The organism is Mesorhizobium huakuii, assembly GCF_014189455.1.
In the GTDB taxonomy this organism is placed as follows: Bacteria; Pseudomonadota; Alphaproteobacteria; order Rhizobiales; family Rhizobiaceae; genus Mesorhizobium; species Mesorhizobium huakuii_A.
Map to the genome: position 1 here is coordinate 2,989,790 of NZ_CP050296.1, position 453,788 is coordinate 3,443,577.

General features: G+C 63.4%; 425 protein-coding genes, 2 tRNA genes and 22 pseudogenes (2 of these 449 running past the window's edge). 189 read left to right on the plus strand and 260 right to left on the minus strand.

Annotation, left to right across the window (positions count from 1 at the left end):
* The 3 genes in view from HB778_RS14880 to HB778_RS14890 are tightly spaced (at most 24 nt apart) and all read right to left on the minus strand, a layout consistent with a single transcriptional unit that may run on beyond the window.
* Nucleotides 1-142, minus strand: partial view of an RnfABCDGE type electron transport complex subunit D gene (locus HB778_RS14880; protein ID WP_244661919.1) — the 5' portion only. The gene continues 1,223 nt to the left of window position 1, outside the view; 142 of the gene's 1,365 nt are visible here — the first part of the coding sequence; its start codon is at nucleotides 140-142; the stop codon falls past the left edge of the window.
* A complete protein-coding gene (locus HB778_RS14885) occupies nucleotides 139-861 on the minus strand; it encodes an FAD:protein FMN transferase (RefSeq protein WP_244661920.1) in 723 nt (240 codons plus the stop codon). Before HB778_RS14885 ends, HB778_RS14880 begins: the two co-directional genes overlap by 4 nt.
* A gap of 24 nt (nucleotides 862-885) precedes the next feature.
* Nucleotides 886-1,740 (minus strand): FMN-binding protein, encoded by an 855-nt coding sequence (locus HB778_RS14890; protein ID WP_183464535.1) that lies wholly within the window; start codon nucleotides 1,738-1,740, stop codon nucleotides 886-888.
* Nucleotides 1,741-1,986: 246 nt separating this feature from the next.
* On the opposite strand from HB778_RS14890, the gene HB778_RS14895 reads away from it, so the two are divergent.
* Together HB778_RS14895 and HB778_RS14900 are read left to right on the plus strand one after the other, a co-directional pair.
* The gene (locus HB778_RS14895; RefSeq protein ID WP_183464536.1) at nucleotides 1,987-3,681 is read left to right on the plus strand and encodes an FAD-dependent oxidoreductase; all 1,695 of its coding nucleotides are present in this window, start codon (nucleotides 1,987-1,989) and stop codon (nucleotides 3,679-3,681) included.
* Nucleotides 3,682-3,745: 64 nt separating this feature from the next.
* Entirely contained in the window at nucleotides 3,746-4,054 is a 309-nt protein-coding gene (locus tag HB778_RS14900; RefSeq protein ID WP_095202902.1) for a UBP-type zinc finger domain-containing protein, read from the plus strand.
* 81 nt (nucleotides 4,055-4,135) lie between these two features.
* Here the strand turns inward: HB778_RS14900 and HB778_RS14905 are convergent, their stop codons facing one another.
* The 5 genes and pseudogenes from HB778_RS14905 to HB778_RS14925 form a co-directional block, all read right to left on the minus strand.
* Complete coding sequence (locus HB778_RS14905; protein ID WP_183465337.1) at nucleotides 4,136-4,471, minus strand: hypothetical protein; 336 nt, start codon at nucleotides 4,469-4,471, stop codon at nucleotides 4,136-4,138.
* Entirely contained in the window at nucleotides 4,468-4,950 is a 483-nt protein-coding gene (locus HB778_RS14910; RefSeq protein ID WP_183464537.1) for a DUF2127 domain-containing protein, read from the minus strand. Before HB778_RS14910 ends, HB778_RS14905 begins: the two co-directional genes overlap by 4 nt.
* 108 nt (nucleotides 4,951-5,058) lie before the next feature.
* Nucleotides 5,059-5,419, minus strand: a pseudogene (locus tag HB778_RS14915) (YkvA family protein); the annotation flags it as partial.
* 163 nt (nucleotides 5,420-5,582) lie between these two features.
* Nucleotides 5,583-5,762 carry a hypothetical protein gene (locus tag HB778_RS14920; protein WP_183465091.1) on the minus strand — a complete coding sequence of 60 codons (180 nt, stop codon included), beginning with the start codon at nucleotides 5,760-5,762 and terminating at the stop codon, nucleotides 5,583-5,585.
* 99 nt (nucleotides 5,763-5,861) lie between these two features.
* The gene (locus tag HB778_RS14925; RefSeq protein WP_210308075.1) at nucleotides 5,862-7,895 is read right to left on the minus strand and encodes a transcriptional regulator; all 2,034 of its coding nucleotides are present in this window, start codon (nucleotides 7,893-7,895) and stop codon (nucleotides 5,862-5,864) included.
* A 206-nt stretch (nucleotides 7,896-8,101) separates the two neighbouring features.
* Between HB778_RS14925 and HB778_RS14930 the strand changes: the two genes are divergently transcribed.
* The 3 genes from HB778_RS14930 to HB778_RS14940 all read left to right on the plus strand — a co-directional run bounded on the left by HB778_RS14930 (nucleotide 8,102) and on the right by HB778_RS14940 (nucleotide 11,115).
* Entirely contained in the window at nucleotides 8,102-9,190 is a 1,089-nt protein-coding gene (locus tag HB778_RS14930) for a PLP-dependent cysteine synthase family protein (protein ID WP_183464538.1), read from the plus strand.
* Nucleotides 9,191-9,203: 13 nt separating this feature from the next.
* Complete coding sequence (locus HB778_RS14935; RefSeq protein WP_183464539.1) at nucleotides 9,204-10,691, plus strand: pyridoxal phosphate-dependent decarboxylase family protein; 1,488 nt, start codon at nucleotides 9,204-9,206, stop codon at nucleotides 10,689-10,691.
* Between the two features lie 67 nt (nucleotides 10,692-10,758).
* A complete protein-coding gene (locus tag HB778_RS14940) occupies nucleotides 10,759-11,115 on the plus strand; it encodes a hypothetical protein (RefSeq protein ID WP_183464540.1) in 357 nt (118 codons plus the stop codon).
* Nucleotides 11,116-11,480: 365 nt separating this feature from the next.
* Here the strand turns inward: HB778_RS14940 and HB778_RS14945 are convergent, their stop codons facing one another.
* Nucleotides 11,481-12,989, minus strand: coding sequence for a winged helix-turn-helix domain-containing tetratricopeptide repeat protein (locus tag HB778_RS14945; RefSeq protein ID WP_183464541.1), 1,509 nt, complete (start codon nucleotides 12,987-12,989; stop codon nucleotides 11,481-11,483).
* Between the two features lie 228 nt (nucleotides 12,990-13,217).
* Here HB778_RS14945 and HB778_RS14950 point away from each other — a divergent pair, with 228 nt between their 5' ends.
* From HB778_RS14950 to HB778_RS14975, 6 genes are all read left to right on the plus strand, one after another.
* Nucleotides 13,218-13,478: a DUF1127 domain-containing protein gene (locus tag HB778_RS14950; RefSeq protein WP_432421251.1), complete on the plus strand. Its 261-nt coding sequence runs from the start codon at nucleotides 13,218-13,220 to the stop codon at nucleotides 13,476-13,478.
* Between the two features lie 144 nt (nucleotides 13,479-13,622).
* Complete coding sequence (locus HB778_RS14955) at nucleotides 13,623-13,994, plus strand: hypothetical protein (RefSeq protein ID WP_183464542.1); 372 nt, start codon at nucleotides 13,623-13,625, stop codon at nucleotides 13,992-13,994.
* A 121-nt stretch (nucleotides 13,995-14,115) separates the two neighbouring features.
* Nucleotides 14,116-14,742, plus strand: coding sequence for a CDGSH iron-sulfur domain-containing protein (locus tag HB778_RS14960; RefSeq protein ID WP_183464543.1), 627 nt, complete (start codon nucleotides 14,116-14,118; stop codon nucleotides 14,740-14,742).
* 56 nt (nucleotides 14,743-14,798) lie between these two features.
* Complete coding sequence (locus HB778_RS14965) at nucleotides 14,799-15,101, plus strand: cupredoxin domain-containing protein (protein WP_010912607.1); 303 nt, start codon at nucleotides 14,799-14,801, stop codon at nucleotides 15,099-15,101.
* Between the two features lie 206 nt (nucleotides 15,102-15,307).
* Nucleotides 15,308-17,350 (plus strand): hydantoinase/oxoprolinase family protein, encoded by a 2,043-nt coding sequence (locus HB778_RS14970; protein ID WP_183464544.1) that lies wholly within the window; start codon nucleotides 15,308-15,310, stop codon nucleotides 17,348-17,350.
* A 268-nt stretch (nucleotides 17,351-17,618) separates the two neighbouring features.
* Nucleotides 17,619-19,787 (plus strand): malate synthase G, encoded by a 2,169-nt coding sequence (locus tag HB778_RS14975; protein ID WP_183464545.1) that lies wholly within the window; start codon nucleotides 17,619-17,621, stop codon nucleotides 19,785-19,787.
* Between the two features lie 55 nt (nucleotides 19,788-19,842).
* Here the strand turns inward: HB778_RS14975 and HB778_RS14980 are convergent.
* Nucleotides 19,843-20,788 (minus strand): IS630 family transposase gene (locus HB778_RS14980; protein ID WP_183458765.1). Its coding sequence is split into 2 segments (ribosomal slippage): nucleotides 19,843-20,448 and nucleotides 20,450-20,788, totalling 945 coding nucleotides; the frame shifts between segments, so codons are not numbered across the junction.
* Between the two features lie 488 nt (nucleotides 20,789-21,276).
* On the opposite strand from HB778_RS14980, the gene HB778_RS14985 reads away from it, so the two are divergent.
* Nucleotides 21,277-21,867 carry a DUF308 domain-containing protein gene (locus HB778_RS14985; RefSeq protein WP_183465094.1) on the plus strand — a complete coding sequence of 197 codons (591 nt, stop codon included), beginning with the start codon at nucleotides 21,277-21,279 and terminating at the stop codon, nucleotides 21,865-21,867.
* 187 nt (nucleotides 21,868-22,054) lie between these two features.
* Nucleotides 22,055-22,642, plus strand: a complete 588-nt coding sequence (locus HB778_RS14990) for a TetR/AcrR family transcriptional regulator (protein ID WP_183464547.1) — start codon at nucleotides 22,055-22,057, stop codon at nucleotides 22,640-22,642.
* A 61-nt stretch (nucleotides 22,643-22,703) separates the two neighbouring features.
* Here the strand turns inward: HB778_RS14990 and HB778_RS14995 are convergent, their stop codons facing one another.
* From HB778_RS14995 to HB778_RS15010, 4 genes are all read right to left on the minus strand, one after another.
* The gene (locus HB778_RS14995) at nucleotides 22,704-24,236 is read right to left on the minus strand and encodes a YifB family Mg chelatase-like AAA ATPase (protein WP_183464548.1); all 1,533 of its coding nucleotides are present in this window, start codon (nucleotides 24,234-24,236) and stop codon (nucleotides 22,704-22,706) included.
* Nucleotides 24,237-24,417: 181 nt separating this feature from the next.
* A complete protein-coding gene (gene gshB, locus HB778_RS15000) occupies nucleotides 24,418-25,359 on the minus strand; it encodes a glutathione synthase (RefSeq protein ID WP_183464549.1) in 942 nt (313 codons plus the stop codon).
* A 71-nt stretch (nucleotides 25,360-25,430) separates the two neighbouring features.
* Entirely contained in the window at nucleotides 25,431-25,805 is a 375-nt protein-coding gene (locus HB778_RS15005) for a GtrA family protein (RefSeq protein ID WP_183465095.1), read from the minus strand.
* Between the two features lie 3 nt (nucleotides 25,806-25,808).
* Nucleotides 25,809-26,798: a glycosyltransferase gene (locus tag HB778_RS15010; protein WP_183464550.1), complete on the minus strand. Its 990-nt coding sequence runs from the start codon at nucleotides 26,796-26,798 to the stop codon at nucleotides 25,809-25,811.
* Between the two features lie 164 nt (nucleotides 26,799-26,962).
* Between HB778_RS15010 and HB778_RS15015 the strand changes: the two genes are divergently transcribed.
* The 7 genes from HB778_RS15015 (at nucleotide 26,963) to HB778_RS15045 (ending at nucleotide 34,928) form a co-directional block, all read left to right on the plus strand.
* On the plus strand, nucleotides 26,963-28,756 hold the full coding sequence (locus tag HB778_RS15015) for a GtrA family protein (protein WP_183464551.1): 1,794 nt from the start codon (nucleotides 26,963-26,965) through the stop codon (nucleotides 28,754-28,756).
* Between the two features lie 211 nt (nucleotides 28,757-28,967).
* Nucleotides 28,968-30,317, plus strand: coding sequence for a putative bifunctional diguanylate cyclase/phosphodiesterase (locus HB778_RS15020; RefSeq protein ID WP_183464552.1), 1,350 nt, complete (start codon nucleotides 28,968-28,970; stop codon nucleotides 30,315-30,317).
* Nucleotides 30,318-30,482: 165 nt separating this feature from the next.
* The gene (locus tag HB778_RS15025) at nucleotides 30,483-31,250 is read left to right on the plus strand and encodes an SDR family NAD(P)-dependent oxidoreductase (RefSeq protein WP_183464553.1); all 768 of its coding nucleotides are present in this window, start codon (nucleotides 30,483-30,485) and stop codon (nucleotides 31,248-31,250) included.
* Complete coding sequence (locus HB778_RS15030) at nucleotides 31,247-32,206, plus strand: 2-dehydro-3-deoxygalactonokinase (protein ID WP_183464554.1); 960 nt, start codon at nucleotides 31,247-31,249, stop codon at nucleotides 32,204-32,206. The genes HB778_RS15025 and HB778_RS15030 overlap by 4 nt, the downstream gene beginning before the upstream one ends.
* Nucleotides 32,203-32,841, plus strand: coding sequence for a 2-dehydro-3-deoxy-6-phosphogalactonate aldolase (locus HB778_RS15035; RefSeq protein ID WP_183464555.1), 639 nt, complete (start codon nucleotides 32,203-32,205; stop codon nucleotides 32,839-32,841). Before HB778_RS15030 ends, HB778_RS15035 begins: the two co-directional genes overlap by 4 nt.
* The gene (locus HB778_RS15040) at nucleotides 32,841-33,722 is read left to right on the plus strand and encodes an SMP-30/gluconolactonase/LRE family protein (RefSeq protein ID WP_183464556.1); all 882 of its coding nucleotides are present in this window, start codon (nucleotides 32,841-32,843) and stop codon (nucleotides 33,720-33,722) included. The genes HB778_RS15035 and HB778_RS15040 overlap by 1 nt, the downstream gene beginning before the upstream one ends.
* 132 nt (nucleotides 33,723-33,854) lie before the next feature.
* Nucleotides 33,855-34,928: a D-alanine:D-lactate ligase-like protein gene (locus HB778_RS15045; RefSeq protein ID WP_183464557.1), complete on the plus strand. Its 1,074-nt coding sequence runs from the start codon at nucleotides 33,855-33,857 to the stop codon at nucleotides 34,926-34,928.
* 6 nt (nucleotides 34,929-34,934) lie between these two features.
* Here HB778_RS15045 and HB778_RS15050 read toward each other — a convergent pair whose 3' ends face one another.
* Nucleotides 34,935-35,471 carry an autotransporter gene (locus HB778_RS15050; RefSeq protein ID WP_183464558.1) on the minus strand — a complete coding sequence of 179 codons (537 nt, stop codon included), beginning with the start codon at nucleotides 35,469-35,471 and terminating at the stop codon, nucleotides 34,935-34,937.
* A gap of 78 nt (nucleotides 35,472-35,549) precedes the next feature.
* On the opposite strand from HB778_RS15050, the gene HB778_RS15055 reads away from it, so the two are divergent.
* Nucleotides 35,550-36,296 (plus strand): GntR family transcriptional regulator, encoded by a 747-nt coding sequence (locus HB778_RS15055; protein ID WP_183464559.1) that lies wholly within the window; start codon nucleotides 35,550-35,552, stop codon nucleotides 36,294-36,296.
* 25 nt (nucleotides 36,297-36,321) lie between these two features.
* Here HB778_RS15055 and HB778_RS15060 read toward each other — a convergent pair whose 3' ends face one another.
* The 6 genes from HB778_RS15060 to dnaK form a co-directional block, all read right to left on the minus strand.
* Complete coding sequence (locus HB778_RS15060; RefSeq protein WP_183464560.1) at nucleotides 36,322-36,609, minus strand: DUF1330 domain-containing protein; 288 nt, start codon at nucleotides 36,607-36,609, stop codon at nucleotides 36,322-36,324.
* Between the two features lie 16 nt (nucleotides 36,610-36,625).
* A complete protein-coding gene (pyrF, locus tag HB778_RS15065) occupies nucleotides 36,626-37,339 on the minus strand; it encodes an orotidine-5'-phosphate decarboxylase (protein ID WP_183465096.1) in 714 nt (237 codons plus the stop codon).
* A gap of 11 nt (nucleotides 37,340-37,350) precedes the next feature.
* Nucleotides 37,351-37,947, minus strand: a complete 597-nt coding sequence (locus HB778_RS15070; protein WP_183464561.1) for an NADPH-dependent FMN reductase — start codon at nucleotides 37,945-37,947, stop codon at nucleotides 37,351-37,353.
* A gap of 236 nt (nucleotides 37,948-38,183) precedes the next feature.
* Nucleotides 38,184-38,786, minus strand: a complete 603-nt coding sequence (gene pmtA / locus HB778_RS15075; RefSeq protein WP_183464562.1) for a phospholipid N-methyltransferase PmtA — start codon at nucleotides 38,784-38,786, stop codon at nucleotides 38,184-38,186.
* 149 nt (nucleotides 38,787-38,935) lie between these two features.
* A complete protein-coding gene (dnaJ, locus tag HB778_RS15080) occupies nucleotides 38,936-40,066 on the minus strand; it encodes a molecular chaperone DnaJ (protein ID WP_095202933.1) in 1,131 nt (376 codons plus the stop codon).
* Nucleotides 40,067-40,288: 222 nt separating this feature from the next.
* Nucleotides 40,289-42,205: a molecular chaperone DnaK gene (gene dnaK, locus HB778_RS15085; RefSeq protein ID WP_095202934.1), complete on the minus strand. Its 1,917-nt coding sequence runs from the start codon at nucleotides 42,203-42,205 to the stop codon at nucleotides 40,289-40,291.
* Nucleotides 42,206-42,692: 487 nt separating this feature from the next.
* Between dnaK and HB778_RS15090 the strand changes: the two genes are divergently transcribed.
* The 7 genes from HB778_RS15090 to HB778_RS15120 all read left to right on the plus strand — a co-directional run bounded on the left by HB778_RS15090 (nucleotide 42,693) and on the right by HB778_RS15120 (nucleotide 54,527).
* On the plus strand, nucleotides 42,693-44,654 hold the full coding sequence (locus HB778_RS15090; RefSeq protein WP_183464563.1) for a hypothetical protein: 1,962 nt from the start codon (nucleotides 42,693-42,695) through the stop codon (nucleotides 44,652-44,654).
* Nucleotides 44,655-44,664: 10 nt separating this feature from the next.
* Entirely contained in the window at nucleotides 44,665-48,522 is a 3,858-nt protein-coding gene (locus tag HB778_RS15095) for a hypothetical protein (RefSeq protein ID WP_183464564.1), read from the plus strand.
* 220 nt (nucleotides 48,523-48,742) lie between these two features.
* Entirely contained in the window at nucleotides 48,743-49,420 is a 678-nt protein-coding gene (rpe, locus tag HB778_RS15100) for a ribulose-phosphate 3-epimerase (RefSeq protein ID WP_183464565.1), read from the plus strand.
* 401 nt (nucleotides 49,421-49,821) lie between these two features.
* Complete coding sequence (locus HB778_RS15105) at nucleotides 49,822-50,565, plus strand: GntR family transcriptional regulator (RefSeq protein WP_183465097.1); 744 nt, start codon at nucleotides 49,822-49,824, stop codon at nucleotides 50,563-50,565.
* Nucleotides 50,566-50,743: 178 nt separating this feature from the next.
* Nucleotides 50,744-52,258 (plus strand): malonate--CoA ligase, encoded by a 1,515-nt coding sequence (locus tag HB778_RS15110; protein WP_183464566.1) that lies wholly within the window; start codon nucleotides 50,744-50,746, stop codon nucleotides 52,256-52,258.
* Between the two features lie 45 nt (nucleotides 52,259-52,303).
* Nucleotides 52,304-53,518, plus strand: coding sequence for an IS701 family transposase (locus tag HB778_RS15115; protein ID WP_183445108.1), 1,215 nt, complete (start codon nucleotides 52,304-52,306; stop codon nucleotides 53,516-53,518).
* Between the two features lie 299 nt (nucleotides 53,519-53,817).
* Nucleotides 53,818-54,527 (plus strand): IS5 family transposase gene (locus tag HB778_RS15120; RefSeq protein ID WP_432421263.1). Its coding sequence is split into 2 segments (ribosomal slippage): nucleotides 53,818-54,094 and nucleotides 54,094-54,527, totalling 711 coding nucleotides; the frame shifts between segments, so codons are not numbered across the junction.
* A 143-nt stretch (nucleotides 54,528-54,670) separates the two neighbouring features.
* Here the strand turns inward: HB778_RS15120 and HB778_RS15125 are convergent.
* The 6 genes and pseudogenes from HB778_RS15125 to HB778_RS15150 all read right to left on the minus strand — a co-directional run bounded on the left by HB778_RS15125 (nucleotide 54,671) and on the right by HB778_RS15150 (nucleotide 61,792).
* Nucleotides 54,671-56,733, minus strand: a pseudogene (locus tag HB778_RS15125) (ABC transporter ATP-binding protein/permease).
* Between the two features lie 75 nt (nucleotides 56,734-56,808).
* Complete coding sequence (locus tag HB778_RS15130) at nucleotides 56,809-57,921, minus strand: NAD(P)/FAD-dependent oxidoreductase (RefSeq protein WP_183464567.1); 1,113 nt, start codon at nucleotides 57,919-57,921, stop codon at nucleotides 56,809-56,811.
* A gap of 10 nt (nucleotides 57,922-57,931) precedes the next feature.
* Nucleotides 57,932-59,104 (minus strand): N-acetylglucosamine-6-phosphate deacetylase, encoded by a 1,173-nt coding sequence (nagA, locus tag HB778_RS15135; RefSeq protein WP_183464568.1) that lies wholly within the window; start codon nucleotides 59,102-59,104, stop codon nucleotides 57,932-57,934.
* Nucleotides 59,101-60,135, minus strand: a complete 1,035-nt coding sequence (locus HB778_RS15140) for an SIS domain-containing protein (RefSeq protein WP_183464569.1) — start codon at nucleotides 60,133-60,135, stop codon at nucleotides 59,101-59,103. The genes nagA and HB778_RS15140 overlap by 4 nt, the downstream gene beginning before the upstream one ends.
* Nucleotides 60,132-60,914: a GntR family transcriptional regulator gene (locus tag HB778_RS15145; protein ID WP_096452258.1), complete on the minus strand. Its 783-nt coding sequence runs from the start codon at nucleotides 60,912-60,914 to the stop codon at nucleotides 60,132-60,134. Before HB778_RS15145 ends, HB778_RS15140 begins: the two co-directional genes overlap by 4 nt.
* Nucleotides 60,911-61,792 (minus strand): N-acetylglucosamine kinase, encoded by an 882-nt coding sequence (locus HB778_RS15150; protein WP_183464570.1) that lies wholly within the window; start codon nucleotides 61,790-61,792, stop codon nucleotides 60,911-60,913. The genes HB778_RS15145 and HB778_RS15150 overlap by 4 nt, the downstream gene beginning before the upstream one ends.
* 198 nt (nucleotides 61,793-61,990) lie before the next feature.
* Between HB778_RS15150 and HB778_RS15155 the strand changes: the two genes are divergently transcribed.
* The 6 genes and pseudogenes from HB778_RS15155 to HB778_RS15180 all read left to right on the plus strand — a co-directional run bounded on the left by HB778_RS15155 (nucleotide 61,991) and on the right by HB778_RS15180 (nucleotide 68,319).
* On the plus strand, nucleotides 61,991-62,950 hold the full coding sequence (locus HB778_RS15155) for an N-acetylmuramic acid 6-phosphate etherase (protein ID WP_183464571.1): 960 nt from the start codon (nucleotides 61,991-61,993) through the stop codon (nucleotides 62,948-62,950).
* Nucleotides 62,951-62,952: 2 nt separating this feature from the next.
* Nucleotides 62,953-64,213: pseudogene (locus tag HB778_RS15160) on the plus strand (ABC transporter substrate-binding protein).
* Nucleotides 64,214-64,465: 252 nt separating this feature from the next.
* Nucleotides 64,466-65,395: a carbohydrate ABC transporter permease gene (locus HB778_RS15165; protein ID WP_183464572.1), complete on the plus strand. Its 930-nt coding sequence runs from the start codon at nucleotides 64,466-64,468 to the stop codon at nucleotides 65,393-65,395.
* Nucleotides 65,396-65,405: 10 nt separating this feature from the next.
* On the plus strand, nucleotides 65,406-66,245 hold the full coding sequence (locus tag HB778_RS15170) for a carbohydrate ABC transporter permease (protein ID WP_111545303.1): 840 nt from the start codon (nucleotides 65,406-65,408) through the stop codon (nucleotides 66,243-66,245).
* Nucleotides 66,246-66,290: 45 nt separating this feature from the next.
* Complete coding sequence (locus HB778_RS15175; protein ID WP_183464573.1) at nucleotides 66,291-67,304, plus strand: Gfo/Idh/MocA family protein; 1,014 nt, start codon at nucleotides 66,291-66,293, stop codon at nucleotides 67,302-67,304.
* Between the two features lie 16 nt (nucleotides 67,305-67,320).
* Nucleotides 67,321-68,319, plus strand: coding sequence for an ABC transporter ATP-binding protein (locus HB778_RS15180; RefSeq protein ID WP_183464574.1), 999 nt, complete (start codon nucleotides 67,321-67,323; stop codon nucleotides 68,317-68,319).
* A gap of 220 nt (nucleotides 68,320-68,539) precedes the next feature.
* Here the strand turns inward: HB778_RS15180 and HB778_RS15185 are convergent, their stop codons facing one another.
* From HB778_RS15185 to HB778_RS15205, 5 genes are all read right to left on the minus strand, one after another.
* Nucleotides 68,540-69,385 carry a fumarylacetoacetate hydrolase family protein gene (locus HB778_RS15185; RefSeq protein ID WP_183464575.1) on the minus strand — a complete coding sequence of 282 codons (846 nt, stop codon included), beginning with the start codon at nucleotides 69,383-69,385 and terminating at the stop codon, nucleotides 68,540-68,542.
* 25 nt (nucleotides 69,386-69,410) lie between these two features.
* Nucleotides 69,411-70,142, minus strand: coding sequence for an SDR family oxidoreductase (locus HB778_RS15190; RefSeq protein WP_183464576.1), 732 nt, complete (start codon nucleotides 70,140-70,142; stop codon nucleotides 69,411-69,413).
* Nucleotides 70,143-70,329: 187 nt separating this feature from the next.
* The gene (locus HB778_RS15195; RefSeq protein WP_183464577.1) at nucleotides 70,330-72,702 is read right to left on the minus strand and encodes an aldehyde dehydrogenase family protein; all 2,373 of its coding nucleotides are present in this window, start codon (nucleotides 72,700-72,702) and stop codon (nucleotides 70,330-70,332) included.
* Nucleotides 72,703-72,778: 76 nt separating this feature from the next.
* Nucleotides 72,779-73,825, minus strand: coding sequence for a deoxyribose-phosphate aldolase (deoC, locus tag HB778_RS15200; protein WP_183464578.1), 1,047 nt, complete (start codon nucleotides 73,823-73,825; stop codon nucleotides 72,779-72,781).
* A gap of 187 nt (nucleotides 73,826-74,012) precedes the next feature.
* Nucleotides 74,013-74,840, minus strand: a complete 828-nt coding sequence (locus tag HB778_RS15205) for a ferredoxin--NADP reductase (protein ID WP_183464579.1) — start codon at nucleotides 74,838-74,840, stop codon at nucleotides 74,013-74,015.
* Between the two features lie 220 nt (nucleotides 74,841-75,060).
* On the opposite strand from HB778_RS15205, the gene HB778_RS15210 reads away from it, so the two are divergent.
* The 5 genes from HB778_RS15210 to HB778_RS15230 all read left to right on the plus strand — a co-directional run bounded on the left by HB778_RS15210 (nucleotide 75,061) and on the right by HB778_RS15230 (nucleotide 81,908).
* On the plus strand, nucleotides 75,061-77,145 hold the full coding sequence (locus HB778_RS15210; RefSeq protein ID WP_183464580.1) for a hydantoinase/oxoprolinase family protein: 2,085 nt from the start codon (nucleotides 75,061-75,063) through the stop codon (nucleotides 77,143-77,145).
* A gap of 2 nt (nucleotides 77,146-77,147) precedes the next feature.
* On the plus strand, nucleotides 77,148-78,887 hold the full coding sequence (locus HB778_RS15215) for a hydantoinase B/oxoprolinase family protein (protein WP_183464581.1): 1,740 nt from the start codon (nucleotides 77,148-77,150) through the stop codon (nucleotides 78,885-78,887).
* 117 nt (nucleotides 78,888-79,004) lie between these two features.
* The gene (locus HB778_RS15220; RefSeq protein WP_183464582.1) at nucleotides 79,005-79,778 is read left to right on the plus strand and encodes an ABC transporter substrate-binding protein; all 774 of its coding nucleotides are present in this window, start codon (nucleotides 79,005-79,007) and stop codon (nucleotides 79,776-79,778) included.
* Nucleotides 79,779-79,933: 155 nt separating this feature from the next.
* Complete coding sequence (locus HB778_RS15225; protein WP_183464583.1) at nucleotides 79,934-81,064, plus strand: aminomethyltransferase family protein; 1,131 nt, start codon at nucleotides 79,934-79,936, stop codon at nucleotides 81,062-81,064.
* A 268-nt stretch (nucleotides 81,065-81,332) separates the two neighbouring features.
* The gene (locus HB778_RS15230; protein ID WP_348524727.1) at nucleotides 81,333-81,908 is read left to right on the plus strand and encodes a Fic/DOC family protein; all 576 of its coding nucleotides are present in this window, start codon (nucleotides 81,333-81,335) and stop codon (nucleotides 81,906-81,908) included.
* Nucleotides 81,909-81,915: 7 nt separating this feature from the next.
* On the opposite strand, the gene HB778_RS15235 is transcribed toward HB778_RS15230, so the two are convergent.
* The 5 genes and pseudogenes from HB778_RS15235 to HB778_RS15255 all read right to left on the minus strand — a co-directional run bounded on the left by HB778_RS15235 (nucleotide 81,916) and on the right by HB778_RS15255 (nucleotide 87,838).
* Nucleotides 81,916-82,572, minus strand: coding sequence for a methionine ABC transporter permease (locus tag HB778_RS15235; RefSeq protein ID WP_183464584.1), 657 nt, complete (start codon nucleotides 82,570-82,572; stop codon nucleotides 81,916-81,918).
* The gene (locus HB778_RS15240; RefSeq protein WP_183464585.1) at nucleotides 82,553-83,650 is read right to left on the minus strand and encodes a methionine ABC transporter ATP-binding protein; all 1,098 of its coding nucleotides are present in this window, start codon (nucleotides 83,648-83,650) and stop codon (nucleotides 82,553-82,555) included. The genes HB778_RS15235 and HB778_RS15240 overlap by 20 nt, the downstream gene beginning before the upstream one ends.
* 90 nt (nucleotides 83,651-83,740) lie before the next feature.
* Entirely contained in the window at nucleotides 83,741-84,595 is an 855-nt protein-coding gene (locus HB778_RS15245) for a MetQ/NlpA family lipoprotein (RefSeq protein WP_183464586.1), read from the minus strand.
* A gap of 243 nt (nucleotides 84,596-84,838) precedes the next feature.
* Nucleotides 84,839-86,327: pseudogene (locus HB778_RS15250) on the minus strand (aldehyde dehydrogenase).
* Between the two features lie 62 nt (nucleotides 86,328-86,389).
* On the minus strand, nucleotides 86,390-87,838 hold the full coding sequence (locus HB778_RS15255) for an APC family permease (protein WP_183464587.1): 1,449 nt from the start codon (nucleotides 87,836-87,838) through the stop codon (nucleotides 86,390-86,392).
* A gap of 173 nt (nucleotides 87,839-88,011) precedes the next feature.
* On the opposite strand from HB778_RS15255, the gene HB778_RS15260 reads away from it, so the two are divergent.
* The 6 genes and pseudogenes from HB778_RS15260 (at nucleotide 88,012) to HB778_RS15285 (ending at nucleotide 94,458) form a co-directional block, all read left to right on the plus strand.
* Nucleotides 88,012-88,782 carry an IclR family transcriptional regulator gene (locus HB778_RS15260; RefSeq protein ID WP_183464588.1) on the plus strand — a complete coding sequence of 257 codons (771 nt, stop codon included), beginning with the start codon at nucleotides 88,012-88,014 and terminating at the stop codon, nucleotides 88,780-88,782.
* Nucleotides 88,782-90,062: a Tm-1-like ATP-binding domain-containing protein gene (locus HB778_RS15265; RefSeq protein WP_183464589.1), complete on the plus strand. Its 1,281-nt coding sequence runs from the start codon at nucleotides 88,782-88,784 to the stop codon at nucleotides 90,060-90,062. The genes HB778_RS15260 and HB778_RS15265 overlap by 1 nt, the downstream gene beginning before the upstream one ends.
* A complete protein-coding gene (locus tag HB778_RS15270; protein ID WP_183464590.1) occupies nucleotides 90,059-90,727 on the plus strand; it encodes an HAD family hydrolase in 669 nt (222 codons plus the stop codon). Before HB778_RS15265 ends, HB778_RS15270 begins: the two co-directional genes overlap by 4 nt.
* 21 nt (nucleotides 90,728-90,748) lie before the next feature.
* On the plus strand, nucleotides 90,749-92,098 hold the full coding sequence (locus tag HB778_RS15275; protein ID WP_183464591.1) for an aminotransferase class III-fold pyridoxal phosphate-dependent enzyme: 1,350 nt from the start codon (nucleotides 90,749-90,751) through the stop codon (nucleotides 92,096-92,098).
* A 37-nt stretch (nucleotides 92,099-92,135) separates the two neighbouring features.
* Nucleotides 92,136-93,442, plus strand: a pseudogene (locus HB778_RS15280) (aminotransferase class III-fold pyridoxal phosphate-dependent enzyme).
* The gene (locus tag HB778_RS15285; RefSeq protein ID WP_183464592.1) at nucleotides 93,439-94,458 is read left to right on the plus strand and encodes a phosphotransferase enzyme family protein; all 1,020 of its coding nucleotides are present in this window, start codon (nucleotides 93,439-93,441) and stop codon (nucleotides 94,456-94,458) included. Before HB778_RS15280 ends, HB778_RS15285 begins: the two are co-directional and overlap by 4 nt.
* A 31-nt stretch (nucleotides 94,459-94,489) precedes the next feature.
* Here the strand turns inward: HB778_RS15285 and hpaH are convergent, their stop codons facing one another.
* The 5 genes from hpaH to HB778_RS15310 are packed head-to-tail and all read right to left on the minus strand — an operon-like array spanning nucleotide 94,490 to nucleotide 99,079.
* Nucleotides 94,490-95,296, minus strand: coding sequence for a 2-oxo-hept-4-ene-1,7-dioate hydratase (gene hpaH / locus HB778_RS15290; protein WP_183464593.1), 807 nt, complete (start codon nucleotides 95,294-95,296; stop codon nucleotides 94,490-94,492).
* A complete protein-coding gene (locus tag HB778_RS15295) occupies nucleotides 95,293-96,159 on the minus strand; it encodes a fumarylacetoacetate hydrolase family protein (RefSeq protein ID WP_183464594.1) in 867 nt (288 codons plus the stop codon). The genes hpaH and HB778_RS15295 overlap by 4 nt, the downstream gene beginning before the upstream one ends.
* A gap of 8 nt (nucleotides 96,160-96,167) precedes the next feature.
* Nucleotides 96,168-97,148 (minus strand): 3,4-dihydroxyphenylacetate 2,3-dioxygenase, encoded by a 981-nt coding sequence (gene hpaD, locus HB778_RS15300; RefSeq protein ID WP_183464595.1) that lies wholly within the window; start codon nucleotides 97,146-97,148, stop codon nucleotides 96,168-96,170.
* A 14-nt stretch (nucleotides 97,149-97,162) separates the two neighbouring features.
* A complete protein-coding gene (gene hpaE / locus HB778_RS15305; RefSeq protein ID WP_183464596.1) occupies nucleotides 97,163-98,680 on the minus strand; it encodes a 5-carboxymethyl-2-hydroxymuconate semialdehyde dehydrogenase in 1,518 nt (505 codons plus the stop codon).
* A gap of 12 nt (nucleotides 98,681-98,692) precedes the next feature.
* Nucleotides 98,693-99,079, minus strand: a complete 387-nt coding sequence (locus HB778_RS15310; protein WP_183464597.1) for a 5-carboxymethyl-2-hydroxymuconate Delta-isomerase — start codon at nucleotides 99,077-99,079, stop codon at nucleotides 98,693-98,695.
* Nucleotides 99,080-99,183: 104 nt separating this feature from the next.
* Here HB778_RS15310 and hpaR point away from each other — a divergent pair, with 104 nt between their 5' ends.
* Entirely contained in the window at nucleotides 99,184-99,690 is a 507-nt protein-coding gene (gene hpaR, locus HB778_RS15315) for a homoprotocatechuate degradation operon regulator HpaR (protein ID WP_183464598.1), read from the plus strand.
* A gap of 3 nt (nucleotides 99,691-99,693) precedes the next feature.
* Here the strand turns inward: hpaR and HB778_RS15320 are convergent, their stop codons facing one another.
* The gene (locus HB778_RS15320; RefSeq protein ID WP_027040919.1) at nucleotides 99,694-100,203 is read right to left on the minus strand and encodes a flavin reductase; all 510 of its coding nucleotides are present in this window, start codon (nucleotides 100,201-100,203) and stop codon (nucleotides 99,694-99,696) included.
* A gap of 6 nt (nucleotides 100,204-100,209) precedes the next feature.
* Nucleotides 100,210-101,754, minus strand: a complete 1,545-nt coding sequence (locus HB778_RS15325) for a 4-hydroxyphenylacetate 3-hydroxylase N-terminal domain-containing protein (protein ID WP_183464599.1) — start codon at nucleotides 101,752-101,754, stop codon at nucleotides 100,210-100,212.
* A 93-nt stretch (nucleotides 101,755-101,847) separates the two neighbouring features.
* On the opposite strand from HB778_RS15325, the gene HB778_RS15330 reads away from it, so the two are divergent.
* A complete protein-coding gene (locus HB778_RS15330; RefSeq protein ID WP_183464600.1) occupies nucleotides 101,848-102,717 on the plus strand; it encodes a helix-turn-helix domain-containing protein in 870 nt (289 codons plus the stop codon).
* Between the two features lie 47 nt (nucleotides 102,718-102,764).
* Here the strand turns inward: HB778_RS15330 and HB778_RS15335 are convergent, their stop codons facing one another.
* The gene (locus HB778_RS15335; protein ID WP_183464601.1) at nucleotides 102,765-104,168 is read right to left on the minus strand and encodes an RtcB family protein; all 1,404 of its coding nucleotides are present in this window, start codon (nucleotides 104,166-104,168) and stop codon (nucleotides 102,765-102,767) included.
* A gap of 1,153 nt (nucleotides 104,169-105,321) precedes the next feature.
* Nucleotides 105,322-106,881: a vWA domain-containing protein gene (locus HB778_RS15340; RefSeq protein WP_183464602.1), complete on the minus strand. Its 1,560-nt coding sequence runs from the start codon at nucleotides 106,879-106,881 to the stop codon at nucleotides 105,322-105,324.
* Between the two features lie 208 nt (nucleotides 106,882-107,089).
* Here HB778_RS15340 and rtcR point away from each other — a divergent pair, with 208 nt between their 5' ends.
* Nucleotides 107,090-108,688 carry an RNA repair transcriptional activator RtcR gene (rtcR, locus tag HB778_RS15345; protein WP_183464603.1) on the plus strand — a complete coding sequence of 533 codons (1,599 nt, stop codon included), beginning with the start codon at nucleotides 107,090-107,092 and terminating at the stop codon, nucleotides 108,686-108,688.
* Nucleotides 108,689-108,767: 79 nt separating this feature from the next.
* Here the strand turns inward: rtcR and HB778_RS15350 are convergent, their stop codons facing one another.
* A complete protein-coding gene (locus tag HB778_RS15350; protein ID WP_183464604.1) occupies nucleotides 108,768-108,917 on the minus strand; it encodes a hypothetical protein in 150 nt (49 codons plus the stop codon).
* Nucleotides 108,918-109,184: 267 nt separating this feature from the next.
* On the opposite strand from HB778_RS15350, the gene HB778_RS15355 reads away from it, so the two are divergent.
* From HB778_RS15355 to HB778_RS15385, 7 genes are read left to right on the plus strand one after another with little or no spacing between them, the layout of a single operon-like run.
* Complete coding sequence (locus tag HB778_RS15355; protein ID WP_183464605.1) at nucleotides 109,185-110,279, plus strand: transporter substrate-binding protein; 1,095 nt, start codon at nucleotides 109,185-109,187, stop codon at nucleotides 110,277-110,279.
* Nucleotides 110,276-110,878 carry an ANTAR domain-containing response regulator gene (locus tag HB778_RS15360; protein ID WP_183464606.1) on the plus strand — a complete coding sequence of 201 codons (603 nt, stop codon included), beginning with the start codon at nucleotides 110,276-110,278 and terminating at the stop codon, nucleotides 110,876-110,878. Before HB778_RS15355 ends, HB778_RS15360 begins: the two co-directional genes overlap by 4 nt.
* The gene (locus HB778_RS15365) at nucleotides 110,856-111,764 is read left to right on the plus strand and encodes an ABC transporter permease (protein WP_432421252.1); all 909 of its coding nucleotides are present in this window, start codon (nucleotides 110,856-110,858) and stop codon (nucleotides 111,762-111,764) included. Before HB778_RS15360 ends, HB778_RS15365 begins: the two co-directional genes overlap by 23 nt.
* Nucleotides 111,761-112,681, plus strand: coding sequence for an ABC transporter permease (locus tag HB778_RS15370; RefSeq protein WP_183464607.1), 921 nt, complete (start codon nucleotides 111,761-111,763; stop codon nucleotides 112,679-112,681). The genes HB778_RS15365 and HB778_RS15370 overlap by 4 nt, the downstream gene beginning before the upstream one ends.
* A gap of 45 nt (nucleotides 112,682-112,726) precedes the next feature.
* Nucleotides 112,727-114,370 carry an ABC transporter substrate-binding protein gene (locus HB778_RS15375; protein ID WP_183464608.1) on the plus strand — a complete coding sequence of 548 codons (1,644 nt, stop codon included), beginning with the start codon at nucleotides 112,727-112,729 and terminating at the stop codon, nucleotides 114,368-114,370.
* Nucleotides 114,360-115,304 (plus strand): acetamidase/formamidase family protein, encoded by a 945-nt coding sequence (locus HB778_RS15380; protein WP_183464609.1) that lies wholly within the window; start codon nucleotides 114,360-114,362, stop codon nucleotides 115,302-115,304. Before HB778_RS15375 ends, HB778_RS15380 begins: the two co-directional genes overlap by 11 nt.
* Nucleotides 115,301-117,103 carry an ABC transporter ATP-binding protein gene (locus HB778_RS15385; protein ID WP_183464610.1) on the plus strand — a complete coding sequence of 601 codons (1,803 nt, stop codon included), beginning with the start codon at nucleotides 115,301-115,303 and terminating at the stop codon, nucleotides 117,101-117,103. The genes HB778_RS15380 and HB778_RS15385 overlap by 4 nt, the downstream gene beginning before the upstream one ends.
* A gap of 25 nt (nucleotides 117,104-117,128) precedes the next feature.
* Here the strand turns inward: HB778_RS15385 and HB778_RS15390 are convergent, their stop codons facing one another.
* The 3 genes from HB778_RS15390 to HB778_RS15400 all read right to left on the minus strand — a co-directional run bounded on the left by HB778_RS15390 (nucleotide 117,129) and on the right by HB778_RS15400 (nucleotide 122,866).
* The gene (locus HB778_RS15390) at nucleotides 117,129-120,575 is read right to left on the minus strand and encodes a glycoside hydrolase family 99-like domain-containing protein (protein WP_183464611.1); all 3,447 of its coding nucleotides are present in this window, start codon (nucleotides 120,573-120,575) and stop codon (nucleotides 117,129-117,131) included.
* A gap of 97 nt (nucleotides 120,576-120,672) precedes the next feature.
* Entirely contained in the window at nucleotides 120,673-122,001 is a 1,329-nt protein-coding gene (locus HB778_RS15395; RefSeq protein WP_183464612.1) for a rhamnan synthesis F family protein, read from the minus strand.
* On the minus strand, nucleotides 121,991-122,866 hold the full coding sequence (locus HB778_RS15400) for a glycosyltransferase family 2 protein (RefSeq protein WP_183464613.1): 876 nt from the start codon (nucleotides 122,864-122,866) through the stop codon (nucleotides 121,991-121,993). Before HB778_RS15400 ends, HB778_RS15395 begins: the two co-directional genes overlap by 11 nt.
* A gap of 146 nt (nucleotides 122,867-123,012) precedes the next feature.
* Between HB778_RS15400 and HB778_RS42795 the strand changes: the two are divergent.
* Nucleotides 123,013-123,141: pseudogene (locus HB778_RS42795) on the plus strand (ABC transporter ATP-binding protein); the annotation flags it as partial.
* A 124-nt stretch (nucleotides 123,142-123,265) separates the two neighbouring features.
* On the opposite strand, the gene speD reads toward HB778_RS42795, so the two are convergent.
* The 10 genes from speD to HB778_RS15455 form a co-directional block, all read right to left on the minus strand.
* Nucleotides 123,266-123,640: an adenosylmethionine decarboxylase gene (gene speD / locus HB778_RS15410; protein WP_183464614.1), complete on the minus strand. Its 375-nt coding sequence runs from the start codon at nucleotides 123,638-123,640 to the stop codon at nucleotides 123,266-123,268.
* Nucleotides 123,640-124,764, minus strand: coding sequence for a hypothetical protein (locus HB778_RS15415; protein ID WP_183464615.1), 1,125 nt, complete (start codon nucleotides 124,762-124,764; stop codon nucleotides 123,640-123,642). Before HB778_RS15415 ends, speD begins: the two co-directional genes overlap by 1 nt.
* Entirely contained in the window at nucleotides 124,764-126,416 is a 1,653-nt protein-coding gene (locus HB778_RS15420) for an FAD-dependent oxidoreductase (protein ID WP_183464616.1), read from the minus strand. Before HB778_RS15420 ends, HB778_RS15415 begins: the two co-directional genes overlap by 1 nt.
* Nucleotides 126,417-126,521: 105 nt before the next feature.
* Complete coding sequence (locus tag HB778_RS15425) at nucleotides 126,522-128,033, minus strand: polyamine aminopropyltransferase (RefSeq protein WP_183464617.1); 1,512 nt, start codon at nucleotides 128,031-128,033, stop codon at nucleotides 126,522-126,524.
* 37 nt (nucleotides 128,034-128,070) lie between these two features.
* Complete coding sequence (locus HB778_RS15430; protein WP_183464618.1) at nucleotides 128,071-128,298, minus strand: DUF350 domain-containing protein; 228 nt, start codon at nucleotides 128,296-128,298, stop codon at nucleotides 128,071-128,073.
* 10 nt (nucleotides 128,299-128,308) lie between these two features.
* Entirely contained in the window at nucleotides 128,309-128,446 is a 138-nt protein-coding gene (locus HB778_RS15435; protein ID WP_183464619.1) for a hypothetical protein, read from the minus strand.
* Between the two features lie 16 nt (nucleotides 128,447-128,462).
* Nucleotides 128,463-129,761, minus strand: a complete 1,299-nt coding sequence (locus HB778_RS15440; RefSeq protein ID WP_183464620.1) for a DUF4178 domain-containing protein — start codon at nucleotides 129,759-129,761, stop codon at nucleotides 128,463-128,465.
* Nucleotides 129,761-130,438: a DUF4178 domain-containing protein gene (locus HB778_RS15445; protein WP_183464621.1), complete on the minus strand. Its 678-nt coding sequence runs from the start codon at nucleotides 130,436-130,438 to the stop codon at nucleotides 129,761-129,763. The genes HB778_RS15440 and HB778_RS15445 overlap by 1 nt, the downstream gene beginning before the upstream one ends.
* A gap of 77 nt (nucleotides 130,439-130,515) precedes the next feature.
* Nucleotides 130,516-131,529: an SPFH domain-containing protein gene (locus tag HB778_RS15450; RefSeq protein WP_183464622.1), complete on the minus strand. Its 1,014-nt coding sequence runs from the start codon at nucleotides 131,527-131,529 to the stop codon at nucleotides 130,516-130,518.
* A 259-nt stretch (nucleotides 131,530-131,788) separates the two neighbouring features.
* Nucleotides 131,789-132,181 (minus strand): lysozyme inhibitor LprI family protein, encoded by a 393-nt coding sequence (locus tag HB778_RS15455; RefSeq protein WP_183464623.1) that lies wholly within the window; start codon nucleotides 132,179-132,181, stop codon nucleotides 131,789-131,791.
* Nucleotides 132,182-132,628: 447 nt separating this feature from the next.
* Between HB778_RS15455 and HB778_RS15460 the strand changes: the two genes are divergently transcribed.
* The 3 genes from HB778_RS15460 to HB778_RS15470 all read left to right on the plus strand — a co-directional run bounded on the left by HB778_RS15460 (nucleotide 132,629) and on the right by HB778_RS15470 (nucleotide 139,425).
* A complete protein-coding gene (locus HB778_RS15460; RefSeq protein WP_244661923.1) occupies nucleotides 132,629-134,569 on the plus strand; it encodes a putative bifunctional diguanylate cyclase/phosphodiesterase in 1,941 nt (646 codons plus the stop codon).
* A gap of 435 nt (nucleotides 134,570-135,004) precedes the next feature.
* Entirely contained in the window at nucleotides 135,005-136,225 is a 1,221-nt protein-coding gene (locus tag HB778_RS15465) for an efflux RND transporter periplasmic adaptor subunit (RefSeq protein WP_244661924.1), read from the plus strand.
* Nucleotides 136,222-139,425 carry an efflux RND transporter permease subunit gene (locus HB778_RS15470; protein ID WP_183464625.1) on the plus strand — a complete coding sequence of 1,068 codons (3,204 nt, stop codon included), beginning with the start codon at nucleotides 136,222-136,224 and terminating at the stop codon, nucleotides 139,423-139,425. The genes HB778_RS15465 and HB778_RS15470 overlap by 4 nt, the downstream gene beginning before the upstream one ends.
* A gap of 110 nt (nucleotides 139,426-139,535) precedes the next feature.
* Here HB778_RS15470 and HB778_RS15475 read toward each other — a convergent pair whose 3' ends face one another.
* The 7 genes from HB778_RS15475 to HB778_RS15505 all read right to left on the minus strand — a co-directional run bounded on the left by HB778_RS15475 (nucleotide 139,536) and on the right by HB778_RS15505 (nucleotide 147,741).
* A complete protein-coding gene (locus HB778_RS15475) occupies nucleotides 139,536-140,516 on the minus strand; it encodes a 2-dehydropantoate 2-reductase (RefSeq protein ID WP_183464626.1) in 981 nt (326 codons plus the stop codon).
* A gap of 2 nt (nucleotides 140,517-140,518) precedes the next feature.
* Nucleotides 140,519-142,039 (minus strand): acyl--CoA ligase, encoded by a 1,521-nt coding sequence (locus tag HB778_RS15480; RefSeq protein WP_183464627.1) that lies wholly within the window; start codon nucleotides 142,037-142,039, stop codon nucleotides 140,519-140,521.
* A gap of 144 nt (nucleotides 142,040-142,183) precedes the next feature.
* On the minus strand, nucleotides 142,184-143,770 hold the full coding sequence (gene ggt / locus HB778_RS15485; protein WP_183464628.1) for a gamma-glutamyltransferase: 1,587 nt from the start codon (nucleotides 143,768-143,770) through the stop codon (nucleotides 142,184-142,186).
* A 48-nt stretch (nucleotides 143,771-143,818) separates the two neighbouring features.
* Complete coding sequence (locus HB778_RS15490; RefSeq protein WP_183464629.1) at nucleotides 143,819-144,619, minus strand: ABC transporter permease; 801 nt, start codon at nucleotides 144,617-144,619, stop codon at nucleotides 143,819-143,821.
* Nucleotides 144,616-145,542, minus strand: coding sequence for an ABC transporter permease (locus HB778_RS15495; protein ID WP_183464630.1), 927 nt, complete (start codon nucleotides 145,540-145,542; stop codon nucleotides 144,616-144,618). The genes HB778_RS15490 and HB778_RS15495 overlap by 4 nt, the downstream gene beginning before the upstream one ends.
* A complete protein-coding gene (locus HB778_RS15500) occupies nucleotides 145,539-146,624 on the minus strand; it encodes an ABC transporter ATP-binding protein (protein ID WP_183464631.1) in 1,086 nt (361 codons plus the stop codon). The genes HB778_RS15495 and HB778_RS15500 overlap by 4 nt, the downstream gene beginning before the upstream one ends.
* Before the next feature lie 76 nt (nucleotides 146,625-146,700).
* On the minus strand, nucleotides 146,701-147,741 hold the full coding sequence (locus HB778_RS15505; protein ID WP_183464632.1) for an ABC transporter substrate-binding protein: 1,041 nt from the start codon (nucleotides 147,739-147,741) through the stop codon (nucleotides 146,701-146,703).
* Nucleotides 147,742-147,981: 240 nt separating this feature from the next.
* Here HB778_RS15505 and HB778_RS15510 point away from each other — a divergent pair, with 240 nt between their 5' ends.
* Nucleotides 147,982-148,683 carry a GntR family transcriptional regulator gene (locus tag HB778_RS15510; RefSeq protein ID WP_183464633.1) on the plus strand — a complete coding sequence of 234 codons (702 nt, stop codon included), beginning with the start codon at nucleotides 147,982-147,984 and terminating at the stop codon, nucleotides 148,681-148,683.
* 14 nt (nucleotides 148,684-148,697) lie between these two features.
* Here HB778_RS15510 and HB778_RS15515 read toward each other — a convergent pair whose 3' ends face one another.
* The 6 genes from HB778_RS15515 to HB778_RS15540 form a co-directional block, all read right to left on the minus strand.
* A complete protein-coding gene (locus HB778_RS15515) occupies nucleotides 148,698-148,877 on the minus strand; it encodes a hypothetical protein (protein WP_183464634.1) in 180 nt (59 codons plus the stop codon).
* 131 nt (nucleotides 148,878-149,008) lie between these two features.
* Complete coding sequence (locus HB778_RS15520) at nucleotides 149,009-149,335, minus strand: hypothetical protein (protein ID WP_183464635.1); 327 nt, start codon at nucleotides 149,333-149,335, stop codon at nucleotides 149,009-149,011.
* A 16-nt stretch (nucleotides 149,336-149,351) separates the two neighbouring features.
* A complete protein-coding gene (locus HB778_RS15525; protein ID WP_183464636.1) occupies nucleotides 149,352-149,774 on the minus strand; it encodes a type II toxin-antitoxin system VapC family toxin in 423 nt (140 codons plus the stop codon).
* Nucleotides 149,771-150,025: a FitA-like ribbon-helix-helix domain-containing protein gene (locus HB778_RS15530; protein ID WP_183465102.1), complete on the minus strand. Its 255-nt coding sequence runs from the start codon at nucleotides 150,023-150,025 to the stop codon at nucleotides 149,771-149,773. The genes HB778_RS15525 and HB778_RS15530 overlap by 4 nt, the downstream gene beginning before the upstream one ends.
* A 133-nt stretch (nucleotides 150,026-150,158) precedes the next feature.
* Complete coding sequence (locus tag HB778_RS15535; protein WP_183464637.1) at nucleotides 150,159-150,689, minus strand: dihydrofolate reductase family protein; 531 nt, start codon at nucleotides 150,687-150,689, stop codon at nucleotides 150,159-150,161.
* 76 nt (nucleotides 150,690-150,765) lie between these two features.
* Nucleotides 150,766-151,711 (minus strand): IS630 family transposase gene (locus HB778_RS15540; RefSeq protein ID WP_183458765.1). Its coding sequence is split into 2 segments (ribosomal slippage): nucleotides 150,766-151,371 and nucleotides 151,373-151,711, totalling 945 coding nucleotides; the frame shifts between segments, so codons are not numbered across the junction.
* 486 nt (nucleotides 151,712-152,197) lie between these two features.
* Here HB778_RS15540 and HB778_RS15545 point away from each other — a divergent pair.
* Nucleotides 152,198-153,508 carry a tyrosine-type recombinase/integrase gene (locus HB778_RS15545; RefSeq protein ID WP_183464638.1) on the plus strand — a complete coding sequence of 437 codons (1,311 nt, stop codon included), beginning with the start codon at nucleotides 152,198-152,200 and terminating at the stop codon, nucleotides 153,506-153,508.
* A 50-nt stretch (nucleotides 153,509-153,558) separates the two neighbouring features.
* Here the strand turns inward: HB778_RS15545 and HB778_RS15550 are convergent, their stop codons facing one another.
* Both HB778_RS15550 and HB778_RS15555 read right to left on the minus strand, forming a co-directional pair.
* On the minus strand, nucleotides 153,559-153,747 hold the full coding sequence (locus HB778_RS15550) for a hypothetical protein (protein WP_183464639.1): 189 nt from the start codon (nucleotides 153,745-153,747) through the stop codon (nucleotides 153,559-153,561).
* Nucleotides 153,744-154,460, minus strand: a complete 717-nt coding sequence (locus HB778_RS15555) for a hypothetical protein (RefSeq protein WP_183464640.1) — start codon at nucleotides 154,458-154,460, stop codon at nucleotides 153,744-153,746. The genes HB778_RS15550 and HB778_RS15555 overlap by 4 nt, the downstream gene beginning before the upstream one ends.
* Nucleotides 154,461-154,596: 136 nt before the next feature.
* Here HB778_RS15555 and HB778_RS15560 point away from each other — a divergent pair, with 136 nt between their 5' ends.
* Both HB778_RS15560 and HB778_RS15565 read left to right on the plus strand, forming a co-directional pair.
* A complete protein-coding gene (locus HB778_RS15560; protein ID WP_183464641.1) occupies nucleotides 154,597-154,836 on the plus strand; it encodes a helix-turn-helix domain-containing protein in 240 nt (79 codons plus the stop codon).
* 41 nt (nucleotides 154,837-154,877) lie between these two features.
* Nucleotides 154,878-155,840: a site-specific integrase gene (locus HB778_RS15565; protein WP_183464642.1), complete on the plus strand. Its 963-nt coding sequence runs from the start codon at nucleotides 154,878-154,880 to the stop codon at nucleotides 155,838-155,840.
* Nucleotides 155,841-156,118: 278 nt separating this feature from the next.
* Here the strand turns inward: HB778_RS15565 and HB778_RS15570 are convergent, their stop codons facing one another.
* The 22 genes from HB778_RS15570 to HB778_RS15675 all read right to left on the minus strand — a co-directional run bounded on the left by HB778_RS15570 (nucleotide 156,119) and on the right by HB778_RS15675 (nucleotide 168,875).
* The gene (locus HB778_RS15570) at nucleotides 156,119-156,367 is read right to left on the minus strand and encodes a hypothetical protein (RefSeq protein ID WP_183464643.1); all 249 of its coding nucleotides are present in this window, start codon (nucleotides 156,365-156,367) and stop codon (nucleotides 156,119-156,121) included.
* A 2-nt stretch (nucleotides 156,368-156,369) separates the two neighbouring features.
* Nucleotides 156,370-156,687, minus strand: coding sequence for a hypothetical protein (locus HB778_RS15575; RefSeq protein WP_183464644.1), 318 nt, complete (start codon nucleotides 156,685-156,687; stop codon nucleotides 156,370-156,372).
* 117 nt (nucleotides 156,688-156,804) lie between these two features.
* Nucleotides 156,805-157,125, minus strand: a complete 321-nt coding sequence (locus HB778_RS15580; protein ID WP_183464645.1) for a hypothetical protein — start codon at nucleotides 157,123-157,125, stop codon at nucleotides 156,805-156,807.
* A complete protein-coding gene (locus HB778_RS15585) occupies nucleotides 157,115-160,204 on the minus strand; it encodes a hypothetical protein (protein WP_183464646.1) in 3,090 nt (1,029 codons plus the stop codon). The genes HB778_RS15580 and HB778_RS15585 overlap by 11 nt, the downstream gene beginning before the upstream one ends.
* Before the next feature lie 231 nt (nucleotides 160,205-160,435).
* Nucleotides 160,436-160,798 carry a hypothetical protein gene (locus tag HB778_RS15590; protein ID WP_183464647.1) on the minus strand — a complete coding sequence of 121 codons (363 nt, stop codon included), beginning with the start codon at nucleotides 160,796-160,798 and terminating at the stop codon, nucleotides 160,436-160,438.
* Between the two features lie 130 nt (nucleotides 160,799-160,928).
* Nucleotides 160,929-161,165 (minus strand): hypothetical protein, encoded by a 237-nt coding sequence (locus tag HB778_RS15595; RefSeq protein ID WP_183464648.1) that lies wholly within the window; start codon nucleotides 161,163-161,165, stop codon nucleotides 160,929-160,931.
* 18 nt (nucleotides 161,166-161,183) lie between these two features.
* On the minus strand, nucleotides 161,184-161,663 hold the full coding sequence (locus HB778_RS15600; RefSeq protein WP_183464649.1) for a hypothetical protein: 480 nt from the start codon (nucleotides 161,661-161,663) through the stop codon (nucleotides 161,184-161,186).
* A gap of 1 nt (nucleotide 161,664) precedes the next feature.
* A complete protein-coding gene (locus HB778_RS15605; RefSeq protein ID WP_183464650.1) occupies nucleotides 161,665-161,922 on the minus strand; it encodes a hypothetical protein in 258 nt (85 codons plus the stop codon).
* Between the two features lie 38 nt (nucleotides 161,923-161,960).
* Complete coding sequence (locus tag HB778_RS15610) at nucleotides 161,961-162,638, minus strand: hypothetical protein (RefSeq protein WP_183464651.1); 678 nt, start codon at nucleotides 162,636-162,638, stop codon at nucleotides 161,961-161,963.
* Nucleotides 162,635-163,060 carry a hypothetical protein gene (locus tag HB778_RS15615; RefSeq protein ID WP_183464652.1) on the minus strand — a complete coding sequence of 142 codons (426 nt, stop codon included), beginning with the start codon at nucleotides 163,058-163,060 and terminating at the stop codon, nucleotides 162,635-162,637. Before HB778_RS15615 ends, HB778_RS15610 begins: the two co-directional genes overlap by 4 nt.
* Complete coding sequence (locus HB778_RS15620) at nucleotides 163,033-163,359, minus strand: hypothetical protein (RefSeq protein WP_183464653.1); 327 nt, start codon at nucleotides 163,357-163,359, stop codon at nucleotides 163,033-163,035. Before HB778_RS15620 ends, HB778_RS15615 begins: the two co-directional genes overlap by 28 nt.
* Complete coding sequence (locus tag HB778_RS15625; RefSeq protein ID WP_183464654.1) at nucleotides 163,356-163,787, minus strand: DUF5681 domain-containing protein; 432 nt, start codon at nucleotides 163,785-163,787, stop codon at nucleotides 163,356-163,358. Before HB778_RS15625 ends, HB778_RS15620 begins: the two co-directional genes overlap by 4 nt.
* A 10-nt stretch (nucleotides 163,788-163,797) precedes the next feature.
* On the minus strand, nucleotides 163,798-164,001 hold the full coding sequence (locus tag HB778_RS15630; RefSeq protein ID WP_183464655.1) for a hypothetical protein: 204 nt from the start codon (nucleotides 163,999-164,001) through the stop codon (nucleotides 163,798-163,800).
* Between the two features lie 188 nt (nucleotides 164,002-164,189).
* Entirely contained in the window at nucleotides 164,190-164,531 is a 342-nt protein-coding gene (locus tag HB778_RS15635) for a hypothetical protein (RefSeq protein WP_183464656.1), read from the minus strand.
* A complete protein-coding gene (locus HB778_RS15640) occupies nucleotides 164,528-164,833 on the minus strand; it encodes a DUF6074 family protein (RefSeq protein WP_183464657.1) in 306 nt (101 codons plus the stop codon). Before HB778_RS15640 ends, HB778_RS15635 begins: the two co-directional genes overlap by 4 nt.
* Nucleotides 164,834-164,977: 144 nt before the next feature.
* On the minus strand, nucleotides 164,978-165,487 hold the full coding sequence (locus HB778_RS15645; RefSeq protein WP_183464658.1) for a hypothetical protein: 510 nt from the start codon (nucleotides 165,485-165,487) through the stop codon (nucleotides 164,978-164,980).
* The gene (locus HB778_RS15650) at nucleotides 165,484-165,684 is read right to left on the minus strand and encodes a hypothetical protein (RefSeq protein WP_183464659.1); all 201 of its coding nucleotides are present in this window, start codon (nucleotides 165,682-165,684) and stop codon (nucleotides 165,484-165,486) included. Before HB778_RS15650 ends, HB778_RS15645 begins: the two co-directional genes overlap by 4 nt.
* Entirely contained in the window at nucleotides 165,681-165,908 is a 228-nt protein-coding gene (locus HB778_RS15655; RefSeq protein WP_183464660.1) for a hypothetical protein, read from the minus strand. The genes HB778_RS15650 and HB778_RS15655 overlap by 4 nt, the downstream gene beginning before the upstream one ends.
* A complete protein-coding gene (locus HB778_RS15660) occupies nucleotides 165,905-166,102 on the minus strand; it encodes a helix-turn-helix transcriptional regulator (RefSeq protein ID WP_183464661.1) in 198 nt (65 codons plus the stop codon). The genes HB778_RS15655 and HB778_RS15660 overlap by 4 nt, the downstream gene beginning before the upstream one ends.
* A 92-nt stretch (nucleotides 166,103-166,194) precedes the next feature.
* Nucleotides 166,195-167,007 carry a hypothetical protein gene (locus HB778_RS15665; protein WP_183464662.1) on the minus strand — a complete coding sequence of 271 codons (813 nt, stop codon included), beginning with the start codon at nucleotides 167,005-167,007 and terminating at the stop codon, nucleotides 166,195-166,197.
* Between the two features lie 23 nt (nucleotides 167,008-167,030).
* Nucleotides 167,031-167,107, minus strand: a tRNA-Arg gene (locus HB778_RS15670).
* A 280-nt stretch (nucleotides 167,108-167,387) separates the two neighbouring features.
* Nucleotides 167,388-168,875 carry an ATP-binding protein gene (locus HB778_RS15675; protein ID WP_183464663.1) on the minus strand — a complete coding sequence of 496 codons (1,488 nt, stop codon included), beginning with the start codon at nucleotides 168,873-168,875 and terminating at the stop codon, nucleotides 167,388-167,390.
* Between the two features lie 281 nt (nucleotides 168,876-169,156).
* Here HB778_RS15675 and rpmH point away from each other — a divergent pair, with 281 nt between their 5' ends.
* The 4 genes from rpmH to HB778_RS15695 all read left to right on the plus strand — a co-directional run bounded on the left by rpmH (nucleotide 169,157) and on the right by HB778_RS15695 (nucleotide 172,211).
* Nucleotides 169,157-169,291 carry a 50S ribosomal protein L34 gene (gene rpmH, locus HB778_RS15680; RefSeq protein ID WP_008833937.1) on the plus strand — a complete coding sequence of 45 codons (135 nt, stop codon included), beginning with the start codon at nucleotides 169,157-169,159 and terminating at the stop codon, nucleotides 169,289-169,291.
* A gap of 14 nt (nucleotides 169,292-169,305) precedes the next feature.
* Nucleotides 169,306-169,659 (plus strand): ribonuclease P protein component, encoded by a 354-nt coding sequence (gene rnpA, locus HB778_RS15685; protein ID WP_027040889.1) that lies wholly within the window; start codon nucleotides 169,306-169,308, stop codon nucleotides 169,657-169,659.
* Nucleotides 169,660-169,673: 14 nt separating this feature from the next.
* Nucleotides 169,674-171,485, plus strand: a complete 1,812-nt coding sequence (yidC, locus tag HB778_RS15690; RefSeq protein ID WP_183464664.1) for a membrane protein insertase YidC — start codon at nucleotides 169,674-169,676, stop codon at nucleotides 171,483-171,485.
* Between the two features lie 165 nt (nucleotides 171,486-171,650).
* Nucleotides 171,651-172,211 (plus strand): fasciclin domain-containing protein, encoded by a 561-nt coding sequence (locus HB778_RS15695; RefSeq protein ID WP_183464665.1) that lies wholly within the window; start codon nucleotides 171,651-171,653, stop codon nucleotides 172,209-172,211.
* Between the two features lie 197 nt (nucleotides 172,212-172,408).
* Here HB778_RS15695 and HB778_RS15700 read toward each other — a convergent pair whose 3' ends face one another.
* From HB778_RS15700 to HB778_RS15710, 3 genes are all read right to left on the minus strand, one after another.
* On the minus strand, nucleotides 172,409-173,956 hold the full coding sequence (locus HB778_RS15700; protein ID WP_183464666.1) for a DHA2 family efflux MFS transporter permease subunit: 1,548 nt from the start codon (nucleotides 173,954-173,956) through the stop codon (nucleotides 172,409-172,411).
* Entirely contained in the window at nucleotides 173,953-175,098 is a 1,146-nt protein-coding gene (locus HB778_RS15705; protein ID WP_432421264.1) for an HlyD family secretion protein, read from the minus strand. Before HB778_RS15705 ends, HB778_RS15700 begins: the two co-directional genes overlap by 4 nt.
* Nucleotides 175,099-175,241: 143 nt before the next feature.
* The gene (locus tag HB778_RS15710) at nucleotides 175,242-175,490 is read right to left on the minus strand and encodes a hypothetical protein (RefSeq protein ID WP_183464667.1); all 249 of its coding nucleotides are present in this window, start codon (nucleotides 175,488-175,490) and stop codon (nucleotides 175,242-175,244) included.
* Nucleotides 175,491-175,667: 177 nt separating this feature from the next.
* On the opposite strand from HB778_RS15710, the gene HB778_RS15715 reads away from it, so the two are divergent.
* The 3 genes from HB778_RS15715 to yihA all read left to right on the plus strand — a co-directional run bounded on the left by HB778_RS15715 (nucleotide 175,668) and on the right by yihA (nucleotide 177,393).
* Nucleotides 175,668-175,982, plus strand: a complete 315-nt coding sequence (locus HB778_RS15715) for a hypothetical protein (protein ID WP_183464668.1) — start codon at nucleotides 175,668-175,670, stop codon at nucleotides 175,980-175,982.
* Nucleotides 175,983-176,098: 116 nt separating this feature from the next.
* Complete coding sequence (locus tag HB778_RS15720; protein ID WP_183464669.1) at nucleotides 176,099-176,737, plus strand: CatB-related O-acetyltransferase; 639 nt, start codon at nucleotides 176,099-176,101, stop codon at nucleotides 176,735-176,737.
* Complete coding sequence (yihA, locus tag HB778_RS15725) at nucleotides 176,734-177,393, plus strand: ribosome biogenesis GTP-binding protein YihA/YsxC (RefSeq protein WP_096452406.1); 660 nt, start codon at nucleotides 176,734-176,736, stop codon at nucleotides 177,391-177,393. Before HB778_RS15720 ends, yihA begins: the two co-directional genes overlap by 4 nt.
* A gap of 121 nt (nucleotides 177,394-177,514) precedes the next feature.
* Here the strand turns inward: yihA and HB778_RS15730 are convergent, their stop codons facing one another.
* Nucleotides 177,515-178,264 carry a TetR/AcrR family transcriptional regulator gene (locus tag HB778_RS15730; RefSeq protein ID WP_183464670.1) on the minus strand — a complete coding sequence of 250 codons (750 nt, stop codon included), beginning with the start codon at nucleotides 178,262-178,264 and terminating at the stop codon, nucleotides 177,515-177,517.
* A 127-nt stretch (nucleotides 178,265-178,391) separates the two neighbouring features.
* On the opposite strand from HB778_RS15730, the gene HB778_RS15735 reads away from it, so the two are divergent.
* A complete protein-coding gene (locus tag HB778_RS15735; RefSeq protein WP_183464671.1) occupies nucleotides 178,392-179,579 on the plus strand; it encodes an HlyD family secretion protein in 1,188 nt (395 codons plus the stop codon).
* 73 nt (nucleotides 179,580-179,652) lie between these two features.
* Nucleotides 179,653-181,248, plus strand: coding sequence for a DHA2 family efflux MFS transporter permease subunit (locus HB778_RS15740; RefSeq protein WP_183464672.1), 1,596 nt, complete (start codon nucleotides 179,653-179,655; stop codon nucleotides 181,246-181,248).
* 117 nt (nucleotides 181,249-181,365) lie between these two features.
* Here the strand turns inward: HB778_RS15740 and msrB are convergent, their stop codons facing one another.
* From msrB to HB778_RS15760, 4 genes are all read right to left on the minus strand, one after another.
* Nucleotides 181,366-181,869, minus strand: a complete 504-nt coding sequence (gene msrB / locus HB778_RS15745) for a peptide-methionine (R)-S-oxide reductase MsrB (RefSeq protein ID WP_183464673.1) — start codon at nucleotides 181,867-181,869, stop codon at nucleotides 181,366-181,368.
* 225 nt (nucleotides 181,870-182,094) lie between these two features.
* Nucleotides 182,095-182,652: a fasciclin domain-containing protein gene (locus HB778_RS15750; RefSeq protein WP_183464674.1), complete on the minus strand. Its 558-nt coding sequence runs from the start codon at nucleotides 182,650-182,652 to the stop codon at nucleotides 182,095-182,097.
* Between the two features lie 225 nt (nucleotides 182,653-182,877).
* Nucleotides 182,878-183,600, minus strand: a complete 723-nt coding sequence (locus HB778_RS15755) for an anti-sigma factor (protein ID WP_183464675.1) — start codon at nucleotides 183,598-183,600, stop codon at nucleotides 182,878-182,880.
* Nucleotides 183,597-184,136 carry a sigma-70 family RNA polymerase sigma factor gene (locus HB778_RS15760; protein WP_095203779.1) on the minus strand — a complete coding sequence of 180 codons (540 nt, stop codon included), beginning with the start codon at nucleotides 184,134-184,136 and terminating at the stop codon, nucleotides 183,597-183,599. The genes HB778_RS15755 and HB778_RS15760 overlap by 4 nt, the downstream gene beginning before the upstream one ends.
* Nucleotides 184,137-184,275: 139 nt before the next feature.
* Here HB778_RS15760 and HB778_RS15765 point away from each other — a divergent pair.
* Nucleotides 184,276-185,774, plus strand: a pseudogene (locus HB778_RS15765) (amidase).
* Nucleotides 185,775-185,931: 157 nt separating this feature from the next.
* Complete coding sequence (gene argB / locus HB778_RS15770; RefSeq protein ID WP_031209616.1) at nucleotides 185,932-186,825, plus strand: acetylglutamate kinase; 894 nt, start codon at nucleotides 185,932-185,934, stop codon at nucleotides 186,823-186,825.
* 32 nt (nucleotides 186,826-186,857) lie between these two features.
* Here the strand turns inward: argB and HB778_RS15775 are convergent, their stop codons facing one another.
* The 3 genes from HB778_RS15775 to HB778_RS15785 all read right to left on the minus strand — a co-directional run bounded on the left by HB778_RS15775 (nucleotide 186,858) and on the right by HB778_RS15785 (nucleotide 189,556).
* Entirely contained in the window at nucleotides 186,858-187,256 is a 399-nt protein-coding gene (locus tag HB778_RS15775) for a RidA family protein (RefSeq protein ID WP_183464676.1), read from the minus strand.
* 165 nt (nucleotides 187,257-187,421) lie between these two features.
* Nucleotides 187,422-188,963: a magnesium-protoporphyrin IX monomethyl ester anaerobic oxidative cyclase gene (bchE, locus tag HB778_RS15780; protein WP_183464677.1), complete on the minus strand. Its 1,542-nt coding sequence runs from the start codon at nucleotides 188,961-188,963 to the stop codon at nucleotides 187,422-187,424.
* A gap of 116 nt (nucleotides 188,964-189,079) precedes the next feature.
* Complete coding sequence (locus HB778_RS15785) at nucleotides 189,080-189,556, minus strand: Lrp/AsnC family transcriptional regulator (RefSeq protein WP_183464678.1); 477 nt, start codon at nucleotides 189,554-189,556, stop codon at nucleotides 189,080-189,082.
* A 127-nt stretch (nucleotides 189,557-189,683) separates the two neighbouring features.
* Here HB778_RS15785 and phhA point away from each other — a divergent pair, with 127 nt between their 5' ends.
* Nucleotides 189,684-190,520 (plus strand): phenylalanine 4-monooxygenase, encoded by an 837-nt coding sequence (gene phhA, locus HB778_RS15790; protein ID WP_183464679.1) that lies wholly within the window; start codon nucleotides 189,684-189,686, stop codon nucleotides 190,518-190,520.
* Between the two features lie 78 nt (nucleotides 190,521-190,598).
* Here the strand turns inward: phhA and HB778_RS15795 are convergent, their stop codons facing one another.
* Nucleotides 190,599-191,003, minus strand: a complete 405-nt coding sequence (locus HB778_RS15795; protein ID WP_183464680.1) for a VOC family protein — start codon at nucleotides 191,001-191,003, stop codon at nucleotides 190,599-190,601.
* A 103-nt stretch (nucleotides 191,004-191,106) separates the two neighbouring features.
* Here HB778_RS15795 and HB778_RS15800 point away from each other — a divergent pair, with 103 nt between their 5' ends.
* Nucleotides 191,107-191,739 (plus strand): TetR/AcrR family transcriptional regulator, encoded by a 633-nt coding sequence (locus tag HB778_RS15800; protein WP_183464681.1) that lies wholly within the window; start codon nucleotides 191,107-191,109, stop codon nucleotides 191,737-191,739.
* 49 nt (nucleotides 191,740-191,788) lie between these two features.
* On the opposite strand, the gene HB778_RS15805 is transcribed toward HB778_RS15800, so the two are convergent.
* Nucleotides 191,789-192,286 (minus strand): MarR family winged helix-turn-helix transcriptional regulator, encoded by a 498-nt coding sequence (locus HB778_RS15805; RefSeq protein WP_183464682.1) that lies wholly within the window; start codon nucleotides 192,284-192,286, stop codon nucleotides 191,789-191,791.
* Between the two features lie 94 nt (nucleotides 192,287-192,380).
* On the opposite strand from HB778_RS15805, the gene HB778_RS15810 reads away from it, so the two are divergent.
* The gene (locus tag HB778_RS15810) at nucleotides 192,381-192,548 is read left to right on the plus strand and encodes a hypothetical protein (RefSeq protein ID WP_171892201.1); all 168 of its coding nucleotides are present in this window, start codon (nucleotides 192,381-192,383) and stop codon (nucleotides 192,546-192,548) included.
* A gap of 87 nt (nucleotides 192,549-192,635) precedes the next feature.
* On the opposite strand, the gene HB778_RS15815 is transcribed toward HB778_RS15810, so the two are convergent.
* The 3 genes from HB778_RS15815 to HB778_RS15825 all read right to left on the minus strand — a co-directional run bounded on the left by HB778_RS15815 (nucleotide 192,636) and on the right by HB778_RS15825 (nucleotide 195,201).
* Complete coding sequence (locus HB778_RS15815; RefSeq protein WP_183464683.1) at nucleotides 192,636-194,075, minus strand: GMC oxidoreductase; 1,440 nt, start codon at nucleotides 194,073-194,075, stop codon at nucleotides 192,636-192,638.
* Nucleotides 194,072-194,254 (minus strand): hypothetical protein, encoded by a 183-nt coding sequence (locus HB778_RS15820; protein ID WP_183464684.1) that lies wholly within the window; start codon nucleotides 194,252-194,254, stop codon nucleotides 194,072-194,074. Before HB778_RS15820 ends, HB778_RS15815 begins: the two co-directional genes overlap by 4 nt.
* Nucleotides 194,255-194,439: 185 nt before the next feature.
* Nucleotides 194,440-195,201 (minus strand): GGDEF domain-containing protein, encoded by a 762-nt coding sequence (locus HB778_RS15825; protein ID WP_095203769.1) that lies wholly within the window; start codon nucleotides 195,199-195,201, stop codon nucleotides 194,440-194,442.
* 162 nt (nucleotides 195,202-195,363) lie between these two features.
* On the opposite strand from HB778_RS15825, the pseudogene HB778_RS15830 reads away from it, so the two are divergent.
* Nucleotides 195,364-196,067 (plus strand): annotated as a pseudogene (locus tag HB778_RS15830) (pyrimidine 5'-nucleotidase).
* Between the two features lie 151 nt (nucleotides 196,068-196,218).
* On the opposite strand, the gene HB778_RS15835 reads toward HB778_RS15830, so the two are convergent.
* The gene (locus HB778_RS15835; protein WP_183464685.1) at nucleotides 196,219-197,064 is read right to left on the minus strand and encodes an LOG family protein; all 846 of its coding nucleotides are present in this window, start codon (nucleotides 197,062-197,064) and stop codon (nucleotides 196,219-196,221) included.
* A 223-nt stretch (nucleotides 197,065-197,287) separates the two neighbouring features.
* Here HB778_RS15835 and dapD point away from each other — a divergent pair, with 223 nt between their 5' ends.
* The 4 genes from dapD (at nucleotide 197,288) to HB778_RS15855 (ending at nucleotide 199,734) form a co-directional block, all read left to right on the plus strand.
* Entirely contained in the window at nucleotides 197,288-198,142 is an 855-nt protein-coding gene (gene dapD, locus HB778_RS15840; protein ID WP_183464686.1) for a 2,3,4,5-tetrahydropyridine-2,6-dicarboxylate N-succinyltransferase, read from the plus strand.
* Between the two features lie 72 nt (nucleotides 198,143-198,214).
* Nucleotides 198,215-198,577: a DUF805 domain-containing protein gene (locus HB778_RS15845; protein WP_183464687.1), complete on the plus strand. Its 363-nt coding sequence runs from the start codon at nucleotides 198,215-198,217 to the stop codon at nucleotides 198,575-198,577.
* Nucleotides 198,570-198,947 carry a DUF805 domain-containing protein gene (locus HB778_RS15850; protein ID WP_064990109.1) on the plus strand — a complete coding sequence of 126 codons (378 nt, stop codon included), beginning with the start codon at nucleotides 198,570-198,572 and terminating at the stop codon, nucleotides 198,945-198,947. The genes HB778_RS15845 and HB778_RS15850 overlap by 8 nt, the downstream gene beginning before the upstream one ends.
* 13 nt (nucleotides 198,948-198,960) lie before the next feature.
* The gene (locus HB778_RS15855) at nucleotides 198,961-199,734 is read left to right on the plus strand and encodes a hypothetical protein (protein WP_183464688.1); all 774 of its coding nucleotides are present in this window, start codon (nucleotides 198,961-198,963) and stop codon (nucleotides 199,732-199,734) included.
* Here HB778_RS15855 and HB778_RS15860 read toward each other — a convergent pair.
* A complete protein-coding gene (locus tag HB778_RS15860) occupies nucleotides 199,637-200,674 on the minus strand; it encodes a 2-dehydropantoate 2-reductase (protein ID WP_183464689.1) in 1,038 nt (345 codons plus the stop codon). The two genes, HB778_RS15855 and HB778_RS15860, sit on opposite strands and share 98 nt — an antisense overlap.
* A gap of 125 nt (nucleotides 200,675-200,799) precedes the next feature.
* Here HB778_RS15860 and dapE point away from each other — a divergent pair, with 125 nt between their 5' ends.
* Both dapE and HB778_RS15870 read left to right on the plus strand, forming a co-directional pair.
* Nucleotides 200,800-201,993 carry a succinyl-diaminopimelate desuccinylase gene (dapE, locus tag HB778_RS15865; protein ID WP_183464690.1) on the plus strand — a complete coding sequence of 398 codons (1,194 nt, stop codon included), beginning with the start codon at nucleotides 200,800-200,802 and terminating at the stop codon, nucleotides 201,991-201,993.
* A gap of 5 nt (nucleotides 201,994-201,998) precedes the next feature.
* Nucleotides 201,999-202,631, plus strand: coding sequence for a transporter (locus HB778_RS15870; RefSeq protein ID WP_183464691.1), 633 nt, complete (start codon nucleotides 201,999-202,001; stop codon nucleotides 202,629-202,631).
* Nucleotides 202,632-202,689: 58 nt separating this feature from the next.
* Here the strand turns inward: HB778_RS15870 and truA are convergent, their stop codons facing one another.
* From truA to def, 4 genes are read right to left on the minus strand one after another with little or no spacing between them, the layout of a single operon-like run.
* On the minus strand, nucleotides 202,690-203,439 hold the full coding sequence (gene truA / locus HB778_RS15875; protein ID WP_183464692.1) for a tRNA pseudouridine(38-40) synthase TruA: 750 nt from the start codon (nucleotides 203,437-203,439) through the stop codon (nucleotides 202,690-202,692).
* A 24-nt stretch (nucleotides 203,440-203,463) separates the two neighbouring features.
* A complete protein-coding gene (locus HB778_RS15880; RefSeq protein WP_183464693.1) occupies nucleotides 203,464-203,970 on the minus strand; it encodes a GNAT family N-acetyltransferase in 507 nt (168 codons plus the stop codon).
* Nucleotides 203,967-204,920 carry a methionyl-tRNA formyltransferase gene (fmt, locus tag HB778_RS15885; protein WP_183464694.1) on the minus strand — a complete coding sequence of 318 codons (954 nt, stop codon included), beginning with the start codon at nucleotides 204,918-204,920 and terminating at the stop codon, nucleotides 203,967-203,969. Before fmt ends, HB778_RS15880 begins: the two co-directional genes overlap by 4 nt.
* 6 nt (nucleotides 204,921-204,926) lie before the next feature.
* A complete protein-coding gene (gene def, locus HB778_RS15890) occupies nucleotides 204,927-205,457 on the minus strand; it encodes a peptide deformylase (protein WP_183464695.1) in 531 nt (176 codons plus the stop codon).
* Nucleotides 205,458-205,560: 103 nt separating this feature from the next.
* On the opposite strand from def, the gene HB778_RS15895 reads away from it, so the two are divergent.
* Nucleotides 205,561-206,832 carry a DNA recombination protein RmuC gene (locus HB778_RS15895; RefSeq protein WP_183464696.1) on the plus strand — a complete coding sequence of 424 codons (1,272 nt, stop codon included), beginning with the start codon at nucleotides 205,561-205,563 and terminating at the stop codon, nucleotides 206,830-206,832.
* 14 nt (nucleotides 206,833-206,846) lie between these two features.
* Here the strand turns inward: HB778_RS15895 and HB778_RS15900 are convergent, their stop codons facing one another.
* From HB778_RS15900 to HB778_RS15915, 4 genes are all read right to left on the minus strand, one after another.
* Nucleotides 206,847-207,659 carry a class I SAM-dependent methyltransferase gene (locus HB778_RS15900; protein WP_183464697.1) on the minus strand — a complete coding sequence of 271 codons (813 nt, stop codon included), beginning with the start codon at nucleotides 207,657-207,659 and terminating at the stop codon, nucleotides 206,847-206,849.
* A gap of 81 nt (nucleotides 207,660-207,740) precedes the next feature.
* Complete coding sequence (locus HB778_RS15905; RefSeq protein WP_183464698.1) at nucleotides 207,741-208,145, minus strand: GFA family protein; 405 nt, start codon at nucleotides 208,143-208,145, stop codon at nucleotides 207,741-207,743.
* Between the two features lie 76 nt (nucleotides 208,146-208,221).
* Complete coding sequence (locus tag HB778_RS15910; RefSeq protein WP_183464699.1) at nucleotides 208,222-209,175, minus strand: cation diffusion facilitator family transporter; 954 nt, start codon at nucleotides 209,173-209,175, stop codon at nucleotides 208,222-208,224.
* Nucleotides 209,176-209,288: 113 nt separating this feature from the next.
* Nucleotides 209,289-210,098, minus strand: a complete 810-nt coding sequence (locus HB778_RS15915; protein ID WP_183464700.1) for a transglutaminase-like domain-containing protein — start codon at nucleotides 210,096-210,098, stop codon at nucleotides 209,289-209,291.
* A 211-nt stretch (nucleotides 210,099-210,309) separates the two neighbouring features.
* Here HB778_RS15915 and HB778_RS42800 point away from each other — a divergent pair, with 211 nt between their 5' ends.
* Complete coding sequence (locus HB778_RS42800; protein ID WP_013891842.1) at nucleotides 210,310-210,435, plus strand: hypothetical protein; 126 nt, start codon at nucleotides 210,310-210,312, stop codon at nucleotides 210,433-210,435.
* A 202-nt stretch (nucleotides 210,436-210,637) separates the two neighbouring features.
* Nucleotides 210,638-210,952, plus strand: coding sequence for a quaternary ammonium compound efflux SMR transporter SugE (gene sugE / locus HB778_RS15920; protein ID WP_027028310.1), 315 nt, complete (start codon nucleotides 210,638-210,640; stop codon nucleotides 210,950-210,952).
* Nucleotides 210,953-211,049: 97 nt separating this feature from the next.
* Here sugE and HB778_RS15925 read toward each other — a convergent pair whose 3' ends face one another.
* Nucleotides 211,050-211,478: a DUF6481 family protein gene (locus HB778_RS15925; protein WP_027052925.1), complete on the minus strand. Its 429-nt coding sequence runs from the start codon at nucleotides 211,476-211,478 to the stop codon at nucleotides 211,050-211,052.
* Between the two features lie 219 nt (nucleotides 211,479-211,697).
* Between HB778_RS15925 and HB778_RS15930 the strand changes: the two genes are divergently transcribed.
* The 5 genes and pseudogenes from HB778_RS15930 (at nucleotide 211,698) to HB778_RS15950 (ending at nucleotide 216,804) form a co-directional block, all read left to right on the plus strand.
* The gene (locus HB778_RS15930; protein ID WP_183464701.1) at nucleotides 211,698-212,759 is read left to right on the plus strand and encodes an LLM class flavin-dependent oxidoreductase; all 1,062 of its coding nucleotides are present in this window, start codon (nucleotides 211,698-211,700) and stop codon (nucleotides 212,757-212,759) included.
* 98 nt (nucleotides 212,760-212,857) lie between these two features.
* Nucleotides 212,858-214,027 (plus strand): AI-2E family transporter, encoded by a 1,170-nt coding sequence (locus tag HB778_RS15935; RefSeq protein ID WP_183465104.1) that lies wholly within the window; start codon nucleotides 212,858-212,860, stop codon nucleotides 214,025-214,027.
* 71 nt (nucleotides 214,028-214,098) lie between these two features.
* Nucleotides 214,099-214,932 carry an arylamine N-acetyltransferase family protein gene (locus HB778_RS15940; RefSeq protein ID WP_183464702.1) on the plus strand — a complete coding sequence of 278 codons (834 nt, stop codon included), beginning with the start codon at nucleotides 214,099-214,101 and terminating at the stop codon, nucleotides 214,930-214,932.
* Complete coding sequence (locus HB778_RS15945) at nucleotides 214,929-215,930, plus strand: LLM class flavin-dependent oxidoreductase (RefSeq protein ID WP_183464703.1); 1,002 nt, start codon at nucleotides 214,929-214,931, stop codon at nucleotides 215,928-215,930. Before HB778_RS15940 ends, HB778_RS15945 begins: the two co-directional genes overlap by 4 nt.
* 78 nt (nucleotides 215,931-216,008) lie before the next feature.
* Nucleotides 216,009-216,804 (plus strand): annotated as a pseudogene (locus tag HB778_RS15950) (inositol monophosphatase family protein).
* Nucleotides 216,805-217,162: 358 nt separating this feature from the next.
* Here HB778_RS15950 and HB778_RS15955 read toward each other — a convergent pair.
* The 6 genes and pseudogenes from HB778_RS15955 to HB778_RS15980 all read right to left on the minus strand — a co-directional run bounded on the left by HB778_RS15955 (nucleotide 217,163) and on the right by HB778_RS15980 (nucleotide 224,280).
* Nucleotides 217,163-217,618 (minus strand): MarR family winged helix-turn-helix transcriptional regulator, encoded by a 456-nt coding sequence (locus tag HB778_RS15955; protein WP_183464704.1) that lies wholly within the window; start codon nucleotides 217,616-217,618, stop codon nucleotides 217,163-217,165.
* Nucleotides 217,615-218,198: pseudogene (locus HB778_RS15960) on the minus strand (amino acid synthesis family protein). The gene HB778_RS15955 and the pseudogene HB778_RS15960 overlap by 4 nt, the downstream one beginning before the upstream one ends.
* Nucleotides 218,191-219,075, minus strand: a complete 885-nt coding sequence (locus HB778_RS15965) for a UPF0280 family protein (RefSeq protein ID WP_183465105.1) — start codon at nucleotides 219,073-219,075, stop codon at nucleotides 218,191-218,193. Before HB778_RS15965 ends, HB778_RS15960 begins: the two are co-directional and overlap by 8 nt.
* Nucleotides 219,075-220,616: a 6-hydroxynicotinate reductase gene (locus tag HB778_RS15970; RefSeq protein ID WP_183464705.1), complete on the minus strand. Its 1,542-nt coding sequence runs from the start codon at nucleotides 220,614-220,616 to the stop codon at nucleotides 219,075-219,077. The genes HB778_RS15965 and HB778_RS15970 overlap by 1 nt, the downstream gene beginning before the upstream one ends.
* Nucleotides 220,613-223,372, minus strand: a complete 2,760-nt coding sequence (locus HB778_RS15975) for a molybdopterin-dependent oxidoreductase (protein WP_183465106.1) — start codon at nucleotides 223,370-223,372, stop codon at nucleotides 220,613-220,615. Before HB778_RS15975 ends, HB778_RS15970 begins: the two co-directional genes overlap by 4 nt.
* Before the next feature lie 47 nt (nucleotides 223,373-223,419).
* Entirely contained in the window at nucleotides 223,420-224,280 is an 861-nt protein-coding gene (locus tag HB778_RS15980; RefSeq protein WP_183464706.1) for an FAD binding domain-containing protein, read from the minus strand.
* Nucleotides 224,281-224,569: 289 nt separating this feature from the next.
* Between HB778_RS15980 and pncA the strand changes: the two genes are divergently transcribed.
* Both pncA and HB778_RS15990 read left to right on the plus strand, forming a co-directional pair.
* Entirely contained in the window at nucleotides 224,570-225,184 is a 615-nt protein-coding gene (gene pncA / locus HB778_RS15985; protein ID WP_095203737.1) for a bifunctional nicotinamidase/pyrazinamidase, read from the plus strand.
* A gap of 49 nt (nucleotides 225,185-225,233) precedes the next feature.
* A complete protein-coding gene (locus tag HB778_RS15990) occupies nucleotides 225,234-226,643 on the plus strand; it encodes a sodium:proton antiporter (protein WP_183464707.1) in 1,410 nt (469 codons plus the stop codon).
* On the opposite strand, the gene HB778_RS15995 is transcribed toward HB778_RS15990, so the two are convergent.
* The 8 genes from HB778_RS15995 to gcvA (HB778_RS16030) form a co-directional block, all read right to left on the minus strand.
* Nucleotides 226,644-227,366, minus strand: coding sequence for an ABC transporter ATP-binding protein (locus tag HB778_RS15995; protein ID WP_183464708.1), 723 nt, complete (start codon nucleotides 227,364-227,366; stop codon nucleotides 226,644-226,646).
* Complete coding sequence (locus HB778_RS16000; RefSeq protein WP_183464709.1) at nucleotides 227,363-228,088, minus strand: ABC transporter ATP-binding protein; 726 nt, start codon at nucleotides 228,086-228,088, stop codon at nucleotides 227,363-227,365. Before HB778_RS16000 ends, HB778_RS15995 begins: the two co-directional genes overlap by 4 nt.
* On the minus strand, nucleotides 228,085-229,047 hold the full coding sequence (locus HB778_RS16005) for a branched-chain amino acid ABC transporter permease (RefSeq protein WP_183464710.1): 963 nt from the start codon (nucleotides 229,045-229,047) through the stop codon (nucleotides 228,085-228,087). The genes HB778_RS16000 and HB778_RS16005 overlap by 4 nt, the downstream gene beginning before the upstream one ends.
* Nucleotides 229,044-229,925, minus strand: a complete 882-nt coding sequence (locus tag HB778_RS16010; RefSeq protein ID WP_183464711.1) for a branched-chain amino acid ABC transporter permease — start codon at nucleotides 229,923-229,925, stop codon at nucleotides 229,044-229,046. Before HB778_RS16010 ends, HB778_RS16005 begins: the two co-directional genes overlap by 4 nt.
* A 213-nt stretch (nucleotides 229,926-230,138) precedes the next feature.
* The gene (locus HB778_RS16015; RefSeq protein ID WP_183464712.1) at nucleotides 230,139-231,443 is read right to left on the minus strand and encodes an ABC transporter substrate-binding protein; all 1,305 of its coding nucleotides are present in this window, start codon (nucleotides 231,441-231,443) and stop codon (nucleotides 230,139-230,141) included.
* A gap of 156 nt (nucleotides 231,444-231,599) precedes the next feature.
* On the minus strand, nucleotides 231,600-233,036 hold the full coding sequence (locus tag HB778_RS16020; RefSeq protein WP_183464713.1) for a hypothetical protein: 1,437 nt from the start codon (nucleotides 233,034-233,036) through the stop codon (nucleotides 231,600-231,602).
* Nucleotides 233,037-233,205: 169 nt separating this feature from the next.
* Nucleotides 233,206-234,510: a nicotinate phosphoribosyltransferase gene (pncB, locus tag HB778_RS16025; protein WP_183464714.1), complete on the minus strand. Its 1,305-nt coding sequence runs from the start codon at nucleotides 234,508-234,510 to the stop codon at nucleotides 233,206-233,208.
* Between the two features lie 134 nt (nucleotides 234,511-234,644).
* Complete coding sequence (gcvA, locus tag HB778_RS16030; protein WP_183464715.1) at nucleotides 234,645-235,619, minus strand: transcriptional regulator GcvA; 975 nt, start codon at nucleotides 235,617-235,619, stop codon at nucleotides 234,645-234,647.
* A gap of 205 nt (nucleotides 235,620-235,824) precedes the next feature.
* On the opposite strand from gcvA (HB778_RS16030), the gene speB reads away from it, so the two are divergent.
* The 6 genes and pseudogenes from speB to HB778_RS16060 form a co-directional block, all read left to right on the plus strand.
* Nucleotides 235,825-236,886 (plus strand): agmatinase, encoded by a 1,062-nt coding sequence (gene speB / locus HB778_RS16035; protein ID WP_027040816.1) that lies wholly within the window; start codon nucleotides 235,825-235,827, stop codon nucleotides 236,884-236,886.
* Between the two features lie 81 nt (nucleotides 236,887-236,967).
* Nucleotides 236,968-237,777, plus strand: coding sequence for a transporter substrate-binding domain-containing protein (locus HB778_RS16040; protein WP_183464716.1), 810 nt, complete (start codon nucleotides 236,968-236,970; stop codon nucleotides 237,775-237,777).
* Between the two features lie 6 nt (nucleotides 237,778-237,783).
* Nucleotides 237,784-238,440 (plus strand): amino acid ABC transporter permease, encoded by a 657-nt coding sequence (locus tag HB778_RS16045; RefSeq protein WP_183464717.1) that lies wholly within the window; start codon nucleotides 237,784-237,786, stop codon nucleotides 238,438-238,440.
* The gene (locus HB778_RS16050; protein WP_183464718.1) at nucleotides 238,437-239,084 is read left to right on the plus strand and encodes an amino acid ABC transporter permease; all 648 of its coding nucleotides are present in this window, start codon (nucleotides 238,437-238,439) and stop codon (nucleotides 239,082-239,084) included. Before HB778_RS16045 ends, HB778_RS16050 begins: the two co-directional genes overlap by 4 nt.
* A gap of 155 nt (nucleotides 239,085-239,239) precedes the next feature.
* Nucleotides 239,240-240,103, plus strand: a complete 864-nt coding sequence (locus HB778_RS16055; protein WP_183464719.1) for a dienelactone hydrolase family protein — start codon at nucleotides 239,240-239,242, stop codon at nucleotides 240,101-240,103.
* Between the two features lie 66 nt (nucleotides 240,104-240,169).
* A pseudogene (locus tag HB778_RS16060) lies at nucleotides 240,170-240,461 on the plus strand (amino acid ABC transporter permease); the annotation flags it as partial.
* A 20-nt stretch (nucleotides 240,462-240,481) separates the two neighbouring features.
* Here the strand turns inward: HB778_RS16060 and HB778_RS16065 are convergent.
* Entirely contained in the window at nucleotides 240,482-242,314 is a 1,833-nt protein-coding gene (locus HB778_RS16065; protein WP_183464720.1) for a tetratricopeptide repeat protein, read from the minus strand.
* 384 nt (nucleotides 242,315-242,698) lie between these two features.
* The gene (locus HB778_RS16070) at nucleotides 242,699-244,102 is read right to left on the minus strand and encodes an MATE family efflux transporter (protein WP_183464721.1); all 1,404 of its coding nucleotides are present in this window, start codon (nucleotides 244,100-244,102) and stop codon (nucleotides 242,699-242,701) included.
* Between the two features lie 251 nt (nucleotides 244,103-244,353).
* Here HB778_RS16070 and HB778_RS16075 point away from each other — a divergent pair, with 251 nt between their 5' ends.
* From HB778_RS16075 to HB778_RS16100, 6 genes and pseudogenes are all read left to right on the plus strand, one after another.
* Nucleotides 244,354-245,271 (plus strand): AraC family transcriptional regulator, encoded by a 918-nt coding sequence (locus HB778_RS16075; RefSeq protein ID WP_183464722.1) that lies wholly within the window; start codon nucleotides 244,354-244,356, stop codon nucleotides 245,269-245,271.
* A gap of 240 nt (nucleotides 245,272-245,511) precedes the next feature.
* On the plus strand, nucleotides 245,512-246,786 hold the full coding sequence (locus HB778_RS16080) for an ABC transporter substrate-binding protein (RefSeq protein WP_183464723.1): 1,275 nt from the start codon (nucleotides 245,512-245,514) through the stop codon (nucleotides 246,784-246,786).
* A gap of 189 nt (nucleotides 246,787-246,975) precedes the next feature.
* Nucleotides 246,976-247,842: a carbohydrate ABC transporter permease gene (locus tag HB778_RS16085; RefSeq protein ID WP_183464724.1), complete on the plus strand. Its 867-nt coding sequence runs from the start codon at nucleotides 246,976-246,978 to the stop codon at nucleotides 247,840-247,842.
* The gene (locus HB778_RS16090) at nucleotides 247,839-248,651 is read left to right on the plus strand and encodes a carbohydrate ABC transporter permease (RefSeq protein WP_183464725.1); all 813 of its coding nucleotides are present in this window, start codon (nucleotides 247,839-247,841) and stop codon (nucleotides 248,649-248,651) included. Before HB778_RS16085 ends, HB778_RS16090 begins: the two co-directional genes overlap by 4 nt.
* Nucleotides 248,652-248,666: 15 nt before the next feature.
* Nucleotides 248,667-249,712 (plus strand): annotated as a pseudogene (locus tag HB778_RS16095) (NAD(P)-dependent alcohol dehydrogenase).
* 2 nt (nucleotides 249,713-249,714) lie between these two features.
* A complete protein-coding gene (locus HB778_RS16100) occupies nucleotides 249,715-250,800 on the plus strand; it encodes an ABC transporter ATP-binding protein (protein ID WP_183464726.1) in 1,086 nt (361 codons plus the stop codon).
* A 9-nt stretch (nucleotides 250,801-250,809) separates the two neighbouring features.
* On the opposite strand, the gene HB778_RS16105 is transcribed toward HB778_RS16100, so the two are convergent.
* From HB778_RS16105 to gcvA (HB778_RS16145), 9 genes are all read right to left on the minus strand, one after another.
* Nucleotides 250,810-252,396, minus strand: a complete 1,587-nt coding sequence (locus tag HB778_RS16105; RefSeq protein WP_183464727.1) for an FGGY-family carbohydrate kinase — start codon at nucleotides 252,394-252,396, stop codon at nucleotides 250,810-250,812.
* Complete coding sequence (locus HB778_RS16110; protein ID WP_183464728.1) at nucleotides 252,393-253,076, minus strand: HAD family hydrolase; 684 nt, start codon at nucleotides 253,074-253,076, stop codon at nucleotides 252,393-252,395. Before HB778_RS16110 ends, HB778_RS16105 begins: the two co-directional genes overlap by 4 nt.
* A 15-nt stretch (nucleotides 253,077-253,091) precedes the next feature.
* Nucleotides 253,092-254,570, minus strand: a complete 1,479-nt coding sequence (locus tag HB778_RS16115; RefSeq protein WP_183464729.1) for a mannitol dehydrogenase family protein — start codon at nucleotides 254,568-254,570, stop codon at nucleotides 253,092-253,094.
* Nucleotides 254,571-254,728: 158 nt separating this feature from the next.
* The gene (locus tag HB778_RS16120; RefSeq protein ID WP_183465107.1) at nucleotides 254,729-255,499 is read right to left on the minus strand and encodes an L-iditol 2-dehydrogenase; all 771 of its coding nucleotides are present in this window, start codon (nucleotides 255,497-255,499) and stop codon (nucleotides 254,729-254,731) included.
* Nucleotides 255,500-255,501: 2 nt separating this feature from the next.
* Nucleotides 255,502-256,500, minus strand: coding sequence for an ABC transporter ATP-binding protein (locus HB778_RS16125; protein WP_183464730.1), 999 nt, complete (start codon nucleotides 256,498-256,500; stop codon nucleotides 255,502-255,504).
* Nucleotides 256,501-256,550: 50 nt separating this feature from the next.
* Nucleotides 256,551-257,375, minus strand: a complete 825-nt coding sequence (locus tag HB778_RS16130) for a carbohydrate ABC transporter permease (protein WP_183464731.1) — start codon at nucleotides 257,373-257,375, stop codon at nucleotides 256,551-256,553.
* Between the two features lie 11 nt (nucleotides 257,376-257,386).
* A complete protein-coding gene (locus HB778_RS16135) occupies nucleotides 257,387-258,259 on the minus strand; it encodes a carbohydrate ABC transporter permease (protein ID WP_183464732.1) in 873 nt (290 codons plus the stop codon).
* Between the two features lie 141 nt (nucleotides 258,260-258,400).
* Nucleotides 258,401-259,711, minus strand: a complete 1,311-nt coding sequence (locus HB778_RS16140) for an ABC transporter substrate-binding protein (protein WP_183464733.1) — start codon at nucleotides 259,709-259,711, stop codon at nucleotides 258,401-258,403.
* A 221-nt stretch (nucleotides 259,712-259,932) separates the two neighbouring features.
* Nucleotides 259,933-260,838 (minus strand): transcriptional regulator GcvA, encoded by a 906-nt coding sequence (gcvA, locus tag HB778_RS16145; protein ID WP_183464734.1) that lies wholly within the window; start codon nucleotides 260,836-260,838, stop codon nucleotides 259,933-259,935.
* Nucleotides 260,839-260,948: 110 nt separating this feature from the next.
* On the opposite strand from gcvA (HB778_RS16145), the gene HB778_RS16150 reads away from it, so the two are divergent.
* Nucleotides 260,949-261,134 carry a hypothetical protein gene (locus tag HB778_RS16150; protein ID WP_183465108.1) on the plus strand — a complete coding sequence of 62 codons (186 nt, stop codon included), beginning with the start codon at nucleotides 260,949-260,951 and terminating at the stop codon, nucleotides 261,132-261,134.
* A 58-nt stretch (nucleotides 261,135-261,192) separates the two neighbouring features.
* On the opposite strand, the gene HB778_RS16155 is transcribed toward HB778_RS16150, so the two are convergent.
* Nucleotides 261,193-262,152, minus strand: coding sequence for a sugar-binding transcriptional regulator (locus HB778_RS16155; RefSeq protein WP_115142004.1), 960 nt, complete (start codon nucleotides 262,150-262,152; stop codon nucleotides 261,193-261,195).
* 245 nt (nucleotides 262,153-262,397) lie between these two features.
* Between HB778_RS16155 and HB778_RS16160 the strand changes: the two genes are divergently transcribed.
* Nucleotides 262,398-263,030, plus strand: a complete 633-nt coding sequence (locus HB778_RS16160; RefSeq protein ID WP_183464735.1) for an HAD family hydrolase — start codon at nucleotides 262,398-262,400, stop codon at nucleotides 263,028-263,030.
* Here the strand turns inward: HB778_RS16160 and HB778_RS16165 are convergent.
* The 8 genes from HB778_RS16165 to HB778_RS16200 all read right to left on the minus strand — a co-directional run bounded on the left by HB778_RS16165 (nucleotide 263,027) and on the right by HB778_RS16200 (nucleotide 267,984).
* Complete coding sequence (locus HB778_RS16165) at nucleotides 263,027-263,794, minus strand: class II aldolase and adducin N-terminal domain-containing protein (protein WP_183464736.1); 768 nt, start codon at nucleotides 263,792-263,794, stop codon at nucleotides 263,027-263,029. The genes HB778_RS16160 and HB778_RS16165 overlap by 4 nt on opposite strands.
* Nucleotides 263,795-263,882: 88 nt before the next feature.
* Nucleotides 263,883-264,524, minus strand: coding sequence for an urease accessory protein UreG (gene ureG / locus HB778_RS16170; RefSeq protein ID WP_183464737.1), 642 nt, complete (start codon nucleotides 264,522-264,524; stop codon nucleotides 263,883-263,885).
* The gene (locus HB778_RS16175; protein WP_183464738.1) at nucleotides 264,521-264,961 is read right to left on the minus strand and encodes a DUF3995 domain-containing protein; all 441 of its coding nucleotides are present in this window, start codon (nucleotides 264,959-264,961) and stop codon (nucleotides 264,521-264,523) included. The genes ureG and HB778_RS16175 overlap by 4 nt, the downstream gene beginning before the upstream one ends.
* Nucleotides 264,958-265,629, minus strand: a complete 672-nt coding sequence (locus HB778_RS16180; protein WP_183464739.1) for an urease accessory protein UreF — start codon at nucleotides 265,627-265,629, stop codon at nucleotides 264,958-264,960. Before HB778_RS16180 ends, HB778_RS16175 begins: the two co-directional genes overlap by 4 nt.
* A complete protein-coding gene (gene ureE / locus HB778_RS16185) occupies nucleotides 265,622-266,212 on the minus strand; it encodes an urease accessory protein UreE (RefSeq protein WP_183464740.1) in 591 nt (196 codons plus the stop codon). Before ureE ends, HB778_RS16180 begins: the two co-directional genes overlap by 8 nt.
* The gene (locus HB778_RS16190; RefSeq protein WP_183464741.1) at nucleotides 266,209-266,814 is read right to left on the minus strand and encodes a glutathione S-transferase family protein; all 606 of its coding nucleotides are present in this window, start codon (nucleotides 266,812-266,814) and stop codon (nucleotides 266,209-266,211) included. Before HB778_RS16190 ends, ureE begins: the two co-directional genes overlap by 4 nt.
* A 44-nt stretch (nucleotides 266,815-266,858) precedes the next feature.
* Nucleotides 266,859-267,452: a hypothetical protein gene (locus tag HB778_RS16195; RefSeq protein ID WP_183464742.1), complete on the minus strand. Its 594-nt coding sequence runs from the start codon at nucleotides 267,450-267,452 to the stop codon at nucleotides 266,859-266,861.
* A 43-nt stretch (nucleotides 267,453-267,495) separates the two neighbouring features.
* A complete protein-coding gene (locus HB778_RS16200) occupies nucleotides 267,496-267,984 on the minus strand; it encodes a DUF29 domain-containing protein (RefSeq protein WP_183464743.1) in 489 nt (162 codons plus the stop codon).
* 37 nt (nucleotides 267,985-268,021) lie between these two features.
* Between HB778_RS16200 and HB778_RS16205 the strand changes: the two genes are divergently transcribed.
* Entirely contained in the window at nucleotides 268,022-268,168 is a 147-nt protein-coding gene (locus tag HB778_RS16205; RefSeq protein WP_183464744.1) for a hypothetical protein, read from the plus strand.
* 13 nt (nucleotides 268,169-268,181) lie between these two features.
* Here HB778_RS16205 and ureC read toward each other — a convergent pair whose 3' ends face one another.
* Nucleotides 268,182-269,894, minus strand: a complete 1,713-nt coding sequence (gene ureC, locus HB778_RS16210) for an urease subunit alpha (protein ID WP_432421253.1) — start codon at nucleotides 269,892-269,894, stop codon at nucleotides 268,182-268,184.
* Nucleotides 269,895-270,061: 167 nt separating this feature from the next.
* Here ureC and HB778_RS16215 point away from each other — a divergent pair, with 167 nt between their 5' ends.
* Entirely contained in the window at nucleotides 270,062-270,451 is a 390-nt protein-coding gene (locus HB778_RS16215; protein WP_183464745.1) for a hypothetical protein, read from the plus strand.
* A 74-nt stretch (nucleotides 270,452-270,525) separates the two neighbouring features.
* Here HB778_RS16215 and HB778_RS16220 read toward each other — a convergent pair whose 3' ends face one another.
* The 5 genes from HB778_RS16220 to HB778_RS16240 are packed head-to-tail and all read right to left on the minus strand — an operon-like array spanning nucleotide 270,526 to nucleotide 272,898.
* Nucleotides 270,526-270,831 carry an urease subunit beta gene (locus HB778_RS16220; RefSeq protein WP_183464746.1) on the minus strand — a complete coding sequence of 102 codons (306 nt, stop codon included), beginning with the start codon at nucleotides 270,829-270,831 and terminating at the stop codon, nucleotides 270,526-270,528.
* Between the two features lie 6 nt (nucleotides 270,832-270,837).
* Entirely contained in the window at nucleotides 270,838-271,425 is a 588-nt protein-coding gene (locus HB778_RS16225; RefSeq protein ID WP_095203048.1) for a HupE/UreJ family protein, read from the minus strand.
* A gap of 34 nt (nucleotides 271,426-271,459) precedes the next feature.
* Nucleotides 271,460-271,714, minus strand: coding sequence for a DUF1272 domain-containing protein (locus HB778_RS16230; RefSeq protein ID WP_183464747.1), 255 nt, complete (start codon nucleotides 271,712-271,714; stop codon nucleotides 271,460-271,462).
* Between the two features lie 10 nt (nucleotides 271,715-271,724).
* Nucleotides 271,725-272,027, minus strand: a complete 303-nt coding sequence (locus HB778_RS16235) for an urease subunit gamma (RefSeq protein ID WP_095203050.1) — start codon at nucleotides 272,025-272,027, stop codon at nucleotides 271,725-271,727.
* Between the two features lie 28 nt (nucleotides 272,028-272,055).
* Nucleotides 272,056-272,898, minus strand: coding sequence for an urease accessory protein UreD (locus HB778_RS16240; RefSeq protein ID WP_183464748.1), 843 nt, complete (start codon nucleotides 272,896-272,898; stop codon nucleotides 272,056-272,058).
* Between the two features lie 202 nt (nucleotides 272,899-273,100).
* On the opposite strand from HB778_RS16240, the gene HB778_RS16250 reads away from it, so the two are divergent.
* Together HB778_RS16250 and HB778_RS16255 are read left to right on the plus strand one after the other, a co-directional pair.
* Entirely contained in the window at nucleotides 273,101-274,567 is a 1,467-nt protein-coding gene (locus tag HB778_RS16250) for a beta-ketoacyl-ACP synthase II (protein ID WP_244661928.1), read from the plus strand.
* Between the two features lie 186 nt (nucleotides 274,568-274,753).
* The gene (locus HB778_RS16255; protein WP_183464749.1) at nucleotides 274,754-275,458 is read left to right on the plus strand and encodes a glutathione S-transferase family protein; all 705 of its coding nucleotides are present in this window, start codon (nucleotides 274,754-274,756) and stop codon (nucleotides 275,456-275,458) included.
* Nucleotides 275,459-275,521: 63 nt separating this feature from the next.
* Here HB778_RS16255 and HB778_RS16260 read toward each other — a convergent pair whose 3' ends face one another.
* The 4 genes from HB778_RS16260 to HB778_RS16275 form a co-directional block, all read right to left on the minus strand.
* The gene (locus HB778_RS16260) at nucleotides 275,522-275,830 is read right to left on the minus strand and encodes a hypothetical protein (RefSeq protein ID WP_183464750.1); all 309 of its coding nucleotides are present in this window, start codon (nucleotides 275,828-275,830) and stop codon (nucleotides 275,522-275,524) included.
* Between the two features lie 93 nt (nucleotides 275,831-275,923).
* Nucleotides 275,924-276,535, minus strand: a complete 612-nt coding sequence (locus HB778_RS16265; RefSeq protein WP_183464751.1) for a nucleoside triphosphate hydrolase — start codon at nucleotides 276,533-276,535, stop codon at nucleotides 275,924-275,926.
* Between the two features lie 96 nt (nucleotides 276,536-276,631).
* Nucleotides 276,632-277,732 carry a hypothetical protein gene (locus HB778_RS16270; RefSeq protein ID WP_183464752.1) on the minus strand — a complete coding sequence of 367 codons (1,101 nt, stop codon included), beginning with the start codon at nucleotides 277,730-277,732 and terminating at the stop codon, nucleotides 276,632-276,634.
* Between the two features lie 84 nt (nucleotides 277,733-277,816).
* Entirely contained in the window at nucleotides 277,817-279,631 is a 1,815-nt protein-coding gene (locus HB778_RS16275) for a methyl-accepting chemotaxis protein (protein ID WP_183464753.1), read from the minus strand.
* 588 nt (nucleotides 279,632-280,219) lie between these two features.
* Between HB778_RS16275 and HB778_RS16280 the strand changes: the two genes are divergently transcribed.
* From HB778_RS16280 to HB778_RS16290, 3 genes are all read left to right on the plus strand, one after another.
* Complete coding sequence (locus HB778_RS16280; RefSeq protein ID WP_183464754.1) at nucleotides 280,220-281,113, plus strand: D-alanyl-D-alanine carboxypeptidase family protein; 894 nt, start codon at nucleotides 280,220-280,222, stop codon at nucleotides 281,111-281,113.
* A gap of 324 nt (nucleotides 281,114-281,437) precedes the next feature.
* Nucleotides 281,438-282,361: a DUF1003 domain-containing protein gene (locus tag HB778_RS16285; RefSeq protein ID WP_183464755.1), complete on the plus strand. Its 924-nt coding sequence runs from the start codon at nucleotides 281,438-281,440 to the stop codon at nucleotides 282,359-282,361.
* Between the two features lie 184 nt (nucleotides 282,362-282,545).
* Nucleotides 282,546-282,622, plus strand: a tRNA-Arg gene (locus HB778_RS16290).
* A gap of 461 nt (nucleotides 282,623-283,083) precedes the next feature.
* Here HB778_RS16290 and HB778_RS16295 read toward each other — a convergent pair.
* Entirely contained in the window at nucleotides 283,084-283,653 is a 570-nt protein-coding gene (locus tag HB778_RS16295) for a TetR/AcrR family transcriptional regulator (protein ID WP_183464756.1), read from the minus strand.
* Between the two features lie 103 nt (nucleotides 283,654-283,756).
* Between HB778_RS16295 and HB778_RS16300 the strand changes: the two genes are divergently transcribed.
* From HB778_RS16300 to HB778_RS16315, 4 genes are all read left to right on the plus strand, one after another.
* A complete protein-coding gene (locus HB778_RS16300) occupies nucleotides 283,757-284,572 on the plus strand; it encodes an oxidoreductase (RefSeq protein WP_183464757.1) in 816 nt (271 codons plus the stop codon).
* 136 nt (nucleotides 284,573-284,708) lie between these two features.
* Entirely contained in the window at nucleotides 284,709-285,527 is an 819-nt protein-coding gene (locus HB778_RS16305; protein WP_183464758.1) for an alpha/beta fold hydrolase, read from the plus strand.
* An 85-nt stretch (nucleotides 285,528-285,612) separates the two neighbouring features.
* Nucleotides 285,613-286,614, plus strand: coding sequence for an NADP-dependent oxidoreductase (locus tag HB778_RS16310; RefSeq protein WP_183465111.1), 1,002 nt, complete (start codon nucleotides 285,613-285,615; stop codon nucleotides 286,612-286,614).
* 304 nt (nucleotides 286,615-286,918) lie between these two features.
* Nucleotides 286,919-287,671 carry a 2-oxo acid dehydrogenase subunit E2 gene (locus HB778_RS16315; RefSeq protein WP_244661929.1) on the plus strand — a complete coding sequence of 251 codons (753 nt, stop codon included), beginning with the start codon at nucleotides 286,919-286,921 and terminating at the stop codon, nucleotides 287,669-287,671.
* A 598-nt stretch (nucleotides 287,672-288,269) separates the two neighbouring features.
* Here HB778_RS16315 and HB778_RS16320 read toward each other — a convergent pair.
* Both HB778_RS16320 and HB778_RS16325 read right to left on the minus strand, forming a co-directional pair.
* Nucleotides 288,270-289,364 carry an alkene reductase gene (locus HB778_RS16320; RefSeq protein WP_183464759.1) on the minus strand — a complete coding sequence of 365 codons (1,095 nt, stop codon included), beginning with the start codon at nucleotides 289,362-289,364 and terminating at the stop codon, nucleotides 288,270-288,272.
* Between the two features lie 61 nt (nucleotides 289,365-289,425).
* Nucleotides 289,426-290,214: an SDR family NAD(P)-dependent oxidoreductase gene (locus HB778_RS16325; protein WP_183464760.1), complete on the minus strand. Its 789-nt coding sequence runs from the start codon at nucleotides 290,212-290,214 to the stop codon at nucleotides 289,426-289,428.
* Between the two features lie 111 nt (nucleotides 290,215-290,325).
* Between HB778_RS16325 and HB778_RS16330 the strand changes: the two genes are divergently transcribed.
* Nucleotides 290,326-290,889 carry a TetR/AcrR family transcriptional regulator gene (locus HB778_RS16330; protein WP_183464761.1) on the plus strand — a complete coding sequence of 188 codons (564 nt, stop codon included), beginning with the start codon at nucleotides 290,326-290,328 and terminating at the stop codon, nucleotides 290,887-290,889.
* Between the two features lie 401 nt (nucleotides 290,890-291,290).
* On the opposite strand, the gene HB778_RS16335 is transcribed toward HB778_RS16330, so the two are convergent.
* Complete coding sequence (locus HB778_RS16335) at nucleotides 291,291-291,482, minus strand: hypothetical protein (protein WP_183464762.1); 192 nt, start codon at nucleotides 291,480-291,482, stop codon at nucleotides 291,291-291,293.
* A 687-nt stretch (nucleotides 291,483-292,169) separates the two neighbouring features.
* Nucleotides 292,170-293,260: pseudogene (locus HB778_RS16340) on the minus strand (tyrosine-type recombinase/integrase); the annotation flags it as partial.
* A gap of 188 nt (nucleotides 293,261-293,448) precedes the next feature.
* Between HB778_RS16340 and HB778_RS16345 the strand changes: the two are divergent.
* The 3 genes and pseudogenes from HB778_RS16345 to HB778_RS16355 all read left to right on the plus strand — a co-directional run bounded on the left by HB778_RS16345 (nucleotide 293,449) and on the right by HB778_RS16355 (nucleotide 296,262).
* Nucleotides 293,449-293,877: a divalent metal cation transporter gene (locus tag HB778_RS16345; protein WP_348524732.1), complete on the plus strand. Its 429-nt coding sequence runs from the start codon at nucleotides 293,449-293,451 to the stop codon at nucleotides 293,875-293,877.
* A 211-nt stretch (nucleotides 293,878-294,088) separates the two neighbouring features.
* Nucleotides 294,089-295,003 (plus strand): hypothetical protein, encoded by a 915-nt coding sequence (locus HB778_RS16350; protein WP_183464763.1) that lies wholly within the window; start codon nucleotides 294,089-294,091, stop codon nucleotides 295,001-295,003.
* A gap of 107 nt (nucleotides 295,004-295,110) precedes the next feature.
* Nucleotides 295,111-296,262: pseudogene (locus HB778_RS16355) on the plus strand (AI-2E family transporter).
* A 30-nt stretch (nucleotides 296,263-296,292) separates the two neighbouring features.
* Here HB778_RS16355 and HB778_RS16360 read toward each other — a convergent pair.
* From HB778_RS16360 to HB778_RS16370, 3 genes are all read right to left on the minus strand, one after another.
* The gene (locus tag HB778_RS16360; RefSeq protein WP_111545942.1) at nucleotides 296,293-296,508 is read right to left on the minus strand and encodes a CsbD family protein; all 216 of its coding nucleotides are present in this window, start codon (nucleotides 296,506-296,508) and stop codon (nucleotides 296,293-296,295) included.
* A 370-nt stretch (nucleotides 296,509-296,878) separates the two neighbouring features.
* On the minus strand, nucleotides 296,879-297,136 hold the full coding sequence (locus HB778_RS16365) for a hypothetical protein (protein WP_183464764.1): 258 nt from the start codon (nucleotides 297,134-297,136) through the stop codon (nucleotides 296,879-296,881).
* 11 nt (nucleotides 297,137-297,147) lie between these two features.
* Complete coding sequence (locus tag HB778_RS16370; RefSeq protein ID WP_183464765.1) at nucleotides 297,148-299,271, minus strand: catalase; 2,124 nt, start codon at nucleotides 299,269-299,271, stop codon at nucleotides 297,148-297,150.
* A gap of 279 nt (nucleotides 299,272-299,550) precedes the next feature.
* Here HB778_RS16370 and HB778_RS16375 point away from each other — a divergent pair, with 279 nt between their 5' ends.
* From HB778_RS16375 to HB778_RS16385, 3 genes are all read left to right on the plus strand, one after another.
* Nucleotides 299,551-300,048 (plus strand): ferritin-like domain-containing protein, encoded by a 498-nt coding sequence (locus HB778_RS16375; protein ID WP_183464766.1) that lies wholly within the window; start codon nucleotides 299,551-299,553, stop codon nucleotides 300,046-300,048.
* 350 nt (nucleotides 300,049-300,398) lie between these two features.
* Nucleotides 300,399-300,521 (plus strand): hypothetical protein, encoded by a 123-nt coding sequence (locus tag HB778_RS42805; protein WP_280515966.1) that lies wholly within the window; start codon nucleotides 300,399-300,401, stop codon nucleotides 300,519-300,521.
* 76 nt (nucleotides 300,522-300,597) lie between these two features.
* The gene (locus HB778_RS16385; RefSeq protein ID WP_183464768.1) at nucleotides 300,598-301,044 is read left to right on the plus strand and encodes a MucR family transcriptional regulator; all 447 of its coding nucleotides are present in this window, start codon (nucleotides 300,598-300,600) and stop codon (nucleotides 301,042-301,044) included.
* 947 nt (nucleotides 301,045-301,991) lie between these two features.
* Here HB778_RS16385 and HB778_RS43465 read toward each other — a convergent pair.
* A complete protein-coding gene (locus HB778_RS43465; RefSeq protein ID WP_432421254.1) occupies nucleotides 301,992-302,453 on the minus strand; it encodes a thermonuclease family protein in 462 nt (153 codons plus the stop codon).
* Between the two features lie 229 nt (nucleotides 302,454-302,682).
* Complete coding sequence (locus HB778_RS16395) at nucleotides 302,683-302,985, minus strand: exopolysaccharide production repressor protein (protein WP_183464770.1); 303 nt, start codon at nucleotides 302,983-302,985, stop codon at nucleotides 302,683-302,685.
* 326 nt (nucleotides 302,986-303,311) lie between these two features.
* Between HB778_RS16395 and HB778_RS16400 the strand changes: the two genes are divergently transcribed.
* The 4 genes from HB778_RS16400 to HB778_RS16415 all read left to right on the plus strand — a co-directional run bounded on the left by HB778_RS16400 (nucleotide 303,312) and on the right by HB778_RS16415 (nucleotide 305,569).
* Nucleotides 303,312-303,545, plus strand: coding sequence for a DUF6894 family protein (locus HB778_RS16400; protein ID WP_183464771.1), 234 nt, complete (start codon nucleotides 303,312-303,314; stop codon nucleotides 303,543-303,545).
* A gap of 227 nt (nucleotides 303,546-303,772) precedes the next feature.
* On the plus strand, nucleotides 303,773-304,825 hold the full coding sequence (locus HB778_RS16405; protein WP_183464772.1) for an HWE histidine kinase domain-containing protein: 1,053 nt from the start codon (nucleotides 303,773-303,775) through the stop codon (nucleotides 304,823-304,825).
* Nucleotides 304,818-305,183: a response regulator gene (locus HB778_RS16410; RefSeq protein ID WP_183464773.1), complete on the plus strand. Its 366-nt coding sequence runs from the start codon at nucleotides 304,818-304,820 to the stop codon at nucleotides 305,181-305,183. The genes HB778_RS16405 and HB778_RS16410 overlap by 8 nt, the downstream gene beginning before the upstream one ends.
* 98 nt (nucleotides 305,184-305,281) lie before the next feature.
* Nucleotides 305,282-305,569 (plus strand): hypothetical protein, encoded by a 288-nt coding sequence (locus tag HB778_RS16415; RefSeq protein ID WP_183464774.1) that lies wholly within the window; start codon nucleotides 305,282-305,284, stop codon nucleotides 305,567-305,569.
* 143 nt (nucleotides 305,570-305,712) lie between these two features.
* On the opposite strand, the pseudogene HB778_RS16420 reads toward HB778_RS16415, so the two are convergent.
* The 5 genes and pseudogenes from HB778_RS16420 to HB778_RS16440 form a co-directional block, all read right to left on the minus strand.
* A pseudogene (locus HB778_RS16420) lies at nucleotides 305,713-306,574 on the minus strand (alpha/beta hydrolase).
* 1,213 nt (nucleotides 306,575-307,787) lie between these two features.
* Nucleotides 307,788-307,976, minus strand: coding sequence for a hypothetical protein (locus tag HB778_RS16425; RefSeq protein ID WP_183464775.1), 189 nt, complete (start codon nucleotides 307,974-307,976; stop codon nucleotides 307,788-307,790).
* 48 nt (nucleotides 307,977-308,024) lie between these two features.
* Nucleotides 308,025-308,369, minus strand: a complete 345-nt coding sequence (locus HB778_RS16430) for a hypothetical protein (RefSeq protein ID WP_183464776.1) — start codon at nucleotides 308,367-308,369, stop codon at nucleotides 308,025-308,027.
* Nucleotides 308,370-308,599: 230 nt separating this feature from the next.
* Nucleotides 308,600-309,496 (minus strand): metallophosphoesterase family protein, encoded by an 897-nt coding sequence (locus tag HB778_RS16435; RefSeq protein WP_183464777.1) that lies wholly within the window; start codon nucleotides 309,494-309,496, stop codon nucleotides 308,600-308,602.
* Nucleotides 309,450-310,214 (minus strand): diacylglycerol/lipid kinase family protein, encoded by a 765-nt coding sequence (locus HB778_RS16440; RefSeq protein WP_183464778.1) that lies wholly within the window; start codon nucleotides 310,212-310,214, stop codon nucleotides 309,450-309,452. The genes HB778_RS16435 and HB778_RS16440 overlap by 47 nt, the downstream gene beginning before the upstream one ends.
* Nucleotides 310,215-310,351: 137 nt before the next feature.
* Here HB778_RS16440 and HB778_RS16445 point away from each other — a divergent pair, with 137 nt between their 5' ends.
* A complete protein-coding gene (locus HB778_RS16445) occupies nucleotides 310,352-311,620 on the plus strand; it encodes an IS256 family transposase (RefSeq protein WP_183457400.1) in 1,269 nt (422 codons plus the stop codon).
* A gap of 271 nt (nucleotides 311,621-311,891) precedes the next feature.
* On the opposite strand, the gene HB778_RS16450 is transcribed toward HB778_RS16445, so the two are convergent.
* The 7 genes and pseudogenes from HB778_RS16450 to HB778_RS16480 all read right to left on the minus strand — a co-directional run bounded on the left by HB778_RS16450 (nucleotide 311,892) and on the right by HB778_RS16480 (nucleotide 320,000).
* The gene (locus tag HB778_RS16450) at nucleotides 311,892-314,018 is read right to left on the minus strand and encodes a bifunctional DedA family/phosphatase PAP2 family protein (RefSeq protein WP_183464779.1); all 2,127 of its coding nucleotides are present in this window, start codon (nucleotides 314,016-314,018) and stop codon (nucleotides 311,892-311,894) included.
* Between the two features lie 65 nt (nucleotides 314,019-314,083).
* The gene (locus tag HB778_RS16455) at nucleotides 314,084-314,746 is read right to left on the minus strand and encodes a flagellar basal body-associated protein FliL (protein WP_244661931.1); all 663 of its coding nucleotides are present in this window, start codon (nucleotides 314,744-314,746) and stop codon (nucleotides 314,084-314,086) included.
* Between the two features lie 171 nt (nucleotides 314,747-314,917).
* Nucleotides 314,918-315,991, minus strand: coding sequence for a YihY/virulence factor BrkB family protein (locus HB778_RS16460; RefSeq protein WP_244661932.1), 1,074 nt, complete (start codon nucleotides 315,989-315,991; stop codon nucleotides 314,918-314,920).
* 6 nt (nucleotides 315,992-315,997) lie between these two features.
* Nucleotides 315,998-316,522 (minus strand): DUF982 domain-containing protein, encoded by a 525-nt coding sequence (locus HB778_RS16465; protein ID WP_183464780.1) that lies wholly within the window; start codon nucleotides 316,520-316,522, stop codon nucleotides 315,998-316,000.
* 175 nt (nucleotides 316,523-316,697) lie between these two features.
* A protein-coding gene (locus HB778_RS16470; RefSeq protein WP_183455851.1) for an IS630 family transposase occupies nucleotides 316,698-317,643 on the minus strand; the annotation gives its coding sequence in 2 pieces (ribosomal slippage) (nucleotides 316,698-317,303 and nucleotides 317,305-317,643; 945 coding nt in all).
* A 424-nt stretch (nucleotides 317,644-318,067) separates the two neighbouring features.
* Nucleotides 318,068-318,847 (minus strand): annotated as a pseudogene (locus tag HB778_RS16475) (tyrosine-type recombinase/integrase); the annotation flags it as partial.
* A gap of 49 nt (nucleotides 318,848-318,896) precedes the next feature.
* Complete coding sequence (locus tag HB778_RS16480; protein ID WP_183464781.1) at nucleotides 318,897-320,000, minus strand: LacI family DNA-binding transcriptional regulator; 1,104 nt, start codon at nucleotides 319,998-320,000, stop codon at nucleotides 318,897-318,899.
* A gap of 606 nt (nucleotides 320,001-320,606) precedes the next feature.
* On the opposite strand from HB778_RS16480, the gene HB778_RS16485 reads away from it, so the two are divergent.
* From HB778_RS16485 to HB778_RS16510, 6 genes are all read left to right on the plus strand, one after another.
* Complete coding sequence (locus HB778_RS16485) at nucleotides 320,607-321,569, plus strand: sugar-binding protein (RefSeq protein WP_095203064.1); 963 nt, start codon at nucleotides 320,607-320,609, stop codon at nucleotides 321,567-321,569.
* 172 nt (nucleotides 321,570-321,741) lie between these two features.
* Nucleotides 321,742-323,280 carry a sugar ABC transporter ATP-binding protein gene (locus HB778_RS16490; RefSeq protein ID WP_183465115.1) on the plus strand — a complete coding sequence of 513 codons (1,539 nt, stop codon included), beginning with the start codon at nucleotides 321,742-321,744 and terminating at the stop codon, nucleotides 323,278-323,280.
* A gap of 60 nt (nucleotides 323,281-323,340) precedes the next feature.
* Nucleotides 323,341-324,336: an ABC transporter permease gene (locus tag HB778_RS16495; protein WP_095203065.1), complete on the plus strand. Its 996-nt coding sequence runs from the start codon at nucleotides 323,341-323,343 to the stop codon at nucleotides 324,334-324,336.
* Nucleotides 324,337-324,420: 84 nt separating this feature from the next.
* Nucleotides 324,421-325,200: an SDR family NAD(P)-dependent oxidoreductase gene (locus HB778_RS16500; protein WP_183464782.1), complete on the plus strand. Its 780-nt coding sequence runs from the start codon at nucleotides 324,421-324,423 to the stop codon at nucleotides 325,198-325,200.
* Entirely contained in the window at nucleotides 325,197-325,787 is a 591-nt protein-coding gene (locus tag HB778_RS16505) for an SDR family NAD(P)-dependent oxidoreductase (RefSeq protein ID WP_244661933.1), read from the plus strand. Before HB778_RS16500 ends, HB778_RS16505 begins: the two co-directional genes overlap by 4 nt.
* A gap of 130 nt (nucleotides 325,788-325,917) precedes the next feature.
* The gene (locus tag HB778_RS16510) at nucleotides 325,918-326,949 is read left to right on the plus strand and encodes a LacI family DNA-binding transcriptional regulator (RefSeq protein ID WP_244661934.1); all 1,032 of its coding nucleotides are present in this window, start codon (nucleotides 325,918-325,920) and stop codon (nucleotides 326,947-326,949) included.
* Here the strand turns inward: HB778_RS16510 and HB778_RS16515 are convergent, their stop codons facing one another.
* The 4 genes and pseudogenes from HB778_RS16515 to HB778_RS16530 form a co-directional block, all read right to left on the minus strand.
* Nucleotides 326,950-328,131, minus strand: a complete 1,182-nt coding sequence (locus HB778_RS16515) for a mandelate racemase/muconate lactonizing enzyme family protein (protein ID WP_183464783.1) — start codon at nucleotides 328,129-328,131, stop codon at nucleotides 326,950-326,952.
* Between the two features lie 8 nt (nucleotides 328,132-328,139).
* Nucleotides 328,140-329,128 (minus strand): annotated as a pseudogene (locus tag HB778_RS16520) (transketolase family protein).
* Nucleotides 329,125-329,973 (minus strand): transketolase, encoded by an 849-nt coding sequence (locus HB778_RS16525; RefSeq protein WP_183464784.1) that lies wholly within the window; start codon nucleotides 329,971-329,973, stop codon nucleotides 329,125-329,127. Before HB778_RS16525 ends, HB778_RS16520 begins: the two are co-directional and overlap by 4 nt.
* Before the next feature lie 4 nt (nucleotides 329,974-329,977).
* Nucleotides 329,978-330,772, minus strand: a complete 795-nt coding sequence (locus tag HB778_RS16530; protein ID WP_183464785.1) for an SDR family NAD(P)-dependent oxidoreductase — start codon at nucleotides 330,770-330,772, stop codon at nucleotides 329,978-329,980.
* Nucleotides 330,773-330,890: 118 nt separating this feature from the next.
* Between HB778_RS16530 and HB778_RS16535 the strand changes: the two genes are divergently transcribed.
* From HB778_RS16535 to HB778_RS16585, 11 genes are all read left to right on the plus strand, one after another.
* The gene (locus tag HB778_RS16535; RefSeq protein WP_183464786.1) at nucleotides 330,891-332,111 is read left to right on the plus strand and encodes a mandelate racemase/muconate lactonizing enzyme family protein; all 1,221 of its coding nucleotides are present in this window, start codon (nucleotides 330,891-330,893) and stop codon (nucleotides 332,109-332,111) included.
* Nucleotides 332,112-332,249: 138 nt separating this feature from the next.
* Complete coding sequence (locus HB778_RS16540; protein WP_244661937.1) at nucleotides 332,250-334,637, plus strand: thiamine pyrophosphate-dependent enzyme; 2,388 nt, start codon at nucleotides 332,250-332,252, stop codon at nucleotides 334,635-334,637.
* Nucleotides 334,638-334,725: 88 nt separating this feature from the next.
* Nucleotides 334,726-335,736 (plus strand): C-terminal binding protein, encoded by a 1,011-nt coding sequence (locus HB778_RS16545; RefSeq protein ID WP_183464788.1) that lies wholly within the window; start codon nucleotides 334,726-334,728, stop codon nucleotides 335,734-335,736.
* Nucleotides 335,733-336,455 (plus strand): E3 binding domain-containing protein, encoded by a 723-nt coding sequence (locus HB778_RS16550; protein WP_183464789.1) that lies wholly within the window; start codon nucleotides 335,733-335,735, stop codon nucleotides 336,453-336,455. Before HB778_RS16545 ends, HB778_RS16550 begins: the two co-directional genes overlap by 4 nt.
* 82 nt (nucleotides 336,456-336,537) lie before the next feature.
* Entirely contained in the window at nucleotides 336,538-337,302 is a 765-nt protein-coding gene (locus HB778_RS16555) for a GntR family transcriptional regulator (RefSeq protein WP_183464790.1), read from the plus strand.
* A gap of 291 nt (nucleotides 337,303-337,593) precedes the next feature.
* Nucleotides 337,594-338,658 carry a sugar ABC transporter substrate-binding protein gene (locus tag HB778_RS16560; protein WP_183464791.1) on the plus strand — a complete coding sequence of 355 codons (1,065 nt, stop codon included), beginning with the start codon at nucleotides 337,594-337,596 and terminating at the stop codon, nucleotides 338,656-338,658.
* 163 nt (nucleotides 338,659-338,821) lie between these two features.
* On the plus strand, nucleotides 338,822-339,889 hold the full coding sequence (locus HB778_RS16565) for a substrate-binding domain-containing protein (RefSeq protein WP_095203077.1): 1,068 nt from the start codon (nucleotides 338,822-338,824) through the stop codon (nucleotides 339,887-339,889).
* 67 nt (nucleotides 339,890-339,956) lie between these two features.
* Complete coding sequence (locus HB778_RS16570) at nucleotides 339,957-341,459, plus strand: sugar ABC transporter ATP-binding protein (protein WP_244661938.1); 1,503 nt, start codon at nucleotides 339,957-339,959, stop codon at nucleotides 341,457-341,459.
* A gap of 3 nt (nucleotides 341,460-341,462) precedes the next feature.
* A complete protein-coding gene (locus HB778_RS16575) occupies nucleotides 341,463-342,491 on the plus strand; it encodes an ABC transporter permease (RefSeq protein WP_183464793.1) in 1,029 nt (342 codons plus the stop codon).
* Complete coding sequence (locus HB778_RS16580; protein WP_183464794.1) at nucleotides 342,488-343,456, plus strand: ABC transporter permease; 969 nt, start codon at nucleotides 342,488-342,490, stop codon at nucleotides 343,454-343,456. The genes HB778_RS16575 and HB778_RS16580 overlap by 4 nt, the downstream gene beginning before the upstream one ends.
* A 2-nt stretch (nucleotides 343,457-343,458) precedes the next feature.
* Nucleotides 343,459-344,340, plus strand: coding sequence for an SMP-30/gluconolactonase/LRE family protein (locus HB778_RS16585; RefSeq protein WP_183464795.1), 882 nt, complete (start codon nucleotides 343,459-343,461; stop codon nucleotides 344,338-344,340).
* A 91-nt stretch (nucleotides 344,341-344,431) separates the two neighbouring features.
* Here HB778_RS16585 and HB778_RS16590 read toward each other — a convergent pair whose 3' ends face one another.
* From HB778_RS16590 to HB778_RS16640, 11 genes and pseudogenes are all read right to left on the minus strand, one after another.
* On the minus strand, nucleotides 344,432-344,647 hold the full coding sequence (locus HB778_RS16590) for a hypothetical protein (protein ID WP_183464796.1): 216 nt from the start codon (nucleotides 344,645-344,647) through the stop codon (nucleotides 344,432-344,434).
* Nucleotides 344,644-345,399, minus strand: coding sequence for a COG4280 domain-containing protein (locus HB778_RS16595; RefSeq protein WP_183464797.1), 756 nt, complete (start codon nucleotides 345,397-345,399; stop codon nucleotides 344,644-344,646). The genes HB778_RS16590 and HB778_RS16595 overlap by 4 nt, the downstream gene beginning before the upstream one ends.
* A gap of 182 nt (nucleotides 345,400-345,581) precedes the next feature.
* Nucleotides 345,582-346,211 carry a phosphonate metabolism protein/1,5-bisphosphokinase (PRPP-forming) PhnN gene (phnN, locus tag HB778_RS16600; RefSeq protein ID WP_183464798.1) on the minus strand — a complete coding sequence of 210 codons (630 nt, stop codon included), beginning with the start codon at nucleotides 346,209-346,211 and terminating at the stop codon, nucleotides 345,582-345,584.
* A complete protein-coding gene (locus HB778_RS16605) occupies nucleotides 346,208-347,347 on the minus strand; it encodes an alpha-D-ribose 1-methylphosphonate 5-triphosphate diphosphatase (protein WP_183464799.1) in 1,140 nt (379 codons plus the stop codon). Before HB778_RS16605 ends, phnN begins: the two co-directional genes overlap by 4 nt.
* Nucleotides 347,348-347,396: 49 nt before the next feature.
* Nucleotides 347,397-348,104, minus strand: a complete 708-nt coding sequence (locus tag HB778_RS16610; protein WP_095203085.1) for a DUF1045 domain-containing protein — start codon at nucleotides 348,102-348,104, stop codon at nucleotides 347,397-347,399.
* Nucleotides 348,105-348,341: 237 nt separating this feature from the next.
* Nucleotides 348,342-349,154 (minus strand): 5-deoxy-glucuronate isomerase, encoded by an 813-nt coding sequence (iolB, locus tag HB778_RS16615; RefSeq protein ID WP_183464800.1) that lies wholly within the window; start codon nucleotides 349,152-349,154, stop codon nucleotides 348,342-348,344.
* Between the two features lie 4 nt (nucleotides 349,155-349,158).
* A complete protein-coding gene (locus tag HB778_RS16620) occupies nucleotides 349,159-349,371 on the minus strand; it encodes a DUF3329 domain-containing protein (RefSeq protein WP_183464801.1) in 213 nt (70 codons plus the stop codon).
* 43 nt (nucleotides 349,372-349,414) lie between these two features.
* A complete protein-coding gene (gene iolE, locus HB778_RS16625; RefSeq protein WP_183464802.1) occupies nucleotides 349,415-350,332 on the minus strand; it encodes a myo-inosose-2 dehydratase in 918 nt (305 codons plus the stop codon).
* Between the two features lie 148 nt (nucleotides 350,333-350,480).
* Nucleotides 350,481-352,330: pseudogene (gene iolD / locus HB778_RS16630) on the minus strand (3D-(3,5/4)-trihydroxycyclohexane-1,2-dione acylhydrolase (decyclizing)).
* 33 nt (nucleotides 352,331-352,363) lie between these two features.
* The gene (locus HB778_RS16635; protein ID WP_183464803.1) at nucleotides 352,364-354,298 is read right to left on the minus strand and encodes a bifunctional 5-dehydro-2-deoxygluconokinase/5-dehydro-2-deoxyphosphogluconate aldolase; all 1,935 of its coding nucleotides are present in this window, start codon (nucleotides 354,296-354,298) and stop codon (nucleotides 352,364-352,366) included.
* A 156-nt stretch (nucleotides 354,299-354,454) separates the two neighbouring features.
* On the minus strand, nucleotides 354,455-355,300 hold the full coding sequence (locus tag HB778_RS16640; RefSeq protein ID WP_179298138.1) for a MurR/RpiR family transcriptional regulator: 846 nt from the start codon (nucleotides 355,298-355,300) through the stop codon (nucleotides 354,455-354,457).
* Between the two features lie 155 nt (nucleotides 355,301-355,455).
* Between HB778_RS16640 and HB778_RS16645 the strand changes: the two genes are divergently transcribed.
* Nucleotides 355,456-356,565 carry a Gfo/Idh/MocA family protein gene (locus HB778_RS16645; protein ID WP_183464804.1) on the plus strand — a complete coding sequence of 370 codons (1,110 nt, stop codon included), beginning with the start codon at nucleotides 355,456-355,458 and terminating at the stop codon, nucleotides 356,563-356,565.
* 6 nt (nucleotides 356,566-356,571) lie between these two features.
* Here HB778_RS16645 and HB778_RS16650 read toward each other — a convergent pair whose 3' ends face one another.
* Nucleotides 356,572-357,267 carry a helix-turn-helix transcriptional regulator gene (locus HB778_RS16650; protein ID WP_183464805.1) on the minus strand — a complete coding sequence of 232 codons (696 nt, stop codon included), beginning with the start codon at nucleotides 357,265-357,267 and terminating at the stop codon, nucleotides 356,572-356,574.
* A gap of 128 nt (nucleotides 357,268-357,395) precedes the next feature.
* Between HB778_RS16650 and HB778_RS16655 the strand changes: the two are divergent.
* Nucleotides 357,396-358,030: pseudogene (locus HB778_RS16655) on the plus strand (LysE family translocator).
* A gap of 160 nt (nucleotides 358,031-358,190) precedes the next feature.
* Here HB778_RS16655 and HB778_RS16660 read toward each other — a convergent pair.
* The 8 genes from HB778_RS16660 to HB778_RS16695 all read right to left on the minus strand — a co-directional run bounded on the left by HB778_RS16660 (nucleotide 358,191) and on the right by HB778_RS16695 (nucleotide 365,909).
* On the minus strand, nucleotides 358,191-359,282 hold the full coding sequence (locus HB778_RS16660) for a 3-deoxy-7-phosphoheptulonate synthase (RefSeq protein ID WP_183464806.1): 1,092 nt from the start codon (nucleotides 359,280-359,282) through the stop codon (nucleotides 358,191-358,193).
* A 208-nt stretch (nucleotides 359,283-359,490) separates the two neighbouring features.
* The gene (locus HB778_RS16665) at nucleotides 359,491-359,733 is read right to left on the minus strand and encodes a hypothetical protein (protein ID WP_183464807.1); all 243 of its coding nucleotides are present in this window, start codon (nucleotides 359,731-359,733) and stop codon (nucleotides 359,491-359,493) included.
* Between the two features lie 12 nt (nucleotides 359,734-359,745).
* Nucleotides 359,746-360,540 carry an SDR family oxidoreductase gene (locus tag HB778_RS16670; RefSeq protein ID WP_183464808.1) on the minus strand — a complete coding sequence of 265 codons (795 nt, stop codon included), beginning with the start codon at nucleotides 360,538-360,540 and terminating at the stop codon, nucleotides 359,746-359,748.
* 36 nt (nucleotides 360,541-360,576) lie between these two features.
* A complete protein-coding gene (gene iolG / locus HB778_RS16675; protein WP_183464809.1) occupies nucleotides 360,577-361,572 on the minus strand; it encodes an inositol 2-dehydrogenase in 996 nt (331 codons plus the stop codon).
* Between the two features lie 119 nt (nucleotides 361,573-361,691).
* Nucleotides 361,692-362,459: an ATP-binding cassette domain-containing protein gene (locus HB778_RS16680; protein WP_183464810.1), complete on the minus strand. Its 768-nt coding sequence runs from the start codon at nucleotides 362,457-362,459 to the stop codon at nucleotides 361,692-361,694.
* Nucleotides 362,460-362,461: 2 nt separating this feature from the next.
* Nucleotides 362,462-363,538: an ABC transporter permease gene (locus tag HB778_RS16685; protein ID WP_183464811.1), complete on the minus strand. Its 1,077-nt coding sequence runs from the start codon at nucleotides 363,536-363,538 to the stop codon at nucleotides 362,462-362,464.
* Nucleotides 363,539-363,638: 100 nt separating this feature from the next.
* On the minus strand, nucleotides 363,639-364,580 hold the full coding sequence (locus tag HB778_RS16690; RefSeq protein ID WP_183464812.1) for a sugar ABC transporter substrate-binding protein: 942 nt from the start codon (nucleotides 364,578-364,580) through the stop codon (nucleotides 363,639-363,641).
* Nucleotides 364,581-364,877: 297 nt separating this feature from the next.
* Nucleotides 364,878-365,909, minus strand: coding sequence for a LacI family DNA-binding transcriptional regulator (locus HB778_RS16695; protein WP_183464813.1), 1,032 nt, complete (start codon nucleotides 365,907-365,909; stop codon nucleotides 364,878-364,880).
* 156 nt (nucleotides 365,910-366,065) lie between these two features.
* Here HB778_RS16695 and HB778_RS16700 point away from each other — a divergent pair, with 156 nt between their 5' ends.
* From HB778_RS16700 to HB778_RS16710, 3 genes are all read left to right on the plus strand, one after another.
* On the plus strand, nucleotides 366,066-367,157 hold the full coding sequence (locus HB778_RS16700) for a fatty acid desaturase family protein (protein ID WP_183464814.1): 1,092 nt from the start codon (nucleotides 366,066-366,068) through the stop codon (nucleotides 367,155-367,157).
* A 93-nt stretch (nucleotides 367,158-367,250) separates the two neighbouring features.
* A complete protein-coding gene (locus HB778_RS16705; protein ID WP_096452689.1) occupies nucleotides 367,251-367,565 on the plus strand; it encodes a MocE family 2Fe-2S type ferredoxin in 315 nt (104 codons plus the stop codon).
* Nucleotides 367,565-368,800 (plus strand): NAD(P)/FAD-dependent oxidoreductase, encoded by a 1,236-nt coding sequence (locus tag HB778_RS16710; protein WP_183464815.1) that lies wholly within the window; start codon nucleotides 367,565-367,567, stop codon nucleotides 368,798-368,800. The genes HB778_RS16705 and HB778_RS16710 overlap by 1 nt, the downstream gene beginning before the upstream one ends.
* A gap of 6 nt (nucleotides 368,801-368,806) precedes the next feature.
* On the opposite strand, the gene HB778_RS16715 is transcribed toward HB778_RS16710, so the two are convergent.
* The 5 genes from HB778_RS16715 to hslV form a co-directional block, all read right to left on the minus strand.
* Nucleotides 368,807-369,754: a DUF1402 family protein gene (locus HB778_RS16715; protein WP_183465118.1), complete on the minus strand. Its 948-nt coding sequence runs from the start codon at nucleotides 369,752-369,754 to the stop codon at nucleotides 368,807-368,809.
* A gap of 183 nt (nucleotides 369,755-369,937) precedes the next feature.
* Nucleotides 369,938-371,248 (minus strand): ATP-dependent protease ATPase subunit HslU, encoded by a 1,311-nt coding sequence (gene hslU, locus HB778_RS16720; RefSeq protein ID WP_183464816.1) that lies wholly within the window; start codon nucleotides 371,246-371,248, stop codon nucleotides 369,938-369,940.
* A 2-nt stretch (nucleotides 371,249-371,250) separates the two neighbouring features.
* Entirely contained in the window at nucleotides 371,251-371,850 is a 600-nt protein-coding gene (locus HB778_RS16725) for a DUF2585 domain-containing protein (RefSeq protein WP_095203106.1), read from the minus strand.
* Nucleotides 371,851-371,854: 4 nt separating this feature from the next.
* Complete coding sequence (locus HB778_RS16730; RefSeq protein ID WP_183464817.1) at nucleotides 371,855-372,376, minus strand: GNAT family N-acetyltransferase; 522 nt, start codon at nucleotides 372,374-372,376, stop codon at nucleotides 371,855-371,857.
* Nucleotides 372,366-372,917, minus strand: coding sequence for an ATP-dependent protease subunit HslV (hslV, locus tag HB778_RS16735; protein WP_183464818.1), 552 nt, complete (start codon nucleotides 372,915-372,917; stop codon nucleotides 372,366-372,368). The genes HB778_RS16730 and hslV overlap by 11 nt, the downstream gene beginning before the upstream one ends.
* A gap of 240 nt (nucleotides 372,918-373,157) precedes the next feature.
* On the opposite strand from hslV, the gene hisB reads away from it, so the two are divergent.
* The 8 genes from hisB to coaA are packed head-to-tail and all read left to right on the plus strand — an operon-like array spanning nucleotide 373,158 to nucleotide 378,633.
* Nucleotides 373,158-373,757, plus strand: coding sequence for an imidazoleglycerol-phosphate dehydratase HisB (gene hisB / locus HB778_RS16740; RefSeq protein ID WP_172220942.1), 600 nt, complete (start codon nucleotides 373,158-373,160; stop codon nucleotides 373,755-373,757).
* Nucleotides 373,758-373,761: 4 nt separating this feature from the next.
* Nucleotides 373,762-374,238, plus strand: coding sequence for a DUF2628 domain-containing protein (locus HB778_RS16745; RefSeq protein WP_183464819.1), 477 nt, complete (start codon nucleotides 373,762-373,764; stop codon nucleotides 374,236-374,238).
* A 1-nt stretch (nucleotide 374,239) separates the two neighbouring features.
* Complete coding sequence (hisH, locus tag HB778_RS16750; RefSeq protein ID WP_183464820.1) at nucleotides 374,240-374,890, plus strand: imidazole glycerol phosphate synthase subunit HisH; 651 nt, start codon at nucleotides 374,240-374,242, stop codon at nucleotides 374,888-374,890.
* Nucleotides 374,891-374,917: 27 nt separating this feature from the next.
* Nucleotides 374,918-375,667, plus strand: a complete 750-nt coding sequence (gene hisA, locus HB778_RS16755; RefSeq protein WP_183464821.1) for a 1-(5-phosphoribosyl)-5-[(5-phosphoribosylamino)methylideneamino]imidazole-4-carboxamide isomerase — start codon at nucleotides 374,918-374,920, stop codon at nucleotides 375,665-375,667.
* Nucleotides 375,664-376,500, plus strand: coding sequence for an arginase family protein (locus HB778_RS16760; RefSeq protein ID WP_183464822.1), 837 nt, complete (start codon nucleotides 375,664-375,666; stop codon nucleotides 376,498-376,500). Before hisA ends, HB778_RS16760 begins: the two co-directional genes overlap by 4 nt.
* The gene (gene hisF / locus HB778_RS16765; RefSeq protein ID WP_183465119.1) at nucleotides 376,497-377,291 is read left to right on the plus strand and encodes an imidazole glycerol phosphate synthase subunit HisF; all 795 of its coding nucleotides are present in this window, start codon (nucleotides 376,497-376,499) and stop codon (nucleotides 377,289-377,291) included. Before HB778_RS16760 ends, hisF begins: the two co-directional genes overlap by 4 nt.
* Nucleotides 377,292-377,325: 34 nt before the next feature.
* Nucleotides 377,326-377,649, plus strand: coding sequence for a phosphoribosyl-ATP diphosphatase (locus HB778_RS16770; RefSeq protein WP_183464823.1), 324 nt, complete (start codon nucleotides 377,326-377,328; stop codon nucleotides 377,647-377,649).
* A gap of 24 nt (nucleotides 377,650-377,673) precedes the next feature.
* Nucleotides 377,674-378,633 (plus strand): type I pantothenate kinase, encoded by a 960-nt coding sequence (coaA, locus tag HB778_RS16775; RefSeq protein ID WP_183464824.1) that lies wholly within the window; start codon nucleotides 377,674-377,676, stop codon nucleotides 378,631-378,633.
* A 61-nt stretch (nucleotides 378,634-378,694) separates the two neighbouring features.
* On the opposite strand, the gene HB778_RS16780 is transcribed toward coaA, so the two are convergent.
* The 4 genes from HB778_RS16780 to HB778_RS16795 form a co-directional block, all read right to left on the minus strand.
* Nucleotides 378,695-380,236 carry a DegQ family serine endoprotease gene (locus tag HB778_RS16780; RefSeq protein WP_183464825.1) on the minus strand — a complete coding sequence of 514 codons (1,542 nt, stop codon included), beginning with the start codon at nucleotides 380,234-380,236 and terminating at the stop codon, nucleotides 378,695-378,697.
* A gap of 254 nt (nucleotides 380,237-380,490) precedes the next feature.
* Nucleotides 380,491-381,210, minus strand: coding sequence for an MBL fold metallo-hydrolase (locus tag HB778_RS16785; protein ID WP_183465120.1), 720 nt, complete (start codon nucleotides 381,208-381,210; stop codon nucleotides 380,491-380,493).
* A 17-nt stretch (nucleotides 381,211-381,227) separates the two neighbouring features.
* A complete protein-coding gene (locus HB778_RS16790; RefSeq protein ID WP_183464826.1) occupies nucleotides 381,228-382,394 on the minus strand; it encodes a diphosphate--fructose-6-phosphate 1-phosphotransferase in 1,167 nt (388 codons plus the stop codon).
* A gap of 97 nt (nucleotides 382,395-382,491) precedes the next feature.
* Nucleotides 382,492-383,262 carry a L,D-transpeptidase gene (locus tag HB778_RS16795; RefSeq protein ID WP_244661939.1) on the minus strand — a complete coding sequence of 257 codons (771 nt, stop codon included), beginning with the start codon at nucleotides 383,260-383,262 and terminating at the stop codon, nucleotides 382,492-382,494.
* A gap of 237 nt (nucleotides 383,263-383,499) precedes the next feature.
* On the opposite strand from HB778_RS16795, the gene HB778_RS42810 reads away from it, so the two are divergent.
* Nucleotides 383,500-383,622 carry a hypothetical protein gene (locus tag HB778_RS42810; RefSeq protein ID WP_095203121.1) on the plus strand — a complete coding sequence of 41 codons (123 nt, stop codon included), beginning with the start codon at nucleotides 383,500-383,502 and terminating at the stop codon, nucleotides 383,620-383,622.
* A 155-nt stretch (nucleotides 383,623-383,777) separates the two neighbouring features.
* Nucleotides 383,778-384,401: a LysE family translocator gene (locus tag HB778_RS16800; protein ID WP_183464827.1), complete on the plus strand. Its 624-nt coding sequence runs from the start codon at nucleotides 383,778-383,780 to the stop codon at nucleotides 384,399-384,401.
* 47 nt (nucleotides 384,402-384,448) lie between these two features.
* On the opposite strand, the gene HB778_RS16805 is transcribed toward HB778_RS16800, so the two are convergent.
* Entirely contained in the window at nucleotides 384,449-387,295 is a 2,847-nt protein-coding gene (locus HB778_RS16805; RefSeq protein ID WP_183464828.1) for an autotransporter outer membrane beta-barrel domain-containing protein, read from the minus strand.
* Nucleotides 387,296-387,524: 229 nt separating this feature from the next.
* Here HB778_RS16805 and HB778_RS16810 point away from each other — a divergent pair, with 229 nt between their 5' ends.
* On the plus strand, nucleotides 387,525-388,847 hold the full coding sequence (locus HB778_RS16810) for a tetratricopeptide repeat protein (protein WP_183464829.1): 1,323 nt from the start codon (nucleotides 387,525-387,527) through the stop codon (nucleotides 388,845-388,847).
* Between the two features lie 81 nt (nucleotides 388,848-388,928).
* Complete coding sequence (gene xylB / locus HB778_RS16815; protein WP_183464830.1) at nucleotides 388,929-390,383, plus strand: xylulokinase; 1,455 nt, start codon at nucleotides 388,929-388,931, stop codon at nucleotides 390,381-390,383.
* A 32-nt stretch (nucleotides 390,384-390,415) separates the two neighbouring features.
* Here the strand turns inward: xylB and HB778_RS16820 are convergent, their stop codons facing one another.
* Nucleotides 390,416-390,778, minus strand: coding sequence for a nuclear transport factor 2 family protein (locus tag HB778_RS16820; protein WP_183464831.1), 363 nt, complete (start codon nucleotides 390,776-390,778; stop codon nucleotides 390,416-390,418).
* A 113-nt stretch (nucleotides 390,779-390,891) separates the two neighbouring features.
* Here HB778_RS16820 and xylA point away from each other — a divergent pair, with 113 nt between their 5' ends.
* Together xylA and HB778_RS16830 are read left to right on the plus strand one after the other, a co-directional pair.
* Nucleotides 390,892-392,217, plus strand: coding sequence for a xylose isomerase (gene xylA / locus HB778_RS16825; RefSeq protein WP_183464832.1), 1,326 nt, complete (start codon nucleotides 390,892-390,894; stop codon nucleotides 392,215-392,217).
* A 205-nt stretch (nucleotides 392,218-392,422) separates the two neighbouring features.
* Nucleotides 392,423-392,626, plus strand: coding sequence for a hypothetical protein (locus HB778_RS16830; protein WP_183464833.1), 204 nt, complete (start codon nucleotides 392,423-392,425; stop codon nucleotides 392,624-392,626).
* A gap of 15 nt (nucleotides 392,627-392,641) precedes the next feature.
* Here the strand turns inward: HB778_RS16830 and HB778_RS16835 are convergent, their stop codons facing one another.
* Nucleotides 392,642-393,622 (minus strand): GlxA family transcriptional regulator, encoded by a 981-nt coding sequence (locus HB778_RS16835; RefSeq protein WP_183464834.1) that lies wholly within the window; start codon nucleotides 393,620-393,622, stop codon nucleotides 392,642-392,644.
* 79 nt (nucleotides 393,623-393,701) lie between these two features.
* Here HB778_RS16835 and HB778_RS16840 point away from each other — a divergent pair, with 79 nt between their 5' ends.
* The 7 genes from HB778_RS16840 (at nucleotide 393,702) to HB778_RS16870 (ending at nucleotide 401,541) form a co-directional block, all read left to right on the plus strand.
* On the plus strand, nucleotides 393,702-394,625 hold the full coding sequence (locus HB778_RS16840; RefSeq protein WP_183464835.1) for a 3-keto-5-aminohexanoate cleavage protein: 924 nt from the start codon (nucleotides 393,702-393,704) through the stop codon (nucleotides 394,623-394,625).
* Between the two features lie 14 nt (nucleotides 394,626-394,639).
* Nucleotides 394,640-395,269 (plus strand): HD domain-containing protein, encoded by a 630-nt coding sequence (locus HB778_RS16845; RefSeq protein ID WP_183464836.1) that lies wholly within the window; start codon nucleotides 394,640-394,642, stop codon nucleotides 395,267-395,269.
* Nucleotides 395,266-396,378, plus strand: a complete 1,113-nt coding sequence (locus HB778_RS16850) for a carnitine 3-dehydrogenase (RefSeq protein WP_095203132.1) — start codon at nucleotides 395,266-395,268, stop codon at nucleotides 396,376-396,378. The genes HB778_RS16845 and HB778_RS16850 overlap by 4 nt, the downstream gene beginning before the upstream one ends.
* Nucleotides 396,379-396,381: 3 nt before the next feature.
* Nucleotides 396,382-397,545 carry an acyl-CoA dehydrogenase family protein gene (locus tag HB778_RS16855; protein ID WP_183464837.1) on the plus strand — a complete coding sequence of 388 codons (1,164 nt, stop codon included), beginning with the start codon at nucleotides 396,382-396,384 and terminating at the stop codon, nucleotides 397,543-397,545.
* A gap of 86 nt (nucleotides 397,546-397,631) precedes the next feature.
* Entirely contained in the window at nucleotides 397,632-399,710 is a 2,079-nt protein-coding gene (locus tag HB778_RS16860; protein ID WP_183464838.1) for an acetate--CoA ligase family protein, read from the plus strand.
* Nucleotides 399,703-400,485: a carnitinyl-CoA dehydratase gene (locus HB778_RS16865; RefSeq protein WP_183464839.1), complete on the plus strand. Its 783-nt coding sequence runs from the start codon at nucleotides 399,703-399,705 to the stop codon at nucleotides 400,483-400,485. Before HB778_RS16860 ends, HB778_RS16865 begins: the two co-directional genes overlap by 8 nt.
* Before the next feature lie 117 nt (nucleotides 400,486-400,602).
* Nucleotides 400,603-401,541, plus strand: a complete 939-nt coding sequence (locus tag HB778_RS16870) for an alpha/beta hydrolase (protein WP_183464840.1) — start codon at nucleotides 400,603-400,605, stop codon at nucleotides 401,539-401,541.
* A 39-nt stretch (nucleotides 401,542-401,580) separates the two neighbouring features.
* Here HB778_RS16870 and HB778_RS16875 read toward each other — a convergent pair whose 3' ends face one another.
* From HB778_RS16875 to HB778_RS16895, 5 genes and pseudogenes are all read right to left on the minus strand, one after another.
* Entirely contained in the window at nucleotides 401,581-403,239 is a 1,659-nt protein-coding gene (locus HB778_RS16875; protein ID WP_183464841.1) for an FAD-binding dehydrogenase, read from the minus strand.
* A gap of 38 nt (nucleotides 403,240-403,277) precedes the next feature.
* Nucleotides 403,278-404,263: pseudogene (locus HB778_RS16880) on the minus strand (Gfo/Idh/MocA family protein).
* A gap of 79 nt (nucleotides 404,264-404,342) precedes the next feature.
* A complete protein-coding gene (locus HB778_RS16885; protein WP_183464842.1) occupies nucleotides 404,343-404,918 on the minus strand; it encodes a YceI family protein in 576 nt (191 codons plus the stop codon).
* 70 nt (nucleotides 404,919-404,988) lie between these two features.
* Nucleotides 404,989-405,558 carry a cytochrome b gene (locus HB778_RS16890; protein WP_183464843.1) on the minus strand — a complete coding sequence of 190 codons (570 nt, stop codon included), beginning with the start codon at nucleotides 405,556-405,558 and terminating at the stop codon, nucleotides 404,989-404,991.
* 74 nt (nucleotides 405,559-405,632) lie between these two features.
* Nucleotides 405,633-406,523, minus strand: a complete 891-nt coding sequence (locus tag HB778_RS16895; protein ID WP_183464844.1) for a LysR family transcriptional regulator — start codon at nucleotides 406,521-406,523, stop codon at nucleotides 405,633-405,635.
* A 96-nt stretch (nucleotides 406,524-406,619) separates the two neighbouring features.
* Here HB778_RS16895 and HB778_RS16900 point away from each other — a divergent pair, with 96 nt between their 5' ends.
* Nucleotides 406,620-407,615 (plus strand): aldo/keto reductase, encoded by a 996-nt coding sequence (locus HB778_RS16900; protein WP_183464845.1) that lies wholly within the window; start codon nucleotides 406,620-406,622, stop codon nucleotides 407,613-407,615.
* Nucleotides 407,616-407,854: 239 nt separating this feature from the next.
* Here the strand turns inward: HB778_RS16900 and HB778_RS16905 are convergent, their stop codons facing one another.
* The 6 genes from HB778_RS16905 to rpmI all read right to left on the minus strand — a co-directional run bounded on the left by HB778_RS16905 (nucleotide 407,855) and on the right by rpmI (nucleotide 413,316).
* A complete protein-coding gene (locus tag HB778_RS16905; protein ID WP_183464846.1) occupies nucleotides 407,855-408,457 on the minus strand; it encodes a nucleotidyltransferase family protein in 603 nt (200 codons plus the stop codon).
* 103 nt (nucleotides 408,458-408,560) lie between these two features.
* A complete protein-coding gene (gene pheT, locus HB778_RS16910) occupies nucleotides 408,561-410,969 on the minus strand; it encodes a phenylalanine--tRNA ligase subunit beta (RefSeq protein WP_183464847.1) in 2,409 nt (802 codons plus the stop codon).
* Entirely contained in the window at nucleotides 410,966-411,388 is a 423-nt protein-coding gene (locus HB778_RS16915; RefSeq protein ID WP_183464848.1) for a GFA family protein, read from the minus strand. The genes pheT and HB778_RS16915 overlap by 4 nt, the downstream gene beginning before the upstream one ends.
* Complete coding sequence (gene pheS, locus HB778_RS16920; protein ID WP_183464849.1) at nucleotides 411,385-412,482, minus strand: phenylalanine--tRNA ligase subunit alpha; 1,098 nt, start codon at nucleotides 412,480-412,482, stop codon at nucleotides 411,385-411,387. The genes HB778_RS16915 and pheS overlap by 4 nt, the downstream gene beginning before the upstream one ends.
* A 141-nt stretch (nucleotides 412,483-412,623) precedes the next feature.
* Nucleotides 412,624-413,025 (minus strand): 50S ribosomal protein L20, encoded by a 402-nt coding sequence (rplT, locus tag HB778_RS16925; RefSeq protein ID WP_006201247.1) that lies wholly within the window; start codon nucleotides 413,023-413,025, stop codon nucleotides 412,624-412,626.
* An 87-nt stretch (nucleotides 413,026-413,112) separates the two neighbouring features.
* Entirely contained in the window at nucleotides 413,113-413,316 is a 204-nt protein-coding gene (gene rpmI / locus HB778_RS16930) for a 50S ribosomal protein L35 (RefSeq protein ID WP_006201248.1), read from the minus strand.
* A 280-nt stretch (nucleotides 413,317-413,596) separates the two neighbouring features.
* On the opposite strand from rpmI, the gene HB778_RS16935 reads away from it, so the two are divergent.
* A complete protein-coding gene (locus HB778_RS16935; RefSeq protein WP_183464850.1) occupies nucleotides 413,597-414,751 on the plus strand; it encodes an ISNCY family transposase in 1,155 nt (384 codons plus the stop codon).
* A 103-nt stretch (nucleotides 414,752-414,854) separates the two neighbouring features.
* Here the strand turns inward: HB778_RS16935 and HB778_RS16940 are convergent, their stop codons facing one another.
* The 3 genes from HB778_RS16940 to infC all read right to left on the minus strand — a co-directional run bounded on the left by HB778_RS16940 (nucleotide 414,855) and on the right by infC (nucleotide 417,115).
* Nucleotides 414,855-415,553, minus strand: coding sequence for a hypothetical protein (locus HB778_RS16940; protein ID WP_183464851.1), 699 nt, complete (start codon nucleotides 415,551-415,553; stop codon nucleotides 414,855-414,857).
* Nucleotides 415,554-415,658: 105 nt separating this feature from the next.
* On the minus strand, nucleotides 415,659-416,285 hold the full coding sequence (locus HB778_RS16945) for a methyltransferase family protein (RefSeq protein WP_183464852.1): 627 nt from the start codon (nucleotides 416,283-416,285) through the stop codon (nucleotides 415,659-415,661).
* A gap of 293 nt (nucleotides 416,286-416,578) precedes the next feature.
* The gene (gene infC, locus HB778_RS16950) at nucleotides 416,579-417,115 is read right to left on the minus strand and encodes a translation initiation factor IF-3 (RefSeq protein ID WP_010912915.1); all 537 of its coding nucleotides are present in this window, start codon (nucleotides 417,113-417,115) and stop codon (nucleotides 416,579-416,581) included.
* 304 nt (nucleotides 417,116-417,419) lie between these two features.
* Here infC and HB778_RS16955 point away from each other — a divergent pair, with 304 nt between their 5' ends.
* The 4 genes from HB778_RS16955 (at nucleotide 417,420) to HB778_RS16970 (ending at nucleotide 420,725) form a co-directional block, all read left to right on the plus strand.
* Nucleotides 417,420-418,121 (plus strand): alpha/beta hydrolase, encoded by a 702-nt coding sequence (locus HB778_RS16955; RefSeq protein WP_244661940.1) that lies wholly within the window; start codon nucleotides 417,420-417,422, stop codon nucleotides 418,119-418,121.
* 2 nt (nucleotides 418,122-418,123) lie between these two features.
* Complete coding sequence (locus HB778_RS16960) at nucleotides 418,124-419,266, plus strand: benzoate/H(+) symporter BenE family transporter (RefSeq protein WP_183464853.1); 1,143 nt, start codon at nucleotides 418,124-418,126, stop codon at nucleotides 419,264-419,266.
* A 117-nt stretch (nucleotides 419,267-419,383) separates the two neighbouring features.
* Nucleotides 419,384-419,866 carry a DUF2852 domain-containing protein gene (locus HB778_RS16965; protein WP_027047647.1) on the plus strand — a complete coding sequence of 161 codons (483 nt, stop codon included), beginning with the start codon at nucleotides 419,384-419,386 and terminating at the stop codon, nucleotides 419,864-419,866.
* A 100-nt stretch (nucleotides 419,867-419,966) separates the two neighbouring features.
* Nucleotides 419,967-420,725 (plus strand): M48 family metallopeptidase, encoded by a 759-nt coding sequence (locus HB778_RS16970; protein ID WP_183464854.1) that lies wholly within the window; start codon nucleotides 419,967-419,969, stop codon nucleotides 420,723-420,725.
* Here HB778_RS16970 and HB778_RS16975 read toward each other — a convergent pair whose 3' ends face one another.
* The gene (locus HB778_RS16975; RefSeq protein ID WP_095200738.1) at nucleotides 420,726-420,944 is read right to left on the minus strand and encodes a hypothetical protein; all 219 of its coding nucleotides are present in this window, start codon (nucleotides 420,942-420,944) and stop codon (nucleotides 420,726-420,728) included.
* Between the two features lie 126 nt (nucleotides 420,945-421,070).
* Between HB778_RS16975 and HB778_RS16980 the strand changes: the two genes are divergently transcribed.
* The 6 genes from HB778_RS16980 to HB778_RS17005 all read left to right on the plus strand — a co-directional run bounded on the left by HB778_RS16980 (nucleotide 421,071) and on the right by HB778_RS17005 (nucleotide 427,066).
* A complete protein-coding gene (locus HB778_RS16980) occupies nucleotides 421,071-421,730 on the plus strand; it encodes a phosphoribosylanthranilate isomerase (protein ID WP_183464855.1) in 660 nt (219 codons plus the stop codon).
* A 150-nt stretch (nucleotides 421,731-421,880) separates the two neighbouring features.
* On the plus strand, nucleotides 421,881-423,131 hold the full coding sequence (trpB, locus tag HB778_RS16985) for a tryptophan synthase subunit beta (RefSeq protein ID WP_183464856.1): 1,251 nt from the start codon (nucleotides 421,881-421,883) through the stop codon (nucleotides 423,129-423,131).
* A 62-nt stretch (nucleotides 423,132-423,193) separates the two neighbouring features.
* Nucleotides 423,194-424,033 carry a tryptophan synthase subunit alpha gene (gene trpA / locus HB778_RS16990; RefSeq protein WP_010912924.1) on the plus strand — a complete coding sequence of 280 codons (840 nt, stop codon included), beginning with the start codon at nucleotides 423,194-423,196 and terminating at the stop codon, nucleotides 424,031-424,033.
* 48 nt (nucleotides 424,034-424,081) lie between these two features.
* A complete protein-coding gene (gene accD, locus HB778_RS16995; protein ID WP_183464857.1) occupies nucleotides 424,082-425,008 on the plus strand; it encodes an acetyl-CoA carboxylase, carboxyltransferase subunit beta in 927 nt (308 codons plus the stop codon).
* 181 nt (nucleotides 425,009-425,189) lie between these two features.
* A complete protein-coding gene (locus tag HB778_RS17000; protein ID WP_183464858.1) occupies nucleotides 425,190-426,515 on the plus strand; it encodes a bifunctional folylpolyglutamate synthase/dihydrofolate synthase in 1,326 nt (441 codons plus the stop codon).
* Between the two features lie 131 nt (nucleotides 426,516-426,646).
* On the plus strand, nucleotides 426,647-427,066 hold the full coding sequence (locus HB778_RS17005; RefSeq protein ID WP_183464859.1) for a VOC family protein: 420 nt from the start codon (nucleotides 426,647-426,649) through the stop codon (nucleotides 427,064-427,066).
* A gap of 62 nt (nucleotides 427,067-427,128) precedes the next feature.
* Here HB778_RS17005 and HB778_RS17010 read toward each other — a convergent pair whose 3' ends face one another.
* From HB778_RS17010 to HB778_RS17090, 17 genes and pseudogenes are all read right to left on the minus strand, one after another.
* Nucleotides 427,129-427,977, minus strand: coding sequence for an IS3 family transposase (locus HB778_RS17010; RefSeq protein WP_183465006.1), 849 nt, complete (start codon nucleotides 427,975-427,977; stop codon nucleotides 427,129-427,131).
* Nucleotides 427,926-428,276, minus strand: a complete 351-nt coding sequence (locus HB778_RS17015) for a transposase (protein WP_183460044.1) — start codon at nucleotides 428,274-428,276, stop codon at nucleotides 427,926-427,928. The genes HB778_RS17010 and HB778_RS17015 overlap by 52 nt, the downstream gene beginning before the upstream one ends.
* A 183-nt stretch (nucleotides 428,277-428,459) precedes the next feature.
* Entirely contained in the window at nucleotides 428,460-428,873 is a 414-nt protein-coding gene (locus tag HB778_RS17020) for a type II toxin-antitoxin system VapC family toxin (protein ID WP_183464860.1), read from the minus strand.
* A complete protein-coding gene (locus HB778_RS17025; RefSeq protein WP_095200746.1) occupies nucleotides 428,870-429,118 on the minus strand; it encodes a type II toxin-antitoxin system VapB family antitoxin in 249 nt (82 codons plus the stop codon). The genes HB778_RS17020 and HB778_RS17025 overlap by 4 nt, the downstream gene beginning before the upstream one ends.
* 117 nt (nucleotides 429,119-429,235) lie before the next feature.
* Nucleotides 429,236-429,517, minus strand: a complete 282-nt coding sequence (locus HB778_RS17030) for a cupin domain-containing protein (RefSeq protein ID WP_019862676.1) — start codon at nucleotides 429,515-429,517, stop codon at nucleotides 429,236-429,238.
* 190 nt (nucleotides 429,518-429,707) lie between these two features.
* Nucleotides 429,708-430,031 (minus strand): thioredoxin, encoded by a 324-nt coding sequence (gene trxA / locus HB778_RS17035; RefSeq protein ID WP_096452785.1) that lies wholly within the window; start codon nucleotides 430,029-430,031, stop codon nucleotides 429,708-429,710.
* A gap of 77 nt (nucleotides 430,032-430,108) precedes the next feature.
* Complete coding sequence (addA, locus tag HB778_RS17040) at nucleotides 430,109-433,621, minus strand: double-strand break repair helicase AddA (RefSeq protein WP_183464861.1); 3,513 nt, start codon at nucleotides 433,619-433,621, stop codon at nucleotides 430,109-430,111.
* A pseudogene (addB, locus tag HB778_RS17045) lies at nucleotides 433,618-436,750 on the minus strand (double-strand break repair protein AddB). Before addB ends, addA begins: the two are co-directional and overlap by 4 nt.
* A complete protein-coding gene (locus tag HB778_RS17050; protein WP_183464862.1) occupies nucleotides 436,747-437,475 on the minus strand; it encodes a nucleotidyltransferase family protein in 729 nt (242 codons plus the stop codon). The pseudogene addB and the gene HB778_RS17050 overlap by 4 nt, the downstream one beginning before the upstream one ends.
* A pseudogene (gene tsaE, locus HB778_RS17055) lies at nucleotides 437,472-438,984 on the minus strand (tRNA (adenosine(37)-N6)-threonylcarbamoyltransferase complex ATPase subunit type 1 TsaE). Before tsaE ends, HB778_RS17050 begins: the two are co-directional and overlap by 4 nt.
* Nucleotides 438,985-438,992: 8 nt before the next feature.
* Nucleotides 438,993-441,548, minus strand: a complete 2,556-nt coding sequence (locus tag HB778_RS17060) for a sensor histidine kinase (protein WP_183464863.1) — start codon at nucleotides 441,546-441,548, stop codon at nucleotides 438,993-438,995.
* 199 nt (nucleotides 441,549-441,747) lie between these two features.
* Nucleotides 441,748-443,148 (minus strand): adenosylhomocysteinase, encoded by a 1,401-nt coding sequence (gene ahcY, locus HB778_RS17065; protein WP_183464864.1) that lies wholly within the window; start codon nucleotides 443,146-443,148, stop codon nucleotides 441,748-441,750.
* 182 nt (nucleotides 443,149-443,330) lie between these two features.
* Nucleotides 443,331-443,627, minus strand: coding sequence for an HPr family phosphocarrier protein (locus HB778_RS17070; RefSeq protein WP_096452795.1), 297 nt, complete (start codon nucleotides 443,625-443,627; stop codon nucleotides 443,331-443,333).
* A complete protein-coding gene (locus HB778_RS17075; RefSeq protein ID WP_010912939.1) occupies nucleotides 443,624-444,025 on the minus strand; it encodes a PTS sugar transporter subunit IIA in 402 nt (133 codons plus the stop codon). Before HB778_RS17075 ends, HB778_RS17070 begins: the two co-directional genes overlap by 4 nt.
* Nucleotides 444,026-444,189: 164 nt before the next feature.
* Nucleotides 444,190-444,636, minus strand: coding sequence for an HPr kinase/phosphorylase (locus HB778_RS17080; RefSeq protein ID WP_183464865.1), 447 nt, complete (start codon nucleotides 444,634-444,636; stop codon nucleotides 444,190-444,192).
* Between the two features lie 22 nt (nucleotides 444,637-444,658).
* Nucleotides 444,659-446,443 carry a sensor histidine kinase gene (locus HB778_RS17085; RefSeq protein ID WP_183464866.1) on the minus strand — a complete coding sequence of 595 codons (1,785 nt, stop codon included), beginning with the start codon at nucleotides 446,441-446,443 and terminating at the stop codon, nucleotides 444,659-444,661.
* A gap of 84 nt (nucleotides 446,444-446,527) precedes the next feature.
* Nucleotides 446,528-447,229 carry a response regulator transcription factor gene (locus HB778_RS17090; protein WP_010912942.1) on the minus strand — a complete coding sequence of 234 codons (702 nt, stop codon included), beginning with the start codon at nucleotides 447,227-447,229 and terminating at the stop codon, nucleotides 446,528-446,530.
* Nucleotides 447,230-447,572: 343 nt separating this feature from the next.
* Here HB778_RS17090 and HB778_RS17095 point away from each other — a divergent pair, with 343 nt between their 5' ends.
* Together HB778_RS17095 and arfB are read left to right on the plus strand one after the other, a co-directional pair.
* Nucleotides 447,573-449,183, plus strand: coding sequence for a phosphoenolpyruvate carboxykinase (locus tag HB778_RS17095; protein ID WP_183464867.1), 1,611 nt, complete (start codon nucleotides 447,573-447,575; stop codon nucleotides 449,181-449,183).
* A gap of 79 nt (nucleotides 449,184-449,262) precedes the next feature.
* Entirely contained in the window at nucleotides 449,263-449,700 is a 438-nt protein-coding gene (gene arfB, locus HB778_RS17100) for an alternative ribosome rescue aminoacyl-tRNA hydrolase ArfB (RefSeq protein WP_183464868.1), read from the plus strand.
* Between the two features lie 75 nt (nucleotides 449,701-449,775).
* Here the strand turns inward: arfB and HB778_RS17105 are convergent, their stop codons facing one another.
* Nucleotides 449,776-451,932 (minus strand): TonB-dependent siderophore receptor, encoded by a 2,157-nt coding sequence (locus HB778_RS17105; RefSeq protein ID WP_183464869.1) that lies wholly within the window; start codon nucleotides 451,930-451,932, stop codon nucleotides 449,776-449,778.
* A 292-nt stretch (nucleotides 451,933-452,224) separates the two neighbouring features.
* On the opposite strand from HB778_RS17105, the gene HB778_RS17110 reads away from it, so the two are divergent.
* A complete protein-coding gene (locus HB778_RS17110) occupies nucleotides 452,225-452,842 on the plus strand; it encodes an alpha-ketoglutarate-dependent dioxygenase AlkB family protein (protein WP_183464870.1) in 618 nt (205 codons plus the stop codon).
* Nucleotides 452,843-453,079: 237 nt separating this feature from the next.
* Here HB778_RS17110 and HB778_RS17115 read toward each other — a convergent pair whose 3' ends face one another.
* Nucleotides 453,080-453,788, minus strand: the final stretch of a protein-coding gene (locus HB778_RS17115) for a hypothetical protein (protein ID WP_183464871.1). 821 nt of this gene lie beyond the right edge of the window; only the last 709 of its 1,530 coding nucleotides appear in the window; its start codon lies beyond the right edge, outside the window; its stop codon occupies nucleotides 453,080-453,082.

A 453,788-nucleotide genomic window follows, 5' to 3' on the forward strand; every position in this document is an offset into this window, starting at 1 on the left:
TGAAGGCGAGCATGACCGGATCATGCGGCACGAGTTTGAGGAAGCCGAGCACGAAGGCCGTGCCCAGCAATGCGATCAGATAGTAGAGGACCAGCCGGTACATGGTCTGATGGTCGAGAAACCGGTCGATGGTCTTGATCATGGCTGGCAGAAAGCTCCGAAGCCACTCGTCGGCGTAGCTCGACGGTTGCCGTCGACGGCGTAGCCTTCGAGGCCAGGCGCCTGTTCGAGAAAAAGAATGCCCTCCCGGCCCATGGCGAAGGCGGCGGTGGCGAAACGGTCGGCTTCGAGCACATCCGGCCCGATGACCGTCAGGCTGACGATTTGGGTGATCGGATCGCCGGTCCCGAGCGGATTGTAGATATGCTGCCCGCGCACATAGGTGCCGGAGGTGGCGACGCCGTGTCCGCGCGGATAGACGATCTTGATGATCTCTTCGGCATTGAAGGGATTGCGGATGCCGACGCTCCAGTCGAGGCCCGAAGCATTCCTGCCGCGGGACTGGATGTCGCCGCCCGCCTCGATGAAGAAATCGCCGACGCCGGCCCGCTGAACCATGCCGGCTGCATTGCGGATGGCCCATCCCTTGACGATGCCGGACGGGTCCAGCGATCCGTCGGGCTTGCGGATGTCGAAATACCCATCTGTCTGGTCTTTCGTCTGAGCGGCGAGAGCCAGAACTTCCATCATCTCGCCGCTCCAGTCGCGGATCGGAAGATCACCCCGGTTGATGGCCGAAATCTCGCTGTCGCTCCTGTAGGTGCTGAAGCGCCGGTCGATGTGCTCGAAATAGTCGAAGACCGTGTCGACAAGTGCCGCGCCGGAGGCGCCGCCAATGTCGACGGTGATAGGCATGCCCATCAAGATCCTCGTGTCACGCATGGATCAGGACGACGCTTTCTTCAACGCACCGCCAAGCGACTGGATGAAGGCCCTGCTGGTCAGCGTGGCGCCCGAAATGATGTCGACATTGGCGCTCTGCGCACTGATCGCCTCGTCACGCAGCATCGGCAGCGCCTGCCTGTTGATGCTGATCGAAGTGCGGCGGTCGGACGGGTATTTCAGCACTTTGAGCGCCGTGAGACGGCCGCCCTGGATGGAAGCCTGAATCTGGATGAGGCCGTAATAGGCATCGGTGACGGGGCCGGTGTAGGTGCCGTCGGCAAAGCCATGCCCCGCCGGCTTCGTGCCGCTACCCACGGTCGCCTTCATGCCGGCTTTGATGACGCGGGCGGGTGCTTGCGGATAGTTCGGCCTCGGCTGGGGAATGGGGATGTAGACGGCCGGGGTTGCGGCGAAGGACGCTGTTTGCGGCGCGGCATCGGCGACGAGCTTGGCCGGCGTCTGTTCCGGCGCTGGCGCGGTCGAAAACTGCGGCTGGCTGGCTGCAAGTGGCTGCTCCCCGGCGGCTGCCGGCTTTGCCGCTCGCGGCTTCGGGGCGGGCGCGGCGATAGCGGCGGTGGTTTCGCTGCCGACCGTGGCCGGTTGGGTTGCCGGCGGCTCGAGCTGCACGCCCTGCCGTTCGATCGCGGGAGCGGTCAGGGCGGATGGCGCAACGGCGCCGGCCCGAGCAGGCGCTGAATCGAGCGGCGTCTGCAACACGCTGTCCTTGGCGGCATTGGCGGGGCTCGCAGCGTCGATCATGTCGCCGGCAGGACCCTTGCCTGCCTGGTCCCATACATAGGCTACATAGGCGCCTGAAGACGCGATCACGAAAAGGGACAGGGCAATCTGTTTCATGGGCTACGTTGCACCTTGAATCCGGTGCCGGCGAATCGGCTTCGCGGCATTCGGCAACAATGTCTCACGACGCAGCTGACAATTGGCTGTCAGGCGCTGACACCGTCGATAGAACCGATCCTAGAGCCTCCAGTCGTCATCCCGGAACGAGCAAGTCGACGGCCGCCGTCAACCAAACCTGCCCTCGCGGCTAGGCGCTGAACAAACCACTTCAAACTCCGCGACGGCTTCGCTACGCTTGCGGCCATGTCTCAATCCAGCACCGCAATCTTCGGCGCCCGCCGCGACCAGGCCTTTCCGACGCTCACCGAGGCCGACATCGAGCGCATGCGCCGGTTCGGCGAGGCCAGCGCCTATGCCGCCGGCGAGCACATCATCAAGGCCGGCGATGTCGCGCCCGGCCTGATCCTGGTCCTGTCGGGCAAGGTTGACATCACCCAGGATGGCCTCGGCCGGCGCGAAACGATCGTCACCCACGGTCCGGGCAGCTTCGTCGGCGAACTGGCGCAGCTTTCGGCCCGGCCCTCGCTGGTCAATGCCGAGGCCGCCGAACCGGTCGAGGCCTTCGTCATTCCCTCGCAGCGCGTGCGCGACCTGATGGTGCAGGAGGCCAATCTCGGCGAGCGCATCATGCGGGCGCTGATCCTGCGCCGCGTCGGGCTGCTGGAAAGCGCCACCAGCGGGCCGATCATCATCGGACCATCAGGCAATGCCGACGTGTTGCGGCTGCAGGGTTTTTTGGCCCGCAGCGGCCAGCCGCACCGCGTGCTCGATTCCGGCAGCGACCCCTGCGCCAAAACCCTGGTCGAGCGCTTCGACGTCGACCCGCACCATCTGCCGGTGGTGCTGTGTCCGAACGGCAGGCTGCTGATGAATCCCGGCGAGAAGGACCTCGCCCGCTGCATCGGCCTGCTCAGGCCGATCGATGCCGATACGCTTTATGATGTGGCCATTGTCGGCGCCGGCCCGGCGGGGCTGGCGGCCGCGGTCTATGCGGCCTCCGAAGGGCTGTCGACCATCGTGCTCGATTGCCGGGCCTTCGGCGGGCAGGCGGGCGCCTCGGCCCGCATCGAGAACTATCTCGGTTTCCCGACCGGCATCACCGGCATGGCGCTGATGGCGCGCGCCTACAACCAGGCACAGAAATTCGGCGTCGAAATGGTGATCCCGGACGAGGCGAAGCTGTTGAGCGCCGCGACCGACAATTCAGGCGCCCGCTATCTGCTCGATGTCGGCGACGGCGAGACGGTGCGCACGCGCAGCGTGGTGATCGCCAGCGGCGCGCGCTACCGCCGCCTCGATGTCGCCAATCTGTCGCAGTTCGAGGGAACTTCAGTTCACTATTGGGCCTCGCCCATCGAAGGGCGGCTTTGTGCCGGCCAGGAGGTGGCGCTGGTCGGCGCCGGCAATTCGGCCGGCCAGGCGGCGGTCTACCTCGCCAGCCATGCGCGCAAAGTGGCGCTGCTGGCGCGCGGTGGCAGCCTCGATGCTTCGATGTCGCGCTACCTGGTCGAGCGCATCAAGGCGCAGCCGAACATCGAGGTGCTGACCGAGACCGAAATCGAGGCGCTGGAGGGCGAGGCGGGCAATCTTGCCACTGTCCGCTGGCGCAACCGCGTCAGCGGCGAGCAGACGACGCGTCCGATCCGCCACCTCTTCCTGTTCATCGGCGCCGATCCGAACACCGACTGGCTGGCGCAGTGCAATGTGGCGCTGGATGCCAAGGGTTTCGTCCGCACCGGATCCGAGCTCGGCCCGGAACATGGCCTGATGGAAACCAGCCGCAGCGGCGTGTTTGCCATCGGCGACGTGCGCTGCGGTTCGGTCAAGCGCGTCGCGGCGGCTGTCGGCGAAGGCGCCCAGGTGGTCGCGGCGCTGCATGCTTATCTTGCGCGAGACGGCAGCCAAACCATGGAAAGCAATTCCAGGAAAAGTGTGTAACGGCCTTTCCGCCCGGAATTGCGTAAAAAGGAATAGTTGAGTCGCAACTGGTCGGGAGAGTGTGATGGCGGACGAATGCAAGCATGCGGTAGGGATCAAGGACGTCACGCCGAGCGCACTCGGCTGCGAGGAATGCCTGAAGAGCGGCTCATGGTGGGTGCATCTGCGGCTCTGCCGCACCTGCGGCCATGTCGGCTGCTGCGACGACTCGCCCAACCGCCACGCCACCAAACATTTTCACGCCACCAGCCATCCCGTCATCGAGGGCTATGACCCACCCGAAGGCTGGGGGTGGTGCTATGTCGACGAGGTCTTTCTCGACCTCGGCGACCGCACGACGCCGCAGAACGGTCCGATCCCGCGATTTTATTGAGACGCCACCGGACAGCCGGCTCCAGAGATGAAAAAGCCCGGTCGTCCGGGCCTTTTCTTGCCTGATATGCCGAGCTCGCGATCAGTCCCGCTTTGGCGTCACCGGCGCGGGTGTCGGATTGTCGACGCTGTTCTCGTTTACCTGGAAGGCTTTGCCCCCGACCTTCTTTTTCCTGAGATCGTCGCCCGTCTCAGGCTGCGGCGGGCGCTTGGGATTTTCTTCGGTGTTTTCGTTGATATCGAAGGCTCTGGTCATCACGTCCTCCAGGGGCTGTCCAGGGAGACAATGTTCGGCGGGTGCATGGGTTCCGCCGGCAAAGCAGGGCGCTGCTGCGATCAGGCGCTTGTAACGTGAGCCGTCGCTCCATTTTGTGCGGCGTTCAGGAAACAGCGACAAGGCCGGCAACGCAACCGTCATGCCGGCTTGTGCTGTCGTACGATCCTCCACTCGTGCCAGATCAACACCATGACGACCGCATCGAAGACGGTCAGGACCAGCAGGCCGAAGGAATGGGCGTATGAGTAGCGATAGACTTGATAGACCATGAATAAGCCCAAAGCCGCGAGCGAGGCCGGGTAAGACCAGAGCTTGCCTCTCAAAAGCCCGACAACCAGGGCAAGCTTTATCAGGCCGTGGCTGAGCAGGTAGAAGGCATAAAACTCTTTGCTGGCGATCGAGAAATGGCTTGCCATCTGCGACAGATGGCCAGCTATGAAGTCGTTCGGATCTTCGATCAATTCCTCCGCGGTGAGGGCATTGACCCAGGAGGCGATGGTATCGGTCGTGACGACATAGAGCAGAATCCCGCCGATGCATTCGATCAGGGCATGCGCGCCCTTCAGCCATACGCTGACCTCAAAGATCTGATGGATGCGACGTTCATTGAGGGCTTTCAAGAATCCACCTCACAACCAACCACGGAAACCCATGCCAAATGGATGCTTTAAAGACGCGTTCGGAAGCGCAATCGCGCTGTTTCCACACTACTGGACGCGGCTTCAAGATCAGCCCGCGAAGTATCGATACGCCAGCCATCCTGCCAGCGCGACCGAAGCGACCCAGATACAGGCGATGATCACCGCCGCGCCGCGCGCTCACTGGCCTGTCGACGGCAAGGGCGGCGGCCTCCCTGTGTTCTGCCATGACCTCGGGCGGTATCATCTTGACCACGGCAAGGATGCCCAAAGGGACCAGGATCGCGTCGTCGAGGTAGCCAACCACGGGGATGAAATCGGGAATAAGGTCGATCGGCGACAAGGCGTAGCCTGCGACACACACGGCAAGCACCTTGGCATACCACGGCGTCCGGGGATCGCGCGCGGCGAGGTAGAGCGCATGCACGTCGCGCTTGATCGTTCGGGCCCATTCATTCAGTGTCGTAGCCATTGGCGACCTTAGCGCCAAATGACGACCCGCCGATAGCGCACGCCTGCCGCCCCTTCCCGGCGTCCGCCGCGAAGAGCTGACGGACCTCTAAGGCACTATTCTGGTTCGGGGCTTCCCGAAAGGCGGCTCAGAGCCGCTCCGTCTATCGCACGGACCCTGTGACCGTCCGGTCGACATCGGGAACGGCTTTGCGCTCATTGCCGGCAAGCGCCGCGATGATCAGCAGGCTGGCGACGACAGGAACGAACAGGACGGCGACGCGGGCCTGTACATGAAGAATGGCGCGCCATTCGTTGCTGCGCTTGTCGGGGCTGTCGCTCATCATACTCACTTTGCCATGGACCCCCCGAGGGGTCACATAGAGGTGAACTGTTAAGCAACTCCTTCCGACTTCGTTAACACCGGACCTTCAAGCGCGAAATCAGCCGAGCCCGATCCGTCTGGCGCCTTGACGGAACAGCGCCTCGGCGTCCGGCTCGAAGCGGAAGGTGCGGATGAAATCGTCGGCGCGATAATCCGGCAATGTCTTGCGGATGGCGGCGGCAAAGCCGCGCGCCTCGTCGAGCCGGCCGGCCAGCGCCAGGCAGTGCGCGGCGATCGCCAGGATGATGGTATGGGCATTGGGCCGCGCCGCCGCCTTCAGCGCCCAGTCGGCCGCCTCCTCGAACTGGCCGAGCCGGACATGCGACATGGCGCGCGCTCCCAGCATGCCGAACAGCAGCGGGTCGAAGGGGCTGAGATGCCGTGAATGGTCCGACGAGCTTATCGCCGCTTGCGGGTCGCCCGACTGCGAATGGACGAAGGACAGCGCGTAATGGCCGAGCGCGAAATTCGGGCTGAGATCCACCGCCCGTTCCAGTTCGGAGAGCGACCCGTCCTGCTCGCCGCGCAGCCACAGCGCCCGCCCCATCGCCCAGTGCGCGGCCGGATTGTGGTCGTCGACCAGCAGGCTGTGGCCGGCGCTCTCATAGGCCAGCGCGCTTTCGCGATCGCGGTCGCCCCAGCGTTGGAAGGCATTCTGCCAGTGGGTGAAGGACAGGCCGGCATAGGCGCGGGCAAAGGTGGGATCGAGCTGCAAAGCCCTGTCGAAGAAATGCCGTGCCTGCTCGTTCTCGGCCTGGGTGAAGCGGTACATGTGCCAGAGGCCGCGATGATAGGCCTCCCAGGCATTGAGCGAATTGGGCGCCTTGAGCATGGCGCGGTTGCGCTCGACCGTTTCGATTTCGGCCGAGATCGACGACACAATGCTGTCGCCGATATCGTCGAGCACGGCGAAAAGGTCGTCGGGCCGGCGCTCGAAGGTGTCAGCCCAGACGATCCTGGCGGTGCGCACTTCGACGAGTTCGACGCTGACGATGAGGCGGCCGGCCGTGCTGCGCACGGTGCCCGTGGCGACATAGTCGACGCCAAGCTTTCTGCCGGCCTCCTCCGGCGCGATGGTCGTCTGCGCCAGCGCGAACACTGATCCGCGCGCGATGACGAAGAAATCCCGAAGCTTGGCGAGACGGGTGATGATGTCATGGGTGAAACCGTCGGCCAGCCCGCCGCGCGCGCCACTTTCTTCGACAAACGGCATCACCGCCAGCGAGGCCTGGCTCGGCTCGACCGGGCCGGCATCGCCTGATGGGACGACCAAAGGCGGTAGTGTGGACAGGCCGGCCGGCTGCTCCTTAAGCGGGCTGCCGGACTGTTGGTCGCGGATTGCCTGCCAGGCCGCGCGAAGTGGGGCGAAATCCAGCGCTTCCGACTGGAACAGGCGAGCCGCCGAAGCCAGATGCGCCTCGGCCGCGCCGATGGCGCCGCGCGCCGCCAGATTGGACAGCAAGGCCAGATGCGCGCGCGTGTCGAAGGGCGCCAACTCGACCCATTTGTCGAGATGCGTGGACATTTCGGGCGAGCCTGCCGGATGGTTTGCGGCAAGCTGTTCCAGCACGGCGGCGTGGTACGCGTGAAAACGCCGGCGCTGGGCGATCAGCCAGCTGTCGAAAAGCGGGCTGCGCTCGAGCACCAGCCCGTCGAGCAGATCGCCGGCGAAGAGTTTTGCCAGCGCCCGCAGTTGCTCCGCGTCCAGCGTGGCGATCCCTTGCGTGGCGGCACGGTCGATCTCCAGCGCGTCGACGAGGCAGCCATCGAGATCGAGCGCGACCGTGTCGCCCTGGGTGGCAACCCGGCGTCGGTCCGGTGTGTCGAGGGCGGCGCGCAACTTGCTCAGGCACCAGCGCAACTCGCCGCGGGGATCGTTGGGCACATCCCACAACAACTCGCACAGGCGGCTGCGGCCGACCGGGTGCGGCGCCAGTGCCAGATAGGCAAACAGTGCACGCAGCTTGCGCGACGCCGGCAGCGCCACCGGCACGCCGTCACGCAGGATTTCCAGCGATCCAAGCAGGCGCACGGACAGGATCGGCCTGTCGCCGGCCAGTCTCGATGGTGCGGATTCCACGTCCGTTCCCACGCCTGCTCCCACGCTGGCCTGTCGGCCCTTGCTGTATCACCAAACACGACACGGCGCATCCGGCGGCGAATTTCGCGCCGCATGCGGCTGTTGCCGCATCGCCGGCACGTCAGTCCTAGCGTGGCAAGGTCTCGAAACCTCGCCGCTCAACCCGCCGGTTTGTAACCGGCCTGTGATGACAACGAGCACAGACAAGGAGTTCTTCCATGTTGCAGCAACGGAACATCAGAACCACGGCCGGGCGCGGCCGCCTGTTCGACAGCATTCTCGACACCGTCGGCGACACGCCGGCGATCCGCATCAACAATCTCGGACCGGCCCATGCGACGATCTACGTCAAGGCCGAGTTCTTCAACCCCGCCGCCTCGGTGAAGGACCGGCTGGCGCTCAACATCATCGAGGAGGGCGAGCGCAGCGGCGCGTTGAAGCCCGGTCAGACAGTGATCGAGGCGACCAGCGGCAACACCGGCATCGGGCTTGCCATGGTCTGCGCGCAGAAGGGCTATCCGCTGGTCGTCACGATGGCGGACAGCTTTTCGGTCGAGCGCCGCAAGCTGATGCGTATGCTGGGCGCCAAGGTGGTGCTGACGCCACGCGCCGAAAAGGGGTTTGGCATGTACAAGAAGGCGGTTGAGCTGGCCGAGGCGAATGGCTGGTTCCTCGCCCGCCAGTTCGAAACCGCCGCCAACGCCGCCATCCACGAGGCGACCACGGCGCGCGAGATCGTCAATGATTTCGCCGGCTCGCGGCTCGACTGCTTCGTCACCGGCTATGGCACCGGCGGCACCGTCGTCGGTGTGGCGCGCGTGCTGCGCCGCGAACGGCCGGACACCCGCATCGTGCTCTCCGAACCGGCCAATGCGCAGCTGGTCGGCAGCGGCAAGGCGCAGCAGCGCGGTGCCCATGGCGCCCCTGCCGCCAGCCACCCGGCCTTCGAGCCGCATCCGATCCAGGGCTGGACGCCGGACTTCATCCCCAACGTCCTGCAGGAAGCGATCGATGCCAGCCTCTATGACGAGGTGATGCCGGTTGCCGGGCCCGAAGGCATCAAGTGGGCCAAGGCCTTGGCGCAGAAGGAAGGCATCTTCACCGGCATTTCCGGCGGCGCCACCTTCGCCGTGGCGCTGCAGGTCGCCGAAAAGGCGCCGGCCGGATCGGTGATCCTCTGCATGCTGCCCGACACCGGCGAGCGCTACATGTCGACGCCGCTGTTCGACGGCATCGAGACCGAGATGGATGCCGAGGAGATGGCGTTGTCGCGCTCGACGTCCGGCTGCCAATTCCCCGCGGCTTGACGGGGAGGTCGTCATGGATATCGCGCCGGAAAGCCTCGGCATGGTCGCCGAGGAAACACTCGACCCCGCCGACTGGGCCGCAGTTCAGGCCCTGTCGCACCGGGTCATCGACGATGCCGTCGACTATCTCAGCGATGTCAGGGACCGCCCGGCCTGGCGGGAAATGCCGGCGGATGTGAGGGAGGCCTTCGCGGCACCCCTGCCGCGATCGCCGGCGCCGCTGGCCGCTGTCTACGGTGAGGTCTCGCGCACGGTGATGTCCTACCCGATGGGCAACATCCATCCGCGCTTCTGGGCCTGGTATATGGGGTCGAGCAACTTCACAGGTGCGCTCGGCGACTTCCTGGCGGCAATCCAGGGCTCCAATCTCGGCGGCGGCAACCACGCCGCCGGGCTGATGGACAGCCAAGTGGTGAACTGGTGCAAGCAGATGCTGGGTTTTCCCGCCTCCGCCTCCGGCACTCTGGTCAGCGGCGGCTCGATGGCCAACATCATCGGCCTGACCGTGGCACGCAACACCAAGGCCGGCATCGACGTGCGCGAGCACGGCGTCGCGGCCATCGAAAAGCCGCTGCGTTTCTATGGCTCGGACCAGATCCATTCCTGCCACCGCAAGGCGATGGAAGCGCTCGGCCTCGGCAACCGGGCGCTGCGCCGCATTCCGACCGACGCCGGCCTGCGCATCGACATATCGGCATTGCGGACGGCGATCGTTGAAGACCGCGAAGCCGGCTTCAGGCCGGCCTGTGTCATCGGCAATGCCGGCACGGTTAACACCGGCGCGATCGACGACCTGCGAGCACTGGCCAAACTCGCGCACGAAGAAGACCTGTGGTTCCATGTCGATGGCTGCATCGGCGCGCTGATCGCGATCGCGCCTGACAATGCGCACCGCGTTGCCGGCATCGGATGGGCGGATTCGGTCGCGCTCGATCCGCACAAATGGCTGCACGCGCCGTTCGAGGTCGGCTGCGCCCTGGTCAGGGACGCCATCGCGCATCGCCGGACCTTCGCGGTCACCCCCGAATATCTGGAATCGACGCCGCGCGGTCTTGCCTCGGGCGAATGGCTGCACGATTACGGGCTGCAGACGTCGCGCGGCTTTCGCGCGCTCAAAGTCTGGATGGCGCTGAAAGAGCATGGCGTCGACAAATTCGGCCGCCTGATCGACCAGAACATCGCGCAGGCCTCTTATCTGGCCGGTTTGATCGAGGCAGAGCCACTGCTGGAGCTAGCCATGTCGCCGACCATCAACATCGTCTGCTTCCGCTATCAGCCTTGCGTCACCGGCGAGGCGCTGAAGGCACTCAACACCGAGATCATGCTGCGGCTGCAGGAGCAGGGCATCGCCGCCCTCTCCGACACCACCGTGCATGGCGAGCACTGGCTGCGCGTGGCGATCGCCAACCACCGCACAAGGCGCGAAGATCTCGACCTTTTGGTCGGCGAAACGGTGCGGCTGGGGCGGGAGATCGCGGCCGAAGGCTCCCGCGCGAAATAGGTCAGAACGCGAGCGACAGGCATGGGCGGCCATGCGATTCTGCGGCGGTGATTCGGGAGGTCCGACCGTGACGCTGTTTCGTATGGCCGTGCTCGCGGCGCTGGTCTGCACCAATTCGGCCGAGGCTGCCGATATGGCCTTTTTCGTCAAGAACCTGCGCAAGGAAGGGGTTGCGGTCGAGTTGTTCAGCCGCGACCGCGAGACGATCTGGCCCGGTAACGGCAAGGTGTTCATGATCGACCCGAATTCCCAGAAATCGGTGCCGCTCTCCTGCAATTCCGGAGAGCGCATCTGCTACGGCGCCTGGGTCGACGGCAATGACCGCGTCTCCGCCGGTGTCGGGCCTGATAACGATCAGCCTTGCGACAACTGTTGCTTCATCTGCGTGGAACACACGACCGAAACGATCGATCTGGTGCCGTGATTGGCGCGTCCTGAATCTAGCTACGGTATGCACACATTTCCAAGCAGCTGGTCCTTGCCGATAGCGTGCATGGCAGCTTGGCGCATGCATTGTCTTATGGTGCGCTGGTCGACCCCCACTCCGTCTCGGCTTCGCCGAGCCACCTCTCCCCCGATCGACGGGGTAGAGGAAAGGCGCCAAGCTTCTTTTGCCATCAACGCTCGTCCAGCAAAGCTCCCTTCCTTTCCCTCCGGAGGGGGGAAAGGTGGCGCTGCGAAGCAGCGACGGATTGGGGGAACCACGGTGCAATCAAGCCTCGCGCTGATCAGTTACGCCAATCACAGAAGAGTGTGCATCCAGTAGCTGAACCTACGCAGGAGGCCACGTCAGTCCGGAAGACCCGCCTTGCGAAAACCATCGACGAAATGATCGCGCATCGCGGTGTCGCGGAACGGCTCCGTCCAGACCCAGTAGCCGGTCGTGAAATGCGGGTTGCCGATGAGGAACAGTTCGACCTCGGCGCGCGCCTCGTCGAGCCGGCCGAGTTGCGCCAGGCTTGCCGCCAGGAAACGGCGTGAGCTCGTCCGATAGGTCTCCTCCCGGCGCAGTGTCTCGACGGCGGCTTCGTAGTCGCGCGCCGCATACTGCGCCTCGCCGAGCGTCAGATAGTACCAGCTTGCCGGATAGGGATTGAGCCGGAACGCCTTGCGGATATGCTCGAGGCCTTCCTCGACCCGTCCGGCCAGCACTGCGATGTCGGACAATGTCGCCCAGGCGTCGGCCTCGTTCGGGTCGAGTTCGAACGCTTTGGCGAATTCGGCGTCCGACTCTTCGAAGCTGTGCTCATAGGCAAGCAGATTGCCGAGCACCCAGCGGCAGCCGGCATCGTTGGGATCGATCGCCACGGCCTTGCGCGCCAGTTCCAGCGCGATGCGCCGGTTGGGGTCGACCGGCTCGCCCCAATGCACCCATCCCATCCAGTGGTTCATGGCAAGCCAGCGATGAGCCTCGGCGTAGTCCGGATCGAGGGACACCGCGCGCGTCAGCAGCAGATGCGCTTCCCGTGCCGTCTGCGGGGATTCCTCGATCAGCTTGCGCGCCCGTACGCACAGATCGTACGCCTCGAGATTTGTCGGCCGGTTGCGTGGCGGCGGCGCGCGCAGCCGGCCGAGCAGCGCCTCGACGATCTTGGCCGTGGCCTCGTCCTGAACGGCAAAGATATCGTCCAGGCCGCGATCGAAGCGTTCGGCCCACAGATGCTCCCCGCTCTTGGCGTCGACCAGCTGGGCGTTGATACGCACGCGCCCCGCGGCGCGTCTGGCGCTGCCCTCCAGGAGATAGCGCACTCCAAGCTCTTCGGCGATCGCGCGCACGTCCATCGCCTTGCCCTTGTAGGCAAAGGTCGAATTGCGGGCGATGACGAACAGGCCTGGGGCCCTGGACAGGTCGGTGATCAAATCTTCGGTCAACCCGTCGGCGAAGGCCTCCTGCTCGGGGTCGTTGCTGAGATTGACGAAGGGCAGCACCGCTATCGATGGTTTGTCGGGCAGCGGCAAGGGTTTACGCTTCGCACGATCGAGCTGTTCGATGGCGCCGGTGAAGCGGTAGCCGACCCGCGGAACCGTCGATATCCATTCACCGCCATCGGCGGGCGGACCAAGCAGCTTGCGCAGCTGCGCGATCTGGACGGTGAGGTTGCCTTCCTCGACCGCCGTCCCCGGCCACGCCGCGTCCATCAGCTCGGCTTTCTCGAGGATTTCGCCGGGCCGTCCGACGAGTGCGGCAAGCAGCTTCAGCCCGCGATAGCCGACGGCAACGGGATCGTCGTTCCGAAGCAGCGTTCCCGCACCCGGATCAAGCACGAACGGACCAAAAGCAAAGCGCGATCCCTGCATAGGCGCATCTATAGAGCAATTCCGCGAAAAGTGTGAGGCGGTTTGCCGGGGAAAAGGCGTCCAGAACTTTCCCTTGGGAATGACGCCAAAACAAAGAGTTAGGGCCCGTTTGGAACTTTTGAGAACTATTTGGCAGGGCTTAATTACGGCGCCCTCCATATCCTGCAGAATTCAACCTCGTTCAGATCGAGGGCGGCCCATTCTCAAACCCTAAGGGCGCCAAGCCACATGGAGGTTGTCATGACCAATATCTTTGCATCGGCCCCGCATCAGGCAGTGCGGCGGGGAATGTGTGTGGGACAGACATCGCGCCGGCGCCACAGCCTTGCCGCCCTGCGAAACACCATCGCGACCTGGCGTCAACAGACACGCTTTCGCTGGGACCTTAAGCGGATCTCGGAAGTCAATCCGCATCTGATCGACGACATCGGTTTGACCGAACGGCAGGTGGAGGAAGAGATCGCCAAGCTGCCCTTCTGGCAGCGATAGGCGAAGCCTGCGATGACGCCGGTTCGTCGTTTAGCTTCTGCGATTATATCAGGGATTGTCGTCATCATCCCTTTAGCGTCCGCACATGTTTGGCTATGATCCCCTCTATCGGCCGTGGGGGCCGATTCTTCATCGGGGGTTTCCATGTCCTTCATACCAGCGCGCCGGCTTGCCGCCGCGTTTTCGCTTGCCATCCTGTTTGCACCAGCCGCCCATGCCGGCGACGTCACCTTCACCGTCAAGAACAGCCATCCCAACGCCATGCGTCTTGAGCTCTACAGCCAGGACCGCGACTATGTCTGGCCGGGTAACGGCAAGGATTTCTACCTCGACGACGGCGAGACCAAGTCGTTGCCGATTTCCTGCAACGAGGGCGAATCGATCTGCTACGGCGCCTGGGTCGATGGCGACGAAGGCACTTATTGGGGCGTCGGCCCCGGCAACAAGGAAAAATGCGAGGATTGCTGCTACACCTGCAGCGGCGGCGAGACCGAGGAGATCAATCTCGTCCCCTGACCGGTTTGCCAGCTTGACGGTTTTCCCATTCGAGCCATAGCCTGCATCGAGACGATCACCCAGAGCACGCCGTACAGCTCCCTTTGAGGCGCGGCGTGCTCCAGGCAACAGGAGCACGGCAATGGCAGGCACGGTCGAAGGCGAGAAGATCGACGTCGGCTTTGCCGGCAAGCGCTGCATCCATTCGCGCAATTGCGTGCTCGGCGACCCGCATGTCTTCGTGCCCAACGCGCCGGGGCAATGGATCCATCCCGATGCGGCCAGCGTCGAAAAGATCGTCGCCCTCGCCGAAAGCTGCCCGTCCGGCGCCATCACCTATGTCAGGAAGGATGGCGGGCCGCAGGAGCAGCCGCCGGTGGTCAACACCGTGCGGCTGCGCGAAAACGGCCCACTCGCCGTGCACGCCGAGATCGTGCTCGACGGCGAAACCTTCTATCGCGCCACGCTCTGCCGCTGCGGCGCTACGGAAAACAAGCCGTTCTGCGACGGCAGCCACACCAAATCGGGGTTCACCGCCACCGGCGAACCGGCGCTGAAGGACACGCCGGCGCTCGAAGCGCGCAACGGCCCGCTGAACGTGACGCCGACCACCAACGGCCCGCTCAAGCTCGAGGGCAATGTCGAGATCGTCACCGGCACCGGCCACACGATCGACCGCACGCAACGCACCTTCCTCTGCCGCTGCGGCCACTCGGCCAACAAGCCGTTTTGCGATGGGTCGCATAAAAAGATTGGCTTCGTGGCATGAAAGGCCGTTCGCCAGCGTTAGTGTAGGATGAGGGTTCGCTCAGGAGGAAATCCATCATGCGCACCATGCTCGTTCTTGCTCTGCTTGCCTTTGCCATGCCCGCCTATGCCGCCAATCATGCGGTCCAGATCAAGGGCATGAAATTTAACCCGTCGAAAATCTCGGTCGCCGTTGGCGATACCATCACTTTCACCAATGCCGACTCAATGACGCACACCGCCACCGCACTCGATGGCTCCTTCGACACCGGCCATCTCGCCACCGGCAAGAGCGCCAAGGTCAAGGTATCGGCAGCCGGCGCACATCCATTCCATTGTGCGATCCACAGCTCGATGAAGGGCATTGTCACCGCCAAATAGCGGCATCCTCGCCAGAAGACTTCTTGCGTTGGAGGGAGAAATGCCCCTGGCGTTGCGGCAAAAGTTGCCGATCTCCTCTCTCGGGGGAGATCGGAGTTCGTATGACGGTCATCGCGCGTTGGCCCAGCGCTCGCGGCTTTATCGGCGGGCTCGTATCGGTTAAGGGCGGGGAAGTAAAATTCCCTACCCGTCCGGATCCGCCAAGAATGACCGCCAAGACCAAGCCAAAACCCCTGTTCCTCGGCATCGACACCGGCGGCACCTATACCGATGCCGTGCTGTGGTCCGAGACCGAAGGCCCGCAGCAGGGGCCGAACAAGGGCAAGGTGCTGGCCAAGGCCAAGGCGCTGACCACCAGGCATGATCTGGCCGTCGGCATTTCCGGCGCGGTCGACGCGGTGCTTGAAAAGGCCGGCACCGACCCGGCTGCGATCAAACTGGTGTCGATGTCGACGACGCTCGCCACCAATGCGCTGGTCGAGGGCCAGGGCGGCCGCGTCGCGCTGGTCATGATAGGCTTTTCCGAAGCCGACCTCGCCCGCGACGGGCTGAAGACGGCGCTCGGCACCGATCCGGTGGTGTTTTGTCCGGGCGGCCACGATGTCCACGGCAATGCCGCCAAGCTTGATCTGTCAGGACTGGAAGAGGCCCTGCCGGAACTCGGTGCCTCGGTGTCCGGCTTTGCCGTCTGCGCCTATTTCGCCACCCGCAACCCGGCGCATGAGATCGCCACCCGCGAGCTGATCCGCGACAGAACCGGCCTGCCGGTCACCGCGAGCCACGAACTGTCGGCCAAGCTCGGCGGCCCGCGCCGGGCGCTGACGACGCTGCTCAATGCCAGGTTGATCTCGATGATCGACCGGCTGGTGGCTGCGACCGAAGGGTTTTTGGAAGCCCGCGACATCGCTGCCCCCTTGATGGTGGTGCGCGGCGACGGCGCGCTGGTCTCGGCGGCGTTCGCCCGGCAGCGGCCTATAGAGACGATCCTCTCCGGCCCGGCGGCCAGCCTCGTCGGCGCCCGCCACATGACCGGGCTCGACAATGCCGTGGTGTCGGACATTGGCGGCACCACCACCGACGTCGCGGTGCTCGACAAGGGCCGTCCGCGGCTTGATCCCGAAGGTGCGACCGTCGGCGGCTTCCGCACCATGGTCGAGGCCGTCGCCATGCGCACTTTCGGTCTTGGCGGGGATTCCGAAGTGGCGCTGGAAGACGGTTCGCTCAACCCAAAAATCCTGCTTGGGCCGCGCCGCCTGGTGCCGCTGGCGCTGGCCGGCATGGCGCATGGCGACGCCGTCAAATCGGAGCTCGAACGCCAGCTGCGGGCGCCCAATCCCGGCCGCATGGATGGCCGCTTCGCGGTTCGCACCGGCGTGCCGGACAGGCTTGCCGCGGGTCTCACCGCGCCGGAAGCGCGGCTCTACGAGGCCATCGGCGCGACCCCGCTTGCCCTCGACAGGTTGCTGACGTCGAATGCCCAGAACGCCACTCTGAACCGGCTGGTCTCGCGCGGGTTGGTCCATATCTGCGGCTTCACCCCGTCGGACGCGGCGCATGTTCTGGGCAAGCAGGCCAACTGGGACGCCGCCACCGCCCGCCTCGGCGCTGACTTGTTTGCCCGCAAGCGTGACGGCCGTGGCCAGCCGATTGCCGCGTCGCCGGAGGTGATCTCGGAGCGCGTGCTGGTGACGCTGACGCGCTGGTCGGCCGAATACATCCTCGAAACCGCCTTCGCCGAGGACGGGCTCGATGGCGCAGCGACGGTCGCGCATGCGCTGGTACAGCGCGCCGTCGACGCCCATCCCGGCATAGCCCGGCTCAGCGTCGCGCTCGACCGCCCGGTCATCGGCCTCGGCGCCTCGGCGCCGTTGCACTATGCCGGCCTGGCGCCTCTGGTCGGCAATGACTGCGTGGTGCCGGAAGACACCGATGTCGCCAACGCACTCGGTGCCGTCGTCGGCCAGGTCAGGGTCTCGGCCGAAGCGCGGGTCAGTCAGCCCAGGGAAGGGCTGTTCCGTCTCGCATCCGGAGAAACGGTGCGCGATTTCCTCGACGAGGCGGCGGCGATCGCCGCCGCTGAGGCCGATGTGCGGGCGATCGTCGCTGAGCGCGCTCGGGACGCCGGCACCGACAACGCCGAGATCGACGTCGCGACCGAGTTCAAGGTTTCCACGGTCGAAGCCCAACGCATGTTCATCGAGGCGCATGTGGTGGCGGTGGCCTCGGGACGGCCGAGAATTGCGGTGTAGCGGTTGATCTCCCCCCTCGAGGGGGAGATGTCGCCGAAGGCGACAGAGGGGGTCGGTCCGACCGGACGCGACCTCCTGCTTTGAACAGAAGAGGCTGGCGCCTTATGTCCGGCGACCCCCTCTGGCCTGCCGGCCATCTCCCCCTCGAGGGGGGAGATCAGCCGCTTCGCCATCCTTGCCTAAATGGCCCCTTCACCTTAAGCCGAATTGACCCTGCCAACCCGACATGCCAAAGGCGCGCCCGAGCCTTTCGTCTGGAGACAAGCTGATGACCGATCGCATCGAGATCGCCGGATTGCGGATTGCCCGCGAGCTGCATGATTTTGTGGCTGGTGAGGCCTTGCCCGGCACCGGCATTGCGGCCGATGCGTTCTGGAACGGTTTTTCGGCCATCGTCCACGACCTTGCGCCAAAGAACCGGATGCTGCTAAAAAAACGCGACGCCATGCAGGAAAAGCTCGACGCATGGTATCGCGACAATGGCGCGCCGATTGACATGAAGGCCTACAAGGGCTTCCTCAAGGAGATCGGCTATCTCGTTCCCGAGGGTCCGTCCTTCAGCGTATCGACCGAGAATGTCGATCCGGAAATCGCTGTCGTTGCCGGACCGCAGCTGGTCGTGCCGGTGATGAATGCGCGCTATGCGCTCAATGCCGCCAATGCGCGCTGGGGTTCGCTTTACGACGCGCTCTACGGCACAGATGCCATCCCCGAGGCCGGCGGCGCGGAAAAGGGCAAGAGCTTCAATCCGGCACGTGGCGCCAAGGTCGTGGCGTGGACGAAGAGCTTCCTCGACGAGGCCGCACCGCTGACCTCGGGCAAATGGGCAGGCGTCAACGGCCTTTCGGTGGCGCATGGCGCGCTGAAGCTCGGCGCCGGCGCCGGCGGCACCACGCTGGCCGACCCCAAACAGTTCGTCGGCTATCGCGGCGATGCCGCCAACCCCGATGCCGTGCTCCTGGTTAAAAACGGCCTGCATATCGAGATCGTGATCGACCGCGCCAACCAGATCGGCCGCACCGATCCGGCCGGCATTGCCGACATCATCCTGGAATCGGCGCTGACCACCATCCAGGACTGCGAGGATTCGGTCGCGGCGGTGGATGCGCAGGACAAGGTTGTCGTCTACCGCAACTGGCTCGGCCTGATGAAGGGCGACCTTGCCGAAGAGATCGTCAAGGGCGGCAAGAGTTTTGTCCGCAAGCTCAATCCCGACCGCGCCTACACCACGCCCGCCGGCGGCCAGCTCACCGTCCCCGGCCGCTCGCTGATGCTGGTCAGGAATGTCGGCCACCTGATGACCAATCCGGCGATCCTGGACCGCGACGGCAACGAGGTGCCGGAAGGCATCATGGACGCGGCGATGACGGCGCTGATCGCACTGCACGATGTCGGAGCGAAGGGCCGCCGCGCCAATTCCCGCGCCGGCTCGATGTATGTGGTGAAGCCCAAGATGCATGGGCCGGAGGAAGTCGCCTTCGCCGTCGAGATATTCGATCGTGTTGAGGTGCTGCTCGGGATGGCCAAAAACACCATCAAGATGGGCATCATGGATGAGGAGCGGCGCACCACCGTCAACCTCAAGGAAGCGATCCGTGCCGCGCGGGAACGCGTGGTGTTCATCAACACCGGCTTCCTCGACCGCACCGGCGACGAGATCCACACCTCGATGGAAGCCGGGCCGATGATCCGCAAGGGCGACATGAAGCAGGCCGCCTGGATTTCCGCCTACGAGGCATGGAATGTCGACACCGGGCTCGAATGTGGGCTGGCCGGCCACGCCCAGATCGGCAAGGGCATGTGGGCGATGCCGGATTTGATGGCGGCGATGCTGGAACAGAAGATCGCCCATCCCAAGGCCGGCGCCAACACCGCCTGGGTTCCGTCGCCGACGGCCGCGACCCTGCATGCCACGCACTATCACAAGGTCGACGTCCACGCCGTGCAAGCAGCGCTGAAGAGCCGGCCGAAGGCCAAGCTCGATGACATCTTGTCGGTGCCGGTCGCCGTGCGGCCGAACTGGACGCCCGACGAGATCCAGCGCGAGCTCGACAACAACGCGCAAGGCATTCTCGGCTATGTCGTGCGCTGGATCGACCAGGGCGTCGGCTGCTCGAAAGTGCCCGACATCAACGATGTCGGCCTGATGGAAGACCGCGCCACGCTGCGTATCTCCTCGCAGCACATCGCCAACTGGCTGCGCCACAAAGTCTGCTCGGAAATCCAGGTGCGCGATTCCCTGCAGCGCATGGCGGCCATCGTCGACCGCCAGAATGTCGGCGACCCGCTCTACCGTCCGATGGCGCCGGATTTCGACAATTCCATCGCCTTCCAGGCTGCTTGCGACCTGGTGTTCAAGGGGACCAGCCAGCCCAACGGTTATACGGAGCCGGTGTTGCACGCGCGGCGGCTGGAGCTGAAGGCGAAGCAGGGTTAAGCGGATCTGCGTTTGAAATGGCCTGACGCAACGGGTCGATTAGAGCGGTTCGCATTTAGGTTGACTTGTATCCGGCGCTTTCGATGTAGTTGTTACATTCATTTGAGGTGACGACGTCGAGGGTGCTGGCGATGGCGCTGTGTACGGCCTGGATGCTTCGCTTGGCGGCACGTCGCATGCAGTGCTTGAGCTTGGCGAAGAGCTTCTCGATTGGATTGAGATCTGGACTGTAAGGCGGCAGGAAGAAGAGCCGCGCACCGGCGGCCCTGACGATGTCGCGGACGGCTTGGCCCTTGTGAGATCCGAGATTGTCGAGAATGACGATGTCACCCGGCTTCAGGGTCTTGATGAGTTCGGTTTCGACATAGACACGGAAGGCCTGCGCATTGATGGGTCCGTCAATGACCCAAGGCGCCTCTACCCGATCATGCCGCAGTGCGGCGATGAAGGTCATCGTCTTCCAATGACCATATGGCGCGTGAGCCATCAGCCGCTTGCCGCGCACACCCCAGCCGCGCAACGGCGCCATGTTGGTCTTGACCCACGTTTCATCCAGGAAGACCAGGCGCGTTGGGTCAATGCGGGTCTGATAGCGCATCCATTGCGTCCGCCGACGCATCAGCTTTGGCTTGAGTTGCTCAGCCGGCAGAACGGTTTTTTTTAAAACTCTTGCCCTCGCGATGCAGGAAGCGACCGACGCTGGCAGGGTGGATGATGAGACCCCGGTCAGCCAGTGCGGCCGTCAATTCATGAAGCGTTATGTTGGCATCCCGCTCGACCTCGCTCAGGACGAAGGCACGATGCTCCCCGTCAATCAGATAGGGTCGATGACCGCCCATCTTGCCGGGTGCCGCACTGCCCAGCCGACGCTTGCGCGCCGCCCACTTGATCACGCTCGAAACTGCCACCTTCAGTGCCGCGGCCACCTCTCGGCTCGTCTCGCCTTCTTCAAGGCGAGCCAACGCCCGTTCCCGCAAATCCATCGAATAAGGCTTGGCCATCTGTCCCGACCTCCAACGGTCAGAACATCGAATCTGATTTGCTCAGTCTTGGGAATCCCGATTCAGACAAAACGCGAACCGCTCTAAGTCTCGTCGGTCCGTGCTGTCCCTCATCGCCCTGCGGGGCGTTCGTCATTCGAAAAAGCCAAGCAATTGGCCTTTCGTCCGTTTCGCGGACCGCTCCTCAACTCCCCGTATAGTGACGGGGAGAAAGACGCTGCTATCGCCGATTTCGCCATTCACCAACGTCGCAAGAAGAGCGCCGAGGGGGCAGTAGCTCCCTTCTCCCCGTCAGTATACGGGGAGAAGGTGCCGGCAGGCGGATGAGGGGCGGCGCTACGATTGGTTAGACAGCGAACCGGCGTCACGAGGTCGAGCCCTCGATCACATAAATGAGATGTCGAGGTGATGGGCGATCCGCTCCAGGCGCCTTGACGATCAACAATCTACCTACTAGTTGGAAGGTAGTTGAAACAAGAGGTCCCATCATGCCTGGACAAGTGAACGATCAGAGCCGCGCCCCGTCATCGAACGGCTGGCTCAAAACCTATTATTATCTGCGGTTTGCCGTGTCGGCAGCCTGGGTCGCGGCGGCTTTCACCGTCGCCAAAAGCAGCCCGCCGCTCGCTGCCGCCATGCTGGTTGCCTACCCTGCATGGGACGCGCTCGCGAACTACATTGACGCCCGGCGCACGGGCGGACTTAGCCGCAACAAGTCGCAATTGCTGAACTTCGCCGTCAGCATCGTCGCCACGATTGCGGTCGCCATCGCGCTCGGTCACAGCATGAACGCGGTGCTTTCGGTCTATGGCGTCTGGGCCGCCTTTTCCGGCATCTTGCAACTCTTGACCGCAGTGCGTCGCTGGAAAACCAACGGCGCGCAATGGGCGATGATCCTGAGCGGCGCCCAATCGGCGCTGGCAGGTCTCTTCTTCGTAAAGATGGCCGGCGGCACGGAGATCATTGGTATCGCCAATGTTGCGCCCTATGCCGCGTTCGGCGCCTTCTACTTCCTCGTGTCCGCGGTGTGGTTGTCGGTCAGCGACGCCCTTCGTAAATCGCCGCGCGTCGCAAGCTAATGCATGTCGCTCAAAAGTCCCCCGGTTTTGAGGCAACGACATGCATAGAGGTAACGACTTAATTCCAGGAAAAGTGTGAGCGCTTTCCCTTGGGAATTGTGTCAAAACAAAGAGTTAGAGAGGTTCGCCGTTTCCATCAAACGGTGAACCGCTCTAAGGACAGAGGAGCCCTCTGCCGGAGCAAGCCATGAGCAAGCCTTCGAACACTGCCGACGAGATCCTGGCCGCAGCGCGAACCTTCATCATCGCCGGCGGATACAATGGCTTCAGCTACGCCGATATCGCCGAAGTGATCGGCATCCGCAAAGCCAGCATCCATCACCATTTCCCCAGCAAGGTCGACCTCGTGCAGACCCTGCTCAAGCGTTACCTCGAGGAGGCCGTCACGGGCCTGGGAGGGCTCGAGCGCGATGTCCCCGAGTCGCCTGAGTTGCTTCGAACCTATGCCGGCATCTGGGCCCGATGCATCGAGGATGCGAGCATGCCGTTCTGTGTCTGCGCACTGCTTGCCAGCGAACTTCCGGCCCTTCCGCCAGAGGTTGCCGTGGAAGTCCGGGCGTATTTTCAGTTCCTCTCGAAATGGCTGACCGGCGTCATCGAGCGCGGCGCCGAAAAAGGCACGCTGGCAATCTCCGCTTCGCCACGCGTCGAGGCCGAGGCTTTCATGGCGACCGTGCATGGCGCAATGCTTTCGGCGCGAGCTTATGGCGATGTCTTGACCTTCGGCATGATCCTGACGCCGACGCTTCAGAAGCTGATCCCCGCGACCGATTGATCCGGGCAAAAGAGGATCGGTCCGGAGAAACGAACCGGGCGTAGCTGCAAATGCCCTTCGCCTATGCCGCCTGCGCCACGCGCTCCGAACTCATGCGATAGGAAATCGCTTCGGCGAGATGGATGCGGCCGACGGTTTCGCTGGCATCGAGGTCGGCCAGTGTTCTCGCCACTTTCAGGACTCGGTGGTAGGCCCGCGCCGAAAAGGCGAGCTTTTCGCTGGCGTCCTTGAGCAGCGACAGGCCTGATGCGTCGGGCATGGCGATGTCTTCGATGACAGCCGGCGCGCAATGGGCGTTGGTGGTGGCGCTGGTCACGCCGAGCCGTTCGAAACGCTCGCGTTGGAGGGTACGCGCGCGGGCGACGCGCAGTGCCACGGCTGCACTCTTCTCCGCCCGGTCGGGCCGGATCAGGTCGCTGGCCGAAACCGCCGGCACTTCGATCCGCAGGTCAATGCGGTCGAGCAGCGGACCGGAAATGCGCGCCTGGTAGTCGGTGCGGCAGCGTTCGCCGCGCAGGCAGCGATAGCCCGGCTCGCCGGCCATGCCGCAGCGGCATGGGTTCATCGCCGCCACCAGCTGGATGCGCGCCGGATAGGTGACGCGGTGGTTGGCGCGCGCGATCATGCAGTCGCCGGTCTCCAGCGGCTGGCGCAGCGCATCGAGCGTCTGCGGCGTGAATTCGGGAAACTCGTCGAGGAACAGCACGCCGTGATGGGCGAGCGACACCTCGCCCGGCCGTGCGCGCAAGCCACCGCCGACCATCGCCGCCATCGAGGCCGAATGGTGCGGGGCGCGGAATGGCCGCCGGTCGGTCAGCTTGCCTTCGCCGAGCTCGCCCGCCACCGAGGCGATCATCGAGACTTCGAGCAATTCCTTCGGCGCCAGCGGCGGCAGGATCGACGGCAGCCGCTGCGCCAGCATCGATTTTCCCGAGCCGGGCGGGCCGACCATCAGCAGATTGTGCCCACCGGCCGCCGCCACTTCCAGCGCCCGCTTGGCCGTCTCCTGGCCCTTGATGTCGGCAAGATCGGGTAGGTCGCGCGCCGCGGCGTGGATGCCGGCTTCGGGGCGCGACAGCACCTGCGTGCCACGGAAATGGTTGGCGATGGCGATCAGGCTGCGCGGCGCCAATATGTCGAAGTCCTTGCCGGCCCAGGCCGCTTCCGGCCCGCAGGCGAACGGGCAGATCAGGCCCTTGCCCTCGGCATTGGCGCCGATCGCCGCCGGCAAGGCACCGGCAACGGCGGCAATCGTGCCGTCGAGCGAGAGTTCGCCAAGCACGACATAGCCGGCCAGCATATCGCCCGGAATGGCGCCAAGGGCGGCCATCAGGCCAAGCGCGATCGGCAGATCGTAATGGCTGCCTTCCTTGGGCAGGTCGGCGGGCGCCAGATTGACCGTCACCTTCTTCGACGGCATCGACAGGCCTGACGCGTGGAGCGCGGCCTGCACGCGTTCGCGGCTTTCGGCCACCGCCTTGTCGGGTAGGCCGACGATCTGCATGCCGACCTTGCCGGGCGCGATCATCACCTGCACGTCGACCGGCACGGCCTCGATGCCCTGGAAAGCGACCGTGCGAACCCGCGCCACCATTTTCCCACCCCGGATATGGGCCGTAACCCATGCGATCGGCCAAGAATGTGGCCCCCGCAAGAGACAACCACACTTCCTCGGTCAAATCAAGAACATTACGGGAACATTCAATCGCAGGGGTTGCAGCCGGATTGCGCCCGGTTGCAAAAGCGGAACATGGTTAATACGAACTGAAAACGGCTTACTTGCGCTTGCCCTCGACCGCGTCCCAGAACAGGCTGGCGATGTCGGCGCCGCCAAAACGGGCGACCTCGCGAACGCCGGTCGGCGAGGTCACGTTGATCTCGGTCATGTAGTCGCCAATGACGTCGATGCCGACGAGGATGAAGCCGCGTGCCTTCAATGCCGGTCCGATTCGGGCGCAGATCTCGCGCTCGCGCTCGGTCAGCTCGGTCTTCTCGGCGCGCCCGCCGACATGCATGTTGGAGCGGGAATCGTGTTCGGCCGGCACGCGGTTGATGGCGCCGACCGGCTCGCCGTCGATCAGGATGATGCGCTTGTCGCCCTTGCGCACATCCTTGAGATAGCGCTGCACAATATAGGGCTCGCGCGACAGCTGGCCGAACATTTCCAAGAGTGAGGCGAGGTTGCGGTCGCCTTCGAGCAGATGGAAGACGCCGGCGCCGCCATTGCCGTAGAGCGGCTTGACGATGATGTCGCCGAACTCCTTGCGGAAGGCGGCAACCTCCTGCGGATCCTTGGTGATCAGCGTGTCCGGCATCAGGTCGGAAAACTCGGTGACGAAGATCTTTTCCGGACTGTTGCGCACCCAGGCCGGGTCGTTGACGACCAGCGTCTTCGGGTGGATGCGCTCGAGGATATGCGTCGTGGTGATGTAGTTCATGTCGAAGGGCGGATCCTGGCGCAGCAGGACGACGTCCATCTCCGACAGATCGGTGCGCACCTTGTCGCCCAGCGAGTAATGGTTGCCCTTCTCGTCGCGCACCTGCATCTCCTCGATGCGGGCAAACACCTTGCCGTCGCGCAGCGACAGCCGGTCAGGCGTGTAGTGGAACAACTGATGGCCGCGCCGTTGCGCTTCCAGCGACAGCGCGAACGAGGTGTCGCCAGCGATCGACACGGTGGAGATATGGTCCATCTGGACGGCGATTTTCAGCTTCATGGCAGGTCCCCAGCGCAGTCGACGAGAGCGATATAAGGGTCGCAGCGCCTTCTGCCAATCGGGCCAGAGCTTTAACGGTCGAAGACCAGCCGTGAGTAACCAAGGAAGGACAGCGTCATGGCGGCAAGCGACGCGACGGCCAGGGCGGCTAGCGGCGGAGCCGCCGGGAGTGCCAGCAGGATGGCTGAATAAACGAAATAGTTGACGACGCTGGTGGCGATGCCGACGCTGCCATAGCGCGCGCCTTCCTGTGCCATCCCCCTGTTTGACGGCGAAAAGGTCAGATGCCGGTTGATCTGCCAGGTGACGCAGAGCGCGAAACCGATCGACAGCACGCGGGCCATGAACGGCCCGAGCGGCGTGACGGCCAGCAGCAGCCAGAGTGCGGCCGCGTCGGCGGCGAAACCGATGCCGCCGGCGAAGACAAACCGGACAAGGCGTTGCATCATTCAGGCCGCGCGCGGGGTCTTGCCTGGTTGCGGCTTGCGCACAACCTCGGTGGCGCGGCGCTCGACACGCCCGGAAGGCATGGACAGGTAGAAAATGCGCTTCTGTTCGGCGCGCCCGCGCGAGACGGAATCGAGGATCAGCCCGGTCACCGCCGCCAGCATCGACAGGAGCAGCAGGCCGACCGACAGCACCCAGGTCGGCATGCGCGGCACGAGGCCGGTTTCGGCGAATTCGACCAGCACCGGCGCCATCAAGAACAGGCTGGAGGCGAGGAAGAACAGCGAAAAGGCACCGAAAAAGCGCAGCGGCTGCGTCTCCTTCATCAGCATGGCGAACATCCAGAGAATTTTCGCGCCGTCGCGGAAGGTCGACAGCTTCGACGACGAGCCCTCCGGACGACGGCCATAATCGAGCGCGATTTCGCTGACCGGCAATTTGAGCTGCGAGGCGTGCACCGACATTTCGGTCTCGATCTCGAAGCCGCCGGAGACGGCGGGAAAGCTCTTGACGAAGCGTCGGGTGAAGACGCGGTAGCCGGAGAAGATGTCGCTGAAATCGCTGCCGAACAGCCATTGGTAGAGGCTGTTGAAAACGCGGTTGCCGAAGGCATGGCCGGCCCGGCCGGCATCGTCGGTGACGCCGCGCCTGGTGCCCACCACCATGTCGCTACGCTCGGTCAGCAGCGTGTTGATCAGCTGCGGCGCGTCCTCGGGCGCGTAGGTGCCGTCGCCATCGGCCATCAGATAGATGTCGGCGTCGATGTCGGCGAACATGCGCCGCACCACATTGCCCTTGCCCTGGCGCGGCTCGCGCACGACGATGGCGCCGGCCGCGCGGGCGCGGAGTGCCGTCAGATCCTTCGAATTGTTGTCATAGACATAGATGGTGGCGGCCGGCAGCGTCTCGCGGAACCGCCGCACCACCTCGGCAATGGTCAGCTCCTCATTGTAGCAAGGCAGGAGGACGGCGATGACAGGGTCTTGCGGCATTTTCGTCTCCGAATGCCTTGTCGACCATACGGTCGCGCGCCGGAAACCGGCCTCGTCCAGGCGGTTTTACTATTTATTGAAGCCGTTAAGGCTAGGTTTAAGGTCGACTTCATGAGTGTCGATTGGCCTGGAAAGGCCCGGCATTCCCGCCAAGGGCGATCGGGATGGGCATAGCAACGGGAACTTCCACGGCGAAGTCCGATATCGCGTTCGCGCTGCTTGCCGCCTTGCTGCTGCTGGCGCTCAATGCCTATGCCGGGTTCGCGCAACTGGCCAATCCGGCGGGCGACAATGACAGCCTGCTGCAACTGGTCGAAGTCCGCGACCTCATGGCCGGCCAGGGCTGGTTCGACCTGCACCAGTACAGGATGGGGCTGGAAGGCGGCTTCGTCATGCACTGGTCGCGGCTGCTCGACGCGCCGCTGGCGCTTGCCATCCTTGCCGTTTCGGCCCTGACAGGCAGCATCGCTCTGGCCGAACAGGTGGTGCAGATACTCTGGCCCACCCTGCAGTTCTTTCTCGCCATCTTCTTCATCATCCGCGCCGCGCGCGCTTCGGCCGGCCCGCATGCGGTGCTGCCCGCTGCTGTCGTCGGCGGGGCGGCCCTCTATTACATCGGCATCTTTTCGCCCGGCGCGCTCGATCATCACAATGTCCAGTTGATGCTGACGCTGGCGAGCCTCATTCTGCTGCTGGAGGCGCCCACGCACCGGCCGGCTGCCTTTGTCGCCGGCATCTGCGCCACACTCACCTTGGCCATCGGCATGGAAAGCGCGCCCTATGCCGGAACCCTCGGCGCCGTCGTCGCGCTGCTGTTTCTCGCGAGGGGTGACGGCGAAAGGCTGATCGCCAGGGATTTCGGCCTCGGCGTCGCCGGCGTCTCGGCACTCGTCTTCGCCGCCACGGTCCCAATGTCGTCCTGGGGCCAGGCCCAGTGCGACACATTTTCGGTCGTGCAATTCACTGTCACCGGCCTTGCCGGTGCCGGCTTGGCGGTCATCGCCTCCTTGAGGGTTGCCAATGCCACGGTCGCCCGGCGCCTGATGGCGCTTGGCCTGCTTGCCGTCGCGCTTGCTCTCGTCGTGGCGCTGCTGTTCCCGCAATGCCTGGCGGCGCCCTATGCCCATCTCGACCCGCGCCTGCAGCAGATGTGGCTCGGTTATATCGAAGAGGCGCAGTCGATCGTCCAGCTCGTCTCCGATGATCCGGCAAGGGTTGTGGCGCGCTTTGCCACGCCGCTGGTGGCGATCGTGCTGATGGCGCTTCACTTCAGCCATGGCGGCTGGCGGCGGCAGGACAGCCTCGTTGGCGCGCTGCTGGTGGTGGCGGTCCTGGTCAGCGCCTGGGAAGTGCGCGGCTCGACCTTCTCCATCGCGTTCGCGGTGATCCCGCTTTCGGCCTGGATCGCCAAATGGCGGCAGCGGGCCGAGGCCAGCCCATCCAGCGGCTCGGTGCTCAGGATGGCCGCGGCCTGGCTGATCTCGGTCAATGCAATCTGGTCGGGCGCCGCTCAAGCCGCATCGAACGCCTTTGAAGCCGGCGCGCCTGTCCAGGACGCCAGCATCGATGCACCTTGCAACAGCAAGGCGTCGTTCGCGGCACTTGGCGCGATGGCCCCCACCACGGTGCTTGCCATCTCCAATCTTGGCTCGCCGATCCTCGCCTTCACCGGCCATCGCGTGTTCGCCGGCCCCTACCATCGCAACGTCGCCGGAAACCTGCTGGTGTTCGATGCCTTGCTGGGTTCGGCCGCTGACGCCAAAGCCATTGTCGAAAGCCACCATGTCGGCCTTGTCGCGCTCTGCCGCGGCAACACAGAAAGCCGGCTGTTCGCGGCCAAGGCACCGGACGGCTTCCTGGCCGGGCTGATGCGCGGCAGCGTGCCGGCCTGGCTGGAGCCGGTGGCGGAGACGCGCGGCGCCCCGCTCGAGCTTTATCGCGTCAAGTCCAGCGGCTGAAAATCGGCGCGGAAACAGAAGGTTGACGCACGGTTTAGCCGGCTTCCAGACCGGATCCGGCCTTCTGCCTGGGCATGATCGACAGGGAAAACCGGATTGCGTTTTTTGCGATCATGCCCTGGCCGCGAAAAATCGATTTTCGGGATACGTTTCCTAAAGGGTTTCCTGCCAGTCTCGCGCACAAATTCCGACGTCAAAAACAGGGACACCGATGCAAACTTCGTTTGGCACCGGTCAGGCAAACAGGGAGAGCACGGATCTGGCGTTCACCGATCCGTTGACCGGGCTTGGCAACCATCGCCGCTTCTTCGACAAGGTCGATCGCCTGATCAGCGACCGCGCCGACGATCCCGCACCTTTCACCGTCGGCATTCTCGACCTCGACGGCTTCAAGCCGATCAACGATTTGTTTGGCCACAGGGCCGGCGACGACATCCTGATCCAGGTCGCCATGCGGCTGCGAGCCTCGATGGACGGCCATTCCACGGTCTGCCGCATCGGCGCCGATGAGTTTGCCTTCCTCTATCCGCTGGTGTTCTCCGAAGAGGCGGCGGCGGAAAAATCCCGCATGCTGATCGAGATCCTGTCGGCGCCCTACGATGTCGGCGAACGCACCGCCAGGCTGTCGGCCTCGGTCGGCTGCTCGCTGTTCTATTCCGGCGACGAGACCACCGAAATCCTCATCAACAAGGCCGAGACGGCGCTCTACCACGCCAAGCGCTCCGGCCGTGGCCGGGTCGTCGTCTACACCCGCGAGATGGAAGAGGCGGCCAAGCGCGTCACCCGCATCGAGCAGGCGCTGCGCCGCGCTGTCTCGGCCGGCGAGGTCGAGCCGCACTTCCAGCCGATCGTCGATCTTACCACCCGCCGCACCATCGGCTTCGAGACGCTGGCGCGCTGGACCGATCGCGACCTCGGCGCGGTGCCGCCGACGGTGTTCATCCCGATCGCCGAGGAGCGCGGCATCATCGGTCCACTGTCGCAGCTGGTGCTGCGCAAGGCGACCGAGGCGGCCAGGAGCTGGCCGAGCGACCTGTTCCTGTCCTTCAACCTGTCGCCGTCGCAGCTTGTCGACCAGAACACCGGCCTGCACATATTGGCGATCCTCGACCGCACCGGCTTCGATCCGCGCCGCCTCGAGATCGAGATCACCGAGACCGGCCTGATGAACGACCCGGCCTCGGCCGCGCAGATCGTCGAGGATCTGCGCCGCGTCGGCATCCGCGTCTCGCTTGACGATTTCGGCACCGGCCAGTCCTCGCTCGGCCGCCTGCGCGAATTCCATTTCGACAAGCTCAAGATCGACCGCGCCTTCGTCTCCTCCATTCTCGACGACCGCCCGTCCGAACACATCATCCGCGCCATTCTCGCCATGTGCGAAGGGTTGGGCATGGATGTGGTCGCCGAAGGCATCGAGGAGGAAGCGCAGGCCGATCGCCTCGTCCAGTTTGGCTGTGCCGGCGGACAGGGTTATCTCTTCGGCAAGCCGGTCGATGCCGACGCCACGCTTGGCTATCTCCGCGATTCCTTCCGTGGCGCGCTGCGCGCCAAGGCGATCTGACCGGCGATTTCGACGCAATCAGCATCCCGCCGATGCCGCCGCACGGTTCCAGTGCGGCGCATTGTCGTTTTGTCTGACATAAGCCCGAAAATCCGACGTTTCGCCCTTGCCCGCGCGACTTGCGTGGCTAGGATGCGCGCCGTTCATGCGCGGAGAGATAAAGACATGATGCCATCGGCGGATTTTGCCGACCTCAAAGGAGCCTCGGTGCTGATCACCGGCGGCGGCTCCGGGATCGGCGCGGCGCTGACCGAGGGTTTTGTACGCCAGGGCGCCAATGTCGCCTTCATCGACATTGCCGATGGCCCGAGCACGCTGCTTGCCGACCGCATCGAGAAGGAATTCGGTCGCCGTCCGCTCTACCTCAAGACCGATCTGCGCGACATCGAGGCGCTGCGCGCATCGGCGGGCAAAGCGGCAGAGGCGCATGGCGATGTCACGGTGCTGATCAACAATGCCGCCTGGGACGAGCGCCACGCCGTCGAGGACGTGACGGTGGAGTTCTGGGACAACAGCCAGGCGATTAACCTGCGGCCACATTTCTTCACCGCGCAGGCGGTGGCGCCCGGCATGAAGCGGGCCGGCGGCGGCTCGATCATCAATTTCACCTCGACATCCTACCTCATCAACCATCCCGACATGCCCGCCTACACCGCCGCCAAGGCTGGCATTCTCGGCCTCACCAAAGGTCTGGCCGGCAAGCTCGGGCCCGACCGCATCCGCGTCAATGCCGTCGCGCCCGGCTGGGTGATCACCGAACGGCAGCAGGAGCGCTGGGTGACCGAAGGAGCGCTTGAAGCCCATGTCGCCAAGCAGTGCATCAAGGAGGTCATGCGGCCGGACGACATGGTCGGCACGGTGCTGTTCCTGGCCTCGGATGCCTCGCGCATGCTGACCGCCCAGATGCTGATCGTCGATGGAGGCTTCCTGTGAGCCCAGAATTTGCCGGCAACGCTCCGGCGGTCGCCGCGCTCGATTGGGGCACGACCCGGCTTCGGGCTTGGCTGATCGACGGCAGCGGCAAGGTGCTTGCCGAGCGCCGTGGTGATGACGGCCTGATCACCGCACGCGAAAAAGGGTTTTCGAACGTTCTGGAAGGCCATCTGGCCGCCCTGGGCGCGCCGGAAACACTGCCCGTCATCATCTGCGGCATGGCCGGCTCTCGTCAGGGTTGGATCGAGGCGCCCTACGTGACCGTGCCGGCGCCGATCGGCGCCATTCTCGGCGGCGCCGCCCGCGTGGCTGATCAGAAACGCGACATCCGCATCATTCCCGGCCTCGCCCAGCGCCTGGCCGATGCGCCCGATGTCATGCGCGGCGAGGAAACGCAATTGGCCGGCGCCGGTTTGCCGGCAAAGGGGCGGCATCTCGCCTGCATGCCCGGCACCCATTCGAAATGGGTGCTGGTCGAGGACGGCGCTGTTGCCGGCTTCGGCACATGGCCGACCGGTGAATTGTTCTCGGTTCTGGCCGCGCACTCGATTCTCAAGCATTCGCTGGGCGAGCATCCGGCTCCGGTCGCTGCGGACAGTCCGTTCTTCCGGCAATGGTGCGAACGCGCGCTTGGCGAGGGCGGCGACGTCACCCCGAAGCTGTTTGCCATCCGTGCCGCCGGGCTGCTGCAGGACCTGAAGTCGGAAGATGCGGCGGCCTGCCTGTCCGGGCTTTTGATCGGCGGCGAGATCGCCTCGGCGAAGCGCCGCTATGGCGCCGGCGATGCGCCGGTCGTGCTGATTGCCTCGGGTGCGCTCGCCGTGCTCTACCAGGCTGCACTCGACCTCGCCGGGCTTGCCGTCCGCACCGTCGACGCGGATGAAGCGGTGCGCGCCGGCCTCATCGAAGCCGCGCGCGAAAACGGCATGATCGCCAGAACCGGAGCCTTGGCATGACCGAGACCGCAGCCTTTCCAAAACTCAAGCGCGGGCTGGTCGCCATCCTGCGTGGCCTGAAACCCACCGAGGCGATTGCCATGGGCCAGGCGCTGTTCGACGCCGGCATCGAGGCGATCGAAGTGCCGCTCAACTCGCCCCAGCCATTCTCGTCGATCGCCAGAATTGTCCAAGTGCTGCCGAAAACAGCCCTGGTCGGCGCCGGCACGGTGCTGACGGCGGCCGATGTCGACGGCCTGCACCAAGCCGGCGGGCGGCTCCTGGTCAGCCCCAACATCGATGCCGAAGTGATGGCGCGCGCCATGCATTACGGCATGGTCACCATGCCCGGCGTGTTCACGCCGACAGAAGCCTTCCAGGCGATCCGGCTCGGCGCCTCGGCGCTGAAATTCTTTCCGGCGAGCGCGCTGGGTGCTGCCGGCATTTCCGCGATCCGGGCGGTGCTGCCGGCGCAGACCCTGGTCGGCGCCGTCGGCGGCGTTTCGGAGAAGGATTTTGCCGGCTACAAGGCGGTGGGCGTCACGGTCTTTGGCCTCGGCTCCAGCCTGTTCAAGCCTGGCATGAGCGTCGACGACGTCGCCGCCCGTGCGCACGCCGCCGTTGCGGCCTGGGATGCGGTGTTCGGAGAGGCATGATGATTGAAGCGATCGTTTCGGTTTTTTCCGACCATGTCTGCCAACTCGGCGAAGGACCGAGCTACGATCCCGCCACCGATGCGCTGTTCTGGTTCGACATCGTCAACGGCCAGCTTCTGGAGAAGCAGCTGTCCGGCGGCGCGACCAAGGTCCATGAGCTCGGCCAGATGGCCAGCGCCATCGCTATCATCGACGACAAGCGGCAGCTGATCGCTACCGAGACCGGACTTTTTGTCCGCGATGTCGCGACCGGCAGAATGACACTGCACACGCCGATCGAAGCCGACAATCCGGTCACCCGCTCCAACGATTCGCGCGTCCATCCCTGCGGTGCCTTCTGGGTCGGCACCATGGGCAAGGGCGAGGAAAAGGGCGCCGGCTCGATCTACTGGTTCTCTAGGGGCGAACTGCGCCGCCTGTTTTCTGATATCACCGTGTCCAATTCGATCTGCTTTTCCGCCGACGGCGCGCTTGCCTACTATACCGACACATCGACCGGATTGCTGATGCGTGTCGCCTGCGACCCGGCGACCGGCCTGCCGGCAGGCGAGCCGAAGATCTTCGTCGATCATCGTTCTGCCAAAGGCTATATCGACGGTTCGGTGCTCGACCGCGACGGCATCCTGTGGAATGCCGTCTGGGGTGGCAGTGTCATCGAGGCCTACGGACCCGACGGCAAGCTCGTCCGCACGGTCGCCATGCCGGTGACACAGCCGTCCTGTCCGGCCTTCGTCGGCAAGAACGCCGATCGGCTGGCGGTCACGTCGGCCTGGTCGGGCAAGAATGAGAAGCAGCGCCTGCTCGACCTGCAAGGCGGCATGACTTTCCTGCTCGATGTTCCCGTCAACGGCCGGTTCGAACCGCGCGTGCTGATCGCCTGAACAGATTGGGCGATCGGCGCCGCTCAGACCTCTAGCTGTCACGCAGGCGTCCGGCCTGGGTCGGTTTCGCGAAAGCCGTTTGCGTCGGCCGTGCGATGGTAGGCGATAGCATCGCCGGGAATCGTTCATCTTATGTCGAGCCACAAGCCAAAGCTGATCCTTGTCTACGAGCCGGAAAAGGCCTGTTTCGATCGTTTGATCGCCGACGGCTACCCACCGCAGCGCGCCACCGAAATCTCGTCCTACCTGGCACAGTCGACGGATATCGCCCCCGACTTCGCCGCACTTGCAGCTGCCTGCGAAGCGCGCGGTCTCGCCTTCGCGCCGGTGGCGCTCGACGATGCCGCCGGGGCGCTGGAGGATGCGGATGCGGAAAGCACGCTGGTCTGGACGCTGTCCGACGGGATCGCCTATTTCCGTGGCGGCGCCGCGCCCGCGCTGGCCAGACTCAAGGGGTTGCGGACGATCGGCGCCGATGATGCGCTGTTCGCGCTCTGCCAGGACAAGTTCCGCTCCGGCGCCGTGCTTGGCGCGCTCGGCCTGCCAGCGCCGCAGGCCGGCCTTGCCCGGGACGGCAAATGGCTGGTCGAGCCGCCGGCTTCCGCCGCCGGCTGGTTCGTCAAACCCAACCGGCTCGGCGCCAAAATCGGCATCTGGCCGGATTCGCGCAGCAGCAATCTCGACCATGCGCTGGAGCTTAGCCGGCGCGTCTTTGCCGCCTATCGTGACGATGTCGTCGTGCAGCCCTATGTCGCCGGCCGCAATGTCCGCGCCAGCTTCCTCGGGCTGACGCCGCAAACCGGCGTCGAAGCGCTCGGCATCGCCTTTGTCGATTCAGGCGCCGATTTCCAGACCATGGCGGACAGCATGGCGCTTTACGGCGAAACCGGCGAGGCGGCCAAGGCGGCAGGACTTTATGCCGAGCCGGATCTCGTTGCCGTCGCCGACGTCCAGCCAGGAGCCGACGCCAGGATCAGGGCGATCACCGAGCGACTGATCAGCGGGCTTGGCCTGCGTGACGTGTTCTCCGTCGACCTGCGGGTCGAGGCCGACGACACGGTCCACCTGATCGAGTTCGAAGTCTGCCCCGGCCTTCCCTGCTTCGATTTCCGCGCCTATTGCCGGTCGCAATGGGGCCTCGGCCTCGCCGACGCCATGGCCGAAACCGCCGCGAACCGGCTGATCGGCCTGCATCGGGGCGGCTAGGCTTTCCTATATCGGTCGCGCCCCGGCCATGTACCTGGCGTTGTCGAACGGCTCTGGCTGGCTGTCGGCCAGGCTCCACAGCTGGCGGTCGGTGCCTGGCAGATCGCCGAGATAGACATGCAGGGCGCCGGAGCGGGCACTACCGGTGTTGGCGACCGAGTGAATGGTGTTGGAAGACATGTGCACCAGCGCGGGCGCCGAAAAATCCTGCCGCTCTGGCGCGTCGACCTTTTCGCCGGCGAGCGGGTAGATGAAATTGGTCTCGCCGCCCCAATAGATGCCGATCAGAGCGTCCATCAGATGGTTGTGCGGCGGATACTGGACGCCGGGCGAAAGCGTGATGTGGTAGATCGTCAACTGCGGGCTGGCATGCAGCAAAAGCTCGTCCTCATCCTCCTCATGGACAACTCCGCCGAGCGCATGGAAGCGGTTGGTATAGTCGCCCAAGACGGCCTTGACCGCATCGAAGGGACGGGCGCCTGCCGCCGCGTTGACGATATCCTTGATCGCAGGGTAGAGAGGGGAGTCGGCGGATAGAGGCATGCCACAGCTCCTGACTGAGATGCTCAGTTAGAATAGCTAAGATGGCCAATGTCAAGGCCGATGCAAAGCGAGAGACGCATGAAGCCGACCAAAGCCACGCCACCGAAATCGCCCGCGTCCCCAGGTGGGGCACCTGCGCTGTCGACGGCGGATCTGCTGCGCAGCGAACAGGCCTACGAGCAGCTGAAGAGCGATATCGTCGCGTGCGTCCTGTCACCCGGCGAAGCCTTGACCGAAAAGCAGATCGAGGCGCGCTACGGCATCAAGAAGGCGACGATCCGTTCAGCACTTGCCCGCCTCATGCAGGAAGGTCTGGTCAGGAGCGAGCCGCGCCGTGGCTATGTCATCACGACGCTGACCTTGCGCGATGTCAACGAGATCTTCGATGTGCGCAGCCTGATCGAGCCGGAAGTGTTCCGGGTTGCCACGTCAGGTATCACCGAGCGCGGACTGGATGAGATCAGGCTGGCGGCCAGAAAGGTGCTGAAGCCCGAGACGCTGCGCAGCCCTGTCGCGTTCCTGGCGGCCGACCGTGCCTTTCGCCTGGCGATTGCCGAGCTTTCCGGCAATTTGCGGCTTGCACAGCTTCTCAGCCAGATCCTCGACCAGTCGGAGCGGGCGCTCCATCTCGGCTTCAAGTCGCGCGATTTCATGCCGCTGATCATCGAACAGCAGAAGCAGTTGCTGCAGGCCTGCGAAAGGAGCGACGTCCCAGGCATCGTGAAACTTGCCCGCTCGCAGTGCCTTGCCCTCAAGCACCAGCTGGTCGGCGCCCTGCTTGGCGGAGCCAAGCTGCGAGACGTGAACCTGCAGGACTTCGTCTGAAGTGCCGGCCCCGGTTGCCCCGCCCTCAGGTCCCTTCAACCAGCACGATCTCGCCGTCGGCGACCTTCTGGCGAATGGCGACCGCACGCTGATATTCCCGCGAGTGGTAGCAGTCATGCGCAGCAGTGAGCGACGGGAACTCGATGATGACGTTGCGGGCCCGGCCTTGCCCTTCGGCAAACTCGTGCTCGCCGCCGCGTGCCAGGAATTTCACATCGAAACGATCGAAGGCGAGCTTGGCGGCGGCGACATACTCCTTGTAGCCTTCGGCATCGCGCACATCGACGCGGGCGATCCAGTATCCCTTGGGCATTGTTCTTCTCCCTATTTTATGCAGAGCGCATTTCGTCGAGGATCGCTTGCGCTGCCGCGCGGCGGTCGCTGGCCGCGACGATCGGCCGGGCCACCACAAGATGGCTGGCGCCGTTGCGGATCGCCTGCGCCGGCGTCACCACACGCTTCTGGTCGCCATGGTCGCTGCCCGCCGGCCGGATGCCGGGCGTCACCACTGCCATGTCGGGGCCGACGATGCGGCGCACCGCTTCGGCCTCCGCGGCCGAGCAGACGATGCCGCCCATGCCGGCATGCAGCGCCTGTTCCGAGCGCCGCAGCACCAGCGTGTGCGGGTCATATTCATAGCCGACATCGATCATGTCCTGCTCGTCCATAGAGGTCAGCACGCTGACAGCGAGCAGGCAAAGCTCGCTGCCCCGCGCCGCTTCCACCGCCGCGCGCATCGCCTTGGGGTAGGCGTGGATGGTCAGCATGGTCATGCCCATCTTGACGATGTTCTCGACGCCCTTGGCCACCGTGTGGTCGATGTCGAGCAGCTTCATGTCGAGGAAGATTTTTGTCCCGCCGCTGGCCAGTTCCCTGGCGAAGTCGAGCCCGCCGGCAAAGGCCAGCTGATAGCCGATCTTGTAGAAGGAGACGACGCCGTCAAGTTCGCGCACCGCCTGCTCGGCTTCCCGCACGGTCGGCAGGTCGAGGCCGACGATCAATCTCTCCTGTATAGATTTGGCCTGCATGGATTGGGTCTGCATCGTTGCGGCGATCACGCCTCGATCCGGGTCGACAGCATGCGCGAGGTTTCGATCAGCGTGCGGCATAGGTGCTCCATCGATTTGTACAGTCTTTCGTCACGGAAATTGCCGCCTGCGTCGAAGGCGTCGCCGCCGTCCGGCACCGAGCATTCCGGCGTCACCACCTCCATCTGGCAGCGTATCAGCACGGCGCGCAGATGGTTGATGCAGCGTATGCCGGCGAAGTGGCCGTTGGAGGATGAGCATAGGCCGACGACCTTGCCGGCAAGCGGCCTGACCGTCCGGCCGCCATCCCGGCGCACCCGACTCACCCAGTCGATCGTGTTCTTGAGCAGCGGCGGGATCGAGCCGTTATATTCGGGCGTGGCGATCAGCAGGCCGTCATGGACTGAAATCAGACGGCCGAGTTTGACGGCGTTTTCGGGAACGCCTTTTTCCTTCTCGAGATCCTCGTCGAGGATCGGCAAGGGATAGTCGGCGAGCGAAATGCGGGTCACCTCGGCGCCTTGCACCGCAAGTTCCTTCTGCGCCACGTCGGCGGTCCTGCCGCTATAGGCGCCGCTGCGCACCGAACCGGCGAAGACGAGGATTTTCGGGATCACTGCCATTGGCCACCCTTGTTCCCGGACAGGTACAGCCAAGGTTCGATCAAATCAACGCGCCGTAGCCGAAAATCGAAACCGATTTGGCGCAAACGCGTGAAGGGTGTGCTGAGATTCAGGTCAGGCCGAGTCGAAAATGGTGGCTTCCGAGAACCGGAGCGGAGCGTACTTTTCGTACGTGAGGACCGGAAGCGCAGGGAGCCGCCATTTGCAGACCGGCCTCACCTGAATATCGGCACACCCTAATGCGCTTCGCGGCGATAAATCCAAAGCTGCGTCGGCGGGATGTTGCGGAAGATGAAATCGAAATGCTTAACCGTGTAGTCGCCGCGGCCGGCCGGGATCGGTGACATCGGGCCATAGGTCAACTGCACGATCGGCCGACCCGCCGGGATGCGGTCGAGCAGGCTCTCAATATAGGCGATGCGTTGGGCCACCGGGAAATTGAGCAGCGGCACGCCGGAGACGACGGAATCGAAGATCATCCCGCTCCTCTCGCCAAGCGTGGCGTTGAGGTTGAAGGCATCGCCCTCGATGACGTTGACGCCGGGATAGAGCTGGCGCAGATGGCGCACGAAATCCGTGTTGTATTCGACCGCATAGAGGTTTTCGGGCCGCACGCCCTGGGCGAGGATGGCGCGGGTGATGACGCCGGTGCCAGGACCAACCTCGAGCACCGGCAGGCCGGACTTGGGATTGACGATCGAGGCCATCTTGCGCGCGGTGATCGAACTCGTCGGAACGATCGAACCCACCGTCTTCGGCTTGTCGATCCAGCCCTTGAAGAATTTGAGTTCGTCGTCGAACTTCTCGGCAAGCGCCTTCCGCAGTCCGGGACGTGTCATGCAAGCTCTCCTCAACGCTCCCCGCAAGTTACTTAACACCTGCGTGACGCAAGGCAAGGCGCAGCGAGACGCATGTCGTGGATAAGATAGATTTCGTCGCGTCTCAAAATGCGGCGCGTTTCATCGATTCCCGCGCCGTTCTTGCACGATCAACGCTCGCCGAAGGATTCGAAGAAATCCTTCATGCGGGCGAAAAATCCGCTCGATTGGGGCGAATTGTCCTGCGAGGAGAGCTGTTCGAACTCCTCCAGCAACTCGCGCTGGCGGCGCGACAGGTTCTGCGGCGTCTCGACAGCGGTCTGGATGTAGAGGTCGCCGACATTGGGCTGGCGCAGCACCGGCATGCCCTTGCCCTTGAGCCGGAACTGGCGTCCGTTCTGCGTGCCTTCGGGCACTTTTACCTTGGTCTGGCTGCCATCCAGCGTCGTCACCTCGAAGGAGCCGCCAAGGGCCGCCGTCGTCATCGAGATCGGCACCTTGCAATAGAGATCGGCACCATCGCGTTGGAAGAATTCGTGCGGCTTCACCGCCAGGAAAATATAGAGGTCGCCCGAAGGCCCGCCGCGCAGGCCGGCCTCGCCCTCATTGGCAAGCCGGATGCGGGTGCCGTCCTCGATGCCGGCCGGAATGTTGACCGACAGCGAGCGCTCCTCGGTGACGCGGCCCTGGCCGGCGCATTTCGGGCACGGATCCTTGATGGTCTGGCCGCGGCCCTGGCACTGCGGGCAGGTGCGCTCGATCGAGAAGAAGCCTTGCGTGGCGCGTACCTTGCCGTGGCCGTGGCACATCGAGCAGGTCACCGGCTGGGTGCCGGGCTTGGCGCCGCTGCCTGAGCATTCCGTGCACGAGATCGAGGCCGGAACGCGGATTTGCGCGGTCTTGCCGGCAAACGCCTCTTCCAGCGAGATTTCCATATTGTAGCGCAGATCGGCGCCGCGTTCGCGGCCACCTGAGGAGCGACGCTGGCGGCCGCCCATCATGTCGCCGAAAATATCCTCGAAGATATCGGCAAAGCCGCCGGCGCCAAAGCCTTGCGCGCCGCCATTCATGCCGCCATGTTCGAAGGCGGCGTGGCCGAAGCGGTCATAGGCCGCGCGCTTCTGCGGGTCCTTCAGCGTCTCGTAGGCTTCGTTGATTTCCTTGAACTTGTGCTCGCAGGAATGATCGCCGGGATTGCGGTCAGGATGGAACTGCATGGCGAGCTTGCGGAAAGCGCTCTTGAGCTCCTTCTCGTCGGCGCCCTTTTGCACGCCCAGCGTTTCGTAGAAATCAGCTTTCATTTTTTCCCGCTGTCCGGATGCTCAACGTCTTGATGCATTGTCGCGTCGTTTGCCGGCACGTCGCCTCGATTTAGGATCGGTGCCGCCCGGATGCCAGTGCTGGTAAGCGCCGGTCCGGGTTTTTCTGTCATTTTTTCGGAAAGGCCCGCATTTTTTCAGCAAGGGTTGCAAAAAAGCCCGGCTTTACGCCGGGCTTTCCGCTTTATTTTGCCGTCAGGCGGCTCAGGCCGACTTCTTCTTGTCGTCGTCCTCGTCGATTTCCTCGAAATCGGCATCGACCACGTCGGAGTCCTTGGCGGCATCCGCCTTGGCGTCGGCTTCCGCCGCTTCCTTCTGCGAGGCCTCGTACATGGCCTGCCCGAGCTTCATCGAAGCTTCGGCGAGCACCTGGCTCTTGGCCTCGATGTCGGCCGGATCGTCGCCTTCGGCCGCGGTCTTCAGCGCCGCGATCGCATCGGAAATCGCCGTGCGTTCGGCTTCCGAGACCTTGTCGCCATATTCCTTCAGCGACTTCTCGGACGAATGCACCAGAGCCTCGGCCTGGTTGCGGGCCTCGACCACGGCACGACGCTTCTTGTCGCTCTCGGCATTGGCTTCGGCGTCCTTCACCATCTTCTCGATGTCGGCGTCCGAAAGACCACCCGAGGCCTGGATGCGGATCTGGTGCTCCTTGCCGGTGCCCTTGTCCTTGGCCGAAACGTTGACGATGCCGTTGGCGTCGATGTCGAAAGTGACCTCGATCTGCGGCACGCCGCGCGGCGCCGGCGGAATGCCGACCAGGTCGAACTGGCCGAGCGCCTTGTTGTCGGCGGCCATTTCACGCTCGCCCTGGAAGACCCGGATGGTCACGGCCGACTGACTGTCTTCAGCGGTTGAGAACACCTGGCTCTTCTTGGTCGGGATCGTCGTGTTGCGCTCGATCAGCCGGGTAAACACGCCACCCAGCGTCTCGATGCCGAGCGACAACGGCGTCACGTCGAGCAACAGCACGTCCTTGACGTCGCCCTGCAGCACGCCGGCCTGGATGGCGGCGCCGAGTGCGACGACCTCATCCGGGTTGACGCCCTTGTGCGGCTCCTTGCCGAAGAACTGCTTCACGATCTCCTGGATCTTGGGCATGCGGGTCATGCCGCCGACCAGGACCACTTCGTCGATCTCGCCAGCCTTCAGGCCGGCATCCTTGAGCGCCGCCTTGCAGGGGTCGATGGTGCGCTGGACGAGGTCTTCGACCAGGCTTTCGAACTTGGCGCGCGTCAGCTTCAGCGTCAGATGCTTCGGGCCGGTCGCGTCGGCGGTGATGAAGGGCAGGTTGATTTCGGTCTGCGTGGTGGACGACAGCTCGATCTTGGCCTTTTCAGCCGCCTCCTTGAGGCGCTGCAGGGCGAGCTTGTCGTTCTTCAGGTCGATGCCCTGTTCCTTCTTGAACTCGGCCGCCAGATATTCGACCAGGCGCATGTCGAAATCCTCGCCGCCGAGGAAGGTGTCGCCATTGGTCGACTTCACCTCGAACACGCCGTCGCCGATTTCGAGCACCGAAATGTCGAACGTGCCGCCGCCAAGGTCATAGACGGCAATGGTCTTGCCATCCTTCTTGTCGAGGCCGTAGGCGAGCGCGGCAGCCGTCGGCTCGTTGATGATGCGCAGCACTTCGAGGCCGGCGATCTTGCCGGCATCCTTGGTGGCCTGGCGCTGGGCGTCGTTGAAATAGGCCGGAACGGTGATGACCGCCTTCTCGACCTTCTCGCCAAGATAGGCTTCCGCCGTTTCCTTCATCTTCTGCAGGATCATGGCCGAGATCTGGCTGGGCGACTGCTTCTTGCCGCCGGCCTCGACCCAGGCATCGCCATTGTCGCCCTTGACGATCTTGTAGGGGACAAGCTTCTTGTCCTTTTCCGTCACCGGATCGTCATAGCGGCGGCCGATCAGGCGCTTGACCGCGAAGATGGTGTTTTCAGGATTGGTGACCGCCTGGCGCTTGGCCGGCTGGCCGACGAGACGTTCGCCGTCGCCCGAGATGGCGACGATGGAGGGCGTTGTGCGCGCGCCTTCCGCATTCTCGATCACCTTGGGCTCCTTGCCATCCATGATGGCGATGCAGGAATTGGTGGTGCCGAGATCGATACCGATTACTTTTGCCATTTTTCTAGTCTCTCCGCTAAGCAGGCTTTCAGGACCCATGAAGGCGTTCCGACGAAAGCCCCTGTTCATAAGAAATCCCGTTCGGCAACCGGGGTTCCGGCGCCGCACGGCTTGGCGCGTATATAAGAACAGGCGGCATCGGGCGCAAGCATTCTGCGCAAGGCTTCCATGAACCTTTCCACCGCCGCCCGCGACTGAGGTCCAGGTGCCGCATGGTGCGGCCCGGAAAGGAAGCCCCCATGACCAGCAACCCAGAGGCTCTGCGGTCTCCGGGAACAACAGGAGCTCGGCGCGACCACCGCCTTCGGGACGGGGTCGATGCGCTGGGCTTCCCGCTGATTCCGTTGACCCTGCGTAAGAGCAGGCGTATCGTGACAATGAGGAAAGCAGACAATTCGATCAGGGAAGAACGAGCCGGACCGCCGCGCCTTGCCCTGGTTCGCGCGGCTCAGCCGGAGGTTCCGCCCATAGACTTCGGGGGAGTTCTATGTCTTGCGATCACGGCCCGTTCGTGCCTTCTTTCACCAGCCGTTTGCACCGTCTGATCAAGGCAACCGGCGGACTTCTCGTGTTTGCCCTGACCGCCAGCCTTTGGCTTGGCGGCGCCGCCAGGGCGCAGGACACCCAGATCATCTATCCCGGCTCGATGGCGGTCACCGGATTTTCCGGCACCATCATCCCCAATTTCGACGAAGGCCTGCCGCCCGGGGTCGATCCGGTCGATGAAACCTTTATCGACACCACGCGCGCCACCTTGCGCGTTTTCGACGTTTCGCATCTCGGTGGCCCGGCTGCGGGCCAGCTCGTCTTCACGCCGCCGCCTTTCGAGGTCACGGCCGGCCAGATCGGCCAGGTTTTCGGCGTCGCCTATGATGACGGCGTGCGCGATGGTGTCCCATCGGGCATTCCCAACCTTTACGCCGCCGCCACCTCGGTGCACGGCATCCGCATCGTCACGCCGGACGCAGACAGTGACGGCAGGCCGGAGCGTCAACGCCGCGGTACGGCAGGCGCCACCTTCATGGAAGGCCAGTTCGGCAGCGAAAATGGCGGCGGGCCGGGCACCATCTGGAAGATCGACGGCATCACCGGCCAGGTCGCCAAATTCGCCGACATCGACACCAACAGCGGTCCCGGCATCGGCAATCTCACCTTCGATCCGAACCACCGCCAGTTCTTTGCCTCCGACCTCGACACCGGCCTGATCCATCGCATCGACGCCAACGGCAGGCTGATCGACACGTTCGACCATGGTGTCGCCGGGCGTCCGGCGCATGGCCTGGCTCCCGTCGCCGACGATGGCGCGGTGATGGACATACAGGGTGCCGCCTTCGACACGGAAGATCCCGAGACCTGGGGCTACACCCAGGACGATCGCCGCGTCTGGGCGGTCTCCTACCATGGCGGCCGGCTCTATTATTCTGTCGGCGAAAAGTCGGAAATCTGGTCGGTGGGCATTGCCCGCGACGGCAGCTTTGCCGGCGACCCGCGCTGGGAATTGACGGTCAAGGCCGACAAGGACTACGCCGTCACCGACATTGCCTTCGACAATCAGGGCTTCATGTACCTGGCCCAGCGCGGCCCGGTCGAAAACCGCTATGATTACAGCCGCTTCGCCGATTCCGGCAAGGGCGAGATCATCCGCTATTTCAGAGAAAACCCGGACGATCCGGCAACGGAATCGGTCTGGGTGGAAGCGCCGCAGGAATATGCGGTCGGTTTCCCGCAAGGCAACCGGCAGTCGGCCGGCGGCCTCGACCTGCAATATGGCTATGATGCCGACGGCAATCTCGACACTTCGGTGTGCACGCAGACGCTGGTCAACACCGGCGACAAATTGCGCGACAATCCAACGCTTGCCGAGCAGCTCGCCGCTGGCGGGCCGCTCGCCGTGCATGGCGTGCAGATCACGCCCAAGGACCTGGTCAAACCGGCCAACGTGCCGCCTTTCGGCTCCTGGTTCGTCGATTTCGACGGCTATTTCGAGGATCCCGAGGTGGAGGGCCATGTCGGCGACGTCGCCGTCTGGCATCCCTGCGAGGGCCGTGCCGGCTATTATGAAGAAATCCCGGGCGGCTATCTGCCTCCCTTCTACCCGCCGGACTTCCCACCGCCCGGCAATCTGCCTCCCTGTCTCGATGTCGAGGACGTCCAGTACTACTGCACACCTTCGGGCCTCGAGGCCGATCTCTATCTCCATGACCATGCCGGCTTCGGCGGCGATTCGATCAAGGCCCAGTCCAGGACGCCAGGCGTCGGGGTGACGTCACCCATGTCGCATGCGCCCGGCACGCCTTACACGATCGGCATCACCGGCCACTATCCGGGCGACAGAGTGGATGTTGGGCTTTGCTTCTACAGGAAGTCCGACAAGGACAAGGGTGGCTACTACCCTTGCTGCAAGATGACCTTGCCGCTCCGCACCCCAGCCGTCAGCTGCGAACGTTGAGGAGGGGAAGATGAACAATCTCGCACTCTCCCCGCTCGCGCAAAACAACGCAACCGTCATGGAGACGATCATGAAACCCCTGTCATACGCCAGGCGCGGCGCGCGCTGGCTGATGGCGGCCGGTATCGCGGTCGCCACCCTAACCCCGGTGCAAAGCTTCGCCTATGATGTCTACACCGCTGTTACCCAACCCAAACTCGATTTCGACAATCCACGCGTCGTCAATCCGGAACCGGGCCGGCTCGTGCCCTTCTTCACCAAGAAAGGCGGACAACGAAGCTGCGACTATGTCGAATATTTCCTGAGCTTCGGCGTGCGCGGCGATCCGCAGACCTTTGCCAACCCGAGCCTGGCGGCCTTACTGAAAAAAGCCCAGCTCGACTTCAAGGACGTGCTTCCGCACGGCCTGCAGATCGTCAGCGTACATGTAGGTGGCGACGGCACGGATTCATCCGGCGGGCCTTTGCCCGGTGCTTCGATCAGCACGTCGACAAATCCGAACGATACCGCCACGGTGTCCGATTTCCGGCTCTCCGCCGCCGATCTCGATGGCGCCGGGGCTGCCAATGAACGCGTCATCAACTTCCAGATCACGGCCAAGATCGACCATGCGGCATTTCCCGCGCCGACGATCGTCGACAATCAGGGCCTGATCAAGGTGAGCAACGAAGCCGGCACCGGGACCATCATCCCGTCGCAGGATCCGAGCAAGCCCGACGATGGCGACTACAAGACCGGCGTGAAGACCTCGATCAAGATCGATGTCACCAAGTGCGAACCACCGCCACCGCCTCCCGGCAAGGAATGCTTCAAGGTGGAACGCGGCACGGTCGATTGCGTGCCCGGCGGCGGCGGCGCCTTCATCTACCACATGCCTGTCGGCCCGGAGATGGGCGGCAAGTGGGTGCAGGTGTCGACCACCACGCCCGGCATCACCATCATCCCCGATACCCAGCTGGTGCCTGCGGGCGGCGGTGTGCTCAACTGGAAGATCGTCGGTGCGTCACCCGGCGACGTCATCCACCTCATCGTCACCGGCATCGAGACCTATGCCGGGCCGAAGGAAGGCTGGGGCCTGTGCTGCACGCAGACCATCGACATCGTCATCCCGCGTGACCAGCGCTGCCCGCCCAAGGACAAGGAGCCGGACCTCAAGGTCGAGAAACGCGCCGATGTCCCGCGCTGCACCATGGCCGGCGGCTGCGACTTCACCATCCGCGTCACCAATGTCGGCACCGCGCCCTACAACGGCAAGATCGTGCTCGACGAGGTGACGCTGCCGGCCGGCTCGACGCTGAGTTCGGGGCCCAATCCGCCCTGGGTCTGCGTACCCGGCACCACCCCGATGACGTGCACCTATCCGGTGACAACGCTCAATCCGGGCGCCTTTGTCGACCTCACGCTCGGCTTCAAGCCGGCAGGGGGCTGGCAAGGCAAGGTGTTGCGCAACTGCGCCACCTACAATTATCCGGCCAGCGGCAAGCCGCTGTTCGGCAGCCAGGCCAACGACCGTGGCTGCGCCTCGATCCCGATCTGCCGCCGTGGCGATCGTGACCGCGACTGCCAGCCGCCGGTCGAGAAGAAGGTCGACCTGATCCTGAAGAAGCGTGCCCGCACCGAAATCTGCACGGCCGACGGCGTCTGCTACTTCGTGATCGACATCATCAACAACGGTACATCGACCTATAACGGGCCGCTGACGGTGATCGACAACTATCCCGGCGGCGCGCCGGCCTCCTCGACCTTCGGGCCGAGCCCGCCCTGGACATGCGGACCGAACGGCCCCGGCCAGTTCCGCTGCGACAATGCAGGCATCTCATTGCCTGCGGGCGCCTCGACGCCGATCTTCGTCAAGGCGGTCATGCCGGCCGGCTATCAGTCGGATACGGTCGAAAACTGCGCCGCGGTGAAGCCTATCCCGGGTGAGGTCGACCTCACCAACAACAAGGCCTGCGCCAAGGAACGCATTCGTCGTCCCAATGGCGGCCAGCCTGGCCTGCGCATCACCAAGGTGTGCAGCGGCTCGCTGGCCGGTGCCGCGGTCGTCTCTTGCCGCATCACCGTCTCCAACGCCGGCACGGCTGCCCCCACCGGTCCGGTGCGGGTCAACGATGCCGCCACGCTGGTGTCGGGCGGTGCGCCCGTCCAGATCCAGACCGTCACACCAGACGGCGCGGAATGGGCATGCGGACCGGTTCCGGCCAACACGCTGTCGTGCCAGATTCCCGGTGCCGTCATGACACCCGGAACCAGCCGTCACTTCGACGTGACGGTCTCGGCCAATGGCGAGTTCGAGAACTGCGCGCGCGGCTCCTATGGCCCGGCGCAAGGCGACGACGTCGTCTATCCGATCGGCCAGGCCTGCGCCAAGGGCGGCGGCTCTTCGACCATCCGTGTCGAAAAGACCGGCGACCGCGAATGCCGGCTCGGCCAGCCCTGTTCGTTCGACATCACCATCACCAATGACGGGACGAGCCCCGTCTCCGGCCCGGTTCGCATCGGTGATGCGATCGGCGTGGAAGGGCTCGGCCGGCTGGACGGCGTTGCGATCACCTCGATCGACCCGCCCTTCGGCTGTTCGCCCGAACCGGCAACCTTGCCGCTGTCCTGCATCGCCAACCTGACGCTCGGCGCCGGCGAAAGCCAGTCGCATCGCGTTACCGTGGTCATTCCCGACGACGGGCGTCTGGCCAACCTGCAGGGCAACGTCAATGGCCAGAACTGCGTTGGCGTCCTGTCTCCCGACACGCGGGTGCAGGGCGGCGGCGACGTGCTGGGCGGCGACCAGACCAACGTGCAGGGCGATCGCGGAAAGGCCTATGCGTGCCACCCCTTCATCATCACCCATGAGGTGAAGAACCAGTGCTCGCCGGGCTTCGTCATGAACGACGCCGGCCGCTGCGTCTGCCCGGAAGGCACCACCTTCCGCAACGGCCAGTGCACCGGCGGCGGCACCAACATCCTGCCGACGCCACCGCCGCCGCCGAAGCGCTGCGTGCTGCTCGAAGGCCAGATCCGCACCGAGGACGGGCGCTGCATTTGCCCGCGCGGTACGCAACTGGAGAACGGGAAGTGCGTCAGGACCGACAGACCCGAGCAGTGCACCATCCGTGGCCAGATCCACAACGCCGATGGCGACTGCGTCTGCCCGCAAGGGACCGAGGTGCGCAACGGCGCCTGCCGTCCGGTCCGGCCGAAGCCTGAGCAGTGCCGCATCCCCGGTCAGATCCGCAATGCCGATGGCGATTGTGTCTGTCCGCAAGGGACCGAGGTGCGCAACGGCGCCTGCCGACCGATCCGGCCGAAGCCTGAGCAGTGCCGCATCCCTGGCCAGATCCGCAATGCCGATGGCGATTGTGTCTGTCCGCAAGGGACCGAGGTGCGCAATGGCGCCTGCCGACCGGTCCGGCCGAAGCCTGACCAGTGCACCATCCGCAGCCAGGTGCACGATGCCAATGGCGATTGCGTCTGCCCGCGTGGGACCGAGGTGATCGACGGCGCATGCCGGCGCAAGCAGCCGCAGCTGGAGCAGTGCGACATACGCGGCCAGGTCCACAACAAGCGCGGCGAGTGCGTCTGTCCGCGTGGGACCGAGGTCATCGACGGCGCCTGCCGCAAGCCCAGGCAACAGACGGAATGCGCACCGGGCTCGCAGATGGTCGATGGCCAGTGCCAGCCGATCTTCAGGCGGCGCTGCCCGGAAGGCACGATTGGGCGCTATCCCAACTGCCGGCCGATACGCGGGCAACCGTCGCTGGAGATCAATCCGGGCCTGCTGCTGCAGCAGGTCCTGCCACGGCGCGCACCGCAGGTCGAACAGCAGCAGGATCCGACACCAAACAGGATCCTGAAACTCCAGCAGCAGTAACCATTCTGCTCAACGCCAGGTCAAAACCCGCCGGAGCAATCCGGCGGGTTTTTCTTCATGGCCCGGCAAGCGGGAATTGGCTGCGGCAGGATCGGAGACGCCGCAACGCCACCCAAGCCTGTGGAGCCCCTGTGCCTGCACCCTCGACAAGTCACCCGCCGGGCATTAGGCAGTCGGTCCAGGATCAGCGGACGAAAAGGCCGTCCGGAAAGGCTGCGGCATGAGCAAAAAGACCTTGATAGCACCGTCGGTGCTGGCTTCGGACTTTTCGAAGCTTGGCGACGAGGTCGAAGCCGTCGCGGCCGCCGGCGCCGACTGGATCCATCTCGATGTCATGGATGGCCATTTCGTCCCCAACATCACCTTCGGCCCGCCGGTGATCAAGGCGATCCGCAACCGCACCAAGGCCTTCTTCGACTGCCATCTGATGATTGCGCCGGCCGATCCCTATCTCGCCGCCTTCGCTGAGGCCGGCTGTGACGGCATGACGGTGCATGCGGAGGCCGGGCCGCATCTCGACCGCTCGCTGCAGACCATCAGGAACCTCGGCAAGAAGGCCGGCGTGGCGCTCAATCCGGCGACGCCGGAAGCGGTGATCGAATATGTGCTCGACCGGCTCGACCTGATCCTGATCATGACCGTCAACCCGGGGTTCGGCGGCCAGGCCTTCATCCCGGGGATCGTCGACAAGGTGAGAAGGGTCAAGGCGCTGATCGGCGACCGGCCGATCCGCATCGAGATCGACGGCGGCGTTTCGCCCGAAACAGCCCCCCTGGTCACATCGGCCGGCGCCGATGTGCTGGTGGCCGGCGCCGCGATCTTCAAGGGCGGCAGCGTCGAAGCCTACCGCGCCAACATCGAGGCAATCAGGACGGCGGCCGACGAGGCCGCCGGCTAACGCGCTGCGTTCCATTCCGGTCAAAATCCAACGGTCGGCTAAGAGTCCTTGTGCCGACGTGACTCTTCCAGGTCCGGCGCGCCCGAATCAGCACCCGCACGGGAGGCCTGATTCGCGGTGAACCGCCGGTTGTCTTTGCGCGCGACAGAAAAGATGCTCGCATGGGCACACAGGAAACAGATGATCCTGCGTGCATACAAAACATGTTAAGTTTCTACTGGTTGTAGAGATGCGCGATTTTCCACGCTCAGATGCAGATCGGGGTATATTCCTTTGTGCTTAAGTACAATAACGCCATCTTCTGCTTGAGCCCCTTGACGCAAGCACTGTATGGTACATGTACGGAAGGAATCTTTTCGGACTCGAATTGCCCGGAGAAAAATGGGGACAAGGAGTCGATTTTGACATACGGAGCTGCCAACCTGAACGACGACGGCACAGGATCCAAGAGCACGCTTGCCAGTACGGTCTATCACCAATTGCGCGATGATCTTCTCGGCGGCGCTCTTGAAACCGAAAGCAAACTGCGGGTCGAGTGGGTTGTCTCCAAGTATGGCGCCGGTGCTTCCCCGGTTCGTGAAGCCCTTAATCGCCTTGCCTCCGAAGGACTTCTTGGTCGTCATGACCAGCGTGGCTTTTTCATCATGCCGGTCAGTGCGACGGAGCTCGAGGAGCTGACGCGCACCCGCTGCTGGCTCGAGGAGCGGGCGCTTCGCGAATCCATTGCCCACCGCACAGCCGAATGGGAAGAACAGCTGGTGCTGGCGTTACACCGCCTGGGCCGCGCCTCACGCCTTTCGCCGCAAAATGCCACGTCGCTCGATCCGGATTGGGAGAAATTGCACCGCACCTTCCATAGGGTGCTGATCTCGGCCTGCCGGTCGCACTGGCTGGTGGGTTTCTGCGACCAGCTTTCCGATCATGCCTATCGCTACCGGCAAATGGCCAATGACGGCGAAAGCATCCAGCGCGACGATTTCGCCGAACACCGGCTGATCGCCGAATGCGCGCTGGACGGCAATGCCGACGGCGCCGTCCAGGCCTTGATCGATCACTACCAGCTGACCGCGTCCATGTGCATGGAACGCTTCAAGCAGGGGGAAATCGCAAAAGCCGCCGCCCCGGCCGAACGCGTCCGGCGCTAACGATCACTTCCTTTGGCGAGCCTTGCCGTCGTCGTTCGCGACCTTTCGGCTGACGTGACGCGTTGGACCGCCATCTCCAGTCTTGACGGCATGACAGAGAAACGCGAACGCTTCGCCGCCAAACATGCCGCTCGAAGCGCATGCTAAGCCTGCCGTTCCGCCGCCCAGGGAAGACTTCATGAGCAATCATCTGTTCGATGCGTTCCGGTCCCGGATGCCGGCGCCGGAGCGCCTGTTGATGGAAACCGATGATGGGCGCTCGCTGAGCTACGGCGACATGCTGGCGCGGTCGGCACAGCTCGCCCATGCGCTGCTGCAATTGGACGTCGAGCCCGGCGACCGGGTCGCCGTGCAGGTCGAGAAGAGCCCGGAGGCACTGTTGCTCTATCTCGCCTGCGTGCGCGCCGGTGCCGTCTTCCTGCCGCTCAACACCGCCTATACGCTGACCGAGCTCAGCTATTTCTTTGGAGATGCCGCACCGCGGGTCATCGTCTGCGATCCGGCAAAGGCCGCCGATATCGGGCGCATGGTCGAGCCATCCGGTGCCGTCGTGGTCACGCTCGACCGCAATGGCCGGGGATCGTTAGCGGACCAGGCCTCGCGTCTGCCGTCGGATTTTCACAATGTGGCGCGTGGGCCGGAGGATCTCGCGGCAATCCTCTACACCTCGGGAACCACCGGACGCTCGAAGGGCGCCATGCTCAGCCACGAGAACCTGGCCTCGAACGCGCGGGTGCTGGTCGAGCAATGGCGCTTCACCTCAGGCGATGTGCTGATCCACGCGCTGCCGATCTTCCACACCCACGGCCTGTTCGTCGCCACCAATGTCATCCTGATGGCCGGCGCCGCGATGCTGTTCGAGCAGAAATTCGATCCGGCTCGCATCGTCGCGCTGCTGCCGCGCGCCACGGCACTGATGGGCGTGCCGACCTTCTATACCAGGCTGCTGCAGCAGGCTGGACTGGACCGCGAGGCGGCGAAAAACATACGCCTGTTCGTGTCCGGCTCGGCGCCGCTGCTGGCCGATACGCACAAGGCCTGGCGCGAGCGCACCGGCCACGCCATCCTCGAGCGCTACGGCATGACCGAGACCAACATGAACACGTCGAACCCCTATGAGGGCGAACGGCGCGCCGGCACGGTCGGCTTCCCCTTGCCCGGTGTCGCCCTGCGCATCGCCGATCCCGACAATGGCAAGCCGCTGGCCCAAGGCGAGGTCGGCATGATCGAGGTCAAGGGCCCGAACGTGTTTGGCGGCTACTGGCGCATGCCGGAAAAGGCCAAGGCGGAATTCCGCGCCGACGGCTTCTTCATCACAGGCGATCTCGGCATGATCGACACCGACGGCTATGTCCATATCGTCGGCCGCGGCAAGGACCTGATCATCTCAGGCGGCTACAACATCTATCCGAAGGAACTCGAGAGCGAGATCGACGCACTCGACGGGGTCTTGGAAAGTGCCGTGATCGGCGTCGCCCATCCGGATTTCGGCGAAGGCGTCACCGCCGTCGTCGTGCGGGCGCCGGCATCGCAGATCACCGGAGCCGAAATTCTCAGTGCCATCACGGAACGCGTGGCAAAATACAAGCACCCGAAGCAGGTGATCTTCGTCGACGAATTGCCGCGCAACACCATGGGCAAGGTGCAGAAGAATCTTCTGCGCGACACGTACAAGGACCTCTACGCATCCTAGCATTACAGTTGCATATTTATCTACGGTCTGAATCTATGGGTCTCCATGATTCGGAGGTCATGGATGACAGGTGCATCAATCGAGACGACGCTTGAGCTTTGGGCATCATCGCTGCGTGACGTGAAGGCTCGCATGCGCGGACTGTTTACGCAGGAGCGAGTTGCAGCCTCTGCGAACCTCTTCCTGGACGGCCTGCTGGGTGACGAGCGGCGTAAGACAGGTTGGATGCGCGCTGAGGCGGCCGGTGACCCCGGCCCGTGGCGGCAACAAGCCGTTCTGGGTCGCGGGCGTTGGGACGCGGACGCACTTCGCGACATCGTGCGAGAGTATGTTGTAGAAAACCTCGCCACGGATGATGCGGTCCTGGTCATCGACGAGACGGGCTTCCTCAAGCAGGGCAAGACGTCGTGCGGTGTTGCGCGTCAATATACAGGTTCGGCAGGCAAGATAACGAACTGCCAGATCGGTGTGTTCGCCGCCTATGTGTCCGCTCGCGGTCATGCCTTTATCGACCGGGCCTTGTACTTGCCCAAAAGCTGGACCGGAGATCGGGCAAGGCTTGCAGCAACCCATGTTCCTGAGGCTATAGCCTTCGCTACCAAGCCAGGCTTGGCTGTCGATATGATACGGCGTGCGCTGGCAGCCGATGTGCCGTTTTCATGGGTGGCCGCAGATGCGGTGTATGGCGTCGGGGACGTCGAAGGAACCCTGCGCCGAGCCTGCAAAGGCTACGTTCTTGGGGTCAAATCGGACCACCATTTCGGCTCCTGGTCGGGTAAGCCTCCGGTCGCCGGCACAGCTCAGGAGATCGCCCGTGATCTTGATCCAACTGCATGGCAGCGTCTTTCCGCCGGTGAGGGCACCAAAGGCGCGCGGCTTCATGACTGGGCCTACTGCGAACTCGCCGATCTCGATGCCGACGAATATAACGAGACGAAATCGGGGCTTTGGACCCGTGGCCTCCTAATCCGGCGCAATATCAGCGACGGTGATCTCGCATTCTTCACCACATGGTGCCCGGCCGGGACGGGCATCCAGACGCTCGTTTCCGTTGAAGGCCATCGCTGGGCGATCGAAGACAGCTTCGAGACCGCCAAGAACGAGCTCGGACTCGATCACAACGAAACCCGGTCATGGCATGGCTGGCATCGCCACGTCTCCCTCGTCATGCTGGCCTTCGCCATGATGGCGGTGATCCGATACCGCGCCAATGACGTGACGCCCCAAAAAAGACCGCGGATGCCGACCATCAGGATTTGATCCGCTGGTCTATCCAGGAAGTCCGGCGCATCGCCATCAGACTCGCCCAGCGTCGCATAAAACCCGCCTACGTCATCGCATGGTCATGCTGGAGGCGCGCCCATCAGGCGGCCGCTCGACGAGCTCATCTGAAATCTAAACCGCAACTGTAATGCTAGGTCGTGGTGAGGATTTAACGGTTGGGATTCCCAGGATCGGGCAAATCAGATTCAAGACTGCTTTTGGGAGAAGCAGTCTTGGCCGAGAGCTACGATCCAGATCGCCTGAACGATGCGCAATGGGCGCGATTAGCACCTCTGATGCCTGGTGGCTGCAAGGGCAAGCGCGGCCCACGCACCAACAACCGGCTGTTCATGGATGCTATTTTCTGGATGGCCCGTTCCGGGGCACGCTGGCGCGACCTGCCGGAGCGGTTCGGTGACCATCGTATCGTGAAGCGTCGCTACTACGACTGGGTGGGACGGGGCGTCTTACATGATCTCTTCCAGGCGCTGAGCCAAGATGGGGATTTCGAATGGCTGTGCGTGGACGCCACCGTCATCCGCGCCCATCAGCACGCCAGCGGGGCGCGCAAGCAAAAGGGGGGCCTGATGCCCAGGGGCTGGGCCGCTCAAAGGGCGGCTTAGGCACTAAGCTGCACGTCGCCACCGATAGCCTCGGCAATCCTGCCAACCTCCTTGCCAGCCCGGGCCATCGGGGCGAGGTTCTTTTTGGTGCCCCCTTGATCAAGGGGATCGCATGCCGCTTCGTCATCGCCGATCGGGCCTATGATGCCGAGCACTTTCACGACACCATTCTGGACGCCGGTGCCGAGCCAGTCATACCACCTCGGCCCAACCGCCGCAGGCCGCATGCTTACGACAAGGATCTCTATAAGGAACGCAATCTGGTCGAGCGCTTCTTCAACAAGCTCAAGCACTTTCGGCGCATCGCAACCCGCTACGACAAACTGCTTGCCAACTTCATGGGCTTCGTCACACTCGGCGCAATCCACATCCTGCTGAGGTAAAAGTTAAATCCTCACCACGACCTAGAGCATTTCACCGTTTCATGGAAACGGCGAACCGCTCTAACTCTTTGTTTTGACGCAATTCCGGACGGAAAACCGCTCACACTTTCCCTGGAATTGCTCTAGGTGGTGGGTGCGCCCCGCTACTTCGGCTTGCGCGGCTTTTCGGCCTTCGTACCGGAGCCCCACAAGGCGCGCTGGATCAGGCCACGTTTGCGCTTGCGCGACACGAGATCGATATTCCCAACCAGTTTCGCGCCGCCCTTGTGCCGCTCCAGCGTGATCTTGCGGGTGTGGAAGGCCTCCAGTTCGGCGCGGTGCGCCACGCTGACGATGGTGACCTCAGGCAATTCGCGGATCACCGTTTGCATCATCTGGTCCTGGCTCTTTTCGTCCAGCGCCGAGGTCGCCTCGTCCAGCACGACGATGTCGGGGCGATGCAGCAGAAGGCGCGCGAAGGCGACCCGCTGTTTTTCGCCGCCCGACAAGGTCTGGTCCCAGGGCGCTTCCTCCTTGATCCGCCCAGTGAGGTGGCCGAGGCCGACCTTGTCGAGGGCTGCCTTGATCTGATCGAGCTTCCACTTGTTGGCGGCCGCGGATAGGCGACCACCCGGCGCAGCGTGCCGGACGGGATGTAGGGCCGCTGCGGCAACATGAACAATCGCTTGTCGGGATGGAAACTGACGCTGCCGCTTCCCCATGGCCACAGGCCGGCGATCGCCCGCACCAGCGTCGACTTGCCCGAGCCGGATTCGCCTGAAACCAGCACCCGCTCGCCCGCTTCGACCCCGACTTCCGTTTCCTTGACCACGGACGTGCCGTCATCGAGCGTCACCGAGAGGTTGTCGAGGGAGAGCATCGTATCGCCCCTGGTCTCGCCGTGAAGGATACGCCCGAGCTCGTCGCTCTGCTCAGCGCGCTCCAGCCCGTCGAGCGACATCATCAGCGAGGCGATGCGGCGTGCGGAGGCATTCCAGTCGGCGAGACGCGGGTAGTTGTCGACCAGCCAACCGAACGAGCCCTGCACGATGGCGAAGGCGGAGGCGGCCTGCATGACCTGGCCGAGCGACATCGAGCCGTCAAGGAACTTTGGCGCACAGAGCAAGACCGGCACGACCGGCGCGAACAGGCTCGAACCCTGCGAGACCAGGGCCGTGCGCATATGCTGGCCGGTCAGCTGCGCCCATCGCTTCAGCACGCCGGCAAAGGTCCTGTCGATACCGCTGCGTTCCTCCTCCTCGCCGCCGAGCAGGGCGATGCTCTCGCCGTTTTCGCGCACGCGCGTCAGCACGTAGCGAAATTCGGCTTCTGTCTGGTTCTTCTCTTCGGACAGCCGCACGAAATCGCGGCCGATGACGAACATCGAGGTGGAGGTGATCGCGGCATAGATCACCGCCGTGATGACGAGGAAGCCGGGCACGGTGAAGGTCGAGCCTCCCAGGTTGACGCTCAACGCCCCGCCGATCGTCCACAGCACCACGATGAAGGTCGAGGCCGAGAGGGTGGCGACAATCACGCCGGCAACGAAGTCGACGGGCGCCTCGGTGGCCACCCGCAGATCTTCCGAGAGGCGGGCCTCTGGGTTCTGGTGGTCACCCTTCACGAGGTTCAGCTGGTAGTAACGGCCGTTGGCCAGCCAGCGCGCTATCACCGAGGTGGTCAGCCAGGCGCGCCAGCGGCGCTGCATGGTCATGCGCAGATAGACCTGCGCAACGACAAGGCTGATGCTGCCAAGCACGAGCGGCACGAACACCGCGCTGAGGAAATAGACAGTATGGGCGTCTCGCTTCTCGATGGCGTCGAAGATGGCGCGGTTCCAGAGATTGATCCCGTACTGAAAGCCGACATTGACGCCGATCAGGATAAGCAGCCCGACGGTCAGCGGCCAGCCGAGCCTGTCGCCATGCCGCCCCCAATAACCGCGTCCGCTGATCCAGAATCGCTTGAGCAGATATTTCTTGCGCGCCTGTTCGGCCGCCTCGGGCGTCAACTCCGGATCGGGTTCGACGGCCTCCGGCGGTGGAGCTTCGCCGACAATGTCGGAGGCGGCCGCTTCGACGGCCGATGCCTTCTTGTCGCGTGGCTTTTTTTCGCGCGGTTCCTGCTCGCGCAGTCTCTCGTCACGCAGCGTTTGCCGTCGCGGCTTCGGGGCGCCGCGCGGTTCGATGCCGTCAGCCGGTTTCGATCTGGGTTTCGCCTCGGACATACGCTCCGACAACGACCTCGAAATCAAAAGGTTTCATGACCTCCGCTTGGGATGATAAATTCCCAGCGGCGCCTCTCATTGCGGATAGAGCAGTTCGACCACATGGTCGGCGATCGCCAGGCTTGCCGTCAGGCCGGGGCTTTCTATGCCGAACAGGTTGACGATGCGCCCAGCGCCATGATCCGCAGGACCCTGGATCACGAAATCGGTGGCAGGCTGGCCGGGGCCGGACAGTTTCGGCCTGACCCCGGCATAGGCCGGCTGCAGCGCGCCGTCGGCAAGGGCGGGCCAATAGCGCCGGATCGCTTCGTAGAAGACGGCGCTTCGGCTGGGATCGACGGTGTAATCCACATGGTCGACCCACTCGACATCGGGCCCAAAGCGCGCACTGCCGCCGAGGTCGAGCGTCAGATGGACGCCAAGCCCACCGTCGACCGGAACCGGATAGATCAGCCGCGAAAAGGGCGACCGGCCTGGCAGGGAGAAGTAGTTTCCGCGCGCCAGCCACTGCCGGGGGATGAGCCCTTGTGGGAAGCCGGCGATCCGGCCGGCCACGGCCTGCGCATCGAGGCCGGCGGCATTGACGAAGGCTGCCGCCTCCAGCGCAAAGGTCTCGCCATTGGCATGGCGCGTGTCGATCCGGATCCCGTCGGTCTCGATCGTCGCCCCGGCGAACGCGGTGAGCAAGGCGAAGGACGCGCCGGCGGTCTCGGCGGCGCCGCGCAACGACAGCATCAGAGCATGGCTGTCGACAATGCCGGTCGACGGCGACAACAGCGCGCCGGCACATGTCAGCGCCGGTTCCAGGCTTTCGGCCTCCCTTTGCGTCAAGAACTGGAGATCATCGACCCCGCAGCGTCGGGCATTGGCCTCGATTGCCCGCAACCCGTCCGTCTGGCCGGGCTCGCTGGCGACGATCAGCTTGCCGGTGCGCGTATGGGCGATGTTGTGCTCGGCGCAATAGGCGTAGAGGCGCTGCCGCCCTTCAAGGCAAAGCCGGGCCTTCAGGCTCCCGGGCGCATAATAGAGTCCGGCATGGATGACTTCGGAATTGCGCGAACTGGTGACGGTGCCGATCGCATCGGCCTGTTCGATCACCACCACCTCGCGGCCCGACAAAGCAAGCGCCCTGGCAATGGCAAGTCCGACGACGCCGGCTCCGGCGACGACGCAATCGATTGTCTGCATGGCCTCGCTCTCAGTGCGGAGCGACAGCCTCGAACACTTTGGCGCCGCCGATCCAGACGCTTCCTATGCCAAGATCGTCCGACAGCGCAACGATGTCGGCGGCCGTGCCGTTGGCGAAGCGGCCAAGCCGGTGCGACTGGCCGATCGCCTGCGCCGGATAGAGCGAGGCCATGCGCAAGGCTTCGGACAGATCGACGCCGACGACATTGTGCATGAAACGCACGGCCGAGATCATGTCGAGATCGGCGCCCGCCAGCGTGCCGTCGGCAAGCCTGAGACTCCCGTCCTTGCGGTAGATGGTGCGGCCGTTGAGCGTGAACGAAGTCATGTCGGTGCCGATCGTCGCCATCGCGTCTGAGACCAGCACGATCTTGCCCGGTCCCTGTTTGGCGTCGAGCGCGATCCTGATGCTTGCGGGATGGACATGGATGCCGTCGGCGATCAGCCCGGCGGACAAGGTGCCGATGTCGATGGCCGCACCGACGAGGCCAGGCTCGCGGTTGCCGATCTGGCTCATCGCGTTGAACAGATGGGTAGCCACGCTGGCACCCGCTTCGGCGAAGGCTTTTGCCGTCGCGTAACCCGTGTCGGAATGGCCGAGGCTGACGATGATGCCGGCCTTGGCCAAGGCCGCAACGCGGGCTGGTTCCACGGATTCCGGCGCGATCGTGGTGAGCAGCACCGGCAGTTTCTGCCGCGCCGCGATCAGCATCGCCTGATCGGCATCCGTCATCGGCCGGATCAGCGCCGGATCATGCGCGCCCTTGCGCGCGATCGACAGATGCGGGCCCTCGAGATGCAGGCCGAGGAAACCAGGGACGTTTTGCAGTGTGGCGGCTTCGCCGGCGGTGATGGCGGAAGCGGTGATGGCGGGCGTGTCGGTGATCAGCGTCGCCAGCAGCGCCGTCGTGCCGAAGGGCGCATGCGCCCGGCAGATGGTTTCGATCGAGGCGACATCGGGATGGTCGTTGAGCATGACGCCGCCACCGCCATTGACCTGGATGTCGACGAAGCCCGGCGCCAGCATGCCGCCGCCGGTGTCGACGGTGCGGATATCCGAGGGGATGGCGCCGGTGGGCAAAATAGCCTCGACGAGGCCGTCGCGCACGACAAGTGCGTGGCCCTCATGCCAGTCGTCGCCATCAAATATGCGGGCGCCAGTCAGGGCAAAACGGTCGCTCATACCGTCTCCGTCACCTTGCGAAGATTGCGCGGCGTGTCCGGATCGAGGCCGCGGTGGCGCGCGAAGGCCTCGACGAACACGTAGAATGAGACGATCAGCGTCAGCGGGTCGGTCAGCGGGTGACCGGTGGCGACATGCGGCAGCCGCGTGGCGCGGTTGGCAAGCGCCGATGTGACGAACACCGGTGCCCCCTTGGCCGCCAGCCCGTCGGCCGCTTCGGCGACGGACGGTTCGGACGCATCGCGCGCGGCCAGCGCCAGCACCGGAAAATCGGGGCCGATCAGCGCCAGCGGGCCATGCATGACTTCGGCCGCGCTGTAGGCCTCGGCATGCATGCCGCAGGTTTCCTTGAACTTCAGCGCCGCCTCGTTGGCCATCGCCGCCGACGGTCCGCGGCCAAGGATGAACAGCGACTTCTGCTTCTCGATCGTTTCAGCGAGCAGGCTCATCCAATCGCAGGCAATCGCCTTGCCGAAATGCTCGGGCAAGCGCGCCAGCGCTGCCAGAAGTGCCTCGTCGCCGGTGGAATGCGCCATCAAGGCGAGACCGGCGACGGCGGAATTGACGAAGGTCTTGGTAGCCGCGACGCTGCGCTCGGGCCCGGCCAATATGTCGATCGCATAGTCCGAGGCCCGCGCCAGCGGCGAATCGGCGGTGTTGGTAACGGCGACGGTCAGCGCGCCGCCGGCGCGTGCGGTTTCGGCCATGGCGACGATGTCGGGGCTCTTGCCCGACTGCGAGATCGCGAGACACGCCGAGCCGCCGAGCCGGAGTTTACGGCCATAGATGGAGGCGATGGAGGGGCCGACCGAAGCGACGGCGAGGCCCGCGGTCAGTTCGACGGCGTATTTCATGAAGGTCGCCGCATGGTCGGACGAACCGCGCGCCACGGTGACGACAAACTGCGGGTCGCGCTCGCGAATGCCGCGCCCGGCTTCCGCCAGCACGGCGCCGGAACCGTCGAGCAGACGGGCGACGGCCTGCGGGATCTCCTCGATCTCGCGCTGCATATGGGTGGTGTTGGAGATCATGGTCGGCCCTCTTCGCTCGGCCCTGTCAGCCGCAGTTCGGCGACGAAATCATAGGCGTCGCCCCGGTAGATGGAGCGGGTGAATTCGATCACCTTGCCGCTCGCCAGATAGGAAATGCGTTCGATGTGCAGGCCGGCAATGCCCGGCGGCACTTCGAGCAGGCGCGCATCGCTGTCGCCGAGATTGGCGGCCGATATGCGCTGCACCGCCCGCACCGGCCGGTTGCCGGTCAATTCCAGCGCCGCATAGAGCGAGGAACCGATGCCCGCCGGGTCGGGCAGCACGCTGGCCGACAGCGAGGCGCGTTCGATCGCCAGCGGCGTGTCGTTGGCGATGCGCAGGCGCGCCACGCGCGCCACCAGTTCGCTCGACGACAGGCCAAGCACCATCATCTCGTCGGGCGAGGGCGCGTAGAGGCCACGATCGAGCCAGGCCGACCGCACCGCCATGCCGCGCCGCGCCATGTCTTCGGTAAACGAGGTCAGACGCGACAGCGATTGCTCGACGCGCTCCATGCGCGGCGCCACGAAGGTGCCGGAGCCGTGGCGCTGCACCAGGATGCCGCCCTTGACCAGGTCCTGCACCGCCTTGCGCACGGTGACGCGCGAAATGTCGGCCTTGGTGGCGATGTCGCGCTCCGAAGGCAGCGCGTCGCCCGGACCGATCAGGCCGCGATTGACGGCGTCCTCGATGCTTTTGCGCAATTGCAGATAGAGCGGGGCGCCGCTTTGCGAGGATTGCTTCAGCGTGGCGAAGATCTGGTCGGCGGCGTCGCTCATCGAGCCGCCTCCGCTGGTTTGGCGAACAGCCGCGCCGCCATCTGCACCGCCCCGCCCAGCGCGTCGTCGAGCGGCGGCTTCAGCAGCGCCTGGTAGCGTGCCGACAGGCGCGGCGCATAAAGCGGTGCCAGTCCGCCGAGCAGACAAAGCGGCGCATCATCCGGAAGGCCGAGCGCGCCAAGCGAGGCTTCGACATCGCTGACCGCCTTGTCGACGATCCAGTTGGCGACGGCATCGCCCTTTTCGGCGTGCTCGAACACTTTGGGCGCGAAGCCGCCGAAATCGCCGGGCTTGGCATTGGTGGTGAATTCGACCACGTCTTCGGGATTGTTGCGGAAGGTGGCCATCATGGCGTCGGTCAGGGACGAAGCCGCGCGCACACCATCATAGGCAAGCAGCGTCTGTTCCAGTAGGTCGCGGCCGATGCGGGCGCCGCTGCCCTGATCGCCGACCTGGAACCCCCAGCCGCCAATGGCGCGCGATTTGCCGTTCTTGCGCGCCATATAGGCGGTGCCGGTGCCGAGGATGGCCATGGCGCCGTCACCGGAGCCGACGGCGCCTTCAAGCGCGATCTCGGCGTCGGTCTCGACGCGGCTGATGCTGAACGGCAGGATGGCTTCGAGCTGCTGCCGGTAAGTGCCGACATTGGCGCCGGCAAGGCCGAGAATGGCCGGTGTCTGCGGGATCAGTTCGGGATCTTGCCCGGCGGCGATGAATGCCTGCCGCGCGGCGTCGACAATGTTCGAGCGCGCCCCGGTGAGGTCGGTTCGGATGTTTGCGGCGCCGCTTTTGGCGCGGCCAATGACAGCGCCGTCCACTGTTGCCAGGGCGGCCCTGCAGCTGGTGCCGCCGCCATCGATACCGAGCACGAATTTCACGCGATTTCTCCTCCGGGCGGATAATACCAATAAAATACCAATAGCCAAGAGTTAATTTCCGTTTCAAAAAGATTAAGCCGTATTTTATTGAAAAATCTGCACATTTCGTCGGCTCAGCGATTTCCTGCGCGCGAATTCGTTAATGCATGTGGACAAGTGGTATTTTTTTGGTATTGTTCTGGTATTGGAGGAACACGGATGGCTGAAACGCGCACCGAAGCGCTTCACAGGAATGCCGAGGGGCTGGATATCCAGGCTCCGGAAGCCATCCTTGTTTCGCTGGCCGATGCGCAGATCGAAGCCGCCAAGGCCGTCCGCAACGCCATCCCCGCCATCGCCAAAGCCGCCGAGATCATCGCCGCCCGGTTGCGCAGCGGCGGCAAGCTTGCCTATGCAGCGGCCGGCAGCTCCGGCCTGATGGCGCTGGCCGACGCCCTGGAATTGCCCGGCACCTTCGGCATTCAGCGCGACCGCATCGCCATCCTGGTCGCCGGCGGCGACGAGGCTTTCAAGACACTGGCCGGCGGCCCCGAGGATGACACCGAGGAGGCCGCGACTGCCGTCGCCAATGCCGGCATCGGTGCGGGCGATTGCCTGATCGCCCTTTCCGCCAGCGGCACCACGCCCTATGCCGTGTGCGCCATCGAGGAAGCCGCTCGCCGCGGTGCGGCCACCATCGGCATCGCCAACAACCGGGATTCTGCTCTGCTTCGCCAGGCGGAAACCGCCATCCTGCTCGAAACACCGCCGGAAGTGATCGCCGGCTCGACGCGCATGGGCGCCGGCACCGCGCAGAAGATCGCGCTCAACATGCTGTCGACCTTGACCGCCGTCCATCTCGGCCATGTCCATGACGGCTACATGGTCAATCTGATGGCCGACAACATCAAGCTGCGCGACCGCGCAGCGCGCATCGTCGCCGCCGTCAGCGGGCGCAGCACGGACGATGCAGCCCGTCTGCTCGAAAAGAGCGGCGGCGCGGTCAAGACCGCCATTCTGCTCGCCGCCGGTGCCGACAGCGCCGATGCGGCCGAGAAACTGCTGGAAGGAACCGGCCACAAATTGCGGCCGGCGCTTTCCGCGATCGAGGGGAGCAAGGGGTCAAAAGCCTCTGTTCTCATCAAAACCGAACCTGAAAAAGGTCAACAGGGAGACTGAGCATGACAACGAAACTACTGACGGCACTGCTTCTGGGCACCAGCATTCTCGGCTCGGCCGGGATGGCTTCTGCCGCGGACGTAACGCTCAACATCGAAAGCTGGCGCGGCGACGACCTGTCCATCTGGAAGGACAAGCTGATCCCGGCTTTCGAAGCCAAGAACCCCGGCATCAAGGTGGTGTTCGCACCCTCGGCGCCGACCGAATATGACGCCGCACTCGGTGCCAAGCTCGCCGCTGGCTCGGCGGGCGACCTGATCACCTGCCGCCCGTTCGACAAGTCGCTTGAACTCTACAAGAAGGGCAACCTCGCCGACCTCCTCGGCGCTGCCCGGCATGGAGAACTTCTCGCCGGTCGCCAAGTCCGCCTGGCAGACCGACGACGGCAAGGCGAGCTTCTGCGTGCCGATGGCCTCCGTCATCCACGGCTTCATCTACAACAAGGACGCCTTCGACAAGCTCGGCATCAAGGTGCCGACGACCCGTGACGAGTTCTTCGCCGCGCTCGACAAGATCAAGGCCGACGGCACCTACATCCCGATGGCCATGGGCACCAAGGATCTTTGGGAAGCCGCGACCATGGGCTACCAGAACATCGGCCCCAACTACTGGAAGGGCGAGGACGGCCGCGCGGCGCTGATCAAGGGTGATCAGAAGCTGACCGACAAGGACTGGGTCGCTCCCTATGAGGAACTGGCCAAGTGGAAGCCGTATCTCGGCGACGGTTTTGAAGCCCAGACCTATCCGGACAGCCAGAACCTGTTCACGCTCGGCCGCGCCGCAATCTATCCGGCCGGCTCGTGGGAAATCGGCCTGTTCAACACCCAGGCGCAGTTCAAGATGGGCGCCTTCCCGCCGCCGGTCGAGAAGGCCGGCGACACCTGCTACATCTCCGACCATACCGATATCGGCATGGGCCTGAATGCAGCATCGAAGAACGCCGACGCCGCCAAGACCTTCCTGTCCTGGGTGGCCTCGCCGGACTTCGCCACCATCTACGCCAACGCGCTGCCGGGCTTCTTCAGCCTGAACTCCGCGCCGGTGAAGATGGCAGACCCGCTGGCGCAGGAATTCGTCTCCTGGCGCGGCAAGTGCAAGTCGACGATCCGTTCGACCTACCAGATCCTGTCGCGCGGCACGCCGAACCTCGAAAACGAGACGTGGGTTGAATCGGCCAACGTCATCAACGGCACCGACACGCCGGAAGCCGCGGCCAAGAAGCTGCAGACCGGTCTCGACAGCTGGTACAAGCCGGCGAAGTAAGAGCTCAGGCAACGGAGCCGGCTGGGCGCATGCCTGGCCGGTTCCGGATACCCTGGCTTTCAGAACAAGCCCATTCAGATAGCGATTGTCGGCACCGCCTCGCGGCCTTACCCTTGTTCGTCTTGGGGAAGGCTAGCTGATCAGTCGCAGGCCTTTGTTCTTGCCGTACCGGGCAAGGATGTCTGGGCCGTGCATCGAGGCATCATCTAGCATCGACACCCTTTGGAACCGAGAGACGGCGGGGACGAACTCATGGCCGCAGAAATACGACCGAAAAGACCGTTCCGCTGGCACATCGGCATCTTCCTGGCGCCGGCCGGGCTTGTCTATACGGCGATCATGATCCTGCCACTCGCCGGCACGCTGCAGCTGTCGCTGTTCCGCAACATCGAACAGCACCAGGTCTTCGTCGGTCTGGACAATTTCCGCACCCTGTTCGGCGATCCCAACTGGTCGGTGAATTTCTGGAATGCGCTGCGCAACAACGTCTGGTTCTTCATCATCCACATGCTGGTGCAAAACCCGATCGGCGTCATGCTGGCCGCCCTTCTGTCCAGCCCGAGACTGAGATTCGCCGCCTTCTACCGCACGGCGATCTTCGTGCCCACCATCCTGTCCTTCGTCATCGTCGGCTTCGCCTGGAAGCTGATCCTGTCGCCGCTCTGGGGCGTGGCGCCGCATATGATGGATCTGGTCGGCCTGAAAAGCCTGTTCACACCATGGCTCGGCAAGGAACAATACGCGCTGACCGCGCTCAGCCTGATCTCGGTGTGGCAGTTCGTCGGCATCCCGATGATGCTGATCTACGCCGCCCTCCTGTCGATCCCTGAAGAGGTGATCGAAGCGGCTGAGTGTGACGGCATCACCGGCCTGTCGCAGTTCTGGAAGATCAAGCTGCCGCTGATCCTGCCGTCGATCGGCATCATCTCGATCCTCACCTTCGTCGGCAATTTCAATGCCTTCGACCTGATCTACACCGCGCAAGGGGCGCTCGCCGGGCCGAATTATTCGACCGATATTCTCGGCACCTTCCTCTACCGCGCCTTCTTCGGCTTCCAGCTGCAGGTCGGCGATCCCAATATGGGCGCGGCGATCGCCACGATGATGTTCCTTATCATCCTCGGCGGCGTCTGCGTCTACCTCTTCCTCGTCCAGACGCGCCTGCGTCGCTACCAGTTCTGAGGGGCAAGAGATGAGCACCGCCACCCGTTCGCTGCCCCGCACCATCGGCGCCCACGCGATCCTGTTGACCTACACGGCGATCGCGCTGTTTCCGGTGATCCTGGTCATCATGAACTCGTTCAAGTCCCGTGCCGGCATCTTCGGCGCGCCATTGACGCCGCCGACGCCCGGGACATTCGACCTGATCGGCTACACCACCGTCATCGGCCAGGGCGACTTCATCCACTATTTCCAGAACAGCCTCGTCGTCACCGTCGCCTCGCTGTTCTTCGTGCTGTTGTTCGGCGCTATGGCCGCCTTTGCCCTGTCGGAATACCGTTTTCGCGGCAACACGCTGATGGGCCTCTATCTGGCGCTCGGCATCATGATCCCGATCCGGCTGGGCACCGTCGCCATCCTGCAATTGATGGTGGCGAGTGGGCTGGTCAACACGCTGACGGCGCTGATCCTGGTCTACACCGCGCAAGGCCTGCCGCTGGCCGTCTTCATCCTGTCGGAATTCATGAAGCAGGTGTCCGACGACCTGAAGAACGCCGGCCGCATCGACGGCCTGTCGGAATACACCATCTTCTTCCGGCTGGTGCTGCCGCTGGTCAGGCCATCGATGGCGACGGTCGCCGTCTTCACCATGATCCCGATCTGGAACGATCTGTGGTTCCCGCTGATCCTGGCGCCGTCGGAAGAAACCAAGACGGTGACGCTCGGCGCGCAGCTCTTCCTCGGCCAGTTCGTCACCAACTGGAACGCCATCCTGGCAGCACTGTCGCTGGCGATCATGCCGGTGCTGATCCTCTACGTCATCTTCTCGCGGCAACTGATCCGCGGCATTACTTCCGGAGCCGTCAAGTGAGTTCGCAGACCCCCTCTTCGTGTCGTCGTCGCCGGGCTCGGCAATATGGGCCGCAGCCATGCGCTGGCCTATCACGCCAATCCGGGCTTCGAGATCGCAGCCCTCATCAACCGCTCCGACGTGCCGCTGCCGGAAGGCCTGTCGGGCTATGGCATCAGGCGGTCCTTCGATGAGGTGCTGCGCGACGAAAAACCCGATGTCGCCTGCATCGCCACCTATTCCGACAGCCATGCCGACTATGCGGTCAAGGCGTTCGAGGCCGGCTGCCATGTCTTTGTCGAAAAGCCGCTGGCAACGACCGTAGCCGACGCCGAGCGCGTCGTCGCGGCGGCCAAGGCCAATGGCAAGAAACTGGTGATCGGCTACATCCTGCGCCATCACCCCTCCTGGATCAGGCTGATCGCCGAGGCGCGCAAACTCGGCGGCCCCTACGTCTTCCGCATGAATCTCAACCAGCAATCCTCGGGCCACACCTGGGAGACGCACAAGCAGCTGATGCAGACGACCTCGCCGATCGTCGACTGCGGTGTCCACTATCTCGACGTCATGCTGCAGATCACCGACTCCAGGCCGGTCGAGGTGCGCGGGATGGGGCTGCGGCTGACCGACGAGGTCGCGCCAACGATGTACAATTACGGCCATCTGCAGGTGCTGTTCGATGACGGCTCCGTCGGCTGGTACGAAGCCGGCTGGGGTCCGATGATTTCCGAAACCGCCTTCTTCGTGAAGGACGTGATCTCGCCGAATGGCTGCGTGTCGATCGTCATGAAAGAGGGCGTGAAATCGGATGACATCGACACCCACACCAAGACCTCGACCATCCGCCTGCACAGCGCGGCGACCGGCCCGGACGGCAAATTCGTCAAGCAAGATGAAATGCTGTCGATGGCAGGCGAACCCGGCCATCAGGACCTCTGCGATCTCGAACAGGCCTTCGTGCTGAAGGCGATCCGCGAGGATCTGGATCTCACCAAACACATGGACGACGCGGTCAAGTCGCTCGCCGTCTGCCTCGCAGCCGACGAGAGCGTGCGCAGCGGCGCAGCCGTCAAACTCTAACGACAGGAACGAAGCCGTGGGCTCGCTGAAGATTGAGAATGTTAAGAAGGCCTTTGGGCCGGTCGAGGTGCTGAAGGGCATCAACCTCGAAGTGAACGATGGCGAATTCGTCGTCTTCGTTGGCCCTTCCGGCTGCGGCAAGTCGACCTTGCTCAGGGTCATTGCCGGCCTGGAGGATTCGACCTCGGGCCGGGTGGTCATCGACGGCGCGGATGTCTCCGCCACGCCGCCGGCCAAGCGCGGCATCGCCATGGTGTTCCAGACCTATGCGCTCTACCCGCATCTGACGGTGAAGAACAATATGGGCCTCGGCCTGAAGCAGGCCGGCACGCCCGCCCCAGAGATCGACCGACGCATCGGTATCGCCTCCTCGATGCTGTCGCTGGAGCCATATCTCGAAAGGCGGCCGGCCGAACTTTCCGGCGGCCAGCGCCAGCGCGTCGCCATTGGCCGCGCCGTGGTGCGCGAGCCAAAACTGTTCCTGTTCGACGAGCCGCTGTCGAACCTTGACGCCGCACTGCGCGTCAACACCCGGCTGGAGATCGCGCAGCTGCACCGCCGGCTGAAGGCAACGATGATCTACGTCACCCACGACCAGGTCGAGGCGATGACGCTGGCCGACAAGATCGTCGTGCTGAATGCCGGCCGCATCGAGCAGATTGGCGGCCCGATGGAGCTCTACAATGCGCCGGCAAACGAGTTCGTCGCCGGCTTCATCGGCTCGCCGAAGATGAATTTCATCGACGGCGCCAGGCTCGGCGAGACGGCCAAGACCATCGGCGTGCGGCCCGAGCATCTGACGGTCGACACGAAATCCGGCAGCTGGAAGGGCACCGTGGTGCATGCCGAGCATCTCGGCGCCGACACCAACCTTTACCTCGACTGCGAGAAGGCCGGGCTGATCACGGTGCGAATTTTTGGCGTCTATGACGCCGAGCCCGGCGCGACGCTCTATGCGACGCCGGATCCGGCGAAGACCTATCGGTTTGGCGCGGATGGGAAGGTGCTGAAGTAGCGCGGCACCAACGCTTCTTCCCTTCTCCCCTTGTGGGAGAAGGTGGATCGGCGCGCAGCGCCGAGACGGATGAGGGGTGTTCCAGCGGAGTGAGGCGTGAAAAGATCGAAGGATTATAAGCGCTTACTTCCGCAAAGCAGAGATCCTTCGCGCACCCCTCATCCGACCTCGCTTCGCGAGGCCACCTTCTCCCACAGGGGGAGAAGGTAAGAGCTGCCGCCTACAAATCCGCCTTGAACGTCTGCTTCTGCTGGCCCAGGCCCTCGATGCCCAGTTCCACCACATCGCCAGCCTTCAAAAACACCGGCGGCTTCATGCCGAGGCCGACGCCGGGCGGCGTGCCTGTCGAAATAATGTCGCCGGGATGCAGCGACATGAACTGGCTGAGATAGGAAACCAGATATTTCACGCCATAGACCATGGTTTTGGTCGAGCCGTTCTGCATGGTCTTGCCGTTGACGGTCAGCCACATTTTGAGGTTCTGCGGGTCGGCGACCTCATCCTTGGTCACCAGCCACGGGCCGGTCGGGCCGAACGTGTCACAGCTCTTGCCCTTGGTCCACTGGCCCTGGCGCTCGGCCTGGAAGGCGCGCTCGGACACGTCATGGGCGACGGCATAGCCGGCGACATAGTCGAGCGCGTCGGCTTCACTGACATATTTTGCCGTCTTGCCGATCACCACGGCGAGTTCGACTTCCCAGTCGGTCTTTTCAGAACCGCGCGGGATCAGCACGTCGTCATCCGGGCCGACAATGGCCGAGCTTGCCTTCATGAAGATGATCGGTTCCGGCGGCACGGTGGCGCCGGTTTCGGCGGCGTGGTCGGAATAGTTGAGACCGATGCAGATGAACTTGCCGGTGCCGGCGACGCAGGCGCCGAGGCGAGGCTTGCCGGAAACCACAGGCAGCGACTTCGGATCAAGCTTGCCCAGCATCTCCAGCGAGGCCGGATGAAGCGTGGTGCCGGCAATGTCGGCGACATGGGCGGAGAGATCGCGGATCGTTCCATCCGCATCGAGCAGGCCGGGACGTTCGCTCCCGGCTTCGCCATAGCGCAGCAGTTTCATAGAATCTCTCCTCAGTCAGATTGGTTCAGATCGACCAGCCGCCGTCGATATTATAGGCCTGTCCGGACGTATAGGTGGCGCCGGCCAGATAGACGGCGAGATCGGCGATTTCCTCAGGCGTGCCGAGCCGGCCCATCGGCTGGCGGGCGATGAAGGCGGCGCGGGCGGCCTCATAGTCGCCTTGCGCGTGCATGCGGTCCTGCAGCGACGGGCTCTCGACCGTGCCCGGGCAGATGGCGTTGCAGCGTATGCCCTTGCTGACATAGTCGGCGGCAATCGCCTTGGTCAGGCCGATGACCGCGGCCTTGGTGACGCCATAGGCGAAGCGGTTCGGCACGCCTTTGCCGGCGCCGGCGACCGAAGACATGTTGATGATCGATCCATCGCCGCGCTCCAGCATGCCGGGCAGCACCGCACGTATGGTGCGGATCATGGCGCGGACATTGAGGTTGAAGGCGAAATCGAGATCGCCATCCTTCATCTCGAGGATCGAGCCGGAATGGACGAAGCCGGCGCAGTTGAACAGCACGTCGACGCGGCCGATCTCGGCGAAGGCGGCGTTCACGGCCTCGTCGTTCAACACATCGAGCTTGCGGGTCTTGATCCCTGGCGTCTTGGCGAGTTCGGCGAGAAGCGTCTCGTTGATATCGGTGGCGTGGACGGTGGCCCCAGTCTTGGCGAAGGCCAGCGCGCTCGCCTTGCCGATGCCTTGCGCCGCTGCCGTGATGACAACGACCTTGCCTGCCAGATCCGCCATGTTTTTCCTCGTCAGCTTGGGTCAACTGCCTTTATCGGCGGCCGGCGAAGGCGTCATGTGCCAGTCAGGCTCGATTGTGCGGCCTGTGTCGCAGCCAGTTCACTGATAAAGATGTTTTTTCTCGTTAAAGAACATGCGTTCGGGCGTCAAGCCCGAACACGATCACCATTGCGACAGCCCTGAAATGTCAGTCGCCGTAAGGCACCCAGACATTCTTCACCTCGATGGCGCGGCGCAGGAAGGCATCGCCAGCCGCCTCGTCGGACGCCCAGTCGAGGCTGCGGCCATTGCCGCTCCAGACGCGCTTGAGGTTGCCGATGGACTCGGCTTCCGCCTTGGCGCAGGTCTCGGCATCGGCGAACACCCAGAGCCCGTCGACATCGTCATGCTTGGCCAGCACGCCGGCAAGCTCTGCCGTGCGGCCGGTGACAATGTTGATGGCGCCGGCCGGAACGTCGGAATATTCGATCACCTGATAGAGATCGGTGGCGAGCAGCGGATAACGCTCGGACGGCACCGCGACCACCGTGTTGCCCATGGCCAGCGCCGGCGCAATGAGCGAGATCAGGCCAAGCAGCGGCGAGGCGTCGGGTGCGACGATGCCGACGACCCCGACCGGCTCGTGCAGCGCCAGCGTCACCGCACGCGCCGGCGGCTGGTGCACGCGGCCCTCGAACTTGTCGGCAAGGCCGGCATAGAGGAACAGCCGTTCGATCGTTTGGTCGACTTCTTCCCGCGCGGCCTTGGGCGCAGCGCCGGTCAGCTCGGTCAGGCGGGTGGCGAATTCACTCGCGCGGCCGGAAAGGTTCTCGGCCAGATAGTAGAGCACCTGGGACCGGTTGTAGGCGGTCGCTTCCGGCCAGGCCTTGCAGGCGCGGGCGGCCGAAACAGCATCACGGATGTCCTTGCGGCTGCCAAAGCCGACTTCGCCGGCGAGCTTGCCCTTGGCTGTTGCGACCGCCAGCGAATAATTGCCGTCCGGCCGCACCTGCTTGCCGCCGATGAACAGTTTTGCGGTGCGGTCGATGGCCGCGCCGTCAGCCTGCTCGACAGGTTGCGCCGAAACCACCGCCGGCTTGATGACCGGGCCGAGCGGCAGCTTTGCCGTGAGATATTCGAACATGCCCTCGCGCCCGCCCTCGCGCCCGAAGCCGCTTTCGCGGTAGCCGCCAAAACCGCAGGCGGCGTCGAACATGTTGGTGCCGTTGACCCAGACGACACCGGCCTTCAACTGCGGCGCGACATGCAGAGCGAGGTTGATATTCTCGCTCCACACGCTCGCCGCAAGGCCGTAGCGCGTGTTGTTGGCAAGCTCGATCGCTTCCTCGGTGTTGCGGAAGGTCATGGTCGCCAGAACGGGGCCAAAGACTTCCTCTTGCGCCAGAATGTTAGCCGGCGAAACACCGGTGGCGAGCGTCGGCAGATGGTAGTAGCCGGAAGACGGCAGCGCCGCATCCGGCTGCCAGCAGACGGCGCCCTGCTTCGCGCCCTCGGCGACCAGGCCCTTGACTCGGTCGAGCTGTGTGATGTCGACCAGCGGGCCGATATCGGTGTTCTTGTCGAGCGGGCTGCCGACGCGCAGCCGGCTCATACGCGTCTTGACCTTGGCGATCAAGGCTTCGGCAATGCCTTCCTGCACCAAGAGCCGCGAGCCGGCGCAGCAGACCTGGCCCTGGTTGAACCAGATGCCGTCGACCAGGCCTTCGACTGCGCTGTCGAGATCGGCATCCTCGAAGACGATGAAGGCCGACTTGCCGCCGAGTTCCAGCGACAATTTCTTGCCCGAGCCGGCGGTGGCCTTGCGGATGATCTTGCCGACTTCCGAAGAGCCGGTGAAGGCAATCTTCTGGATACCGGCATGGTTGACGATGGCAGCGCCCGCTTCCGGTCCGCCGTGGACAATGTTGACGACGCCCTTCGGCACGCCCGCGCGTTCGCAGATCTCGGCGAACAGGATGGCGGTCAGCGGCGTGAATTCGGCCGGTTTCAGCACCACCGTGCAGCCGGCGGCCAGTGCCGGCGCGATCTTCCAGGCCAGCATCAGCAGCGGGAAATTCCACGGGATGATCTGGCCGACGACGCCGACGCCCTTGTGCCCGGGAAAATCCTTGTCCAGCGCCTGCGCCCAGCCGGCATGATGGATGAAATGGCGGATCGCCAGGGGCACGTCGATGTCGCGGCTTTCGCGGATCGGCTTGCCATTGTCGATTGTCTCAAGCACGGCGAACAGGCGCTGATGCCGCTGCATGGCGCGGCCGATCGCGTAGAGCACTTTTGCTCTGGTGTAGTCTGAACTGGCGCTCCATTTCGGCAGCGCCTTGGTGGCGGCCGCAACCGCTGCGTCGATATCGGCCGCACTGGCGTCGGACACCTTGGCCAGCAGCTTGCCGGAAGACGGCTCGCTGGTGTCGAAGGTCTTGCCGCCGCTCGCGGCTTTCCAGCCGCCGTCGATGAACAGTGCCTTGCCGAAATCGCGTGCGGCGAGCCACGCATCGGCCTCGTTGCGGGCTTCCGGCGCCGGGCCGTACTCCATGGCGTGATAGCGGTCGAGAATATTCATAAGGTGCCTCCTTTACCCTCCCCCTTGTGGGGAGGGTCGATCAGCGAAGCCGATCGGGGTGGGGGTAATTGGGTGCTCAAGCCATTGCGTGGCGGTGATTGGCCGAATAGTGCCCGGTCAGATGATGCTCAAGCTGCCGCTCAATGTCGGTCAGCAGGCTTGAAGCGCCGAAGCGGAACAGCTCCGGCTCCAGCCACGGCCGGCCGAGCTCCTCCTTCATCAGCACAAGCCAATCGAGCGAGGCCTTTGCCGTGGAAATGCCGCCGGCCGGCTTGAAACCGATGAGATAGCCGGTTTCCTCGAAATACGCCCTGATGGCGCGCACCATGGCCAGCCCGACGGGCAGCGTCGCATTGACGCTTTCCTTGCCGGTCGAGGTCTTGATGAAGTCGGCGCCCGCCATCATCGCCACCATCGAGGCCAGCATGACATTGCGCAAAGTGGCAAGGTCGCCGGTGCCCAGAATGACTTTCAGATGCGCGTCGCCGCAGGCGGCGCGCATCGAGACGATCTCGTTGTAAAGCTCCCGCCATTTGGCGCCGAACACCAGCCCGCGCGGAATGACGACGTCGATCTCGTCGGCGCCGTCGCGCACCGAGGCCTCGATCTCCTGCAGGCGGGTCGACAGCGGCGCCAGCCCATGCGGAAAGGCAGTGGAGACGGCGGCGACATGAATGCCGGTGCCGCGCACGGCGTCCACCGCGGTGGCGACGAAGGGATGGTAGACGCAGACAACGGCTGGCCGGATGGTCTCGCCCGCAATGCCGAGCCCTTCGACGATGTCGCGGCGGAACGGATTGATCGCTTTGGCGCAGAGCCGGCGCACGCGCTCCTCGGTGTCGTTGGAGTTCAGCGTCGTCAGGTCCATGCAGGCGACGGCGCGCAGCAGCCATGCCGCCTGGTTGTCGGCCTTGATCGAGCGCCGCTTGGTTAGGCTGGCGACCCGGCGTTCCAGCGCCGAGCGGTTGACGCTGCGCACCGATTCCATGAAGCCGAGGTCGAGTTTCATGCCCGGATTGCGCGCGATGCGATGGTCCAGCGGTACGGGGGTGTTGGCGGCGGCGCGCGCCGGCAGGGGCGTCACCTTGGTGCCAAGATCGGCTTCGCGGATTGTGCTGCTCATCTCCTGCCCTTTCATTCAGCGACTTGCGCTTATGTCTTGGTGCGCGTCGTTTCCCGGCGCGAACAAAGATAGCCCGTGAAGTCGTGCTTCACGAGTCCTCAAGCGAGGGATAGCTGAAAAAGGCCGCAAAAGCAGCTAGTTTTTGACCGCATGGTCAAAATGCAGGTTCGAGGTGTCGGCGTCCGGCTCAGCCGACGAAGGCGCGCTCGACGACGAAAGTCGCGGGATGGCTGAGCGAGCCTTCCTGGAAGCCGAGGCTTTCGGCGAGTTCCTTGACGTCCTTCAGCATATGCATAGAGCCGCAGATCATGATGCGGTCCGTTTCCGGATTGAGCTTCTCGATGCCGAGGTCGGCGTAGAACTTGCCCGAGCCGATCAGCGCGGTGATTCGGCCCATGCGGGCCGATTCTTCACGGGTCGTCGAATTGTAGAGCGTGACGCGCCCGGTGGTCAGCTCACCGATCAGCGGATCGCTTTCCAGCGCCGCCACCAATTCCTGGCCGTAGGTCAGCTCGGCATTGTCGCGGCAGGTATGCGTCAGGATCAGCTGATCGAACTTTTCGTAGGTGTCGGGGTCGCGCAGCAGGCTGGCGAAGGGCGCGATGCCGGTGCCGGTCGAAATCATGAACAGCCGCTTGGCCGGGGTCAGCGCGTCGACCACCAGCGTGCCGGTCGACTTCTGACGCATGATAACGGTGTCGCCGACTTGGATCTTCTGCAGTTCCGAGGTCAGCGGGCCGTCCGGCACCTTGATCGAGAAGAATTCCAGCTCTTCGTCCCAGGCCGGGCTCGCCACCGAATAGGCGCGGAACACCGGCTTCTCGGCATTGGGCAGGCCGATCATGACGAACTCGCCGGAGCGGAAGCGCAGCGACTGCGGACGGGTGATGCGGAACGAGAACAGCCGGTCGGTGTAGTGCTTCACCGAGACGACGGTCTCGGCATAGACATTCGCCGGAATCGGAAACTGCAGCGGGCGGGCGCCGGCGGTGTCGAGAGCGGATGTGGTGTTCATCAAATCCAACTTTCTGGCCCAACAAGGGACGCGGGCGCCAAACTTTCACCTGCGCGCCCGGCCCGTTCAGGTCCCGGCGTGCTGTTCGCACACTCCAAAGCGGTAAGCTCTTGTGTCCGGAATTTATTAGTATACAAACGATATTTGCGTCAAGATGCTACCTTAAAACACCTTTCCAAACTGACGCATATCCGTAGTCCCAGCGTTTCGGGTTTCGACGATGAAAGAGAATTTTCCCGCGCAAGCGCGCCATTCCCAGGGAAATGTTGTTGCCGGCATCGATGTCGGCGGGACCTTCACCGACCTGCTTCTGATCGACGGCAAGGACGGCGGCAAGGTGCATATCGCCAAGACGCCGACGACGGTCGACAACCAGGCCTTCGGCGTGGTTTCAGCACTTGGCGCCACCGGATTTGCGATCGACGGCATCGACCTCATCGTGCATGGCACGACCACCACCACCAATGCGGTGCTGGAGCGCCGGCTGGCCAAGACCGGCATGATCACCACGCGCGGCTTTCGCGACGTGATCGAGCTTGGCCGGCGCACACGGCCGCAACCCTATGGCATGACCGGCAGTTTCGTCCCGATCATCCCGCGCAATCTCAGGCTCGAAGTGTCGGAGCGCGTCGAGGCATCCGGAACCGTGCGCACGCCGCTCGACGAAGCCGAAATGCGCGAGGCGGTTAGGGCGCTCATTGCGGCCGGCTGCGAATCCCTCGTCATCCATTTCCTGCATTCCTACGCCAACCCTTCGCATGAGCGGCGCGCCGCCGAGATCGCCGTCGAACTCTGGCCGAACAGCTACATCACCACGGGCCATGCGCTGCTGTCGGAAGCGCGCGAATTCGAGCGTGGCGTCACTGCCTCGGTCAACGCCTCGGTGCAGCCGATCCTCGAGCGCTATGTCGAGCGGCTGCGCAAGGAACTGGCGGCAAAAGGCTATGCCCGCGACTTCCTGATCATGAACGGCAATGGCGGCATGATCTCGGCCCGCTTCGTCACACGTGAGTCGGCCAAGACGGTGATGTCCGGCCCGGCCTCCGGGGTGATTGCCGCCGCCTATACCGGCAAGCGCGCCGGTTTCGAAAACCTCGTCACCTACGACATGGGCGGCACCTCGACCGACGTGGCCCTGATCCGCAACGCCGAGCCGGCGGTGTCGAACGAGATCGAGATCGAATACGCGATGCCCATCCATGTGCCGATGGTGGCGGTGCACACGGTCGGCGCCGGCGGCGGGTCGATCGCCCGCGTCGACGCGGCCGGCCTGATCCAGATCGGCCCGGAAAGCGCCGGCGCCAATCCCGGCCCGATCTGCTATGGCCGCGGCGGGCTGGAGCCGACCATCACCGACGCCAACCTAGTGCTCGGCCGGCTGGCGCCGAAGAAGCTGCTGGCGGTTGAAAACCCGGTCACGTCAGAGCGCGTCACCGGCATTTTCGCGGACAAGATCGGCAAACCGACCGGCCTGTCCGGCGTCGAGGCTGCGGGTGCGGTTCTGCGGCTCGGCAACATGAAGATGGCCGGCGCCATCCGCATGGTCTCGGTGTCGCGCGGCCATGATCCACGCGATTTCGCGCTGTTCGCCTTTGGCGGCGCCGGGCCGCTGCATGCCACCGCACTGGCGCGTGAACTCGGTCTGCCGCGTGTGCTGGTGCCGGCGCGGCCGGGCATCACCAACGCGCTCGGCTGCGTCGTCGCCGATCTGCGGCACGACTTCGTCAACACCATCAACCAGCCGGTGGCTGTGCTCGATGAATCCCAGCTCCACTCCGTATTGGAACGGCACCGAAACGAAGGCGAGGAGCTGATCGCCAAGGAAGCGGTGAAGCCGCAGACGATCCGCGTCACCCACTCCGCCGACATGCAGTTCGTCGGCCAGACCCACATCATCAACGTGCCGCTGCCGTCTTCGTCCGTGACACGGCAGGAACTGCAAGCCCTGTTCGAAAAGGCCTATTTCGCCCGTTTCAAGGTCGAGCTGCCGGAAATCCGCGCCAACCTCGTCAACCTCAACACATCGGTCACCGGCGTCAGGCCGGCGATCGACCTGTCGCGGCTGATCGACCCGGCCGGGCGCGCCAAGACGCTCGAAGAGGCAAGGCGCGAGATCCGGCCGGTCTGGTACGCGGGCCAGTGGCACGACACGCCGGTGTATGCTCGCGAAAAACTGCCGCTCGATGCCGTCATCGACGGCCCGGCGATCCTCGAACAGATGGACGCCACCACCGTGCTCGAACCCGGCGACCGCGCAAGATCGGATGCCGACGGCAACATCATCATCGACATTGGCGAGGCCTGAGAATGAAACTCGACGCCATCACGCTTTCGGTCCTCCAGGCTGCTTTGCAGCAGGTCTGCGACGAGATGGACCTGACATTCTCCCGCGCCGCCTTCTCCCCGGTCATTGCGGAAGCCAATGACCGCTCCGACGGCATCTATTCGGCCGTCGACGGCTCGCTGATCGCACAGGGAAGCCAGGGCCTGCCGGTGTTCGTCGGCGTCATGCAATATTCGACAAAAACGGTGATCGAGATGATCGCCGACGGTCGCTGCCTGGCCCCTGAGCCCGGCGACATCTACATCGTCAACGACCCCTATCTCGGCGGCACGCATCTGATGGATGTGCGCTTCGCCATGCCGGTCTACCGGGACGGCAAGATCTTCTGCTGGCTGTCCAACACCGGCCATTGGCCGGACATTGGCGGCTCGGTGCCGGGCGGCTTCTCGGCCTCCGCGACCGCGGTCGAACAGGAAGGCCTGCGGCTGCCGCCGGTGAAACTGTTCAAGAAGGGCGTGCTCGATCCCGAGATCTACGCCATCATCTGCTCCAACATCCGCGTCGCCGACCAGCGCATTGGCGACATCAGGGCGCAGGCCGCCGCGCTGCTGATCGGCCAGGACCGGCTCAATGGAATCTTGGATCGTTACGGAGATGAAACGGTTGTGGAGGCAATCGCCGAACTGCGCCGTCGCGCCGCCGAGCAGATGCGCGCCAACATCGCGGCCATTCCCGACGGCACCTATCGCTCCAAGGCCTTTGTCGATTCCGACGGGGTGATCAACGAGCCGCTGACCATCGCCCTCGCGGTGGAGAAGCAGGGCGATACTCTGACCTTCGATTTCTCCGGCTCGTCAAAACCCTGCGCCGGGCCGATGAACAGCGTGCTGGCGACGACGCTGTCCTCGGTCTACCTCGCCATGCGCCACATCTTTCCGGATGTGCCGATCAGTGCCGGCGCTTTCGAGCCGCTGATCGTCAAGCGGCCGGAAGGCACCTTCCTGGACGCCAAGTACCCGCGTCCCGTGTCGGGCTGTGCGGCCGAAGTCTCGCAGCGCATCGCCGAGGCGGTGTTCGCAGCGATGGTGCAGGCGTTGCCGGACAAGGTGACAGCAGCACCCGCCGGCTCCAGCGGCAATTTCGCGCTTGGCGGCAACGATCCGGCACGTGGCCGCGACTATGTCATGTACCAGATCTCCGGCGGCGGCTATGGCGGCAATTCGGGCCATGACGGCCTGACCAATGGCTGCTCGACCATCGGCATTTCGAAATCGCCGCCAGTCGAGATCATGGAACAGGCCTTTCCGGTGCTCTACCGCCACTATGCCTTGCGCGAAGGCTCGGGAGGCGCCGGCAAGCATCGCGGCGGCTTTGGGCTCGCCTATGAGGTCGAGATCCTGCGCGGCGATGCCCGGGCCTCCTTCGTCATGGATCACGGTCGTTTCGGCCCGCAAGGCGCGCTCGGCGGCGGCGATGGCGCGGTCAACACGGTGACCGTGTTCCGCAACGGCGAGGAACACGTGCCGCCGCATCTGTCCAAGGAGCAGGACATCCCGCTGAAGGCCGGCGACCGCGTCCGCGTGGGCACACCGGGCGGTGGCGGCTATGGCGATCCGCGCGAGCGTGATGCCGATCAAGTGCAGCGCGATGTGGCGCTGGGATACTACACCGCAGAGGAAGCCAGCCAAAAATTCGGCGTTGTCCTGTCGGCGGGCGATCTCACCGTTGACCGGGAGGCAACGGACAAGCACCGCGCTGGCTAACGCCCTCCTATGGCGCGGACCACCCGCCGCGCCGTGATCGCCGCATGACATGTCGCTTCCGTCTCCGCCGGAGGCACGAAAGCCCGTAGACTTCTCGTCCTCAACGGGATCTGGAACATGCGTCTTTTCGGTCGTTTCGTGCTTGCCGCTTCCGTCGCCCTCACGATTGCCACCGGCGCTGCCAGCGCCCAGGACAAGCTCAGGATCGGCACCGAGGGCGCCTATCCGCCCTTCAACTACGCCAGTGCCGACGGCACGCTGGGCGGCTTCGACATCGATCTCGGCAAGGCGCTGTGCGCCGAAATGAAGGCCGAATGCGAATTCAATGTCCAGGATTTCGACGGCTCTATCCCCGCACTCCAGGCCGGCAAGTTCGACGCCATCATCAACATCACCATCACGCCGGAGCGGGCCGAGAAGGTGGAGTTCACCCACAAATACTACCAGACGCCGCCGGCCATCGCGGTGCCGAAGGATTCGACCATCGCCGGCACCTCGCCGGACGATTTGAAGGGCAAGGCGCTCGGCGTGCAGACCGCCACCATCCACCAGAAATTCGCCGAGCAGAAATATGCGGGCTCGACCGTCAAGGCCTATCCGACCGGTGACGACGCCCGCACCGACATGGCCAATGGCCGCCTCGACGCGATGATGGACGGCTCGATCATCCTGACCGAATGGCTGAAGAAGCCCGACGGCGCCTGCTGCAAGTTGCTCGGCACGCTGACCGCCGATCCGGTCATCCACGGCCCCGGCGTCGGCATCGCCCTGCAGAAGGGCAACAAGGAACTGGCGGATAAGTTCAATGCCGCCATCGACGCCTTGCGCGCCAGCGGAAAATACAAGGAAATCAACGACAAATACTTTGCCTTCGACGTCTACGGCAACTGAGACCGTTTGGAAATTCTACTCTGGCGGCCATCTGAAGGCGTTTTCTGCGCTTCCGGTGCTCACGGACCTGAACGTCCGCTGCGCTCCGGTTCTCGAAACCACCAACATATGGCTCGCCAGAGCGAATTTCGAAACGGTCTCTGCACAGCAAATACATGATGGAGATCTTCTTGGCTGAGCGGCGTTCCCCCTTTTACAGCAGCATTGTCGGGCTCGGCGCGACCATGGGTCGGGTCGGCGGCGATTTCATCTCGGCCAAGTACTATTCCGGCATCGCCGACGAGCACCTGAACACGCGCGCAAATGTCGGCGTGCAGGATCTCAGCACCATGGGCAAGATGGACATCAAGGGGCCGGACGCCGAGGCGCTGGTCAACCTTGTCATCGTCAACGATGCCGCGGCGATGAAACCGGGCCAGGTCCGCTATTCCACCGTCTGCCGCGAGGACGGCGGCATCATGGACGACCTCACCGTGTTCCGGCTAGGACCGGAGCATTTCATGCTGGTCACCGGTTCGGTCAACCGCCTGAAGATGCTGCCTTGGCTGCAGCACCATGCCGGAGGGCGAAAAGCCTATGTCACCGACATCACCGCCGCCGTCGCCTTCCCCACCATTCAGGGCCCGCGCTCGCGCGAATTGTTGAAGGCGCTGGTCGCAGAGGCCGACCTAGACGGCTTGAAGCGCTGGGCGTTCACCTCAGGCCAGATCAATGGCACAAGGGTGCTGATCTCGCGCACCGGCGTGACCGGTGAACTCGGCTTCGAACTCTTCGTGCCGGCCGACGAGGCAGCCTCCGTCTGGGATGCACTGATGCGGGCCGGCAAGGACTTCGGCCTGAAACCCTATGGCGTGCTGGCGATGTTCACGCTTGGCCTGGAAAAAGCCTATCCGGCGCATGGCATCGACATGGACGAGACCCGCACACCGTTCCATGTCGGTCTCGACCGCTGGATCAAGTTCGACAAGGGCGATTTCATCGGCCGTGAGGCGCTGCTCAAAATCCGCGACAAGGGCCTCGACGAGCGCTGGACCGGCCTGATCGTCGACGGCGACAAACCAGCGGCAACGGATGCGCGTGTGCTGGCCGAAGGCGAGGATGCCGGCATTGTCACCTACAGCGATCACGGCTATTCACTCGGCAAGGTGCTGGCGACCGCGCATCTGCGCCTGCCTTTCACGGGGATAGGCACAGAACTAAGCGTCGATATTGACGGCGTGCCGACCCGCGCGGTGGTCGCGCCGATGCCGTTCTTCGATCCGGAGGGGGCGAGGTTGCGGGGCTAGCTTGGCTTGCCGGGAATCGTTTTGGCCTCGCCTCCGAGCTTATGATAAGATCTCCCAATGAAGTCTCCGAGTTCAAGAATCGTCCGTTCCGCCAAGACAGGCCAGTTCGTTCTGACGAGCGTGCGCGGTGAGAAAATCAGCGCTGTGGAAGGGATGAAGCTGTCTCCCCCGCATGGGTGAAATACTTAGCCAGGGCGTGCGGCGCGGACTGTCCGGTGATGAACGGCGTTCGCTCATCAAGGAAGAAATCCGCAAAAAGAAATAGACGTTGATCTATGCCGCCGAATTCGATCCGCTCTGCTATCCCGGCACGACGGTGCTTATCAATCTGCTGGACGTCAGCGACCAGGCCGAGCTTGATGAGGTCGAGCTCGCCCTGTTCCTGACTCGCGCCGATGAGCCTCTTCCGGCAGGCGAACTCGACTACGTTCACTACCTCAGCCTGCACCGGCACTTGTTCCAGGATGTATATGGCTGGGCGGGTCAGGCGCGCACGATCCGCATCGGCAAGGCCGGCAGTTGGTTCTGTTATCCCGAACACATAGCCAGTGAGATGGCGCGGGTGTTCCGCGAACTCGGCAATCCCGACCACCTGGCTGATCTTGACAGAGTCAGCTTTGCGAAGCATCTGGCGCACATCATCGCCGAGATCAATGCCGTTCACCCATTTCGTGAAGGCAATGGCCGTACCCAGCTCACATTCCTTGCCATGCTCGCCGAGCACGCAGGCTTCACGTTCAACGCCGATATCCTCGACCGTGACCGGGTGATCCAGGCTATGATTGACAGTTTCAGTGGGTCCGAAGCACCACTACAGGCTCTCATCGAAGACATCATCGCCTAGCTCGCCGTCACCCTCGCCGGTCCAACCTCGCCACCAGCCGATCCCCCACCCACTGGATGCCGCAGACCAAAACAATCAGCACGATCACCACCGCCACCATCACCGACGTCTCGAACCGCTGATAGCCGTACCGTATAGCGAGATCGCCCAAGCCGCCGGCGCCGATCGCGCCAGCCATGGCCGAGGCGCCGATCAGCGTCACCAGCGTCACGGTAAAGCCGGCAACGATGCCGGGGAGCGCCTCGGGCACCAGCACCTCGCGGATGATCGTCCAGCGGTTGCCGCCCATGGCCCGCGCCGCCTCGATCAGCCCATGGTCGACCTCGCGCAGCGACACTTCGGCGATGCGCGCGTAGTAGGGCGTGGCGGCGATCGACAGCGGCACGATGGCGGCCCAGGTGCCGATCGAGGTGCCGACGATCAGCCGTGTCAGCGGAATCAGCGCCACCAGCAGGATGATGAACGGCACCGAGCGGAAGCCGTTGATAATTGCGGCGAGCGCGCGGTTGACCCACAGGTTTTCGGCAATGCCGCCGCGTTCGGTTGATATCAAGGCCAGCCCAAGCGGCAGGCCGAAGACCAGCGAGATCAGGCCGGAGGCGGCCGTCATCAGCACCGTCTCCCAGATCGACCGCAGCAGAAGCTCAAACAGGATTGGCGACATGGCCAAGCACCTCCACCCGCGCCTGGCGGGCCTTCAGGAATGTGATGATTTCAGCGAGATGGCTAGCCTCGCTGCCGGGAACGGAGAGAAACAGCGTGCCGACCGGCTGTTGCTGGATATGATCGATGCCGCCATGGACGAGGCGGAAGGCGCCTGGAACAGAAGTAGCAAGGTCGGAAAGCAGCGGCCCGCTTGCGGCTTCGCCGGCAACGTCGATGCGCAGGATCGTCTCGGCTCCGGAAGCCGGCAGCAGCCTTGCCGCCAGTTCGGCCGGCAGTTGCGGGCGGATGGCGCCGAGCAGGCTTTTGGTGATGTCCGACTGCGGATCGGCGAACACCGACCAGACCGGTCCTTGCTCGACGATGCGCCCGGCATCGATCACCGCCACGCGGTCGGCGATCGAGCGGATCACCTCCATCTCATGGGTGATCAAAAGGATGGTCAGGCCAAGCTGCCGGTTGATATCCTTGAGCAGTGCCAGAATGGAGCGCGTCGTCTCCGGGTCGAGTGCCGAGGTCGCTTCATCAGACAAAAGCAGCGCCGGCCGCGCGGCGAGCGCCCTGGCGATGCCGACGCGCTGCTTCTGCCCACCCGACAAGGATGCCGGATAGGCCTTGGCTTTCTCCGACAGCCCGACAAGCTCAAGCAGCTCTGCCGCCCGCGCCAGCCGCTCGGCCTTTGGGCGGCCCTCGATCTTCAGCGGCAGCGCCACATTCTCCTCGACCGTCTTGGCCGACAGCAGATTGAAATGCTGGAAGATCATACCGATGCGCCGCCGCAGCGGCTGCAGGTCGCGCTCGCCGAGCCGGCTGATCTCGCGGCCCTCGATAAACACCTCGCCGGAATCCGGCCGCTCCAGCCCGTTCAGGCAGCGGATCAGCGTCGACTTGCCGGCGCCGCTGCGGCCGATAATGCCGAGGATCTCGCCCTTGCGCACCGTCAGCGAGATGCCATCGATCGCCGGCGTGGCACCAAAGCGGCGCTTCAGGTCGACAAGCCGCACCACGTCTTGCGACGCGTCGGGCCTAGCGTGGGTCGGATCGGCAATCTCCCGGGATGCCGTAATATGCTGGTTCATGCGGTTCCCTGTTCTCGCCAGCTCGAAACGCAAGTGCGGCCCGCGCTCAGGCGCGGACCGCATTTGCTCTCGAACTGGACGTCCGGCGGATCAATAGGCGCTAAGGCCGGTGCCCTTGTAGACCTTGTCGAACTCGGCCTTCACCGCGTCGTTCTGGTACGAAGCCACCAGCGTCTTCACCCAGGCTGCGTTCTCATTGCCGACCTTCACCGCGATGAAGTTGCGGTAGGGATTGTCAGCGATCGGCTCCTGCGCGATGCGGTTGTCCGGCGTCAGGCCGCTTTTCAGCGCCCAGTCGGTGTTGACCACGGCGGCGTCGAGATCCTCGACCGAGCGGCCGACGATGCCGGCATCCAATTCCTTGATCTCGACCTTCTTGGGGTTTTCCGCGATGTCGGCGGTGGTGGCGAGAATGCCGGTGCCGTCCTTGAGCTTGATCACGCCCTCGTTCTGCAGCACGCGCAGCGCCCGGCCTTCATTGGAGGGGTCGTTGGGCACGCCGATGACCGCGCCTTCCGGCAGGTCGGCGACCTTCGTGTATTTCTTGGAGTAGAGGCCGATCGGCCAGACGCCGGTATAGCCGACGCGCACGATGTGGTAGCCCTGGGTCTTGATCTGGTTGTCGAGATAGGGCTGGTGCTGGAAGGCGTTGGCGTCGATTTCGCCGCGCTCCAGTGCCTCGTTCGGCTGGGTGTAATCGTTGAACACCACGGTCTCGATGGTCAGGCCCTTTTCGGCGGCCTGGGCGACAACGACGCGCCAGACATCCTCGTCCTCGCCGCTGATGATGCCGACCTTGATCGCTTTCTTGTCCTCCGCGAAGGACGCATGCGGCGCCATCAGGCTGCCGACCGCGACGGCAGACGCGAACAGCAGAGCGAGGCCACTGCGCCGGTTGAGAGTTGACCAAAGGGAAGAGGACAAAGTGTTGTTGACGTCGGACATGTCTGAATCTCTGCGGTTGTGAAGTCATGGCAGCAAGGCGGATTGCCTAGGCTTGGACACATCGTCAGAAATTCTATCGATTTTATCAAAGAATGCGTTTCGCCGTTCTCGCCAAAGCCGGGAATATTCTCTCAAAAATTTCAAGACATGGAGCACAAGACGGCACCGGACTGACCGCAGCGAACTGCCGTGCGATCCAGAGGCATCTGAAGCGGTCAGATTCTCAGGGAGCCCGGCGGGCTCTCAAAGCGCGATCCAGGCCGTCTTGAGTTCCAGATATTTCTCCAGCGCGTGCATCGACTTGTCGCGACCGAAGCCGGATTGCTTGACGCCGCCGAGCGGCACGGTGATGTCGGCACCGCCATAGGTGTTGACATGGACGACGCCGGCATGGATGGCGTGCACCATGCGATGCGCGGTCGACAGGTTGGCAGTCCACACCGCCGAGGCGAGGCCGTAGACGGTCGAATTGGCAAGCCGCACGGCCTCTTCCTCGGTGTCAAAGCGCATGACGCCAAGCACCGGCCCGAACACTTCCTCGCGGGCAAGCTGCATAGCCTGCGTGACATTCTCGAAGATCGTCGGCGCCATATAGCTGCCGCCGGTCTCGGCCAGGATCCGGTCGCCGCCGGTGACCAGCCTTGCGCCCTCGTCCCTGGCCCTGGTGACGAACCCGAGATTCTTATCCAGCTGCTCCGCGCTCGACACCGCGCCGACATCGCTGCTGAGATCGAGCGGGTCGCCGACTTTCAGCCGCGTGGTCGCCGAGACAAGCTCCTCCATGAAGCGGTCATAGACCGAGGACTGAACGAGCAGGCGCGAACCGGCGACGCAGACCTGGCCGGAATTGCGAAAGATACCATTGGCCGAGACGATCGCGGCCTGCTTCAGGTCCGGCGCATCGGCAAAGACGATGTTGGGCGACTTGCCGCCGAGTTCGAGGAAGACGCGCTTCAAATTGGAGCGGGCGGAATAGTCGAGCAGCCGCCTGCCGACCGGCCCCGAACCGGTGAAGGCGATGGCGTCGACATCCATATGCAGGCCAAGCGCCTCGCCGGTGACCGCGCCGCGCGCCGGTGACGACGTTGAGCACGCCGGGCGGCAGGCCGGCTTCTGCCGCCAGTTCCGCCAGCTGCAGCAGTGTCAGCGAGGCGATCTCCGGCGGCTTGACCACCACGCAATTGCCGGCGGCAAGCGCCGGCGCGATCTTCCAGGCGCCGATCATCAGCGGGAAATTCCATGGCACGATGACGCCGACGACGCCGAGCGGCTCCTTGTGGATCAGCCCCAGCACGTTCTCGGCCGTCGGCGCGATCTCGCCATAGACCTTGTCGATCGCCTCGGCGTAGTAGCGGATGGTGCCGGCCGCCGACAGCGGCTCGGCCTTGTAGGCCATGCCGATCTCGGTGCCGTTGTCGCGCACGCCGAGCACGGCCAGTTCGTCGACATGCTTTTCGATGAGTTCGGCGAGCTTGGTCAGCACCTTCTTGCGGAAGGCGGGCGCCGCGCGCGACCACGAACCCTTCTCAAATACTCTGCGCGCCGATTTCACCGCACGGTCGATATCTGCGGCATTGCCGTCGGCTATGCTGGCGAAAGCGCGACCGTCGATCGGCGAAATGACAGGCAATGTCGCGCCGCTTGTTCCCTGCGACTGTGCGCCATCGATGAACAGGCCGCGCGCGCCGATCTCCGTGTGGCGCAGCGTGTCGATGGCATTTTGAGTGATCATGATCTTCTCATTTCAAGCAGGTGTCTTGCTGGGCGGCTTGGTATGCCGCCCAGATTTTTCGCTCAATCCTTCAGGGGCAGGCCGAGGCTTTCGAAGGCGACCGGATCGCGGCTCCTCAAGGCACCGGCGAGCAGCAGGCCGACCACCGCCGCGATCAGCACCAGCCCCGGCAGGAACACGCCGAGGAAGCCGCCGGCTCCCGACAGGCTGCCGAAATTGATGACGATCAGGTAGATGATGACGACGAAGGCGATGAAGGTTAGTCCGGGCAGGATGGTGGTCTTCACCGCGTTCTCCTGCGCCGACGGATTGGCACGGAAATACATCACCACGGCCAGCGAGGCGACAGCCATCATGACGATGACGCCGAGTGTCGCGACATTGGTCAGCCAGGAAAAAAGCGCCAGCACCGGGTCGAGGCCGAGCACGGCGAACAGGCCGACGACGACAGCCGCCAGCACGCTCTGGATCACCGAGGCGACATGCGGGCTCTGGTGGGCGGAATGCGTCACGCCGATCGACTGCGGCAAAAGCTTCTCGCGGCCGGAGACATAGATGTAGCGGGCAACCGCATTGTGGAAGGCCAGCACGCCGGCGAACAGGCTCGACACGAACAGGATGCTCATCGCATGGGTCAGCAGCGTTCCGGCATAGCGATCGGACAGGCCGAACAGGAAGGTCGTCGGATCCTGCAGGCCCTGCAGTGCCGGCAGCAATTTGTCGACACCGGCGCCGACCGCCATCAGCCAGGCCGTGACCATGTAGAAGACGCCGATCAAAAGCACCGAGAAATAGGTGGCGCGCGGAATGGTGACCTTCGGGTCGCGGGCTTCCTCGGCGTAGATCGTCGTCGCCTCGAAACCGATGAAGGCGGCAAAGCAGAACAGGATGGCGATCGCTGGCGCGCCCGATGTGATCTGGCTCCAGCTGAAGGGCGCGGCCGAAAGGCCGCTGTCGCCGCCGGTCTTGAGGATCGTCAGATCGAGGATCAGCACCACGGCGTATTCACAGAGAACCAGCACCGTCAGGATCTTGGCCGACAGATCGACCTGACGGTAGCCGAGCACGGCGACAATGGCGATGGCGATGAAGCTCCACACCCACCAGGGCAGGTTGATGCCCCAGCCGGCAAACAGCCCGGCGGTCGCGGCACCCAGCAGGCCCATGACGCCGATCTGCATGGCATTGTAGGACAGGATGGCGATCAGCGCCGTGGCGCCGCCGGCGAGCCCGCCGAGGCCGCGCGCGGCATAGGCATAGAAGGCGCCCGCATTGCCGACGTGGCGCGACATGGCGACATAGCCGACCGCGAACAGCAGCAGCAGAACCGTCACGATCAGATAGGTGCCGGCAAAGCCCGCGCCATTGCCCATCAGCATGCCGAGCGGCGTGCCGCCGGCGACCGCCGTGAGCGGTGCCGCCGCCGAAATCACCATGAAGGTGATGGCGCCGACGCCGAGACTGTTCTTGCGCAGCCTGTTGGCCGGCGCCTGTTCCGAAACTGCTGACATTGGTCCCTCCTGTTCGCGAACACCGTCGTCCGCTGGCCGCTTGGCCTGTCCCATACGCTCTGGATGCTGGTTCATTATTTGAACCCTTATTTTGAATATAGACTTGCAAACAAAGCGGCTTCCTGTCAAGTTAATTCACACGTTAATTGATTAGTCCGTGCTTGGAGGCAAATGTGGGTACGGTTGGCAAGGCGATTTCACTTCTTGAACTGTTCACCGTGGCCGAGCCCGAGCTCGGGCTGACCGATCTGGCGCGCCGGTCGGGCTTCGACAAGGCGACGACGCGGCGGCTGCTGGTGGCCCTGACCAACCATGGCTTCGTCGAGCAGGACGCCGGCACGCGGCATTATCGGCTCGGTGCCGGCCTGTCGCGGCTGGCGCGCATCCGCGAGGCCCGCTTCCCTTTCCTGCAGACCGCGGTGCCGCTGGTGCGGGATCTGGCTGGCGCCACGGCCGAGACCGTGCATCTGTCGGAATTCGGCACCGACAGGCTGGTCACCGTCCATGTCGAGCATCCGGCCTGGGCGAACCGCGTCAACATCGACATCGGCCAGCTGCTGCCCCTGCATTCGACCGCGTCGGGCATCGCCTATCTGGCTTTCGCCAGGGATGAGGCCGTCAAGGCATGCCTGGCGGGACCTCTCGAGGCCTTTACGGCGCATACGCTGATCGAGCCCGCCGCCATCGCCCGTTCCATGGCTGAGGCGCGTGAGCGCGGCTATTCGATCTGCGACCAGGGCCTGGAAGAAGGCGTCATCTCCGTCGCGGCGGCAATCCTGGCGGCGGACGGTTTCGCGCTCGGCACCATCGCCGTGGCGGCGCCCAAGGCCAGGAGGGCGCCGGCCGACATCACGCAACGAGGACTTGCGGTCATGGCCGCGGCACGGGAGATTTCGATGCGCCTCAATGGCGACAATTTGCAAACCCTGAGGAGGCAGGCCTGATGTCTGCACAGACAACGCCCCGCATCCTGGTCATCGGCACCGGCGACACCAAGGCCGACGAGCTGCTGTTCATGAAGCAGTGCATCGAGGCATCGGGCGGTAGCGCCGTGATGATGGATGTCAGCGTTCTCGGCAATCCGCCCTACAGCCCCGATCACGACAAGCATGCCGTTGCCCGGGCCGTCGACGTGACGATCGAGGAGATCGTCGCCAGCGGTGACGAGAACACCGCCATGACATTGATGGCCGGCGGCGCCGTCCAACTCGTTCGTAAGCTGCACCGCAACGGCGAGATCGATGCCTTCATTGCCATAGGCGGCTCGATGGGCACCGATCTGGCGCTCGACGTGGCGCTCTCCCTGCCGCTCGGCGTGCCGAAATTCGTCGTCTCCACCATCGCCTATTCGCACCTCATCCCGCCCGAGCGCGTCGCGCCCGATCTGATGATGATCCTCTGGGCAGGCGGGCTCTACGGTCTCAACTCGATCTGCAAGCTGGTCCTGTCGCAGGCTTGCGGCGCGGTGGTCGGCGCGGCGAGGATCGTGCTGGAAGCCCGCGCTTCGGCGCCGGCGATTGGCCCGACCATCGGCATGACTTCGCTCGGCAGCTCCTGCCTGCGCTACATGAAGACGCTGAAGCCGGCGCTGGAGCGGCGCGGCTATGACGTCGCCGTCTTCCACACCACCGGGATGGGTGGCCGCGCCTTCGAATCGATCGCCGGCCAGGACCATTTCTGCGCCGTCCTCGATTTCAGCCTGCAGGAAATCACCAACCATCTCGCCGGCTCCGTCGTCTCCTCCGGCAGCGACCGGCTGGAAAATGCCGGCGCCCGCGGCATCCCGCAGATCGCGGCCCCCGGCGCGGTCGACATGGTCGATCTACCGACCTGGCAGGATTTGCCGGCTAAATTCTCCGAGCGCCCATTTCATGCCCACAACAGGCTGATCGCCTCGATCACGGTCGACGCCGATGACCGCCGCCAGGTAGCCAGGACCATCGCCGCCAAGCTCGGCGCGTCGAAAGGCCGTTCCGCCTTCATCCTGCCGTCCCAGGGCATCCAGGAATGGGACACAGAGGGCGAGCCGCTCTACGAGCCTGAAGCGCTTGCCGCCTTCATCGATGAGATGCGTAAGGCGATCCCCGCCGGGGTCGAGTTCCACGAGATCGATGCCCACATCAACAGCGACGGCTTTGTCGCCAAGGCGCTGGAGATCTTCGACCGCTGGGTCGAGGAAGGCATCATCCCGCGCGGCATGCCGGCCAAGGGAGTGGCCGCGTGAGCGCTGTTCCGGCCCAGGCGCTTGTGCTTGATTTCGGTGGCGTCGTCACCCGCACCCTGTTCGAGACCCATGCCTTGACCGAGCAGGCGCTCGGGCTTGCGCCCGGCACGCTGCAATGGCGCGGGCCGTTCGATCCAGACAGCGACCCGCTGTGGCGCTCCATGCAGGCCGACGAGATCGGCGAGCGCGACTATTGGCGCGCCCGCACCAGCGAGGTCGGCCGGCTCGTCGGCGAGGACTGGCAGGCGATGGAAACCTTTGTCCAGCGCGCCCGGGGCGCCGAGCCGGAAAAGGTGGTGCGGCCCGAAGCCGACCGAGCCATTCGCGCCGTCCATGCGGCCGGGTTTCGCCTGGCGATCCTGTCCAACGAACTCGACCTGTTCTACGGCGCCGACTTCCGCCAACGGCTGCCGCTGCTCGGCCTGTTCGACACCATCGTCGACGCCACCTACACCGGCATCCTCAAACCCGATCCGCGCGCCTATGGCTTCGTCACCGAGGCGCTTGGACTGCCGGCCAGCGCCTGCGTCTTCGTCGACGACCAGCAGCGCAATGTCGATGGCGGCCGAGCCGCCGGCATGCGCACGGTGCATTTCGACGTTGCGCGGCCAGCACTTTCCTATGCCGAAGCCCTTGCCCAGTTCGACCTCGTCCCAGTTGCCTGAGACCATTTGCGGAGCCTTGTCATGCGCGACATCAATTTCCTCACCGAGACCAACGCCAAGCCGATCTGGCACCCGATGGCGCATCCGGCCGAGATGCGGGCCAACCCGCCGAAGGTCATCATGAAGGGTGAGGGCGTCACCGTCACCGACATTGATGGCAAGAGCGTGCTCGACGCCGTCGGCGGGTTGTGGAACGTCAATCTCGGCTACAGCAGCGACCCGATCAAGAAGGCGATCGCCGACCAACTCGGCGCGCTGCCCTACTATTCCGGCTTTCGCGGCACCTCGACCGGGCCGTCGATCGAGCTCGCCTACGAACTCGCCGAATGGTTCGCGCCGGAAGGCATGGTGCGGACCTTCTTCACGTCGGGCGGCTCCGATTCAGTGGAAACAGCCCTGCGGCTGGCCCGGCAATACTGGAAGATCCGCGGCCAGGGCGACCGGACAAAATTCATGGCGCTCAAGAAAGGCTATCACGGCACGCATTTCGGCGGCGCCTCGGTCAATGGCAACGCCAATTTCCGCCGCAACTACGAGCCGCTGCTGCCCGGCGCCTTCCACATTCCCGTACCCTGGACCTTCCGCAACCCGTTCGACGAGACCGATCCGGCACGGCTGGCGAAGCTCTGCGCCAAGGCGCTGGAGGACGAGATCGCCTTCCAGGGCGGCGACACCATCGCCGCCTTCATCATGGAGCCGGTGCTCGGCGCCGGCGGCGTCATCGTTCCGCATGAAAGCTTCATGCCGCTGGTGCGCGAAATCTGCGACCGCCACGAAATCCTGCTGATCGCCGACGAGGTCGTCACCGGCTTCGGCCGCACCGGCGCCTGGTCGGGCTCGCGGCTCACCGGTGTGAAGCCGGATTTCATGACCATCGCCAAGGCGATCACCTCGGGCTATTTTCCGCTCGGCGCGACGCTAATCGGCGCCAAGGTCGCCGATGTCTTCGAGGCCGACAAGACCAGTTTTGGGTCGATCGGCCATGGCTACACCTATTCCGGCCATCCGGTCGGCTGCGCTGCGGGTCTGGCGGCGCTTGCCGAGACCAAACGGCTTCGTCTGAACGAGAACGCGACCGCGCGCGGCGTCGAGCTAGGGGCGGTGCTGGAAAGCCTGAAGGCCAAGCACGCCATCGTTGGCGATGTCCGTTACAAAGGCCTGATGGCGGCGCTGGAGCTGGTCTCCGACCGCGCCACCAAGAAGCCGACCGACAAGAAGACCATGGCCGTGGTTTCCGAGGCTGCCTACGAGGCCGGCGTCATGCTGCGCGTCTCCGGCAACAACATCATCCTGTCGCCGCCCCTCATCATCAGCGCCGCTGACGTCGCGAAGATCGGCGAAGCGCTCGACGCTGGCCTGTCGAAGGTCTGACGGGTCGACGGGCACAACGGAGGTTTGGTACGCACAGATGGCTCAATCCCAGAAGAAAGCGGCTGGAGAAACGCTGATTAGCCGGCGTGGCCGCCTGCTCGGCGCGAAATCGCAATTGTTCTATGACGAGCCCGTGCATCTGGTGCGCGGCGAAGGCGTCTGGCTCTATGATGCCGACGGCCGCAAATATCTCGACGCCTACAACAATGTCGCCCATGTCGGCCATTGCCATCCGCATGTGGTTGAGGCGCTGTGCCGGCAGGCAAGCCTGCTCAACACCCACACGCGCTATCTGCACACCGCGATCCTCGACTACGTCGAACGGCTGACCGCGACCTTCGATGCCAGCCTGTCGACCGCCATCCTCACCTGCACCGGCAGCGAGGCCAACGACATCGCGCTGCGCATGGCGCAGGCGACATCAGGCCGGATGGGCATCATCGCCACCGACGCCACCTATCACGGCAACACCACGGCGGTCTCGCAGCTCTCAACCCGCATGCCGCCGGTCGGTGGCCGCGCGCCCTATGTCAGGCTGGTGCCGGCGCCCGACAGTTTTAGGCATCCCGACGCGATGGCCAACGGCAAAGCCTTTGGCGACGCCGTACGGGAAGCCATCGCTTCGCTGGCAAAGGACGGCATCGGACTGTCCGGCATGATCCTGTGTCCATTGCTTGCCAATGAAGGCTTCCCGACGCTTCCTCACGGGTTCTTCGACGACGCCGTGGCGGCGGTGCGCGAGGCGGGCGGGCTGGTCATCGCCGACGAAGTGCAGCCCGGCTTCGGCCGCACCGGCAGCCATTTCTGGGGCCATCAGCGCGCCGGCTTCCCCCCGACATCGTCACCATGGGCAAGCCGATGGGCAATGGCCACCCGGTCGCCGCCGTGGTGACCACCAAAGAGATCCTGGCGACGTTCCGCAATGCCTTCCGCTACTTCAATACGTTCGGCGGCAATCCGGTCTCCTGCGCGGTGGCCAACGCGGTCCTCGATGTGTTGGAAGACGAAAACCTCGTCGCCAACGCACACGATGTCGGCGCCTATGCGCTCGGCCTGCTACAGCCGCTGGCCGACCGCCATGACTGTATCGGCGAGGTCAGGGGCGCCGGCCTGTTCTTCGGCGCCGAGCTGGTCCGCGACCGTGAAACCCGCGAGCCCGCGCCCGACATCGCCGGGCGCGTCATCAACGCGATGCGCGACCGTGGCGTGCTGATGGGCAAGACCGGCATCCATGGCAATGTGCTGAAGATCCGCCCACCAATGCCGTTTTCCCGCGCCAATGCCGAGCTGCTGATCGGAACGCTCGACGAGGTGCTCGGCGAAGTCGGCGGAGTGACGGCGTGAACGTGGTTTCCGCGCGATCCGAGCCTGAGACGGCGGCGGATGTCACGGCGCTTGCCCGGCATGCGCTCGAGCATTGGGGCGTCCGCAACGCTGAGCCGGAGCTGCTGAAATACCGCGAGAACGCGGTCTTCCGCGTCCGCCTGGCCGATGGCCGGCCGGCCGCCATGCGCATCCATCGGCTTGGCTACCACTCCGATGCCGCGCTGCGCTCGGAACTGCAATGGATGGCCTTCCTGCAATCGGCCGGTGTCGCCACGCCATCCCCGGTGCCGACTTTAGCCGGCGATCTGTTCGTGCCCGTCGGCATCGGCACTTCGGCGCCGCGTCAGGTCGATTGTCTGAGCTGGCTGGAAGGCCGCGCCGTCGGCGCGCGCGGCGTGCCGCTTGATTACACGCCGCAACGCGCGCGAGAAGTCTTCACCGCCATAGGGCGAACCATCGCGCGCATGCACAATGCCGCCGCTAACTGGGTGCCACCACAAGGTTTTGCCCGCCACGCCTGGGATTTCGACGGTTTCTTCGGCCCAAACCCGACCTGGGGCCGCTTCGAGACCTGCCCGTTTCTGGACGATGCCAATCGCGACCTGGTCCGGCGTGCCCACAAGAAAGCGGTCGCGGCACTGTCGCGGCATGAGCGCAGCCCGCGCAATTTCGGCCTGATCCATGCCGATCTGGTGCGCGAGAACGTGCTGCTCGACGGCGACACCATAGAGATCATCGACTTCGACGATTGCGGCTATGGCTGGCACATGTATGACCTTGCCGTCGCGCTTTACCAGAACCGCGAGGAGGCGATCTATCCGCTGATCGAGGCCGCTCTGCTCGGCGGCTATCGGCAGGAGCGAGAGCTAACCGCACAGGACATCGCGGCGCTGCCCCTGTTCGCGGCGCTGCGTGCCTTCGCCTTTCTCGGCTGGGTGCAGAGCCGTGTCGAAGGCGACATCCCCAGGGAGGTCGGGCACCGCATGTCAATCATTGCGGCTGACGTGGTGATTGCCTACCTGCGCGGCGAATAGCGACGACTGACAGGGGCCGGCGGCGGAGCCGTCAGATCTTGGCGAAGTGGATGCTGACCGTGCCGGAACTGCCGAAGTCGGCGACGATCGTGTCACCCGGCCGCGCTTCGACTGGCCGCACGAACGAGCCCGACAGCACCACCTCGCCAGCCGCGATCGACATGCCGTAGCAGGCGAGCCGGTCGGCCAGCCAGGCGATGCCCATGGCCGGATGGTTGAGCACGCCGGCGCCGAGCCCGGTCTCCTCGACCTCGGCATTGCGCGAGACGATGGCGCCGATCCAGCGCATGTCGGCCTCATTAGGCCGCTGCGGCCGCCCGCCGATGACGATGCCGGCATTGGCGGCGTTGTCGGAAATCGTGTCGAAGAAGCTGCGCGCCTTCTTCGTCTCGGCATTGACGCGCTCGATGCGCGTATCGAGGATTTCCAGCGCCGGCGTGATGTAATCGGTGGCGTTGAGCACGTCGAAGATGGTCACGCCGGGACCTTTAAGCGGCGCCTTCATGACGAAGGCGATCTCGGCCTCGACGCGCGGCTGGATGAAGCGGCCGGCGGGAATGGTCGCGCCGTCGTTGAAGAACATGTCGTCGAACAGCACGCCGGAATCCGGCGTGTCGATGTTCAGCGCATATTGCATCGCCTTGGAGGTCAAGCCGATCTTCCAGCCCTTCGGCTTCAGCCCGGCATCGGTCTTGCGTTTCACCAATGCCGCCTGCACCCGATAGGCGTCTTCCATCGTCGCCTCGGGAAAATCGAGGCTGAGCAGCCGGATCTGCTTGCGCGAACGCTCGGCCTCGAACAGCCGCGCCGCGGCGTCTTCCACTTGTTCCGGGGTCATGCCGTTGCCTCGTCGACGACGCCGTTCCTGAGCACCCCAATGCCGTCCGCCTCGACCTCGATGACGTCGCCGGTCTTCAGCCAGATCGGCGGGTCGAAGCGGGCGCCGGCGCCCGTCGGCGTGCCGGTGACGATGATATCGCCAGGCACCAGCGTGGTGAAGGTCGAGATGTAGTTGATGATCTTGCGGAAGGAAAAGATCATCCGGCTGGTGCGATCCTGCTGGCGGATCTCGCCATTGACGCGCGTGGAGAGCGCGATGTCGGCGATCTGCGCCTCGTAGGTGAACGGCACCAGCCACGGCCCGATCGAGCCGGTGCGGTCGAAATTTTTACCTTGCGTGACGTTGAACTTGGCGTGCCGCACCCAGTCACGGATGGTGCCCTCGTTGCACAGCGACAGCGCCGCGATATGGCCGAGCGCATCCGCCTCGGCGATGCGCCGCCCGCTTTTGCCGATGACGATGACGATCTCGCCCTCATAGTCGAGCTGCGGTGATTCCGGCGGCCGCACCAGCGGCGTGCCATGGCCGACGAAGGAACGGGGGAAGCGGATGAACAGCGACGGGTTAGAGGGTGCCGCCTGCCCGTCCTTGTACTCCTCGTTGCGGTCCGGATAGTTGACGCCGACGCAGATGATCTTCTCCGGCGACGGGATCGGGATGTCGTGGGCGATGGCGTCGAGCGGGAAATCGACCGCAAAGGCCTCGGCCTCTTCCGCCAGCCGCCGCAAGGCGCCGGCTTCGATCACTTCGCGCAATGTCGGCCACTGGCTGTGGCGAGCCGACAGGTCGATGACACCCTTGTCGGTGACCGCGCCATAGCGGGTCTTGCCGTTGATGGTGAAGGTGGCGAGCCGGTTCATGGTGCTGCTCACGGCGCAATGATCGGCGATGCCGTCAGGTCCGGCTGGCGTGCCACTGCGCCGGCAAAGCTGCTGCCTTCCTCGAACCAGCTTTTCGGCGCCGGCGCGCCCCACAGCGTCTGGCGCTGCGGGTCCTTGAGGTCCCATTTGATCGGCTCGAGGTCAGGATCGACCGTCTGGTAGTCCGAGCAATAGATCTCGATGCGGTGGTTGTCCGGGTCCCGGACATAGAGGAAGAAGGCGTTGGAAATGCCGTGCCGGCCGGGGCCGCGTTCGATGTTCGGCAAATAGCCCGTCGTCGCCATCAAATCGAGCAGGTCGATGATGTTGAGCGGCGTCGGCACCCAGAAGGCGACATGGTGCAGGCGCGGCCCGACGCCATTGGTGAAGGCGATATCGTGGACACCGCCCTTGCGGTGCGTCCATGCCGCCCACAGCTTCCCGCTTGAGGCATCCTCGGTGTATTCGGTCACGCGAAAACCGAGCTCGTTGTAGAAGGCGACGGATTCGTCGACATTGGGCGAGAAGCAGTTGAAGTGGTCGATACGCAGCGGTTTCACGCCCTTGTAGAGCGCGTATTTCTGGTGGATCGGCGGCAGTCGCTCCATCTGCGCGTAGAATTCAAGCGGTATGCCGTGCGGATCCCGGGTGCGGAAGGTGCGCGACTGGTAGGGCCGCTCGACCCATTCCACCGGCAGGCCCTTGCCCTTGAAGAAGTGCACCGCCTTGTCGAGGTCGTCATCCGAAAAGACCTTGAAGCCGAGGTCGCGCGCTTCCGGCGTCGTTGCCTTGCGCAGCACGATGCAGTGATGGCCGCGCTCCTCCATGGCGCGCAAATAGATGGCGCCTGATGTCTCGTCGGTGACCTGCAGGCCGAGCGTGTCGACGTAGAAGGCGCGCGATCTGGCAAGGTCGGTGACCGCCAGCTCGACATGGCTGAGGCGCACGATGTTGAAGGCGGGATAGAGGTTGGGCTTGGGCAAGGGCATTCTGGTCTCCTCCGTCAGCCGCCGAGTTTCTGGATCGCGTGCGCCGTCGTTGCGAAGGCGACGTTCTTCGTCTCCATGTAGAAGTCGAAGGAATGGTCGCCGCCGTCGCGGCCGATGCCGGAATTCTTGGCGCCGCCGAACGGTGTCGGCAGATGGCGCACATTTTCCGAATTGACCCAGATCATGCCGGCGTCCAGCGCATCGGTGAAGCGGAAGGCGCGGGTCACGTCAGAGGTCCAGAGATAACCGGTCAGGCCATATTGCGTGTCGTTGGCGAGCGTCAGCGCCTCCGCCTCGTCCTTGAAGGCGATTGCCGTCAGAACCGGCCCGAAAATCTCCTCCTGGGCGATGCGCATCCTGTTGGTGGCGCCGGTGAACAGCGTCGGGCTGACATAGCAGCCGCCGCCCGGCCCGGCGAATTTGCCGCCGCCGGCGGCAACCACGGCACCCTCCGATCTGCCGATCTCGATATAGGACAGCACTTTCTCCTCATGCACCGGGTGGATCAGCGGACCGACCACGGTTTTGGGGTCGAGCGGGTGACCGATCTTGATGCGCTTGGCCTTCTCCGCCACCAGATCGGTGAACCGATCATACACGGAGGCTTCGACCAGAAGGCGCGATGACGAAGTGCAGCGTTCGCCGTTGAGCGAGTAGATCATGAACACCGCCGCATCCGCCGCGCGATCGAGGTCGGCATCGGCGAAGACGATCACCGGGTTCTTGCCGCCGAGCTCGAAATGCACGCGCTTCAGCGTGTCGGCGCCCTGTTTCATGATCATCGAGCCGGTGCGGCTTTCGCCGACAAAGCCGATCGCCTTGATGTCGGGATGTTCGGTCAGCGCCTTGCCGGCATGCTCGCCAAGGCCGTTGACCAGGTTCCACACGCCTTTCGGCAGGCCGGCCTCCTCGGCGATCTCGACCAGAAGCCGGGCGGTCAACGGCGAGAATTCAGCCGGCTTATGAACGACGGAGCAGCCTGCCGCCAGCGCCGGTGCGATCTTCCAGGTCGACAGCATGAACGGTGTGTTCCACGGCGTGATGATGCCGACCGGGCCGATCGGCACGCGGGTGGTGATGTTGACCTGGCCCGTGGTCCGCAACGTCTCGCCGTCGCGTGCTTCGGGCGCGCGGTCGGCGAAGAAGCGGAAATTCTCGGCACCCCGCAATGCCGCCTTGGCCATGAATTTCAGCGCCTGGCCGGTGTCCATGCACTCGACGAAGGCGATCTCCTCGGCACGCGCCTCGATCGCGTCGGCAATTCTGTGCAGCAGCTTCTTGCGTATCTCGCCCGGCATGGCGGCCCAGGCCGGGAACGCCGCCTTGGCCGCCTTGGCGGCTCGGTCGATGTCGGCGGTGCTGCCGCGAGCGACTTTTGCCAGCGGCTTGAGGTCGACCGGTGACAGGGTCTCGAACGTCGAGCCGTCGGCGGCCGGCACCGCCTCGCCGCCGATCTGGTTCAGCACGCCGTCTTTCTTGAAGCGGGCGAGATAGGCCTCGGCCTTTTTCAGATTGCCTTCGAGGTCGGACATGTCAGTTTTCCGTCACTTGCCACGCAGCCGCGGGTGGATTGCATTCTTCTTCCAGCTCAGCACCGGGTCGATTTCCCGGATCTCCAGCGACAGAGCGAAATGCGGGGTCTCGAACAGCGCGGCCAGATATTGGCTCACCGCCGCGAACACAGCCTCGCCGGTCCGCTTCTTGTCCTCGGCGCTGCGGCCGGTGCCGATGCGAAACGACATGTCGAGAAAGGCGTTTTCCGGCAGGCTGTCGGCAATGGCATAGGCCTCGGCGCGAAAGGCCCGCACCCGCACCGCGCCGGTCTCGAACAGCCCGGTGTCGAGCACGGTGCGCAACACCAGCGCGCACAATTCGCCCATGTCGACCTTGGCATCGAGATTGGCCGAATACTCGATGGAGAAGTGCGGCACGGCGTTTCGTTCCCTGGTCGCTTGTATTGTTGTAGTTAACGCGTTAATTACATGGGGTGTCGCCGAAGTCAAGCCTTGCATCCGGCCTGAGGCGACGATACGGGATGACTGTAACGGGCTTTGAGAGCAAGCGCCGGCGAAGCCTGCCGCCGATCGCAAGCCAGCGTTGGAGAGAATTTCACTTGCTGCCGGAAAACACCCGCCGCTCCTTGCCAATGGCGCTCCTTCATGCCCGCGAAGTGGTGATGGCGCGGTTTCGCCCGATGCTCGCCGCGCATGACGTGACCGAACAGCAATGGCGCGTGCTGCGCGTGCTGAGCGAGGCCGGCTCGGTCGAGGCGACGGAGCTGGCCGATCGCGCCTCGGTGCTGCCACCCAGCCTGACACGCATCATCAAGGCACTCGAGGGTCGAAAATTCATCACCCGCAACAAGGCGGAAGGCGACGGTCGCCGCGTTGTCCTGACCATCGCCCCGGCCGGCGCCGCCCTGATCGACGCCCTGTCGCCCGAGCGCCGCGTCATCTATGACGACATCGAGCGGCGCTTCGGCCATGAGAAATTGGAGCAGTTGCTCGACCTGCTGGAGACGCTGATCGACGGCGAGAGCTGAGGCTCACCCGCCAAAACTCCCCAGCCGCGTCGGCTGCGTGTAGTTGCGGTCGACATAGAGCAGCGCCGAACCGCCGCTGCCGTGCCTGACATCGATGACGCGGCCGATCATGACATTGTGCGTGCCGACGATGTGCACGTCCTCGATCTCGCAATCGAAATTGACGATCGCGTCCGACAGCGCCGGCGTGCCCGATGTCAGCGTCTGCCAGCGCGCCGCCGAATAGCGTGCCTCCATGTCCCTGGTCGCGCCGGCGAACTTTCCCGCCAGATGCATATGGTCATGCGTCAGCACGTTGACGCAGAAGCGCCGGTTGGCGAGGAACATGGCGGCCTGCGTCGAACGCCCGTTCATGCACACCAAGAGCGTCGGCGGCTCGTCGGAAACGCTGCACATGGCGGTGGCGGTGAAGCCGCCGCGCCCCGCCGGCCCATCGGTCGTGACGATGTTGACCGGCGCGCAGACCCTTGCCATGGCGTCGCGGAAATCGGTTTTCGAAATCTGCGTGGCCATCGGCGTTCACCCAGCCGGCGAAGCAAGTGGATCGAGCCAGGTATCATCAGTCCAGCCATTCTCGTCATAGTCGGCCATGCAAGAGTCGACGAGCTCCTCCATTGCCTTCAGCCGCCCGCCGCGTTCGGCGCCCTTCAGCACCTGCAGCCGCACCTCTTCCGGCGCGCCGGCATAATTGAGTTCATAAAGCGCGTGGCGGCCCCCGAACTCGGTGCCGGTCGCGTCCCACAGCAGCTTCATGATCTTGATGCGCTCGACATGGCCCATGTCGTTGGAGCCGCGCACATATTGCGCCAGATATTTGTCGATCTCGGGATTGTTGAAGTCGCGCACCGAAGACGGCAGGTAGATCAGCCCCGACGCGATCACGCGGCGCACCGTGTCGATGACGCGCGGATAGGCCTCCGACATGAAGGTCCGGTAGGCAAGTGCGGCGTCGAGATTGGGCAGCACCGCCCCATTCGCCCACGGGATCGGGTTATAGGCCATGGCATTGGAAAAGCTCCAGAACATGTGCCTGAGCGCAATCACCTCGCCAAGTGCGGCCTGGTTGCCGCGGAAAGCATCGCCGCCGGTGGCGCGCAGCGCCTTGGCCAGCAGGCCGGCGAGGAAGTCGAGCTTGACGGCAAACCGCGTGCAGCCCTGAAAGCAATAGCCATGCATGAACCCCGACGCCGGATGGAACGACAGGATCTTCTGCGCATCGCGCAGCACCAGCACGTCCTCCCAGGGGATGAAGACATCGTCGAGCACCAGGATCGCGTCGTTCTCGTCGAAACGCGACGACAGCGGATAGTCGAAGGGGGCTGCCACCGTGTTGGCCGTCTGCTCATAGGAGACGCGGCAGAACATCTTGATCCCCGGCGCGTTCATCGGCACGATGAACATCACCGACAGCGACGGGTCCTCGGTAACGGTCGCCGAGCCCTGCGCCAGGAAATTGTAGTGCGTCAGCGCCGACGACGTCGCCACCACCTTGGCGCCCGAGACATAGATGCCGGCATCCGTCTCCTTGGTGATGTGGACGAACACATCCTTCACCTGCTCGGCCGGCTTGTGGCGGTCGATCGGCGGGTTGACGATGGCGTGGTTCATGAACAGCACGGCTTCCTGGGCTCTGCTGTGCCAGGACAGCGCATTGTCCTTGAACGGCCCGTACCAGTCGGCATTGGCGCCGAGCGTGTTCATCAGCGCCGCCTTGTAGTCGGGCGTACGCCCCATCCAGCCATAGGACATGCGCGACCACTCGGCGATCGCCGTCTGCTGGGCAGCGAGTTCGCCCGAGGATTTGGCGACGCGGAAATATTTGTGGGTGTAGCCGCCCGAACCGGTGTCGGTGGCCGAGGTCAGCGTGTCGCGCCGTTTCGGATCATGCAGCGCATCGTAAAGCCGCGCCAGCGACCGCACGGAATTGCGCATCGCCGGGTGCGTGGTGACGTCGGCGACGCGTTCGCCGTTGATATATACCTCGCGGCCGTCGCGCAGGCTCTCCAGATATTCGGCGCCGGTGAACGGGCGCGCTTTGTCCGCACGAAAATCTTCTGACCGCATGATGTTCCTCCACTGATAACGTCGATCCTAGCGCTCGGGCCGTGGATCGGTTATGGACGGAACGGCAAAACCGATTGGACTTTTTTCGGCGCAATGAGCCAGAATTCCATTCCCGATTTCTTCGTCTACGGCGAGCCGGTGCGGCCGCTCGATGTCGGCTTCCTGCACGTCGAAACAGTGCTGGCGCGCAGCAACATCCATCTCGGTCAGGTCGCGGCGCATAAGCATCCGCAGATGGGCCAGATCACCTACTGGACCAGCGGCTCCGGCACCTACCGTATCGAGGACCGGTCCTGGGACTTTTCGGCGCCCGCCGTCAGCTTCGTGCCGAGCACCATCGTGCATGGCTTCTCGATCGGCCCCGGCACCGACGCCATCGTCGTCTCGGTCGCCGACGATGCGCTCGCCGTAATCGCGGGTCACAGCCTGCTGCCATTGGACAGGCCGGTATTCACTGACGGCCTTCCGGACCGGGCCGCATGGAAGCAGTTGGCGGCGGTGCTGGAGATGATCGCCGCCGAATACACCGAGGCGCAAGCCGGCAACGACAAGATCCTGCCGGCGCTGATCGCTGTCGCACTCTCCCACATCGCACGTCTCGCTCCGGCGACCGTCGCAGCCGCCCAATCCTCTGAAGCTTCTCTGGCACTCGGCCTGCGCCGGCTTGTCGACGCACACTTCCGCGACAACTGGCCAGTCGACCGCTACGTCGAGACGCTGGCCACGACACCGCATCTTCTCGACAAGGCCGCCCATGCTGTGCTGGGCAGCGGCGTCAAGCGTGTGGTCAGCGAACGGCGGCTGCTGGAAGCCAAACGCCTGCTGCTGTTCACCGTGCGCACGGTCGAGGACATCGCCTACGAGATCGGTTTTGATGATCCCGCCTATTTCTCCAGGTTCTTTCGTGAGCGGGTCGGCGAGGCACCCGCCGCCTGGCGCCGGAAGCAGTTGCAAGGGCACTGATCGCGTGTTGGCGGATGCGGACCTTGCGGCCCGCATCCTGTTTCCGGCTAACGCCCCTGCTGCTGGCGCGCTTCCCGCTTCTTGCGCCATGGCGCGTTGGCTTCCCAGTCGCCGGCCATGATACAGCCATAAGGCAGCACCTCGTCGACGACCTCTGCCAGACCAAAGTGCTCGATCTGGCGGCGCATCGAGGCCGCGTTCTTGTAGGCGCTCGGCAGCTCCGAAATATCCGTCACGCCGGAGAAGAAGCGGGCATCGATGCCTTTCGTCTCCTCAGCGAAGATATCGGCGTCGCTGCGCCCCGCCTGCATGCGCCGGTGCTGGGTGCGCGAGAAATTGCGCCCGGCGCCGTGCGGCGAGAAGCCAAGTCCGTGCGCCGCGTTCTTGCCGCGCACGATCAACACCGGCTCCGCCATGTTGAGCGGGATCAGCGTCAGATCGGTCGCGTCGTCGGCCCAGTTGTCGAAGGCCGGCGTGGCGCCCTTGCCGTGGTAGAACAGCCCGTCCGAACGGCGGAAGACGAAGTTGTGTTCGTTCCAGAACCGGTTCGACACCTTCGCAGCCAGCTTTTCGGCCGCCAGGTCGTGGATGAGCATGTGGTTGCCCTTGGTCCATTCGCGGATCGTTTGCAGGGCCTCCCAATAGTCATCGCCTTCCCGTGTATCGGCCGGAATCCAGGCGTTCTGCGGCAAGGTCTCCGGCGACAGCGTCTTGCGCACACCCTCGGCGATCTTCATGCCCTTGCTGTAGAGCCGCGCACCCGGCGAGCGCGAGCCGTGATGCGTAACCAGCGCCGTCTCGCCGCTCGACTTCAGCGTGCCGACATAGGCGAAATGGTTGCCGTCGCCCTGCGTGCCGAAATGCTCGATCGCGGCACTGGTCAGGTCGCGCAGCAAGGGGTTGGCCTCGAAACGCTCGAAGACCTCCTTGACCGGCCGGATCTGCTGGCCGCGCGGACGCCCACCCGGTCCGAAATGGGTGACCCCATGAACGGCATCGAGCAACACGGCCGGCGCGACGCCGGGAAACACCGAGATCGCCATCGAGCAGCAGATGTCGGCCGAATGCATGCCGGGATGGATCGCCTCCGACACCGCGACGCCGCCGACCGGAATCGTGCCCGACGGACCGGCCGGGCAGGCATCCGGCATGATGGCGCCGGCGCGGATCATCGGCGTGCGCATCAGCTCGGCCATCGAGCGCATCACCGCCTCGACATTGGCGGCCTCGTCAGGCGTTTCGGCCTCGATGTTGAGATGCAGCGGCATCGAGGAGGCGGCATGCAGCTTCATGGCCGGCGGCGGCGCGAAAGTACGCGCGGCCTCCAGCGCATCGCCCTGCGATCCGCCGTTCTCCAGCACGGCATTGGCGGCGGCGAGCGCCTTGCCGAACCACTTGCCCTGCGGCATGCCGGCGTCGATCAAATCCTGTCCACTCAAAATCTCGGTCATGTCTTTCACTTTCGGTCCATATCAAGCACTGCGTATTGCGGACGGACGACAAGGGAATGCGAGACATCTTTTCCGCCACTTCGCGAAGCTGCGAAGGAGGGACACGAACCCTCACGCCTTTCGGCACCCGCTTTCCTGAAGCGAGCCGCGTCTACCTGTAGTCTCGCAGGCATTCGTCCTGTTCATTCGGTCTGGCGACAAGGGTCGGCAAGACAATAACTGAGCTACTTCCATCCTGAGACGGAAGGGATGGTTTGAACATCCGACCTTCCGCGACTTTCGCCGCGGACGCTCTGTCCCTGTAGTCCTGCCTGCATTCGCCATTCATTCTCTTCCCTCGGCGGGCGACAAGTCGATGCGAGAAACCGATCGATCAACCGACCGACGGGCGGATTCTGAACCGCCAGATCCCAATGTATTCCCGCAGGCATTCGCCCTGTTCAATCGGCTGGCGACAAGGATCGGCAAGACGACGCTTGACTGCGCCACCCCGCTCCACGGAGCGGGAGAGTGATTTGAACACCCGACCTCCCGCCTTTCGGCGGGCGCGCTACCTGTAGTCCTGCCTGCATTCGCCATGTATTCGCGTCGCCGCGGCGACAAGGGATGATGAAACACCGGGAGTCCCGCTCGTGCCAGAGAGCGCCAGCAAGGTGAGGAGTCGAACCTCACGGAGCATCCCGTTATGGTGCTGTAGTTCCATCCGGCATTCGCCGCGGCTGTTCCTTGCGAGGTGTGACGACAAGTCTGTTGTGAAACTGCCTTTCTGCTCTACCGACTGAGCTACGGAGCCGATTGGCAGCTCCGGCAGGAATCGAACCCGCGACCCGAAAGTTAGGATGTAGTTCCACAGGCATTCGTCACGCCGTTTGTTGAGTCCCTTTCTGTCCAGTTGCGAACGAAGCCGCGCAAAAAAGTCGTCGGGCATGACGACAAGGTTTGACGAAACGTCCCGCTCTACCGCTGAGCTACGGGTCCATAGTGGCGAACCCGACGGGATTCGAACCCGCGACCTGGAGGTGAACAGCCTGTAGTTCCATCGGCATTCGTCATGCCCAGAAAATTTGTTCCGGTGGTCCCGGCGGGCGCACCGCCGGGACCTTTTGTTTGACGCAATTCCGGACGGAAAAGCGCTCACTTTTCCTGGAATTGCTTAGAGTTCGACCGCCTCGATCGTGCGCACCCAATGGTCCGGGTCGCCGCTCGAGGACAGCATCGTGCCCACCACATCGAAGACGCGGTCGGAGAAACCACCGACATTCAATATGTCGGCCCGCGGCTTGGCCTGCGTCGTCGCATAGGGCTGGATGTCGATGCAGACCAGCTTGGCTGCCGGGTTCAACCCCTTCAGCTTCTGCCATTCCTGCATCGTCGCCGTCCCCTGATGCGCATGCGCTGTCGCATCCACCCAGGACTGGTTGTCCGACACGAACACCACCAGGTCGACATCAGCCTTCTCACGCACCAGCCGTGCCAGCGGAGCCGAACAGTTGGTTCCGCCACCACCGATGGCGGCAAGCTTTGCGGCGTTGGTCATCACCGTGTCGCGAGCGTTGAGGCGGATATCCACCACATCGTTCTCGAACGGCAAGACCCTCGCCGTCGGGTTGCGTCGCAGCATCGCGGCGGCCACCAAGGCAGCCACGTCGATGCAACGCACGGCCGAGGTCGCGCCCTTGCGGTAACCGGTCGCCGGCGAGCCCATCGAGCCCGAAACGTCCGGACACACGACCACCTTGCCCTTGATGCGGGGCACGTTGCCGAGCGCAATTTCCATTGCATCCTGCAGCGCGTCTCTGACCACGCCGGGCACCTCCGCACCGGCCATGGTGAACGCCACCATGAGCTGATACGGGAACACCCGAGCACGCCGGACCTCTTCCGGGTCACGCAGCCGCGCCGCCAGCTTTTCGCCGAAACCTTCCACTTCGAACACGCCGTTGCGGGCGAAAGTGTTCAGGTTCTGGCGCAGCATCTGCCAGCCGGCCGTCGCCGCGATCTGCACCCAATGCTCCCGCGACAGCGGCATCGAGGTGAGCATCTGGAACGGCACTTCCGGCACGGGCAGCGACGGATCACGCTTGAAGGCCTCGAATGCCTTGACCACGTCCGGCAGCACCGCCACATCATGCGGCTTGCCGATCAGGTAGCCATAAAGCGCCTCACGCGACGCCGACTTCGGCTTCGGGTGAACCATCTTGATGACATCGGCCAGCGACGGATCATTGCCGACCGCGGCCCGCATGATCTCGAAGTCGGCCGCCTGCTCAAGCCACGCCTGGACAAGCCGCTTCGGCCGCGTGCCGAGCGACTTGCGCCCGGTGGCGCCCGAACGCATGACCTGCACGAAGTTGCGCAGCATCTTGCCGTTCCTGACGATACGCCCGAAAGCCCGGTTGAACTCGTCACCCTGCATCGCGGACAGAACGGCCAGCAGCAGTGCCGGCATGTCCTTCATGTAGCCCTGCTCGGAAGCGTGGACGGCGGTGCGCGCCAGGAACCCCGGCTCGACCTGCCACGCCAGCTTCAGCACTTCGTCCAGCTGCTCACGCGGCTCGGCATAGAAGGTCGCGTTGAACGTGCCCGTCGCCGCTAGCTGCGCCAGGGCCTGATGCGGCGACAGGCGGTAAGCCCTGGCGCCTTCACGGTTCCTGGCATCAGCCGGCGGGAGCAGCTTTCCTGCAATCGTCGCAAACACGGATTTGTTCGCCATTGTTCTCATCCTTCATTTTCACACCAGCATCATTGCAGGCAGCGTGCCAGTTTGAAGAATGAGCGCGTATCGATCCGCTCAAATTCAGCTAGTTATTTGATTCAACAAGGAAATAAAAACGAGCTGACAGCTATGCTCCCTCTGGCCTTGTCCAGGGGAGAGCCTGTATAGTGATCTAAAAATCTCGCAACTTATATCACAGGATAAAATGAAACGACGCGTTGCGATTGGCATTCTCGGCACAACGCTCGATGCCGGCCGTACCGAAGACCGCTGGCGGAAGTGGCGGCCAACGGTTGCGCTGTGCCAGCAGCCGGGATTGTTCATCGATCGGCTGGAGCTCATCCATGGGACCCAGTCGCGGCAACTGGCCACGCAAATCATTGCCGACATCGAGCAGGTCTCGCCCGCCACCGAGGTCAGGCCGCATCTGATCAGCATGCGCGACCCCTGGGATTTCAGCGAGGTCTACACTGGCCTGCGCGATTTCGCCCGCGCCTATCAATTCGATCCGGAGAAGGAAGACTACCTCGTCAACATCACCACCGGCACCCATGTCGCGCAGATCTGCTGGTTCCTGCTCACCGAGGCGCACTTCATCCCGGCGCGGCTGCTACAGCTTTCGCCGCGCAAGGAGGGGCGTGACGAGGACGTCTCCGGCAGCCATTCAATCATCGACCTCGATCTGTCGCGATACGATGCGATCGCCACGCGCTTCACCGCCGAGCACGACGAGGCGACATCCTTCCTGAAGTCGGGCATTGCCACCCGCAATCCCGCGTTCAACCAGATGATCGACCAGATCGAGAAGGTGACGATCCGCTCGCGCGCGCCGGTTTTGCTCACCGGCCCGACAGGCGCGGGCAAGTCGCAGCTGGCCAGGCGTATCTACGAGCTCAAGAAAGCACAGCGACAGGTTTCCGGCGCCTTCATCGAGGTCAATTGCGCGACTTTGCGCGGCGACCAGGCGATGTCGACCCTTTTCGGTCACGTCAAGGGCGCCTTCACCGGCGCCCAGAACGAGCGTGCCGGGCTGATGAAGTCGGCCAACAAGGGCGTGCTGTTCCTCGACGAGATCGGCGAGCTTGGCCCCGACGAGCAGGCCACGTGCCTGCGCGCCATCGAGGAAAAGCGCTTCCTGCCGGTCGGCGCCGACCAGGACGTGATGTCGGATTTCCAGCTTCTGGCCGGCACCAACCGCGATCTGTCGATCGGCGTGAAGGAGGGCAAGTTCCGCGAGGATCTTTTTGCGCGCCTGAACCTGTGGACCTTCCAGCTGCCGGCGCTGCGAGACCGCAAGGAAGACATCGAGCCGAACCTCGACTTCGAGCTGCGCCGCTTCGGCGAGCGGGAGGGACAGAACGCCACCTTCAATAAGGAAGCCCGTGACCTCTATCTGAAATTCGCCGTGGCGCCGGAGGCGATGTGGCGCGCCAATTTCCGCGATCTCTCGGCCTCGGTGACCCGCATGGCGACACTGGCGCCGCTCGGCCGCATCAACGAGGAGACGGTGCGCGACGAGATCGAACGTCTGGCCAAACTCTGGCGTGCCGGTGAGGCCGACGACCGGGAGGCCATTCTTGGGGAGGTGCTCGGTCCCGAGCGGCAAAGCCAGATCGACATTTTCGACCGGGCGCAGCTGGCAACCGTGATGGCGGTCTGCCGCGACAGCAATTCGATCAGCGCCGCCGGCCGGAAACTTTTTGCCGTCTCGCGGCTGCAGAAGACCAGCGGCAACGATGCCGACCGGCTGCGCAAATATCTCATGCGCTTCGACCTCAGCTTCGAGGACATCGCCCGGAAGTGACAGGTATTTTGGTAAGGCGCGCGAAAGCGGCGCACCGGCATGCGCAGGGTGAGCCCACGACGCTAAGACCCACCGGGGATTATTCGAAATACTCAAGAATGATGATGTAGCCAGCTAAGACAGGCAACCTGACATCGTCATGGTACTCTCTGTTGATTACTTCGCGCTCCGGCTGCCAGATGACGTTAACGACGCGACCGCCGTTGTCAGCAGCCTCATTGAGCTTCAAGTGAAGCACCCTGGCGTCGTCGGGGCAAGTCTCACAGCATAGCGCAATGGCATTGGACCTCCCATGGGTTCAGTTTAGGTGGATCGCGACAAGCGACGGCCTCAAAATTTCAGACCGGGACACTATCCACTTTCCCGCTTGACTGACCAGCCGGACCGAATACCCTAAGGCCAAATACCGGCTCTGATCGCCGGGCGGCAAGAATGCCTCGTATGCCTCGCCCTTTGCGGCGCTGGCTGCGGGGCATTTTCATTTCTGGGGTCCTGTTTGAAGCGGCGCATCGAGATCGGCATCCTCTATTCCCGTTCGGGCAGCTATCAGCTCGTCTCCGATGCGTGCCGCATGGGCGCCATGCGCGCCATCGCCGACATCAATGCCGACCGCGGCTCAGGTATCGAGCTGGTGCCGGTCGAGCGCGATCCGCAAAGCAATGCCGACCGCTACGCGACGCTCTGCGAGGACATTTTCAAGACCAGCAGCGCCCGCCACGTCGTCGGCTGCGTCACCTCCTGGAGCCGCAAGGAGACCATCCCTGTGCTGGAGAAGGCGGGCGGCATGCTCTGGTACGCCTGTCCCTATGAGGGCTTCGAGGCCAATGAGCATGTCGTCTACATGCACGCCTGCCCCAACCAGCACCTGGTGCCGCTGATGGCGCATGTCGTGCCGCGCTTCGGCGCCAATGGCTTCCTGCTCGGCTCGAACTATATCTGGGGCTGGGAGATGAACCGCGTGGCGCGCGACCTGATCGCGGACGCTGGTGGCAAGGTGCTGGGTGAGCGCTATCTGCGCGTCGGCGAGACCGATGTTTCGCGTCTAATCGCCGAGATCCGGGCGACACGGCCGAGCTTCATCCTCAACAATCTGATCGGCACCTCGTCCTACGCCTTTCTGGCCGCCTATCGCGATCTGGGCGACGAGGATGCGGCCTTCCGTCCGGAAAACTGCCCGGTCATCTCCTGTAACCTCACCGAGGGCGAACTGCCGGCGATCGGCGAAACGGGGAAGGGGCATTTGTCGGTCGGGCCGTATTTCGCGCCACGGCCGGCAGCGTTTGCCTCGTCCTTCGAGGCCTCCGCCTATGCCTCGGTGCAGGTGATGGCCGACGTGCTTGCGCGCGATCCTGAGGCCGGTCCAACGGAATTCTCGAAGATTTTCGCCGCACGGCGCTTTTCCACCCGGATCGGGCCGATCGCCATCGACGCCCACACCCAGCACGCGACGCTGCCGGTCATCATCGGGCGGATCGCCGACGGCTTCTTCGAGGTCGTCAGCCGCGAGGACGAGGTCGCGCCGGATCCCTATCTGTCGCGCTACGATCCCGCAAAGACATTTGGCCGTCCGCGCCTGCGGGTGGTGTCGTGACCAGGACGCCGCGCATCCCCAATCTCGGCGGCGCCAGGGCCTTCATCCTGCATCGCCCGCATCCGACGGTGCAGGCGATCACCCGGCAATTGTCGGCGATCGGCCTGGTCACGCTCGATTGCTGGCCGGAACTGCCGCCCGAAGCGCTCGCGGCCGATTTCGTCTTCTTCGACGCCGATCTCGGGTTCGATGAGCAATTCCCGTGGAAAGCCGGCGAGGCGCCGATGCCGCTGGTGGCGCTGATCGGCTCCGAGGCGCCGGGCCGCATCGAATGGGCATTGTCGCACAAGGCCGACGCGCAACTCTTGAAGCCGGTCGGCACTGCCGGCGTCTACAGCGCGCTGCTGATCGCGCGGCAGAGTTTCGAGGCGCGAAAACATTTAGCCGGCGAAATCGCCTCGCTGCGCCAGCGCGTCGCCGAGCGGCAGACGATCGTGCGCGCGGTGGCGGCACTGTCGAAGGGCACCGATGACGAGCGCGCCTATGCGCAGCTGCGCTCGCTGGCGATGAGCTGGCAGATCAGCGTCGAGGATGCCGCGCGCCGGATCGTGGCGATGACGGATGAGGAAGGCGGCGATGACCAGTCCCATCGCGCCTGATCTGTCGGCAACAGTGCGCATGCCGGCCAAGCCGCGCGCCGGTGTCTGGCGCCGGCTGGTCAGGCGCCGTCTGGCTCTGCTCGGCCTGGTGATCGTCGCCATTGTCGTCGCCGGCGCCGTTCTGGCGCCTTGGCTGACCGGCTACGATCCCAACGAGCAGATGTTCGACGGCCTGACCATCGAGGGCTCGCCGCTGCCGCCGGATGGCAAATTCTGGCTCGGCACCGACCTGCTCGGCCGCGACCTGTTGACCCGCATCCTCTATGGCGCCCGCACCTCGCTGATCATCGGCATCGTTGCCAATGGCGTGGCGCTTTTCATCGGTACGCTGGTCGGCGTCACCGCCGGCTATTTCCGCGGCTGGGTCGGCAGTGCGCTGATGCGTTTCACCGATCTGATGATGGCGTTTCCGGCGTTGCTGCTTGCTATTTGCCTGGCGGCGGTGTTCCAGCCGAGCCTGTGGATCGTCGCCATGGTCATTGCGCTGGTCAACTGGGTGCAGACGGCGCGCGTCATCTACACCGAGACCTCCTCGCTCGCCGAACGCGAGTTCATCGATGCCGAGCGCACCATCGGCGCCGGCGCGCCGCGCATCCTGTTTCGCCACATCCTGCCGCATCTCCTGCCGACCATCATCGTCTGGGGCACGCTTGGCATTTCGACCACGGTGCTGCTCGAAGCGACGCTCTCCTTCCTCGGTATCGGCGTGCAGCCGCCGACCGCGTCGTGGGGCAACATCATCTTCGAGAACCAGACCTATTTCCAGGCAGCACCCTGGCTGGTGTTCTTCCCGGGTGCCGCGATCCTGGCGCTGGCACTGGCCTTCAACCTGATCGGCGACGCGCTGCGCGACATACTCGACCCGACGCAGAGGGGTCGGGCATGATCGCCTATCTCGGCCGCCGCCTGATCCAGTCGCTGCTCATCCTGCTCGGTGTCTCGCTGATCACCTTTGCGCTGCTCTATCTCCTGCCGGCCGACCCGGTGCGCCAGATCGCCGGCCGCAGCGCCACGCCGCAGACGGTCGAGAACATCCGCCAGCAGCTCGGCCTCGACCAGCCCTTCATCGTCCAGTACTGGCACTATCTCACCAGGCTCGTCAGTGGCGATCTCGGCCGCTCCTACATCCAGCGCTCCGAAGTCACCGAGCTGATCGTCTCGCGCCTGCCGGCGAGCCTGCTTCTGATGCTCGGCGCCATCCTGTGCGAGCTGCTGATTGGGCTCTCCATGGGCCTGATCGCCGCCGTCAAGCGCGGCACGGCGACCGACCAGACGCTGATGGTCGCCTCCTTCGTCGGCGTCTCGGCGCCGCAATTCGTTGTCGGGCTTTTGCTGCTCTACGTCTTTGCGGTGCGGCTGAGCTGGTTTCCGATCGGCGGCTACGGCACCTGGCGCCATCTTGTGCTGCCGTCGCTGACCATGGGCATACTCGGCGCCGGCTGGTACGCGCGCATGATGCGCTCGTCGATGATCGACGTGCTGCGCCAGGATTATGTCCGCACGGCCCGCGCCAAGGGCCTGGCGCGTAGCGCCATCATTTTCCGCCATGCGCTGCCCAACGCCATCCTGCCGGTCATCGCCATGATCGGCATCGACATCGGCATCTTCATGGGTGGCATCGTCGTCGTCGAAAGCGTGTTCGGCTGGCCCGGCATCGGCCAGCTTGCCTGGCAGGCCATCCAGCGGGTCGACATCCCGATCATCATGGGCGTCACGCTGGTCTCGGCCTTCGCCATCGTGCTCGGCAATCTCTTGGCCGACATCATCGCGCCCTTCATCGACCCCCGTATCAAACTCAGATGAGCATCAAGCTCAAACCAGAAAACAATCAGAGAAAGGGAACACGACATGAAAAGATTTCTGGCCACCACCGTGGCGGCATCGGCGCTGGCGCTGATGCTCGGCATGGCAAGCGCCCGCGCCGAGGACACCATCGATCCCAACGCCAAGCAGGGCGGCGCCATCACCATCACCTACAAGGACGATGTCGCGACGCTCGATCCGGCGATCGGCTATGACTGGCAGAACTGGTCGATGATCAAGAGCCTGTTCGATGGGCTGATGGACTACGAACCGGGCACCACCAACCTCAAGCCCGACCTTGCCGAAAGCTACGAGATTTCGCCGGACGGCAAGACCTTCACCTTCAAGCTGCGCCACGGCGTGAAATTCCACAATGGCCGCGAAATGACCGCCGACGACGTGAAATATTCGCTCGACCGCGTCACCAACCCGAAGACGCAGAGCCCCGGCGCCGGCTTCTTCGGCTCGATCAAGGGCTATGACGATGTCGCCGCCGGCAAGGCGACAAGCCTCGCCGGCGTCACCGTCGTCGACCCCTACACGGTCAAGTTCGAACTGACCCGCCCCGACGCCACCTTCCTGCATGTCATGGCCATCAACTTCTCGCATGTCGTGCCGAAGGAAGAGGTCGAGAAATACGGCGCCGATTTCGGCAAGCATCCTGTCGGCACCGGTGCCTTCAAGCTCGCCGAGTGGACGCTTGGCCAGCGCATCGTCTTCGAGCGCAATCCGGATTACTGGCACAAGGGCCTGCCGCATCTCGACAAGATCACCTTCGAGATCGGCCAGGAGCCGATCGTGGCGCTGTTGCGCCTGCAGAAGGGCGAGATCGACGTGCCCGGCGACGGCATTCCGCCGGCAAAATTCCAGGAAGTGATGGCCGATCCCGAGCAGAAGGCGCGCGTCGTCGAAGGCGGCCAGCTGCACACCGGCTACGTCACCATGAACACCACCATGGCGCCGTTCGACAATGTGAAGGTGCGCCAGGCCGTCAACATGGCGATCAACAAGGCGCGCATCATCCAGATCATCAACGGCCGCGCCGTGCCGGCCAACCAGCCGCTGCCGCCGTCGATGCCGGGCTACGACAAGGCGTTCAAAGGCTATCCCTATGATGTCGCCAAGGCCAAGGCGCTGCTGGCCGAGGCCGGCCATCCTGACGGCTTCGACACGCAATTGTTCGCCATGAACACCGACCCCAACCCGCGCATCGCCCAGGCGATCCAGCAGGATCTTGCGGCGATCGGCATCAAGGCCAGCATCCAGTCGCTCGCCCAGGCCAACGTCATCGCCGCCGGCGGCGACAAGGCCGGCGCGCCGATGATCTGGTCGGGCGGCATGGCCTGGATCGCCGATTTCCCCGATCCGTCGAACTTTTATGGCCCGATCCTCGGCTGCGCCGGCGCGGTGCCCGGTGGCTGGAACTGGTCGTGGTATTGCAACAAGGATCTCGACGCCAAGGCGGCCGAGGCCGACTCGGTGGTTGACCCGGCGAAGGCCGTCGAGCGCGACAAGATGTGGAGCGCTATCTACGACAAGATCATGGAAGACGCGCCCTGGGCGCCGGTCTTCAACGAGCAGCGCTTCACCATGAAATCGGCCCGCATGGGCGGCGCCGACAACCTCTATGTCGACCCGGTCCATATCCCGATCAACTATGACAATGTGTACGTAAAAGATGTGCAATAGCTGCGACTACACCATCCATGGACGCCATCATCATTTCGGCTGGGACAATTCCTTTGTCCCGGCCGAGCGGGTGGCGCCTGGCTCGACCATCGAGTTCCAGTGTCTCGATTCTTCCGGCGGCCAGTTGAAGGCCGACAGCACGGTCGCCGACATCGCCAAGCTCGACTTCGCCGGGATCAATCCGGTGACCGGGCCGATCTTCGTCGAGGGCGCCGAGCCCGGCGACGCGCTGAAGGTGACGATCGAGATGTTCAAACCGTCCGGCTTCGGTTGGACGGGGAACATACCGGGGTTCGGCCTGCTCGCCGACGACTTCAAGGAGCCGGCGCTGAACATCTGGAAATACGATGCCGCCTCGCTCGAACCGGCGCTGTTCGGCAAAAACGCGCGTGTACCGCTGAAACCCTTCGCCGGCACCATCGGCAATGCGCCGGCTGAGATGGGCCTTCACTCGGTCGTGCCGCCACGGCGCGTCGGCGGCAATCTCGACATCCGCGATCTATCTGCCGGCACCACGCTCTACCTCCCGGTGGAAGTTGCGGGCGCGCTGTTTTCGGTTGGCGATACCCACGCCGCCCAAGGCGACGGCGAGGTCTGTGGCACGGCGATCGAAAGCCCGATGGATGTCGTGCTCAAGCTCGACCTGGTCAAGGACGCCAGGCTGAAGACGCCGCGCTTCACGACGCCCGGCCCGGTGACGCGCCATCTCGACGCTAAGGGCTATGAGGTGACGACGGGGATTGGACCGGACCTGATGACGGGTGCGAGGGAGGCCGTTGCTCAGATGGTGGACCTGCTTGCCGGGCGCTACAAGATAGACCCGGTCGAAGCCTATATGCTCGCCTCTGTCTGCGGCGATCTCAGAATCAGCGAAATCGTCGACATGCCCAACTGGGTGGTGTCGTTCTACTTCCCGCGCTGCGTGTTTGAATGAAGGCCGGCACAGGCAAAAACCGGACCGGGGCAACCGCCCCGGTGACGGCCGGGGCGGTGCTCGACATCGCCAACCTCTCCGTCAGCGTGCGCGGCGACGATGGCGAGCGCGAGGTCGTCTCCAATCTCTCGCTGACGCTGGCGCGTGGCGAAACGCTCTGCATTGCCGGCGAGTCCGGTTCCGGCAAGTCGATGACGGCGCTGGCGATCATGCAATTGCTGCCGCAGCCTGCCGCCCGCATATCGTCAGGCACAATCCATCTCGGCAATACCGATCTGACTACTCTCGACGAGCGCCGGATGCGCCGCATTCGCGGCGACCGCATCGCCATGATCTTCCAGGAGCCGATGACCTCGCTCAACCCGGTGCTGACGATCGGCCGGCAGCTCACCGAGTCCATCGAGGCGCATACCAGCCTGTCACAGGCGCAGGCGCGCCAGCGCGCCATCGAAGCGCTGAAGGCGGTGCGCATTTCGGAGGCTGAAAGCCGGCTAAAACAGTTTCCGCACGAACTGTCCGGCGGCATGCGCCAGCGGGTGATGATCGCCATGGCGCTGGCGCTCGAACCCGACGTGCTGATCGCCGATGAGCCGACGACGGCGCTCGACGTCACCGTGCAGGGCGAGGTTCTGGAGCTCTTGCGCGACCTGCAGCGCCAGCATGGCACCAGCGTCATCCTCATCACCCACGACATGGGCGTGGTCGCCGAAATGGCCGACCGCGTCATCATCATGCGGCATGGCCGCATGGTCGAGGAGGGAAAGACATCGGACATTTTTGCCCGGCCGCAGGCGGATTATACGCGCGAGCTGCTGGCCGCCGTGCCGCGCATCGGCAGCGGTGTCGGCCGCCAGAAATCACGGGACGTCGAGACGGCGACGCCGGTTCATGTCGCCGACGTCAAAGACCTGCATGTCCGCTTCGACCTGCGCGGTGGCGTTTTCGGCCGGGTCACCCGCCGTGTTCACGCGGTCGAAGGCGTCAGTTTCTCGATCGCGCCCAACGAGACGCTGGCGCTGGTCGGCGAATCCGGTTGCGGCAAGTCGACCACCGCCAAGGCGCTGGCCGGGCTGGTGCCCTACAGCGGCGACATCGTCGTCGGCGGACGCAATTTGTCGGGCCTTGGCCGCGACGAGCGCAAGGCCGTGCGCCGCGACGTGCAGATGATTTTCCAGGATCCCTTCGCCTCGCTCGACCCACGCATGCGCGTCGGCGACCTCGTCGCCGAGCCGCTGGTCATCCACGGCATCGCCTCGAAGGAAGAGCGCCGGGAGCGCGTGGCGGCACTGTTCGAGCGCGTCGGCCTGTCGGCCGACCAGATGGAGCTCTATCCGCACGAATTCTCCGGCGGCCAGCGTCAGCGCGTCTGCATCGCTCGCGCGCTTGCCTTGCGGCCGAAGCTGATCATCGCCGACGAAAGCGTTTCGGCGCTCGACGTCTCGGTGCAGGCGCGCGTGCTCGACCTGTTGAAGGAATTGCAGCGCGAATTCGGCGTCGCCTATCTCTTCATCTCGCATGACATGGCGGTGGTCGAGAACATCTCCGACCGCGTCGCCGTCATGTATCTCGGCCAGATCGTCGAGATGGGCACGCGCGACCAGGTCTTTTCCAACCCGCGTCATCCCTACACCAGGCGGCTGATCGAGGCCGTGCCGGTGCCGGACCCGGCGCAGCGCAGAAGCCGCTTCGCCCGTCTCGACCAGGAAATCCCGAGCGCCACCCGCAGGATCGGCGAGGCACCGCTGAAACTGGCCCTGCAGGATGTCGGCAACGGCCACCTCGTCACCGCCAGCAATTAAGGCGCGGCCAGCTCACTTCGCCAACTCACGCCACCGGGGAACTGCTCTCCGATGGTCTCGCAGGTAACTCGCCCAATGCCTTTAGCGAATACAAGCTTTCCATCTCTTCCGCCGGGCGCTCGGGGAACTGCCGGTTCCAGAGCTGTACGACATATTCGGCCATTTTCAGCTTGATGGCCAAATCCGTCCCGTATGTGCGCAACACATGGTGATGGATCATCTGCCGTGTGCGCAGCAGGGCCTCTGAATGGGAAGCCATGATGAGGCTGGTTACGCTGTCCCTGTGCCGACGGTGATGGTTGAGCAATGCGGACTCGTAGGCGACGGAGCCGTTACGTATTGCCTCGAGGATAAAGTACCAATCGCCACTCGTAGGCAGGGACAGGAGGTGCTCGGCGAAATCTGTCGTGATTTCAAACTTCCGAAAAACCGCCGCACTGATGTTGAAGACCGTATTCTTGACACCCAGCCCGTCGTTGACTTCCTGTTCCGCCGAAACTTGGTAGCTGCGTTTCCATTTGAAATTGGAGAGATCGGTGAGGTACGGGCTGGACGGATAGTCGCCGACGATCTCGCTTCGATCGTTGATGATCTTCGATGCGCAATAAGCAAACTTCACGCTTGGATCGCGGAACAGTGGCACGAGGGTTTCGAGGAAAGCCGGGTCGGATACGTCGTCGGCTTCGGCGATCCAGATCAAATCGGCCCTTGCGAGCTCTATGCCCTTGAACCATTGAGGATAGGGCGACCCGGAATTGCTTTCATTGACGATGACACGGGTACCATGGACACCGGCATAATAATCCAGAATCGATTTGCTATCGTCCGTTGACGCATCATCCAGGATGATGAGTTCAAAATCCTGGAAGGACTGCCCCAGAATACTGTCCATACGCTCGTGCAGGTAGCGGGCGTAATTGTAGTTCGGCACGATGATCGAGACCGCGGGCGGCTTGCCGGCGACCTTCCGCATCGTCGACAGCAGGCGCGGAAAGACCCGATCGGTGGAAAAATGCCGCCGTGCCTTGGCGCCTGCCTGCCTGCCGAGCTTCCTGCACAATGGCTGGTCCTGGATCAGTTTCTGCGTGGCATCGGCCATCGCGACAGGATCAGCCCATTTGACAACGATGCCGGCATCGTCCTCGACGAAATCTGGTGCCCCGCCGCTCCCTGCGAAGCAGATCACCGGCAACTCGGCGAATGCCGCCTCCAGCATGACACGGCCGAACGGCTCTTCTCGGGAAGTCAGAAGAAACAGATCGGCAGCCAGCAGATGGCCGCGCACATCTTCGACATCGCCCAGAAATGTGACCTTTTCGCCCAGCCCGTCCGCTTGCAATCTGTCGAGTTGCTGCGACCACGTACCGAAAGCCTCATCCCGTTCCCGCTCCGGTAACGAACCGAGCCAGTAGAAATGATAGTCTTCGACCCCGCGAGCACGAAGAATGCGGGCCACCTCGATAAAGAGGTCGGCACCCTTGCGGAATGGCATTCCGAGGCCGGATCCCAGCACGATGGTCTTGTCCACCGGCCAGCCGGCGCGTTGGCGACTTTCAAGGCGCTGGATTTCCGTACGACTGTGATCGGCGTCGGTTTGCGGAACCGCACTTGGAATGACGTCTATGGCGTTCGCTTCGACATTGTACTCGGCCGCCAGATAGTCCCGGACACTTGGGGAACACGCTATGAATCTCTGCGTGCGCGAGACGACATCCCCCATGTCGTCCTTGGCGTATCGGGCGACGCTCGTTGCCAATTCCCTGGCATGTGTCAGGATAGGACTGCCCAGTTCACCAAGCAGCGCTTGCACACGGCCGGTGGCCAGACTGTTGCAATAGATGAGGTCCGGCCTACCGCCGAACCAGGCGGTTATGCGTGCCAGCCTTGTAGCGGTGGGCTCGGTCCTCGAAACCGGATCATCCAGAAGGACGGTATCGACGATGCGTCGAAACTCTTCGAACCGTTCACCGCCTGCCAGGCACAGCACCTTGATCTCCAGGTCCGTGTGCGCCTGGAGCCATTTGACGATGTCGAGCAATGAGGCCTGCGCGCCACCGAGAACCGCATCGTGCGACACGAACAAAACGCTCCAGGACGGATCCCTGGGCAGTTTGCCGGCGGCTATCGAAGCCGACAGGACGTACCGCGTCTCCTGCAGATAGGCATAGCCGTAGCGGGCATCGGGCTCGAGATAGGCTCCTTCCGCCCACTCGTTCCACGCATTGACGAAGATCAGCCGGCTGTCGAAATCGGCAAAACGGTCGCATGTATCGACGACCGCGTTGGTGAGCCATTCTTTGTAGCGGGACGGCGATGCGTTCACCAGAATGTAGGCTGCCTCCATTCTCCGTGCGGTGTTGTCCCAGGAGGGGCAAAGTCCGCGAAACAGCGTGTAAGGAACCTGCGGGTAGGCGCGGCTGCGATTGAGGAGCTCTGCCCAGTCGTAGATCTTTCCCCTGAAACCGCTCTTGAGCGTTGGGATGCTGTCGTTGATCTCGGGGAATCTTCCAAGATTCGGTGGAAACTCGACGGCGGCGTCGAATCCGAATTCGGCGGGATCGCCCATGTCGAACGACTGCGGATAGGCAAGAAAAATCTCGCCGATGCCGGCTTCCCGGCAATAAGCTCTCCAGCGCTGTGCCGTTTCCGTCGCCGACGGAAACAATCCGGGCCGGTAAATCATGAGGAGTGGCTTGCCGCCGACACGAATGTATCGCCGGTCACGGAAATAGCCGGATACATGCTCGATGAAGGCCAGGTCGTCCTCGGGCGAGTGCGATTGCGGGATCAGCACCTCCTGGTTGCGCCCATCCCAACGGCGGCTCCAAGGCTCATTTGCCCAATTGATACAGAAGCCCAGTTCATGAGCATCATTTTCGATAAATTGGGTGATCGGCATATCGAGGACGCGCTTGCCGTTGAACCAGTAGAAGTGGAAACAGAACCCCGAAATGCCATATTGCATGGCGATCTCGATCTGTTCCTTCTGGATGTCCTTAACCCGCAAATCATAGAAGCCGAGGTCTCCCGGCAGCCGGGGCTGATAATGACCGTCGAACTGCGGCACCGCACGTGTCACATTCGTCCACTCCGTGAAGCCTTTGCCCCAAAAAGCATCATTTTCGGGGATCGGGTGGAACTGCGGCAGATAGAATGCAATCAGGCGCGCCCTCAAAGCGGCCGGTCGCCCCTCGCTGAATCGCGGCACATAGGTGGCGGGTCTCTGGATGTCGCCGGCATTTGTGCCCGGAGCACGTCGGGTGCTGCGCCCCTCAATCTTGCCAAAACGAATGTAGTGATCCAACGGATTCATCGACGCGACAGCCACGTCGGGATATTTCGTCAGGTAGTATTCGTTGTCGAAGTTCGGACTTGGGTTCCGGGACTCGGCGACACCGTGCCTGATGTAGTGCAGGATCGGATCTTTCCCGCTCCTGACTACATCCGGATTTTGAACGAGATACCACGACACATCGAACAGCCCGCTGGCTCGAATTCGTTGACGGAGCCGAAATCTCTTCCATCGCGTTCTGCTGGCCAACGATCCTACGAAGATCAAAAATTCGGATCTATCCAATCGGGTCTGCCTCGCGGGAATCCGGCGTCGTGTCATCGTCCCAGGCAACGCCGGAGATCTCTGTGCAGATCATTCCAAGCACACGCTCGAGGGCATGCTGCAATGTGCCGTCATGTTGGCTTGCCTCTTCGGGGAAGGCTGCCAAAGGCAGATCAAGCCGCATGAGGGGTTCCAGCGCGCTGCGGCGAACCCAGAACATCGTCCCGGCAAAGAAGTCGAGACGGGAACTGGAGGGCATCCCCATTGTCGCCAGCAAATTGAGGACCATCGCCCTGTTCTCGCCCCACGCAGCCTTCTCCCCCTTCCATTCATTGGGCAACCGAAAGCGTCTGGATCCAATGATCTGGGTGTCGGGCGAACGCTCGAATTCGGCGATGATGCGGTCAACCACGTCGCGGGACCCGATCAGGTCGAAGGCGCTCGCCTGGCGCCAAATCTCACCAAGGACCATACGCGGCCCGCTCGGCCCCGACTTCTTGCCATGCAGCTTGCAGATGAGATCGAAGGGATCGAGCCTTCCTTCGCGGAGCAGTTGGATGAACGGGCCGACATCGCGACCGCGATTGTCATAGACAACGATCTCGACATCCCGAAATTTCGCCTGAACGCGTGCCGCGAGTGCCGTGTCGGGCCGGGTCAGTGTGAGGATGAGATGGAACGGACGATCGATCGCTTCCAGCAGCGCCTCGAATTCGGGCCAGAGATCCACGTAGTGCAGGTGAAGCGCGACGGCGATCTTCGGCTCGACGGTGGGCCGGCGTTCGGGTGCCTCGGCTGGCGGACCATCAAAGTGCCGCGACAGGGTCTTCTGCAGATTGTCGCTTGCCGTGCCAAACCCCCAACCGGCAAGGCTGCCGAGGGCACGGGCCAATTCGCGCCCTTCCGCTCCTGCAATGTGCAAAAGAGGCTGCAATACGAGGCCTCGGCCAAACCGCAGTTGAAAGCGCTTGTGGCGACGGCGTCGACTCAACAGCGTGCCAATATCCCCGATGCCTAAGGGTCTAACGCTCGCCGCAACGAGGTCGCCTCTATCAAATTGCAGTACCAAGCCGCCTTCGCTGCTTCTGAGCAGATAGGACGTCCGCCTGGTAACCGGCACGTAGACGATCCTGTCGGCATGTCCTGGGCGGCGAACATTGACCCGGAGAAACGGCATCCGCCTGTCTGTCGGCGAAAGCTCGACGATGTAGCGTCCCGGCGCGTCGATGTGGATTTCGCTCACGTCACTGCTTCGGTCGACGCCCCATGCCTCTTCCTTTCGCGGCTCGCGGGGCAGGACATCAGCCAAGGCAACGCTGGTGTCGGCAGTGTCAGGCGACATAGCCGCTGTTCCGATTCGCGCGCGATCGGTCAAGGATGCTGTCAAATATACCTATCAGTCGGCCCAAGGAATTGATCAGTCTGTTTCGATTAAGCGTCAGGCAATAGAAGCCTATTTTCGTCGAATAACGGAGTATGTCCACGAATGGGCTATAGGCGATGCCGTACTTTTTGCGCAAGTGGATCTCCGAGCGCATCTTCGACCGATACCGGAAGATCCGTGAGCGGGTTGATTGCGCAACCGAAGTGCCAATGTCGTGGACGGCATGTGCGCCACTGACAAGGATCATCGGCTCGTCACGCTGCAGCAGACGGTATGAGAGGTCGTCATCCTCGAAATACAGAAAGATATCCTCATCAAACCCGCCCGTATCCAGGAAGAGCGTCCGTTTGATCATGAACACGCCGCCATTGACGAAGCGGACGCAACAATCTCCCCAGACCTGCCGAACACGTGTGGGCAGCGACACGCCGGAAAGGCGATCGATTTCGCTCTGCTCGCGAAACCACAACCGCCCATCCACCGTGTTGGTGCGGGGCACGAAGACGCCGCAATTTGGGTAGCGTTCAGCCGCCTGCATAAGCGCATCGACGGCGTCTGTCTCAAGACGCACATCGGGGTTGATGAACAGCAGATACTCCCCCGATGCCGCCGCCGCCCCGATGTTGCAGGCGTGCCCAAAGCCGAGATTTACAGCATTATCAATACGATGGACGGCAAGGCCGGATAGCGCGGCGGAAAGATCGTCGGTGCTTGCATTGTCGACGCATACGATCTCCAGCCCTGGCGGCAGGCGAGCAAGCGCGCCACGCACGGTATGCGCGCTGTTATGCGTTACAGTGATAGCAGTTATCGACGTATTCATTGCCAAGCCATCCTGATATCTCAGTTGGCGTCCCCGTGGAAGGCTAGAGGTCCATACGCAATCTAAGCGTTGCGACTCAGGCGGTCGAGTCCATACTATTGACTAATATAGGGGATGACGGGGCGCGGCCGCACAATAAGGCACCGAGCGGGCAGGAAACCGCGGCTATCGTCGGCGATCTCCAGGAACTGGCCGGCCTTGGAAAGGCCGCTGGTCGCAAATTCCCGCATGAATTCTCCGGCGGCCAGCGCCAGCGCATCTCCATCGCCAGGGCGCGCGAACCGCTACGGCTGATGCCGAGGCTTTGAGCGAGAGTGGGTTGAGTGCCGACTAGGGCGGGACTCGGACTGCATCTTGGCTTGAGGCAGAAGAACCTGCGCCAACTGATGGTCTGCAACCTCATCCTCGCTGGTGCTCCGTCACCCTCGTACGGCCCGGCGAGAACCACGCCTCCAGTATGGGCAAGGCTCCTCGAGGGTCGCAGCGGCCGCACATGAACAGGTCGAGGGCTGCATAGCCGGTCTCGGGCCAGGTGTGGATGCTGATATGGGATTCGGCGAGCAAGGCGACGCCGGTGATGCCGCCCTCCTCGCCGAAATTGTGCAACATGACGCCGAGCACCGTGGCGCCGCAGGCCGCTGCCGCCTCGCGCAACACGCGCTCGATGCCCTCGGCATCCCGCAACCCGCGGCACTCCCAGAAATCGACGAGCAGATGCAGGCCGGGGGCGAAGGCCTGCTCGGTTTGGGCCTGATCGGTCACACAGCTATCCATCAGGACCGCCCCGTCTCTTGCGCGAACAGCACCCGCTTCCAATTGGTGTCCCTGGTCTGCATGCGCCAGATGAAGGCATCGAGGATGTAGTGGGTGGCCTGGGGCAGGGCGAGCAGCGGCGCCAGCCAGATCAGCGCGTTGGAAGAGCCGAGCGACGGCAAGGTATCGAAGACGCCGAAGAGGCTGCCATGCTCGCGCCAGACGAAGCCATCCCACAACCCCTCCTCCAGATAGGCGAGGCCGAAGAGGGCGGCCATGTAGACAGGCACGGCCCGCCAGGTGAACAGATGGGCGATCCATGGCGCCAGGAAGGAACTGCGCCCGCCTTGCAGACGCGCCTGGTTGCGGCCATAGCCCCAGATCAGCGCGATATAGGGGATGCCGTGGGCGATGATGTTGGTGCCGGTGAAGACGAGGTCGTTGTCGAACAGCACGATGCCGATGAACCAGGATGTCGCGGTGCCGACGAGCAGCAGATTGCGCGGCAGGTTGAAGCCTATACCGCGGCGCAGCAGCACGGTCTCCTTGACGACGTAGGCGGCCAGGATGGCGCCATAGAAAAGGCCGGCGACGGTGGCGAGCAGCGGCAGGTCGAAGCGGATGAAATCGCCCTCGACGAACCAGGAGAATTGCCGCTGGTGGCAATGCCAGTAGATCAGCGGATAGAGCGTGGCGCCGTAGATCGCCGCCTTGTCGATGCGGCGCAAGAGCGGCGGCAGGCCGCGTTCCCGGCGGGCATAGATCATCATGAACCCGTATTGCTGGCGCACGAAGTGGAACACGGCGGCATAGGCAAGGACGCGCCAGAACGCCAGGCTGCCGCACCAGTAAAGCAGGCAGCCGCCGAGCCAGGCCAGCAGCGGCGTCAAGCCATAGAGCCAGGGCCGCGCGCGAAGCTCGGCGCGGTCGAGATAGGTGCGGAACAGGGTCGAATAGACATGGGCCACGTCGACGCCGACCACGAGCACCAGCCAGACCCAGGGCGACGTCTCGCTTGCCACGCCGCCGAACAGCGACCATGCCAGGGCGGCCAGCGTCACCAGCAGCGCCGGCGCCAGGATGAAGCCGAGGTCGAAGCGGGCGGAGAATATCCAGGGTTGGGCCTTGAGGAGAGAATGGGCCATCACAGCACCGTCTCGAAGGGATGGCTGAGATAGGCCATGGCGTTCTCGGCCGCACGCACCCCGTGCGTATAGGCCTCCTCGAAGATGGAGACGCCGCTCATGTCCGAATGGGCGGTGAAGACAGGCGGCTTCTGCACGAGACCCGCGCGCCGCTGCGCGCCCCAGATGAAGCCCGGCACCGGCCGGATCATCGCATGCCCCCAAACCCAGACGTCGACCCGCCGGACATGGCCTTCGAGCTCGGGGTGGACTGCCAGAAGCTCCTTGAGGAAGATGCCTTGCCAGGCCGGCAGCGGTCGCGCCAGGGCCTCCCGGCGCGCTTCCTCCGGCGGCAGGTGGCTGAGCGGCCAGTAATAGGTCAGCACCGTCTTGGTGGGGCGCATCTGCGTGATCTGGTGGGTGGCCACGACGTAGCCGAGCAAGGGGCTGTCGAAGACGACATTGTCCCAGCTCAGGCCGGCCCCCGTGCCGCCCGGCAGGCTGTCGAGCGTGATGTTGGCCACCGCCCAGGGCGCATAGGAAAAGCCGGCGGCCAGGGCAGCATCCTTGATCAGCCGCGCCGTGACGAAATGCGGCGTCGCCAGCACCACCGCCTTCGCCTCGACGCGGAAGGTCTTGTCCTCGGCCGCATCCCAGACATCGACCGACACGCCGGTACCCCCTGTTTCAACGGAAAAAGCCAGCGCCCGCGGTCGCACGCGCGGGCCCAGGACCTCGGCGAGGCGGCGCGCGAGATAGCCGTTGCCTTCCGGCCAGGTCACCAGCCCCTGATCGTCGGCATCGGCCGCCCTGCCGTTGCGGGAGGCGAAATAATGGATGCCGGCCCAGGCCGAGACATCCTTCGACCGCGTGCCGTAGTCGTCGCGGCAGCAATAGTCGACATACCAGGCGAGCCCTGGCGAGCGGTAGCCTTCGCGCTCCATCCAGGCCGTCATGGCGATGGCGTCGAGTGCCATCAGGTCGGCGTCCTGCGAACTCAGGTCGAGCGGAATGGCAAAGGCGCGCTTGCCGTCGCTGCCGACGCGCCGGCGAAAGTCGCGCATCGTGGCGAAGAAGCGGCTGGTCTCCGTCTCCTCTTGCGCGGTAAGGCCTATCGCCGGCACCAGGCCGTCCTGCCAGCGCCCGTAACGGTAGAGGCGCTCGGACGGGTCGGCGCACAGCGCGTATTCGTCGTAGACTGGCGCGCCCGTCGGGCCGTAGCCGGTGATGATACCGAAATCCTCGAACAGTGCCCGCACCGCCTTGGCTTCCTGGGTCAGCAACGGCACGTAGTGGGCGCCCCAGGGAAAGGCGCAGACCTCGTTGCGTCCGCTCGCGGCATTGCCGCCGGGTGCGGCTTCGAGATCGAGCAGCAGGAAATCGTCATAGCCGGCCTTGGCAAGGCGATAGCCGGCGCCCAGGCCCGCGACGCCGCCGCCAACGATGACGATATCGGTCCGCAGGATCTCGCCCGGCGCGGCGAAGGTGCCGCCCCGCAGCCTGTGGCCGATGGCGGAGGAGGCGCCGACGAGTTCACCGGGCACCGCGCCGCCCTCGCCGCCGCTGGACAGCACACTTCCGGCCAGCAGCTCTCTGCCGGCCAGCCCGGAACCGACAAGGCCGAGCGAGGCGGCGCCAAGAGCCAGGAACTGCTTGCGGGTGATCCGGCTCATGGCATGGCCATCGCTCGCGAAGCCGACCGCACGGTCATGATCTTCGGATGCGCCGCGTTCAAAGGAGGTCGTTCCTTGCCGGTCTGAAAACCGGCACGCCGGCTTTCAATAAATGAGGTAATCGCCCCACTCCTCGTCGAAATAGCGCACCAGCGGCTGGTCATCGAGCCGCTGGATGGCGGTGGCGACATGCGCCATGTCGGGCGGAAACTGGAACATCGCCTTCATGGTCGGCAGGTCGAGGAAGCGCAGCCCCTCGGGCAGGTGCTCCGGCACCCGATAGGGCGAGAAGGAGCCGATGATGAAGCCCCACTCGCCGAAGGACGGCACGAAGAGATGATAGGCGGCGGTCTGGTAACCGGCCGCGGCAAGTGTGTTGTCGACGCACCAGAAGGATTTGCGCGCGATGAGCGGCGAGGTGCTCTGGATCACCACGATGCCGTCATCGTTCAGTGCCGATTTCAGCTGGCGGTAGAAGGTGAGAGAGTACAGCTTGCCGATCGAGAAATTGGAGGGGTCGGGCAGGTCGATGATCACCACATCGAAGCGCTGATCGGCCGGCTTCCGTTCCCGCAGCCAGAGAAAGGCGTCGGCATTGATCAGTGTCAGCTTGGGCGAGGACAGGGCGCCGCCATTGAGGGCCGTCATCAGCTCGTTGCTGGAAAACAGGCGCGTCATGGCGGGGTCGAGATCGACCATGGTCACGGCCTCGACTGCCGGATATTTCAACACCTCCCGCAGCGCCAGGCCATCACCGCCGCCGATGATCAGCACCTTGCGTGGCGCCTTCAGCGCGCTCATCGCCGGATGCACCAGCGCCTCGTGGTAGCGATATTCGTCCAGCGACGAGAATTGCAGGTTCGAATTGAGGAAGAGGCGGATGTCGCGCTGCTGGCGGGTGACCACAATGCGTTGGTAGGGCGTGGATTGGGCGAAGATCACCGTGCCCGGATAAATGCTCGCCTCCGAGATCGACTGGATGCGTTCCGACCAGACGAAGCCGGCGATGAGCAGCGCCAGCACGGTGAAGGCCGCCGCCTTGTGCGCCGCCCGCCGGGGTATGATGTCGGCCTTGATGGCATGGAGCATCCAGATCGCCACCATGGTGTTGAGGATGCCGAACAGGAAGGCCGAGCGGATCAGGCCGAGATGCGGCACCAGCACCAGCGGGAAGAGAAGCGAGGCGAAGAGCGCGCCGATATAGTCGAAGGTAAAGACCTTGGAGACCAGGTCCTTGAAGGCGAGCCGCCCCTCCAGGATGCGCAGCAGCAGGGGAATTTCGACGCCGACCAGGATGCCGATCACGCCGACCAGGACATAGAGCCAGAGGCGGAAGGAGGCGACCTGGTCGAACAGGATGAACAGCGCCGCGGCCGAGGAACCGCCGATCGCCCCGATCAGAAGTTCGATGCGGACGAAATAGGCGAGCAGGTTGCGCTCGATATAGCGCGACAGCCACGACCCCACGCCCATGGCGAAGAGATAGGCGCCGATGATGGTGGAGAACTGCGTGACGGAATCGCCGAGCAGGTAGCTCGCCAGCGTGCCGGCGATCAATTCGTAGACCAGTCCGCAGGTCGCGATGACGAAGGCGGAAAAGAGCAGCAGGATTTCCACGAAAGCGCCTTACGCCAACTCGCCCGGGGATCGCCCGTCAGCCATGAATGGCCGAGGCGATGATGAGGGCGATGCCGATCGCCACCGACCCCAGGAAAATCGCCAGCGCCATGTTCTGCTTCTCGCAGATTTCTTTCCAGACGTGCACTTTCGGGGTCAAGAGGTCAAGCAGCACGAAGGCGATGACGAAGACGACGAGGCCCAGGCTCGAATAGACCAAAGAGGCAACGACGAGTTTCAAATCGATCAGGCCGGTCACATCCATCGAAAGCCCCCTATTTGTGATATTCGTTGACGCCACGGTTGGCGGTCTGCTTGCCGTTGAACATCGCGGTCAAGGCATAGCCGTTGAAGTTGGCCGCCGACATGCCGAGCACGACCAGCATGGCATAGATCATCTGCAGCTTGCTCATCTCTTCCCCTCTCGCATCACTCGGCAACGCCACCCTTTTCCCAGCGCGACTTCTCAAACATCGACCGCTTGACGAGGCCGAACGCCGGCACGACCAGCAGCAGCGCCATGGCGATCAAATAGTTCGACCAGACCGGCACGCCGTGTCGGACAGAGATGACGACACGCTGCGCCAATGACGATGCCTTGGAGAACACGCCGGCATCGGGCTCGACCAGCAATTGATAGGTGCCCGGCGGAACCGGCGGCAGCAGCGAAGTCGTGTCATAGCTGCCCTCCTCCCAGGCGCCGTCGGAATCTTGTCCGCTGTAATGATCCAGCGCCTGGAACACCGGATAGCCCTGGTTGGTGTCGGTGTTGACCAGCGCCATGTCGAGCTCAAGCCAGTCATTGTTGAGGTACGAGGTGGTATCGATCTCGATATTGCCCTCCTTTTCCAATCGGAACGGCCTGGAGGACAGGGTCTTGCCCTTGTCGGCGGCGGTCAGATCGTAGGTTTGGAAACTGACGATCGCGTTTTCCGACATTGTCAGCGAGACGACTTGCAGCAGCGTGGCGCCAACCACCGCCGCCAGGATGACGTTGAAGGAAGCCTTGTAAGGATTCACCTGACTGACGCCCGCCGAGAAGGACGAGGGCACGCGCAGCGGCAGCTTGAAGGCGGCGGCGACGAGGCTTGCGTCGAGATATTCGCCCTCGGAGACGATGATCTCCTCGTCGTTTTTCTCCACCATCAGCCTGTAGGGCGGCGCGATATAGTCGGTTACGGCGGTGACGTCCGAGGTTGATGCCCGCCAGAAGAATTCGCCGGCAACGTAGGTTGTGCGTGCAATCCCCTTGCCGAAGAACTGGTAGCTGCGTCCATTCGCATCGATCCCGCCCTGGCTGCCCGCGCCGGGGACGTCGCGGTTCAGCATCTTCACCAGGGTCCAGTGGTCGTATTCCTCGGCAAGGAATCGATAGCCGTGATAGGGGTTGAATAGCAGGTATTCGGTCCACTGGAAGTCGCCGGGCCCATCGCTGCGCCGCATAAAGCCGACGACTTCCCATTCGATATCACCAAGCCGGGCACGCACGCCGATCGGGATCTCGGCGTCCTGCATCGCCGATTGCGCCGTCTCGATGATGTTCAGATTTTCGTCGGCGACATCGATCACGGACGAACACTGGCTGCAGGTGGCTGATATCGACTGGCCGGCCGCGCGCAGCGTGACCGGCCCGCCGCAATTCGGGCAGGCGAAGGTGCGCGGCTTGCCGGGCGCGCGCGGCGGCGGCGCCGGCTCGGCGGACGGCAGGATCGAAGGCTGCTCGCCCATCACCATCCCTCCAGCGGCCGCAGATTGCTGAAGCGGAAGGCATCCCACTCCACATAGCGGCCGACATAGGCATGGGCCTCGCGGCCATCATGATCGAGCGTGGCGAACTCGCCCTTCCTGCCGATGCAGTCGATCGCGACCGTCCGGCGGCCCTTGGGCGCGGCGAAGGGCAGTTCGCCCTCCGATCCCAGGCAGGTCGCCAGCTTGATGTCGACCGCGCGCAGCGTGACGCCGCCGAGTTCGACCACAAAGCCGGGCCTTGCCTCGGCGGCGGCCTTGCCGCTTGTCAGCAGTGCCCGACAGTGGGCGAGGGTCGCCTCGACGTCGCGGGGCAAGGCACCTTCCAGTTCGAAGCTGATGGAGAAGGACCCTTGTGCCTCGCCGATCCAGCCGCGCCGGCCGTCCGCCATCAGAAGGTGCCATTCGTTCCACAGCCCGTCGCGCCAGCCGATCTTCAGCCGCCCGATGAGCGTGAAGGACTGCTCCTCGAAATAGCCGCCGCTGCCCAGTTGCAACGGGCTCATGTCGTCCGGCAGGGCGGCCATCACGCCGATCGACTTCACGTCGACATCCGTGCGCACCACCATGGACTGGCAATAGGCGCAAACGGCATAGACCGATTGCGCCGATTGGAAGGTGACATCAGCGCCGCAAGACGGACAGGCGAACTTGCGCATGAAAACCCTGAGTTGGCGATTGGCTGCGCCGGCCCCCCGGCACCGCAAGGTTTGGAAAGCTGAGCCCGCTTCGGAGCCTATTTGATTCGCGACAGAAGTTCGGCCTTCTTGGCGTCGAATTCCTGCTGCGTCAGGATCCCCTTGGCAAGCAGGCCGCCGAGCCTTTCGAGCAGCTGGATCGGGTCCTCGGCCGGTTGAGCCGGCGCCGCCTGGGCCGGCGTTGCCGGAGCAGCAGCGTTGCCGAAACCCTGCGCCATGGTCTGGCCGATCGCCAGCCCTGCTCCAAGGCCAGCTCCCGCCCCCGCCAGCCCGCCCGGATTCTCGGCGGCGATGGGGATCGATTCGGCGGTCTGGAACTGGACGTAGCGATTGAGGTCGCCCAGCATGTTCATCGAACTCACCTTGTCGAGGATGCGTTGAAGTTCGTCGGGCAGCGACAGGCTCTGCACGTAGAAGCTCTTGACGTCGATGCCATAGGCCCGCAGCGCCGGGCCGATCGCCTCCGCCAGCTTCTGCGAGAACGCGTCCTGATTGGCCGCCATGTCGATGAAGGCGACGCTGCTCTGGCCAAGCGTGGTGGCGATGGCCGTGAGGATGACACCGCGCAGCTGGCCTTCGATCATCTCGGAGGTGGAGCGCTCGGCCGTGCCGACCAGGCGCGACCAGAACATTTCGACATCGCCGATGGCATAGGAATAGTTACCGAAGGCGCGCAGGCGGATCGGCCCATATTCCTTGTCGCGGACGGTCAGGGGCTGGGTGGTGCCCCATTTGCGGTCGATCTGGTCCTTGGTGTCGAAGAAATACACGTCCGACTTGAAGGGGGACTCGAAGAACTTGTCCCAGTTCTTCAGATAGGTCAGCACCGGCAGCGTCTGGGTATTAAGCGTGTAGGTGCCTGGCCCGAAGACGTCGGCGATCTTGCCTTCATTGAAGAAGGCCGCCTTCTGCGTCTCGCGCACCACGAGCTGGGCGCCGTTTTGAATTTCCATGCCGGACATCGGGAAGCGAGAGGCCAGCACGCCCGGCTCGTCGGCAGTCCACTGGATGACGTCGATAAATTGTTTGGAAATAAAGTCGAGAATGCCCATGCCCGTTTGCTCCATTTCAACGGATCTAAACCCCGAGACGACCCATCCGGCCCAGCACGGCTGGCAAATGAGCAAGACTAATCCAGGGCCTCGAAGTGCCGCGACATCAGCCCTTTAGTAACCGCTCGCAAGGGTCGAACACAACCAGTTTGTGAGGATGCGTCCGGCCCGTGTTGGTGCAGTTGAGCGTTGCTTTGCAGGCATGAGACGCCAAAGCGAAGAGCAATCCACGATTGTGCTGATGATCCTGGTTGAGTGACTACGGGTTTTGCTGGACACGCTTTTCGAGCTCGGCCGTGCGTGCGCTCAAATCGTCCAGTTCAAACCCTTGAGATGAGAGGAAGGCCGCCGATCCGTTGTTGGGATCGGCGGCAAGACGGTGCGTTTCCTGCAAATGATGTTTCAGCCAGGCGCGCTGCTCACGCTGCAGCTGGGCACGTTGAGGGCCATGTTCGCGATGCATCAGGGTGTTGTAAGCCGCGTTCAACCTGGCATCTAACTTGTCGATCTCGGCTTTCCCGCAATCCAGCATTTGCGAGGTGACGCCGGCGGACCGGTCGATGCACGCTTTCATTTCGGCGTCGCTCTGCGCCATCGCGGGATGAGCCGCGGTCATGGCTGAAATTCCAAGGAGGCAGGCATATCGGCGCATGGACGCGGTTCCTGAATGCGGGTTAGGGCTGTTTCGGCGCGCGCCTCTCGGATTGGCAGCAAGCACGGTCCATCGGCACGTTGGACACGATATGTTGGGCGGGGCTCGAACGCGTCAAGGCTTGGCCCGTCATATCCTGCCTCACCCGTAACACCCGCGCTCCACCACCAGCCGGCGCACCAGTGCCGACACCGCATCAATCGCTGGCCTCGGCCTGTCCTTTAGCCGGCCAAATTTCCTGCACCGCGCCAACGCGTCGATCTGGATCGGCCGGCGCGCTCCAGCGAGTAAAAGAACGGCGCGTCACGGGCCAAAAATCGGGCGATTGCACCGTAAGGTGCTGAAATCCTTAACGCGATTTTCACCCGACTGGCCTAGCTACTTACCCCCATGTGGCACTCCGAGCAGCCTGTTCAAGGATCCGCCCCTCAGGGGCAGGGTGAATCCGTGGACGCCGGGATTCTCCGGGATCAGTTCGCCGATCTGCGGGCGGGTGTCTTCATTTCGATGCCTATCGGCACGGTCCTTTCGGCGCTGATCCTGGCCGTGCAGCTGCTTTCGGGCGGCGGGTTTGCGGCGGTGTTGTGGTTTGCGGCGGTCGGCACAATAAATGGCGCACGCATAGCCCTTGCTCTCTCCCAATCGGGCACCGCCGACAACTGGCTGAAGCCGATCGGTGCGCGGCTTTCTTCCTATGGCATGCTGGCTCTGGCGTCGGGCATCGCCTGGTCTTTCCTGGCGGTGCTGACCGATGGCTACACCACGCCCCAGGCGCCGATCTACCTGATCGTCCTGGCAGGCACGTCGGCCGGTTCGGTCACCTACGGAACATCATACGCCCCGGCCTCGATCAACTTCATGACGCTGCCGCTTTTGGTCGCCATCGGCTGCCTTTCGGCGAAAGGCGGTATCGAAAATTACATTCTGGCTTTCACGGTCCTGCTGTTTCTCGTTGGAATGATCAGAAGCGCGCTTCTTGGACAAGCCCGCTTCCGGGAAACAAGCCGCCTCAAATACGAGGCGAAAGACTTCGCCACCCAGATGGAGCAAAACTCCAGGCGCGATCCGCTGACGAATTTGCTCAACCGATATGGGCTCGAGCAAGCCATCCGCCAGCTTGGACTTGCCGACGGTCCGTTCGTGGCCATGCTGATCGACCTGGACGGCTTCAAATCCGTCAACGACACCTATGGTCACAATATCGGCGACGGCCTGCTGGTCAGGGTTGCGCGCAGGATCGAGGACCATGCTCCGCCTGGCGCAACCATTTCGCGCATTGGCGGCGACGAGTTCGTGCTGCTCTTTCCCGCCGGCAAATCCGTGCAGTCAACCGACGAGCTTGCATCCTCGATCATCGCCGCTATCGCCAATCCGGATCCGGCGTTGAATTCGGTGCGCGTCGGCGCTTCGATCGGCATCTATGTGTCGGAGAGGCCGCAATTGACGGAGATGCTGCTGCGGGCAGACTTCGCGCTTTATGCGGCCAAGCGCAGTGGCAGGAATGAATACCGTCTCTTCGATGCCGGTCTCGACCGCGGTCTCGAACGCAAGCACTGCATCGAGCGCGATCTGCGCGGCGCCATCGAAACAGGCACGCTTTGCTCATGGTTCCAGCCCCTGGTGCGGCTGGACACGAATGCCGTCGTCGGCTTCGAGGCGCTGCTGCGCTGGCGCCACCAGGTTCATGGCGCCATTTCCCCGCCTGAGATCGTCACCGCGGCGCGTGAAACCGGGCTGCTTTCCCTGTTGACGGAAACGGTGTTTCTCAACTGCTGCGCCATGATCGAAGAGCTGGTGAGAAGCGGGCGTCAGCATGTCCGGGTCGCGATGAATCTTTCGCCGCGCGAGCTCGAGGCGGGCAATGTCGACGAAATGATCCTGCACAGCCTCAGGACCAAGAATGTCCCGGTGGCGATGCTCGAGATCGAGATAACGGAAGAAGCGCCCGTGGATCGCGACAGGATTGACGAAAAGCTGGAACGCCTGGCGGATGCCGGCCTGTCCATTGTGCTGGATGATTTCGGCACCGGGTTTTCGACGCTGGTTTCGCTGAAGGACAGCCGGATCCGCAAGATCAAGATCGACAAGGACTTCGTTCGCGATCTCGCCAGCTCCGTGGAAGATCAGGCCCTGGTCAAGGCAGTCATCGATCTCGGGCGAACGCTCGGAATAGAGGTGGTCGCCGAGGGCGTCGAAACCGACGCGGATCGCCGGATCCTGCGATCGCTCGACTGCATGATCGCGCAGGGTTTTCTCTTCTCGCCAGCCCTTCCCATGCATGACGCGCTGGCCTTCGACGCAGGCCGCGTCGAAGGCTCCGCCGCCAAGGCCTTGTTCGATCCGGCGGCGGGCCTGCTGCGCAAACCCCAAACCGGCAACGCGGCGTAAGCAATGGACGCACGCCGGCCGGCGGCGACGGCGTCTCCATCCAGGCACAGATTCTCAACCTATTGAAGGACCGGCAGCAGGCGACATGCTGTTCATCGGCCACGATCTGCCGGTGGTAGGCCGCGACCGCATCGCCGTGATGAGGCAAGGCGAAATCTGCGCCGATGTGCAAACGTCTTGAGGTGGGCGGGAAGCGGACGGTCCGGTTCTGGGACGAACCAGCCAGAAAAAGTGCCATTCCGCTGGCGCCCTATCTTGGCCGCTAAATCGCGACTGGCTCTAGCCAAGTGGCGAGGCAGCCACAGGGTGGACATTTCAGCCCACATGGAAAATGATCATGTTGCCATGCACAACACTGCCGTGCTCTTCTCTCGACGAGAAGCCTGAGCGTAGAGCGTATCAACCGACCTCCGGGTCCAGCGAGCGGGGACGCAAATGGACACCCCAGGGAATGGGCAATTGCATCGCGACGCGGGCGGGCGACCCCATCGATCGGCCGGCTGGCTTGCCCGCGCCGCCGTGTCGGCGGCATTCCTGCTCGGCATTGCTTTCAGCAGCACAGCGTTTGCGCAGGACCAGCAGCTACCCGTGGTGACGGCGGCCAAGCCGGTGGTCCGTGAAATCGTCGAAGACGACGAGTTCGTCGGGCGCTTCGAAGCCGTCGACCAGGTCGCCATCCGTTCGCGCGTCAGCGGCTATCTGGATAAGGTCAGCTTCCAGGACGGCGCACTGGTCAACAAGGGCGACCTGCTCTTCACCATCGACCAGCGTCCGTACCAGGCGGCTTATGATGCCGCCAAATCGCAGGTGGACGTCGCCAAGAGTCTGCTCGAATTCTCCAAGATGCAGCTGGATCGCGCCGACGAACTCGCCAAGACCGGCAATATCTCAACCGCGACGGTCGACGACCGCCGGCGGGAATATCTTTCGGCGCAGGCGCAGGCGCAGATGCAGGGCGCGACGGCTGCGCTGACGACGGCCAGCCTGAACATGGAATTCACCGAGATCAAGGCGCCCTTGTCCGGCCGCATCGACCGCCGGCTGGTGTCGGTCGGCAACCTCGTGCAGCCGGATTCCACCTTGCTGACGACCATCGTCACGCGCGATCCGATCGACTTCTATTTCGACGTCGATGAGCGCCTGTATTTCAGCTACGCCCGCGACGCGAAGGCGCGTGGCGGCAGCATGCAGGAAGGCGCCGGCGGGCTCGATGTGGTGGTTCACGTCGCCGACCGCGCGGAGGCAGTATTCAAAGGCAAGCTCGATTTTGCCGAGAACCGGATCGACAACGCGACCGGCACCATGCGGGTGCGGGCTACGTTTCCCAACGCCGACGGCGTTCTCCAGCCAGGCATGTTCGGGCGCATCAACGTGCCGGGGTCGCTGCCGCATAGCGGCGTGCTGGTGCCCGACGAGGCGATCGGCGCCGATCAGGATCGCCGCATCGTGTTCCTGGTGGATGAGGCCGGGATGGTGTCGGCGAAGCCCGTGCGCACCGGCCCGCGTCTCGACGGCTACCGCGTGATCCGCGAGGGCCTGACCGGCAACGAGACGATCATCGTCAACGGGCTGATGCACGCCAGGCCCGGCACCAAGGTGAAGGTCGAGATGGTGACGTTGCCGCCCAAGGCCGAGACCGCCGAGTTGCAGCAATGAGGTTCGCACATTTCTTCGTCGACCGTCCGATCTTCGCATCGGTCGTTTCGATCGTCCTGCTGATCCTCGGCGGGATTGCCTATACCCAGCTGCCGGTCGCGCAATATCCCGAGATCGCGCCGCCGACCATCGTCATTCGCGCGCAGTATCCGGGCGCCGACGCCGAGACGGTCGCAGCGACGGTGGCAACGCCGATCGAGCAGGAGATCAACGGCGTCGAGGGGATGCTCTACATGTCGTCCTATTCGTCGGGCGACGGGGCGATGGCGCTGACCGTCACCTTCAAGCTGGGCACCAATCTCGACCAGGCGCAGGTGCTGGTGCAGAACCGCGTGTCGGTCGCCGAGCCGCGCCTGCCCGAAGAAGTCCGCCGCCTCGGCATCACCACCACCAAGAGCTCGCCCGACCTGATGATGGTCGTGCACATGCTGTCGCCCGACAATACCTACGACCAGCTCTACGTCTCGAACTACGCCCGCTCGCGGGTGCGCGACATACTGCTCAGACTTGACGGCGTCGGCGACCTCATCATCTTCGGCGAACGCGAATATTCGCTGCGCATCTGGCTCGATCCGGAAAAACTGTCCGCTCTGGGGATGACCTCGGGCGATGTGGTGCAGGCGCTGCGCGACCAGAACGTCCAGGTGTCGGGCGGCTCGATCGGCGCGCCGCCGACCAACAGCGGCACGGCGTTCCAGTACACGGTCACTACGCAAGGCCGCTTCAACGACGCACGCGACTTCCGATACGTGATCGTCAAATCGACCGACGACGGCCGCCTGATCTCGCTGCAGGACGTGGCGCGCATCGAACTCGGCGCCAAGGATTACGTTACCAACTCCTATCTCAACGGCAAACCGGCGGTGGCGCTCGCCATCTTCCAGCGGCCGGGCACCAACGCGCTCGCCGCAGCCGCGGAGATCCAGGACAAGATGAAGGAGCTTTCCCGCGACTTCCCGAAGGGGTTGAGCTACGACATCGTCTACAATCCAACCGAGTTCGTCGCCGAGTCGATCCACGAGGTCTACAAGACGATCCTCGAGGCGATGTTGCTGGTCATCATCGTCATCATCGTCTTCCTGCAATCGTGGCGCATGGCGATCGTGCCGATCGTGGCGATCCCCGTGTCGTTGATCGGCACGCTGGCTGTGCTTTATGCCGCCGGCTTCTCGCTCAACATGCTGACACTGTTCGGCCTCGTGCTGGCGATCGGCATCGTCGTCGACGATGCGATCGTCGTGGTAGAGAACGTCGAGCGCAATATCGCCAGTGGGCTGGCGCCCAATCCGGCGTCGCACCTGACCATGAACGAAGTCGGAACGGCCATCATCGCGATCTCGCTGGTGCTGATAGCCGTGTTCGTACCGACAGCCTTCATCCCCGGCATTTCCGGGCAGTTCTACCTGCAGTTTGCGATCACCATCGCCGTGTCGACGGCGATCTCTGCATTCAATTCGCTGACGCTTTCGCCGGCGCTGGCCGCACTGCTGTTCAAGCCGCACCACGCCGCGGCGGCGCCGCCGCGCTTTTTCCTGGCGCGGTTCGGACGGGCGCTCGCCGACGGCTTCAATCGCGGCTTTGACAGGGTCGCCCATTGGTATTCGAGCATCATCCGCGTGCTGGTCGGCTCGCGGATAGCGATCACCGCCATGCTGGCCGTTTTCGCCGCCCTCATCTACGCCACGGTCTACATGGTGCAGACGGTGCCGCGCGGTTTCATTCCGTCGCTCGACCAGGGCTATGCGATCGTCGTCGTCCAGTTGCCGGACGGTGCCTCGCTGTCGAGGACCGATGCGGTCATCCAACAGGCGTCACAGATCATCCAGAAAACGCCGGGCGTCGACTACGCAGTCGCCTTCGCCGGCTTCTCCGGCGCGACCTTCACCAACGCCAGCAACCAGGGCGTGATCTTCGCCAGGTTCAAGCCGTTTGACGAGCGACTGAAGGCCGGCCAGTCGGCGACCAAGGTCATCGGCAATCTGTTCGGCAGCCTGCAAAGCATCAAGGAAGCCTTCATTATCGCACTGCCGCCGCCACCGATCCGCGGCGTCGGCAATGCCGGCGGCTTCAAGCTGCAGATCCAGGAGCGCAACAGCGCCGACATGCGGCAGATCCTGGCGCTTGCCTACGAAATCGCCGGCAAGGCCAACAAGACGCCGGGGCTGGCGGGCGTGTTCACCACGTTCTCCGCGTCGAGTCCGCAATTCTTCCTGGCGATCGATCGCGACAAGGCGCGCATCCTGAACGTGCCGATCCCCAACATCTTCGAGACTCTGTCGATCAATTTGGGCACCGCCTACGTCAACGACTTCAACGCTTTCGGCCGCGTTTACCAGGTGCGGGCGCAGGCCGACCAGGCGTTCCGCCTCGATCGCGCCGACATCCTGAAACTGAAGGTGCGCTCGGCGACCGGCGCGCTGGTTCCGCTCGGTACGTTGATCGAGATCCGCGACGTCACCGGCCCGGCGCTGGTCCAGCGCTACAACATGTACGTCTCGGTGCCGCTGCAGGGCAACGCCGCGCCCGGCGTTTCCACGGGCGACGCGCTGGCATTGATGGAAGGGATCACGGCAAAGACGCTGCCGGCCGGTACCTCCTATGAATGGACCGAGCTCGCCTATCAGGAGCGCAACACCGGCAATGCCGCTGTCTATATCTTCGGACTGTCGGTGCTGTTCGTATTCCTGGCTCTGGCGGCGCAATATGAAAGCTGGGTGCTGCCGTTCGCCATTGTGCTGGTGGTGCCGCTCGGCGTGCTCGCGGCGTTGCTCGGCGTGTCTTTCCGAGGGCTGGACAACAACATCCTCGTGCAGATCGGCCTCATCGTGCTGATCGGGCTTGCCGCCAAGAACGCGATCCTGATCGTCGAATTCGCGCGGCAGGCGCAGGAACGCGGCCTGTCGGCCGCCGAGGCTGCCGTCGAAGCCTGCCGGCTCAGGCTGCGGCCGATTCTGATGACCGCCTTCGCGTTCATCCTCGGCGTCGTGCCGCTGATGATCGCAACGGGCCCGGGCGCGGAAATGCGCCAGTCGCTCGGCACCGCGGTGTTCTCCGGCATGCTCGGCGTCACCTTCGTCGGCCTGTTCCTGACGCCGGTGTTCTACGTCACGCTCAGGTCGCTGTTTTCACCGCGCAAGCCCCGTGCCGAGGCCGAACCTTCGGGGCCGGCAGAGGCGCCATCGGAGACGGCCGCCGAGTAGGGTTACGCAAAGCTGCTGATAGCAGGTTCAAAAGCTTAGGTCGGCTTTGGGTCCAAAAGCGGTTGCTAACCCGATGCAGGCAGCCCCCACATGGCTCAGTCTGCCCACCTTCACCCGTAGCACTCCCGCTCCACCGCCAGCCGCCTTACCAGCGCCAGCACCGCATCGATCGTCGGCGTCGGCTTGTCCGTTAGCCGGCCAAGTTCCTGCACGGCGCTCACCAGCGCGTCGATTTCCATCGGGCGGCCGCGCTCCAGATCCTGCAGCATCGAGGTCTTGTGTTCGCCGACATCGCCGGCGCCCTTGATGCGGCGGTCGACCCCGATCGGAAAACGCACGCCGAGGCTTTCGCCGATCGCCTGGGCTTCCAGCATCATGCTGCGGGCTAGCGTGCGGGTGCCTTCGTCGGCGACGATCGCGGCCAGCGTGGAGCCGGTCAGCGCCGAGATCGGGTTGAAGGAGAGGTTGCCCCACAGTTTTACCCAGATTTCGCTGCGGATGTCGTCGCGCACCGGCGCCTGCAGGCCGGCCTTGACCATCTCCTCGGCCAAACGCGTCACCCGTTCGCTGCGTTCGCCCGAGGGTTCGCCGAGCGAGAAGCGCTTGCCCTCGACATGGCGGATGAGGCCGGGCGCATCGACCTCGACGGCGGGATAGACGACCGAGCCGATGACGCGCTGCGGCCCGATCCGCTGCCAGATCGCGCCGCCCGGATCGACCGCGTTCAACCTGGTGCCTTCGAGCGGCCCGCCGACGCCATGGAAATACCACCACGGCACGCCGTTCTGCATGGTGACGACGGCTGTGTGGTCCCCAAACAGTGGCGCGATCTGGTCCAGCGCCGGGGTGAGCGAATGGGCCTTCAGCGCCAGCACGACGATGTCCTGCACGCCGAGCTCCTCGGCCTTCGCGGCGGCGCGGACGGGAGCCACCGATTCCTCGCCGTCCTCGATCAGGCGCAGGCCGATGGCCTGAATGGCTTCGAGATGGGCGCCGCGCGCCACGATCGACAGGTCGGTGCGGCCGGCGATCGCCAGCTTGGCGGCGAGATAGCCGCCGATCGCGCCGGCGCCGAAAATGGTGATCTTCATCGTCAAAGCCCGAGTTTGGCGGCAAGGCCGATGCGCTGCAGCTTGCCGGTCGCGCCCTTGGGGATTTCGTCCAGGATCAGCACCTTGCGCGGCACCTTGAAGTCGGCGAGCCGCGTTGCGGCGTGAGCGCGGATATCGCTTTCGCTGGCGCTCATGCCTTCGCGCAGCACCACCGCCGCCGCCACCTCCTCGCCGAGCTTGTCATGCGGCATGGCGAAGGTGACGACCTGCGCCACCGCCGGATGGTCCATCAGCACGTCGTCGACCTCGAGCGGCGAGATCTTTTCGCCGCCGCGGTTGATGATCTCCTTCAGCCGGCCCGTGACGCGGAGATAGCCGTCCTCGTCGAGCACGCCCTGGTCGCCGGTGTGGAACCAGCCATGCGCGAAGGCCGTGGCGTTGGCGTCCGGGTTCTTCTCATAGCCCGCCGTCACATTGGGTCCGCGGATGACGATCTCGCCGGTCTCGCCGGCTGTGAGCAGTCGCCCGTCCGGCGCCATCACCGCCACCTCCGGCCCGGCGCCGGCGCCGACGCTGCCCGGCTTGCGCAGGCCCGGCGGCAGCCGGTTCGAGGCCATCTGGTGCGCCGCTTCGGTCATCCCGTAGGATTCGATCACCGGGCAGCCGAAGGTTTTCTCCAACTCGCCCATCACCTGCGCCGGCAGCGACGCCGAGGACGAGCGGATGAAGCGCAGGCGCGCCGCCGCCAGCGCTTCTTCATTGCGCGCCGCGCGCGGCAGGATCGCCTGGTGCATGGTCGGCACCGCCGTGTACCAGCTCGGCCTGGCGTCGCTCAGCCACTGGAAGAAGCGCAGCGCGTTGAAGCCCGGCGTGCAGTAGATGCTGCCGCCCGCTGCCAGCGAAGACAGCACCGCCGCGATCAGGCCGTGAATGTGGAACAGCGGCATGATGTTGAGGCAGCGGTCATCGGCGCTCAGGCCAAGTGTCGCGCCGATATGGTGGGCGGAGGCCGCTATGTTGGCATGGCTGAGCGGCACCAGCTTTGGGCGCGATGTCGTGCCCGACGTGTGCAGCAGCAGCGCAATGTCGCCATCCCCCGCCATGTCGGGCGCTGCTTGCGGACCGATCGCCGCGCCCTCGATGGTGAAACTGCCGGCGGGCGTGTCCGGCTGCACGACAAGCCGCAGTACGCCGATGCCGAGACGTTCTGCCACTGCCACCGCCGGCCCAGTCTCGTTTTCCGCCACCAGGATCGCCTTTGCGCCGATGTCGGTGAGATAAAAATCGAGTTCGTCGGCGCGATAGGCGGGATTGAGCGGCGCCGTCGACGCGGCGGCCGCCGCTGCGACAAAGGCGGTGGCCATCTCCGGCCCGTTCGGCAGCACGATCGCCACCCGGTCGCCCCGGCCAATGCCGAGCGCATGCAGTTGTTTTGCCGTGGCCGCGATCAGGTTGCGCAGCCCGCCATGGGTGAGGGTAGCGCGGTCGGGCGCCAGGATTGCCGGAGCGTCATCGGCGCCGGCGGCGAGACGGTGGGAAAGGTCTTTTGAATTCGTGCTCATGGTCACCGACTATGTTTCAAACGACTGCTTCTAGAAAGCCCGGGAGATAAGCTCCGCTTCCTTCTCCCCGTTTACGGGGAGAAGGTGCCCGAAGGGCGGATGAGGGGCAGCGCCAACCTCCGGAAACCGGCTCCCCCGACCGCCTCAATACCCCAGCGCCATCCCATCCTTGCGCGGATCGGAGGCGCCGGTGAGCGTGCCTTTCTCCCAGTCGATCAGCACCACTTGCCCGCCGCCAAGCGGATGCTGCGGCTCGGCGACGCGATGGCCGCGCTGGCGCAAGCCTTCGATCGCCTCGGCGGGAACATTGCGCTCGGCCTCCACCGTATCATCATTGTAGAACACACGCGGCGCATCCAGCGCCTGCTGCGGGTCCATGCCGAAGTCGATCATGTTGGTCAAAAGATGGACATGGCCGAAAGGCTGGTAGCCGCCGCCCATGACGCCGAACGGCATCACCACGCGGCCGTTTTTCGTCGCCATGCCTGGCATGATCGTGTGCATCGGCCGTTTGCCGGGTGCGATCGCGTTCGGATGCGCCGGATCGAGGCGGAAGCTCGAGCCACGGTTCTGCAGCACGATGCCGGTCTTCGGGCCGACGACGCCGCTGCCGAAGGAATAATAGGTCGAGTTGATGAAGGAGACCGCGTTGCGGTCGCGGTCGACGATCGAGATGTAGACCGTGTCGCTGCCGGGCAGGTCCAGGCGCGGCAGATGCGTCATGGCGCGGTCGCGGTGGATCTCGGCGCGCAGCCGGTCGGCATAAGCCCCGGACAGGAGCTGCTTTACCGGCACATGAACCTGGTCCTGGTCGCCGACGTAGCGGTCGCGGTCCTGGTAGGCGAGGCGTCCGGCCTCGATCTCCAGATGCAGGCGCTCGGCGCCATTCGGGTCGAGCCCGCCGAGCTTGAAGCCCGACAGCACGTTCAGCATCAGCAGCGCCGTCAGCCCCTGATTGTTCGGCGGCATCTGGTGGATGTCATGGCCGCCATAGGCGGTGCTGACCGACGCCACATAGTCGCCTTTGGTCGCGGCGAAATCCTCGTGCGAATGCAGCCCGCCCAATTCATTGAGCCGGCGCACCATATCGTCGGCGACAGCGCCTTCGTAGAAGCCGGCGCGGCCTTGTTTGGCGATCACCCGCAGAGTGGCGGCGAGTTCCGGCTGGCGGTGGATATCGCCGGCCTTCGGCGCCTGGCCGCCCGGCAGGAAGATGCGCGCGGCGTGCTCGTCGGCCGACAGGTCGGTTTCCGGTTCCGCCCAGTCGAAGGCGACGCGGTCATGCACGACATAGCCGTTCTCGGCATAGTGGATGGCAGGCGCCAGCACCTCCGCCAGGCTCTTGCGGCCATGGTCTTCCAAGAGCCGGCTCCAGGCGTCGACGGCGCCCGGCACGGTGACCGCATGCGGCCCCTGTTTCGGAAGCTCATTGAAACCCTTGTCGAGATACCAGTCGACGGTGGCGGCCGCCGGCGCGCGGCCCGAGCCGTTGAAGGCCAGCACCTCGCCCTGTCCCTTCGGGCAGTAAAGGACGAAGCAATCGCCGCCTATGCCGGTCGATTGCGGCTCGACGACGCCCTGCACGGCGGCGGCGCAGACGGCGGCATCCATGGCATTGCCGCCGGCGCGCAGCATGTCGATCGCGGCAAGGGTCGCAAGCGGGTGCGAGGTCGCGGCAACCGCTTGCGTGGCACGAACCGGCGAGCGGCCGGGAAACTGGAAATCACGCATTCTGTCTGGATATCCCATGGGTCATTTCTGCGAATTGGTCTGGTGAAATCAATGCCGCCGCCCGAAAACCTGCGCGACGGACAAGAGCAGGATGGAAAGCACGATCAGGCAGGTCGAGATGGCGGCAATCGTTGGGTCGATCTGGTCGCGCAGCGCGTTGAACATGCGGCGCGTCAGCGTCGTCGTCTCGCCGCCCGATATGAACAGCGAAACCACCACCTCGTCGAAGGAGGTGATGAACGCGAACAAGCCGCCCGAAACGATCGAGAACCGGATCTGCGGCATGGTCACCTGCCAGAAGGCGGCGATGCGCCCGGCGCCAAGGCTGCGCGCCACCCGCTCCTGGTTCATGTCGTAGGAGCGCAGGCCCGACAGCACGGTCAGCACCACCAGCGGCAGCGCCTGCACCGTATGCGCGATGACCAGGCCGGTCAGTGTGTTGTTGAGGCCGATGCGGGCGTAGAGGAAGAAGGTGCCGATGCCGATCAGGATCACCGGGATGATCAGCGACGCGGTCAGCAGCCCGTTGATGGTGCCGTTGAAGCGCAGCGTGCCCCGGTTGATGGCATAGGCGGCAGCGGTGCCGAGCGGCGTCGCCACCAGCACGGTCATGACAGCCACCTTGACCGAGACAATGGTCGCATCGCGCCATTCCAGCGACTGGAAATAGGCTTCGTACCAGCGCAGCGACCATTGCTGTGGCGGGAACTGCAGCAGCGTCGAATCCGAGAACGACATGATGACGATGATGACCGACGGCGCGATCAGGAACAACAGCACCAGGCCGCCGAGTGCGTAAAGCCACAGACGTTGCCGGTGCGAGATCGGCAGGCCGACATCCCCGCTCATCGCGAACTCCATACACCGGTGGCGCGCGCGCCAAGCAGCCATTGGAACAGACCAAGAAGCGCCAGCGTGACCACCAGCAGCACCACGCCGAGCGCCGCACCAGCACCCCAGTTGGAATAGAGGCTGGTGGTCTGCTCCATGCGCATCGCCCACATGATCACCTTGCCGCCGCCCATCAGTGCCGGCGTGACGAAGAAGCCGAGGCAGAGCACGAAGACGATGACCACGCCCGAGGCGAGGCCGGGCAGCGACAGCGGAAAGAAGATCTGCCGGAAGGTGGCGACCGGTCCGGCGCCGAGGCTCATGCCGGCGCGCAGGCAGTCGGTATCGATGGTCTTCATCGAGGCATAGAGCGGCAGCACCAGGAACGGCAGCAATATATGCGTCATGCCGATGACGACGCCGGACAGATTGTTGGCGAGCGACAGCGGCTGGCTGATCACGCCGAGGTCGATCAGCCAGCTGTTGATCAGGCCCTTGCGCTGCAGGATCACCAGCCAGGCATAGGTGCGCACCAGCACCGACGTCCAGAACGGCAGGATGACGAGGATCAGGCAGATCGACGCTGCCCGGCGCGGCAGTTGCGACAGCATATAGGCCAGGGGATAACCCAGCAGCACGCAGGCGCCGGTGACGATGAAGGCGACCTTGAAGGTGGTGATGAAGGTCTTGATGTAGGAGGCTTGTTCGAAGAAGCGCGCATAGTTGGATGCGCTCAGCGCGCCGGCCTCGTCGAACAGCGACAGCCAGAACAGCCAGCCGATCGGCACGATGATGATGGCGAAGACCAGGAACAGGCTGGGCGACAAGAGCGCCAGCAGCCGCAGTGATTCGCGCCGCGCGTCGGCGCGCAATGCCTGCGTGTTCAGGTCCTGACCCGCGCGGCCGGCGGTCTCGTTCAGAAGGGCGGATTGCGCGCTCATCCCTCGGCCGCCACCAGGATGGTGTCCTGCGCATCGAGGCCAAGGCTGATCGGCTGTCCGGGCGCTGGCATCCTGGCCAGCACATCGCTGCGGCAATAGTCGCGAAGCGTCAGCTGGCGGCCATCGCGCAGCAATGCGTAGCAAACAAAGCTGTCGCCCTGATAGATGATGTCGCCGACCGTGGCATCGAGCACATTGATGCCATTCGACGGCTCGGCCGCCGTGACCAGCCGCAGCTTTTCCGGCCGCACCACCATCAAATGCTGGCCCGGCGCCGGCGCCGCCCCCGCGGTCTGGATGCGCCTGTCCTCGTACCAGACCGAACCGTTGCGGCACTCGACGGGAATGAAATTCGACTCGCCGATGAAGCCGGCGACGAATTGCGTCTTCGGCGCGGCGTAGAGCGTCTCGGGCTTGTCGAGCTGTTCGATGCGGCCGGCATTCATCACGGCGATGCGGTCCGACATGGTGATGGCTTCGCGCTGGTCGTGCGTGACGTAGACCGTCGTCATGCCAAGCCGCCTATGCAGCGCGCGCAACTCGATCTGCATATGCTCGCGCAGGCCCTTGTCGAGCGCCGACAGCGGTTCGTCCATCAGCACGATGCGCGGTTCGAAGACGATGGCGCGCGCCAGCGCCACGCGCTGGCGCTGGCCGCCGGAGAGCTGGTCGACACGCCGTTCGCCCAGGCCCTGCAGCTTCACCAGTTCCAACGCCTTCTCCACCCGCTCGGCTGTCTCGGCTGCCGCGACGCCGCGCTGCTTCAGCGGAAAGGCGATGTTGTGAAAAACGTTCATATGCGGAAACAGCGCGTAGTTCTGGAACACCATGCCGATGTTGCGCCTGTGCGGCGGCGTGGTGATGATCTCGTCGCCGCCGACTTTTATGGAGCCGCGATTGGCCCGCACGAACCCGGCCAGGATCATCAGCAGCGTCGTCTTTCCCGAGCCGGAAGGGCCGAGCAGCGTCAGGAATTCGCCGGCCTCGACATCGAGGTTCAGGTCGCGCAGCACCGGCACGCTGCCAAATCTCTTTTCGATCCGGCGCATGCTGATCGGCAGCGCGGATGGCGCAATGGACAAGATTTTCTCTCCTTAGGCGGCAAACAAGAGGTGGCAAGGCAGGTTGTGCTCCCTCGCCGTTAGCTATGGCCGCGGCCTATTGCTGGATCAGATTGTTGAACTTCTCCGTCGCCTCGACCAGTGTGTCACGCCAGAATTCGGCATCCTGCAGCACCTGCTTCTTGACGTTTTCGGGCGCCGAGTTGATGTCCTTGATCCGTTCCGGCGGGATCTTGCCGGTCTCGAAGGCCTTTTCATTGACCGGCCCGTTGTCGACATAGAGCGGCAGGTTGGCCTGCAATTGCGGGCTGACGAACATCGCCAGCGCCTTCATCGCCGCTTCCTTGTTCTTGGCGCCCTTCGGGATGACCATGCAGTCGGCGGTGAGCACGCCCTGATCGAAGGAGAAGCTGACCGGCGCGCCTTCCTTCTTCAGCGTGCCGGCGCGGCCGTTCCAGATGCTCGCCATGTCGACCTCGCCATCTTTCACCAGTTGCATGGCCTGGGCGCCCGAGGTCCACCAGGCATCGACATGGCCACGGATCTTGTCGACGGATTTCAAGGCGCCGTCGATATCGACAGGATAGACCTTGTCGATCGGCAGGCCGGAGGCGAGTGCGGCCACGCTGAGCGTCTCGGTCGCCTGGCTGCTGCTTAGCGCGCGCCGCCCCGGAAATTTTTCGACGTTCCAGAAGTCGGCCCAGGTCTTCGGACCCTTATCGCCGAAGACATCGGTCCGGTAGATCAGCACGACGGAGGTGTAGGAAATGCCGACCCAGTCGTCATGGACCAGCTTCGGGTTGATGCCGCTCTTGTCGATGATGCCGTAGTCGAGTTTCTCGAACAGCCCTTCCTTGGAGCCGCGCGCGCATTCATCGGCGCCAAGCTCGGTAATGTCCCACTTCACCGCATTGCCGGTCACTTGCAGGCGCACGTCGTCGAGGCCGTTGGTGGTGTCCTGCTTGATGGTGATGCCGAGCGCATCGGCAGTCGGGGTGAAGAACGCCTTGGTCTGCGCCTCCTGATAGGTGCCGCCCCACGAGGCGACGGTGATGGTATCGCCCGCCACTGCGGGCGCCGCGACTATGGCCATGAGGCCGGCAACCGCGAGAATTCTTACGCTTCTTGTCCTGCTCATTTTCGGCTCTCCAACCGGTGTTCCCATTTGTTTTTGATTTCGCATGCGATTTTGTATACAATTTTGAGTGTAGCTTCGAGATCGGCGATGTCAACACCGCTCAAGGTCGTCGCTAGGAGCCTTCGACGGTGAGCTGGATGGACGCATCGCCGGGGCGTGGCAAATCGCGCCGACTTTGAATACAGCTATCAGAGAGCACGTCACTTCCGGCGGGAAGACCGGAGAACTGGAAACGTAACCTTGGCCAAGGAAACCAAAAACACACTGCGCGAGTCGGTCTACTCCGCGCTCAAGGCGATGATCGTGACCGGCCAGATTCCGCCGGGCTCGCGCGTCACCGAGAGCGATATCGCCGCAAAACTCAATGTCAGCCGCACGCCGGTGCGTGAGGCCTTCAACCGCCTCGAGCGCGACGGCCTGGTCACCGGCCGCCCACGTCAGGGCTATGTCGTCACCGAATTCGACATCAACATGTTCCGCGAAGCCTTCGACATCCGCGAACTGCTCGATGGCCATGCGACCGAACTGGCCGCCGCCGCCGCGACTGAGAAGGACAAGGCACGGCTGCGCGCCATGCTCGCCGAATGCGAGCGGCTGGCCGCCATTCCGGACCGCACCACAAAGGAAAAATTCCAGGAGCTCGAAGTCGGCATCGACCTGCACCGCGTCATCGCCGAAATCAGCGGCAATGTGATGCTGCACGGCATGCTGTGCGGCATCCTCGACAAATGCCAGCACTATGTCTGGACCGAACTCTTGTGGCTCGACGAATGGAAGATCGCCCGCGACGAACATGCCGAGATCGTCGAAGCGATCTGCGCCGGCGACGCCGCCCGGGCCGGCGCCCTGGCCCGCGCCCATGTGCGCGGATCACGCGAAAACGTGCTGCGCCTGCTGCAGGCGAAGTCGGATTACCAGAGCTTTCTCGCCAAGGCGTCCTGAGGACGACCTGGGCGCTACTGATGTGCGCCGCGGGGCCGAGCATTTGCCTCAGCCAACACCGCGAGCGCCTGTTCGACATTCCGCGCCTGAGCATCGGTGCGCTCGATATGCTTCACCATCAGCTTTCGCAGCACGGCGAGCTTGGCGGCGCGATATGCGACACTGTTTTCGGGAGATTCGAAGGACATAGCCATGGCACGATCAGTGTGTCGTGGGATCGATGTGGCGGAGGCGAGAGCGCGCTTCAGCCACACGTCTTTGCTCGGATCTGATCCGGCAGCACAAGGCAAGGCTGATGCCGACGCCACCCTCCTCGTCCAGCATTTCATTTGCTCGCGTGAGAAAAAGTTCCGCACGCTTGACGCGCTGCCTGGCTCTCGCCAGTTCCAATTCCAGATGGTCGTACATTGTTCCGCACCGTTGAGGTCTGCGTCCCTTCAAGAGGAAAACCGCCGCCGGGCGGTTTGGTTCCCTCTGATTGGCGCAGGCACCAGGCCGACATCGTGACGATATCGCGCAGAAGTATGCTGATCTGCTGATCGAGCGCATCGGCGTGGCGTTTAGAATTCGCCGCCTCGGTCTTCGCGCGCAAACCCCGAAAATAGAAACCGGCGCCAAAGCCGATCAGCAGCAACAGGATTGTGGTTTCCATCGTAAGAACGCGGCCCTCATTGTCCGGTCTTCCAGGGGTCGATCACGGGAACGCCCGCCGCCTTGAAGGCGCTGGCGTCCCGAGTCGCGACCACGAAGCCGTGGGCGACCGCGATCGCCGCAATATATCCGTCCGGCGTGGGAAAGCCCCTGCCCGAGTCGCGGGCTGCGACGGCCAGATCGGCGTAACGGCGGGCGGCATCTGTATCGAAGGGAAGGATTCTGCCGTCGAACAGGTCGAGAAGCCCGTCGAGCGTCGTGGCCAGATTCTGTTTACGCCGCCCGTCAGGCAGGGCACCGATGCCGAACACCAGCTCCGCGACGGTCACGCTCGAGAGATAGAGGGTTTCGGCAGCCTGCTCGTCCAGCCAGTCGCGGACTGCAGGGGCAGGCTCAGGCTTCATCGCCTCGGAGACGATGTTCGTGTCCAGAACGATCATTCGAAGCTCATGGGCGTAGCCGGCGTTCTGTCGCGATCCTGCTCCAGCGGCTCGAAATCGGCATTGGTCAGCCCGGCGCTACGGCTCAACGCCGACATGGCGGAGCCGATAAGAATACGATTGGCGGGACGAACCGCCGCTTCCAGAAGCTCGCGCATTTCGGCCTCGGTGCTACGGCCATGGTGGGCCGCGCGTAGCTTGAGGGCGCGGTGCGCCTCTTCGGACAGGTTTCGAATAGTGACGGCGGGCATCTGATAGCGTTCCTGGGTAATTGATAGCATTGCTATCAATATAGTGAAATTGCTATCGCGCAGCAAGGTATGAACGTCGGTGAAGATTCCGCGCCGATGACTGGGGTGGGGACGGCACGGGCACATCGCGCGATCAAGCAGGAACGTAGGTCAGCCGGATCACGTCCTCGCCAATCCGATCGTGAGTGAGGAGGCGGAGCCGCGGCCGAGGTCCGGCAAAATATGGCTTGCCGTGACCAAGCACGACCGGGTGCAAGTAGATCCGATATTCATCGATCAGGCCAAGCTCTGTAAGGCTTTGCGCCAAGGTCGGACCAGCAACCTCGATCTCCCCGTCCCTTCCGGCCTTCAGATCGCGGATCGCGCCTTCGAGATCATCCTCAATCAGCCTGGCCTTGGGGCCGACCGACTTCAGCGAGCGCGAAACGACCCATTTCGACTGGTTCCGCCACGCCGCCGCGAAGGCCTGTTCGTCTGCACCCCATTCAGGATGATCGTCGTCCCAGTAACGCATGATCTCATACATTTGGCGACCGTACACGCTGCCAGCCTGCTTCTGAGCTTCCTCGATGAAGTGGCGGAAGAGCGTGGGGGTTGGCGCAAATGCCGTATGGTCGACGTAGCCGTCCAGGGATTGGTTCATTCCGAACACGAGCTTGGCCACGCCTTCCCCCTTTCCTCACACGGCACATCCGCGCGCTTCTGATTGCGTTATGCAATCAGTCTAGAGCGGTTCGCATTTAGGTTGACTTGTATCCGGCGCTTTCGATGTAGTTGTTACATTCATTTGAGGTGACGACGTCGAGGGTGCTGGCGATGGCGCTGTGTACGGCCTGGATGCTTCGCTTGGCGGCACGTCGCATGCAGTGCTTGAGCTTGGCGAAGAGCTTCTCGATTGGATTGAGATCTGGACTGTAAGGCGGCAGGAAGAAGAGCCGCGCACCGGCGGCCCTGACGATGTCGCGGACGGCTTGGCCCTTGTGAGATCCGAGATTGTCGAGAATGACGATGTCACCCGGCTTCAGGGTCTTGATGAGTTCGGTTTCGACATAGACACGGAAGGCCTGCGCATTGATGGGTCCGTCAATGACCCAAGGCGCCTCTACCCGATCATGCCGCAGTGCGGCGATGAAGGTCATCGTCTTCCAATGACCATATGGCGCGTGAGCCATCAGCCGCTTGCCGCGCACACCCCAGCCGCGCAACGGCGCCATGTTGGTCTTGACCCACGTTTCATCCAGGAAGACCAGGCGCGTTGGGTCAATGCGGGTCTGATAGCGCATCCATTGCGTCCGCCGACGCATCAGCTTTGGCTTGAGTTGCTCAGCCGGCAGAACGGTTTTTTTTAAAACTCTTGCCCTCGCGATGCAGGAAGCGACCGACGCTGGCAGGGTGGATGATGAGACCCCGGTCAGCCAGTGCGGCCGTCAATTCATGAAGCGTTATGTTGGCATCCCGCTCGACCTCGCTCAGGACGAAGGCACGATGCTCCCCGTCAATCAGATAGGGTCGATGACCGCCCATCTTGCCGGGTGCCGCACTGCCCAGCCGACGCTTGCGCGCCGCCCACTTGATCACGCTCGAAACTGCCACCTTCAGTGCCGCGGCCACCTCTCGGCTCGTCTCGCCTTCTTCAAGGCGAGCCAACGCCCGTTCCCGCAAATCCATCGAATAAGGCTTGGCCATCTGTCCCGACCTCCAACGGTCAGAACATCGAATCTGATTTGCTCAGTCTTGGGAATCCCGATTCAGACAAAACGCGAACCGCTCTAGATCGACTGACTCTATCTCGCAATTGGTTTTTGGAGTGCGCATGAACGTCTCGCGATCGAGCTTCCTGACCGATCTGACTCTCCCGGCGATGGGGGATCGCTGGGCCGCGTTGCCGACGGAAACGTCCCAGACGCCGCGGCTACGGAAGGGTTCGACGAACGAATAAAATGAGTGGTTTCCAAGAAATTGGCGCGCCCGAAGAGATTCGAACTCCTGACCCCCAGATTCGTAGTCTGGGATCTGCATCGTGCAGCTTTGTGCGAAGACATTCCGTAACTCTCCAAAACACCAGCAATTCCGGCATTCCTCGATTTGCTTTGCGTGCGGCAATGTGCGAGAGAAAGCGACAATGCGCAACTGTTTTGTGCCCCCAACGTGCCCCCGGAGATTTTGTGCCCGATGGCGAAGCTGACAAACGACATCGTCAAGAACGCCATGCCGGCGGCCGGCAAGAGGCTGGAGCTACGCGACGACGTCGAGACAGGGCTCATTTTCCGGGTCACTGAAAAAGGGGTTCGCTCATGGTCGGTCCGCTACCGGAACGCCGCCGGAGAGCATCGCCGGAAGAACCTTGGCGCTTACCCGTCTGTCGGCCTCGCCAAAGCGCGGGAGGAGGCTCGGAAGGCAAAGGGGGCTGTCGCCGGTGGCGCCGACGTGGTGGCGCTGGACAAGGCCAGCAAGGCCGAGGAACGGCGCAAGCACTTGCACAAGCTGGGCGGGCTGGCCGATGCCTATTTCATCGCAGCGGCCGAAGGAACGCATAAGGGCGGCCCCAAGGCGGCGCCGAAGCGAGCAACGACGATCGCCGAGGAGAAGCGAATATTCGAGAAGCTGGTCAAGCCCAAGTTTGGCGAAAGCGCGGTGGCGAACATTACTCGTATCGAGATCCGGGATTTCGTCGCCAAACAGGCAAAGGCTGCGAAGTCGAACGGCCGGCATTGCCGCAACATCATCCGCCAGTTGATGAGCTTCGCGGTGCGGGAAGGGGTCATAGATTACAATCCGGCTCACGATATCGCTGTGGCTGCGCCGAAGGTTCGCACGACGGTCTTGAAGGATTCCGACCTGAAAGCCTTCTGGCTGGCCTGCCAGCGGCCGCAGGACGTCGAAGACCTTGCCATGTCCAAGCTGATGGGGATCGCGCTCAGGATGGCCGCTGTAACGCTGCAGCGCGGCGGTGAGGTGGTCGGCATGCGATGGGCGGAGATAGACCGCGCCGCCAAGACTTGGCTCATCCCAGCCGAGCGCATGAAGGGGAAGAAGTCGCATATGGTGCCGCTCAGCACCGCCGCCCTGGCGCTGCTCGACGAAGCCCAAGCCGCAGTCGAGGGGAATGGCACCGATTATGTGTTCCCATCGCCCCGATCTAAGGAAGACCAGCCGATCGACAGACGGGCATTTTCACGGGCAATGAAGCGGCTGGTCGAGGCCGTGAAGATCGGCGCGGCAACCCCGCATGATCTGCGGCGCACAGGCGCCACCATGCTCACAAGCGAGCGGATCGGATTTCCCCGGTTTATCGTGTCCCAGATCATCGCGCATGCCGGCGACACTGGCGGCGCAGCGGCGGTGACCGGCAAGCACTACGATTTGAACGATTACCTTCCCGAGAAGCGCCGCGCGCTGGATGCCTGGGCACTGCTGCTTGAAGAAATCGTCACCGACGTAAAGCGAGCAGAGAACGTAATAGAGTTACCTAGGCAGGCGTGAAAAAGCCCGCCACCATCGGCAGCGGGCCAAATCCGTAACGGTTACGAATTTCAATGCATCGAAGACAGAAGCGATATTAACCCAGCAGCAGCATTGGATCGGGCTGGCTCGGCGCCATCGGAGCGCACCACACGGTCGACCGCCGCAAGCAGGTTGACCCTTTCGGCCTCGCTCATGAGATGCCAGGCCGCCACAAGCTTCTGAACGACGTCGTTCTCGCCTTGCATGTGCGCGCTCATGACACTCCTCCCGCCATAGCCTTGATATCCGCCGTCAGGCTTTCCAGGATTTCATATTCGTTGAACGTCCAACGCTGGTGCACGCGAAGCTTGACCAGCATCCCGGCCAGCGTCTGCGCGCGCATGTCGAGAAGAGACTCGGCGATGTCCCCGGCGGTGCTAATCAACCTTTCTCGCTCGTCCTCGACCTCCCGCAAGCCGCTTTTGCGAATGATCTCCTCGCATTCGGCCTGCCATGCCTTAAAGCGCTCGGTGAGTTGCCTGTCGTTCTCCCTCCAGGCGACGGCGGCGGGATGGGCCAACCACGAATCATCGATCTTGTCGGGATCGACACCTCTTGCCATATCCCAAAACGTGGCCTTGATCTCATCAGTTCCCGGAAGCTTAGGGGGCTTTGGCGGCTTGAGGCGGTATACCCGTTCCTCGATTTCTCCAACCTTGTCGGCGACACCCTCATAGATCGCGAATGCAGAATTGAACTCGGTTTCGATCCGAAACAGTTCGGCGTCGACGTGTTGGGCTGGCGCCGCCGGGACGCTTCCAAAATCAGGAAACACTTTCGGCGACGTCGCGACGGTGGCAAGCGCCGCGGTCGAGCCTCCAACGGCAGCGAGGGCGCCAAGCAGGGCGCGGCGGGAAAATCTCCCGATGATCGGCATTACCTCGGCAGCGGGCATAGCTTCGCCGGCGGCCGGAACACGGGTGTTCGGCATGATCTTTCCTTTCAGACATGGGTTGGATGCGCCTATTGCTCTTTTTGGCTCATCTGGTAGCCTTAATGGCTGAATTAGATTGCAGTGTCAATCTTTTTGTGTCACCAATTAGCCGGAAAGTTTGAAAGGGTCGAAAGTGATCAACGAAATGCAGATCAGAGCGGCGCGCGCGCTCATTGATTGGTCTCAGGGTGACTTGGCTGAAAAATCAGGCCTCGCCCTCGCGACCATCAAGCGGATGGAGAAGCTCGGGCCGGGTCGCAGTTCTGTCGACAACGCCCAGGCTGTACAAGCGGCACTGGAAGCAGCTGGCGTTCTGTTCATCGCCTCGAATGGCAACGGGCCTGGCGTCCGGCTGCGCGATCGTCCTGCCTGACTATTGAGAACAACTGTTATCGCTACGAACGGGGGGTTTCCATGTCTGCTTTGAGCATCGTCTCAACTTCGAACACGCTGCCGGCCGTCTCCGATCTCACCGATGAGGCGATCGACTATGGCCGGGCCGCGCTATCGGCGAATACCATGCGCGCCTACAGGACCGACTGGAGCGCCTTTCAGGACTGGTGTGCGGCCCGTGGTCGGACGTCGCTACCGGCCTCGCCTGCAACCGTGGCGAACTTCGCATCAGCGCTGGCCAATGCCGGCAAGCGCGTGTCGACGATCGGCCGCAGCCTGGCCGCGATCCGGTTCTTTCACCGCGGCGCCGGCATGGATAACCCGACCGAGGATGCTGGCGTTGCCGCCATCCTGAAAGGCATACGGCGCACCGTGGGCGTAGCGCCTCGCCAGAAGGCTCCAGCAACCGCCGACGTCATCCATTGCATCTTGGCTCACGTCGCGCGCGACACGCTTCAGGGGAAGCGCGACAGGGCATTGCTGCTGCTCGGATTCGCCGGCGCCTTTCGCCGCTCTGAGTTGGTCGGCATCACCGTTGCGGACCTGACCTTCAACGATAAGGGCGTCGACGTGTTTCTAGGCCGCTCCAAGACCGACCAGGAGGGCAAGGGCCAGTCTGTCGCCATTCTCAACGGTAAGGCCCTGGCGGCCGCTGACAGGCTCAGGGAATGGCTTGAGGCGGCCGGGATCACCGAAGGGCCAGTCTTCCGACCGATCAGCCGTGGGGACAATGTGATGCCCGGCGGTCTCACTGCTCAATCAGTGGCGCTGATCGTGAAGAAATACGCGGATGCTGCAGGGCTCGACGTGGCCAGCCTGTCAGGCCATTCCCTGCGCGCGGGCTTCATTACGTCTGCCGCCGACAATCGCGCATCGATCAGCCGCATCATGGAAGTGTCGCGTCATCGGGATCCGCGATCGGTCGAGACCTACGTGCGGCGAGCCGACCGCTACAATGACCATGCCGGCGACGGGTTTCTCTAAACGATGACGCCCGCCTAGGGCGGTGACCTTGCGTATAAGCCTGGACTTATGCGATTATCCGGGCTCTCCCAAATTGCGAGGCGCGGCATGCTGGCACGTACTCCCCTCACCGAAATCGAGATTGAGGGCGTTGGCACATATCGGCTTCCGAACGTTTGGCAGGCTCGGCGCATCAATCGAATCCGAGGCCCGAAACGGCACACTGCCGCGTTAGCGCTTGGTTGCGGGATGACGGCCCGGCAGTTCGACAAACTGCCCTCGGACAAGCAGGCTGAAGTTCACCGGGCATATCTAACCTTGATGTCACCCAGCAATGTCGCGACGCTGGCAGGACCGGCGCCGGCTGATACCCGAGCAATTCCCGCGGCCACCTGTCGATCGACCAGAAACTGGCCATCGGCCGCTGGCTGCTCCGCGAAAAGGCGACATTGCCGCGCGGCCATTTCGGCCCCTGGGTAGAGACGCAGGAAGGCCTGTCCCGAAGTATGGCTTTGCAATGCATGCGGCTGGCCACGGGCGGCGATCAAGCCTAATTCGACCCCTGATAGCATTTCACCTGAACCTGATTGGCGAACTCGGAGATAGTCCGCTCCTTGAACTCGCTGAACAATGGCATCTCGTAGGCCATGATCACCATGCTCTTGCCAATCCCTTTGATTGGGTCGTCGTCGGCCAGTTTTTCGACGACAGACATCATCACTGACATATCGGTCCCGTTCTGGCGTTTTTGCATAATGCTGCGGGCAAGTTCGCCGATGGCAGTGCAATTATCTGTCAAGATGTCGGCATTTAGCGGCGACGTGATCAATAAAGTGGCGATCAGCAATCCGAACCCGGCTTTGCGCACAGTATTGCCCTCCTATTTCCCCGGCGTCAGCATTGCGCTGACTGCAGGAAAACGCAAGCGCACCCCCGCACGGGTGGCAGATAGCGAGAAGAACGATTATCGCTATCTTACGGTTCTTTAGGCTCGGCCCTTCGGTTTAACCTTGGCGAAGGTCGCAGCGAGGCGCCGCTCGCCCATCTCATCGGATGAGCCGGCGAACTCAATGAAGAATTGCCGCACCAACTCGTTTGGCAGTGCGAACCGGTGAATCGAGCCGTCCGGCCGGTGGAACTGGAAAGCCAGGAAGGCGCCATCCTCGGATGTTCCGAGCCAGTAGCGATCGAACGCCACTTCCTCGAAGCTTCCGAACTGCGCCTTAAAGGCAATGCGGTTCTGCTCGACCGCCGAAGCCAACTCAGGCGGCGCCTGCCACCATTTCTCAATCGGGCTATCGGCCATTGACGGACCTCAAGCCATCGCGAACGGCAGCGGCAAGTTCCCTGCGCATGGCAGCAAGGCTGTCCTTGTTGACGTTGGCGCCGGATGCGAAGTGAAAATGGTTCGTCTGCTGGAGCGGGCGCATGTCGCCGCCGGCCGAGGTGGTGGTGCTCGATGTGCCAGGCCGCACATCGGCGAACTGGTCGGGCCGAGCAATGATGACCTTTTCGTTCGGGCTCTTGAAGAACTCGACCTTCTGGGTATCTCCAGGGCCGCCGCCGATCATGCCGCCGGTGTCGAAACCATGTGCCTTGTTCGACGCGGCCAGAGCTTGCGCATAGCGAGCGGCATATGCGGGAGAACTCGGGCTGATGCCGTTTAGCCAGGAGTTGTAGGGGTCGCCGCCATGCAACGCCGTCGGTGCGGTTGGTCCCGTGGATGAGCCGCCGGACGGGAGGCCGACCGACTTCATGCCGCCATAGACGAGGTTATAGGCGATCTGCTGGGGCGTCGCCGCAAGGCCGTTCGAATTGTAGCCGACAAGGCCCATGCCGCCGATTGCCGAATAATTGGCCCGTGCGCTCGCAAGGACGCGATTGAAGGCCGCAACCTGCTCTGCGGTATGCCCGGCAGCGTTGAGACCGTTCGAATCGTAGCCGGTGGCGGAAATGGAGCGGCTAGACGAGCCAGATGAAAGCCCTGAACTGCTCGCAAAGCCCGTGGTCTTGATCTCATCGAGCAACTGCGCCGTTTTCCGCGTGTTCGCCTCGATATTCATTTGCAGGGCCCACATGCGGTCTTGGTCCCGCGTGGCTACCTGTCCAGTGAAAGCGGATTGCGGATTGGCAAGCGCCGTGGACTGGCCATTTGGAATGACCGTGCCGGCGCTGGAGGGCACGACAAGCTCGGGGCCGTGCTCACCAACCCAATAGGGCGTGTTGGCGCCTACGGGGCCGCCAGCGGCGCGTGTGCCGCCAAAGCGCATGACAGTGACGCCACTACCACCACCTGAACCCGAACCGGTATTGACCATGCCGCCTTGACCGGAATCGTAGGTCGGCACCTGATAGGCTGTCATCGATGGACCGGATTGCTGGCCGGCATCGCCACCGTAGCGCCTTACGCTGACATTGTTGCCGCCGCCGACGTCGTAAATCGATTGCGTGCCGCTGCCGACCTGCCTGGTTTGAACGGTGATCGTTACGACCTTGTCGCGGATGGCCTGGATGGCAGCGTTGAGCTGATGCGCCGAGCCCGTATCCTGGTCCAACTGCATGCGCGTACGCACGAGGCTGTCGACGAACTTGTTGACCGCATCGACGCCGAAGCCGTCCTGGACGAGCGTCTGGCGCACCATATCGAGGCCCTGATACACGGCGTTGACGCTAGCGTTTCCGGTCTTCATTGCGTCGAAAAGCTTGGTGACGGTGTTCGTGGCGTCGGCAATGTCCGCACTCGCGTTTTTGATGGCGTGCGTATCGCCGAAAAAGGCATCCATGTTCTGTTGGCTTGAGGTCGTGGCGATCACCTTCTGAAGCCTGTCAGCCTCGGCCGTTGTCGCGTGGAATTGGCTCTGCAGATCAACCATGCCGGCGAGTTGATGCTGCCGTGCCTCCTGTACGGCTTGATCAACGGTCTGGAACAGGCCGACCGTGGCCTGTAGCTGGCCGTTTAGCTGCTGGGTGCCGAACTGGCCGGCCAAAGAGCGCGTGACGCCGTAGCCACTGCTGGCGCCGGCATTCATGGTCCCAAACAGTTTCGCGATGGTCGCGTCGGCGTTGCCGGCGCTGGCATTGACTTCCTTGAAGCCCTTGGAAACGTCGGCCAGGGTCTCTTGCGCCTTTCCACCGTTGAACGCGACATCGTTGACCGTCTTGTCGACGCCAAGGCCCTTTTCCAGTGCGAGCGCATCCTTCAGCTTGGCGATGATCTTGTCGAACTGTGCGCCATTGCCCGGATTGGCGATCGAGATAGCCGACATCTTGTCGATGACATCCTGTAGCGCAGGGGTGAGCCCCTTCCGAATGTCCGAATTCATTTCGAAGATGGCGTCAGAGAAGACGCCGAACGGCTTGCCCTGGGCTTTGTTGTTGCCGCCGAATTCGGTGAAGATGCTGGAAAGCTCGGATTTCAGCGCCTTGGTCTGAGCCTCTACGTCTGCCAGCAACAAGGCATGCTGGAAAGTCGCGGATTCCTTCGTGTAAAGCTCCATCGCGGTCTTCGCGCCGGCATATGAGGCCGCTACCTCGTCGACTATCTGCTTGTGCCTGGCCAGAACCTCATTGACATCAGAGGCACCGCCCTTGAGCGCGCCGAGTGCCTTGATAGCGACCTCTGTTCCGACCGAGATGGCCAGGAATCCGAGAACGAAGGGATTGAAGATCACGGATCCGAGAGCGCCAAGCGCCTTCATTCCGTTGCCGAGGGTAAGCACTCCAGCGCCGGTCGAGGCGAGCCGTTCATTCATCACGATCAAGCTGCCAGGGATGCGGCTGAAGTTGCCGCGCGCGATCTCGGCACCGAGCACACTGAATTCGCGGGACACACCAGCGCCAAGGCCGGCCGCTTCCGTCTCTGCGACGCCAAGCGCCGCCATGCTTGTGGCCGCCGATTTTGCGGAAACGGCAACCTCCTCATTCGCCGTAGCAAGGCCAAGCATGCCGGGGGTGATCTTTGCCAGGTTCCCGCCGGTTGCTTCGAGCGCGGCGGCGAAATCCTTGGCAGCGATGGTGCCGGCCGAGAGAGCAGCCGCACCGCCGCCGGTGCCACCGATGGCGCCCAGTTCGGCATTGGCCAATTTCGTTGCAGTTGCCACCTTGCCGAGCGCCGCGGTCGCGGCTGCAGTCGAGGTGGTGATCTTCGACATGACGGCGCTGGCGGCCGTGCCGCTGGTGGTGAGCTTCGCGAGAAACGCGTTGGTCTGTTCAACGCCAGCGGCGATCTTCTCAAGACCGGCCGAAACGCCTGCCCCGTTCAACTGTGCGGAGATTTGAGCGTCGAACGTGACCGCCATCTGCTTGGCCTTGGCCAATGCAGCCTCGAACGGCGCAAGGTTGCCACCGATCTGGATGGTGACGCTACCGGCGTTGTTGTCGGTCATGGTGTTGGACCCCCAAAATTGTTAGCGAGAAAGACGCTTATCGTTACTCGTCGGTGGTCAGGGCTGCCGTGCGCGGACCGCCCACAAACTGAATTGCGCGGGTGGCACGGATGCCGCCCGCGCTGGTCCGGGAGAAGGAGACAAAACCCGGACAAAGGACCACCAAGCGAATCCCCACCTGGCAGCCCCGGCTGGCGCCTGTCTGTAATGCAAGCGTCCAGCCACTACCGTTCAGGCCGCATCGAGCGCGTTCTTCAACGCACGGCGGCCGGTATAGATCTCAGGCTGTTCGCGGAGCACCCGATCGTAAGCCTTTGCGAAACTCTCGCCGGGCCTCTGCTTCTCGCGAACCAGGTCGGCGATCTGGTCATCCATCTTCTTCATGCTGCCGAGGGCCTTCGTGACCTTGGTCTCCACCGGCACCTGGTCGGTCTTGGCGACGTGATGCCGTCCGGCCTCGCCGTAGGCGGTCCACAAGTCCCCGTGTTCGGTCGTCGCCTTCAAGATGGCGTTGATGCGGGTCGATCCGTCCCGTTTCTGAATGCGCTCGACGCACGCTTCAAAATCGCTTTCGGCTTTGGCGAATGCGGTCATGGTTGTTTCTCCCTTCAGGGTTCGGTCGTTTTTCAAAATCGTCGCTACAGCGCCTTCCTGGCATGGCCGGTCGACGGCGCTGATCTCGTCGATTTGGATCTTGCGGAGGATACGTCTCATCGTTTTGTGCTCAGCGCTCGTGGGCGTCGGCGAAAGCGACGGCGCGCAACGGACGGTCGTTGATTGCCAGGTTCCCGTGAACGTCGCAGACGCGCGAGATAGCGGGATCGATGCCGGCGGTGTGCGCGATCAACCCCCTGCCGACGGTTTCGGCAGCGCCGCCCGCGGCCAAGTAGGTGGAAACTGCTCCCGAAAGCGTCGTGAACGCAGCATCAACCGCGGCTTTTTGAGCGCTCAAATCTGTCATGGTTCATTGTCTCCTTGTTCACAAGAATTGGCCGGTCGCTACGTCGACCACGCGATAGATGACCGTCAAAACAGCGGTCCCGTCACCGTCCATCGGGTCGAGATTGGCGACCCCGAACATCAGGCCCTTGTTCGCGATATCGGCGACCGGACGCTGGCCAAAATTCAAGCCGTAGCCATATGCCGACGCCGCCTCGCCGAGCATGTCGAATGCCATCAGCGCAGTGTCGACACTGCCGCCCGCATGGAAATACCCGGAGCTCAGATCGCCATCGGTTTCGGTTGAAAAGGCCGTTGTGCCGAACCGATAGAGAACTGCCATCTCCGTGGGTACGAGGGCTTTGCCAGATCCTGGTGCCGCGATCACTTCGACCGGGCTGGAGAACAGGGTCTTGATGTCGTCGCTGGAAAGCTCGGCGCTAGCCAGGCGCATGCCAGTCGCCAACTTGGCGACTGCTCGGCCGGTAGCTGAATCGATTTCGTAATCTGAAAGCTTCATCTCATCCCTCGCTCAGCGTCTTGCCGTCTTCGTCGAGCAGAGGCTCGCCGTCTTCATCCAGCAGTGTGTTTTCGAAACTTATGCCTCGCAGCCCGCGATCGTTGACGGCAGCATTGGCGCCGTAGTCTGCAAATCGGGAAATGCGCGGGTCGATCGCGGCCACATGGCTGAGAAGCCAACGGCCGGCTAACTCGGCTTGGCCACCGGCGCCGAGGTAGGCAACGACCGCCTGGGCGAGCCCGGCGAACGCCGTGTCCACAGCCGATTTTTCCGCTTCGAGTGCCAGCGTCGTGCCCCCTATGCCGCTTTTGCCGGGGCGGTCGGATGCCCAAGTACATTGCCGTCGTGCTGGGCGAGGCTCGCCACGAGATGGCCGCCGATATGGCTGATGTCGGTGAATTCCGCGACGCCAGCCCGCACCAGCGCGCGGCTGACAGCCATGGGTCGAATAAGCTGGTTGGCCCTCTCCGACGGCACAACGCCAGTCGCGGCAAGTTCGCGGTGCAGATCGCGGCGACGGTGCAGCGCATCGGACATCACAGCGGCCGCACGATCGAATTTCTCGGCCTCGGCGAGGATCAGATCAGAGATCCGCCTGGCCTCTGCCTGTCGGCGCCCCTGATCCTCGCTCGCAACAGCGTCTTCTGCCGTTTCGAGATTGCTCCGCGCCTGGCCAATTGCCGCACCGATCGAGGCAATTTCGGACCCATGCACGCTGATTTCTGCGTTGATCGCGTCCAAGCGCGCGCGCGCCGAATCGTCGCCACTATGGGCGCTCAATGCGATCCGGCCCCGTTCCGCTGCCAGGTTTTCGGCGTGCTGGAGTGCGGTTGCTTGCTTCTCCCCCATTTTGGCGACGACCGCCTTCGCGGCCTCGAGCGCGGCCTCGAGCGCGGCCTCGAGCGCGGCCACGGCCGGCGACGGCGCGGGTGGCGCGGCCTCGACCGGCTCCTGCTTGGTTTTGAAGATTTTCAAGTTCGTGTCTCCTTTGAGATTCCTTCAACAGGGTAGCGAGAATGGCCGTTATCGCTGGCCATGCGGTCGGCGAGCACCTGCTCCCAATCGTTGCCGTGGACGACCCTACAGCGCGCGGTTGCCGTGGCGGCTACTTCGTCGGCCCGGGTGCGCCAATCGTCGCCATAGGCCTCTTGGGCGAGTACGGCGTGCGCTTCCTGGCTGAAGCCGGCCTTCACCCACTTCATGAATGCCGGCGCGCTCGGGAGGCCGTAGAGTTTTGCGGCGTTCGTCGCCGGGCTGTCACCTTGCCCGAGATCGAAGGTTTCGGAGATGAAACTCGCGAATGCCTGGGCACGGCCAGAGTGCGAAGCGTCGACGATCTCGACGATCGGCTGGGCGCTTTCCAGGGCCTCTATGCGGCGGCGGAGATCACTGGCCATATGACGGCCCCGCATGCGGCCAGCCGCTTTACGTGTTCGAAATATGCCGTTTCGTCTTGATCGACAAAAGCGATGAACTCGGTAAGCGTTTCGCAGCCATCGGGGAACGCGGCACAACGGGCCGTGTCGCCGGTGATTTCAATTGTCTGCGTGACGATATCTTCCAGCCGGTTAAGTTCGGCGTCTGACAGGTGGTCGAGCTGGCGTGCAAAGCGCACCTGCCATTCCCGCTCATCGTCGGCACTGGTCCGGCCTAGACGGTCCTCCAACTTGTCGATCCTCGTTCGAAGTCCGGTCATCGACCCGCCCTCCGTTCGATATCGCGCTCGAGGGCTTCGAGCCGGCGGGAAAGATCATCGGTTTCGATGGCGCGGCGGGCTGCTTCGATCACGGGGACGATGGCGCCGCCTTCCTCCGGGCTCAGATTGCCATCGGCAACGGCTTTGAGGATGGCCATGGCGGCCGCGCGGACGTCGCCGCTGTTGGACATTATCGGAAGGCCGAACCTTACAGGCATGCCCTTGCGGGGCGGTGCGATGCGATCCAGGCACAAGCGCAGCGCCACGGTGTCGCCGGCCTTGGCCAGTTCGATCGCCTTCATGGTGATCGCCTTGGCGTCACCGTCGAGCAGTTTCTCGCAAGCAAGGGTTACGCGCGAGCGCGAGCCAGAGGGGCGACCTTTCGGGTTGCCGGACTGACCTGGCTGGAAACGCGTTGTCTTGGACATGGGCCGGCGGCTACTCGCCGTCCCGTTCGGTTGAGATCACGGAACCGATCTTCTCGGCGGCCGCGGCAATCGCGAAGTCGCTCGGCGTCATGTGCTCCTTGGAGGCCGCAGCGAAAAGAGCATCACGAAACCCCTGGCTAACGCGCGCCGAGGTGAGCATCACGTTGACACGGCGCCCTGTTTCCTTCGCGTGATTTCTATCGATAACCGTCATTAGCGTTGATCTCTGGCCCTGTTTTCGAGGCAGAGAATCGCATGCGCTGGCCCGCTTGGGCATTCCGCACGTCTGGGCATGTTTGGGGTTGTGTTGGCCGTAGCGCTTCCGCGATGTCTACTTTTGACAGCGCGGTCTGCACCTCAACATTCTTCAACAGGCGCGCTACCATAACATTTGATAACAGGTCAGGGTCTCGGGATGCCCAGCCGAGCGAAATAGCGGGCCACGTCGGGATGATCGCGATTGTCCTGACGCAGCAACTCCAGTGCCGCGGTATCTCCATCCAATGCCATCGCCAGTGCCGGTGCGCTCACCCGCCATGAGCCGCCCGTCACGGATCGATTGGCGATACCGTGCTTGTCGATCAGCCGGCGGAGCGTATCTTCGCTGATCGCGTATTCACCCTGGAAGGCGAAGAGGGCTTGCTTGACCGACAACGCCTCGGCGGCGGGGATCCACAGCGGCCGAAGCCGTTCCCCTGTTTCAGGGACTGTTTTGGCAGGGAGGCGAACGACGGCTGACTTCATGCGGCGTCACCTGCATGATGGCCGGTATAGGTCAGCCGGATGATCTCAGATTGCACCGCCGACCAGAACTGGCCGAGTTGCTCGTCCCGTTCCTGCTCAGGAATGCCGAGTCGGTTTAGGTGACCGACCAACCCGGTAGTGACCTGATCGCGATACGACTCGGCGTGGCGATCAGTCGACTTCGCCAGCATCTTAGAGGCGACGTCTCGGATCTTGCCGACACGGCGGATCAGGGGAAACGGTATGACCTCTACGCCGACTGGCTGCCAGCGGAAGAGGGGAAGGTCGTCATCGCGTACCATCGGCCTTGGCTCCCGAGATATAGATAGTAGTGACGTTTCCGCTACCAGCGCAGTAGTGACGTTTTCCGCACCGGCTTTTGGCTAGATCGGTAGCGATTTCGTCACTGGCTTTGGTTGCGAAAACCGCACTGGCAAAAAATCCGTTCATGCCGCCTTTCTCCCGTGCAAGGCTCGTTGTTCTGCCCGCTGTTCCGCTCTCTTTTTCAGCTTTATGCTCAGTGCCGAGGACCGCGCCTCTAGGTCAGCAATCGCTGCATCAATTCGCCTTTGCGCGTCGTCCTCGTCAGTGACTCTTGCCCACTCGTCGGTCACTCTCACTTTGGGACCATGGGCATAGGTGAGGCGATATTTCGTAGGGAAGCGGTGTTCGGCTTTGGAGGCTCTGCCCCGCTCGATGCATTCGACAAAGCCAAGAGCTTCGACGCGGGCGATGCACTCGGCAATGGCGGCACGACGAACGCCCCACTCCTCAAAGTCGGTGAAGGTGACCGGAAGTGTGTCGGTCGTGCCGGCATGCGCCATGAACTCTTCCTCGATCCGCTCAAGAATAAGTTTGTCGTTGCCGCGCAGTGCCTTCCAGGCCGCCGAGAGGCGCATCTCGCGCTTGTGTGCCATGAACTGTGACGCAATCTTGCCTGGCTTCGGAGGGCTCATGTGGCGCGCGCCCTGCGCAACGTCACCTGGCGAATGGCAACGATTGCCTGGTGACTAGTGAGGCCGAAACGATGGCGCAGCGCCGGCACAACAGGGCGCTCGCATGTGCGGAAGTTCTCGAAATACCAAGCTGCAGCCTCATCGACGATCGCCGACGTCTCGTGCTCGGCCGGCGTGAGGTCCAGGGCGGCGGTCATGCGTCCTCCTTCAGCCAGTCCTCTGCTTCACCCAGGGACCAGAACGATGCCACCAGGAGTTTGCTTTGGAAGATAGCGATGTAAGGGAGGAAAACGGTCCGGCTGCCGCCGTTTCGTGCGGTAATCCGGTACCCGCGAGTCTTGGCGAGGGCCTGCAAGTTTTGGAGGCGATCGATCCGATCCCGCGGCCAGCATTTCATGAAGCTCGTCGGAATGACGCTCATGCGGCCATCCCGTCGCGCGCAGCGATCTTACTGGTGAGGAAGGCCTCGACGTCTGCCTCGGGCCAGCCAACTCGGCGAGCGGTCAACTGGACCGGCTTGGGAAAGCGCCCTTCGGATATCTCGGAATATAGTGTCCGACGCGAAAGCCCGGTGCGGTCAAGCACCTGCTCGATCGGAAGGATACGGGTCGACATTGCTCGTTCGCCTCCTATGCGATGGTGCGCAGTAGAAGGCGGAAGCGTCACGAATAATAGGAATTAGTTCTGCGCGAAATGCGCAAAAAAGTTTATCCTACCGTTGCCCAGCTTGGCAGCGCATGGGCCATTTCTGGCCGAGACCCTTCTGACCACAACCGTTTGACTGTCGCAATCTCGGCTTTCGCGGTTTGAGCGCTGATCTGGATTTTGCTCACCCTGGCCGCCTTCATGATTGGTGGAACCAATAGGGTGACGAGTTCAACGGCCGGGCTGCGGTGCTCATCGTCTGCCGCATAGGCCATGGGCTCTTCGCCAGTGACGCGCTGATAGGTGGCGATGATGTCGGCGATCAGCACGAACCGGGGGAAGTCATTGCGGCGCCGAATAGCTTCCGCCGACTCTTTCTTTTCGCTGCCCAGCGCTCGCAATTGGAACTGAGCGAAGGCACGAAGAGAGATCAGCGGTTCAACCAAGCCCGTCAATATCTCGTCCCTGCGGCGGGTGGGCTTGCCTTGCCGGAGCTCGAGTTCTTCCAGGAACTGGAGCGGATCTGCGGCAGTATGGTTGAACTGAGGATATGCCAGCAACAAATCTGCCAACACGGTGAGGGTCGCGTCCAGACTACCAAGGTAATCCGCCTGTGCAGCGCGGCTGACGCGCGCTACTTTGCGCCTCAAAAATCGACGAGCACACAACTCGAAAGCATGCGTCGGCCCAAACTCGGCATCAAAAATGATATCGTTTTGCCGAGCCATCCACTCCTCTGATGGCGGACAAAGCTCAACAATTCTGGCGGAGATGTCTGCCTCAAAGCGGAACTGGACGGATAGGCTTTCACCCACGGCTCCGGGCAGCTTTGGTGCCCCCGATGTGCCCCCAAGGACGAGGCTCTTTTTAGCCATCCGCCTCAACCCCTTGGAAAGATTGGCGCGCCCGAAGAGATTCGAACTCCTGACCCCCAGATTCGTAGTCTGGTGCTCTATCCAGCTGAGCTACGGGCGCGCATCAGGCCATGTTTTCGACGGCCCCGCGATCCGATCCCAGGGACCGGCCGCGAATGTGTGCAGTTCCCTAACGACTGAATTTGCGAAAAGCAAGTCGATCCGGCAAAAGTTTTGTCGCGAGTGTGTCATCCGGTGATGACGGCCCCGATCCCAGGGCTTTGAAGCTGCCGCGAAGCCGGTCCGATTTCAGGCCGCGTGGCAGAAAAGTCTCGGCAAAGATCATCGAAAGCGTCAGGCCGGAAGGGCAAGCGCCCCTCAGGAAAACAGCACCGGGGCCGTCAGGCCGGCCGGCGCAGGCTGCCGCGGGCCTGGTCCAGCCGCACCGGCTGGTCGGGGATGGTGACGGCGAAAGTGGTGCGCCCGCCAATCGACTCGACCAGTTCCACCGTGCCGCCATGCGCCCGGATCAGTTCATGCGCGATGGCTAGGCCTAGGCCGGTGCCGCCGCTGCGCGCCGAGCCGCGGAAGGCCGCGAACAGATTTTCGCGCGCTTTCGGCGGCAGGCCGGGGCCGGTGTCGGTGACGGCGATGCGGCTGACGCTGCCCAGGCGCACGGCTGATACCGCAAGCCGCCGCACCACGGCGCTCTCGGTGTCGGCCGCCATGGCCTGCACCGAGTTGCGGCACAGATTGGTGAGCACCCGGAACAGCTGGTCTGAATCGGCGTCCACCTCGAAAGCCGCCTCGACGGCGTTGATGAACTCGATCCCTTCCTCGATGTCGAGCAGCCCGTGCACGTCCTCGACCAGCTGGCGCAGCCGCACCCGGCGCCGCGAAGGCGGCGGCTCCTGCGTGCGGCCATAGTGAAGCACGCCTTCCGAATAGGAGACGGCCCGGTCCAGCGCGCGCAAAAGCTTCGGCGCGAAGGCCTGCACGGTCGGATCCCTGACCTGGCGCAGACGGTCCGACATCAGCTGCGCCGAGGCCAGGATGTTGCGCATGTCGTGGTTGATCTTCGAGACCGCCAGGCCGAGGTCGGCAAGGTGCTTCTGCTCGGACAGCATCTTCTGCAGCCGCTCCTGCATCTGCGACAGCTCGCGTTCGGCAACGCCGATCTCGTCGGAGCGGGCGGCGGGATGGATGATGCGCCCAGGGTCGTCGGGAGCTTCGGAGAAGGACAGCATCGAGCGCGTCATGGTGCGGATCGGCCCGATCATGATCAGGTCGATCGCGGCATAGACCAGCATGGCGGTGAACAGCGAGATCAGCAGCGAGACGAAGGCGACGTTGCGCGAATAGATGAGCATCGCCTTGCGCAGTGAGTAATCCGGCATGATCAGCTCGAATTCCTTGTCGCTGTCGCCGACCGGTCCGAAGACGCGCAGCATCCGGTCGCCGCCGAAGAACAGCGTGTCGAGCGCGCCGGTCATGCCCTTGATCATGCCGACGCTGGCGAGGTCGATATGCTCGTCGACCTGCGGCGGCATGTCCGCCACCACCAGAAGCCGCGAGACGCCGCCATCGCGCACCGCGATCGCCTTGGCGCCGATCGCCATCAGCACGTCATTCTGGGCCGTGCGCGACAGCGAGGTCGACTCGCCCTGCACCAGCACGATCGACACGGCTGCTGCCGTGCTCAGCCGCTCCTTGAGCCAGCTCAGCCGGTAGCTGGCGATCCAGGGCAGGAAGATGAGCACTTCGGCCAAAAGCACGAAAACGATGGTGAGAAGCAGCAATTTCGTCGACAGGCCACGCGACAAGGGTACGCTGCGGACGGTGGCAGGCGCCGTGCCGATCCCTTCCCCCGCTTGGCTAGCTTCGCTCATGCGACTCTGTCTTCACAATCACTTGATCGGCCAAGATTAGGCGATTGCGGCCTTTTTTGCCAATTTTATCCTTTGGTCCGAACATTAAATTACCGTCATGAAACCTGCGTCCGCGGCGCGACGACCCCGGATTGACTTCCAAAACCCTTCTTTCTATAAGCCCGCTCACGCTCGGGCCATTCGTCCCGGCGCGGTTTCGATCGCGCCAAAGCCGGCCCGGCAAAGCTCCTGTTACAAAGTGACAGAATCAAGAAGGGCCGCACCCCGCGGTATTAAAACAAATGAAGCGTACCTACCAACCGTCCAAACTCGTCCGCAAACGCCGGCACGGTTTCCGTGCCCGCATGGCCACCAAGGGTGGTCGTGGCGTCGTCGCAGCTCGCCGCAACCGCGGCCGCAAGCGGCTCAGCGCCTAAGCGAGACGAGATCGTTGCCCGCAACCGGCAAGCCAGTGGGGCAAAATCCCAAGCGGCTTCTGAAACGCGCGGAATTCCTGGCCGTCCGTCGTGGTGAAAAGCGACGCGGGCGGTTTTTCCTCGTCGAGGTCCTCGACCGCGGCGATGGCGGCGTGCCGCGCGTCGGCTACACCGTCACCAAGAAGGTCGGCAACGCTGTTGTGCGCAACCGCGTCAGGCGGCGGCTGAAAGAAGCCGTCCGCGTCCATGCCGCAGATGACATGGTGCCCGGCAATGATTATGTCATCGTCGGGCGCGATGATGCGCTGCGTGCCCCCTTCGGCCAATTGAAGGCCGAACTCTCCCGCCGACTTCGCGGAACACGATAGGCCAAGGGCTCTCGATGGAAAACAACCGGAACTTCTTCATCACCATCGCGCTGTCGGTGCTGATCCTGGCCCTGTGGCAGTATTTCTATGTGCTGCCGCGCAGCGAGGTGCAGCGTCAGGCCGCCCGCATCGAGCAGCAGCGCGTGGAAGAACGGAAGAAGGCGGCCGAGGCGGCCAATCCGGGTGCTGGAGCGCCGGCGCCGGCGCCGGGCACCATTCCCAACGCGCCCGGCGGTGACACCGTCACTGCCGCCGGCCGCGACCAGGCGCTGGCCGCTTCGAAGCGCGTCAAGATCGACACGCCGAGCCTCGAGGGCTCGATCAACCTGACCGGCGCGCGTCTCGACGACCTCAAGCTCAAGCACTACACCGAGACCGTCGACAAGAATTCGCCCGAGATCGAATTGCTCAACCCGCAGGCGCTGCCCACCGGCTATTTCGCCGAGATCGGCTTCGTTGGCAACGACAAGACCGGCACGGTGCCGGGTGCGGAAACACAGTGGAGCGTGGACGGCAATCCGACGCTGACCCCGTCGACGCCGCTCACGCTCACCTACACCAATGACAAGGGCCTGACCTTCAAGCGCACCTTCTCCGTCGACGCCAACTATATGTTCACGGTGTCGGACACGGTGCAGAATTCCGGCTCGAGCGCGGTTTCGCTGTTCAATTATGGCCGCGTCACGCGCTACGACAAGCCGGCCGTCGCCAGCACCTACGTGCTGCATGAGGGCCTGATCGGCGTTACCGGCACTGAGGGCTTGGCCGAATACAAATACGCCAAGATCGAATCTGAAAAGCAGGTCACGCCGGGCAAGTCGACCGACGGCTGGCTCGGCATCACCGACAAATACTGGGCCGTCACGCTGGTGCCGACCGAGAAGCAGCCTTTCCAGCCGCGCTACGCCTTTTTCGAGGATGGCCGCCACCGCTACCAGTCCGACTTCCTGACCGATGCGATCAATGTCGAGGCCGGCCAGTCCGCGACGGTCGAGACGGAGATCTTCGCCGGCGCCAAGGAAGTCGCCAAGATCAACGCCTACGAGGCGGACCGTCATATTCGCCAGTTCAATCTGGTGATCGACTGGGGCTGGTTCTATTTCATCACCAAGCCGATGTTCTGGCTGATCGACACGCTCTACAAATTCTTCGGCAATTTCGGCCTGGCGATCCTCGCCACCACCGTCATCGTCAAGGCCCTGTTCTTCCCGCTCGCCAACAAGTCCTACGCGTCGATGGCGAACATGAAGAAGGTGCAGCCCAAGATGCTCGAAATCCGCGAGAAATACGCGGACGACAAGATGAAGCAGCAGCAGGCGATGATGGAGCTGTACAAGACCGAGAAGATCAATCCGCTCGCCGGCTGCTGGCCGGTGGCGCTGCAGATCCCGGTCTTCTTCTCGCTCTACAAGGTGCTCTACATCACCATCGAGATGCGCCATGCGCCGTTCTTCGGCTGGATCCAGGATCTGGCCGCGCCCGATCCGACCTCGATCTTCAATCTGTTCGGCCTGATCCCGTTGACGCTGCCGCACATGCTGATGATTGGCGTGTGGCCGCTGATCATGGGCGTCACCATGTTCCTGCAGATGCGCATGAACCCGACGCCGCCGGATCCGACGCAAGCCGCGATCTTCACCTGGATGCCTATAATCTTCACCTTCATGATGGCAGGTTTCCCGGCCGGTCTCGTCATCTACTGGGCCTGGAACAACACGCTGTCGATCCTCCAGCAGGGCGTCATCATGAAGCGCCAGGGCGCCAAGATCGAGCTGTGGGACAATCTGGTGGCCCTGTTCCGAAAGAAACCGTCTCCAGCGGAATAGAAGCTCTCTTCCCGAAAAAGCCCGGTTCGCCCGGGCTTTTTCTTTGGGCGGATATCTGTTCACGTTCCCGTGATCGGCGAAACTGCCAGCGGTCGCGGGGCGTGACTGCGTGTGCATTTCCAAAGGCTATCAATTCCGATCAGCCCTCACCCGGAGGAAGACCACATGCGCTTGCCGTCATTCAGGATCATAGCCATTTCCGCCCTTGTCGCCGGCGTGGCGATTGCCGCTCCCGCCTACGCCAAGAACCCGAATGTCGGCGGCGCGCCGATGTACACCACCAAGACCATCGTCGAGAACGCCGTCAATTCGAAGGACCACACGACGCTGGTCGCCGCCGTCAAGGCCGCCGGCCTGGTCGACACATTGCAGGGCGCAGGTCCGTTCACCGTCTTTGCGCCGACCAACGAGGCCTTCGCGGCACTTCCGGCCGGCACGGTCGACACGCTGCTGAAGCCCGAGAACAAGGACAAGCTCACCAAAGTGCTGACCGCGCATGTCGTGGCCGGCAAGATTTCCGGCGCCGAGATGATGAAGAAGGCCAAGGCGATGGGCGGCAAATACGAGATGAAGACCGTCTCGGGCGACACACTCACCGCCGAGGTCAAGAAGGGCAAGCTCTACATCATGGATGAGTCCGGCGGCGAGGCGAAGGTGACGATCGCCGACGTCAACCAGTCGAACGGCGTCATCCATGTCGTCAACAAGGTGCTGTTGCCGAAGTAACGACTTCCGGCGAAAGGGGGCAGTGGCAGCTGGTTGGGGCTTTCTCGGTCTGCCATCCCCGCCTCATGACGAGGTCCATATTTCCTAGGGAAGCCGTTATCGGCGAGGCCGGGGTCCTGTAGTCCCTCACAGGACCCCGGTTTCTTTTGAGGGGTACATGCGTGATGGGTCCGGACGCGTCAGCCCGGGCCTCGGCCTCACTCCATGACGGCGCTGTGATCGACCTTGGCCGGCGTGCCTGGCTTGCGCAGCAACAGCACCAGCGGAATGGCGGCCAGCGACAGGATCATCATCAGCTTGAAGTCGTCCATGTAGCTGATAACAGTCGCCTGCAGCGTCACCACACCGTCCAGTGCCGCGCGGCCGGCGGCGGTGTAGGGGTTCATCGCTTGCGCGATCGCCGGATTGCCGAACGCCTGGTTGAAGGGCGTCACGTAGGTGGCAATGTTGGCATGGTTGATCTGCACATTCTGCGTCAAGAGTGCGGTGACCACCGAGATGCCGACGCTGGAGCCGATGTTGCGCGACAGATTGTAAAGGCCGGTGCCTTCCGCGCGCCGCTCCGGCGCCAGCGTGGCGAAGGTGATGGTGGTCAGCGGCACGAACAGGAAGCCCAAGCCGGCCCCCTGGATAAAACCGGTGCTGATGATCGTCCATTGCGAGACGTCGGGGGTCCAGCCGGTCATGTCGTACATCGCCCAGGCGGTGATCGCGAGGCCGATGAACAGCAGCCATCGTGTATCCACCTTGCCGATCAGTCTGCCGACCAGGAACATGCACGCCATCGTGCCGAGGCCGCGCGGGCCCATGACGATGCCGGCCGTCACCACCGGATAGCCCATCAGCGTCTGCAGATAGGGTGTCATCAGGGCGAGCGAGGCGAGATAGGTGATGCCGATAATGAAAATGAAGATCATGCCGACGGCGAAATTCCGATCCAGGAAGAGCCGCGGATTCACGAAGGTGTTTTTGGCGGTGAAGGTGTGGACGAGGAAGATGTAGAAGGCCGACGCGCAGATCAGCGCCTCGACGATGATCTCGGAGGAGGAAAACCAGTTGAGCTGCTCGCCGCGGTCGAGAAACATCTGCAGCGCCGCGATGGTGATGCTGAGCATGCCGAAACCCAGCCAGTCCAGCCTTGCCTTGATGTCCAGCTTGGTTTCCAGGACGAACAGGGACACGCCCGCGAAAGCCAGCGCCCCGATCGGCACGTTAATGTAGAACACCCAGCGCCAGCTGACATTCTCGGTCAGCCAGCCGCCGATGACCGGACCCAGCACCGGCCCGACCATCACCGAAACGCCGAACAGCGCCATCGCCGAACCGCGCTCTTCGACACTGTAGATGTCGAGCAGGATGCTCTGCGACAGTGGCACCAGCGCCGCGCCGAACAGACCCTGCAGCAGGCGGAAGCCGACGATTTGCGGCAGCGACTGTGCGAAGCCGCACAGCACCGAGGCGACCACGAAGCCGGTGATCGAGGTCAAAAGGATGCGCTTGCGGCCGAAACGGTTGGCGAGGTAGCCCGAAGGCGGCGTCATCACCGCCGCCGCGACGATGTAGGAGGTCAGCACCCAGTTGATCTGGTCGGCGCTGGCCGAAACGCTGCCCTGAATGTACGGCAGCGCCACATTGGCGATGGTCGTGTCCAGCGCCTGCATGATGACGGCCAGGATCACGCAGGCTGTGATGGCGCCGCGATTGGCGACCACCGGTGTGGCACCTGCCGCGGTCGCGCTGGTCATGATTTCTGTCCGAACCGGTTGAGGAGATTGGTGACGAAGTCCGGCAGGCCGCGGGCGTGGCCGGTCTCGACGTCGACCACCACGCTCATGCCGCCGCGCAGCGGCGGTTTGCCCTTGGCGTCGTCGACCGTCACGCGCATCGGGATGCGTTGCACGACCTTGACCCAGTTGCCGGTGGTGTTCTGTGCCGGCAGCAGCGAGAAGCTCGACGACGAGGCCGGGCTGATCGAGGTAACCGTGCCGTGCCAGACGGCACCCGGATAGGTGTCGACGCTGATTGTCGCCGTCTGTCCCGGCCGCACATAGGTCAGCTCGGTTTCCTTCGGCTCCGCCTCGATCCACAGATCGGTCGACGACACCAGGCTGAAGGCCGGCTGCGAAGCCGGCAGATACTTGCCGATCTGAAGCGCGTCGACATTGGTGACGACGCCGTCGAACGGCGCCTTGACCACGGAATCGCCGAGGTTGCGCTGCGCATCGTCGACGCCCGACTGGGCCTGCAGATAGAACGGGTTCTTTTCCACCGGCTGGTCGGCGTCGCCGCCCAACTGGGCAAGCGTGGCCTGCGCCTGCGACTTGGCGACCGCCACTTTCTGGCGCGCGGCGACGAGGTCGTGCTGGGCGCTGTCGAAAGACGCCTTGGAGGCGGTGGAGGTCTTGAGCAAGTCCTGCTGCCGCTGGAAGGCAGCCTCGTAATAGGGAATGTCGGCCTCGGCCTGCTCGATCTGCGCCAGCGACTGCTGATAGCTCGCTTGCAGCGTGAGCACCTGGTTGCGTACGGTCCCAAGCTGGGCCTGGGCGGCGGCAAGCGCGGTTTCGAAGGAGGCCGGTCGCAGGCGGAAGAGCACGTCCCCCTTCTTCACCGCCTGGTTCTCGTGCACGTCGATCTCCTGCACGGTGCCGGAGACGTCGGTGGACACGCCGAGCGACTGCGCCTGGATATAGGCATTGTCGGTCGTCATCACCTGGCCGCCGGTGACGTAATAATAGCCGCCGACGACCAGCGCGACGGGAAGCAGGGCAAACAGCACCGGCCGCGTCAGGCTGCGCTTCGGCTTGGCCGGGGCAGGAGGGGCAACGGTGACAGCGGCCGGCTGTGCCCGCGGCTCCTTGGCCGGAGCTTCGAGTGCCGCCGGCGCCAGCGCAGCCGGGGCTTCCAGTTCGTCATTGCCGATAACGACATTGGCGCGTCTCTGTTCGCGTTCGCTGTCCAACCGGATGACCTGGTCGCCGGTCCGACCCGTGGAAGGGTCGTCTTCGGCAGGCTTCTTGGGGGGATGTTGATTCAGCCATGTACTTTCTCCCGGTCGACGGCAGGCTGGGTGCAAGCCGCGAGCAGATTGGATTTGATCAAGGTTAGGGTTTGCAGCAGATGCTGCTGTGTTTCAGGTGAGAGACCGGCAAAGGCCTCGTCTCGTGTTTTCTGGCCGTTGCCGCGGGTCAGCCCCGATGTCCGCGAACGCTGCTCAAACCGCTTTCGAAGCAGGCGCGCGACGTCATGCAGCACGAAGCTGATATTGGGCGAGGAGGACATGGCAGGAGATCAGGATCTACAGACAACTTTTCGTGAGCATGCTTATTATCATCATGCACATAATCCTGCTGGACGGCGCGTGCAAGACGGATTAAGCCGCCCGGAACAAAAATCGCATGGGCCACGGCGCGGAAAAGCCGCCTTGGCGGCGAGCGTTTTCCGGCAAGGATTTCGACGATGAACTGGATCAGGATCGCAGCCGCGACGGCGCTCGTCGGATGTCCGGTCGCGGCGGTTGCAAAGGAGGCGGTCAGCTGCGGCGGTGCCGCCATGCTGGGTGGCGCGCAGCTGAACTGCAGCCACGTCGAACCCACGGCACCGCCGCAATTCTGCACGTTCAGCTGGGCTCTGCACACGATGGCGGGCGATCAGAAAATTGTCGAAGGCACGTTCCTGCTGCCGCCCGGAGCCTCGAACGTCACGATCTACCAGGGCAGTGGTTTCGACAGAGCTCTGTCCAATCCGATCGTGATCTGCCGCGGCAACAAATGAGCTTGTCCGCCAAGGAAGGCTCGCTCCTCAGCCGATTGGTGCTATAGGGCGGATCACGTTATTTTGACCAGGCGCTTTCGGTTGCGGATGCGCCTGCCAATCCCGGACGAACCGACATGGACGGACCCAACCCCGACATCAAGCACCCGATCCCGATGCACACCCGCGTCGGCTTCCTGAAGCCGCTGGTGACGGAGCCTAACATCGAGATCGGCGACTTCACCTATTATGACGACCCGGACGGGCCGGACAAATTCGCGCAGAAATGCGTTCTGCACCACTATCCCTTCATCGGCGACAAGCTCATCATCGGCAAGTTCTGCGCCATCGCCGAAGGCACGCGCTTCATCATGAATGGCGCCAACCACGCAATGTCCGGCTTTTCGACCTATCCGTTCAACATTTTCGGCCATGGCTGGGAAAAGGGCTTTGACCCGGCGACATGGTCGAAGGAGGTGCGCGGCGATACGGTGGTCGGCAGCGATGTCTGGATCGGCATGGAGGCGGTGATCCTGCCCGGTGTGGAAATCGGCCATGGCGCCATCATCGCCGCCAAATCCGTCGTGACGCATGATGTGGCGCCCTATGCGATCGTCGCCGGCAACGCGGCCAAGGTGGTGAAGATGCGTTTCGACGACAGGACGATCAGGCGGCTGCTGGCATTGGCATGGTGGCATTGGCCGGTGGACAAGATCGGCCGCAACCTCGACGCCATCAGGGGCGCCAATATCTCTCTTCTGGAGGCAGCAGCTTGAACGCTCTGAACAGCACTGTGATCAGCACCGACCTGTTCACGCGCGGGTGGATCTTCATCCGCGGCGTGCCGGCGATGAAATTCCTGCCGCCGGAAGGGCCGCCGGAAATCGCCTTTGCCGGCCGCTCCAATGTCGGCAAATCGTCGCTGATCAACGCTCTGGTCAACCAGAAGGGGCTGGCGCGCACCTCCAACACGCCGGGGCGCACGCAGGAGCTCAACTATTTCGTGCCGGACGGATTTTCGGGCGAAGGCGCCGACCTGCCGCCGATGGCGCTGGTCGACATGCCGGGCTACGGCTACGCCACCGCGCCCAAGGAGAAGGTCGACGAGTGGACCAAACTGGTCTTCGACTATCTCAAGGGCCGGGTGACGCTGAAGCGGGTCTATGTGCTGATCGACGCCCGCCACGGCATCAAGGCCAAGGACGACGAAGTGTTGTCGCTGCTCGACAAGGCGGCGGTGTCCTACCAGATCGTGCTGACCAAGACCGACAAGATCAAGGTCGCCGGCGTGCCGCGGCTGATCGAGGAGACGCTGGCCAAGATCAAGAAGCGCCCGGCGGCGTTTCCGTTCGTCCTGGCGACATCGTCGGAAAAGGGCGAAGGCATGGAGGAATTGCAGGCCGCGATCGTGCTTGCGGCCAATGGCGGCTAGAGCAATTCCAGGAAAAGTGTAAGCGGTTTTCCCGGGAAAAGCGCATAGCGCTTTCCCTTGGGAATTGCGTCAAAACAAAGAGTCAGAGTGGTTCCCCGTTTCCATGAAACGGTGAAACGCTCTAGGCCTTCGCCTCCAGGGCAATCATCTGGTGGCGTTCTTCCTCGAAAAGCCTCTCCGTGCCGTAGGCCTTCAGGAACATGTCGACGCCCGATCTGACGATGTGATCGATTTCTTCCTGGCTCGGAGCCTTGGTGCGGTAGGCGAAGATGCACTGGCGGAAAAGGCCGGCCAGGCACAGTTCGGTGAATTGATAGGCGGCAAGATCGACATCATCGATCTTGAGCATGCCGCGTTCGATGGCGGCATTGAGGAATTCCATGACCTTGTCATGGCCGCGTTTGGGGCCGCGTTCGTAAAACCGCGCGCCCATGTCGGGAATCCTGTCGGAAGCGCCGATCACCGTGCGCTGCGCCTGGATGACCCTGGCCGAGGTGATCTTCATCGACAGCACCTTGCCGAACTTCACCAGCGTCTGGCGCAGATCGTCGGCGCGGTCGAGCATGTCGTACATGTTCTTGAAGATGGTGCCGCGCTCTTCCTCGATCAGCGCTTCGAACAACTCTTCCTTGTTGGCGAAATAGACATAGATCGTGCCCTTGGAGACGCCGGCCTCGCGCGTGATGTCGTTCATCGAGGCGGCTTCAAAGCCCTTCTCGATGAAGACACGGCGGGCGCCGTCGATGATCTGGCTGCGCTTGACCGGATCCTGCCCGGCCGCCGGGCGTCCACGCCGCAAACTGTCCAGCAGGTCGCACTGTTCCTTGTCGAGACTGGCGGCGGCTTCGGCATTGGGTAAGGTTTCGGCCATAGGGTGACACCTCGAAAATAATTCGAACCAACCGGTTCGATTGCCTCTTGATATGGCCCTCTTTTCACGCTATGTCAACGGCCAGATCGAACCGAACGGTTCAGTATCATTACTTTAGAGAGTTGTCATGTCCTCGAACGCGCCCACCACTGCCGAAGTCCGCCCTTTCCCCAATGCCAAGGTCGCTCCGGCGACGGAAGCACCGGAAATTCCCGTCCTGCCGGTGGCATCGCCGCCTGCAGCCGAAGCTCCGGCCAGGAAGAAGCGCTCGGTGCGCTCGTTCCTGCTGCCGATCATCGGCCTTGCCCTGCTGAGCGGCGGCGCCTGGTACGGCTACGACTACTGGACCACCGGCCGTTTCATGATCTCGACCGACGACGCCTATGTCCAGGCCGACATGGCGTTCGTTTCGCCCAAGATCTCCGGCTATGTCGACCAGGTCAAGGTCAGCGAGAACCAGCTGGTCAAGGCTGGCGACCCGCTGCTGACGATCGATGACGGCGACTACAAGATCGCTGTCGCCCAGGCCGAAGCGCAGATCGCCACGCTGGCCAAGACGCTCGACCGCATCGATGCGCAGACCAAGGCCGCGCAGGCTTCCCTGCAGCAGGCCCAGGCGCAGAAGGTCGCCGACCAGGCCGCCGCCGACAATGCCGCCCGCGCCCAGCAGCGCGCCGCGCAACTGGTCAAGACGCATGTCGGCACGCAGGCGCAACTGGACGACGCCCAGACCGCGCTCGACCAGGCCAATGCCGCGCTGGTCGGAGCCGACGCCCAGATCGCCGCTGCCCAGGCCAATATCGGCGTGTTCGAGGCGCAGCGCGCCGAGTCGGCGAGCACGCTCGCCTCCCTGCAGCTCAGCCACGACAAGGCCGCGCGCGACCTGTCCTTCACCGTGCTCAAGGCGCCTTATGACGGCGTCGTCGGCAACCGCTCGGTCGAGCAGGGCGACCTCGTCAGCCCCGGCCAGAAGCTCGCCGTCGTCGTGCCGTTGGACAAGCTCTACATCGTCGCCAACTTCAAGGAGACGCAGCTTGCCCGGCTGGTTCCCGGCGAAAAGGTCAACATCTCGGTCGACGCCATCGACGGCCATCCCATCCAGGGCACCGTCTCGTCGCTCGCCCCGGCCTCGGGCGCGGTCTTCTCGCTGCTGCCGCCAGAAAATGCCACCGGCAACTTCACCAAGGTGGTGCAGCGCGTTCCGGTCCGTATCGACGTCCCGGCCGATGCCCTGAAGACCGGCAAGCTGCGTGCTGGCTTGAGTGTTGTCGTCAACGTTGACAGCCGCACCGCACCTGCCGCCACGACCAACTAAGCGCTTTTCGGAGGGCGGCTCGGTGGCTGATTAAGCACTGAGCCGCCCGGCCTGCCTCAAGGAGGCCCACGCAATGGCAACCGCAACCATCACCGCAGGAGCGCCGCCGGCACGGCCGGCAGTTCCTGAAACCATCTCCACACGCCGTGTCATTGCCTTCCTGGCGATGGTCTTCGGCATGTTCATGGCGATCCTGGACATCCAGATCGTCTCGGCCTCGCTGGCCGAGATCCAGGCGGGCCTCAGCGCCAGCTCCGATGAAATTCCGTGGGTGCAGACGGCCTATCTGATCGCCGAAGTGGTGATGATCCCGCTGTCGGGCTTCCTCAGCCGCATGCTGTCGACGCGCGTGCTGTTCACCATCGCCGCCGCCGGCTTCACCGCGGCCAGCGCCCTTGCCGCGACCGCCACCAACATCGACCAGATGATCGTCTACCGCGCCGTGCAAGGCTTCATCGGCGGCGGCATGATCCCGAGCGTCTTTGCCGCGGCCTTCACCATCTTCCCACCCTCGAAGCGCGCCATCGTCTCGCCGATGATCGGCCTGGTGGCGACGCTGGCGCCGACCATCGGCCCGACCGTCGGCGGCTACATCAGCCACGCCTTTTCATGGCACTGGCTGTTCCTGGTCAATGTCGTGCCCGGCATCCTGGTGGCGACCGCCGCCTGGTCGCTGATCGATTTCGACAAGCCCAATCTCAAGCTGTTCAACAAGTTCGACTGGTGGGGCCTTGCCGGCATGGCGGCCTTCCTCGGCTGCATGGAATATGTGCTGGAAGAGGGTCCGAACAATGACTGGCTGCAGGACCAGGGAGTGTTCATCTGTGCCATCGTCATGACCGTCGGCGCGGTGATCTTCTTCTGGCGCGTCTTCACCGCCGAGGAGCCGATCGTCGACCTGCGGGCCTTCAGCAACATCAACTTCGCCTTCGGTTCGCTGTTTTCCTTCGTCATCGGCATCGGCCTCTATGGCCTGACCTATCTCTATCCGGTCTTCCTCGGCCGCATCCGTGGCTACGATTCGATGATGATCGGCGAAGCGCTGTTCGTCAGCGGCCTGGCCATGTTCATCACCGCGCCGATCTCCGGCATCCTGTCGAGCAAGATGGATTTGCGGCTGATGATGATGATCGGCTTCTTCGGCTTCGCCACCGGCACCTGGTGGATGACGCATCTGACCGCCGACTGGGATTTCTATGAGCTGCTCATCCCGCAGATCCTGCGCGGCTGTTCGATGATGCTGTGCATGGTGCCGATCAACAACATCGCGCTCGGCACCTTGCCGCCCGACCGGTTGAAGAACGCGTCCGGCCTGTTCAACCTCACCCGCAACCTCGGCGGTGCCGTCGGCCTTGCCCTCATCAACACTGTGCTGATCGACCGCAACGCCTTCCACTATGCAAGGCTCGCCGAGCATGTGCAGTGGGGCAGTGCGGCCGCGCAGACCAAGCTGCAGAACATGACGCTCAATTTCGAGCAGGTCACGGGCCTCGATGCCACCAGTGCCGCGATCTCCAAACTGTCGGGCATGGTCCAGCAGCAGGCGGCGCTGCTGTCCTTCATGGACGTGTTCTACATGCTGACGGTGCTGTTCGCGACGCTCGGCCTGTTCACCATGCTGATCAACAAGCCGGCCGCACCTGGTGGCGGAGGCGGCGGCGGGCACTGACAGAAGAACCACACGCGGCGGTTTCGGGAAGCTCCTCCAGTCCACGCCCGAAAAGCTCTGACCGCACAAAAAAACTCCGGGCCGCAACGCCCGGAGTTTTTTGCATTTATAGCTGGTTCAGGCCGCGGCGGGCTTGAAGTTCAGCGCCACGCCGTTGATGCAGTGGCGCAGGCCGGTCGGCGCCGGTCCGTCGTCGAAGACATGGCCGAGATGGCCGCCGCAGCGGCGGCAATGCACCTCGGTGCGCGTCATGCCAAGCGACCTGTCCTCGGTCTTGCCGATGCCGTTGGCGATCTCCTGCCAGAAGCTCGGCCAGCCGGTGCCGGAATCGAACTTCGTCTCCGAGGGATAGACCGGCAGGTCGCAGCCCGCGCAGGCAAAAATGCCCTTGCGGTGCTCGTTGAGCAGCGGGCTGGTGCCGGGATACTCCGTGCCTTGCTTGCGCAGCACGTCGAAGGCGGCCGGCGACAGGATGGCTTTCCACTCGTCGTCCGTCTTGGTGATCTCGAATTTCTCGGCGGCCTGTGCCACCTGCGGACTGCCCATGCGCAGCATGGTTGCCGCGGCCCCGACGACGCCGATGGCGGCGGCACCGCTCAAAAGAAAGTCGCGACGGTTCATGACCAGTTCCTCCGGTTGTTCTTTTTGCCAAACTATACCGCCACGCAGACGTCAAAAGCCAGTGACGGTGGTCCTCAACGACACTCCGCGCCGGTCCACGGTAGACCGTGGGCGGCGCGGAGCACGCGTGTCGTCTGCAGGTCGCGGGAGCGAGATCATGCAACCGACCGAGGGCTCTTGCTGCAGGTTCGTCGCTGCAAGCCCTTTGTTACATTCCAGGGCCGATCACATCTTCGGGAGCAAAACCTTGTCGATGACGTGGATGACGCCGTTGGACTGCTCGACATCGGCGATCGTCACATTGGCGACGTTTCCGTTCTCGTCGGTGACGGTGACCTTGCCGCCCTCGGCCTTCAGCGACAGCTCGCAGCCGCCGACCGTCTTGACCTTGTGCGTGCCGCCGTCAGCCTTGGCCATCGAGGCGACATCAGCCGCCATCGCCTTGGCGCCGATGACATGGCAGGCCAGGATCTTGGTGAGCTTGTCCTTGTTCTCAGGCTTGAGCAGCGTGTCGACCGTGCCGGCCGGCAGCGCGGCGAAGGCCTCGTTGGTCGGCGCGAAAACGGTGAACGGGCCGGCGCCCTGTAGGGTCTCGACCAGGCCGGCCGCCTTGACGGCGGCGACCAGCGTCGTGTGGTCCTTCGAATTGACGGCGTTCTCGACGATGTTCTTCTGGGCATACATGGCGGCGCCGCCGACCATCGGGTCTTCGGCATAGGCAGCGGTGGCAAGCGCGGAAACGGCGATCGTACCGGCGAGCAAAAGGGTGGCGATTCTACGCATGATGTTCAAACTCCTCGGGTTTCTCTTCCCATCTTTGGGGACGCGAGGAGATACGGAACACAAATGCGGGAGTTTCAGACTATTTTTGGATTTTTATTTTATTCGTCCGGGCGAAGAGATTTATCCGGCGTAACGGTTTGCCGGCTCACGCGGTTATTTAGACATGGGTGACATAAGATAGATTTGGATTATTCTGGCGACGGATTCGCGGTGAGGAGAATCCGATCAGATGCCCTTCAGATCGCCCGCGGCAACCACCGGCCCGGTCGGCTGTCCGGTCGGCGAACCGCCTGAAGGCTCCAGGCTGACAGCCAGCACCGCGCCCTGCGCCAGCTTCTGCTGCGTGGCGGGCGAGACCCCGATATGCGCGGTCGCGCCGGCCGGGATGACGCCCATCGAGACCGGCGCGTTCTTGCCCTCGATCATCCAAAGTTCGAAGTCCTTGCCGGAAGCGAGCGTGCCGGAAACGTGTGAAAGGCTGACCTCATGCCGCTCGGAATCATAGACGGCGAGATATTTTACGTCGCTGCCGTCGGCGGCCAGCGAGGCGACAAGCCGCGCCTGCGGCTGTTCGGCCGGCCGATTGACATAGGGCACGACGACATAGAGAGCCAGGGCAGCAACAGCCGCGACGGCAAGGCCGCGCCAGAAGGCGAGGCTGGACCACAGGCCGGCGCTTGGTGCGGCAGAGGTTTGAGCCGTGCTCGAAAACAGGCGGCGGTCGATCGCCACCTTCACCGAAGGCGGCGGCTCGACCTCCGCATAGGCAACGGCCAGCGGCGAGAGGTGCACTTCCCAGCCATCGACGAGCCGCGCGAAATCGGTCTCGGTGTCGATGCGCCTGGATGCGATCTGCCGCTCTTCCACCGGCAGAACGCCGAGAACGTATTCGGCGGCGAACAGGTCGTCGCCTCCACGTTCCGGTCCATTGTCCTCTGCCAGTGTCATCTTTCCAGACATTCTCTAAGTTTCATCAGGCTGCGGCGCAGCCAGGTACGCATCGTGTTCAGCGGCACGCCGTGGCGCTCCGCCAGCTCGGCATAACTTTCGCCCTTGAGATAAGCGCCCCGGACGGCCGCCGCCCGGTCCTTCTCCAGCTCTTCGAGACAATGATGGATGCGCTCGGATTCGTCGCCCGCCACCACCATCGCTTCAGGTCCCGGTGCCGGATCGGCCACGTCGAGTGCGGCATCGATATCGGCGGCAGGTTTGCGCCGCGCCCTGACGCGATCGATCGCGTGGTTGCGTGCGATTGCCACCAGCCAGGAGATCGGGCTCAGATCGGAGACAGCAAAACGATCCGCCTTCGTCCATATCTTGACGAAGACTTCCTGCAGCGCTTCTTCAGCATCTCCCCGGTCGTTCAATACACGAAGGCATACGCCGAAAAGTTTCGCGCTGGTCTGCCGGTAGAGCAGATCGAACGCTGCCCGATCCTTCATCGAAGTCCGGACAATCAGCTTGGTGATGTCCTGCGGCGTCATGCGGGTCAAATTAGGCGATTACGCTGTATTTGCAACGCTGGAAATATTCCATGCACCTAAAGTTCCGGCCTCAGGCCGCAGGCTTCGATTGCCAAGGGAATCGCCGCTGGCTAGCTTGGCCGGAGTGGGGGAGCGCGCCATGTCGGTCGAACGGATCCTGTGGGAACAAGACGCAACCGGCCTCGCCGGGCTGGTGCGCAAGGGCGAGGTCTCGCCTGTCGAATTGACCGAAGCGGCGATCGCGCGCGCCGAGGCCACAAGGCCCGAAATAAACGCCACGGCCGAGCCGCTCTATGAGGCTGCGCGTGCGCGGGCGAAGACGATCGACCGCTCGCTGCCGCTGGCCGGCGTGCCCTTTGCCATCAAGGACCTCGGCATCGCCATCAAGGGCGTGCCGTCGCATGGCGGCAGCCGCATTCCGGCCTTAGTGCCCGATGTCAATTCGGTGATGACCGAGCGCTACCTCGCCGCCGGGCTGATCCCGATCGTCACTTCGACATCGCCGGAACACGGGCTGCGGCTGATGACCGAATCCAAGGCCTTCGGCATCACCCGCAATCCTTGGAACACCGGCCACACCAGCGGCGGCTCGTCGGGGGGTCGGCGGCACTGGTCGCCGCCGGCGTGGTGCCGGTGGCGCATGCCTCGGATGGCGGCGGCTCCATCCGCGTGCCTTCCGCCTGCACGGGCCTGGTCGGCCTCAAGACCTCGCGCGGCCGTATCCCGCTGACGCCGCTGGTCAGCGAAAGCTGGTACGGCATGGTGGTCGACCATGCCGTCACCCGCTCGGTGCGCGATTGCGCGCTGCTGCTCGACCTCACCCACGGCCCTGACGCCTTGTCGCCCTATGCGGCCCTGCCGCCGAAGGGCACGTTCGCTGCTGCCGCCGCGCGCGATCCCGACAAGCTTAGGCTCGCCGCCTACCGCAAGTCGCCGCTTGGCCTGCCGATCTCGGCTGAAACAATGAAAGCGCTGGACACGGCGGTGGCGCTTGCGCGTGAGGGCGGTCACACCGTCGAGGACATCGACCTGCCCTTCATCGGCCGCGATTTCATGGCCGACTTCTGCAGGACGGTTGCTTCCGCCGTTGCCGGCACGCTGCGGGCGGAAGCGCTGCGCGTCGGCCGTTCCGTTACTGGCGACGTCGAGCGCGCCACGCGGGTGCTCGGCAGACTGGGTGAAATGCTCTCGGCCGGCGAGATCTATGCCAGCCTGCAGCGGCTGCATGCCGTCTCGCGGCGGATGATCGAAGAGACCGCGCAGTATGATGCGGTGCTGATGCCCATCATTGCACACCCGCCGCTCGCCTGCGGTGCCATGGACCCGAAAGGCGCCGATGAGCTGATCGAAAACCTGCTCGACAAGCTTCATCTCACGCCTTTGCTGAAGCTGAAGCCGCTGTTCGGCCAGCTGATGGACAAGAGCCTTCTGTTCACCCATTGGCCGGCGATCCACAATGTCAGTGGCCAGCCGTCGATCGCGATGCCCGTCTATGTCACCGACGCCGGCCTGCCGCTCGGCATCCAGGCCGCCGGCCGCCCGGGCGACGAGGAGACGCTTTTGTCTTTCGCCGCGCAGATGGAGAAGCTTTCGGGCTGGCTCGGCCGCAGGGCGCCGCTGATGGTGCCTTCGCGATGACGACGTCGTGAGACGTTCGAATATGACAGCAATGCCATTTGCGGCCCGGGCCAATTCCCGCTAAGACGCCGCCGTCCTTTCCAAGTGCATGTCGCCCAAAAGTGCCCAGCGGTTCTGGGACAATGACATGCACAAATCAAAAGCGGGAACCATGCCGATGACGGAGATAACCGCCACCGCCGAAATGCAGGCCGCCCTGCTGTCACGGGCGCTGCCCTACATGCAGCGCTACGAACACAAGACTGTCGTGGTGAAATATGGCGGCCACGCCATGGGCGATATCGAGCTTGGCAAGGCTTTTGCGCGCGACATCGCGCTGTTGAAACAGTCCGGCGTCAACCCGATCGTCGTCCATGGCGGCGGGCCGCAGATCGGCGCCATGCTGGCCAAGATGGGCATCGAATCCAAATTCGAGGGTGGGCTGCGCGTCACCGACCAGAAGACGGTCGAGATCGTCGAAATGGTGCTGGCCGGCTCGATCAACAAGGAGATCGTCGCGCTGATCAACGCCGAGGGCGAATGGGCGATCGGCCTGTGCGGCAAGGACGGCAACATGGTCTTCGCCGAAAAGGCGCGCAAGACCATGATCGACCCGGACTCCAACATCGAGCGCGTGCTCGATCTCGGCTTCGTCGGCGAGCCGGTCGAGGTCGACCGCACGCTGCTCGACCTTCTGGCGCGCTCCGAGATGATCCCGGTGCTGGCTCCGGTGGCGCCCGGCCGCGACGGCCACACCTACAACATCAACGCAGACACGTTCGCCGGCGCCATCGCCGGCGCTTGCCAGGCGACACGTTTGCTGTTCCTCACCGACGTGCCCGGCGTGCTCGACAAGAACAAGAAGCTGATCGACGAGCTGACCGTCGCCGAGGCGAGGGCGCTGATCAAGGACGGCACGGTCTCGGGCGGCATGATCCCCAAGGTCGAGACCTGCATCGAGGCGATCGAGCGCGGCGTCGAAGGCGTCGTCATCCTCAACGGCAAGACGCCGCATGCGGTGCTGCTCGAACTCTTCACCGAACACGGCGCCGGCACGCTGATCGTGCCCTGAGGCAACGCCCTGCGTCGCCCACGGCCGGCCGATCAGGCGGGCTGGGGGATGCGCGCGATGACCTTTATCTCGAAGTCGAAGCCCGCCAGCCAGTTGACGCCCACCGCGGTCCAGTTCGTATAAGGTGGTTCCCGGAACACCTTCAGTCGGACGGCGTCAATTGCCTGCCACTGCGCGGCCGGATCGGTGTGGAACGTGGTGACGTCGACAATGTCGTCGAACGTGCAGCCGGCGGCCTTCAGCACGGCCGCGAGGTTGTCGAAGGCAAGCTGGACCTGCTTCTCGAAAACCGGCTCGGGCGATCCATCCTCGCGGCTGCCGACCTGGCCGGAGACGAACAGAAAGTCTCCCGAACGGATCGCCGCCGAATAGCGGTTGATCTCGTACAGAGCCTGCCGGCCGGCGGGGAAGATTGCATCGCGTTTGGTCATTTTTACTCCATCCAAACAAAGGCAGGCCCGATCTCTCGACGATCGCGGCCTGCGCTCCACTGTTCGAGGTCATTTACATACGCCTCGTATGTCGGATGTGGGTGCATACGTTGCGTATGTCAATGCGCATACGCCGCGTATTTTCGTGAAATGGCCGAGAGCCGGTCAGGTGCCCGGCGAGATGGCGACGGCCGCCTTGCGCGGCGGACGTGGTGCAACGATCATCGATTCCTCCTCCGCGTCCTGTGGCGCGCCCCAGAATTCGGCAAGCGTCGGGCCGTCCTTCACCCTGCCGTCGCGGGCCAGAAAGCCCCAGACCTCGCGGAACCAGACCCGGCGGCCCATTTTCGTGTACCAGCGCATCGAATGCCGCTGCTCGGGGTCGGGGTGGAACACGATGCGTGCCAGCGCCTTCGGCCGCGACTGTACGGCGAGTTCTATCAGCTTGACGCTGAAGAACAGCATCCATGGCTTCAGCCGGGTCATGTGCAGCACCTGGTGTTTGTAGTCCCACAGGCGGGCATCCCTCTGGATGACCTTGCGGTCGCGCGCGATGCGGAAGAACGGCGTCCAGCGATGCGGTGTCACGTAAAGCGCCTGGATCTGGTCGGGGTCGTAGGCGATCAGCTGACGAAAGCCGCGCCACAGGTCGCGAAACCCCTCATCCTCGAAGCCGGCCACCCAGGTCGCCATCGACAATATGCCGTGCTTTCGCAACAGCCTGATCGCTTCGCGGTCGGATGAGGTGCTGCCGCCCTTGCGGATCAATTGCAGCGTCTGCTCGTCGGTGTTTTCCATGCCGAGCAGCCAGCGGATGACACCGGCCTTGCGGTAGAGGTGCAGGATGTCGGCGTCGCGCACGATGTCGTCGGCGCGGGTCGAACCGACGATCAGCACCGGCACGTTCTCGGCGATCAGCGCATCGAGAAAGGCGCGCCACGCCTTCTTCGAAACCGTCGGATTCTCGTCAGCGAGGTTGATCAGTTCGACGCCGTGTTTACGGTGCAGCCAGGCGATTTCCTGCGCGAACTTTTTGGGATCGCGATGCCGCCAGCGGGTCCAGAAGCCACGCTGGCCGCAATAGTTGCACAGATGCGGGCAGCCGCGTGAAAACTGCATGACCACGGCGCGCTTACCGCCCCAATAGCTGTAACGGCTGTGGTCGATCAGCTCCCAGCCGACGCGGTAGGCGTCGAGCTCGGCGATCGTCATGGCCGCCTGCGTGGCGAAGGGCCGGCGCAGATCGTCGCGAAAGGCGATGCCGGCGACGCTCGCCGGTGGCTGGTGCATTTCCAGCGCCTCGACCAGCGCCACCACGGTCGCCTCGCCCTCGCCGCGCACGATGAAGTCGAAGACATCGGTCGCCGCCAATATGTCGCGCCAGTGATAGGTCGGGAAAACGCCGCCATAGATGATGATCGTCGCCGGCTCGCGCTGCTTGATCATGCCTGCGATCAGCAGGGCGGTCGGGTGCGCCGAGGTCGAGCCGGAATGGCCGATCAGGACGAAGTCCGGGAAGTCATGCAGAGCGTCGCGCACCACCGTGCCGAGCGGCATCGGCCCAAATTCGGCATCGACCAGCCGCACCTGATGGCCGGCATCGATCAGCGGGCCGCCGATCGCCAGCAGACCAAGCGGCGGCAGGTGATCGTCCGGCACCCGGCTGCCGATGGCGGTGTGCGGCGGATTGATCAGGACGATTTTCATGGCGGACCTCATGGGGAGATGGTCCGCATATGCTGGTTGGCGATATAGCCGCCCGATTGGCCCGGTTCAGCAGTTTGCGTGCAGCTTTTCCGCAGGAATGAGGAAGGCTGGCACCATCATCGCCTGAGATGCGCGAGGGGCACGTGGCCGGGCCCCTTGATGTTCTGCAGCACAAGCTGCGTGTGGACGTCGCGCACGCCGTCGAGCCGCATCAGCCGGTGCATGACAAAGGCGTTGAGCTCGTCGACCGACGGCACCATGACATGCAGCAGGAAATCGTGATCGCCCGTCATCGTCCAGCACGCCGACACCTCGTCCATGCGCTGCATGGCGGCAATGAACTTTTCCGGCGAGCCGTCGCTGTGGCTGACCAGGCGCACCTGGATGAAGACCTCGACCATCAGGCCGACCGCGCGGCGGCTGATCACCGCGGCAAAGCCCTTGATGATGCCGGCGTCCTGCAGCGCCTCGAAGCGCCGCGCGCATGGTGTCGTCGACAGGCCGATCTCCTGCGCCAGTTCGGAGACGGGCTTGCGGCCGTCGCGCTGCAGGACATCGAGCATCTTGATCTCGAAATCATCGAATTGAGGCATTTTCACTCCTCCGGCGCGGATTGTGAGTGAATATTATCCCGAATATCGCTGATGAGCCATCATCAAAACCAAATTGCCTCGGCAAATCCGGTTACCCTCACAGCACCGATTTGCGAGGAGAAAAACCATGACGACGATGAGTGTTGCCGAATATGCCCGCGACTGCGCGGCGCAGGGGTTGCGCGGCGACTATTCGGTCTGCCGTGCCGATTTCACCGTGGCGCAGGGCTATGACTACAGCGTCGAGGAACAGGCGGTGTGGCGCACTCTGTGCGACCGCCAGACCAAGCTGACGCGCAAGCTCGCCCACCACTCCTATCTCGACGGCGTCGAAAAACTCGGCCTGCTCGACCGCATCCCCGATTTCGAGGATGTCAGCGCCAAGCTGCGCAAGCTGACCGGCTGGGAGATCGTCGCCGTGCCGGGTCTTATTCCGGCCGCCCCCTTCTTCGACCACCTCGCCAACCGCCGCTTCCCGGTCACCAACTGGCTGCGCACCAGGCAGGAACTCGACTACATCGTCGAGCCGGACATGTTCCACGATTTCTTCGGCCATGTGCCGGTGCTGTCGCAGCCGGTCTTCGCCGACTTCATGCAGATGTATGGCAAGAAGGCCGGCGACATCATCGCTCTCGGCGGTGACGAGATGATCACCCGGCTCTACTGGTACACGGCAGAGTACGGCCTTATGCAGGAGGCTGGCCAACCGCTGAAGGCCTTTGGCGCCGGCCTGATGTCGTCCTTTACCGAACTGCAGTTCGCTGTCGACAGCAAGAATGCGCACCATGTGCCCTTCGACTTGGAAATGGTGATGCGCACCGGCTACGAGATCGACAAGTTCCAGCGCGCCTATTTCGTGCTGCCGTCCTTCGACGCCTTGCGCGATGCCTTCCAGACTGCCGATTTCGAGGCGATCGTCGCACGCCGCAAGGGCCAGCCGGCGCTCGACCCGGCGACGGTCTAGCAATCCGACTCCAGTGTTTAAAGCGCGTCGCATGAATCCGTTTCGACGCGACGCGCTTAGAGACTTGATCCCGCCGGGCTATTGCATGGCGGCGGGGTTCATCCACAGGAATTCCCAGACGTTGCCGTCGGGGTCTTCGATGTGGCGGTTGAACATGAAACCGAGATCCTGCGCTGGGTTGGGATCGGCGCGGCCGCCTGCCGCCACGCCCTTCTCGATTACGGCATTGACCTCGTCCTTGCTGTCGGCGGTGAGCGCGATCAGCATCTGGCTGTCACGCTTGGGGTCGCCGATCTGCCGCGCTGTGAACTGGCTGTAATGCTGGTATGTCAGCAACATGACCCCGATCGAGTCGGAGAACATGATCGAACTGGCCTGGTCGTTCGAGAACTGCGGATTCAGCGTGCCGCCGATCGCGAGATAGAAGTTGGTCGCTGCCTGCAGATCGCGCACCGGTAGATTGACGAAAATCATTTTGCTCATCGGTTTAAGCCCTGCTTTCGTTGACGGGTACTAGTCAGTCTAGTACTGTTGTCATGACTATCATGCGGGAACGGTACCGTCTAGTACTGGTCAGGAGGATTCCATGGAAATCGACGGTGAGACCAGATCAGCACGCAAGGATCGTGAGATCATCCAGGCGGCCACGGCGGCGTTCATCGGCAAGGGCTATGATGGAACCAGCATGGAGGAAATCGCCACCAAAGCGGGGGCTTCCAAGCAGACCGTCTACAAGCATTTCACCGACAAGGAGACCCTGTTCTGCGAAGTCGTTCTGTCAACCGCTGGCCAGGTCAACGACATCATCGAGTCCGTGACGACGCTGCTTTCCGAGGCGAAATTCATGGAAGGCGGCCTGCAGCAGCTTGCCCGACGTCTGATAGCGGTTCTCATGGATGAAGAGCTGTTGAAGCTGCGGCGCCTGATTATCGCCAATGCGGATCGAATGCCGCAGCTTGGCCGCAGTTGGTACGAAAAAGGTTTTGAGCGCATGCTTGCCTCGACGGCGGCTTGCTTTCAAAAGCTCACCAATCGAGGACTGATACAAACCAGCGACCCCTATCTGGCGGCCAGCCATCTTTTTGGAATGCTTCTTTGGATCCCGATGAATGAAGCTATGTTCACGGGAAGCAACCGGCGCTCCAAGGCAGAACTTGAACGGCACGCGGATGCCTCGGTGGCGGCGTTTCTTGTCGCCTATGGGGTCCAGCCGAAATAGTCCCGTTCCCTGCCGACATCTGCGGCAAGGCCGCGAACACATCGCGCCCCTATCGCCCGGGGCTGTCCGACCCCTCGGCCTTCAGCCGCGCAAGCTGAGCGCGCTGCAAGTCGAGCGCGGCATTGACGAAGCGCGATATTGTCGCGAACTCGGCGTCGCTGAAGGTGGCGATCACCTTTTCACCCTCCCGCGCAATGGCGCCGTAATAGCGCGCCGACAGCTCCCGCGTCGCCTCGGTCGCTTCGATCACCACTTTGCGCCGGTCCTCGAGACTGCGCGTGCGCGTCAGCAGGCCGCGCGCCTCCAGCCGGTCGATCAGCGCCGTCACCGCCGCCGGCGTCAGCCCGGTCGCGGTGGCGACCGCACCGGCCGATTGCGGGCCGCCATAGAGCAGCCCGATGCAATGGCGCTCGGCCATGTTCAGTCCGAGCCGCATCCCCACCGCTTCGTCATAGGCCTGGGTCGCGTCCTGCCACTGCATGATGGCAAGGCCGATGGCCCTTGTCAGGTCGTCACGATTCTCGCTTGACGAATTTATTTCGATCATCTAACTATCAATCTGCCTAACATTTAGATCATTACAGCAATATGCGGCCGCAGCTTGGACAAGGCAAGGGCCGGGCCGCCACATGGAGTGAAAAATGAGCTTGATTCAACAACGTACCCCTCTCTCGCATGAGGATGAATTCAAATACGCCAAGCTGGCGATGGAATGGTATGGCTGGGGCTCTCCCATCGGCCTCGGCATCCTGCTGGTGGCGCTGGCCGCCGCGGCCGTGCTGGTGCGCATCGCCATCTACGGCTTTTGAGCCTGCTCCAGGCTTCCACCCGCGCCACCAACTGGCGCCGGCGAGGGGGACCTTACAAGGAGTTTCTGGCGCGCTGGCGCTGGGACCTCAGACGGAGACCACCTTGCTCAGATGCTCGCCCAACCGGCAGGCCAGCGCGGTGATCGTCGTCGTCGGGTTGGCTTGACCGGAGGTGCAGAACACCGAGGAGCCGCCGACATAGAGATTGTCCATGCCGTGCACCTTGCAGTTGGCGTCCACCACGCTCCTGGTGACGTCGGTGCCCATGCGCGTGCCACCCATGTGGTGGTGCCCCGCGGTCTCCTCGTTGGTCGGATAATCCTCGCCATTGGCGATCCAGTCCATCAGACGAACCCGGCCGAGATCCTTGTCGATGAGTGTCTTGCCGAACAGTTTCAGGCCTTCGACAAGCGTGCGGCGTTCGAGCGCCGATTTCTTCCAGTGCAGCTCGATGCGCGGCACGCCGGCATGGTCGACATCGGTCTTCGACAGTTCGATCTGGTTGGACGCCAGCGGCGCCTGTTCCCAGGCGACGTAGAGCTGGGCCGCGCAGCGCAGGTTCTGGCTGAGCTGGTAAGCGACCCATTCCGCCATGTCGGGCGCCGTGCAGGCGAGATCCGCAATCACATGCTTGACGCCTGCATAGGGCGTCTCGATCAGCCTGATGCCGAAATTCATGATCTGCAGCCGCTCCATCGCGGCAAGCGTCGGCGAGAAAAAGGCCTCGTTGACGGCATCGACCTCGAACTCGCTATAGTCGGCCAGGATGGCATTGCCGCCCTCGAAGGTCGGGTGCTCCATCCAATAGCGGCCAAGTGCCGTGGCGTTCGGAACGACGCCGCCGTTGGAGCGCTGGTTCGACCACAGCAGCAGCCGCGAATTCTCCAGCCCGCCGGTGCAGACGATGAAGTAGTCGGCGCTGAACGAGCCGGCGTCCTGGCCGTTGGACCACAGTTTGGCGCCGGTCACCCGTTTGCCGTCGCCGGCAAGCTCGGTGGCATAGGTGTTGAGCACGACGGCGATGTTGCGGCTCTTGTCGAGCTCGTCCGCGAATTTCTCGGCGAAGCGCACCGCCGGGCTCTTGATCAGCTGCACCCAGCGTATGTCGTCCGAGATCGGCACGTCGGACCGGAAATCGGGAAGCTCCAGGATATCATGCACCTCGGGCAGATAGGGCTCGATGTCGGCGCGGCGGATCGGCCAGCCTGTGTCGGGTGCCCACGCCTTCGGTTCGAAATCCTGTTTGTCGAGCACGCGGCACCAGCCGGCCCAGTGGTTGGAGCTGCCGCCCATATACCGCAGCCGGGTGATGTCGAGGTCGAAATAGAAATCGCCGACCGTGGTGCCACGGTAGAAATCCTGCGACTCGTCGCTGAAGTCCCGCGAGCCGGCCTCCAGCACCACGACCGGGATGCCGGCGGCACCCAGCTTGCGGGCAATGGTCGTGCCGGCCGGGCCGGAACCGAGGATGCAGACCTTGGGTTTGAAGTTGGCGGCGCGATACGCCTCATAGCTGTCGAAGATCATGCCAGGTCGCTCCGCTTCAGGATCCAGCCATTGACCTCGATGATCTCATTCGGGTCGGCCCGTGATGGACTGGCCTGGGCCGCGTCGGTCTCGGGCAGCTTGCGGAACAGGGACAGGGCAGGCAGCGCGATCATTGCTCGCACGAGCGTGCGGCGTGACATTTTCTTGAAGAAACTCATGACAGGTCTCTCGGTAGGGGCTTCGATGCGCGCATGACATTCCCCAAACGGCACACGCATCGTCACAGAGGCCAGTATCGTGCCAAGCGCGGTCTCGAAGCAGTGAAAAGGCGGCCAAGCGGCACAACCGAATGCAAACAGGGTTAGAAATTCCTTAACAGGCCGGGTGTACCGGACCGGCTGGCTCACGCGGCCGCGGAAATGTCCGTGTCAAGGATCGTCAGGTTGCGACCGCGATGCTTGGCCTGGTAGAGGCGCCGGTCCGCCGCGCGCATCAGTTCCGAGACGTTGACGTCCTCGCCGCAGACGGTGCCGCCGATGCTGACGGTCAGCGGAATGGTCCGTTCGTCGACCGGCCGGAAGCGGATCAGCTCAACCTCGCGGCGAATGCGCTCGGCGACACGCTTGGCTTCCTGCTCGGTGGCTCCGACCAGGAACGCGCCGAACTCCTCGCCACCGATGCGGCCAAGAACGTCGCCGCTGCGCACGCCGCGCTCGATGGCGCTGGCGATCAACAGCAGTGCGTCGTCACCGGTCAGGTGGCCGAAACTGTCATTGATCTTCTTGAAATGATCGGCGTCGATGATCAGCAGCGCGCCGCGGTCGGACTTACGCCGCGAGCCGTCCAGCGCGGCAAAGAAACTTTCCCGGTTGAGCATGCCGGTCATGTCGTCGCGGCTCGCCTTCTCCGACAGGCGGCGATGCGCTGCGGCAAGCTGGGCGTGCGCCCTGGCCAGTTCGCGGTGCGCGTTTTTCAGCCTGTCGCTCTGCCAGAAGGTGCTGGCGCATGCCACCCATGCGAGCACCAGCGGACAAAGGGTGGAGGTCAGCCAGATCGTTCGGTTGATCGGGAATCCCAGGGCCGGAACGATGATCAGCGTCAGGAGAAGAGAGGCGGCGACGGAGGCGAAAGCGATAGCGGCGGATTTCAGAATAATGCTGTTCATCGCAGACTCCCCACAGGACTGTCTCTGTGCCAGCAAGCCCTGAAGGCCACCTTTCCCGGTTGCTTAAAATTTGAATCGTGCGGCCATTTCCGCCACTCAAAGCGCGTGAAAGTTGTGGATAAAGTCTCTTTCAGAATCCCCGTTTCATGCCATAAGGAGCGCATGACCACGCTGCCTGATCCCGCCCGCTTCGCCCATGTCACCGACTGGGTGTTCGACCTCGACAACACGCTCTATCCGCATCATTCGAATCTGTTCTCGCAGATCGACGTCAAGATGACCGCCTATGTCGGGAATTGCTGGCGCTGCCTCGCGAGGAGGCGCGCAAGCTGCAGAAGGAGCTTTATCTCGAATATGGCACGACGCTGAACGGGCTGATGACGCGCCACGGCATCGATCCCGACGATTTCCTCGAGAAGGTGCATGACATCGACTATTCCTGGCTGGTGCCCGACCCCGTCCTCGGCACCGCCATCCGCCAGCTTCCCGGCCGCAAGTTCATCTTCACCAATGGTGACCGCAGGCACGCCGAGCGCACCGCGCGCCAGCTCGGCATCCTCGATCATTTCGACGACATCTTCGATATCGTCGCTGCCGGCCTCAATCCTAAGCCCGCGCGCCAGACCTACGAGAAGTTCGCCGCGCTGCACGCCGTCACCGGCCACAATGCGGTGATGTTCGAGGATCTCGCCCGCAACCTGGAGGTGCCGAAGGCGCTGGGCATGACCACCGTTCTGGTGGTGCCGCGCAATTTCGAGCCGACCTTTGCCGAGATCTGGGAGCGCGACCCCGCGCAGGAAGACGACGTCGACTTCGTCACCGACGATCTGGCGGGGTTTCTGACGGGGATAGTTGCCGGGGAGTAGGGAATTGACGAATTGAAGAACTGACGAATTGGGGAATTGATCCGAAACGCAGAGACCGCGATCCCCTCAATTCCTCAATTCCTCAATTCCTCAATTCCTCAATTCCTCAATTCCTCAATTCCTCAATTCCTCAATTCCTCAGTTCCCCGCCCTACTCCCCTAATTTGTAGAACCGGCTGATAATCCCCCAGGCCTCATCAGCGGTGTCGACGAAATCGATGATGTCCTGGTCGCCGGGGCTGATCGTGCCTTGCTCGGCGAGGAAGTCGAGGTTGATCGCCCGCTTCCAGAACGACTTGCCGAACAGGATCACCGGCACGCGCTCCATGCGTCCGGTCTGGATCAGGGTCAGCGTCTCGAAGAACTCGTCCATTGTGCCGAAGCCACCGGGAAACACCGCCACCGCCTTGGCGCGCATGACGAAGTGCATCTTGCGGATGGCGAAATAGTGGAAGTTGAAACACAGCTCCGGCGTCACATAGGCGTTCGGCGCCTGTTCGTGCGGCAGCACGATGTTGAGTCCGATCGACGGCGCGCCGACATCATCGGCGCCGCGATTTCCCGCTTCCATCACACCGGGGCCGCCGCCGGTCACCACGACATACTCGCGATAGTATGAGGCGGCCGACTGCCGCGAGCACAGCCGGGCGAATTTGCGCGCCTCCTCGTAATATTTGCTGTTTTCCTCGAGGTTCTTCCTTTGCGTCTCGTTCTTGGCCGCCCAGGCTTCGCCGCCCGGTTCCGGCAGACGCGCGCCGCCGAACAGGATCACCGTCGAACGGATGCCGCGCTCAGCCAGGATCATCTCCGGCTTCAAGAGTTCGAGCTGCAGGCGCACCGCGCGCAATTCGCGCCGTGTCATGAAGTCGGGGTCGTTCCAGGCAAGCCGGTAGGTCTCGGCCCGTGTCTGCGGCGTGTCCGGCACGCTCTTCGACCGCTCCAGATCCTCGTCCGAATGCGGCAGCGGCGTCCACCCCGCCTTTTCCATAGGTGTCATCAAATTACCGTCCAATTCTTTCACTTGCGCCGTCCCATGACGCACCCGCGATTGACCCTCACCAGGGCTTCACTTAAGCAGGTTCCGCAAAAGTGTCCTGCGGTTTTGCGACAGAACCTGCTCCAGGCAAAGACCTAGGCAGGCGAAGCATGCCCGGGGTCCGCGCGACTTTGGAAACAGGTTAAGGCGCAGCCCCTTAACAGCTTGGTAATGGAGCGAATTCATGTCGAAGCCCGATCTGGCGAGCCTCGAAAAGACCATCGAGAAGGCCTTCGAGGAGCGCGACACGATTTCGACCGCGACCCGTGGCGAAACGCGCGACGCCATCCAGTCGGCGCTCGACCTGCTCGATCGCGGCGCCGCCCGCGTCGCCGAGCGCCAGCCGGACGGCAAGTGGCACGTCAACCAGTGGCTGAAAAAGGCGGTGCTGCTCTCCTTCCGGCTCAACCCGATGGAGATCATCAAGGGCGGCCCGGGCGAGGCCGTCTGGTGGGACAAGGTGCCGTCGAAGTTCGATGGCTGGGGCGCCGTCGATTTCGAGAAGGCGGGTTTCCGCGCCGTGCCCTCGTCGATCGTACGCCGTTCCGCCTACGTCGCCCCGGGCGCCGTGCTGATGCCGTCCTTCGTCAATGTCGGCGCCTATGTCGATACCGGCACCATGGTCGACACCTGGGCTTCGGTCGGCTCCTGCGCCCAGATCGGCAAGAACGTTCACCTGTCGGGCGGTGTCGGCATCGGCGGCGTGCTGGAGCCGATGCAGGCCGGCCCGACCATCATCGAGGACAATTGCTTCATCGGCGCGCGCTCGGAAGTCGTCGAGGGCTGCATCGTGCGCGAAGGCTCGGTGCTCGGCATGGGCGTCTTCATCGGCCAGTCGACCAAGATCGTCGACCGCGCCACCGGTGAGGTGTTCTATGGCGAAGTGCCGCCAAATTCCGTTGTCGTCGCCGGCTCGATGCCCGGCAAGCTGTTTCCAAACAACGAGCCCGGCCCCAGCCTCTACTGCGCCGTCATCGTCAAGCGGGTCGATGCCAAGACCCGCTCGAAGACTTCGATCAACGAATTGCTGCGCGATTGATCTTTCCGCAAAGCGGGCGCACCTTCCGCCGGCGCGACAATCGGTCGCGCTGGTTCAACATGGAGGGGTGACATGGACTGGAAGTATCTGCTGACGAGTTTCGACGGTCGCATCAACCGCGCCAAATTCTGGGCTGGCATTGGCGTGTTCATCGTTATCGGTATCGTCGCCTTCATTCTCGACTCGATCCTTGGCACGCGTTTCACCACAAGCAGTGGCGCCCAGGTCGGCATCATCGGCATCCTCTTCGCGCTGGCATCGATCTATTTCGCTGTTGCCCTCTATGCCAAACGCTGGCACGACCGCAACAAGTCGGGCTGGTGGACACTGATCGGCTTTGTCCCCATCATCGGTGGCATCTGGCTGCTGGTCGAACTCGGCATCCTCCAGGGCACCAGCGGTGCCAATCAATACGGACCGGACCCGCTTGCCTGACAGTTCAAATCTTACCTGGCTTTTCTTCAAGACATCGGGCCGCGTCAGCCGCGCGGCCTATTTTCTTGGTGGCTTGCTGGTCGCCATCATCCAGGCGTTCCCGCTGTATCGCTTCACGCTGGTGCCGGAAGGCTCAGCCGAGAGCAACATGTGGTCGTTCATCTTCTTCATCGCCTTCATTGCCTCGCTATGGTCGAACATCGTGCTGGCGGTGAAACGCCTGCACGACCTCGACAAGCCGGGCATCGCCGCGCTGATCCTGTTCGTGCCGGTCGTCTCGATCGTCGCCTTTCTTGTGTTGTGCCTGTTTCCAGGGCAGCCTGGGCCCAACCGCTATGGCCGGCGCACCAACGAACCGGCACAACCCTGAGGACCGATCGGACATGCGCTACCGCACGCTTGATCCGAAACTGATCATCGACACCGCCGAACGGCTCGAGGGCCGCGTCGCCGAGCGTTTTCCCAATGCCGGACTGCGCGGCGTCGCCGGCGAACTGGTGTCACTGTCGCGCGACCTGGCCAAGGCGGCGAAAGGGCTCGAGGAACCGATCTGGTGGCTGCGCGGGCTCATCATCGCCGCCGTCCTTGCCGGCGCGTTGATCTTTCTGTTCGTCGGCACCATCCTGCCGCTCATTCACATCTCCCAGGCCGACGATGCGGTGCAGTCGGTGCAAGGCATCGAAGCCACGATCAACATGATCATCCTCGCCGTACTCGGCCTGCTGGCGCTGATCCGCACCGAGGAGCGCATCAAGCGCAAGCGGGTGTTTCGTCAGCTGCACGGCCTGCGCTCGCTGATCCATGTCATCGACATGCATCAGCTGACCAAGGATCCGGCGGCTCTTTCGGCCAATTTCAAGCCGACGGCGCATTCTCCCGCCCGCATCACCAATGCCGCCGATCTGGCGCGCTACCTCGACTATTGCTCCGAAATGCTGTCGATCACCGGCAAGATCGCCGCTCTGTTCGCGCAGTCGGTCAATGACGATGTCGTCATCGACGGTGTCAACGACATCGAGAACCTGGCGTCCAACCTGTCGCGCAAGATCTGGCAGAAGATCACGCTGATCGAGAGCCACCCGGCGGCGCTACCTGCTCCGGCGCCAGGCCCGGCGAGCCACGCTGCGCCGCTTCCGCCGCGCGCACCAAAGCGGTAACGCTTTTCAACAGCGGCGCCGGCGTACCCGTTCTCTGGGCGAGGCCGAGCACCGCCCCTTGCAACTCGCCGATCTCCGTCGGCCGGCCGCGCTGCAAATCGTCCCACATCGACGAGCGTGCCTGCGGGTCGATCGCCAGCATGCGCCGCGCCAGCAATTTGAACAGCCAGTCCGGCAGCCGGAGAATTTTCGGCAGCAGCGCCGGCCGCAGCCCGGCGATCCGCGCCGGCGCGATGCCGGAGGCTTTCATCGCCCGCAGCGCCTCGTCGATCTGGCCGGCCAGGATCAACCGCCAGCGGCGATCGGCGAGTTCGCTCGCCAGCGGCAGGCCCGACAACGCCACCAGCGCGTTGTTGAGATTCATCAGCAGCTTGCCCCACAGCACGGCCTTCATGTCGCCATGCGTCTCGACGGAGAGCCCTTCGACATCAAGAAGACTGGCAAGTCCGGCGCCATCCTCGATCATCACCTTGCCGTCGCTGGCGCGATGGACGCGCAGCGGCAGTTCGCCGTCGGGCGATTGCACCACATTGAACGGCACCATGCCGGCCAGCACGGTTCGCGGGCCAAGCCCGGCGTGCAGCCTGTCGGCATTGTCGACGCCGTTCTGCAGGCTGACCACCACCGCATCGGCGCGGGCATGGGCCTTGATCAGCCCGGCCATCTCCTGCGTCGCGCCACTCTTGACGGTGACCAGGATCACATCCGCGTCGGACAGGGCGGTGGCTGGATCCGTGGTGATCCCGAGTGCGTCGGGTTTGACCAGCCGATCGCGGCCCTCGAGGTCACTGACGCGCAATCCGCCCTGCCGCAGCGCGGCCTCGATGCGCGGCCGGGCGAGCAGAATCACCTGTCGCCCGGCAAGCGCCAGGCAGCCGCCGACATAACAGCCGATGCTGCCGGCACCGGCGATGACGATCCGTTTTTCCCCGCCTGCCATTTCTTACTCCGCACTGGCCGGACTATACGACATGAAAACCATAATGTCGGCGCCATCGTCTGCCATCGGGCTGGCCTCCATGTCTGCCCGTGACAGGCCCTCAGCTTTCGACTATCGCTTTTGCCATGACGCTGCCGACCGATCCCGCCGCAAACCTCGCCACCCTCATCCGCTGTGCCTCCGTGACACCAGCCGAAGGCGGCGCGCTGAGCGCGCTGGAAACGATGCTGAAGCCGCTCGGCTTCCTGGTCGACCGGCCGGTGTTCTCCGAGGACGGCACGCCCGATATCGAGAACCTCTATGCGAGGCGGTCCGGCAACGGCCCGCATCTGATGTTCGCCGGCCACACCGATGTCGTGCCGGTCGGCGACGAAGCCGCCTGGACGCATCCGCCTTTCGCCGCCGAGATCGCCAATGGCGAGATGTATGGCCGTGGCGCGGTCGACATGAAGGGCGGCATTGCCTGTTTCATCGCGGCGATAGCGCGCCATGTCGAGAAGCATGGTGGTCCCAAGGGTTCGGTCTCGCTGCTGATCACCGGCGACGAGGAAGGGCCCGCCATCAACGGCACCGTCAAGCTGCTCGAATGGGCCGCCTCCAGGGGCGAGAAATGGGATGCCTCGATCGTAGGCGAGCCGACCAATCCTGATGCGCTCGGCGACATGATCAAGATCGGCCGGCGCGGCTCGCTGTCCGGTTCAATCACCGTCAATGGCCGTCAGGGCCATGCCGCCTATCCGCAGCTTGCCGACAATCCGGTGCGGGGGCTGATGAGCCTGGTCGACGTCTTGCTGCATCCCGTCTTCGACAAGGGAACCAAGGATTTCCAGCCGACCAATCTGGAGGTCACCTCCATCGATGTCGGCAACCCGGCCACCAACGTCATTCCGGCCAAGGCCACCGCGACCTTCAACATCCGCTTCAACGACACCTGGACGGCCGAAACCGTCCAAGCCGAAATCCACAACCGCCTCGACCAGGCGGCCAGGCGCAAGAAGTATCGGCCGGGCAAGAAGACGCCGGTCGACTACGACCTCGTCTGGCGCGACCGGCCAAGCCATGTCTTCCTGACCCGCGACGACAAGTTGGTCGACACGCTTGCTGGCTCGATCAAGGCGACGGTCGGCAAGAAACCGGCGCTGTCCACGTCCGGCGGCACATCGGATGCGCGATTCATCAAGGATTACTGCCCGGTGGTCGAGTTCGGCCTGGTCGGCAAGACCATGCATATGGTCGACGAGCGCGTCGCCCTTGCCGATCTCGAAACGTTGACGCGGATCTATCAACGCTTCATCGAAGACTGGTTCGGGCAGGGCTGAGCAGCATGCTTTCGGCGGATGAAACCCAAGCTTCGCTGACAGGTGCCTGGCGGCTGATGCTCGGCAAGGCCGACGGATTGCGCTTGCTCGACCTGTCGGCGGACGGCTTCTGGAATTCCTTCTTCGCCATCGTCGTTGCCGCGCCGGCGCTGATCGTCGGCTGGGTCGGCATCGCCAACGAGATCGGCGATCCCAACGCTTTTGTGGGCCGTTTCGGCATGCTGTTGCGCCTGGCAACGGTCGATATCGGCTCCTGGGTGCTGCCGCTGGTCGTGTTCGCCGTGGTCGCGCCGCGCGCCGGCATCGGCGGCCGCTTCGTCCACTATGTCGTCGCCAGCAACTGGGCCTCCGCCATCACCGCCTGGCTGATGCTGCCCTCGGCGCTGATCAGACTTTTCCTGTCGTCCGCGAGCCAGATATCGAGCCTTGTGTCGCTGCTCTTGTTTGCCCTGTCGATGGCGCTGACCTGGCGCATGACCAACGCCACGATCGGCAAGGGCGCGGCGATCGGAACCGCCGTTTTCGTCGGCATGTTCATCGCTTCGCTGCTGGTGCTGTTTGGACTGCAGATGCTGCTTGGCATCTCCGTGCCGGACGATGTCGGGGCTCAGAGCCTCTCCGGACCGTTCCCGGGGTAGAGCCTGCCGAGCTCGGGATAGAGCCTACCGGCTCTATCCCGCATAGAGCCTGCGCCTCTTATTCGGGATAATCGACGCCAATGAGAAAAAGCCCGTCGGGCGGCGCCACCTGGCCGCAGGCGGCGCGGTCGCGCGCCTCGAGAGCGGCCTTGAGGTCGGCCTCGGTCCAGCCGCCATCGCCGACCCGCTTGAGCGAGCCGACCATGGAGCGCACCTGGTTGTGCAGGAAGGAACGGGCCGAGGCCCTTACTTCGATCATGTCGCCCGCCCGGCTCACATCGAGCCGCTCGAGTGTGCGGATCGGGCTGTTGGCCTGGCACTGCGTCGAGCGGAAGGTTGTGAAATCATGCCGGCCAAGCAGGATTTTAGCCGCCTCGTGCATGGCGCCGGCATCGAGTCGCTTCGGCACCCACCACACCTTGCCCTTTTCCAGCGCCGCTGGCGCGCGCCGGTTGAGGATGCGGTAGAGATAGTGGCGGCCTGTGGCCGAGAATCGCGCGTCGAAATCGTCTGGGACGATCGCCGCCTTCTGGATGGCGACATGCGCGCCGGCTGCCTGCAGATGGGCGTTGATGGCATCGCGCACCTTGTCGCCAGGCCATGGCTTGGTGAGGTCGACATGCGCCACCTGGGCGGTCGCATGCACGCCGGCATCGGTGCGGCCGGCGGCGCGCAGCCGCACCGCCTCACCGCTGAATTTTTCGATCGCCTGCTCGATCGCCTGCTGCACCGAAGGCTGGTCGGCCTGGTGCTGCCAGCCGGCAAACAGGCTGCCGTCATATTCGATGTCGAGGCGAAAACGCGGCATGCCCGGGCGGCTATACGCTCTCGCCTAAGCGGCGAGAGCAGTGAAGGCTGAGGCGTAGACCAGCCGGCCGGCTTCGGGAGCATCGCCCCAGGCCAGCGCCTGCAGCGCTTCGCCCTGGTACTCGCTCTCGAACATTTCAGCGCGAGCATGGCTATAGCCGAAACGGCCGTAATAGGCCGGGTCGCCCAGCACCACGGCCAGCGTCTCGCCAGCATCCCTAAGGCGGATATGCGCCTCGCGAATCAGCGCGCCGCCAATGCCGCTGCCATGGAACGAAGGCTCCACCGCCAGCGGCGCCAGCGCCACGGCCGCAGAGCTCTTGCCGCCACTCTGGACGAACAGCCGCGAAAACAGGATGTGGCCGACAACCTGGCCGTCTTCTTCGGCCACCAGTTCGACGACGGCGTCGCCGCCGGTCACCAGCGCGTCGACCAGCCCGGCCTCCGCCTGCTGGCCGAAAGCGTGTTCCTCGACGAGGCGAATGGCCTCGCGATCCCGCGGCGTCGCCGCGCGTATCGACATCATGCTCATGAGAACTTCATTCCTTTTACGATCTTGGCTCCGCGCAGGAATTCCGACGCGGCGGCGGGCTTTCCGCCCGCACGTTGAACTTCGACCAGTCTGATCGCGCCTGCCCCGCAGGCGACCGTCAGCCGGTCATCGAGAATTCCTCCCGACTCGCCCAAATCGTCCGAAAGCGACAGGCCCTCGGACAACGTTGAGCGAAGCAGTTTCAGCCGTTCCATGCGGCCGCCAATGTCAATTTCGGACCAGGCGCCGGGAAACGGCGACAGGCCACGAAGATGGTTATGGACCTCGGCCGCAGGCCGCGTCCAATCCACATGCGTCTCGGATTTATCGATTTTTCTGGCGTAAGTCACCCCTTCCGCCGCTTGCGCGGTAAATGTCAGGGTGTTCTCTTCCAGCCGCGCCAGCGCGTCCACCATCAGGGCTGCACCGACGCTCATCAACCGATCATGCAGATCGCCGGCTGTCATATCGGGGTCTATGGCGCATTTTTCAAGCAATCCCACCGGTCCGGTGTCCAGCCCCTCTTCCATGCGCATCACCATCATGCCGCTTTCCAGGTCTCCCGCCATGATGGCGCGCTGGATGGGGGCGGCACCGCGCCAGCGCGGCAAAAGCGACGCATGGCCGTTGATGCAGCCAAGCCGGGGTGCGTCGAGAACCGCCTTCGGCAGCAGCAAACCATAGGCGACGACCACGGCGATGTCAGCCTGCAGGGCGCTGAACGCGGCCTGCTCGGCCTCGCCCTTCAGGGATGTCGGCGTCCGCACCTCGATGCCCAGCCGCTCGGCCTCGCGCTGCACCGGCGACGGCGTCAATTCCAACCCGCGCCGGCCGGCCGCGCGCGGCGGCCGGGTGTAGACGGCGGAAATCTGATGTCCGGCCTCGGCAAGCGCGCGCAACGTCGGCACCGAAAACTCCGGCGTGCCCATGAAGATGACGCGAAGGGGCATTTTCCCCTATCCCACCAGCTTGCCCGGCGCCTTGTCCTTGGCGAGCTTCTTGAACTTCTTCACCACCATGTCGCGCTTCAGCTTCGAGATGTGGTCGATGAACAGCACGCCGTTGAGATGGTCGATCTCATGCTGCAGGCAGGTCGCCATCAGGCCTTCGGCCTCCATCTCCTGCAGCTTGCCGTCGCGGTCGAGATACTTCACCCGCACCGAAGCCGGGCGTTCGACCTCGGCGTAGTAGTCTGGGATCGACAGGCAGCCTTCCTCGTAGACGGAGCGCGCCTCGGCGCTTTCCAGGATCTCCGGGTTGATGAAGACGTGCGGCGCCGGCGTCTCGTCTTCCTTGGCGAGGTCGATCACCAGCATGCGCAGCGGCTCGCCGACCTGGATCGCCGCCAGCCCGATGCCGGGCGCGTCATACATGGTCGCCAGCATGTCGTCGGCCAGTTTGCGCAAAGGCGCGTCGACGCGCTCCACCGGCTTGGAAACCTGGCGCAGGATGGGATCGGGGAGGATGATGAGCGGCTTGATCGGCATGGCGTCCCACGTAAGACCTCCAGCGAAAAGCGTCAACCGGGGCATCTCAGCCGTGTTCTTGTTTTGATCTGTGCCAGCGACCCGAATCGGCTATGCTGTCCACATGAATGATCTGAGCACCATCCTTTCGCAGCCCGTCGCACGGCTTGGCGCCACCACGATCACGCTCGGCCACGCGCTGGCTTTCGGCGCCTTGCTGTTTCTCGGCCTGTTCGTGGCGCTGGTCATCGCGCTGTGGCGGTCGGCCAAGGCGCGCGCGGTCGCTGCCGCGGAAGCCGCCGACCATGCCCGCGATGCCGAGGCGCGGATGGCCGGCATCTTGCAAAGCCAGGCCGAAATGCAGGGCCGCATGGGCGCCATCGCCGAAGTGTTCGGCGCGCGCCAGGCGGAGCTGACGCAGTCGATCGGCCAGCGGCTTGACGCCATGACCGGCCGGCTCGGCCAGACCATGACCGAGCAGACCAAATCCACGCATGAGAGCCTGGCCAAACTGCAGGAGCGGCTGGCGATCATCGATGTCGCGCAAGGCAACATCCAGTCGCTCGCCGGCCAGGTCGTGCAGTTGCAGGCGATCCTCTCCAACAAGCAGACGCGCGGCGCTTTCGGCCAGTCGCGCATGGAGGCGATTGTCGCCGACGGCCTGCCCATGGGCGCATACGAATTCCAGGCGACCCTGTCGAATGGCAGCCGGCCCGATTGCCTGGTCAAGATGCCGAACGGCGCGCCGTCGCTGGCCATCGATGCCAAATTTCCATTGGAGGCATGGAATGCCATCCGCGCCGCCGATGGCGCCGACCTGCAGAAGGTCGCCTCGCAGGCCTTCCGCCGCGACATCGAGATCCATGTCCGCGATATCTCCGAAAAATACCTGATCCAGGGCGAGACGCAGGACACCGCCTTCATGTTCGTGCCGTCGGAATCGGTGTTCGCCGAGATCCACGAGAATTTCGAGGCGATCGTTCACAAGGCGCACCGCGCCCGCGTCGTCATCGTTTCGCCGTCGCTGCTGATGCTGTCGATCCAGGTCATCCAGGCGATCCTCAAGGATGCCCGCATGCGCGAACAGGCGCATCTGATCCAGGGCGAAGTCATCCGGCTGATGGAGGATGTGCAACGTGTCGACGAGCGCGTGCGCAAGCTGCAGGTCCATTTCGGCCAGTCGGCCAAGGACATCGACGATATCCTCGTCTCGACATCGAAGGTGACCAAGCGCGGCCAGAAGATCGAGGCGCTGGAGTTCGGAGTGCAGCCCGATGGCGATGCCAGCCCGGACGCGCCGTCGCGGGCACCTGCCGCAAAAATCGAGCCCGGCCCCCGCGTTGCCGATTCGAAGACCGGACAGCTCAGGCTGCGCGTCGTCGAAGGCGACGACTGAACGGATAATTTTGCCTACGCCACAGCCACGATGACGTGCGCCTGAATTTTGGCGGCAACCGCGCCGCTGCCATGCCTGGCCGCAATCGCGGATGCAGCATAATCCGTTGCGGCGTCGAGTTTGCCCGGATCCCGGGCCTCGATTTCGGTGCGCAGCACAGTTCCCTGGCAATAGGCAACGGCCGGCACGCGCGGCGAAGGGGCACGGCTTTGTTCGGCTCTCGTTTCGATAGCCACGCCGGAGAAGCCGGCCTCTTCCAGCTCGCTGCGGATCAGTGTCGTATCGTGGTAGCCATGCGGCGTGCGGGCGAGAAAGCGCGGCGGATCGTTCGGAAAAATCCTTGCCAGCGCATTGGTCACGTCATCGGCAAAGACATTCTCCTCGATGTGGTCCCATACGTTGAACACGAAATGTCCGCCGGGCTTCAGCACCCGCCTGGCCTCGCGGTAGGCGGATGGGCGGTTGGGAAAGAACATCGCGCCGAACTGGCAGCAAACGAGATCGAAGGCCGCATCTTCGAACGGCAGCGCCATGGCATCGGCCTGGCGCCAATGGATGCGACTGTCGGGAGCCTGCCGCGAAGCGGCGTAATCGAGCATCGGCTGGTTGAGGTCGGTCACGACATAGCTTGCATCGGGGGATAGTTTTGGCGCCATGGCACGGGTGACGACCCCGGTGCCCGCGGCGACTTCCAGCACGGCATTGGGCGTGAAGGACGCTGCTCGTTGCGCAAGGTCAGCGGCGAACGGCTCGAAAATCAACGGCACCATATAGCGGTCGTAATTTTCCGGGATCGAGCCGGCAAACAACTTGTCCGTTTCCAACATCGCTATCACCCGCCCTTTGATGGTGAGCGAGGCTAGCACATAATTGGTAGTCTAGGCCCGCTTTCGACCGAGTGGCAGGTGCTACTGCTCTTCCACGACGCTTATGCCACCGAATTCCGGAAGCCAGTGCAGCGCCGACCGGTGCCATTTCTGTTGTGTCGGCACCAGATCCTCGCGTTGGCGTGCGGTGCCTACCCTGATCCCATAGACCTTCGGGCCGTCGCCGACAGACGTGGCGTAAAGATGCGAACCGCACTCGCCGCAAAAGGCCTGGGCGCGCTTGGCGCCGCTCGATCCGGTCTTGATATAGATTTTTGGCGTGCCCCTGGTAATCCGGTAATGATCCTCGGGCGCGGGAACGGTGACGCGAAAGGCCGTGCCGGTCAGCTGCTGGCAGTCCGTGCAGTGGCAGATCGAGGTCTTTTCCGGGTCGACCTCCGCCTCGTAGGTGATGGCGCCGCAATGGCACCCGCCGTCGATCTTCATGGTTGCTCCTCCCAAATCCGTCGCCTGATCTTAGCAAGGCAATGCGACGGGGCAACGGCGCTGCGCTGGTCCAGGACTAGTTCGATGCCGCCTCGATCAGCTTGCGCCGCTGCTCCCAGGTGCCCGTGGTCTGCGGCTTGACGAACAGCCGCGTGATCTCCGGCATCTCCTTCTTCAGCCGTGCCTCCAGGCGCTCGACACAGGCCTCGATCTCCGGCGCCGTCAGATGGTCCTCGAATTCGATGCTGAGCCCAGCAACGATCTCTTGCGGTCCCATGTGGACGGTCAGGACGCCGTTCGCCCGTTGCACCGCCGGATCCTGCTGGGCGATCGCCAGCACTTTTCTCTGCACCTCGGGCGAGGCCGGTTCGCCGATGAGCAGGCCCTTGCTTTCACGGGCGAGGAAGATCGCCGTCGCGGCGAGGATGAGCGCGATGCCGATCGAGGCGGCACCGTCGAGCTCCGGCATCTCCAGCATCTCTGCCGCCAATATGCCGGCAAAGGCGACGATCAGGCCGAGAAGGGCTGCACTGTCCTCGAACAGCACCGTATAGACGCTCGGGTCCTTGCTCGATTGCAGGGCCTGCAGCCAGCCCTGCTTGCCCTTCTGCCGACGAAACTCCTTCAGTGCCACCATCCAGGAGCTGCCTTCGAACAGGAAGGACAGGGCGAGAACGATATAGTTCACCTTGACGTTGGCGACCGGCTCCGGCGCCATGATATGGACGATGCCTTCGTAGAGCGAGACGCCGGCGCCGAGCGCGAAGACGAGAAGTGCGACGATGAAGCTCCAGAAATAGAGTTCGCGACCATGGCCAAGCGGATGCGTGCGGTCGGCGGGCCGCGCGGCACGGTGCATGCCGTAGAGCAGCAGGCCGCCATTGCCGGTATCGACCAGCGAGTGCACGCCTTCCGACAGCATCGCCGAACTGCCGGTGAAGAAGGCGGCGGCGAATTTGGTCAGCGCGATCGCCAGATTGCCGGCGAGCGCCGCATAGATGACCGTCTTGGAGCCGCCATGCCCGGCCATGCAGTGTTGTCCCCTTCAGGCATACAGTTGTAACGGCCCAGCCGCCGAAGCTCCACAGCCATCACAACGCGCCAATCGCCGGGTCGTTCAAAGTCTTCGAAGGGGCCGGAACGCTATTCGACGATCTCGTCGGTCCACACCTTGAAGCCGGCGAGTGTTCCTGGGCCGAAAATATGCGTCAGCGGCACATCCGCCGCGTCGCGCCCGGAGGCGATCAGGATGCGGCCGATGCGCGGTGCATTGTTGCGCGGGTCGAAGACATGCCAGCGGCCGCCGAGATAGACTTCCATCCAGGCGGCGAAATCCATGCTCGACCACGGCTTAGGCATGCCGATATCGCTGATGTAGCCGGTGCAGTAGCGTGTCGGGATGTTGAGCGCCCGGCAGAAGGTGACGGCGAGATGCGCGAAGTCGCGGCACACGCCACTCTGCTCGCGATAGGCTTCCGCCGCGGTGCGCGTCGGCCGTGCGTTGCCGTAGTTGAAGACGATGTGGTTGTGGACGAAATCGCACACCGCCTGCACGCGCGGGATGCCGAGTGGCGTATGGCCGAACAGCCGCCACGCTTCGTTGGCCAAAAGGTCGCTCTCGCAAAACCGGCTGGGCAGCAGGAACAGCAGCGTTTCCGCCGGCAGGTCGCGCACGTCGTGCTGCCAGGCCATCAACTCGCCCATCTCGAAGGTACCGGGCGCGCGGATCACCGCATCGGTGCCGAAGCTGAACCGCCCGGGCGGCGCGACGAAGCGGTTGCACCAATTGCCGAAACTGTCGCGGTAGCTCTCGATCGGCACCGGCGGATTCGAGGTCAAAAAATCCGGGCGCTCAAGATCGGAGGCGCGGGAATAGTGGACATTGAGCATCGCGATGAGCGGCGTTTCCTGCGGGAAGTCGAAACTCATCTCGCAGCCGATGTGGATCCGCATTGTCGTCCTGACCGGCCTGCCCAGCGATCACCCGGCGAAGGCGCGGGTCGATGCTGCAGTGCGAAGATGAGAATGGCACGGACCGCCGTGGTTTACGAGTAAATTAGAAATTGGTTGAAAGCAGCCGGCCGATGGCTGCGACGGGCGCTGCCCCTTGCAGCGAAGCGTTTCTCTTGTTTCACTTCGCTTCCCGCAATTGGAGGAACGAATCATGGCTAAAGGTGCGATGAAGGCTGGCAAGGAAGCCCGCAAGCCGAAGAAGGATGCCAAGAAGCCGGCGCCCGCCCCCGCCCTGAAGGCGCCGCCGGTCAAGGCGATGCGCATCAAGGAAAAATAGGCCTCGGCAAGTCAGGCGCGGCAAAATCCCGCCGGCGGCATCAGATGATGCCGCCGGGTTGATCGGGCGTTTGGACAACCTATATCAACGGCGCGGGGACGACCCCGCGCCTCCCCGAAAATTCGGTCGGGACGACCCGCCATTATAATCAGCATCTGAGGATCGGCTTCCGCCCGGCCCGATGCTGGATGGAGCGTTCCCGATGTCATGGATTCTTCTGTTTTTCGCCGGCCTGTTCGAAATCGGCTGGGCGATCGGCCTCAAATACACTGACGGGTTCACCAGGCTGGTTCCGACCGTGCTCACGGTCGCGTCGATGATCGTCAGCCTCACACTACTCGGCCTGGCTTTGAAGGCGCTTCCCGTCGGCACTGCCTATGCGGTGTGGACCGGCATCGGCACCGTCGGCACGGCGCTGCTCGGCATCTGGCTGCTCGGCGAACCCGCAACCGCGATCCGGCTCGCCTGCATCGCGCTGATTGTCTGCGGCATCATGGGCCTGAAATTCGCAGCCTGAATGCATGTCGCCCAGAGGCGCTGCCTTCGCACAAACACCTTCAGGGCCGCTGTGAGGCGACCCTGATTCAATATTCGAACTGGCTACGCCGAAGCTGCTAGCGGGCGGAGAAGCCTGGGGGCGTTCTGCCGGTGCGCTGCTTGCGCGCCGCATAGCGTGCGTCGCGTTTCGCCTTGCGTTCGGCTTCGTCAGCCAGCAAACGGGCGATGCGCTCGGTCTCTTCGGCTTCCTTGATCTTCGCTTCAGCCTGTGCTGCCTCTTCGGCCGCAATGCGGGCCGCTTCAGCCGCTGCCTCGCGCTCGGCCTTCTCGACCGCCTCGCGTGCCAGCTTTTCCTGCTTCAGCCTTGCCTTCTCGGCTTCGCGGATTTCGCGGGCCTCGAGGATTGCCTTGCGTTCGGCCTGTCGCGCCAGCACCGCAGGATCATCTGCCGCCGGCTTTGACTTGAAGCGCTCCAGAAGCGCCTTCTTTGCCTCGTTCGCGGCATTGCGCCGCTCGAAAATGTCTTTTTCCCTGTAGATAGCCAAGTCCACTTCCCTGAAGTCAATTCGCGAGGCTTACATACGCGCGAATGCCGAGAGTTCAAGCGCCAAAACGGTATGCCAGCCATGAAATTCCGTGATGTTGCAGCCGGGAGACGCCTTTCCACCCAAACCGACATGCACTGTTCACCGTCCACGCCTCTGGCGGCAAGGCAGGTCGTTCGCTACGTCTAGCGGCAAAACCCAACACCAGGATGACATGACATGGAACTCGGTCTCTACACTTTTGCCGACGTCAGCCCGCAGCCAGGCCCCGGCGCCATCGGCCCGCACGAGCGCCTGCGCAACCTGATCGAGGAGGTTGAACTGGCCGACCAGGTCGGTCTCGACGTCTTTGGTCTGGGCGAACATCACCGGCCCGATTATGCCGCCTCAGCACCGGTCGTGGCGCTGGCCGCGGCCGCCGAGCGCTCGAAACGCATCAAGCTGACCAGTGCGGTCACAGTATTGTCCTCCGACGATCCGGTGCGCGTCTTCCAGCAGTTCGCCACGCTCGATCTTCTCTCGGGTGGCCGTGCCGAGATCATGGCCGGGCGCGGTTCGTTCATCGAATCCTTCCCGCTGTTCGGCTACAATCTCGAGGACTATGACGAGCTCTTCGCCGAAAAGCTGGACCTGCTGCTTGCCATCCGCGATCAGGTGAAGGTCACCTGGTCCGGCAATCTGCGCGCGCCGATCAACGATCGCGGCGTCTATCCCCGGCCCTTCCAGGACAGGTTGCCGGTCTGGATCGCCATTGGCGGCACGCCGCAGTCTGCCGCCCGCGCCGGCGCGCTCGGCCTGCCGCTGGCGCTTGCCATCATCGGCGGCGAGCCGGCGCGGTTCGCGCCGCTGTTCGACCTCTATCGCGAAGCGGCCAAACGCGCCGGCAGTGACCCGGCGGGTCTTGCCACCAGCATCAACGTGCATGGCTTCATTGCCGACACCACCGAGCAGGCCGCCGACGACTTCTACGGTCCGCAGGCCGAGGTGATGAACCGCATCGGCCGTGAGCGTGGCTGGGGCCCGACATCGCGAGCGCATTTCGACCAGTCGCGTGGTCCCAATGGCGCCCTGTTCGTCGGCAGTCCGGAGCAGGTGGCCGAGAAGATCGTCGCCCAGCACAGGATCTTCAACAATGACCGCTTCCTGCTGCAGATGGCGATCGGCACCATGCCGCACGCCAAGATCATGAAGGCGATCGAACTCTACGGCACAAGGGTGGCGCCGATCGTGCGCAAGGAGACGGCGAAGTCCGTGCCTGCGGTGGCAGCGCCGGTTGCATAAGCCACCACTGGCCTTGCCGGCCAAAGGAACCTTGCGGTTGTGCCGGCGTTTTTCCTCTGCGGACTGCGCCAATTGCGGCGCACCGCCGAGGGTCCATGATGAAAGCCGAACCCGCCGCTACCGGCGCAGGCGTTGCCGAAAGCCCGGATCCGCGCGTCGAGGCCCGCGCGGATACCCATCTGATGCGCTCGCTGCTGGTCGGCATCTTCATCTTCATGACCGTCTATGCGCTCTACTTCGGCCGCGCCTTCTTCATGCCGGTCATCCTGGCTTTCCTGCTGGCGCTGACATTGACGCCGATCGTGCGGCTGTTGCGCAAGCGCGGCATTCCCGAAGTGGTTTCGGCAACGCTCCTGGTGCTGCTGTCCATCTGCGTCTTCGCCAGCGCCGGCTATTTGCTCAGCGGTCCTGTCATCGATCTACTCAACAACACCTCGTCGATCGGCCAGCAACTCACCGAGCGGCTGGCGCAATTGCGGCGTCCGCTGGAAAGGATCATGCAGATCTCGCATCAGGTCGAACAGATGACCGAGACCTCGCAGGAGCCGGGCATCCAGAAAGTCGCGGTCTCCCAATCCGGTATCCTGTCGGCGGCCGCCAGCAACATTCTTTCGGCGGGCACGAGCCTCACCATCATCTTCGTGCTGTCACTGTTCTTGCTCTCCTCGGGCACGATGTTCTACGAGAAGATCATCCAGTCCTTCACCAGCCTCAGCGAAAAGAAGCGGGCGCTGCGCGTCGTCTATGATGTCGAGCGCGAAATCTCGCACTATCTGCTCACCGTCACCATCATCAATGCCGGTCTCGGCACCGTCATCGGCCTCGGCCTGTGGGCGCTCGGCATGCCCAATCCGCTGGTTTGGGGTGTCGCCGCGGCACTCCTCAACTTCCTGCCCTATGTCGGCGCGCTGCTGACCATCGTGCTGGTCGCGGTGATGGCTCTGATCAGCTTCGACACCATTTCCTATGCGCTGCTGGCGCCGGCCTTCGTGCTGTTGTGCGATGTCGTCGAAGGCCAGTTCGTGACACCTATGGTGGTCGGCAGGCGCCTGGAGATCAACGCCGTGGCGATCTTCATCGCCATCGCCTTCTGGTCGTGGCTGTGGGGCTTCGTGGGCGCGCTGATGGCGGTGCCGCTGCTGGTCGTCATCAAGGTGTTCTGCGATCATTTCGAGGGGCTTGGCCATGTCGGCAATTTCCTCGCCGCGCAACAAACCGCCGTGGTGGAGGACGAACCCGTCGAGGAGAACAACAAGGCCGCCGCGTAGCTAACTCGCTGTGTTTGCGGCGCCCGGACCGAATGCCTATATCCGGCCGGACAATGGCCGGTGCCCTCCCGATGAACGACGTTTTCTTCGACCTCGACGCCTATCTAGCTCGCATCGGTTACGCCGGTCCGCTTGACGCATCGCTGGATACGCTGAAGGCGCTGCATTTCCTGCATCCGCAGGCAATCCCGTTCGAGAATATCGATCCGTTTCTTGGCCATCCGGTCCGGCTTGACCTTGCCGCGCTGCAGGACAAGATCGTCCTTGGTGGGCGCGGCGGTTATTGCTTCGAGCACAATCTCCTCTTCATGCACGCGCTGAAGGCGCTTGGGTTCGAGGTCGGCGGCCTGGCCGCGCGCGTGCTCTGGGGCCAGAGCGAGGACGCCATCACCGCGCGAAGCCACATGCTTTTGCGCATCGAGCTCGATGGCAAGACCTATATCGCCGATGTCGGCTTCGGCGGCCTGACCCTGACGGCGCCGCTGCTGCTCGAACTGGGCCGCGAACAGGCGACACCGCACGAGCCATTCCGCATCGTCGAGGCCGACGATCATTTCCGCCTGCAGGCTGCCATCGGCGGCGACTGGCGCTCGCTCTACCGCTTCGACCTGCAGCCGCAATACGAGGTCGACTATTCCGTCACCAGCTACTTCCTGTCGACCAATCCGATATCGCATTTCCTGACCACGATTGTCGCGGCTCGCGCCACGCCGGACCGGCGCTACGCTTTGCGCGGCAACCGCCTGTCGATCCATCACCTCGGCGGCCGCACCGAGCAGACAGAGATAGCCACCGCCGCCGAACTCGCCGACACAATGCTAGGCCAGCTCGGCATCATCATTCCCGACCGCACGGCCTTCGAGGCCAAGGTGCGTGAGAAGAACATCGTGGAGACCAACGCATGACCGAACTGTCCGTTCTCGACCTGTCGCCGATCGTGGAAGGCAGCAATGCCTCGCAGTCGCTGGCCAACTCGCTCGATCTCGCCCGCCATGCCGAGCGGTTGGGCTACAAGCGCTACTGGCTGGCCGAGCATCACAACATGCCGGGCATTGCCAGCGCCGCCACCTCGGTGGTTATCGCCCATGTCGCCGGCGGCACCAAAACCATTCGCGTCGGCGCCGGCGGCATCATGCTGCCCAACCATGCGCCGCTGGTCATCGCCGAGCAATTCGGCACGCTGGCCGCCCTGTTTCCGGGTCGCATCGATCTCGGCTTGGGTAGGGCGCCCGGCACCGACATGAACACCGCGCGCGCCTTGCGCCGCAACCTCGAGGCTGGCGTCGACAATTTTCCGCAGGATGTTGTCGAGCTGATGGGCTATTTCCTCCCCGCGGAGGAAGGCCAGCGCTTGCGCGCCGTGCCGGGCGAGGGCCAGAATGTGCCGGTCTGGATCCTCGGCTCCAGCCTCTATGGCGCCCAACTCGCCGCCATGCTCGGCCTGCCCTACGCCTTCGCCTCGCATTTCGCGCCCGCCGAGCTCGATCATGCGCTGGACATCTACCGTTCGCGCTTCCAGCCGTCGGAACAGCTCGACAGGCCGCATGTCATGCTCGGCCTCAATGTCTTTGCCGCGCCCACCGATGCCGAGGCACGGCTGCTGTTCACCTCGCTGCAGCAGGCTTTCGTCAATCTGCGCACCGGCCGGCCAGGACGCTTGCCGCCGCCGGTTGAGAACTATGACAGGGATCTCGACCCGATGGCCAAGACCATGCTCGGCCAGGCGCTGTCCTGCGCCGTCGTCGGCTCTCCCGAAACGGTTCGCCAGGGCATCGACGCCTTCGTGCGCCGCACCGGCGCCGACGAGCTGATGGTCACCGCGCAGATATTCGATCACGCGGCGCGGGTGCGGTCGTTCGAGATCCTTGCTGACGCGCACAAATCGCTGTCGCAGGCGGCCTGACATTTATCCGCCAGGTGCTTTTGCCGGCAGCGATGCTCTGCTAAGTGCGGCGCATCCTTTCGCAGAGCGAGCCTTCCCGTGACCCATGATCGTGACGCCCGCACGCAGTTTGCCATCGATCTGGCGCGGCGGGCCGGCGAACTCGGGCTCGAATATTTCCGCGACCTGGAAAGCCTGACCATCGAGAGCAAGGGCCATCAGGACCTGGTCTCGCAAGCCGACCGCGAGGTCGAGCTGTTCATCCGCGCGGCCATCGCCAAGGACTATCCGCAGGACGGCATCGTCGGCGAGGAACATGCTTCGGTCGCCAGCTCGACCGGCCATGTCTGGGTCATCGATCCCATCGACGGCACCGCCAATTTCGTGCGCGGCATCCCGGCCTGGTGCGTGGTGATCGCTTGCGCCAGGGACGGGGAGACGGTGGTCGGGGTCATCCACGAACCGTCGACCGGCGAAACCTTCCACGGCAGGCGCGGCGGCGGCGCCTTCATCAACGGCAGGCCGATCAAGGCAAGCGCGGCGACCAGCCTGGAGGAAGGCTCGGTGGGGACGGGATTCTCGAACCGGGCCGAGGCGGAAAATATCGCCGTGCTGATCAAGAAAATCCTCGCCGAAGGCGGCGTCTTCTTCCGCAACGCCTCCGGCGCCCCTGATGCTGGCCTATGTGGCCTCGGGCCGGCTGCTTGGCTATGTCGAAGAACACATGAACGCCTGGGACTGCCTGGCCGGCATGCTGTTGATCGAGGAGGCCGGTGGCACCGTTCTTAAGGCGGATCCTAAGACAGTGCTGCAGAGCGGGACGCAGGTCATATCGGGCGGCAAGGGCGTCTATTCGAAGCTGCAGGCGCTTTGTTCAGGGGTGTTCGCGGTTTAGGTTCTCCGTCGCAGGGACAGCTTGGTGCATGCATTGTCTTATGGTGCGCTGGTCGACCCCCACTCCGTCTCGGCTTCGCCGAGCCACCTGCCGGGGCGAGCCACGGGTCTCGCCCGTCCTTCGGACCCCCGATCGACGGGGTAGAGGAAAGGCGCCAAGCTTTTTGCCGTCAACGCTCGTCCAGCAACGCTCCCTTCCTTTCCCTCCGGAGGGGGAAGGTGGCGCTGCGAAGCAGCGACGGATTGGGGGAACCACGTGGCAATCAAGCCTCGTGGGCTGATCAGTCACGCCAATCACAGAAGATCGGTGCATCCCGCAGCCCCCTCCTGAGGGAGAGGAAAGGACCTTGCCGCCGCACCTACGCCAGTTTCGCCAGCAGCTTCGTGAAGGTGGCGATCTCCTTGGCCGAGAGCGGAGCCAGCGTTTCCCTGGTGATCTCGCGCGCCAGCGGGATCAGCCGTTCGATCGCGTCGCGGCCTTCGGCGGTCAGATTGACCAGCAGCCGCCTTTTGTCGATCTCATGCTTGGAAAGCTCGACCAGGCCGCGCGCCTTCAGCCGGTCGATGACACCCTTTACCGTCGCCGCATCCATGGCGATCAGCGTGCCGAGCTGGTTCTGCGAGGTCTCGCCGACATCGCGCAGCTTGGCGAGTGCGGCGAATTGCGGTGGCGTCAGGTCGCCGATATGCGCGGCGAAGATCGAGACATGGCGCTGGTGCGCCTTGCGCAGGATGAAGCCGACTTGCTCCTGCAGGAGGTAATCGTGTTCCTCGGGCTCTTCAGCCTCGACCAGCTTGAGCTCCCCGCCGCTCACCGCAGTCCGTCCCAGGCCTTGATGTCGGCGGCCGCCAACCCGCCCATGCGGTTGTGAACCCGCGCCCGCAGGTCATGGCCAGGCAAAAAAGAATCTCGTCTGGACGCGGCCCGTCGCTGATGCCGACTTCCATAGCGTCGAAATGGCTGCGCACATAGGCGGCGTTGATGTGGCCGAGCGGCACGTCGAGCTTCGAGCCGAAGGCACCGACCTTCTTGGCCGACGGCACGATCGCCTTGGCGTCGCCGAGCCGTTCGCGCATGGCGTAGCCGCCGGGCACATGCCAGAGCGCGCCGTGTTCCAGTTCGCCCGCCGTGCCGACAATGGCGCCCTTGCCGTAGCCGTCGATCTGTTTGACGTCACCACCCAGCGCCGCGATCAGCCGGTCGGAGAGTAGCAGGCCAAGCGGCTTCAGATCGTCCATGGCGCTCTGCAGATCCTCGACATAGCGCCCGGCGAACGGGTTCTTGACCACGGCCATTGCCGCGGCACGCCGGCGCGGCACGTCCGCCACCGGCCCGCCCTCATGAAATATCTCTTCGCTCAGCACCGCGATCTTGCGGATCGGAAACTCAGGCATGGGCAACTTCCTCCCTCGGATTTTTGTTGGGCGCGGCAAGCGCAACCGAGCCGCTGATGCGAGCCTCACCGCCAAGAAACAGCGCCGATCCGGCAATCAGGCCACGCCGGCGAAAATCTTCGGCGACAGCAAGGCCATTGTCTAGCGCCTGCGCCACCTCACCAAATGCCAGCGTGCCGACGGCTTGTGTTACCAGCCGCTCGCCGAGATCGCTGTCTGGCGACAGTTCACGTGCGGGAATGCGCCTGATGGCGGGATTGCCTGGCAGGTCCACCGCGTTGGCGATCAGCGTTGCCGCAGCATCGGCCTCGGCGCCAGTCCGCGCCAGCACGGTGACGGCATCGGCAATGCCGAGCGAAAAGGAGCGGCCGCGCCAGCCGCTGGTGGCGACGCCGCGAACGCCGTCCTCGGCGAGGATCGTGATCCGGTCGGCCATGCCGTTGCCGGTGCCGGCGACCGCCAGGCCGATCGATCGGCCCTTGCCGATGTGAAGAGCGCTGTCGCCGCCATTGTTGACATAGGCACGATCGAGTTTGCGATCGGCAAGCAATGCGGTGAGCATTTCGTCGGCTACCGATCCCGCGACGGCGGCCATCGGTGTGATGAAGCATTCCGCCAAAGGCATGACGGCTGCTTCCATGCGGCGCGCCGTCGGGCCGGCAAAGGTGCGTGGCGCCAGGAAAAACGCCGGGAGCCGCAATTCAGGCAGTTCCTCGACCAACTCGATCAGGATCGTCTGGAAGCGTGCAACCGCTTGCTCATAGGCCAGCTGGCATTCCTGCGCCTCGCCAAAGGCCTCGACGATCAGATCGATCGGCCCGTGGTTGAGATGCAGCCGCTTGCCGTCCTGCAGCCAATGCGCTTGCGGGCCGTCCATCATCCAGTCCCGTTCGACGCGGCGCGCCGCAACTGTGCCAGCGGCGGCCATGGATTGTCGGACGGCGCACCGGTGCCGCGGCGCGGGTTAAGGTATTCGCCGCCCTTGGCGACGATATCCTCGACGCTGCGGATTTCGGCCTCGTAGCCGCCGAGCCTGACATAATCGTCGCGGCGCAAGGTGAATTCGATCGGCGCCACCAGCGCCGGCGTCGGCACATAGCCGAAGGCGCCTTCCGGCACGCGCGTGACATCGACCATCAGCGTGATGCCGCCGCCCGGCCAGACATAGACCGGCGCGCCGCCGACGGTCACATAGGTCTTCAGGCCCTGCACCGAGCGGGTCAGATTGACCGGGTTTTCAGTGACGCCTGCGCGCAGCGAGCCACCGGCGCCGCCGATAAACAGCACGGTGCACAGCGCCGGCTCGCAATTGTCCTCGATCAGATTGACCGACTTCTGCAGCCGCTCCGGAAATGGCTTTTCGACCGGCTTCAATTCGTCGTCGAGTTCGTAGTAGGCGAACTGCTCGCCGGTCGTCGAAACCATCAGCAGCGACAGGCCCGGCCGCGCGCCCTTCTTGGCGTTCCACTCGCCGAGGATCGACAGCGGGTCGGATATGCTGGTGCCGCCCCAGCCGAGGCCGGGCTCGGAGACCTTGAAATAGCGGCCCGGCGTCGAGCGGCGGCCGATGATTTTGATGCCCGTATCCTGCCAGCCCAGCACCTTGCCGGCCTGGTGCTCGGAGACGACGCCGGTGATGTGGTCGTCGACCACCACCACCTCGTCGACCAGCCCGCGCCATTGCGTGGCGAACATGCCGATGGTCGCCGAGCCGCAGCCGACACGCATGCGGTGTTCCTGCTTGCCGTCGATGACAGGTGGTTTGCCGGCTTCGACGATGATGGTGGCGCCGCCGTCGATGGTGAGTTCCACCGGCTTGCGGTTGCACAGATTGAGCAGCGCGTCGCAGGTCGCCCGGCCTTCCGCCTTGGAGCCGCCGGTCAAATGATGCACACCGCCCAGCGACAGCATCTGCGAGCCATATTCGCCTGTTGTGACATGGCCGATCGCTTCGCCTTGCGAGCGTACGATAGCCGTTTCGGGCCCGAGATGACGGTCGGTGTCGATCTTCACCTTGACGCCGCAATACGAAAAAATACCTTCGGTGACGACGGTGACGAGATCGACGCCCTCGACCTCCTGGCTGACGATGAACGGCGCCGGCTTGTAGTCGGGATAGGTGGTGCCGGCGCCGATTGCGGTGACGAAGCGGCTGCCGGTGTTGAGCAACTCGCCATCCCATGCCTCGCCTTCGGCGACGAAGGGAACCATGGAGGCGCCAGTCTCGGCCGCATGGTCGAGGATGGTCAGCGGATCCATGCGCACGATCCGGCCGCCGGAATTGCCGTAGCGGTCGCAGGCGCCGGTGCGGCCATCGGCGATGTAGCACATGACCGGGCAGGCATCGCAACGGATCTTCTCCGCCACCTGCTTCTCGCCGGGATCATGGGTCTCAAAACGCTCGGCAAGCTCGCTCATGCGCGTGCCTCTTTTTCGCGGATGGCGGCGCGGATACGCGTCGGCGTCGCCGGGACCTTGGTGACCAGCACGCCGGTGGCGTGGCGGATGGCGTTGAGGATCGCCGGCGCCGTCGGGATCAGCACATGCTCGCCCAGCCCCTTGGCGCCGAACGGTCCCTCGGGATCGGGAACCTCGACCAGAATGGTCTCGATCGGCGGCACGTCGCCAATGGTCGGGATGAGATAGTCGTGCAGATTCTCGGTGCGGCCGGGGATGTACTCCTCCATCAGCGCCATGCCGATGCCTTGCGCGATGCCGCCTTCGATCTGGCCCTCGACCAGCAGCGGATTGATCGCCCTGCCGACATCATGCGCGGCGGTGATTTTGATCAGCTTCACCGTACCGAGCTTGAGATCGACCTCGAGCTCGGCGATCTGCGCGCCATAACCATAGACGGCGTAGGGCTTGCCCTGGCCCTTGGCATCGAGCGGCAGCGTCGGCGGGTCGTAGGTCTCCTCGGCGCGGAAGACGAAGCCATCGGCGTCCACATCGAGCGTAGCGAGATCGATGCGGCGGGTGGCCTCGCCCTCGCGGATGACAATCGCCGCGCCGTCCAGTTGCAGAGATGCCTTTTCGGAAACATTGGCAAAGCGCAGGATCTTTTCGCGCAAGGCGCGGCCGGCCTTTTCGGCCGCCTTGCCGGTGACAAAAGTCTGGCGCGATGCGGACGTCTTGCCGGCATCGGGGCTGATCGCCGTGTCGGCGCTCTTCAACCGGAATCGTTCCAGCGGCAGGCCAAGCGCGTCGGCGCAGATCTGCGTGATGACGGTGTTCGAGCCCTGGCCGATATCGACCGCCCCCTGGTGCAGGACGACCGTGCCGTCAGCCGCAATGCCGACCCGGATGGTCGACGGATTGGGCAGCGAAGTGTTGCCGCAGCCATACCAGCAGGACGCCACGCCAACGCCGCGCTTCTTATCCCGGTTTTGACTGTTGAAAGCATCCGCGTCAGCCTCCGCCCGCTCCCAGTGCGGCCGCAGCGCCCCGAGGCATTCGGCAATGCCGACGCCGGACTCCAGCCCCTGTCCGGTGACCGTTTCGGAGCCGTTCCGAAGGCAGTTTTTCAGGCGAAAATCGAGGCGGTCGATGCCGAGTTTGTCGGCCAGCTCATCGTAGAGCGTCTCCTGCATGATGGTCGCCTGCGGCACACCGAAGCCGCGGAAGGCGCCGGAGATCGGGCCATGCGTATGGATGGCGCGGCCCTCGGCGCGATAGTTCGGCGTCGCATAGGGGCCGGAAGCGTGCACGGGCACGCGGTTGGCCACCGTCGGACCCCAACTGGCATAGGCGCCGGTGTTGAAATCGCCGGCAAAGATCATGCCGGTGACATGGCCTTCGGCATCGGCGCCAATGGTCGCTTTCATCTCGGCCGGATGACGCTTGGTGGTCGACATCATCGATTCGTTACGGGTGTAGGCGAGCGCCGCCGGCCGGCCGGTCTTCAGCGCGACGAGGCCGATCAGCGGCTGCAGCGAAACGTCGAGTTTCGAGCCGAAGCCGCCGCCGGTCGCGGTCGGCACGATGCGCACCTTGTCGACGGCAAGGCCGAGCACCTTTGCCGTATCGTCGCGGTCCATGTAGGGCGCCTGGGTGCAGGTAACGACGACCAGTGTGTCGCCGTCCAGATAGGCATGGCCGGCTTCCGGCTCGATATAGGCGTGCTCGACATAGGAGGTGTCGATGGCGCCGGAAACCGTGATGGCGGCGGCAGCAAGGGCTGCCTCGGGGTCGCCGCGCTCGACGAAGCCGGAGGTAAGCAGGTTCGAAGGGCGATTTGCATGGATCAGCGCGGCGCCGTCAGCCTGCGCTTCGGCAGGTTGCAGAAAATGCGGCAGTTCGGTCCAGCGGATAGGAAAATCCGACAGGTCGAGATCGAGCATCGCCTCGCGCTCGCCGGCGACCAGCGCCACCGCCTCGCCGCGCAGCCGCGCAAACCCTTCGGCGAGCGCCGGCTGGTCGGCGAACGGACCGATGACGCCAAAACAGTTTTTGCCCGGAATGTCGGCCGCGGTGAAGACAGCGGCGATACCGGGATGCGCCTTGGCCCAGCCGTCGAGATCGCCGAAGGCGAAGCTGGCGTGATAATGCGGCGAACGGACCACGAGTACCGCAAGCGCATTGGCGGGGAAGGAATCGCCGCCGAAGTTCTCAGCCCCAGTGACCTTCGGCACGCCGTCGAGCCTGACAGGGGACGCGCCGATCGCCTGGCCGGATCGGGGCAAGCGGAAATCGAGGCTTACCACTTGCGAGGAGGCATCCATCACCGCCGCGATGATCTTCCGGTAGCCGGTGCAGCGGCACAAAATACCGCCCAGCGCATCCTGCACCTCGGTCTCGGTCGGTCGGGGCTTCGTGTCCAGCAGCGCTGTCGCCGCGACCAGCAGCGCCGGCGTGCAGATGCCGCATTGCGCCGCGCCGTGCGCCAGGAAAGAGGCCTGCAATGCCGACAGCCGGCCGTTGGCCAGCCCTTCGACGGTCGTCACCGATGCGCCGGCGGCCGAGGCCGCCGACATCAGGCAGGCACAGACGGGGTCGCCGTCGACCAGCACCGTGCAGGCGCCGCAATCACCGGCGTCGCAGCCGACCTTGGTGCCGGTCAACTGCAATTCGTCACGCAGCACCTGGGATAGCCGGCGCAGCGGCGGCACATTGACCGAGACGGCGGCGCCATTCACCGCGAAGGCAATGTCGGCGCGTTCGAGGCCAGACTGCATCCCACCCAGATCGGGCAGAGCTTCACGGACTTCAGGCAGAACCTGGCTCATGCGGCCACCATATGATCGTTCATTGGTCCGGCGGCCGTCAGCACGGCCCGGGCAACAATCTCGCGCACGGCGTCGAGCCGGTATTCGGCGCTGCCGCGCACATCGGCGATCGGCGACAGCTCGGTCATCGGCGCGGACTGGATCGCAGCGGCGAGCTGGTGATCCGCAGGCAATCCACGCAGCGCCGTCTCAACACCGGCAAGCCGCTTGGCGACAGCTGAACACGATCCGACGGCGATGGCCGCTTCGGCCACTGTGCCGTTCTCGACGACCAGGCGCGCCGCCACCATCGCGATGGAAATCACGAGATAGCGCCGCGCGCCGAGCTTGACGAAAGCCGACGTACCGGCGGCTGCCAGTTTAGGCACGCGGATGGACGTCACCATTTCACCCGCTTGCAAGGCCGTGCGGCGGTTGCCGAGAATGAAATCCGGCAAGGACAGATGGCGCGTGGCGGTCACCGAACGCAGTTCGACTTCGGCATCGAGCACAAGCAGGCCCGGCACGCCATCGGCGGCCGGCGAGGCGTTGCAGAGATTGCCGGCGACGGAAGCGACGTTCTGGATCTGCGGTGAACCGACCTCGCGTGCCGCCTGTTTCAGCGCATCGAAGGCTGGCGGCAAGGGATGGCGGATGAGATCGGTCCAGGTCGTGCGCGCGCCGATGACAAAGTGGTCGTCCGTCTCGGCGATGCCGCGCAGCGCGGCGAGGCCGTTGATGTCGAGGACATTGTCGCGGAACGGCTTCGCGCCTTGCGCCGGATAGAAATCGGTGCCGCCGGCAAGGATGCGCCAGGCGCCCTCGCCAAGCAGCGCGAGCGCTTCGTCGACCGTGGTGGGTTTTGCGTAACGGATCACGCTTTGCCTTCCCAGAGAGTGGGCCTTCCCCGAAATGGCCCTCCCAGGGCGTTTACCCCGGGCATGATCTTGCCGGTCCGCAAACCGGAAATTCATTCGTATGCAAATGATATCAAGCCGGCGGAAATTGTCAAAGCCAGAGTTTGACCTGTCGTGCCTGCCGCGGTGCGGGCAACAAGATTGTTACGCCTGCGGAGGTTGACGCGGCCGGCCATCTGGTCAAGTTTCTGCCTCCGGTCGCGTTCGCGGCATTTTCCACTGGAGCATGACGTACAGAAGAGGGAAGCCCATGGCCGACGAAGCGCTTGTTGTGATCGACCTGCAGAATGACTTTTGCCCGGGCGGCGCGTTGGCCGTGACCGGCGGCGACGAGATCGTGCCGCTGGTCAACGATATGATCCGGCGCGCCGACCACGTCGTGCTGACGCAGGACTGGCACCCCGCCGGCCATTCGAGCTTTGCCTCCAGCCATCCGGGCGCGCAGCCCTTCACCATGATCGAGATGCCCTACGGCCAGCAGACGCTGTGGCCGGACCATTGCATCCAGGGCAGCCTCGGCTCGGATTTCCACTCCGGCCTTGCCTGGACCAAGGCCGAACTCGTCATCCGCAAGGGATTTCGGCCCGCCATAGACAGCTATTCGGCCTTCTTCGAGAACGACCACACGACCCCGACCGGCCTCGCCGGCTACCTCAGGGAGCGCGGCATCGACACCGTCACCCTGGTCGGCCTGGCGACCGATTTCTGCGTCGGCTTTTCGGCGCTGGACGCCGTCAGCCAGGGTTTCAAGACCACCGTTCGGCTCGATGCCTGTCGTGGCATCGACCTCAACGGCTCGCTCGATGCCATGCTGCAACGCATGCGCGATGCCGGCGTGACGCTTGAAGACCAGTTGTCGGACTGAACCGACGGTGGGGCGTCAGGGGGGCTTTTCGCGGATCAGCGCGGGCATCATGGCGGCTGCGGCGATCGCCTTCGCCATGCTGTTTCCGGGAGCAGCCTTCGCGGCTGATGAACACGCCCTGCCCGGCGCCGCGATGTCGCTGTGGTGGGCGCTGCCCTTTGCCGGTCTGCTGCTGTCGATCGCCACCGGCCCGCTGCTGTTCCACCATGTCTGGGAGCATCACTACGGCAAGATCGCGGCCTTGTGGGCGGCCCTGGTCGTAGTGCCGTTGGCATTGGCCTTCGGCATCCCTTCGGCGACCGAGGCGGTGCTGCATGCGCTGCTCACCGAATACATGTCCTTCATCATTCTGCTGTTCGCGCTGTTTACCATTTCGGGCGGCATCCTTGTTGCCGGCAACATCCACGGCACACCGCTGGTCAATGCCGGGCTGCTGCTGGTCGGTGCGCTGCTGGCATCGGTCATCGGCACGACGGGCGCCTCGATGATCCTGATCCGGCCGCTCATCCGCGCCAACGACGCCAGGCCGTTCAACGCCCATGTCGTCATCTTTTTCATCTTCCTGGTCTCCAACATCGGCGGCTCGCTGACGCCGCTCGGCGACCCGCCGCTGTTCGTCGGCTTCCTGCGCGGCGTCGACTTCTTCTGGACGACCGCGAACCTCTGGCGCGAGACGCTGTTCGTCGGCGGCCTGGTGCTGGCGGTGTTCCTGGCCATCGACATCATCCTGCACCGGCGCGAGGCCGGCGCGCCGAAGATCAAGGACCCGACGCCGGATTCGAAGGTTCGCATCCGCGGCTTGCCCAACATTCCGCTGCTGGCCGGCGTCATCGGCGCCATCCTGCTGTCAGCCACATGGAGGCCGGAGGTCAGCGTCTCCATTCAAGGCGTGACGCTGGAACTGCAGAACCTGGTGCGCGACGCTGTCATCCTGGCACTCGCCTTCGTTTCACTGGCGGTTTCGCGTCAGGAATACCGCGCGGCGAACGGCTTCAACTGGGGGCCGATCGCGGAAGTGGCGAAATTGTTTGCCGGCATCTTCATCTGCATCGTGCCGGTTATCGCCATCTTGAGAGCCGGCCATGAAGGCGCGCTGGCGCCGCTGGTCGCGCTCGTCACCTCGGCGCAAGGCACGCCCAACGATCTCGCCTATTTCTGGCTGACCGGGGCGCTATCGTCCTTCCTCGACAACGCGCCGACCTATCTGGTGTTCTTCGAGCTGGCCGGCGGCGATCCACACCACCTGATGACGGAGTTCGCCTCGACACTTGCGGCGATTTCGGCCGGCGCCGTGTTCATGGGCGCCAACACCTATATCGGCAATGCGCCCAACTTCATGGTCTACGCCATTGCCCGGCAGCGCGGCGTCGAGATGCCCGGCTTCTTCTTCTATATGCTGTGGTCCGGGCTGGTGCTGATCCCGACCTTTTTGATCGCGGGCTTTCTGTTCTTCGGCTGATCAGCCGACGCCGACATAGCGCCTGACCGCCGACGGGTCGGCGCGCAATTCCTCGACATCGACCGTCTCGCGGTTGCGGCCATTCTCGATGAAACAAACTCGGTCGGCGACCGACAGCACCGCATCGACGCGTTGCTCGACCAGTATCGTCGAGACGCCCATCTCGCGCAGCTTCGCCACTGTCTCGCGGATTTTTGCGATCATCGACGGCATCAGCCCTTCGGTCGGCTCGTCGAGCAAAAGCACCTGCGGTTCGAGGCAGAGCGCGCGCGCCATGGCCAGCATCTGCTGTTCGCCACCGGACAGCGTACCCGAGCGTTGCCTAAGCCGCTGGCGCAGCAACGGAAAAAGGTCGAGCACGGTTTCGCGCACGGCCTTGCCCTTGCCGCGTGCCATCAGCCCGATTTCGATGTTTTCCGCCACCGTCATCTCGGCAAACAGCCGCCTTCCCTGCGGCACATAGGCGACGCCGGCCTTCGGCACTTCATGCGCCGGCAGGCCGGTCAATTCCTGACCGGCGAGCTTGATCGAACCCGCACGTGAAGGAACCAGGCCCATGATCGCCTTCAGCGTCGTCGTCTTGCCGGCGCCGTTGCGGCCGAACAGGCACAGCACCTCGCCCTTGTTCAGCACGAGGTCGAGGCCGTAGAGCACCTGGACCTCGCCATAGAAGCAGTCGAGTCCCGCGATCCGCAATGCTTCCGCCTTGTTCGTCTCAATCATGGGGCGGTCCCCAGATAGGCTTCCTGCACCGCCGTGTTTTCGCGGATCGCCTCGGGCGTGCCTTCCGCCAGGATCTTGCCGGCGTTGAAGACGGTGATGCGGTCGGCAAGCTGCATGACGACGGGCATGTTGTGCTCGATCAAAAGCACGGTGGCGTTTTTCGCGATCTCGCGCACCAGGGTGATGAAATTGTCGATCTCGCTGTCGGCCAAGCCTTGCGTCGGCTCGTCGAGGATCAGCAGGCGCGGCTTCAGCGCCAGCCCCATCGCCACCTCCAGCAGGCGCTGGTGGCCATAGGACAACTGCCCGGCCGGCATATGGGCGCGGTCGGCCAGGCCCGTGCGTTCGAGCGCCGTCATAACGCCGGCCTTGACCGCGCCCTTCGAGCGGCCATCGCTCAGCGTCCGTTGCACCGGCAGTGCGACATTGTCGTAGGCGCTGAGATTGGCGAAGACACTGGTGATCTGGAACGTGTAGGCGATACCCTGGCGCACCCTGATATAGGCCGGCAGCCCGGTAATGTCGGCGCCGTCAAAGACGATCGCGCCCGAAGAGGGCCGGATGCGGCCGCTGACGAGGCTGACGAAGGTTGTTTTGCCGGCGCCATTGGGGCCTATGACGGCGCGAATCTCGCCCGGCATCAAGGTGAAATCGACACCGTCGACGGCGCGCAAACCGCCGAAATTGCGTGACAGGCCTTTCGTCGTCAAAAGCGGCGTCATGGCAGCCACCCAAGCCAGCGCTGGCGAATGCTGCCGAGAATGCCTTTGGGAAAGAACAGCACCAGAAGGATCAGCGCCACGCCGACGATCAGCAGATAGGCGGAGGTGTAGCCGCTGGTGACGTCGATGACATAGTACATGAAGACCGTGCCGATCAGTGGCCCGAGCGTCGTTGCGGCACCGCCGAGCAAAACCCATAGCAGCGGCAGGATCGAATATTGCACCGAGGCGAAGCTCGATCCGACATAGCCGAACAGCAATGCATAGGCAGCGCCCGAGGCGGCGCAGATCGTACCCGAGACGACCACGGCTATGAGCTTGTTGGAGAAGGTGTCGTAGCCCAGCATCTTCGTGCGTTCTTCGTTCTCGCGGATGGCGACCAGCACGCGGCCATAGCGGGAGCGGACGATCGCCAGCGTGACCAGAAGCACGAGCGAGAACAGCGCCAGCGCGCTCATGTAGCGCACGGTCGGATTGGTGAGGTCCAGCGAGGTCGCCCCGAAATTCAGCACGCGCGCCGGCTGCGGCACGACCTGGCCTTGATCGCCGCCGGTCCAGGTCGCGAAATAGAGGATCAGCAGATAAAACACCTGGGCGAACATCATGGTGACGATCATGAAGGCGACACCCGTGGTGCGCAGCGCCAGCAGGCCGATCATCAGCGCCAGCACCGCGCCGCAAGCAATCCCGCCGAGGAAGGCCAGCGGCACGCTCCAGCCGAGTTGGATGATGGCAAGGCCGGCGCCATAGAGCCCGGCGCCAAAGAACATGGCATGGCCGAGGCTGAGCAGGCCGACATAGCCGAACAGCATGTTGTAGCCCATGGCGAACACCGCCAGCACCATGATGCGGGCAAGCAGGCCGTAATAGTACTCGGGCAAAACGAAGCTCAGCACGAAGAGCAGGGCGATGACACCAAGATGCAGCGCATAGGCCTTTGCCGGCGAAGCTTCGCTCATCGCGACGCCGTCCCGAACAGGCCTTGCGGCCGGAACACCAGCACCATGGCGACCAGGAGCGTGGCGATGATCTTGGCCAAGGTCGGCGAGAAGAACATCGAGATGATGCCGTCGGAGAGGCCGATCAGCACGGCGGCGACAACGGTGCCGCGCAGCGAGCCGAGGCCGCCGATAATGACGACGATGAACGACAAGAGCAGCGGGTCCTGCCCCATCAGATAGTGCGCCTGGCTGATCGGCACGATCAGCACCGCGGCAACCGCCGCCAGCATGGCGCCAAGCGCGAAGACGCCGCCATAGACGCGCCCGACCGGGATGCCGAAGGCCTGCGCCGTCTCGCTGTCATACTGCGTGGCGCGCATGATCAGGCCGATCCTGGTGCGTGTCAGCACCAGCCAGGTGGCGATCAGGAGAAGTGCGGAAGTCGCAATGATCGACAGCTTGTAGCCGGAATAGCCGAACCACGGCAAAAGGATGCGGTAGCTGAACGGCGGCTCGACGGGCCGCGCCTCGGGGCCATAGAAGCTCAGCGCCAGCTGCTGGATGATGTAGAGCATGCCGATGGTGGCGACGATGGTGGCTTCCGGATTGTAGTTGAGCCGGCGCAGCACCAGCCGCTCGGCCACCAGCGCGATGGCGCCGACGATCAGCGGCGCAATCACCAGCGCCGCCAGGAAGCCGAGCGCCGGGTGGCCACCGATCGCCGTGGTGATTGCCCAGGCGAGCACGGCGCCCAGCATGAAGAACTCGCCATGGGCGACATTGACGACGCGCATGACGCCGAACACCAGCGACAGCCCAAGCGCGGTAAGCGCCAGCACCGCTGATGTGACGAGGCCTTCGAGGGCGGCGAGGAGGAGATGCGGTCCGAAGTGCATGGGCTAGGCACCGAGGGATGCGCGAGGCACCCCCCTCTGCCCTGCCGGGCATCTCCCCCGCAAGGGGGGAGATTGGATGTCGTCGCTGGCTTCGCCAATCATCAACGCTGGCAGATGGGCGCTGCAGCACAAACTGCCGATCTCCCCCTTGCGGGGGAGATGTCCGGCAGGACAGAGGGGGGTGACTTGGCGCCCACGCTGCTGGAGCTAAGCTCACAGCGCCTGCGTCGTGTAATCTCCCTCGGCCTCGTAAAGCCCGTCCTCGATCTTGGTCTTGTGCACCACCTTCAGCTTGCCGCCTTCGACCTTGGAGATGTTCTGGATGCCGAAGCACTGGTGGATCTTGCCGTTGAAGGTTTTCGCGCCTTGTGGGTGCTCCGGCCCCTCGGCGAAAGCGGTCAGCGCTTCGGTCGCCTCGACCAGCTTGGCGCGATCTTCCGGGCCCTTGTAGCCGGCATCTTCCATCGCCTTCTTGACGACGTAGAGCGTTTCCCAGCAGCCGAACATATGCGCGGCGGTGGAGACGTCCTTGGGGTCGCCGACGGCGGCGCCATTGTCGTCGATGCCGACGGCGGCACGATAGGCTTTTTGCGCTTCGCTGTCATCGGCCTGGGCGTAGCGCGGCGAGCCTTCCCAGAAATGGCTGCCGTCCAGGAATTCCAGGCCGGGGCTGTTGATGTCGGTGGCTTCCAGCGAATCGATGAAGCCGAACAGCTGCGGCCGGTTGGAGCCGTAGAATTCGCCGAGCTCCTTGACGAAGGTGAGCACGGCCGGACCGACCATGACGTGATAGATGACCTCGGTCTCGGGCGGGATCTGCGGAAAATATTTGGTGAAGGACGATTCCGTCGGCGGGATGGCGATCTGCGCAATGACGTCGGCCCCTTGCGCCTTCAATGCCGGCGGCAGGTAGTCGCGATGGTCGTAGCCAAAGGCGAAATCGGGGAAGATCTGCGTCACCTTCTTGCCGGCATTGGCCGCGATCCACGGCGCCATCGACTGGATCTGGCTCTTCACATCGGTGATGCCGGGCTGGAAGACGTAGCGGTTGAGCTTGGTCGAGGCGACGTGGTGGCCTTCGCTGACGACGAAATAGGGGATCTTGTTTTCACCGGCGGCAGGCGCCGAGCCGATGACGACATGCGAAAACAGTGTGCCGAAGACGATGTCGGTCTTGTGCTGGGTGGCGAACTTGCCGACCACTTCCGCGCCGCGGCCGGGATCGGTGCCGTCATCCTCGATGATGACCTCGACCTGACGGCCATTGATGCCGCCGGCGGCGTTGATCGCCTTGACGGCGGCGGCGGTGGTCTTCTCATACCAGCGGCCATAGGCGGCGCCGATGCCCGTGCGATGCGACTGGAAGCCGATCTTGATCGGCGCCGAGCTCTGCGCCTGGGAATAGCGGACGAACCCGGGCGCGACGGCGAGGCCTGCGCCGGCGGCCAGCCCTTTCAGCGCCGTGCGGCGGGTAAGTGCAGTCTTGGAGAGGTCGAAAAATCCGTTCTTGTCAGCCATGTTCGTTCCCCTGTTTTTTCAGTCGTGACCAACGATAAGGCGGGTTCGGCATCCTCGCTCGGAGGATGGCGGAAAATTGCATGTGTACAAACTAAATCACCAAAGCCCTGATGTGGCAAGCGAGCTTTCCCCAACGACATCGGGGCCGCCCTTTTCTCATCCGGCGGTCGGTGTGGCAAGCAGCCAGAGGCCGAAGACGGTGTAGGCGATCATCAGCAGGGTGAGCGGAAACTGGCTGAGTGCGGCGCGGGCAGGTTGCGGATGCAGGCGCCAGGCAAAGCCGTGGGCGACGAGGACGGCGAGCACATGGCCGAGGATGATGGCGCCGGCCTGGATGTTCCACAGCCACCAGGCCGACTCCGCGCCGGCGACGATGCCGGCCTCGACCTGGATGTCGGCGGTGCCGAACAGGTTCCAGCCCAGAGCGAACGGGTCGGACAGGGAGGCCGCCGCATACTGGCCGTCGACCAGCAGCGCCGTCAGGTAATGCGCGACATGATAGGCGAGCGCGATCGGCACAATCGACCACACCAGCAGGCCGGCCGCCTGGCCGAATGGCTGAGTGCGGCCGGCCAGACGCTGGCCGAGCCAGACCGCGAAAAGGAACACAGCCGCCAGCAGCACGAATGTCAGAACGAGCCCGAAAGTGCCGCTGCCGATCACCGTCGTGCGGCCTGGGAATTCGAGCGGATTGACGCCGAACAGGCCGAGCCAGAAGAAGGTCTTCGACAGGCCGTCGAACGAGACCGAGGACAGGGCCAGCAGCAGGAAGGCGATGCCGCTGGGCGGCAAAGGTTCTGCCGCCAGCAGCTTGGCGGCCGGCCAGCACAGTGCAAGCCGGCCATTCTCGTCGCGCTCGACGGGTGCGAAACGCGCCACCATCGAGAAGAATACGGTCAGGAGCTCGCCGCTCCGGCTCCACTGGGGATAGCCGAAGGCCGGCATGGCGAGAAAAGTGAGCAGCCAGTAGAGGCCGGCGGCCCACGCGAGCCGCGCCGGATCGTCGGGGGCGGGATCGATCAACTCGAACCAGGCAAAGGCGAAGAACAGGATGACGGCAGGCCAGCAGCCGAGCCATCGGGGGAGGCGCCATGGGCCTTCATCGCCTGTTCCAAGCAGACGCGAGGCAAGGCGCCACGGCCCGTACCAAGGGTTCAGCCATGACCAGAGGTCGCCGAAGACGCCTTGCAGCAAGGTGACACCAGCCCACAGCAGCGTCCAGATCACCCGCGGCAGCGGGTTGGAGAGCGGGTCGCGGCTGCCGAATAGGCCGGCGGCGATGAGGGTTGCAAAGCCGGCAAAGGATAGCAGGCTGATGGCGGCGCGGGCGCTGTCGCCGAGGCTGAATAGCGGCAGGCGCCGGCGCCAGAAGCGGTCGAGGGAAGCCGCCGGCAGCAGCGCCAGGACGAGGAAGCTGATGGCCACGGCGAATGCACCGCCGATCAGGTAGTAGCCGGTTGGGAGGAGCAGGACGTGGCCACGGTCGGAGGCGTGTGCGAAGGCGGGGGTGGGGAGGAGGGCTAGCAGGGCGATGGCGAAAGCTACCCCGTGAGGACGGCGCTCTACGGCGCCCCCCTCTGTCCTACCGGACATCTCCCCCACGAGGGGGAGATCGGCTGGGGGCGCCGTCTGCTCTTTTCTAGCAACGTTGGAGATTGGCGAAAGCGGAGATGAAATCCGATCTCCCCCTCGTGGGGGAGATGTCCGGCAGGACAGAGGGGGGCGTGAAGGAACTCGAACTATCCATGAGTCCGATCTCGACTCACACCTTGACCAGTTGCTCCACGCGGTCCTTCTGGCCAAAAATCCTGAGATACCGCTCGATCTCCTTCTCGTCCCCCGTCGCCTTGGCCGGATTGTCCGACAGCTTCACCGCCGGCCTGCCATTGGCCTCGGTGACCTTGCAGACCAGCGATATCGCATCGAGGCTGTTGGTTTCCGTCGGCGCGCAGCCTTCGAAATCATTGGTGAGGTTGGTGCCCCAGCCGAAGGACATGCGCACCTTGCCCTTGAAGTGGCGGTAGGTCTCCTCGATCGTTTCGACCTCGAGCCCGTCGGAGAAGATCAGCAGCTTCTGCTTGGGATCCTTACCCTTCTCGCGCCACCAGGAGAGGATTTTTTCGCCGCCCTCGATCGGCGGCGCGCTGTCGGGTCGGAAGCCCGTCCAGTCGGCCACCCAGTCCGGCGCATCGCGCAGGAAGGAGGCTGTACCAAAAGCATCCGGCAGCACGATCAAAAGGTTGCCGCCATAATAGCGCTGCCAGTCCTGCAGCACCTTGTAGGGCGACTGCTTCAGTTCTTTTTCCGAATTGGCGAGTGCGGCGAACACCATAGGCAATTCATGCGCATTGGTGCCGAGCGCTTCGAGGTCGTTGTCCATCGCCAAAAGCACGTTGGAGGTGCCGGTGAAGGCTTCGCCAATGCCTTCCTTCAGCGCTTCGACGCACCAGCGTTGCCACAGGAAGGAATGGCGCCGGCGCGTGCCGAAATCCGAAATGCGGATGCCGGGCAGCGCCTTCAGCCGCTCGGTCTTGGCCCACATCTTGGCCTTGGCACGGGCATAGAGCACATCGAGCGCGAACGGCCCGAAGGCCCGCATGGCGGCGCGCGAGCGCATTTCGTTGATGATGGCGAGCGCCGGGATTTCCCACAGCGTGGTGTACATCCACGGGCCGGGGAAGGTCAGCTCGTACTGGCCGTCGCGCTTCGACAGCTCGTAGTCGGGCAGCCGGAAACCTTCCAGCCAGGCCAGGAATTCCGGCTCGAAGATCTGCTTGCGGCCATAGAAATTGTTGCCGCCGAGCCAGATCATCTCCTTCTTGGAGAAGCGGAGCGTGCGGGCATGGTCGAGCTGTTCGCGCAGTTCGCCCTCGTCGATCTCATCGGCCAGCCGCACCGAGGTGGTGCGGTTGATCAGTGAGAAGGTGGCGTCGACCTTGGGGTACATGCCCCAGATCATCTGCAGCATCAAAAGCTTGTAGAAGTCCGTGTCGAGCAGGCTGCGCACGATCGGATCGAGCTTCCAGGTGTGGTTGTAGACACGCCGCGCTATATCGGTTCTTGCCATGCTTGCTGCCGCCTTCGCTGCCTGCCATCCACAATCGCGACAGGCCTCATAGCATCGAATTGGCCAGAGCGCTGCCCGCTTTCAGGCTGGCCCGACAAAAAGAACGGCCTGCGTATGGCCGTGCGCAGCCAGTCTCAGCCCGTGGTCTTTGCGCCGATAACCCTAAGTTGCGGGCGCTTGCGGCGGCTGATGATACGGCCGGCGACCGGAGCGTCGGCACGACCGTCATCTCCGGCCTTCTCGGCGAACAGCCAGTCGATGAACACCTGCACGATCGGCGTCGTGCGCATTTCGTTGCGGCAGACGACGTAGAAATCGTCGACCGCCGGCACCGAAAGGCTGAACGGCGCGACCAGCATGCCCCTGGCCAAGAGCGCGCTTGCCGTCACGGAATCGCCCAGCGCCACGCCATGGCCGTGCACCGCGGCCTCGGTCGCCATGCGCGCGTCGCCCAGATGATGGCGGCGGCCCTTTTCGAGGTCCAGCGCATCGGCGGCCGCCAGCCAGGTGTGCCATTCGCGGCCGTCGTCGCCATGCAGGAAGACATGGTCGGCGAGGTCCCTGACGCTGCGGATCGGCCGGTTGTTGATCAAGGTCGGGCTGACCACGGGAAACAGCTCCAGCCCCGACCATTTGCGCATCCAGCAATCGGTCCAGCTGCCATTGCCATAGTGCACGCAGACATCGATATGCGGCGCACGGATATCCCTGGGGTCGTTGGAGGGGCTGAGCGTCAGTTGGATGTCGGGATATTGCGCGGTGAAGCTACCCAGCCTCGGCGTCATCCACAAAAGCAGCAAGGCCGGCACGCAGGACACCGACAGCGCGCCGCTGCTTGCCGGCCGGGTCAGCCGCTGCGTTGCGGCGGCGATGCCGTCGAAGGCCGTCGACACCGCCGGCAAAAGCTCCGCGCCATGCGGCGTCAGCCTGACCCGCTGGCCGATGCGCTCGAACAGCTTGACGCCGAGCGACTGCTCCAGCGCCTTGATCTGGTGGCTGACGGCGCCATGTGTGACATTCAATTCACTCGCCGCCTTGGTCAGCGAGCCATGGCGCGCCGTTGCCTCGAAGGCGCGCAGCGGATTCAGGGGTGGCAGGCGCTTGACCATGGATGCCCGGTTTCTTTGTGAGATTTTCTCACAGAAAACACCCTAACAATATCAATTGATTTTTCAATCCGCCTGCCGGACACTTCGCCTAGGAACAGCATCAAGACGTGAAATCTGCAGGCAGCCAGCGGGACAGCGACCCGGCCGGATGACGGTCGGTTCGCTTGAGGTCGCCGACGGCCGCATCAGTCCAGGAGGAACGGATATGGGATACGATCGCGGCAAGCTCGACGCGTTGCGTCGCAAATATGGCGAGAGCCATGGCGGCGAGATGTTCGACCCGAAATTCCGCAAGGTCGCCGACAAGATCTTTTCCAAATCGGGCACCAGGCTTGCGCCCTATTCCGGCATCCCGACCTTCCTCGCCGCGCCCTATCGTGAAATCGCGGCGGAAAACCCGGATTTCGGCGACCTGCAGGTGGCGATCATCGGCGTGCCGATGGACCTTGGCGTCACCAACCGGCCAGGCTCGCGCTTTGGGCCGAGGGCGCTGCGCGCCATCGAGCGCATCGGCCCCTACAATCACGTGCTGGAATGCGCCCCGACGCATGAACTTCGGGTCGCCGACATCGGCGATACGCCGTTCCGCAGCCGCTACCGGCTGGAGATCAGCCATGAGGACATCGAGCGCCGCACCAACCAGATCGTCGATGCCGGCGTCATTCCATTATCAGTCGGCGGCGACCATTCGATCAGCCATCCGATCCTGAAGGCCGTCGGCAAGAAGGCCCCGGTCGGCCTCATCCATATCGACGCCCATTGCGACACCAGCGGCCTGTTCGACATGACCAAGTTCCACCACGGCGGACCGTTCCGCAACGCGGTGCTCGACGGGGTGCTCGATCCGACGCGCACCATCCAGATCGGCATTCGCGGTTCGGCCGAATATCTGTGGGAGTTCACCTACGAGTCCGGGATGACCGTGGTGCACGCCGAAGAGGTGACCGGTCTCGGCATTCCGGCCATCATCGAGAAGGCGCGCAAGATCGTCGGTGACGGCCCGACCTATGTCTCCTTCGACATCGACAGCGTCGATCCGGCCTTCGCGCCGGGCACCGGCACGCCGGAAGTCGGCGGCCTGACAACGCGTGAAGTGCTCGAACTGCTGCGCGGCCTCAAGGGCCTCAACATCGTCGGCGGCGACGTCGTCGAGGTGGCGCCGCAATACGACGCCACCACCAACACCGCCCATGCCGGCGCCCAGGTGCTGTTCGAGATATTGAGCCTGATGGTGTTCAGCCCGGCCATCACGGGCAAGGGCGCCTGACACCTGAAACGAAAAGGCGGCCGCCGCGCTGGAGCCGGCAGCCGCCTCAAACAATCAAAAGCTTCCAGAAGGGGAATACCAATGACAATCCACTCGACACTGAAATCATCCATTGCCGCCATCATGGTGCTGGGCGCCGCCGGCCTCGGTCTTGCCACCCAGGCCGCCAATGCCGACGCTCTGGCTGACATCACCAAGGCCGGCACCATCAATGTCGGCGTCTTCGCCGACTTTCCGCCCTTCTCCTCGGCCAGCGCCGATATGAGCCTCAAGGGCTACGACATGGATGTCGCGCAGTACATCGCCGACACGCTCAAGGTGAAGCTCAATCCGGTCGCCGTCACCGGCCAGAACCGCATCCCCTATCTGAATGACCATCGCGTCGACATATTGATGAGCGTCGGCTACTCGAAGGAGCGTGAGCAGGTCATCGACTTCGCCGCCGCCTACGCGCCTTACTACATCGCGGTGATCGGGCCGGCGGCAATGACGGTCAAAGGCAAGGAAGACCTTGCCGACAAGTCGATCGCCGTCAATCGCGGCACGCTCGAGGATACCTCGCTCACCGAGGCCGCACCTGCCTCGGCCGACATCAAGCGCTTCGACAACTACAATTCGGTCATCCAGGCTTTCATCTCCGGCCAGACCCAGCTGATGGTCGTCGGCAACGATGTCGGCGCCCAGGTGCTGGCCAAGCAGGATGCGCTGAAGCCGGAGCAGAAATTCCAGCTGCTGACCTCGCCCTCGCATATCGGTCTCAACAAGAACGAAGACGGCCTGAAGAAGGCGGTCAACGACGCCATCGCCAAGATGCTGGCCGACGGCAAGCTGGACGAAAGCTCGAAGGCCTGGCTGAAGACGCCGCTCAATCCCGACAATCTCAAGGATTGAGTTCCCGTGGCCTTTGCCTGGCTTCCAGGTGCCTTGGGCGACATCGCGCACGGCGCGGCCACGACGATCCTGCTGATCGCCGTGACCACGCTGGCCGGGACGCTGCTCAGCATCCTCGGCGCCGCCGGACGGCGAAACGGCCCCGTGCTGCTGCGTCGGGCCATCGCCTGGTATGTCGAGGTGATGCGCAACACGCCGTTCCTGGTGCAGTTGTTCTTCATCTTCTTCGGCCTGCCCAGCCTCGGTATCCGGCTCGACCCGCTCCTGGCCGCCATGCTGGCGATGACGCTCAACATGGCGGCCTATACGATCGAGATCGTCGGCGCCGGCCTTGATGCCGTGCCGGGCGGACAGACGGAAGCCGCCCTGGCGCTGGGCTTGAGGCCACGCCAGGTGTTCATCAAGATCGTGCTGCCGCAGGCGCTGAAGATCATCTATCCGGCGCTGACCAGTCAGATCGTCATCATGATGCTGGAATCGGCCGTGGTGTCGCAGATCGCGGTGCGCGAGCTGACCTATGAGGCCGACATGCTACAGGCACGCACCTTCCGTTCCTTCGAGACCTATTTCGTCGTGACGCTGGTCTACCTCGCAATGTCGATGGCTTTGCGCCGCTTGCTGGTCACCGGCGGGCGCCGCGCGCTTGGAGCTGGCGTGTCATGATCGAATTCACCTTCTGGGACATCGTGCGCAACCTTCTGTTGGCTGCCCGCTGGACCGTGCTTTTGTCCCTGGCAGCCTTTATTGGTGGTGGCATCGTTGGCATGGTCGTGCTGTTCTTCCGCATCGCCAAGAACAAATGGAGCCGGCGCATCGCCTCCGGCTACATCGCCCTGTTCCAGGGAACGCCGCTGTTGATGCAGCTGTTCCTGATGTTCTTTGGCCTGCCGATGCTCGGCCTGCGCATCGAACCGTGGACGGCTGCGGTGCTCGGCCTGACCTTCTTCGCCAGCGCCTATCTCGCCGAGATATGGCGCTCCGGCGTCGATGCGCTGCCGCGTGGCCAGTGGGATGCCGGCGCCAGCCTTGGCCTGCACTATCTGCAGGAACTCAGGCTGATCATCCTGCCGCAGGCATTCTCGATCACCCGGGCGCCGACGGTCGGCTTCCTGGTGCAGCTGATCAAGTCGACCGCGCTGACCTCGATCATCGGCTTCGAGGAGCTGGTGCGGACCTCCAACGCCATCAACAACGCCACCTTCGAACCGTTCAAGGTCTATGGGCTGGTGGCGCTGATCTTCTTCGTCATGTGTTTCCCGCTGACCCAATATGCCCGCTCGCTCGAACGGCGCGCGGCGACCCGCTGAAGCAATTCCAGGAAAAGTGTCAAACGGTTTTCCGTCCGGAATTGCGTCAAACAAAGAGCCTTCCCTCCCTTCGCCACGCAACCGTGATTTGCGATAAGCCGGCCCGCGCCGCACTGTGAGCACCACGGCTTTTCGGGAGGGAGGGCGCTTTGGCGATGCAGGCGAAGTATCGTGTCGCTCTTGCAGGCCTGTTCGCCCTTTGGATGGCGCAGCCGGCTGCGGCAGCCGACCAGGCACCCAACCACGTCAGCATTCCGGCCGACGGCGAGAACGAGCCGGCGACGCTGGACGCGATGCTGTTCAAGCCGCAGGGGCAGGGGCCGTTTCCGGCGGTCGTGGCCATGCATGGCTGCAGCGGCCTGTGGAGCAGCAAGAACAAGACGGAACTCAGCCCGCGCCATGCCGATTGGGGCCAGCGCCTGGCCGCTCTCGGCTACGTCGTGATCTTTCCGGACAGTTTCGGCTCGCGCGGACTTGGCCCGCAATGCAAGAACGGCGACCGGGAGGTCGAACCCTATCGCGAGCGGGTGGAGGATGCCAACGCCGCCCGCCGCTATCTGCAGACGCTGGCCTATGTGAAGCCCGACGCCACCGCCTTGCTTGGCTGGTCGAATGGCGGCTCGACCGTCCTTTACACGGTCCGGCCGAAGGACAAACCGAAGCGGGGTTCGCCGGACTTCCGCGCGGCGGTCGCCTTCTATCCGGGCTGCTCGGCTCCGGCTGAGAAAGGCGATTGGGCGACCCGCGTGCCGCTTCTCATTGTGATGGGCGACGCGGACGACTGGACTCCGGCCGCGCCATGCAAAACGCTGGCGGACGCCAACCCCGACAGCGTCAAGCTCATCCTCTATCCCGGCGCCTATCATGATTTCGACAATGAGGCGCAGCCACTGCACGAACTGCATGGGCTGGCCTACACGGCCAATGGCGACGGTGTGGCGCATACAGGACTGAATCCGGCTGCCCGCGCGGCGGCGCTCAAGGACGTTCCCGACTTCCTCGCCGTGCTGAAGCAGTAGGGGGCATCAGACCAACCTGACTGTCGCCGGGCAAAACGGGGCTGTTGGCTTCAATGCTAGCATGCCAATGGCGGCGCCAGCCTCGGGCTGCACTATCTGCAGGAGCTCAGGCTGATCATCCTGCCGCAAGCCTTCTCGATCACCCGCGCGCCGACGGTCGGCTTCCTAGTGCAGCCCATCAAGTCGACCGCGCGGCCTTCGATCATCCTTCGAGGAGCTGGTGCGGACCTCCAACACCATCAACAACGCGACCTTCGAACCGTTCAAGGTCTACGGGCTGGTGGCGCTGATTTTCTTCGTGATGTGCTTCCCGCTGACGCAATACGCCCGTTCGCTCGAACGGCGCGCCGCCCATTGAGTGGAGAGTATGGTCAGGAGTTACCCTCTGCTAAGGCCAAGACGTTTGACCAACTCCTGCTGTTTCTCAAAGGCATCTGGTATACTTCCGTACTTCAATGATTGTGTACAATCGTCGAGTGCTTTCTGAAGTTCTCCTATCTGCATATAAGCGTAACATCGATTATTGTAGGCCACCGCCACATCATCCTTCCTGACGGACTTCTCGTCATATAGATACGTATATTTATTCAAGCTATCGATCGCCTCTGTAAACTCCTTTTTCGTATCGTATATCCAGCTGACGGTTATTGCCGCGCTCGCTCGGTAGCTATTTTCCGAATCAGCCACCGCAGTGAAATCATTCAACGCGGCGTCCATGTTTCCGAGTTCTTGATAAACGAGCCCGCGCCAGTATCTGGCTAACATGTTCCCGGAATCGTCGTCGACCGCCTTCGTGCAGTCGGCTAGCGCAGCCTTATATTCTCTCTTTTCGTAATACGCGTAGCAGATGTAGTGCTCCCAATCGACCTGGTTGCCGAGATCGAGAGCGGCGCGGCTATACGCGACAACGTCGTCAAACCGGGACTGATAGGAAAGAGGGTCGAGCATCTGAAGATAGATCGTTGATGTTGCCAAATCCCTCGCTGCCTCATCGGGAAATTCGCTCTTGTCTATGTCTCGAAGTGCCTCCCGATTCTTCGAAATTGCGTTGTCATAGAAGCCTTTCCAAGACCAGGACTGGGCGACGACAGCGTCTATGATGTAATCATTGTGGCCGGGATCGTTCTCGACCAACTGTGTGTCGCTGTGCATCGCGCTTGCGGCAAGTTGCAGTGCGGCGCCCGCATAAGTTTCGCCGCCGCTCGCTTGCAGCATATCGAGGAGGATGTCCTTTACGACCAATCCGAATTCATAGTGGTCGGCATGATCGTAGATTTGCAGGGCGGCAACGACCTCGTGCTCCAGGTCCGGCCCTGCCTGCTGTTTCATCAGCGTCCGGACGCAGTCTGTAGCATTGCTCCGATCACTAAAGAATACGCTGCATTCGATCGAATTGGCGATTAGGATTCTTCGGTAGAGGCTGACGTAGAGAACCTTGAGTGGAGAGTAGGGTTCTGTCTGCCCTGCATATCGATCCACGAACTGACGCATCGCCTGAACTGTTCCGCCCCAGCGCGGTTCGCGCATCGCAAGACCTTCATCATAGAGCGGGTAGTAGGCGGGAAACTTTGCAATCGCCTGCTCGAGAAAGCGCTGCTCCCCCGAAAAGTCTCCAAGGCCGCGCAAGATGATGAGCTTGAGGTAATAGGCATATGGGTTTGCGCCGTCCAATTCGATCGCACTTTCGACATCGGTCCGCGCCCGCCGCAGGTTGTCGTGAAAGGCAGCAAGGTCGGCAGGCAGCGTGTCATTGTCGAAACGATGGCCTCGTCTGAACCAGGCAGTGTCGTAGTAATACTGAGCGCGAACAAGGGTCGGCAGAGCCGCCTGCGGATCTGCAGAAACCCACTGGCTGAGACGGGCCTCGAACCGAACGTCGTTGTCATTCGAAATTGCGGCGATAAAATTGGTAAAGGGATAGTAGCGCCAAGCCGTAATGCGGCTCTTTGCAAGCACAGCTTCGCCAACCTGGCTGGCGGCCTCATAACGACCGTCGACAATGGCGTCCCGTACGGAGCGAGCGAGTTCCGACGGCAATTTATCCTTGCGAGACTTAGCTGCGAGGTTTGGTGTCTGGGTGTCGGCAGCGGCCGGTGTTTGCCCCCGAGCGACAGCTGGGGGAAGCGATAGAAACACCATCACGACGCATAGAAGGAGAGTTGCGGTCGACCCTAAAGGCAGGTGCCAGCGCATATGTATCCGCATATCCATGCCCGCTTCTCCCGTGACTGCTGTTGGTGGACAGCACGAAATCTAGCAATGCCATTGCCCTTCTAAGATTTGGCAAATATCCGAGCAGTATTTTTAAGGTTCATTGGTCAATCGCGGGAGCCGCCGCAGGGTTGGCGGGCCGCGGAGATGCTGGAGTGGCCGCCGGCCGCTTCGTACACTCTGGAGCAGGGCGTCTGGATCGATGATGGGATCGGGGCTTTGCGTGCGCTACCGCCAGCGGTGTCTGCTTTCAGACAACGGCAGAGCTTACCTCAACGTCCGACATGTGGCGCAAAGCAGATGTTTCGTGGGCCGACATGAAGGCTCCATTCAATGAGCCGCAATGTTAGGACATGACGGCCGCCAATCCGGCGACCGTCAGGTTCAATGCCCGAACGCCAACTGCGGTGCGATCCGGTCCCGCCGCAGCCAGCGCGTCAGAAGCAGCGCCGCCACCACGGCCAGCCCTGTCGACAGGCCCATCCAGATGCCGACGCCGTGGAAGCCGAAATGGAAGGCGAGCAGCACGCCGAGCGGCAGGCCGACGCCCCAATAGCCGATCGCGGCGTAGATCATCGGCACCTTGGTGTCGTGCAGGCCACGCAGCATGCCGGCGGCCACCGCCTGCGCGCCGTCGAAGACCTGGAAAAGTGCTGCAAACACCAGGAACGATACGGCGAGCGCGATCACACGGGCGTTGGCCGGGTTGGCGAGATCGATGAAGGCGCTGATCAGCAGATGCGGCCACAGGACCATCACCAGCCCCATCAGCGCCATGAACGAGACGCCGAGGACAAAGGCGGTCCAGCCGGCGCGCGACACGCCTTCCGGATTGCCGGCGCCATGCGCAAGGCCGACACGCACCGTCACCGCCTGGTTGAGGCCGAGCGGCACCATGAAGGAGATCGAGGCGATCTGGATGGCGATCGCATGCGCGGCCAGCGAATCCGCGTCGATCAGGCCCATCAGCAGTGCCGCCGCGTTGAAGATCGTCACCTCGAAGGCGAGGATACCGGCAATCGGCAGGCCGAGCCGCAGCAAGCCCTTGAAGCGCGGCCAGTCGGACCGCCAGAAGCGGCCGAACAGGTGGTAGCGCCGGAACTTCTTCTCCAGCATCACCACGACAGCCATGCCGACGAACATCAGCGTGCTGGACAGCGATGTGGCGAGACCCGAGCCGGCAATGCCCATGGCCGGAAAGCCGAGATTGCCGAACATGAACACCCAGTTGAAGCCGGCGTTGCAGGCGACAGCGACGAAGACGGTGATCAGCGCCCAGCCCGGCCGCTCCAGCGCCGAGATGAACGAGCGCAGCACGATATAGCCGTAGAAAGGCAGCACTGCCCATTCCAGCCAGCGCAGGTAGATGCCGGCCTGATGCGCCAGCGCGGGTTCCTGGCCCATGGCCAGCAGAATCGTCTCGCCGTGCCAGAGCACGAGCCAGATCGGGATCGAGATCAGGATCGCCAGCCACAGGCCCTGGCGCACGGTGCGGCGCAAATCGCGCACCGAATAGCGGCGACGGCCAAGCTCTGTGGCGATCATCGGCGACGTCGCCAGCATCAGCCCAAGGCCGAAGATCAGCGGCATGAAATAGAGGTTCGCGCCAAGCGCGCCGCTGGCCAGCGTATCCGCTCCAAGACGTCCCATCATCATGACGTCGGTGGCCGTCATCGCGGTCTGGCCGAGATTGGTCAGCACCATCGGCCAGGCCAGCGCCAGCGTCGCCCTGATTTCCTGGCGCCAAAGATTTTCCGGCGCGCGAGCGCCGGCTTCGATCGCAGACATTGTTCCGCTCTTTCCAGATACGGCACGTCGGCAAAGCGCCGGAAGCCGCATGTCAAACGGCAAAACCTTCGGTTTCGCGGCGTTTGCGTCAGCTTTTGGACGAAACGCGACATGAAGGCAAGGGAGGAGGGACAGTGAGCGATTGAGCCAGCGCCCTTCCAGGGGTGCCGTTGCCTCGTTCCCTTGCCGGCCGTGGGCTGTTACGGATTGCCTTGGAGATCGGCAGCCAGCGAGCCCGCCGGGAGGAATGGATGGCGTTCAGACAGCGAAAAAACCCGGCCGCGATCCCGCGCACAGCGCCGGCCTTCGAACATATCGTCACCGAGGCGAGCGACAGTTTCCTGTGGCGGCTCGACGACTATCCCTGGGAACGCAATGTCTGGAATTTCCACCCGGAGTACGAGATCCATCTGCTGCGGAAATCCTCCGGCGTGGTCCTGGTCGGCGATCACATCGGCGAGTTCGGGCCGGGCTATCTGACCATCGTCGGCGGCGGCCTGCCGCATGACTGGGTGACCGCGGTGCAGCCGGGCGAGCTGATCGAAGGGCGCGACATCGTCCTGCAGTTCGATGCGCAGAGGCTGCGTGGCTCGGCGGGCCTGTTGCCCGAACTGCGCGAGCTCGAGCCGTTCCTGGAACGGTCGCTGCGTGGCATGGTTTTTCACGGCCGCACGGCGCTGGAAGGCGCCGGACTGATGGAGCGGATGGGAACCGTGCATGGACTCGCCCGCCTCTGCCTGTTCCTCGAACTGGTCGACCTCCTGGCCAGGACCGACGAATACGAGCTCTTGTCGTCGCCGGATTTCTCGCCGGCTCTCGACGCCGCCTCGCTCGACATCATCCAGCGCACGCTGACCTATCTGTTCCAGCATTTCGCCGAGGATTTGAAGCTGCCCGACGTGGCCGAACGCGCCGGAATGAGCGAGAGCACATTCTCGCGCTTCTTCCAGAAGAACACCGGCAACTCCTTCAGCGACCATCTCGCCAAGCTCCGGCTCTGGCAGGCCTGCAAGCTCCTGGCCGACACCGATGTCGCGATCACCGATATCTGTTTCCAGGTCGGCTACATGAACATTTCCAACTTCAACCGCGCCTTCCTGCGCAAGCACAAGATGACGCCGTCCTCCTATCGCAAACTGTCGCGGCAGCGGCTGACGATGCGCGCATAAGCACGCCCTGAATCAACGGCTTGGACAAAATCGATACTCATGTGACGGAAGCCGTGGATGGCTACCGTATTTTGCGCTGCACAATGCATAAAAGTACAGGTTTGCTGCAACGGGGCTTCTAGCTTGCCCCGATTGAACTCCGCATTTTGGCGATGGGTGGCATGTCGCTCGGGCGATGGTGAGGATCGCAGAACCCGAGGACTTCCGCTTCCTGCGAGTGTTCCTGGAGGAGAAAAATCAATGAAACCAATTCGGCTCGCTGCGGGCTTGGGCGCAGCTTTCATGCTTTCCGCTACCGTTTCCACCATCGCATTGGCGCAGGCGCCGGTCTGCTCGGCGCCGGTCAAGGTGCTGGCGCAGCCGCGCGACGGCCTGACGCTTCTGGAGGACTCCAAGGCCGAGTTCGAGAAGCTCGCCGGCGCCGGCTTCCAGATCGACTATCTCAACGAGAACGACCGCCGGGCAAAATCGCGCGCCGATGCGTCCACGGTCGGCAATTACAACGTCTACTATGTCGACGAAGCCAATGTCGCGCTGTTTGCCTCGTCGAAATGGATCGTGCCGCTGACCGATTATTATCCGGCTGACTATGACTATGCCGACTTCGATCCCGGCCGCCAGAAGGTCGCCACCTATGACGGCAAGGTCTGGTTCGCGCCGCTGACCGGCGGCGGCGACCTGATGGTCTACCGCAAGGACGTGCTCGAAGCCGCCGGCATCCAGCCGCCCAAGACGCTGGACGAGCTGATCGCCGATGTGCCGAAGCTGACCAATGCGGACAAGGGCATGTATGGCATCGCACTGCGCGGCGCACGCGGCTCGGGCGCCAATGTCTGGCGCTGGATGCCCTTCTTCAAGGCCTATGGCGGCCAGTGGTTCGACGGCGACAAGCCGGTCTTCAACTCGGACGCCGCGGTCAAGGCGACCGAGACCTACCTCAAGCTGTTCAAGGATTCGGCCCCCGGCACGCAGACCGGCAGCTGGGATGAATCGACCGGCGCCTTCCTGTCGGGCCAGGTCGCCATCCTCGTTGAATCGACGCCGCTGTCGGGCATGGCGGTCGATCCGAAGACCTCGCAGGTGGTCGGCAAGATTGGCTTCCTGCCGCCGCCCTCGCCGCTGCCCGGCGGCGGTTACGGCCATGGCCTTGCCATCGCGGCGAAGGCCAATGCCGACGACGCTTCGAAGAAATGCGCCGGCCTGTTCATCGCCTGGGCGACATCGAAGGAAAACGAGAAGCGCCGGCTCGACGCTCATCAGTTCGGTGAACTGAACCGCACCAGCATCCTGTCCAGCAAGGAATTCGCCGATATCTACGGCGCCGACCTCGGCCAGGCGCTGGCCGAAACCGGCAAGGTCACGGCGGTCAACTTCTGGCAGGATCCGCGCTGGCCGGATCTCGGCGACCGCTGGGGCATCATCCTCGAAGAACTGGTCACCGGCACCCGCACCGACATTAAGGGCGGCCTCAACGAACTCGAGGCCTATGCCACCGAGCTGGCGAAGAAGAAATAGAGCCATCCTCCCGCCCGTGGCGCGCGGCCCGCGGCATTGTCCGCAATGCCGGGACCTGTGCGCCACGGGAACCTTTGCTCCCTAGAGCAATTCCAGGAAAAGTGTGATCGGTTTTCCGTCCGGAATTGCGTCAAAACTCTAGGAGAAATCATGCCGACACGATCGAGACGCAAGCGAGGATAGATGCCAATGGCCCGACGCACGTCGCTCCCTGTCACCTTCGTCGTTCCGACCATCGCCATCCTTCTGGTGCTGTCGATGGTGCCGACGCTCTACGCCATCGTCATCGCCTTGCAGAATCGCGAGTTGAGCACACCTGATTATTCCTGGGTCTGGCTGTCGAACTTCGTCGACCTGTTCCTCGACCGCCGTTTTCTCAACGCGGTCTGGGTGTCGGTGAAATGGGAGATCGTCACCGTTGTCGCGACCATGGTGGTGGCGATCGGGCTCGGCGTGCTGATGTTCGAGGTCGCCAGCCCACGCCTGCGCAATGTCTACTGCCTGCTGTTCATCATTCCGGTGCTGTTGCCGCGCGTCTCGGCCGCCTTCGTCTGGAAATTCGCCTACCATCCCCTCTACGGCATCGCCACCTACCCCTACCGATTGCTCACCGGCGGGCTGATCTTCGACCCGCTGTCCAAGCCGGGGACGGCCTTGTTCGCCGTCGCCTCGGTCGATGTCTGGCAGTGGGGGCTGTTCTTCGCCGTCATCGTGCTGAAGCTCTTGGAAACCCTGCCGCCGCAGCCGATCGAGGCGGCGCGGCTCGACCATGCCCGGCGATGGCAGATCCACGCCTATGTCACCTTGCCAATGCTGAAGGCGCCGCTGATCAGCCTGATGTTCGTCAAGATGATCGAATCGCTGCGCTCCTTCGACCTGATCTATGTCATGACCCGTGGCGGCCCGGGCGTGGCGACCGAAACGCTCGACATGTATGCCTTCTCGCAAGGCTTCATCGAATCCGGCAAGGTCTCCTACGCCTCGGCCATGGCCGTGCTGATGATGATCGCCACGGTCATCACCTTCACCATGCTGTGGAAGCGGGTGCAGGCATGAGACCGGGTCGCCTGATCGGCAGGATCGTGCTGGCATTTGCCGGCTTCATGGCGGTGTTTCCGCTGCTGTGGACTGCGCTCAATGCGCTGAAGAACAATGTCGACATCATCACCCGCGTGCCGCGCCTGGTGTTCACGCCGACATGGGCCAACATCGGCTATATCCTTGGCCGCGACAGCGTGCTGACCGGGCTCTACAACTCGGTCGTCGCCTGCGGCTCGGCCGTGGTGATCGGCATTGTCCTCGGCTTGCCGGCGGCTTACGCGGTGGCGCGCTATCCCAACCGCTGGGCCGGCGACATTCAGTTCTTCGTGCTGTCGCTGCGCTTCCTGCCGCCGGTGGCGGTCGCCATACCGCTGATGGTGATCTGGCTGCAGGTCGGCCTCTACGATACTTTGCCGGCGCTGATCATCACCTACTCGCTGCTCACCATCTCGGTGATCATGTGGCTCGCCATCCCCGCCTTCCAGAGCGTGCCGAAGGAGATCGAGGAAGCGGCCTTCGTCGATGGCTACGGCGCCTATTCGGTGTTCTGGCGCATCGCGTTGCCTGTCGCGGCGCGCTCCCTGGCAGGAGCGGTTGCCTTCAGCTTCGTGCTGGTCTGGAACGAATTCCTGATCGCGCTGATGCTGTCGAGTTCCAACGCCAAGACCTTGCCGATCGTCGCCTCGGAACTCTCCCAGCAAGGCATGAATGTGCCGTGGGGGATCCTCAATGCCTCGGTCGTGCTCTTGTCGCTGCCGCCGCTGCTGTTCCTCGGCGTGCTCAGCGGCTTCCTGAATTCCGTTTTCCGGCAAAAAAAGACTTGATGTGAGGATTTCCCGATGCGGGCACTGGTGCTTGAAAAAAAGGCGAACTGTCGTTGCGCGAGATCGCGCTGCCGCTCGATGTCGGGCCGGACGACGTCAAGATCGCCATCCACACGGTCGGCGTCTGCGGCAGCGACGTGCACTATTACACCCATGGCGCCATCGGCAGCTATGTCGTGCGCGCGCCCATGGTGCTCGGCCACGAAGCCGCGGGGACGGTTGTCGAGACCGGCGCCAATGTCGAGACCTTCAAGGTCGGCGACCGCGTCTGCATGGAGCCGGGCGTGCCGAACCTGTCCTCGCGCGCGACCAAACTCGGCATCTACAATGTCGACCCTGACGTCCGTTTCTGGGCGACGCCGCCGGTGCACGGTGTGCTCGCGCCCTACGCCGTGCACCCCGCCGCCTTCACCTACAAACTGCCCGACAATGTCTCCTTCGCCGAGGGCGCCATGGTCGAGCCCTTCGCCATCGGCATGCAGGCGGCAAGCCGTGCACGCATCGTTCCGGGCGATGTCGCCGTCGTCGTCGGTTGCGGCCCGATCGGCATCATGATCGCGCTCGCCGCGCTTGCCGGCGGCTGCTCGAAAGTGCTGATCTCCGATTTTTCCGCGCCCAAGCTGAAGATCGCCGCGCAATATGCCGGCATCGTGCCGGTCAATATAGGCGAGCAGTCGCTGGTCGATGCGGTGGCCGCCGCGACCGACAATTGGGGCGCCGATATCGTCTTCGAGGCGAGCGGCAGCCCGAAGGCCTTCGCCAACCTGTTCGATGTCGTGCGGCCGGGCGGCGCGGTGGTGCTGGTCGGGCTGCCGGTGGAGCCGTTGGCTCTCAACGTGCCGGCGGCGATCTCGAAGGAGGTTCGCATCGAGACGGTGTTCCGCTATGCCAACATCTTCGACCGCGCCTTGCAGCTCATCGCCTCCGGCAAGGTCGACCTCAAGCCGCTGATCACCGGCACCTATGACTTCGCCGACAGCATCAAGGCCTTCGAGCGGGCTGCCCAAGGCAATCCGGAAGACGTCAAGCTGCAGATCCTGCTCAGCGGCGAGAAAGGATGATCATGTCCGCGATCGTTTGCTCCCATGTCGACAAGGCTTATGGCGCCACCACGGTCATCCGCGACCTGAACCTCAGCATTGAAGAGCACGAATTCGTCGTCTTTCTCGGCCCGTCCGGCTGCGGCAAGTCGACCTTGCTGCGCATGCTGGCGGGGCTGGAGGACATCAGCGGCGGCGAGGTCTCGATCGGCGGCAAGGTGGTCAACGATCTCGATCCGGGCGACCGCGGCATCGCCATGGTGTTCCAGAACTACGCGCTCTATCCGCATATGACGATCTTCGACAACATCGCCTTCGGGCTGCGGCGCCAGAAGGTGCCTGCGGCCGAGATCCAGAAGCGGGTCGAAGCGGTGTCGAGGACGCTCGGACTGGAACCCTATCTCGGCCGCAAGCCGGCCGAACTTTCCGGCGGCCAGCAGCAGCGCGTCGCCATTGCCCGTGCGATGATCAAGACGCCCAAAGTGTTCCTGTTCGACGAGCCGCTTTCCAATCTCGACGCCAAGCTGCGCAACCATATGCGCGTCGAGATCGCGCGCTTGCACCAATCGCTGAAGACCACCACCGTCTATGTCACCCATGACCAGTTGGAGGCGATGACGCTCGCCGACCGCATCGTGCTGCTCAAGGAGGGTGTCATCGAGCAGATCGGCACGCCGGCAGAAATCTACCTGCGGCCCGGCAATATGTTCGCCGCCGGCTTCATCGGCACGCCGAACATGAATTTCGTCGAGGTGACGGTTGGCCGTAAGGCGGATGGCTGGACGCTGACCGGTGCCGGAACGGTGCTTTCGATCGAAGGTCGGGGTTTCCATCTGCAGCATGGCGACCGCGCCGTGCTCGGCATCCGGCCGCCGGACCTGAAGACGGCCAATGCCGAGATCGCCTGTATATTGCAAGGCACGGCCGACCTCATCGAATTCCACGGCAATGATGCGCTGGTGACGTTCGGCTCAGGCGGCAAGGAGATCAGCGCACTGGTTCCGGCACGCGAATGCCCGGTGCTGAATGCCCCTGTGCGCTACACATTCGAGGAAGAAAGCATCCATTTGTTCGACGCGACGTCGGGCGCGTCGCTGCGCAAGCAGTAGGCAAAGGGCCTACCGAATCGCGTCGAGCGCCTGGCGCTGGCGGTGCATTTCCAGGAAAATCCGGTAGTCGCGATCGAAGCGGGCACCGGCGGCCGGATTGGCGGCACGCCGCTTGCCGCCCTGCTGCATGGCAAGGCATGCGGCGTTGAGGTCGGGGAAAAGCCCGGCGGCGGTTGCGGCAACCATGCCGGTGCCGAGCAGCACCGCTTCGTCGGCCAGCGGCTCGACCACCGTACAGCCGGTGGCGTCGGCGTAGAGCTCCATCAACAGCGGGTTCTTGGTGTGGCCGCCGGTGACATGCAGCGTGTCGATGAGATAGCCGTTCTCGTTCAGCGCCTCCAGCACATGTCGCACGCCGAGCGCGATGCCGACGGCGGTGCGCCAGTAGAGCTTGCACAGACTGTCGAAGGAGGAATCCAGCGTCAGCCCGCTGACGACGCCGACGGCATGAGGATCGGCGAGCGGCGAGCGGTTGCCGTGGAAATCCGGCAGCACATGCAGGCGCGCGGCGAGGTTGTCACCCTCGGCGGCGCGCAGTTCGGCGACACGCCTGGCGATTTTGGCATGCATAGCGGCGTCCGGCTCGCCGCCGGCGCCGTGCCAGCGGATGATGTGGTCGAGCAGCGCGCCGGTGGCCGACTGGCCGCCTTCCGACAGCCACAGCTTGGGCAGCGCCGCGCCATAATAAGGGCCCCAGACGCCGGCAAAAGGCTGCGGATCGGGCGACATCGCCATGACGCAGCTTGATGTGCCGGCGATCAACGCCAGATGCCGGCCGATATCCTGCTCATCGCCTGCAAAGCCGCCGAGCACGCCAAGCGCGCCGGCATAGGCATCGATGACTCCGGCACCGACCCGGCAGTTTTCCGTCAGGCCGAGCTCCGCCGCTGCTTGCGCCGTCAGCGGACCAATGTCGGCGCCGACCGGACTGGCCCTCTCCGGCAGATTGCCATGCTCGAAAAGGTCGTCGAGGCCGACGATTTCGAAGAAATCGCGCTGCCATGCGGTGTCTTCATGCGCGAGGTAAGTCCATTTGGCGGTCAGCGTGCATTGCGAGCGGGCGAGCGAGCCCGTCGCCTGCCACGTCAGGAAATCGGCCAGGTCAAATAGATAGCCGGCTTCATTCCATGTCTGTGGCAGGTTGCGCTTCAGCCACATCAGCTTCGGCGTCGCCATCTCCGGCGACATGACGCCGCCAATATAGTTGAGCACCTCGTGGCTGCTCGCCGTGCATTCGTCGGCTTCGGCAATGGCGCGGTGATCGAGCCAGACGATGGTGTCCCAACGCTTGTCGCCGGTGGTCGAAACGCTGAGCTGTTCGCCTTGCCGGTCGCGCACCACCAGCGAACAGGTGGCATCAAAGGAGATGCCGACAATGTCCTGCGCAGCGACGCCGGCTTTTTCGCGAGCGGCACGCACTGCCGCGCAGACGGCCGACCAGATATCGCGCGAATCATGCTCGGCGTGATCGGGCTTTGGCTGGTTCATGGCGATCGGCCGATCGGCACGGCCGAGCAAGATACCACTGGCGTCGAGAATGCCCGCGCGAGCGCTCCCGGTGCCGACATCGACCGCGCAAACAAACTGTTTCGTCAAGATGCTCTAACTCTCGCTCCCAGGCCTGCAATCAGATCGGGCAATTGCAGCATGTCAGCGAATATAAAGTCCGGTTCACTCGACGCAAGCCGCGCTTTCAGTGCGGGGTTGCCGGCATGCGACCCGCCGGTGAAGGCAAAGACGCGCATGCCCGCCGCGCGCGCCGCCGCGACACCGGCCGGACTGTCCTCGATGACGAGGCATTTGCGCGGATGCGCCCGCATGCTGGCGGCGGCATGCAGGAAAAGGTCGGGCGCCGGCTTGCCCTTGGCAACCATGGCGGCACTGAACAGATGCGGCTCCATCAGCCCGAGCAGGCCGGTGACCTCGAGCGCATAGCGGATGCGTTCCAGCGTGCCCGACGAGGCGACGCAGAACGGCAGGCCAAGCTTCGGCAACATCTCCTTGACGCCGGGAATCGGCTTCAGCTCCTCACGGAACTTGCGCATCAGGTCGACACGCATGGCGGTCAGATGCTGATCGCTGATCTCCAGGCCGAAGTCGCGTCCAAGGATCTCGCGCACGCTTTTCATGCTCTTGCCGAGGAAATGCTCGTAGGCGGCGTCCTCACTGACGCTGCCGCCGGCAAGTTCGATCATGCCGAGCAGCGCCGAGATGGAGAGCGCTTCGCTGTCGACCAGCACGCCGTCGCAGTCGAAGATGACCAGTTCAGGCGTCATGATGGCTGATAGCTCTCAGAGCTTGCCGGCGATGTAGCGCGTCAGCGTGGCGCGGGCGCCGTTGGCCCACAGCACGTTGAGCGCATGGCTGAAGGCCTCGACAAACGCCGTGGCGCGGCCGACATCGCCATAGATGTCCTCCATGGCGAGCCAGGCGGCGGGCGCATCCTTTGCCGCCTTTGCCGTTGCCTGCAGCCGGTCCCAGCTCGGATCGTTGGGTTCGATGACGGCGCCGCTGTCCGTCGTGCCGAAGCAGTATCGGCACCAAAGTGCGGACTCCAGCGCCAGGCCGGCGACACCTTTCCCTGCCTTCAGCCGGTCGGCGATGGTCGGGATGATGAATTTCGGCTGACGGTTGGAGCCATCGAGGCAGAGCCGGCGGATGGTGTCGCCGATCTTGGGATTGGAGAAGCGCTTCTCGATGAGCTGGTAATAGTCCTCCAGCACCGTGTCCGGCACCGGCGGCACCGTCGGGATGATCTCGTCATGCTCGAGCTTGTCGAGAAAGCCGCGCACCAGAGGCTCCTGCATCGCTTCATGGACGAAATGGATGTCCATCAGCCCAGCCGGATAGGCAATGGTGGCATGGCCGCCATTGAGGATGCGGATCTTCATCAACTCGTAGGGCGCGACGTCTTTGACGAACTGCACGCCGACCTTTTCCAGCGGCGGACGGCCATCGGTGAAGCGATCCTCCAGCACCCATTGCCGGAACGGTTCGCAGAACACTGGCCAGGCGTCCTCGACGCCGAAATCCTTGGCCAGGATGCCGCGCTCGCGATCCGTCGTGGCCGGTGTGATGCGATCCACCATGCCATTGGGAAAGGCGACATGGCCGCTCACCCAGCTGGCCAGATCCTCGTCGATCAGCCGCGCCAGACCGATGACGCCGTCCGAGGTGACATGGCCATTGTGGGGGATGTTGTCGCAGGACATCACCGTGAACGGCACGGTGCCTTCGTCGCGCCGGCGCACCAGCCCGGCGAGGATGAGGCCGAACACCGTCTTCGGCGTAGCACCGGGCTGCGCGTCAGCAACGATATCCGGATGGGCCGGGTTGAATTTGCCCGACGCCGGGTCGATGAAATAGCCGCCTTCGGTGATGGTCAGCGACACGATCTTGATCGCCGGATCAGCCAGCCGTTCGATGATGCCGGCCGCATCGCCCGGCATCAGGAAGTCGATCATCGCGCCAGTGACACGGGCGCTCATATGGCCGTCATCCTGCTCGACCACCGTGGTCAGCCAGTCCTGCTCTTGGAGCCTGCCGCGACCGACCTTCTCGCCATCGAATACGCCGGCCCCGACCAGCGCCCAGTCATGGCCGACACCTGAATTGAAGAGATCGTCGAGATAGACCGCCTGGTGCGAGCGATGGAAATTGCCGACGCCGAAGTGCACGATGCCGGCCTTGAGCTTTGAACGGTCATATTTCGGACCGCCGACCTTGGCGGGGAGGTTGGCGAGATTGGCGGAAGAGAGTTTCACGGTCATCTGTTTACCCTTTGGCCGGGCTCCGGCCTCGTTACTCCGCCTCTCCCGGTCCTCTCGGGAGAGGGTAAGGGACGGCACATACCTTGCGAGGCCGATGCGGCCTCTGATATTGGCCTCTGCTTCTCGCGGAGGGACGAGAAGCAGAGGCCGTCCCCCCCTCAACTCATCCACTGGCCGCCATCGACATTGTAGGTCTGGGCGACGATGTACTCGGCCTCGTCACTGGCCAGGAAGACCGCCATGCCGGCGAGATCCTCCGGCTTGCCCATGCGGCCGTAAGGCACCCCTTCGCCGACAAGCCTCTTCTTCTCGCCCTTCGGCCGGTTCTCATATTTGGCGAACAGGGCGTCGACTTGATCCCACATGTCGCTGTCCACGACCCCGGGCGCGATGCCGTTGACGTTGATGCGGTGCTTGATCAGGTCGAGGCCCGCCGACTGGGTCAGCGAGATGACGGCGGCCTTGGTGGCGCAATAGACGCCGACCAGCGCCTCGCCACGCCGCCCGGCCTGGCTTGCCATGTTGATGATTTTGCCGCCCTTGCCCCGCGCGATCATCGAGCGGGCAGCCGCCTGCAGCATGAACAGCGTGCCGGCGACATTGACGGAAAACAATTTCTCGTAGCTTGCCCGGGAGATCTCGACGATCGGCGCCAGATCGAACAAGGCCGCGTTGTTGATCAATATGTCGAGGCCGCCGGCCTTGCTTTCCACCGCCTTCACCGCGGCGTCGATGGAGGCCTGATCCGTGACATCGAGTTTGACGGCATAGGCATTGGCGCCGATCTCGGCGGCCGTCTTTTGCGCGGCCTCAAGGTTGATGTCGGCAATCGCCACCGTGGCGCCTTCGCGCACATAGGCTTCGGCAAAAGCCTTGCCGATGCCACGCGCCGAACCCGTGATCAGCGCCGATTTGCCGGCCAGGCGCATGCTCACATTGCCTTTCCGTCGGCACCGAAGCGATGCAGCTTGGCCTTGTCGGGCGTCAGATAGATGGTGTCACCGTGATGGACGGCTAACTCGCCGTCGGCGCGCACCGTCAGCGGCCCGACGCCATCGGTCTGGACATGCAGGAAGGTGTCGGAGCCCAGATGTTCGGCAACGCCGACGGTGGCTTTCCATTCGCCCGCCGTGGTTGAGATATCCATATGTTCGGGGCGGATACCGATGGTCTTGGCGCCATGTTTGGCGGCTGGCGCGCCCTCGATCAGGTTCATCTTCGGCGAGCCGATGAAGCCGGCGACGAACAGGTTGCGCGGCGTCTTGTAGAGCTCCATCGGCGAGCCGACCTGCTCGATATTGCCGGCATTCAGCACGACGATCTTGTCGGCCATGGTCATGGCTTCGACCTGGTCGTGGGTGACGTAGATCATGGTGGTCTTGAGCTGGTGGTGCAACTCGCTGATCTCCAGCCGCATCGTGCCGCGAAGGGCCGCATCGAGGTTGGAGAGCGGTTCGTCGAACAGGAAGGCCGAGGGCTGGCGCACGATGGCGCGGCCGATGGCGACGCGCTGGCGCTGGCCGCCTGAGAGCTGGCCGGGCCGCCGTTCGAGATAGTTGGTGAGGTTCAAGACGCGTGCCGCGTCCTTTACCTTCTTGTCGATGGTCGCCTGGTCCTCGCCCGCCATCTTCAGCGGGAAGGCGATGTTCTTGGCCACCGTCATATGCGGATAGAGCGCGTAGGACTGGAACACCATGGCAAGCTTGCGCTTGGCCGGCGCCTCGCCGGTGACGTCACGGCCATCGATGTTGATGGTGCCGCCGCTGGTGTCCTCCAGCCCGGCGATCAGTCGCAGCAGCGTGGACTTGCCGCAACCCGACGGGCCGACGAAGACGACGAACTCGCCATTCTCGATCACCAGGTCGAGGCCGGGGATGATTGACGTCGCCCCGAAGGACTTGGAGACGTTCTTGAGCGTGATGTTTCCCATGGTTTCCTCCCCGAGGGGTTATTGTCCGTCGTCGGTTGCGTGCGGCGGTATTATTTCACGGCGCCAAAGGTCAGGCCGCGCACCAGCTGCTTCTGGCTGAACCAGCCCATGATCAGGATCGGCGCGATCGCCAGCGTCGAGGCGGCCGAAAGCTTGGCCCAGAACAGGCCTTGCGGGCTGGAGAAGGAACTGATGAAGGCGGTGAGCGGAGCAGCATCCGTGGTGGTCAGGCGGATCGTCCAGAACGCCTCGTTCCAGGCCAGGATGATGTTCAAGAGCATGGTCGAGGCAATGCCGGGCACCGCCATCGGGGTCAGCACATAGATGATCTCGTTCCACAGCGAGGCGCCGTCCATGCGCGCCGCTTCCAGGATTTCGCCAGGGATCTCGCGGAAGTAGGTGTAGAGCATCCACACCACGATCGGCAGGTTGATCAGCATCAGCATGACCATCAGGCCGATGCGGCTGTCGAGCAGGCCGGTGTCGCGGAAGATCAGGTAGATCGGGAACAGCACCGCGACAGCCGGCATCATCTTGGTGGACAGCATCCACATCAGAATGTCCTTGGTCCGCTTGGTCGGCGAGAACGCCATCGACCATGCCGCCGGAATGGCGACCAGCAAGGCCAGGATGGTTGAGCCGACCGAGAGCAGCACCGAATTGAAGAAGAACTTGAAGTAGCCGCTCTGCGCCTGAACCTCGGTATAACTCTCGAACGTTCCGGACGGGATCAGGGCGAAACCCTGGATCGCCTCCTGTTCCGACTTGAACGAGGTTATGATCGTGTAGAGGATCGGGAAGAAGATCAGCAGCGCGACGATCCAGGCCGCAGCCGTCGCGATCGTCTTGTGCCGGGTGGTGACTGCACGGGCCATCTTGTCCTCCCTTACTTGTCGAGGTTCTTGCCGACCGCGCGCATGGCGAAGAAGGCGACGATATTGGCGAGAATGACGGCGATCACGCCGCCCGCGGATGCCTGGCCGATTTTGAACTCCAGCAACGCCTTCTGGTAGACGAGGAAGGGCAGGTTGGTGGAGGCGTAGCCGGGGCCGCCATTGGTAGTGACCAGGATCTCGGCATAGACCGAGAGCAGGAAGATGGTCTGGATCAGGATGACCACGGTGATGGCGCGCGACATGTGCGGCAGCGTCAGATAGATGAAGCGGCTGATAAAGCCGGCGCCGTCCATTTCGGCGGCTTCCTTCTGCTCGCCGTCGAGCGATTGCAGCGCGGTCAAAAGGATCAATGTCGCGAAAGGCAGCCACTGCCAGGCGACGATGATGATGATCGCCGTCATCGGATGTTGCCCGAACCAGTCGATCGGTTGCGCCCCGAAGAAGCGCGCTATGTCGGCGAACACTCCGTATTGCGGGTGCATGATCATGTTCTTCCAGACCAGTGCGGCCACTGGCGGCATGACGAAGAACGGTGAAATGACGAGGATGCGCACGATCCCCTGTCCCCACATCGGCTGATCGATCAAAAGCGCCAGCAGGATGCCGCCGATCACCGTGATCAACAGAACGCTGATCACCAGGATCAAGGTGTTGAGGATCGATTGCAGGAAGGCGGGGTTGGAATAGAACAGCGCATAGTTGGAGAAACCAACGAAGCCGTCGCGGATCGGGTTGAGCGGATTGTACTGCTGGAAGGAGAACCAGAGGGTGATGACCAGCGGCACGATCATCCAGACGAACAGCAGCACGACAGATGGCGCCATCATGAAACGGGCAAGCGAACGGGTCTGCTGAGTAGCCATGACGGTCACCCTCCAAAGGTCAGCTAGATTTTTAGAGTTGTGCCAGAAATTCCAGGATTGTGAAGATGGCCGCCCGAACTGGGACTCGGGCGGCCACTGCCGGTCATGGTGCGCGACCGGCATTCGGCACCGGGAGGAGCCTTACTTGATATACCCGCCTTCGGTCATTGCCGCGGTGGCAGCGTCCTGGGCCTGCTTCAGCGCATCGTCGACGCTCGACTGGCCGGCAAGAGCCGCCGAGAAGAGCTGGCCGACAGTGGTGCCAAGGCCCTGGAACTCAGGGATGGCGACGAACTGGACGCCGACATAGGGCACCGGCTTGACAGTCGGATGCGTCGGATCGGCGGCGTTGATCGAGTCCAGCGTCATCTTGGCGAACGGAGCCGCCTTCTGGTACTCGGCATTGGCGTAGAGCGAGGAGCGCGTGCCCGGAGGAACGTTGGCCCAGCCTTCCTTAGCCGCGACGAGCTCGGCGTAATGCTTGCTGGTCGCCCAGGAGACGAACTTCTCGGCGGCGTCAGCCTTCTTGGTGCCGGCCGGAATGGCCAGCGACCATGCCCACAGCCAGTTGCCGCGCTTGCCCAGACCATTGTCGGGCGCCAGCGCATAGCCGACCTTGTCGGCGACGGTCGAGTTCTTCGGATCCGAAACGAAGGATGCCGCGACGGTGGCGTCGATCCACATGCCGCACTTGCCCTGCTGGAACAGCGCCAGGTTTTCGTTGAAGCCGTTGGAGGACGCACCTTCCGGACCGTCGGCCTTCATCAGGTCGACATAGAACTGCAGCGTGTTCTTCCATTCGGGCTGGTCGAACTGCGGCTTCCAGTTCTCGTCGAACCAGCGGGCGCCGAAGGAGTTCGACATGGCGGTCAGGAAGGCCATGTTCTCGCCCCAGCCGGCCTTGCCGCGCAGGCAGACGCCATTCACGCCATTGGCGCGGTCGGTCATCTTGTCGGCGGCCTGCTTGATGAAGTCCCAGGTCGGAGCGTCGGGCATCTTCAGCCCTGCTTTTTCCATCAAATCCTTGCGGTACATGACGAAGGAGCTTTCGCCGTAGAAGGGCGCGGCATAGAGCTTGCCGTCGACCGAAAGGCCGCCGGCAATGGCGGGGATGATGTCCTTGGCGTCATAGTCGTCGCCGAGCTTGTCGAGCGGCAAGAGCCAGCTCTGCTTGGCCCAGATCGGCACCTCGTAGGTGCCGATGGTCATCACGTCATACTGGCCACCCTTGGTGGCGATGTCGGTGGTGACGCGCTCGCGCAGCACGTTTTCTTCGAGCGTCACCCAGTTGAGCTGGATGTCGGGGTTCGCCTTGGTGAAGTCTTCGGTCAGCTTCTGCATGCGGACCATGTCGCCATTGTTGACGGTGGCGATGGTGATGGATTCGGCATGTGCGGCAAAAGCGAGAGCGCTGGCCGACAACAAGCCCAGGGTGAGCGTGCGCAGTTTCATCAAATTCCTCCCATGAACCAAGATGAGCATTTGCCTTGGCTTTGAGCAATTACTCACTTGAGATGAATTATGTCAAGCCGGATTCGATGCTGCAGCGCAGCACTCGGCCGTCCCGGCGCAGGACAGGCGCATGGAAATTTGGGGCGGCAAGCCGCGCCCGTGGCGGATATCAGCCGACGGGACAGGAAGGCCTGGAGGATTGGAGCGGCTCTAAAGGCCTGTCAGCAGGCGATCTCGGCCAGCAGCCAGTCGCGGAAGGCGCGGATCTTCGGCACATTGCGGCGCGCTTCGGGATAGACCAGCCAGTAGGCGTGGCCATCGTCGCCGACCAGGTCGAAGGGCTGGATCAGGCGGCCGTCGGCGAGCTCCGCCTTGAACAGCGCCCTAGTCAGGATCGCCACGCCATGGCCTGCTATGGCGGCATTGGCCTCATAGGCCTGCGCGCCCATGCTGCTGCCGGGCCGCTTGGCAAGGTCGTGCGTATGCACGCCGGCGGCCTCGAACCATTGCGTCCACCAGATGTCGCCCGGATCGAGGATCGGCAGCCGCAACAGGTCGGCTGGCTCCTTGATGCCGCCAATGCTGGCCGCGAGCTTCGGGCTCAGCATCGGCGTGAAATCGGCATCGAGCAGCTTGTGGGCTTCCAGCCCCGGCCATTTGCCGCCACCCGAGCGGATGGCGAGGTCGACATCCTCGCGGGCGAAATCCGTCAGCCGGCTCGATGTTTCGAGCCGCACGGCAAGCGCGGGATGGGCCATCTGGAATGAGCCCAGATGATGCGCCAGCCAATTCGAGGCAAAGGTCAGCACCGTGGTGACGCACAACAGACCGTCCGCGCCGCCACGCGCCGCGGCATAGGCCTGGCTGAGAATGGCAAAGGCCTCGCTGACCGCCGGCGCCAGCCGTTGGCCGGATTCGGTCAGCTCGATCTGCCGCGGCCGGCGCAGGAACAGCGGTGACCCGACACGCTCTTCCAGCACCTTGATCTGATAGCTGACCGCGGCCTGTGTCATGGCGAGTTCCACGGCGGCCTTGGTGAAGGAAAGATGCCGCGCCACCGCTTCGAACACCCGGATCGCCTGCAGCGGCGGGAGTTGCGAAACCTGCGGTGAGCTCAGATCCGGCATAAGGCCTCCTTATGGGTCCTTATCGACGTTCGATTGGCAAAGCTGGCCGGCAAGACCGACATTCAGGGTCAACCCGTCATTCGGGTTCAGGATAGCGAAGGTTGACGATCATGACCATGGCGCAGCAAAAATGCACTCCCGCTCCGGATCACCGCTGGATTTCGTGGCTCACGGACGGATTCGGTTGGTTCGCGATCAGAAAAAGGGCGCATCTCGACATCAGGGACCTGTCGCCGCATCTGCAGCGCGACGTCGGTTTCCTCGATGGCAATGACCCTTTCGGCCGGCACCTATAGACTTGTCGGCTTTATCGCAAAAAGCAGTCGCCGCTGCCGCACCTGGCAGGGTCTGCGGTCAGATGCCGGCCAGCAAAGCGGTCGCCGTCCGCTCATCGGTGATGAGGCCATTGACCAACCGGCGGTTCACGGCCGCCAGGATTCCCGGCAGCTTGCGCTCACCCATGGCCAGCGCGATGACCAGCGATTTTTCACGCGACGGCAGCGATGCCGACGACACGCGGTCGTTGGTGATGCCTTCGATCATGCGGCCATCGCGATCGAACACCCAGCCGACGATCTCGGCGATGCCGCCAGCCTTCTGCAGGGCTTTCAGCTCGCTTTCGGAAATGAAACCATCCTCATAGAGCGGCGCCTTGGGACCGAGGTCGCCAATGCCGATGAAGGTGACGTCGGCTTCCGCCGCAAGCGCCAGCGTCGGCTGGATCATCGGCTGGTTGAGCAGCATCTCGCGCTCCTGCGGCGAGGAGGCGATGACCGGCAGCGGCATCGGGAAGGAGCGCGCCTTGACCCGGTCGGCCATTGTGAAGATGACGTTGTAGAAGGCGGCCGAACCGTCCGGCGAGATGTTGCCCGTCAAGGACACCACCTTGTGCTGCGGACATTCCATCGGCGGCAGCTGTTCGATCGCCGCCTTCAGCGTGCGTCCGGTGCCGATGCCCATGACGATCGGCGTCGGAGAGCGCAGCCGCCGCTCGATCTCGGCGGCCGCCGCCTCGGCGATGCCGATCGTGGTGGAGGATGAATTCGGATCGCTCGGCACCACCTCGACCAGGTCGAGCGCGAAGCGCGATTTCAGCCGGGCGGCGAGGTCGAGGCAGTTGGCGATCGGATGATCGACACGAACCTTGATCAAGCCTTCCGACACCGCAAGCGACACCAGCCGCTGCGCCGTCTGCCGCGAAATGCCGAGCGTGGCGGCGATCTGGTCCTGTGTGTTGCCGGCAACATAATAAAGCCAGCCGGCGCGCGCCGCGTCGTCCAGCCTGTTGCTGCCGCCATCCTGCCGGCTATTCACGTCCTGCCTCCCAAGGCCGCCGGTCATCAGGGCGGTCCACTCTTAGTTTCGCAGGGAACGGCTGTCTGCGCAATTGTCAATATCAAGGGCAATTGTTCGCAACTGCGAGATTGGGATTGACCCACCGACAATCTCTGACCGCAGCGAGCAGGCCGGCTTCACTCCCGGTCGCGGCCGCCTTCTGTGATCCTGACGGTTTATCTCCCGGCGCAAACCCTTTAAGGGGATCGCAAAAGGAGCGCTGCATGACACCGAAGGCGGTTTTCTGGGACATGGATGGCACGCTGGTCGACAGTGAGCCGCTGCACGAGGCAGCCCTTGTGGCGGCAATGCGCAATGTCGGCCTCAAGCCGCCCGCCGACCTGCATGAGCGCGTGCTCGGCGTCGCCGCCTGGCCGGTCTACGAGATGATGCGCGACGAATTCGGCCTCGATCTTCCCTTCGACGATTGGATCATGCGCAAATACGAGCATTATCTGCCGCTGGTCGAAGGCCTGAAGCCGCGCCCCGGCGCCATCGAGGTCTTCAACGAATTACGAGCGCTTGGCGTGCAGCAGGCGGTGGTTTCCAATTCTGACCGGATGATCGTCGACGCCAATCTGCGCATGGTCGGCCTTGTCTATCCCGGCATGAAGACCATCAGCCGCAACGATGTGCGCGAAGGCAAGCCGCACGCCGAACCCTTCCTGCGCGCTGCCTATCTGGCCGGTGTCGATCCCGCGCACGCGGTGGCGGTCGACGACAGCTGGCCGGGCGCCATGGCGGGACTGGCGGCGGGCATGAAGACGATCTTCTGGTCGGAAAAGCCGATGGAAGGACCGCCCGGCGCCATCGTCATCAACAGCGCCGAGGAATTGCGCCGAGAAGTCGGCCTTTAATTCCGGTAGACGGGTTCCTGCTCGTCGAGGATCGCCTTCAATTCGGCGAGATGACGCTCGGCCTGGCCGGGATAATCATCCATTTCGCTCGCCGCTTTCTCGGCGATGGCATCGGACAGCGTCCGCAGCGGCCGGCCGGTCCACAGCGCCTTGATGTAGGTCTCGGCGGCGCGCTCGAAATAGAACATGCGGTTGAAGGCATCGGCGACCGTGTCGCCGATCACCATCACGCCGTGATTGCCCATCACCATCACCTTGACCTTGGGGTCGGTGAGAAGCTGCGAGCAGCGCTCGCCCTCTTCCTCGAAGGCCAGCCCGCCATAATGCGCGTCGACGACATGGCGGTTGAAGAACATCGCCGAATTCTGGTCGATCGGCGGCAAAGTCGAGTCCGCCAGCGAGGCCAGCACGGTGGCGTGGATCGAATGCACATGCATGGCGCAGCGCGCATGCGGCACGTTGCGGTGGATGGCGCCGTGCAGGCCCCAGGCCGTCGGGTCGGGCGCATTGGGGCCGGAGAGCGTTTCGGGATCGTTGGCGTCGATCAGCAGCAGATCGCTCGCCTTGATGCGCGAGAAATGCACCTGGTTCGGGTTCATCAGGAATTTGGTGCCGTCGTCGTTGACGGACAGGGAGAAATGATTGGCCACCGCCTCATGCATGTTGAGCCGAGCTGTCCAGCGGAAAGCGGCGGCGAGATCGACGCGCTCTTCGTAGTAAGGCAGGTTGCTCAGCGGCTCCTTGTGCAGGCGGGTGATGCTCATCGAAAATGCCTCCGGTTTTGGCCAGAATGCCGCGACCGACGGCGGCCCGCAACGGGTTTCGGTTGGTGCAGGGAGAAGCCGCTGGCTGTCAGGCCGCCGTGCTGGCGACAGTGCCGGCCCTGAGTCCACCATGCTCGACGATGAAGTCGATGACCTCCCGCAAGCCCTTGCCACGCGACAGATCGGTGAAGCCGAACGGCCGCTTGCCGCGCATGCGGCCGGCGTCGCTCTCCATGACGTCGAGGTTGACGTTCACATAAGGCGCCAGATCGCTCTTGTTGATGATCAGGAAATCGGAGCGGGTGATCGCCGGCCCGCCCTTGCGCGGGATCTCCTCGCCCTGGCAAACCGAGATGACATAGAGTGTCAGATCCGCAAGGTCCGGCGAGAAGGTGGCGGCAAGGTTGTCGCCGCCGGATTCGATGAAGATGATGTCGAGATCGGGGAATTTCCGGTTGAGTTCGGCGATCGCCTGCAAATTGATCGAGGCGTCCTCGCGGATGGCGGTATGCGGGCAGCCACCGGTCTCGACGCCGACGATGCGATCCTCCGGCAGCGCCTGCAGCCGGGCCAGCATCATAGCGTCTTCCCTGGTGTAGATATCGTTGGTGACGACGGCGATGGAGAACTCGTCGCGCAGCGCCTTGCAGAGTTTTTCGGTGAGCGTCGTCTTGCCGGAGCCGACAGGGCCGCCAATACCGATGCGAAGGGGACCGTTGGCTTGGGTCATGTTGGGAACTCCATGATGGCGAGGATTGCGAAGCCGAGCCCGATCAACAGGCAGAGCGGCGAATAATAACTGGTATCGAGCCGGGCGAAAGGCTGCTCGGGCGCCAGCCGCCGCCACCACGGCGTGAAGCCGGCAATGCCGCGCCCCAAAAACACCAGCCCGATGAGCAGCGAAGTGGCTGCAAGGCCTTCTCTGGGGAAGGGCGAGGCAAAGAAGCCGATCAGCGCCAGCGGCCAGAGCGTCGCCAGGCCAAGGCAGGCGGCAACGGCGAAACTGGCCAAGGGCGTCGGCATTTCGTCAACGCCGCGAAAACCGACGACCGCGTGGGCACAGGACGCCGCATCCCCGCCCGGCCAGATGCCGCCAATGCCCCAATAGACATGCAGCGCCGTGATCAGCAGCAGGACGAAGGACAGCGCGAAAGCGAGAAGGATCATGAGCGGAACAGTCGCGAATACTGAGTTTCGTGCTTCATCGCCATGACGTCGGAGACGAAGGCGCAGCCGCCGAGATCGTCCAATGTCGACCGGGACGCGCGGGCGGCGGTTGCAAGCGCCAGCGGCTCGAAGCCGGCCAGCAGTGTGGTGGCCTCGCTCTGGCCGACGACACCCAGCCTGATCGCCGCCTGCACGAGGTTGGAGAAGAAGGCTTGCAGGAAGGCGGACAGCGCGTCCTGCAGCGCAATGCCATTGCCGCCGGCAATGGCGCCGACGACGACACAATAGGCGCATTCAGCCGGCAAGCGCTTCAGCACCGGATTGGGCCAGGCCGCAGCCGCTTTCAGGAAGGCCGCGCCTTGCAGCATGGTCTCGGTATGGCGTTCGCGCGAGCCGGAGAGCGCCTCGGCCAGGGCGGCGACCTCGTCGAGATCGCCGTCGTCGCGGGCGCGGCGCCAGCTCTCGGAAAACAGCACGGCATCGTTCCAGCCCGAGCCCATCTCGACCAGCGTTTCCAGCCAGCTGGCCAGGCTCTCGGCATCGGCAACCAGCCCGTCATGCACCGCGCGCTCGAGACCATGACTGTAGGCAAAACCGCCGACCGGAAAGGCCGGCGACAGCCACGCCATCAGCCGCAAGAGCGCAATGTTCGAAGGCTGGTCAGTCATGGTCGTGGTGATGACCGGCATGGGAATGGCTGTGTGCGTGGGAATGCGATTCGCCATGCGCGTGAGAATGCGCTTCCGCGTGGCTGTGCGCATGGCCGTGATCATGCCCACCACCATGTCCGGAATAGGCGCCGCGCACCGGCTTGAACGGTTCGGAAACCTCGCGCACCGTGGCGCCAAGCCCCTCCAGCATCGCCTTGATGACGTGGTCGCGCAGGATGACGATACGGTCCGCCTCGATGCCCGCGGCGAGATGGCGGTTGCCGATATGCCAGGCGAGTTCGGTCAGATGCACGCCGTCGCGCGCGCGGATGTCGTAGACCTCTTCCGGTGCCGCGATGATCTCGACATGGCGGCCATCCTCCAGCACCAGACGGTCGCCATCGTTCAGGGCGACGGGTTCGGACAGGTCGACCAGCACCTTGCTGCCATCGGACAGTTCGATGGCGCGGCGGCGAAGATGCCGTTCGTCATGCGCAAGCACAGCCTTGGCGAATGCGGGCGCCGCACCCGCCTCGCCAGCGGGCCGCACCGAGACGGCGCGCGGGAATTTGGTGAAATCGGTGTTGAGGTTGAGTTTCATTTCAAGGAGCCTCCGTTGGCCTGCGCCCGTGCGCGGGCAGGGCGCGAAAGCACCCTGTCGAAATAGGCGTTGACGCGGTCGGACTCGATCAGGAATTTTCCGGCGCGCGCCCAGCCGCCCATGTCGCCGAGCAGCACGTCGACGGCGGAAAACCGGTCGCCGAGCGCAAACGTTTTGTCGCCAAGCCGGCGGCCCAGCGCCTTTGCTTCCGAGGCGAAATCGAAGGCCGCCGCGGGGCCGACATCGACGCGCACTTCCTTCGGCAGCAGGAAGCGGTGGCGCAATTTGTTCCACAGCGGCGCCTCGAACTCGCTCTGGGCAAAATGCATCCAGGAATCCATCTCGGCACGGCCGGCGACGCCGGGGCTGGCGCCCATGCCTTTATCCGCGTGCTTGTCGGCGAGATAGACGCAGATCGCCGCCGAATCCGTCACCGTCAGCTCGCCGTCGATGAGGACCGGCACCTTGCCTGATGGGTTAAGCGCATAGGCTTCTGGCGAGCGCAACTTCACTTCGACGAACTCATAACGCTGCCCGAGCTCCTCGAGCATCCAGAGAACGCGACTGACCCGGGATCCCCGTGATCCGACGGCCTTGTACATGGTTGAACCCTACCTTTTCCTGGACTCTAGACCATCCGACACAGTCATACGATCGTGTCGAAGAGCCGCAGGATGAACGATATCTGGTAGATCAGCGCCGCCGCGACAAAAGCGATGTGGAAGCGGCTGTCGCGCACCAGGATCGCGGCGATGCACAGCGCCACGAAGACCGGCGTGCGGAACAGATACTCGTTGCCGAAGCGGGCAAAATGCTCAGACCCTTTCAGCAACGTATCGACCACATCGAGCAGATAGGTCGCCGCCAGCAGGCCGAAGAACCAGCCCCGGCGCGAATAGAAGAAATCCTCGTAGCTGGTGTAGTCCAGCATCGAATCCGGAAACAGCAGCGCGCAGAGCAGGAACAGCGTGATCGCGTAGAAGATGATGAACAGGTATTTGCCGAAGGTCCAGGTCTCGATGGCGTAGAGCCCGAACTCCCACCACCAGAAATGCACCAGCATCAGAAGCACCGAGGCGACCCAGGCCAGGTGGACGGAATAGAGCCGGTACTGGCCGGGATGCTGGACGATCCGCGCCACCCCCGACAGCAGGCGGGCGACGCCTAGCCCGATCACCATGCCCATGACGATGCGGATATGCGGGAAGATGTCGTGGGGTGAGGCTATTTCGGTGGCCATGGGTCACGACGTCATGAAATATCTGCGACGGACCAATTCTCTGCTACTCGCGAATAAGTTTGTCGGAAGACCACAGCGTACCTGGAAAATAGTCATGGTCCAGAATTTCCCTGATCGCATACGGGCAATCAACTGGGAAATCGCGATCTCTCATGCTGGTTTCGTCCAGCGCCTTCAATCTTGCTATCTTGAACTCTCGAGCGAGCCTCTGCGCCGGATATGCTTTCAGGCTCGGGCTTTCATCGAGCAGATCATCAATTCGGTGCCGCTGTTCACGGATTGCCAGCAGCCATCCAGTTTTGCGTTGCTCGGGCTGAAACTCCCATTTGAGCAAGTGAAGGACCAAGGTACCAAGCCTGCTTGCAATTTCCCTTTTGTCGCTCCGCCCCAAGCTCTCAATCTCCTCGGCAAGATTCTCGCGGTCGAGGTCGGATAGACGACCTTCGCGCAACAGCGCGCCTTGCTCGGCGCACCACTGAGCATAGTCGGCCTCATAGGGCGTCAATTGCTGTTTGCGAAAAATCTTATTCATGAAGTCTATATTGCTCCAAAGGCCCCGGATTTCCAAGTTGGAAGCAAACGACGTGGTCGATCAGGCGATCCAGCGGGACAGTGTCGGTGCCGAAGTTGACAAGCCGCATACGGTTTTGCGCCAACAGTTGACGAAATGCGCGCAGGTTTCGGTCGAGGCATTTGACCGAATTCATGAACCTTAACCTGGAAGCGGCCTTAAAACAGAAAATACCGCTGCGCCATCGGCAGCACCGTTGCCGGCTCGCAGGTGAGCAATTCGCCGTCGGCGCGCACCTCGTAGGTTTCGGGGTCGACCTCGACATGCGGCGTGGCGTCGTTGAGCACCATCGAGTGCTTGCCGATGCCGCCGCGGGTGTTTTCGACGGCGACGAACTGCTTGTCGATGCCAAGCCGACCATGCAGCCCCGACTCGAGCGCTGCCTTCGAAACGAAGGTCACCGACGAGTTGGTCCTGGCCTTGCCATAGGCGCCGAACATCGGCCGGTAGTGCATCGGCTGCGGCGTCGGGATCGAGGCGTTGGGGTCGCCCATCGGGGCGGCGGCGATCATGCCGCCGATCAGCACCATGTCCGGTTTCACACCGAAGAAGGCTGGGTTCCACAGCACCAGGTCGGCGCGTTTGCCGACGGCGATCGAGCCGATGTCTTTCGACAGCCCATGCGCGATGGCCGGGTTGATCGTGTATTTGGCGATGTAGCGGCGGACGCGGAAATTGTCGTTGTCGCCGGTTTCCTGCGGCAGCGAACCGCGCTGGCGCTTCATCTTGTCGGCGGTCTGCCAGGTCCGGATCGCCACCTCGCCGACACGACCCATGGCCTGGCTGTCGGACGAGATGATCGAGAAGGCGCCGATGTCGTGCAGGATGTCCTCGGCAGCGATCGTCTCCTTGCGGATGCGACTTTCGGCAAAGGCGATGTCTTCTGGGATCGACGGCGACAGATGATGGCAGACCATCAGCATGTCGAGATGCTCGGCCAGCGTGTTGACCGTGTAGGGTCGCGTCGGATTGGTCGAGGACGGGATGACGTTGGGCAGGCCGCAGACCTTGATGATGTCGGGCGCATGGCCGCCGCCGGCACCCTCGGTGTGGAAGGCGTGGATGGTGCGGCCCTTGATCGCCGCTACGGTGTTTTCGACAAACCCTGACTCGTTCAGCGTGTCGGTGTGGATCATCACCTGCACGTCGTAATCGTCGGCCACCGACAGGCAGCAGTCGATCGCCGCCGGCGTCGTGCCCCAATCCTCATGCAATTTCAGCGAACAGGCGCCGCCCAGCACCATTTCCTCCAGTGCGGCAGGCAAGGAAGCATTGCCCTTGCCCGACAGGCCGATATTCATCGGAAAGGCATCGAAGGACTGGATCATGCGCGCCATGTGCCAGGGGCCGGGTGTGCAGGTGGTGGCCAGCGTGCCATGCGCCGGGCCGGTGCCGCCGCCGAGCATAGTGGTGATGCCGCTCATCAGCGCTTCCTCGATCTGCTGCGGGCAGATGAAGTGGATATGCGCGTCAAAGCCGCCGGCGGTCAGGATCTTGCCCTCGCCGGCGATGATTTCCGTGCCGGGACCGATGATGATGGTGACACCGTCCTGCGTGTCCGGGTTGCCGGCCTTGCCGATGGCCGCGATGCGGCCATCCTTGAGGCCGATATCGGCCTTGAAGATGCCCGCGCTGGCGTCGATCACCAGCGCATTGGTGATGACGGTGTCGACCGCGCCCTGGGCGCGGGATACCTGGCCCTGGCCCATGCCGTCGCGGATCACCTTGCCGCCGCCGAATTTTACCTCTTCACCGTGGACGGTGAGGTCCTTTTCAACCTCGATGAAGAGTTCGGTATCGGCCAGCCTGACCTTGTCGCCGACAGTTGGCCCATACATCTGGGCGTAGGCGGCACGCGAGATTCTGGCCATCAGCGATTGCTCCGAAAATGCGGTGTGGTTGAGGCTGGGCTGCACATTGCAGCCATCCAATGGTCACGCAATGACCCGCTGGGCGACACCTTCTGATCAGATTTGGCGGTTGAGGTTGGCAGGTCACCCCAAAACGACCGTTTGCCAAATCGATGGAAGGAAAATCCATGCGCAAAACGATAATTCTTGCAGCCGCCGCCAGCCTGATGCTGGCCGGTGCAGCCAGTGCCCAGCAACAACCCGCGCAACAGCCCGCTCCGGCCGCGCCTGCTCCCAAGGAAACGACGCCCGCCCCTGGCGGTCAGCAGGCCGCGCCGGCGATCCAGAGCGTCAACATCGTCGACATCACCGAGCTGCCGAAGGACACCCAGACGCAGGTCAATCAGGTGATCGCCCAGCGCGGTGACGCCGGTCTGCAGAAACTGCGCAGCTCGATCGACGCCACCCCCAAGGTAAAGTCTGCCCTCGAGGCCAAGGGAATGACCTCGGCGCAGGTGGTCGCGGCCAGCATGCAGCCCAACGGCGCGCTGACCCTGATCACCAAAAAGGCCAGCTGATAAGCCGGCGCGGCGGGCCGGCATCCGGTCCGCCGGCCGCATCGTGCGTCCGCGAGCGCTCGACACCACCGGTCTCACAGCTTGCCCATCACCTTCTGCTGGAACCCATAGACCTCGCGCTTGCCGCCAAGTGGCACCAGCGTGACGTCGCGTTCCTGGCCCGGTTCGAAGCGCATGGCGGTGCCGGCGGCAATGTCGAGACGCATGCCGCGCGCCTGTTCGCGGTCGAACTTCAGCCCCTCATTGGTTTCGAAGAAATGGTAGTGGCTGCCGACCTGGACCGGCCGGTCGCCGCTGTTGGCGACTTTCAGGGTCACGGTCGGCAGGCCCTTGTTGAGCTCGATGTCGCCTTGGACGGGGATGATTTCGCCGGGGATCATCTGAGATCACACGACGCCGAAGGCGAGGCCGACGCCGATCGCCGCGCAGGCAGCACCGGCGACACGCGCCAGACCGCGGAACCTCATGCCAAGGCCCAGGCCCGCGGCGATGCCAACGGCATGCAGCAGCACGGTGGCGACGGCAAAGCCGGCCATGTATTCGAGCCCGCCGGCATTTTCCGGCACTTCGGTGCCGTGCGCGTGCCCGTGGAACAGCGCGAATAGGCCGATAATGGCGACGCCGGCCGAGACGGGCAGATCGATGGCCAGCGCCACCAGCAGGCCAAGCGCCACGACGGAGGCCAGTATGCCCGGCTCGACGAAGGGCACCGGCACATGTGCCATGCCAAGGGCCGCGCCGCCCAGCATGACGCCGACAAAGGCCGCCGGCCACGCCCAGACCGCCCTGCCGCCCTTGAGCGCCGCCCACAAGCCAACGGCGACCATCACGGTCATATGATCAAGGCCGGACAGAGGATGCATGAAGCCGGCCGTGAAGGACGACGTCGTACCGACGCCGACATGGGCGTAGGCGGGCATGGCCGGAGCCAGAAACAGGATGGCCGAGAGGGACAGTCGTTTGGCAGGGATCATTTCTATTTGCCTTCCGTTTCCAGTGTCACGCTATTCACGCGGCCTTGCGCGGGCCGCAGCCCTCGGCCTTGAGGATGCGCTTGGTCGAAGCCGGATATTTCTTCAGCATCGCGGCAGGGCGGATCGGCCGGACCGAAAAATTGCCGCCGCAATTGGGGCAGGCGCCGCCCAGCACGTGTTCCACGCAATCGGCGCAGAAGGTGCATTCGAAGGTGCAGATCAACGCATCCGTAGCCTCCGGCGGTAGATCCTTGTCGCAGCACTCGCAGTTTGGGCGCAGCTCGAGCATCTCTGCCTCCTCACCTGATGGGCTCGTGCACGGTCACCAGCTTGGTGCCGTCGGGGAAGGTCGCCTCCACCTGCACGTCATGGATCATCTCGGCGATGCCTTGCATCACCTGCGCGCGGGTGACGACATGGGCGCCGGCCTCCATCAGTTCGGCGACCGGGCGGCCATCGCGGGCGCCCTCGACGACGAAGTCGGTGATCAGCGCGATCGCTTCCGGATGGTTGAGCTTGACGCCGCGCTCCAGCCGCTTGCGGGCCACGATCGCCGCCATGGCGATCAGCAGCTTGTCCTTTTCCCTTGGTGTCAGGTTCATGCGGTTTCCAAAGATGAGGCAGACAGGATCACAGTGACCATAATTTGGGCAGCCCCGCCTTTCCGTTGAGCAATCCGACGAGCGGAACCAGCCGCTGGCGCAGTTGGTAGCCGTCCTCGGCATAAAGCCTCGCAAGAAGCTTGCCAGATGCCCTGACGCTCCAGGCGCTGGCGCCGCCCTGGTCGCCGACGATCTCCCGGACCGGGTCGAGCAGAGCCTCGGCCCGCGACGACACCAGCAGCAGCGTTGCCACCGCGATCGCGCCGCCGCTGGCCGCCGGACGGGCGAGCGTCGCCGCGATGCCAGGTCCGATGCGGAAATCCTCGGCATGGATGAGCAAACCATCCTGGCGAACACGCCAGCGGTCGTGAAAAGTGCCTTGCGCGGCGCGTTCGCCCATCGCCAGGCGACCGAAGACGGTGGCCTCCAGCACCAGCGCCTCGGCCCCCGCCGCAAGCTCGACATCGAGCGTGCGGGCAAAGGCCGCTCGGTCGAAAACGATGGTTTCCTGCGGCAGCCAGGCGATGCGGCCGTTTTCGCCGACAGTCAGCTTAACCCGCACCTCGGCATGGTCGGTTGCGGCGCGATAGACCTTCTCGCAGGCCTGGGTCGTTATCGACGCCGAGGCTTCTGTGCCGACATCCACATCCCAGCCGATGCGGTCGCCGCCGGTCAGTCCACCGGCGGTGTTGATCAGCACCGCCTCCAGCGGATCGGCCGAAACGGCCGGCAGCCTTATCTTGGCGGAGCCGTCCTGATAGAGGCGCCGCAGCCGCGTGCGGCCGTCCGCGCTGGCGCAGCCCAGCTGCGCCAGACCCGCGGCGCGCTGGGCCAAAGGGGCCGAAAACTTGGTATATTCGATCGTATCCACGCCGTCAGGTTAAGCCCTGCGGCGGTTTTGTCGATATATAGCTTGTTGCTTGATGGCGTTTCCGTTTCTATAGAGGGAGCCACCTCGGTACGGTCAGGCGATGCTTGGCGGGGGTAGAAGGCGATGATCGCGGCCTGATATCGAGGACAAGAAGGCGCTGTTCAGTTGGCGTCGGGAAACGACAAAGTGGGGAAGAGACCGAATGGCTGACCAACTGGCGACGGATATCATCGAAAAGATCAAGGCCCATGCCGAGCCGGGCGGTGAAGAAATCACCACCAGCACCGAATTGACGTCGCTGGGCATCCATTCGCTGGAGTTGACGGAGATCATTTTCGACCTCGAGGAGCAGTATGGCATCGAGATCGAGATGAACACCGTCGATGCCTGGAGCAATCTGAAGAATGTTGGCGACATGGTCGAGGCCGTTCGCGCGCTGATCGCGAAAAAGCCTGACCGAATGCTGAAACGCGTCGTCATTACCGGCATTGGCGGGCTGTGCGGACTTGGCGTCGATGCGCAGTCGATCTGGACCGAAATGCGGGCCGGCCGTTCGGCCATCGGCCCGATCGACAATCCCTTCCTGCATGACCTGAAGGTCAAGACCGGCTGCGAGATCAAGGCGCTGCCCGATCACGGCATCGAGCGCAAGCAGCTGGTGTCGATGGACCGCTTCAGCCTGCTGGCGGTGATCGCTGCGAAGGAGGCCATGCAGCAGTCCGGCCTGGCCCCGCATGCCGACAACACCTATCGCATGGGAACCATTGTCGGCGTCGGCGTCTGCGGCTTCGAGACCGTTGAGGAGAATTATCGCGCCATCCTGGTCGAGGGCAAGAATCGCGCCGGCATCTTCACCGTGCCCAGGGTCATGCCGGGCGCCGCCGCTGGCCAGGTCAGCATGCATCTTGGCCTGCGCGGACCGGTCTTCGGCGTCACCTCGGCCTGCTCGTCGGCCAACCACGCCATCGCCTCGGCGGTCGACCAGATCAGGCTCGGCCGCGCCGATGTCATGGTCGCCGGCGGCACCGATGCGCCGCTGGTCTGGGGCGTGCTCAAGGGCTGGGAAGCGTTGCGCGTTCTGTCGCCCGACACCTGCCGGCCATTCTCGGCCGACCGCCAGGGCCTGGTGCTCGGCGAAGGTGCGGGCATGGCGGTTCTGGAAAGCTACGATCACGCCATGGCGCGTGGCGCCACCATCCTCGCCGAAATCGCCGGCGCCGGCCTTTCGGCCGATGCCTCCGACATCGTCGCCCCGACCGTCGAGGGACCGGAAGCGGCGATGCGCTTCTGCCTGGCGGATGCCGGGCTCAATCCCGAGGACATCGACTATCTCAACGCGCATGGCACCGGCACCAAGGCCAACGACCAGATCGAGACCAACGCGATCAAGCGCGTCTTTGGCGAGCATGCGCGGGCGCTGTCGATCTCTTCGACGAAGTCGATGCACGCTCATTGCCTGGGTGCGTCGGGTGGGCTGGAGATGATCGCCTGCGTCATGGCGATCCGTGAAGGCGTCGTGCCGCCGACCGCGAATTACCGCGAACCCGATCCCGATTGCGATCTCGACGTGACGCCCAATGTCGCACGCGAGCGCAAGGTGCGCGCCGCGATCAGCAACGGTTTTGCCTTCGGCGGCACCAACGCGGTGCTGGCATTCAAGGCGATCTGATCCCGGCCGCTGCTGTCCCAGGTGATCTTGCGTGCGTTTGGAGATTCGCCGCGTCTGATTCGGTTGACTGTCCGTGGATGGCGAAACTGTCGTCGTCATATTGATCCTGCCTGGCCGTGCGCCTAATTCTTGGCCACCCGCCAACATCGCGCCCCTTGGCGCAAATCCCCGCTCAGGAGTTTCTCGATGGCCGACCTGTCCGCCTTTCCGATCACCACCCGCTGGCCGGCCAAGCATCCCGACCAGATCCAGCTCTATTCGGCAACGACGCCGAACGGGGTGAAGGTCTCGATCGCCCTGGAAGAGATCGGCCTGCCCTACGAGCCGCATCTGATCAACATCGGCAAGGACGAAAGCTGGACGCCGGAGTTCCTGTCACTCAATCCCAACGGCAAGATCCCGGCGATCATCGATCCCAACGGCCCGGACGGCAAGCCGATCGGCCTGTTCGAATCCGGCGCCATCCTGCTGTATCTCGCGGACAAGACCGGCCTGCTCGTTCCGGCCGACGCAGCGCGGCGCTACGAGACGATCCAGTGGGTCTTCTTCCAGATGGCCTCTGTCGGGCCGATGTTCGGCCAGGTCGGGTTCTTCCACAAATTCGCTGGCCGCGAGATCGCCGACAAGCGCCCGCTGGAGCGCTACCGCGACGAATCGCGGCGGCTGATCGGCGTGCTCGACGGCAGGCTGAAGGGCCGCAAGTGGATCATGGGCAATGACTACACCATCGCCGACATCTCGCTGCTCGGCTGGGTGCGCAATTTGATCGGCTTCTATGAAGCGCGCGACCTCGTCGGCTTCGATGATTTCGCCAATGTGGCCGCATGGCTGGAGCGCGGCCTGGCGCGGCCGGCGGTACAAAAGGGCCTGACCATTCCGGCAAAGAGCTGAAGAGGCCTGTCGCCACAGGGCGACGGCCTTGGCCAAAGATACGCGGCCGGGCGAAGCAGCCTGCTACTTCGCCTTGGCCTTCGAGCCGCCCCTGCCGATCACCGAGGCGGCCAGCGAGACGGCACCACGTGCGGTAGCGACCATCGCGCCGGCGGCGACATTCGCTGCCGTCCGGACGGCGCCGGTTTTGGCCGGCGCCGGCTTGCGCGGGCTTGTGGTCTTCGCGGCCGGAACGACTTTTCTGGGTGCGGCCTTGCCAAAAGAGCTCTTGGCGTCTTTCGAGCGTTCGGCAATCGCTGGGCCAGCACCGGCTTTCGCCTGAGTTGCCTTGGCAGGCCTCGTCTTTGCGGGTTTTTTTGCCTTGGTTGCCATTGGAAAATTCCTTACACCGGACAAACGGTCTGTCAGGCATAACGGCGTGAAACTCTTAAGGTTCCCGTTCAAAAATACCGAAAATTAAGCGTGTTAACCAATGACCAGGTCGGCTGCCCTGCGTCGGGCCAGCACGCGTTCGATGTTGGGCATGTCATTGGAGACGATCCAGGCGCGCGCATCCTCATCGGAACGGCCATGGCCGTGCCAGCGCTCCATCAAGCGGCGCTCGAGCTCGTTGCGCGGCACGTCGACGAAGATCGAGAAATCGAACAGCGGCGCCAGTCGTGACCACGGTTCTTCGTCGAGCAGCAGGTAATTGCCTTCGACCAGGATGAACTTGGTCTCGGTGCCGATGATCGCCGCGGCGGCGCGCGACAGTTCCATGCTGCGGTCGAAGACGGGAATCGCGATGTCGGGTTCGCCGGCCCGGATGCGCTTCATCAGGGTTTCGAAGCCGGCAAAGTCGAAGGTTTCCGGCGCGCCCTTGCGCGCCCGCAGGCCGCGCGCGTTGAGTACGATGTCATCATAATGGAAGCCGTCCATCGGCACGACTTCCACTGCCCCTTCCGGCAGAAGGTCGTGCAGGCCGGCCGACAATGTCGACTTTCCCGCCCCCGGCGGTCCGGCAATGGCGACGATGAAGCGCTTTGACTTGCCGGCGCGCTTGAAGATGGTGGCGGCGAGGTGGGCGATTTCGGACATGGGGGCCTCACTTGCCTGGATGATTGGCATGATATTCTCGCCGCATCTTGGCGGCAGTCGGTCGAAATTTCAAACCCTGCGCTCCGCAATCCCGGCTCAGGCTGCAACAGGTTGGCCAATGCGCAGGAACGCGCTGTCGAACGGCACGTCCCAGGTGGAACCGCCGGCCGAGAGCCGCATCTGGCCATCGGCCGTTGTGATCTCCTGTGGGGGTTCGCCGCCTGATGCCGGCAGCGCGCCGATAACATGGCGGAACGAAAAGCTGTGGCCTTCGCTGAGTGCAAAGGCGGTCGCCACGCCCTCGCGCTTCAGCCAGTTGTCGCCGATCGAGGCGGCATGGCCGACGGCGGCGCGGCCATCCTCGATGCCGAGCACGCCGAGATGCCGGCCGCTCCATGGCGCATAGTCGCGCCCGCCATTGCTCAGCCACAGCATGGTGATCGGCAGCTCGGCCGGGTTCTTCAGCACCAGCACCAGATCGTCCTCGGCCTGGCGCGCCAGCGCCGTCCAGCCCGGCCCGCCATGCTCGGCTTCGACCAAAGTGATGAAATCCTCGCGCCGGTCCTCCATGCGGTATTGCGTCAGGTCGGCCGTGCCGCCGCCGGCGGCGGGAAACTGGCCGAGGTCGGCCGAGCGCGACGGATAGGCCAGCATGAAGCGGCCGCGCGCGGGATCGGGCTCCAGCGGATCGTCCAGCGTCGCGGCAAAGCTTTTCGGCGAAAAAGCCAACCTGCCGCCGCCTTTCATCACCGTCATCGGGTGATGGGCGACGGAAATCGCGCCGGAGCCGCCGGAAAACACATGTTCCTGGTAGAGGAAAGGATGGCCGTCGATCAGCGTGAAGATTTTATCGACGCTGGCGCCCATCACCTTGTGGCGCAGCCGGAAGACAGCCCGCCAGCCACCATCCGTGGCACTGCTCTCGGTGACATCCCAGGCGCTGTTGGCGGTCCAGCCATGCAATGGCGCTTCTTCGACATCGCTGCGCGAAAACGGCGCGCAGAGGAAATCGCCGGACAGCCGGACCGTGCCTTGCGGCAGGTCCTTCGGCAGCGCCTCACCGGCGTCGACCCAGGGCGCGCGGTGCAACGGCTTCAATTGGCGTCCGCCGCTCTCGACGACCATGTCGGCGATATGGCCGACGGTGAGGTCGAGCGAAACCGAAATGCCTCTGGCCTTGATCGTGCAGGTATCCATAGCGCTCTAACCGATTCTTGAAGGCGCAAGCAGAACCCTTTCGCCGCGGATTGCGCAAGCGCCGCGGCCGGCATTTCGCATCAGCTACTGCCGCTTGTATTCCCGCACCGGCGATTTCGTCCCGTCCGTGTAGGTGACCTGCACCGACATCGATTTCACGCTGTCGGCGACCTTGAAATAGCCCTTGGCGTCGTAGGGGATGGCGTAGGGGTCCTTCTTGTCGCAAGGCGGGATCTCGAGCGACTTGTCGAGCGCGGCACCGTTCAGGCTGTAATGCACCTCCTTGATGGCGCAGCGGTAGGACAGCATCTGCGTGAAATAGACCAGGCCGTGATTGCCGCCGGAGTCGAAGGCGATCCATGACGTCCAGAACTGGTCGAGGATCTGCTTGTCACCTTGCTGCAGCGCGGCATCCGGGTCGAAGCTTATGTCGAACGGGCCGGTCTCGCGGCCCCTGATGTCGAGATATTTTATCGCAATCGTGGTCGCCGCCGTGCTGTCGGGCAATTCGAAGCTCGGATTGGCCATCGGCTTGCCGGTGGTCTGGTCCTTCATCGCCAGGAAGCCGGTGTCGGTGAAGGGACCGCTGGTGCCCAGACGCCAGGAGATCGCGGTCGCCGGCTCGGGCAGCGAAATGGTCATCGACCAGCCCTGGTTGGAGCGCATCGGCGTCAGCGAAGGCGCAAAGCGGGCTGGGTCGAGCACGTCGCCAAGTGCGGCCAGCCGGCTGCGGCTGCGGTCCAGCCAGTCGGCGAGCTGGGTCTGGTCGACGAAATATTTGAGCAGCCCGCCATCCTTTTCGTAGGAGGCGAACTTGGTCAGCGCCTGGGCCTCGTTGCGCTTGTCGGCCAGCGTCTGGCTGCCGAGGCGGTCTTCCGAAAACTCCTGCGCCTTGAGGAAATAGGCCGGCGCATAGTCGGGATTGGCGGTGATGAAGGCGTTGAGCTTGTCGAGCCGCTGCGCGTCCTCGAACTGCAGGATATGCACCAGCTTGATCGACAGCGCCTTGCCCTTGTCGGCCAGCTGCCCGAACACTTCGCGCGCGCCCGCCTTGCCGTCCTGGACCCGAAGCAGCGTGGCAAAGCGCGTATAGGGGTCGATGGCATCGACATCGAAGCTGGCAAAGGCGAGGTAGGAGCGCCTTGCATTGAGCATGTCGCCCGACAATTCGTAGACGCGGGCATTGTGGTAGAACTCGTCCGGCCGCTTCGGCTCGGCGATCGCCCCGCCCTGGGCCGCCAGCTGGGCAAACCCCTTGGCGATGGTGTCGATCGAGGCGGCGATCTGCTCGGTCGTCGCCTGCAGCTTTTCGGCCTCGACCTGCTGTTGTTGCTGGCCGGCGGCGAGCGTCTCGGTCGTCTGTTTGACCGCCTCGACGGTCTTTTGCGTCTCAGCGCCCTGTTGCGTCTGCTGCTGCTGGGCGGACGCGATCTGGTCGGCCTTTTGCGCCACCGTGTCGGTCGTTTTCTTGACCTCTTCGACGGTCTTTTGCGTCTGCGTCACCGTCTGCTCGATCTTCGCCACCTTTTCGGAGACGATGCCCATCGACTGCTGCAGCTGCGCGATCGCCGGCACCAGGCTGGCGATGACGCCGTTCTGCGAATTGGTCTCCTGCTGTACGGCATAGACGCCGCCGGCGACGGCCGCAGCACTGGTGGCGAACAACAGCGCCGGCAGCGCCTTGGCCGCCAGCACCAGCCTGAGCACAATTGCGATGGCGATGATGGCCGCCGCTACCGCCGCGACCAGCGCGATATAGGCGGCGAACGGCGCCAGCGGATTGAGCACGTCGCCCACGGCGCCGCTGATGAAAGCGACGCTGCCGGCCCATTTTCCGGTGCGGCTGAGCGATGCCTTGATAAGCGAGGGCGCTGCGCCCCCGGCCCCGATGTCAGTCATGCCACCCCCCAAGCCAGCCAATGCCACGCCCCTTCCCACAGGAAACGCGGTTCTGGCAAGGAAAGACACAGAAACAGGCGTTTTCGGGGCGGATAAAGGGCTCAAGTTCCTCGCATCTGCGAATGTGCTACGCTATGCCGGCATCCTCTGTGATTGGCGTGACTGGTCGGTCGGAGGCTTGATTGCCAGGTGGTTCCCCCAATCCGTCGCTGCTTCGCAGCGCCACCTTCCCCCCTCCGGAGGGAAAGGAAGGGAGCTTTGCTGGACGAGCGTTGACGGCAAAAAGTTTGGCGCGTTTCCTCTACCCCGTCGATCGGGGGAGAGGTGGCTCGGCGAAGCCGAGACGGAGTGGGGGTCGACCAGCGCCGCATAAGACAATGCATGCGCCAAGCTGCCATACACGCTATCGCCAAAGACCAACTGCTTGGAAATGTGTGCATGCCGTAGACGAATGTGGGGCGAGGAACCCAAGTCCTGCGAAGGCTCGACAATCCTGGGGCTAACAGCCATTAACCAAATGGACGCATCCAGCGCGTTACGTTAGCTTCGCCTCATCTCAGCAACAGCATCGCCAGAACAGTCCCGCCCTTGTCCAAATTGCGTCCCTTTCCGCTCCTTCAGAGAGTTTTCGTCGCCCTTGGCCTGTTGCTGCTGGTCGCCGGCTGCTCGACCGTGACCCCGCCGGACCAGGTGCTGACTGTCCCCGCGCCGCCGCAGAAATATGCGGCCATCGTCGTCGACGTGAAGACCGGCAAGCAGATGTTCGAGGTTAACTCGACGGCGCAGCGCTACCCGGCCTCGCTGACCAAGATGATGACGCTCTATCTGCTGTTCGAAGCGATGGAGTCCGGCCGCGTCACCAAGGAAACGCAGATCCCGGTCTCCGACCATGCCGCCTCGCAGCCGCCGACCAAGATGCGCTTCCGGCGCGGCGAAACGATCGATGTCGATTCCGCCATCCGCGCCATCGTCGTCAAATCCGCCAATGACGTCGCGGTGGCGGTCGGCGAGTATCTCGGCGGCTCGGAGGACCAGTTCGCCGCCATGATGACATCCAAGGCGCGCGCGCTCGGCATGACCAGCACCACCTTCCGCAACGCGTCGGGCCTACCCGACGACAGCCAGATGACGACGGCGCGCGACATGGCGGTGCTCGGCATGGCGCTGCGCCAGCGCTTTCCCCAGCATTTCCACTATTTCTCCGAGAGCGATTTCATGTTCCGCGGCAGGCTGGTGCGCGGCCACAACGACATGCTCGGCCGCGTGCGCGGCGTCGACGGCATCAAGACCGGCTACATCAGGGCGTCGGGCTTCAACATCGTCACCTCCTACAATGCCGATGGCCGCCAGCTGATCGTGGTGGTGATGGGCGCCGACTCAGCCCGCCAGCGCAACGACCATGTCGAAGCGCTGATCCAGCGCAGCCTGTCGCCGACGATGGATGGCACCAAGACCAGGCTGATGTTCGCCGAACAGCAGTGAGGTGAGGAGTGGTCCGCGCAGCGGACGAAAAGCCAATTGCTTGGCTTTTCGAATGACGAACGCCCTGAGCCTGCGAAGGGCCGTCCGACCCCTCTTCGTCATCTTCGGGTCTCCGCGACGCCGCTTCCGCTCCTCGCTCCGCCCGTGGATGACGAAGCAGAGAGGCCTCGGCCAACCCCCAAAACCACACAGCCGGCTATTGTTATCCTGTTGTCACGCAATCGTTGGGAAGCCATGGCATAGGCAGCGCAATCCGACAGTGGATATGCCCCGTCGCCTTGGCGTATCCTCAGAACCAGCAGCGCCACAGCAGGAGCCCGCACCATGAGCACCGTCCCCAAGGCATCCGAGCAGCAGGCGGCGGACAATGAGCACGACAGCGGCAGCGAATATTTCGAGGCGCCGATCACGCCGGAGGACCTGCACGAGGTTTCCGACGAGCATTTCGACACGCCCGAAGTGCCGGACTCAGAACCCTCCGGCCCCGGCGCGTCGCGCATAAAGCCGAAGAAGAAGCCGTCGGCGATCTCCGGCCGCAAATTCCACAAGCGCGACCTGGTGCGCATCGACACGCTGCGCCCGAGTCTCGCCGACCGCATCCGCTCCGACCATCCCGACCTGCCCAGGGGCGCCCGCATCAGCCGCGAGGAGCTCGGCCGCTACCGCATGCGCTACATGGAGGAGCTGCTGCAGCAGGAGCACGGCGAATTCTCCGAGCTCGACCGCCAGGTGGTGGAATCGATCGCCAGGCAGGACACGATTTCCGAAAACTCGGAAGAGGAGTTCGAGGAGCACCGCACCTTCCCCGACCGCGTCTCCGACAATATGGCCGCCTTCGGCGGCAGCTGGTGGTTCCTGATCTCGTTCGCCACCGTGCTTTTGGTCTGGATCGGCATCAACCTGTTCGAGGGTTTGAATGGCGCCTTCGATCCCTATCCCTTCATCCTGCTCAACCTGCTGCTCTCCTGCATCGCCGCCATCCAGGCGCCAATCATCATGATGAGCCAGAAGCGCCAGGAGGTGAAAGACCGCCTGCGCTCCTTCAACGAATACCGCGTCAACCTCAAAGCCGAGCTCGAAGTGCGCCACCTGCACGAAAAACTCGACTACCTCATCTCCCGCCAATGGACGCGCCTGGCCGAGATGCAGCAGATGCAGCTGGATGCCATGAACGAGCTTGCGGGGACCAAGAAGGTGAAGCGGGCCGTGCGGGGAAGGCGGGTGGTGAAGGGTGAGGCGGGGGAGTGAGGCGTGATCCGCGCAGCGGACGAAAAGCCAATTGCTTGGCTTTTCGAATGCCGAACGCCCTGAGCCTGCGAAGGGCCGGCCGCACAGCCAATCGCCAATTGCCCGTTGAAGCCTGCGCCGGCTTCCGCTAAGAAGCCGTGACTTGCCGGTTCACCGGCTGGTTCGTTTTCCGGATCACCGGGAAGCACCCGTAGCTCAGCTGGATAGAGCGCTGCCCTCCGAAGGCAGAGGTCACAGGTTCGAATCCTGTCGGGTGCGCCAGTTTTCCTTTATATTTCAGATATTTATGCAAGGCTATGCGCCGCGATACTGCGCTGAGACTATTTCGAAGTAAGCACTCGGGATAGTTTGTTCTGACGACAGAGGAGCGCCGACTGATGCAATTTCATTCGAACTGACTGCGTTGAGCGCCCATTTCTGCTGAAGCGTCGTCTCAGCAGGCGAGAGGTGCAAGTGAGCGTTGCTCATGTGGGCAGCACTCAGAAGTTGATCTGCGCCGTAGGATGGACGCGGATCTGCTGGTTTGGACTGCTCCGCACCAGAACCCGACATCAGGGGGTCGACGTTTCGAATCTCCTATTCTGGGTCGAAAGTGGACTGGCAGCTTCGGGCCTCGGTTATTCAAAAGCGAACCTTCACGCCGCTGCGAGCGTAAGCTGACCCAAAGCCGACCTATTCCTGGCAGGCAGCCCGCCCCTGACACGTCAGGACGCTACTTCGTCCTAACGCGGCTGAATCAGCGTCAGCGCCGCATCTTTCCCCGCTGCGAGAATACGATCCGACAATTCCGTCCCTTCGACTGCGCGGGCCAGTTGAAGTGCGCCAATGAGGGTCGCGAAGATGGCGAACGCAACGCTCTCCGGATCAGGAGTTTGCGGCGGCAGTTCCGCCGACACCTGGCGCACCAGAGTCAGCAAACGCTCGGTATAGAGTTGACGGGATTCGGCTGGTTCACGTGCGATTTCCGGCAACAATGCGGCAGACGCGCAGCCCTTCCCGGGACTGTCTCGGTGCGCCGCCGCCAGATAGGTGTCTATGGCCATTGCCAGACCGCCGGAGGCCAACGCTTGCCCAATCTGGTCGGACTGATCCTCCAGTGCCGCCGCCACGCTTTCGCGGACAAGTGCCGCCTTGGATTGGAAGTGCGGATAGAAGGCCCCGTTCGTCAGCCCGGCATCGCCCATGATGGCCGCCAGTCCCGACGCAGCTATGCCGTCATTCCGAAAGCGTTCCGCGGCGACCTCCATGATCCGGCTGCGTGAGGCGTCCTTGCGACCCTTTTCGTAGCGCATGGCTGCTATTCCTTTCTGCTATTGCATTATGTTCGTAATTTGATATTATGATCATAATTCAAGCAATAGCAAAAAGCTAGCCCTCATGTCTTTGGAGTATCGAATGAGTACCCTTTCAGGAAGAACCGCAATCGTGACCGGAGCCTCCTCGGGCATCGGCCGCGCCAGCGCCGAGGCCTTGGCGCGGGCAGGATATACCGTCTTCGGGACAAGCCGCAGGGCGATAAGCAACGGCCCGGCGCAGGTGTCCATGCTGACATGCGACGTGACCGACGGCGACTCCGTCAGTGCCCTCGTTTCAACCGTGCTGGCGCAGACCGGGCGGATCGACCTGCTGGTCAACAATGCCGGTGTCGGCCTGCTTGGCGGCGCCGAGGAGTCCTCGGTTGCACAGGTGCAGGCCTTGTTCGACGTCAATCTGTTCGGCGTCATCCGCATGACCAATGCGGTGTTGCCGTCGATGCGGCAGCGCGGCCAAGGACGCATCATCAACATCGGCTCGATTCTGGGATTGGTACCCGCGCCATACTCGGCTCATTACTCGGCAGTCAAGCACGCGCTCGAAGGCTATTCGGAATCGCTCGACCACGAGGTTCGCGCCTTCAACGTCCGCGTCTCGGTCATCGAGCCGGCATACGTGCGTACCGTCTTCGACCAGAACGGGATTGTGCCGGATTCGGTGTTGAAAGAATACGATCAGGCTCGAGCCGCGGTCGACGCGCTGCTTCGCGACGTGATGCCCAAAGCCGATCGGCCGGAAGTGGTGGCGGATGTGGTTGTCAAGGCGGCGACCGACGCCCGTCCGCGACGGCGCTACACCGCCGGCAAGGCTGCACGGCAGGTCAGCATGCTGCGCCGCTTCGCCCCCGCGGAGATGTTCGACAAGACCTTGCGCAAGCAGTTCCGCCTATCGGTCTGAACCAACAGCGAGGCGAAGGAGTTCACGTACATGAGACTGGCAACCACGACACAATTGGTCAGGCGCCACAGCACGGAGGTGTCAAACATGACACATATAGTCAATCAGTCGCACTATTCCCGGCTATCGTTCCAGGATGCCGCCAACGCGCTCTGTCGATGTCGGCGGCACGGTATTTGTCTACCGGGAACTCGGGCCCAGGACGGGCGTGCCGGTGATCCTGCTCAACCATCTGGGGGCTCAGCTGGACAATTTTGATCCACGCATCGTCGATGGCCTCGCTGCGACCCGGCGGGTGATTGCTTTCGACAATCGCGGCATCGGTGCTTCGGGTGGCAAAACGCCGTCAACCATCTCCGGGATGGCGCGCGATGCCGTCGCCTTTATCCGGGCGTTGGGGTTCGAAGAAGTCGACCTCTTCGGCTTTTCACTCGGCGGCTTCGTGGCGCAGGAGATTGTCCTGACCGAGCCCAGGCTTGTGCGCAAACTCATCCTCTCCGGCACCGGGCCGGCCGGTGGCCAAGGCATCGACAAGGTGACGCCGCTGACGATCGTGGACATGATCAAGGGTGCGCTGACTTTCCGGGATGCGAAATACTATCTCTTCTTCACAAGGACAGCGAATGGCCGCCGTGCCGCAAACGCATTTCTGGAGCGGCTGAAAGAGCGCAAGAGTAACCGTGACAAGGCGATCTCGCTGAGCGCGTTCGGCGCGCAACTGAAGGCGATCAAGGCCTATGGACTGCAAACGCCGCAAGATCTGAGCACCATCCGCATTCCTACCTTGGTTGCAAATGGCGATCACGACAGGATGGTGCCGAGCGCCAATACCCACGATCTCGCCAAGCGTATCCCTGGAGCACAACTGATCATCTACCCGGACGCCGGGCATGGCGGGATCTTCCAGAATTACGCCGATTTCGTCCCGAAAGCCCTTTCTTTCCTCGAGGGATGACTACTTCCACAGGGCGGGTTGCGGCGGAAACGCGTGGCTTGTTTCGTCCCTGAACACCAACAGACATTTTCAGAAAGTCACTGCCATGAAGGCATTCGTTGTCGATAAATATAACAAGAAAGGCATTCTGCGGCTGGCGGAGATGCCGGAGCCGGAGCTGCTGGACAATGATGTCCTGGTCGAGATCCATGCCGCGGGCGTGAACCTGCTGGATTCCAAGGTCAGGACCGGCGAGTTCAAACTCATCCTGCCCTATCGCCGGCCCTTCATCCTGGGCCACGACGTGGCTGGGACGGTTGTCAGGGTGGGCTCGAAAGTTCGGAAATTCAAACCCGGCGACGCTGTCTATTCGCGGCCGCGCGATGGCCGGATCGGGACATTCGCCGAATTCATCGCAATCGATGAAGCCGACGTGGCCCTGAAGCCCAAAAACCTCAGCATGGAAGAGGCGGCCTCAATCCCCCTGGTCGGCCTGACTGCCTGGCAGGAGCTCATCGAGAGGGCAGGCTTGAAGAAGGGTCAAAAAGTCTTCATCCAGGCTGGCTCCGGCGGCGTGGGGACGTTCGCCATCCAGCTGGCGAAGCATCTCGGCGCGACCGTCGCGACAACGGCGAGCGCAGCGAGCGCCGATCTGGTCAAGGGTCTCGGCGCCGATGTCGTCGTCGACTACAAGAAGGATGACTTCGAGAAGATCCTGTCGGGCTACGACGTCGTGGTGAACAGCCAGGACGCCAAGACGCTTGAAAAATCCCTGACTGTGCTGAAACCGGGCGGCAAGCTCATCTCCATCTCCGGTCCGCCGGATCCGGAATTTGCCAGGAAGCAGGGACTGAACGTAGTGCTAAGGCTGGTGCTGCGCCTGCTGAGCCGCGGTATTCGGGCCAAAGCCAAGCGCCGGGGCGTGGGGTATTCGTTCCTGTTCATGTGGGCGCAAGGTGACCAGCTGGGCAACATCACGTCCCTCATCGAATCCGGAGCGATCCGCCCGGTTGTCGACAGGGTCTTTCCCTTTGAAGCGACCAATGAGGCTCTGGCCTACGTCGAAACAGGACGTGCGAAGGGCAAGGTCGTCGTCAAGGTCAGATAGCTATTCCCTGCTTTGTTCGGACACGCGGACGGCCACGCTTGGCGGATGGCCACGCTTGGTGTCCGCGGCGAGGACGACGAGCATGGAATGCAGGCAAGGTTGGCGCGAAAACGAGCACTGAAGTACTGGATTGCTCCCAGGACTTGCGACGTTAGTCCTCTCGCGGCAAGGCAGCTATCACCGGACGGTACGCTTCTGCGGAAAGGGTCGCCTCTTTTCAGGCGAGGCAGCTATCTCAATTTGGGCATCAAGCTTGCCCGCGAGAAGACTGGGCTTCCAATGGGAGTCATCCCGGGTACGTGACGTGCGTCGGACGCTCTCCGCCGCTGAAACTGTTCGCCGAGGGCTCCTACGACCTTGTCCCGCACGACAATATGCGCAAGACGATTGCGCGGCGGCTGGTCGAAGCCAAGACCACCATCCCGCATTTCTACCTGACGCTCGACTGCGAGCTCGATGCGCTGCTGCGCTGCGCACGCAGTTGAATGCCGCCGCTCCGATAAAGAAGACCGACAAGGGCGAAGCTCCCGCCTACAAGCTGTCGGTCAACGACATGGTGATCAAGGCGATGGCGATGGCGCTGATGGCGGTGCCGGATGCCAATGCGTCGTGGACCGAGCGCGCCATGGTCAAGCACAAGCATGCCGATGTCGGCGTTGCCGTGTCGATCCCCGGTGGCCTGATCACGCCGATCATCCGCCACGCCGACGAGAAGACGCTATCCACCATCTCCAACGAGATGAAGGATCTGGCCAGCCGCGCGCGCAGCCGCAAGCTGAAGCCCGAGGAGTATCAGGGCGGCACCACGGCGGTGTCCAACCTGGGCATGTTCGGCATCAAGGACTTTGCCGCGGTCATCAACCCGCCGCATGCGACGATCCTGGCGGTGGGTGCGGGTGAGCAGCGCGCCGTGGTCAAGAACGGCGAGATCAAGGTCGCCACCGTGATGTCGGTGACGCTGTCGACCGACCACCGTGCCGTCGATGGCGCGCTCGGCGCCGAACTTCTGGTCGCCTTCAAGCGCATGATCGAAAACCCGATGGGCATGCTGGTCTGATGCCGAATACCGGGTCGTCGTTTCGCCTGGCCCAGCCGGCAGGACGATGGTGAGCACGCGACATCAGGGAGCCTGCACCGCGCCTGTCGCGCCGGCACTGGCATCACGGAGGTGATCACTGGCATCACGGAGAGTGATCGACGCAGTATATGCCGCGCCTCGCGGCCGCCGACTATGCCGGCATCTTAATCGCCGAGCCGGTTCAGCGATCCTCGGCGTCGTGTTGCATCGTTTCGGCGTTCTCAACCGCGGCGACTCCCTCAAGGTGTGCTTCCTCGAAACAGTGCTCCGTGACCGGCGCGAAGGGCTTGTCGGCGATCTTCCGATCGATGAGGCGGAGCTGACACAACGGCGCTACGCGGAGATACTACCACAGCAGAACTTCGACTTGTTGACCTCAGAGGCGACAATGCCGTCAGGATTGGTGTGCCGACCGACGCCGTTCGGGCACAGCGCTAGAATCTGGCACGCCGGTGGTCGCTGGCGAGCAGCCGTTTCAGCCTGATGGGATCATTTACCCGCTCGAGCGCCAGAGAGATGCCCTAAGGCGCTGCTGTCAGGTGGGATGGTTGCCGCGTAGGCGCGGTCCTCCGATGGCTCATGGGCGGCCTGAGACGCTGGTCGCGGGATAGTCGGTATAGCCGGCGGGGCCGCCGCCATAGAGCGTCGCCGGGTTGAACTCCGCCAGCGGCACGCGTGTCTTCAGTCGTTCAACAAGGTCGGGATTGGCGATGAACGGGCGTCCGAAGGCGAACAAGTCGGCCTTGCCCTCGGCGAGCCGCGAGGCTGCGAGTTCGAGGTCATAGCCATTATTGGCGATATAGGTGTTGTTGAAGCGCCGGCGGAGCGATCCGAAGTCGAATGGCGCAACATCGCGCGGTCCGCCCGTGGCGCCCTCGACGACATGGATGTAGACGATGTCCAAGGCGTCGAGTTGATCGACGATATAGTCGAACTGCGCCTGGGGATCGCTGCTCGAGACGCCGTTGGCGGGCGAGACGGGGGAAATCCGGATACCGGTACGCTCGGCGCCGATCTCGTCGACGACGGCGGCCGTGATCTCCAGCATCAGCCGGGCCCGGTTCTCGACCGACCCGCCATAGGCGTCGTCACGAGCATTCGCGCCGTCCTTGGCGAACTGGTCAAGCAGATAGCCATTGGCACCATGTATCTCGACTCCATCGAAGCCAGCCTCAATGGCGTTCGCTGCCGCTTGTCGAAAATCGTTCACGATCCCTGGAAGCTCGTCGAGATTGAGCGAGCGCGGCTCCGAGACATCGAAGAAGCCGTTGTTCACAAACGTCTTGGTTCCTGCCCGGATCGCCGACGGCGCAACCGGCGCCGCCCGGTCCTCCTGGAGGTCGACATGTGAGACTCGGCCGACATGCCAGAGTTGCAGGAAAATCCGCCCGCCCTTGGCGTGCACGGCGGTCGTGACCTTGCGCCAGCCATCGATCTGAGCCTGGGAGTAGATGCCGGGCGTGTCCTGGTAACCCTGTCCCTGCCGCGAGATCTGCGTGGCCTCGGAAATCAGCAGGCCGGCCGACGCGCGCTGGCCGTAGTATTCCGCGGCGAGATCGCCTGGCACGAGGCCCGGGCCAGCGCGATTGCGCGTCAGGGGTGCCATGACGATACGATTGGAGAGGGTCAGCGAGCCGAGAGTATAGGGGTCAAACAGCGTTTTGCTCGTCATAAGTCACCTTTGTTTGTCCCCGCCGCAGCGGGGTTGTTTATCGAAATGGCTTCGTTGGTGCTCAGGCGGCCGTGCGGTACCGCTCGGCAGGATGTTCGTTCCGATAGTTCGGAAGCATTGCCTGGCGCGCGGCCTGAAGCGCGTCCCACTGCCCGGCATCGGGAAGCGGCGGGATGGTCACCGCTTCGCGGCGGTCGAAGCCAACCAGCGCCGCATCAACCAGATCGTCCACCTCCATCACGTTGGAAAGCGTGTTGATGTCGGCGCCGACGTGTCCCCAGATCTCCGTTCGCGTCGTGGCGGGAAGGACGACCTGGACGTAGACACCCTTCGGCGCGAGCTCGAGGCTGAGCCCCTGCGACAGAAACAGCACGAAGGCCTTGGTTGCGCCGTAGACCGTCATGCCGAACTCCGGCGCCAGGCCGACCACAGAGCCGATGTTGATGATCGCCCCTTCGCCGGCCTTCGCAAGACGCGGGGCCACGGCGCTGGCAAGCCGCAGAAGTGCGGTCGTGTTAAGCGTAACCAGCCGCGCGACGTCATCGGTGCTCTGCTCGATGAAGCTTCCGCCGATTGCAGTTCCGGCATTGTTGACGAGGATCCCGATGCGGGCGTCGTCACGCAGCCTCGTCTCCACCGTTGCAAGCTCGGCAGGCTGCGTAAGATCAGCGCGGATGATGTCGATCGCCACGCCATTTTCCTGACGCAGACGGACCGCCAGAGCCTCCATTCGTGCCATGTCACGGGCAACCAGCACGAGGTCGTGCCCGCGGCGCGCGAAGCGCTCGGCATAGGCGGCTCCGATGCCGGTGGAGGCGCCGGTGATGAGGGCTGACGGAATGGTGGTCATGGGATTGCTCTCTATTCAGATAAGACCTATATTCATGACGACCATCATGAATGACGCTAAATATGATAGCCATCATGTAAATGTCAACGGGGCCGGCGGAGAATTTTGAAAATGAAGGTCAGTCGAGAACAGATGGCCGAGAACCGTCGCCGGATTCTGGATGTTGCCAGCCGGCTGTTTCGCGAAAAGGGGTTCGACGCAGTCAGCGTGGCGGAAGTGATGAACGCCGCCGGGCTCACCCATGGCGGCTTTTATGGCCACTTCAGTTCGAAGGACGACTTGATCGCGCAGACCGTTGCCCATGTCCTCGCTGCGGATTCGAGCGGAGGGGGCGATTTTCGCGCTTATGTGGGGTCCTATCTTTCGCCCCGTCATCGCGACAACGCCGCAGGTGGCTGTCCGACGGCGGGTCTTGCCGCGGCCATCCGCCATCAGACCCCGGCTGCACGCTCGACCATGACCGAAGGCCTTCGCTCGCAGATCAACCGTATCGGTACTGTGCTCCCGGAGTTGGATCCGGCAGACAGACGCCGCGCAGCGATCGGAAGCTTTGCGGCGATGGTGGGGGCAGTGATCCTCGCCCGGGCGACCGACGACCCAGCGTTTTCGGATGAAGTGCTGGAACAGACGCGTGCCTGGATTAACGCAGGGCTTGATCAACAGTCAGCCAGCTAACCCGTCGCCGCTGACGGTCTCGACGTCGAATACCAACTGGCATGTATATCGGCCTGGCCGATCAGGATTCCCTCCGCTGCGGCGCTCGACGCGCGCGTCCGGGCACCGCGTCAACATGTCCGACCGCACCAAATCACCGACCAACCATGAGAACGACAAGAATAATACGAGGCGCGATCACCATCATCGGCAATGGCTGCACCGGTTCGCATCCCTTGCCCATGAGCGGTCCGATCCATTCGTTTGATTAGTCATCTACACGCCCCCGCTCAGCGCGCGCATGCGCCTGCCGGCTCAGAAAAGGCAGCTCGCCGCAGGCGCAGATGCCGCCACGGCCATTGCTCGCGCCCCGTCGATTTGAGCCTGATTCCTTCACGGCGACGAGACCGCGCTGCCAACCCTCAGCAGGACAACATCACCCGCACACGGCTGGCGATTTCCTCGATGATTTCATCGACAGCCTTGGCGGCATTGATCGTCGCCGACATCGCGACGAACGTGATCGCCGAGACGATCTGTGCCAGCGTGGCGGCCTCACCGCGCCCGATGCGTCCATCGCGACCGAGCACGGCGGCAACCGCTTCCGTCTGCAATCAATGGGCGTTGGAGGAAGCTCAACCGCGAGGTACTCGGCGCCGTGTGCGCCGAGATTTCTAAGGTGCAGACAGAGGCGCAATAGAGTCCCAACGTGCGAAGCATCCATTCGATGCAGGTCCGAGGCTGTCAGGCGACGGTCAGGTCAGGCTCATGCGCTATCGCTTCGGCTGCCCGCTTCTACGCTGGGGCGCTGGCACCTGTCGCGTCCGCTTCATGCCCGACACTGAGGGCGAGTGGATGTTCCGGCCGTGCCGCGAAAACAGCGGCACTTGATTAGGAAACAGATCTCATTGCGTTTGGACAGGAATGCGGCAGTGGCGGTCATGTTGCAGGCCTTCAGAGATGACCGACTTCGGCCGATTGCGGACAGGCAGCTTCCGGGCGGTCGACCTACTAAGGCTGCCGTCCCTGACCGTTACGGACCAACGACGGAAACCTTAGCCGCCGTGTCTCGATCAGGAACAAGGCAGCGGCGCTGGCCGAATGGATTGCCAGGCGCGCGATACGTGGGTCTGTTTCGGGGACGCCCCCGTTCTGCCGTCAGCCTTGCCATGAATACGGGGGCAGTTCGAAAGATTTGCAACACCCTTTCCATGCTGGTGCCTCTAGGCAAGGTCGGCTTTTGGAGAACGGACGAATGAACTAAACGGCAGATATGGGGCGGGCGCAAAGCGGACGTCCGATCACGCCGCTGATCGGTCAGTACTCCTTCCACTCGCCGTCGGCTTTCCCAGGAAGTGTGCAAGCGCCGACTTCCTGGAATCCCGATCGAGCGCATAGGCAGTGTGGGTGAACGCGACGCCGTCCAGTAGCCCCTGGATGTAGCCGGCGATGCTGTCTGCCGCCATGATGAGGGCGGTGTCCACGGTGTGAATGTAACGGCTCGTCACCGATCCTCGTGAATGACCGACCAAGGCGGCGATCGTCGCCTCGGTGAACCAAGGTCATTGGCAATGCTGGCGAAGCTGTGCCGCAGAACATGCGGTGTGATGCCGGCCAGGTCGGTGCTCTCTAGTAGCTTCGTCCAGCGCCTGGGGAAGCTTCCGAATGCCGTGTCATCCTCCCAGCCGGGGAAGACATAGTCTTCGGCACCCTGTTCCTCGTCGCGGCGACCCTCGAAGTACTCCAGGACCGGCAGACCGATCGGACGCACTGATGCTCCTTCCTTGCTGTCGGTCAAGCGCAGGCAACTGCCCTCAACATCGACTTCGCCATAACGTAGGCCGATGACCTCGCTGCGTCGGCAGCCCGTCAGGGCGATCACCCGGATCATTTCTGCGGAGGTGTCGTATTGCCCGTCGTCGACCGCCTTCCGCAGGATATCGCCGAGCGTGCGATACTCCTGCTCGTTGAGGCGGCGGGCGTTTATCCTGTCCTTCGGCTTGCGAACGCCGTGCACGGGATTCTGCTCTATAATGCCGAGTTCGACCGCATAGGTGAGAATGCCGCCGAAGAGCCCTATCGTTCGGGCTGCCGTGCCGGCTCCACCGCGCACGATTGCGCGCCCACGCAGCTTGCCTGTCTTGACGTTCGCGCGTGTCTTGCCCGCCATAATGTCCTTCATGGCCTGGGTGACGTCGGACTTGGCCAAATCCCGCACACGTCGGCTGCCGAGCAGCGGGACGATGTGGCGCTCAACGCGCCCGACATCGGTGGAGATTGTCGTGGGCTTCTTTGGCCGCCCCCTTTTCCCAAGCACGAGCCCGTTTTTGAGATCTTCGAGGTAACGGGTGCAGAGTTCCTTGACCGTGATCGCCTCGCGATCGAGCTTGCGCTACGACAGGGAGGGGTTTGAGCCATCCCGTCGTACCGTCGGCGCTGATCGATTTCAAATTTCTTTTGTGATTTCAGTGGTATAGCGCGCATTCGGATAGAATCGGATAGTTTCGGCGAAAGCCACTATCCATTCTCCACGCCAACGGCGTCACCGATATCGAAACCACGAGCCAGGCGGCTGAAGCCTTGAAGCCAGTTGCCGGCTCGTTTGCCTTTTTCATTTTCGCGCTCGGGGTCATCGGCACGGGACTGCTCGCCATCCCAGTACTCGCCGGTTCGGCTGGCTATGCGCTCGGTGAATCGCGAAAGTGGCCAACCGGGCTGGAGCGCGAGCCGCTCGAGGCGAAGGCCTTCTACGGGACAATCGCAGTGGCCACCCTCATCGGCGCGGCTCTCAACTTTACCTCGATCGATCCGATAAAGGCCCTTTACTGGAGCGCGGTGGTCAATGGCGTCGTCGCGGTGCCCGTGATGGCGATCATGATGTTGATGACGGCCCGACGAGAGGTCATGGGCACAAGCACGGTTTCGCTGGCAATGCGGCTCGTCGGCTGGCTCGCAACTGCCGTCATGGCGGCGGCAGCCGTGGTCATGATCTTCCAGCTATTCTGGTGATTGGGCCCCGATGCCCTTCTGCTATTCGGCCGTTGATCGCAAATGACGTATCCATTTGGACACGGAACGAAAGGCCGATCACCGAATTATTACTGCATCGTAACACAGTAACGGGAGGCTCTCATGGGACGCGGCATCTTGCTCTGGTTGCTCGGAATTCCGATTCCTATCATCATTCTCATCATGCTTTTCGTCCGGTAGGGAGGCTGTCATGCACTCTACCCTATCGGCTATCGACGTTTCCGCTTCCACGGAATCCTCCTCCACCGCCGTCAGCTGGGGGCCGATCATCGCCGGCGCCTTCGCGGCCTGTACGCTCACCTTCATTTTGATGCTGCTCGGCTCCGGCCTTGGACTGACAATGGTTTCGCCATGGTCGGGCTCGGGCGCCTCGGTAGCCACCTTCGCGGTTTCCACGGCTGTCTGGCTGGTCATCGTACAGTGGCTGTCCTCGGGCGTCGGCGGCTATCTTGCCGGGCGCCTGCGCACGAAATGGGCTGGCATCCATACCGATGAAGTTTTTTTCCGTGATACCGCCCACGGCTTCCTTGCCTGGGCACTCGCAACGCTGCTGGTCGTCGGTGTGCTCGGCTCGGCTCTCACTGCGGCCATCGGCTCCGGCGTGCAGGCGGTGTCGACCGTCGCTTCGGGGGCCGCCATGGGCGCTTCGGCGGGTGCATCGGCAAACGTTGGCGGAGCGGCCGACAACGCGACATCCTATTTCGTGGATTCACTTTTCCGACCGACCGACCCGGCCAAGCTTGCCGCAGCCAATCCGCAAAGCGATGCGTCGGCAACGGCACAGGCATCGCGCATCCTGATCGCCAGCGCAGCAGTTGGCGAGGTTTCGGCCGATGACAAGACCTATCTGTCGCAGCTGGTGGCAGTCCGGACAGGGTTGTCGGAAGCGGATGCCAAGGCGCGCGTCGATGCTATCCTTGCCAAGGTGCAGGACGCTAAGGTCAAGGCCAAGCAAGCCGCCGACATCGCCAGGAAGGCGACTGCCACCTTCGCGCTGATCGGGGCTCTCTCGCTGGTCATCGGTGCCTTCATAGCCAGTGCTGCGGCGGCACTCGGTGGCAGGCAGCGCGACGAGGAGGAAGCGGTTTTCCTGACCAGCCGCTAAAGCGGCCCGCTCGATTCAAGGAAGAGAAAGCCCGGCGCGAAGTCGGGCTTTCTCAATCATCGTCGCGGTCAGCCAGGGCGACCATTCAATCGCGTTGGAGGATAACCATGAAAATCGAATCCGCTGGGGTGGCCGCAGGAGATGCATCCACCCCTAATTCGCAAGCCGATACGCATTTGATCCGGTCTCTGCTGATTGGAATATTCATTTTCATGGCAGTCGACGCCCTGTTTTTTGCGCGTGACTTTTTCATACCGGTTATCCTGGCGTTCCTGCTTGCGCTGACGTTGAGGCCAGTCGTTCGTTTCCTGAAAAAGCATGGCGTACCGGAAACTGTGTCGGCGACAATGCTGGTTCTATTGGCAGTCGGCGCCGTCGCCAGCGCGGGCTATCTCCTAAGCGACCCGATTGTCCAGTTGATCAGCAATGCGCCTTCGATCGGCCAAAAGCTTAGCGAACGGCTCTCCGACCTGAAACATCCCTTTGAACGTTTCATCGAGATTTCGCATCAGGTTGAGAGCGCCACCGACGCAGCACAGGATCCGAGCCTCCAGAAAGTTGTGATAGCTCCGTCTGGCATTGTCTCGCAAGCAGCTGGTAGCCTTCTATCGGTTGGAACGAGCATCACAATCATTTTCGTACTGTCGCTGTTCATTCTCGCCTCCGGAACCATGTTCTAGGAGAAGATCATCCAGTCATTTCCAAAGCTCGGCGATAAGAAACGAGCGCTTCAGGTCGCTTATGATGTCGAGCGCGAAATCTCGCATTACCTTTTCACAGTTGCGGTCATCAACACCGGATTGGGGTCCGTTATCGCTCTCGGCCTCTGGGCGCTTGGCATGCCCAATCCCTTGCTCTGGGGGGCAGCCGCAGCCCTTCTGAATTTCCTGCCGTACATCGGTGCTCTGATCACCATCGTTCTGGTTGCAGCTATCGGGTTGATCAGCTTTGATAGTCTGCCCTACGCGCTGTTGGCGCCGGCCTTTGTGCTTCTGTGCGATGTGCTGGAAGGCCAATTTGTCACGCCGACGGTTGTTGGTCGACGCCTTGAGATCAACTCCGTGGCAATATTCATCGCCATCGCATTCTGGTCGTGGCTGTGGGGGCTTATTGGCGCGGTCATGGCCGTGCCTCTACTCGTCGTAATCAAGGTCTTCTGCGATCACTTTGAGGCTCTGCAGCACTTAGGAAACTTTTTGGCAGCCCAGGATGAGGTGGTGCCAGCCGACGAGCGTGACGAACAAGCAAAAGACGGGTAGGCCTCCAGACGACTACCCATCCTATCAATTTCAAAGGTTTTTATTGATTGCCGCCGCGGCTTTGTTGGTCGCATCCTTGATTGTAGATTTGGCGTCGCCAACCGCCTTCTCGACCTTGCCCTTGGCTTCCTGTGCAGCGCCCTCCGCGCGAAGCCTGTCGTTGCCGACGGCCTTGCCAAGCCCCTGCTTGGCGTTGCCGATCGCCTGATTGGCAATGCCGGCTGCTTTATCGCTGGTGCTTCCCATGATCTTAGCTCCTGTGGTTGAAATTCGTTGAATGAGCGTTTGGGAAACGCTGACCATGGCCGCAGGTTCCACTCCGTAGCCGCTTGCTGGTGTGCAACAGGTTCGAAGAAGGAAATCACGCACCAACTTGTTGCTTTGTGGCGACAGGCGGGGGCCGTTCAAAGGCACGCCGCGCCGCCCGCTAGAAGGTGCTGATAACCGTTTGTGCCATCCAGACTTCGCGAGCGATCTCCGCGAAGCGATAGCTCTTCGACATTTCTCCCGGACATGTGTGCTCGCTGCGTGATGAAGCATTGATGATGAGGACGCGGCGTTTCTTGCTACCTTCGTAGCGGCGCTGTGCCGCGTTTATCGCAGCCTTGGCCGTGATCTAGTCGAGCTGAAGGTCGTAGGCCGGGTCGGCGAAGCCCTTGCCTGCTTTCCTGGTTCGCGGACTCTTGCGGGAATCGTCATAGGCCTGCCAAGCAATGTCGGCGATAATATCGAGTTCTGCAGCGGCGGCTTCGAAAGCGGGGTCGTTAAATTGCTCACGATAACGCCGCTTGAATTCGGCTTCCTTCACGCGCGGGCTAGGCATACTCCTTCGCGGCTCGGGGGCCTTATCTCCATGCTGCAGCCATTCAAACATTACTCCCTGCCTCACGACAGCTTGGACATCTTCACCTTGGGCTCGCGCGCCCATAGGCGTAAAGCGCCCAGGGCCGTCAGGAAGCCGGTGACATCCTTCGGTCCCGATAGCGCAATGACGCCTCCGTCGAGGCTGTCGGCGATACCCGTTTTTTCGAAAAGAGGCATCGCGGCGTCGACATAGCCAATGAATTTGCAATGCGCAAAAGCGTCGGCGACGAAATCGCGCGCGGTCGCTTCTTTGATCAGGTCGGCCATCGCGGCCTTCGACGGCAGCAACGCTACTGCATCGTAGAGGACGGAGGGGCCGCCCCCGATCATCTGTTGCGCCTCGATCAGGCTGCCGTCGCTGGCTTTCGCGCCGCCAACCTTCGGAGCGATGATCTCGAAACTGGCGCCGGCCTTGGCCAATTCCGAGGTCAGTGCCTTCAGCAGCGTCGCATCTGTACCGTCGGTAACGAGGATGCCGAGCTTGCGGCCCTCGAACCGCTTGGGCCCATTTTCCAGGATGCTGAGCGACGGTGCTACGGCAAGATCCTGCCGGGTGGCAACAGCCGCATCGGCGGGTTTCGGCATTGCCTTCAATCCGAGATCCGCAGCGACTTTCTTGGCAAGTCCATCATCGATGTTGAGCAGGTGCGACACCATCCGCTCGCGGATGACCGCTGTCTTCACTTTGCTGAGTTCGAAGGTCAGCGCGGCTGCGATATGCCCTTGCTCCGGCGGCGTCTGGCTGATGTAGAACTGTCGCGCCTGGCTGTAGTGATCGGCAAAGCTCTCGGCACGGATACGCTGTTTCGGACCCTGTTCGGCTTCGGCAAACGAGCGGAAACCACGCTGGGGCGACTCCCGCGGCCCTTCGCCGAACGAATTCGGCTGGTAGTTCACGCGGCCGACCGGATTGCGCATGGCCATGTGGCCATCCTGCTGGAAATGATGGAACGGGCACTTTGGCGCGTTGATCGGGATATGCGTGAAGTTCGGGCCGCCCAGGCGCTTTATCTGCGTATCGAGGTAGGAAAAATTCCGTCCCTGCAGCAGCGGATCGTTGGAGAAATCGATACCGGGCGGGACGTTCTGGGTCATGAACGCGACCTGTTCGGTCTCGGCGAAGAAATTGTCGGGCATCCGGTCGAGCACGAGACGACCGACCGGGATCGGCGCCAGGATTTCCTCGGGGATCAGCTTGGTGGCGTCGAGCACGTCGAAATCGAAACTGTCTGCGAACGCCTGGTCGAACAATTGCAGCTGCAACTCCCACGCCGGAAAATTGCCGGCTTGGATCGCATCCCACAGGTCGCGGCGATGGAAATCCGGATCGGCACCGTTGATCTTCACCGCCTCGTTCCAAGCCACCGATTGCATGCCGAGCTTCGGCTTCCAGTGAAACTTGACGAAGGTGGATTCATCCTTGGCGTTGACCATCCGGAAGGTGTGAACGCCGAAGCCCTCCATGAAGCGCAAGGAGCGCGGGATGGCTCGGTCCGACATGACCCACATGATCATGTGCATGCTCTCAGGGGTCAGCGAGATGAAATCCCAGAAATTGTCATGCGCCGACTGAGCCTGCGGAAAGCCGCGATCGGGCTCTTCCTTGACCGAATGGATGAGATCGGGAAACTTGATGGCGTCCTGGATGAAGAACACCGGGATATTGTTGCCGACGATGTCCCAGTTGCCTTCCTGCGTGTAGAGCTTTACCGCGAAGCCGCGCACGTCGCGTGCCAGATCGGCTGATCCCTTGTTGCCGGCGACAGTGGAGAACCGCACGAAGGCCGGTGTCTTCTCTCCGGCGCGTTGAAAAATGTCGGCGCGGGTGTAATTGGCCAGAGATTCATAGGTTTCGAAATAGCCGTGCGCGCCGTAGCCGCGCGCATGGACGACACGCTCGGGGATCCGCTCGTGGTCGAAGTGAAAAACTTTCTCGCGAAAATGGAAGTCTTCGAGGACCGTGGGACCGCGTGCGCCGATCTTCAGTGAGTTCTGATCATCCGACACCGGGGCGCCCTGGGCGGTGGTGAGGACAGGAATGGCGCCATTGGCAATTTGGTGTAGTTCGCCTCCTTCGCCTCGAACCATTCTCTGGTCATGGATAGCGGCTTGGCTGCCGGCATTGCGGCTTGGAGACTTGGCCATGGCTTGTTCCTTGAAAGAGTTCGGCTGGCGCACTCATTCACAATGGCCACGACGCCATGAGGTTCCGACCGGTTCTAATGTTGTGTCCGCAGGGGTCTTGGCAAAAGAAGAGCCTGCTCGGTCCCCTGAGAAGGCAAGGCGGCCAGTAGTGTGAGGCCGTGGCCTTCCGCCGCTCGGTGGCGAGGCTTGGCGAGGCTTCTCGATCGATTGTTTGCAGCGCGGAACAATTGGTTCGACCGCCCATTGCTCATCCGAGGGTCAACGCCACAGGAGAATACAATGGCCAAACAGAAAATGCTCGAAGACCTGTTCCACGACACACTGAAAGACATCTACTTTGCCGAGAAGAAAATTCTCGCAACCTTGCCCAAGATGGCGAAGGCAGCTCAGAGTGCGGACCTGAAGGCCGCTTTTGTTAAGCATCGCCGCGAAACCGAAGGCCACGTCGCCCGCCTCGAACAGGTGTTCGCCATCATCGGCAAGAAGCCGCAGGGCAAGACCTGTGCGGCAATCGTTGGCATCACCGACGAGGGCGCCGAAATCATGGAAGAATACAAGGGTTCGCCGGCGCTTGACGCCGGGCTTCTGGCTGCCGCGCAGGCGGTCGAGCACTACGAGATTTCACGCTACGGCACGATGCGCACCTGGGCCGAGGAACTTAGCCTGAATGACGCCGTTGCGCTTCTTGAAGCGACACTGAAGGAAGAAAAGGCGACCGACGAGGCCCTGACCGGAATCGCCACCTCGGTCGTCAACCAGCAAGCAGAAGCAGCCTGACTTATCACGAGGCCCGCCGGACCACGCGGGCCTCGATGTGGAGAATATTCAATTGCCAATACCCCATCCAAAGACCACCGCATTTCCTCCCAGGAAGCTTTGCGCATCGCCGAGCAGACAGATGTCTCCCCACAGCAGGCCAAAGAGCTTGCCAAGGAACGCGGCAAGGAGATGGGCGAACAGTAAGCTCGGAAGACCAAAGACGAGGGCTGAGCTTTGATTTCCGGCATTGGCCTCAATCGAAACGAGCTCTTCAAAAACGCGAGCTAGGAGCGCTCCAGCAATTGGCGGTATTTGGACCTAATGTGCACGCTCATGTCAGCAAAATAAGGAACTGTGGTCCGGAAACCATGGACCGTCTCAAGGCCCGTGGTTATCTGGAAACCGGCGCCCATCCCAAGTATCCCGATAGTGTTGAAACCTTGATCCTAACCGATGCAGGCTACGAGGCTTTCCAAGCGCTCAACTTGTAGGCTGTTCACGAACCGTCAGTTGCACCCTTAAGAGCGCTCCAATAAGACGATGGTCAGATAAACAGGGGACCAGCATATGTCCGACGAAACTGACCATCGCGCCGCCGAGTTAGCAGAACTGACCGCCGAAATAGTATCCGCGTTTGTAAGCAACAACCCGATTCCCGCAGCAAGTCTGCCGGATCTGATCGCGTCGGTTCATAAGTCAATGTCCGGCCTCAGCCGGCCAGTGGCAGGGCTGGCCGAGCCGCAAACACCAGCGGTCAACCCTAGGAAGTCCGTGTTTCCCGACTACATCGTAAGCCTCGAAGACGGCCGCAAATTCAAGTCGATGAAACGCCACCTTGGTTTGCTTGGCATGACGCCAAAAGAATATCGCGCTAAGTGGAGCCTGCCTTCCGACTATCCGATGGTGGCGCCAAACTACGCCGCGACACGGTCTGCGCTGGCAAAGGCAAGCGGTCTCGGCCGCAAGGCTGAACCTGTTAAGAAGGCGCCCGCGAAGCGAAAGGCAAAGGCTTAACGGCCGATCGACATGACGCAACGTCAAGACTCAGCCACTGCTTAAGCGCGGCGTACCTGTTCCGTCTGGCCGGTGCCTTTTCAGGCAACCTCCCACGGAGCGGCGGCGCTGGAACTACAGGCGCCAGGCTGCGGAAGTCACCGCCACCAGCCACCCAACTGCCCGACCGGCGAAGCCGGTACCATCGAAAGCAACGAAATGTAGGCGCGATTGCGGAGTGTATCGTTTTACACAATCCCTAATTGCTGGACTCGCGCGATGCACCGGCAGTTAATTTCTGCGTCAGGCCAAAGGGAAAAGGGCCGCGAACTGGGAGGATGTAGTCCATGAATCATGATTTTGGCATCGCCATTCGATCTGACGATCAGCCATACGAAGTTACCTCTTTCGCCGAAAAGCATGGCCTGACGATACCGGCTGCGGACGCGGTTCTTTTCGCCAAAGGCCCATCTCGGACGGCGTGCGATGCCGCCGCATTGGCTTTCCTCTGCGCAGTCGCCGCATACGCCAAGAAACAATCGGTGCGCTAAGCGTCACGAAAATCCTGCAGCGTAGTTGGAGCCATTCGGGGTGCACGCGGTCGGAACGACACATGGTGGGGTTGGCAGGCGTGATAGCCACGGCTGCGGCGCTTGAGGATGGCTCTGCGTCAGCACACAGTGCGCACAGCAATTGGACCTATCCACCGGCCTGCTGTCACGGCGATCCAGTGACGGGAGAATGCGCTAAAATCCCCAGCACAACCGTGACACCGCGACCTGATGGCTACGTCATCATCTTGAGGCCTGGCGACCACCATCGCGTCACCCACCAAGACCGCTACTTCGTTCCCTATGATGCCGTAATCCCGTCAGGCGATGATAACTTCCATATCTGCCTGCACCCGACCGAGGAGGACGAAAACTGCTTCTTCGCACCGTCAGAGGCGATGTAGGCTGGCACCAAGCCTATGGGCGTCCACCCCGTCTATATTCGCCGGGATCGATAAACTGCCCTGCCCACAAGCCACGTTTGGCAATGCGGGCTTCGCGCTCTTCGGCAAGGTATCGCGGCGCTTGTTTGTCGGCGACCGCCAATCCGTGTTTCACCAGATCGCGTCCGAGATCGATGCTTCCCACGAAGCAAACGCCGACATCGTCGTCATAGCGGTCCTTGCCTTCGATGGTGCAGGATACATCCCCTACGGCAATGAGATGGCGAATGTGGTCACGCGCATACCTGCCGCAAGGCCAGAGCCTGTCAGCGGCATCAACACACGTCTGCGAAAGTTCCGGGGCATCGATACCGAGCAACTGAACTCGATTCTTGTCACGCCACAGCGTGTCGCCGTCATGAGCAAACCAATGCTCTACCGCGGACACGGGGCCACAGGTGAGAACGAACGCGAGAGCGAGGGTCAATCTACACATGGCAGAACAATGTGATTATTGCGCATTCTCGTCGTATTGTTAAGGCTGGATCACGCGAACCGAAGGGCAGTCACTGATCGGAACACGCTTACGTTGTCCTGTCGATCATCTTTTGTCCTTGGGTTGAAAAGCCCGCGCCTCTGGCGGAGAACGCGGGCCGATCGGAGGCCCGATCTTCAGCAGGCGATGGAGGGCACCACCTGCCGCCAGCACAAACTTTTAGAGGCGCCTAATGTTCCATCAAGCCGGTTCCGCTAATGGATTTTGGCGTCAGCCCTTCTTTGTCGCCTACCTCGGGCCGACCGGCTGTTTGCTGGCTCTCGGGAGTAATCTCCTCCCCCTCCTGTTCGATGTTTTTTCGTCGCCTATAGACGAGCCTGAACACGAGCGCGAAATACCCGACCTGCAACACAACAGCCGCGATGACGCCCCAGATTACCCCTTTCAGAATGGACCCCGTGTCGAGATAGGCCCAAGCCGCGACGACGACAGACGTCGTCAGCATTCCCACCAGAAACTGCGGAAAATACATTGCCCAACCCCCCTTGCCGTTCCCCAACGGCTCCCCCTGCAAATTCTCATTATTTTAGCAAGCGTGCAAGTATCGCAGTCCGGGCCGCTTGCGCAGCGGTAATCTCGTCGAGCAAGACAAGCACGAGGAGCCAAAGGCCCGCCGCCTCATTTGCGAAGCGACGGGTCCTCACCCCAACCCCGTATCTATCAATGCAATTGCGGTGCCAGACCTATTGACCCGTTATGGGGCACATGGGCATACGGGCTTCGCCAGCGGGCATTTGACAGACCCACCTTCGTTCAACCCGTACAATGAACTTTTGAGCGGACTGCGAATTGAGGAGCATGCCCCTCTATTTCTTCGACTTTTCCGACACGGGCGAAAGCTACCCCGACACAGTGGGGACGGGACTTATAAGCTTTGACGCAGCCAAGGACGAGGCCGTTAGGGCGCTAATGGAAATGGCGAGAGAGATGTTGCCGGATGGCGCCTACCGAGAGTTGACGTTCAAGGTTCGTGACGAGACCGGGCGCCAGCTTGTTCAAGTCACAATCAAGTTCGAGTTGCAGACGAACTAGCCAGGATTGCGTGCCTGTCTCAATTCCCTAGCAAGGATTTTAGCGTATCTGCGCCCAATACAGTGGGCGTGGAATGACTCGCTAATCGAGTGTCGGAAGCGTACAAAGCAGGTGTCACCAGCCTGTGAGTGGGCGCTGGCGATTGAAAGAACGATCACGCTTTCGCCCCTCCATGGGAGATGAGTGATGACGGTCACCGACATAGCGGACGCCCACCGGTCAAGCACATGTCCAGCGTAGTCGCCAAGTCCGAAGAGCAGCAGGACGCCGAAGCCGAAGTCGAGGGCTTTCACGACGACCTTGGCCCGTTCGTGGTTGCCGCCGAGACAACACGAATGGCCATGGTTTTCACCGATGCGAAAGAACCCGGCAATCCCATCATCTTTGCCAATGACGCCTTCCTCGCCCTGACCGGATACGCCAGGGAAGAGGTTCTGGGTCAGCCCTTCAATTTCCTGATGGCGAATGGCGCCGACACCCGAGCCCTGAAACGCATCAAGGTCGAGTTCGAAGCCAATGCGGAGACGGGTACGGAAATTCTCTACAGGCGCAAGGATGGCAGCGAATTCTGGGCGGGCCTTTTTGCCAGTCCTGTCCAGGACAAGAGCGGCGCCGTGGTTCAGTATTTTGCCTCCTTCGTCGATCTGACCAGACACAAGGAGGAGCAGGCGCAATCCAAAATGCTCATCGAAGAATTGAACCACCGGGTGAAGAACACGCTGGCAACGGTGCAATCGATCGTCTGGCAGGCATCGCGCGCCAATTCCGATCCGAAGGCGATCCGCGAAGCTGTCGAGTCCCGACTGTTTGCGCTCTCGCGGTCGCACAATTTGCTGACCCGTGAAAATTGGCACAGCGCCGGGCTGCTCGACGTGCTGCACGATGCCCTGGAACCGTTCGGTGTCACCGACGGGCGGGCGGAGCGATTGGTGATTGCCGGGGAGAACATCCGCCTTTCGACAAAGGCGGCGCTGGCCCTTGGCATCGCGTTCAACGAACTCGCGACCAACGCGGTGAAATATGGTGCGTTTTCCAACGACAAGGGCTCGATCCGGATCGACTGGAGGATCAACCCCACCTCGGAGGGCCGCCGGCTGATCCTGTCCTGGCAAGAGAAGGACGGACCACCGGTTACGCCACCGTCACGACAGGGATTCGGCTCGCGCGTGATCGAGCGCGGCCTGACCCACGAACTCGAAGGCACTGTGCAACTTGACTATCGCCCGGACGGGTTGATCTGCACGATGAACATTCCGGTACCGGGAATTCGCGATGGATAAACTGCTTTCTGGCCGGCGCTTCCTCGTTGTCGAGGATGAAATTCTGGTCCTGATGATGATTGAGGACATGCTGGGCGATCTTGGGTGCCAGTCAGTGACCTCAGCCGCTACGATCGAAAAGGCGATCGCCCTGATCGAAGCGCAGGTTTTCGATGCCGCTATGCTGGACATGAATCTGGACGGCGGCGACAGCAATACCGTGGCCGACGCGCTTGCCGAGCGCGGTGTGCCGTTCATCTACTCAACCGGCAACAGTGGTCGCGACATGCGCGAGGGTTTCAGCAACCGTGCGGTCCTTCGAAAACCGTTCAGCTTTGACGAACTGACCGCCACGCTCGAGCGCCTTCTTTCTGGCTGATCGCGGAGGCAAGTCTCAATTGTTTAGCGGGCGTATCGACCATCGTGCCTGGAACCCACCACAATGGCGGGCGTTGTCCTCTAGCAACGGAGGACGCGATGGTGAAAGAGCTCGAAATGAACGACAACACAGCGCAAAATCAACAGCACCAACCACAGCAGAAGCCCGGCGACAAGCGCAACCAGCAGAAGCTGCAGGGCAAAGCTTTTCAAGTGAATGAAAACAGCGTGGAAGACCAAGAGCCCGCTCGCTCACCAGCGCACCCACGGCAGTCCAGCGACAAGCGCAACCAGTCGAAGCCTGAGGGCAAAGCTTTCCAAGTGAACGAAAACAGCATGGAGGACCAGGAGCCCGCCCGGTCACCAGCGCCGACACGGCAGGCATGATCGCGGTCTATTTTGTCATTCGAGGCGTGCGTGGTGATGTCGGCTATTGACGCTTTTCGGACCTCGCGTGATGTCTGACCTGAGTCCGCAATACGTATCAATGCGGCCCCCCGCCGCCGCGCCTAAATTTATGGGTTCGTGCTCTAGATGGAACTTGAGAAAGCCAGGATTTCTGCCGCGAGCGCTTCCGGCGCCTCTTCAGCCATATGGTGTCCACTGGCGATGCCTTTCCCCTGCAAGCTTTTCGTCCACGGGCGCCATACATCGAGAACATCGCCATAAAGCCGTTCCAGATCATCGCGCATCGACCATAGAACCATAGTGGGACATTGGACCCGTCGGCCAGCCTTTCGGTCATCCGCGTCATGCAGATGGTCGATTGAGAGGCCGGCCCTATAATCCTCGATCATCCCATGGATGACACGAGCGTCGAGAATTGCTCCCCTGTAGTCCGCGAACGCCCTCCGCGCCCATCTGATCGGCGGAGCCGCCATACCAGGCTTCGGAGTCGGCCATGATCGCCTGCTCCGGCTTGTCGGGCCGGGCAAAGAAGAACCAATGCCACCAATCTGTGGCAAAGCGGGCGTCGCAGCGCTCGAGTGCTTCAAGGATGGGAACACCGTCCAGAATGATGAGATGCGTTACCGCGGATGGGTGATCCATCGCCGTGCGGAAAGCGGTGTAGCTTCCGCGATCGTGCCCGGCGACGGCAAACCGGTCAAAGCCGAGAAGGCGCATGAGCGCGACACAGTCTTTTGCCTTGGTGCGCTTGGATGATCCTGCATGATCGTGTGTGTCCTCGGGGATCGAAGACTGCCCGAAACCGCGAAGGTCAGGACAACCAACCGTATGGCTTTCGGCGAGAAGCGGCGCAACGCGATGCCAGGTGGCATGTGTACGTGGGTGGCCATGCAGAAGCAGGACCGGTGGTCCTGAACCGCCGTGCCTCACCCGAAGCGTCGCCTCGGGCAGCTGGATTGTCTCAAGTCGGAAACCTTCGAACATCAAGGTGCTAAACCTTGGGTGTGACCGGAGGTTCCACATCCAACATCGGGCTTTGGATCCGCGCTGTTATCGGGGCCGTGTGTCGACCAAGAGCCAAGCTGCCTGCACTGTCCCTGCAATGGCCAGGAAGAGACATATCCGCCTTGCTGTTGAGGTGCTTTGGAGCGGTGGAGCCCGACCCGTCCTGGGCCAACCGGCTATCGCCGTCTTCTCTGGCTTTGGATCGGCAGAGGACGAATCGCCCCGGCCGAAAACGTGTAAGTGGCAAATGGATGTGGCTTGTGAGCAGGATGCCCATATCCAAATGGCCCGCCGAAATCACCTTCAGCCGCTTGATCGGGGGATAGAGATGGTTGTTCGGGCGATTCACTGGCTGAAACGGTGAGGTCGTGATCTTCCATTCCGAGGGCGCCAAGTTGCTTCATGCAGCTAAAGAAATCGAGAGGCCGGTGGTTCCTCAAAGGTCCCCCGCATGGTTTCCGAAACCGTTCCAGCCGAGGTGGGAAGCGGGCGGTCCCGTTGCGCGGCCCATGCTTGGTCCGTCCATTGGAACAAGAATGCCATGGCGAACGTTGGTTGATGTTAAGTGACAGGCCCAAGTGACGCCCTGCCAAGGGCAAGAGCGGCAAACGGCGAGTACCGCCGGACGCGCTCATAGGAGGTGCATATGAATATCACCACAATTCTGGTCATCGTTCTTATTGTTTTTCTGGTAGGCGGCGGCTTCTACGGCCGTGGACGCTGGTACTAAACCGCGAAGGTCATCGTCGAACCCGGAACCTCTTGGTCCCGCACTCCGTTATAGCGCGGAGAAATAAATCACGAGGCATGAGTTCATGGACAATCCGCATACCAGTATTTTGGAGGCTCGTTGGCTTCTTGCCGTACCCCTCTCGCTCGTCCTTTCGGTCCTTTTGGCCGGCTTCATCCTTGCCTGAACCGCGTTGGCAGCCGCTTGGTCGGAAAGTCATCAACCTGTCGCTGCCATCAGGAACGTTAGCCTGCGCTAAAGAGTCATAGTGGCAGCGATATCTCCCGGATATTGCTGCTGGATCGGGGCCTGTACCCCTGATCGGCCCGCGTCCTCCGCCAGAGGCGCGGGCTTTTTTGTTTCGTTCTGGAGCAGGCTGATCTGCTCGACCGGGTGAAGGACGATCTGTTCGACCTATAGCCAGCCGGCCCACTGAAGCACCGCGACCACGATCCAGACGATTTAGTTGCCTCCTGCTTGACTGAATACAACCGTGCCGTCGTCTTTGCGAACTTCCACCGCTACGATACCGTCATTCTGCTTTCGCGCAACGAATGTCGCCAGCGCGTGATCTCGTGCGGCTTTCTCGGCATCGAAGGGCGTCTTTTCAACGATGCCCTCTTTCCCGTACCAAATCACCATATAGGCCACCGCTGGGACGCTCCCTCTGCTTCGAAGCTTGCCGGTTCCTAGCAAACTTCAGTCGAGAAATTTGATCTTTTTGAACGCCATCATTTCCCCCATGACTTCGCCGGCATCGTTGAGTTGTTGGCCTTGCCCGACAGTAACGGTTACGCGCTTGCCTTTGTAACGCGCCGGCATAGAGGTACGCTCGTTCCAGTTCGCGCACTCAGGAGCCACGCACAGACCAACTTGCTCGGCCTTCTTCGTATCGACAATCGTCAGATAGCAATTGTCTCCGCATTCGAAGCTACGAATGTTGCCTGTCATGGTTCGGTCTTTGGCGACGGAAGGTGCCGACTGCGCCAGCACAATGACCACAACGAAAAGGGCCGAGGCGGATAAGGACGACATCTGTTTCATTGAAGGAGCCTGCCGCAACCAGCGCCGGCGCGCAAGCTAGCGCCGGCAATAGGAACGGTTATGAGGCGCAGATGATCGACCGACTTGAAGCCGGCCGATCCGTTGAGTTTGCTTCACGATCAACCAAAACACGCCAACGAAGCCTGAAAGCCGCCGTTCCCCGAGTATCAGCAGAACGTCGGTTACGATGAGCTAGGCAAATTCGTAGGGTCAGGGCGTTCGCATAGTCGCTAAGACGGTGGCGAGCCATGTATCCGATCGCCGGCCCGTATAATCCCGTCTTCAGCGCTTTGTATGAGCGTGGGAATAGTTGTCCCCCCTGTTGGCGCCCAGCCTGACCGTCCGAGCCGGAAGCTCTTGCTCGTCGATCTGACGAATCTCACCTTGTCGAGGTCCCATGCCCGACACTCCAGATGGATTTCTGGCCGCTCGATCCGAATGAGATTGAAAGAATTTGCCTCTTGGCGCCGGCGTGAGGAAATCGCTGTGCCAGCTTGGATCAGCAGGGCGGAGTAGCCTTCGATATCGTATCGGACCGCACTCGAACCTATGCGGTTCAGATGCAGATGCCCAGACAGGATCACATCGACGCGAATTTGTGAAAATACCCCCATCGCCATCCTCGCCCGCCCAACGATACCGTCATCGTCATTTGCACTGGGCCCTTCGAAGGGATGGTGAGTCACCACGATCCGTGTCGTCTCATCCGGCTGATCGGCAAAACTTCGTCTCACCCACGCAAGCTGCTCGCCGTTGATACGGCCTCCCTTGATCGTCAATGACCGAGCGGTGTTTATCCCAGCGATGGCCAGCTCCGGATCGGCATAGAACGGATCGGTATCCGCGGTGATATAGCGCTTGTAACGCGACAGCGGCGTGAAGGCGCGCGCGAACAGGTTGTAGAGCGGGACATCATGGTTACCTGGCACGACGAGCTGCGGGTATGGCAATGTGTCGAGAAATGCGCGTGCCTGCGCGAACTCTTCCTTGCGTGCGCGCTGCGTCATGTCTCCCGAGACGACAACAATGTCAGGGTCGGCTGCGCGAACCTCGGCAGCGAGTGCATCGGATACTGTCTGGTCAATCCTGCCAAAATGCAGGTCGGAAAGATGGGCAATCGTCTTCATCAAGCCGATACCTCACCAGCATCATGCGTTTCGAGGGGCGGCCTTCGTCAGGACGGGTGGCGAGAACCCGCAGAGCACCGGGCTGTATTCGATAACGCAACGGAGTTGTCGCCTCGACGGTTTCACCGTCCATCGCAATTCGCATGTGTCGTCGGCGTGCTCTGATCTCAAGACTTTTCACTCGGAATAGTTCCAGATCGTGGACCGGGTCGATCAAACCGAAGGCGACCTTGAAGGGTAGCAGCGCAAGTCCAAGCCAGGACTGCTGCTTCACGACGTAGACGCACAGTTCCCCGAACGTAGGGCTGCTGCGGTGGCCGAGCTTGCTCAAATCGTAGAAATTGTTGCCAACGAACACGCACAGGGTCCGCTGTTCTCGCCCCTTGTCGTCGATTGAGATTCTGACCCTTTGCCAGGATGATGCCTTGAGAGTCAGGAGAAGCGCTGGGCCGAGAGCAGCAAGCTTTCCTACCCCGCTCCGCTTTTGCTCTGCGGATCGTTCGGCGACAAGAAACGGATAGATGCCGATGGACGAGTTGTTGAGGAAGACCCGGCCGTTCACCTCCGCAACATCGATTTTCTGCACGTGGCCCGCCGCGATGACGTCCATGGCCGCCTCTAGATCGTTTGGCAAACCGATATCCCTGGCGAAATGATTGAGGGTGCCTAGCGGCAGGACGCCAAGCACGACATTCGTCCCTGTAATAGCCGAGGCCACGGAACCGAGAGTGCCATCGCCCCCACCAACGACGAGCGTGAGCTATGGCTGAAACTGGGTGATGACGGTTTGAGAAGGGCGGCGTATCGAGGCGGGTGATGAAGCCTGCCAGAACCTCTCAAGGAGAGCGATACGCCATGAACGAGACTATCAACATTGTTCGCCTTCGTCAGCCCGACGAAATCGATGATCCCCTGACGGATGTGCTTCGCACCGGCGCGCGCAAATTGCTGGCGCAGGCGATCGAGATGGAGGCCGAAGCGTTTCTTGCCGAGATGCGGGATCTCAAGCTTCCGGACGGACGTGACCGGCTGGTCCGGCACGGTCACGGGCCGGAGCGGAGCATCCAGACGGGGATCGGGGCGGTGCCCGTCAGCCGGGTGAAGGTCCGGGATCGCGGCGCGAACGGTGAAGCGGAGCGCATCCGTTTTTCCTCATCGATCCTGCCGAAATGGGCGCGTCGGACACGAAGTCTGGATGCGCTTCTTCCCGTTCTCTATCTGCGCGGCATTTCGACGGGCGACTTTCAGGAAGCTCTGGCAGCTCTGTTGGGCAAGGAGGCGCCGAACCTCTCACCCTCGGTGATCACGCGACTGACGGCGGAGTGGGGCATCGAATACGATCGTTGGCAAAAGCGCGATCTTTCGGCGCGCCGCTATGTGTATGTGTGGGCGGACGGGGTCTACCTGCAGGCCCGGATGGAAGATCATGCCGAATGCATGCTGGTCCTGATCGGCGCCACGCCCGAGGGCAAGAAAGAGCTGCTCGGCTTCCAGACCGGCATTCGTGAGAGCGCACAGAGCTGGCGCGAGCTGCTGGTCGACGTCAAGCGTCGTGGCCTGCAGATCGCGCCCGATCTTGCCGTCGGCGACGGCGCGCTTGGCTTCTGGAAAGCGCTCGATGAGCTCCTTCCCGGCACCAAGCACCAGCGATGCTGGGTGCACAAGACAGCCAACGTGCTCAACAAGGTGCCGAAATCGGTGCAGGCCGCCATGAAGACGGACTTGCGCGAAATCTTTTCCGCCCCGAACCGAGCCTCAGCCGAGACGGCGATTGCCGTCTTTGTCGAGAAATATGATGCGAAATACGGCAAGGCGGTCGACTGCCTGACCAAAGATCAGAATGCCTTGCTGGCGTTCTACGATTTCCCCGCCGAACATTGGGATCATCTGCGAACGTCCAATCCCATCGAGAGCGTCTTTGCGACCGTTCGCCATCGCACGGTGCGTACCAAGGGCTCACTCTCCTCGAAAACCGCCAGGCTGATGGTCTTCAAGCTGGTCATGGCCGCGGCCAGGACGTGGCGACGACTGAAAGGACAAAATCAGTTGCCTAAACTCATCGCAGGTGCAACGTTCCAGGATGGAATCGAGGTCATTGAACTGAAGCCGCAGAGCGCCGCTTGATCAGCCTCGTCACCCAAATTGCAGCATAGCTCGACGAGCGTCCGCGACTTCTTGCCGGGAGACTTCGAGACTGCGAACTTACGCGCCATCTCCGCGATCTCGCGGCCTTCAGCAAGACGCACTTCGGTCTCGATCCCTCGTGCTTGGAATCCATTACGAAGGCGTTTTTCCAGGTCACCGCTGTTTGCGCCCTTGACCGAGCCAGCCCCTGGATTGAGGAGAACCAAAACTGTCATATGTGCCACTTGCGAAGGGGTGAAACTGGTATCTGCTACTCATGCATCTGATAATTGCGAGGCGTCACCTCCAGGAGTCGTCTGGGTGAGCGGCTGGCAGACCCTTCCTGCAAAGCTCCCGTTCCTGGATTGGCCGGAATACTCCCGTCACGGGCCAGCAGAACCTGGCCATCCCAAACGGGGGTCGAACTATGATCGGGCCGGGTCACCAGGCGGCCGGCGTCGAGAGACGCAGCAAGAAGGTCGCGGGGGCCGTTCGCGTCGGGCTGCGCCAGTGCCAGCGTGAAGAGCGGGAAGCGATTGCCCAGCCGCTCGTCGACAACGGACCCGATCCAGAGTTCCGTCAGGTGGCCGTTTCGCAGGTCAATGTCGGTCGCCCACACGCGAAGCACGAAGCGTGAACTGGTCCCGCCCAACTCGCCGCGCGGATGGACCAGCGTGAGGCTCGGCAAGCGCCCGCGCTCCATATAGGGCGACGTTGGCAGGGCCATCGGATCGGGGCGCGGCGTGAACCAAGCGAGAGCGCCGGTCAACGTCCACGGAGCTGGCGAGCGCCAGCCTTTTTGCGCCAAGTCGGCTTCGAGGCGTTCCAGGCTGCCTGCCCATTGGAAGGTCAACGGTTCCTCGGCCTCGCCTGCGAGATCGATCCGCTGCACGGGCAATTGCTGCCAATCCTGCGTCCACCATTCGGCCGCGAGGATCGACGGTGCCTCGTATTGGACCGCGTAGCGTTCCATGTCCGCAGCGTGACGGCGATAGACATTGAATCCGCCTGCGACGACCAGGCCGGCGCAAGCCACGATCAAGAGACCTCCGCCGCCCTTTTCGGACGGTTGATGGTGCAAGTAGGCAATGCAGAGCAGGGCCAGCCAAGCCGTCGCGAACGCCAGTCCGCCCGCAACGTCGGAAAACCAATGCGCACCGAGGTAGAGCCGGGAGAAGGCGATCAAAGCCACGAAAATGGCCGCCGCGAGGGCTACTGGGAGACGCCAAGCCGGTCGGACGCGCCGAGCGATCAGGAAGGCCAGGAAGCCGTACATGACGGCGTTCTCGGTGCTGTGACCGCTGGGAAAGGAAAAATCGCTCCAACCGGAATAGAGGTTCTCGGTGGGACGCGCACGATGGAGGGCCACCTTGATGCCCGTGTTGATGGCTGCCGCGCCGCCGATGGCTGCCGCCCAGTAAGCGGCGGTGCGCCAGGCGCGCTTCCAGGCCAGCCACAGGAACACGACGACGGCAATTGCAGTCACCACCGTTGTGTCGCCCAGTTCAGTGAAGCCGACCATCAAGGAATCGCCCCATGGCGTTCGAAGGTCCTGAAGGATGCGAAAGACGGCGGCATCGGTGCGTACCAACGGATCGCCGCTGACGACATCCTCAAGGATGCCGAAGAAGGTCCAGGCGGCGGCCACGAGTAGCAGTGCCAGCGCCGCAAGGATCTTCGTTTCCGTCTGGGACGGATCGAGCAAAGAGCGGATTTGGCGGCTCATCCAGCTATCGCGGGTACTTGCCCAGCCCCGCAGCCGCTCCAGATTGGCCAGAAGGATGGGAATGCCCCGGCGTACCGCGTGACGCACAACCCAAACGATGACCCACAGGATAATAATCAGCGCGACCAAGAGCACCGCGAGCCGGCCTGCGGCAGCACCGGCAACGCTGAAATATGCGCCGACGAACACGCCTGGCAGGATGTGCGACGGCGCCCAAACAAACGCCGAGAGGATGTTGGCGTAGTAAAACCGGCGGGCCGGCATTCGCAACATGCCTGCCACGAGCGGGATGAAAGCGCGGACGCCCGGCGTGAAGCGCGCCAGAAAGACGCTCTTGCCGCCGTGCCGTTCAAAGAACGCCTCGCTGCGCGCGATGAGTTCGGGATATCGGTTGAGCGGCCACCGCAGCAGGATTTCACGGTGGTAGCGATGGCCCAGCCAGAAAGACAGGCCGTCGCCGACGATCGCGCCGAGAAAGGCGGCGATCAACATCGGCCAGAGCGTCAGCACGCCGCTGGGGACAAGAGCGGCAAGACCGACAATGATGGCCGTTCCAGGAACGACTGCGCCGATGACCGGAACGGATTCCGACAGAGCCAGCAGAAAGATCGCCGCATACGCGAGATGGGGGTGCGAAGCGATGTAGTCCGTGAGCGCCGAGAAAAAGGACATCTATCGTCGCCCGTTTTGACGGAAGCTACGAAGCCCCCGGAGGAGGCTATTTACGGGGGAGGGGCTCATTGGGAGTTCGCTCCCCAGATAAGTCCCGGCGGGTTTGCGAAGTCTTCGTGAATGAGCTGCTCGGAGCCGGGAATGAATTTCCCATCATGGTCGTAGCGAAGCGCCACGACAGCGTCGAAAACGTTGTCCGGCCAGTATCCGTCGGGCAGCAGCGCGTGAGGGTCACCACCCAGCGCCTCTATGATCTGTGGCAATGTGCCGTGATGCCAGGCAATAAGCACGGACTTTCCGTGGGCTTCGCTCGTCAGCAAATGAACAAGGCTTGCGAGGTCCGTGTTGCTGAATCTCAGATCGATGGGAACTCCAAGGGCCTGGCTTAAGGGCGTCAGTGTCAGACGCTCGCGCGCACTGTTTGGGGAATCGGCGGTCGCTATCAGCGTGTCGGGTCGAAACTCGACACCATTGAGCATTAGGTGCTGAAAATATCCCACATAGGCCTGTGCGCGTGCCTCCCCTGCAGGAGATAGCCCTGTCCCGCTATCAGGCTTCTCGGCATGACGTATGATCAGCACCGTCGCATCTGCGAGTCCCGACGATGTCGTTTCGAGAGCAGCACTGATGGAGACCGGCGTCACGAGCGACGGGATCAGTAGCGCAAAGATACGACCAAGCACGCTGGAGCGATTAAACAGACTCCGTAAGAAGGGTTCGTGCGACATTTTGGGCCTTCTCAATCTTGAGCCGCGGCCTTTGCCATGACATTGCGAATTTCGCTGACGATCATTTATAGAATTCCGGTCACCCATCGATCGATGCGGGTGCCCTCCCGGCAAGCTATCCGTGCCGTGGTCCGATGGAAACGACGCTTGGTGGGCAATCGAGATTTGGTATCACTCAGCGACCTTGCCAAGCGTATCAGCAACAACCGCCCCTCTCTGACCCATTGGCAATGGCGGCCCGGTGGTTGAATCGCGTGCGGTCTGATGTTCCATTTCGGCGTCGATCGCGGCCCCGACAATGAGGATAATCACCGAAATCCAGGTCCACATCATTAAACCGACCACGGCGCCCAACGATCCGTAAGTCACATTGTAATTGGCGAAATGCTGGAGATAGAATGAGAACAGCCACGATGCAGCTAGCCAGACCAACGTCGCCATCACGGCACCCCAGCTCAGCCAGCGCCACTTAGCTTTTTCCCGGCTTGGGCCGAACCGGTAAATCAACGATATTCCGGTGAGTATGGCCAGCATGAGGATTGGCCACCGCCCCACCGCGAAGAGCACTTCTGCCCATTTGTCGAGATATAAATACGACAAGATGACTGGGGCGACGCCGACGGCCAGAAGCAAAACGATGCCGATCATCAAAGCACCAATGGTGAATGCGATCGACATGAAGTTTAGTCGTATAAAGCTGCGTTTTTCAGTTTCCTCGTAGGCGATGTTCATGGCGTCGAACAGCGCCTTGATACCGCTGTTTGCGCTCCATAGCGCAATAGCCAGGCCGGCGAAAAATCCCACCCCAAGCGCGCTGGTGTTCTGATGTGCCAGCGCCTGCAACTGCTGACGAATGAGATCCAGGCCGCCCGAAGGAAGCAGGCCGGCGAGATAGGAAACGTGGTCGGCTACGGTCACCGGATCTGCCACAAACCCGTATAGAGACATGAAGGCCGCCAGGGCTGGAAACAGTGCGAGTAGCAGGTAAAAGGTGGCGCCCGCTGCGACCAGCATGATGCGGTCCTTGTTGAATTCCTCCCACACACGCCAAGCGATGTCCCTCCATCCTACAGCAGGAATCTCGGATGGCCATTCCGCCTCCCTGCCTCGCTCGTGCCCGTACTCACCTACAGTCGTTGGCTGATCCTTGGAAGAACGAGCAGCGTGGCGCTCGGCCTCCCTGTCAATCAGCGATTTGCTTTCGGTGGACTCAGAAGTTTTTGCTGACATTTCGAACAGGCACATCGGTCGTCAGGCGGACTTATCAACCAGAATTCCGGCGTATTCTGCCAAGGCCACAAATGCATCACGCGCCTGATCAGGGGTGGCCTTCCCTTCAATCGCACCCTCGATCGTCTCCCTGGCCGATTGATAGTAAGGTCCGCGTTTCGAATGAGGCCAATCCACCAGAACCTCGCTGGCGCCATTCACCGATTTTACTTCCCTCACCGAGGCGCTGCCGTGAGGACGGATGCTAACACTGCTTTCGAAATAGATGCGCTTGGGATCTGATGTTTGGGTATGGCTGTCGTCGAAAAGAATGCCAGCTTCGCGCGCGGCCTCCAAAAAACGAATTTTTGCATCTTCCGTTGAACGGTAGCCTTCGAAGACTTTTTCGGCGGTTTCGAAGGCGTCCCGATGGATAGCGGTTCGCTCTCCAGGCCAATCGACGCTGGCAAGGATGGCTGAGGCATCGTTCGCGGACCGTATCCGCTGCAGCTTGCCGTTGGCGGTTACACGTATGGTTACACGCTCGTTAAACAACTTGTCGTCCATACCATATCCCATCTCGTCGACGCCAACGTCGTTAGGGTAACGAAACGAACGAACACCGGTTCCGATCAGTCGTCCAACAAGCCAAAATCTCATCGTTGGTTGGCGTCCATCCCAAGTTTGGTGGGCGCGCCGCGCAACTCGTCGGGCACCAGGCGTCGGCTAGAGCGGGATGAATTTAGGTTGGTACATACCCGGCCTCGGTGAAGTAATTTCTGCATTCGGTTGAAGTGACGGTGCCGAGGATCTGACCGATGGCTTCGCAGACGGTCTCGACTGTTCGTCTGGCAGCCTTGCGCAGCCAATGCTTGAGCTTGGCGAAGAGCTTCTCGATGGGGTTCAGATCGGGCGAGTATTTGGGCAGCAAGAACAACCTGGCGCCGGCCGCGCGGATGGCGCGGCGCACGGCCTTGCCTTTATGTGAGCCGAGATTGTCCATGATGACGATGTCGCCGGGCTTGAGGACTGGGACGAGAACCTTGTCGACATAGAGCTGAAAACGCTCGCCGTTGATCGGTCCGTCGATGAGCCATGGTGCATCGACGCAGTCATGACGCAGCGCCGCCAGGAAGGTCATTGTCTTCCAATGGCCGTGCGGCACCTTGGCCTTGATCCTCTCGCCGCGCGGCGCCCATCCCCTGAGCGGTGCCATGTTGGTTTTGGTCCATGTCTCGTCGATGAACACCAGACGGGAAGGATCGATGCGGTCCTGATACTTTGCCCACTGTGTCCGCCTGCGCGCCACATCCGGGCGATCCTGCTCAGCCGCGATCAGCGTCTTTTTTGTGACTGAGCTTCTCGGCGTGGACGAACTCCCACACCGAGCGGTAGTCGACCGCAAGGCCGCGCTCGGCCAGCTCGATCACAAGACCGCGCAGCGTAAAATCCGTGGCCCGGCAGCGCACCAGAAGCCAGTCCCGATGCTCACCGGCAATCTTCTTCGGCCGGTGCCCACCCATCTTGCCGGGTGCAAGGCTGCTCGTTTCGCGCAAGCGGCGCACCCACCTGATGACGGTGCTGATACCAACTCCATAGCGCACCGAGGCCTGCCGTCGCGACAGCCCCTCCCGCTCAACCGACGCAACAACCCGTTCGCGAAGATCCATCGAATAAGGCTTGCCCATCCTTACCAACCTCCTTGCCTAGCAAGAAGGTTGAATCAGATTTGCCACCCTAGGGGAATCCCTTCGATTCAGCCTCAATTCATCCCGCTCTAGCGCGAGAATCCCCGCATCCGGTATCGCACCGTGGGACCCACTCTTAACGGCGATATAACCCGAACGGAAACGCATTGAGTGAATCCACTGCAAGACGCGCCAAACGGCGAGCGCCTGGCAAAGGGGCGCAAAGCTGCCGTTCAACAGACGCAGTGAGAAAGACCGGATCAGGCCGAAAGCAGCAGTCGGGTGATATCCAACACACGCCAGAAACGAAGGCTCGGCAAGACCTTAGCGGCACCCGCGCGTCGCGACCAGACGCCGTCGAGTTGCTGCAACTCGACGGCTCGAGTTCTTGGCTGCCTTCGGCCGGGACGGTAGTCGCCCTTGGTCAGGCGGCAGCGTGGCGTCCGTCACGCGCTGATGAGTTCGTCTGTCCCAGGAAGTGCGCAAGCGCCGACTTCCTGGAAGCCCGATCGAGCGCATAGGAGGTGTGGCTGAAGGCGACGCCATCCAGCAGCCCCTGAATGTAGCCGGCGATGCTGTCAGCCGCCATGATTAGCGCGGTGTCGACGGTGTGGATGTAGCGGCTCGTCACCGACCCTCGTGAGTGACCGACCAAGGCGGCGATCGTTGCCTCGGTGAACCCAAGGTCATTGGCAATGCTGGCGAAGCTGTGCCGCAGGACATGGGGCGTGATGCCGGCCAAGTCAGTCTTATCGAGTAACTTCGTCCAGTGCCTGGGGAAGCTTCCGAAGGGCGTGTCATCCTCCCAGCTGGGAAAGACATAGTCTTCAGCACCCTGTTCCTCGTCGCGGCGACCCTCGATGTATTCCAGGACCGGCAGACCGATCGGGCGCACCGACGCTCCTTCCTTGCTGTCGGTCAGGCGCAGGCAACTGCCCTCGATATCGACCTCGCCGTAACGTAGGCCGATGACCTCGCTGCGTCGGCATCCCGTTAAGGCGATCACCCGGACGATTTCTGCCGTGGTCTCGTATTTCCCGTCCTCGACTGCCTTCCGCAGAATTTTGCCGAGCGTGCGATACTCCTGCTCGCTGAGGCGGCGGGCGTTTATCCTGTCCTTCGGCTTGCGAACGCCGTGCACGGGGTTCTGCTCGATGATGCCGAGTTCGACCGCATAGCTGAGAATGCCGCCGAAGAGCCCTATAAAGAAATGCCGCCGCTCCCGTGCAACGGGATGGCTCAGCCGGTTTGCCTCAGCCTCCCGCCACCGTCCGCACACTGTCCCGCTCCACCAGCGGGCATTCCAGCTTGGTGATGGGGTAGCGTCCCTGCCCTGGCGCCGTTGGCGCTTCGAGCTGTTCGATCGCCCATTGGCCCATCGCCATATGCGGCAGGATCGAGGTGGTCAGCGGTGGGAAGAGGTGGCGGGCGATTTCCTCGTCGTCGTAGCCGACCACCGAAATGTCTTGCGGAATGTGCAGGCCGGCTTCCTTCAGCGCCTCGTAGCAGCCGATCGCGGTGCGGTCGTTCTGGCAGAAGATGGCGGTCGGGCGGTCTTTTAGCGCCAGCAGCTTCACCGTCGCGGCATAGCCGGCGCTGGCCGACCAGTCGCCCTCGACCACCAGCTCCGGGTCGAACGGGATGTCGGCGGTCGCGAGCGCGCGGCGATAGCCTTTCAGCCGGTCCTGGGCAGCCTGCATCCACGGCTCGCCGGTGATGGTGGCGATGCGGCGGTGGCCGTGGCTGATCAGATGCCTTGTCGAGCTCTGGCCGCCGGCGATTTCGGAGGGCACCACGGCGGGGAAGGCGTAGTCGGCCGTGTAGCAATTGAGCAGGATCACCGGAATGTCGAGGCTGTAGAGGAAATCGGGCGCGGTGATCTCGCGGGTGAAGATGGTCATGTAGATCAGCGCCGAAATGCCCCGCCTTGTCAGCGCCTGGATGGCGCGCGGCTCCATCACGGCGTCGCCCATGGTCTGCGCCACCAGCAGCACGTTGCCGGCATTCCACGAGGCCTGGCGCGCGCCTTCGATCGCCACCACCGCCTCCGGGCTGGTCGCCAGCTGGTCGACGGCAAAGCCGATCACCCCGTCCAGCCCGTCAAAGGCGGCAACCGGCTTGCGCAGCGCCGAGAAGGCGGGCGCGCTGTAGCCCAGCGCCCTTGCGGCCTCGATCACCCGCTCGCGGGTCTGCTGCGACAGCTTTATCCCTGGCGAATTGTTGAGCACGAAGGACACGGTCGCCTGCGAACAGCCGGCGGCCCGGGCGATGTCGGTCATGGTGACCCGCCCCTTGGGCTTGGCCGGCGCCTTGCGGCGCCTCGCCGTCTCGCTGGCCGGATCCGTCGTCTCGCTCATGGCATTCGTGTCCCCAATCCCCAGCCTGTCTAGCGGCAGCCTGCCGGCTCGACAAGATGGCGCGATGGCATCGATTTATAGAAACTGTCGCGTCGTTTATATATATTAGTCGCCGCGTGGTCCATCGATCATCAAGCTCCGGATGTCCAGGGAAAGCAGGCATGTCAAGGTATAGGCTGCCGTGCGGCCAAGGCGTAGGGTCGTCGTCACATCGTCAGCGGTGTCGCCAAGATGTGCGTGGATGTCAGCTTAAAACTAATACTGTTTACTAATACAAAGATGCGCTGTAACGTCAATCCGTCGTGTCCGGCCCATTGGGTTCCGGGGCGGCGGGACTGATCGTGAATGGCCCGATGGTGAGCGGATATTGCCTCCGCGAGCCTTATAGCAGATATGTGATATGTCAGACAAATCGGACTATTTACGAACGAGGGATGAGTCTCTAAAGTCCGTGACCGTGGCTGGAACGACGCCATTCTTGTGAGTGCCGGGAACCCCTGAGGAGGAGGGCGTCCAAGCCGCAAACAGCAAATTCAGGTGAGCAAGGCAATTCTAGTGAGCAAGACGGGTCAGCCCGACGGCTGAACCAAAAAAGGGAGGTTGAACATGAAATCCTTGATACGTAGTGCATCCGTAGCCGCCACGGCGTTGCTGCTTGGCCTGTCGGCCACGGCAATCGCGCGCGCCGACGACAAGCCGACGCTGGCCTTCGTCGTCAATGGCGCTTCCGATTTCTGGAAAGCGGCCGAAGCCGGCGTCAAGAAGGCGCAGGGCGAACTGCCCGACTACACGCTTGAGCTCAAATATCCGGAACAATCCTCGGTCGCCATCCAGCAGCGGCTGATGGACGATCTGGTGACGGCCGGCGTCAAGGGCATCATGGTGTCCGCCGTCGATCCCAAGACCTCGACCGATGGCCTGAACAAGATCGCCTCGGAAACCGCGCTGTTCACCACCGACAGCGACGCCCCGCAGACCAAGCGTGTCGCCTATATCGGCTCGTCCAATGTCGACGCCGGCAAGCAGGCGGCCGAAATCGCCAAGAAGGCGATGCCGAACGGCGGCAAGTGCCTCGGCTTCGTCGGCCTGCTCGGCGCCGACAATGCCAAGGAGCGCATCCAGGGCATGAAGGATGGTCTGGCCGGCACCAAGATCGAACTGGTCGACGTGCGCGGCGACGATATCGACCAGGCGCGCGCCAAGAAGAATGTCGAGGACGCGCTGGTCGCCAGCCCCGACGTCACCTGCATGGTCGGCTTCTATTCCTACAACACGCCGCGCATCTATGAAGCGCTGCGCGATGCCGGCAAGCTCGGCTCGATCACGGTTGTCGGTTTCGATGACGATCCGATTACGCTGGGCGGCGTCAAGGAAGGCACCATTGCCGCCACCGTCGTGCAGCAGCCCTTCGAATGGGCCTATCAGGGCATGAAGCTGATGGCCGCCTATCTCAAGGGCGACAAGTCGGGCATCCCGGCCGGCAACCTCATCATCATCCCGACCAAGATCATCGGCAAGGACGACGTCGACGCCTATGCCGCCAATCTGAAGGCGATGGCCGGAAAGTAAGACCACAGGCAGTTCAGCCGGCTCAACTCCGCTTGAGCCGGCTGCGCGCATTGACGAACCCTTCGAGGATCGTCAGTCTGCCGGAAGCCGTAAGCATGATCCCGAAAAGTGGGAACCGGTTTTCGGAAAAGATCATGCCTTGGGATTGGCCCGCTAACTGCTGTCAGGCATGATGAACTATTCCGACACATCCATCGCAGCGACCACACCGTTCCTCAGCCTCGAGAACGTGCGCAAGACCTATCCGGGTGTCGTCGCGCTGGATGGTTTTTCGATGGAGGTCAGGCCGGGCGAGGTCATCGGCCTCGTCGGCGAGAATGGCGCCGGCAAGTCGACCCTGATGAAGATCCTTGGCGGCGTCACCACGCCGGACACCGGCACCATCACCGTCGACGGCACCGCCCACAACAGCTTGAGCGTCGAAGGCAGCCTGGGCTCGGGCATCGCCTTCGTCCACCAGGAACTCAACCTGTTCGAGAACCTTGACGTCGCCGCCAACATCTTCTTCGGCCGCGAGCCGCTGCGCGCCGGGCCGCTCAAGCTTGTCGACCGCGCGAAGCTGCGGGAGATGGTGGCGCCGCTTTTGAAGCGCGTCGGTGCCAATTTCTCCGCCGACACACAGGTCGCCGCTTTGTCGCTCGCCCAGCAGCAGATGGTCGAGATCGCCAAGGCGCTGTCGATCAAGGCAAGGCTGGTCATCCTCGACGAGCCGACATCGAGCCTGCCGATCGCCGAGACCGACAAATTGCTCGACGTCATCAAGGCGCTGAAGGCCGACGGCATCAGCGTCATTTTCATCTCGCACCGCCTGCACGAGGTCGAGCGTGTCGCCGACCGCGTCGTCGTGCTGCGCGATGGCATGCTGGCCGGCACGTTGGCCAAGCGCGACATCCACCATGACCAGATGGTCAAGCTGATGATCGGCCGCATGCTGAAGGAGCGCGAGAAAGCATCCGAGGCCGCGCGGGCACCTGGCGCCGTCGCCCTTGCAGCCAAGGCCGTCCGCACCCCCACTTACCCCAGCCGGCCTGTCGATCTCGACGTCCGGCGCGGCGAAATCCTCGGCCTTGCCGGGCTGGTCGGTTCCGGCCGCACCGAACTGGCCCGCGTCTTCTTCGGCATCGACGGCAGCCTTGGCGGCACGATCGAACTGGACGGCAAGACGCTTGTGTTGGGTTCGGCCGCCGATGCCGTCGCGCAAGGTATTTTCCTGGTGCCGGAAGACCGCAAGCTGACCGGCATCCTGCTCGACCTGTCGATCGCCCAGAACATTTCGCTGCCCAATCTGCCGGCGCATGCCAGGCGCTCTCTGGTCTCCGCAAGCGCTGAAACGGCAACCGCCGAGAAGCAGAAGAAGGATCTCGGCATCAAGGCGCCTTCGGTGCAGACGCGCACCGGCACGCTGTCGGGCGGCAACCAGCAGAAGGTCGTGCTCGGCAAGTGGCTGGCCATGAACCCGAAGGTGATGATCCTCGACGAGCCGACGCGCGGCATCGACATCGGCGCCAAGGCGGAAATCTACGGGCTGATGCGCGCTCTGGCCGATGCCGGCGTCGCCGTGCTGATGATTTCCAGCGACATGGAGGAGGTGATCGGCGTGTCCGACCGCATAGCCGTCATGCATGAGGGCCAGATCTCGGGCATTCTCGACAAGGACCGGTTCAGCCAGGAAAACGTACTGCTCTTGGCGGTGGGCAAGCAGCCGAAATAGTTTTTGCGCCGGGGTCGCGAGACCGCGCAACCTGCTCAGGCAGGCATTGGGGAGAAGACGATGAGCAAGAAAGATCTCGGCCTGTTGATCCTGATCCTGGTGGTCGGGGCCATCGTTGCGATCATCAATCCGCGCTTCCTGCTGCCGATCAACCTCGCCAACACCTCGAACCTGATCGGCCTGTTCGGCATCCTGTCGATCGGCCAGGCCTTCGTCATCATCACCGGCGGCATCGAACTGTCGGTCGGCTCTGTGGTTGCGCTGCTGGGAACGTTGTTCATCGACTTCATCGCCGTGCGCGAACTCGACTGGCCGCTGGCCTTCGTGCTGATCATCGCGCTGGGCGCCATCATCGGCCTGGTGCATGGCTGGCTGATCACGCGGCTGAAACTGCAGCCCTTCGTGGTGACCTTGTGCGGCCTGCTGATCTATCGCGGCGTGGCGCGCTTCTACACCGCCGACGGCACCGCAGGCTTCGCCTTCGGCCAGAATTTTCCCGAGCTCGAATTCCTGACGGCGGGCCGGTCCTATGGCGTGCCGAACAGTTTCATCGCGCTGATCGTCATCGCCATCGTCATGTGGGTGGTGCTGCACCGGTCGGTGTTCGGCCGCTATCTCTACGCCATCGGCAAGAATGAGGAGGCGGCGAAATATTCCGGCATCCGCACCGGCCGTATCGTCATGGCCGCCTATGTCATCTGCGGCGTGCTGACGGCGCTGTCGGCGATCTATTTCGCCATGTACACGCGCTCGATTTCACCGGCCAGCCACGGCCAGTTCTATGAACTCTACGCCATTGCCGCCGCCGTGCTCGGCGGCTTTTCGCTGCGCGGCGGCGAGGGCTCGCTGATCGGCGTTATCCTCGGCACCGTGCTGCTGCAGGAGCTGCAGAACCTCGTCAATCTGCTCGGCATCCCGTCCTCCCTCAACTTCGCGGTGATGGGCGGCGTCATCCTCATTGGCGTGCTGGTCGATCAGCAATGGGGCGTGTTCCGGGCTCGGCGTCTGATGATCGATGCAGCCCGCAAGAACGTCGCCGGTGCCCCAGCGGAATAACGACCTGCTCCGGCGCAATTGCTTGTCCGCGCCTGGAGAATATTATAATAGCATAACCCGAACTAGTTCGGGGGCGGACGGAACATGCGCTGCGATTTGCGAGGCAAGGTAGCGCTGGTCACCGGGGCCGCGGGCACCATCGGCAGTTCCATTGCCACGCGCCTCTCCGACAATGGTGCCGCGGTCGTCGTCGCCGACATCAACGGCGAGGGCGCAATCCAGGTGGCGGCCGGCTTGACCGATGCCATGGCCTGCGCCACGGACATCCGTGACGCCGCCTCGGTCGACAGCGCCATCGCCGCGATCATGCAGCGCTATGGCCGCCTCGACATCCTGATCAACAATGCCGGCGTCAACACGCTGGCCCACCGCGTGACCTTGGACGAATTCCCGGCCGAGGAATGGGACCGCATCACCGGCATCGATCTCGACGGCCTCTACATTATGAGCCGCGCGGCACTGAAGCCCATGCTCGCCGCCGGCAAAGGCGGGCGCATCGTCAACATCGCCTCGGTCGTCGGCCTTGCCGCCATGCGCCTGCAAAGCCCGTTCGTCGCCGCCAAGGCCGGCATCATCCATCTGACACGGTCGATGGCGATTGAACTTGGCGCCCTGGGCATCTTGACCAACGCCGTCGCCCCGGGTTCGGTGATGACGGCGCTGACCGCCAAGCTGTTTTACGGCGACGACGGCAAGTTCGCCGGCCGCACGCAGGAGTTTTTGGCCCATGTGCCGCTCGGCAGGCCTGCCGAGCCCCGGGAGATCGCCGAGGCGGTGCTGTTCCTGGCCTCGCCGGCCGCCAGCTACGTCAACGGCCAGGTGCTGGCCGTCGATGGCGGCTGGACGGCGGGATACATGATGTGAGCGACGCGATGGAAATCGATCTTAACGGCGCCACGGTGGCTCTCGATGGCGAGACCAACCCGATCGTCGACGCTGTGCTCGCCGCGCTGCGTGCCAATGGCAGTACATTTGTCGAAGCAGCTGAAGTCGCCGACATCCTGCTGATGTCCAATCCGCTGCGCCCGGGAACGACGGTGCAGGATCCCCGCCACGAGTATTCCGATGCGCGCAGGGCGGCCCTGGCCATGGCCGAGCGCGGCGGCGGGCGCATCGTCTTCCTGATCTCGGCCACCGCCGGCATGCCGATGCGCCGCCATCCCCGCTTTTCCATGGAGAACGCCGCGATTCTGGCCGGCATGCGCACGCTGGCCATGGAGTTCGGGCCAAGGGTGCTGGTCAATGCCGTCGGCTTCGGCGCGGTCGAGGACGAAACCATGGTATCAGGCGACAAGGCGATGCTCAGCCACACGCCAGTCGGCCGCGCCGGCTGCATCGAGGAAGCGGTTGCGGCCGTGCTGTTCTTCTGCGATCCGCTCAACACTTACACGACGGGCCAGATGCTCAGCGTCGACGGTGGATGGACGGCAGGCTATGGGCGTAATTTCTGAACCGTTGATGCCCGGCATCCCCGCCGGGTCCGTCGCTGGAAACCGTCCGCCACACCAGCTATGAATGGACGTTTACGGCGTGATCCGCGCGACATTGCCTTGCGGGATCGCGCTTTCTTGGAGCATGGTGATGACCGACAGACCGCCGGCGGGCGAGAAGAAGCGGCAGCGCCTTGGCGTCCGCGAGATCGCCAAGCGTGTCGGCGTCGCGCCGATGACGGTGTCGCGCGCGCTGTCCAATCCCGACATGGTCTCGCCGGAGACGCGCGCCAAGGTGCTCGAGGCCATCGAGCAGGCCGGCTTCGTACCCAACCGGCTGGCCTCCAGCATGCGCGGCAACGGCCGCATGATCGGCACGGTGGTGCCGCCGCTGATCAATTCGGGCATTGCCGAACAGGTGCAAGGCATGTCCGACGAATGCCACGAGAGCGGCTATTCGATGCTTCTGGTGCAAGGCGAGTTCACGCAGGAGGCCGAGGAGAAATCGATCCGCAACCTGCTCGGCTGGCGCCCGGTCGGCATGATCCTGCAGAGCTTCGTGCAAAGTGAGACGGCACGGGCGCTTCTGAAGAGCAGCGGCGCGCCGGTGGTCGAAATATCGGAAATCAAGGGCCGCAAGCCGATCGACATGGTGGTCGGCGTCTCCAACTTCGAGACCGCCTACGCCATGACCATGCATCTCGCCGCCAAGGGCTACCAGCGCATCGGCTTCGTCTCGACGCCGATCCACGGCAATGACCGCCTGCAGCAGCGCCGCACCGGCTATCATGCGGCACTCACCGAACTCGGCATCAAGAACCATGCCGACATGGAGGTCGAAGTGCCGATCACCGCGCAAGGCGGCGCCGAGGCGCTGGTGACGCTGACCTCCCGGCATAGGGATATCGATGCCATATTCTTTTCCAGCGACACGCTGGCCGTCGGTGCCGTGCAGGAGTGCCACCGCCGGCGCTGGGCGGTGCCGGGCAGGATCGCCATCGCCGGCTATGGCGATATGGATCTGGCAGCCCAACTCTATCCGCCCCTGACAACGGTCAAGGTCAACCGCTACGAGATGGGGCGGCGCGCCGTGCGGCAATTGCTGGCAAGGCTCGGCGGCGACACCAAGGTGCCGACCATCACCAGCCTCGGCTTCGAGATCGTCGACCGCGAAAGCGCGTGATCAGGACGTCTTCTTCCCTGCTTCTTCTCGTCGACCCAGCCGCTTCTCCCAACCTTCCGCATGGACGTTGAGATAGGCGTTGGGATCGTAAGGGTGGTCCTTGAGCGCCTCGATGTTGAGATCGATGCCGAGCCCCGGCGCGTCAGGCAGCGACAGATGGCCGTTCTTCGCATCGACCGTTGGATGCCAGGTCACCAGCTCGCGCGTCCACGGGTCGTTGAAGGCGTCGAAATGTTCCTGGATGAGGAAGTTCGGCACCGCCGCGGCCAGCTGCAGGCACACCGCCGTCGCCACCGGTCCGCCACTCTGGTGCGGCGCGATATGGCTGCCATGCGCGAACGCCAGATTGGCCACCTGCATCGACGGCGCGATGCCGCCGAGCGACATCGGTTCGGGCTGGAAGATGTTGACGCCACCGCCGGCGGCCAGTGTGTAGAATTGACCGACGGTATCGTACATCTCACCGGTCGCAACCGGGATCGGCGAGCGGTGCGCCACTTCATGCACCGTCTCCTGCCGGTCGCGCGAGGTTGGCTCCTCCCACCAGTAGATATCGAGATCGGCGAACTTTTGGGCCGCCTGCAGTGCCGCGATCTCGGTGAAGCGGGCATGCACGTCGATCAGGATCCGCGTGTCCTTGGGCAGGCGATCCCGCAGCGTCCGACAGATGGCGTAGGAAAGCTCCAAGTCCTCGCGCGACATGAAACCTTGCGCGGTGCCGAACGGGTCAAGCTTGAACGCCTTGAAGCCTTTGGCCAGCACCGCTTTGGCGGCTTCGAGAAAGGCCTCCGGCGTGCGCTCGGTGCGATACCAGCCATTGGCGTAGCCGAGCACGCTGTCGCGTACCTGGCCGCCGAGCAACTGGTGGATTGGCACGCCGAGGCTCTTGCCCAGAATGTCCCAGCAGGCGACCTCGATCGCCGCGATCACCGTGCGGTGGATATGGCCGCCGTCGAGCGACACACTGTCCAGCATGCGCTTGGCCAGCGCATTGATGCGGCGCGGATCCTGGCCGATGGCAAGATGCTTGAGCTCATGCACGCCGGCTTCCGTGGTCTTGATGAAGCCGTTCAGCGTGCCTTCGCCGATGCCATGGATGCCGCTGTCGCTGTGGACCTTGACGAACAGCCAGTTCTTCCAGCCGGCGCCGACGGCGAAGGTCTCGATTTCGATGATCTTCATGCGGAACCCTAACTCAGTGCGGCGATCGTCGCGATGACGGCCTCGGTGGTCAGGCCATACTTCGCTTGCAAGGTCGGCACCGCACCGCATTCGATGTAGCGGTCGGGCAGGCCGATGCGCGTTACCTTCTTCGCAATGCCGGCATCGAACAAGGTCTCGACGACCAGGCTCGCCAAGCCGCCAACCACGACATGGTTCTCAACCGTGACGATATGGCTGAAGCCGGCTGCGAACGCGGCCACGGCTTCGGCGTCGAACGGTTTTATGGTCGGCACGTGCAATAGACCGGCGGAGATGCCTTTTTGCGCAACGCGTCCGCCGCGTCCAGCGCCCGCTCGGTCATGAAGCCGGTCGCGATGATACCGACATCGGAACCGTTACGAAGCTGCCGCGCCTTGCCGATCTCGAAACGATAGCCGGCTTCAAATACCACAGGCACGGAACCGCGCAGCAGCCGCATATAGACCGGTCCGCGATACGCGGCGATCGCCTCGGTGGCCGCCTCGATCTCCGTCGCGTCGCAAGGGTCGATGATGGTCAGGTCGGGGATCATGCGCATCAGCGCCAGATCCTCGATCGCCTGGTGCGTGCCGCCATAGCCGGTCGTCAGCCCCGGCAGGCCGGCGACGATCTTGACGTCGAGGTTGGAGTGGGCAAGCGCGATGGCGACGAAATCATAGGCCCGCCGCGTCGCGAACACGCCATAGGTGGTGGCGAACGGCACCTTGCCGGTGCGCGCCAGCCCGGCGGCGACGGCGACCAGATTTTGCTCGGCCATGCCGACATTGAAGAAGCGGTCCGGGAAAGCGTCGCCGAACGGCAAGATGTCGGTGTATTTGCCGAGATCGGCGGTCAGCCCGACAATGTCGGGACGGCTCTGGCCAAGCCGCGCCAAAGCCTTGCCGAACGGCGCCTCCACGCTTTGCCGTCCGCCGCCAACGGCTTCGTCCTGGCCCATGGCCAGCGTGCGTCCGGCCTCCATCGCAGCGCCGCTCATTGGGCTGCTCCTGTACTCTGTTCGAACTCGGCGATGATGCCGTCCCATTGCGCCACGTCGATGCGGAAGAAGTGCGATTTCTCAGAGGTTTCGATGCGCGGCACGCCTTTGCCGGGCAGTGTGCGCAGCATGATCGCTTTCGGCTTGCCGTTGCCTTCGCGCGCATCGGCCAGCGCACCGACCACCGCCTTCATGTCGTTGCCGTCGATCTCCGATGTTTGCCAGCCGAAGGCGCGCCACTTGTCGGCCACCGGCTCCATGTCGAGCACCATGGGCCCATCGGCCTGGATGCCGTTGCAGTCGATCAGCGCCACCAGCCCGTCGAGCCTGAAATGACTGGCCGACATCGCCGCCTCCCAGGTAGAGCCTTCCTGCATTTCGCCATCGGACAGTTCGACGAAAACGCGCGCATCGGATTTGTCGATACGCAGGCCCAGCGCCTGGCCGACGCCTTGCCCCAGGCCATGGCCCAGCGAACCGCCGATGACCTCGACGCCGGGCGTGGTGTCGAGCGTCGACATTTCCAGCCGGCTGTTATCCGCGCCGTAGGTGGCAAGTTCCTCGACCGGGATGATGCCGGCTTCCGCCAGTGCTGCCCAGAGCGCGATCGAATAGTGCCCGGTCGAGAGCAGGAAGCGGTCGCGGTCGGGCCAATCCGGATTGTGCGGGTCGTAGCGCAGTTCGTGGAAGTACAATGCTGCCAGCGCATCGGCGATGCCGAGGCCCTGGCCGATATAGCCCTGGCCCTGACCGCGCGCCATGGTCAGCATGTGCCGGCGCAATTGCGTTGCCTTGCGTTCGAGCGCGCCGATATCGGCGGTGCCGGGAGGGGAATTTCGCAGCATATGATCAGTCCTTGTCGAGCCCACCCGACATGTTGAGCCGCTCGGCGGTCATGTATTGGGGCGAATCGAGACAGAGCCAGACGACGGCCTCGGCCACCTCGGAAATCTCGGCGCGGCGGCCGAGCGGGATGCGGCGGGTGCGCTCGTCGAGGAAGGCCTGCAGATCGTTGCGGCCATTGGCGCGGGCGAGATCGACCTCGGTCGAACGCTGCATTTCGGTGTCCATCATGCCGGGCGCCAGGCTGTTGACCAGCACGCCATAGGGCGCCAGCGCCACGGCGGCGGCGCGGGTGATGGAATCGACGCCGGCCTTGCTTGCCGTGTAGGCGGTGTAATCGGGCAGCGCCATGCGCGAGCCCGGTGAGGTGATGTTGATGATGCGCCCCGAACGCTGCTCGCGCATCACCCGTCCCGCCGCCTTGCAGGCCATGGCAAGCGCGGTGACATTGAGCGCCAGCGTGCGCGTCCAGGCCTTGTAGGTGGCGTCGAGGAACGGCTCGATCACGCCATAGCCGGCATTGTTGACGAGGATGTCGATGCCGCCCCAGCGCGTGATCACGCTTTCCACCGCCGCCTCCGGCGCGCCCTCCAGCGTGAAATCGCCTGTTATGATTTCGGTTTCCGCACCGGTTTCCTTGATCTGTCGGGCAGTGTCGGCCAGCCCCTCGCCATTGATGTCGGTGATCGCGACGGCACAGCCGCGCCGGGCCAGCTGGATCGCCACCTCGCGGCCGAGGCCGCCGGCGGCACCGGTGACCAGGGCTCGCCTTGGCGTTGTATTTTGATTTTCGGCAGGCAAGCGAGCACCCTCCCGGTGGCCATCTTGACGGGATTGATACCGGTACCATAAATGGCTGTCAACGCCGATGTGCTATTGTCCTGTCGACCGCACGGTCCGCCGCAATGGGGAGAAAAAGATGAAAGTCGTCGCGCTCGAAACGCTGCAGCTGGCGGAATTCCCCTTCCTGTTCTGGCTGCGCGTCCACACCGATGCCGGCCTCATCGGCACCGGCGAAACGTTCTGGGCGCCGGGGCCGGTTGCCGCCTACATCCACGACAATGTCGCCGCCTATCTCCTGGGCAAGGATCCGCGCGACATCGAGTTGCATGATCGCACGCTGGGCAGTGTCTATGTCGGCGCCCGCGATTCCGGTGCCGAGGTGCGCGGCAATTCCGCCGTCAACATCGCGTTGTGGGATATCTATGGCCAGGCGCTTGGCGAGCCGGTCTGGCGGCTGCTCGGCGGACGCACGCACAAGGCCGTGCCGATCTACAACACGTGCGCCGGCTACAAACATGTCCGTGCGACACAAAAGAACGCGCTGTTCGAGCGCGGCGAGGACTGGTCGCTCAAGGCTGGCGATTCCAACGAGGGTCCGTATGAGGACCTGCTCGCCTGGCGCTACAATGCCGGCGATCTCGCCAGGAGCCTGAAATCAGAAGGCATGGGCGCAATGAAGATCTGGCCGTTCGACATTGCCGCCGAGGCGTCGAACGGCACCCGTATCTCACTTGCCGATCTCGACAAGGCGCTGGAGCCGTTCCAGAAAATCCGCGACGCTGTCGGCCGCGACATGGAAATCATGGTCGAGCTGCATGGGCTGTGGACCTTGCCGCCGGTGCTGCGCATCGCCGATGCGTTGAAAGCCTACGACGTCGCCTGGCTGGAGGAGCCGATCCGCTACAATGAGCTCGACGCCATGGCCGAGCTGGCCCGCCACACCTCGATCCCGATCGCGGCCAGCGAGCGGCTCGCCTCGCGGCAGATGTTCAAGCAGTTGATCGACAAGCGCGCGGCCAGCGTGATCATGATCGACCTCGCCTGGTGCGGCGGCCTCTCCGAGGCGCGCAAGATCGCCAACATGGCCGAGGCCAGTGAACTGCCGGTCACTCTGCATGACTGCACCGGGCCGATCGTCTATGCCGCCAGCTGCGCGCTGTCGACCACCTTGCCGAACGTCAACTACCAGGAAGCGGTGCGCGCCTATTTCACCGGCTGGTACACCGAGATCGTCGCCGACATTCCGCCGGTCAAGGATGGCCATGTCGCACCGCTCGAAGGTCCAGGATTGGGTCTCAGCCTGCGGCCGGAGCTGTTCCAGCGGCCCGACGCGACCGTGCGGATCACTAAAATCTAGCCTCGCGCGCGGCTCCGTTCGGAGCCGATAGACATTATGCTATTATAATCTATGATACGCCGAAGCGAGCGGCCAACAAGCTCGCCGCCGGCGCTTTGCCGCCCGGTGTCGGACGCATTCAGGGAGGCTTTGGTGGCAATGTCTGCGGCGCGCACACGCGACGATTTCAAGGGCGCTCCAAACCTGCCCGACAAGCAGGTTCTGCTCGACCTGTTCGAGCGCATGGTGCTGTTGCGCCGCTTCGAAAGCATCGCCCAGATCGCCTGTCGCAAGGGCGAAACACCAGGCTTCCTGCATCTCTATATCGGCGAGGAGGCGACCGGCGTCGGCGTCTGCGCGCATCTCAGGCCAACCGACTGGGTCACCTCGACCCATCGCGGCCACGGCCATGCTTTGGCCAAGGGTGCCAATCCCGGCCGGGTGATGGCCGAACTGTTCGGCAAGGTTGACGGCATTTGCGGCGGCCGTGGCGGCACCATGCATCTCTACGACCGCTCGGTCGGTCTGTTCGGCACCAACGGCATCGTCGCCGCCGGCATCGGCCATGCCGTCGGCATCGGCATGAGCGCCCGCCAGCAGGGCCGCGACGATATCGGCGTCGCCTTCTTCGGCGACGGCGCCGCCAACCATGGCGGCTTCCATGAGGCGCTCAACTTCGCCGCCGTGCAGCGGGCGCCGGCGGTGTTCATCTGCGAGAACAACCTCTACGCCACCGCTACGCCGCTCAAGTCCATCACGCTGAACCCGGAGATCGCCACCAAGGCTGCGTCCTACGGCATGCCCGGGGTCGCGGTGGACGGCAACGATGTCTTCGCCGTCTGGCTGGCGATGAAGGAAGCCACCGAACGTGCCCGTTCCGGCAAGGGTCCGACGCTAATCGAGGCCAAGACCTACCGCACCGTCGGCCACCACGAAGGCGATCCGGTCATCGGCACCTACCGGACGCAGGAGGAGCTCGACGCCTGGATCAAGCGCGATCCCATCGACATGTTCCGCAAGAAACTGATCGAGGAGTACGGCATCGCCGACGCCGAGGCGCTGGCGGCGATAGAGGCGCGGATCGAGAAGGTGGTCGAGGAGGCGCTGGCCTTCGCCCGCAATTCGCCCGAGCCCGAGCCGGCGACGGTGCGCCTGCATGTCTTCGCCGATCCAATCAATCCGCCGGCCGCGTTGCAGCCGCGCGCCATCGGCGAGACGCGCACGCAAGGCTGGCTCGAGGCGGTGCGCGACGGCATCGCCGAGGAGATGCGCGCCAATCCGGCGATCCTCTATTTCGGCGAGGGTACCGGCGAGCGCGGCGGCAGTTTCGCGCACACCAAAAACCTCTGGCAGGAATTCGGCGCCGCGCGCATGGTCGACACGCCGATCTCCGAACAGGGCTTTACCGCCGCCGCCGTTGGCGCCTCGGCCACGGGTGCGCGCACCGTTTCGGACCTGATGTTCGCCGACTTTGCCTTCGAGACCGCCGGCCAGATTTTCCTGCAGGCGGCCAAGCTGCGCTACATGACCAGCGGCCTGATGAGCGCGCCGATGGTGGTGCGTGTCGGCGCCGGCGCGTTGCGCAGCTCCGGCCCGCATCACAGCGGCATCTATCATCCGGTCTTTGCCCATATGCCGGGCCTCATCGTCTGCGTGCCGTCGACCCCGGCCGACGCCAAGGGCCTGATGAAGACCGCGCTCAGGGCCGGCGACCCCGTCATCATGCTGGAACCAAAGGCACTGTTCGCGTCCAAGGGCGAAGTGCCGGTCGGCGAGCATTTCGTCCCGTTCGGCGTGGCGCGCATTGCGCGAGCCGGCACCGCCATCACCATCGTTGCCGCCGGTCAGATGGTGCAGCGTGCGCTGGAGGCTGCGGAAGCGCTCGCCGCCGAAGGCATCGAGGCGGAAGTGATCGATCCGCGTACCATCATGCCGCTCGACATCGACACCATCGTCGCCAGCGTCAGGAAAACCCATCGCTTGCTCGTCGTCGACGAAGCCTGGGCAATGTGCGGTCTGGGTGGCGAGATCGCCCAGGCCATCAACGAACTCGCCTTCGACGAACTCGATGCGCCGCCCGGACGACTGCACACCGCGCCGACCTCGCATCCCTTCGCGCCAGTGCTGGAGCGCGCCATGCTGGTCAACAGCGCGCGCATCGCCCAAGGCGTGCGCGACGTCATCGCAGGCCAGCCGCCGGTGCCGGACCATTGGTATACGGTTGGTCTGAAGAGTGCTGCGCCGGCTAAAGCTGCGCCTGTTCCAGCCAAAGCGGTGCCGGCCGCACCGACCCAGGCGCCCCCTGCCGGCGACGACGAGCCGATCACGATGCCCTTCGGCGATCTCACCGTCAGCGAAGGCACGGTCGTCAAATGGCTGAAGGCGATCGGCGATCCGGTCAAGCAGGGCGAGCTGATCGCCGAGATCGAGACCGACAAGGCCGTGGTCGAGATCGAGGCGCCGGTCAGCGGGACACTCAGCGCCATCGATCAGCCGGTCGGCGCTGTGGTGCCGATGGGCGGCCGCATCGGCGGCATCAAGAAATAGACCATGATCCCGAAAAGTGGAATCCGGTTTTCGGACGAGATCATGGTCAACCAATAAGACCGTTACACGTGAAATCCAAAGGACTGGCATGAAGATCCTGTGCGCCAACTGGCAAGCCGCCGACGAGGCCGAACTCGAGCGACAGCATTATCCCGACATCGAATTCATCCTCGCCCGCTCGACCAACGACAGGGCCGCGGCACTCGATCCGGCCATCTGCGAGACCGTCGATGCCGTCATCAACTATTCGCCCACCCACAATGTCGCGGCCGCTCCGACTGCGTTCCCCAAGGCGCGGATCGCGGTGCGCTCCGGCGTCGGCTTCGACAACATCGATACGGCAGGCTGGGGCGCGCGCAAGATACCGGCCTGCAACGTGCCCGACTATGGCACCACCGAGGTCGCCGATCATGCCATCGGCCTGATGCTGGCATTGACGCGCGGCACCTCGGCCTATGGCGCGGAGCTTTCGGGCCATGGCGCCGAAGGCTGGCATTTTTCGAAAGCGCCGTTGGTGCGCAGGCACAAGGGCGCCATTTTCGGGATTGTCGGGCTCGGCCGCATCGGGCTGGCCACCGCGCGCCGAGCCGCTGCCTTCGACATGAAGGTGGTGTTCTATGATCCGCATCTTCTGTCCGGCGTTGATCTATCGACCGGCTATGAGCGTGTCCATTCGCTGGATGAATTGATGGGGCGGGCGGATGTCGTCAGCGTCCACACACCGCTGAGCGAGGAAACCCGCAAGCTGCTCGGCGCCGCCGCCTTCGCTGCCGCCAAGCCAGGCCTTGTTCTGATCAACACCGCGCGCGGCCCGATCGTCGACCTCGATGCGCTCGAAGTGGCGATGCGCGAAGGCACGGTCGCCGGCGCCGGATTGGACGTGCTGCCGAACGAACCCGGCGATCTCGATCATGCGCTGCTGGCGGCATGGCGCCGCCACGAGTCGTGGATCGCCAATCGCCTGATCGTCACCCCGCACGCCGCCTTCTACAGCCCGGCATCGATGCGCGACCTCAGGCTGAAATCAATCGAGGTGGTGCATGCCTATCTCGTCGAGGGACGGCTGACGAACTGCGTCAATTCCGAGTTCCTAAAATGAACATGGCGCAGACACCGCGGCTCGCAGTTTCGCCCTATGCGCGTCGCCTGGCGCGCGAGCGGAGCCTGCCGCTCGAGGCACTTCGCGGCAGCGGCCCTGGCGGGCGTATCCTGGCTGCCGATGTACAGGCCTTCGTTCCGGCTGCCGCGCCGATTGTTTCGCCTGATGCAGTCGCCCTCGTAGCCACGCTTTCCCCGGCCGCGCCCCGGATCGCCGCCTTTGCCACGTCTGTCGCCCTCGGTGCGCTGCAAGACCTGCTGGCGGCGCTCGAGAGTTCGGGACATGTGTTCGCTGTCGACGACGTGCTGCTGCGCGCTGCCGGTCGAGCATTTGCCGAGATGCCGGAGGCAGCCAGGTTCGGTGGCACTTCCGTGGCGCTGGAACTGGCGGGCCGGCAAGCCGTGTTCACGGTGGTTCCCGAAATGTCCCTGACATCGGTGCGAGCGATGCGGCTTGCGGCGTGGGCCGACAGCCGTGATGATACGGAAACCCCAGCGGTGCTGTCCCTGCGGCTGCTGCCGGCGAGCGACATCCGGCCGATGATGATGCCGCTTCTACCGCGGCGTGCCATGCGCCTGACCGTTTCGCTCGACACGCCAGGCGACCATGCCGAATGCCTGCTGACGGTGGATGCGGCAAGCGTTGATGAGGCCGCCGCTGCCGGGTGGCTGGCGACCCTGAAATCGGCGATCGAACAGCCGCTTCGGCTCTTCGTCTGAGACGGTTGATCGTCTACACCCTTGCCTAGCCTCTTGCGCAGTAAGCTATTATAAAAGCTTCGACACAGGCGTGACGAGGCCCATGGACCATCCCACCATAGACAGTCTTCCCAAGCGCACACTTGGCCGCGCCAACGGCCCGCTTTACCGCCAGCTCGCCGACATTCTGCGCGAGCCGATTGGCAATGGCACCTTCCCTGTCGGCGGCGAACTGCCGAAGGAAGCGACCATCGCCGAGCATTTCGGCGTCAGCCTGATCACCGTGCGCCAGGCGCTGCGTGATCTTGAGGCCGACGGCCTGATCCGCAAACGTTCGGCCAAGCCGGCCGTGGTCGCGGCGCGCAGCCCCTCGGTCAATCTGAGCTGGAAGTTCAAGAACTTCGCCGACATGGCGGCCTTCACCAAGGACGCTGAGCTGACGGTCAAATCCTACCGCAAGGAGGTTTCGCCCGTGCTCCAGCGCCATTTCGGCATGGGCAAGGACGAGGCGGGCTATTGCCTGCGCGGTATCCTGTCGGTGGGCGAGCAGAAGAAGGCTCAGATCACAAGCTACTTCCCGCCTTCTGTCGGAGCCAGGCTGAAGCGAGACGACTTTTCCGACGTGCTGATCTTTCGTTCGGTGCAACGGCATCTCGGCCTGCGGCTCGACGTGGCGCATATCACGGTGCGTGCCGAGATCGCCGACGAGGCCATCGCCGAAGACCTCGGCATCGCGCTTGGCAGTGCGGTCCTGAGTGTGGAGATGCTCTATCAGTCGGCCGACCAGCAGAGCATCGAGTTCACCATCGCGCGTCATCCGGCCGACCTCTTCAGCATCAGCTACGACGCGCCGAACGACTTGGCCTGAACCCGGTCGTCGGCGTTGGCGTCCGCCGTTTTCCGGGTCTCGGCCATGGACAGCCTTATAAAATTATAATAGCATCATAGCTAGGATGAAGGCTGCGCGGAGGACCACGATCCAACGTGGATGCGAAGCCTCATCCGACGCTGAGCATTTGCCTGGTGCATGTCACCCAGGATGCGCTGCGGCTCCGGGGCATGCACGGGAACAAGGTCTGTCGATAGGGGGTGTGCCTGGAAGGCACCTGAAGGGCGGCGGCGTTCGCGCGGCCGACACCAAACACGGGAGGAGGAAATCATGAGAGCAGGCGCATTTTTCGCCGGGCTTGCGGTGGTCGCGGCGGCTTGGCTGTCGATCGATGCCGTGCCGGCCAACGCACGGGACAAGAAGCCCTATACCATCTATCTCTCAAACAATTTCGTCGGCAATGATTGGCGCCAGCAGATGCTGCGCAGCGCCGACATCGCGGTCAAGAAGCCGCCGCTTGCCGGTCGCGTCGACCTCAAGGTCGAGGTGGTCGAGACCACGGTCCAGGCGCAGATCAATTCCCTCAACAACATCATTCGCAACAGGCCCGACGCCATCGTCATCGACGCGGGCTCCGGCGAAGCCCTCAACCCGACGATTCAGAAGGCTTGCGATGCCGGCATTTTGATCATCGCCTTCGATCAGATCGTCAGCGCGCCCTGCGCCTACACGATGGAGTCCGACTGGGGCCGGGCGCCCCGCGTCGAGGCCGAGTGGCTGGTCAAGAAGCTCGGCGGCAAGGGCAAGATCCTCGTCGACCGCGGGCTTGCCGGCGCGCCGATCTCCTCCCAGCTGCAGGGTGGTTTCGAGGAAGTCATCAAGAAATATCCCGGCATTGAAGTGGTCGGCTATTTCAACGGCGACTATGCGCTGGGGCCGGAACAGGCCGGCGTCGCCAGCCTGCTGGCGGCGCACCCGCAAGTCGACGCCATCTTCGTCCAGGGCTACGGCGCTGGAGCGATCAAGGCGCTGCAGGACGCCGGGCGTCCGATCGTTCCCATCACCGGCAGTCCTTTCAACCTGACGACAACGAGCTGCGTTCAGACCCAGGGCGCCCAGTGCATCCTTGCACCCAACCCTGCCTATCTATCGGCCGAGGCCTTGAAACTCGCGGTGGAGATCCTCGACGGAAAGAAGCCGGCGGAGAAGAAGATATTGCTGCGCAATGCCTTCCTCACCACCGATCCGGTCCCGTCGGAATTGTATCCCGATGCGACCATGCAGAAGATCGAGGTCGGCAAGAATGCCTTTCCGGAGATGGCACCGGGCCTGTTTCTTCCGGTTAGCCCGGATTGGGTCGAAATCACCCCGGCCGAGGCCGCCGGCTCGAAATGACGATGTCTGCCGGCGGCGGCGAAAGGGTCGCTCCAGGCCTTTCCAATGCGCCTCGGCTCAAATTGACAAGGCCTATTGGTACCGGTATCATTCACACGCAACGCCCACCAAGATGGCGAAGTCCGTCACCGGCCGATGCAGGAAACACCAAGGAGGAGAGATCATGAAACTGAAGACAGTTTGCGCCGGATTGGCAGCGCTTGCCATCTCCGCAATCGCCGTCGGCACAGCGCCGAGCCGCGCCGAGGACAAGAAGCCCTACACCATCTATCTCTCGAACAATTTCGTCGGCAACGACTGGCGCCAGCAGATGGAGCGTGTCGCCACCGTCTCGGTCAACAAAGGGCCGCTGAAGGGCCGCGTCGACCTCAAGATCGAGAATGTCGAGAACACCGTCCAGGCGCAGATCAACTCGCTGAACAACATCATCCGCCAGAAGCCGGATGCCATCCTCGTCGATGCCGGCTCGGACTCGGCCTTGAACCCGACCATCAAGAAGGCCTGCGACGCCGGCATCGTCGTCATCAGCTTCGACCAGGTGGTGACCGAACCCTGCGCCTATGCCGTCGCTTCCGACTGGGACCGCATCCCTTCCGTCATGGCCGAGTGGATGGCCACGCAGCTTGGCGGCAAGGGCAACATCATCCTCGACCGCGGCCTCGCCGGTGCGCCGATCTCGGCGCAGCTGCAAGGGGGCTATGAGAAGGTTCTGGCCAAATATCCCGACATCAAGGTCGTCGGCTACTACAACGGCAACTATGCGCTCGGGCCGGAGCAGTCCGGCGTGGCGGCACTGTTGGCGGCCAATCCGAAGATCGACGGCATCATGACGCAAGGCTATGGTTCGGGCGCCATCCAGGCGCTGAAGGATGCCGGCCGGCCGATCGTCCCGGTCGTCGGCTTCTCCTACAATGTCGCCGCCGTGACCTGCGCGCAGACGCAAGGCGCCAAGTGCATCCTTGGCTCCAACCCGGCCTATCTCTCCTCGGAAGCGATCAAGCTGGCGGTCGACATTCTCGACACCGGCAAGAAGCCAGCCGAGCGTTCCGTCTCGGTCAAGGGCGATTTCGTCACCACCGACCCCTTCGAGTCCAAGCTTTATCCGGGCACCAAGATGATCAAGATCGCGATCGGCGAAAATGCCTTCCCCGATCAGGCGCCCGGCCTGACGCTGCCGATCACGCCCGACTGGGTCGAGATCACCGCTGCGGAAGCCGCCGGTACCAAGTAACATCCGGTACCACGACCCTGTCTCCCGGCATCGCGAGATGTCGGGAGAGCTTTTCGAAGGCGCAAGCATGGACCTCGTCACCGTCAAAGGCCTGTCCAAACGCTATGGCGGCATCGTCGCGCTGAGCGAGGCGACATTCAGCGCCCGCGCCGGCGAGGTGCACGCGCTGCTCGGCGAGAATGGCGCGGGCAAGAGCACCTTCATCCAGATACTGTCGGGCGCCGTACAGCACGATGGCGGCTCGATCCTGGTCGATGGCCAGGAGTATCGCCCGGCCAATCCGGATGCGGCGCAGGCGCTTGGCATCGCCGCCGTCTTCCAGGAATTGTCGCTGATCCCCGATCTCAGCGTCGAACAGAACATCTGGTTCCGCCATGAGCCGCGCACGCTGTTGCGCACGGTCAATCGCGGCGAAATGCGGCGCAAGACACTGGCGCTGCTGGGAAAGTACAATTTCCCGGCACTGCGCCCCGACCAGGAACTGCGGCGGCTGACCCTGGCCGAACGGCAGATCGTCGAGATCGCCAAGGGCCTGGCCAAGGACCCGCGCATCCTCATCCTCGACGAAGCGACCTCGTCGCTGCCGGCGCGGGAAGCCGAGTGGCTGCTCAAGCTCACCCGGCAGCTCGCCGCCGAAGGCCGGCTGGTCGTCTTCATCTCGCACCGCATGGCCGAGGTGCGCGCCATCGCCGACCGGCTGACCATTTTTCGCAATGGCAGTACCGTCGCCGCGCATGAGGCCGATGCCGTCTCCGACAATGAGATCGTCACCCAGATGATCGGCCGGCATCTCGACCGGCTCTATCCCGAGCGCGTGCCGACAGCGACCGACCGCATCGCTCTGGGGGTAAAAGGGCTTTCCAGCGGCAGCCGGCTCTCCGGAGTCGATTTTGCCTTGCGCGAAGGCGAAGTGCTCGGCGTCGGCGGCCTGCAGGGTCATGGCCAGCGCGAACTGTTCCAGGCACTGTTCGGCGCCACCAGGGCGAGCGGCACGATCGAATTGTGGGGCAGGCCGGTCTCGATCAACAATCCGCGCCAGGCGCTGACCGGCAAGGACGGTATCGCCTTGGTGCCAGAGGACCGGCGCGGGCAGGGCCTGCTGCTGACCAAGAGCGTGCGCGAGAATTTGACGCTGTCGGTCATCAAGCGCTTTACCGAAAACGGCTTGCTGAGCCGGCAAAAGGAGGCCGCGCTGGTCAAGGAGATGGTCGATTTCCTGCGCATCAAGGCCGGCACGCCGGAACAGCTGGCGGGCACTTTGTCCGGCGGCAACCAGCAGAAGGTGATCTTCGGCAAGATGCTTCTGACCGAAGCGCGTGTGCTGTTGCTCTACGATCCGACGCGCGGCGTCGATGTCGGCACCAAGGGCGAAATCTTCCAGCTGATGCGCGACCTCGCCGCCAAGGGCTATGCCATCCTGTTCCATTCCAGCGACATGCCGGAGCTCGTCCATGTCGCCGACCGCGTGCTGGTCATGCGCAACGGTCGCATTGCCGCGACGCTGGAGGGAGATCACATTTCGGAGGAGGAAATCCTGCGCGCCGCCATGCTTGAAACCAGGGCGGCCTGAGGCATGGTGATGTCCGTGGAGCAGACTGTGGAGATGGCGCAGGGGCCGGCCGAAACGAAGCTCACCAAGCCGGCCATCGACTGGCGCGGCCGCTTGCTCGACCGGGCGCCGTTCCTGGTCGCCTGCCTGATGCTGGCCTTGATTGTCGGTATCTATGGCGGTCTGCAATCCGGCGTCTTCTCGCTGGACGAGCTCAACCTCGACACGGCGGCGGCGATGACGCTGATGCTGGCGGCGACCGGGCAGACTATCGTTCTGGTGCGCGGCGGCATCGACCTGTCGATCGGCGGCATGATCAGCCTCGGCACGGTGATCGCCGCAACGCGCTTCACCGACGATCCATCGACCACGGCGCTTTGGGCGCTCGTCATCCTCGCGCTCGGCTTCCTCATCGGCGCGCTCAACGGCCTGCTGATCTCGCTGCTGAAGCTGCAGCCCTTCCTGGTCACGCTCGCCACCTGGTCGATCCTCAACGGCGTCGCCATGATCATCCTGCCAACCGATGGCGGCAGCGTTCCCGGCTGGTGGGTCGGCTTCGCTTCCGCCCAGCTCATCGGCCTGACCAGCCCGGTCCTGATGCTGCTGGCGCTGCTCGTGTTCTGGTGGTGGTTTCGCGCGACCCGCGTCGGCATCGCCATCCAGGCAACCGGCTCCAACGAGAAGTCGGCCTTCCTGTCCGGTGTCTCGATCACGAGGGTCAACCTCGTCACCTACGGCCTGTCCGGCCTGTTCGCGGCGGGTGCGGCGCTGTTCCTGGTGACGCAGACCGGCGCCGGCTCGCCCACCATCGGCAAGGATTACATCCTGCCCTCGGTGGCGGCGGCGGTCATCGGCGGCGTCAGCCTGTTCGGCGGCCGCGGCCATCTCGCCGGCACGCTGATCGGCGCCTTCGTGCTGACCCTGATCGGCAATCTGGTCTTCGTCCTGCACGTGTCGAGCTACTGGCAGCCGGTCGCGTCCGGCGTCATCCTGCTGCTCTCGGTGCTGGCCAGTTCCGTTGCCGAGAAAGCCGCAAGGAACCGCGTCCAATGAGCGCCTTCCTCGCCCGCAATCGCCTCATCGTGCTTGCCTATGCCGGCATGGTGGTACTGCTCCTGGTCACGGCACTGTTCTCGCCGGGCTTCCTCTCGGTTTCCAACATGCGCTCGACCGTCGTGCTCGCCGCCTTCGTCGGCATTGTCGCGCTCGGCCAGACCTTCGTCATCATCGGCGGCGGCATCGATCTGTCGGTGCCCTGGGTGCTGAATTCGGCGGCCATCATCATGGCGCTGTTGTGCGGCGGCCAGGATTTGCCGCTGGTCTGGGTGATGCCGCTGCTGCTCGCCGGCGGTGCCTTCATCGGGCTGATCAACGGCGTCGGCGTCGCCCAGTTCGGCGTGCCGCCGATCATCATGACGCTGGCCACCAACGTCATCCTGCAGGGACTGATCCTGGTGCTGACCGGCGGCTCGCCGACCCCATCGGCGCCAGCCCTGATCCAGTTCCTGTCGGTTGGTCGCATCGGCGGTTTTCCGGTAATTGCGCTGATCTGGCTGGCGCTGACCCTGGTGGCAACGCTGCTGCTCTCCAAGGCGGCGTTCGGCCGCCATCTCTATGCGCTCGGCACCAGCGCCACGGTCGCCGAATTCTCCGGCGTGCCGACGGCGCGCACCACCATCCTCACCTATGTCATCTCAGGCCTGACCGCCGCCTTCGCCGGCATGCTTTTGACCGGCTATTCCGGCCAGGCCTATCTCGGCATGGGCGATGCCTATCTGTTCACCTCGATCGCCGCGGTGGCGATCGGCGGCGCCTCGATCCTCGGCGGCAGCGGCCACTATCTCGGCACCGTCGCCGGCGCCATGGTGCTCACCATCCTCACCGGTCTTTTGCCGGCGCTGAACCTGTCGAGCGGCGCGCTGCTCATCGTCTACGGCGCGGTGATATTGGTCACCGTGTCGATCGGCAGTGAGACCTTCGCGGGTCTCGGTGGCAGGCTGCGCAGGAAGGAGAGCTGACCATGGTCGAAATCACTTGCGTCGTCGATGCCAGGGCCGAACTCGGCGAAGGCACTCTTTGGGACCCGAAGGCCGGTGTGCTGTGGTGGATCGACATCTGGAAGAAGCTGATCCACCGCTACGATCCAGCGACCGGCAAGGACGAGACCTTCGAAACACCGGAATATCTCGGCTGCCTCGGCCTGCGCGAGAAAGGCGGCCTGGTGCTGACCATGACCAACGGCTTCCATTTCTTCGACCCCGCGACCGGCAGGTTCGAGGCGATTGTCGACCCGGAATCCCATATGCCGAAAACCCGCTTCAATGACGGCAAGCCCGACCGCCAGGGCCGCTTCTGGTCGGGCTCGATGTTCGAGGTGCCGGGCCAGCCGATCGAATTCATCGGCGCGCTCTACAGGCTCGATCCTGACCTTTCCGTGCACAAGATGATCGACGGCATCGGCTGCTCCAACGGCTTGGCCTGGAGTCCGGATTCGAAGACCATGTATTTCACCGACAGTCATGCCGGCGCGGTGTGGGCCTATGATTTCGACCCCGCCATTGGCGACATCGAGAACCGCCGCACCTTTATCGACATGACGGCGACCGGCGGCGTTGCCGATGGCGCCACGGTGGACGCCGAGGGCTGCTACTGGGTCACCATCCCGGTGACCAGCAAGGTCTGCCGCTATGACCCTGATGGCGAATTGATGCAGACCGTGGTTCTGCCGACCGACCTGCCGACCTGCTGCGAATTCGGCGGCAAGGATCTCGATATCCTCTATGTCACCTCCGCCGTGCTCAAGCGTCCGGCCAGCCACTTCGTCCGCCAGAAGAATCCCGGCGGATTGTTCGCGCTTGATGTCGGCGTCAAGGGCCTGGCCCTGCCTGCATTCAAGGGCTAAGCCTGCGTTGCCCCGCTTACGTCACTCACGGGCGGAGCAAGCAGCGAGCATCGTTCCGGTACCGAAACGACACCGAGTATGTGGGCTGCCTTTAACGTTTGACCGCGCGTGCAGCGCGGCGAACACTCAGCAGCAGGATGGCGAGGCAGCCGACCAGTAGCAGCACGCCGCCGAGCAGCGGCGGCAGGGACAGCAGCTTCACTGCTATCGCGACAGCGGCGACCAGCACCAGCGCCAGCAGCGCCAGATTGCCGTCATCGACGAACATGCCGAAGAATTCCCTGGCGACAAGACGGATGGCGTTCATCGGGCGAGCCCTCCAACGGACACAGGGTAGGTGCTGCGCAACCAGCGAACCATGGCAAAGGACGCCAGCGCGACGATGGCGAAGATGGCGAGCAGAGCGAGATCGGCGCCCGGCCAGTCGGCGCCGATGCCTTCGCCGGTCCAGAAGATGCCGAAGCTGGTCAGCATCAGCCCGACCACGAATTTCAGCGCATTCTCCGGCACGCGCGCCAGCGGCCGGTGGACAGCCAGCCCAATCAGCATCACCAGGAAAAACGCTGCCAGCGCGCCCAGGCTGGCATAGAGCGTCTGCCCATGCGCCGCGCCGACGGCAATGACGATGAACACCACTTCGACGCCCTCGAGCAGCACCGCCTTGAACGACGCCAGGCCGGCGAGGTAGTCGGCGCGGCGGTCATTGGCCTGCTGGTTGAGGGCGGCGGTCTCCTTGGAAAAGGCCGCTTCCTCGTCATGCAGCGCGATGACGCCGACGCTGCGCAGGATGGCCTTTCGCAGCCAGCGCATGCCGAACAGGATTAGCAGCACCCCGACGACGAATTGCAGCGTGGTGATCGGCACCAGCGCCAGCAGCGGCCCGAACGCCAGCACCAGCGCCGCCAGCAACGCCAGAGCCAAAGCGGCACCGGTCAGCGCCGGGCGCCAGCTGCGCGTCACGCCAACCGCTAGCACGATGGTGAAGGCTTCGACGACCTCGACGAAGGAGGCGAGAAATGCCGCCGTGACCGTCGAGAGGATGGGCGTCAGTGTCTGCATCAGGGCCTCCTGTCATGCCTCGTTCGCCCCGGAATATTCTGAGTGACCCGGAAGCGTGGCCCGGAATCACTTGCGTGGCCAGCACCACATAGCGCTCCGCAGGCGGCGGGAAAGCAAGTGAGCACCAATGGGCGGCGATTCCAATCGCGCCACGTACGCCGGGGCTGCGGGACGCGCTTGGATCAGAGCAGGCCCGACATGTCGGAGAAGGCCATCGCCTTGCGCAGCAGTTCGGCGAAACGCTCGCCGGCCACCTCGCGCGGGCCGCTATTGTCGATCGTGGTGACGCCGGGGCCGGACAGGGTCACATTGGCACTGCGCGCCAGCCGCGCCAGCACTTCGCCGCGCGACTCGCGGCCGCGCATCGCCAGCCGCTCGGCCAGCACATCGGGCGAAGCGGTGATCTCGACAATGGCCAGATTGGCGTAGCGCTCGCGCAAGGTGGGGATGATCGCGCGCGATACGTTCGCCACTGCGACATGGCCATTGGCGACCGACCAGTTGACATCGGCAGGCAGGCCGTAGCGCAGGCCATGCGCCTCCCACGAGATGGCGAAGGCGCCGTCGGCCTCGGCCTCGACGAAAGCGGCGTCGGCCAGCGTGTCGTGATCCTCGCTTGCCGCATCGCTCGGCCTGGTGATGACGCGGCGCACGAATTCCAGCCGGGTCTCATCAGCGAAGAGTGTGCGGGCGTAGCCGATCACCGTGTCCTTGCCGGCACCGCTGGGCCCCACGACGGCGACAAACACGCCATGGCGGATCGGGAACGTTTCAGCGGACAACTCACGCTCGATCAAGGCCGACACCATCATGCGACCCGGCGCCCCTGACGCCAGACGGTGCGCACGACCGGAACATGGTCGTCGACGCGCACGCGCACCAGATCGGCCCGGCGGCCCTGCTCGATGATGCCGCGGTCGCTCAGGCCAACGGCTTCGGCCGGGTTCTTCGAAACCATGGCGACCGCCTGTGGCAGCGAAATCCCTTCGACCATGTCGCCGAGGAAGAAGGCCGACTGGATCAGGCTGAAGGGGATATAGTCCGAAGACAAGATGTCGAGCAGGCCATCGCTGGCCAGCGTGCGGGCCGAGACATTGCCCGAATGCGAGGCGCCACGCATGACGTTGGGCGCCCCCATCAGCACGCCGAGGCCGGCGGCCTTCGAAGCGCGCGCCGCTTCCTCGGTGGTCGGGAATTCGGCGACCCGCACGCCTTGCTCGATCGCCTCGTCGACATGGCCCGATGTGGCGTCGTCATGGCTGGCCAGCACGATGCCGCGCTGATGGCAGGCCGCGGCGATCACCGCGCGGTTCGGTGCCGAATTGCGTGCCGATTCCGCCATCCGCTTCTCGCAGAACAGTTTGAAGTCGCGGTCGGTCAGCTTCAGCTTGCGCTGGTAGTAATAGGCATAGGTTTCGAGATTGACGAATTGGCGCTGGCCGGGCGCATGGTCCATCAGCGAGGCCAGCTTGACCCGGTCGTCCTCGTCGAAATTGGCGAAGGCCTGCAGGCAATCCGGCGCCGAAACCTCGCAGCGAAGATGCAGGAAGTGATCGGCCCGCAGACGATCCTGCGCGACGCTGTCCTCGATTGCATCGGCCAGCTTGCGGATGTCGGCGGAGGTGAGATCGGCGTCCTCGTCCATACCGACGCGCAAGGCGTCTAGCACGGTGGTGATGCCGGCGGTCGCCACCTGCGCGTCATGGGCAAGCACGGCGGCGATCGGGTTCCAGCGCACCTTCGGCCGCGGCGCGTAATGACCCTCCAGATGGTCGGTGTGCAGCTCGACCAGCCCCGGAATGACATAGTCGCCGCCCATATCCTCGCCGGTCCGGCCAGAACCTGCATCGATGCCGGCGATAAAGCCGTCACGCAGCACCAGCGACCCCTCGACAATCTCGTCGGCAAGCACGATGCGGGCGTTGGAAAGAACGGTCTCGGCGGTCATTTCAGGCAGTCCTCGATTATCTGGCCTTGATTCTTCGGGCAGGCTTTGTTCAGGCGATTTTTCTGGCCGGGCGGCGTCCTAGCGCGTGTTGCGAAAGCACCATGAACGGCGCGCCGGGTTCGGGTTCGACAAACAGCGTCAGCGCGTCCACCAGCACCGGCTGCCGCAGCACATCGGCGAACAGGCTGTCGATTGCTGCGCGCAAACGTGGGCTTTCCTGTGGCCCGGCCCGGCCCGACAGCGTCATGTGGAAGCGGAAGGTCTCGAAGACATAGGGGTAGCCCCACTGGCAGAGATTGCGGAACTCGGCCGGCTTCAGCGAATCCGGGCTGCGCCGCTCGATCTCGGCCTCGGTCAGCGGCGCGCGAAAGCGGTCGAAATCGCGCACCACGTCGTCGGCGAAACGGTTGAGCGGCGGCAGCGAACCTTCCGGCACCAGTGCGAAGAAGCTGTCGATCTGGCTGACGACGAGGCGCGGGATCGTCACCACCGGCGTCGCTTCGGCAAAATGGTCGAGCCCTGCGCGCAGCGAGGTCTCCGTTTCGTTGGCAGCCAGGCGGAAGGGGGCCTTCAGCGTCGCGTGGAAGCCATAACGGCGCGCCGAAGCGGTGTGGAAGGCGACTTCCGCCGCCGAGAGGTCCGCCACGGCCTCAACCGGCCTTGTCGCAGCGCCGAACGGGTCTCGGCCCAGCCAGTTGGCGGCGATCCGCGCCAGCGGTTCGTCCTGCCGGGGGGTGAAGTAGATGGCATAACGCATGGGAAGTCCTCGTTAAAGCGCGCCGCGACGCGCTTTAAGTCTTCATTTGGTGCATGTCGTCGTCCCAAAACCGCTGCACACTTTTGGGCGACATGCACTGGCCTCGCTGCCATAGGTGATTTCCATGACGGATTGACGAAGCTTTGAAGGGTTTTCGAAGGCAAATCGTCCCAATAAGTCCTTAGCCGACGATTTTTCCAAGCTGGACCAATAGGTTCAGCCGGAAATGCAAAACGCTCAGGCCTTCATCAACCATTCGTGCTCGGGTGCATTGTGGAATTTCCACGTCCGCTTCGGCCCGGCCATGACATTGAGATAATAGAGGTCGTAGCCATGGCAGGCGGCGCAGGGGTGATACCCCTTGGGCACCAGCACGACATCGCCATCCTCGATCGCCATCGCTTCGTCGAGCGCCCGATGGCCATTCGTGTCGGCGTCGGTATAGACGCGCTGGAAGGCAAAGCCCTGCGGCGGGTTGAGGCGATGGTAGTAGGTTTCCTCGAGGTAGGACTCAGCCGGCAGATTGTCCTGGTCATGCTTGTGCGGCGGATAGCTCGACGTGTGGCCGCCCGGCGTGATGACCTCGACCACCAGCAGCGAGTCTGCCGGCTTGCCTTCCGGCAGGATGTTGGTGACGTAGCGCGTGTTGGTGCCCTTGCCGCGCACTTCCTGGCCGAGATCGTCCGGCCCGATCACCCGAACCGGCAAACCACCGCCCAATCCCGGCGCCGAGCAGACCGCGAGCTCCAATTCGGTATCAGCCGTTACCGACCAGTCCGATCCGGCGGGCACATAGACCGACCACGGCTTGCCTTCGAAGGGTGACATGCGTCCGCCGAGCAGGCCAAGATCCTTGCCGCCTGCCTTCGCCGTGCCTTTGCCGGTGACGAAGACCAGGCAGACTTCGCGATCCTCCGTCTTTCCCGAGGCGGTCTCGCCGGGCTTCAGCCGGTGCAGGTCGAAACCGACATAGGTCCAGCCGGCGCTCTTCGGCGTCACATGTGCAACGCGGCCATGGCCCTTGTCGGCTTTGACGAGCAGTTTCGACATCGGGTTACTCCTTCGGTTCGGCCTCGGCCTTGTTCTCATCGGCCGGCTCGTAGAGGTAGAAGAACTGCCAGACGCCATAACCGGCAAAGCCGAGCGCGATGACGCCCCAGAATGGCGTACCGGTGGCGAACTCGATGATCGACCAGATGACGCAGACCGCGACCACGGCGACACGGCGCCAAAGCGGGCGGAAGAACGGGTGCTCGGAATCTTTCATCGGCCCAATCTACAGCAACCTGCCTCGCCGTGAACCCATCGCCTCAGGCATTCGGGAAGCCCTGGGTCTCCACCGTATAGCCGGCAGCTGTCATCACCCGCATCAGCTCCTTGTGGCCGACTTGCGCCATCTTGAGCGGCGGGTTCTTCTTTGGGTCTTGCTCGGCCTCGACCACGAACCAGCCCTCATAGCCATGGTCGGCGAAGCGTTGCACGATGGCGCCGAAATCCAGCGAACCGTCGCCCGGCACGGTGAAGGCGCCGAGCGCCACGGCGTCGAGGAAGGACTGTTTCGTGCGGTCGAGCTTGTCGATCACGCCCATGCGCACATCCTTCACATGGACATGGCTGATGCGCTTGTGGTGGTTGTCGACGGCGCGCAGCACATCGCCGCCGGCAAAGGCCAGGTGTCCGGCGTCGAGCAGCAGCGGAATGCCTTCGCCGGAATGGCGTATGAAGGCATCGAGCTCCGGCTCGGTCTCGACCACGGCCGCCATGTGATGGTGATAGGACAGCGGCATGCCCTGTTCGGCGCACCATTCGCCGAATTCGGTCAGGCGCCTTGCATAGGCCTTCATCTCGTCGCCCGACAGTTTCGGCTTGGTGGCGAGCGGTTTTGAGCGGTCGCCCTGGATCGAACGGCCGACCTCGCCATAGACGATGCAAGGCGCATTGACCGCCTTGAACAGGTCGATCATCGGCTGGATGCGATCCTTGTTCTTGCCCATCTCCTCATCGACCAGCGTGCCGGAAAACCAGCCGCCGCATAGTGTGACGTCGGCTGCCTTCAGGATCGGCAGCATGACGGCGGGATCGTTGGGAAAACGCCGGCCCATCTCCATGCCGGTGAAGCCGGCCGAGCGCGACTGGCGCAGGCATTCTTCCAGCGAGACGTCGTCGCTGAGTTCGGCAAGATCGTCGTTCCACCACGCTATGGGGGACATGCCCAGTTTGGCTTTCAAGTCGTCACTCCGGTTTCTTGTTCACCCTCCCCCTTGTGGGGAGGGTCGCTGCGAAGCAGCGGGGAGGGGGTGCGGCGCCAGACCCCCACCCGGACCTTCGGTCCGACCTCCCCACAAGGGGGAGGTCGGGGGCGGCGCTGACTTAGCATCAATCGCCGATGGTCTGCATCTGCCGCTTCTCGTCATAGGCTTTGCGCGCCGCGTTGACCTGCGGCCGTGCCGACACTTCCGGCACCGCCACATCCCACCAATGGCCACCGGCATCGGTGGAGACCAGCGGATCGGTGTCGATGACCAGCACGGTGGTGCGGTCGTTCTTTTTGGCCTGCTGCAGGGCGTTTTCCAGCCCGGCGATCGACGGCACTTTCTCTGATATCGCGCCCATGCTCGCCGCATGGGCGGCAAAGTCGATATCGGGCAGGGTCTCGTGGCGTGAATCCTTCAGCAGATTGTTGAAGTTGGCGCCGCCGGTCGCCATCTGCAGCCGGTTGATGCAGCCATAGCCACGGTTGTCGAGCAGCACGATGGTGAGCTTCAAACCGAGCATCACCGAAGTGGCGATCTCGGAATTGAGCATCAGATAGGAACCGTCGCCGATCATGACGACGACCTCTTCGCCGGGCTTGGCCATCTTGGTGCCGAGTCCGCCGGCAATCTCGTAGCCCATCGTCGAGAAGCCGTATTCGGCATGGTAGGAGCCGGGCGCGCCGGCCTGCCAAAGCTTGTGCAGCTCGCCCGGCAGGCCGCCGGCGGCATGCAGCAAGGTCACGCCCGATCCCATGGCGCGCTGCACGGCGCCGATCACCTGCGCGTCCGACGGGAAGGCGGCATTGGTCGACGCCGTCACCTTGGCCGCGTCGGCCTGCCAGGCCTTCTTGCCCTTGGCCGCATTGTCGGTCCAGGCGGCAGGCGCTTTCCAGCTCCCCAACGCCGCGCCAAGTTCGGCAAGCCCTTCGACCGCGTCCGCGACCAGCGGCAGTGCCCGGTGCTTGCCGGCATCGAAAGGCTGCACGTTGAGCCCGATGATGGTCTTGCCGGAATTCTTGAACAGCGCCCATGAGCCGGTGGTGAAATCCTGCAGGCGCGTGCCGATGGCGAGCACCACATCGGCTTCTTCGGCGAGCCGGTTGGCTGCCGACGTGCCGGTGACGCCGACCGCCGCCATGTTGAGTGGATGATCGTCCGGCAGCGAGGATTTGCCGCCTTGCGTCTCGCAGACCGGAATGCCCGCGCTCTCGACGAATTTGGCCAGCGCATCGGAGGCCTGCGAATAGAGAACGCCGCCGCCGGCGATCACCAGCGGCTTCTTCGCGCCCTTGAGCGCCGCAACCGCCGCTGCCAGTTCGCCACGGTCAGGGCGTGGCCGGCGCTGATGCCAGACCCTTTCGGCGAAAAAGCTCTCGGGATAATCATAGGCCTCCGCCTGCACATCCTGGCAGAGCGACAGCGTCACCGGGCCGCACTCGGCCGGATCGGTCAGCACAGCCATGGCGCGGTTGAGCGCCGGGATGATTTGTTCCGGGCGCGTGATGCGGTCGAAATAGCGCGACACCGGACGGAAGCAGTCATTGACCGTCGCCGTGCCGTCGGAAAAATCCTCGGCCTGCTGCAGCACCGGATCGGGAATGCGGTTGGCGAAGACATCACCGGGCAAAAACAGGACGGGCAACCGGTTTACGTGCGCCAGGGCTGCCGCCGTCACCATGTTGAGCGCGCCGGGGCCGATCGACGAGGTCGCGGCCATGAAGCGGCGGCGGAAATTGGCCTTTGCATAGGCGATCGCCGCATGCGCCATCGCCTGTTCATTGTGGGCACGGAAGGTCGGCAATTCGTCGCGTACGTGGTAGAGCGCCTCGCCGATGCCGGCGACATTGCCATGGCCGAAGATCGCCCAGACACCGCCGAAAATCGGCACCTTTTGCCGTCGATCTCGGTCATCTGGCGGCTGAGGAAGCGGGTCAGCGCCTGCGCCATCGTCAGGCGGATTGTCTTGCTCATGGTGGTTTCCTCCGCAGTCTTTTGCCCGCGCCTTTATGCTGCTTTACGGCCGCGCGCGGCAAGCCACGCTTCGGTCAACTGTTCAAAGCGTGTCGCCATGTCGGCGACAGCCTCGTCATCCGACATCCGGCCGGCCAGCCACTCTTCGGCCGCATGCACGAAGATGGTGCGACCGACGGCGAAACCCTTGACGATCGGCGCCTTGGCGGTGGCGGCAAAGGCGGCTTCCAGCTCGTCCTGCGGCGCTTCGAGCCCAAGCAGCACGATGCCACGGCACCAGGGATCATGCTTCAGGATCACCGCTTCGATCTTGGTCCAGGCACCGGCCGACGCCTGCGGCTCGAGCTTCCACCAGTCGGGCTTGATGCCGAGCGCATAAAGCTCCTCCAGCGCGCGCGGAATGGTCGTGTCGTCGAGCTTGCCGTGCTTGCCGGCGATGATCTCGATGAGAAGTTCCCGGCCGACTTTGCGTGCGGCCTCGAACAGCGCGCGCAGCTTCTGCTGCTGTTCTTCCTTCAAGGCCGCCGGATCGTCGGGGTGGTAGAAGCACAGGCATTTGATGCAGTGATCGACCGGCCATTCGGTGAGCTGCGAGCCGATATCCTGCGAGAATTCGAAGCGCAACGGCCGTGAGCCCGGCAGTTCGACCGGGCGGCCGAGCCAGGCGAAGGGATGCCTGGCGAATTCGAACATTGCCTCGCGGCCATGTTTCTCGTCGATCAGCATGCCATAACCGTCGCGGCCGGCGGCGACCTTGGCCGCCGCCTTGACGGCCAGCACCTTGAAATCGCGGATGCGCGCCGGATCGGCGCCGGCCTTCACCGCCACGTCCTCGAGCTGGATGCGATGATCGCAGGCGAGCGCCATCATCGAGGGAATGTCGCGCCGACGGGTGGTCGCCCAATGGATATGATTGATAGCCTCGTCCTTGCGCAAGGCGAGATGCTTGCTACCGTTCTTGAGGAAGAACTGCAACTCCTCGAAGGTTGGATATTCCGGCGCGCAGAGCAGCCGCGACACGGCGAAGGCGCCGCAGGCATTGGCCCAAGTCGCCGCCGTCGCATGGTCTTCGCCGCCCAGCCAACCGCGCAGGAAGCCGGACATGAAAGCGTCGCCGGCACCCAGCACATTGTAGATCTCGATCGGGAAGCCCTCGCCGACGACGCCGTCCTCGAGATCGTCGCCGATCGGTCCGTCATAGACGATGCAGCCCATGGCGCCGCGCTTGAGCACGATGGTGGCCGACGACAGCGCGCGGATCGTCTTCAGCGCGCTCAGGCAGTCGTCGGCGCCCGAGGCGATCATGATCTCTTCCTCGGTACCAACGATGAGGTCGCAATCGGGCAGCACTGTCTTCAGCTGCGCCGAGACGCGGTCCGATTTGACATAGCGCTCGAAGCCTTCGGCATGGCCGGCGAGGCCCCACAGGTTCGGCCGATAGTCGATGTCGAAGATAACCTTGCCGCCCTTGGCTTTCATGATGCGGATCGCCTTGCGCTGGGCGGCGTCGCTGTTGGGGCGGGAAAAATGCGTGCCGGTGACGACGATCGAACGCGCCGAAGCGATAAATGCCTCATCGATGTCTTCCGGCGCCAGCGCCATGTCGGCGCAGTCCGAGCGATAGAAGATCATCGGCGAAACGCCTTCGCTCTCGACCGAGAGCAGCACCAGCGCCGTCAGCCGTTCCTTGTCGGTCTTCAGCCCGTCGGTGTTGACGCCTTCGCGCTTGAGCTGTTCGCGGATGAAGCGGCCCATCTGCTCGTCGCCGACGCGCGTCAGCAGCGCCGAACGCAGGCCAAGCCTTGCCGTGCCGACCGAAATGTTGGCCGGACAGCCACCGACCGACTTGGCGAAGGAGGTGATGTCCTCCAGCCGCGAGCCGATCTGCTGGCCATAGAGGTCGACGGAAGCGCGACCGATGGTAATGACGTCGAGCGGCGCCTGTTTGGCGTCCACGGCTTCGCTCATTGGAACCTCCCGTCAGTCTTGTTGTCAGGAACAACATTGTTTGGGTAACACGCGCGAGCGGCAGCGTGGTGCCGGCAATATGAAATAATAATTCCAATCCATAGTCAATATGGAATGAGCGTTCCCGAGCCGATTTTGCTTTTTGCGGGCGCTTGCTCAGGCCTTACGTTTGCGGCCTGCGTCGCGCCGTTTCTCACCGACGCCGACGGTCAATGCCATGGCCAGCGCCATCGTCGCCGACAGCGAACGGAAGCCGGCGAAATCCGCCTCGGCAACCTCGAACCAGACCCTGGCGAACTGGGCAAGCGGCGAGAACGAGCTGTCGGTGATGGCGACGATCGGCACGCCCTGCTCGGAGATGTTGCGGGCCTCCTCGATGGTGGCCGGTGCATAGGGCGAGAAGGAGATGGCGATGACGGCGTCCGCCGGTGTGGCGAAGGCGATCATCTCGGCGTTCAGGCCGGCGGCCGATTCGATCAGCTGGTTGCGGATCTTCAGCTTGCCCAGCGCATAGGCGATATAGCTCGCTACCGGGTAGGAGCGTCGCTTGGCTAAGACATAGATGGTCTGCGCCTTCGCCAGCAGCGAAATCGCATCTTCCAGATGCGCATCGTCCAGCGTGCGGGAAATGTCGTTGAGCGAGGTGCTGGCGGCGGCGACGAAGCCGTCGAAGATGGCGCGGTGGCCGGCGCCGCCCTCGGCTTTGACGCGCAGCGCCTGCAGCCGCTCGTCATAGGACGAGTTGCGCTCGCGCAGCCGCTCGCGAAACACCTGCTGCAGGCTGGTGAAGCCGTCGAAGCCGAGCTGCTGGGCAAAGCGGATCAGAGTGGAGGGCTGCACGCCGGCCGAGGCGGCGATGCTGGCGGCGGTGCCGAAGGCGATGTCGTCGGGATTGTCCAGCGCGTAGGCGGCGATCTGGGCGATGCGCTTCGGCAGGCTTTCACGCCGGTCCAGGATGGTGGCGCGCAGCGTCTCGAAGTCGCGAGGTACCCGTTCGTCCATCGTCGGCCCGTCCAAGCTCATCCGTGAAACGCCCTCTCTGCCCCATCATAGCGAGCCTGCGCAAGAACGCCATAAAAAATGAGGCAGACATTCCATTTCAGGAAGAAATGGACTAATTCATCCACGCAGCGCTTCATGTGGTGGAGAAACGGAAAATGGTCGGCGTCGGTCTTATCGGCACGGGTTTCATGGGCAAATGTCACGCCATCGCGTGGAGTGCCGTCGGCGCCGTCTTTCCCGATGTCGCCAAGCCAAGGCTCGTCCATCTCGGCGAGGTCAATGAGGAGCTTGCGCGGCGCAAGGCGGGCGAGTTCGGCTTCGCCAAGGCGTCCGGCGACTGGCGCGCCGTGGTCAATGATCCCGAGGTCGATATCGTCTCGCTGACCACGCCCAACCAGTTCCATCCCGAGATGGCCATCGCCATCCTAGAGGCCGGCAAGCATCTGTGGTGCGAAAAGCCGATGGCGCCGAGCTTTGCCGAAGCCGAGGCGATGGCGGCCGCGGCGAAGACATCAGGCAAGATCGCCGCGCTGGGCTATAACTACATCCAGAGCCCGGCCATCCGTCACATCGGCGCGCTGCTCGACGAGAAGATCATCGGCGAGGTCAACCATCTGCGCATCGAGATGGATGAGGATTTCATGGCCGATCCCGAGGCATTGTTCTTCTGGAAGCACGAGGCCGCTTCCGGCTACGGCGCGCTCGACGATTTTGCCGTCCATCCGCTGTCGCTGGTCTCGGCCCTGTTCGGGCGCGTCGCCAGCGTCATCTGCGACATGGCCAAGCCCTATGCCGACCGCAAGCTGGCAACAGGCGGACGCCGCGCGGTCGAGACCTATGATATCGCCAGCGTCTTGATGCATCTGGAAAACGGCATTGCCGGCACGCTTCAGGTCAACCGCTCGGCCTGGGGCCGCAAGGGCCGCATCGCCATCCAGATCTTCGGCTCGAAAGGGTCGATCCTGTTCGACCAGGAGCGGATGAACGAGTTGCAGCTTTATCTCACATCCGATCGCCCGACCGAGCAGGGCTACCGCACCATCCTGATCGCGCCGCACCATAAGCCCTACGACGCCTTCCTGCCGGCGCCCGGCCACAATCTCGGCTTCAACGACCTCAAGATCATCGAGTGCCACGAATTGCTGACGCGGCTCGCCGGCAGACCGGCACGGCTGATCGAATTCGCGCAAGGTCTAGAGATCGAGCGCACCGTGCACGCAATGGCACGCTCCTTCCAGGAAAAGCGCTGGGTCGATGTGCGGTAATATCCCTCAGCCACCGACGGCCGGGGTCTCCCAGCCGTCGACCCAGATTTGCCGCAAACGGTCGCCTTCGCCCTTGAACCGTAGTCCCGTCGGCTGGCAATCCTCTGTGCGGTCGCTGCGGAAATTGCGGATCGCCTGGCGCAGCTCGCACCAGGCGACGATGTTGGCGGTTTCGGCATAGTAGATGAGCGCGATCGGGCGGATGAGCCGCTCGGAGGCGCGGCCCATTTCGTCGCGATAGGAAAGATCGAGCTTCTCCTCGTCGCGGATGGCGCGGCGCACCAGCGCCAGGTCGATCGTGCCGGCCGAGGGTGCGGCGAAGCCCCAGGCATGCAGCGCATTGGCTTCGAATGTCTGGCGCAGCGGCGGCGGCACGGCGCCGGCGATCTTGCTGCTGACGCGCTTGGCCGCCTGCTTGAGCTCGTCGTCCCCCGTGCGCTCCAGCAGCGCCAGCGACAGCACAATCGCCTCCATCTCCTCGATCGAAAACATCAGTGGCGGCAGGTCGAAACCGGGGCGCAGGATGTAGCCGATGCCGCGCCCGCCCTCTATCGGCACGCGCATCGCCTGCAGCGCTGCGATGTCGCGATAGATCGAGCGGATTGTCACCTCCAGCTGCTCGGCAATCATGGCCGCCGTCACCGGCTGCCGCGCCAGCCGCAGGATCTGGATGATCTCGAACAGGCGTGACGCCTTGCGCATTTCCTCACCCGGCTCTCATCGCAACTGACACATCATTGTCAGTTGGGTCGACCTATAGGACTGCCTATCGAATTGAAAATCAACAGGTTCCGCTGCGGCTTGGTGGAACGAGGCGATGGGCAACTGACATGGGTTATGCGGAAAATCTCTGGCTTTTCTTATCCTGCTGTTCGGCATCATCGCCGTTCCGGGTATGGACATGCTGTTCGTGCTGGCCAATGCGCTGACCGGCGGCCGCGACAGGGGCCTGGCCGCGACCGGTGGCATCATGGTTGGCGGCATGGTGCACACGCTGAACGGCGCCATCGGCGTCGGCCTGCTCATGCATTTCGTGCCGATCCTGTTCACGCCGCTGCTGCTGGCCGGCGCCGCCTACATGGCCTTCATCGGCATCACGCTGATGCGCAGCTCCATCACCGTCGGTCATGACGGGCCTGTCGGCAGCCGTTCCGCATGGAAGGCGTTTCGCCAGGGGCTGGTGACCTGCCTGATCAATCCGAAGGCTTATCTGTTCGTGCTCGCCGTCTATCCGCAGTTCCTGAAACCGGACTACGGCCCGATCTGGATGCAAGCGACCGTCATGGGCCTAATGACGGTCATCACGCAGGCCGCGATCTATGGCGGGTTGGCGATATCAGCCGGCCGCAGCCGCAACCTTCTGATCGCCAATCCGCGGGCGACCGTTCTTGCCGGCCGGGCGGCCGGGCTGCTGCTCTTTGCGGTTTCGGTGTTCACCGCCTGGGAAGGGCTGAGGGCGGCGTAATCGTCGTTAGATCAGGATGACGTTTGGTTGAATCGTCGTCCTGATCTAACTCTTTGTTGGAGCATGATCTCTGGACAAACGAAAACCGTTTGTCCGAGAAAACCGGTTTCCACTTTTCGGGATCATGCTCTAGCGCCGCCCTTCCCACATCGCCATCCAATCAGGCGGCGCCCTGCCGGTTTTCAAGCATGGCGCGGCGTGCCGAACGGCGCCATTCGACAGCACCGGCAAGGCCGTGCAGCACGGTCTCGGTGGTCGCCCAGTCGATGCAGCCATCGGTGATGCTCTGGCCGTAGACGAGCGGCTTGCCGGGCACCACGTCCTGCCGGCCGGCGACGAGATTGCTTTCGATCATCAGGCCGATGATGCGCTCGTCGCCCGCCGCCACCTGGCCCGCCACGTCGGCCGCGACTTTGGGTTGGTTCTCGGGCTTCTTGCTCGAGTTGGCGTGGCTGACATCGATCATCAGCCGGGGCGCGACACCGATGCGGGCGAGTTCGACCGAGGCCGCCTCGACGCTTGCCGCGTCGTAGTTCGGCTGGACGCCGCCGCGCAGGATGACATGGCAGTCCTCATTGCCGGTGGTCGTCGCGATGCCGCTGCGTCCGCCCTTGGTCACCGCCATGAAATGATGCGGCTGGGCGGCGGATTTCACCGCCTCGCCGGCGATCCTGAGATTGCCGTCGGTGCCGTTCTTGAAGCCGACCGGGCAGGACAGGCCCGAGGCCAGCTCGCGGTGGATCTGGCTCTCGGTCGTGCGCGCGCCGATCGCGCCCCAGGCGACGAGGTCGGCAATGTATTGCGGGGTGGTCATGTCGAGGAATTCGGTCGCCGCCGGCAGGCCGAGATTGTTGACGGCCGACAGCACATTGCGCGCCATCCTGAGCCCCTTGTCGATGTTGAAGCTGCCGTCGAGGTCCGGATCGTTGATCAGACCCTTCCAGCCGACCGTGGTGCGCGGCTTCTCAAAATAGACCCGCATCACGATCTCGAGCCGGTCGGACAGGGTCTCGCGCAGCGCCGCCAGACGGCTGGCATAGTCAACGGCCGCGACCGGATCGTGGATCGAACAGGGGCCGACGACGACAAGCAACCGGTCATCGGTACCGCTCAGGATGGCGTGGATGGCATTGCGTGACGCGCTCACGGTGCGCGTTGCCGTCAGCGTGCGCGGGATCTCCCGCATCACCTGGTCCGGCGTGCTCAGTTCTCGGATTTCCTTGACCCGAAGGTCATCTGTGGTGGTCAACACGGCTTTCTGCTCCTGATTTTAGGAGACCTGCCGGCTGAAACAAAAAAGCCGCCAGGTCTGGCGGCTGTTCGGATGTTGTTGCTGCAATCTTCAGATCGAGCGCAATCCTCCCGCCGCCAGCGAGCTGCTAAAGTACCAATAGGTGGCGAACAGGTGGATCATGCGGCTCATATAGTCGAAGCGGAGGCGTTTGTCACGCCCCCGCGTCTCAGTTTGAAATGTGCTCGTGGCCCTGCGGAAACCAGATGCCGCGCCGGAGCCAGTTGGCTCCACCCAAATTGGGCACAACGTGATTCTGGTCGAGATCGTTCATGTCCTTGATGATCTCGATGCGGATGATTTTCTCCGCGGATCCGAAGGCAAGTTCGAAGAGTTGCAAGGCGTCGGCTTCCGACCGCGCGGTGATGCCGACACCAAGATGGCCGCTCAGCGTGATCCAGTATGGGTGCATCGAACCGAGATTCTACTCGCCAATCACTCCGGCAATGTTCTGGTCGTAGTCGACCAGCGACCCGGTCATGACGCCGGCCTGCGGGCTGATCATGTAGGTGATCAGCCGCGCGAGCTGTGCCGGCTTCACCAGCTGGCCCATCGGTTGCGCGGCTTCGGCCTTTTCCAGCCAGTCGTCCGGCGCGTTGTGCCACTTCTTCTGCACGATCGCCTCGCCCTCCGTGTCCATCCAGCCGGGCAGCACGGCGTTGCAGCGGATGCGGTTCTTTCGGTACGAGCTGGCGACATTCTTGGTCAGCGTCATCAGCGCGCCCTTGCTGGTCGAATAGGGCGTCAGGAAAGACTGGCCGGCATGCGCCGACATCGACAGCACGTTGACGATCGAGCCCGGTGCCTTGCGCTCCAGGAGATGGGCGACCAGGCCCTGCATCAGGAAGAACGGGCCACGCACATTGGTGTCGAAGATCTGGTCGAAAAGCTCTTCCGAGGTTTCGACCAGCGAGCCGCGTGCCGAGGTGGCGGCGGCGTTGACTAGCGCGTTCAGCGTGCCGAAATGCGAGATCGCGGTTGCGACGGCGCGCTTGCAGTCGGCCACCTTCGAAACGTCGGCGCTGATGAAGATCGCGTCGACGCCTGACTTCTTGAAGTGGGCGACGGCCTTGTCGCCCTTCTCCTGCGAGCGGCCGATGAGCGCCAGCGCCCGGCAGCCCTCGTCGGCCAACGCCTCGGCGACGGCAAAGCCTATGCCTTGCGCGCCGCCGGTGACGATCGCGCGTGTTGTCGAATTGCGATCGGCTGATGCGCTCATCGCTTGCTCCTGTGGCTTGGGTCCGGATTCCGGTTCTTACTTGTCGAGACGGACGGTCTTGCCAGTCGTCGCCGACTTCAGCGCCGCATCCGCCAGCTTCAGCGCCACGAGGCCGTCGGCGCCGCTCGGAGCCGCCTTCTTTCCGGACGTCGCGGCGGCGATGAACGAGGCGATCTCGATGGCATAGGCGTCGAGATAGCGCGTCATGAAGAAATCGTGCAGCGGCGGGCGCGTATAGCCCTTCTCATTGGCCAGCTCGATCGACACCGGCCGCTGGTTTTCGGCAGCGACCATGCCTTTCGAGCCGTGCACCTCGATGCGCTGGTCGTAGCCATAGGTGGCGCGGCGCGAATTGGAAATGACGGCCTGCTTGCCCGAAGCGGTTTCCAGGATGACGCTGACCGAGTCGAAATCGCCGGCCTCGCCGATCTTCTTGTCGACCAGCACCGAAGCGTGCGCGGAGACCGCCACCGGCTCCTCGCCGAGCAGGAAGCGCGCCATGTCGAAGTCATGGATGGTCATGTCGCGGAAAATGCCGCCCGAGCGCTTGATGTAGTCGATCGGCGGCGCGCCGGGATCGCGCGAGGTGATGGTGACCATCTCGACCGTGCCGATGGCACCATCGTCGATGGCCTTGCGCACCGCGGCGAAGTGGGGGTCGAAGCGTCTGTTGAAGCCGACCATCAGCGTCGCCTTGGCCTTCTCGACCACGGCCAGGCACTTCTCCACCCGCTTGACGTTCAGGTCGATCGGCTTCTCGCAGAAGATCGCCTTGCCTGCCTTGGCGAAACGCTCGATCAGATCGGCATGGGTGTCGGTCGGCGTGCAGATGACGACGGCGTCGATGTCTTTGGATTTTTCGATGGCGTCGATGGTGCGCACCTCAGCACCATAGGCTGTCGCCAGTTCCTTTGCCGCCTTCTCGAAGGCATCGGCTACGGCAACCAGTTTGGCCTGCGGGTTGGAGCCGACGGCGCGGGCGTGGACCTTGCCAATACGGCCGGCACCGAGGAGGGCGAAGCGAACAGTCATGGATATTTCCTCTAGGGATGGGTTCGAGAGCGTTGTGTCCGCACCTTCCTGTCAGGGAAAGGTGGCTGGGGTATTTTCTTGGCGCGGCAGATCGTCCCGGAACCGGGCAACCACGCGCCTCAAGCCGCGAGTTCCGCCTCTCCGGTCTTGGCGCCGGTGATGTAGGAGACGATGTCCTGGCCGTCGGTGTTCTCCTTGCGCAGATTGGCGACGATGCGGCCGCGCCGGAACACGACGATGCGATCGCAAAGGTCGAACACCTGGCGCATATTGTGGCTGATCAGGATCAGCGGCTCGCCATTGTCCTTCAGCGTGCGGATGATGTTTTCGACCTGCGCCGTCTCCTGCACGCCGAGTGCGGCCGTCGGTTCGTCCATGATGATCAGCTTGGAAGCGAAGGTCGCCGTCCTGGCGATCGCCACGCACTGCCGCTGGCCGCCCGACATGTGGCGGATGGTGTTCGACAGATTGGGGATTTTCACCGCGGTGCGCACCAGTGCTGCTTCGGTCGCCTTGCGCATGTATTTGCGGTCGAGGATCGAGAAGGGTCCCAGATTGAACAGCACCTTTTCGCGGCCGAGGAACAGGTTCGACGGCACGTCGAGATCGTCGGCCAACGCCAGATTCTGGAACACCGTCTCGATGCCCGCCGTACGGGCCTCGATCGGTCCGGCAAAATTCACTTCCTTGCCGTCGAACCAGACCTTGCCGCTGGTGCGTTGCTCGACAGCCGTGATCTGGCGCACGAAGGTCGATTTGCCGGCGCCGTTGTCGCCCATGATGGCGACATGCTCGCCCTTGCGCAGCTCGAAATTGGCGCCTTCCAGCGCATGCACGCCGCCATAGCGCTTGGTCAGGTTTTCGGTCTTCAGGACGATGTCTGACATGGTCAAGCCCTCAATGCCCGCAGGCGTTGGCGCCACTGGTCGAGAACGACCGCGCCGACGATGATCACGCCCTTGACCATCTCCTGGTAGTAGGCGTCGAGGCGCAGGAAGGTGAAGCCGGAGATGATGACGCCGAAGATCAGCGAGCCGATCACCGTGCCGATGATCGAGCCGCGGCCGCCCGACAGCGAGACGCCGCCGATGACCGCCATGGCGATGGCGTCGAGTTCGTACATAACGCCCATGCCGGCCTGGGCGGTGAGGTTCTTGGACGAGAGCACCACCGCGGCGAGCGAGGCGAGAATCCCGGCGATGACGTAGACCAGGATCTTGTGGTTGGCGATCTTGATGCCGGACATGCGCGCGGCGTCCTCGTTGGAGCCGATCGCATAACAATGCTTGCCGTAGCGAGTGTAGCTCATGATGAGCTGGAACAGCACGGCCAGCGACAGGAAGATGATGACGGGCATCAGGCCCTTGCCGATCGCCGCGAAACTGTCGGTTGGAAACGAGATCGGCTGCCCCTTGGACCACCATTTGGCGATGCCGCGCGCGGTGACCATCATGCCGAGCGTGGCGATAAAGGGTGGAATGCGCGTGTAGGCGATCAATGAGCCATTGACGAGGCCGGCGAGCAGCCCACAGCCGATCGCCACCAGCAACGGCACGATGACGGGCAGGTCGGTCCAGCCTTGCGCCAGGAACATCGCCTTCGGGTTGGGATTGCCGTTGACGGTTGCCACCTGGGCGAAACTCATGGCGATCATGGCGGTCGCGCCGACGATCGAACCGGAAGACAGGTCGATGCCGCCGCAAATGATGACTTGCGTCACGCCGATGGCGATGATGCCGACGATCGACACCTGCAGGATGATGATCTGCAGGCGGGCCTCATTGAAGATCCCCGAGACGTCGCTGCGGGTGTTGAACAGGAAACTGTCGCCGAGAAAGATGCGGCCGATCGCTTCGAAGATGACGACGAGAATGACGAGCGCCAGGAAGACATTGAATTCGGCCGGCCATGCGCGCTTCTTCGCATCGTAGGTGAGCCCTCCGACGCCATGAGATGTCTGTGCCAATCTTCATCCTCCGTCAGCCGCGGTCGTTCCTCGCGCGTTCAGGCGCTGAGGGAAAGGGGAGCGGCGCTGTCTTTTGCGCGCCGCTCCGTATGTCCGTGGCTCAGTTCTTCTTCATGAACTTGTCGATGTTCGCCGGCGTGACAAGCTGGAACGGGATATAGACCTTGTGTTCGACCTTCTCGCCCTTGGCCAGCTTCAGCGCCGCGTCCAGGGCGCCGGCGCCCTGGCCAGCCGCATCCTGGAACACGGTCGCATCAAGGTCGCCCGCCTTCATCGCCACAAGCGCGTCCTGGGTGGCGTCCACACCACCGACGACAACGGTCTTCATGTCGATGTTGGCGGCCTTCATCGCCTGGATGGCGCCGATGGCGCTTTCGTCGTTGTTGGCGATCACGCCATCGAACTTCTTGCCGGTCGACAGCCAGTTTGTCATCAGGTTCTGGGCTTCGTCGCGGTTCCAGTTCGAGGTCTGCTTATCGATGATCTTGATGAAGCTGCAATCCGGCGTGGCGATCACGTTGTCGATGTCCTTGGTTCGCTGCACGGCGGCCTGGTTGGAGAGCTCGCCCATGATCACATAGACATTGGCTTCCTTCTTGCCGGCTTCCTTGAACAGGCGGCAGACTTCCTTGGTCTCGAGCGTGCCGGAATCGGCCTCGTTCGAGGCGACGAAGGCTTGGTTGTCGGGCAGCGTGTTCACATTGACCGGCTCGCGGTTGACATAGACGAGCGGGATTTTCGCCGCCGCGGCGGCATCGGACATCGCCTGCGTCGCCGAGGTGTCGACCGGGTTGACGATGATCGCGTCGACGCCCGAAGCGGCGAAGTTCTTGATCTGGTCGAGTTGCTTGGCAACGTCGTTCTGTGCGTCTTCGACCTGCAGTTCGACGCCGCTCATGCCCTTGGCCTGCGCGATCATGCCGTTGCGCAGCACGGTGAGGAAGTTGTCGTCGAACTTGGCCATCGATACGCCGATCTTGGCGGCAAAAGCCGATGAACTCATCAGCGCCGCGAAGGCGACGCCCAAAAGCAGTTTCTTCATTGTATCTCTCCTCCACTTTTGGTGTCCGGTTGCACCGATCTATCCGGAATCCCCGATCTCCCCGGGGAATCTCTCCTGATATCGCTTCGCTCCGTGTGGCATCCCCGCTTGGGCTGGAATGCCGAACCCTCCGTTTGAAACAGACGTTCCGGAACGAAAGAACCAAAATGTACAGTTGGTGAAATATTTATTCCATTCCGGCGGAACGTCAAGGGCGATTCCGCAGCCTGCCGCCGGATTTTCGGATCGGTCTGATGGATTCTATCATTTCCGGCCGCTGCTCTCGCGCGGGAAAGGCTAGATATTTTCCGGCAGGTAGATGTCGAAGGGCAGGAAGGTCTGGCCAGGCGCGTTGGCCGCGCCGGCTTCGATGGCATGCACCATCCGGTCGACCAGTTCGCGGCAGAGCGCGGCCAGCGGCGTGGAGATCACCATGGTGAGGATGTTGTCGGCGAGTGCGGCGCGCGACTCGGCGTTGATCTCGTTGCAGACGACCACCGGCATATTCACGGGCTTTGCCGCCCGCAGCGCCGAGACCGCGCCTTCCATGCCGCCGCCCGCGACGTAGCAGCCGGCAAGATCCGGATAGCGCGCCAGAAGATCGATCATCGCATCATGGGTCACCTGGTTTGCCTCCAGATTGACCAGCGTTTCCAGCACGCTGAAGTCGGGTGCATGCTCGCGAAAGAAAGAGCGGAAGCCGATCTCGCGCAACTCGTGGCCGTGAAAGCGATGGCTGCCGACGAAGAGGGCGACTTTGCCGGGCTGCCGGGCCGCCCTGGCGATCATCCAGGCCGCGGTACGGCCGACTTTGCGGTTATCGAGGCCGACATAGCCCTCGCGGATGCCGGCGGCAAAATCGGACAGCAGCGAGAAGACCGGTTGCCCTCTCGCCTTCAACGCTTCGACCGCCGCCGTCAGGGTCGGATGATCCGGACCGACAACGGCAATGGCCCTCGATTTTGCTGCCAGCCTGCGCATCTGGGCGGCGATCTCGTCTGGGACAAGGGAGCTGGCGAAGTCGATGGTTGCGGCGCCACGAAACCGCTGCGATTGCGAGACCGCCAGTTCGAGCTCCGCTGCGAAATCGCCGTAGAAGACATCGTTGCCTCGCAAAAGCAGGAAGCCGAGCCGGTACTCCGGCAGTTCATGGCGCATCCGCTGCTTGATCAGGCCGGCCGCGTGATAGCCGATCTCGGTCGCGGTCACGTAGACGCGCCGCGCGGTGTCCTCGCGCACGGGCAGGCGATTGTTGAGCACGCGGTCCACCGTCGCAACGCTGACGCCGGAGATGCGCGCCAGATCGGATATGGTCGGCCGTTTCGCCATGATCGCCCTCGTTCGATTGCTGAACACAGGATACATCGTTCTGATAGGAAATGATAGAAACTATCTTTATGATGTTGAGTCTATCATAAGCAAGCAGTACTTTCAGGCTGGGTAACCGGCATTCGCCTGGGCGAATGCCCCGCCGAGGAGGCAATCATGACCGCTGCGCCGTCCCGGCGTGACTACAGCCTGATCGGCCGCGACGCCAAGCTCGCCGTGGAAAACGGCCTGTCGGCGGCCGAGTGGTATCACACCGATATTCCCCGCAAGCAGATGAAGGAGCTGATGCAGCGCTCCGACGGGCCGGCGATCCGCGACACCGCGATCTGGCTCGCCGCCCTCCTCGCCAGCGGCGCCGGCGGCGCCTGGTTCTGGGGCAGCTGGTGGTGCGTGCCGTTCTTCTTCGTCTATGGCGTCCTCTACGGCTCATCTACAGATTCGCGCTGGCACGAATGCGGCCATGGCACGGCGTTCCGGACGCAGTGGATGAATGATGCGGTCTATCAGATCGCCTGCTTCATGATCATGCGCAATCCGGTGACCTGGCGCTGGAGCCACACGCGCCATCACACCGACACCATCATCGTCGGCCGCGACCCGGAAATCTCGGTCATGCGGCCGCCGGATCTGGTGCGCGCGCTGCTTGGCTTTGTCGGCATCCTCGATGCCTGGCACGCGATGTCGGACATGCTGCGCAACGCCGCCGGCAACATCAGCGCGGCCGAAAAGACCTTCATTCCCGAGCAGGAGCAGGGCAAGGCGATCCGCATCGCCCGCATCTGGACCGCGATCTATGCCGCAACCATCGCGCTTGCGCTGTATTCCGGCTCGTTGCTGCCCTTGATGCTGGTCGGCCTGCCCAGGCTCTACGGCGCCTGGCATCACGTCATGGTCGGCCTGCTGCAGCATGGTGGTCTGGCCGACAATGTCATCGACCACCGGCTGAACAGCCGCACCGTCTACATGAACCCGGTCAGCCGCTTCATCTACTGGAACATGAATTACCACGTCGAGCACCACATGTTCCCGATGGTGCCCTACCATGCGCTGCCGAAGCTGCACGCGCTGATCAAGCACGATCTGCCGGCGCCGACCCCATCGATCCTGGCCGGCTACCGAGAGATGATCCCGGTCTTCCTGCGCCAGCTGCGCAACGAGGACTATTTCCTCAGGCGCGAACTGCCGCCGACCGCCAGGCCGTATCGCGAAGAATTCCACAGCGATGCCGTCGCCGCCGCAGCGGAATGATCGCGGCGAATCCATTTTAGGCTCTTTATTTTAACGCAATTCCGGACGGAAAACCGCTGCGCACTTTTCCTGAAATTGCTTTGGGAGGACCGAATGAGCGACTGGGTCGAGGCCTGTGCTGCCGACGACATCGATGAAGAGGATGTGATGCGCTTCGATCATGGCGGGCGCACCTTCGCGATCTATCGCAGCCCCGACGACGAATATTTCGCCACGGACGGGCTTTGCACGCATGAGAAGGTGCATCTCGCCGACGGGCTGGTGATGGACGACATCATCGAATGCCCCAAGCACAATGGCCGCTTCAACTACAAGACGGGCGCGGCCCGGGGCGCGCCGGTCTGCGTCAACCTGAAAACCTATCCGGTCAAGGTCGACGCCGGCAAAGTCCTCGTTCAGATCGGGTGATGGATATGGCGCGTGGAATGGTCATCATTGGGGCCGGCGAGTGCGGCGGGCGGGCAGCGCTCACGCTGCGCGATCTTGGCTATGACGGGCCGGTGACCCTGATCGGCGACGAGCCGCATCTGCCCTACGAACGGCCGCCTCTGTCCAAGGAGGCGATGGCCAGCGACGCGCCGGAAATCAAGGCGATCACCAGCGACGCGGTCCTGGTGGAGAAATCGATCCGGCATATCCATTCCGTCCAGGCCGTTGCGATCGATCGTGCGGCGCATACGGTGCGCCTGTCGGACGGTTCGATGCTGCCCTACGACAAGCTCCTGCTGGCGACCGGCTCGACCCCGCGCAAACTGCCGATGCCTGGCCTTGGCGCGCGCTGCGTCTATCTCAGGACTTTCGCTGATGCGCTGGCCATTCGCGCCCATCTCAGCGCCGGCAACCGCATTGCCGTCATCGGCGGCGGCTTCATTGGCCTCGAACTCGCAGCCTCTGCCCGCAAGCTCGGCGCCGCGGTCACCGTCATCGAAGCACAGCCGCGCATCCTGATGCGCGGTGTCCCGGCAGAGATCGCCGAGATCATCCATGAGGCGCATGTCGCCGAAGGCGTCGACATCCTGTGCGGCGACGGCATCGCGTCCATCGCTGACGATGGCAACGAGGTACGCGTGACGCTTGCCGGCGGGCGCGAAATCACAGCCGATCTAGCCATCATCGGCATCGGCGCCGTGCCGGTGACCGGGCTCGCGGCCGAAGCCGGCCTGGCTATCGACAACGGCATTGCGGTCGATGCCGAGCTGCGCAGCAGCGATCCCGACATCTTTGCCGCCGGCGACTGTTGCTCATTCCCGCTTGCCGTCTATGGCGGCCGCCGTGTGCGGCTGGAGGCCTGGCGCAATGCCCAGGAACAGGGCGCGCTCGCGGCTAAAAACATGCTTGGTGCCGGCGAGGCGCATGCGGCGGTGCCGTGGTTCTGGTCGGATCAGTATGGCTTGTCGCTGCAGATCGCGGGCCTTTCGGACGAAGGCAAAAGCACGGTGCGCCGAGATCTCGGCGACGGCGCCTTCATCCTCTTCCATCTGGCCGGGGATGGCAGGCTGGTCGCAGCGAGCGGCATAGGTCCCGGCAATGCGGTCGCCCGCGACATCCGGCTGGCCGAAATGCTGATCGGCAAGCAGGCCAGGCCGGCGGCAGAAGCGCTGGGATCGCAGGCCGTCAAGCTGAAGTCGTTGCTGGCGGCCTGAGGCGCCCTAGAACAGCGCCTTCAGCTCCGGCAGCTTGTCGTTGACCAGCCAGCCGTAATAATTCTCTTCCGGCAATTTTTCCGGCTCGCCGGCGGCGCGGCGCTTGTCGTTTTCCGCCTTCAGCGCATAGGCGCGCTGCTCCGGATTGCCGACATTGTAGAGCGTGGCGGTCAGCCCCGGATTGCCCGAAATGTCGAAACCGGCAATGCTCTTATAGGCATCGATCGATTTCCTGATCGTTGCCGCGACATAAGGCAAGGTCAGATCCGGATCCATGATGGTCTTGTAAACCGAATTGGGGTCGCCGACGTCGAGCTTCGGCAGGCCCGACACCTTGTGCACGAGATCGCTCATCTGCAGTGCCGTCAAAGGGTTGAGCTGGCCGAGCCCAAAAGTCTGGCCGGCATAGTAGGGTTGGAAGAAGGTGGCGCCGAAACGGTCGTCGGGAAAGTCCTCGCCGCCAACATTCTTGCCGCGAAATGAATGGTTCCACACCTGCTCGCGGCATTCCCACAGATCATAGCTGTCGGACATAGCGCATTTCTTGAACTCCGGCCGCTGCACGAAATCGGTGATGTCCTCGCCATCATAGGCGAAGGACAGCTTGCTGGAGAGGTAGGAGATCGCCTTTACGTAATAGGTCTGCAGCCGGTCATAGGCGTCGACATTGTAGGTGTGCTCGCCGACAATGGCGCCGACGATATGCATCGGATCGATGCCATAGGCGGAAGCGGCCTTCTTGATCTTGCCGCGCAGATCGGGGTCGTTCTGCAGCAAGGCATAGACCTTGCGGTATTTTGCCTGGAAGGTGGTGTTGGTCGCCTGCGTGCGCCGGCTCGAGGCGCCGGGAATATCGGGCTGCTCGGCATTGCGGTTTCCCGCCGGCACCAATGTCGCCGCCTCAGCCGCGAACAGCGTCGCCGCCAGCGTCAAGCCGAGAAGGACTGGGATCAGTTTTTTTCATGCGCCGCCGCCTGCAAATCTTGCGGGCAAACTACGGTAGTGCTCTGGGTTGAGTCGAGAGCGCCCCTTCACTCGGCAAGACGAAAGGTGGCCAGATGGTACCATCTGGCCACACATGGTTCTATTCGCCGGAATATTGCCTAGGCCGGCGCCGGAATGACCCGCTACCGTCGTTTAAAGGATGAAACGCGACAAATCTGTGTTTCGCGAGAGATCGCCGACATGCTTTTCCACATAGGCGGCGTCGATGGTGACTGATGTGCCGTTGCGGTCGGGCGCATCATACGAAATCTCGTCCAGCACGCGTTCCATCACCGTCTGCAGCCGTCTGGCGCCGATATTCTCGACGCTGGCATTGAGATCGACGGCTATGCCGGCCAGCGAATCGATGGCGTCGTCGGTGAAGGTCAGGTCGACGCCCTCGGTTTTCATCAGCGCGATATACTGCTTGATGAGGCTGGCTTCCGTCTCGGTCAGGATGCGGACGAAATCGTCCTTTTCCAGCGCGCGCAACTCGACGCGGATCGGCAGGCGGCCCTGCAATTCGGGCAAAAGGTCGGACGGCTTCGAGACGTGGAACGCGCCCGAAGCGATGAACAATATGTGATCCGTCTTCAACGGCCCGTATTTGGTCGCCACCGTCGTGCCTTCGACCAGTGGCAGCAGGTCGCGCTGCACGCCTTCGCGCGAAGGCCCGCCGGAAATGTCGGATCTCGCCGCGATCTTGTCGATCTCGTCGAGGAAGACGATGCCGTCATTTTCCGTCGCGTCGAGCGCCCGGCGCACCACCTCGTCCTGGTCGAGCAGCTTGTCGGACTCGTCGCTGACCAGCAGGTCGTAGGACTCTTTCACCGTGGTCTTGCGCGACTTGGTCTTCTTGCCGCCCATCGCCTTCGACAGCATGTCGTTGATGTTGAGCACGCCGATATTGGCGCCCGGCATGCCGGGAATCTCGAAGCCGGGCATACCGCCATTGCCGGTGTCGGCCACTTCGATCTCGATTTCCTTGTCGTCGAGTTCGCCGTCGCGCAGCTTCTTGCGGAAGCTGTCGCGCGTCGCCGGGCTGGCGGTCTTGCCGACCAGCGCTTCCAGCACGCGTTCCTCGGCATTGATGTGGGCACGCGCCTTGACGTCTTCGCGCATCTTTTCGCGCACCAGGCCGATGGCGATCTCGACGAGGTCGCGGATGATCTGCTCGACATCGCGGCCGACATAGCCGACTTCGGTGAACTTGGTCGCCTCGACCTTGACGAAAGGCGCACCGGCGAGCCGCGCCAGGCGGCGTGAGATCTCGGTTTTGCCGACGCCGGTCGGGCCGATCATCAGGATGTTCTTCGGCATCACCTCTTCGCGCATCTGGCCTACCAGCTGTTGGCGGCGCCAGCGGTTGCGCAAGGCGATGGCCACGGCGCGCTTGGCGTCCTTCTGGCCGATGATGAAGCGGTCGAGTTCCGAAACGATTTCGCGGGGAGAAAATGTCGTCATAGCTAAATTCCACTTTGCCACTGCTTGATGGCCTCGAACGGATGCAGCAGCATGATCACGTTGAGTGTCAGATTGTCCCGGATGAGATAGCCGGTACCCAGTTCGAAAAGGATGGCGAGGCTAACGATCACCCATATAGGTAGCCTTCGCGCCATCACAAATCCCAGCACCATGGCCAGTGTGTCGGACACCGAATTGATGATGCTGTCGCCGTAATAGTCGAGCGAAATGGTGCCGGCGCGGTAACGCTCGATGATGAACGGGCTGTTCTCCAGCAGCTCCCAGCCGCCCTCGATCAGGACCGCGAATGCCAGCCGCAAGCCGATCGGCGAACGCGGAAACAGGAACCGTGCCAAGGCATAGAACAGGAAGCCGTGGATGATGTGCGAGAAGGTGTACCAGTCGGCAATGTGCTGGGAATTCTCCGAACTGTTCACCACGCCATGCCAGAGTTTGACGTAGCCGCAGGTGCAGATCGGTGTCCGGCCCATGCCATAGAGCGCCCCGGCCTGGAAGATGAGCAGGCCAAGGACGAGCAGAAGACCCATGCGCCAGCTGTCTTCATAGGCCGAATAGCCATCGTCCGCCCCTGGTTTACTCATCTGGTTATTCCCCCTCGTCATCATCATCGGCATCTATCGCCATCAGCACGACGTCGCCATAGACCGATTGCCTGCGGTCTATGGCCTGGAATCCGGCTTTTTCATAGGCGCGGATGGCCCTGAGATTGGCCGGATCGGGGTCGATGATGACGCGGGGCACACCTTCCTCGAACAGATCCTCGACGAACTGGCGCACAATCGCCGAGCCATGGCCGATGCCGACCAGCTCCGGCCGGCCGATCGACAAATCGATGCCGAGCGTGCCGAACGGCTGGTCGGCATAGGGATGGTCGTCTTCCAGATGCGGGTCGTAGCTCTGCAGATAGGCGATCGGCTTGCCGTCGAGTTCGACGATCAGCGGCTCGACCGAAATCGAGTCGATATGATCGCGAATCTCGGCGGTCTCCGTCTCCGGATCGTTCCACCACTCGGCGACATGCGGCTCGGCGAGCCAGCCGGCGATCATCGGCAGGTCTTTTTCTGTGACCGGCCGAAAATCATAGAGCGCCACCTTCTCAGGCGGCATCGAGCGTTTCGACAATAAAATTGTTGTTGGTGTAGACGCAGATGTCGGAGGCGATCTGCATCGCCTTGCGGGCGATCTCCTCGGCATCCTTGTCGGTGTCCATCAGCGCCCGCGCCGCGGCCAGCGCGTAATTGCCGCCCGAACCGATGGCCATGACGCCATGTTCGGGTTCGAGCACGTCGCCGGTGCCTGTCAGCGCCAGCGAGACCGATTTGTCGGCCACCAGCATCATCGCCTCCAGCCGTCGCAGGTAGCGGTCGGTGCGCCAGTCCTTGGCGAGTTCGACGCAGGCGCGCGTCAGCTGGTCGGGATATTGTTCGAGCTTGGCTTCCAGCCGTTCCAGCAGCGTGAAGGCGTCGGCGGTGGCGCCGGCGAAACCGGCGATCACATTGCCGCCCTTGCCGATGCGGCGGACCTTGCGGGCATTGCCCTTCATGATGGTCTGGCCAAGGCTGACCTGGCCGTCGCCGGCGATCACCACCTTGTTGCCCTTGCGCACCGTCACGATGGTCGTGGCGTGCATGGTCAGATTATCAGACATTTATTGGCTCCGATTCGCGCGATCCCAAAAGGCGATTGGCGCGGTACGAGTGATTTATCGGCCATATGTATGCATGGGACCCATGATTGCAAACCGCCTTTCCGGCAGGGCCGATACCTCTGTGCGAGGCAACTGGCAATCGCCGGATCATGCTGATAGAAGGCATTCGTTTTCAAGCCCGCGAGCGCTTGAAGCCTGTGAACCGGTCACCATGTGAACCGCTGGGACAAGGATAGAGTGATGGCGCCCCGTTCCGCCGAAGCCAGCCGCAAGACCAAGGAAACCGACATCTCGGTGTCGATCCATGTCGACGGCTCGGGCAAATCCGATATCGCCACGGGCGTTGGCTTCTTCGACCATATGCTGGACCAGCTTTCGCGCCATTCGCTGATCGACATGACGGTCAGGGCCAAGGGCGACCTGCACATAGACGATCACCACACGGTCGAGGACACCGGCATCGCGCTTGGCCAGGCGCTGACCAAGGCGCTGGGTGAGCGGCGCGGCATCATGCGCTATGCCTCGATCGACCTTGCCATGGACGAGACGCTGACACGCGCGGCGATCGACGTGTCTGGCCGGCCGTTCCTTGTCTGGAACGTATCCTTCTCGTCGCCCAAGATCGGCACCTTCGACACCGAACTGGTGCGGGAATTCTTCCAGGCGCTGGCGCAGAATGCCGGCATCACGCTGCATGTCACCAACCATTATGGCGCCAACAACCACCACATCGCCGAAACCTGCTTCAAGGCGGTGGCTCGCGCGCTGCGCGCCGCACTTGAGCACGACCCGCGCCAGCCGGACGCGGTTCCTTCCACCAAGGGATCGTTGAAGGGATAGCGCCATGGCCGCCTATGTCGTGATGGAACCGCCCGGCCGCAGCGAAAAGGTCGACACAACGACCTTTGTCCGCGACGGCTTCACCTGGATCGGCCTCTTGGTGCCGCCGCTATGGCTTGCTTGGCATCGGCTATGGATCGAAGCAGGACTTGCCTTCGTCGTCATGGCCCTGCTTTCGACGCTTGGCGAAACGCTCGGCCTCGGCTTGGCCAGTTCATTGCTGTCGCTGCTCGTTTCGTTCTATGTCGGCCTGGAAGGGCAGGGGTTGCGCATCGCGGCGCTTCGCCGGCGCCGCTGGCATGAATGGGGCGTGGTTCAGGCCGGCCGGCTCGACGACGCCGACATACGCTATGCCCACGAGGTCGAGGAGCAGGCGGAAGAAACCACGCCCGCGCCGCGCATCGTCCCCGATGCCGCCCTGGCCCGCCCGGCGCAGCCCGGCATCGCGCTGGGCTTGACCCACATCCCGGGAAGACCCTGACATGCGGGTAGCAATCATCGACTATGGCTCGGGCAATCTGCGCTCGGCCACCAAGGCCTTCGAGCGCGCCGCGCGCGAAGCCGGCATAGCGGCCGACATCGACCTGACGGCGGATGCCGACCGGGTGCGCACGGCCGACCGTATCGTCCTGCCCGGCGTCGGCGCCTATGCCGACTGCGCGGCAGGCTTGCGCGCCGTCGACGGCATGTGGGAAGCGGTCGAGGAGGTCGCTATTGCTAGGGGCCGGCCTTTCCTCGGCATCTGCGTCGGCATGCAGCTGATGTCCGAGCGCGGCCTGGAAAAGACCATCACCCATGGCTTTGGCTGGATATCGGGCGACGTCAAGGAGATCACGCCCACCGATCCGGCGCTGAAAATTCCGCAGATCGGCTGGAACACGATCGAGCTCAGGCGCCAGCACCCGCTGTTTGCCGGCATTCCGACCGGCGCAGCGGGGCTGCACGCCTATTTCGTCCATTCCTACCATCTCGACGCAAGGAAGCCGGACGAGATTCTGGCTGAAGCCGACTATGGCGGCCCGGTGACGGCGACAGTCGCCCGCGACAATCTCGTCGGCACGCAGTTCCATCCGGAGAAGAGCCAGGCGCTGGGCCTGGCGCTCATCACCAATTTCCTCCGTTGGAGGCCCTAGAGCATGAGCAAGAAGGGCGCCTGAATCGTGATCCTGTTTCCCGCCATCGACCTGAAGGACGGCAAATGCGTGCGCCTGAAGCACGGCGACATGGCCACCGCGACCATCTACAACGATGATCCCGCCGCGCAGGCAAAAGCCTTCGAGGACCAGGGCTTCGAATGGCTGCATGTCGTCGACCTCAACGGCGCCTTCAAGGGCCAGAGCGTCAACAGCGCGGCGGTCGGCGCCATCCTCAAGGCGACGAAGAACCCGGTGCAACTCGGTGGCGGCATCCGCACGATTGAGCAGATCGAAGACTGGCTCGACCGCGGCCTCGCCCGCGTCATCCTCGGCACGGTGGCGGTGCGTGATCCCGACCTGGTCAGGCAGGCCTGCAAGGCTTTCCCAGGCAAGGTGGCCGTCGGCATCGACGCCAAGGGCGGCAAGGTGGCGGTCGAGGGCTGGGCCGAGGCATCGAGCCTCGGCGTCATCGAACTGGCCAGGAAATTCGAGGGCGCGGGCGTCGCCGCCATCATCTACACCGACATCGATCGCGACGGCGTGCTGACCGGCATCAACTGGGACTCAACCATCGACCTCGCCGACGCCGTCTCGATCCCGGTCATCGCGTCGGGCGGCCTTGCCTCGATCGCCGACATCGTGCGCATGACCATGCCCGACGCGCAGAAGCTCGAAGGCGCCATCTCGGGCCGCGCGCTCTATGACGGCCGCATCGACCCGGCCGAGGCATTGGCGATCCTGCGGGGCCGGCCGGTGGCGGAGGCGAAATCGTGAAAATCACCCTCATCCTCGCCTCTTATGACAGCGGCCACTATCATGGCGGCATGGGCCAGGGCCCGGATGCGCTGATCGCAGGCGGTCTCGTCGATGCCCTGACCATGGCCGGCCACGATGTCGCGGTTGAGGATATCGGCAGGGTCGGTGCCGAGCAGGAGCGCGAGATCGCCACCGGCTTTGCCGTCTGCAACGCGGTCTCCGGCGAGGTCCGCATTGCCATCGACAGGGGGCGGTTCCCCATCGTGCTGGCCGGAAACTGCCTGACATCAGCCGGCGCGGTCGCCGGCGAGGGCGCCGATGCGATCATCTGGGCCGATCAGCACGGCGACCTCAACACGCCCGAGACCTCCACATACGGCTTTCTCGACGGCATGGCGCTGGCGACCGTGCTTGGCCTGTGCTGGCGCCCGATGGCAGGAGCCATTCCCGGCTTCAAGCCGATCGATCCGTCACGCTGCGTGCTCGTCAACGCCCGTGATCTCGATCCGGCCGAGGAGCAGCTCCTCAAGACCTTGCCCGTGATCCGCACCGAATGTACCGGGGTGGTGCAAGCGACGCAAAGGCTGCAGGCCGCAGGCGCCAAAAGCGTGCACATGCACCTCGATCTCGACGTGCATGACCCCAAGGATCTGCAGGCCAACCGCTATGTCACGTCTGGCGGGCCGAGCCCCGAACAGTTGCGCGACGCCGCCTGTGCCATGGCACTGGCGGTGCCGGTCGTCGGCATCACCGTTTCCGCCTACGATCCGGCTTTCGATGCCCAGGCTGACGTGCCGCCGCTGGTTGGCAAGCTGCTCAACGATCTCATCGCCACGATAGAGGGCCGCTGATGCTGAAAGCCCGCGTCATCCCGTGCCTCGACGTCAAGGACGGCCGTGTCGTCAAGGGCGTCAACTTCGTCGACCTCATCGACGCCGGCGACCCGGTCGAGGCGGCCAAGGCCTATGACGCCGCAGGTGCCGACGAGCTTTGCTTCCTCGACATAACGGCTTCATCGGACAACCGTGAAACCATCTTCGATGTCATCGCCCGCACCGCCGAACAGTGCTTCATGCCGCTGACTGTCGGCGGCGGCGTGCGCCAGGTCGCCGACATCAGGAAGCTACTTTTGGCCGGCGCCGACAAGGTGTCGATCAACACGGCTGCGGTGAAGAACCCGGATTTCGTCGCCGAAGCCGCCGACAAGTTCGGCAACCAGTGCATCGTCGTCGCCATCGACGCCAAGAAGGTCTCCGGCGCCGGCGAGGCCGACCGCTGGGAGATCTTCACCCATGGCGGGCGCGAGAAGACCGGCATAGACGCGGTCGAATTCGCCCGCAAAATGGTCGATCGCGGCGCCGGCGAGATCCTGTTGACCTCGATGGACCGCGACGGCACCAAGGCCGGCTACGACATCGCGCTGACACGTGCGATCGCCGATGCGGTGCGTGCGCCGGTCATCGCGTCGGGCGGCGTCGGCACGCTGGATCACCTGGTCGAAGGCATTCGCGACGGCCATGCCGGCGCGGTGCTGGCGGCCTCGATCTTCCATTTCGGCACCTACACCATAGCACAGGCCAAGGCGCATATGGCCGAGGCCGGGCTGCCGATGCGGCTGGACTCCTCGGGCGTTCGGCCCTAGAGCCTGTCCGGCTAAGAAAAGGGCCCTAGGCGCCATGGCTGAATTTTCGTTCTCCGACCTGGAGACAATCATCAGGGACCGCGCCCAATCCGGCGATCCGGACTCCTGGACAGCGAAACTGTTCGCCCGCGGCATCGACAAGGCGGCCCAGAAGCTCGGCGAGGAGGCGGTCGAGACCGTGATTGCCGCCGTCAAGGGCGACAAACAGGGCCTCGTTTCCGAAAGTGCCGATCTTATATATCATTGGCTCGTCGTTCTCGGGCTCTCGGGTGTTCCGTTGAGCGACGTGCTCAAGGAACTCGAAGGCCGCACCGGCCGTTCAGGCATCGCCGAGAAGGCGTCACGGCCCAAGGGCTGACCGCGAGGGAGGGCAGGTATCTCGATGGATCAGCTCGCGCCAACCGAGAAATATTCCCCCTTTCGTTTCTTTTCGGCCGAGCAATGGTCGCGCTTCCGCGCCGACACGCCGCTGACGCTGAGCGAGGACGAATTCCGCCGCCTGCGTTCGCTCAACGATCCGGTCGACCTCGAGGAGGTCAAGCGCATCTATCTGTCGCTGTCGCGGCTCTTGTCCGCCCATGTCGAGGCGAGCCAGCTTCTGTTCCGGCAGCGCCAGGCCTTCTTCAACGCCGTCGACATCGTCAAGACGCCGTTCATCATCGGCATTGCCGGCTCCGTCGCGGTCGGCAAATCGACCACCGCACGCGTGCTGAAGGAGCTTCTGGCGCGCTGGCCATCGAGCCCCAAGGTCGATCTCATCACCACCGACGGTTTTCTGCTGCCCAATGAGGTTCTGCGCCGCGAAAACCTGATGGAACGCAAGGGTTTTCCTGACAGCTATGATGTCGGGGCGCTGCTGCGCTTCCTTTCGGGCATCAAGTCGGCGCTGCCCGATGTCCGCGCGCCGGTCTATTCGCATCTCACCTATGACGTCATTCCCGGCGAGTTCGTCACCATCGACCGGCCTGATATTCTGATCTTCGAAGGCATTAATGTCCTGCAGCCGGGCAAGCTGCCACAGGACGGCAAGATCGTGCCCTTCCTGTCCGACTTTTTCGACTTCGCCATCTATATCGATGCCGACGAGAAGCTGATCCACGAATGGTACATCTCGCGCTTCATGCGGTTGCGCGAGACCGCTTTCCGCAATCCGGACTCCTTCTTCCACCGCTATTCGCAGCTTTCGGAGGATTCGGCGCGCGCCATCGCCGAAGGCCTGTGGACCAACATCAATCTGAAGAATTTGCGCGAAAACATCCTGCCGACGCGGGCCCGCGCCGATCTCATTCTGCGAAAGGGCGCCGACCACCTGATCGAGGAAGTAGCGCTGCGCAAGCTCTAGATGGCACTGAGTGGCGGGCTCGTCGCGACGAGCCTGCCACCGTCAAATCCGGCAGAGCGCCTCAGCCATTGGCGAACGGCACGGCGACATAGATCTGGCCACCGTCGCGTTCGACCAGCAGCAGCACCGACTTGCGGCCGGATCTGCTGGCCTGCGCGATCGCCTGCGTGACCTGCTTGGCGCTCTTCACTGGGGCCTGGTTGACGGCAACGATGATATCGCCGGGCTGGATGCCGGCAGCGGCCGCCGCCTTGTCGGGATTGACGCGCGCAACCACCGCGCCACGCTCGTTGTCGGCGAGGTTCATCTGCTGGCGAATGTCTGATGTGAGGTCCATCAGGCCAAGGCCGATCGCCGGCGCGCGGGAGCCCTGTTCGGTGCTCGGCGTATCGGAACTATCAGTCGATGCCGTCTTCACATCGTCGCTGTTTTGCCCGACATCGACGGAAATCTGCATGGCCTTGCCCTTGCGCCAGACATCCAGCGTCTCCTTGGCGCCGGGCGCGACATCGGCGACGGCGCGCGACAGATCCTTGGGATCCTTCACGTCCTGTCCGGCGAAGCCGGTGATGACATCGCCAGTTTCGACGCCGGCACTCGCCGCGGGCGAACTGTCATTGACCTTGGAAACCAGCGCGCCGCCGGCATGATCGAGCCCGATGGCGCTCGCCACGTCAGGCGTCACCGACTGAATCTCGACCCCGAGATAACCGTACTGGATCGAACCGTCCTTCATCAGCTTGGCGACGACCTTCTGCGCCTGGTCGGATGGGATGGCGAAGCCGACGCCGACACTGCCGCCATTGGGCGAATAGATCGCCGTGTTGATGCCGACGACATTGCCGTTCACATCCACCAGCGGGCCACCGGAATTGCCATGGTTGATCGGCGCGTCGATCTGGATGAAATCGTCGAACGGCCCGCTATGCAGGTCGCGGCCGCGTGCAGACACGATGCCTGCCGTCACAGTGGTGCCGATGCCGAACGGATTGCCGATCGCCAGCACCTGGTCGCCAGTCATCAGCCGGTCGGAATCGCCCCATTTGACCGTCGGCAAGGGCTTGTCGGCTTTGATCTTGAGCACGGCAAGGTCGTTCTTGGCGTCGCGGCCGACGAGCTTGGCGGGAAGTTCGGTGCCATCGTCGAGCGTAACCTTGATCGAGGAGGCGCCGTCGACGACGTGATTGTTGGTGACGATGGTGCCGTCGGCACTGACGATGAAGCCGGAACCGAGCGCTTCGGCCCGTTGCGCCTGTTGCGGCGGTGTCTGCGGAGCGGGCATTCCCTGGTCACCGAAGAATTGACGGAAATACTGGTCGAACGGCGAGTTGCCGAGAGGCGTTCCGTCGTCGTCATTTGCCGGCTGCGCTTTCATGATCGTTGTGACCGTCACCACCGCCGGCTTGTCGGCCGCTACGATCGGCGCAAAGGAGCCGTTGGGGGCGGTGATACCGGCGACAGGGGTCTGGGTCGTCGCGACAACATTGCTCACGCCTGTGTTGCCGGCACTTTGAGCAAATGAAACGACGAAGGGGGAGATGATGAGGGCGGCGCCCAACAATGCGGCGACGCGATGTCTGCGAAGAATGTTTGGGGATGACATGGTCGTTGTCCGTGCGAGACATTGGGTTCGGCGCCGTGGCCTGTATGGGAGCAGCCCATTCGGCGTACCGGCCGTCGCGGCCGCCTGTCTCGCTTCATGCGGCGGCCGTTCGGGTCGATGAAACCGGAATCTAGGACGCGGATGCGGGCAAATTAGGTTTTTTCGGTTATATTACAAAGATTTAATTCTTTTTGAGCGGATGGACGTCCCACATTCGCGTGACCGCTTCCGGCAGCGTGAAGGCCCCGCTAAGCTCAGATGCTGCCGGTCTGGTCGATGTAAGCCTTTGCAATCTCACGCATACGCTTGCCGTCGAAGCTCGGTCCGTGACCGCCATGGCCGATGCGGATCGGCAGGTCGAGCAGGCGTCGCATGGTGCTGACATAGGCGGCACGGTCGGAATCCGGCAGCGAGTCGATCAGCGTGTCGTCGTAGATGGCGTCGCCGCTGAAAAACAGCCCGTCGGCCTCGTCGAACAGTGCGATCGAATCCGGCGAATGCCCGGGCAGATGCAGGACGCGGAATTGCCGGTCGCCGAGATCGATCACGTCGCCCTCGTCAAGCGCCCGTGTCAGCGGTGCCGATGGGATCTTGTAGTCGGCTGCCTTCCAGCCCGGCACCGGCAGTTTCGAAACGGCGCCTTCGAGATCATGGAACATGTAGGCGTAGGTCGCCGCCTTATCCATGCTTTCGAACTGCGCGGCGCTCATCTTTGGGCCCGCCCGCCACGGAAATTCGTGCAGCGAGCCGACATGGTCGAGATGGATGTGGGTGGCGACGACCAGCAGCGGCTTGCCCTGCGGCGTCTCGATCTCCGGCGCCAGCGGACAGATCCCCATGCCGGTGTCGACCAGGAGGTCCGCGTCGCGGCCGCGCAGATGCCAGATGTTGGCGCGCACATACTCATGCACGAACGGCTCGGTCAGCATCGTCGTCCAGTCGTCGACGATGCTCTTGCTGAACCATTCCGGCATCAGGTGTGAGCCTGACATTAGACGAAAGGCTTCCCGACCTTGTACTTTTCCGGCACCAGCCGCTTGAGATAGGCCATGCCGGCTTCCGACAGCTGGTTGACGTCGGGCTTCATGAAATCGTCAGGCATGTGGCGGGTCTTGCCGGCCACATTTTTCAGCGGCACCTTCTTCAGCACGGTCTTTGTGCCATCATATTGCAGCGCAACCGAGCCGCCGCCCTGTTCGGCGACAGAGACCGCGAAGGCGCCGGCATCGAAGGCCTCCTGCGCGTCGACGGCGTTGATGGCGCCGACATAGCCGCGCGGCATGTAGCCGAGCGCGTCGACGCGGGCCCGCTTGCCCGGCAGGCCTTCGGCCAGCGCGCGTTCGAGTGCGGCCGGCAGGTCGCTGCCCGACAGCTTGACGTTGCCATGCGCGTCGCGCTCGAGCTTTTCCGGCGGCACCAGGCTTTCGACCAGCGCCTTGCCGTCGGCGGTGCTCACCCCTTCCGACACGGCGACGATGCAGCGCTTGTGGCGGTCGAGCGTGGCGCGCACGTCGTCGATGAAGCCGGCGGCGGAGAACGGCCGCTCCGGCACGTAGACAAGATGCGGGCCGCTGTCGGGGTCGAGCTGCCAGGCGGCGGCCGCCGCCGTGAGAAAACCGGCATGCCGGCCCATGACGATGCCGACATAGATGCCGGGCAAAGCGCGGAAATCGAGGTCGACGGAGAGGAAGGCGCCGGCGACGAACTCGGCCGCCGAGATGAAGCCCGGCGTGTGGTCGTTTTCCTCAAGATCATTGTCGATCGTCTTCGGCGCATGGACGAAAGCGATGGAGCCGCCGGCGGCATCGGTCAGGATCTGCTGCGTGCCCGACGTGTCGTTGCCGCCGATATAGATGAAGGCGTCGGCGCCGGCCTTCTTCAGCCCGTTGAGGATCACGTCGCAATAGGCGGCATCCGGTTTGTCGCGCGTCGAGCCGAGTGCTGCACTCGGCGTTCCGGCAATCAGCCGCAGCCGGTCTTCCGGAATGGCGGAGAGGTCGACATAGTTGCCGTCACGGATACCGCGCACGCCATGGATGGAGCCTAGCACCTTGGCGCCGGGATGCCGTTTGCGGATCTCCAGCGTGGCGCCGACCACAGTCTGGTTGATGACGGCGGTCGGGCCGCCACCTTGCGCGATAACAAAAGTTCCGGCCATTCCTGACGTCTCCCGAGCGATGGTTTTCAAGGCACCTTGGCCTGTCTTTCGCTATCGCGCAACGGGAGAGTCTGGCGGCCGCGAACTGCGGCCGCCATCACATGACGACGACCGGGTTTTTCTTCGAAACGCGGCTGTAGAGGTCGATGATGTCCTGGTTGATCAGGCGCACGCAGCCCGACGACATCGCCTGTCCGATGCTCCACCATTCGGGCGAGCCATGGATGCGGTAGCCGGTGTCCTTGCCGTCCTGGTAGATGTAGAGCGCACGCGCCCCGAGCGGGTTGGTGAGGCCGCCTGGCTGGCCGCCCTGCCACTTCACCAGTTCGGGCTTGCGCTGGATCATCTCCGGCGGCGGCGTCCAGGTCGGCCATTCCCGTCCATACTGGATGTTGGCGCGGCCGGACCAGCGGAAGCCGTCCTTGCCGATACCGACGCCGTAGCGGATGGCGTCGCCGCCCGGCTGGACGAGATAGAGCATGCGCTCCTTGAGATGGACGACGATGGTGCCGGGCGCCTCGCCGGTCGTGTCGACGACGATCTGGCGGCGGAATTCCGGCTTGACCTTGAGGTATGGCACCTCAGGCACGTTGAAGCCGTTGTCGGTCAAAGCGGCATACATCACATCGGCGCCGGTGATGTTCTTGTCGACGCTGATCGCCGGCCGCATCGGCGGCACGGAGCCGGTGACCGTATTGTCGAGCTCCAGCGCCGGCATGCCGCCATCACCCGAGGTCGAGCAGCCGGCGGCGCTGAGCAGCGCCAGCGCGCCTGCCCCGGACAGGACGGCGCGGCGGGAAACATGATGATCGGTATCGATTGCGTCGCCGTTTCGTGGCGGCGTCAGACCTTGCGGCAACTCACGCATATACCCAAACCCTACGCTGTCGGCGGGAAGCACGGTCCGGCCGGATAGCGGGCATTTTCATCATTCATGGTTGATAAAGCGTGAACGCCTTGCGCCGCCTGCATTTGCATGCTGCCTGGCGGCATCAGGCCGTGCTGGCGATCGCCAACCGAGCGCTCCTGCACAAAAAGACCCAGCTCGGGTCATAATCCCGGCACCGGCCTCTCCTACCCATCGGGCGATCAGCGAGGGGCCTGCATGTGCAAGACGTTAAAAACCGACATCACGCTTTTTGCCGCTGCCATTGTCGCGGCCGCCTTGGTTCTCGGTGCCGATGTCAGCCTCGCCGATATCATGAGCACGCTGGGCGGCGCGAACTGACGCCGACCGGCCGTTGGCGCAACTGATAGCGCGGCAATTCAGGAAAAAGTGCGCGGCGGTTTCCGTCCGAAATTGCGTAAAAACTAAAATCACGCCCCTTTACATTCTCCCAGGGCTCAGGATTTATCCTTTTCCTTAACCCAAGGGAGACAGACATGTCCTTCGAAAACTGGGCCGCTTTCGCCGCCGCGTCGACCATCCTCCTCATCATTCCGGGGCCGACCATCCTGCTGGTCGTGTCCTATGCGCTTGGCCAGGGCTGGCGCACCGCTTTGCCGATGGCGGTTGGCGTGGCGCTTGGCGACTTCACCGCCATGACCTTGTCGATGCTCGGCATCGGCGCGCTGCTCGCCGCTTCGGCGACCGTTTTCACCGTCCTGAAGCTGATTGGCGCCGGCTATCTGATCTATCTCGGCGTAAAGCTGTTCCGCGCCGGCGGCGCGCTGAAGGCAGAACCCCGCACCGATGCGGTGTCTTCCGCCAAGATGATGGCGCATGCCTGGCTGGTCACCGCGCTCAATCCCAAAAGCATCACCTTCTTCGTCGCCTTCCTGCCGCAGTTCCTCGACCGGCATGCCGATTTCTGGACGCAGATGCTCATCTTCGAGACAACTTTCCTGGCGCTCGCCTTTGCCAATGCCTTCGGCTATGCGCTGATCGCGGCGCGCGCCCGCAATGTCGTGCGCAATCCCAAGGCGATCCGCATCTTCAACCGCACCGGCGGCACGCTGCTGGTCGGCGCCGGCATCGCGACGGTGGCGATGCGTTCGGGTAATTAGCCGGCCTGTCTTCCATCAGAAACCGGTTTCCGGTTTCGGATGGTGGTTCACCACTTCACGCTGATACCCAGATTGCCCTCCAGGATGCGGCGTTTGTCGCCGCCGAGATTGGTGGTGTAGTCGCCGGTGGCGAAGATGCTGACCTTGTCGGTCACCTCAGCGACGAGGCCACCGCCAAACTCGAACGAGGTCGATCGGCCCTCGGTCGAGATGTCGGTGGTGTCGAAGCTGACACGGTCGGTGCCGCCGAAATCATGCCAGATGTTGGCCTTCAGGTAGGGCTGCAGCGTGATGCCGTTGAAAGTGGTCTCGCCTTGCAGCCGCGCACCCAGCCGGCCGCTGACGCTGTCGTCGGTGCCGAAGGAAACGGACGAGAAGCGGTCGTTGGTGTCGTTGAGCGACAGATGCTGCCAGACCAGTTGCGCCTGCGGTTCGAGCGTCCAGCCCTGCGCCAGCGCTATGGGATAGCCGCCTTCCAGCGATGCGGTGACGCCGGTTCCACCGACATCGATGCCGATGTCGCGCGACGATGTCGCGTCGCCGCCGAAGAAGGTGGCCATCAGCACACCGTCAAGGTACCAGCCGCCCTGGCCGATCCGCGTCCAGTAACCGCCGATGCTGGCGCCGCTGACGTCGAGGCTGCCGACTGACAGATCGTTCCATCCCAGCGCCTGGCCGCGCACATCGCCCTTCATACTGGCATAGGCGATGAACAGGCCGGCGCGATCGATTCCGCCTGAGGCGGTCTCGCGTCCGAACACGTCGAAGCCCGCCTGGAGGCCGAACAGCGTGCCGTCGAAGGAGGGCGACACCTTCCCCGACCAGCCCATTTTGGCGTCCTGGCCATAAATGCGGCCCCAGACCGGCGACAGTTCCGGGTCGGACAGCAGGCTCTGCTCGCCACGCCGTTCGTGGAAGGTGCCGAGCGTCGTCATCGCCAGATGCTCGGCCACAGGCGGCAAGGCCGAATAGACCGGCACCTCGATGCGGTAGAGCGGGATCACGGCTGCCTGCACCGCGGTCGCTCCGGGCGTCGGCGGCGTCGGCTGGACCGGTGGCGGGCCCGGCAGCGTCGGCACCGGCAATACCGGCGCTGCGGTCGGCACCACCGGCGGAGGTGGCGGCGGATCTGCGGGTGGCGCCGGTGGTGGTGGCGGTGGCGGCTCGGGTTCCGGGTCGCTGGCCTGCACCGGTGGTGTCGGATCGACCGGCGGGGTGTTGATGTCGCCCTCGGTCGGCGGCGGAGTCGGCGGCAGTTCGGAGGGCGGCGGTGGCGGCGGCTCGGCCGCCGGCGGCTCAGGTTCCGGCGGTGGCGTGGGTTCGAGCGCCGGCGGGGCTGGTGCGGGTGTCGCCGGTGTGGTCAGCGTCGAGCGCAGGTACCAGTTCTCGTCGCTGCCGGCGCTGACGCCGCCCTTGAACAGATAATATTCGAAGGCGCCGGCGGCGACCGGGGCGTCGAGTGCGAAGGTGGTGGCGCCTGAAGTGGCGCCGTTGACCGCCTGGACGACCATGATGCCGTCCTGCGTGGTCGAGGCACCCGCGCCGCCGACATTGACCACGGAAATGCCGGTCGAGCCGGACGCCGTCCCGCCCGACAGCACCAGCCGGTCCGAGGCGGAGGAATCGTCACCGAGCACGGTCTGGACAAGCAGCAGGCCGCCGGCGCCGACATAATTGCCCGAGATCGTCAGCCTGTCGGTCGCGCCCGTGCTGCCGTTGGTCAGGTCGATCCGCCCGGCATTGGTGACCTGCGCCAGTTGGCCTGCCGTGAAGGCCTGGATCGTGGCGTTGAAGCCCCCACCAAAGAGCGTGCTGGATGCATCGACGCTGAGCGAGCCCGTGCCGGTGCCGCTGTCGCCGAGCTTGAGAATGCCGTCGAGCATTAGTTCTGTATCGTTGGTGGCGTCGATCGTCTCCCAGTTCTGCACCCGGCTGATTCCGTCCAGCTTGACGTTGTCGAAGGTCAGCGCATCGGCACCGAGACCGCCATTCAGGGCATCCGTGCCGCCGAGATTGGCGTTGGTGAGGTTGCTGAGTTTGGCGGTGTCGTTGTCGGCGCCGAGATCGACCGCGCCATAGATGATGCCGCCGCCATTCCAGACGAAACTGTCGGAACCAAAGCTCATCAGCACATCGCCGCCGATCGTGCCGCCTGATATCGTCACGCTGTCATTGCCGCCGCTGACGCTGATGTTGCCGCCGATCGTGCCGCCCGACAGGATGATGGCGTCCTGGTCGAAGCCGGTGACGAGGTTGCGGTCGATGGTGCCGCCGGACATGTTGAAATAGTTCTTGTCGAGCTTCATGTTGACCCGGCCGATGCGACCGCCGGTCATCACGGCGTTATCGCCATCGTCGAAGAAATCGACGATGCGCCCGCCCGTCATGGTGAACGTGTCCAGCCCGTCGCCCTGGTTGAGCGATCCGACCTGGCCGCCGCTCATGTTGAAGTCGTCGATGCCGGCGCCCTGCTGGACATTGCCGGCGACAGTGCCGCCACCGATGGTGAAGAAATCCGTGCCGCCGCCCTGGTCGACCGTGCCGGCGATGGTGCCGGACTGCATGTTGATGCGGTCCGTGCCGACGCCAAAGGTGACGTTGCCGCTCACCTGCCCGGTGCCGCCGGCGGGAAAGGTCAGCGTGTTGTCGCCGCTGGTATCGGTAAGGCTGCCGCCCGAATCGCCGCTATCGCAGGTGAAGGTGGTATCCCCCGCCGACGGAACCAGCACGCAGGCCGCCAAGGCTGCGGAATTCGGCAGCAACGCCAGCGCTGTAGTTGCAAGTAAGCTAATAAACCATGGATGGATTTGCCATGGTTTTCGCCGCAAAAAAGAAATCGACTCACCAACGTATTTCGAACAGCCATTCGGACGCTGTATTTCAAAATGCCGCATCGCGTCCCCTCTCAGATCGCGATTACAAGCCCTTCGCCGCGCCGCAATGAAGCCACAATTTGTTCGATTTTACAAAGCCTAATCTACGCCAAATGGTTGATGAACTGCAAAGGCTACTGGGACAGACCTTGTATAGCGCGTGATTGGCACGTCCGTGGCCCATGCTTTAAGATCGCTTTGGCCCGAAGGGCTCTGGGGGGCTTATCCCGGGTCGATCAGAGGATGTTGCATGGGATTCAGGGACGCGTTCGGCCTGACATTTTCGGGCGCCACCGAAGCAGGGTTCACGCCCTACAACCAGGCGGTGAGCCAATTGCAGTGCTTCATCGGCGATCCCGTCGGCTCCGTCGACCGCGCCATCGCGGAAAATCCCGGTTTCGTCATGGCGCATGCCTTCAAGGGCTACCTCTTCGGCCTTGCCACCGAGCGGGAGGCGACGGCCGTGGCCAGGGCCTGCCACGAGGCGGCATTGCCGCTTGCCGCGACGACGCGCGAAGCGGCGCATGTCTTAGCCCTCGGCCACCTCGCCAACGGGCGCTGGCATGACGCCGCTGGGATTCTTGAGGATATCGCGATCGAGAACCCGCTCGACGCGGTGGCGCTGCAGGTCGGACACCAGATCGATTTCTTCACCGGCAATGCCCGCATGTTGCGCGACCGCATCGCCCGCGCCTTGCCGTCATGGCAGAACGGGATGCCCGGCTACCACGCCATCCTCGGCATGCAGGCCTTCGGGCTGGAGGAAATGGGCGACTATAACAGGGCTGAAAAGCTTGGCCGCATGGCCGTCGAGATCGAACCGCGCGACGGCTGGGCGCAGCATGCCGTGGCGCATGTCATGGAAATGCAAAGCCGGCAAAGGGATGGCATCGCCTGGATGCGCGCCGATCCCGAAGCCTGGACAAGGGAGAGCTTCCTGCAGGTGCATAATTGGTGGCACCTGGCGCTGTTTCACTATGATCTCGGCGAGACCGACCAGGTGCTGGCGCTCTATGACGGACCGATCTATGGCACGCCATCGACGATGGCGCTCAACATGGTCGATGCGTCGGCAATCCTGTGGCGGCTCTATCTCGGCGGCATCGATGTCGGCGACCGCTGGACAGCGCTCGCCGGCAATTGGCCCAAGGCCGGCGCCGGCGACTACGCCTTCAACGATGCGCACGCGATGATGGCCTTCGTCGGCGCCGGCCTCGACGGACCCGCACGGACCTTGCTTGAAGCACAGCGCGAGGCGATGCGTGGCAGTGACGACAATGCAGCTTTCACCAGGGATGTCGGCCATCCCTTGACGCTGGCAATCAAGGCTTTCGGCGAAGGCAACTACACCGAGGCCGTGCGGCTGATCCGGCCGATCCGGGCGATCGCGCACCGCTTTGGTGGCAGCCATGCACAGCGCGATGTCATCGACCTGACGCTGATCGAAGCGGCTCTGCGGGCCGGCGACGGCGCTCTCGCCAGGGCGCTGACGGCCGAGCGTTCGATGGCGCGGCCGGACAGTCCGCTGTCGGCGCTGTTTTCGCGACGCGCGGCCGATTTGTCAGAGAATTGACCCGGAGCGGATCTTGCCTTAAAAACTGGCTCGGCCAGATTTTTTCGGGATCCGAAAAAAATAAGGACGTGGGAGGAAAACATGTATCTCGGCCTCGACCTGGGCACGTCGGGCGTCAAGGCGCTGCTGATCGATGCCGGACAAACCGTCGTCGGCTCCGGCCATGGCTCACTTGATGTTTCGCGGCCGCATCCCGGCTGGTCCGAACAGGATCCGTCCCACTGGATACGCGCCTGCGAAGACGCGATCGCGGAATTGAAGGCCTCCCATCCCAGGGAGTTCGCGGCGGTGAAAGGCATTGGCCTGTCCGGCCAGATGCATGGCGCCACCTTGCTAGATTCGGCTGACGCAGTGCTGCGCCCCTGCATTCTGTGGAACGACACGCGCAGCCATGTCGAGGCGGCGGCGCTCGACGCCGATCCGCGCTTCCGCGCGCTGACCGGCAACATCGTTTTTCCCGGCTTCACCGCGCCCAAGCTCGCCTGGGTGAAGAACAACGAGCCCGCTGTCTTCGCGAAAGTGGCCAGGGTGTTGCTGCCGAAGGACTTTCTGCGGCTTTGGCTGACCGGCGAGCACATTTCGGAAATGTCCGACTCGGCCGGAACGTCCTGGCTCGATGTTGGCAAGCGCCGCTGGTCGCCCGAATTGCTGGCGGCTACGTCGCTCGACGAGAAGCAGATGCCGTCCTTGGTGGAGGGCACTGAGAAGGCTGGCGGTTTGCGCAGCGAATTGGCGTCGAAATGGGGTGTCGAGGCCGGCATCCCGATTGCCGGCGGTGCCGGCGACAATGCGGCCTCGGCCTGCGGCATGGGCACGGTCGGCGCCGGCCACGCCTTCGTCTCGCTCGGCACGTCGGGCGTGCTGTTTGCCGCCAACGCGTCCTATCTGCCCAACCCGGCAAGCGCGGTCCACACCTTCTGTCATGCGCTGCCCGACACCTGGCACCAGATGGGCGTCATCCTGTCGGCGACCGATTCGCTCAACTGGCTGTCGGAGATCACAGGCAAAGGCGCGGGCGAGCTGACGTCGGAACTCGGCGATACGCTGAAGGCGCCGACCGGCGTCTCCTTCCTGCCCTATCTCTCGGGCGAGCGCACGCCGCACAATGATTCCGCCATCCGTGGCTCCTTCACCGGGCTGGCGCATGAATCGAGCCGCGCGGTGCTGACGCAGGCTGTGCTCGAAGGCGTCGCCTTCGCCTTCCGCGACAGTCTCGAAGCCCTGAAGACAGCCGGCACCACATTGACCCGCGTGACGGCGATCGGCGGCGGTTCGCGCTCACGCTATTGGCTGAAATCGATCGCCACCGCGCTGCAGGTGCCGGTGGATATTCCCGCCGACGGCGATTTCGGCGCCGCCTTCGGCGCGGCCCGGCTCGGCCTCATCGCGGCGACCGGTGCCGATCCGCTGGCCGTGTGCACAGCGCCGCGGACGGATGCGACGATTGAACCGGATGCCGGGCTCGGTGGCGCCTATGCGGACGCCTATCACCGCTACCAGGCACTGTATCCGGCGATCCGGGGCGCCACGGCGTGAGCGGGTTCTCGCCCACGCCGCGGCACGGCAACTCACTGCGCCGGCACCTTGTCGAGAAACCCGGTGACGTTCTTCAGGCGGCCGTTTTCGATGACGCCGATGTCGGTGCCTTCGATGACCGAAGGGACGCCTTCAGGTCCGAGATTCCAGGAGAAGCGGATCTTGTCGGCGAACCCGTCCGGCGTGCCTTTCAGCGAGAACCGGAAGCCGGCAAAGCGCCGCTGCACGCCGTCGATCAGCGCCGCGACGCCGTCATGGCCGTCGCCCTGCATCAGCGGATCGCGATAGCTGACGTCTTCGGTGAAGGTAGCCTTCAGCAATTCGGCGCGGCGGCTGGCGTCGCTTTCGTTCCAGGCGGTGATGTAGCCCTCGGCGATCTTGTTGAGGTCGGTCATGGTCTGTCTCCTTCGTTGAGTGGCTTTGACACGACCCTTTTCACCCCACGGCAGACCGAAACCAATTACGCCTGAGGTAATCAGGGCGAACTATTCGAGAGAGGACAGAAATCATGAGCAGCGGATTTTTCGGCGACATCCAGAGGATCAAATATGAAGGGCCGGATTCGACCAATCCGCTGGCCTACCGCTTCTACAATCCGGATGAGGTGGTGGCCGGCAAGCGGCTGGAGGACCATCTGCGCTTCGCCGTTGCCTACTGGCACTCCTTCGCCTGGCCGGGCGGCGATCCCTTCGGCGGCCAGACCTTCGACCGTCCCTGGTTCCCCAAGGCCGGCGGCATCGACACGATGGAACTGGCCAAACTGAAGGCCGATGTCGCCTTCGAGATGTTCTCGCTGCTCGGCGCCCCCTATTTTTGCTTCCACGACGCCGATGTGCGGCCCGAGGGCAAGGATTTCTCCGAGAGCGCCGCCCGTCTCGACGAGATCGCGGACTACTTTGCCGGCAAGATGAAACAGACCGGCGTCAAGCTGCTCTGGGGCACAGCGAACCTGTTCTCCAATCGCCGCTTCATGTCGGGTGCCGCCACCAATCCCGATCCGGATGTGTTCGCCTATGCCGCGGCGACGGTGAAAAGCTGCATCGACGTCACCAAGCGGCTGAAGGGCGAGAATTATGTGCTGTGGGGCGGGCGCGAGGGCTATGAGACGCTGCTCAACACCGACCTTGCCCGCGAGCAGGAACAGGCCGGCCGCTTCCTCAGCCTCGTCGTCGACTACAAGCACAAGATCGGCTTCAAGGGCGCGATCCTGATCGAGCCGAAGCCGCAGGAGCCGACCAAGCACCAGTATGATTACGACGTTGCCACGGTCTATGGTTTCCTCAAGCGCTTCGGCCTGGAGAAGGAAGTAAAACTCAACATCGAGCAGGGCCACGCGATTCTGGCCGGCCATTCCTTCGAGCACGAACTGGCGCTGGCCAATGCGCTCGGCGTCTTCGGCTCGATCGACATGAACCGCAACGACTACCAGTCCGGCTGGGACACCGACCAGTTTCCCAACAACGTGCCGGAAATGGCGCTGGCCTATTACCAGGTCCTGCAGGCCGGTGGCTTCAAGACCGGTGGCACCAATTTCGACGCCAAGCTGCGTCGCCAGTCGCTCGATCCGCAGGACCTGCTGATCGGCCATATCGGCGGCATGGATTCTTGTGCGCGCGGGCTCAAGGCAGCCGCCCGCATGGTCGAGGACAAGGCGCTGTCGGCGCCGCTGGCCGAGCGCTATGCCGGCTGGAACACGGCAGAGGGCAAGGCAATGCTGTCGGGCAAGCGCACGCTGGAGGACATCGCCGAGCGCGTGGTGAAGAAGAAGATCGAGCCGCAGCCGCGCTCCGGCCGCCAGGAATTGCTGGAAAACATCGTCAACCGTTACGTCTGAGGGCGGAAGCCGATTCGTATTGCTCGAGGGGCGGCGGGATAACACTCCTGCCGCCTTGGAACGGCCTTGCGCCAAGGGGCGCATCCGGCGACAAGGTTTTGCCCCTTCACGCCCCTCAATCACCTCGCTCTTGCCTTCAAACTGCCGTCACGTATCTCGTATAAGAGAGACCTGTGGCGGGTGAAAAGGAAGGAGGCGAACCGATATGCAGCACGAACGCGAAATCGACGCCCTACTGTCATCCGGTGAGACCGGATCGATCATCGACCGGCTGATGGCGCTGCCGCGGCCGACCGACAATGTGAAAAACGAATGGGATCGTGCTGTCAGCAGCCGATTCGAAATCCGTCTTGTCAGACAGATGCGCTCGCAGATCGACGCCGGCAGCGATAGGCAAAACGCCGCTTGATTCCCCTGAACTGACCTAGCCCCGGCGCAACCTGACCGGGGCTTCGCCGAACGCTCTTGAAAACGCTCTGGAAAATGCCGCGGCGGACGAGAATCCTGTCCGCCCGGCAATATCCGCCATGGCCACGCGCGTGTCGACCACCAGGCGGCGCGCCGCGCCCAGCCGTAGCCTGAGATAGTAGGCGCCCGGCGTCTCGCCGATCGACTTGCGAAAAATGCTTTCCAGCGTCCGCGCCGTCACCCCGGCGCGCTTTGCGATGGCCTCGATAGTGAGCGGCTGGTCGACATGCGCTTCCATCAGCCGGATGGCCTGCGCCAGGCGTGGATCGTAGCCGTCGAGCCGGCCAAGCGAGACCAGCGGCTGCGCATCGGTCGCCACGCGCGCCTGATCGTAGATGAACGCGCTTGCCACATCGAGCGCCACGGCCATGCCGAGCCGGGTGCGGATCAGATGCAGCATCAGGTCCAGGGTCGGCGACGCGCCGCCCGTGGTGAACACCGGTCCGTCGATGATGTAGCGATCGGGGCGCACGTCAACGCCGGGAAAGGCCGACGAAAAATCCTCCATGTCTTCCCAGTGGGTTGTGGCGCTGCGGCCTTCAAGCAAACCGGCGCGCGCCACCAGCCATGTGCCCGCCTCGACGCCGCCGCAGGCGCGGGCCGACCGCGCCGCCCGGCGCAGGCCGGCGAGCAAGGTCGACGTGGCATAGTTCTGCGTCCCGAAGCCCGCGACCACGACCAGGACATCGGTTGGTTCCGTCGCATCGAACCGGCCGCTGACCGCCACGGGCAGGCCGCATGTCGTGACCGGCGCCTCCCCGGTCACCGAAACCAGTTTGAAGTCAAACAGGGTTTCGCCGGCGATGCGGTTGGCGGCGCGCAGCGGATCGACGGTGCATGCCACGCACATGATGGATGCCCCGGAAAACACCAGCAGCGTCACCTTCAGCGGTGACTGCTCCGGGCGAAAGATTGTCGGTTTTTCGTTTTTTATCATGTGTCATTCGTAAAAGGTAAAACAGTTCCCGGCAAGTCGCGCAATGTTGTGCCTCTGTTCGAACTGGGAGGAGAATTCCATGCCGCTTGCGATGAACCGTGAGGTTTTCATTACCTGTGCCGTGACCGGATCCGGCGGTTCGCAGGATCGCAGCCCGCATGTGCCGCGTTCGCCCAAGCAGATCGCCGATTCAGCCATCGATGCGGCCAAGGCCGGCGCGGCGATCGTTCACTGCCATGTCCGCGACCCCGAGACCGGCAAACCGCGCCGCGATGTGCATCTCTACCGCGAAGTCACCGAGCGCATCCGCGAGGCGAACGTCGATGTCGTGCTGAACCTCACCGCCGGCATGGGCGGCGACATGGTGTTCGGCTCGCCGGAAGCGCCGCTGCCGCTCAACGAAAAGGGCACCGACATGGGCGGCGCCTCCAACCGCATGGAACATGTGCGCCAGTGCCTGCCGGAAATCTGCACGCTCGACTGCGGCACCATGAACTTCGCCGAAGCCGACTATGTCATGACCAACACGCCCGGCATGCTGCGCGCCATGGGCGGCATGATGACGGCGCTCGGCGTCAAGCCGGAGATCGAGGCCTTCGACACCGGCCATCTCTGGTTCGCCAAGCAATTGGTCGAGGAGAAGGTACTCAACCCCGATGCGCTGGTGCAGCTCTGCATGGGCGTGCCGTGGGGCGCGCCAGATGACCTCAACACCTTCATGGCCATGGTCAACAATGTGCCGTCGACCTGGAACTGGTCGGCCTTTGCCATCGGCCGCAACCAGATGGCCTATGCGGCGGCGGCGGTGCTCGCCGGCGGCAATGTCCGCGTTGGTCTCGAGGACAATCTCTGGCTCGACAAGGGCGTGCTGGCCACCAACGCGCAACTGGTCGAGCGTGCCGCCAGCATCGTCACCAATCTCGGCGCCCGGATCCTGGGGCCGGAGGAAGTGCGCAAGAAGCTCAATTTGACCAAGCGGGCGCCGATCGCAGCCGCGGCGTAAGGCGGGAGCAGATCATGGCTACCGTCAAATTCACCGCGATGAAGGATGGCGACAAGGACGATTACGAGTTCCTGACCGCCCATGAAATCGACTACTCCGCCAAAACCGGCGAGCGGCTGCTCGACGCGCTGGTGCAGCTCGACGAGGGCCTGTCCGGCTATAAGATCACCCGGCTTGGCCATTCGCTGCAGGCGGCGACGCGCGCCTGGCGCGACGGCGCCGATACCGACTGGATCGCCTGCGCACTGCTGCATGATATCGGCGACATCTACGCGCCCTACAATCACGACGAATACGCCGCTTCGATCCTGAAACCCTTCGTGCGCGAGCAATGCACCTGGGTGGTGGAAAAGCATGGCGACTTCCAGCGCCTCTATTACGCCCACCATCTCGGCGGCAACCGCCATGCCCGCGACCGCTTCGCAGGCCATGCCTTTTTCGACGATTGCGACCAGTTCTGCGAACGCTGGGACCAGTCGAGCTTCGATCCCGACTACGAGACGCTGCCGATCGACTTCTTCCGGCCCTTCGTGCTCGAAGTCTTTGCCCGCAAGGCTTACGACCCGGCGGTGATCCGCGCCGGCGAGCGCGTGCCTCTCATCGATCCACAAACAGCCAGGACAAGAACCGGAGCTTCCCCATGAGCATCATCAACAAGGCGGCCGCCATTGGCGGCGGTGTCATCGGCGCCGGCTGGGTGGCGCGCCTGCTGCTCAACGGCATCGACGTGTCGATCTTCGATCCGGACCCGGAAGCCTCGCGCAAGGTCTCGGAAGTGATGAAGGGTGCGCGCCGCGCCTATAAGCAGATGGTGCCCGGCGGTCTGCCGAAAGAGGGCAAGCTGACCTTCGCCAAGACCATTGCCGAGGCGGTTGCGGACGCGGACTTCATCCAGGAAAGCGTGCCGGAACGGCTCGACCTCAAGCACAAGGTGCTGGCCGAGATCGACGCCCATGCGCCGGCCAACGCCATTGTCGGCTCGTCGACCTCCGGCATCAAGCCGACGGATATGCAGGTGGCGATGAAGAAGCATCCAGAGCGGCTGGTCGTCGGCCATCCGTTCAACCCGGTCTACCTCTTGCCGCTGGTCGAAATCGTCGGCGGCGATCAGACCTTTCCCGAGGCGATCGAGGTCGCCAAGGAGATCTACGCCTCGATCGGTATGAAGCCGGTGGTCATCCGCAAGGAGATCGAAGCCTTCGTCGGTGACCGCCTGCTCGAAGCCGCCTGGCGCGAGGCGCTGTGGCTGATCAAGGACGGCATCTGCACCGTCGAGGAGCTCGACGACATCATGCGCTACGGCTTCGGCCTGCGCTGGGCGCAGATGGGCATGTTCCAGGTCTATCGCGTCGCCGGCGGCGAGGCGGGCATGCGCCACTTCATGGCGCAGTTCGGGCCGTGCCTGAAATGGCCTTGGACCAAGCTGATGGACGTTCCGGAATTCAATGACGAACTGGTCGACCTGATCGCCACTCAGTCGGACGACCAGGCGCATGGCCTGTCGATCCGCGAGCTGGAAAAGATCCGCGACGATAATCTGGTCGCGATCATGGACGCGCTGTCGAAGCAGAATAAAGGCAAGGGCTGGGGTGCCGGCGCGCTGCACAAGGACTACACCAAGCAGCTGGCCAAGCTGGCGGCGAAGAAGCCGACGGCCTCCAAGGCGGCTGAAAAGGCCAAGGCCTCCAAGCCGGTGAAGAAGGCTGAAAAGCCGGCAAAGGGCGGCAAGGCGAAGAAGAGCAAGAAAGGCTGAGCCATGGATTTCGGTCTTTCGGAGGAACAAAAACTCATCGTCGAGACGACGCGCGCCTTCGTCGAGAATGAGCTCTACCCGCATGAGCGCGAGGTCGAACGCACCGGCGTGCTGCGCCGCGAGCTGATCGAGGAGATCAAGGCCAAGGCAATCGAGGCCGGGCTCTATGCCGCCAACATGCCGGCCGACGTCGGCGGTGCCGGCCTCGATACGGTGACCTGGCTGCTCTACGAGAAGGAACTCGGCCGCGCCAATTATGCGCTGCACTGGACCTGCGTGGCGCGTCCCTCCAACATCCTGCTCGCCGGCACGCCGGAGCAGCGTGAAAAATATCTGTTTCCCTGCATCCGTGGCGAGAAGTGGGACTGCCTGGCGATGACCGAGCCGGGCGCCGGCTCCGACCTGCGCGGCATGAAGGCGTCGGCCGTGCAGGACGGCGATGACTGGGTGCTCAACGGCACCAAGCATTTCATCAGCCACGCGGATCTCGCCGATTTCGCCATCGTGTTCATGGCTTCCGGCGAAGAGGATTCGCCGCGCGGCAAGCGCAAGAAGATCACCGCCTTCTTCGTCGACAAGGGCACCAAGGGATTCACTGTCCGCGACGGCTACCGCAACGTCTCGCATCGCGGCTACACCAACGCCATCCTCGAATTCGACGATTGCCGGCTCCCGGCAAGCCAGGTTCTCGGCGAAGTCCACAAAGGCTTCGACGTCGCCAATTCCTGGCTGGGGGCCACCCGCCTGCAGGTTGGCGCCACCTGTCTCGGCCGCGCCGAGCGGGCGCTTGGCCACGCCGTCGAATACGCCGCGCAGCGCCAGCAGTTCGGCCAGCAGATCGGCAAATTCCAGGGCGTATCGTTCAAGCTCGCCGACATGGCGACGGAATTGAAGGCCGCCGACCTGATGGTGTTCGAAGCCGGCTGGAAGTACGATCAGGGCACCGTCACCGACCAGGACATGGCTATGGCCAAGCTGAAGGCCACCGAAATGCTTGCCTTTGTTGCCGACGAAGCCATCCAGATCCATGGCGGCATGGGGCTGATGGACGACTTGCCGCTGGAGCGCATCTGGCGCGACGCCCGCGTCGAGCGCATCTGGGAAGGCACGTCGGAGATTCAGCGACATATTATTTCGCGGGCGCTGCTGCGTCCGTTCGGAGCTTAGAGCATGATGCGCCAAAGCCGGGATTCGGTTTTGTCGGAGAAACGGGATCGTTTGTCCTGAGATCACGCTCAAACGAAAAGATGACCATGCATAAACTCGAACGTCTCCTGCGCCCGAAATCGATCGCCGTCTTCGGTGGCGTACAGGCCGCCGCCGTCGTCGCGCAGTCGATCAAGATGGGCTTTGCCGGCGAAATCTGGCCGGTGCATCCGACCAAGGATGAGGTTGCCGGCCGCAAGGCTTACCGTTCCGTGGCGGACCTGCCCGGCGCGCCGGATGCCGCCTTTGTCGGCGTCAACCGGCATCTGACCATCGAGGTCGTCCAGGCGCTGGCCGAACGCGGCGCCGGCGGCGCCGTCTGCTTTGCCGCCGGCTTCCTCGAGACCGAGGCCTATGACGATGACGGCGAACGGCTGCAGGCCGAACTCGTCGCGGCTGCCGGCCAGATGCCGATCATCGGCCCGAACTGCTACGGCCTGATCAACTATGCCGACGGCGCGCTTTTGTGGCCCGACCAGCATGGCGGCATCAGGCTGGACGAGGGCGGCAAGGGTGTCGCCATCATCACCCAGTCTTCCAACATCGCCATCAACATGACGATGCAGAAGCGCGGCCTGCCGATCGCTTTCCTGATGACCGCCGGCAACCAGGCGCAGACCGGTCTTTCCGAAATGGCGCTCGGCCTGGTCGAGGACGAGCGCGTCACCTCGCTCGGCCTGCACATCGAGGCCTTCGATTCGGTAGCCGGCTTCGAGAGGCTGGCGGCGCGGGCACGCGAGCTGAAAAAGCCGATCATCGCCATGAAGGTCGGCCGTTCCGAACAGGCGCGGCAGGCCACCGTCTCGCACACCGCCTCACTCGCCGGCTCGGATGCGGCCTCGGGCGCTTTCCTGAGGCGGCTTGGCATTGCGCGCGTCGATTCCATTCCTGCCTTCATCGAAGCGCTGAAGCTGCTGCACATCACCGGTCCACTGCCAGGTTATAGGCTGTCGTCGATGAGCTGTTCGGGCGGCGAAGCCTCCGTCATGGCCGACAGCGCCGAAGGCCGCTGGGTCAACTTCCCGGTTCTGACCGAGACCCATCGCGCCCATGTCAAATCGACGCTTGGGCCGCTGGTCGCGGTCGCCAATCCGCTCGACTACCACACCTTCATCTGGAACAACGAGCCGGCGATGACCGCCACCTTCACCGCCATGGTGTCGGGTGGGTTCGACCTCAATATGCTCGTGCTCGACTTTCCGCGCCCCGATCGCTGCTCGGTCACCGACTGGTGGGCAACGCTGCGCGCCTTCGAATCGGCGCTGAAGACCAACAAGGCGCATGGCGCCATCGTCTCCTCGCTGCCGGAGAACCTGCCCGAGGAATACACCGCCGAGCTGATGGCGCGCGGCATGGTGCCGCTGTTCGGCATTTCCGAGGCCATGGATGCCGCAGGCGCAGCGGCCTTCATCGGCTGGGCGTGGGCCGAACCGCAGGCGCAGCCGGTCGACACCTCCGCTGCCGGCGCCGCCGGCGGCGATCATGTCACGCCTGACGAGGCCGAGGCCAAGGCGCGGCTGATCAAGGCCGGGCTTCCCGTGCCAAAGGGCGAGCGCGCCGACAATGCGGTCGAGGCGGTGATCTCGTCGATGGCGCTCGGCTTTCCCGTCGCCCTGAAGGCGCTGGGCGTCACCCACAAATCCGAGGTCGGCGCCGTCAGGCTCAATCTCAAGGACGCCGAATCCGTCAGCACGGCGGCGCACGACCTGCTGCCGCTCGGCACCGGCCTCTACGTCGAGCGCATGGTGCGCGACGGCGTCGCCGAACTGATCGTCGGCTTCACCAGGGATCCGATGTTCGGCGCGGTGATGACACTGGGCACCGGCGGCGTGCTGGTCGAATTGCTGCGCGACAGCGTCACCTTGATGCTCCCGGCGACGCGCGACGATATCGAGGCCGCACTGCGCGGCCTGAAGCTGTTCCCGTTGCTCGAAGGCTATCGCGGCCGGCCGAAGGCCGACGTCGCGGCCGCCATCGACGCCATCGCGGGCATTGCTGCCTTCGTGCAGAAGAATGCCGGCGAGATCGAGGAACTCGACATCAACCCGCTGATCGTCTGCGTCGAAGGCAAGGGTGCCTGGATCGCCGACGCGCTGCTGGTGCTGGGAGAGAACAAGAATGTCTGACGTCATTTCGACCCGCCGCGAAGGCTCGATCCTCGAGGTCACGCTCGACCGGCCCAAGGCCAACGCCATTGACCTCAAGACCTCGCGGCTGATGGGCGAGACCTTCAAGGCGTTCCGCGACGATCCGGAATTGCGCGTCGCCATCGTCAAGACATCAGGCGACAAGTTCTTCTGCGCCGGCTGGGACCTCAAGGCGGCCGCCGGCGGCGACGCAGTCGACGGCGACTATGGTGTCGGCGGCTTTGCAGGCTTGCAGGAATTGCGCGATCTCAACAAGCCGGTCATCGCTTGCGTCAACGGCATGGCGGTCGGCGGCGGCTTCGAGCTGGCGCTGTCCTGCGACCTCATCTACGCCTCCGATCATTCCTCCTTCGCGCTGCCCGAAATCCGCGCCGGCACGCTGGCCGATGCGGCGACGATCAAGCTGCCGAAGCGCATTCCCTATCATGTCGCGATGGACCTTCTGCTCACCGGCCGCTGGATGGATGTCGCCGAGGCGCATCGCTGGGGCCTGGTCAACGAGGTGCTGCCCAAGGAAAAGCTCGAGGACCGCGTCTGGGAGATCGCCCGCCTGCTCGCCAGCGGCCCGCCGCTGGTCTTTGCCGCCATCAAGGAGACCGCGCGGGTGGCCGAAGCTCTGACCTTCCAGGATGCGATGAACCGGGTGACGCGCCGCCAGCTGGCTACGGTCGATGCGCTGTATGGGTCGGAAGACAATATGGAAGGTTTCCGCGCCTTCGCCGAAAAGCGCGACCCGGTGTGGAAGGGGAAATGAGCCACTTTACCCTCCCCTTGATGGGGAGGGTCGGACCGCAGGCCCGGGTGGGGTGAAGCGCCGCCACCCGCCGCTTCGCGGCGACCTCCCTCATTAAGGGGAAGGTAAAGGAGTTCCATGACCGACTACACAAAGCTCATCGACGCCGAGACCTGGGCCTTCATCGAGCGGACCAATTCCTACTATCCGCCCGATACGATCGACTACACGATCGCGCAGCAGCGCGAAATCTACGACCGCATGTGTCGGGAATTCTTTGCCGGCTATCCCGAGGGAGTAACGGTCGAAACCTCAACCATTGCAACGCCCACGCACGATATCCCGATCCGCATCTACCGAAGCGCCCCGCAACCGGCGGCGACGGTGCTCTACATCCATGGCGGCGGCTTCATCCTTGGTGGGCTGGACAGCCATGACGATGTTTGTGCCGAGCTCTGCGCCCGCACCGGCTACGAGGTTGTTTCGGTCGATTACCGGCTGGCGCCGGAGCACCTGCACCCGGCCGCTTTCGATGATGCCATGAGCGCCTTCGCATGGGCTGCGTCCACCCGCGACCGACCCATCCTGCTCTGCGGCGACAGTGCTGGCGGCAATCTCTGCGCCGCCGTCGCTCACGCCACGCGCGGCCAGGCGAAGCGGCCGGTCGGCCAGGTGCTGATCTATCCCGGCCTCGGCGGCGACCGCTCAAAGGGCTCCTATGTCACGCATGCCGAAGCGCCGATGCTGACCATGCGCGATCTCGAATTCTACAAGCATATCCGCACCGGTGGCGCGGACCGGACCGGCGACGTAACACTTTCGCCACTGGCAAACACCGACTTCACCAACCTGCCGCCGACGGTGCTGATCACCGCGCAGTGTGACCCGCTGTCGTCCGACGGCGAGACCTATCGCGACCGCATCATCGCGGCGGGCGGGCGTGCCACCTGGTTCGAGGAGCCAGGTCTGGTGCACGGCTACCTCAGGGCCCGGCACACGGTCGGGCGCGCCCGCGAAAGTTTCACGCGGATCGTCGACGCGGTGGGAGCGCTTGGACAGGGCACCTGGCTCTGGTGAGCGGGTTCACGTCTCACTACGAGCCACGGTAACGCCGTTTCACGCCACCGAACGTGCCGCCGCTCGACCCGCGCTGCGGCCTGAAAAGATGCAACCGCCGAGGAACGTGCCTTCCAGCGCCGCATAGCCATGCACGCCGCCGCCACCGAATCCGGCCGCTTCGCCGGCGGCATAGAGCCCCGGCACCGGCTGGCCATCGGCGCCCAGCACGCGGCTGTCGAGATCGGTCTCCAGGCCGCCCAGCGTCTTGCGCGTCAGGATGTTGAGGCGCACCGCGATCAGCGGGCCGTTTGCCGGGTCGAGCATCTTGTGCGGCTTGGCCGTGCGTATCAGCCTGTCACCGAGATAGGCCCGCGCGCCGCGCAACGCGGTGATCTGCATGTCCTTGGAGAACGGATTGTCGAGCTGCCTGTCGCGGGCGCGGATTTCTCGCTCGACCTCAGCGACATCGAGCAGCGGCTCGCCGCCCGCGAGCGCATTCATGCGGGCCACCAAGGTCGAAAGATCGGCCTCGACAATGAAATCCTCGCCCTTCTCCATGAAGGCTTTCACCGGACCGGGAATGCCTGATGTCGCGCGGCCCAGCACCTGCCACCAGCTCTTGTTCGTCAGGTCGGGATTCTGTTCGGAGCCCGACAGGGCGAACTCCTTCTGGATGATTTTCCTGGTCAGGATGAACCAGGAATAGTCGAAGCCGGTGCTCATGATGTGGCTGAGCGTGCCCAGCGTATCGAAGCCGGGATAGAGCGGCACCGGCAGGCGTTTTCCCCTGGCATCGAGCCAGAGTGAGGACGGGCCGGGCAGGATGCGGATCGCATGGTCGGTCCAGATCGGCGCCCAGTTCTTGATGCCTTCGACATAGTGCCACATGCGGTCGCGATTGATGATCGAGCCGCCAGCGGCCTCGGTGATCGCCAGCATGCGGCCGTCGACATGGTCGGGCACGCCGGTGATCATGCGCTTCGGCGGGGCACCCAGCCGCTTCGGCCAGTTCTCCTGCACCAGCTGGTGGTTGGCGCCGATGCCGCCTGAAGCGACGATGACCGCTTGCGCGTGCAGTTCGAAATCGCCTGAGATGTCGCGCGAACTCTTGTGGCCGCGTTCGACCGTGCTCGACTCAAGGATGTCGCCGCGCACGCCGGCTATGACAGCGCCCGTCCGCGTCAGTTCATTGACCCTGTGGCGGAACTTGAAGTCGATCAGTCCGCGCTTTTGCGCCTCGCGCACGCGCAAGACAAAAGGTTCAACCACGCCGGGTCCGGTACCCCAGGTGATGTGGAATCTGGGCACCGAATTGCCGTGGCCGATGGCGTTGCCGCCGCCACGCTCGGCCCAGCCGACGACAGGAAAGAATTTCAGGCCGCGCTCGATCAGCCAGGAACGTTTCTCGCCGGCGGCGAAGCCGACATAGGCCTCAGCCCATTTGCGCGGCCAGAAATCCTCCGGCCGGTCGAAAGCGGCGGTGCCCATCCAGTCCTCGAGCGCCAGATCATGCGAATCGCGGATGCACAAGCGCCGCTGCTCGGGCGAATCGACGAGGAAAAGCCCGCCGAACGACCAGAACGCCTGGCCGCCCAGCGATTGTTCCGGTTCCTGGTCGACGATGATGATTTTCTTGCCGGCCTCGGCAAGCTCGGCGGCGGCAACCAGCCCTGCCAGGCCGGCGCCGACAATGATCACGTCCGCATTGTCAGCCATCTTTCCTCCCAGAATTAGCCGGCTATTAATGCAAAGACTTAGACGGCCTCCCAGCCGTCCTTGCCGCCGGCGCGGAAGATGGCGTCGATGACCTTCTGGTTGAGCACGGATTCCTCCAGCGTGAAGACGCGCTCCTTGCCGCCCTGCGCCGCGCGCGCGAAGGTTTCGACCTCCAGCCGGTACTGCTGCGTGCCGGGAAAGCGGAACACCTGCGCTTCGGTGTGGTTCTGGTTGTGCAGTTCGACGCGGTGATGATCGTAGAGCCCGGCGTTGAACGGGGAAAAGACCTCGATGAAGCCCTTCTCGCCGTGGAACACCATCACCTGGCGCGCCGCCATCTGCGTCGACAAATAGAAGGACAGTTCGAAATCGCCGAAATCGGCGCGGATCGAGGAGTAGATGTCGGTGCCGAATGTCTTGTCGCGCTCGATCGTCGCCTGCACGCGCAGCGGCTCCTTGCCGGTCGAAAATCGCGTCGATACCGTCGGATAGACGCCGATGTCGGGCAGCGCGCCGCCGCCGAGGTCGAGCTGGTTGCGCATATTGTTGGGGTCGACATTGTAGTAGGAGAACGCGCCCTGCACATGGCGCAGCCGGCCGATGGCGCCGCTGGCGATGAGGTCGCGCACCTTGATCCATTGCGGGTGGTAGATGACCATGAAGGCTTCGCAGACCAGCACCTTTTTGGCGTCGCGCAGCTTGATCAGGGGGCAATATCCTTGGCGTCGAGCGCGAGAGGCTTCTCGACCAGCACATGTTTTCCCGCTTCAATGGCTTTCGCCGTCCACTCGACATGCTGCGAGGTCGGCAGCGGGATATAGACGCCGTCGACTTCTTTGGAAGCGAGCAGTTCCTCGTAGGAGCCAAAGGCATGGCGGGCGCCGAAACGGTCGGCCAAGGCCTTGGCCTTCGACAGGTCGCGGCTGGCGATCGCCGACAGCACGCCGTTCTCCGCCTCGACGATTGCCGGCAACAACTGCTCGCGACCGATCTTGGCCGTCGACAACACACCCCATCGGAACATTACGTATCTCCATCAACGATTGCAGGCGACGAGGTTTGCCCGAAATCGATAGAAAAGCCAATGCGGAGTGCCGTAGCAACTAGCCCCGCTTGCCCGTCAGCGTCATGTCGAAGTCGACGACGTTGGAATAAAGCGGCGTGCCGACATCCATGCCGTAGCGTGACCGCAGCACCTTGCCGGTGACATGGAATTTGATCGTGCCGCCCTTCAACCCGTCGAGTTCGGCGGTGAATTTTTCCGGAAACGTCTTGCCGCGCGCCGTCAGCCTGCCGGTGACGAGAGCTGATGTGTCGCCGGTGCGGGTCACGCTGGTCGAGCGGAACTGGATCTCCGGGCTGTTGGCCGCATCGAACACCGCGTCGGAGCGCAGGAAGGCGTCGATGCGGCTCTGGCCGGTGCCGACGCTTTCCGGATAGATGGTAAGGTCGACCTTCGAGCGCCCGACATCACCATTGTCGATGCGGATCGTGCCCTTGAAGCGGGCAAAGGCGCCATCGAAGCCGCCACCGCCGGCCTTGCCTATGGTGAAACGGATGCTGGAGCCTGCCGGGCTGACCGTGTAGCTGCCGGCGGCGTCGCTCAACGCCACGGCCGCGGCTGCGGGCACGGCAAGGCATGCGGCAAAAGCCGCGAATCCAAGGATGCGCGCATGCATGGGATTGTTCCTTTCCTGGAGGCAACGCTTGTTCGCGTCCTCACCCCCACAAACGCGCAGGGCCTCCGCTCTATTCCCCGCCTGACGAAGGTGTGATTATACGCCTGAGCACGCTGTCGCGCAGCAGGAAGTGGTGGCGCAGCGCGGCTGCCACATGCAGCGCGACGAGCGCGATGCCGGCATAGGCAAGATACCAGTGCGCCGCTGCCCAGAAGCTTTCGGCGGCATCGGATTCGGCGAGCGGCAGGTTCGGCATCACGAACAGGTTGAACGGCATGGTCGGGATTTCCAGTGTCGAGACCGAAACCAGCGCCCAGCCCGACAGGGGCAAGGCGATCTGGAAGGCATACAGCGCCAGATGCGCGAGCGGCGCCGTACGCCGCTCCAGAACGCCGACCGAAGGCGGCAAGGGCGGCGCCGCATTGCCGAGCCGCCAGGCAATGCGCAGGATGATGAGGCCAAGCAGCAGAAAGCCCAGGGATTTGTGCAGCTGGATCAGCTCGAAAGCGGTGCGCTGACTGGTTAGCCTCACCATAATGAAGCCGAGGGCGAACTGGCCGATGAAGATGATGCCGATCAGCCAGTGGAGGAGGATGGTTGCCCAGCCGTAGCGGGTTGGCGTGTTGGTGATTGACTGCATGGGAGACAAACGTTGCTGGGCCTCGCTTTCTTCCACCCTCCCCAAGGCCCACAAGGGGGGAGGGTGGTCGCGCCTCAGCCGCTTACCTTGAAGAAATCCACGAACGCCCTCAGCGCCGGGCGCATCTGCCGGCGGCTGGGATAGTAGACGAAGAAGCCCTCGAAGGCCGGGCACCAGTCCTCCAGCACGCGGATCAGCCTGCCATCGGCCAGCGGCGCGCGGACATAAGGCTCGAAGACGAAGGCAAGACCGGCGCCGTCGACCGCCGCTTGCACGATCAGATGGTCCTCGTCGAGGATCAGCGGCCCTTGCGCGGCGATCTCTATCTCCTCTCCGTCTTTCTCGAACTCCCAGCGGTAGAGGATGCCACTGGAGAAGCGGAAGCGGATGCAGCGATGATCGGCAAGGTCGCGCGGATGATGCGGTCTCGGCATGGCCGCGAAATAGGATGGCGCGCCGACAACCGCGCCGCGCATGTCCGGCCCGATACGCACCGCGATCATGTCGCGCTGCAGGCTCTCGCCAAGCCGCACGCCGGCATCGAAACCGCCTGCCACCACATCGGTGAAGCGATCCTCGATGACGATCTCCAGCACGATGTCGGGATAGGCCGATGCAAAGGCGCCGAGCCGCGGCGTCAGCACCAGATGCGCTGCCGTGCGCGGTACGCTGAGCCGCAGATTCCCGGCCGGCCGTTCACGCGACTCGACCGCCGTCTCCAACGCCAGATCGATCTCCGATAGCGCCGGCCGTAGCCGTTCGAGCAGTTGCGCGCCCTCTTCGGTTGGCGCGACGCTGCGGGTACTGCGCGCCAAGAGCCGCACGCCGAGCCGCGCTTCCAGGCTGGACACAGCGTGGCTGACCGCCGATGGCGCGATGGCCAATTCCCTGGCCGCGCCGCGAAAACTGCCGCATTGGGCGACGGTCGCCAACACGGCCAGTTGGGAGAGATGCGCTCGATTCATTGATCTATTTCTTAGAACGACCCGTGCGCAGATGAGCCGATTATCGAGCATAGCGCAAGGCACTACATCAGCGGCATCACAACAAGGAGACGCGTGATGCAAACCCGCAAGCTAGGAACTGAACTGAACGTCTATCCCGTCGGCCTCGGCTGCATGGGCATGAGTTTCGCCTATGGCGGCCAGCCGGAGGCAGAGGCGATCTCCACGTTGCACCGCGCCGTTGAGATTGGCGTCAACTTCTTCGACACGGCGGAAGTCTACGGCCCTTACGAGAACGAGATCCTGCTCGGCAAGGCACTGAAGTCGGTGCGTGATAAGGTGACGATCGCCACCAAATTCGGCTTCAAGATTCTGGAGGAAGGCACCGGCCTCGACCGCATGGCTGGCGTCGACAGCCGCCCCGAGCACGTCAAGGCGGTGGCCGAAGCCTCGCTGAAGCGGCTGGGCACCGATGTCATCGACCTCTACTATCAGCACCGTGTCGATCCCGACGTGCCGATCGAGGACACGGTCGGCGCCATGGCCGAGTTGGTGCGCGAGGGCAAGGTGCGCGCGTTGGGCCTTTCGGAAGCCAGTGCCGCGACCATCCGCCGGGCGCATGCCGTGCATCCGATCGCGGCCGTGCAGAGCGAATACTCGCTGTGGAGCCGTGACCCGGAAGACGACGTGTTCGCCGTCTGCCGCGAACTCGGCATCGGCTTCGTGCCCTACAGCCCGCTCGGCCGAGGCCTTTTGACGGGGGCGATTGCCAGGCCCGAAACGCTTGACGAAGGCGACTGGCGCCGCACCTTGCCGCGTTTCCAGGCCGAGGCCATGGAAGCCAATGCCAAGGTTATCGCCACGCTGGAAAAGCTGGCGGCCGAAAAGGGCGTGACCTCGGCGCAGCTGGCGCTGGCCTGGGTGCTGCACCAGGGCGATTTCATCGTGCCGATCCCGGGTGCGCGAAAGATACGTCATCTCGAGCAGAACACGGCGGCGGCCGGGATTGAGCTGAGTGCGGCCGAAGTGGCGGCGATTGGTGACGCGCTTTCGCCGGATAAGGTGATGGGCAAACGCTATACGGAGGAGTTGCTGGCGCTGGTGAATGGGTGAGCAGCATTCAGGATACAGAAAGGGGCGCTTCGGCGCCCCATTTTGTTGAGACGCCAACGCGAGGCGCCCCCCCTCTGTCCTGCCGGACATCTCCCCCACAAGGGGGGAGATTGAATGTCGTCGCGGCCTTCGCCAATCACCAGCGCTTGAAGGAAGGGCGGCACGGCCAAGCTGCCAATCTCCCTCCTTGTGGGGGAGATGGCCGGCAGGCCAGAGGGGGGCGCCTCGCGCCTACTTCTCTACCACGGCACCACCTCAATCTCAGACCAGCTCTCCTTTGCCCGCTTCCCCTTCGCCTCATGGGTCTGCCGGTTGTCCATCACCCGGTTCGGCGTGATGCGAAACGAAAAAATGTCGTCCAGCCCGAACGGCGCCACCAGCATCAACCGCCCATCAGCATCGTATCGCACCCCAACCGCATGCGTCTTCGAGGCGAAATGGCTGACGGATTGGCTGGCACTCGTATAGCGCGGGCACGGCTGCCCGAATTTCTGCGGATACCACAGATGCACCCGCGCCTGGTTGCGCACCTCGACCGGCAGCGCCAGCCCCTCGAAATGCCGTGCTGCCCGGCGAATGACAGCGTCCTCGGCCTCATAGGACAGGTCGCTGTCGTCAAAATAGAACAGGTCGACATCCTTGATGCCGTAACCTGACGGCTTGCCGGTCAGATGGTTCCAGACGCTGTTGTAAAGCGCGCCGGAAACCACCAGCCAGTCCGGCAGAGCCAGCGTGCGGGCACGCGCCAGCGCGTCGCGCACCAGCGGGTCCATCAACACGATGTCGAGAAACGCCGCGCGTTGTGCTTCGAACGGCAGCCCGGAATAGCGCAGATGCTCCATCGCCCTTTGGAGGACGATTCGCCATCTGCCCGCAAGTTTCGGAGCAATTCCAGGAAAAGTGTAAGACGGTTTTCCGTCCGGAATTGCGTCAAAACAGAAAGTTCTACCCGCGCAGCACGCCACCCGTCTGCTTGCCGACATTCTCGACGATGCGCTTGGCCAGCGTCTCGAAATCCTCGTCGGTCAGCGTCTTCTCGACCGGCTGGATAGACACCTCGATGGCGATCGATTTTTTGTCAGCGCCGAGCGACGCACCTTCGAAAATGTCGAACACCGAAACCGCGGTGATCAGCTTCTTGTCGGCGGCCAATGCCGCGCGCACCAGCGTGCCGGCCTCGATCGCTTTGTCGACGACGAAGGCGAAGTCGCGCTTCACCGCCTGGAAGGCGGAGAGCTCCAGCTTCGGCTTGGTTTTCGTCGGCTTGGCCTTCGGCTCGGGCACGGCATCGACGAACACTTCGAAACCGCAGAGCGGACCGGAAACATCGAGCCCTTCCATCGTCTTCGGATGGAATTCGCCGAACGTGCCGAGCACGGTCTTCGGCCCGAGCTTGATCGTGCCGGAACGGCCGGGATGATACCAGGCCGGTCCGCCCGCCTCGATCTGCAGCCGGTCGACCGGCGCGCCGCAGGCTTCGAGGGCGGCAATCGCGTCGGCCTTGGCGTCGAACACGCCGACCGGGCCCGAATTGCCGGCCCAGTTGCGGCCGGAGCCGTCGAGCTTGGCGGTGCCGCGCCGCACGCCGGCGGCCACGCGCCGCTGCTGGTCGGCGCCGTCGCCTTCATAGGTGCCCGAGACCTCGAACAGCGCGACGTCGCCAATGCCCTTGTCGGCATTGCGCTGCGCGGCGGCGATCAGCCCCGGCAGTAGCGACGGCCGCATGTCGGACATGTCGGCGGCGATCGGGTTGGCAAGCTTCAGCGCCGTCTGGCCGCCGCCGAACAGTTCGGCGTGCTTGGCCGGGATGAAAGACCAGGTGACGGCCTCCATCATGCCACGTACGGCAAGCGCCCGCTTGGCCGTGCGGGTGCGGACCTGCAGCGTGGTCAGGATCTTGGAATTGACCGCGTCATGCGCGCCGAGTGGCTGCGGGGCGATGTTGTCGACACCATGGATGCGCATCACTTCCTCGACGAGGTCGGCTTTGCCGTCGACGTCCGGTCGCCAGGAAGGCACCTTCACCTTGACGATGTCGCCCGAGCCCTGCGGCTCGAAGCCGAGGCGGGTGAGGATGTCGAGGCTTACCGCCTTCGGCACCTCGACCCCCGTCAGCCGCTTCACTTCCGACAGCGGGAAGGACACGATCTTCGGCTTGTGCCCGGCATAGCCGGCCACTTCCATTTCCGTCGGCGTTCCGCCGCAGAAATCGAGCACCAATTTGGTCGCGAGTTCGACGCCCGGCACCATGAATTCGGGGTCGACGCCGCGCTCGAAGCGGTAGCGGGCGTCGGTGATGATGCCGAGCGCACGGCCGGTGCGGGCGGTTGCGATCGGGTCCCACAGCGCCGATTCGATCAGCACGTCGGTGGTGCTCTCATCGCAGCCCGAATGTTCGCCGCCCATGATGCCGGCGATCGATTCGACGCCATTGTCGTCGGCAATCACGCACATCTCCGGCGTCAGCGTGTATTCACGGCCGTCCAGCGCCAGCACTTTTTCGCCGTCCCTGGCACGGCGCACCACGAGGTTGCCGGCCACCTTCGCGGCGTCGAACACATGCAACGGCCGGCCGCGGTCGAAAGTGACATAGTTGGTGATGTCGACCAGGGCGCTGATCGGCCGCAAACCAATGGCGATCAGGCGCTGCTGCAACCATTTCGGTGACGGGCCGTTCTTGACGCCACTCACCATCGTCAGCGCGAAGCCCGGGCAGAGTTCCGGCGCCTCGATCGTGACCTTCACGGGGCACAGCCCCTCGCCGACATGCGGCATGATCGCGCCACCCACAAGCCGTCCGAGCCCGCTCGCCGCCAGATCCCTGGCAATGCCGTAGACGCTGGTGGCATCGGGCCGGTTCGGCGTCAGATTGATCTCGATGACCGGATCATCGAGATGCGCATAGGACGCAAAGCTGGTGCCGACCGGAGCGTCGGCCGGCAGGTCGATGATGCCGTTGTGCTCGTCGGACAGTTCCAGTTCGCGCTCGGAACACATCATGCCATGGCTCTCGACGCCCCTGATCTTGCCGACCGTCAGCGTCACGTCGATGCCGGGCACATAGGTGCCGGGCGCGGCAAAGGCGCCGATCAGCCCGGCGCGGGCATTGGGAGCGCCACAGACCACCTGAACTGGTGGCTTGCCGTCGCCTGTATCGACGGTCAGCACGCGCAGCCGGTCGGCATCCGGGTGCTGCACCGCCGTCAGCACTTTGGCGATGACGAAGGGTTTCAGGCTCGACTTGTCGTCGACATGCTCGACTTCGAGGCCGATCGACGTCAGCCGCTCGACGATCTCGTTGAGCGAGGCGTCGGTCTCGAGATGATCCTTGAGCCAGGAGAGGGTGAATTTCATTGGGCTGTTCCGTCTGGTCTTTTGACGCTTGTTTTCAGATGTCTCGGCAAGTCGTCGGACATATGCAGGAAGGGAAGCTGCTCGCTGACATAGGCATGGTGCGTCGGCCTGAAATCGGCCGGCATGTCCATGGCGCCGAGCATGAAGTAGATGTCGTCCTCCAGCCGCTCGTCGACATAGGCGATGGGCGAGCCGCAGACGCCGCAGAAGGAGCGCGTCACCGGCCCGTTCTCGTACATCTTCAGCGCCTTGCCGGTGAAAGCCACCTGGTCGACCAGAAAGCCGACAAAGGCCGATACCGGCGCGCCGCTCGCCCGCCGGCAATCGCCGCAATGGCAATAGCTGACGTGATGCGGCTCAGCCGAAGCTTCGAACCGCACGGCGCCGCAGCGGCAGCCGCCAATGTGGGGCGCTGTCATGCGCTCAACCCGCCGAACAACGTCGGCATGTCGAGTGGCCTGAAACCGTAATGCGACAGCCAGCGCACATCCGCGTCGAAGAAGGCGCGCAGGTCCGGCATGCCGTATTTCAGCATGGCGATGCGGTCGATGCCCATGCCCCAGGCAAAGCCCTGATACTCGTCGGGATCGAGGCCGCCGGCGCGCAGCACGTTGGGATGCACCATGCCGCAGCCGAGGATCTCCATCCAGTCGGAGCCTTCGCCGAAGCGCACTTCGCCGGGCCGCGAGCGGTCGCATTGGATGTCGACCTCGAGGCTTGGCTCGGTGAACGGGAAGAAGGACGGACGGAAGCGCATCTTGACCGAGGGCACCTCGAAGAAGGCCTTGCAGAACTCCTCCAGCACCCACTTCATGTTGGCGACGTTCGCTGTCTTGTCGATCACCAGCCCCTCGACCTGATGGAACATCGGCGAGTGGGTGGCGTCCGAATCCTGCCGATAAGTCTTGCCCGGAATGACGATGCGGATCGGCGGCTTCTGCTTCTCCATGGTGCGGATCTGCACCGGTGAGGTGTGGGTGCGCAAAAGCTTGCGCTCGCCCTTCTCGTCCGGCTGGAAGAAGAAGGTGTCGTGCATCTCGCGCGCCGGATGGCCTTCGGGGAAATTCAGCGCGGTGAAATTGTAATAGTCGGTCTCGATGTCCGGACCTTCGGCGATGGCGAAGCCGAGATCGCCGAAGATCGCCGCGATCTCGTCAATGACCTGGCTGATCGGATGGATGCGGCCGCGCTCGGCCGGCGACTGCCGCACCGGCAGCGTCACGTCGACTTTTTCCGCGGCCAGCCGCGCGGCGATCGCCACATCCCTGAGTTCGGCCTTACGGGCCGTCAGCGCCTCGGTCACGCGGTTCTTGAGGCCGTTGATGGCCGGGCCCTTGAGTTGGCGCTCCTCGGCGGTCATGGCGCCAAGCGTCTTCAGCATCTCGGACACGGTGCCCTTCTTGCCGAATGCGGCGATGCGCACGGCCTCGATGGCCGGCTCGTCGGCGGCCGATGCGATGTCGGCCAGAAGGGAGCTTTCAAGCGTATCCAGGCCAGTGGTTGCGTCGTTCACGGTCAAACTCGCTACGTTGGAAATCTGCGCTAACGTGAAAGTCACGTTCAAGTTGATGTCAGGCATAAGAAAAACCCGCGCCAGCCGTGCCAGCGCGGGTTCCCCATAATCAGAATTGCGAATGCTTGGGAAGCGCTGGTCTTAGGCGACAGCGCTTTCAAAAGCGTTCGGCGTGGTGTTCTTCAGATATTCGAGCGCGACCTTGGCCTTGGCCACGAGCGCGGCGAAAGCCTGCGGCTCATGGATGGCCATGTCGGACAGGATCTTGCGATCGATCTCGATGCCGGCCTTGTTGAGACCATCGATGAAGCGGCCATAGGTCAGGCCGTGCTCGTGGGTCGCGGCGTTGATGCGCTGGATCCACAGCGCGCGGAACGAGCGCTTGCGGTTCTTGCGGTCGCGATAAGCGTACTGCAGCGACTTTTCCACCGCCTGCTTTGCGATGCGGATGGTGTTCTTGCGACGGCCGTAGAAGCCCTTGGCGGCTTTCAGGACCTTCTTGTGCTTGGCGTGCGAGGTGACGCCTCTCTTTACGCGTGCCATGTCATGATCTCCTTAAAAGCAATTCCAGGTGCCTGCGGCTTTCCGTTCGGAATTGCGTAAAACTACTGCGTGTCCAGACCGAATGCCTTAGAGGCCGTTCGGCAGAAAATTCTTGATGACCTTCTTGCCATCCGGTTCAGCCAGAACCATCGTGCCGCGGGCATTTCGAATGAACTTGTTGGAACGCTTGATCATGCCGTGACGCTTGCCGGCCGCAGCCGACAGGACTTTACCCGTACCTGTGATCTTGAACCGCTTCTTGGCGGCCGATTTGGTCTTCATCTTGGGCATTTTGCTACTCCGTCTAGTTGGCGCACTATCGCGCTTCTTGTTCGCTCCGGGCCGACCAAAGCCCGAAAAGCAAATGAAACCGCCACGGCATGCCCTGCCGGGCGGTTTTCTTGAACGGCGGTCCTATACGTCAAAGACGGCGACTGTGCAACACCTCAAGGTCGTGCGTGTCGTAAGCAGATGAGTTGTCCGGATTAGGTAGCACATGAGTTGTCCGGTTTTATCGTCAGCCCGCTGGAGGCTGAGGATGAGACGGACGGCATGGCTACAGGGCCGGAGAATGCAGAAGTTTCGGGACGTTTTGAGCCGTTGGAATGGCGGCGATCTTTCGATGCTGGAGGCTGGTGAGTTGTTGGGGATGTCGGAGCGGCAATTCCGGCGTTACCGCGACCGCTATGAAGAGGCTGGGGAAGCTGGGTTGCTCGATCGACGGTTAGGCAAGCTTTCGACCCGTCGGGTGCCTGCGGAAGCGATCGAGGAGATGCTGGAGCTTTATCGTCATCGCTACCTTGGCTGGAATGTGAAGCATTTCCACGAGCACCTGCTGCGCGATCACAACTTCAGCTGGGGCTATACCTTCATCAAGACGCAGCTTCACGCGGCAGGCTTGGTTGAACGGGCCAAGCGGCGCGGTGCTCACCGGCGCAAGCGCGAAAGGAAGCCGTGCGAGGGGATGATGCTGCATCAGGATGGCAGCCGGCATGCCTGGTTGGACAGCCAGCCTATGCTCGACCTGATCGTGACGATGGACGACGCGACGAGCACGATCTATTCGGCCTTCCTGATTGGGGAGGAAGGCACGGCGTCGAGCTTTCAGGGACTTCTGGAGACCTTTGTCGCCAAGGGATTGCCGTCAAGCCTCTACACCGATCGTGGCAGCCATTATTTCGTCACGCTCAAGGCCGGCGAGGCGGTCGACAAGAGCCGGCTGACCCAAGTCGGACGGGCGCTGCGGCATCTGGGCATCGAGCATATCCCGGCCTATTCGCCCGAAGCCAGGGGGCGCTCCGAGCGGATGTTCGCGACCTTGCAGGATCGGTTGCCCAAGGAACTGGCCCTGGCCGGCATTGCGGATATCCAGGCCGCCAACCGCTTCATCGCACAGACCTATCTGCCGGCTCACAATGCCCGCTTCGCCAGGCCGGCCGCGGTTGAAGACAGCGCCTTTGTTGCCGTCGACCCGCAGCAACTGTCCCAGATCCTGTGCATCGAGGAGGAGCGCGTCGTTGCCCGCGACAACACGGTCGCCTTCGCGCGACTGCGATTGCAGCTGCCGCACAGCCCGATCCGACATCACTTCGTCAAAGCCACGGTCAAGATCAGGCACTATCCGGATGGGACGCTTGCGGTCTTCCATGGGCCGCGCCGCATTGCACGATACATGCCCGATGGCACCGTAATCGAAGAAACTTGCCGCATCAGGCAAGCCGCGTGAACCGCTTCGACGCAAAACAGAAGCGGACAAACAATGTGCTACCAAACCGGACAACTTGATTAGCTACCGACACACCTCAAGGTCGTGCGAAGCGCTGAGGTGCTCATGACCCTTTCCGTACAAAATTGGTTCTGCCTATCGACTCGCCGGGAATCTTCAAGGGAGTTATACCGCCCCCGGCCGCAAGGAACCTCTCGCGCGGCCAACTGAGCCAGGGCAGGATCGGTTCAACTTTCCCGAATGCCGTTTTTTCATCGGTAATTTCGAGCACGACACGCACCAGAGAAATGCCAGGACCAAATGTCGCCGAAAGATTGTGCGGATCCACCTTGCGTATCGTCTTCGGATTGCTGGTATCTGTGAAGGTGACGAGCACCGGATAACGATCGCGAGGCACGTCCTTTGCGCCCCGAAAGCGCATGATAGCGGGTAAAAGCCCCTCGTAGTCGCCGCGGCTGTATCCCAGTTTGTCATCGAGAGTGTATTGGGCAATGTATGTGGTCTCTTCGCCGATCAGCGCGAAGAGCTTGCCTCTCTGTCCGAGGTCAACCACCGTCGCCTCTCCTTTGTAGCCTGACGGATAGACGTCAAACGCATTGGCTTCCTGCCACCAGATGTGAGATACGGCCGAGCCGGAAACCACCTTGCCGTCGACAAGAACCTCGACGGTCAGCTTCTGGTTCCACTGCCACACGTCGGCGAAGAGGCCGCAAGAGGTGAGGAACAGTGCAGAGACCAAGGCTAGGACAAGCGAAGGTCTGGCCGCAGATACGGAAGTAACCACCCAATTGCTCGACGTCATGCATTCCTCGCGGCCTTGCTCGCCGCGATTATTGCTACACTAGCACTGTGGCCAGACCGTTAAGCCGTCGAAGCTGTGGGTTGCGGTTGTTCTGCCTATCAACGTCTAAGGCAGCGTGAACCAGACCGGCAGCATGCCCGACTGCTGCGCACCGTCGATGAGTTCGAAGGCCGGCAGCGCGACCAGGAACACCAGCCCGTCGAGCAGCGTGGTCAATAACAGGCGCGGCTTGAAGCTGCCTGTATCGCCCTCCTGGTAGAGGGAAAGCTTCGGGAAGAAGCGCGGCACCTTGTCCAAATAGGCCTGATAGGGCGCGCCGAGCGCTTCCTTGAGAAATTTCTCTTCGCGCAGGATGACAATATGGAAGGCCCCCGCGCACAGCAGCGCGAACAGGATGATGCCCGAGAACGAGCCGATCTGCGCGCCGACGCCGGCCGCGGCCACCGTCGAGAACACATAGAGCGGGTTGCGGGTGATCGAATAGGGTCCGCCCGTCACCACCTCGGAGGATTTGCGCCCGCCTATATAGAGCGTCGCCCAAAGCCGCCCGACGATGCCGAGGAAGATCAGCAGCACGCCGAACATCTCGATCGTCTCATGCACCGGCGTTTCGGGTGGGAAGGTCGATTGGCCGAACAGCAGCGCCAGAAACAGCAGCACCACGAGCACGGCAAGCACCAGCCGACGCATCTGCTGGTAATTGCCCAGCCCGTATTTGAGTTCTTTGTCCAAGGGGAATCCGATCGTCGAGGAGCCTATTGCATGTCGCCCAAAAGTGGCCCCGGTTTTGGGAAGACGACGTGCATAAAAACAAAGCCGGCGATCGCAGCTGTGGCCGAGAAACAGGCGTCCCGCCGATCGTCGGGACGCCCTGTAGCACAATTCAGGCGAAATTGGAGCGCGACGGCGGCGCCTAACCTTAACGTGATCCAGGCTCTGAAAAAGTGTCCCACGGTTCTGCCGTGGGAACCTGCGACAATCGGGAAGCTGAGCAGACGACGCCCGGCGAAGCGAGCGGAGTCTGCTTAGCGCGGCGCCAGCACCATCATCATCTGGCGGCCTTCGAGCTTCGGCTCCGCTTCGACTTTGGCGATGGTCGCCACTTCTTCGCGCACCTTGTTCAGAAGCTGCATGCCGAGTTCCATATGCGCCATCTCGCGGCCACGGAAGCGCAGCGTCAGCTTGACCTTGTCGCCTTCCTCGAAGAAGCGCCTGACGGCCTTCATCTTGGTCTCGTAGTCATGGCTGTCGATGTTCGGGCGCATCTTGATCTCCTTGATCTCGATGACCTTCTGATTCTTGCGCGCCTCGGCCGCCTTCTTCTGGTTGGCGTATTTCAACTTGCCGAGATCGAGGATCTTTACGACGGGGGGCACCGCATTGGGCGATATCTCAACGAGATCGAGCCCCGCCTCTTCGGCGAGCAGCAATGCGTCGTTGATGGAAACATCGCCGCGGTTCTGGCCTTCGGCGTCGATAAGCTGGACCCGGGGAACCCGGATGTCACGGTTGGAGCGCGGCCCATCCTTGGTCGGCGCCGCTGCTTTGAAAGGTCTGCGAATGGTCGTGGTCTCCTTGGCCGTTTCGTTCAGGATTTGTCAGTCTTGATGCGTGGACGCGCCAATGTGGTGAGCGCGCGGGCGGAGTCAATAGCACAGCATTGATAGAAAATCACCCTGATCACCGCCTGCACCAAACAAAGAAGCAGCGCGAGCACTTTTCGCCACGCCTCTGGCTGTGCCACAAGAACGCCGTGCCAGAAGAGGGGCCCGAGGAAAAAGCCATGACCGCCACGCCCCCGACCTTTCTCCCCCAACCTTTCTCAATGTCGATGGATCGCGCATCGCGCTGCGCCATAGCGCCGGTTTGACGCCGGGCATTGTCTGGCTCGGCGGCTACAAGTCGGACATGCTGGGCACGAAAGCGCAGACGCTGTCGGACTGGGCGGCAAAAGAGGGCCGCGCCTTCCTGCGCCATGACTATTCCGGCCATGGCGAATCCGGCGGCGCCTTTGCCGACGGCACGATTTCGACATGGCTTTCGCAAAGCCTTGCCGTGTTCCGGAAGTTTGCCAAGGGCCATCAGATCCTGGTCGGCTCCTCAATGGGCGCCTGGATCGCGCTGCGCATGGTGCAGGAATTGCGCAAGGCGGGCGACACCAATGTCGTCGGCCTGGTGCTGCTGGCGCCGGCGCCGGATTTTACCTCTGAGCTGGTCGAACCGGCGCTGACCGCCGCGCAGAAGCGCGCCCTCGCCGAAAAGGGGTTCTTCGCCGAGCCGTCGGACTATTCCGCGGAACCTTACATCTACACGCGCGCGCTGATCGAGGACGGGCGAGCCAACCGGGTGATGACCGGGCCGATCGACACCCATTGCCCGGTCCACATCGTGCAGGGCCTGGCCGATCCGGACGTGCCGTCGAGCCACGCTCTGAAACTGGTCAGCCTGCTGCCGGCCGACGATGTCACGCTGTCGCTCATTCCCGACGGCGATCACCGCCTGTCGCGGCCGCAGGATCTCGACATGCTGGTGCGGGCGGTCGGCGACATGGCCGGGCGGGGCAGGTGACGATGCGCCTTTCCATTCCGATCTCGGCCTTCGTCGCGGCCATCGTCGGCTTCGGCGGTACGCTGGCCATCGTCATTGCCGCCGCCCACGCGGTCGGCGCGACGCAAATTCAGACGGCGAGTTGGGTGACGACCATTTGCCTGGCCATGGCGATCGAGAGCCTGTGGCTGTCCTGGCGCACGAAAATGCCTGTCATCACCGCCTGGTCGACGCCGGGTCTGGCGCTGATGGCAGCCTCGACCGGCTTTTCGATCGGCGAGGCCGTCGCCGCCTTCATCGTCACCGCCATCCTGTTGATCGCCACCGGCCTATTCCGGCCGTTGACGCAATTGATCTCCAGGATACCGCCCTCGGTCGCCTCAGGCATGCTGGCCGGCATTGTCGTCACCTTCGCCCTCAATGCGGTCAAGACCATTCCCGTCGATCCCTGGCTGATCCTGCCTCTGATCGCGGCCTTCTTCTTGATCCGCCTGTTCCACCCGGCGCTGTCGGTGCTGTCGGTGCTGATCGGCGGCGGTCTGGCCGCGTTTCTCACCGGCCGTGTCGGTGGCCTGCCGACGCCGGAATTGTCGACGCTGACGCTGATCGCGCCTGATTTCACCGCCAAGGCATTGATCGGCCTCGCGCTGCCGCTCTATCTCGTCACCATGGCCTCGCAGAACCTGTCGGGCCTCGCGGTGCTGCGCGCCGCCGGCTACCACCCGGAGCCCGGCCCGCTGATCGGCGTCACCGGCCTGTTTTCCCTGCTGTCGGCGCCGTTCGGCGGCTCGACCACCAACCTGGCGGCGATTTCGGCGGCGATCTGCACCGGGCCGGACGTCCATCCCGACCCCGCCGAGCGCTGGAAGACCGGGCCGTTCTATGCGCTCGCCTATCTCATCTTCGCGATTTTCGGCGCCTCGCTGGTGGCGATCTTCGCCGTCCTGCCGCAGAGCCTGATCGTGCTGGTGGCAGGGCTTGCGCTGATGGCGTCGCTCGCCAATGCGCTGGCGATCGCGCTGAAGGACGAGGCCGACCGCATGGCCGCCACCGTCACCTTCGTCGTCACCGCTTCGGGGCTGACCCTGTTCGGCGTCGGTGCCGCATTCTGGGGGCTGATTGCCGGGTTGGTCATGCTTTTCCTCGACAGGCTCAAAAAGCGATAATCATTTCAGACCCTTGTCCGGTTTTGGCGGACCTTGTCTTGAATCGCCGTTTTTGCCTTCCCATTTCGATTCCACGCAGCCAGTCTTGGCTGTCTCCAACCGAAGGAATGGGAGAAAATGAACACATCTGCATTGATCCGCCCGGCCTGGACGCCGGCAACCATCGCGTTGATGGTGATCGGCTTCATGGTGTTCTGGCCGCTCGGCTTCGCCATGCTTGCCTACATCATCTGGGGCGACCGGCTCGACGGCTTCAAGCGTGACGTCAACCGCGCGACCGACGGCATCTTCGCCGGCTGCCGCCGCGGTTCAGACAAGGCTGCGCGCTGGGGCAATGGCTCCGCCCGCACCGGCAACGTCGCTTTCGACGACTGGCGCGAAAAGGAGCTTGAGCGCCTCGCCGAGGAACGTCGCAAGCTCGACGACATGCTGACCGAGTTCGACGACTATGCCCGCGAACTGCGTCGCGCCAAGGACCAGGACGAGTTCGACCGCTTCATGGCGAAGCGCAACAAGTCGACCGCGCCGGCGAAGACCGATCCGAGCACCGGCACGACCCCCACCAAGCGTGGCAAGGGCTCGAATCTGCTTGACGACTGAGGCCGAGCGACAGGCCCGATCGTGAAAAAAACGGCGTCGCTTGAGCGGCGCCGTTTCTTTTTGTTCTAGTCGTTTTTCTCGAATCGCGTATCGTCCCGCCATGACCATCGGATTCTTTCGCAATCTGACGAAGCCCAAGGCCACGCCCGTCGTGGAGCGCGAATATTGCGTCGCCGGCCGCACCCTGCCGCTCAAGATCGTCGAGAGCGCCAGGGCACGGCGCCTGACGCTGCGCATCGATTCCGGCGGCCAGGGCCTGCGCATCACCGTGCCACCCGGCCTGCGCCGCGGCGAGGTGGACAGGTTCCTCGACCGCCATCAGGACTGGCTGGAGCAGCGCCTGGCCAAGGTGCCGACGCGCCCGCAGGTGCGGCCGGGCATCAAGATCCCGATCCGCGGCGTGCCGCACCGCATCGTCCATGAGCCGTCAAAGCGCGGCACCGTCACCGTGTCGCGCGACGAGCGTGGGCCACTGCTGATCGTCCATGGCGACCGGATACACCTGCCGCGCCGCATCGCCGACTTCTTGAAGCGCGAGGCCAAGAAGGAGATCGAGAAGCTGGTGATCAAACACACCGAGGCGCTCGGCAAGCGTGCCAAGGCGATCCGCTACAAGGACACGTCCAGCCGCTGGGGCTCGTGCACCTCCGAGGGCAATCTGTCCTTTTCCTGGCGCATCATGATGGCGCCACAGCCGGTCATCAACTACCTCGTCGCGCATGAAGTGGCGCATCTCAAGGAGATGAACCACGGCCCGAAATTCTGGAAACTGTGCGAAAAACTCTGCCCCGACACCGACCGCTGCAAGGATTGGCTGAAGCGCAATGGCGGCGCGCTGCAGGCGATCGTGTTTGAGTAGTCAGTCGTCATTCGCCGCATTGAGCTCTTCCGGCCGCAAGCCTTCATCGCCATGATGCGGCCAGGGCAAGAAATTCCGGTCGAAGTCATCGCCGCCGAAATAATCCAGCGCCCGGTGTGCTTCGGCGCCGTTGAAGGCGGCCTTGTCCATCAGATGCGCGATGACCTCGCGCGCCTGCGCGACCTTCTGCTTGAGTTCCGCAACCGTTCTGTCGGCCATGATCGTTCTCCCGCCCGGCATGCTGTCATTCGAATCCCGTCCATCAATAGGTAGCGCCTTTGGCGTTGCCGGCAAACAGCATGCTTTTTCTCGACTCTGTCGCGATTTCATGTCAATTCCCGCGCCATGGCGCTCGACATCAAGATCTGCGGCTTGAAGACCGACCAGGCAATGGCCGCGGCGCTGACCGGCGGCGCCAGCCATGTCGGGTTTATCTTCTTTGCGAAGAGCCCTCGCTATGTCGAGCCAGTGGAAGCTGGTCGTCTGCGCGAAGCCGCGCGCGGCAAGGCCTTGGCGGTCGCCGTTACCGTCGATGCGAGTGACAGCTTCCTGGACGAGATCGTCACGGCCATGCGGCCCGATATGCTGCAACTGCATGGTTCGGAAACACCGGGGCGCGTTGCCGAGCTGAAGGCCCGCTATGGGCTGCCGGTGATGAAGGCGCTGCCGCTCAGCGAGGCTGCCGATCTCGACCGGATCAAGCCATTCATCGGCATTGCCGACCGGTTCCTGTTCGATGCCAAGCCGCCGAAAGGCTCCGAGCTACCGGGTGGCAATGGCGTCGCCTTCGACTGGCGCATCCTTGCCGGCCTTGACGCCGGCGTCGATTACATGCTTTCCGGTGGGCTCAACGCCGCCAATATCGGCGATGCCCTTCGGCTTGCGAACCCGCCCGGAATAGACATTTCGTCCGGTGTGGAAAGCGCGCCGGGCGTCAAGGATCCGGCGCTGATCGAACAGTTTTTCCGGGCCGTCCGGGCAGCACGTGACGACCGCGCCGCCTGAGTGGGCTTAACCAGAGCATGTCCCGGAAAAGTGGAATCCGGTTTTCCGATAAGGACATGCTCAAGAACTAGATAGGCAGCATGTCCCGGAAAAATGGGAACGGTTTTCCGACAAGGACATGCTCAAAACATAAGATTTAGGAGATCGGCGATGGACCAGCCGGCGACGCCCAATTCCTTCCGCACCGGACCCGATGAACAGGGCATGTTCGGCATTTTCGGCGGTCGTTTCGTAGCCGAAACGCTGATGCCGCTGATCCTCGACCTGGAGCGGCACTGGAACGAGGTCAAGAACGATCCGGATTTCCGGGCTGAGCTGACCGATCTTTCGACCCACTATGCCGGGCGGCCGTCCAAGCTCTATTTCGCCGAAGGCCTGACCAAGCATCTTCGTGAGGTTTCCTCGGCGAAGGGCCTCGGGGGCGGCGCAAAGGTCTATTTCAAGCGCGAGGATCTGAACCACACCGGCTCGCACAAGATCAACAACTGCCTCGGCCAGATCCTGCTGGCCAAGCGCATGGGCAAGAAGCGCATCATCGCCGAGACCGGCGCCGGCCAGCATGGTGTGGCGTCCGCCACCGTCGCTGCCCGCTTCGGCTTTCCCTGCGTCGTCTATATGGGCGCCACCGACGTTGCCCGCCAAAGCCCCAACGTGTTCCGCATGAAGCTGCTCGGTGCCGAAGTGCGGCCGGTCACTGCCGGCCACGGCACGCTGAAGGACGCCATGAACGAGGCGTTGCGCGACTGGGTCACCAATGTCGAGGACACCTATTACCTGATCGGCACCGCCGCCGGCCCGCACCCCTATCCGGAGCTGGTGCGCGATTTCCAGTCGGTCATAGGCACCGAGGCGCGCGCGCAGATCCTCGAACAGGAAGGCCGGCTGCCCGACACCATCATCGCCGCTGTCGGCGGTGGCTCGAATGCCATCGGCCTGTTCCATCCCTTCCTTGATGACAAGGAGGTCAAGATCATCGGCATCGAGGCCGGCGGGCGTGGCCTCGACGGCATCGAGCATTGCGCCTCGATGAATGCCGGTTCGCCCGGCGTGCTGCACGGCAACCGCACCTATCTCCTGCAGAACTCCGACGGCCAGATCATGGACGGCCATTCGATCTCGGCCGGCCTCGACTATCCCGGCGTCGGCCCGGAACATTCCTGGCTGCGCGACTCAGGCCGCGTCGAATATGTGCCGATCCTCGACGACGAGGCACTGGAAGCCTTCAAGCTGACGACGCGCGTCGAAGGCATCATTCCGGCGCTCGAATCGGCGCACGCCATCGCGCACGCGGTGAAGATCGTACCCGCCATGGACAAGGACCAGATTGTCATCGTCAACCTGTCCGGCCGGGGCGACAAGGACGTGCACACAGTGGCCTCGATGCTGGGCATGGAGATCTAGGCCCTTTGGACAGTTTCGACTTGGGAGTTGATTATGAGCAAAATTTGTCCAAAGGGCCAGACATGACGACCCGCATCGACCGCCGCATGGCGAAGCTGAAGACCGAAGGCCGCCCGGCACTCGTCACCTATTTCATGGGCGGCGACCCCGACTACGACACGTCTTTGTCGATCATGAAGGCGCTTCCCGGCGCCGGCTCCGACATCATCGAACTCGGCATGCCGTTTTCCGATCCGATGGCAGATGGCCCAGCGATCCAGGCGGCGGGCCTGCGGGCGCTGAAAGGCGGCCAGACGCTGGTCAAGACGCTGAAGATGGCGTCCGAGTTCCGCGCCGGTGACAATGAAACGCCGATCGTGCTGATGGGCTACTACAACCCGATCTACATCTACGGCGTCGACCGCTTCCTGAAAGACGCTCTGGCCAGCGGCATCGATGGGCTGATCGTCGTCGACCTGCCGCCGGAGATGGACGAGGAACTCTGCATTCCGGCTCTGAAAGCCGGCATCAACTTCATCCGCCTGGCGACGCCGACCACCGACGACAAGCGGCTGCCGAAAGTGCTGCAGAACACGTCGGGCTTCGTCTACTACGTGTCGATGACCGGCATCACCGGCTCGGCGCTGGCCGACACCGGCAAGGTGGCGGCGGCGGTCAACCGTATCAAGGGCCACACCGACCTGCCGGTCTGCGTCGGTTTCGGCGTCAAGACCGCCGAGCAGGCGCGTGTCATCGGCGCCAATGCCGATGGCGTCGTCGTCGGCACGGCAATCGTCAATGCGGTCGCCAATGTGCTGGGGCCGAAGGGCGAAAAGACCGCCGACCCGGCCGAGGCCGTTGCCACGCTTGTCAGCGGCCTGGCGCAAGGCGTGCGCTCGGCCCGCCTTGCTGCTGCCGAATAGTTTTCCTACCTCTTTACCCAACTCTTCGTCAGGACAGGAGCCGAAGCGATGAACTGGATCACCAATTACGTTCGCCCGAAGATCAATTCGATGCTCGGCCGGCGCACCGACATGCCCGAGAATCTCTGGATCAAGGATCCGGAGACCGGCGAAATGGTGTTCCACAAGGATTTGGAATCCAACCAGTTCGTCATCCCGTCGTCCGGCCACCACATGAAGATCTCGGCCAAGGAGCGGCTGAAATTCTTTTTCGATGACGGCAAGTACGAGACCCTGGACAATCCCAAGGTCATGCAGGATCCGCTGAAATTCCGTGACGAGAAGCGCTATGTCGACCGGCTGAAGGATGCCAAGGCCAAGACCGGCCTCGAAGACGCGATCATCAACGCACTGGGCACCGTCGAGGGCCTGCCGGTGGTGGTAACAGTGCAGGACTTCGCCTTCATGGGCGGCTCGCTCGGCATGGCGGCGGGCGACGCCATCGTGCATGGTTTCGAAGTCGCCTTGCAGCGCAAGCGGCCGCTGATCCTGTTCGCCGCCTCCGGCGGCGCCCGCATGCAGGAAGGTATTTTGTCCCTCATGCAGCTGCCGCGCACCACGGTCGGCGTCGACCGGCTGAAGGAAGCCGGTCTTCCCTATATCGTCGTGCTGACCAATCCGACCACCGGTGGCGTCACCGCTTCCTACGCCATGCTGGGCGACGTGCACATTGCGGAGCCTGGCGCGCTGATCGGCTTTGCCGGCCCGCGCGTCATCGAGCAGACCATCCGTGAAAAACTGCCAGATGGCTTCCAGCGCTCCGAATATCTGATGGAGCACGGCATGGTCGACATGGTGGTGTCCAGGCTGGAGATGCGGGCCACGATCGCGCGCCTGCTGAAGATGCTGCTCAAGATGCCGGAGGCGGAAAAACCGCTGGAGCCGGAAATCCTGCCGCCGTCGGTGATCCCTGCTGAAGCCAGGCCGCAGGCCTGACGCGACACTGTGCATGTCGCCCAAAAGTGACCTCGGTTTTGGGAAAACGACATGCACAAAACACGACTTTGACCGCCGCGAACAGTGATTGCGTCATGTCCATGGCGCGCTGTAGCCTTTTGATTGCCATGGCCATTCCGGAATTGATTCTGGTCCCCGGGCCGTGCGCCAGGATTCTGTCATGACAACGCTCGCTGCCGACCGCGAAATCGAAGCCCTCATGGCGCTTCATCCGAAAGGTTTTGACCTTTCGCTCGACCGCATCACGCGGCTCTTGGAGCGGCTGGGCAATCCGCAGGACTTGCTGCCGCCGGTCATTCATATTGCCGGCACCAACGGCAAGGGCTCCTGCGCCGCCTTTTCCCGCGCGCTGCTTGAAGCCGCTGGCCACCTTGTCCATGTCCACACCTCGCCGCATCTGGTGAACTGGGCCGAGCGCTACCGGCTGGCCGCCGAAGGCGGCGGCAAACTGGTCGACGATGAGACCTTCGCCGAGGCTATTGCCCGTGTCGCCAAGGCCAATGACGGCCAGAAGATCACCCTCTTCGAAATCCTCACCGCCGTCACCTTCATCCTGTTTTCCGAACATCCGGCCGAAGCCGCCATCATCGAGGTCGGTCTCGGCGGCCGCTTCGACGCCACCAATGTTGTCGCCAGGCCCGCCGTGTCCGTCATCATGCCGGTATCGATGGACCACGAAGCCTATCTCGGCGACCGCGTCGAACTGATCGCGGCCGAAAAAGCCGGCATCATGAAGCGCGGCTGCCCGGTGGTCATCGGCGCGCAGGAGAGCGAGACGGCGCTGCAGGTGCTGATCGAGACCGCCGAGCGGTTGGAATGCCCGACCTTCGTCTACGGCCAGGATTTCCTCGCTTTCGAGGAAAACGGCCGCATGGTCTACCAGGACGAGGACGGCCTGATGGACCTGCCGCCGCCGCGCCTGCCTGGGCGCCATCAGTTCGCCAATGCGGCGGCAGCGATCGCCGCGGTCAAGGCGGCCGGCTTCGAGATCAGCCATCGCGCCGCCGAGAAGGCGATGACTAGTGTCGCCTGGCCTGGCCGCATGCAGAAGCTGGCACAGGGCCGGCTGGCGGAGCTGGCGCCGAAGGGCGCCGACATCTGGCTCGACGGCGGCCACAATCCGGGCGCCGGCGTGGTCATCGCCGAAGCGCTGGCCGAGCAGGAGGAAAAGAACCCGCGCCCGCTCTTCCTCATCTCGGGCATGATCAACACCAAGGATCAGAGCGGCTATTTCCGCGCCTTCAAGGGCCTCGTCCGGCATGTCTACACCGTGCCGGTGAGCCTGAGCGATGCCGGCGTGCCGAACGACGAACTGGCGATCCGCGCCACGGACGCCGGGCTGACTGCCGAGCCGGTGAGTTCCGTCGCCAACGCACTGATGCTACTGCGAGACACCTGGGATGGCCCGGCGCCGCGCATCCTGATCGGCGGGTCGCTCTATCTGGCCGGGGCGGTGCTGGCCGAGAACGGCACGCCGCCGACCTAGAGCAATTCCAGGAAAAGTGTGAGCGGTTTTCCGTCCGGAATTGCGTCAAAACAAAGAGTTAGAGCGGTTCGCCGTTTCCATGAAACGGTGAAACGCTCTAAACGCTTGACGACCAACGCAGGGAGCCTGTGATGATCAAGGTAAAGCAGCTCGCCCATGTCTGCATTTTCGCGCATGATCTGGAAGCGACGCGAAGCTTCTACCGCGATGTGCTCGGGCTGGACACGCGGTTCAATTTTCTGCGCGACGGCAGGATTTTTGGCTTCTACCTCGATTGCGGCGGCCGCAGCCATGTCGAGGTGTTCCAGAAGGATGCCACCACCTACAGCGAGCTCAACCAGATCAACCATTTCTGCCTGGAAGTCGAAGGCATCGACGCCGCGATCGCTCATATCAAGTCAAAGGGCATCGACGTGACCGCCAAGAAGCACGCGTGCGACGACACCTTTCAGGCCTGGATCCGCGATCCCAACGGCGTGAAGATCGAGCTGTTCGAGTACACCGACAAAAGCGCGCAGTTCATCGGCGGTGACCGGATCGCCGACTGGTGACTAGAGCAATTCCAGGAAAAGTGTGAGCGGTTTTTGGAGTGCGCCCCTCGGAGCGGACAGGATCAAGCGGCAGTTTTGACCATCTTCCGGGCGTGTTGGTCTTCGAACTGTTGCGGGCTGAGATAGCCGAGCGCTGAATGCAATCGGCGGGTGTTGTAGACCTCATCAATGAAGCGGGGAAGGTCCTCAGCGACGTCGGTGAAGGTTTCATAGGCCATCGGATAGATGGCTTCGACCTTCATCGTCTTCATGAAGCTTTCCGCTTTGGCATTATCGTAGGGATTGCCGCGCCGACCCATCGATCCAATAAGATCGTGCTCGGCGAGAAGATTGCGATAGAGGAGCGCGGCATATTGCGCCCCTCGATCCGAGTGATGGACGCAGCCCGGCGGCGGCTTTCGCCGTTCGATTGCCGCCTTCAATGCTGCAACGGTCAAGCGCGCGTCGATCGAACGGCCGATGGCGTAACCAACGACCTTGCGGGACCAGGCATCCAAGATGACCGCGACGTAGACGAAGCCTGCCGCAATCGCCACGTAGGTTATGTCGCTTACCCAAAGCCGGTTCGGGCCATCGAGTGTCACGTCCTTCGCCAGGTTCGGGAAGATCGGCAATTCATGATTGCTGTCCGTGGTGGCGATGAAGCGTCGCCTGATCCTGGGCTGCAGATCATGCTCGCGCATCAATCGTCTGATCTTCTTGTGGTTCACGACAATGCCGCTCTGCCGCAGCGCCGCCTGCATGCGGCGATAGCCGTAGGCTTCGAAGCTGTCGGAGATCTCACCCATCGTCTCGACGAGCGCTGTGTCATCCACGGCGGTTTCGGGCTGATCGTAGTAGGTTGATCGCGCGATCCCCATCAGCCGGCATCCTTCAGCGATGGAGACACCGCGGGGCCGGTGATCACGGATGTAGGCCCGCTTCTGGGACGTGGTGCGCTTTTCAGAGCCCCCTTTAGAAACTCGATTTCCAAGGCTTGCCGGCCTACCAGCCGCTCCAGCGCGGCGATCCGAGCCTCATAGGTCTGCATCGTCTCGGCCGCCGCTACATCCTCGTCGAAGGCGCCGGCCTCGTATTTCTGGACCCAGATACGGATCAGGTTACGCGCTAGTTCGTGCCGCCTGGCCAGACCATGAAGCGTCTCGCCGGAGAGGAACTCTTGCACTACCTGACGTTTGAACTCGATGCTGTGCGCGCGATGTGCAGTCATGGCTTCCATCTTTCGAAAGCCCGGCTTCCAAGTCAATTCTGCTTAGTCAAGCTGTCCGCTCCGAAGGGCGCATTCCATTTCCCGGGAAGAGCGCGTAGCGCTTTCCCTTTGGGAATTGCGTCAAAACAAAGAGTTAGAGCGGTTCGCCGTTTCCATGAAACGGTGAAACGCTATAGACATGCTCTAGAAATCCCAAGGCGAGATCAGCTCAAGCTTGGCCGGAGCGAAGTCGTTGAGATTGCGCGTCGCCAGCCGGCCTCCATTCACGCGCGCTATCGCCGCGATCATGCCATCGGGAGCTGACATGCCGCGACCTTGGTGCGTCGCGGCCCCCATGATCTCGCCGTAAGCCAAGGCAGCCTCTTCCGTCAGTCCAAAAATCCGGTCGGCAAATCGATGCCGCCATCGGGAAAGTCCCTGTCCCAGCCGATCCGCACGCTCGTCAGGTCGTATCTTTTGAATACCGAAGGCGATTTCAGCAATCGTCACTGTGGGAAGGGCCAGTTCGGCGTCATTGCGCACAAGCCACGCCAGCACGGCTGGGTCCGGCGTCTTCTTCAGAGACTCCGAAATCACGTTGGTATCGACGAAAATCAAAGCTCAATTCCTGAATGAACCTCGCGACCTCCGCGAATAACTTTCTCCAGATCAATGTCGACGCCACTGCTTGCGGTCAGGCTGGCATAGAAGGTTGAGGCGGGTTCGCGGCCAGCTTCCCGGATCTCGTAGGATTCAAGGGCGCGTTCGACCACGTCGGCTATCGAGCGGTTCTCGCGACGAGCAAGCCTATGAGCCAGGTCACGTGCTTTAGCGCTGCGGACTGAGAGCTGTGGTTCGGCCATCTCAAACTCCCTTTTGGAGAGATATAGACCGATGCGTGTCTGCCATCAAGATGGCAGATGATGGCGTGCCATCACCGTGATGGGTTTCCAGCACCCCGATCAGCGTTCAACGGCGGATCACTTCAGCTCGATCTCGATGAACGCGTATTCGCCGTCATTGGCGCTGATGACGTCGTGTTCGACGCCCTCCTTGCGGAAATAGGGCGCGCCTTTCTTCATCTCGGCAAAGGTTTCGCCGTCCTTGGTCACCAGCTTCAGCTTGCCGTCCATCAGCGGCACCACGACATAGTCGTGGCCGTGGCGATGCCAGCCGGTGTTGTCGCCCGGCTGGAAGCGGTACTCGGTGACGATGACGCGCTCATTGTCGATGAAGACGGTGGCCTTGGCGGATCCGGTCATGTCGCTCTCCCTGTTTCTGCTGCCAACAGAAGACATGGTGTGCCCCGATGTGAGGGCCAGAACGGGTTGGCCGATGGCGCCAACAAAAAGCCCGGCGCGACGACCGGGCTTTTGCAATCAGAAATTTCAAAGCAATTCCAAGAAAAGTGTGAAGCGGTTTTCTGTCCGGAATTGCGTCTAAACAGATGGATCAAAGGCTGCCGTTGATCCAGTGCGACAGCGCGGTCTTCGGCGCGGCGCCGACCTTCATGTCGGCCACTTCGCCGCCCTTGAAGATCATCAGCGTCGGGATCGAACGCACGCCAAACTGCGCGGCAAGCTCCGGGTTCTCGTCGATGTTGAGCTTGGCGATCTTGACCTTGCCGCCGAGCTCGTTGGCGATCTCTTCCAGCGACGGGCCGATCATCTTGCACGGGCCGCACCATTCAGCCCAGAAATCCACCACGACCGGCTCTTTGGCGTTGAGCACGTCGGCCTGGAAATTGTTCTTGTCGACCTTGACGGTGGCACCCATGCGGAAAATTCCTTTCGAGAGTTCTTTGTCGCACCAAATGTGGTGGTTGTCGTGCCCTTCTTCAAGCAGGTCTTGTGTCACGCTCCTGTGAGTCGGGCAAGGGCGTCATCCATGGCCTGGGCCGGCAGTTCGATCAGCCGTGGCGCTTCGGTAAACAGCAGGGCCGCGTTGACCTCGCGCCCGGGATAAAGCGGCTGCAGCAGGGCGCGATAGAGCGCGAGCTGCAGCAGATAGGCCGGCGAGACCTCGCCCAGAGAGGCGGGCGCCGGCCGGTTGGTCTTGTAGTCGACGATCGAGACCGTGTTCGCTGTCACCGCCAACCGGTCGATCTTGCCGGAAATGGAACGCTTTTTGCCCCTGACTTCCAGGCTGCCCATGATCGCCACCTCGGCGCGAGAAGATGGTGCGAACAATTGGCCGAGGCGAGGGTCGGCAAGGATGGCGATGACCGATGCCAAGGCCTTGTCCCGCTCTGACGGCGGCCACGCGACACCTGTTCGCGCGAAATAGCGCTCGGCTGCGCCTTGGCGTTCGTCTTCGGCAATGCCGGGCAACATCTGCAGCAGCTTGTGCAAAGCGAGCCCGCGCAGGACGGCAAAGCCGGGCTCGGCATCGGCGTCCAGCACTGGCGAAGCCTTGTCGACGACCGCTTCCTTGCCTTCGTCGATCAGCGCCGAGGCGCCGGATGGCGACAGCGGACGCGGCAGATCCTCGAAAGGCGGCAAGGGCCGGAACAGGGTCGCCGGCAACGGCTCGAAAGCATCGGCCTGCCGCGCCTGCTCGTCGGCGCTCGGCGCGACGGGCGGCAGTTTGGTGACATGGAAACGGTGCACCGGCTCGCCGCCGACGGGATGCGCACGCTGTTCGCTTTCCGGCGCGCCGATCAGCGCGCGGCTGACGATCGAATGCCAGGTGCCGGCGTTCGGCGCCCGCTTGCCGTGATAGCCGCAGACGATCAGCCGGTCCTCGGCGCGGGTCATGCCGACATAGAGCAGCCTTCGGTATTCATCGTCGGCAAGTTCCCGTGCTCGCGCCGCCGCCGCCTTCGAAAAGCCGTTGGCGACGTCGCTGGCCGAACGCCAGAGATAGCCCTTGCCGTCCCAATGGCGGCCCGAGCCGTCGAACGGCATCAGCCGCGGTAGATGCTGGTCGCTGAACGGGGCGGAGCCGCCATCAACCAGGAACACGACCGGCGCCTCCAGGCCCTTGGCGGCGTGCACGGTCATGACGCGGACCTCGTCACGCGTCTGGTCCATCTCGCGCTTGATCTCGGGGCCGGCATTCTCCAGCGTCGACAGGAAGGCTTCCAGACCGGGCAGGCCGGTCCGTTCCTCGGCAAGGCAGAAGCTCAGGAACTCATCGAGAATATCGCCGGCCTCCGGCCCGAGCCGCGCGATCATTTTTCTGCGCACGCCATCACGCGCCAACAGGCCGGCATAGAATTCGAACACCGGCTTGAAAGCGGCCTCGTCGGTCCAGATGTCGAGTTGCGCGACGATCTTCGCCAAGCGTTCGTCTCCTTCGGCATGCTGGCGCAGCGACGCGGCCAGCGACAGGCCGGGCGGCCTCTGCGCGGCGAGCGTGAACAGCGCCTCCTCCGGCAGGTCGAAGATCGGGCTGCGCAGCACGGCGGCGAGCGACAGATCGTCCTGCGGCTGGATCAGCAGATGACCGAGCCCGATCAAATCCTTGACGGCGATGTGGCCGGGCAGGCTCAGCCGGTCGGCGCCGGCGACCGGAATGTCGCGACGTTTCAAGGCGCGGGTCAGCGCATGGACAAAACTGTCGCGCTTGCGCACCAGCACCAGCACATCGCCCGGCCGCAGCCGCTGGCCACGGCCCTCGATGATCTCGCTTTTGCCGATCCAGCCGGCAATGGTCGCTGCGACGTTCTCGGCAACGCGCACCGCCGGCGCATGGGCGTGGTCGATGGCTTGCGTCCAGTCGTCGGGTTCGTCGACAACATCGGCGCCGATCGACGGCCAGACCTCGACATAGCCCGGCGCATCGGTGCGGATCGCCTTGTGGTTCAGCGGATCGGGATCATGGCTGATGCCGCGCCGCACGATGGGGTCGGCAAAGACACGGTCGACGGCGGCGAGCACATCGTCGGTCGAGCGGAACGACCAGGTGAGCTTGAGGTCGGCAAAGGACGCTTCGGCATCGCGCACCCGGCCGGCGAACAGCAGCCGGCTGTCGGCGAAAGAGTCCGGCGCTGCGCCCTGGAAGGAATAGATCGACTGCTTTTCGTCACCGACGGCAAACACCGTGCGGTGGACCCGGTCGCGCGCGCCGAGGCCGGCGAAAAATTCTTCCGCCAGCCGCTTCACCACCTCCCATTGATCCGGGCTGGTGTCCTGCGCCTCGTCGAGCAGGATGTGGTCGATGCCCTGGTCGAGTTTGTATTGCACCCAGGGTCCAGCATCGGGTCGCGCCAAAAGGTTGACCGTGCGGGTGATCAAATCGTTGAAGTCGAGAAAGCCGCGGCCGCGCTTCAGCACTTCGTAACGGGCGATCAGCCAGTCGGCGATGGTCAGTGCCGCACGTGTGCCTTCCAGCATGCGGAACAGCGCCAGCCGGTCGACGGTTTCGATGATGGCGCTTGCCGCCGAGACATAGCGCTCGGCGAGGTCCGGCAGCCGGTCGGTCAGGGCTTTCTTGAAGGCCTTTGTCGGATCGTAGGGATCGCCGTCGGTCTTGAGGAAGGCTCTCGCGAGCAATTGCAGGCGGCGAACAGGATCGCTCTCGGCGAAAGCCTGGCGCGCATAGGGCAGGATGTTGTTCAGCACCGATCTGGCGTCGGTGGATTCGGCGGCCTGGGCGAAGCCGGCGAAATAGTCGGGCAGAAAGCCTGGCAACGGCCAGACCGATGCTGCAATCCCTTCGGCGGTCTGGCCAGGGCGGAAATGGAATTCGTCGAACAAAGGCTGGAAGCCGTCGCGCCCGACCGCGTCGAGGAAATGACGCAACCCGTCGCGCTTGCGCACGATTTCGCCGAGCAACGCATCGAGACCGGCCTCGCCGCCGCGCTCCAGTACGGTGGCGAAGGCGTCGGCCAGATCCGGGTTGCCGGCAGTCGTGCCGGAGATCATCTCGCGGCGCGCGGCAGCGAAAAGCGATGCCTCCATCTGGCCGTCGAGCATCTCGAAATGGGCGGGAATGTTGGCTTCCAGCGGAAACTGGTGGAGCACCGATTCGCAGAAGGCATGAATGGTCTGGATCTTCAGCCCGCCCGGCGTTTCCAGCGCCTCGGCGAACAGGCGCCGTGCCCGGCGCATCGTGTCGCGGTCGGGCCGGCGCCCTTCGAGCGCCGCGATCTTTGCGGCCAGCTCTGCGTCGCCGAGCACCGTCCAGTCCGACAGCGTGGAAAAAACCCGGTTCGACATGTTGGCGGCGGCGGCGCGCGTATAGGTCAGGCACAGGATCTTCGACGGGTCGGTGCCGTTGAGCAGCAGCCGGATGACGCGCTGCGCCAGCACATGGGTCTTGCCGGAGCCGGCATTGGCCGACACCCATGCGGAATTCTGGGGGTCGGCGGCGCGGGCCTGGCTGGTCGCGGTGTCGCTCGGGATGGGATAGGCCTTCTTCATGCCTCCCCTCCCTCGTCGCCGGCGTCGCCGCCGGCCGACCATTCGAGGACACGGGCGAGGTGGTCGTAGTCGCCATCGGTCTCGCCCTCACGAAACGGCAGCGCGCGCGACAGATAGCCGGTCTGCGGGTCGGCATAGTGGATCAAAAGCTTTTCCAGCCGTGCCCACGCCTCTTCGGCAAGATCGGCGGCGGTTTGCGGCTGGCGGTTGTGCTCGAGAATGGACTCCTCGAACACCTCGCCATTCGGCTTCAGCCTGATGAAGGCCAGTTGCGATGGCTCGCGCGCGCCCAAATCCTTGAAGGCGCCGCGCCGCAGCAGCGCGCCTTCAAGCGCCAGCTGCGGCGCCAGCAGCGTGTGCGCCTGTGCCTTCGAGGGCGAGGAGCCGGTCTTGTAGTCCAGTATGTCGGCCATGCCGCCGGCCAGCAAATCGACGCGGTCGGCGTAGCCGGACAGCGTCACGCCGGACTGGCCGACAACGGTCTTTCCCGCACGCTCCTCGGCATGGCGCCGGACCACCGCATCGGCGCGCGTGCGCTCCCATTCGACGATGTTGGCGGCGAGTTTTTCGAAGCGCGGCCACCACACCGCTTCGACATCGGCCGGAAGGGCGGCGTCGGCAAAGCAGGCACGGCCGGCGGCGATGAGGCCGGCCAGTGCATCGGGCGCGCGCGGATCGGCAACGCGCGACGAGAACAGGTGCAGGATGGCGTGGAACAGCGTGCCGCGTTCGGCGGCACCGGGATCGCGGATCAACGGGTCAAGCGGCATCAGGCCGAGGATCCGTCTGGCATAGACGGCGTAGGGATCGCGGCGCAAAGTTTCGATCTCGGTGACCGAGAAATGCGTTGGGCGCACCGCCAATGGCGGCTTCGGTTGCGGTCGCGGCGCGAAATCCTGCTTCGGTGCGGTATCGAGCGTGCGTGCCCATGCGAGCAGCTCGTCGCCACGCCGGCGCAAAGCTGCCGCCTGGTCGTTGCCGATGAAGGTGAGCAGCCGCTGCAACCAGCGTGACGGCACGGCCGGTGCGTCGCCGGAACGCGCCGAGCGGGCCAGCACGACATGTCTCGCGCCCATCGCCATCTGGAAATCATGCGCGGCGAGGCCGATGCGCCGCTCCGGCGGCTCGAGATCGATGCCGGTTTTCATCAGCCGCGACATGAAGCGGTCGCTCTCCGGCTTGCGCGGCCAGACACCTTCGTTGAGCCCGCCGATGACCAGCGTGTCGACATCCTGCAACCGCGCTTCCAGCGCGCCCCAGATGGCGATGTTCCTGTCCGTACCTTGCGCCGGTTTGACCGTCTCGGGCGCGATCAGCGCGTCCATCACATCGGGCCATTCGCTGGCAGCAAAGACAGCGGCGCCGATGCCGCGACCAGCCCGCGCAGCAGTTCGGCGAGTTTTTCACCGGCGTCACCGGCATAGAGGTCGCCCAGGCCGCCATCGGCGGAACGGCCGAGGTTCTCCAAGGCCACAACGCTGGCTTTGACCAGCGCGGCAAAGCCGGCATCCGTCTGGACGCGAAACGCCGAAAGCGGCGCCAACGCTTGGGTGAGACGTTCGAGCAAATTCCGCGCATCTTCGATGGAGCGCACGGTGAGACGGGAAAACCAGAAGGGCGGCCGGCTGTCGCCGCCGAGGCCGGTGAGCCGGGCCTCGAACAAGTCCGGCAGCGAAACGATGTCGGGGCGGCCGGTGCCGCCGCGCAGCGCCACCAGTTCGACCAGCTCCGCAGCGTGGCGCACAGCGGCGCGTTCGAGGCCGAGGCCGAGCAGCGGGTGCTTGAGCAGCGACAAAAGGCCGACGGGATCGCCCGGCCGGAACACTGCTTCGAGCGCCAGCCGGAGCAGGCTGGCCGCCGGGCTGTTGGCGAGCGGCGTGCCGCCGGAATCGTCGGCAACGACGCCAAAGCGCTTGAGTTCGACCGAGACACGCCGCGCCAGCGCGCGGTCGCCCGTGACGAGAGCCGCCCTCTGGCCGGGCTGTTCGACCGCTTGCTTGAGCGCGACGGCGATGGCGACGGCTTCGTCGCGTTCGCTCGCCGCCTCAAGCAGCGTCACCTCGGCAAAGGCGCCGGCAATGTCGGACGCTGAAAACCCGCTGCGCGTCTCGGCCCACAATTCGGTGGTCTCGGCCGGCCGCAGCGCCTCGCCGACAAGGGCGGCGCGTCGCGCCAGCCGCGGCTCGGCCGCGCCGACCTCCTCGACATCCGAGCGCAGCACGCCGATCTTGCCGATCAGCCGGGCCAAGCCATATTGCGGGTGGCCAAGCACGGCCGGGCGTGCGCCGGGGGCGACCAGTGCCTGGAAGGAGGCTTCGTCCAGCGTCCGGTCGAGCCCGGGCAGCACGATGGCGCCGCCGGGCAAGCGGGCGATCGCGGCAAGCAGCTCCGCCGTGGCTGGGATGGAGCCGGTGGACCCGGCGGCGATGACCGGTCCGGCAGGCGGATTGCGCCGCAGCCGCGCCGCTTCGGAGCGGATCAGCGCGCTGCGATGCGCGGCCGGATTGGAGCGGTCGCTCTCCCGGAGGAATTTCGGCCAGGCATCGGTGACGATGCCGAGGAATTCGAGCGTCACCTGCCACCAGCCGGCAAGGTTGCCGGTCACCAGATCGGCAAGCTTGGCCCAGTCGGTGCCTTCCGTCTCGATCTCATCCATCAGCCCGGCGAGATCGCGCGCCAGCCAGATCGCGTCGGCGGTGGAGGCGGGGATGACGATTTCCTCGGCGAAGAGCTTCGCCACATGCTCCGGCAGCCGGCGTTTCCACGCGCGTACCAGTGGCGTCAGCAGCAGCAGGCGTTCGGTTGCGGAAATCGGTGGCGCGAGATCGATCGCCGCCGCCGGCTCGGCGTCGAACGCGGCCTCATCCTCGTCGAACTCGCCGAGCGGACGGATGACCGGCAGGATCGCCGAACCGCCGCCGCCGCGTGCCTTCAAACTGTCGACGAAGACACCGCGCAAGGCGCGCGCGGCGCGGCGCGTCGGCACATAGATGGTGACATCGGCGAGAGCGAGCGGATCGCCGTCGAAACGAAATCCCGGGACCAGGCGACCGGCAAGCAGCGCCTCGGCCAGCGTCGGCAGAAACGGCGCTCCGGGGGAATCGAGAAAACGCGGCTGGAGCCGCTCATTGCATCTCGGCTAGCGCGCCGGCGACCGCTGCTTCCGCCTGCGGGATGGCATCGGGCGTGCCGACGGTGATCCAGTGGCCGTGCATCGGCATGCCGAACAGCCGGCCGGCGGCGATGGCTTTATCGAAATAGGCGTTGAGCGAATGCGGTTCGGCCGATGCGTCCGCGAACAGGCGCGGATGGATGATCGCCGCACCGGCATAGATCAGGCCCGCCGGATCGCCTTTTGAACGCCGCAAGGCACCATCCGGCGCAACCAGGAAGTCGGTTGACCCGCAGTGTCCTGTCGCCTGATGGAGATCCGCCAGCATCAGCAGAATATCCATTTTCGCGGCGTCCCACGCAAGGGCGAGCCGCCCGAGATTGAGCGGGCCGTGGTCGATCCAGAAGGTGTCGGCGTTGAGGATGTAGAAGGGCTTTTGACCCAGCTCCGGCAGCGCCTTGACGATGCCGCCAGCGGAATCGAGCAGCCGGTCGCTCTCATCGGAAATGATGATGCGGGGCACATGGCGCGCCGCGACATGGGCGACGATCTGTTGGGGAAGATAGTGGACGTTGACCACGGCCTTGGCGACGCCGGCGGCGGCGAGGCTGTCGAGGCCCCAGTCGAGCAAGGTCTTGCCAGCGATCCTGACCAGCGGCTTGGGGATCGTATCGGTGATCGGCCGCATGCGCTTGCCAAGCCCGGCGGCGAGCACGATGGCGGTGTCCGGTCTTGCTGTCACAGCGTTCGTTCCTCAAGCAAGCCGTGCGTATTGTAGAAATCCCGCAGGCTGGCAAGCGCCGGGTGGGACAGCGCCCGACGCAGATAGTCGCGGATGCGCGGCAGGTGCTTCAAATAATAAGGTTTACCGTCGCGTTTTTCGAGGCGCACGAAAATGCCGAGGATCTTGGGAATTGCGCTGCGCGGCCATGATTGCATAGGCCTCCACGAAGCTTGCTTCGTCGAAAGCGCCGGCTGCATGACGCGCCGCGACATAGGCATCCAGCGTCTGCTTTTCGATCTCAGGCGCTATGGTGACGCGGGCGTCCATGGCGAGCGAAGCGACGTCATAGGCTGAGGGCCCGATCAGAGCGTCCTGGAAGTCGACGATGCCCAGCCGGTCATGGCCGGCGCGCTCGCCACGCCAGATGATGTTCGGCGAATGGAAGTCGCGTAGCATCAGCGTGTATTCGCTGCCTTGCAGCCGGTCGAAAAGCGCGTTCCATTCCCTGGCGTAGCCAATGCGCAGATCGTCGCTGGCCGGGCCGCCCGATATCGCCGGCACATACCAGTCGACCAGCAGATCGGCTTCGATCATCATCGCATCGCGGTCGAAGGGCGGCACGTCGTGGAACCTGCCCGGGCCGGCTTCCAGGTGCTGCCGCCAGGTCTTACCATGCATCATGGCTAGCAGTTCGGCCGCCGCCGCATAGCGCTCGGCCACCGGCTCGCCGTCCTTGCCGAGAAACCCTTCGGAGCCGAGATGTTCGATGAGCAGGAAGCCTTGGTCCTGGTCCTCGGCATGGATTTCCGGAACGCTGACACCGCCGGCCTTCAAGGCGCAGTCGATCGCGATGAAAGCCGAGACCGACTGGGCAGTGTGGGCGATGACCGCATAGGGTTTGCCGCCGCGCACGGGCTGGCCGAGCACTAGCCGCGGCGAGTTCATCAGCACGCGCGGCTCCTGGCCGGCAAGCGTCACGATCTCATAGGAGCGGGCGGAGGCGTCGCCGATGAAATGGCGCCGCCTCGCTTCGCCCCAGCCGGCAGTCTCGAGGAAACCGCGCATCGCCAGCGACCGCGCCGCGCGGTCGAAGGCTGGCCCTTGTCCCGACAGCCGGGCCAGCCGGCCCTCGCCATGCTGGACGAGTTCGATCGAAAGCGTCGTCTTCGGCAGATAGCTTTCGGCCCGCTCAGGCCATTCGACCAGAGCGGCACCTTGCGTCAGCGCTTCGTCGAAGCCGAGTTCGTCGAGCTCGGCTGCCGAGGCCAGGCGGTAGAGGTCGAAATGGTGCACCGGAATGCGCGTGTCGTAGCTCTGCACCAGGGTGAAGGTCGGGCTCGGCACGTCGAGGCCGGCATCGTCCGCCAGCGCTCGGATCAGCGCCCGCGCCAATGTCGATTTGCCGGCGCCGAGATCGCCCTTGAGCGCCAGCACGTCGCCGGCACGCAGGGACAGCGCCAGATCCTCGCCCAGCCGCGAGGTCTGTGTCTCATCCGCGAGCAAACGCTCCAGCACGGGTCCCGTCATCGAGCGCGCTACTCGGCCGCGGCGCGAATGCCCGGCATGTCGGGGAAGGTGCAGATGACGGTGGTGCCCTTGTCCTTGCCGGTTTCGATGCGAACGTGGCCGCCATGCAGTTCGACGAAGCTCTTGACGATCGACAGGCCGAGCCCGGCGCCGCGCCGGCGGCCGCCATTGGTGCGCGGTTCGAAGCGGCGGAACACTGAATCGAGCACATCCGGCGGCATGCCTGGACCGTCGTCATGAACCGAGAACTCCACCCCGTCCGCCAGATGGCGGCAGGCGAGCCGGATGGTGCTGGCTTCCGGTGCGTAATTGGCGGCGTTGCTGAGCAGATTGTAGAGGATCTGCCGGATGCGGGTCTCGTCGCCGTGGAACGTCTTCGGCGCAGCGGCGGCATCGACCTCGAGCCGGATCGAATGTTCCTGCAGCCGGTCGGCGACGAGTTCCGCTGCCGCCGCGATGGTGCGGTCGACATGCACCTCGGAAATGTCGAGCTGCATGATGCCGGCATCGACGGTCGCGAGGTCGAGTATGTCGTTGACGATGGTCAGCAGCACCGAGGAGGATGAGCTGACATGCTCGACATATTCGCGCTGCTTTTGATTCAGTGGTCCGGTCGTCGGCACGGAAAGCAGTTCGGTGAAGCCGATGATGTTGGTCAGCGGCGAACGCAGCTCGTAGGACACGTGCTGGACGAAGTCGTTCTTGAGCTGGTCGGACTTTTCCAGCGCCTCGTTCTTGTCCTTCAGCGCGCGTTCGACATTCACGCTGTCTGTGACGTCGACGAAAGTCATCATCACTTGCCCGTTGGGCAGCGGAATCACGGCGTAGCGCAGCACGATGCCATTGTTGAGCTCGGTCTGGCCGTGGCGTTCGCGGCGTTCGTCGTCGAAACCGGTAATGGCAGCGACGAAGCCGGGCCAGGGGCTGTCGACCGCCTGCCTGTCGCTGAGATCGCGGATCGTCGAGACGTGCACATTGGGCTTGGCGGCTTCCGTGCTCAGGCCCCACAGCGTGGCAAAAGCCGGGTTCGACAGGCGGAGCCGCCCATCGGGGCCGAACACCGCCACGCCTTCGGCGAGATTGTCGAGCGTTTCGCCCTGGACTCGCACCGCGGTGCGATAGCGGCTTTCCAGGTCCATCTTCTCGGTCAGGTTCTCGAAGACCCAGGTGACGCCGCCCTTGGGCTGCGGGTTGGCGACGACGCGGATGGTCTTCCCATCTGGCAGATGCCACCAATGTTCCTGCGATTCCACCGCGCGGTAGGCGCCGAGCAGGCCTTCTTTCCAGCGGCGCCATTCGGGCTGCTCGGCGATCTTGCCTTCGCTGCGCAGCCGGTCGAGCAAAAGCGCATTGTCGGGCGCGCTGAGCAGGAAGCCAGAGTCCAGGCCCCACAGTTTCTGGAAGGCCTGGTTGAAGAAGCGCAGCTTCTCGTCAGTGTCGAAGATGGCGACCGCGGTGTTGAGCTGGTCGAGCGTGTCGGCATGGCTGCGCACCGTCCGCTCATATTCGCCGCGAATGGTCTCGATGGCGCTGGTGTCGCAGGCAAGCCCGGCCGAACCGTCCGGGCCGGCGAAGTCGGTCACCGCGAAGACGCGGCGGTCGCCTTCGATCACCGTGGAGAGCGATTGCTCGAAGACCGGATGCGATTTGTGCTGGGTGTCGATTGCCTCACGCGCCTGGCCGCCGAGGAATTCCTTGGCGTCGCGGACCGCGGCTTCCGCGCTTTCGGCTTCGACCGCGTCGGCATAGGCCCGGTTGACCCATTTCAGGCGCCCGTGCTCGTCGCGCAGCCATGCCGGCATCTTAAGCGCCTCGAGCAGGCCGATCATCATGTCATGGTCGGCGGCCAGCCGCTGGTTGTCGATCTTTAGCCTGGCCTGGCTGCGCTGGGTCTCGGAAAGCGAGACAAACCGCACCAGTATATGCGCGGCGCTCTTGCGGCCATGCACCTCGAGCGGAGCGCCGGCCTGCGATTCGATGACCAGGTCGAAGGGCCGGGCCTTTTCGCGCAAGCCCGCGATGGCATGCTCGAGCGCCGCCGCCGAGCGCGGCATCAGCCAGCGGCCGAAGGCCAGAAATGCCGCCCGCTCCTCGGGCGCTCCGCTTTCGACCGGCAATGTGCCGATGAGTTCGGGTTTCTTGTTTTCCGAAGCCCAGACGACCACACGCTGGTCGCGCAGATTGAGCAGCGCTTCCGAACGGCGCAGTGCCGCGTTGACGTCGGCGACGCGGCTTCTCAGTTCGACATTTTCCGCCGAGGTACGAGCCCGTTCGCGGATGAGAACGATGGCCGACAGAAGCGCCGCGCCCGTCACGCCGACGAACACCGCAAGCTGCATGACCTCGACTGTGCTGATCGACAGGCCGGCGGTCGCGACAGTGGCGTTCTCGGCATGCGCCACGGCGCTGGCCAGCGGATAGGCAAGTGCTGAACTGGCCAGGAACAGTCCCGCACGGGCACGCCATGAAAGGCGCCCGCCCTGGGTGGCTGAGCCGATCGGCCCCGAATCGTCGTGGCCGCCGGAAACGGCCGATCCCGCTCCGTGCGGGTTTTGCCCCGGCATGTCTTGGTCCTCTCCGCCGCCTGAATGCAAGACCGCCCTGAAACGCGCCTCTCTGATCCCCTCTCGGGCCGGAAGCGTCGCGAATCACCTGACAATAAACCCTCGCCGAATCGCCGTGAAGGCTGATCGCGCGCAAAAATAAAGCCGGGCGAAAAGTCAATCGCCCGGCCTCAATATCTGGTAGTAAATTTAGCTTTGGTTAATAGCGGTAGTGTTCCGGCTTGAACGGACCCTGCGGCGTGACGCCGATATAGGCGGCCTGCTCACCCGACAGTTCGGTCAGGCGGGCGCCGAGCTTGTCGAGGTGCAGGCGCGCGACCTTCTCGTCGAGATGCTTGGGCAGGACATAGACCTGGTTCTGGTACTGCTCGCCCTTGCTGAACAGCTCGATCTGGGCCAGCACCTGGTTGGTGAAGGATGCCGACATGACGAAGCTCGGATGGCCGGTGGCGTTGCCGAGATTGAGCAGGCGGCCTTCCGACAACAGGATCATCCGCTTGCCGTCCGGGAAGGTGATCATGTCGACCTGCGGCTTGACGTTGGTCCATTTCAGATTGCGCAGCGACGCCACCTGGATCTCGTTGTCGAAGTGGCCGATATTGCCGACGATCACCATGTCCTTCATCGACCGCATATGGTCGAGGGTGACGACATCCTTGTTGCCGGTGGTGGTGATGACGATGTCGGCGGTCGGAGCCGCGTCCTCCAGCGTGACGACCTCAAAGCCGTCCATGGCCGCCTGCAGGGCGCAGATCGGGTCGACTTCGGTGACCTTGACGCGGGCGCCGGCGCCCTTGAGCGAGGCCGACGAGCCCTTGCCGACGTCGCCATAGCCGCAGACGACCGCGACCTTGCCGGCCATCATCGTGTCGGTGCCGCGACGGATGCCGTCGACCAGCGATTCCTTGCAGCCATACTTGTTGTCGAACTTCGACTTGGTGACGGAATCGTTGACGTTGATCGCCGGGAAGGGCAGCAGGCCCTTCTTCTGCAGCTGGTAGAGCCGGTTGACGCCGGTGGTCGTCTCTTCGGTGACGCCGCGGATCGCAGCCTTCTGCTTGGTGAAGAAGCCGGGCGAAGCCTTCAGGCGCTTCTTGACCTGGGCATAGAAATATTCCTCTTCCTCGCTCTGCGGGTTGGACAGCACGTCTTCGCCGGCCTCGGCGCGGGCGCCGATCAGGATGTACATGGTGGCGTCGCCGCCATCATCGAGGATCATGTTGGACAGGCCGCCATCGGCCCACTGGAAGATCCGGTCGGTGTAGTCCCAATACTGTTCGAGGCTCTCGCCCTTGACGGCGAAGACCGGAATGCCGGCCTCGGCGATCGCCGCCGCCGCATGGTCCTGGGTCGAGAAGATGTTGCAGGAGGCCCAGCGGATATCGGCGCCGAGCGCCTTCAGCGTCTCGATCAGCACCGCGGTCTGGATGGTCATGTGCAGCGAGCCGGTGATGCGCGCGCCCTTGAGCGGCTTCTTGACGCCGAATTCCTCGCGGCAGGCCATCAGGCCGGGCATTTCGGTTTCGGCGATATCAAGTTCCTTGCGGCCCCAGCCGGCAAGCGAGATGTCGGCGACCACATAATCCTTGCTACCCGTCATGGCAGTGCTCCGTGCGATTTGATGTGCTTGCGAATTGGTTGCGGATGCGCCCGCGCCGGTCGGCGCGTCGAAGGGCGCGAATTGCCGGCCTGACTAGCAGATCGGTGTCGAGACGACAATGGGATATAAAGAAATCTTTATCCCTGCATGTCCCGCAGGCATGCTTCGTGCGGCGTACGGGATCAGCATTCCTCGCCGAAACGGGAGGCAACAAGCTGCTCCAGCGCGTCCATGACCTCGAGCGCCTCCGGCCCGCTGGCGGTGACGCGGATCGAGTAGCCCGGGCTGGCGGCAAGCATCATCAGGCCCATGATCGACGTGCCGCCGACCTTGAGGCCGTCCTTCTCGACATGCACCGAGGCGTCGAAGCCGCTGGCGAGCTGGACGAATTTCGCCGAGGCGCGTGCATGCAGGCCGCGCTGGTTGACGATCGGAAACTCCCGGACGATTTGGTCTTTTTCCGGGGATAGCGCGTTCATTTGCTGCTCAGAAGCTGGCTGGCGACATTGATGTATTTGCGGCCGGCTGCCTGCGCCTCGTCGAGCGCGGCTGCCATGTTGTCGCCCTTGCGGATCGAGGACAGCTTGATGAGCATCGGCAGGTTCATGCCGGCGATCACCTCGGTGCGCCCGGACTCCATCACCGAAATGGCGAGGTTCGACGGCGTGCCGCCGAACATGTCGGTCAGCACGATGACGCCCGCTCCGGTATCGACACGGGCGACGGCGTCGACGATGTCGCGGCGACGCTGTTCCATATCGTCGTCGGCACCGATCGCCACGGTTTCGAAATTGTCTTGTGGCCCGACGACATGTTCGACGGCATGTCGGAACTCGGTGGCCAGTTGACCGTGCGTTACAAGCACGAGTCCGATCATTCTTTGGTGGCTCCCGTCATCGCCGCTTCACAGGCGCATTTTATGCTCGCCAGCCATTCCAGGCGGCGGGAGCGCTATCTTGTCGACGCGCGGCCCGTTGACAAGCCCAAAATTGCGCCGGCCCATGCCATTTTGACGCATTGCAGCAAAAAACTCTGACCGGATCATAGAAAAGGCATGATCGACAGCCGCGCCATCACGGCGGGCAAGGCAGCCGTGACATTGCGTTCGGCCAGTTCGATCCGCGGCACCGTGCAGCCGATGATCTCGTCGCTGGCGTCCTCCTGGAAGCGTGCGATTACGCCGGCCGGCAACAGGAGTATATGCAGGTCGACGACGCAGGCCGGTTCGAACGGCAGCTTCCGTGGCCCGAGCCCCGGCACTTCGGCAAGACCTTCTATCGTGGCGGGAGCACGGCACACCAGCCGCCCGGCATGCGCCTCGACGAAAAGCTGATCGTCGCCAATCAGCCGCGCAAACAATCCGCGCTGGCGGCAATGGTCGATAAGCGTCAGCGCCAGCGTCGTCTTGCCCGAACCGGATGCTCCGCTGAAAAGCAGGCCGCGCTCGCCGATTAGGATCGCCGTTGCGTGAATGTTTTCAGGCCGCACGGCCGCACCTAAACATTTGGAATCATGCTTCGGCCGGCAGCGTCACGACGAAGCGCGCGCCCTTGATCTCGCCCGGCTTGGTGCCGGGAATGTTCTCGGCGGTCAGCGTGCCGCCATGGGCCTCGACGATCTGCCTGGAGATCGACAGGCCAAGGCCCGAATTCTGGCCGAACGCCTCGCCGGCAGGCCGGTCGGTGTAGAAGCGTTCGAAGATGCGGTCGATATTGTCGGCGCGGATGCCGGGACCATTGTCGTCGACGGTCAGGATGTTGAACTTGCCGGCGCGCGCCAGCGACAGGCTGATGTGGCCATGGTCCTCGGGAACGAAGGAGCGCGCATTCTCGATCAGATTGGTGACGACCTGGCCGATGCGCAGATCGTGGCCGGCGACGAAATAGCCTTTGACGCCTTGCGGCAGCTTGGCGACCTTGAGCTCGATCTCGACCGCTTTCTTATTGCGGGTGGTCTCGCGCGACACGGCGACGAGGTCGGTGATGAATTTCTTCAGGTCCACCGTCCCGGCATCTTCGCGCGCCAGTTCGGCGTCGAGACGTGAGGCGTCGGAAATGTCGGTGATCAGGCGGTCCAGCCGTCGGACGTCATGCTGGATGATGTCCATCAGCCGGCTGCGCGAATTGTCGTTCTTGGCCAGCGGCAAGGTTTCCACCGCGCTGCGCAGCGACGTCAGCGGGTTCTTCAACTCATGCGACACGTCGGCGGCGAAGCTTTCGATCGCCTCGATACGGGCATAGAGCGCGTTGGTCATGTCGCGCACGGCGATTGACAGATTGCCGATCTCATCCTGGCGGTCGGAAAAGTCGGGGATCTCCTCGCGACTCTTGACGCCGCGCCTGACCCGCACCGCCGCCGCCGACAGCCGGCGTAGCGGGTTGGCGATGGTCGAGGCCAAAAGCATCGACAGGATGGCGGTGACGAGTGCCGCGATGCCGAAGACGCGCAGGATCGCCTTGCGCTCGGCGGCGACGATCTTGTCGATGTCGCCGCCTTCGGTCGACAGCATCAAGACGCCGAGAACGGCGCGGAAGCGCTGGATCGGCACCGCCACCGAAACGATCTGCTCGCCCTGTTCCGAGACGCGCACGATGGTCGATGGGCTGCCGGTCAGCGCCTTGACCACTTCCGGAAAAGCCGCGCCATTGCCGCCCGGCTGCTCGCGATAGACAGGCAAGTCGGTGTTGCGGAAGAAGTCGAAGATGAATTTCTGGACGCGCTCGACGAGATCAGGCTCTTCTTCCTCGACCGGCGGCAGGTCGTAGCGCAGGATCTGGCCGCGCGAATAGAGATGGCGCGAATCGAGCAGCAGATTGGCGTCGCGGTCATAGATGCGGGCCCGCGTTCGGGTCGGCGAGATCAGCCGTCGCAGCACCGGCGCGACACGCTCCGGATTGATCGGGAAATCGAGATTGTCGAGCTGGTCCGAGCCCGGCCCCAGGCTCTCGCCGGCCTGCAGCTCAAGCAGCTTTTCCGGGTCGATGCTGATCGAATCGGTCTCGACCGTCGCCGACGCCGCGATCGCGCCGGCGATGATCTCGCCCTGCGTCATCAGGCTTTCGACGCGGGCATCGATCAGCCCGTCGCGGAAGGTGTTGAGGTAGAGGATGCCGGTGACCAGGACAGCCAGGCCGGCAAGGTTGAGGAACAGGATGCGCCGGGTCAGGCTGGAAAAGATGTGGTGGCCGAGGAAGCGGCGCATCGGCACCGTGATCTTCGACACGAAGGACGGCATAATGCGCGACGGCCGCCTGGCGGCGCCCGTCGGCCTTGTTCGCTGTGCTTCCACTGCCATCGAATAGCAGTCCCTGCTTAGTCTTCGGTTCGACGCATGTCGCAGCCCCAAAACCGGGACCGCTTTTGCTCGACATACATCAAATTACGCTTCGCGGAACCGGTATCCGACTCCGTAAAGGGTTTCGATCATCTCGAAGTCGTCGTCGACAGCCTTGAACTTCTTGCGCAGCCGCTTGATGTGGCTGTCGATCGTGCGGTCGTCGACATAGACCTGCTCATCATAGGCTGAATCCATCAGCGCATCACGGCTTTTTACGACACCGGGACGCTGCGCCAGCGAGTGCAGGATCAGGAATTCGGTGACGGTGAGCGTCACCGGTTCGCCTTTCCAGGTGCAGGTATGGCGTTCCTGGTCCATGACCAACTGGCCGCGCTCGAGCGAGCGGGCCTGCTGGCTGGGCGCCTTTGCCGCAGCCTCGCGGGCACTGGCACGGCGCAGCACGGCGCGCACCCGCTCGACCAGCAGGCGCTGTGAGAACGGTTTGCGGATGAAATCGTCGGCGCCCATCTTGAGGCCGAACAATTCATCGATCTCGTCGTCCTTGGAGGTCAGGAAGATCACCGGCAGGTCGGACTTCTGGCGCATCCGGCGCAACAGTTCCATGCCGTCCATGCGCGGCATCTTGATGTCGAGGATGGCAAGATTCGGCGGACGTGCCGCCAGGCCTTCCAGCGCGGACGCACCATCCGTGTAGGTCTCGACGCGATATCCCTCGGATTCGAGGGCGATCGACACCGACGTCAGAATGTTGCGGTCGTCATCGACAAGCGCGATTGTTGCCATTTCAAGCGGCTCCCTCATGAGCTGTCCCTTCTTTCGTAGAGAAGGGGCTTTTGCAGGACAAATTAGGTACAAAATGTGGCATAGGCCTTGTCCGCTGTCACGCGCGGGGTGCCGCAGGCCACAATCCTACCTCGACATGGATTGGACGAACGAACAGCGCCAATCCTTTGGGCAACCGTGAAACTTTTCGCATATATAAACGATTTAAACAACTTTCAAAATATTTAAATCGATTAATGATTTGATATCATTTGGCTTTTCTGGTTTTGACCATCTCAGCCTGCGTAGTGGGCGTGCCGGAAAGACGCCGGCAAAGATGCGGAAAATCGTAGAAGGGACACCAATGTCGGAAGTCGGCAAACGCAATCCTGCTTGCCCGATCGATCGTATCGGCCTGAAAACCACCGGCATGGTGCGCTACAATTTCGGTGCGGCCGCCCTCTATGAGGAGGCGATCCGGCGCGGCGAGGCCCGGTTGACCGCGCATGGCGCGCTGGTCGCCGAGACCGGCCAGCACACAGGCCGTTCGCCCAAGGACAAGTTCGTCGTCCGCGACGCCGCCACAGAGGCGCATGTCTGGTGGGACAACAACAAGGCGATCTCGCCGGCCCAGTTCGAAACGCTGTTCGCCGATTTCCTTGCCCACGCCGCAGACAGGGATCTCTATGTTCAGGATCTGGTCGGCGGCGCCGATGCCGAGCTGAAACTGCCGACGCGCGTCATCACCGAATTTGCCTGGCACTCGCTGTTCATCCGCAATCTGCTCATCCGCCCGGACAAAGCCGAACTCGAACAGTTCGCGCCTGAGATGACGATCATCGACCTGCCGTCCTTCCGCGCCGATCCCGCCCGCCACGGCAGCCGCACCGAGACGGTGATCGCCGTCGACCTCACCCGCAAGATCGTGCTCATCGGCGGCACCTCCTATGCCGGCGAGATGAAGAAGTCGGTGTTCACCATGCTCAACTATCTCCTGCCGGAAAAGGGCGTCATGCCGATGCATTGCTCGGCCAATGAGGGGCCGGCCGGCGACGCCGCCGTCTTCTTCGGGCTTTCGGGAACCGGCAAGACGACGCTGTCGGCCGATCCGTCGCGCACGCTGATCGGCGACGATGAGCATGGCTGGGGCCCGCACGGCATCTTCAATTTCGAAGGCGGCTGCTACGCCAAGACAATTAAGCTGTCGGCCGAAGCCGAGCCGGAGATATTCGCCACCACGCAGCGCTTCGGCACGGTGCTGGAAAATGTCGTGCTCGACGCCGACGGCGTGCCGGACTTCAACGACGGCCGCCTCACCGAAAACACACGCTGCGCCTACCCGCTCGACTTCATTCCCAATGCCTCCAAGACCGGGCGCGCCAGTCATCCGAAAAACATCATCATGCTGACTGCCGACGCCTTCGGCGTGATGCCGCCGATCGCGCGGCTGACCCCGGCGCAGGCAATGTATCATTTCCTCTCCGGCTACACGGCCAAGGTGGCTGGAACCGAAAAGGGCGTGACCGAGCCCGAGGCGACGTTCTCGACCTGCTTCGGCGCACCGTTCATGCCGCGCCATCCGTCGGAATACGGCAATCTGCTGCGCGCGCTCATCGCCAGCCACGGCGCCGATTGCTGGCTGGTCAACACCGGCTGGACCGGCGGCGCCTATGGCACGGGCAAGCGCATGCCGATCAAGGCGACGCGCGCTTTGCTTGCCGCCGCCCTCGACGGCTCGCTGAAGAACGGCGAGTTCCGTACCGACGCCAATTTCGGCTTCGAGGTGCCGGTGGCCGTGCCTGGCGTCGACAGCGCCATTCTCGATCCGCGCTCGACCTGGGCCGACAAGCCTGCCTATGACCGGCAAGCGGCAAGACTGGTCGGCATGTTCGCCGTCAACTTCGAGAAATTCGAGCCGCATGTCGATGCTACCGTCATGGGTGCGGCGCCCCGCATGCAGGAAGCGGCGGAGTAATAGCCACGCCGCTCAGCACCATTGAAGGCCCGGTTTCGATCGGGCCTTTTCTTTCACGTCGCCGCGCCATGACTGCGGCATGCCGATCGACGACAACATCATCATATCGGGCGAAGCCGTGATCCACCCGGGCGACCTGCACGAGGATTTCATTCGTTCGTCCGGTCCCGGTGGCCAGAACGTCAACAAGGTGGCGACCGCCGTGCAGCTGCGCTTCGACGCCGCCAACGCGGCCGGCCTATCGGAACGCGTGCGTGCGCGCACGATCAAGCTTGCCGGCCAGCGCGCCACCAAGGACGGCGTCATCGTCATCGAGGCCGGGCGCTTCCGCACCCAGGAGCAGAACCGCGCCGACGCCCGGGCAAGGCTCACGGCGCTGGTCGCCAAGGCCGCCGAGCCGCCGCCGCCGCCGCGCAAGAAGACGCGCCCCTCGAAAGGCGCGGTCGAGCGGCGGCTGAAGAGCAAGGCCGGACGCGGTACGATCAAAAAGCTGCGCGGCCGGGTGGAGAACGATTAAGAACCCGGTGCGTGCTTGACCGAGTTTGACAAGGGGCATTTTGCGCGCCCAGGCGACGCGCAAACACAGCAGACCCTACCAGCTGCGCTTCAGCGAAGCCGTGACGTTGCGGCCCTGACCCAAATAGCAGTAGCCGCTGTTGCACACGATGGGACGTTCATCGGCAATGTTGCGGATGGCGAAGGCAGCGGAAACACCTTCATATTTCTTGTCGATGGCGCCGAAATCATAGGACGCCGAGGCATCGAGATGGACCGCGGCATCATTCTTGGCGGTGTTGGTGGTGTCGGTATAGGTCGCGCTCTGCATCCTTACACCGGCACCGACGGAAAGGCCTGAGGCGGCACTGCCCTCGTCGAACTTGTAGTTGGCCCAGAGGCTCGCGACATGCGCGGGCGTGACGGCCGGAACCTTGCCGATCTCCGTCGAGCCGGGGGCACCGTCCGTGATCTCGGCGTGATTGTAATTATAGGCGGCGATCACATCCAGCCCGTCCGTAATGGCCGCGCGGGCCTCGAGTTCAAAGCCGTTGCTGGTGACTTCGCCGAGCGCCCGGTAGGTGCCTGTGTTGGCGTTGACGACGACCGGCTTGTTCTTCTCGACGAGATGATAGGCGACCGCCGACAGCAGGATGTCGGTTCCCGGCGGCTGGTATTTCACCCCCAGTTCGAACTGCTCGCCCTTCGTCGGCTGGAGAATGTCGCCTGACTCGGATCGATTCGTGACCGGCTCGAACGAGGTCGCATAGCTCGCAAAGGGCGCAACGCCATTGTCGAACAGATAGAGGGCGCCGGCCTGCATGCTGAAGGCGTTCTTGTTCAAATCGTCGGAAACGCCGCCTCCATAGTCACGCGTCTGCTCGACCCATGTCTGTCGGCCACCGAGCGTGAAACGCCATCTGTCCAGTTCAACCTGATCCAGCGCGTAAATGCCGGTCTGGCGCAGATCCGCATCGGAAGTCGTGACATTGTAATCCGGCGTCGGGCCGGAAACACCGTATGTCGGATTGGCAATGTCGAAATCATAGGCAGGATTGATGGGACCCGCGCCATAGCCGAAGGACGAGGTCAGGTTGGTGTAGTCAAGGCCGAGAAGCACAGTGTGGGCGAGCGCCCCGGTGTCGAATTTGGCCTCGATCTGGTTGTCGGCCTGGAACACGTTCATTTCGTCGCGAATCGAGCTCGCATAGCGATGCGCGACAGTGCCTGTCCAACTGGAGATGGAGAGGTAACGCGACCTCAGATCCAGATGTGAGTATCGAACATTTTGGCGCACGGTGATGCCATCGCCGAAATCGTGCTCGAACTTGTAGCCGATCTGCTGCTGCCGGATCTTCTGATAGTCGTAGTCCGGATCGCTTTCTCGCAAAGCGTGAACCTTTCCCGAGGGATCGGTGATCGCGCCGACATTGGTATCCGTCTCGTCAGCCTGCACCAGCCCGTAGATGGTGAAGGAGGTCGCGGCATCGGGATTCCAGGTCAGCGACGGCTGCAGGAAATAGCGGTCGTCGGCGATGTCGAAATTGGTGTCGCCGTTCCGCGCCAGACCGACGATCCGGTAGAGGAACTCGTCGCTGCCTTCGGTAACGGGGCCGCCGAAATCGAAGGCCGCCTGCGCCCTGTCCTTGGTGCCATAAAGCAATTGGACTTCGCGGATCCTGTCCTCGGTCGGCAGCTTGGGCACCTTGTTGACGATGCCGGCCGGCGTTCCCGCGCCATAAAGCACCGATACCGGTCCCTTGATCACCTCGACGCGTTCGAGCGAATAGGGGTCGGTGCGAAAGGTGCCGTAATTGATGTAGGGCTGGCGCAGCCCGTCCTTGTAGTCGCCCAGCGTCGTGGCGTCGTAGCCTCTGATATAAATCTGGTCGAAGCGCGGATCGAAGCCATAGGCGCCGGTGCTGACGCCCGCCGAATAGCGCACCGCCTCGATGATGTCCTGCGCGCCGCGCTCCTCGATCTCCTTGCGCGTCACCACCGAGACGGAGCGGGGCGTTTCGATGAGTGGCGTATCCGTCTTGGTCGCGCCGGAGCTGCGCTTGGCGGCCACCGTCTTGTCGTCATCCCCGGAATTGACCCGGCCGCCCTTGCCGCTGACCGTGATCGGCTCGAGCGTGCCATCTTGTGACTGGGCGGCGGCCTGCTGCGCAAGCGCCTGATGAGCACAAAGCAGCGCCGCCAGGCACGGCGTGGCGAGCAATCCCCGGCACCAGATCCTGCCACCTCTGACCATGTTAGACCCCTCATGAAACGTCACGTCGACATGCCTCGCTCTTTGCCATTCGCTGTCGGCGACCTCTCCCTCTCGCCGGCATCCAGATTGTTGTCTAAAATACTCAAGTTCAAAAACTTGACTATGGAATTCATATTTGTCCGTCAACCGCCTTTCGCGAAAGTGGGCAGCGAATTCACCGCCCATCCTCTCCGTCGACAGCCGCCATCAGACCGCCGACGGCTTTCGGGTCGCCGTTTTCCTTCGATGGTGGCATCTTGCGGGCTCGAACCATCTCAAGGTGCGCTATTCCATGCTTGTTCTGCCCAAGGGCGTCCGCCACATGCCGGCCTATCTCTCCCGCACCGTGCAGGAGGCTCTGGTCGAGGCGGTGAGGGGTATCGTCCAGCAGGCTCCGCTGTTCGTGCCGGCCATGCCGCGCACCGGCAAGGAGATGAGCGTGCGCATGACCAATTGCGGTCCGCTCGGGTGGGTCACCGACAAGGAACGAGGCTATCGCTACCAGCCCATGCATCCGCTGACCGGAGAGCCCTGGCCGCCGATCCCGGAGAGCCTGCTCGATCTCTGGCGGCAGGTATCGGCCTATCCGAATCCGCCGCAGGCCTGCCTGATCAATTTCTACACGGCCGACGCGAAGATGGGCCTGCACCAGGATCGCGACGAGGCCGATTTCTCGGCACCCGTCGTCTCCGTCTCACTGGGCGACGATTGCCTGTTCAGGGTCGGTCAGGCGACGCGCGAGGGCGCCACCAAGTCGTTCAGGCTGAAGAGCGGCGACGTCGTCGTGCTCGGCGGCGAGGGCCGCCTCTGCTTCCACGGCGTCGACCGCATTTACCCATCGACCTCGGCGTTGCTCAAGAACGGCGGCAGGATCAATCTGACGCTGCGGCGGGTGACGAAAGCCGAGTGAGCGAGCTAATGCATATCGCCCAAAAGTGACCTCGGTTTTGGGAGAACGACATGCATAAAAACAAAGATCTAAAGCGCGTCGCATGAATCCGGTTCAACGCGACGCGCTTTAGAACAAATTCCAGGAAAAGTGTGAAACGGCTTTCCCGGGAAAAAGCGCATAGCGCTTTCCCCACAGGAATTGTGTCAAAACAAAGAGTTAGGGAAGATCGCCGTTTCCGTAAAATGGTGAACTGCTCTAATGGGCGTCCGAACGCCGTGCATAGACTTCAATGTAGTCCCCGCTCGCGATTTCCTCATAGCCTTCCATCAGGGTTTGGAAATCCGCGTTCTGACGCATCCACACGATCCAGATTGGCGGAAAGTCCGCCGTGAGCGACCACGCTGACTTTTTCTTGTTCATCCGATCCATCAGGATGATATCGGGCTTGTTGTCGCGGATCAGGGAATTGACGTAGCGCGTATAATTATCAAGGTCCTGCCGTGCGATGCGCTCGTCTTCGCCTTGATACGTACCCCGCATCAGACCCCAAAGCGCATAGGTGCCGACCCAATCATGAGCATAGGCCGACAGCCAGCGACCATTGCTCATCCTTGTCAGCGGATTGCCGACGGAAAGATCGGAGCTGACCTGAACGATCGATGGCGAGGCGTAACGGCTCTTGATGGCATCGACCAGGCTTTTCTCGGGCAGTTGATAGAACTGGTGGTGCGTCACCGAAAGCGCAGCGACCACGGCCAGCGCGGCTGCGGCATGGAGCTTGACGCTGGCGACCTCGGAGGCGGCCTCCGCATTTGCCAGGCCAAACGCCATTTGCCATCGTGATGCCACGGCCAGCAGCATCGCAAACACCAGCGTAGTCTGGAAAGGATACTGGTGATTGGGCCAGTATTTTCCAAGATACACCATGGAAACAAAGAGGCCGCCGGCACTCACCATCGCCAGC

Coding starts and splice junctions, on each gene's coding strand:
- HB778_RS14885 (WP_244661920.1), bottom strand. CDS start 861: ATGGGCATGCCTATCACCGTCGACATTGGCGGCGCCTCCGGCGCGGCA.
- HB778_RS14890 (WP_183464535.1), bottom strand. CDS start 1,740: ATGAAACAGATTGCCCTGTCCCTTTTCGTGATCGCGTCTTCAGGCGCC.
- HB778_RS14895 (WP_183464536.1), top strand. CDS start 1,987: ATGTCTCAATCCAGCACCGCAATCTTCGGCGCCCGCCGCGACCAGGCC.
- HB778_RS14900 (WP_095202902.1), top strand. CDS start 3,746: ATGGCGGACGAATGCAAGCATGCGGTAGGGATCAAGGACGTCACGCCG.
- HB778_RS14905 (WP_183465337.1), bottom strand. CDS start 4,471: ATGACGGTTGCGTTGCCGGCCTTGTCGCTGTTTCCTGAACGCCGCACA.
- HB778_RS14920 (WP_183465091.1), bottom strand. CDS start 5,762: ATGAGCGACAGCCCCGACAAGCGCAGCAACGAATGGCGCGCCATTCTT.
- HB778_RS14930 (WP_183464538.1), top strand. CDS start 8,102: ATGTTGCAGCAACGGAACATCAGAACCACGGCCGGGCGCGGCCGCCTG.
- HB778_RS14935 (WP_183464539.1), top strand. CDS start 9,204: ATGGATATCGCGCCGGAAAGCCTCGGCATGGTCGCCGAGGAAACACTC.
- HB778_RS14945 (WP_183464541.1), bottom strand. CDS start 12,989: ATGCAGGGATCGCGCTTTGCTTTTGGTCCGTTCGTGCTTGATCCGGGT.
- HB778_RS14950 (WP_432421251.1), top strand. CDS start 13,218: ATGGAGGTTGTCATGACCAATATCTTTGCATCGGCCCCGCATCAGGCA.
- HB778_RS14955 (WP_183464542.1), top strand. CDS start 13,623: ATGTCCTTCATACCAGCGCGCCGGCTTGCCGCCGCGTTTTCGCTTGCC.
- HB778_RS14960 (WP_183464543.1), top strand. CDS start 14,116: ATGGCAGGCACGGTCGAAGGCGAGAAGATCGACGTCGGCTTTGCCGGC.
- HB778_RS14965 (WP_010912607.1), top strand. CDS start 14,799: ATGCGCACCATGCTCGTTCTTGCTCTGCTTGCCTTTGCCATGCCCGCC.
- HB778_RS14970 (WP_183464544.1), top strand. CDS start 15,308: ATGACCGCCAAGACCAAGCCAAAACCCCTGTTCCTCGGCATCGACACC.
- HB778_RS14975 (WP_183464545.1), top strand. CDS start 17,619: ATGACCGATCGCATCGAGATCGCCGGATTGCGGATTGCCCGCGAGCTG.
- HB778_RS14985 (WP_183465094.1), top strand. CDS start 21,277: ATGCCTGGACAAGTGAACGATCAGAGCCGCGCCCCGTCATCGAACGGC.
- HB778_RS14990 (WP_183464547.1), top strand. CDS start 22,055: ATGAGCAAGCCTTCGAACACTGCCGACGAGATCCTGGCCGCAGCGCGA.
- HB778_RS14995 (WP_183464548.1), bottom strand. CDS start 24,236: ATGGTGGCGCGGGTTCGCACGGTCGCTTTCCAGGGCATCGAGGCCGTG.
- gshB (WP_183464549.1), bottom strand. CDS start 25,359: ATGAAGCTGAAAATCGCCGTCCAGATGGACCATATCTCCACCGTGTCG.
- HB778_RS15005 (WP_183465095.1), bottom strand. CDS start 25,805: ATGCAACGCCTTGTCCGGTTTGTCTTCGCCGGCGGCATCGGTTTCGCC.
- HB778_RS15010 (WP_183464550.1), bottom strand. CDS start 26,798: ATGCCGCAAGACCCTGTCATCGCCGTCCTCCTGCCTTGCTACAATGAG.
- HB778_RS15015 (WP_183464551.1), top strand. CDS start 26,963: ATGGGCATAGCAACGGGAACTTCCACGGCGAAGTCCGATATCGCGTTC.
- HB778_RS15020 (WP_183464552.1), top strand. CDS start 28,968: ATGCAAACTTCGTTTGGCACCGGTCAGGCAAACAGGGAGAGCACGGAT.
- HB778_RS15025 (WP_183464553.1), top strand. CDS start 30,483: ATGATGCCATCGGCGGATTTTGCCGACCTCAAAGGAGCCTCGGTGCTG.
- HB778_RS15035 (WP_183464555.1), top strand. CDS start 32,203: ATGACCGAGACCGCAGCCTTTCCAAAACTCAAGCGCGGGCTGGTCGCC.
- HB778_RS15040 (WP_183464556.1), top strand. CDS start 32,841: ATGATTGAAGCGATCGTTTCGGTTTTTTCCGACCATGTCTGCCAACTC.
- HB778_RS15045 (WP_183464557.1), top strand. CDS start 33,855: ATGTCGAGCCACAAGCCAAAGCTGATCCTTGTCTACGAGCCGGAAAAG.
- HB778_RS15050 (WP_183464558.1), bottom strand. CDS start 35,471: ATGCCTCTATCCGCCGACTCCCCTCTCTACCCTGCGATCAAGGATATC.
- HB778_RS15055 (WP_183464559.1), top strand. CDS start 35,550: ATGAAGCCGACCAAAGCCACGCCACCGAAATCGCCCGCGTCCCCAGGT.
- HB778_RS15060 (WP_183464560.1), bottom strand. CDS start 36,609: ATGCCCAAGGGATACTGGATCGCCCGCGTCGATGTGCGCGATGCCGAA.
- pyrF (WP_183465096.1), bottom strand. CDS start 37,339: ATGCAGACCCAATCCATGCAGGCCAAATCTATACAGGAGAGATTGATC.
- HB778_RS15070 (WP_183464561.1), bottom strand. CDS start 37,947: ATGGCAGTGATCCCGAAAATCCTCGTCTTCGCCGGTTCGGTGCGCAGC.
- pmtA (WP_183464562.1), bottom strand. CDS start 38,786: ATGACACGTCCCGGACTGCGGAAGGCGCTTGCCGAGAAGTTCGACGAC.
- dnaJ (WP_095202933.1), bottom strand. CDS start 40,066: ATGAAAGCTGATTTCTACGAAACGCTGGGCGTGCAAAAGGGCGCCGAC.
- dnaK (WP_095202934.1), bottom strand. CDS start 42,205: ATGGCAAAAGTAATCGGTATCGATCTCGGCACCACCAATTCCTGCATC.
- HB778_RS15090 (WP_183464563.1), top strand. CDS start 42,693: ATGTCTTGCGATCACGGCCCGTTCGTGCCTTCTTTCACCAGCCGTTTG.
- HB778_RS15095 (WP_183464564.1), top strand. CDS start 44,665: ATGAACAATCTCGCACTCTCCCCGCTCGCGCAAAACAACGCAACCGTC.
- rpe (WP_183464565.1), top strand. CDS start 48,743: ATGAGCAAAAAGACCTTGATAGCACCGTCGGTGCTGGCTTCGGACTTT.
- HB778_RS15110 (WP_183464566.1), top strand. CDS start 50,744: ATGAGCAATCATCTGTTCGATGCGTTCCGGTCCCGGATGCCGGCGCCG.
- HB778_RS15115 (WP_183445108.1), top strand. CDS start 52,304: ATGATTCGGAGGTCATGGATGACAGGTGCATCAATCGAGACGACGCTT.
- HB778_RS15130 (WP_183464567.1), bottom strand. CDS start 57,921: ATGCAGACAATCGATTGCGTCGTCGCCGGAGCCGGCGTCGTCGGACTT.
- nagA (WP_183464568.1), bottom strand. CDS start 59,104: ATGAGCGACCGTTTTGCCCTGACTGGCGCCCGCATATTTGATGGCGAC.
- HB778_RS15140 (WP_183464569.1), bottom strand. CDS start 60,135: ATGATCTCCAACACCACCCATATGCAGCGCGAGATCGAGGAGATCCCG.
- HB778_RS15145 (WP_096452258.1), bottom strand. CDS start 60,914: ATGAGCGACGCCGCCGACCAGATCTTCGCCACGCTGAAGCAATCCTCG.
- HB778_RS15155 (WP_183464571.1), top strand. CDS start 61,991: ATGGCTGAAACGCGCACCGAAGCGCTTCACAGGAATGCCGAGGGGCTG.
- HB778_RS15165 (WP_183464572.1), top strand. CDS start 64,466: ATGGCCGCAGAAATACGACCGAAAAGACCGTTCCGCTGGCACATCGGC.
- HB778_RS15170 (WP_111545303.1), top strand. CDS start 65,406: ATGAGCACCGCCACCCGTTCGCTGCCCCGCACCATCGGCGCCCACGCG.
- HB778_RS15175 (WP_183464573.1), top strand. CDS start 66,291: ATGGGCCGCAGCCATGCGCTGGCCTATCACGCCAATCCGGGCTTCGAG.
- HB778_RS15185 (WP_183464575.1), bottom strand. CDS start 69,385: ATGAAACTGCTGCGCTATGGCGAAGCCGGGAGCGAACGTCCCGGCCTG.
- HB778_RS15190 (WP_183464576.1), bottom strand. CDS start 70,142: ATGGCGGATCTGGCAGGCAAGGTCGTTGTCATCACGGCAGCGGCGCAA.
- HB778_RS15195 (WP_183464577.1), bottom strand. CDS start 72,702: ATGAATATTCTCGACCGCTATCACGCCATGGAGTACGGCCCGGCGCCG.
- deoC (WP_183464578.1), bottom strand. CDS start 73,825: ATGAGCAGCACAATCCGCGAAGCCGATCTTGGCACCAAGGTGACGCCC.
- HB778_RS15205 (WP_183464579.1), bottom strand. CDS start 74,840: ATGAACACCACATCCGCTCTCGACACCGCCGGCGCCCGCCCGCTGCAG.
- HB778_RS15210 (WP_183464580.1), top strand. CDS start 75,061: ATGAAAGAGAATTTTCCCGCGCAAGCGCGCCATTCCCAGGGAAATGTT.
- HB778_RS15215 (WP_183464581.1), top strand. CDS start 77,148: ATGAAACTCGACGCCATCACGCTTTCGGTCCTCCAGGCTGCTTTGCAG.
- HB778_RS15220 (WP_183464582.1), top strand. CDS start 79,005: ATGCGTCTTTTCGGTCGTTTCGTGCTTGCCGCTTCCGTCGCCCTCACG.
- HB778_RS15225 (WP_183464583.1), top strand. CDS start 79,934: ATGATGGAGATCTTCTTGGCTGAGCGGCGTTCCCCCTTTTACAGCAGC.
- HB778_RS15235 (WP_183464584.1), bottom strand. CDS start 82,572: ATGTCGCCAATCCTGTTTGAGCTTCTGCTGCGGTCGATCTGGGAGACG.
- HB778_RS15240 (WP_183464585.1), bottom strand. CDS start 83,650: ATGAACCAGCATATTACGGCATCCCGGGAGATTGCCGATCCGACCCAC.
- HB778_RS15245 (WP_183464586.1), bottom strand. CDS start 84,595: ATGTCCGACGTCAACAACACTTTGTCCTCTTCCCTTTGGTCAACTCTC.
- HB778_RS15255 (WP_183464587.1), bottom strand. CDS start 87,838: ATGTCAGCAGTTTCGGAACAGGCGCCGGCCAACAGGCTGCGCAAGAAC.
- HB778_RS15265 (WP_183464589.1), top strand. CDS start 88,782: ATGTCTGCACAGACAACGCCCCGCATCCTGGTCATCGGCACCGGCGAC.
- HB778_RS15275 (WP_183464591.1), top strand. CDS start 90,749: ATGCGCGACATCAATTTCCTCACCGAGACCAACGCCAAGCCGATCTGG.
- hpaH (WP_183464593.1), bottom strand. CDS start 95,296: ATGACCCCGGAACAAGTGGAAGACGCCGCGGCGCGGCTGTTCGAGGCC.
- HB778_RS15295 (WP_183464594.1), bottom strand. CDS start 96,159: ATGAACCGGCTCGCCACCTTCACCATCAACGGCAAGACCCGCTATGGC.
- hpaD (WP_183464595.1), bottom strand. CDS start 97,148: ATGCCCTTGCCCAAGCCCAACCTCTATCCCGCCTTCAACATCGTGCGC.
- hpaE (WP_183464596.1), bottom strand. CDS start 98,680: ATGTCCGACCTCGAAGGCAATCTGAAAAAGGCCGAGGCCTATCTCGCC.
- hpaR (WP_183464598.1), top strand. CDS start 99,184: ATGACTGTAACGGGCTTTGAGAGCAAGCGCCGGCGAAGCCTGCCGCCG.
- HB778_RS15320 (WP_027040919.1), bottom strand. CDS start 100,203: ATGGCCACGCAGATTTCGAAAACCGATTTCCGCGACGCCATGGCAAGG.
- HB778_RS15325 (WP_183464599.1), bottom strand. CDS start 101,754: ATGCGGTCAGAAGATTTTCGTGCGGACAAAGCGCGCCCGTTCACCGGC.
- HB778_RS15330 (WP_183464600.1), top strand. CDS start 101,848: ATGAGCCAGAATTCCATTCCCGATTTCTTCGTCTACGGCGAGCCGGTG.
- HB778_RS15335 (WP_183464601.1), bottom strand. CDS start 104,168: ATGACCGAGATTTTGAGTGGACAGGATTTGATCGACGCCGGCATGCCG.
- HB778_RS15340 (WP_183464602.1), bottom strand. CDS start 106,881: ATGGCGAACAAATCCGTGTTTGCGACGATTGCAGGAAAGCTGCTCCCG.
- rtcR (WP_183464603.1), top strand. CDS start 107,090: ATGAAACGACGCGTTGCGATTGGCATTCTCGGCACAACGCTCGATGCC.
- HB778_RS15365 (WP_432421252.1), top strand. CDS start 110,856: ATGACCAGTCCCATCGCGCCTGATCTGTCGGCAACAGTGCGCATGCCG.
- HB778_RS15370 (WP_183464607.1), top strand. CDS start 111,761: ATGATCGCCTATCTCGGCCGCCGCCTGATCCAGTCGCTGCTCATCCTG.
- HB778_RS15375 (WP_183464608.1), top strand. CDS start 112,727: ATGAAAAGATTTCTGGCCACCACCGTGGCGGCATCGGCGCTGGCGCTG.
- HB778_RS15380 (WP_183464609.1), top strand. CDS start 114,360: ATGTGCAATAGCTGCGACTACACCATCCATGGACGCCATCATCATTTC.
- HB778_RS15385 (WP_183464610.1), top strand. CDS start 115,301: ATGAAGGCCGGCACAGGCAAAAACCGGACCGGGGCAACCGCCCCGGTG.
- HB778_RS15395 (WP_183464612.1), bottom strand. CDS start 122,001: ATGTCGCCTGACACTGCCGACACCAGCGTTGCCTTGGCTGATGTCCTG.
- HB778_RS15400 (WP_183464613.1), bottom strand. CDS start 122,866: ATGAATACGTCGATAACTGCTATCACTGTAACGCATAACAGCGCGCAT.
- speD (WP_183464614.1), bottom strand. CDS start 123,640: ATGGATAGCTGTGTGACCGATCAGGCCCAAACCGAGCAGGCCTTCGCC.
- HB778_RS15415 (WP_183464615.1), bottom strand. CDS start 124,764: ATGGCCCATTCTCTCCTCAAGGCCCAACCCTGGATATTCTCCGCCCGC.
- HB778_RS15420 (WP_183464616.1), bottom strand. CDS start 126,416: ATGAGCCGGATCACCCGCAAGCAGTTCCTGGCTCTTGGCGCCGCCTCG.
- HB778_RS15430 (WP_183464618.1), bottom strand. CDS start 128,298: ATGGATGTGACCGGCCTGATCGATTTGAAACTCGTCGTTGCCTCTTTG.
- HB778_RS15435 (WP_183464619.1), bottom strand. CDS start 128,446: ATGAGCAAGCTGCAGATGATCTATGCCATGCTGGTCGTGCTCGGCATG.
- HB778_RS15440 (WP_183464620.1), bottom strand. CDS start 129,761: ATGGGCGAGCAGCCTTCGATCCTGCCGTCCGCCGAGCCGGCGCCGCCG.
- HB778_RS15445 (WP_183464621.1), bottom strand. CDS start 130,438: ATGCGCAAGTTCGCCTGTCCGTCTTGCGGCGCTGATGTCACCTTCCAA.
- HB778_RS15450 (WP_183464622.1), bottom strand. CDS start 131,529: ATGGGCATTCTCGACTTTATTTCCAAACAATTTATCGACGTCATCCAG.
- HB778_RS15455 (WP_183464623.1), bottom strand. CDS start 132,181: ATGCGCCGATATGCCTGCCTCCTTGGAATTTCAGCCATGACCGCGGCT.
- HB778_RS15465 (WP_244661924.1), top strand. CDS start 135,005: ATGGACACCCCAGGGAATGGGCAATTGCATCGCGACGCGGGCGGGCGA.
- HB778_RS15470 (WP_183464625.1), top strand. CDS start 136,222: ATGAGGTTCGCACATTTCTTCGTCGACCGTCCGATCTTCGCATCGGTC.
- HB778_RS15475 (WP_183464626.1), bottom strand. CDS start 140,516: ATGAAGATCACCATTTTCGGCGCCGGCGCGATCGGCGGCTATCTCGCC.
- HB778_RS15480 (WP_183464627.1), bottom strand. CDS start 142,039: ATGAGCACGAATTCAAAAGACCTTTCCCACCGTCTCGCCGCCGGCGCC.
- ggt (WP_183464628.1), bottom strand. CDS start 143,770: ATGCGTGATTTCCAGTTTCCCGGCCGCTCGCCGGTTCGTGCCACGCAA.
- HB778_RS15490 (WP_183464629.1), bottom strand. CDS start 144,619: ATGAGCGGGGATGTCGGCCTGCCGATCTCGCACCGGCAACGTCTGTGG.
- HB778_RS15495 (WP_183464630.1), bottom strand. CDS start 145,542: ATGAGCGCGCAATCCGCCCTTCTGAACGAGACCGCCGGCCGCGCGGGT.
- HB778_RS15505 (WP_183464632.1), bottom strand. CDS start 147,741: ATGAGCAGGACAAGAAGCGTAAGAATTCTCGCGGTTGCCGGCCTCATG.
- HB778_RS15515 (WP_183464634.1), bottom strand. CDS start 148,877: ATGGCTATGTCCTTCGAATCTCCCGAAAACAGTGTCGCATATCGCGCC.
- HB778_RS15520 (WP_183464635.1), bottom strand. CDS start 149,335: ATGGAAACCACAATCCTGTTGCTGCTGATCGGCTTTGGCGCCGGTTTC.
- HB778_RS15525 (WP_183464636.1), bottom strand. CDS start 149,774: ATGATCGTTCTGGACACGAACATCGTCTCCGAGGCGATGAAGCCTGAG.
- HB778_RS15530 (WP_183465102.1), bottom strand. CDS start 150,025: ATGCCCGCCGTCACTATTCGAAACCTGTCCGAAGAGGCGCACCGCGCC.
- HB778_RS15545 (WP_183464638.1), top strand. CDS start 152,198: ATGGCGAAGCTGACAAACGACATCGTCAAGAACGCCATGCCGGCGGCC.
- HB778_RS15550 (WP_183464639.1), bottom strand. CDS start 153,747: ATGAGCGCGCACATGCAAGGCGAGAACGACGTCGTTCAGAAGCTTGTG.
- HB778_RS15555 (WP_183464640.1), bottom strand. CDS start 154,460: ATGCCGAACACCCGTGTTCCGGCCGCCGGCGAAGCTATGCCCGCTGCC.
- HB778_RS15565 (WP_183464642.1), top strand. CDS start 154,878: ATGTCTGCTTTGAGCATCGTCTCAACTTCGAACACGCTGCCGGCCGTC.
- HB778_RS15580 (WP_183464645.1), bottom strand. CDS start 157,125: ATGGCCGATAGCCCGATTGAGAAATGGTGGCAGGCGCCGCCTGAGTTG.
- HB778_RS15585 (WP_183464646.1), bottom strand. CDS start 160,204: ATGACCGACAACAACGCCGGTAGCGTCACCATCCAGATCGGTGGCAAC.
- HB778_RS15590 (WP_183464647.1), bottom strand. CDS start 160,798: ATGACCGCATTCGCCAAAGCCGAAAGCGATTTTGAAGCGTGCGTCGAG.
- HB778_RS15595 (WP_183464648.1), bottom strand. CDS start 161,165: ATGACAGATTTGAGCGCTCAAAAAGCCGCGGTTGATGCTGCGTTCACG.
- HB778_RS15600 (WP_183464649.1), bottom strand. CDS start 161,663: ATGAAGCTTTCAGATTACGAAATCGATTCAGCTACCGGCCGAGCAGTC.
- HB778_RS15615 (WP_183464652.1), bottom strand. CDS start 163,060: ATGGCCAGTGATCTCCGCCGCCGCATAGAGGCCCTGGAAAGCGCCCAG.
- HB778_RS15620 (WP_183464653.1), bottom strand. CDS start 163,359: ATGACCGGACTTCGAACGAGGATCGACAAGTTGGAGGACCGTCTAGGC.
- HB778_RS15625 (WP_183464654.1), bottom strand. CDS start 163,787: ATGTCCAAGACAACGCGTTTCCAGCCAGGTCAGTCCGGCAACCCGAAA.
- HB778_RS15630 (WP_183464655.1), bottom strand. CDS start 164,001: ATGACGGTTATCGATAGAAATCACGCGAAGGAAACAGGGCGCCGTGTC.
- HB778_RS15635 (WP_183464656.1), bottom strand. CDS start 164,531: ATGAAGTCAGCCGTCGTTCGCCTCCCTGCCAAAACAGTCCCTGAAACA.
- HB778_RS15640 (WP_183464657.1), bottom strand. CDS start 164,833: ATGGTACGCGATGACGACCTTCCCCTCTTCCGCTGGCAGCCAGTCGGC.
- HB778_RS15645 (WP_183464658.1), bottom strand. CDS start 165,487: ATGAGCCCTCCGAAGCCAGGCAAGATTGCGTCACAGTTCATGGCACAC.
- HB778_RS15650 (WP_183464659.1), bottom strand. CDS start 165,684: ATGACCGCCGCCCTGGACCTCACGCCGGCCGAGCACGAGACGTCGGCG.
- HB778_RS15655 (WP_183464660.1), bottom strand. CDS start 165,908: ATGAGCGTCATTCCGACGAGCTTCATGAAATGCTGGCCGCGGGATCGG.
- HB778_RS15660 (WP_183464661.1), bottom strand. CDS start 166,102: ATGTCGACCCGTATCCTTCCGATCGAGCAGGTGCTTGACCGCACCGGG.
- HB778_RS15665 (WP_183464662.1), bottom strand. CDS start 167,007: ATGGCTAAAAAGAGCCTCGTCCTTGGGGGCACATCGGGGGCACCAAAG.
- HB778_RS15675 (WP_183464663.1), bottom strand. CDS start 168,875: ATGAGCGAAGCTAGCCAAGCGGGGGAAGGGATCGGCACGGCGCCTGCC.
- rpmH (WP_008833937.1), top strand. CDS start 169,157: ATGAAGCGTACCTACCAACCGTCCAAACTCGTCCGCAAACGCCGGCAC.
- yidC (WP_183464664.1), top strand. CDS start 169,674: ATGGAAAACAACCGGAACTTCTTCATCACCATCGCGCTGTCGGTGCTG.
- HB778_RS15695 (WP_183464665.1), top strand. CDS start 171,651: ATGCGCTTGCCGTCATTCAGGATCATAGCCATTTCCGCCCTTGTCGCC.
- HB778_RS15700 (WP_183464666.1), bottom strand. CDS start 173,956: ATGACCAGCGCGACCGCGGCAGGTGCCACACCGGTGGTCGCCAATCGC.
- HB778_RS15710 (WP_183464667.1), bottom strand. CDS start 175,490: ATGTCCTCCTCGCCCAATATCAGCTTCGTGCTGCATGACGTCGCGCGC.
- HB778_RS15715 (WP_183464668.1), top strand. CDS start 175,668: ATGAACTGGATCAGGATCGCAGCCGCGACGGCGCTCGTCGGATGTCCG.
- HB778_RS15720 (WP_183464669.1), top strand. CDS start 176,099: ATGGACGGACCCAACCCCGACATCAAGCACCCGATCCCGATGCACACC.
- HB778_RS15730 (WP_183464670.1), bottom strand. CDS start 178,264: ATGGCCGAAACCTTACCCAATGCCGAAGCCGCCGCCAGTCTCGACAAG.
- HB778_RS15735 (WP_183464671.1), top strand. CDS start 178,392: ATGTCCTCGAACGCGCCCACCACTGCCGAAGTCCGCCCTTTCCCCAAT.
- HB778_RS15740 (WP_183464672.1), top strand. CDS start 179,653: ATGGCAACCGCAACCATCACCGCAGGAGCGCCGCCGGCACGGCCGGCA.
- msrB (WP_183464673.1), bottom strand. CDS start 181,869: ATGAACCGTCGCGACTTTCTTTTGAGCGGTGCCGCCGCCATCGGCGTC.
- HB778_RS15750 (WP_183464674.1), bottom strand. CDS start 182,652: ATGCGTAGAATCGCCACCCTTTTGCTCGCCGGTACGATCGCCGTTTCC.
- HB778_RS15755 (WP_183464675.1), bottom strand. CDS start 183,600: ATGACACTGGCAGAGGACAATGGACCGGAACGTGGAGGCGACGACCTG.
- HB778_RS15760 (WP_095203779.1), bottom strand. CDS start 184,136: ATGACGCCGCAGGACATCACCAAGCTGATTGTCCGGACTTCGATGAAG.
- argB (WP_031209616.1), top strand. CDS start 185,932: ATGACGGAGATAACCGCCACCGCCGAAATGCAGGCCGCCCTGCTGTCA.
- HB778_RS15775 (WP_183464676.1), bottom strand. CDS start 187,256: ATGACCAAACGCGATGCAATCTTCCCCGCCGGCCGGCAGGCTCTGTAC.
- bchE (WP_183464677.1), bottom strand. CDS start 188,963: ATGAAAATCGTCCTGATCAATCCGCCGCACACCGCCATCGGCAGCCGG.
- HB778_RS15785 (WP_183464678.1), bottom strand. CDS start 189,556: ATGCCTCAATTCGATGATTTCGAGATCAAGATGCTCGATGTCCTGCAG.
- phhA (WP_183464679.1), top strand. CDS start 189,684: ATGACGACGATGAGTGTTGCCGAATATGCCCGCGACTGCGCGGCGCAG.
- HB778_RS15795 (WP_183464680.1), bottom strand. CDS start 191,003: ATGAGCAAAATGATTTTCGTCAATCTACCGGTGCGCGATCTGCAGGCA.
- HB778_RS15800 (WP_183464681.1), top strand. CDS start 191,107: ATGGAAATCGACGGTGAGACCAGATCAGCACGCAAGGATCGTGAGATC.
- HB778_RS15805 (WP_183464682.1), bottom strand. CDS start 192,286: ATGATCGAAATAAATTCGTCAAGCGAGAATCGTGACGACCTGACAAGG.
- HB778_RS15810 (WP_171892201.1), top strand. CDS start 192,381: ATGAGCTTGATTCAACAACGTACCCCTCTCTCGCATGAGGATGAATTC.
- HB778_RS15815 (WP_183464683.1), bottom strand. CDS start 194,075: ATGATCTTCGACAGCTATGAGGCGTATCGCGCCGCCAACTTCAAACCC.
- HB778_RS15820 (WP_183464684.1), bottom strand. CDS start 194,254: ATGAGTTTCTTCAAGAAAATGTCACGCCGCACGCTCGTGCGAGCAATG.
- HB778_RS15825 (WP_095203769.1), bottom strand. CDS start 195,201: ATGAACAGCATTATTCTGAAATCCGCCGCTATCGCTTTCGCCTCCGTC.
- HB778_RS15835 (WP_183464685.1), bottom strand. CDS start 197,064: ATGACACCTATGGAAAAGGCGGGGTGGACGCCGCTGCCGCATTCGGAC.
- dapD (WP_183464686.1), top strand. CDS start 197,288: ATGTCGAAGCCCGATCTGGCGAGCCTCGAAAAGACCATCGAGAAGGCC.
- HB778_RS15845 (WP_183464687.1), top strand. CDS start 198,215: ATGGACTGGAAGTATCTGCTGACGAGTTTCGACGGTCGCATCAACCGC.
- HB778_RS15855 (WP_183464688.1), top strand. CDS start 198,961: ATGCGCTACCGCACGCTTGATCCGAAACTGATCATCGACACCGCCGAA.
- HB778_RS15860 (WP_183464689.1), bottom strand. CDS start 200,674: ATGGCAGGCGGGGAAAAACGGATCGTCATCGCCGGTGCCGGCAGCATC.
- dapE (WP_183464690.1), top strand. CDS start 200,800: ATGACGCTGCCGACCGATCCCGCCGCAAACCTCGCCACCCTCATCCGC.
- HB778_RS15870 (WP_183464691.1), top strand. CDS start 201,999: ATGCTTTCGGCGGATGAAACCCAAGCTTCGCTGACAGGTGCCTGGCGG.
- truA (WP_183464692.1), bottom strand. CDS start 203,439: ATGCCGCGTTTTCGCCTCGACATCGAATATGACGGCAGCCTGTTTGCC.
- HB778_RS15880 (WP_183464693.1), bottom strand. CDS start 203,970: ATGAGCATGATGTCGATACGCGCGGCGACGCCGCGGGATCGCGAGGCC.
- fmt (WP_183464694.1), bottom strand. CDS start 204,920: ATGCCCCTTCGCGTCATCTTCATGGGCACGCCGGAGTTTTCGGTGCCG.
- def (WP_183464695.1), bottom strand. CDS start 205,457: ATGCCGATCAAGCCGCTCATCATCCTCCCCGATCCCATCCTGCGCCAG.
- HB778_RS15895 (WP_183464696.1), top strand. CDS start 205,561: ATGAATGATCTGAGCACCATCCTTTCGCAGCCCGTCGCACGGCTTGGC.
- HB778_RS15900 (WP_183464697.1), bottom strand. CDS start 207,659: ATGTTGGAAACGGACAAGTTGTTTGCCGGCTCGATCCCGGAAAATTAC.
- HB778_RS15905 (WP_183464698.1), bottom strand. CDS start 208,145: ATGAAGATCGACGGCGGGTGCCATTGCGGCGCCATCACCTACGAGGCG.
- HB778_RS15910 (WP_183464699.1), bottom strand. CDS start 209,175: ATGGCCGGGCATGGCGGCTCCAAGACGGTCATCTATGCGGCGCTCGCC.
- HB778_RS15915 (WP_183464700.1), bottom strand. CDS start 210,098: ATGCGGATCCACATCGGCTGCGAGATGAGTTTCGACTTCCCGCAGGAA.
- HB778_RS42800 (WP_013891842.1), top strand. CDS start 210,310: ATGGCTAAAGGTGCGATGAAGGCTGGCAAGGAAGCCCGCAAGCCGAAG.
- sugE (WP_027028310.1), top strand. CDS start 210,638: ATGTCATGGATTCTTCTGTTTTTCGCCGGCCTGTTCGAAATCGGCTGG.
- HB778_RS15930 (WP_183464701.1), top strand. CDS start 211,698: ATGGAACTCGGTCTCTACACTTTTGCCGACGTCAGCCCGCAGCCAGGC.
- HB778_RS15935 (WP_183465104.1), top strand. CDS start 212,858: ATGAAAGCCGAACCCGCCGCTACCGGCGCAGGCGTTGCCGAAAGCCCG.
- HB778_RS15940 (WP_183464702.1), top strand. CDS start 214,099: ATGAACGACGTTTTCTTCGACCTCGACGCCTATCTAGCTCGCATCGGT.
- HB778_RS15945 (WP_183464703.1), top strand. CDS start 214,929: ATGACCGAACTGTCCGTTCTCGACCTGTCGCCGATCGTGGAAGGCAGC.
- HB778_RS15965 (WP_183465105.1), bottom strand. CDS start 219,075: ATGGACGGCCCGCAAGCGCATTGGCTGCAGGACGGCAAGCGGCTGCAT.
- HB778_RS15970 (WP_183464705.1), bottom strand. CDS start 220,616: ATGAGCGAGCTTGCCGAGCGTTTTGAGACCCATGATCCCGGCGAGAAG.
- HB778_RS15975 (WP_183465106.1), bottom strand. CDS start 223,372: ATGCAGTCTGGCCTCGAACGCGCCGACATTGCCTTCGCGGTGAATGGC.
- pncA (WP_095203737.1), top strand. CDS start 224,570: ATGGCCGACGAAGCGCTTGTTGTGATCGACCTGCAGAATGACTTTTGC.
- HB778_RS15990 (WP_183464707.1), top strand. CDS start 225,234: ATGGCGGCTGCGGCGATCGCCTTCGCCATGCTGTTTCCGGGAGCAGCC.
- HB778_RS15995 (WP_183464708.1), bottom strand. CDS start 227,366: ATGATTGAGACGAACAAGGCGGAAGCATTGCGGATCGCGGGACTCGAC.
- HB778_RS16000 (WP_183464709.1), bottom strand. CDS start 228,088: ATGACGCCGCTTTTGACGACGAAAGGCCTGTCACGCAATTTCGGCGGT.
- HB778_RS16005 (WP_183464710.1), bottom strand. CDS start 229,047: ATGAGCGAAGCTTCGCCGGCAAAGGCCTATGCGCTGCATCTTGGTGTC.
- HB778_RS16010 (WP_183464711.1), bottom strand. CDS start 229,925: ATGCACTTCGGACCGCATCTCCTCCTCGCCGCCCTCGAAGGCCTCGTC.
- HB778_RS16015 (WP_183464712.1), bottom strand. CDS start 231,443: ATGGCTGACAAGAACGGATTTTTCGACCTCTCCAAGACTGCACTTACC.
- HB778_RS16020 (WP_183464713.1), bottom strand. CDS start 233,036: ATGTCCGGTAGGACAGAGGGGGGCGCCGTAGAGCGCCGTCCTCACGGG.
- pncB (WP_183464714.1), bottom strand. CDS start 234,510: ATGGCAAGAACCGATATAGCGCGGCGTGTCTACAACCACACCTGGAAG.
- gcvA (WP_183464715.1), bottom strand. CDS start 235,619: ATGGTCAAGCGCCTGCCACCCCTGAATCCGCTGCGCGCCTTCGAGGCA.
- speB (WP_027040816.1), top strand. CDS start 235,825: ATGGGATACGATCGCGGCAAGCTCGACGCGTTGCGTCGCAAATATGGC.
- HB778_RS16040 (WP_183464716.1), top strand. CDS start 236,968: ATGACAATCCACTCGACACTGAAATCATCCATTGCCGCCATCATGGTG.
- HB778_RS16050 (WP_183464718.1), top strand. CDS start 238,437: ATGATCGAATTCACCTTCTGGGACATCGTGCGCAACCTTCTGTTGGCT.
- HB778_RS16055 (WP_183464719.1), top strand. CDS start 239,240: ATGCAGGCGAAGTATCGTGTCGCTCTTGCAGGCCTGTTCGCCCTTTGG.
- HB778_RS16065 (WP_183464720.1), bottom strand. CDS start 242,314: ATGGATATGCGGATACATATGCGCTGGCACCTGCCTTTAGGGTCGACC.
- HB778_RS16070 (WP_183464721.1), bottom strand. CDS start 244,102: ATGTCTGCGATCGAAGCCGGCGCTCGCGCGCCGGAAAATCTTTGGCGC.
- HB778_RS16075 (WP_183464722.1), top strand. CDS start 244,354: ATGGCGTTCAGACAGCGAAAAAACCCGGCCGCGATCCCGCGCACAGCG.
- HB778_RS16080 (WP_183464723.1), top strand. CDS start 245,512: ATGAAACCAATTCGGCTCGCTGCGGGCTTGGGCGCAGCTTTCATGCTT.
- HB778_RS16085 (WP_183464724.1), top strand. CDS start 246,976: ATGGCCCGACGCACGTCGCTCCCTGTCACCTTCGTCGTTCCGACCATC.
- HB778_RS16090 (WP_183464725.1), top strand. CDS start 247,839: ATGAGACCGGGTCGCCTGATCGGCAGGATCGTGCTGGCATTTGCCGGC.
- HB778_RS16100 (WP_183464726.1), top strand. CDS start 249,715: ATGTCCGCGATCGTTTGCTCCCATGTCGACAAGGCTTATGGCGCCACC.
- HB778_RS16110 (WP_183464728.1), bottom strand. CDS start 253,076: ATGACGCCTGAACTGGTCATCTTCGACTGCGACGGCGTGCTGGTCGAC.
- HB778_RS16115 (WP_183464729.1), bottom strand. CDS start 254,570: ATGACCGTGAAACTCTCTTCCGCCAATCTCGCCAACCTCCCCGCCAAG.
- HB778_RS16120 (WP_183465107.1), bottom strand. CDS start 255,499: ATGCGCCTGGCCGGCAAATCGGCGCTGATCACGGGTTCGGCGCGTGGC.
- HB778_RS16125 (WP_183464730.1), bottom strand. CDS start 256,500: ATGGGAAACATCACGCTCAAGAACGTCTCCAAGTCCTTCGGGGCGACG.
- HB778_RS16130 (WP_183464731.1), bottom strand. CDS start 257,375: ATGGCCCGTGCAGTCACCACCCGGCACAAGACGATCGCGACGGCTGCG.
- HB778_RS16135 (WP_183464732.1), bottom strand. CDS start 258,259: ATGGCTACTCAGCAGACCCGTTCGCTTGCCCGTTTCATGATGGCGCCA.
- HB778_RS16140 (WP_183464733.1), bottom strand. CDS start 259,711: ATGAAACTGCGCACGCTCACCCTGGGCTTGTTGTCGGCCAGCGCTCTC.
- gcvA (WP_183464734.1), bottom strand. CDS start 260,838: ATGCCGGATCTGAGCTCACCGCAGGTTTCGCAACTCCCGCCGCTGCAG.
- HB778_RS16150 (WP_183465108.1), top strand. CDS start 260,949: ATGACCATGGCGCAGCAAAAATGCACTCCCGCTCCGGATCACCGCTGG.
- HB778_RS16160 (WP_183464735.1), top strand. CDS start 262,398: ATGACACCGAAGGCGGTTTTCTGGGACATGGATGGCACGCTGGTCGAC.
- HB778_RS16165 (WP_183464736.1), bottom strand. CDS start 263,794: ATGAGCATCACCCGCCTGCACAAGGAGCCGCTGAGCAACCTGCCTTAC.
- ureG (WP_183464737.1), bottom strand. CDS start 264,524: ATGACCCAAGCCAACGGTCCCCTTCGCATCGGTATTGGCGGCCCTGTC.
- HB778_RS16175 (WP_183464738.1), bottom strand. CDS start 264,961: ATGATCCTTCTCGCTTTCGCGCTGTCCTTCGTCCTGCTGCTGATCACG.
- HB778_RS16180 (WP_183464739.1), bottom strand. CDS start 265,629: ATGACTGACCAGCCTTCGAACATTGCGCTCTTGCGGCTGATGGCGTGG.
- ureE (WP_183464740.1), bottom strand. CDS start 266,212: ATGAAACTCAACCTCAACACCGATTTCACCAAATTCCCGCGCGCCGTC.
- HB778_RS16190 (WP_183464741.1), bottom strand. CDS start 266,814: ATGTACAAGGCCGTCGGATCACGGGGATCCCGGGTCAGTCGCGTTCTC.
- HB778_RS16195 (WP_183464742.1), bottom strand. CDS start 267,452: ATGGCCACCGAAATAGCCTCACCCCACGACATCTTCCCGCATATCCGC.
- HB778_RS16200 (WP_183464743.1), bottom strand. CDS start 267,984: ATGAATAAGATTTTTCGCAAACAGCAATTGACGCCCTATGAGGCCGAC.
- ureC (WP_432421253.1), bottom strand. CDS start 269,894: ATGGCCAGAATCTCGCGTGCCGCCTACGCCCAGATGTATGGGCCAACT.
- HB778_RS16215 (WP_183464745.1), top strand. CDS start 270,062: ATGCGCAAAACGATAATTCTTGCAGCCGCCGCCAGCCTGATGCTGGCC.
- HB778_RS16220 (WP_183464746.1), bottom strand. CDS start 270,831: ATGATCCCCGGCGAAATCATCCCCGTCCAAGGCGACATCGAGCTCAAC.
- HB778_RS16225 (WP_095203048.1), bottom strand. CDS start 271,425: ATGATCCCTGCCAAACGACTGTCCCTCTCGGCCATCCTGTTTCTGGCT.
- HB778_RS16230 (WP_183464747.1), bottom strand. CDS start 271,714: ATGCTCGAGCTGCGCCCAAACTGCGAGTGCTGCGACAAGGATCTACCG.
- HB778_RS16235 (WP_095203050.1), bottom strand. CDS start 272,027: ATGAACCTGACACCAAGGGAAAAGGACAAGCTGCTGATCGCCATGGCG.
- HB778_RS16250 (WP_244661928.1), top strand. CDS start 273,101: ATGGCTGACCAACTGGCGACGGATATCATCGAAAAGATCAAGGCCCAT.
- HB778_RS16255 (WP_183464749.1), top strand. CDS start 274,754: ATGGCCGACCTGTCCGCCTTTCCGATCACCACCCGCTGGCCGGCCAAG.
- HB778_RS16260 (WP_183464750.1), bottom strand. CDS start 275,830: ATGGCAACCAAGGCAAAAAAACCCGCAAAGACGAGGCCTGCCAAGGCA.
- HB778_RS16265 (WP_183464751.1), bottom strand. CDS start 276,535: ATGTCCGAAATCGCCCACCTCGCCGCCACCATCTTCAAGCGCGCCGGC.
- HB778_RS16270 (WP_183464752.1), bottom strand. CDS start 277,732: ATGGATACCTGCACGATCAAGGCCAGAGGCATTTCGGTTTCGCTCGAC.
- HB778_RS16275 (WP_183464753.1), bottom strand. CDS start 279,631: ATGACTGACATCGGGGCCGGGGGCGCAGCGCCCTCGCTTATCAAGGCA.
- HB778_RS16285 (WP_183464755.1), top strand. CDS start 281,438: ATGAGCACCGTCCCCAAGGCATCCGAGCAGCAGGCGGCGGACAATGAG.
- HB778_RS16295 (WP_183464756.1), bottom strand. CDS start 283,653: ATGCGCTACGAAAAGGGTCGCAAGGACGCCTCACGCAGCCGGATCATG.
- HB778_RS16300 (WP_183464757.1), top strand. CDS start 283,757: ATGAGTACCCTTTCAGGAAGAACCGCAATCGTGACCGGAGCCTCCTCG.
- HB778_RS16305 (WP_183464758.1), top strand. CDS start 284,709: ATGCCGCCAACGCGCTCTGTCGATGTCGGCGGCACGGTATTTGTCTAC.
- HB778_RS16310 (WP_183465111.1), top strand. CDS start 285,613: ATGAAGGCATTCGTTGTCGATAAATATAACAAGAAAGGCATTCTGCGG.
- HB778_RS16320 (WP_183464759.1), bottom strand. CDS start 289,364: ATGACGAGCAAAACGCTGTTTGACCCCTATACTCTCGGCTCGCTGACC.
- HB778_RS16325 (WP_183464760.1), bottom strand. CDS start 290,214: ATGACCACCATTCCGTCAGCCCTCATCACCGGCGCCTCCACCGGCATC.
- HB778_RS16330 (WP_183464761.1), top strand. CDS start 290,326: ATGAAGGTCAGTCGAGAACAGATGGCCGAGAACCGTCGCCGGATTCTG.
- HB778_RS16350 (WP_183464763.1), top strand. CDS start 294,089: ATGCACTCTACCCTATCGGCTATCGACGTTTCCGCTTCCACGGAATCC.
- HB778_RS16360 (WP_111545942.1), bottom strand. CDS start 296,508: ATGGGAAGCACCAGCGATAAAGCAGCCGGCATTGCCAATCAGGCGATC.
- HB778_RS16365 (WP_183464764.1), bottom strand. CDS start 297,136: ATGTTTGAATGGCTGCAGCATGGAGATAAGGCCCCCGAGCCGCGAAGG.
- HB778_RS16370 (WP_183464765.1), bottom strand. CDS start 299,271: ATGGCCAAGTCTCCAAGCCGCAATGCCGGCAGCCAAGCCGCTATCCAT.
- HB778_RS16375 (WP_183464766.1), top strand. CDS start 299,551: ATGGCCAAACAGAAAATGCTCGAAGACCTGTTCCACGACACACTGAAA.
- HB778_RS42805 (WP_280515966.1), top strand. CDS start 300,399: ATGGACCGTCTCAAGGCCCGTGGTTATCTGGAAACCGGCGCCCATCCC.
- HB778_RS16385 (WP_183464768.1), top strand. CDS start 300,598: ATGTCCGACGAAACTGACCATCGCGCCGCCGAGTTAGCAGAACTGACC.
- HB778_RS43465 (WP_432421254.1), bottom strand. CDS start 302,453: ATGTGTAGATTGACCCTCGCTCTCGCGTTCGTTCTCACCTGTGGCCCC.
- HB778_RS16395 (WP_183464770.1), bottom strand. CDS start 302,985: ATGTATTTTCCGCAGTTTCTGGTGGGAATGCTGACGACGTCTGTCGTC.
- HB778_RS16400 (WP_183464771.1), top strand. CDS start 303,312: ATGCCCCTCTATTTCTTCGACTTTTCCGACACGGGCGAAAGCTACCCC.
- HB778_RS16405 (WP_183464772.1), top strand. CDS start 303,773: ATGTCCAGCGTAGTCGCCAAGTCCGAAGAGCAGCAGGACGCCGAAGCC.
- HB778_RS16410 (WP_183464773.1), top strand. CDS start 304,818: ATGGATAAACTGCTTTCTGGCCGGCGCTTCCTCGTTGTCGAGGATGAA.
- HB778_RS16415 (WP_183464774.1), top strand. CDS start 305,282: ATGGTGAAAGAGCTCGAAATGAACGACAACACAGCGCAAAATCAACAG.
- HB778_RS16430 (WP_183464776.1), bottom strand. CDS start 308,369: ATGAAACAGATGTCGTCCTTATCCGCCTCGGCCCTTTTCGTTGTGGTC.
- HB778_RS16435 (WP_183464777.1), bottom strand. CDS start 309,496: ATGAAGACGATTGCCCATCTTTCCGACCTGCATTTTGGCAGGATTGAC.
- HB778_RS16445 (WP_183457400.1), top strand. CDS start 310,352: ATGAACGAGACTATCAACATTGTTCGCCTTCGTCAGCCCGACGAAATC.
- HB778_RS16450 (WP_183464779.1), bottom strand. CDS start 314,018: ATGTCCTTTTTCTCGGCGCTCACGGACTACATCGCTTCGCACCCCCAT.
- HB778_RS16455 (WP_244661931.1), bottom strand. CDS start 314,746: ATGTCGCACGAACCCTTCTTACGGAGTCTGTTTAATCGCTCCAGCGTG.
- HB778_RS16460 (WP_244661932.1), bottom strand. CDS start 315,991: ATGTGCCTGTTCGAAATGTCAGCAAAAACTTCTGAGTCCACCGAAAGC.
- HB778_RS16465 (WP_183464780.1), bottom strand. CDS start 316,522: ATGGACGACAAGTTGTTTAACGAGCGTGTAACCATACGTGTAACCGCC.
- HB778_RS16480 (WP_183464781.1), bottom strand. CDS start 320,000: ATGAGCGAGACGACGGATCCGGCCAGCGAGACGGCGAGGCGCCGCAAG.
- HB778_RS16485 (WP_095203064.1), top strand. CDS start 320,607: ATGAAATCCTTGATACGTAGTGCATCCGTAGCCGCCACGGCGTTGCTG.
- HB778_RS16490 (WP_183465115.1), top strand. CDS start 321,742: ATGAACTATTCCGACACATCCATCGCAGCGACCACACCGTTCCTCAGC.
- HB778_RS16495 (WP_095203065.1), top strand. CDS start 323,341: ATGAGCAAGAAAGATCTCGGCCTGTTGATCCTGATCCTGGTGGTCGGG.
- HB778_RS16500 (WP_183464782.1), top strand. CDS start 324,421: ATGCGCTGCGATTTGCGAGGCAAGGTAGCGCTGGTCACCGGGGCCGCG.
- HB778_RS16510 (WP_244661934.1), top strand. CDS start 325,918: ATGACCGACAGACCGCCGGCGGGCGAGAAGAAGCGGCAGCGCCTTGGC.
- HB778_RS16515 (WP_183464783.1), bottom strand. CDS start 328,131: ATGAAGATCATCGAAATCGAGACCTTCGCCGTCGGCGCCGGCTGGAAG.
- HB778_RS16525 (WP_183464784.1), bottom strand. CDS start 329,973: ATGCTGCGAAATTCCCCTCCCGGCACCGCCGATATCGGCGCGCTCGAA.
- HB778_RS16535 (WP_183464786.1), top strand. CDS start 330,891: ATGAAAGTCGTCGCGCTCGAAACGCTGCAGCTGGCGGAATTCCCCTTC.
- HB778_RS16540 (WP_244661937.1), top strand. CDS start 332,250: ATGTCTGCGGCGCGCACACGCGACGATTTCAAGGGCGCTCCAAACCTG.
- HB778_RS16545 (WP_183464788.1), top strand. CDS start 334,726: ATGAAGATCCTGTGCGCCAACTGGCAAGCCGCCGACGAGGCCGAACTC.
- HB778_RS16550 (WP_183464789.1), top strand. CDS start 335,733: ATGAACATGGCGCAGACACCGCGGCTCGCAGTTTCGCCCTATGCGCGT.
- HB778_RS16555 (WP_183464790.1), top strand. CDS start 336,538: ATGGACCATCCCACCATAGACAGTCTTCCCAAGCGCACACTTGGCCGC.
- HB778_RS16560 (WP_183464791.1), top strand. CDS start 337,594: ATGAGAGCAGGCGCATTTTTCGCCGGGCTTGCGGTGGTCGCGGCGGCT.
- HB778_RS16565 (WP_095203077.1), top strand. CDS start 338,822: ATGAAACTGAAGACAGTTTGCGCCGGATTGGCAGCGCTTGCCATCTCC.
- HB778_RS16570 (WP_244661938.1), top strand. CDS start 339,957: ATGGACCTCGTCACCGTCAAAGGCCTGTCCAAACGCTATGGCGGCATC.
- HB778_RS16575 (WP_183464793.1), top strand. CDS start 341,463: ATGGTGATGTCCGTGGAGCAGACTGTGGAGATGGCGCAGGGGCCGGCC.
- HB778_RS16580 (WP_183464794.1), top strand. CDS start 342,488: ATGAGCGCCTTCCTCGCCCGCAATCGCCTCATCGTGCTTGCCTATGCC.
- HB778_RS16585 (WP_183464795.1), top strand. CDS start 343,459: ATGGTCGAAATCACTTGCGTCGTCGATGCCAGGGCCGAACTCGGCGAA.
- HB778_RS16590 (WP_183464796.1), bottom strand. CDS start 344,647: ATGAACGCCATCCGTCTTGTCGCCAGGGAATTCTTCGGCATGTTCGTC.
- HB778_RS16595 (WP_183464797.1), bottom strand. CDS start 345,399: ATGCAGACACTGACGCCCATCCTCTCGACGGTCACGGCGGCATTTCTC.
- phnN (WP_183464798.1), bottom strand. CDS start 346,211: ATGATGGTGTCGGCCTTGATCGAGCGTGAGTTGTCCGCTGAAACGTTC.
- HB778_RS16605 (WP_183464799.1), bottom strand. CDS start 347,347: ATGACCGCCGAGACCGTTCTTTCCAACGCCCGCATCGTGCTTGCCGAC.
- HB778_RS16610 (WP_095203085.1), bottom strand. CDS start 348,104: ATGCGTTATGCCATCTACTTCACCCCCCGGCAGGACGAACCGCTGGCG.
- iolB (WP_183464800.1), bottom strand. CDS start 349,154: ATGTCGAAACTGCTCGTCAAAGCCGACAAGGGCCATGGCCGCGTTGCA.
- HB778_RS16620 (WP_183464801.1), bottom strand. CDS start 349,371: ATGAAAGATTCCGAGCACCCGTTCTTCCGCCCGCTTTGGCGCCGTGTC.
- HB778_RS16635 (WP_183464803.1), bottom strand. CDS start 354,298: ATGAGCGAAGCCGTGGACGCCAAACAGGCGCCGCTCGACGTCATTACC.
- HB778_RS16640 (WP_179298138.1), bottom strand. CDS start 355,300: ATGGACGAACGGGTACCTCGCGACTTCGAGACGCTGCGCGCCACCATC.
- HB778_RS16645 (WP_183464804.1), top strand. CDS start 355,456: ATGGTCGGCGTCGGTCTTATCGGCACGGGTTTCATGGGCAAATGTCAC.
- HB778_RS16650 (WP_183464805.1), bottom strand. CDS start 357,267: ATGCGCAAGGCGTCACGCCTGTTCGAGATCATCCAGATCCTGCGGCTG.
- HB778_RS16665 (WP_183464807.1), bottom strand. CDS start 359,733: ATGCACCCATACTGGATCACGCTGAGCGGCCATCTTGGTGTCGGCATC.
- HB778_RS16670 (WP_183464808.1), bottom strand. CDS start 360,540: ATGAGCGCATCAGCCGATCGCAATTCGACAACACGCGCGATCGTCACC.
- iolG (WP_183464809.1), bottom strand. CDS start 361,572: ATGACTGTTCGCTTCGCCCTCCTCGGTGCCGGCCGTATTGGCAAGGTC.
- HB778_RS16680 (WP_183464810.1), bottom strand. CDS start 362,459: ATGTCAGACATCGTCCTGAAGACCGAAAACCTGACCAAGCGCTATGGC.
- HB778_RS16690 (WP_183464812.1), bottom strand. CDS start 364,580: ATGAAGAAACTGCTTTTGGGCGTCGCCTTCGCGGCGCTGATGAGTTCA.
- HB778_RS16695 (WP_183464813.1), bottom strand. CDS start 365,909: ATGGCGAAACGGCCGACCATATCCGATCTGGCGCGCATCTCCGGCGTC.
- HB778_RS16700 (WP_183464814.1), top strand. CDS start 366,066: ATGACCGCTGCGCCGTCCCGGCGTGACTACAGCCTGATCGGCCGCGAC.
- HB778_RS16705 (WP_096452689.1), top strand. CDS start 367,251: ATGAGCGACTGGGTCGAGGCCTGTGCTGCCGACGACATCGATGAAGAG.
- HB778_RS16710 (WP_183464815.1), top strand. CDS start 367,565: ATGGATATGGCGCGTGGAATGGTCATCATTGGGGCCGGCGAGTGCGGC.
- hslU (WP_183464816.1), bottom strand. CDS start 371,248: ATGACGACATTTTCTCCCCGCGAAATCGTTTCGGAACTCGACCGCTTC.
- HB778_RS16725 (WP_095203106.1), bottom strand. CDS start 371,850: ATGAGTAAACCAGGGGCGGACGATGGCTATTCGGCCTATGAAGACAGC.
- HB778_RS16730 (WP_183464817.1), bottom strand. CDS start 372,376: ATGCCGCCTGAGAAGGTGGCGCTCTATGATTTTCGGCCGGTCACAGAA.
- hslV (WP_183464818.1), bottom strand. CDS start 372,917: ATGTCTGATAATCTGACCATGCACGCCACGACCATCGTGACGGTGCGC.
- hisB (WP_172220942.1), top strand. CDS start 373,158: ATGGCGCCCCGTTCCGCCGAAGCCAGCCGCAAGACCAAGGAAACCGAC.
- HB778_RS16745 (WP_183464819.1), top strand. CDS start 373,762: ATGGCCGCCTATGTCGTGATGGAACCGCCCGGCCGCAGCGAAAAGGTC.
- hisH (WP_183464820.1), top strand. CDS start 374,240: ATGCGGGTAGCAATCATCGACTATGGCTCGGGCAATCTGCGCTCGGCC.
- HB778_RS16770 (WP_183464823.1), top strand. CDS start 377,326: ATGGCTGAATTTTCGTTCTCCGACCTGGAGACAATCATCAGGGACCGC.
- coaA (WP_183464824.1), top strand. CDS start 377,674: ATGGATCAGCTCGCGCCAACCGAGAAATATTCCCCCTTTCGTTTCTTT.
- HB778_RS16780 (WP_183464825.1), bottom strand. CDS start 380,236: ATGTCATCCCCAAACATTCTTCGCAGACATCGCGTCGCCGCATTGTTG.
- HB778_RS16785 (WP_183465120.1), bottom strand. CDS start 381,210: ATGCCGGAATGGTTCAGCAAGAGCATCGTCGACGACTGGACGACGATG.
- HB778_RS16790 (WP_183464826.1), bottom strand. CDS start 382,394: ATGGCCGGAACTTTTGTTATCGCGCAAGGTGGCGGCCCGACCGCCGTC.
- HB778_RS16795 (WP_244661939.1), bottom strand. CDS start 383,262: ATGCGTGAGTTGCCGCAAGGTCTGACGCCGCCACGAAACGGCGACGCA.
- HB778_RS42810 (WP_095203121.1), top strand. CDS start 383,500: ATGTGCAAGACGTTAAAAACCGACATCACGCTTTTTGCCGCTGCCATT.
- HB778_RS16800 (WP_183464827.1), top strand. CDS start 383,778: ATGTCCTTCGAAAACTGGGCCGCTTTCGCCGCCGCGTCGACCATCCTC.
- HB778_RS16805 (WP_183464828.1), bottom strand. CDS start 387,295: ATGCGGCATTTTGAAATACAGCGTCCGAATGGCTGTTCGAAATACGTT.
- HB778_RS16810 (WP_183464829.1), top strand. CDS start 387,525: ATGGGATTCAGGGACGCGTTCGGCCTGACATTTTCGGGCGCCACCGAA.
- xylB (WP_183464830.1), top strand. CDS start 388,929: ATGTATCTCGGCCTCGACCTGGGCACGTCGGGCGTCAAGGCGCTGCTG.
- HB778_RS16820 (WP_183464831.1), bottom strand. CDS start 390,778: ATGACCGACCTCAACAAGATCGCCGAGGGCTACATCACCGCCTGGAAC.
- xylA (WP_183464832.1), top strand. CDS start 390,892: ATGAGCAGCGGATTTTTCGGCGACATCCAGAGGATCAAATATGAAGGG.
- HB778_RS16830 (WP_183464833.1), top strand. CDS start 392,423: ATGCAGCACGAACGCGAAATCGACGCCCTACTGTCATCCGGTGAGACC.
- HB778_RS16835 (WP_183464834.1), bottom strand. CDS start 393,622: ATGATAAAAAACGAAAAACCGACAATCTTTCGCCCGGAGCAGTCACCG.
- HB778_RS16840 (WP_183464835.1), top strand. CDS start 393,702: ATGCCGCTTGCGATGAACCGTGAGGTTTTCATTACCTGTGCCGTGACC.
- HB778_RS16845 (WP_183464836.1), top strand. CDS start 394,640: ATGGCTACCGTCAAATTCACCGCGATGAAGGATGGCGACAAGGACGAT.
- HB778_RS16850 (WP_095203132.1), top strand. CDS start 395,266: ATGAGCATCATCAACAAGGCGGCCGCCATTGGCGGCGGTGTCATCGGC.
- HB778_RS16855 (WP_183464837.1), top strand. CDS start 396,382: ATGGATTTCGGTCTTTCGGAGGAACAAAAACTCATCGTCGAGACGACG.
- HB778_RS16860 (WP_183464838.1), top strand. CDS start 397,632: ATGCATAAACTCGAACGTCTCCTGCGCCCGAAATCGATCGCCGTCTTC.
- HB778_RS16865 (WP_183464839.1), top strand. CDS start 399,703: ATGTCTGACGTCATTTCGACCCGCCGCGAAGGCTCGATCCTCGAGGTC.
- HB778_RS16870 (WP_183464840.1), top strand. CDS start 400,603: ATGACCGACTACACAAAGCTCATCGACGCCGAGACCTGGGCCTTCATC.
- HB778_RS16875 (WP_183464841.1), bottom strand. CDS start 403,239: ATGGCTGACAATGCGGACGTGATCATTGTCGGCGCCGGCCTGGCAGGG.
- HB778_RS16885 (WP_183464842.1), bottom strand. CDS start 404,918: ATGCATGCGCGCATCCTTGGATTCGCGGCTTTTGCCGCATGCCTTGCC.
- HB778_RS16890 (WP_183464843.1), bottom strand. CDS start 405,558: ATGCAGTCAATCACCAACACGCCAACCCGCTACGGCTGGGCAACCATC.
- HB778_RS16895 (WP_183464844.1), bottom strand. CDS start 406,523: ATGAATCGAGCGCATCTCTCCCAACTGGCCGTGTTGGCGACCGTCGCC.
- HB778_RS16900 (WP_183464845.1), top strand. CDS start 406,620: ATGCAAACCCGCAAGCTAGGAACTGAACTGAACGTCTATCCCGTCGGC.
- HB778_RS16905 (WP_183464846.1), bottom strand. CDS start 408,457: ATGGAGCATCTGCGCTATTCCGGGCTGCCGTTCGAAGCACAACGCGCG.
- pheT (WP_183464847.1), bottom strand. CDS start 410,969: ATGAAATTCACCCTCTCCTGGCTCAAGGATCATCTCGAGACCGACGCC.
- HB778_RS16915 (WP_183464848.1), bottom strand. CDS start 411,388: ATGACAGCGCCCCACATTGGCGGCTGCCGCTGCGGCGCCGTGCGGTTC.
- rplT (WP_006201247.1), bottom strand. CDS start 413,025: ATGGCACGCGTAAAGAGAGGCGTCACCTCGCACGCCAAGCACAAGAAG.
- rpmI (WP_006201248.1), bottom strand. CDS start 413,316: ATGCCCAAGATGAAGACCAAATCGGCCGCCAAGAAGCGGTTCAAGATC.
- HB778_RS16935 (WP_183464850.1), top strand. CDS start 413,597: ATGCAGAAGTTTCGGGACGTTTTGAGCCGTTGGAATGGCGGCGATCTT.
- HB778_RS16940 (WP_183464851.1), bottom strand. CDS start 415,553: ATGACGTCGAGCAATTGGGTGGTTACTTCCGTATCTGCGGCCAGACCT.
- HB778_RS16960 (WP_183464853.1), top strand. CDS start 418,124: ATGCGCCTTTCCATTCCGATCTCGGCCTTCGTCGCGGCCATCGTCGGC.
- HB778_RS16965 (WP_027047647.1), top strand. CDS start 419,384: ATGAACACATCTGCATTGATCCGCCCGGCCTGGACGCCGGCAACCATC.
- HB778_RS16970 (WP_183464854.1), top strand. CDS start 419,967: ATGACCATCGGATTCTTTCGCAATCTGACGAAGCCCAAGGCCACGCCC.
- HB778_RS16975 (WP_095200738.1), bottom strand. CDS start 420,944: ATGGCCGACAGAACGGTTGCGGAACTCAAGCAGAAGGTCGCGCAGGCG.
- HB778_RS16980 (WP_183464855.1), top strand. CDS start 421,071: ATGGCGCTCGACATCAAGATCTGCGGCTTGAAGACCGACCAGGCAATG.
- trpB (WP_183464856.1), top strand. CDS start 421,881: ATGGACCAGCCGGCGACGCCCAATTCCTTCCGCACCGGACCCGATGAA.
- trpA (WP_010912924.1), top strand. CDS start 423,194: ATGACGACCCGCATCGACCGCCGCATGGCGAAGCTGAAGACCGAAGGC.
- accD (WP_183464857.1), top strand. CDS start 424,082: ATGAACTGGATCACCAATTACGTTCGCCCGAAGATCAATTCGATGCTC.
- HB778_RS17000 (WP_183464858.1), top strand. CDS start 425,190: ATGACAACGCTCGCTGCCGACCGCGAAATCGAAGCCCTCATGGCGCTT.
- HB778_RS17005 (WP_183464859.1), top strand. CDS start 426,647: ATGATCAAGGTAAAGCAGCTCGCCCATGTCTGCATTTTCGCGCATGAT.
- HB778_RS17015 (WP_183460044.1), bottom strand. CDS start 428,276: ATGACTGCACATCGCGCGCACAGCATCGAGTTCAAACGTCAGGTAGTG.
- HB778_RS17025 (WP_095200746.1), bottom strand. CDS start 429,118: ATGGCCGAACCACAGCTCTCAGTCCGCAGCGCTAAAGCACGTGACCTG.
- HB778_RS17030 (WP_019862676.1), bottom strand. CDS start 429,517: ATGACCGGATCCGCCAAGGCCACCGTCTTCATCGACAATGAGCGCGTC.
- trxA (WP_096452785.1), bottom strand. CDS start 430,031: ATGGGTGCCACCGTCAAGGTCGACAAGAACAATTTCCAGGCCGACGTG.
- addA (WP_183464861.1), bottom strand. CDS start 433,621: ATGAAGAAGGCCTATCCCATCCCGAGCGACACCGCGACCAGCCAGGCC.
- HB778_RS17060 (WP_183464863.1), bottom strand. CDS start 441,548: ATGCCGGGGCAAAACCCGCACGGAGCGGGATCGGCCGTTTCCGGCGGC.
- ahcY (WP_183464864.1), bottom strand. CDS start 443,148: ATGACGGGTAGCAAGGATTATGTGGTCGCCGACATCTCGCTTGCCGGC.
- HB778_RS17070 (WP_096452795.1), bottom strand. CDS start 443,627: ATGAACGCGCTATCCCCGGAAAAAGACCAAATCGTCCGGGAGTTTCCG.
- HB778_RS17075 (WP_010912939.1), bottom strand. CDS start 444,025: ATGATCGGACTCGTGCTTGTAACGCACGGTCAACTGGCCACCGAGTTC.
- HB778_RS17085 (WP_183464866.1), bottom strand. CDS start 446,443: ATGGCAGTGGAAGCACAGCGAACAAGGCCGACGGGCGCCGCCAGGCGG.
- HB778_RS17090 (WP_010912942.1), bottom strand. CDS start 447,229: ATGGCAACAATCGCGCTTGTCGATGACGACCGCAACATTCTGACGTCG.
- HB778_RS17095 (WP_183464867.1), top strand. CDS start 447,573: ATGTCGGAAGTCGGCAAACGCAATCCTGCTTGCCCGATCGATCGTATC.
- arfB (WP_183464868.1), top strand. CDS start 449,263: ATGCCGATCGACGACAACATCATCATATCGGGCGAAGCCGTGATCCAC.
- HB778_RS17105 (WP_183464869.1), bottom strand. CDS start 451,932: ATGGTCAGAGGTGGCAGGATCTGGTGCCGGGGATTGCTCGCCACGCCG.
- HB778_RS17110 (WP_183464870.1), top strand. CDS start 452,225: ATGCTTGTTCTGCCCAAGGGCGTCCGCCACATGCCGGCCTATCTCTCC.